General features: G+C 71.5%; 378 protein-coding genes, 18 tRNA genes, 7 pseudogenes and 1 riboswitch. Of the genes and pseudogenes, 177 read left to right on the top strand and 226 right to left on the bottom strand.

Features of this window, described 5'->3' with window-relative positions:
- Positions 1 to 223: 223 nt before the first annotated feature.
- Entirely contained in the window at positions 224 to 772 is a 549-nt protein-coding gene (locus tag IF61_RS0116160) for a MarR family winged helix-turn-helix transcriptional regulator (protein ID WP_030367087.1), read from the bottom strand.
- A 130-nt stretch (positions 773 to 902) separates the two neighbouring features.
- Here IF61_RS0116160 and IF61_RS0116155 point away from each other — a divergent pair, with 130 nt between their 5' ends.
- Positions 903 to 2201: an MFS transporter gene (locus IF61_RS0116155; RefSeq protein WP_030367086.1), complete on the top strand. Its 1299-nt coding sequence runs from the start codon at positions 903 to 905 to the stop codon at positions 2199 to 2201.
- A 66-nt stretch (positions 2202 to 2267) separates the two neighbouring features.
- Here the strand turns inward: IF61_RS0116155 and IF61_RS0116150 are convergent, their stop codons facing one another.
- Together IF61_RS0116150 and IF61_RS0116145 are read right to left on the bottom strand one after the other, a co-directional pair.
- On the bottom strand, positions 2268 to 4070 hold the full coding sequence (locus IF61_RS0116150; RefSeq protein ID WP_030367085.1) for an ATP-binding SpoIIE family protein phosphatase: 1803 nt from the start codon (positions 4068 to 4070) through the stop codon (positions 2268 to 2270).
- Positions 4071 to 4336: 266 nt separating this feature from the next.
- On the bottom strand, positions 4337 to 5683 hold the full coding sequence (locus IF61_RS0116145; RefSeq protein WP_043189384.1) for an NAD(P)/FAD-dependent oxidoreductase: 1347 nt from the start codon (positions 5681 to 5683) through the stop codon (positions 4337 to 4339).
- Positions 5684 to 6046: 363 nt separating this feature from the next.
- On the opposite strand from IF61_RS0116145, the gene IF61_RS0116140 reads away from it, so the two are divergent.
- Positions 6047 to 6781 (top strand): TetR/AcrR family transcriptional regulator, encoded by a 735-nt coding sequence (locus tag IF61_RS0116140; RefSeq protein WP_030367083.1) that lies wholly within the window; start codon positions 6047 to 6049, stop codon positions 6779 to 6781.
- Positions 6782 to 7095: 314 nt separating this feature from the next.
- The gene (locus IF61_RS34210; protein WP_078660241.1) at positions 7096 to 9096 is read left to right on the top strand and encodes a sigma-70 family RNA polymerase sigma factor; all 2001 of its coding nucleotides are present in this window, start codon (positions 7096 to 7098) and stop codon (positions 9094 to 9096) included.
- 109 nt (positions 9097 to 9205) lie between these two features.
- On the opposite strand, the pseudogene IF61_RS0116130 reads toward IF61_RS34210, so the two are convergent.
- A pseudogene (locus tag IF61_RS0116130) lies at positions 9206 to 11203 on the bottom strand (asparagine synthase-related protein); the annotation flags it as partial.
- A 736-nt stretch (positions 11204 to 11939) separates the two neighbouring features.
- Here IF61_RS0116130 and IF61_RS0116125 point away from each other — a divergent pair.
- The 4 genes from IF61_RS0116125 (at position 11940) to IF61_RS0116110 (ending at position 17294) form a co-directional block, all read left to right on the top strand.
- Positions 11940 to 13388 carry an NsdA family TPR-like regulatory protein gene (locus tag IF61_RS0116125; RefSeq protein ID WP_030367080.1) on the top strand — a complete coding sequence of 483 codons (1449 nt, stop codon included), beginning with the start codon at positions 11940 to 11942 and terminating at the stop codon, positions 13386 to 13388.
- 344 nt (positions 13389 to 13732) lie between these two features.
- On the top strand, positions 13733 to 14947 hold the full coding sequence (lhgO, locus tag IF61_RS0116120) for an L-2-hydroxyglutarate oxidase (RefSeq protein ID WP_043189376.1): 1215 nt from the start codon (positions 13733 to 13735) through the stop codon (positions 14945 to 14947).
- Between the two features lie 69 nt (positions 14948 to 15016).
- Positions 15017 to 15838 carry a tRNA (guanosine(46)-N7)-methyltransferase TrmB gene (gene trmB, locus IF61_RS0116115; protein ID WP_030367078.1) on the top strand — a complete coding sequence of 274 codons (822 nt, stop codon included), beginning with the start codon at positions 15017 to 15019 and terminating at the stop codon, positions 15836 to 15838.
- 82 nt (positions 15839 to 15920) lie between these two features.
- Positions 15921 to 17294, top strand: coding sequence for a PrsW family intramembrane metalloprotease (locus IF61_RS0116110; RefSeq protein ID WP_397946205.1), 1374 nt, complete (start codon positions 15921 to 15923; stop codon positions 17292 to 17294).
- 42 nt (positions 17295 to 17336) lie between these two features.
- Here IF61_RS0116110 and IF61_RS0116105 read toward each other — a convergent pair whose 3' ends face one another.
- Entirely contained in the window at positions 17337 to 18560 is a 1224-nt protein-coding gene (locus IF61_RS0116105) for a DNA cytosine methyltransferase (RefSeq protein ID WP_078660240.1), read from the bottom strand.
- 139 nt (positions 18561 to 18699) lie between these two features.
- On the opposite strand from IF61_RS0116105, the gene IF61_RS0116100 reads away from it, so the two are divergent.
- The 6 genes from IF61_RS0116100 to IF61_RS0116075 all read left to right on the top strand — a co-directional run bounded on the left by IF61_RS0116100 (position 18700) and on the right by IF61_RS0116075 (position 27177).
- Positions 18700 to 19125 (top strand): very short patch repair endonuclease, encoded by a 426-nt coding sequence (locus tag IF61_RS0116100; RefSeq protein ID WP_030367075.1) that lies wholly within the window; start codon positions 18700 to 18702, stop codon positions 19123 to 19125.
- A gap of 145 nt (positions 19126 to 19270) precedes the next feature.
- Positions 19271 to 20809 (top strand): ATP-binding protein, encoded by a 1539-nt coding sequence (locus IF61_RS0116095; protein ID WP_078660239.1) that lies wholly within the window; start codon positions 19271 to 19273, stop codon positions 20807 to 20809.
- Positions 20799 to 21779, top strand: a complete 981-nt coding sequence (locus tag IF61_RS0116090) for a PD-(D/E)XK motif protein (protein WP_078660238.1) — start codon at positions 20799 to 20801, stop codon at positions 21777 to 21779. Before IF61_RS0116095 ends, IF61_RS0116090 begins: the two co-directional genes overlap by 11 nt.
- Positions 21780 to 21821: 42 nt before the next feature.
- Positions 21822 to 24791 (top strand): Z1 domain-containing protein, encoded by a 2970-nt coding sequence (locus IF61_RS0116085; RefSeq protein WP_030367072.1) that lies wholly within the window; start codon positions 21822 to 21824, stop codon positions 24789 to 24791.
- 60 nt (positions 24792 to 24851) lie between these two features.
- Positions 24852 to 25853 carry a DNA cytosine methyltransferase gene (locus IF61_RS0116080; protein ID WP_030367071.1) on the top strand — a complete coding sequence of 334 codons (1002 nt, stop codon included), beginning with the start codon at positions 24852 to 24854 and terminating at the stop codon, positions 25851 to 25853.
- Between the two features lie 76 nt (positions 25854 to 25929).
- The gene (locus tag IF61_RS0116075) at positions 25930 to 27177 is read left to right on the top strand and encodes a DNA cytosine methyltransferase (protein ID WP_043189363.1); all 1248 of its coding nucleotides are present in this window, start codon (positions 25930 to 25932) and stop codon (positions 27175 to 27177) included.
- Here IF61_RS0116075 and IF61_RS0116070 read toward each other — a convergent pair.
- Genes IF61_RS0116070 through IF61_RS0116060 form a run of 3 tightly spaced genes read right to left on the bottom strand, consistent with a single transcriptional unit; the run spans position 27146 to position 31124 of the window.
- Positions 27146 to 28090, bottom strand: coding sequence for a DUF6339 family protein (locus tag IF61_RS0116070; protein ID WP_245684517.1), 945 nt, complete (start codon positions 28088 to 28090; stop codon positions 27146 to 27148). The genes IF61_RS0116075 and IF61_RS0116070 overlap by 32 nt on opposite strands.
- Positions 28087 to 29052 (bottom strand): hypothetical protein, encoded by a 966-nt coding sequence (locus IF61_RS0116065; protein WP_030367068.1) that lies wholly within the window; start codon positions 29050 to 29052, stop codon positions 28087 to 28089. The genes IF61_RS0116070 and IF61_RS0116065 overlap by 4 nt, the downstream gene beginning before the upstream one ends.
- Entirely contained in the window at positions 29049 to 31124 is a 2076-nt protein-coding gene (locus IF61_RS0116060; RefSeq protein ID WP_030367067.1) for a helix-turn-helix transcriptional regulator, read from the bottom strand. Before IF61_RS0116060 ends, IF61_RS0116065 begins: the two co-directional genes overlap by 4 nt.
- A 336-nt stretch (positions 31125 to 31460) precedes the next feature.
- Between IF61_RS0116060 and IF61_RS35890 the strand changes: the two genes are divergently transcribed.
- The gene (locus tag IF61_RS35890; protein ID WP_157848615.1) at positions 31461 to 31625 is read left to right on the top strand and encodes a hypothetical protein; all 165 of its coding nucleotides are present in this window, start codon (positions 31461 to 31463) and stop codon (positions 31623 to 31625) included.
- 130 nt (positions 31626 to 31755) lie between these two features.
- On the opposite strand, the pseudogene IF61_RS37015 reads toward IF61_RS35890, so the two are convergent.
- Positions 31756 to 31968, bottom strand: a pseudogene (locus IF61_RS37015) (DUF6879 family protein); the annotation flags it as partial.
- Between the two features lie 379 nt (positions 31969 to 32347).
- Between IF61_RS37015 and IF61_RS0116050 the strand changes: the two are divergent.
- A complete protein-coding gene (locus tag IF61_RS0116050) occupies positions 32348 to 32647 on the top strand; it encodes a hypothetical protein (RefSeq protein ID WP_030367066.1) in 300 nt (99 codons plus the stop codon).
- Positions 32648 to 32699: 52 nt separating this feature from the next.
- Here IF61_RS0116050 and IF61_RS0116045 read toward each other — a convergent pair whose 3' ends face one another.
- The 10 genes and pseudogenes from IF61_RS0116045 to IF61_RS0116000 form a co-directional block, all read right to left on the bottom strand.
- Entirely contained in the window at positions 32700 to 33644 is a 945-nt protein-coding gene (locus IF61_RS0116045) for an aldo/keto reductase (RefSeq protein ID WP_030367065.1), read from the bottom strand.
- Positions 33645 to 33712: 68 nt separating this feature from the next.
- Positions 33713 to 35044: a M23 family metallopeptidase gene (locus IF61_RS0116040; RefSeq protein ID WP_245684516.1), complete on the bottom strand. Its 1332-nt coding sequence runs from the start codon at positions 35042 to 35044 to the stop codon at positions 33713 to 33715.
- 9 nt (positions 35045 to 35053) lie between these two features.
- Positions 35054 to 35187, bottom strand: a riboswitch (cyclic di-AMP (ydaO/yuaA leader).
- A gap of 213 nt (positions 35188 to 35400) precedes the next feature.
- Positions 35401 to 36549, bottom strand: a pseudogene (locus tag IF61_RS0116035) (PP2C family protein-serine/threonine phosphatase); the annotation flags it as partial.
- 228 nt (positions 36550 to 36777) lie between these two features.
- The gene (locus IF61_RS0116030; RefSeq protein ID WP_030367062.1) at positions 36778 to 38460 is read right to left on the bottom strand and encodes a DEAD/DEAH box helicase; all 1683 of its coding nucleotides are present in this window, start codon (positions 38458 to 38460) and stop codon (positions 36778 to 36780) included.
- A gap of 266 nt (positions 38461 to 38726) precedes the next feature.
- Positions 38727 to 38930, bottom strand: a complete 204-nt coding sequence (locus tag IF61_RS0116025) for a cold-shock protein (RefSeq protein ID WP_030367061.1) — start codon at positions 38928 to 38930, stop codon at positions 38727 to 38729.
- Positions 38931 to 39170: 240 nt separating this feature from the next.
- Positions 39171 to 40118 (bottom strand): DUF6227 family protein, encoded by a 948-nt coding sequence (locus tag IF61_RS0116020; protein WP_342667998.1) that lies wholly within the window; start codon positions 40116 to 40118, stop codon positions 39171 to 39173.
- 598 nt (positions 40119 to 40716) lie between these two features.
- Positions 40717 to 40789 (bottom strand) — tRNA-Lys (locus IF61_RS0116015).
- A 132-nt stretch (positions 40790 to 40921) separates the two neighbouring features.
- Positions 40922 to 43026: pseudogene (locus tag IF61_RS32375) on the bottom strand (DEAD/DEAH box helicase).
- Between the two features lie 238 nt (positions 43027 to 43264).
- Complete coding sequence (locus IF61_RS35885; protein ID WP_078660236.1) at positions 43265 to 43765, bottom strand: hypothetical protein; 501 nt, start codon at positions 43763 to 43765, stop codon at positions 43265 to 43267.
- 177 nt (positions 43766 to 43942) lie between these two features.
- Positions 43943 to 44293, bottom strand: coding sequence for a metallopeptidase family protein (locus IF61_RS0116000; RefSeq protein WP_030367058.1), 351 nt, complete (start codon positions 44291 to 44293; stop codon positions 43943 to 43945).
- Positions 44294 to 44483: 190 nt separating this feature from the next.
- Between IF61_RS0116000 and IF61_RS0115995 the strand changes: the two genes are divergently transcribed.
- From IF61_RS0115995 to IF61_RS0115970, 6 genes are all read left to right on the top strand, one after another.
- Positions 44484 to 44556 (top strand) — tRNA-Glu (locus IF61_RS0115995).
- A 39-nt stretch (positions 44557 to 44595) separates the two neighbouring features.
- Positions 44596 to 44670, top strand: a tRNA-Asp gene (locus IF61_RS0115990).
- 25 nt (positions 44671 to 44695) lie between these two features.
- Positions 44696 to 44769: transfer RNA gene (locus IF61_RS0115985), tRNA-Phe, on the top strand.
- A 94-nt stretch (positions 44770 to 44863) separates the two neighbouring features.
- Positions 44864 to 48820: an ATP-dependent RNA helicase HrpA gene (gene hrpA, locus IF61_RS0115980; RefSeq protein WP_030367057.1), complete on the top strand. Its 3957-nt coding sequence runs from the start codon at positions 44864 to 44866 to the stop codon at positions 48818 to 48820.
- Positions 48821 to 48954: 134 nt separating this feature from the next.
- A tRNA-Asp gene (locus IF61_RS0115975) sits at positions 48955 to 49029 on the top strand.
- A gap of 182 nt (positions 49030 to 49211) precedes the next feature.
- Positions 49212 to 49409, top strand: a complete 198-nt coding sequence (locus IF61_RS0115970; protein WP_030367056.1) for a DUF6274 family protein — start codon at positions 49212 to 49214, stop codon at positions 49407 to 49409.
- Between the two features lie 499 nt (positions 49410 to 49908).
- Here the strand turns inward: IF61_RS0115970 and bldC are convergent, their stop codons facing one another.
- Together bldC and IF61_RS0115960 are read right to left on the bottom strand one after the other, a co-directional pair.
- Positions 49909 to 50115, bottom strand: a complete 207-nt coding sequence (bldC, locus tag IF61_RS0115965) for a developmental transcriptional regulator BldC (RefSeq protein WP_003949541.1) — start codon at positions 50113 to 50115, stop codon at positions 49909 to 49911.
- A gap of 468 nt (positions 50116 to 50583) precedes the next feature.
- Positions 50584 to 51450 carry a DUF8083 family protein gene (locus IF61_RS0115960; protein WP_030367055.1) on the bottom strand — a complete coding sequence of 289 codons (867 nt, stop codon included), beginning with the start codon at positions 51448 to 51450 and terminating at the stop codon, positions 50584 to 50586.
- Positions 51451 to 51652: 202 nt separating this feature from the next.
- On the opposite strand from IF61_RS0115960, the gene IF61_RS0115955 reads away from it, so the two are divergent.
- Positions 51653 to 52789 (top strand): Leu/Phe/Val dehydrogenase, encoded by a 1137-nt coding sequence (locus tag IF61_RS0115955; protein ID WP_052392725.1) that lies wholly within the window; start codon positions 51653 to 51655, stop codon positions 52787 to 52789.
- Positions 52790 to 53166: 377 nt separating this feature from the next.
- Positions 53167 to 53424: a DUF3073 domain-containing protein gene (locus tag IF61_RS0115950; protein ID WP_030367053.1), complete on the top strand. Its 258-nt coding sequence runs from the start codon at positions 53167 to 53169 to the stop codon at positions 53422 to 53424.
- Positions 53425 to 53597: 173 nt separating this feature from the next.
- Here the strand turns inward: IF61_RS0115950 and purM are convergent, their stop codons facing one another.
- From purM to IF61_RS0115930, 4 genes are all read right to left on the bottom strand, one after another.
- Positions 53598 to 54665: a phosphoribosylformylglycinamidine cyclo-ligase gene (gene purM, locus IF61_RS0115945; RefSeq protein WP_030367052.1), complete on the bottom strand. Its 1068-nt coding sequence runs from the start codon at positions 54663 to 54665 to the stop codon at positions 53598 to 53600.
- Between the two features lie 41 nt (positions 54666 to 54706).
- On the bottom strand, positions 54707 to 56224 hold the full coding sequence (purF, locus tag IF61_RS0115940) for an amidophosphoribosyltransferase (protein WP_030367051.1): 1518 nt from the start codon (positions 56222 to 56224) through the stop codon (positions 54707 to 54709).
- A 260-nt stretch (positions 56225 to 56484) separates the two neighbouring features.
- Positions 56485 to 57264: a maleylpyruvate isomerase family mycothiol-dependent enzyme gene (locus IF61_RS0115935; protein ID WP_030367050.1), complete on the bottom strand. Its 780-nt coding sequence runs from the start codon at positions 57262 to 57264 to the stop codon at positions 56485 to 56487.
- Between the two features lie 10 nt (positions 57265 to 57274).
- Positions 57275 to 57961 (bottom strand): TetR/AcrR family transcriptional regulator, encoded by a 687-nt coding sequence (locus IF61_RS0115930; protein ID WP_030367049.1) that lies wholly within the window; start codon positions 57959 to 57961, stop codon positions 57275 to 57277.
- Between the two features lie 252 nt (positions 57962 to 58213).
- Here IF61_RS0115930 and IF61_RS0115925 point away from each other — a divergent pair, with 252 nt between their 5' ends.
- Positions 58214 to 59671, top strand: a complete 1458-nt coding sequence (locus IF61_RS0115925; RefSeq protein ID WP_030367048.1) for an MFS transporter — start codon at positions 58214 to 58216, stop codon at positions 59669 to 59671.
- Between the two features lie 86 nt (positions 59672 to 59757).
- Here the strand turns inward: IF61_RS0115925 and purL are convergent, their stop codons facing one another.
- The 3 genes from purL to purS are packed head-to-tail and all read right to left on the bottom strand — an operon-like array spanning position 59758 to position 62926.
- Positions 59758 to 62007, bottom strand: coding sequence for a phosphoribosylformylglycinamidine synthase subunit PurL (gene purL, locus IF61_RS32370; RefSeq protein ID WP_043189234.1), 2250 nt, complete (start codon positions 62005 to 62007; stop codon positions 59758 to 59760).
- Positions 62004 to 62684, bottom strand: a complete 681-nt coding sequence (purQ, locus tag IF61_RS0115915; protein WP_030367047.1) for a phosphoribosylformylglycinamidine synthase subunit PurQ — start codon at positions 62682 to 62684, stop codon at positions 62004 to 62006. Before purQ ends, purL begins: the two co-directional genes overlap by 4 nt.
- Complete coding sequence (purS, locus tag IF61_RS0115910; protein WP_030367046.1) at positions 62681 to 62926, bottom strand: phosphoribosylformylglycinamidine synthase subunit PurS; 246 nt, start codon at positions 62924 to 62926, stop codon at positions 62681 to 62683. The genes purQ and purS overlap by 4 nt, the downstream gene beginning before the upstream one ends.
- Positions 62927 to 63241: 315 nt before the next feature.
- Between purS and IF61_RS0115905 the strand changes: the two genes are divergently transcribed.
- From IF61_RS0115905 to IF61_RS0115860, 10 genes are all read left to right on the top strand, one after another.
- On the top strand, positions 63242 to 63559 hold the full coding sequence (locus IF61_RS0115905) for a histone-like nucleoid-structuring protein Lsr2 (protein WP_030367045.1): 318 nt from the start codon (positions 63242 to 63244) through the stop codon (positions 63557 to 63559).
- Between the two features lie 166 nt (positions 63560 to 63725).
- Positions 63726 to 63797 (top strand) — tRNA-Gly (locus IF61_RS0115900).
- Positions 63798 to 63842: 45 nt separating this feature from the next.
- A tRNA-Gly gene (locus IF61_RS0115895) sits at positions 63843 to 63914 on the top strand.
- Positions 63915 to 63960: 46 nt separating this feature from the next.
- Positions 63961 to 64032: transfer RNA gene (locus IF61_RS0115890), tRNA-Gly, on the top strand.
- Positions 64033 to 64110: 78 nt separating this feature from the next.
- Positions 64111 to 64186 (top strand) — tRNA-Gly (locus IF61_RS0115885).
- 52 nt (positions 64187 to 64238) lie between these two features.
- Complete coding sequence (locus IF61_RS0115880) at positions 64239 to 65249, top strand: ABC transporter ATP-binding protein (protein ID WP_030367044.1); 1011 nt, start codon at positions 64239 to 64241, stop codon at positions 65247 to 65249.
- On the top strand, positions 65249 to 66025 hold the full coding sequence (locus IF61_RS0115875) for an ABC transporter permease (RefSeq protein WP_030367043.1): 777 nt from the start codon (positions 65249 to 65251) through the stop codon (positions 66023 to 66025). Before IF61_RS0115880 ends, IF61_RS0115875 begins: the two co-directional genes overlap by 1 nt.
- A gap of 68 nt (positions 66026 to 66093) precedes the next feature.
- Positions 66094 to 67422 carry a sensor histidine kinase gene (locus tag IF61_RS0115870; protein WP_030367042.1) on the top strand — a complete coding sequence of 443 codons (1329 nt, stop codon included), beginning with the start codon at positions 66094 to 66096 and terminating at the stop codon, positions 67420 to 67422.
- Complete coding sequence (locus IF61_RS0115865) at positions 67419 to 68069, top strand: response regulator transcription factor (RefSeq protein ID WP_052392724.1); 651 nt, start codon at positions 67419 to 67421, stop codon at positions 68067 to 68069. Before IF61_RS0115870 ends, IF61_RS0115865 begins: the two co-directional genes overlap by 4 nt.
- 35 nt (positions 68070 to 68104) lie before the next feature.
- Positions 68105 to 68180: transfer RNA gene (locus IF61_RS0115860), tRNA-Gly, on the top strand.
- A 15-nt stretch (positions 68181 to 68195) separates the two neighbouring features.
- On the opposite strand, the gene IF61_RS0115855 is transcribed toward IF61_RS0115860, so the two are convergent.
- The 6 genes from IF61_RS0115855 to purD all read right to left on the bottom strand — a co-directional run bounded on the left by IF61_RS0115855 (position 68196) and on the right by purD (position 76838).
- Positions 68196 to 69473 (bottom strand): sensor histidine kinase, encoded by a 1278-nt coding sequence (locus tag IF61_RS0115855; RefSeq protein ID WP_245684515.1) that lies wholly within the window; start codon positions 69471 to 69473, stop codon positions 68196 to 68198.
- A gap of 101 nt (positions 69474 to 69574) precedes the next feature.
- Entirely contained in the window at positions 69575 to 70273 is a 699-nt protein-coding gene (locus tag IF61_RS0115850; RefSeq protein WP_030367039.1) for a response regulator transcription factor, read from the bottom strand.
- Positions 70274 to 70682: 409 nt separating this feature from the next.
- Positions 70683 to 71582, bottom strand: a complete 900-nt coding sequence (locus IF61_RS0115845; RefSeq protein ID WP_030367038.1) for a phosphoribosylaminoimidazolesuccinocarboxamide synthase — start codon at positions 71580 to 71582, stop codon at positions 70683 to 70685.
- A gap of 79 nt (positions 71583 to 71661) precedes the next feature.
- Positions 71662 to 73188 (bottom strand): N,N-dimethylformamidase beta subunit family domain-containing protein, encoded by a 1527-nt coding sequence (locus IF61_RS0115840; protein WP_030367037.1) that lies wholly within the window; start codon positions 73186 to 73188, stop codon positions 71662 to 71664.
- 213 nt (positions 73189 to 73401) lie between these two features.
- Positions 73402 to 75057, bottom strand: a complete 1656-nt coding sequence (locus tag IF61_RS0115835; RefSeq protein ID WP_397945275.1) for a hypothetical protein — start codon at positions 75055 to 75057, stop codon at positions 73402 to 73404.
- 530 nt (positions 75058 to 75587) lie between these two features.
- Positions 75588 to 76838: a phosphoribosylamine--glycine ligase gene (gene purD, locus IF61_RS0115830; protein WP_030367035.1), complete on the bottom strand. Its 1251-nt coding sequence runs from the start codon at positions 76836 to 76838 to the stop codon at positions 75588 to 75590.
- A 308-nt stretch (positions 76839 to 77146) separates the two neighbouring features.
- On the opposite strand from purD, the gene IF61_RS0115825 reads away from it, so the two are divergent.
- Positions 77147 to 77878 (top strand): SLATT domain-containing protein, encoded by a 732-nt coding sequence (locus IF61_RS0115825; protein WP_030367034.1) that lies wholly within the window; start codon positions 77147 to 77149, stop codon positions 77876 to 77878.
- 66 nt (positions 77879 to 77944) lie between these two features.
- Here the strand turns inward: IF61_RS0115825 and IF61_RS0115820 are convergent, their stop codons facing one another.
- The 3 genes from IF61_RS0115820 to IF61_RS0115810 form a co-directional block, all read right to left on the bottom strand.
- Positions 77945 to 78595 carry a hypothetical protein gene (locus IF61_RS0115820; protein ID WP_030367033.1) on the bottom strand — a complete coding sequence of 217 codons (651 nt, stop codon included), beginning with the start codon at positions 78593 to 78595 and terminating at the stop codon, positions 77945 to 77947.
- 74 nt (positions 78596 to 78669) lie between these two features.
- A complete protein-coding gene (locus IF61_RS0115815; RefSeq protein WP_030367032.1) occupies positions 78670 to 79344 on the bottom strand; it encodes a GntR family transcriptional regulator in 675 nt (224 codons plus the stop codon).
- A 243-nt stretch (positions 79345 to 79587) separates the two neighbouring features.
- Positions 79588 to 80943 carry an aspartate aminotransferase family protein gene (locus tag IF61_RS0115810; RefSeq protein WP_030367031.1) on the bottom strand — a complete coding sequence of 452 codons (1356 nt, stop codon included), beginning with the start codon at positions 80941 to 80943 and terminating at the stop codon, positions 79588 to 79590.
- Positions 80944 to 81266: 323 nt separating this feature from the next.
- On the opposite strand from IF61_RS0115810, the gene IF61_RS0115805 reads away from it, so the two are divergent.
- Positions 81267 to 81470 carry a cold-shock protein gene (locus IF61_RS0115805; RefSeq protein WP_030367030.1) on the top strand — a complete coding sequence of 68 codons (204 nt, stop codon included), beginning with the start codon at positions 81267 to 81269 and terminating at the stop codon, positions 81468 to 81470.
- A 136-nt stretch (positions 81471 to 81606) separates the two neighbouring features.
- The gene (locus IF61_RS0115800; RefSeq protein WP_030367029.1) at positions 81607 to 83412 is read left to right on the top strand and encodes a serine/threonine-protein kinase; all 1806 of its coding nucleotides are present in this window, start codon (positions 81607 to 81609) and stop codon (positions 83410 to 83412) included.
- A 77-nt stretch (positions 83413 to 83489) separates the two neighbouring features.
- On the opposite strand, the gene IF61_RS0115795 is transcribed toward IF61_RS0115800, so the two are convergent.
- A complete protein-coding gene (locus IF61_RS0115795) occupies positions 83490 to 84776 on the bottom strand; it encodes an adenylosuccinate synthase (protein ID WP_030367028.1) in 1287 nt (428 codons plus the stop codon).
- Positions 84777 to 85041: 265 nt separating this feature from the next.
- Between IF61_RS0115795 and IF61_RS0115790 the strand changes: the two genes are divergently transcribed.
- Entirely contained in the window at positions 85042 to 86019 is a 978-nt protein-coding gene (locus tag IF61_RS0115790) for a diacylglycerol kinase (protein WP_078660235.1), read from the top strand.
- 402 nt (positions 86020 to 86421) lie between these two features.
- Here the strand turns inward: IF61_RS0115790 and IF61_RS0115785 are convergent, their stop codons facing one another.
- From IF61_RS0115785 to IF61_RS0115760, 7 genes and pseudogenes are all read right to left on the bottom strand, one after another.
- The gene (locus IF61_RS0115785; protein ID WP_030367026.1) at positions 86422 to 87081 is read right to left on the bottom strand and encodes a response regulator; all 660 of its coding nucleotides are present in this window, start codon (positions 87079 to 87081) and stop codon (positions 86422 to 86424) included.
- Positions 87078 to 88361 (bottom strand): sensor histidine kinase, encoded by a 1284-nt coding sequence (locus IF61_RS0115780; RefSeq protein ID WP_052392736.1) that lies wholly within the window; start codon positions 88359 to 88361, stop codon positions 87078 to 87080. Before IF61_RS0115780 ends, IF61_RS0115785 begins: the two co-directional genes overlap by 4 nt.
- A 109-nt stretch (positions 88362 to 88470) precedes the next feature.
- Positions 88471 to 89220 carry an alpha/beta hydrolase gene (locus IF61_RS0115775; protein ID WP_030367024.1) on the bottom strand — a complete coding sequence of 250 codons (750 nt, stop codon included), beginning with the start codon at positions 89218 to 89220 and terminating at the stop codon, positions 88471 to 88473.
- Positions 89217 to 90437, bottom strand: coding sequence for a kynureninase (gene kynU, locus IF61_RS0115770; RefSeq protein WP_030367023.1), 1221 nt, complete (start codon positions 90435 to 90437; stop codon positions 89217 to 89219). Before kynU ends, IF61_RS0115775 begins: the two co-directional genes overlap by 4 nt.
- Positions 90430 to 91257, bottom strand: coding sequence for a tryptophan 2,3-dioxygenase family protein (locus IF61_RS0115765; RefSeq protein WP_030367022.1), 828 nt, complete (start codon positions 91255 to 91257; stop codon positions 90430 to 90432). Before IF61_RS0115765 ends, kynU begins: the two co-directional genes overlap by 8 nt.
- Before the next feature lie 48 nt (positions 91258 to 91305).
- A pseudogene (locus IF61_RS37580) lies at positions 91306 to 91431 on the bottom strand (DUF397 domain-containing protein); the annotation flags it as partial.
- Entirely contained in the window at positions 91388 to 92299 is a 912-nt protein-coding gene (locus IF61_RS0115760) for a helix-turn-helix domain-containing protein (protein ID WP_342667997.1), read from the bottom strand. The pseudogene IF61_RS37580 and the gene IF61_RS0115760, both read right to left, overlap by 44 nt.
- 350 nt (positions 92300 to 92649) lie before the next feature.
- Here IF61_RS0115760 and IF61_RS35880 point away from each other — a divergent pair, with 350 nt between their 5' ends.
- Both IF61_RS35880 and IF61_RS0115750 read left to right on the top strand, forming a co-directional pair.
- Positions 92650 to 92787, top strand: a complete 138-nt coding sequence (locus tag IF61_RS35880) for a hypothetical protein (RefSeq protein WP_157848614.1) — start codon at positions 92650 to 92652, stop codon at positions 92785 to 92787.
- A 3-nt stretch (positions 92788 to 92790) separates the two neighbouring features.
- Positions 92791 to 92979, top strand: coding sequence for a hypothetical protein (locus IF61_RS0115750; RefSeq protein ID WP_030367020.1), 189 nt, complete (start codon positions 92791 to 92793; stop codon positions 92977 to 92979).
- A gap of 84 nt (positions 92980 to 93063) precedes the next feature.
- Here the strand turns inward: IF61_RS0115750 and IF61_RS0115745 are convergent, their stop codons facing one another.
- The 8 genes from IF61_RS0115745 to IF61_RS0115705 all read right to left on the bottom strand — a co-directional run bounded on the left by IF61_RS0115745 (position 93064) and on the right by IF61_RS0115705 (position 100443).
- A complete protein-coding gene (locus IF61_RS0115745; RefSeq protein ID WP_030367019.1) occupies positions 93064 to 93477 on the bottom strand; it encodes a DUF3151 domain-containing protein in 414 nt (137 codons plus the stop codon).
- Positions 93478 to 93597: 120 nt separating this feature from the next.
- Positions 93598 to 95175, bottom strand: coding sequence for an MFS transporter (locus IF61_RS0115740; protein ID WP_078660233.1), 1578 nt, complete (start codon positions 95173 to 95175; stop codon positions 93598 to 93600).
- 113 nt (positions 95176 to 95288) lie between these two features.
- Positions 95289 to 96311 (bottom strand): class II fructose-bisphosphate aldolase, encoded by a 1023-nt coding sequence (fbaA, locus tag IF61_RS0115735; RefSeq protein ID WP_030367017.1) that lies wholly within the window; start codon positions 96309 to 96311, stop codon positions 95289 to 95291.
- Positions 96312 to 96517: 206 nt separating this feature from the next.
- Positions 96518 to 97060 (bottom strand): orotate phosphoribosyltransferase, encoded by a 543-nt coding sequence (gene pyrE / locus IF61_RS0115730; RefSeq protein ID WP_030367016.1) that lies wholly within the window; start codon positions 97058 to 97060, stop codon positions 96518 to 96520.
- A 69-nt stretch (positions 97061 to 97129) separates the two neighbouring features.
- The gene (locus IF61_RS0115720) at positions 97130 to 97951 is read right to left on the bottom strand and encodes an aldose epimerase family protein (RefSeq protein WP_078660232.1); all 822 of its coding nucleotides are present in this window, start codon (positions 97949 to 97951) and stop codon (positions 97130 to 97132) included.
- A gap of 167 nt (positions 97952 to 98118) precedes the next feature.
- Positions 98119 to 98916, bottom strand: a complete 798-nt coding sequence (locus tag IF61_RS0115715) for an SRPBCC domain-containing protein (RefSeq protein WP_030367014.1) — start codon at positions 98914 to 98916, stop codon at positions 98119 to 98121.
- Between the two features lie 171 nt (positions 98917 to 99087).
- Positions 99088 to 99738 carry an NAD(P)-dependent oxidoreductase gene (locus IF61_RS0115710; RefSeq protein WP_030367013.1) on the bottom strand — a complete coding sequence of 217 codons (651 nt, stop codon included), beginning with the start codon at positions 99736 to 99738 and terminating at the stop codon, positions 99088 to 99090.
- Between the two features lie 63 nt (positions 99739 to 99801).
- Positions 99802 to 100443, bottom strand: coding sequence for a DsbA family protein (locus IF61_RS0115705; RefSeq protein ID WP_030367012.1), 642 nt, complete (start codon positions 100441 to 100443; stop codon positions 99802 to 99804).
- A 118-nt stretch (positions 100444 to 100561) separates the two neighbouring features.
- Between IF61_RS0115705 and IF61_RS0115700 the strand changes: the two genes are divergently transcribed.
- Entirely contained in the window at positions 100562 to 101491 is a 930-nt protein-coding gene (locus IF61_RS0115700) for a helix-turn-helix domain-containing protein (RefSeq protein ID WP_043189226.1), read from the top strand.
- Here IF61_RS0115700 and IF61_RS0115695 read toward each other — a convergent pair.
- The 3 genes from IF61_RS0115695 to IF61_RS0115685 all read right to left on the bottom strand — a co-directional run bounded on the left by IF61_RS0115695 (position 101479) and on the right by IF61_RS0115685 (position 105188).
- Complete coding sequence (locus IF61_RS0115695) at positions 101479 to 103062, bottom strand: polyamine aminopropyltransferase (protein WP_030367010.1); 1584 nt, start codon at positions 103060 to 103062, stop codon at positions 101479 to 101481. The two genes, IF61_RS0115700 and IF61_RS0115695, sit on opposite strands and share 13 nt — an antisense overlap.
- Positions 103063 to 103115: 53 nt before the next feature.
- Positions 103116 to 103637, bottom strand: coding sequence for a DUF2617 family protein (locus IF61_RS0115690; protein WP_030367009.1), 522 nt, complete (start codon positions 103635 to 103637; stop codon positions 103116 to 103118).
- Positions 103638 to 104018: 381 nt separating this feature from the next.
- Positions 104019 to 105188 (bottom strand): aminotransferase class I/II-fold pyridoxal phosphate-dependent enzyme, encoded by a 1170-nt coding sequence (locus IF61_RS0115685; protein WP_030367008.1) that lies wholly within the window; start codon positions 105186 to 105188, stop codon positions 104019 to 104021.
- 265 nt (positions 105189 to 105453) lie between these two features.
- Between IF61_RS0115685 and IF61_RS0115680 the strand changes: the two genes are divergently transcribed.
- On the top strand, positions 105454 to 106680 hold the full coding sequence (locus IF61_RS0115680) for a hypothetical protein (RefSeq protein WP_030367007.1): 1227 nt from the start codon (positions 105454 to 105456) through the stop codon (positions 106678 to 106680).
- A 323-nt stretch (positions 106681 to 107003) separates the two neighbouring features.
- Here the strand turns inward: IF61_RS0115680 and IF61_RS0115675 are convergent, their stop codons facing one another.
- Positions 107004 to 107540 (bottom strand): YbjN domain-containing protein, encoded by a 537-nt coding sequence (locus IF61_RS0115675; RefSeq protein WP_030367006.1) that lies wholly within the window; start codon positions 107538 to 107540, stop codon positions 107004 to 107006.
- Between the two features lie 117 nt (positions 107541 to 107657).
- On the bottom strand, positions 107658 to 110315 hold the full coding sequence (clpB, locus tag IF61_RS0115670; RefSeq protein ID WP_030367005.1) for an ATP-dependent chaperone ClpB: 2658 nt from the start codon (positions 110313 to 110315) through the stop codon (positions 107658 to 107660).
- Positions 110316 to 110551: 236 nt separating this feature from the next.
- Between clpB and IF61_RS0115665 the strand changes: the two genes are divergently transcribed.
- From IF61_RS0115665 to IF61_RS0115650, 5 genes and pseudogenes are all read left to right on the top strand, one after another.
- Positions 110552 to 110956, top strand: a complete 405-nt coding sequence (locus IF61_RS0115665) for a pyridoxamine 5'-phosphate oxidase family protein (RefSeq protein WP_030367004.1) — start codon at positions 110552 to 110554, stop codon at positions 110954 to 110956.
- Between the two features lie 79 nt (positions 110957 to 111035).
- Complete coding sequence (locus IF61_RS0115660) at positions 111036 to 111542, top strand: DUF2505 family protein (RefSeq protein WP_030367003.1); 507 nt, start codon at positions 111036 to 111038, stop codon at positions 111540 to 111542.
- A 601-nt stretch (positions 111543 to 112143) separates the two neighbouring features.
- Complete coding sequence (locus IF61_RS37470) at positions 112144 to 113052, top strand: hypothetical protein (RefSeq protein WP_211264888.1); 909 nt, start codon at positions 112144 to 112146, stop codon at positions 113050 to 113052.
- A gap of 9 nt (positions 113053 to 113061) precedes the next feature.
- Positions 113062 to 113163, top strand: a pseudogene (locus IF61_RS37725) (SAM-dependent methyltransferase); the annotation flags it as partial.
- 270 nt (positions 113164 to 113433) lie between these two features.
- Positions 113434 to 113880, top strand: a complete 447-nt coding sequence (locus IF61_RS0115650) for a hypothetical protein (protein WP_030367001.1) — start codon at positions 113434 to 113436, stop codon at positions 113878 to 113880.
- Positions 113881 to 113958: 78 nt separating this feature from the next.
- On the opposite strand, the gene IF61_RS0115645 is transcribed toward IF61_RS0115650, so the two are convergent.
- The 11 genes from IF61_RS0115645 to lxmA all read right to left on the bottom strand — a co-directional run bounded on the left by IF61_RS0115645 (position 113959) and on the right by lxmA (position 124382).
- Positions 113959 to 114576: an RloB family protein gene (locus IF61_RS0115645; protein ID WP_078660231.1), complete on the bottom strand. Its 618-nt coding sequence runs from the start codon at positions 114574 to 114576 to the stop codon at positions 113959 to 113961.
- Positions 114554 to 115885, bottom strand: coding sequence for an AAA family ATPase (locus IF61_RS0115640; RefSeq protein WP_030366999.1), 1332 nt, complete (start codon positions 115883 to 115885; stop codon positions 114554 to 114556). Before IF61_RS0115640 ends, IF61_RS0115645 begins: the two co-directional genes overlap by 23 nt.
- 84 nt (positions 115886 to 115969) lie before the next feature.
- A complete protein-coding gene (gene lxmJ, locus IF61_RS0115635; RefSeq protein ID WP_030366998.1) occupies positions 115970 to 116941 on the bottom strand; it encodes a F420-dependent peptide dehydroalanine reductase LxmJ in 972 nt (323 codons plus the stop codon).
- Positions 116938 to 118173: a M16 family metallopeptidase gene (locus tag IF61_RS0115630; RefSeq protein ID WP_052392722.1), complete on the bottom strand. Its 1236-nt coding sequence runs from the start codon at positions 118171 to 118173 to the stop codon at positions 116938 to 116940. Before IF61_RS0115630 ends, lxmJ begins: the two co-directional genes overlap by 4 nt.
- A 24-nt stretch (positions 118174 to 118197) precedes the next feature.
- Positions 118198 to 119451: a M16 family metallopeptidase gene (locus tag IF61_RS32365; protein WP_043189223.1), complete on the bottom strand. Its 1254-nt coding sequence runs from the start codon at positions 119449 to 119451 to the stop codon at positions 118198 to 118200.
- The gene (locus tag IF61_RS0115620; protein WP_030366996.1) at positions 119448 to 120284 is read right to left on the bottom strand and encodes a class I SAM-dependent methyltransferase; all 837 of its coding nucleotides are present in this window, start codon (positions 120282 to 120284) and stop codon (positions 119448 to 119450) included. The genes IF61_RS32365 and IF61_RS0115620 overlap by 4 nt, the downstream gene beginning before the upstream one ends.
- Before the next feature lie 6 nt (positions 120285 to 120290).
- Positions 120291 to 121316, bottom strand: a complete 1026-nt coding sequence (locus IF61_RS0115615) for a T3SS effector HopA1 family protein (protein WP_030366995.1) — start codon at positions 121314 to 121316, stop codon at positions 120291 to 120293.
- Positions 121313 to 122491: a class V lanthionine synthetase subunit LxmK gene (gene lxmK / locus IF61_RS0115610; protein WP_030366994.1), complete on the bottom strand. Its 1179-nt coding sequence runs from the start codon at positions 122489 to 122491 to the stop codon at positions 121313 to 121315. Before lxmK ends, IF61_RS0115615 begins: the two co-directional genes overlap by 4 nt.
- Entirely contained in the window at positions 122488 to 123477 is a 990-nt protein-coding gene (locus IF61_RS0115605; protein ID WP_052392721.1) for a hypothetical protein, read from the bottom strand. Before IF61_RS0115605 ends, lxmK begins: the two co-directional genes overlap by 4 nt.
- Positions 123461 to 124060: a peptide terminal cysteine decarboxylase LxmD gene (lxmD, locus tag IF61_RS0115600; protein ID WP_030366992.1), complete on the bottom strand. Its 600-nt coding sequence runs from the start codon at positions 124058 to 124060 to the stop codon at positions 123461 to 123463. The genes IF61_RS0115605 and lxmD overlap by 17 nt, the downstream gene beginning before the upstream one ends.
- A 106-nt stretch (positions 124061 to 124166) precedes the next feature.
- Positions 124167 to 124382: a lexapeptide family class V lantibiotic gene (lxmA, locus tag IF61_RS0115595; protein ID WP_030366991.1), complete on the bottom strand. Its 216-nt coding sequence runs from the start codon at positions 124380 to 124382 to the stop codon at positions 124167 to 124169.
- A gap of 224 nt (positions 124383 to 124606) precedes the next feature.
- Here lxmA and IF61_RS0115590 point away from each other — a divergent pair, with 224 nt between their 5' ends.
- Both IF61_RS0115590 and IF61_RS0115585 read left to right on the top strand, forming a co-directional pair.
- Complete coding sequence (locus IF61_RS0115590) at positions 124607 to 126370, top strand: ABC transporter ATP-binding protein (protein ID WP_030366990.1); 1764 nt, start codon at positions 124607 to 124609, stop codon at positions 126368 to 126370.
- A 42-nt stretch (positions 126371 to 126412) separates the two neighbouring features.
- Positions 126413 to 126994, top strand: a complete 582-nt coding sequence (locus IF61_RS0115585) for a hypothetical protein (protein ID WP_245684514.1) — start codon at positions 126413 to 126415, stop codon at positions 126992 to 126994.
- Positions 126995 to 127045: 51 nt separating this feature from the next.
- On the opposite strand, the gene IF61_RS33405 is transcribed toward IF61_RS0115585, so the two are convergent.
- Positions 127046 to 127309: a response regulator transcription factor gene (locus IF61_RS33405; RefSeq protein ID WP_342667996.1), complete on the bottom strand. Its 264-nt coding sequence runs from the start codon at positions 127307 to 127309 to the stop codon at positions 127046 to 127048.
- A gap of 252 nt (positions 127310 to 127561) precedes the next feature.
- On the opposite strand from IF61_RS33405, the gene IF61_RS0115575 reads away from it, so the two are divergent.
- Positions 127562 to 128560 (top strand): helix-turn-helix transcriptional regulator, encoded by a 999-nt coding sequence (locus IF61_RS0115575; RefSeq protein ID WP_397945276.1) that lies wholly within the window; start codon positions 127562 to 127564, stop codon positions 128558 to 128560.
- A gap of 9 nt (positions 128561 to 128569) precedes the next feature.
- On the opposite strand, the gene IF61_RS0115570 is transcribed toward IF61_RS0115575, so the two are convergent.
- The 6 genes from IF61_RS0115570 to dnaK form a co-directional block, all read right to left on the bottom strand.
- A complete protein-coding gene (locus IF61_RS0115570) occupies positions 128570 to 128815 on the bottom strand; it encodes a hypothetical protein (protein ID WP_157848612.1) in 246 nt (81 codons plus the stop codon).
- A 129-nt stretch (positions 128816 to 128944) separates the two neighbouring features.
- Complete coding sequence (locus IF61_RS0115565) at positions 128945 to 129139, bottom strand: hypothetical protein (protein WP_030366985.1); 195 nt, start codon at positions 129137 to 129139, stop codon at positions 128945 to 128947.
- A gap of 168 nt (positions 129140 to 129307) precedes the next feature.
- A complete protein-coding gene (locus IF61_RS0115560) occupies positions 129308 to 129757 on the bottom strand; it encodes a heat shock protein transcriptional repressor HspR (RefSeq protein ID WP_030366984.1) in 450 nt (149 codons plus the stop codon).
- Positions 129758 to 129762: 5 nt separating this feature from the next.
- Complete coding sequence (gene dnaJ, locus IF61_RS0115555) at positions 129763 to 130935, bottom strand: molecular chaperone DnaJ (RefSeq protein WP_030366983.1); 1173 nt, start codon at positions 130933 to 130935, stop codon at positions 129763 to 129765.
- A gap of 48 nt (positions 130936 to 130983) precedes the next feature.
- Positions 130984 to 131652 carry a nucleotide exchange factor GrpE gene (gene grpE, locus IF61_RS0115550; protein ID WP_030366982.1) on the bottom strand — a complete coding sequence of 223 codons (669 nt, stop codon included), beginning with the start codon at positions 131650 to 131652 and terminating at the stop codon, positions 130984 to 130986.
- Positions 131649 to 133499 (bottom strand): molecular chaperone DnaK, encoded by a 1851-nt coding sequence (gene dnaK / locus IF61_RS0115545; RefSeq protein WP_030366981.1) that lies wholly within the window; start codon positions 133497 to 133499, stop codon positions 131649 to 131651. Before dnaK ends, grpE begins: the two co-directional genes overlap by 4 nt.
- A gap of 271 nt (positions 133500 to 133770) precedes the next feature.
- Between dnaK and IF61_RS0115540 the strand changes: the two genes are divergently transcribed.
- From IF61_RS0115540 to IF61_RS0115530, 3 genes are all read left to right on the top strand, one after another.
- Positions 133771 to 136080: a (Fe-S)-binding protein gene (locus tag IF61_RS0115540; RefSeq protein ID WP_030366980.1), complete on the top strand. Its 2310-nt coding sequence runs from the start codon at positions 133771 to 133773 to the stop codon at positions 136078 to 136080.
- Positions 136081 to 136200: 120 nt separating this feature from the next.
- On the top strand, positions 136201 to 136803 hold the full coding sequence (locus IF61_RS0115535) for a PDDEXK family nuclease (RefSeq protein ID WP_052392720.1): 603 nt from the start codon (positions 136201 to 136203) through the stop codon (positions 136801 to 136803).
- 98 nt (positions 136804 to 136901) lie between these two features.
- Positions 136902 to 137867 (top strand): Yip1 family protein, encoded by a 966-nt coding sequence (locus IF61_RS0115530; RefSeq protein ID WP_030366978.1) that lies wholly within the window; start codon positions 136902 to 136904, stop codon positions 137865 to 137867.
- Between the two features lie 70 nt (positions 137868 to 137937).
- Here IF61_RS0115530 and IF61_RS0115525 read toward each other — a convergent pair whose 3' ends face one another.
- The 3 genes from IF61_RS0115525 to IF61_RS32355 form a co-directional block, all read right to left on the bottom strand.
- Positions 137938 to 138435 (bottom strand): phosphoribosyltransferase, encoded by a 498-nt coding sequence (locus tag IF61_RS0115525; protein ID WP_030366977.1) that lies wholly within the window; start codon positions 138433 to 138435, stop codon positions 137938 to 137940.
- A gap of 25 nt (positions 138436 to 138460) precedes the next feature.
- Entirely contained in the window at positions 138461 to 139036 is a 576-nt protein-coding gene (gene dcd, locus IF61_RS0115520; protein ID WP_030366976.1) for a dCTP deaminase, read from the bottom strand.
- A 185-nt stretch (positions 139037 to 139221) separates the two neighbouring features.
- Positions 139222 to 139386 carry a hypothetical protein gene (locus tag IF61_RS32355; RefSeq protein ID WP_173864874.1) on the bottom strand — a complete coding sequence of 55 codons (165 nt, stop codon included), beginning with the start codon at positions 139384 to 139386 and terminating at the stop codon, positions 139222 to 139224.
- Positions 139387 to 139648: 262 nt separating this feature from the next.
- Between IF61_RS32355 and IF61_RS0115510 the strand changes: the two genes are divergently transcribed.
- The 5 genes from IF61_RS0115510 to IF61_RS36560 all read left to right on the top strand — a co-directional run bounded on the left by IF61_RS0115510 (position 139649) and on the right by IF61_RS36560 (position 147376).
- Positions 139649 to 139722: transfer RNA gene (locus IF61_RS0115510), tRNA-Gly, on the top strand.
- 194 nt (positions 139723 to 139916) lie between these two features.
- Positions 139917 to 141761, top strand: a complete 1845-nt coding sequence (locus IF61_RS0115505; RefSeq protein ID WP_030366975.1) for a serine/threonine-protein kinase — start codon at positions 139917 to 139919, stop codon at positions 141759 to 141761.
- A 394-nt stretch (positions 141762 to 142155) separates the two neighbouring features.
- Positions 142156 to 143091, top strand: a complete 936-nt coding sequence (locus IF61_RS36565) for a hypothetical protein (protein WP_052392719.1) — start codon at positions 142156 to 142158, stop codon at positions 143089 to 143091.
- Between the two features lie 5 nt (positions 143092 to 143096).
- Positions 143097 to 145937, top strand: a complete 2841-nt coding sequence (locus IF61_RS0115495) for an ATP-binding protein (protein ID WP_030366973.1) — start codon at positions 143097 to 143099, stop codon at positions 145935 to 145937.
- A complete protein-coding gene (locus IF61_RS36560) occupies positions 145934 to 147376 on the top strand; it encodes a hypothetical protein (RefSeq protein ID WP_052392718.1) in 1443 nt (480 codons plus the stop codon). The genes IF61_RS0115495 and IF61_RS36560 overlap by 4 nt, the downstream gene beginning before the upstream one ends.
- Positions 147377 to 147456: 80 nt before the next feature.
- Here the strand turns inward: IF61_RS36560 and IF61_RS0115485 are convergent, their stop codons facing one another.
- The 20 genes from IF61_RS0115485 to IF61_RS0115385 all read right to left on the bottom strand — a co-directional run bounded on the left by IF61_RS0115485 (position 147457) and on the right by IF61_RS0115385 (position 168456).
- Positions 147457 to 149109, bottom strand: a complete 1653-nt coding sequence (locus IF61_RS0115485; protein WP_078660228.1) for an MDR family MFS transporter — start codon at positions 149107 to 149109, stop codon at positions 147457 to 147459.
- A gap of 91 nt (positions 149110 to 149200) precedes the next feature.
- Positions 149201 to 149866 (bottom strand): hypothetical protein, encoded by a 666-nt coding sequence (locus IF61_RS0115480; protein ID WP_052392733.1) that lies wholly within the window; start codon positions 149864 to 149866, stop codon positions 149201 to 149203.
- Between the two features lie 116 nt (positions 149867 to 149982).
- Positions 149983 to 150846, bottom strand: coding sequence for a hypothetical protein (locus tag IF61_RS36555; protein WP_211264887.1), 864 nt, complete (start codon positions 150844 to 150846; stop codon positions 149983 to 149985).
- 89 nt (positions 150847 to 150935) lie between these two features.
- Positions 150936 to 152168: an NlpC/P60 family protein gene (locus tag IF61_RS0115470; protein WP_030366968.1), complete on the bottom strand. Its 1233-nt coding sequence runs from the start codon at positions 152166 to 152168 to the stop codon at positions 150936 to 150938.
- A gap of 4 nt (positions 152169 to 152172) precedes the next feature.
- On the bottom strand, positions 152173 to 152964 hold the full coding sequence (locus IF61_RS0115465) for a hypothetical protein (protein WP_030366967.1): 792 nt from the start codon (positions 152962 to 152964) through the stop codon (positions 152173 to 152175).
- A 12-nt stretch (positions 152965 to 152976) separates the two neighbouring features.
- Positions 152977 to 155019 (bottom strand): hypothetical protein, encoded by a 2043-nt coding sequence (locus tag IF61_RS0115460; RefSeq protein ID WP_030366966.1) that lies wholly within the window; start codon positions 155017 to 155019, stop codon positions 152977 to 152979.
- Positions 155016 to 155603 carry a hypothetical protein gene (locus IF61_RS33395; RefSeq protein ID WP_030366965.1) on the bottom strand — a complete coding sequence of 196 codons (588 nt, stop codon included), beginning with the start codon at positions 155601 to 155603 and terminating at the stop codon, positions 155016 to 155018. Before IF61_RS33395 ends, IF61_RS0115460 begins: the two co-directional genes overlap by 4 nt.
- A complete protein-coding gene (locus IF61_RS0115450; RefSeq protein ID WP_030366964.1) occupies positions 155600 to 158164 on the bottom strand; it encodes an ATP-binding protein in 2565 nt (854 codons plus the stop codon). Before IF61_RS0115450 ends, IF61_RS33395 begins: the two co-directional genes overlap by 4 nt.
- A gap of 9 nt (positions 158165 to 158173) precedes the next feature.
- Positions 158174 to 158797, bottom strand: coding sequence for a hypothetical protein (locus tag IF61_RS0115445; protein WP_157848611.1), 624 nt, complete (start codon positions 158795 to 158797; stop codon positions 158174 to 158176).
- Positions 158794 to 159027, bottom strand: coding sequence for a hypothetical protein (locus tag IF61_RS0115440; RefSeq protein ID WP_052392715.1), 234 nt, complete (start codon positions 159025 to 159027; stop codon positions 158794 to 158796). Before IF61_RS0115440 ends, IF61_RS0115445 begins: the two co-directional genes overlap by 4 nt.
- 68 nt (positions 159028 to 159095) lie before the next feature.
- A complete protein-coding gene (locus IF61_RS32340; protein ID WP_052392714.1) occupies positions 159096 to 160400 on the bottom strand; it encodes a conjugal transfer protein in 1305 nt (434 codons plus the stop codon).
- A 187-nt stretch (positions 160401 to 160587) separates the two neighbouring features.
- On the bottom strand, positions 160588 to 161565 hold the full coding sequence (locus IF61_RS32335) for a hypothetical protein (protein ID WP_030366960.1): 978 nt from the start codon (positions 161563 to 161565) through the stop codon (positions 160588 to 160590).
- Complete coding sequence (locus IF61_RS0115425) at positions 161562 to 162053, bottom strand: hypothetical protein (RefSeq protein WP_157848610.1); 492 nt, start codon at positions 162051 to 162053, stop codon at positions 161562 to 161564. Before IF61_RS0115425 ends, IF61_RS32335 begins: the two co-directional genes overlap by 4 nt.
- A 3-nt stretch (positions 162054 to 162056) precedes the next feature.
- Positions 162057 to 162587 (bottom strand): hypothetical protein, encoded by a 531-nt coding sequence (locus IF61_RS0115420; protein WP_157848609.1) that lies wholly within the window; start codon positions 162585 to 162587, stop codon positions 162057 to 162059.
- 36 nt (positions 162588 to 162623) lie between these two features.
- The gene (locus IF61_RS0115415) at positions 162624 to 163604 is read right to left on the bottom strand and encodes a hypothetical protein (RefSeq protein ID WP_030366957.1); all 981 of its coding nucleotides are present in this window, start codon (positions 163602 to 163604) and stop codon (positions 162624 to 162626) included.
- Positions 163601 to 164104, bottom strand: a complete 504-nt coding sequence (locus IF61_RS0115410) for a hypothetical protein (protein ID WP_052392711.1) — start codon at positions 164102 to 164104, stop codon at positions 163601 to 163603. The genes IF61_RS0115415 and IF61_RS0115410 overlap by 4 nt, the downstream gene beginning before the upstream one ends.
- Positions 164104 to 164781 (bottom strand): hypothetical protein, encoded by a 678-nt coding sequence (locus IF61_RS0115405; protein ID WP_030366955.1) that lies wholly within the window; start codon positions 164779 to 164781, stop codon positions 164104 to 164106. The genes IF61_RS0115410 and IF61_RS0115405 overlap by 1 nt, the downstream gene beginning before the upstream one ends.
- Positions 164778 to 165896 (bottom strand): hypothetical protein, encoded by a 1119-nt coding sequence (locus IF61_RS37465; RefSeq protein ID WP_052392710.1) that lies wholly within the window; start codon positions 165894 to 165896, stop codon positions 164778 to 164780. Before IF61_RS37465 ends, IF61_RS0115405 begins: the two co-directional genes overlap by 4 nt.
- Before the next feature lie 18 nt (positions 165897 to 165914).
- A complete protein-coding gene (locus IF61_RS0115390) occupies positions 165915 to 167729 on the bottom strand; it encodes a type IV secretory system conjugative DNA transfer family protein (RefSeq protein WP_030366954.1) in 1815 nt (604 codons plus the stop codon).
- Positions 167730 to 167943: 214 nt separating this feature from the next.
- Complete coding sequence (locus IF61_RS0115385; protein WP_030366953.1) at positions 167944 to 168456, bottom strand: cupin domain-containing protein; 513 nt, start codon at positions 168454 to 168456, stop codon at positions 167944 to 167946.
- 231 nt (positions 168457 to 168687) lie between these two features.
- Here IF61_RS0115385 and IF61_RS0115380 point away from each other — a divergent pair, with 231 nt between their 5' ends.
- Complete coding sequence (locus IF61_RS0115380) at positions 168688 to 169461, top strand: 2,3-dihydro-2,3-dihydroxybenzoate dehydrogenase (RefSeq protein ID WP_030366952.1); 774 nt, start codon at positions 168688 to 168690, stop codon at positions 169459 to 169461.
- A gap of 412 nt (positions 169462 to 169873) precedes the next feature.
- Here IF61_RS0115380 and IF61_RS0115375 read toward each other — a convergent pair whose 3' ends face one another.
- From IF61_RS0115375 to IF61_RS33385, 3 genes are all read right to left on the bottom strand, one after another.
- Positions 169874 to 171370: an MFS transporter gene (locus IF61_RS0115375; RefSeq protein WP_245684513.1), complete on the bottom strand. Its 1497-nt coding sequence runs from the start codon at positions 171368 to 171370 to the stop codon at positions 169874 to 169876.
- A gap of 64 nt (positions 171371 to 171434) precedes the next feature.
- On the bottom strand, positions 171435 to 173129 hold the full coding sequence (locus tag IF61_RS0115370; protein ID WP_030366950.1) for an FAD-binding oxidoreductase: 1695 nt from the start codon (positions 173127 to 173129) through the stop codon (positions 171435 to 171437).
- Positions 173122 to 173592 (bottom strand): AtaL-like protein, encoded by a 471-nt coding sequence (locus IF61_RS33385; protein ID WP_052392709.1) that lies wholly within the window; start codon positions 173590 to 173592, stop codon positions 173122 to 173124. The genes IF61_RS0115370 and IF61_RS33385 overlap by 8 nt, the downstream gene beginning before the upstream one ends.
- Positions 173593 to 173859: 267 nt before the next feature.
- Here IF61_RS33385 and IF61_RS0115360 point away from each other — a divergent pair, with 267 nt between their 5' ends.
- Entirely contained in the window at positions 173860 to 174564 is a 705-nt protein-coding gene (locus IF61_RS0115360) for an SDR family NAD(P)-dependent oxidoreductase (RefSeq protein WP_030366948.1), read from the top strand.
- A 145-nt stretch (positions 174565 to 174709) separates the two neighbouring features.
- Complete coding sequence (locus IF61_RS0115355) at positions 174710 to 175918, top strand: 3-hydroxybenzoate 6-monooxygenase (RefSeq protein WP_030366947.1); 1209 nt, start codon at positions 174710 to 174712, stop codon at positions 175916 to 175918.
- Between the two features lie 66 nt (positions 175919 to 175984).
- On the opposite strand, the gene IF61_RS0115350 is transcribed toward IF61_RS0115355, so the two are convergent.
- Both IF61_RS0115350 and IF61_RS0115345 read right to left on the bottom strand, forming a co-directional pair.
- The gene (locus IF61_RS0115350) at positions 175985 to 176497 is read right to left on the bottom strand and encodes a rodlin (protein WP_342667995.1); all 513 of its coding nucleotides are present in this window, start codon (positions 176495 to 176497) and stop codon (positions 175985 to 175987) included.
- A 202-nt stretch (positions 176498 to 176699) separates the two neighbouring features.
- The gene (locus tag IF61_RS0115345; protein WP_245684512.1) at positions 176700 to 177152 is read right to left on the bottom strand and encodes a rodlin; all 453 of its coding nucleotides are present in this window, start codon (positions 177150 to 177152) and stop codon (positions 176700 to 176702) included.
- A gap of 704 nt (positions 177153 to 177856) precedes the next feature.
- Here IF61_RS0115345 and IF61_RS0115340 point away from each other — a divergent pair.
- Complete coding sequence (locus IF61_RS0115340; protein ID WP_030366944.1) at positions 177857 to 178453, top strand: TetR/AcrR family transcriptional regulator; 597 nt, start codon at positions 177857 to 177859, stop codon at positions 178451 to 178453.
- Positions 178454 to 178723: 270 nt separating this feature from the next.
- On the opposite strand, the gene IF61_RS0115335 is transcribed toward IF61_RS0115340, so the two are convergent.
- Positions 178724 to 179386, bottom strand: coding sequence for a ScbR family autoregulator-binding transcription factor (locus tag IF61_RS0115335; protein ID WP_030366943.1), 663 nt, complete (start codon positions 179384 to 179386; stop codon positions 178724 to 178726).
- Between the two features lie 178 nt (positions 179387 to 179564).
- Between IF61_RS0115335 and IF61_RS0115330 the strand changes: the two genes are divergently transcribed.
- Positions 179565 to 180830 carry an alpha/beta hydrolase gene (locus tag IF61_RS0115330; RefSeq protein WP_211264886.1) on the top strand — a complete coding sequence of 422 codons (1266 nt, stop codon included), beginning with the start codon at positions 179565 to 179567 and terminating at the stop codon, positions 180828 to 180830.
- 9 nt (positions 180831 to 180839) lie between these two features.
- On the opposite strand, the gene IF61_RS0115325 is transcribed toward IF61_RS0115330, so the two are convergent.
- Positions 180840 to 182021 (bottom strand): alpha/beta hydrolase, encoded by a 1182-nt coding sequence (locus IF61_RS0115325; protein WP_030366941.1) that lies wholly within the window; start codon positions 182019 to 182021, stop codon positions 180840 to 180842.
- Between the two features lie 215 nt (positions 182022 to 182236).
- Between IF61_RS0115325 and IF61_RS0115320 the strand changes: the two genes are divergently transcribed.
- Positions 182237 to 182863 (top strand): GNAT family N-acetyltransferase, encoded by a 627-nt coding sequence (locus IF61_RS0115320; protein ID WP_052392708.1) that lies wholly within the window; start codon positions 182237 to 182239, stop codon positions 182861 to 182863.
- Between the two features lie 286 nt (positions 182864 to 183149).
- The gene (locus IF61_RS34180; protein WP_030366939.1) at positions 183150 to 184769 is read left to right on the top strand and encodes a vWA domain-containing protein; all 1620 of its coding nucleotides are present in this window, start codon (positions 183150 to 183152) and stop codon (positions 184767 to 184769) included.
- A 30-nt stretch (positions 184770 to 184799) separates the two neighbouring features.
- Here IF61_RS34180 and IF61_RS0115310 read toward each other — a convergent pair whose 3' ends face one another.
- The gene (locus tag IF61_RS0115310; RefSeq protein ID WP_342667994.1) at positions 184800 to 185804 is read right to left on the bottom strand and encodes a sensor histidine kinase; all 1005 of its coding nucleotides are present in this window, start codon (positions 185802 to 185804) and stop codon (positions 184800 to 184802) included.
- Between the two features lie 20 nt (positions 185805 to 185824).
- Positions 185825 to 186478, bottom strand: a complete 654-nt coding sequence (locus tag IF61_RS0115305) for a response regulator transcription factor (RefSeq protein ID WP_030366937.1) — start codon at positions 186476 to 186478, stop codon at positions 185825 to 185827.
- Positions 186479 to 186708: 230 nt separating this feature from the next.
- Here IF61_RS0115305 and IF61_RS35235 point away from each other — a divergent pair, with 230 nt between their 5' ends.
- Positions 186709 to 186891 (top strand): hypothetical protein, encoded by a 183-nt coding sequence (locus IF61_RS35235; protein ID WP_030366936.1) that lies wholly within the window; start codon positions 186709 to 186711, stop codon positions 186889 to 186891.
- A 132-nt stretch (positions 186892 to 187023) separates the two neighbouring features.
- Here IF61_RS35235 and IF61_RS0115295 read toward each other — a convergent pair whose 3' ends face one another.
- From IF61_RS0115295 to IF61_RS0115285, 3 genes are all read right to left on the bottom strand, one after another.
- Positions 187024 to 187854 carry a hypothetical protein gene (locus IF61_RS0115295; RefSeq protein WP_052392707.1) on the bottom strand — a complete coding sequence of 277 codons (831 nt, stop codon included), beginning with the start codon at positions 187852 to 187854 and terminating at the stop codon, positions 187024 to 187026.
- Between the two features lie 158 nt (positions 187855 to 188012).
- A complete protein-coding gene (locus IF61_RS0115290) occupies positions 188013 to 188435 on the bottom strand; it encodes a peptidase inhibitor family I36 protein (protein ID WP_030366934.1) in 423 nt (140 codons plus the stop codon).
- A 148-nt stretch (positions 188436 to 188583) separates the two neighbouring features.
- Positions 188584 to 189318 carry an ArsR/SmtB family transcription factor gene (locus IF61_RS0115285; RefSeq protein WP_157848608.1) on the bottom strand — a complete coding sequence of 245 codons (735 nt, stop codon included), beginning with the start codon at positions 189316 to 189318 and terminating at the stop codon, positions 188584 to 188586.
- A gap of 348 nt (positions 189319 to 189666) precedes the next feature.
- Between IF61_RS0115285 and IF61_RS0115280 the strand changes: the two genes are divergently transcribed.
- Positions 189667 to 190407 carry a dienelactone hydrolase family protein gene (locus IF61_RS0115280; protein ID WP_030366932.1) on the top strand — a complete coding sequence of 247 codons (741 nt, stop codon included), beginning with the start codon at positions 189667 to 189669 and terminating at the stop codon, positions 190405 to 190407.
- 125 nt (positions 190408 to 190532) lie between these two features.
- Here the strand turns inward: IF61_RS0115280 and IF61_RS0115275 are convergent, their stop codons facing one another.
- Together IF61_RS0115275 and IF61_RS0115270 are read right to left on the bottom strand one after the other, a co-directional pair.
- Positions 190533 to 191378, bottom strand: a complete 846-nt coding sequence (locus IF61_RS0115275; protein WP_052392705.1) for a hypothetical protein — start codon at positions 191376 to 191378, stop codon at positions 190533 to 190535.
- A 397-nt stretch (positions 191379 to 191775) separates the two neighbouring features.
- Positions 191776 to 192639, bottom strand: a complete 864-nt coding sequence (locus tag IF61_RS0115270) for a LysR family transcriptional regulator (protein ID WP_052392704.1) — start codon at positions 192637 to 192639, stop codon at positions 191776 to 191778.
- Positions 192640 to 192770: 131 nt separating this feature from the next.
- Between IF61_RS0115270 and IF61_RS0115265 the strand changes: the two genes are divergently transcribed.
- Complete coding sequence (locus tag IF61_RS0115265) at positions 192771 to 193490, top strand: SDR family oxidoreductase (protein WP_030366929.1); 720 nt, start codon at positions 192771 to 192773, stop codon at positions 193488 to 193490.
- A 156-nt stretch (positions 193491 to 193646) separates the two neighbouring features.
- Here IF61_RS0115265 and IF61_RS34170 read toward each other — a convergent pair whose 3' ends face one another.
- Positions 193647 to 193889, bottom strand: coding sequence for a DUF397 domain-containing protein (locus IF61_RS34170; protein WP_078660224.1), 243 nt, complete (start codon positions 193887 to 193889; stop codon positions 193647 to 193649).
- Positions 193886 to 194695: a helix-turn-helix domain-containing protein gene (locus tag IF61_RS0115260; RefSeq protein WP_030366928.1), complete on the bottom strand. Its 810-nt coding sequence runs from the start codon at positions 194693 to 194695 to the stop codon at positions 193886 to 193888. The genes IF61_RS34170 and IF61_RS0115260 overlap by 4 nt, the downstream gene beginning before the upstream one ends.
- Positions 194696 to 195039: 344 nt before the next feature.
- On the opposite strand from IF61_RS0115260, the gene IF61_RS0115250 reads away from it, so the two are divergent.
- The 5 genes from IF61_RS0115250 to IF61_RS0115230 all read left to right on the top strand — a co-directional run bounded on the left by IF61_RS0115250 (position 195040) and on the right by IF61_RS0115230 (position 198725).
- The gene (locus IF61_RS0115250) at positions 195040 to 195282 is read left to right on the top strand and encodes a DUF7848 domain-containing protein (RefSeq protein ID WP_030366927.1); all 243 of its coding nucleotides are present in this window, start codon (positions 195040 to 195042) and stop codon (positions 195280 to 195282) included.
- Positions 195283 to 195362: 80 nt separating this feature from the next.
- Complete coding sequence (metG, locus tag IF61_RS0115245; RefSeq protein WP_030366926.1) at positions 195363 to 197084, top strand: methionine--tRNA ligase; 1722 nt, start codon at positions 195363 to 195365, stop codon at positions 197082 to 197084.
- Between the two features lie 152 nt (positions 197085 to 197236).
- Positions 197237 to 197614: a hypothetical protein gene (locus IF61_RS0115240; protein WP_052392703.1), complete on the top strand. Its 378-nt coding sequence runs from the start codon at positions 197237 to 197239 to the stop codon at positions 197612 to 197614.
- A 10-nt stretch (positions 197615 to 197624) separates the two neighbouring features.
- Entirely contained in the window at positions 197625 to 198161 is a 537-nt protein-coding gene (locus tag IF61_RS0115235) for a DinB family protein (protein ID WP_030366924.1), read from the top strand.
- Between the two features lie 57 nt (positions 198162 to 198218).
- Positions 198219 to 198725, top strand: a complete 507-nt coding sequence (locus tag IF61_RS0115230) for a MarR family winged helix-turn-helix transcriptional regulator (RefSeq protein ID WP_052392731.1) — start codon at positions 198219 to 198221, stop codon at positions 198723 to 198725.
- Between the two features lie 77 nt (positions 198726 to 198802).
- On the opposite strand, the gene aspS is transcribed toward IF61_RS0115230, so the two are convergent.
- Complete coding sequence (aspS, locus tag IF61_RS0115225) at positions 198803 to 200578, bottom strand: aspartate--tRNA ligase (RefSeq protein ID WP_030366922.1); 1776 nt, start codon at positions 200576 to 200578, stop codon at positions 198803 to 198805.
- A gap of 176 nt (positions 200579 to 200754) precedes the next feature.
- Between aspS and IF61_RS0115220 the strand changes: the two genes are divergently transcribed.
- Positions 200755 to 202926, top strand: a complete 2172-nt coding sequence (locus tag IF61_RS0115220) for an ATP-binding SpoIIE family protein phosphatase (protein WP_030366921.1) — start codon at positions 200755 to 200757, stop codon at positions 202924 to 202926.
- Positions 202927 to 202934: 8 nt separating this feature from the next.
- Here IF61_RS0115220 and IF61_RS0115215 read toward each other — a convergent pair whose 3' ends face one another.
- Together IF61_RS0115215 and IF61_RS0115210 are read right to left on the bottom strand one after the other, a co-directional pair.
- Entirely contained in the window at positions 202935 to 204002 is a 1068-nt protein-coding gene (locus tag IF61_RS0115215) for a DUF2278 family protein (protein ID WP_030366920.1), read from the bottom strand.
- Positions 204003 to 204123: 121 nt separating this feature from the next.
- Positions 204124 to 205077 carry a pirin family protein gene (locus IF61_RS0115210; protein WP_030366919.1) on the bottom strand — a complete coding sequence of 318 codons (954 nt, stop codon included), beginning with the start codon at positions 205075 to 205077 and terminating at the stop codon, positions 204124 to 204126.
- A gap of 148 nt (positions 205078 to 205225) precedes the next feature.
- Between IF61_RS0115210 and IF61_RS0115205 the strand changes: the two genes are divergently transcribed.
- Complete coding sequence (locus tag IF61_RS0115205; RefSeq protein ID WP_043189206.1) at positions 205226 to 206161, top strand: trypsin-like serine peptidase; 936 nt, start codon at positions 205226 to 205228, stop codon at positions 206159 to 206161.
- 25 nt (positions 206162 to 206186) lie between these two features.
- Here IF61_RS0115205 and IF61_RS0115200 read toward each other — a convergent pair whose 3' ends face one another.
- A complete protein-coding gene (locus IF61_RS0115200) occupies positions 206187 to 206666 on the bottom strand; it encodes an SseB family protein (RefSeq protein ID WP_030366917.1) in 480 nt (159 codons plus the stop codon).
- Between the two features lie 152 nt (positions 206667 to 206818).
- On the opposite strand from IF61_RS0115200, the gene IF61_RS0115195 reads away from it, so the two are divergent.
- The 4 genes from IF61_RS0115195 (at position 206819) to IF61_RS0115180 (ending at position 210977) form a co-directional block, all read left to right on the top strand.
- Positions 206819 to 208645 (top strand): acyl-CoA dehydrogenase, encoded by a 1827-nt coding sequence (locus IF61_RS0115195; protein ID WP_030366916.1) that lies wholly within the window; start codon positions 206819 to 206821, stop codon positions 208643 to 208645.
- A gap of 120 nt (positions 208646 to 208765) precedes the next feature.
- Positions 208766 to 210058 carry a M18 family aminopeptidase gene (locus IF61_RS0115190; RefSeq protein WP_030366915.1) on the top strand — a complete coding sequence of 431 codons (1293 nt, stop codon included), beginning with the start codon at positions 208766 to 208768 and terminating at the stop codon, positions 210056 to 210058.
- 4 nt (positions 210059 to 210062) lie between these two features.
- Positions 210063 to 210665 carry a DUF4232 domain-containing protein gene (locus IF61_RS33375; protein ID WP_052392702.1) on the top strand — a complete coding sequence of 201 codons (603 nt, stop codon included), beginning with the start codon at positions 210063 to 210065 and terminating at the stop codon, positions 210663 to 210665.
- Between the two features lie 87 nt (positions 210666 to 210752).
- The gene (locus tag IF61_RS0115180) at positions 210753 to 210977 is read left to right on the top strand and encodes a hypothetical protein (protein ID WP_030366913.1); all 225 of its coding nucleotides are present in this window, start codon (positions 210753 to 210755) and stop codon (positions 210975 to 210977) included.
- 97 nt (positions 210978 to 211074) lie between these two features.
- Here the strand turns inward: IF61_RS0115180 and IF61_RS0115175 are convergent, their stop codons facing one another.
- A complete protein-coding gene (locus IF61_RS0115175; RefSeq protein WP_030366912.1) occupies positions 211075 to 212871 on the bottom strand; it encodes an NHL domain-containing thioredoxin family protein in 1797 nt (598 codons plus the stop codon).
- 62 nt (positions 212872 to 212933) lie between these two features.
- Positions 212934 to 213722, bottom strand: coding sequence for a carbon-nitrogen family hydrolase (locus IF61_RS0115170; RefSeq protein WP_030366911.1), 789 nt, complete (start codon positions 213720 to 213722; stop codon positions 212934 to 212936).
- Positions 213723 to 213870: 148 nt separating this feature from the next.
- Between IF61_RS0115170 and IF61_RS0115165 the strand changes: the two genes are divergently transcribed.
- A complete protein-coding gene (locus tag IF61_RS0115165) occupies positions 213871 to 214701 on the top strand; it encodes a maleylpyruvate isomerase family mycothiol-dependent enzyme (RefSeq protein WP_030366910.1) in 831 nt (276 codons plus the stop codon).
- A gap of 78 nt (positions 214702 to 214779) precedes the next feature.
- Here IF61_RS0115165 and IF61_RS0115160 read toward each other — a convergent pair whose 3' ends face one another.
- From IF61_RS0115160 to pdhA (IF61_RS0115135), 6 genes are all read right to left on the bottom strand, one after another.
- Positions 214780 to 216117 (bottom strand): MFS transporter, encoded by a 1338-nt coding sequence (locus IF61_RS0115160; RefSeq protein ID WP_030366909.1) that lies wholly within the window; start codon positions 216115 to 216117, stop codon positions 214780 to 214782.
- A gap of 19 nt (positions 216118 to 216136) precedes the next feature.
- Positions 216137 to 216820 carry a GntR family transcriptional regulator gene (locus IF61_RS0115155; protein WP_030366908.1) on the bottom strand — a complete coding sequence of 228 codons (684 nt, stop codon included), beginning with the start codon at positions 216818 to 216820 and terminating at the stop codon, positions 216137 to 216139.
- A gap of 141 nt (positions 216821 to 216961) precedes the next feature.
- The gene (locus IF61_RS0115150; RefSeq protein ID WP_052392701.1) at positions 216962 to 217795 is read right to left on the bottom strand and encodes a helix-turn-helix transcriptional regulator; all 834 of its coding nucleotides are present in this window, start codon (positions 217793 to 217795) and stop codon (positions 216962 to 216964) included.
- A 279-nt stretch (positions 217796 to 218074) separates the two neighbouring features.
- Positions 218075 to 219583, bottom strand: a complete 1509-nt coding sequence (locus IF61_RS0115145) for a dihydrolipoamide acetyltransferase family protein (protein ID WP_030366906.1) — start codon at positions 219581 to 219583, stop codon at positions 218075 to 218077.
- A 23-nt stretch (positions 219584 to 219606) separates the two neighbouring features.
- Positions 219607 to 220587: an alpha-ketoacid dehydrogenase subunit beta gene (locus tag IF61_RS0115140; protein WP_030366905.1), complete on the bottom strand. Its 981-nt coding sequence runs from the start codon at positions 220585 to 220587 to the stop codon at positions 219607 to 219609.
- On the bottom strand, positions 220587 to 221738 hold the full coding sequence (pdhA, locus tag IF61_RS0115135; protein WP_030366904.1) for a pyruvate dehydrogenase (acetyl-transferring) E1 component subunit alpha: 1152 nt from the start codon (positions 221736 to 221738) through the stop codon (positions 220587 to 220589). Before pdhA (IF61_RS0115135) ends, IF61_RS0115140 begins: the two co-directional genes overlap by 1 nt.
- Before the next feature lie 363 nt (positions 221739 to 222101).
- On the opposite strand from pdhA (IF61_RS0115135), the gene IF61_RS0115130 reads away from it, so the two are divergent.
- From IF61_RS0115130 to IF61_RS0115120, 3 genes are all read left to right on the top strand, one after another.
- Entirely contained in the window at positions 222102 to 222761 is a 660-nt protein-coding gene (locus IF61_RS0115130) for a response regulator (protein ID WP_030366903.1), read from the top strand.
- A 141-nt stretch (positions 222762 to 222902) separates the two neighbouring features.
- Complete coding sequence (locus IF61_RS0115125) at positions 222903 to 223337, top strand: pyridoxamine 5'-phosphate oxidase family protein (protein ID WP_030366902.1); 435 nt, start codon at positions 222903 to 222905, stop codon at positions 223335 to 223337.
- 15 nt (positions 223338 to 223352) lie between these two features.
- Positions 223353 to 224477, top strand: a complete 1125-nt coding sequence (locus IF61_RS0115120; protein ID WP_397945278.1) for a phosphotransferase — start codon at positions 223353 to 223355, stop codon at positions 224475 to 224477.
- Positions 224478 to 224571: 94 nt separating this feature from the next.
- On the opposite strand, the gene IF61_RS0115115 is transcribed toward IF61_RS0115120, so the two are convergent.
- Positions 224572 to 226236, bottom strand: a complete 1665-nt coding sequence (locus tag IF61_RS0115115) for a protein kinase domain-containing protein (protein ID WP_030366900.1) — start codon at positions 226234 to 226236, stop codon at positions 224572 to 224574.
- Between the two features lie 317 nt (positions 226237 to 226553).
- On the opposite strand from IF61_RS0115115, the gene IF61_RS0115110 reads away from it, so the two are divergent.
- Entirely contained in the window at positions 226554 to 228287 is a 1734-nt protein-coding gene (locus IF61_RS0115110; protein WP_030366899.1) for a Stk1 family PASTA domain-containing Ser/Thr kinase, read from the top strand.
- A 187-nt stretch (positions 228288 to 228474) separates the two neighbouring features.
- Here IF61_RS0115110 and IF61_RS0115105 read toward each other — a convergent pair whose 3' ends face one another.
- The 3 genes from IF61_RS0115105 to IF61_RS0115095 all read right to left on the bottom strand — a co-directional run bounded on the left by IF61_RS0115105 (position 228475) and on the right by IF61_RS0115095 (position 231020).
- Complete coding sequence (locus IF61_RS0115105) at positions 228475 to 229038, bottom strand: bacterial proteasome activator family protein (RefSeq protein ID WP_030366898.1); 564 nt, start codon at positions 229036 to 229038, stop codon at positions 228475 to 228477.
- A gap of 147 nt (positions 229039 to 229185) precedes the next feature.
- Positions 229186 to 229863: a hypothetical protein gene (locus IF61_RS0115100; RefSeq protein ID WP_030366897.1), complete on the bottom strand. Its 678-nt coding sequence runs from the start codon at positions 229861 to 229863 to the stop codon at positions 229186 to 229188.
- Between the two features lie 179 nt (positions 229864 to 230042).
- Positions 230043 to 231020 carry an NAD(P)H-quinone oxidoreductase gene (locus IF61_RS0115095; RefSeq protein ID WP_030366896.1) on the bottom strand — a complete coding sequence of 326 codons (978 nt, stop codon included), beginning with the start codon at positions 231018 to 231020 and terminating at the stop codon, positions 230043 to 230045.
- A gap of 51 nt (positions 231021 to 231071) precedes the next feature.
- Between IF61_RS0115095 and IF61_RS0115090 the strand changes: the two genes are divergently transcribed.
- On the top strand, positions 231072 to 232172 hold the full coding sequence (locus tag IF61_RS0115090; RefSeq protein ID WP_211264885.1) for a potassium channel family protein: 1101 nt from the start codon (positions 231072 to 231074) through the stop codon (positions 232170 to 232172).
- A gap of 315 nt (positions 232173 to 232487) precedes the next feature.
- On the opposite strand, the gene IF61_RS0115085 is transcribed toward IF61_RS0115090, so the two are convergent.
- Genes IF61_RS0115085 through pdhA (IF61_RS0115065) form a run of 5 tightly spaced genes read right to left on the bottom strand, consistent with a single transcriptional unit; the run spans position 232488 to position 238858 of the window.
- Complete coding sequence (locus tag IF61_RS0115085) at positions 232488 to 234101, bottom strand: molybdopterin molybdotransferase MoeA (protein WP_245684511.1); 1614 nt, start codon at positions 234099 to 234101, stop codon at positions 232488 to 232490.
- Between the two features lie 5 nt (positions 234102 to 234106).
- Positions 234107 to 235009, bottom strand: a complete 903-nt coding sequence (locus IF61_RS0115080; protein WP_043189198.1) for an NTP transferase domain-containing protein — start codon at positions 235007 to 235009, stop codon at positions 234107 to 234109.
- A 35-nt stretch (positions 235010 to 235044) separates the two neighbouring features.
- A complete protein-coding gene (locus IF61_RS0115075) occupies positions 235045 to 236688 on the bottom strand; it encodes a dihydrolipoamide acetyltransferase family protein (RefSeq protein ID WP_030366892.1) in 1644 nt (547 codons plus the stop codon).
- On the bottom strand, positions 236688 to 237704 hold the full coding sequence (locus IF61_RS0115070; protein ID WP_030366891.1) for an alpha-ketoacid dehydrogenase subunit beta: 1017 nt from the start codon (positions 237702 to 237704) through the stop codon (positions 236688 to 236690). The genes IF61_RS0115075 and IF61_RS0115070 overlap by 1 nt, the downstream gene beginning before the upstream one ends.
- The gene (pdhA, locus tag IF61_RS0115065) at positions 237701 to 238858 is read right to left on the bottom strand and encodes a pyruvate dehydrogenase (acetyl-transferring) E1 component subunit alpha (protein ID WP_030366890.1); all 1158 of its coding nucleotides are present in this window, start codon (positions 238856 to 238858) and stop codon (positions 237701 to 237703) included. Before pdhA (IF61_RS0115065) ends, IF61_RS0115070 begins: the two co-directional genes overlap by 4 nt.
- A gap of 183 nt (positions 238859 to 239041) precedes the next feature.
- Between pdhA (IF61_RS0115065) and IF61_RS0115060 the strand changes: the two genes are divergently transcribed.
- Positions 239042 to 239533, top strand: a complete 492-nt coding sequence (locus tag IF61_RS0115060; protein ID WP_030366889.1) for an Lrp/AsnC family transcriptional regulator — start codon at positions 239042 to 239044, stop codon at positions 239531 to 239533.
- Positions 239534 to 239569: 36 nt separating this feature from the next.
- On the opposite strand, the gene IF61_RS0115055 is transcribed toward IF61_RS0115060, so the two are convergent.
- Positions 239570 to 240163: a TetR/AcrR family transcriptional regulator gene (locus IF61_RS0115055; protein WP_030366888.1), complete on the bottom strand. Its 594-nt coding sequence runs from the start codon at positions 240161 to 240163 to the stop codon at positions 239570 to 239572.
- A 2-nt stretch (positions 240164 to 240165) separates the two neighbouring features.
- A complete protein-coding gene (locus IF61_RS0115050) occupies positions 240166 to 241683 on the bottom strand; it encodes a 3-hydroxyacyl-CoA dehydrogenase (protein WP_030366887.1) in 1518 nt (505 codons plus the stop codon).
- Between the two features lie 138 nt (positions 241684 to 241821).
- On the opposite strand from IF61_RS0115050, the gene paaN reads away from it, so the two are divergent.
- A complete protein-coding gene (paaN, locus tag IF61_RS0115045) occupies positions 241822 to 243525 on the top strand; it encodes a phenylacetic acid degradation protein PaaN (protein WP_030366886.1) in 1704 nt (567 codons plus the stop codon).
- Here paaN and IF61_RS0115040 read toward each other — a convergent pair.
- Genes IF61_RS0115040 through IF61_RS0115030 form a run of 3 tightly spaced genes read right to left on the bottom strand, consistent with a single transcriptional unit; the run spans position 243522 to position 246179 of the window.
- Positions 243522 to 244286, bottom strand: coding sequence for a TrmH family RNA methyltransferase (locus IF61_RS0115040; protein WP_030366885.1), 765 nt, complete (start codon positions 244284 to 244286; stop codon positions 243522 to 243524). The two genes, paaN and IF61_RS0115040, sit on opposite strands and share 4 nt — an antisense overlap.
- A 4-nt stretch (positions 244287 to 244290) precedes the next feature.
- Positions 244291 to 245514: an HTTM domain-containing protein gene (locus IF61_RS0115035; protein ID WP_030366884.1), complete on the bottom strand. Its 1224-nt coding sequence runs from the start codon at positions 245512 to 245514 to the stop codon at positions 244291 to 244293.
- Entirely contained in the window at positions 245511 to 246179 is a 669-nt protein-coding gene (locus IF61_RS0115030) for a DUF5819 family protein (protein WP_052392700.1), read from the bottom strand. Before IF61_RS0115030 ends, IF61_RS0115035 begins: the two co-directional genes overlap by 4 nt.
- Positions 246180 to 246364: 185 nt before the next feature.
- Between IF61_RS0115030 and paaA the strand changes: the two genes are divergently transcribed.
- The 6 genes from paaA (at position 246365) to IF61_RS0115000 (ending at position 251430) form a co-directional block, all read left to right on the top strand.
- Complete coding sequence (gene paaA / locus IF61_RS0115025; RefSeq protein ID WP_030366882.1) at positions 246365 to 247330, top strand: 1,2-phenylacetyl-CoA epoxidase subunit PaaA; 966 nt, start codon at positions 246365 to 246367, stop codon at positions 247328 to 247330.
- Positions 247327 to 247614 carry a 1,2-phenylacetyl-CoA epoxidase subunit PaaB gene (paaB, locus tag IF61_RS0115020; protein WP_030366881.1) on the top strand — a complete coding sequence of 96 codons (288 nt, stop codon included), beginning with the start codon at positions 247327 to 247329 and terminating at the stop codon, positions 247612 to 247614. The genes paaA and paaB overlap by 4 nt, the downstream gene beginning before the upstream one ends.
- Complete coding sequence (gene paaC, locus IF61_RS0115015) at positions 247611 to 248351, top strand: 1,2-phenylacetyl-CoA epoxidase subunit PaaC (RefSeq protein ID WP_245684510.1); 741 nt, start codon at positions 247611 to 247613, stop codon at positions 248349 to 248351. The genes paaB and paaC overlap by 4 nt, the downstream gene beginning before the upstream one ends.
- Positions 248345 to 248881 carry a 1,2-phenylacetyl-CoA epoxidase subunit PaaD gene (gene paaD, locus IF61_RS0115010; RefSeq protein ID WP_030366879.1) on the top strand — a complete coding sequence of 179 codons (537 nt, stop codon included), beginning with the start codon at positions 248345 to 248347 and terminating at the stop codon, positions 248879 to 248881. Before paaC ends, paaD begins: the two co-directional genes overlap by 7 nt.
- Positions 248882 to 250000, top strand: a complete 1119-nt coding sequence (locus IF61_RS0115005; RefSeq protein ID WP_030366878.1) for a 2Fe-2S iron-sulfur cluster-binding protein — start codon at positions 248882 to 248884, stop codon at positions 249998 to 250000. It abuts the gene before it with no gap.
- Between the two features lie 293 nt (positions 250001 to 250293).
- A complete protein-coding gene (locus tag IF61_RS0115000; protein WP_030366877.1) occupies positions 250294 to 251430 on the top strand; it encodes an acyl-CoA dehydrogenase family protein in 1137 nt (378 codons plus the stop codon).
- 64 nt (positions 251431 to 251494) lie between these two features.
- Here IF61_RS0115000 and IF61_RS0114995 read toward each other — a convergent pair whose 3' ends face one another.
- From IF61_RS0114995 to IF61_RS0114980, 4 genes are all read right to left on the bottom strand, one after another.
- Positions 251495 to 251842: a rhodanese-like domain-containing protein gene (locus tag IF61_RS0114995; protein WP_030366876.1), complete on the bottom strand. Its 348-nt coding sequence runs from the start codon at positions 251840 to 251842 to the stop codon at positions 251495 to 251497.
- Positions 251843 to 251852: 10 nt separating this feature from the next.
- On the bottom strand, positions 251853 to 252635 hold the full coding sequence (locus IF61_RS0114990; RefSeq protein WP_043189194.1) for a J domain-containing protein: 783 nt from the start codon (positions 252633 to 252635) through the stop codon (positions 251853 to 251855).
- A 71-nt stretch (positions 252636 to 252706) separates the two neighbouring features.
- Positions 252707 to 254122, bottom strand: coding sequence for a DUF2252 domain-containing protein (locus IF61_RS0114985; protein WP_030366875.1), 1416 nt, complete (start codon positions 254120 to 254122; stop codon positions 252707 to 252709).
- A gap of 180 nt (positions 254123 to 254302) precedes the next feature.
- On the bottom strand, positions 254303 to 255532 hold the full coding sequence (locus IF61_RS0114980; RefSeq protein ID WP_078660220.1) for an IS701 family transposase: 1230 nt from the start codon (positions 255530 to 255532) through the stop codon (positions 254303 to 254305).
- A gap of 324 nt (positions 255533 to 255856) precedes the next feature.
- Here IF61_RS0114980 and IF61_RS33370 point away from each other — a divergent pair, with 324 nt between their 5' ends.
- A complete protein-coding gene (locus IF61_RS33370; RefSeq protein WP_078660219.1) occupies positions 255857 to 256174 on the top strand; it encodes a helix-turn-helix domain-containing protein in 318 nt (105 codons plus the stop codon).
- A 58-nt stretch (positions 256175 to 256232) separates the two neighbouring features.
- Here the strand turns inward: IF61_RS33370 and IF61_RS0114970 are convergent, their stop codons facing one another.
- Together IF61_RS0114970 and IF61_RS0114965 are read right to left on the bottom strand one after the other, a co-directional pair.
- Positions 256233 to 257006 (bottom strand): hypothetical protein, encoded by a 774-nt coding sequence (locus tag IF61_RS0114970; protein ID WP_030366872.1) that lies wholly within the window; start codon positions 257004 to 257006, stop codon positions 256233 to 256235.
- 199 nt (positions 257007 to 257205) lie between these two features.
- A tRNA-Leu gene (locus tag IF61_RS0114965) sits at positions 257206 to 257289 on the bottom strand.
- A gap of 393 nt (positions 257290 to 257682) precedes the next feature.
- Between IF61_RS0114965 and IF61_RS0114960 the strand changes: the two genes are divergently transcribed.
- From IF61_RS0114960 to pknB, 6 genes are all read left to right on the top strand, one after another.
- Positions 257683 to 258546, top strand: coding sequence for an FHA domain-containing protein (locus IF61_RS0114960; protein WP_030366871.1), 864 nt, complete (start codon positions 257683 to 257685; stop codon positions 258544 to 258546).
- Positions 258547 to 258556: 10 nt separating this feature from the next.
- Positions 258557 to 259102, top strand: coding sequence for an FHA domain-containing protein FhaB/FipA (locus IF61_RS0114955; RefSeq protein ID WP_030366870.1), 546 nt, complete (start codon positions 258557 to 258559; stop codon positions 259100 to 259102).
- 75 nt (positions 259103 to 259177) lie between these two features.
- On the top strand, positions 259178 to 260725 hold the full coding sequence (locus tag IF61_RS0114950) for a Stp1/IreP family PP2C-type Ser/Thr phosphatase (protein ID WP_169748822.1): 1548 nt from the start codon (positions 259178 to 259180) through the stop codon (positions 260723 to 260725).
- Between the two features lie 40 nt (positions 260726 to 260765).
- The gene (locus tag IF61_RS0114945) at positions 260766 to 262208 is read left to right on the top strand and encodes an FtsW/RodA/SpoVE family cell cycle protein (RefSeq protein ID WP_030366868.1); all 1443 of its coding nucleotides are present in this window, start codon (positions 260766 to 260768) and stop codon (positions 262206 to 262208) included.
- Positions 262205 to 263659, top strand: a complete 1455-nt coding sequence (locus IF61_RS0114940; RefSeq protein ID WP_030366867.1) for a peptidoglycan D,D-transpeptidase FtsI family protein — start codon at positions 262205 to 262207, stop codon at positions 263657 to 263659. Before IF61_RS0114945 ends, IF61_RS0114940 begins: the two co-directional genes overlap by 4 nt.
- 162 nt (positions 263660 to 263821) lie before the next feature.
- Positions 263822 to 265858 (top strand): Stk1 family PASTA domain-containing Ser/Thr kinase, encoded by a 2037-nt coding sequence (gene pknB, locus IF61_RS0114935; protein ID WP_030366866.1) that lies wholly within the window; start codon positions 263822 to 263824, stop codon positions 265856 to 265858.
- A 67-nt stretch (positions 265859 to 265925) separates the two neighbouring features.
- Here pknB and IF61_RS0114930 read toward each other — a convergent pair whose 3' ends face one another.
- The 6 genes from IF61_RS0114930 to IF61_RS0114905 form a co-directional block, all read right to left on the bottom strand.
- Positions 265926 to 266618: a class E sortase gene (locus IF61_RS0114930; RefSeq protein WP_030366865.1), complete on the bottom strand. Its 693-nt coding sequence runs from the start codon at positions 266616 to 266618 to the stop codon at positions 265926 to 265928.
- A 37-nt stretch (positions 266619 to 266655) separates the two neighbouring features.
- Complete coding sequence (locus IF61_RS0114925; protein ID WP_397945280.1) at positions 266656 to 267501, bottom strand: class E sortase; 846 nt, start codon at positions 267499 to 267501, stop codon at positions 266656 to 266658.
- The gene (locus IF61_RS0114920) at positions 267498 to 268145 is read right to left on the bottom strand and encodes an aminodeoxychorismate/anthranilate synthase component II (protein ID WP_030366863.1); all 648 of its coding nucleotides are present in this window, start codon (positions 268143 to 268145) and stop codon (positions 267498 to 267500) included. Before IF61_RS0114920 ends, IF61_RS0114925 begins: the two co-directional genes overlap by 4 nt.
- Positions 268142 to 268318: a hypothetical protein gene (locus IF61_RS35230; RefSeq protein ID WP_030366862.1), complete on the bottom strand. Its 177-nt coding sequence runs from the start codon at positions 268316 to 268318 to the stop codon at positions 268142 to 268144. Before IF61_RS35230 ends, IF61_RS0114920 begins: the two co-directional genes overlap by 4 nt.
- A gap of 72 nt (positions 268319 to 268390) precedes the next feature.
- Entirely contained in the window at positions 268391 to 269233 is an 843-nt protein-coding gene (locus tag IF61_RS0114910; protein ID WP_030366861.1) for a class E sortase, read from the bottom strand.
- Positions 269234 to 269260: 27 nt separating this feature from the next.
- Positions 269261 to 270025, bottom strand: a complete 765-nt coding sequence (locus IF61_RS0114905; protein ID WP_030366860.1) for a DUF881 domain-containing protein — start codon at positions 270023 to 270025, stop codon at positions 269261 to 269263.
- 155 nt (positions 270026 to 270180) lie between these two features.
- On the opposite strand from IF61_RS0114905, the gene crgA reads away from it, so the two are divergent.
- Positions 270181 to 270435 carry a cell division protein CrgA gene (gene crgA / locus IF61_RS0114900; RefSeq protein WP_030366859.1) on the top strand — a complete coding sequence of 85 codons (255 nt, stop codon included), beginning with the start codon at positions 270181 to 270183 and terminating at the stop codon, positions 270433 to 270435.
- 278 nt (positions 270436 to 270713) lie between these two features.
- On the opposite strand, the gene IF61_RS0114895 is transcribed toward crgA, so the two are convergent.
- A complete protein-coding gene (locus IF61_RS0114895) occupies positions 270714 to 271589 on the bottom strand; it encodes a rhomboid family intramembrane serine protease (RefSeq protein WP_078660217.1) in 876 nt (291 codons plus the stop codon).
- A gap of 181 nt (positions 271590 to 271770) precedes the next feature.
- Positions 271771 to 272298: a peptidylprolyl isomerase gene (locus tag IF61_RS0114890; protein WP_030366857.1), complete on the bottom strand. Its 528-nt coding sequence runs from the start codon at positions 272296 to 272298 to the stop codon at positions 271771 to 271773.
- A gap of 253 nt (positions 272299 to 272551) precedes the next feature.
- Between IF61_RS0114890 and IF61_RS0114885 the strand changes: the two genes are divergently transcribed.
- Together IF61_RS0114885 and IF61_RS0114880 are read left to right on the top strand one after the other, a co-directional pair.
- Complete coding sequence (locus IF61_RS0114885) at positions 272552 to 273229, top strand: DUF5324 family protein (protein ID WP_030366856.1); 678 nt, start codon at positions 272552 to 272554, stop codon at positions 273227 to 273229.
- Between the two features lie 381 nt (positions 273230 to 273610).
- Positions 273611 to 274660 carry a helix-turn-helix transcriptional regulator gene (locus IF61_RS0114880; protein ID WP_157848606.1) on the top strand — a complete coding sequence of 350 codons (1050 nt, stop codon included), beginning with the start codon at positions 273611 to 273613 and terminating at the stop codon, positions 274658 to 274660.
- Between the two features lie 91 nt (positions 274661 to 274751).
- Here IF61_RS0114880 and IF61_RS0114875 read toward each other — a convergent pair.
- Positions 274752 to 274824, bottom strand: a tRNA-Ala gene (locus tag IF61_RS0114875).
- A gap of 118 nt (positions 274825 to 274942) precedes the next feature.
- On the opposite strand from IF61_RS0114875, the gene IF61_RS0114870 reads away from it, so the two are divergent.
- On the top strand, positions 274943 to 275488 hold the full coding sequence (locus IF61_RS0114870) for a helix-turn-helix domain-containing protein (RefSeq protein ID WP_030366854.1): 546 nt from the start codon (positions 274943 to 274945) through the stop codon (positions 275486 to 275488).
- A 13-nt stretch (positions 275489 to 275501) separates the two neighbouring features.
- Complete coding sequence (locus IF61_RS0114865; RefSeq protein WP_030366853.1) at positions 275502 to 276638, top strand: serine/threonine-protein kinase; 1137 nt, start codon at positions 275502 to 275504, stop codon at positions 276636 to 276638.
- Positions 276639 to 276724: 86 nt separating this feature from the next.
- On the opposite strand, the gene IF61_RS34165 is transcribed toward IF61_RS0114865, so the two are convergent.
- The 10 genes from IF61_RS34165 to dnaA all read right to left on the bottom strand — a co-directional run bounded on the left by IF61_RS34165 (position 276725) and on the right by dnaA (position 290139).
- On the bottom strand, positions 276725 to 276859 hold the full coding sequence (locus IF61_RS34165; protein ID WP_003958712.1) for a DLW-39 family protein: 135 nt from the start codon (positions 276857 to 276859) through the stop codon (positions 276725 to 276727).
- A gap of 181 nt (positions 276860 to 277040) precedes the next feature.
- Positions 277041 to 277114, bottom strand: a tRNA-Ile gene (locus tag IF61_RS0114855).
- A gap of 72 nt (positions 277115 to 277186) precedes the next feature.
- On the bottom strand, positions 277187 to 277849 hold the full coding sequence (locus tag IF61_RS0114850) for a DUF3566 domain-containing protein (protein WP_342667993.1): 663 nt from the start codon (positions 277847 to 277849) through the stop codon (positions 277187 to 277189).
- 381 nt (positions 277850 to 278230) lie between these two features.
- Positions 278231 to 280861, bottom strand: coding sequence for a DNA gyrase subunit A (gene gyrA / locus IF61_RS0114845; protein WP_030366851.1), 2631 nt, complete (start codon positions 280859 to 280861; stop codon positions 278231 to 278233).
- A 52-nt stretch (positions 280862 to 280913) separates the two neighbouring features.
- Positions 280914 to 282965 carry a DNA topoisomerase (ATP-hydrolyzing) subunit B gene (gene gyrB / locus IF61_RS0114840; RefSeq protein WP_030366850.1) on the bottom strand — a complete coding sequence of 684 codons (2052 nt, stop codon included), beginning with the start codon at positions 282963 to 282965 and terminating at the stop codon, positions 280914 to 280916.
- A gap of 341 nt (positions 282966 to 283306) precedes the next feature.
- Positions 283307 to 283840 carry a DciA family protein gene (locus tag IF61_RS0114835; RefSeq protein WP_030366849.1) on the bottom strand — a complete coding sequence of 178 codons (534 nt, stop codon included), beginning with the start codon at positions 283838 to 283840 and terminating at the stop codon, positions 283307 to 283309.
- Positions 283837 to 284961: a DNA replication/repair protein RecF gene (gene recF / locus IF61_RS0114830; RefSeq protein WP_030366848.1), complete on the bottom strand. Its 1125-nt coding sequence runs from the start codon at positions 284959 to 284961 to the stop codon at positions 283837 to 283839. Before recF ends, IF61_RS0114835 begins: the two co-directional genes overlap by 4 nt.
- A gap of 61 nt (positions 284962 to 285022) precedes the next feature.
- Positions 285023 to 285898, bottom strand: coding sequence for a phosphogluconate dehydrogenase (NAD(+)-dependent, decarboxylating) (gnd, locus tag IF61_RS0114825; protein WP_030366847.1), 876 nt, complete (start codon positions 285896 to 285898; stop codon positions 285023 to 285025).
- Between the two features lie 258 nt (positions 285899 to 286156).
- The gene (dnaN, locus tag IF61_RS0114820) at positions 286157 to 287287 is read right to left on the bottom strand and encodes a DNA polymerase III subunit beta (protein WP_030366846.1); all 1131 of its coding nucleotides are present in this window, start codon (positions 287285 to 287287) and stop codon (positions 286157 to 286159) included.
- 923 nt (positions 287288 to 288210) lie between these two features.
- Positions 288211 to 290139: a chromosomal replication initiator protein DnaA gene (gene dnaA / locus IF61_RS0114815; protein ID WP_078660216.1), complete on the bottom strand. Its 1929-nt coding sequence runs from the start codon at positions 290137 to 290139 to the stop codon at positions 288211 to 288213.
- A gap of 422 nt (positions 290140 to 290561) precedes the next feature.
- On the opposite strand from dnaA, the gene rpmH reads away from it, so the two are divergent.
- From rpmH to IF61_RS0114770, 9 genes and pseudogenes are all read left to right on the top strand, one after another.
- Complete coding sequence (rpmH, locus tag IF61_RS0114810) at positions 290562 to 290699, top strand: 50S ribosomal protein L34 (RefSeq protein ID WP_003949374.1); 138 nt, start codon at positions 290562 to 290564, stop codon at positions 290697 to 290699.
- Positions 290700 to 290727: 28 nt separating this feature from the next.
- Positions 290728 to 291096, top strand: a pseudogene (rnpA, locus tag IF61_RS0114805) (ribonuclease P protein component); the annotation flags it as partial.
- A 62-nt stretch (positions 291097 to 291158) separates the two neighbouring features.
- The gene (gene yidD, locus IF61_RS0114800) at positions 291159 to 291476 is read left to right on the top strand and encodes a membrane protein insertion efficiency factor YidD (RefSeq protein ID WP_030366843.1); all 318 of its coding nucleotides are present in this window, start codon (positions 291159 to 291161) and stop codon (positions 291474 to 291476) included.
- Between the two features lie 3 nt (positions 291477 to 291479).
- Positions 291480 to 292592, top strand: coding sequence for a membrane protein insertase YidC (yidC, locus tag IF61_RS0114795; protein WP_030366842.1), 1113 nt, complete (start codon positions 291480 to 291482; stop codon positions 292590 to 292592).
- 14 nt (positions 292593 to 292606) lie between these two features.
- Positions 292607 to 293128, top strand: coding sequence for a Jag family protein (locus IF61_RS0114790; RefSeq protein ID WP_030366841.1), 522 nt, complete (start codon positions 292607 to 292609; stop codon positions 293126 to 293128).
- A 186-nt stretch (positions 293129 to 293314) separates the two neighbouring features.
- Positions 293315 to 294025, top strand: a complete 711-nt coding sequence (gene rsmG, locus IF61_RS0114785; protein WP_030366840.1) for a 16S rRNA (guanine(527)-N(7))-methyltransferase RsmG — start codon at positions 293315 to 293317, stop codon at positions 294023 to 294025.
- Between the two features lie 290 nt (positions 294026 to 294315).
- Positions 294316 to 295374, top strand: a complete 1059-nt coding sequence (locus IF61_RS0114780; RefSeq protein WP_078660215.1) for a ParA family protein — start codon at positions 294316 to 294318, stop codon at positions 295372 to 295374.
- A complete protein-coding gene (locus IF61_RS0114775) occupies positions 295371 to 296444 on the top strand; it encodes a ParB/RepB/Spo0J family partition protein (protein WP_078660214.1) in 1074 nt (357 codons plus the stop codon). The genes IF61_RS0114780 and IF61_RS0114775 overlap by 4 nt, the downstream gene beginning before the upstream one ends.
- A gap of 309 nt (positions 296445 to 296753) precedes the next feature.
- Positions 296754 to 297371: a GNAT family N-acetyltransferase gene (locus tag IF61_RS0114770; RefSeq protein WP_030366837.1), complete on the top strand. Its 618-nt coding sequence runs from the start codon at positions 296754 to 296756 to the stop codon at positions 297369 to 297371.
- A gap of 84 nt (positions 297372 to 297455) precedes the next feature.
- Here the strand turns inward: IF61_RS0114770 and trxA (IF61_RS0114765) are convergent, their stop codons facing one another.
- The 7 genes from trxA (IF61_RS0114765) to IF61_RS0114735 all read right to left on the bottom strand — a co-directional run bounded on the left by trxA (IF61_RS0114765) (position 297456) and on the right by IF61_RS0114735 (position 307036).
- Complete coding sequence (gene trxA, locus IF61_RS0114765; RefSeq protein WP_030366836.1) at positions 297456 to 297785, bottom strand: thioredoxin; 330 nt, start codon at positions 297783 to 297785, stop codon at positions 297456 to 297458.
- Between the two features lie 49 nt (positions 297786 to 297834).
- A complete protein-coding gene (gene trxB, locus IF61_RS0114760; RefSeq protein ID WP_030366835.1) occupies positions 297835 to 298803 on the bottom strand; it encodes a thioredoxin-disulfide reductase in 969 nt (322 codons plus the stop codon).
- A 113-nt stretch (positions 298804 to 298916) separates the two neighbouring features.
- Entirely contained in the window at positions 298917 to 299897 is a 981-nt protein-coding gene (locus tag IF61_RS0114755) for an anti-sigma factor (protein WP_342667999.1), read from the bottom strand.
- 5 nt (positions 299898 to 299902) lie between these two features.
- A complete protein-coding gene (sigM, locus tag IF61_RS0114750) occupies positions 299903 to 300580 on the bottom strand; it encodes an RNA polymerase sigma factor SigM (protein ID WP_030366833.1) in 678 nt (225 codons plus the stop codon).
- Positions 300581 to 300626: 46 nt separating this feature from the next.
- The gene (locus tag IF61_RS0114745; protein ID WP_030366832.1) at positions 300627 to 302351 is read right to left on the bottom strand and encodes a protein kinase family protein; all 1725 of its coding nucleotides are present in this window, start codon (positions 302349 to 302351) and stop codon (positions 300627 to 300629) included.
- Positions 302352 to 302460: 109 nt separating this feature from the next.
- Positions 302461 to 304689 (bottom strand): murein biosynthesis integral membrane protein MurJ, encoded by a 2229-nt coding sequence (gene murJ, locus IF61_RS0114740; protein WP_030366831.1) that lies wholly within the window; start codon positions 304687 to 304689, stop codon positions 302461 to 302463.
- A gap of 46 nt (positions 304690 to 304735) precedes the next feature.
- Entirely contained in the window at positions 304736 to 307036 is a 2301-nt protein-coding gene (locus IF61_RS0114735; RefSeq protein WP_211264884.1) for a DUF6049 family protein, read from the bottom strand.
- Between the two features lie 207 nt (positions 307037 to 307243).
- Here IF61_RS0114735 and IF61_RS0114730 point away from each other — a divergent pair, with 207 nt between their 5' ends.
- Entirely contained in the window at positions 307244 to 308719 is a 1476-nt protein-coding gene (locus IF61_RS0114730) for a CCA tRNA nucleotidyltransferase (protein WP_030366829.1), read from the top strand.
- Between the two features lie 78 nt (positions 308720 to 308797).
- Here the strand turns inward: IF61_RS0114730 and IF61_RS0114725 are convergent, their stop codons facing one another.
- The 3 genes from IF61_RS0114725 to IF61_RS0114715 form a co-directional block, all read right to left on the bottom strand.
- Entirely contained in the window at positions 308798 to 310072 is a 1275-nt protein-coding gene (locus IF61_RS0114725) for an MFS transporter (protein WP_030366828.1), read from the bottom strand.
- A gap of 85 nt (positions 310073 to 310157) precedes the next feature.
- Positions 310158 to 311240 (bottom strand): inositol-3-phosphate synthase, encoded by a 1083-nt coding sequence (locus IF61_RS0114720; RefSeq protein WP_030366827.1) that lies wholly within the window; start codon positions 311238 to 311240, stop codon positions 310158 to 310160.
- A 49-nt stretch (positions 311241 to 311289) separates the two neighbouring features.
- Positions 311290 to 311877 carry a PadR family transcriptional regulator gene (locus IF61_RS0114715; RefSeq protein WP_030366826.1) on the bottom strand — a complete coding sequence of 196 codons (588 nt, stop codon included), beginning with the start codon at positions 311875 to 311877 and terminating at the stop codon, positions 311290 to 311292.
- Between the two features lie 412 nt (positions 311878 to 312289).
- On the opposite strand from IF61_RS0114715, the gene IF61_RS0114710 reads away from it, so the two are divergent.
- Both IF61_RS0114710 and IF61_RS0114705 read left to right on the top strand, forming a co-directional pair.
- Positions 312290 to 314893 carry a transglycosylase domain-containing protein gene (locus IF61_RS0114710; protein ID WP_030366825.1) on the top strand — a complete coding sequence of 868 codons (2604 nt, stop codon included), beginning with the start codon at positions 312290 to 312292 and terminating at the stop codon, positions 314891 to 314893.
- Between the two features lie 131 nt (positions 314894 to 315024).
- Positions 315025 to 316518, top strand: coding sequence for a glycosyltransferase family 87 protein (locus IF61_RS0114705; protein ID WP_030366824.1), 1494 nt, complete (start codon positions 315025 to 315027; stop codon positions 316516 to 316518).
- Positions 316519 to 316550: 32 nt separating this feature from the next.
- Here IF61_RS0114705 and IF61_RS0114700 read toward each other — a convergent pair whose 3' ends face one another.
- The 3 genes from IF61_RS0114700 to IF61_RS0114690 form a co-directional block, all read right to left on the bottom strand.
- Positions 316551 to 317582: an alanine racemase gene (locus IF61_RS0114700; protein WP_030366823.1), complete on the bottom strand. Its 1032-nt coding sequence runs from the start codon at positions 317580 to 317582 to the stop codon at positions 316551 to 316553.
- An 81-nt stretch (positions 317583 to 317663) separates the two neighbouring features.
- Positions 317664 to 318782 carry a lipid II:glycine glycyltransferase FemX gene (locus IF61_RS0114695; RefSeq protein ID WP_030366822.1) on the bottom strand — a complete coding sequence of 373 codons (1119 nt, stop codon included), beginning with the start codon at positions 318780 to 318782 and terminating at the stop codon, positions 317664 to 317666.
- A gap of 125 nt (positions 318783 to 318907) precedes the next feature.
- Entirely contained in the window at positions 318908 to 319228 is a 321-nt protein-coding gene (locus IF61_RS0114690; protein WP_030366821.1) for a hypothetical protein, read from the bottom strand.
- 281 nt (positions 319229 to 319509) lie between these two features.
- On the opposite strand from IF61_RS0114690, the gene rpsF reads away from it, so the two are divergent.
- The 4 genes from rpsF (at position 319510) to rplI (ending at position 321206) form a co-directional block, all read left to right on the top strand.
- Complete coding sequence (rpsF, locus tag IF61_RS0114685) at positions 319510 to 319800, top strand: 30S ribosomal protein S6 (RefSeq protein WP_030366820.1); 291 nt, start codon at positions 319510 to 319512, stop codon at positions 319798 to 319800.
- A gap of 81 nt (positions 319801 to 319881) precedes the next feature.
- Complete coding sequence (locus IF61_RS0114680; protein WP_030366819.1) at positions 319882 to 320460, top strand: single-stranded DNA-binding protein; 579 nt, start codon at positions 319882 to 319884, stop codon at positions 320458 to 320460.
- Positions 320461 to 320504: 44 nt separating this feature from the next.
- On the top strand, positions 320505 to 320741 hold the full coding sequence (rpsR, locus tag IF61_RS0114675; protein WP_004950692.1) for a 30S ribosomal protein S18: 237 nt from the start codon (positions 320505 to 320507) through the stop codon (positions 320739 to 320741).
- Between the two features lie 18 nt (positions 320742 to 320759).
- A complete protein-coding gene (gene rplI, locus IF61_RS0114670) occupies positions 320760 to 321206 on the top strand; it encodes a 50S ribosomal protein L9 (RefSeq protein ID WP_030366818.1) in 447 nt (148 codons plus the stop codon).
- 143 nt (positions 321207 to 321349) lie between these two features.
- On the opposite strand, the gene IF61_RS0114665 is transcribed toward rplI, so the two are convergent.
- Positions 321350 to 322687, bottom strand: coding sequence for an MATE family efflux transporter (locus tag IF61_RS0114665; protein ID WP_030366817.1), 1338 nt, complete (start codon positions 322685 to 322687; stop codon positions 321350 to 321352).
- Between the two features lie 481 nt (positions 322688 to 323168).
- Between IF61_RS0114665 and dnaB the strand changes: the two genes are divergently transcribed.
- Positions 323169 to 324674 (top strand): replicative DNA helicase, encoded by a 1506-nt coding sequence (gene dnaB / locus IF61_RS0114660; RefSeq protein ID WP_030366816.1) that lies wholly within the window; start codon positions 323169 to 323171, stop codon positions 324672 to 324674.
- 5 nt (positions 324675 to 324679) lie between these two features.
- Here dnaB and trxA (IF61_RS0114655) read toward each other — a convergent pair whose 3' ends face one another.
- Both trxA (IF61_RS0114655) and IF61_RS0114650 read right to left on the bottom strand, forming a co-directional pair.
- Positions 324680 to 325030 (bottom strand): thioredoxin, encoded by a 351-nt coding sequence (gene trxA, locus IF61_RS0114655; protein WP_030366815.1) that lies wholly within the window; start codon positions 325028 to 325030, stop codon positions 324680 to 324682.
- Entirely contained in the window at positions 325027 to 325464 is a 438-nt protein-coding gene (locus IF61_RS0114650; protein ID WP_043189274.1) for a MerR family transcriptional regulator, read from the bottom strand. Before IF61_RS0114650 ends, trxA (IF61_RS0114655) begins: the two co-directional genes overlap by 4 nt.
- 66 nt (positions 325465 to 325530) lie before the next feature.
- Here IF61_RS0114650 and IF61_RS0114645 point away from each other — a divergent pair, with 66 nt between their 5' ends.
- The 3 genes from IF61_RS0114645 (at position 325531) to IF61_RS0114635 (ending at position 329167) form a co-directional block, all read left to right on the top strand.
- Complete coding sequence (locus tag IF61_RS0114645) at positions 325531 to 326964, top strand: serine hydrolase domain-containing protein (RefSeq protein WP_052392695.1); 1434 nt, start codon at positions 325531 to 325533, stop codon at positions 326962 to 326964.
- A 112-nt stretch (positions 326965 to 327076) separates the two neighbouring features.
- Positions 327077 to 328213, top strand: coding sequence for a pyridoxal-phosphate-dependent aminotransferase family protein (locus tag IF61_RS0114640; protein WP_030366812.1), 1137 nt, complete (start codon positions 327077 to 327079; stop codon positions 328211 to 328213).
- Positions 328214 to 328420: 207 nt separating this feature from the next.
- Positions 328421 to 329167, top strand: coding sequence for a TetR/AcrR family transcriptional regulator (locus IF61_RS0114635; RefSeq protein WP_052392694.1), 747 nt, complete (start codon positions 328421 to 328423; stop codon positions 329165 to 329167).
- A gap of 65 nt (positions 329168 to 329232) precedes the next feature.
- On the opposite strand, the gene IF61_RS0114630 is transcribed toward IF61_RS0114635, so the two are convergent.
- Positions 329233 to 329694, bottom strand: coding sequence for a MarR family winged helix-turn-helix transcriptional regulator (locus IF61_RS0114630; RefSeq protein WP_030366810.1), 462 nt, complete (start codon positions 329692 to 329694; stop codon positions 329233 to 329235).
- A gap of 193 nt (positions 329695 to 329887) precedes the next feature.
- On the opposite strand from IF61_RS0114630, the gene IF61_RS0114625 reads away from it, so the two are divergent.
- From IF61_RS0114625 to IF61_RS0114610, 4 genes are all read left to right on the top strand, one after another.
- Positions 329888 to 331120, top strand: coding sequence for an MFS transporter (locus IF61_RS0114625; RefSeq protein WP_052392693.1), 1233 nt, complete (start codon positions 329888 to 329890; stop codon positions 331118 to 331120).
- 111 nt (positions 331121 to 331231) lie between these two features.
- Positions 331232 to 331669 (top strand): GlcG/HbpS family heme-binding protein, encoded by a 438-nt coding sequence (locus IF61_RS0114620; RefSeq protein WP_030366808.1) that lies wholly within the window; start codon positions 331232 to 331234, stop codon positions 331667 to 331669.
- Positions 331670 to 331774: 105 nt separating this feature from the next.
- Positions 331775 to 332407 (top strand): HAD family hydrolase, encoded by a 633-nt coding sequence (locus tag IF61_RS0114615; RefSeq protein ID WP_030366807.1) that lies wholly within the window; start codon positions 331775 to 331777, stop codon positions 332405 to 332407.
- Between the two features lie 553 nt (positions 332408 to 332960).
- Positions 332961 to 333959 (top strand): globin domain-containing protein, encoded by a 999-nt coding sequence (locus IF61_RS0114610; protein ID WP_342667992.1) that lies wholly within the window; start codon positions 332961 to 332963, stop codon positions 333957 to 333959.
- Between the two features lie 73 nt (positions 333960 to 334032).
- Here IF61_RS0114610 and IF61_RS0114605 read toward each other — a convergent pair whose 3' ends face one another.
- From IF61_RS0114605 to IF61_RS0114590, 4 genes are all read right to left on the bottom strand, one after another.
- Complete coding sequence (locus IF61_RS0114605) at positions 334033 to 334539, bottom strand: NUDIX hydrolase (protein WP_030366805.1); 507 nt, start codon at positions 334537 to 334539, stop codon at positions 334033 to 334035.
- 54 nt (positions 334540 to 334593) lie between these two features.
- Positions 334594 to 335493: a LysR family transcriptional regulator gene (locus tag IF61_RS0114600; protein ID WP_030366804.1), complete on the bottom strand. Its 900-nt coding sequence runs from the start codon at positions 335491 to 335493 to the stop codon at positions 334594 to 334596.
- A gap of 158 nt (positions 335494 to 335651) precedes the next feature.
- Entirely contained in the window at positions 335652 to 336815 is a 1164-nt protein-coding gene (locus tag IF61_RS0114595) for a cystathionine gamma-lyase (protein WP_043189175.1), read from the bottom strand.
- Between the two features lie 44 nt (positions 336816 to 336859).
- Positions 336860 to 337240 carry a phage holin family protein gene (locus IF61_RS0114590; RefSeq protein WP_030366802.1) on the bottom strand — a complete coding sequence of 127 codons (381 nt, stop codon included), beginning with the start codon at positions 337238 to 337240 and terminating at the stop codon, positions 336860 to 336862.
- Between the two features lie 103 nt (positions 337241 to 337343).
- Here IF61_RS0114590 and IF61_RS0114585 point away from each other — a divergent pair, with 103 nt between their 5' ends.
- The 3 genes from IF61_RS0114585 (at position 337344) to IF61_RS0114575 (ending at position 338786) form a co-directional block, all read left to right on the top strand.
- A complete protein-coding gene (locus tag IF61_RS0114585) occupies positions 337344 to 337661 on the top strand; it encodes a cupin domain-containing protein (RefSeq protein ID WP_030366801.1) in 318 nt (105 codons plus the stop codon).
- A gap of 149 nt (positions 337662 to 337810) precedes the next feature.
- Positions 337811 to 338029, top strand: a complete 219-nt coding sequence (locus tag IF61_RS0114580; protein WP_030366800.1) for a DUF5326 family protein — start codon at positions 337811 to 337813, stop codon at positions 338027 to 338029.
- Between the two features lie 310 nt (positions 338030 to 338339).
- Entirely contained in the window at positions 338340 to 338786 is a 447-nt protein-coding gene (locus tag IF61_RS0114575) for an SsgA family sporulation/cell division regulator (protein WP_030366799.1), read from the top strand.
- On the opposite strand, the gene IF61_RS0114570 is transcribed toward IF61_RS0114575, so the two are convergent.
- From IF61_RS0114570 to IF61_RS0114560, 3 genes are all read right to left on the bottom strand, one after another.
- The gene (locus IF61_RS0114570; RefSeq protein WP_030366798.1) at positions 338783 to 340393 is read right to left on the bottom strand and encodes an SPFH domain-containing protein; all 1611 of its coding nucleotides are present in this window, start codon (positions 340391 to 340393) and stop codon (positions 338783 to 338785) included. The genes IF61_RS0114575 and IF61_RS0114570 overlap by 4 nt on opposite strands.
- Before the next feature lie 252 nt (positions 340394 to 340645).
- Positions 340646 to 340846: a hypothetical protein gene (locus tag IF61_RS0114565; RefSeq protein WP_030366797.1), complete on the bottom strand. Its 201-nt coding sequence runs from the start codon at positions 340844 to 340846 to the stop codon at positions 340646 to 340648.
- Between the two features lie 45 nt (positions 340847 to 340891).
- Positions 340892 to 342334 carry a YibE/F family protein gene (locus IF61_RS0114560; protein ID WP_078660242.1) on the bottom strand — a complete coding sequence of 481 codons (1443 nt, stop codon included), beginning with the start codon at positions 342332 to 342334 and terminating at the stop codon, positions 340892 to 340894.
- A gap of 186 nt (positions 342335 to 342520) precedes the next feature.
- Between IF61_RS0114560 and thiC the strand changes: the two genes are divergently transcribed.
- A complete protein-coding gene (gene thiC / locus IF61_RS0114555; RefSeq protein WP_030366795.1) occupies positions 342521 to 344281 on the top strand; it encodes a phosphomethylpyrimidine synthase ThiC in 1761 nt (586 codons plus the stop codon).
- A gap of 39 nt (positions 344282 to 344320) precedes the next feature.
- Here the strand turns inward: thiC and IF61_RS0114550 are convergent, their stop codons facing one another.
- The 3 genes from IF61_RS0114550 to IF61_RS0114540 form a co-directional block, all read right to left on the bottom strand.
- Positions 344321 to 345244 carry a hypothetical protein gene (locus tag IF61_RS0114550; protein ID WP_030366794.1) on the bottom strand — a complete coding sequence of 308 codons (924 nt, stop codon included), beginning with the start codon at positions 345242 to 345244 and terminating at the stop codon, positions 344321 to 344323.
- Between the two features lie 182 nt (positions 345245 to 345426).
- Positions 345427 to 346539 carry a metallophosphoesterase gene (locus IF61_RS0114545; RefSeq protein ID WP_397945282.1) on the bottom strand — a complete coding sequence of 371 codons (1113 nt, stop codon included), beginning with the start codon at positions 346537 to 346539 and terminating at the stop codon, positions 345427 to 345429.
- Positions 346540 to 346867: 328 nt separating this feature from the next.
- Positions 346868 to 347977 (bottom strand): LacI family DNA-binding transcriptional regulator, encoded by a 1110-nt coding sequence (locus IF61_RS0114540; protein WP_043189171.1) that lies wholly within the window; start codon positions 347975 to 347977, stop codon positions 346868 to 346870.
- Between the two features lie 515 nt (positions 347978 to 348492).
- Here IF61_RS0114540 and hisC point away from each other — a divergent pair.
- The 6 genes from hisC (at position 348493) to IF61_RS0114510 (ending at position 359310) form a co-directional block, all read left to right on the top strand.
- Positions 348493 to 349572, top strand: coding sequence for a histidinol-phosphate transaminase (gene hisC / locus IF61_RS0114535; protein WP_030366791.1), 1080 nt, complete (start codon positions 348493 to 348495; stop codon positions 349570 to 349572).
- Positions 349573 to 349902: 330 nt separating this feature from the next.
- Positions 349903 to 351480 carry a cytochrome ubiquinol oxidase subunit I gene (locus IF61_RS0114530; protein ID WP_030366790.1) on the top strand — a complete coding sequence of 526 codons (1578 nt, stop codon included), beginning with the start codon at positions 349903 to 349905 and terminating at the stop codon, positions 351478 to 351480.
- 86 nt (positions 351481 to 351566) lie between these two features.
- Positions 351567 to 352574 (top strand): cytochrome d ubiquinol oxidase subunit II, encoded by a 1008-nt coding sequence (gene cydB / locus IF61_RS0114525; protein WP_030366789.1) that lies wholly within the window; start codon positions 351567 to 351569, stop codon positions 352572 to 352574.
- 41 nt (positions 352575 to 352615) lie between these two features.
- Entirely contained in the window at positions 352616 to 356308 is a 3693-nt protein-coding gene (cydD, locus tag IF61_RS0114520; protein ID WP_030366788.1) for a thiol reductant ABC exporter subunit CydD, read from the top strand.
- Between the two features lie 94 nt (positions 356309 to 356402).
- Positions 356403 to 358091: a sensor histidine kinase gene (locus IF61_RS0114515; protein ID WP_030366787.1), complete on the top strand. Its 1689-nt coding sequence runs from the start codon at positions 356403 to 356405 to the stop codon at positions 358089 to 358091.
- A gap of 88 nt (positions 358092 to 358179) precedes the next feature.
- Positions 358180 to 359310, top strand: coding sequence for a M23 family metallopeptidase (locus IF61_RS0114510; RefSeq protein ID WP_157848605.1), 1131 nt, complete (start codon positions 358180 to 358182; stop codon positions 359308 to 359310).
- Between the two features lie 25 nt (positions 359311 to 359335).
- On the opposite strand, the gene IF61_RS0114505 is transcribed toward IF61_RS0114510, so the two are convergent.
- Positions 359336 to 360226, bottom strand: coding sequence for a Cof-type HAD-IIB family hydrolase (locus IF61_RS0114505; protein ID WP_030366785.1), 891 nt, complete (start codon positions 360224 to 360226; stop codon positions 359336 to 359338).
- A 117-nt stretch (positions 360227 to 360343) separates the two neighbouring features.
- Here IF61_RS0114505 and IF61_RS0114500 point away from each other — a divergent pair, with 117 nt between their 5' ends.
- The 3 genes from IF61_RS0114500 (at position 360344) to pspAB (ending at position 363019) form a co-directional block, all read left to right on the top strand.
- On the top strand, positions 360344 to 361246 hold the full coding sequence (locus IF61_RS0114500) for an LLM class flavin-dependent oxidoreductase (protein ID WP_030366784.1): 903 nt from the start codon (positions 360344 to 360346) through the stop codon (positions 361244 to 361246).
- Between the two features lie 223 nt (positions 361247 to 361469).
- Positions 361470 to 362381 carry a zinc metalloprotease HtpX gene (gene htpX, locus IF61_RS0114495; RefSeq protein ID WP_030366783.1) on the top strand — a complete coding sequence of 304 codons (912 nt, stop codon included), beginning with the start codon at positions 361470 to 361472 and terminating at the stop codon, positions 362379 to 362381.
- A gap of 53 nt (positions 362382 to 362434) precedes the next feature.
- Entirely contained in the window at positions 362435 to 363019 is a 585-nt protein-coding gene (gene pspAB / locus IF61_RS0114490; protein ID WP_030366782.1) for a PspA-associated protein PspAB, read from the top strand.
- Positions 363020 to 363098: 79 nt separating this feature from the next.
- Here the strand turns inward: pspAB and IF61_RS0114485 are convergent, their stop codons facing one another.
- Together IF61_RS0114485 and IF61_RS0114480 are read right to left on the bottom strand one after the other, a co-directional pair.
- Complete coding sequence (locus IF61_RS0114485) at positions 363099 to 363641, bottom strand: RNA 2'-phosphotransferase (protein ID WP_030366781.1); 543 nt, start codon at positions 363639 to 363641, stop codon at positions 363099 to 363101.
- Positions 363641 to 364165, bottom strand: coding sequence for a PadR family transcriptional regulator (locus IF61_RS0114480; RefSeq protein WP_030366780.1), 525 nt, complete (start codon positions 364163 to 364165; stop codon positions 363641 to 363643). The genes IF61_RS0114485 and IF61_RS0114480 overlap by 1 nt, the downstream gene beginning before the upstream one ends.
- Before the next feature lie 113 nt (positions 364166 to 364278).
- Here IF61_RS0114480 and IF61_RS0114475 point away from each other — a divergent pair, with 113 nt between their 5' ends.
- Both IF61_RS0114475 and IF61_RS0114470 read left to right on the top strand, forming a co-directional pair.
- Positions 364279 to 364836: a hypothetical protein gene (locus IF61_RS0114475; RefSeq protein ID WP_030366779.1), complete on the top strand. Its 558-nt coding sequence runs from the start codon at positions 364279 to 364281 to the stop codon at positions 364834 to 364836.
- Positions 364837 to 364955: 119 nt separating this feature from the next.
- A complete protein-coding gene (locus IF61_RS0114470; RefSeq protein WP_030366778.1) occupies positions 364956 to 366320 on the top strand; it encodes a carotenoid oxygenase family protein in 1365 nt (454 codons plus the stop codon).
- Between the two features lie 10 nt (positions 366321 to 366330).
- Here IF61_RS0114470 and IF61_RS0114465 read toward each other — a convergent pair whose 3' ends face one another.
- From IF61_RS0114465 to IF61_RS0114450, 4 genes are all read right to left on the bottom strand, one after another.
- The gene (locus tag IF61_RS0114465; protein WP_052392728.1) at positions 366331 to 367305 is read right to left on the bottom strand and encodes a MerR family transcriptional regulator; all 975 of its coding nucleotides are present in this window, start codon (positions 367303 to 367305) and stop codon (positions 366331 to 366333) included.
- Positions 367306 to 367398: 93 nt separating this feature from the next.
- Positions 367399 to 368313, bottom strand: a complete 915-nt coding sequence (locus IF61_RS0114460) for a metal-dependent hydrolase (protein ID WP_030366776.1) — start codon at positions 368311 to 368313, stop codon at positions 367399 to 367401.
- A 22-nt stretch (positions 368314 to 368335) separates the two neighbouring features.
- Positions 368336 to 370120, bottom strand: coding sequence for an SDR family oxidoreductase (locus tag IF61_RS0114455; protein WP_030366775.1), 1785 nt, complete (start codon positions 370118 to 370120; stop codon positions 368336 to 368338).
- Entirely contained in the window at positions 370117 to 370980 is an 864-nt protein-coding gene (locus IF61_RS0114450; RefSeq protein ID WP_030366774.1) for a M24 family metallopeptidase, read from the bottom strand. The genes IF61_RS0114455 and IF61_RS0114450 overlap by 4 nt, the downstream gene beginning before the upstream one ends.
- A 234-nt stretch (positions 370981 to 371214) precedes the next feature.
- Here IF61_RS0114450 and IF61_RS0114445 point away from each other — a divergent pair, with 234 nt between their 5' ends.
- The 4 genes from IF61_RS0114445 to IF61_RS0114430 are packed head-to-tail and all read left to right on the top strand — an operon-like array spanning position 371215 to position 374745.
- Positions 371215 to 372213 (top strand): ABC transporter ATP-binding protein, encoded by a 999-nt coding sequence (locus tag IF61_RS0114445; RefSeq protein WP_030366773.1) that lies wholly within the window; start codon positions 371215 to 371217, stop codon positions 372211 to 372213.
- Positions 372203 to 373102 (top strand): ABC transporter permease subunit, encoded by a 900-nt coding sequence (locus IF61_RS0114440; protein WP_030366772.1) that lies wholly within the window; start codon positions 372203 to 372205, stop codon positions 373100 to 373102. The genes IF61_RS0114445 and IF61_RS0114440 overlap by 11 nt, the downstream gene beginning before the upstream one ends.
- Entirely contained in the window at positions 373099 to 374010 is a 912-nt protein-coding gene (locus tag IF61_RS0114435; protein ID WP_030366771.1) for an ABC transporter ATP-binding protein, read from the top strand. Before IF61_RS0114440 ends, IF61_RS0114435 begins: the two co-directional genes overlap by 4 nt.
- A gap of 15 nt (positions 374011 to 374025) precedes the next feature.
- On the top strand, positions 374026 to 374745 hold the full coding sequence (locus IF61_RS0114430; protein ID WP_030366770.1) for an ABC transporter permease subunit: 720 nt from the start codon (positions 374026 to 374028) through the stop codon (positions 374743 to 374745).
- A 94-nt stretch (positions 374746 to 374839) separates the two neighbouring features.
- Here the strand turns inward: IF61_RS0114430 and IF61_RS0114425 are convergent, their stop codons facing one another.
- From IF61_RS0114425 to IF61_RS0114415, 3 genes are all read right to left on the bottom strand, one after another.
- Positions 374840 to 375787: an aminoglycoside phosphotransferase family protein gene (locus tag IF61_RS0114425; RefSeq protein WP_030366769.1), complete on the bottom strand. Its 948-nt coding sequence runs from the start codon at positions 375785 to 375787 to the stop codon at positions 374840 to 374842.
- Between the two features lie 62 nt (positions 375788 to 375849).
- Entirely contained in the window at positions 375850 to 377148 is a 1299-nt protein-coding gene (locus tag IF61_RS0114420; RefSeq protein ID WP_052392691.1) for a CynX/NimT family MFS transporter, read from the bottom strand.
- A 50-nt stretch (positions 377149 to 377198) separates the two neighbouring features.
- Positions 377199 to 377909, bottom strand: a complete 711-nt coding sequence (locus IF61_RS0114415; RefSeq protein ID WP_030366767.1) for a FadR/GntR family transcriptional regulator — start codon at positions 377907 to 377909, stop codon at positions 377199 to 377201.
- 107 nt (positions 377910 to 378016) lie between these two features.
- Between IF61_RS0114415 and IF61_RS0114410 the strand changes: the two genes are divergently transcribed.
- Positions 378017 to 378838, top strand: coding sequence for a rhomboid-like protein (locus IF61_RS0114410; RefSeq protein ID WP_397945283.1), 822 nt, complete (start codon positions 378017 to 378019; stop codon positions 378836 to 378838).
- On the opposite strand, the gene IF61_RS0114405 is transcribed toward IF61_RS0114410, so the two are convergent.
- The 9 genes from IF61_RS0114405 to IF61_RS0114365 form a co-directional block, all read right to left on the bottom strand.
- Positions 378780 to 379595, bottom strand: coding sequence for an HAD family hydrolase (locus tag IF61_RS0114405; protein WP_030366765.1), 816 nt, complete (start codon positions 379593 to 379595; stop codon positions 378780 to 378782). The genes IF61_RS0114410 and IF61_RS0114405 overlap by 59 nt on opposite strands.
- Positions 379592 to 380869 carry a serine--tRNA ligase gene (serS, locus tag IF61_RS0114400; RefSeq protein ID WP_078660210.1) on the bottom strand — a complete coding sequence of 426 codons (1278 nt, stop codon included), beginning with the start codon at positions 380867 to 380869 and terminating at the stop codon, positions 379592 to 379594. Before serS ends, IF61_RS0114405 begins: the two co-directional genes overlap by 4 nt.
- A 643-nt stretch (positions 380870 to 381512) precedes the next feature.
- Entirely contained in the window at positions 381513 to 382448 is a 936-nt protein-coding gene (gene pheA / locus IF61_RS0114395) for a prephenate dehydratase (RefSeq protein ID WP_030366763.1), read from the bottom strand.
- Between the two features lie 61 nt (positions 382449 to 382509).
- On the bottom strand, positions 382510 to 383799 hold the full coding sequence (gene efeB / locus IF61_RS0114390; protein ID WP_078660209.1) for an iron uptake transporter deferrochelatase/peroxidase subunit: 1290 nt from the start codon (positions 383797 to 383799) through the stop codon (positions 382510 to 382512).
- A complete protein-coding gene (locus tag IF61_RS0114385; protein ID WP_030366761.1) occupies positions 383799 to 385715 on the bottom strand; it encodes a copper resistance protein CopC in 1917 nt (638 codons plus the stop codon). The genes efeB and IF61_RS0114385 overlap by 1 nt, the downstream gene beginning before the upstream one ends.
- Before the next feature lie 28 nt (positions 385716 to 385743).
- On the bottom strand, positions 385744 to 386220 hold the full coding sequence (locus IF61_RS0114380) for a copper chaperone PCu(A)C (protein ID WP_030366760.1): 477 nt from the start codon (positions 386218 to 386220) through the stop codon (positions 385744 to 385746).
- A complete protein-coding gene (locus IF61_RS0114375; protein ID WP_030366759.1) occupies positions 386220 to 386873 on the bottom strand; it encodes an SCO family protein in 654 nt (217 codons plus the stop codon). Before IF61_RS0114375 ends, IF61_RS0114380 begins: the two co-directional genes overlap by 1 nt.
- 134 nt (positions 386874 to 387007) lie before the next feature.
- Positions 387008 to 387757, bottom strand: a complete 750-nt coding sequence (locus tag IF61_RS0114370; protein WP_030366758.1) for a YcnI family copper-binding membrane protein — start codon at positions 387755 to 387757, stop codon at positions 387008 to 387010.
- A gap of 224 nt (positions 387758 to 387981) precedes the next feature.
- Positions 387982 to 388803 (bottom strand): hypothetical protein, encoded by an 822-nt coding sequence (locus IF61_RS0114365; RefSeq protein ID WP_211264883.1) that lies wholly within the window; start codon positions 388801 to 388803, stop codon positions 387982 to 387984.
- A 222-nt stretch (positions 388804 to 389025) separates the two neighbouring features.
- On the opposite strand from IF61_RS0114365, the gene IF61_RS0114360 reads away from it, so the two are divergent.
- Positions 389026 to 389496, top strand: a complete 471-nt coding sequence (locus IF61_RS0114360; protein ID WP_030366756.1) for an ATP-binding protein — start codon at positions 389026 to 389028, stop codon at positions 389494 to 389496.
- A 58-nt stretch (positions 389497 to 389554) separates the two neighbouring features.
- On the opposite strand, the gene IF61_RS0114355 is transcribed toward IF61_RS0114360, so the two are convergent.
- From IF61_RS0114355 to IF61_RS0114345, 3 genes are all read right to left on the bottom strand, one after another.
- On the bottom strand, positions 389555 to 389806 hold the full coding sequence (locus IF61_RS0114355; RefSeq protein ID WP_030366755.1) for an SCO4226 family nickel-binding protein: 252 nt from the start codon (positions 389804 to 389806) through the stop codon (positions 389555 to 389557).
- Between the two features lie 213 nt (positions 389807 to 390019).
- Positions 390020 to 391480, bottom strand: coding sequence for an aminopeptidase P family protein (locus IF61_RS0114350; RefSeq protein ID WP_030366754.1), 1461 nt, complete (start codon positions 391478 to 391480; stop codon positions 390020 to 390022).
- 167 nt (positions 391481 to 391647) lie between these two features.
- Positions 391648 to 393297, bottom strand: coding sequence for a PP2C family protein-serine/threonine phosphatase (locus tag IF61_RS0114345; protein WP_030366753.1), 1650 nt, complete (start codon positions 393295 to 393297; stop codon positions 391648 to 391650).
- 849 nt (positions 393298 to 394146) lie between these two features.
- On the opposite strand from IF61_RS0114345, the gene IF61_RS0114340 reads away from it, so the two are divergent.
- A complete protein-coding gene (locus tag IF61_RS0114340) occupies positions 394147 to 394947 on the top strand; it encodes a bifunctional DNA primase/polymerase (RefSeq protein ID WP_030366752.1) in 801 nt (266 codons plus the stop codon).
- 426 nt (positions 394948 to 395373) lie between these two features.
- On the top strand, positions 395374 to 396195 hold the full coding sequence (locus IF61_RS0114335; protein ID WP_342667991.1) for a hypothetical protein: 822 nt from the start codon (positions 395374 to 395376) through the stop codon (positions 396193 to 396195).
- A 296-nt stretch (positions 396196 to 396491) separates the two neighbouring features.
- Here IF61_RS0114335 and IF61_RS0114330 read toward each other — a convergent pair whose 3' ends face one another.
- The 3 genes from IF61_RS0114330 to IF61_RS0114320 all read right to left on the bottom strand — a co-directional run bounded on the left by IF61_RS0114330 (position 396492) and on the right by IF61_RS0114320 (position 399469).
- On the bottom strand, positions 396492 to 397463 hold the full coding sequence (locus IF61_RS0114330; protein ID WP_030366750.1) for a DUF5926 family protein: 972 nt from the start codon (positions 397461 to 397463) through the stop codon (positions 396492 to 396494).
- Between the two features lie 433 nt (positions 397464 to 397896).
- Positions 397897 to 398406 carry an ATP-binding protein gene (locus tag IF61_RS34145; protein ID WP_245684520.1) on the bottom strand — a complete coding sequence of 170 codons (510 nt, stop codon included), beginning with the start codon at positions 398404 to 398406 and terminating at the stop codon, positions 397897 to 397899.
- Positions 398407 to 398644: 238 nt separating this feature from the next.
- Complete coding sequence (locus IF61_RS0114320; RefSeq protein ID WP_030366748.1) at positions 398645 to 399469, bottom strand: glycerophosphodiester phosphodiesterase; 825 nt, start codon at positions 399467 to 399469, stop codon at positions 398645 to 398647.
- Between the two features lie 193 nt (positions 399470 to 399662).
- Here IF61_RS0114320 and IF61_RS0114315 point away from each other — a divergent pair, with 193 nt between their 5' ends.
- On the top strand, positions 399663 to 401306 hold the full coding sequence (locus IF61_RS0114315) for a S1C family serine protease (protein WP_078660208.1): 1644 nt from the start codon (positions 399663 to 399665) through the stop codon (positions 401304 to 401306).
- A gap of 138 nt (positions 401307 to 401444) precedes the next feature.
- Here IF61_RS0114315 and IF61_RS0114310 read toward each other — a convergent pair whose 3' ends face one another.
- The 3 genes from IF61_RS0114310 to IF61_RS0114300 are packed head-to-tail and all read right to left on the bottom strand — an operon-like array spanning position 401445 to position 403349.
- Positions 401445 to 401861 (bottom strand): arsenate reductase ArsC, encoded by a 417-nt coding sequence (locus IF61_RS0114310; protein WP_030366746.1) that lies wholly within the window; start codon positions 401859 to 401861, stop codon positions 401445 to 401447.
- Positions 401854 to 402957 carry an ACR3 family arsenite efflux transporter gene (gene arsB / locus IF61_RS0114305; protein WP_030366745.1) on the bottom strand — a complete coding sequence of 368 codons (1104 nt, stop codon included), beginning with the start codon at positions 402955 to 402957 and terminating at the stop codon, positions 401854 to 401856. The genes IF61_RS0114310 and arsB overlap by 8 nt, the downstream gene beginning before the upstream one ends.
- A complete protein-coding gene (locus IF61_RS0114300; protein WP_030366744.1) occupies positions 402954 to 403349 on the bottom strand; it encodes an ArsR/SmtB family transcription factor in 396 nt (131 codons plus the stop codon). The genes arsB and IF61_RS0114300 overlap by 4 nt, the downstream gene beginning before the upstream one ends.
- Before the next feature lie 81 nt (positions 403350 to 403430).
- Here IF61_RS0114300 and IF61_RS0114295 point away from each other — a divergent pair, with 81 nt between their 5' ends.
- From IF61_RS0114295 to IF61_RS0114260, 8 genes are all read left to right on the top strand, one after another.
- Positions 403431 to 403886, top strand: coding sequence for an ArsI/CadI family heavy metal resistance metalloenzyme (locus IF61_RS0114295; RefSeq protein WP_030366743.1), 456 nt, complete (start codon positions 403431 to 403433; stop codon positions 403884 to 403886).
- A gap of 245 nt (positions 403887 to 404131) precedes the next feature.
- Positions 404132 to 404377, top strand: coding sequence for a hypothetical protein (locus IF61_RS0114290; RefSeq protein ID WP_030366742.1), 246 nt, complete (start codon positions 404132 to 404134; stop codon positions 404375 to 404377).
- The gene (locus IF61_RS0114285; protein ID WP_030366741.1) at positions 404346 to 404870 is read left to right on the top strand and encodes a DUF6879 family protein; all 525 of its coding nucleotides are present in this window, start codon (positions 404346 to 404348) and stop codon (positions 404868 to 404870) included. The genes IF61_RS0114290 and IF61_RS0114285 overlap by 32 nt, the downstream gene beginning before the upstream one ends.
- A gap of 24 nt (positions 404871 to 404894) precedes the next feature.
- A complete protein-coding gene (locus IF61_RS0114280) occupies positions 404895 to 405746 on the top strand; it encodes a helix-turn-helix domain-containing protein (protein ID WP_030366740.1) in 852 nt (283 codons plus the stop codon).
- A gap of 284 nt (positions 405747 to 406030) precedes the next feature.
- Entirely contained in the window at positions 406031 to 406180 is a 150-nt protein-coding gene (locus IF61_RS35860; RefSeq protein ID WP_157848604.1) for a hypothetical protein, read from the top strand.
- Entirely contained in the window at positions 406177 to 406653 is a 477-nt protein-coding gene (locus tag IF61_RS32325) for an NUDIX domain-containing protein (protein ID WP_052392690.1), read from the top strand. The genes IF61_RS35860 and IF61_RS32325 overlap by 4 nt, the downstream gene beginning before the upstream one ends.
- Positions 406650 to 407618, top strand: coding sequence for a hydroxymethylbilane synthase (gene hemC / locus IF61_RS0114265; RefSeq protein WP_030366738.1), 969 nt, complete (start codon positions 406650 to 406652; stop codon positions 407616 to 407618). The genes IF61_RS32325 and hemC overlap by 4 nt, the downstream gene beginning before the upstream one ends.
- A gap of 101 nt (positions 407619 to 407719) precedes the next feature.
- Positions 407720 to 407806 (top strand) — tRNA-Ser (locus tag IF61_RS0114260).
- Between the two features lie 74 nt (positions 407807 to 407880).
- Here IF61_RS0114260 and IF61_RS0114255 read toward each other — a convergent pair.
- Positions 407881 to 409149 (bottom strand): LmeA family phospholipid-binding protein, encoded by a 1269-nt coding sequence (locus IF61_RS0114255; protein WP_030366737.1) that lies wholly within the window; start codon positions 409147 to 409149, stop codon positions 407881 to 407883.
- A 290-nt stretch (positions 409150 to 409439) separates the two neighbouring features.
- On the opposite strand from IF61_RS0114255, the gene IF61_RS0114250 reads away from it, so the two are divergent.
- From IF61_RS0114250 to IF61_RS0114220, 7 genes are all read left to right on the top strand, one after another.
- On the top strand, positions 409440 to 410291 hold the full coding sequence (locus IF61_RS0114250; protein WP_030366736.1) for a putative protein N(5)-glutamine methyltransferase: 852 nt from the start codon (positions 409440 to 409442) through the stop codon (positions 410289 to 410291).
- A 328-nt stretch (positions 410292 to 410619) separates the two neighbouring features.
- Entirely contained in the window at positions 410620 to 410940 is a 321-nt protein-coding gene (locus IF61_RS0114245; RefSeq protein ID WP_030366735.1) for a hypothetical protein, read from the top strand.
- Between the two features lie 263 nt (positions 410941 to 411203).
- A complete protein-coding gene (locus tag IF61_RS0114240) occupies positions 411204 to 412262 on the top strand; it encodes a bifunctional MaoC family dehydratase N-terminal/OB-fold nucleic acid binding domain-containing protein (RefSeq protein WP_397945284.1) in 1059 nt (352 codons plus the stop codon).
- On the top strand, positions 412259 to 412675 hold the full coding sequence (locus IF61_RS0114235) for a hotdog family protein (protein ID WP_043189161.1): 417 nt from the start codon (positions 412259 to 412261) through the stop codon (positions 412673 to 412675). The genes IF61_RS0114240 and IF61_RS0114235 overlap by 4 nt, the downstream gene beginning before the upstream one ends.
- Positions 412672 to 413817 carry a lipid-transfer protein gene (locus tag IF61_RS0114230; protein WP_030366732.1) on the top strand — a complete coding sequence of 382 codons (1146 nt, stop codon included), beginning with the start codon at positions 412672 to 412674 and terminating at the stop codon, positions 413815 to 413817. Before IF61_RS0114235 ends, IF61_RS0114230 begins: the two co-directional genes overlap by 4 nt.
- 53 nt (positions 413818 to 413870) lie before the next feature.
- Positions 413871 to 414704, top strand: coding sequence for a DUF1906 domain-containing protein (locus tag IF61_RS0114225; protein ID WP_030366731.1), 834 nt, complete (start codon positions 413871 to 413873; stop codon positions 414702 to 414704).
- A 275-nt stretch (positions 414705 to 414979) separates the two neighbouring features.
- The gene (locus tag IF61_RS0114220) at positions 414980 to 415519 is read left to right on the top strand and encodes a SigE family RNA polymerase sigma factor (protein ID WP_030366730.1); all 540 of its coding nucleotides are present in this window, start codon (positions 414980 to 414982) and stop codon (positions 415517 to 415519) included.
- 270 nt (positions 415520 to 415789) lie between these two features.
- On the opposite strand, the gene IF61_RS0114215 is transcribed toward IF61_RS0114220, so the two are convergent.
- Positions 415790 to 416089 carry a hypothetical protein gene (locus IF61_RS0114215; RefSeq protein ID WP_030366729.1) on the bottom strand — a complete coding sequence of 100 codons (300 nt, stop codon included), beginning with the start codon at positions 416087 to 416089 and terminating at the stop codon, positions 415790 to 415792.
- A gap of 448 nt (positions 416090 to 416537) precedes the next feature.
- Between IF61_RS0114215 and IF61_RS0114210 the strand changes: the two genes are divergently transcribed.
- Positions 416538 to 418193 (top strand): long-chain fatty acid--CoA ligase, encoded by a 1656-nt coding sequence (locus tag IF61_RS0114210; protein ID WP_030366728.1) that lies wholly within the window; start codon positions 416538 to 416540, stop codon positions 418191 to 418193.
- 55 nt (positions 418194 to 418248) lie between these two features.
- Here the strand turns inward: IF61_RS0114210 and IF61_RS0114205 are convergent, their stop codons facing one another.
- The gene (locus tag IF61_RS0114205; protein WP_030366727.1) at positions 418249 to 419511 is read right to left on the bottom strand and encodes an MFS transporter; all 1263 of its coding nucleotides are present in this window, start codon (positions 419509 to 419511) and stop codon (positions 418249 to 418251) included.
- 155 nt (positions 419512 to 419666) lie between these two features.
- Between IF61_RS0114205 and IF61_RS0114200 the strand changes: the two genes are divergently transcribed.
- Entirely contained in the window at positions 419667 to 420284 is a 618-nt protein-coding gene (locus IF61_RS0114200) for a TetR/AcrR family transcriptional regulator (protein ID WP_052392689.1), read from the top strand.
- Positions 420285 to 420545: 261 nt separating this feature from the next.
- Here IF61_RS0114200 and IF61_RS0114195 read toward each other — a convergent pair whose 3' ends face one another.
- Both IF61_RS0114195 and IF61_RS0114190 read right to left on the bottom strand, forming a co-directional pair.
- Positions 420546 to 425090: a response regulator gene (locus IF61_RS0114195; RefSeq protein ID WP_078660206.1), complete on the bottom strand. Its 4545-nt coding sequence runs from the start codon at positions 425088 to 425090 to the stop codon at positions 420546 to 420548.
- A gap of 300 nt (positions 425091 to 425390) precedes the next feature.
- Positions 425391 to 425873, bottom strand: a complete 483-nt coding sequence (locus IF61_RS0114190; protein WP_043189156.1) for an SSI family serine proteinase inhibitor — start codon at positions 425871 to 425873, stop codon at positions 425391 to 425393.
- Between the two features lie 216 nt (positions 425874 to 426089).
- On the opposite strand from IF61_RS0114190, the gene IF61_RS0114185 reads away from it, so the two are divergent.
- From IF61_RS0114185 to IF61_RS0114155, 7 genes are all read left to right on the top strand, one after another.
- A tRNA-Ser gene (locus tag IF61_RS0114185) sits at positions 426090 to 426180 on the top strand.
- Between the two features lie 238 nt (positions 426181 to 426418).
- A tRNA-Arg gene (locus IF61_RS0114180) sits at positions 426419 to 426491 on the top strand.
- A gap of 29 nt (positions 426492 to 426520) precedes the next feature.
- Positions 426521 to 426594 (top strand) — tRNA-Met (locus tag IF61_RS0114175).
- Between the two features lie 189 nt (positions 426595 to 426783).
- Entirely contained in the window at positions 426784 to 427542 is a 759-nt protein-coding gene (locus IF61_RS0114170; protein ID WP_030366723.1) for a response regulator transcription factor, read from the top strand.
- Positions 427539 to 429125 carry a sensor histidine kinase gene (locus IF61_RS0114165; RefSeq protein ID WP_078660204.1) on the top strand — a complete coding sequence of 529 codons (1587 nt, stop codon included), beginning with the start codon at positions 427539 to 427541 and terminating at the stop codon, positions 429123 to 429125. Before IF61_RS0114170 ends, IF61_RS0114165 begins: the two co-directional genes overlap by 4 nt.
- Before the next feature lie 192 nt (positions 429126 to 429317).
- The gene (locus tag IF61_RS0114160) at positions 429318 to 430652 is read left to right on the top strand and encodes a bifunctional glycosyltransferase family 2/GtrA family protein (RefSeq protein WP_052392688.1); all 1335 of its coding nucleotides are present in this window, start codon (positions 429318 to 429320) and stop codon (positions 430650 to 430652) included.
- Positions 430649 to 432169 (top strand): ArnT family glycosyltransferase (locus tag IF61_RS0114155; RefSeq protein ID WP_169748821.1); only part of this gene is annotated, 1521 nt, incomplete at its 3' end. The genes IF61_RS0114160 and IF61_RS0114155, both read left to right, overlap by 4 nt.

Below are 432169 nucleotides of genomic sequence, written 5' to 3'. Positions count from 1 at the left end.
TAATCGGAGTCTTGGGGCCTTCCCGATCCGAATTCCGGCACGCCGAAATTCATCCCGTTCAGGGGCCGTGCAGTGGTGAGTGCCGCCGGTGCGGCTCGAGTGGCTGTCTCAGAACCGTCATGGCTCCGTGACAACTCGGAGAACACTACCCATCCGTCAGGGGAGTGTCAACTGACCGTTCGGCCCCCTCCGTCGGCCCCTCGGCCGGGGTCCCCGGTCGGGCTCAGTCGAGGTCGCTCAGCCGTCCGCCGGCGTCCGGCTGGGCGTCCTCCACCCGGCGCAGCAGCCGGGTCAGCATCTCGCCGAGCCGGCCGCGCTCCTCGCCGGAGAGGTCCTGGAGCAGGTCCTCCTCGAAGACGGTGGCCATCCGCATGGCCTCCAGCCACTTGCTCCGGCCTTCCTCCGTGATGCCGACGATGACGCGGACGCGGTTGCTCTCGTCGCGCTCCCGGGTCACCAGCCCCTCCGCGACCATGCGGTCGATGCGGTGGGTCATGGCGGCGGGGGTGAGGCCGAGCCGCTTGGCGAGGTCACCGGGGCCCAGGCGGTACGGAGCGCCGGCCAGCACGAGGGCCTTGAGGACCTCCCACTCGGCGTTGCTGATGCCGAGCTCGGCGGTCTGGCGTCCGTAGGCGACGTTCATCCGCCGGTTGAGGCGGCTGAGCGCCGATACGACCTTCTCCACCTGGGGGTCGAGGTCCTGGAACTCGCGCTGATAGGCGGCGATCTGTTCGTCGAGGCTCGGCTCGGAGGCGCCGGGGGTGTCAGCCATGCCCGGCAGTATGACACGAACCGATTCGCGCTAAAGCCCTTCGACATGTACTCTTTAGCTTCGAACTTTACTGTTGAAGTCTTCAGACCTCGACAGTCCCGCCTCTCAACCTCGACCTAGGAAGGTGAGTGTGACCACCGCGATGGGCGCAGCTCTGCGCCGGATCCAGCTGGGGAACGCCCTGAGTGCGTTCGGCAACGGCTTCACCGTCCCGTTCCTGTTCATCTATGTGTCTCAGGTACGGGATCTCGGAGCGAGCACCGCAGGGCTGGTGCTCATGACGTTCGCCGTGTCCGCGCTGGTCGTGCTGCCCTTCGTCGGTCGGGTCATCGACCGGCGGGGTCCGCTGCCTGTTGCCGTCGCCGGTGCGGTCTCCGCCGCCGTCGGGTCGATGGGGATGGGGCTGGCGTCCAGCGAGTCGCTGGTCTTCGCCGCTGCCGCGGCGCTGGGTGCCGGTATCGCGGTGATCCAGCCGACGCTCGCCACGATGATCGTCTGGTGCTCGACGCCGACGACCCGGTCGCGTGCGTTCGCGATGCAGTTCTTCCTGAACAACCTCGGCCTCGGCGTCGGCGGTCTGCTCGGCGGGCAGCTCGTGGACACCTCGGACCCGGACAGCTTCGTGCGGCTCTTCGCGATCGAGGCGGCGATGTTCCTGGTGCTGGGCGTCGCCGTGGCGACCGTGCGGCTGCCGAAGGCGCCCAGGGTCGATGACGCGGTCCCGACGGACGAGGGCGCCAAGGGCGGCTGGCGGACGCTGCTGGGTGACCGGGCCATGGTGCAGCTGTGCGTCCTGGGCTTCGTGATGTTCTTCGCCTGCTACGGACAGTTCGAGTCGGGTCTGGCGGCCTTCGCGGTCGAGGTCACCCGCATCTCGCCGGCGACGCTCGGCATCGCGCTCGCCGCCAACACCGCAGCGATCGTGCTGGCGCAGTTCGTCGTCCTCAAGCTGGTCGAGGGGCACCGGCGCAGCCGGGTCATGGCGCTCGTGGGTGTCATCTGGACCGTTGCGTGGGTGGCCGCGGGGGTCTCGGGGCTCGTTCCGGGGGCGCACGGGGTGGCGACCGCGCTGCTGATCTCCACGTACGCGCTCTTCGGCATCGGCGAGTCGATGCTGTCGCCGACGGTGGCACCGCTGGTGGCGGACCTGGCGCCGGCCCGGCTGGTCGGTCAGTACAACTCGGCGTTCGCGCTCGTGAAGCAGCTCGCGCTGGCGATCGGGCCGGCCGTGGGCGGTCTGATGGCCGGTGGCGGCCTGTACGTGGCGTACATCGCCATGGTGATCGCGTGTTCCCTGCTCATCACCACCCTGGCGCTGCGGCTGGGCCGCCGGCTCACCCCGGCGCAGGACAACCCGCTGCTGGCACGGGCACAGCGCCGCCCGGCGAAGACAGAGGCGACGAGCGAGCGCACTGCCGTACACGCCTGAGACACGCATACATATAAGAGGAGGGGAGGGCGCCTGCGGCGCCCTCCCCTCCTCTTTAGCCACCAGTCACCCGTGCCCCGCCGGCAAGGCGAACTCGCACCAGACGGCCTTCCCGCCGCCGGGCGTGCGCCGTGAGCCCCAGGACGAGGCGATCGTGGCGATGATCGAGATGCCGCGTCCCGCCTCGTCCGCCGGCTCGGCGCGGCGGCGCCGCGGGAGGTGGTCGTCGCCGTCGGTGACCTCGATGATCAGCCGGCGGTCGGTGCGGCGCAGGCGCAGCCGCATGGGCGGTGTGCCGTGCTGGAGGGAATTGGCGACGAGCTCGCTCGCGGCGAGGACGCCCAGGTCCCGCAGCTCGGTCGGGAAGCGCCAGCTGACGAGGACGCCCGAGGCGAAGGCGCGGGCCCGGGGTGCGGCCTCGATGCCGCCGAGGAGCTCCAGGGCGGCGTTGTGGAAGAGCTCGGCGTCGTGGCCGGTGCGCGCGGGGTGCTGGAGGACGAGGACGGCGACGTCGTCGTCGTGGTCGGCGGTCACGCCGAGGGCGCGGATCAGGCGGTCGCACATGACCTGGGGTGATCCGGTGGCGCCGGCGAAGGCGCGCTCCAGGGCGGCGACGCCTTCGTCGATGTCCTCGGTACGGCGCTCGACGAGGCCGTCCGTGTAGAGCACGGCGCTGGAGCCGGGGCCCAGCGGCATGGTGCCGGAGGTGTGCATCCAGCCGCCGGTGCCGAGGGGCGGGCCGGTGGGTTCGGCGGCGCGGCGGACCGTGCCGTCGGGGTCGCGGACGAGGATGGGCAGGTGGCCGGCGGAGGCGTAGACCAGGCGGCCCTCGTTGGGGTCGTGGACGGCGTAGATGCAGGTGGCGATCTGGGTGGCGTCGATCTCGCCGGCGAGGCCGTCGAGGAGCTGGAGGACCTCGTGGGGCGGCAGGTCGAGGCGGGCGTAGGCGCGTACGGCGGTGCGGAGCTGGCCCATGACGGCGGCGGCGCGCACTCCGCGGCCCATGACGTCGCCGATGACGAGGGCGGTGCGGCCGGCGCCGAGGGTGATGACGTCGTACCAGTCACCGCCTACGGCGGTGTCCTTTCCGCCGGGCTGGTACGTGGCGGCGACGCGCAGGTCGTCGGGCTGTTCGAGCTCCTGCGGGAGGAGGCTGCGCTGGAGGGTGACGGCGGCCTCGCGCTGGCGGCGCTCGCTGGCGCGCAGCCGCTCGGCGGCCTCGACCTGGTCGGTGACGTCCGCGGCGAAGACGAGGACGCCGGGCTGCTTGGCCTCGGTGGCGCCGACTTCGATCGGGGAGCAGGTGAACGTGTAGTAGCCGCTGCGGGGGCGGCTTTCGGCGTCGGCGGCAGGGGCGGGCGCCTGGTGGGGGACGTCGGCCACGGGGGCGCTGTCGCCCGGGGCGGGGCGGGGGGCGGCGATGTTCACCGCGGCGTTGATGTCCGCGGTGACGCGGCGGGACTTGACCGTACGGGGCCGACGGCTGCGCAGGACCTGGTCCATGAGGGGGAGCAGGCCGAGCTCGGTGAGCTCAGGGAGGGCTTCGCGGGCGGAGGCGCCGGGGGCGCGGGGGCCGAAGAGGGCGGCGTAGGCGTCGTTGACGTAGGCGACGCGGTGCTCGGGGCCGTAGACGACGGCGACGAGGGCCGGGACCTTGCCGAGCGTGTCGTGGACGGAGAGGCCGTCGAGGGTGGGGACGGGGCCGTCCGGTGCGGGGGCCGCGGGCGGGCCGGCCTCGGCGCGGGCGGCGGGCACGGAGCCGCCGGCCGCGGGCGGTGCGGGGGCGGCGGTGCGGTCCTTGCGGTCGGCGCGCGCCGCGGCTCGGCGCTGTGTGCCGGGGAGCCGGGCGCTCCAGCGGGTGAAGTTCACAGAGGATTACCTCGCGGAGTCGTTCCGGACCAGCTCGGCGACGTGGCGTGGCCGATCCGCGTGCCCGGCGCGGGGCCGCGGTTGGCGGTGCGGGGGACTGCCCCCGGGGGAATGCAGCAAACGTCCGAATCCTCGTAATTGTTACTCTTCGCAGGTACGAGCCCACCCATGGTCACACGACCAGTGTGGCCGACCGGACTGACATCCGTCAGGCGTCGGCCTCTCCGGGGCAGTTCCCGGCTCCGTCACAGGGCCCATGACCTGCTTCAACTCGCTTCCGGGTGACGTCCCGTGTCTGCGGCGAGTTCGAATTCGGCCCGGGGGTTTTCGAGCGAGCCGAGGGAGACGATCTCTCGTTTGAAGAGGCCGGTGAGGGTCCACTCGGCGAGGACGCGGGCCTTGCGGTTGAAGGTGGGGATCCGGCTGAGGTGGTAGGCGCGGTGCATGAACCAGGCGGGGTAGCCCTTGAGCTTCCTGCCGTAGAGGTACGCGACGCCCTTGTGGAGGCCCAGGGAGGCCACGGAACCGACGTACTTGTGCCGGTACTCCTTGAGGGGCTTGTCGCGCAGGGAGGCGAGCACGTTGTCGGCGAGGACCTTGGTCTGGCGGACGGCGTGCTGGGCGTTGGGCGCGCACACGGCGCCGGGGTCGTCCGAGGTGAGGTCGGGGACGGCCGCCGCGTCGCCCGCGCCCCAGGCGTGTTCCACGCCGTCCACGGTGAGGGCCGCCGTGCACTTGAGGCGGCCGCGGCCGTTGAGGGGGAGGTCGGTGGCGGCGAGCACCGGGTGGGCCTTGACTCCCGCGGTCCAGACGAGGGTTCGCGTGGGGAAGCGCGAGCCGTCGCTGAGGACGGCGACGCGGTCCGCGCAGGAGTCGAGGCGGGTGTCCAGGCGGATGTCGATGTTGCGCCCGCGCAGCTCACGCAGTGCGTAGCGGCCCATCTCCTCGCCCACTTCGGGGAGGATCCGACCGGTGGCCTCGACGAGGACGAACCGCAGGTCCTCGGGTTCGAGGTTGTGGTAGTACCGGGCGGCATAGCGGGCCATGTCCTCGAGTTCGGCTAGGGCCTCCACGCCCGCGTAGCCGCCGCCGACGAAGACGAAGGTCAGGGCCGCGTCGCGGACGGCGGGGTCGCGGGTGGAGGAGGCGATGTCCATCTGTTCGAGGACGTGGTTGCGCAGGCCGATGGCCTCCTCGACGGTCTTGAAGCCGATGCCGTACTCGGCGAGGCCGGGGACGGGCAGCGTGCGCGAGACGGAGCCGGGCGCGAGGATCAGCTCGTCGTAACGGATCTGGACGGCGCCGGTGCCCTCTTCGTGCGTGGCGAGGGTGTTGATGGCGGCGGCGCGCTTGGCGTGGTCGATGGACCTGACCTCGCCGATGACGACCTGGCACTTGTCTAGCGTGCGGCGCAGGGGGACGACCACGTGGCGGGGCGAGATGGAGCCGGCCGCGGCCTCGGGGAGGAAGGGCTGGTACGTCATGTACGGCTCGGGGTCGATCACGATGACGGTCGCCTCGCCGCGCCTGAGCTTCCGCTGCAGGCGCAGGGCGGTGTACATCCCGACATAGCCGCCGCCGACCACCAGAATGCGCGCCGGTTCCTTCGCCAAGGCCACTCCTCAGTCGTCGAGGTCCGCGAGCACAGCTCCTTCCCCATGACGCACCCCCGGCCGGAGTTTGTCCACAGGCCGTGCGAAATGCATGACCGGCTGCGGAGCTGATCCCTCCATCGGGGGCGCATCGGTTCGAGAGACAGGTGCGCAGGTCAGGGTGGATGCGGCGGGGTTGTGGGGTGGTGCAGAATCGGTGCGGAGGGGGGATGTACTCCAATCGGGGATGCCCGGTGCGGAACTACCCCTTCTTTCTTGACCTGGGCTCAACTATGTTCGTACTCCGTCGGGGTGTCAGAGACGTGCCTCGGCAGTCAGGGCGGGGAGTCTCCGGGGGGAGACGTCATAACCGGGGGAACACATATGCATATGCAGGGCTCTCATTGGTCGACCGCTGTCGCGTCGTCAGAGGCGGGCGGTGGCCGCAGCACGCCGTTGCGCGTGGACGCCCAGCGCAATCTCGAGCACGTACTGCGTGCTGCCCGCGAGGTCTTCGGCGAGCTGGGCTACGGCGCGCCGATGGAGGACGTGGCGCGTCGCGCCCGCGTCGGCGTGGGGACGGTCTACCGCCGCTTCCCCAGCAAGGACGTCCTCGTCCGGCGGATAGCCGAGGAGGAGACCGCCCGGCTGACCGAGCAGGCGCGCACGGCGCTCGGGCAGGAGGACGAGCCGTGGTCGGCGCTCTCGCGCTTCCTGCGCACGTCGGTGGCGTCCGGCGCGGGCCGGCTGCTGCCGCCGCAGGTGCTGCGGGTCGGCGTCGACGTGGACGCGGAGGAGATCGAGGCGCGTGTGCCGCAGCAGCGGCAGCCGGGCGTCACGGGTGGCCAGCTGCACGAGCTGCGGCTGGTCGAGCACCGGCCGGCTCCGGCTGCCGAGCGGCACGACGCGGGCGCCGCGGCGCTCCTGGAGGTCGTCGGGCGGCTCGTGGAGCGGGCGCGGGCGGCGGGCCAGCTGCGGCCGGATGTGACGGTGGCCGATGTGCTGCTGGTGATAGCGACGGCCGCGCCGTCGCTGCCGGATGCGGTGCAGCAGGCGGCGGCGTCCTCGCGGCTGCTGGACATCCTGCTGGAGGGGCTGCGGTCGCGGCCGTCCGAGTAGGCGTCCCGGGGTGCGCTGCCGCGGCTCGCTTCGGCAGCGCACCCGTGTAGGCACCCGCGTAAGCGCGCTGCCGGCAGTGCTCTTACGCGGCTCGCTTCCTGTAGCTCGTTTCTGTCACGGGCGCGCCCGGTACGGCTCTGCAGGCCGTCCGGGCGCATCCGGAAATCCTTCCCCGTTCGGGTGATGTCCAGTGCTCCATGCGACAGAAGTCGCCCCGGACGAGTGGTTGCTGCCCATCGCGCGCTGGTGACGGCCACTGCTGTGCCACGCTGTCCCGGTGTTCGGGTGTGCCGGCATGTACAGGGGCCTGCGCTATGGGTGTTGACGGGCAGGAAGAACCGAGCGGGAGCGAGAACGCGGACAGACCGTCCTCGCCCCGGCCCTCCGGTGAGGGGCGTCCCGCCATACCTGTTGTGCCGGGACAGCGTCGGCGCAAGCACCGCAGGACGGATGCCGACGCCGACGCACCCCTGACGGACATCCAGCTGGTAGCCCGGATGCGGGCCGGCGAGAGCGATGCGTACGAGGAGCTCTACCGCCGTCACGCCCCCGCGGTCCGCCGCTACGCCCGTAGCTGCTGCCGCGACGACCACACCGCGGATGACCTCACCAACGAGGTCTTCGCGAGCACCCTGCAGGCAGTGCGGGGCGGCGCGGGGCCGGAGTCGTCGGTGCGCGCCTATCTGCTCACCACGGTGCGGCGGGTCGCGGCCTCGTGGGGGAAGAGCGCCAAACGGGAGCAGCTCGTCGAGGACTTCGCGGAGTTCGCCTCGTCGGCCGAGCGGCTGCCGGCCGGTGCGGGGGACGGTGACGCGCTCGGCCTGGGCGCGGATGTGCTGGCCATGCAGGAGGCCGAGCACTCCCTGGCCGTGAAGGCGTTCCGCAGTCTGCCGCCGCGGTGGCAGACGGTGCTGTGGCACACCACGGTCGAGGAGGAGTCGCCGAGCGAGGTCGCGCCGCTGCTGGGGCTGACGGCCAATGCGACGGCGGTGCTGGCTCACCGGGCGCGCGAGGGCCTCAAACAGGCGTATCTGCAGGCCCATGTGAACTCAGCGCTGACGACCGGCGGGGACTGCGCGCGCTATGCGGACCGGCTCGGCGCGTATGCCCGGGGCGGGCTGCGGCTGCGGGCCGAGCGGGGCCTGCGCAGGCATCTGGAGAGCTGCGCGCGGTGCCGTACGGCGGCGCTGGAGGTCGCGGATGTCAATGAGCGGCTGCGGGCGCTGCTGCCGGTGGCGGTCATCGGCTGGTTCGCGGCCGGGTTCTCGGCCAAGGCGGCCGCGGGCCTGGCGGCGGGGGCGGCCGGAGCCGGTACGGCGGCGGGGGCGGGGGTCGCCGCTGCGAGCGGTGGGGCTGCCGGGGCCGGTGGTACGGGGGCGGGGGCGAGCTCCGGGGCCGGTGCGTCCGGCGGGAGCGCCGGCAGTGGGGCCGGCGGCTCCGGCAGTACTGCCGCGAGCCATGGCCTGGGGGCGCCCGCGAAGATCGGCGTCATCGGCGGCATGGTGGCCGCGGCCGGAGCTGCCGCCGCGTACGCCCTGATCGGGCTCTCGTCCGCGCCGGACCGGGCGCCGCAGGCCGAGGCCCCCAAAGCTCCGGTGGCGCCCGCGCCGACACCCGCGCCGCAGCGGAGCCACTCCCCCGGCCCGTCACCGACGCCCACGCCAGTGCCCTCGATGCCGACGCCGAGGGCGAAGGCACCCGTCGCGGCGCAGACCCGTTCCGCCGATGCGGCACCCGTGGTCCCGGTCCGTGCCGCCCTGCCGAAGCCGCGGCCGAAGCCGTCGCCGCCTCCCGCGCCGACCGTCCACCGGCCCACGCCCACGCCCTCTCCGTCCCCGTCCCCCTCGCCTTCGCCCACCCCGTCGCCCCCGCCCCGGCCGCCCGCCGTCTACCAGCTCAACCAGCTCGCGTACGCGGGCGCCGGCGACGGTACGAGGCCGGAGGTGCTGTTGGGTGCGCACAGCTGGCTGTGGCAGCGGTACGGCCTGCGGGTCGGCGGTGTCACGTACGGGAACGGCGTGAGCGTGCACGCGCCCTCGGCCGTCACCATCGAGCTGAACCGGCCCTGTACGGCCTTCAGCGCCCTCGTGGGCGTCGACGACATGTCGATGGGGCTCGGTGCCGCGCAGTTCTCCGTCTACGGCGACGGGGTGCCTCTGTGGCGTTCCGGCGTGGTGCAGGGCGGGGAGCCGGCGGTGCCGGTGTACGTGCCGCTCTCCGGCCACCGCACGATCCGGCTGTCGGTGCAGCCGCGGCGCGGCATGGGGTGGACGGCGGTGTCGGACTGGGCGCGCTCGTGGATCTCCTGCGGATAGCGGACAGGAGCCCCGAGGCGTCCCCGAGGCGTCCCTCCTGAGTCCCGTCACGCCACCGGGCCCGGTACCCCCCCTCCCCCCCCTCCCCCCCCCCCCCCCCCCCCGCGCCGCCCCCCGCCCCGCCCCCACGCGCCGCCCGGACGACGCGGGCCTCCACGAGACCGGCGTCGGCGAGCAGCGGGGCCTCGAAGAGCTCCAGCAGCGGGCCGGCGGAGGCCCGCAGCCCCGCCCGTACGGCTGCCGCGTGCGCCGCGTGCGACGTGGCGCCCCAGCCCGGGGGCAGGTCGCGCACGCCCGCCCCGGCGAGGACGGCGCGCAGGACCGCGGCGCGCGCTCCCGGCTGCACCCGGAGCGCCTCGGGGAGGGCGCGGCAGGCCCGTACGACCTCGTTGTCGAGGAAGGGGGCGTGGAGGCGCTGGCTGCGGACCTCGGCGGCCTGTTCGAGGATGCGGTGGTCGGCGGCGTGCCGGGCGAGGGCGGCGGCCGCGCGGCGCTCCCCGGGGCGTTGCGCGAGGCCTTGGGGGCGGACGGCCGCGGCCTGCAGACGAACCGATACTTCGGCCAGAGCCTCACCCGTGAGCCAGCGGGCGGCCGGCCCGGGGCGGCACCAGGTGAGGGCGGCGAGGGAGGCGTCGACGGCACCGCCCACACCCGCGGGGACGGCCGCGCCCGGGGTGTCGTCCACGACGGGGAAGGCCGTGGCCCGTAGCTGTCCGGCGGCGGCTTCGAGGCCTTCCCGGTAGGACGTGCGGGCCAGCCGGCGGGCCGCCCGGTAGACGGTGAAGGGGATGACGAGGGCCTGTGCGGAGGTCCTGTCGGCGCGGGCGAGCGCCGAGACGGGCCGCAGCAGGTGGCGTCGGCGGCGGTCCATCAGGAGGTCGGCGAGGCGCGCCGGATGGGCGTCGAGGACCTGGCGGGCGCCGTGTCCGACGAGGTGGTCCGCGCCGCCCGCCGCGAGCCGGTGCCGGTGGCGTTCGGCGGTGACGAGAGAGGGGCCCGGTTCGTCGGTCAGGGGGCCGCCGGCGAGGTCCGCGTAGGGCAGGGCCTCCTCGCCCGCGGCGACGACGATGTGGCGCAGCCGGGGGTTGGCGGCGATGGCGTGGGCCCGTTCGAGTTCGGCCTGGCGGACGCGGCTGTCGTCGGTGACGAGGTCGTTGAAGGTGACGGCGAGCAGCCGTCCGCCGGTGCCGTGGCCGAGGGGGGTGCCGGGCAGGCCGGGCAGGCCGGCGGCGAGCAGCGCCAGCGTGGCGGAGGCGCTGCCTCCGGAGAGGTCGGCGCCGACGCCGGGGGCGGGGCCGCCGCGGGCGGCGCGGCGGTGGGCGGGGCCCATGCCGGGCACGGGGCCGGGGTCGAGGCCGCCGGGACCGGGGTCGGGGGCGTGCCGGGGGGCGGCGAGGCGGGTGCGGACGGCTTCGACGAGCGCGTTCCTTATGCCCTCGACGGCCTGGTCGGGCGGGAGCTGGGCGGCGGAGACGGCGAGCGACGCCGTCGGCTCGTAACCGGTGATGTCGCGGGCGCCGTCGCGCAGGACGAGGGCGTGCCCGGGCGGCACGCGGCGTACGCCCTTGTAGGGCGTGCCGTCGGCGAGGGCCTCCGGGGAGTCGGGGCAGGCGAGGAGGGCGGCGAGGTGGCCGATGTCGAGCTGGGCCTCGATGAGGTCGGCGAGGGGCAGGGCGGCGGTGGCGTAGGCGGTGCCGCCGGCCCAGGCGGTGTGGAAGACGGGCCGGGCGCCGGCCAGGTCGCCCGCGACGGTGGTGCGGCGGCCCACCTGGGCGACGGCGGTGTAGCTGCCGGGCCAGGCGGTGAGGTGCCGCAGGGCGCCTCCGCGGGCGGCGACGAGCCCGGTGCGCAGCTGCTCGTCGCCGGCGCCGCAGCGGCCGAGGACGGCGAGGCGGGTGAGGGGGTCGAGGCGGACGACGCGGACCTCGTCGGGGCGCCAGTCGCCGACGGCCCAGAGGGGGGCGGGGTCGCCCCACAGGAGCTGGGCGCCGACGGGGTGGACGGTCGGGGCGTCGTAGTCGTCGTGACCGCCGTAGGCGCCGGGGGGTGCGGCACGTTGTCGCACGGTCCCCGAGGTGGTGCTGCTCCACCCCACCACCCAGCGCATGACGCCTCCACAGGCTGTGGACAACCGACGTGGACAACCGACCGAGCACCGCGAACACCGACTGGACGGCCATCAAGCGCCGCCATCCGCAGTCATCATGCACAGGAGGCCACCGGTTGCCACAACAAGACCACCACGAAAGAGGCAACACACCGGTCGCGTCTTTCACCCCAACTCGCGTGAATGCGGGGCGAAGTGGCGCGACGTCAAGCCGTATGCACGCAGCCGTTGCACGCGACCGCCATGCTGTCACGTACGGAGGCGTGGAATGCCCACGCGCGCGTGCGGCGCGCCAAGAACCCGCTCCCGGAGGGCCGCGGGCCGCCTTCAGGGCGGCGGTATCCGGCCAAACTCGGGGCGGTGCGGCCATGGGGGCGCACTCGCCCGGTGCTTCGACCCACGCGTCACGGTCCGGGAGGCGGTCAGCCGCCTCCCGGACCGGTCCGCCGCCCGCGGGGAATGAGGCGGCGGCTTCCCCCAGCCCACTGGATCCAGTGCAGCGGGCCAACCCACGCAACTCCCATGGAAGCGCTCCCTTGATGGCGCGGACAGAGCGCACGGCGGGCGCACAGCCACACACAACCGGAGCACGTGCCCCTCGGTGCACGTCCGCACGGACCAGAATCTCGCCATCCGGGACACCACCTCTTAACGGTCGGGATGCGGGGAACTACGCTGGGTTTACGAATGCCCCGCGCCTATGCCGGGGCGGGCGTCGCGTCGTCGAGGGGTGCGCATGTCCAGGGAGCCACGCGGGCCGAACGAGAAGCTCGGCACCGTCCTCGCCCTCGCCGGGATCAGCAACGCCGGTCTCGCGCGCAGGGTCAACGACCTCGGTGCGCAGCGCGGATTGACGCTTCGCTATGACAAGACGTCCGTCGCGCGCTGGGTCTCCAAAGGCATGGTGCCCCAGGGAGCGGCGCCCCATCTGATCGCCGCGGCGATCGCCGGCAAGCTCGGCCGGCCCGTACCGCTGCACGAGATCGGCCTCGCGGACGCGGATCCGGCGCCCGAAGTGGGGCTCTCCTTTCCGCGCGATGTCGGCCAGGCCGTGCGCTCCGCGACCGAGCTGTACAGGCTGGATCTCGCCGGTCGGCGAGGGGGCGGCGGCATCTGGCAGAGCCTGGCCGGATCCTTCTCCGTCAGCGCCTACGCCACGCCCGCCTCCCGGTGGCTGATAACCCCCGCCGACAGCTCGGTCGCGCGCGAGGCCCACACGGCGGCCGGTGAGGCCGAGGGCGGCGGCGGCCCGGAGGGCGCCATACCGCAGCGCGTGGGCCACAGTGACGTCAGCAAGCTGCGGGAGGCCGCGGAGGACGCGCGCCGCTGGGACTCCAAGTACGGCGGGGGCGACTGGCGTTCGTCGATGGTCCCCGAGTGCCTGCGGGTCGACGCGGCGCCCCTGCTGCTCGGCTCGTACAGCGACGAGGTGGGCCGCTCGCTCTTCGGCGCCACCGCGGAGCTGACCCGGCTGGCCGGCTGGATGGCCTTCGACACCGGCCAGCAGGAGGCCGCGCAGCGCTACTACATCCAGGCCCTGCGGCTCGCCCGCGCGGCCGCCGACGTGCCGCTGGGCGGCTACGTTCTGGCCTCGATGAGCCTGCAGGCCACGTACCGCGGCTTCGCCGACGAGGGCGTCGACCTGGCCCAGGCCGCCCTCGAGCGCAACCGCGGCCTGGCCACCGCCCGCACCATGAGCTTCTTCCGCCTGGTCGAGGCCCGTGCCCAGGCCAAGGCCGGGGACGCACCCGCGTGCGGTGCCGCGCTGAAGGCCGCCGAGGGCTGGCTGGAGCGGGCCCGTACGGGCGATCCGGACCCGTCCTGGCTCGACTTCTACACCCACGAGCGGTTCGCCGCGGATGCCGCCGAGTGCTACCGCGACCTGCGCATGCCCCGGCAGGTGCAGCGCTTCACTGAGCAGGCGCTGGCCCGCCCGACGGAGGAGTTCGTCCGCTCGCACGGGCTGCGGCTCGTGGTGTCCGCCGTGGCCGAGCTGGAGTCCGGCAATCTGGACGCGGCCTGCGCGGCCGGCACGCGGGCCGTGGAGGTCGCGGGCCGGATCTCCTCGGCGCGCACCACGGAGTACGTCCGCGATCTGCTGCACCGGCTGGAGCCGTACGGGGACGAGCCGCGGGTGGTGGAGCTGCGGGAGAGGGCGCGGCCGCTGCTGGTGTCGCTGGCGTGAGGGTGGCTGGCGGCGCTCTTGGCGTTTCGGGCGCTTCCGGCGTCCCCGGCGGGGGCTCCCGGTGTGAGGGTGCTCCCGGCGCTGCTGGTGCTCCCGGCGGGGCTCCCGGCGCTCCCGGCGTAAGGGGATCCCGATGTGAGCGCGTGATCACTCCCTGATCCGCGTCCCCCCTGTCCGACACCTGACCTGGATCTGTCCGATGCATGACCCGGGTCTGTCCGATGTCAGACCCGGGTTTCGACCGGATGTCAGTGGCGCAGGTCATGATGGGGGCGTGGGTGAGGCGCCGAGGGGTCCCGGATGCCCGGTCGCGGGTGTGCCGGCAGGCGCGGGGAGGTGACGTGGTGAGGGCGTACGACTGCGATGTGCTGGTGGTCGGCGGCGGCATCGTGGGCCTGTCGACGGCGTATGCGATCACGCGCGCCCGGCCGGGGACGCGCGTCGTGGTGCTGGAGAAGGAGCCGGGGCCCGCGCTGCACCAGACCGGGCGCAACAGCGGAGTGATCCACAGCGGGATCTACTACCGCCCGGGATCGTTCAAGGCGCGGTTCGCGGTGCGGGGCGCGGCGGAGATGGTGAAGTTCTGCGCCGAGCACGACCTGCCGCACGAGGTCAGCGGCAAGCTGATCGTGGCCACGGACCAGGCGGAGCTGCCCCGGCTGCACGCCCTCGTCCAGCGCGGCCGGGAGAACGGCGTGCCGGTGCGCGAGCTCGGCCCCGCCCAGATAGCCGAGTACGAGCCGCACGTCCGCGGCACGGGGGCCATCCACGTCGGCTCGACGGGCGTGTGCGACTACGGCGCGGTGGCACGCTGCCTGGCCCGTCTGGCGGAGGATGCGGGGGCCTTCGTGCGGTACGGGGCGGAGGCGCGCGCGATCGGGCGGCGCGGTGCGGCGGTCGCGGTGCGCACGGGGCTCGGCGAGGTGCTGCGCGCCCGCGCGCTGGTCAATTGCGCGGGTCTGCACAGCGACCGCGTCGCGCGGCTCGCGGGCGACGACCCCGGCGTGCGGATCGTCCCCTTCCGCGGGGAGTACTTCGAGCTGGCCCCGGGGCGTACGGAGCTGGTGCGCGGCCTGGTCTACCCGGTGCCGGACCCGGCGTTCCCGTTCCTGGGCGTCCACCTCACGCGAGGCATCGACGGCACGGTCCACCTGGGGCCGAACGCGGTCCCGGCGTTCGCCCGCGAGGGCTACGGCCGGCTGACGGTGCGCCCCGGCGAGCTGGCGGAGACGGTGGGCTGGCCCGGCTCCTGGCAGCTCGCCCGCCGCCACTGGCGGTACGGCGCGGGAGAGGTGCGGCGCTCGCTGTCCAAGCGCGCCTTCACGGAGGCAGCGCGGCGGCTGCTGCCGGAGCTGACGGCGGCGGACCTGATACCGGCGCCGTCGGGGGTGCGGGCGCAGGCGGTGCTGCGGGACGGCACGCTCGTGGACGACTTCCTGTTCGCCGAGTCGCCGCGGATGGTGCACGTGCTGAACGCGCCCTCGCCGGCGGCGACGGCCGCGCTGCCGATCGGGCGGGAGGTGGCGCGGCGGGCCCTGCGGGCGATGGATGCCCTCTGACCTGCAGAGACCGGAGCCTCGTGAGCAATTCCCGAGCGCCTGCAGGCACGCCCGTAGAATTGAAGAACTGTGTCCGAGAACCACGCATCCCCCTCAGCCCCCGCTCCGGCCGCCGACGCTGCCGCGGCACCGGTCCCTGCGCAGCAGGGGCGCCGCCGCGAGCCGATGTTCCCCGACGGTCCGGCGCCGGACCCGGCGGGCTCGCACCACGAGCGGCGCATCCGCTCCTTCCAGCCGCGCCGCAGCCGGGTCACGACCGGCCAGGGTGAGGCCCTGCGGCGCCTGTGGCCCCAGTGGGGCCTCGACATCGACGGCCTGAGCAAGCTGGATCTCGGCGAGCTCTTCGGCGACCCCGGGTTGCCCGTCGTGCTGGAGATCGGCTTCGGCATGGGCGAGGCCACGGCCAAGATGGCGGCGGCCGACCCGGGCACGGGCATCCTCGCCTGCGACGTGCACACCCCCGGCCAGGGCAATCTCCTCGGCCTGGCCGAGCGGAACGGCCTGGACAACATCCGGGTCGCCAACGGCGACGCGATCATCCTGCTCCGCGAGATGCTCGCCCCGGACTCCCTCGCGGGCCTGCGCGTCTACTTCCCGGATCCGTGGCCCAAGAAGCGGCACCACAAGCGCCGGCTGATCCAGCCGGAGTTCCTGGCCCTGGCGGCCACGCGCTTGGCCCCGGGCGCCCTGCTGCACTGCGCGACGGACTGGGAGCCGTACGCGGAGCAGATGCTGGAGGTGCTCTCCGCGGCGCCGGACTTCGAGAACACCCAGGCCGACGGGGGCTTCGCGCCGCGGCCGGAGTTCCGTCCGCTGACGCGGTTCGAGGGCCAGGGCCTGGACAAGGGGCACGTGGTCCACGACCTGCTGTTCCGCCGCAAGGCCCACTGACGCACGCCGGGGGGCGGCCGGGCAGAGGACCGGCCCCCGGAATACCGAGGCCGCCCCGACGTCCCTTGGTTAGGGTCATCGAGTGCATGAGTCCCCACCCCACCAGCAGCCGGTAGCCGGGCCGGTGCCCGCCTCCGGTCAGCAGCCGAACTTTCCCGCGATGCCCGCCCCCGCGGGCTGGCGCTATAAACCGCGCCGCGCCTTGTGGGACAACAAGGCGGTGCGCGCCGGCGGGCTGATCCTGCTCCTGGCCCTGTGCGGCCTGGTCATCCTGGCCCTGGTGCGGGAGCAGACCGGCACCGAGGGGTTCCTGGTGGGGCTCGGCCTCGCCGTCCTGCCCGTGCCGCTGCTGGTGGCGGCGTTCCGCTGGATGGACCGCGTCGAGCCGAAGCCCTGGAAGAACCTGGTCTTCGCCTTCTCGTGGGGCGCGTGCGCGGCCACGCTGATGGCCATCATCGCGAACGGCTACGCCACCGAGTGGCTGCTCAGCTCCGTCGACCTCGCGCAGCGCCCGGAGGCCGACAAGTGGGGGGCGACGTTCGTCGCGCCCGTGGTGGAAGAGACCGGCAAGGCGGCCGCGGTCCTCCTGCTCTTCCTCTTCCGCCGCCGGGACTTCAACAACACCGTCGACGGCGTGGTGATCGCGGGCATCACGGCCACGGGCTTCGCGTTCACCGAGAACATCCTCTACCTGGGCAACGCCTTCGCCACCGACCAGAGCTTCGGCCACGAGGGCGTGCCGGCGGCCACGGCGGCCACCTTCTTCATGCGCGTCCTGATGTCGCCGTTCGCCCACCCGCTCTTCACCACGATGACGGGCCTCGGCTTCGGCATCGCGGCCACCCTGGCCCCGCGCCGCAAGGTGATCCGCGTCCTCGTCCCCCTCGCGGGCCTGCTCACCGCGATGGTCCTGCACTCCGTCTGGAACGGCTCGGCCAGCCTGTCGCCCCTGGCCTTCCTCGCGGTCTACGCCCTCTTCATGGTGCCCGTCTTCGGCGCCCTGACCTGGCTCGCGATCTGGTCCCGCCAGAACGAGCTGCGCACGATACGCACCTTCCTCCCGGCCTACCAGATAGCCGGCTGGCTCACCCCGCCCGAGCCCCTCGCCCTCTCCTCGATGCGCGCCCGCGGCATAGCCCGCGACGTGGCCCGCCGCACCGGCGGCCCGGCGGCGGCCCGCACGGTGGCGGAGTACATCTCGTTCGCGACGTCCCTGGCCTTCCTCCGCCAGCGCGCCCACAACGGCACGGCGGGCCCGGACTTCACCGCCCGCGAACAGGAACTCCTCCACCACCTCTGGACCCGCAAACACACAGCCCAGCCGGCCCTCACCCAGGCCTCTGCAACGCTGCCGCGGCCGTACGCGCCGATGCCGCAGCAGTGGGCCGCACCACCACCAGGGTGGCAGGGCACGCGGGGTCCCGGGCCTTGGCAAGGCCCGGGAACGCCCCGCTAGCAGCCTCTTCGCTCCGACTGCGCAGTGCCCGATCGCCCTTGCTCAGGCGCTCGGGCCTGCGTGCTCGGACTCCGCTTCCAGAAACGTGAGCTGCCCGAACTCTGCAAGCGCGGGCTCAACGGGGCTGTGCAACGCAGCCGGTGCAGCAAGTCCAGTATCCCGTCGAGCAGCCGGAATCACCGAGCGGATTCCGTCCGTTGCAGAGCTCGGCTGCTCGCCCGGGCGGAGGACTGACACGATCGCCCTACCCACAGCCTCTGCGACCGGAGGCGGGAAGGCATTGCCCACCTGGCGGTACCGGGCGGTCTTTCCTCCCTGGAACGCCCAGTCCCGCGGGAATCCCTGGATGATCGCAGCCTGCTCGACCGTGAGCATCGGACCGTTCGCCCTGAAGAGGTCACGCTCCGGATTGCAGTTCTCCGGGTCATTCGCCACGCCGAGCGCATCGACACCGAGTCCGGCCCATGCCGCCTTCGCCCGGCTCGGACCGAGGTCGGCACCGCCGTGCTTCTTGGAACCGCCTACAAGCGTGGGTGCCTCAGTGCCGCGCTGCGTCGCCTTCTCAAGCCACCTGTCGAAGACCGCCCGGCCCTTGGCCCCGTACGGCTCACACCGTTCCTTCATGGTCTCGGCCAGCGCATCCGCCACAGTAACGATCTTCTCGTCACCTGCCGGCCACTCGAACTTCACGTCAGCCAAGAGCTCCTTGGCGATCACGACGAGGATGGCCCGCGGCCGGAGCTGCGGGACCCCGAAATGTCGCGCTTCGATCGGCTTCCAGCCGCAGAACTCGTAGCCGTAGCCCTTGAGCTCGCCCACGATCCGCTCGCGGTACTCATCGAACTTCGCATCCAGGATCCCCCGGACGTTTTCGATCATCACCGCCTTCGGCCGGAGCCCGTCCACCAGCTGAAGCATCCTGGGAAAGAGGTCACGCTCGTCGTCTTCGCCCAGCTGCTTGCCCGCAATGGAGAACGGCGGGCACGGTACGCCCCCGGCGAGGAGGTCCAGCTCCCCGGGCTGCAGTCCGAACTCGGCGAGCTGCCCATGCGCGAAGGGGTCGACATCGTTCACGTCACCTTCGACGATCTCGCAGCCCGCCCACTCCGGGTTATCCAGCACATTCGCGCGCAACGTTTTGCACGCAAATTTGTCAATCTCCAGGAGCGCGAGGTGCCTGAAGCCGGCCCGGTGCAGCCCGAGCGCCTGCCCCCCGGCACCGGCACAGATCTCGATCGACGTCAACGGCCTACTGCTGTAGTTCAAGGTCCCCCCTCGTCACGATGTGAGCAGATACCTAAGTCTCACACCCAGGGGTGACATATCGAACTAGTGTTTTACACGGCTATCGCGCCGAGCTCGGGGACAAGCACTCGACGGACCTGTCCGCCGGCAGAATGGAAGCGTGCCTGTCATTCCCCCCTCGCCTCGCAAGTCGGCCGAGATGAGCCGCCAGGCAAGTCGGAACACGACGCCTGAAATGGCGGTGCGGCGCCTCCTGCACAGCGCAGGGCACCGCTACCGACTCCACAGCAAGGTGCCGGGCATGCCACGGCGCAGCATCGACATCGCCTTTCCCGGCGTCAAAGTCGCTGTCTTCCTCGACGGCTGCTTCTGGCACGGATGCCCGCAGCACGCCACCAGCCCGAAAGCCAACGCCGACTGGTGGCGACAGAAGCTGGACCGGAACATCGCCCGTGACCGGGAAACCAACGAGCACCTCGTCGAAGCCGGTTGGACGGTGTTGCGTTTCTGGGAGCACCAGGACCCCGCGACCGTGGCCGCCGATGTGGCTGCGGCCGTCGCCATGGCACGGGCGTCCCGCCGCTGACCTCCGTCCTCGCATGCCCTCCGGCCCGATCCAATCTGCACGGATCAGGCCTCACTGCCGGTTGTGTGCACTACGGTCACTATTGGTCGCACAAATTCTGTCACCGCGCTTACCCGCGCCGACAACTTGGATGCCAAGGCTGAACATGACCGACTGGAAGTTCGACGTTCCCACCACCGGGAGCAAGCACCTGCCGCCCGACCCCCGTTACGTCGAGGCTCTGAGCAGCCAGGGGTACGGGTTCGAGGTCGCCATAGCCGACCTCGTCGACAACTCCATCGATGCAGGCGCGAAGGACGTGGTCATCCACTTCCTCCGGGACGGCGACCGATTAGTCTCGCTTCTCGTGGTCGACGACGGCCACGGCATGGACGAGGAGGCCCTGGACGTCGCCATGACGGTCGGCGGCCGGCGGGACTACGCGTCGGGCGCTCTGGGCATGTTCGGCACCGGACTCAAGTCCGCCTCGTTGTCGCACGCCGATGCCGTCACCGTCGTGAGCACCACCAAGCGGACCCGAACGGTCGGCAGGCGGTGGCGGATGGAGAACGCGCGGGCGGACTTCCAGTGCGACATCGTCGATCCCTCCTACGCCCAGAGTCTGATCGACCGGTACGACAACAGCCGCCCCATTCAGTGGCAGGGCACCGTTGTCCGATGGGACGGGGTCAAGGACTTCCCGAAGCACGGCGGAAGCGGACAGACGGATCGCTATCTTCAGCGGACGATCAACAAGCTGGGCCTCCATCTCGGCCTGTACCTGCACCGTTTCCTGGCTCGTGACGATTTCAACATCACGATCGCGGTGGAGGACGTACGCACGCGCACCGTGTACCTGGACTTCGGCGTCGAGCCGCTCGACCCGTTCGGATATCCGGTGTCGGGCAACGCAGACTATCCGCGTCGATTCACCACGACCGTTCCGGGAGCAGCGACCGACGTCTCCCTCGCGGCCCACATCTGGCCGCCCAAGTCGAACCTCGACGAGTACCGGGCAGTGGGTACGGTGATCGACCGTCAGGGGTTCTACTTCTACCGCAACGACCGCCTGGTGCAGGCGGGCGGCTGGAACAACCTCCGCCAGCCCGAACAGCACCTCTCGCTCGCCCGCGTAGCCGTCGACCTGCCCCCGGTACCGAACGACGTGTTCCGGCTCACGGTGAAGAAGTCCGGGGTCGACACCTCTCCCGAATTCGTCGAAGCGCTGGAAAAGGCCATCGATGTTCGAGGACGTCCGTTCACTCAGTACCTCGCGGATGCGGACGCCGTCTACCGGGAGGCCCGCAAGCGCTCGGGCACCGTACGCAAGCCGGTGATCGGCCCAGGACGGGGGCTCGCGCCCGAGGTGCGGTCCACCATCGAGGAGGAACTCCCCCTCCTCCCCCTGGAAGAACCGATCTCGCTGGTGTGGCAGAAGCTCGACACGGACCTCTTCTTCGAGCTGGATCGGGAGAACCGTCTCGTCGTCCTCAACCAGCACTACCGTCGGGCGATCCTGGGCGGCCGGGACGGCAGTCTCAACGACGCCCCGCTCCTGAAGTCCCTGATGTACCTGATGATGCACCGGGTGTTCGAGAAGGAGTACAGCGGCTCCCGTGAGAAGGACAACCTGCAGCTGTGGCAGTCGATCCTGGTGTCGGCCGCCCGCAGTGAGCTCGACCGGGTGACCGACCATGACAGCTGACAGTCGGGCATCCTGGTCCGAGGTCGAGGAGTACCTCGAGTCCGGCCTCAGCGTCTCCTTCCCGTTGGCCGCACCCGGATCACCCCGCGTGGACTACGTGGTCTCCGACGACCGGGACATAGCGCTCCACCTCCAGTTGGGCCCGAGACAGCGGATCCCCAGCTCCCCGCACCCCCTCATACGCGTGGAGGAGATAGCCCACCAGGGCCTCCGCATGGCACGCCTGCGGACGACACGACGAAACCTGCAGCGCGACTTCCACGACCTCCTGTGCGCCGTCGCCGACCGCGTGACCGTGGAACACCGGACTCCCGAGCAGGCCTTCGGCGAGACGGTGCGCGCCTGGCGCGCCCTGCTCGAAAAGCCGCGCGAGCTCTCCACAGAAAGACGCATAGGTCTGATGGGTGAGCTGACCGTCCTGGGCAGTCTTGCCGCAGCCCACGGCTGGGCCACCGCCGTCGAGTCATGGAAGGGCCCGCTCGGCGAGGAGCACGACTTCAGTGCCGAGTCGTACGACATAGAAGTGAAGACCACCTCCGCCGAGGAGCGTCGGCACTCCGTGCACGGATTCGGTCAGCTGACGCCGTCGCCCGGTCGCCCCCTGTGGTTCGTCTCGGTGCAGATGACCCGAGGAGGTTCGGCCGGACGGACCCTCACACAATGCGTCGAGTCCGTCCGGAGCGAGGTGGCCGAGCAGGCTCCCACGTCGCTCGACCGTCTCGATGCACTCCTCGACGGGGTCGTGTTGCCGCGCGACCAGGACGACGAGCGGTGGAGGATACGGACCGTTCCACTCGTCCTGGAGACCGACGACCGCTTCCCGTCCCTGGACCGCTCCGTCCTCGGCGGCCTCCCGAAGGAGGCCGCCGAGCGGATCAAGAACATCGCCTACGACATCGACCTGACCGGACTGGAGCCGTCGCCGGGCCCGCCGGTGGCCCTGTGCGGCCCGTTCCATCTTCCCCAGTGATCGAACAGCTTCCGTCCTGCAGCAGAGCCGAGGAACGACCACATGACGCCCACCGACAACGACAAAGCCCTTCTGAAGGTGCACCGGAGTGCCTTGGAGGGTATGCCCGCCGGGCGCCCCATGTCCCTGTCCGCAATCGTCACCTTTCACGCGAGTGCGCAGGACATAGCCCTTGATATCTCCGAGGCCGTATTCAGGAACGCCATCACCCGTGACAGCGAGGAATCGCGTGCCCTGCTCAAGCTGTGGCGCAAGCAGCTCACCCGGTGGGACCGTGCAGCCGAAGGCTCCGACTCCTGGTGCGCGGGCAGCGAGGCCCGCACCCAGGAGCGTCGGACGGCGGTCTTCGAACTGCTCGGGTTGGAGACCGCGACGCGCAAACTCCTCGACGCCGAGATCCCCGTCAGCACGCAGATGGGCCCTGTCGTCATAAGCCGGGAGTACACGCCCTGGCGCGGCATCGGCACTCCGCGGGGCGTCGACTGGTACTGGCCCACGTACGAACGCTACCTGCGGGAGGTCAAGGGCTGGTCGGACGAGACAGTGGTGGACCTGGGCGAGGCCGCCGAGCGCGTCGTGGAACGGCTGGCGGACCCCACGTCGCCCGAGGCCTACCAGGCGAAGGGGCTGGTCGTCGGATACGTCCAGTCCGGCAAGACAGCCAATTTCACGGGCGTCATCGCCAAGGCCGTCGATGCCGGCTACCGCCTGGTCATCGTGCTCGGTGGCACGCTGAACCTCCTGCGCGGCCAGACCCAGCGGCGACTCGACATGGAGCTCGTCGGCCGGGAGAACATCCTGCGCGGGACGGTCGAGACCGAGTCCGACTACGCGGATGACCGTGACTGGCTGCGCGGCCGCTTCATCAAGCACGGCGGTCTGCCCTCCGAACTCGGTGCCTTCGACATCGAGCGCCTCACCACGCGGGAGAACGACTACAAGTCCCTGGCCCAGGGGATTCGTGCCCTGGAGATCGAGAAGCGCGAGAAGTCGCTCCCCTTGCACGATCCGCGCAACCTGGACCACGCCGCGGCTCGCCTCATGGTGGTCAAGAAGAACAAGACGGTCCTGAGCAAGCTGGTCAAGGATCTGAAGAAGATCAGTGGACTGCTCGGCGAGATCCCCACCCTGATCATCGACGACGAGTCCGATGAGGCGTCGGTCAACACCGTCAACCCGCGCAGCAGCAGTGCGGAGCGCACCGCGATCAACGAGAAGCTCTCGGAGCTACTGAGGCTGCTGCCCAGAGCCCAGTACGTGGGTTACACCGCGACCCCGTTCGCCAACGTGTTCATCGACCCGAGCGACAGCGAGGACATCTTCCCCAAGGACTTCCTGATCTCGCTCCCCCGCCCGAAGGGGTACATGGGTGTCCAGGACTTCCACGACTTGGACGGGCAGGTCCCGGAGGAGGGGCGGACGTTCGCCGATTCCAACGAACTGGCATACATCCGCTCCGTCGACGCCACCGAGGAGGAGGACGACGACCTGTCACTCAGGCAGGCCATGGACATGTTCGTCCTCACCGCCGCGGTCAAGATCTTCCGGGAGAACACGGACCCCCTCGTCCCGTCGAACTTCTATCGGCACCACACCATGCTGGTGCACGAGTCCCGCCTCACAGCGGATCACCGCGAACTCAAGGGCCGCATTCTCAGGCTGTGGGACGAGTCCGGCTACACGAGTGCGGCCGGGCACGACCGCCTGCGCAAGCTGTTCGAGTCCGATCTGCTTCCGGTGTCACGTGCGCGGGCGGGCGACTACGCCGTTCCGGAGTCCTTCGACGATCTCGGTCCGCACATCGGCGCCGCTGTGACCCGCATCGGCGGTGACCTCGCCCCGGTCATCGTCGTCAACGGCGACAAGGACATCGAAAGTGGTGAAGCCGACTTCGAGCGCCGGTCCATCTGGAAGATCCTGCTGGGCGGACAGAAGCTGTCCCGCGGCTTCACCGTGGAGGGGCTTACCGTCTCCTACTACCGCCGACGGGCGGGCAATGCCTCCAGCATGATGCAGATGGGACGCTGGTTCGGTTTCCGCGAGGGCTACCGCGACCTGGTCCGTCTGTGGATCGGCCGCAACGAGACGGCAGGGAGCAAAGAGCTCGACCTCTACGAGGGTTTCGAGGCCATCTGCCAGGACGAGGAGTCCTTCCGGGCCCAACTCGCCCAGTACTCGGTGCTGATCGACGGCCGTCCGCAGGTCACACCGGCCCAGGTCCCACCGCTCGTCTCCCAGCACCTGCCCTGGCTGAAGCCGACCAGCCCGAACAAGATGTACAACGCCCGCCTCGTCGAGCTGAGGTCGCCGGGCGAATGGCAGGAGCCCACGGCCTTTCCCGCCCAGCCGACCGCGCTCCGCCACAATGTCGATCTCTGGCTGCCGATCCTGGAACAGCTGCCGAGCGTCAGGACCGCGTTCAGCCACCGGTTCGAGGGCGCAGCGAGGCCGCACCGGTTCGAAGCATTCGCGAACACCGTTCCTGCTGAGGCCGTGCTCGATGTCCTGTCCTCCCTGAAATGGCACTCCGGCGAGCAGTTCGCGCCGCACCTGACCTACCTGGAAGAGATCACCCGACAGTCCGGGCAGATCGACGACTGGCTCGTGGTCGCGCCTCAGCACTCCACCCGACGGCAGGCGATTCTCCTGGGGAACGCCGGCCGATCCTTCTCCTGGTTCGGAGTCGAGCGACGCCGCGACCCTCTGTTCGGAGCGATCAGCAATCCCCGGCACCGAGCCGCCCTGCTCAGGGTGGCGGGAACGCTGCCGACCTGCGGGGATGCGGCCACAGAGAGCTACGTGCGGGAGCGCCGAGGCACCCTGGCTCTTTACCCCATCGTCGAGAGGCGCAACGCCGACTCGATCGCCCCGGACGGGCGGATCGATCCCGGCAAGGTCGTCATGGCCTTCTCCTTCGTCGCTCCGTCCGCGGCACGAGGCCGAGGCAATCAGGTGGTCCGATTCACCACGATCGACTCGTCCCGCGAGAACGAGGCGATCATCTCCCAGTGATCCGTCCCCGTTGATCCGAGCGCCGTCCGTTCCCGTTCCACCGCCCCAGGAGACACCCCCGTGCGACAGCCCCACCTCACCTCTCTCGAGCTCTGCGCCGGGGCCGGCGGGCAGGCTCTGGGCCTGGAACGGGCCGGGTTCACTCCGCTGGCGCTGATCGAGAACGACCGGGATGCCTGCGCGACGCTCCGCACCAACAGGGAGCAGTGGAATGTGCTGCAGGAGGATCTGCTCACCTTCGACCCCGACGAGCACCCCCACCTCTACGACGTGGACCTGGTGGCTGCCGGTCCGCCTCGGGTCAAACCCGTGGCGGACGGAAAGGAGCGTCCCCAGGACCGGGAGGCACGCGCGCTCCTCGAAGCGACGGTCTACCTCGCGCACGCCGTACAACCCCGCGCCCTACTGATCGAGAACGTCGCAGACCTGGTCGAGTCCCCGAAACTCACTGATCTTCGCAAGTTCGTCCACGAAGAGCTGGAGCACCTCGGCTACGGGGTGCACTCCAAGGTTCTCGACGCCGCCGACTTCGGTGTCCCCCAAGAGCGAAGACAGGGCTTCTTCGTGGCCCTGCGGGGACCGTATGCCGATCGGTTCCGGTGGCCCGAGGCCGTGGGGAGTCCGACGCCCACGGTGGGAGAGATGCTCGGCGCCTCCATGGCGGAGCGCGGATGGCCCCACGCCGCCGCGTGGGCGAAGCACGCGAACCGTCCGGCCCCGACGATCGTCGGCGGCTCGAAGGGGCGGGGCGGCGCCGACCTGGGTCAGAAGGGCAGCAAGGCCGCCTGGGCCAGGTTGGGGGTCAACGGGGAATCGCTCGGCGACGCGGTGCCGGCGGAGGACTTCCCATGGCTGCCGGACGCCGAGAACCGCAAGCTCCTCCCGAAACTCACCATCCCGCAGGTGGCCGCGCTGCAGGCCTTCCCGGCCGACTGGACGCTGGAAGGCCTCAAGACCTCCCGGTTCCGTCAGGTCGGTCACGCGTCACCGCCGCCGGTCGCCGAGGCCGTGGGGCGGGCGATAGCCGATGCGCTCGCCCTGCAGGCGGAAGCGCACCCGTGAGCCCGTCCCGGACAGTGTGAACGGTCACCGCGTGCGCACTCGGCCCACTATCATCCGCAGACTAGACTTCCCCAACATGACCAGCCCTGCCTCCGACTCCACCCGTGTCGAGCCGATCAAGGTGATCGACCTGTTCGCGGGCGCCGGGGGCTTCTCGCAAGGGTTTCACGAGTACGTGCCCGAGGGGCACGACTCGTCGCCGTTCCGTTCCGTGGCGGCGGTGGAGTTCGACGAGGCCGCGGCGTCCACCTATGCGGCGAACTTCCCGGACACAAAGGTGCACGCCGGCGACATCAAGGACTGGGACCCGGGCGATGTCACCGATGCCGACGTGATTCTGGGCGGGCCTCCATGTCAGGGCTTCTCCGGCCTGGGCAAAGAGGACGAGAACGATCCACGCAACCTGCTCTGGCAGGAATACATTCGCGTCGTACAAAAGGTGGAGCCGCGGATCTTCATCATGGAGAACGTGGACCGCTTTTTCCGTTCAGGGCAGTACGACGCGTTGAGGAAAATTACAGCACAGGGCGAGAAACTCGAGAATTACGAACTGAGCGTCGAAATCTTGAACGCCGCGGACTACGGCGTCCCGCAGGCCCGTAAGCGCACCATCGTCATCGGCACCCACAAGGACTTGAAGGAGGACCTGCGGCGGCTTGTCCCACACCCTCGCCCCACTCACGACCGCAAGGCCGATAAGTGGCAACCGCGACTGGGTGAGTTGAGCGACGAGACCACAGCCCCGCAGCAGTGGGTAGCCGTGGGACCCGCCGTCTTCGACAGGACAGCTTCGACCGAGCTCCAGAACTTCCCCGATCGCCCCGGCAATGATGATTCCCCGCTGAATCTCCGCCAGCCGGGCCCGTACCTCACCCCCGAGCTCCATATTCGGCGCACTCCGGAGCCTTTGTCCCTCGCCCGCTACGCCGCCATCCCACCCGGTGGAAATCGGAACGACCTGCGGGACAAGTGGGCAATTTTCGAAGATCGGTGCGTCTATCTCTCGACGCCCAGCTGGGACGGACACAAAGCCGGCTCGGGCGACGTCATGGGACGGATGCACGCCGACCGTCCCTCTGTGACCATCCGTACCGAGGCCTTCAAGCCGGAAAAGGGACGGTACCTCCACCCGACGGAGGACCGTCCCATCACCCAGTACGAGGCAGCCCTTATCCAGGGCTTCCCGGAGAACTTCCAGTGGTACGGCACCAAGATCCAGATCGCCCGGCAGATCGGCAACGCCGTACCCGTCGGCCTGGCCAAAGCACTCGCCTCGGTGGTCTACGAAGCCCTCAGAGGCCGGGGCCGGTCTTCGCAAGACTGACGCCCTCGGGACGGGGAGCCTCCGACTCCGCGAGGATCTCCTTCCCCCGCACGGGGGCCACAGCCGCCAAGCGTTCGAACCACTCCACCAACGTGCTGATAGAACCTTTGTCGACCCGCCCGTCATCCGGCCCGTCGGGCAGGCGGTCGTAAGGCGCCTCCACAGCGTCCCCTATGGCGTCGATCCAGTCCTGGAGCTCGTCGGCGTCCTGCGGATCGTCGGACGCCAGAACCTCGTAGATCATCGTGGCGGACGCCGCGTACGCGAGTTTCGCCAGCCCGTTGACCTCGCGACCGGTGGTCGTCACCCGGCTCTGCAGCAGGTGGACCAGCGCCTGCGCGGCGGGACGGTGCAGGACCAGCTCCTGCCGGAGAACCGTGTTGAGGACATCCTGGTTACGACAGGCGATCTCCACCGGACCGTAGTCGGGGCCGTCGCGGAAGAGCTCGGCCGCCCACCACAGTCGGGAAAAGCACTGGGAGTGCCAAGGGCCGGCGAAGCGGACGGCCTGGCCCACCGCACGACGGTCACCCTCCGTGTCCTTCCCCCAGCGCCACCGCACGAAATCCGGCGCCACACACATCGCGAGGAAGTTCCAGAGCCCGGAGTCGGCGGCCTCGGCCCGCGTGATCCGCAGGGTGTAGTGCAGCCGTGGGGCGAGCCAGGCGTCGGACGCCGTTGGCGACTCGTCTCGGAATCGCCGCATGGCCTCGTCGCACAGCAGGCGGATGGGCTCCGCCTCCCCGCCGGGTATCGCGCCACCTGAGAAATCGGCGCTCCTGCGGAGCCGCTCGGGTCCGGGCATCGGCTCGTAGCCTGCGAGGACGCCGGACGTGAGGACCTTGAGAGCCACGGACGTCGGCAGCCGACCGATCATCCTTTCCTGAGCCGTTCCGGGCTCGGCGGTGCTCACACCGACTCCTTTGCACTGGCCATACGGGCAAGCGACTTGAGTGCGCCTGCCACGGCCTTCGGTTTACGGGACTGGAAGGTCGCAGCGTGCATGACGCGTCTCTGCAGGTCCCCGCCGCTCTGTCCCTCGGTACGTCGCTCGACAAGCTCCGCGAGCCCCTCGCTCGGGGAACGGTCCGCGAAGACGTCGGGCAGCATGCGCTTGAGGACGTCCTCGTGCCACCCGCCGGGCCACTGCACCTCGCCGTCCTCCATGTCACTCGCGTACAGCGCGGCATTGAACATCGAGGCCCATGTCTCGGAGGCTATCTGGGCGGCCATTACGTCACGCACCACCTTCTGTTCGGGCGTGGTCGCGTTCTCCAGTACACCCCGCAGACCCTCCACCGAGGAGTTCAGGTAGAGGACGGGATCGTCGGCCTGTGCATCGAGAAGCCACGGGTCGTCGCGGAACTCCGTGAGGTCGATGTCGTCCGTGAAGTTCTTCCACACCATCTTGATGGAGCGCTGCTGTGTAGGTGTCCTTGCCTCGAAGTCGGCACGCCACCGCTCGCTCGCCGTGCCGATCAACCGGCCGGACTCGCCGCCGACGTCCGCCACGACCCAGGCATCTATCTCGCAGGCACCGAGCTGCTCGCCCCGACGCAATTCGACGTCGCCCTCCCAGACCCCGTTGCCCGCCGGGGCCAACGTGAACGTATGGCGAATCCTGGTCCTGGGATTGCGTACGACGGCGACACAGGTCGGTGCGGACCACGGCCCTGCGGCCAGCTCTCCGGCGTCCACCGTGACCGACACCTTGATACGGATCTCTTTCCAGCGCCCCTTCACCTCGTGCAGGGCGATCACGTGCTCCCGCTCGGAGATCGCCTTCCACTGCCGGGGGATGTTGTCGACCACGAGTCTGTCGGCGACGAGGACGACCTCGCCGGACAGGACCGGATAGGGAAAGAGCGTCTTCACGCCTTGGCCTCCTTCGCACGCGGCACGTCAACCTCAATGCGTGACATGGCGGCCGGCACGGGATGGCTCGCGACGTCTGTCACGCCCTTGAAGACGCCTCTGCGCCCGCGGAACAAGAGGTTTCCCTCCTTGGTCAGTTCGCAGTTCTTCACGGGAACCAGCCTGCCGGCCCACCGGACGGGGATCCCACCGCCGTCGCGCCCCGTGAATCGGATTGCGGGTGCCAGCACCCACGGATCCTCCCGCTCGGGGCACTTCACAGTCACGGTCACGCGCCATGCCGAATGCTCGTCGACCTCTCCTTCGATCGCGTGGATCGTCGGGAAGCCCTGCGTCCGCGGTGCCTTGGGCGGATCGAGGCGAAGCAGCTCCTTGAGTACCTCGGGGCCCTCGTCGCCCTGCTGCCCGTCGTCCTGCGTCTGAAGTGCCTCCCGGACACTCTGTTCGGCAAGCCTTTTGAAGTTGACGATGCACTGCCGTGCGCCACGCACGTACATCGCGGTGAGGTCCTCGGTGCCGGTCCAGTCGTTGTGATCCGGGGGCTCGGAGGCGCGGAGGAGACGCTCGGCCGCTTCCACGTCCGGGGTGTCCTTCATCGTGGCGGCACCCGCCAGCAGGACAGCCTGGAAGTTCCGATGGCCGAGGGGCAGATCACCGACCTTCTTGCTGCGCACCACCATGCGCGTGGCCCGCATATACGAGATGTGGTCGGCAGCCGGCTCGTCGTCACCCGAGGGCGTGATCAGCAGCACGGCATCGTGCGTCGTGGGGGACGTACGGTCCGAGCCCGCGCCGTCCTTCAGCCGCGGCAGCTTGAGAGGCACCGCCATCTCCAGGACGTCCTCACGCGACGTCAACTCAAGGACGGTACGGCGGTCCAGGAACGCCTGCACCGCCCTGGACCGTGCGGGTTCGTGCCGATGGGGATCGATGCGCTCCTCGGCCCTGACCACACGACCGTTGCGCCACGAGGCCACGGAAGCCCGCAGGAGCGGAGCCGCAGCCTCGCCCCCCACCATGGACGCCCAGAAATTGCGGGCGACCCCGGCCGCGAGGCGCTCGTGCATCTCCTCCAGCTGTTCGGTGTCTCCGGAGCCGTCGTAGGCCCCGACCACCAGGAACGACGTCCCGGCTGCGGAGCCGTCCCGTTCCAGGTACAGACTCCGTGCCGTCTCCTCGTCGCCCCACCATGAGCGCGCGGCGTCGTCCCTGTCCGGGTCCTTCACGCCGAACCACGCAGGCCCCGCGAACTCGTCGGTCCCCAGGGCGTGCCAAGGCAGCTCCAGGCGGCCTGCCATCCGACGCTCGTGCCGACCGTCCTGGCGCTCCGACAACGTGCTGTTCACCAGCACCAGGCCGAATCGGCTCGCCGCCCAGAGAGCAGCCTTACCCAGACCGTAGGAACCACCCTGGGCGCCCGCCTTGCCGCTGTCCAGCGTTCGGCGCACCACCCGGGCGAAGCGCCCGTCATCGTAGTCGGGACCGGTCAGACCGGTGGCGTTGTAGTCATCGACCCTCAACAGCACCAGGCGCCGGGTGCGCTCCAGCTCCTGGAGTCCGTCGAGCAGCACACGCCCGACCTTCTGCCCGGGATCGGCCGCTGCGTGGAGGTGCTTCTCGATCTCGCTCCAACGGAGCGCCTCCAGGAATTCCTCGAGGTGCTGTCCCGTGAGCTCGTGCAGCACGAAGCGCGAGACGACCGGCTGCCCACCTGGCAAGCGTTCGTCGAGGCTGTTCTGAGTCGCTTCCCGGGCCAGCACCTCCAGGTTGGCCGCGAAGGCGAAGGCCGCCGCGTTGCCGCCTTCGCGGCCGCCGTCGGCGGGAGCCTTACGGAAGATCCACGAGAGCTCCGACGACGCCGCACCCGGCTGGCGCCGGCTGACGGCGTCCTCGGCTGCGACCCCCAGGGCCTCGGCGATCGCCGCGATCTTCTCGTAGCGAGGTTCGGAACGTCCTCTGATCCAGGCGGTCACTGCTGCAGGGGTCACATCGATGGCCCCAGCCAAGTCCTTTTGGGACATGTCCCGTTGCCGCAGCATCCCCCTGAGCCACTCCGCAAAATCCTGCGGCACGCCGCACCCTCCCGTCCGTCGACTCCCTCCCTCCGCACACTAGTCGGTTAATTACGACCCATCAAATTTACTTTCCTATCACCACAGATGCGCAAAGCGGACATAGCACCCTCGACTTGCCGCGAGGGCAACCTCGCCCGAAGGGGTGGACATTCGCACGCTCGTTGGATAATCATGATCGAGTCGACGCCGCCTTCGCCCGACACCGGCCATCCGGGGGTGCGCAAGAGGCGCGAGGGGGGTGGGGTGGGGCCGCACCGGCCGACACGGTCATCCACTCACGCGGTCGCGTCACAGCACGCAAGTCGGACAATTCGTCACAGATGGAGTTGAATCATGACCGTGACCCGTGAGGTCGTCCTGGAGCTGGAGTGCGACGCGGACGCCGTCGGCTCGGCGACCGTCACCTGCAGCCCCAACGGCACCCTGATCTCCACGAAGGGGGCCGGCCTGAAGGCCGCTTCGGTGCGTGAGCTGAAGCAGGCGCCCGACGTGAAGTGACCTCGCACGGACGGCAATCGCCGGAGCTCGGGGTTCGGTGTGCCACCGAACCCCGAGCTCCGGCTCCAGGGGAATCGGCGCCCCGAGATTCGGGGGGTCGGGGGTCGGGGGTCGAGCGATCCGTACACGGAATGGGTGGGCCGGCGGATGCGCCGTCGCCAGTGAAGTGGTTGAACCGCACGACCTGCTCGTCGAACAGCCAGAAGTCGTTACCCGGCAAGGCGATGTCCGACGCCTGCCGCCTGGGAAGCCGGCTAACCCCTTCGCCGGCCTCGATGTTCAGCCCCGTTTCCGCGTGCTCGAACCGGATGTACTCGGAGAGAGGTTCCGCGACGATCCGGGATGCGGATGACGAGCTCAGCCTGAGGGATGCGGCCGACCGTCAGGCATTCCTTCTCGGGCCTGCCGCCCGCCCGTGCCGGCTCGTCGGCACCGACTACTCCCCCGATGCGGCACGGTTCGGCATGCCCGCCGGGTGGATCCGCATCCGGGCCTCCCGGCGGAACCTGGCTGCTGCCGCCCACGCGGACGCCGACTCGGACAACGCCCCCGAGTCCACCGAGCAGCTCCGGCTGCAGGCCTGGCCGGTGCCCTGCTCCCCGCCGCAGATCATCAAGCGGTGGGCTGAAGGCCCCATGCAGTTCCTTCTCAGCCGCTGCGAGGCGACCGTACCGCCCGGCGTAGCCTCGAAAGCGTTGGGTTTCTTGATGCGGAGGTGCGGGATGGCTCGGGTTCCTACGGGTGTGGTTGCTGCGGGTGGGCTTGTCGGGGGGTACGCGGTTGCCCGGTGGACCAAGAAGCGGCCGCTTGGTGGGGCTGCGCTGGCTGTGGCTGGCGGGGTGGCTGCTCGGCAGTGGGCCGGGAAGGTCGGGGCGCCCAAGGCCGCGGCGCTGACCGGGCTGTACGTTGCCGCGTTCGGCGGGTCGCATCCGCTGGCCAAGAAGATCGGCGCCTGGCCTTCCGTGTTCGCCGTTGCCGGTGGGGTGGCCCTTGCCTCCTGGGTGGTGGAGAGCCGGGCCTGATCAGCAGGGCAGGGCCTCGGGCGGCGTCTTTTCCGCCCGAGGCCCTCATCGGTTACGCCGACGCCTCCGTCAAGTGCTTCAGCTCTTCCTCCGTGAGCTTCAGGTCCGCCACCGCCAGCAGCGCCGGCAGCTGCTCCACCGTGCGGGCGCTGGCCAGCGGGGAGGCCACGGTCGGCTGGGCCGCGAGCCAGGCCAGGGCGACCGTTGCGAGTTCGGCGTCGTGGGCCGCGGCGATCTCGTCCAGGGCCGCCAGGACGTTGAGGCCGCGCTCGGACTCCAGGTACTTGCCGGCGGCCCCCGCGCGAGCGCTGTCCACGGCGGTGCCGGGGCGGTACTTGCCGGTGAGGAAGCCCGAGGCCAGGGCCCAGTACGGGACGGCCGCGAGGCCGTGCTGCGCCGCCACGGACGCCAGGGCGCCCTCGTAGGTGTCGCGGGAGACCAGGTTGTAGTGGGGCTGGATCGCCACGTACTTGGCCAGGCCCGACGTGTCCGAGAACTCCAGGGCCTCCCGCAGGCGCTCCGGCGTGATGTTGGAGGCCGCGATCTCGCGGACCTTGCCCTCCTTCACCAGGGCGTCGAGGGCGGTGATGAACTCCTCCACCGGCACCGACGGGTCGTCGTAGTGCGTGTAGTAGAGGTCGATGTAGTCGGTGCGGAGGCGGCGCAGGGACTCCTCCACGCCCGACTTGATCACCGATGCCCGCAGGCCCCGGGGCTCGGGGACGCCCGCGCCGACCTTGGTGGCGAGGACGATGTCGGCGCGGTTGCCGCGCGAGGCGAACCAGTTGCCGAGGACGGTCTCCGACTCGCCGCCCTGGTTGCCCGGGACCCAGGCGGAGTAGACGTCGGCGGTGTCGATGAAGTTGCCGCCCGCCGCCGCGTACGCGTCGAGGACCGCGAAGGACTCCGCCTCGTCCGCCGTCCAGCCGAAGACGTTGCCGCCGAGGGCGAGCGGGTGGACGGAGAGGGTGCCGATCTTCTTGTGAATGTCAGCCATGCACCACGTCAACGTCCTTGCGGGAGCAGGTATTCCGTTTCCGCTCCGCCCGCCGGCAGCGCCGTCGGCTACGGCTGCAGGCCCCTGCCCCGCAGCCACCCCAGCGGATCTATCGGCGCGCCCCCGCCCGGCCGGACCTCCAGGTGCAGATGCGGCCCGGTGACGTTGCCCGTCGCGCCGACCCGGCCTATGACCTGGCCCGCAGCGACCTTGCCCGACGTGACCACCATCGACGACAGGTGGCAGAACCACAGCTCCGTGCCGTCATCGAGCTTCAGCACGATGCGGTAACCGTACGCCCCCGCCCAGCCGGCCTGGGTGATCGTGCCGCCGCCCACCGCCTTCACCGGTGTGCCGGTCGGGGCGGCGAAGTCCTCGCCCGTGTGGTGCGCGGACCACATGTTGCCCGCCTGCCCGAAGCCGGCCGTCAGGGTGTACGAGCCGACGGGGAGGGTGAACGCCCCGGAGTGGCGAACCGGGGCCGCGTCACGGGTGGAAGCCCGGCCGGGCCTCTCCCTCTTCTCCGCCTGCTTCTTCTCCGTCTGCTTCTTCTCGGTCTGCTTCTTCTCCGACGCCCGCGGCTCTGTCTTCTCCGGCGTCCGCTCCGGCGTCCGCGCCTGCGTCCGGCCCTGCTCCGCCTGCTTCTGCTCCGCCGCCTCGGCCGCCGCGGTCCGCGCCGCCTCCGCCTCGGCCGCCTTGCGCTGCGCCGCCTGCTTCTGCGCCGCCTCGGCCACCTTCACCTGGGCGGCCTGCGCCTCGGCCACGGCCACGCCCTGCTGGTGATCGGCCTGCTCCATGATCCTCGCCCGGAGCGCCTCACCCGCCTTCGCCGCCTCCTGAGCCACCTCGGAAGCGGTCGTACCGGTCTCCTCGCCGAGGGAGTCGGCCGTGCCCGCCGCGCTCCCCGCGAAGAACGAGCCCACGCCCGGCAGCTGCGCCAGGTCGGGCATGGATATGGAGGCTGCCGCCGGACGCTCCTGCGCGTGCGCCATCCCGCCCGCGCCGACCGCCGCGATGACACCCGCGCCGAGCACGGCACCGCTGCGGGCCATCGTGCCGCCGCGCTGCTTGACGACGCGGTGGCGCCCGCGGCCCGCGCCGAAGGAGAAGGCGCTGAAGGCGGAGGGTTCGTACGACCGCTCATGGTCGGTCCGGCCCGCCCCGTACGGCTCCGAGTCGTAGGACGACGGCTCCGGGTCCGGCTGGTACGGAGGTGCGTACGCCGGTACGAGCGGAGGGTCGTAGGAAGCGTCCTCGTAGGAAGCGTGCCCGTAGGACTCGTAGGAGGCGCGCTCGTAGGAGGCGTCCTCGTAGGACTCGTAGGAGGCGTCCTCGTAGGCGGCGCCAGGCTCGTAAGGGACGGGCGGCTCGTAAGGGACGGCAGGCTCGTTGGATGCCACGAAGGCACTCCTTTCCTTCCTTCTCGCCTACCGGGTTAGCTGACGGGTTCGGAGCAGGAAGGTCTCCTACGGGCCGCGTGCGGCCCGATTCACCCCAGGGTGGTGGTTCCCCGGTTCCCAGAACATGCCGGTGTATCAGGTGGCACTGTGCCCGCGGGATTCGGCGAAGGCGCACGGCGCACCGCCTCTTGCGGCGGTTGCGACGACCGCGCTCCGTTATCGAACGTTAATAGACATGCCGGGTGGATTCCAAGCCGAAAGCCCGAATCCACCACTCTCCCTGACAGCTCTTCACAGGACGTCCGCCCACGGAACCTGTCGATACTTTCCACGAAATGCTGTTCGATGCGCTCGCCGCGCCGAATCGCCAACAGGGCCATGTCGTCGGCCGCCTGACCGCCCGAATGCCGCGTGACCTCGGCGACCAGGCTGTCCAGCAGCGTCTCCGGACTCCTGAACTGCCGGCCCGTCAGCTCCGCCCGCGGGTCGTAGAACGTACCGTCGGCGTCCCTGGCCTCGGTCACCCCGTCCGTCATCAGCAGCAGCATCGACCCCGCGGGGAACTCCCGCTCCTCGGCCCGGTCCGCCCACACCCCCAGATCCCCCAGCCCGAGCGGCAGGGCGGGCACGGTGGGGTCGGCCGCGCCGACCCGCCCGTCCGCGTGCAGCAGGAGCGGTGGCGGATGGCCGCGGTTCAGCAGGCGGAGTACGGGTTGCCCCGGCGGCAGCTCCGCCAGGACGGCCGTGGTGAAGCCCTCGTACTGGTCCAGGTTCGCGCGCCGCGCGCCCTCCCGCTGCAACGCGCGCTCCAGCCGCCCCGCGACTCCCTCCAGCGTCGGCTCCTGCTCGGCCGCCTCCCGGAAGGCACCGATCACGACGGCGACGGCCTCGACCGCGCCCAGGCCCTTGCCACGGACGTCGCCGACGACGGCCCGTACGCCGTAAGGAGTGTCCTGGACCGCGTACAGATCCCCGCCGATCCGGGCGCCGGCATGCGCGGCCACGTAGCGCGCGGCCACCCGCAGGCCGCCGATGCGGGACGGGGGCGCGGGCAGGACGGCGCGCTGGGCAGCTTCCGCGATGCCGCGGGCGGAGGCAAGCTGCTGGTCGCTGCGGCGGGCGATGCGGTTGATGCCCAGGGCGACCAAGGAGACCGTGCCGATGGCGGCGATCTCGGCCAGCGCCTCACCGGTGTCGGACGGCCGGTGGTAGAACACGAGGCCGACCGCGACCGCCACCGCGGCCAAGGCGGCCGCGACGGTGGCGCGGAGGGTGTGCAGGGGCGCCGCCACGAGGGGTGCGGCGGAGAGAAAAGGGGCGCACGTGTAGTTCGCGGGCGCCCCGAGCCCGAACAGGGCGCCGCCGGTGATCAGGACGGCCGGAAGCCTACGGGCAGCGCGGCGGACGGTGCGCCCCGCGGCGCGGCAGGCAGTTCGGCTCACCCCTCCCACCCTTCCGGGCGGGAGGTCACCGGGCGAACGGTGCTCGGCCGATCGGGGAATCACCGCCCCCGGCCGGCCAGAAGCCCGGGCACCAGAAGCCCGGGCACTCACGAGCCCGGGCAGCCGGGTGCCTGACCGGCCAGAACCCCGATCGATCAGGCGTCCTACCAGTCAGGCATCCGACCAGTCAGACGTCCGGCCAACCAGGGCCGGGCAGTCAGACGTCCGGCCAGTCAGAAGCCGGGCAGTCAAGGGCCGGCCAGTCAGAGGCCAGGCAGCGGCCCCGGACCGTCAGGAAGACGCGCGGCGCTGCCGCCCGCCCCCGCCACCGTTGCCACCGCGACCCGCGCCACCGCCGGCACCGCGACCGGCACCGCCGTTGCCGCCCCGCCCGTAGCCACCCCGGCCGGAACCGCCCGCACCGGAAGAAGAAGCGGAAGAGGAAGTCACAGCAGAGCCCTCCCCGCGACCACGTCCACGACCGCCCCGCGACCCTCGCGTGCCCCGGGACCCTCGCGACCCGGCGGCAGCCGCAGCCCCACCGGCCGCTCCGGTACCGGCACCGGAGCCCCCGCCGCTGCGCTTGCGCGGCGTCGCCTGGGCCGGCACCGGCGCGGGAATGACGACCGCCACGCCGCTCGGCTCCTGGGCGCCCGTGATGCGCACGAGCTCCGGGTGGTCCGGGCCGACGGTGACGACGTTCGGGGAGATCTTGGCCGTGACCATCATCCGGCTCATCTCGCGCCGCTGCTCGGGCAGCACCAGCGTGACGACCGTGCCGGACTCGCCCGCGCGCGCCGTACGGCCGCCGCGGTGCAGGTAGTCCTTGTGGTCCATGGGCGGGTCGACGTTCACGACGAGGTCGAGGCCGTCGATGTGGATGCCGCGCGCGGCGACGTTCGTGGCGATCAGCGCCGTGACCTGCTCCGTACGGAAGAGGTCCAGCGTGCGGTTGCGCTGCGGCTGGCTCTTGCCGCCGTGCAGCGCGGCGGCGCGCACACCCTCGGAGAGCAGCTTCTTCACCAGCCGGTCGGCGCCGCGCTTGGTGTCCACGAACATGATCACGCGGCCGTCGCGGGCGGCGATCCGGGTGACCGTGTCCTTCTTGTCCGTCTCGGTGACGTGCAGCAGGTGGTGGTCCATCGTGGCGACCGCGCCCACCGACGCGTCGACGGAGTGCGTCACCGGGTCGGACAGGAAGCGGCGGACGAGCCGGTCGACGTTGCGGTCGAGCGTCGCGGAGAACAGCATCCGCTGGCCCTCCGGGTCGACCTGGTCGAGCAGCCGGGTGACCTGCGGCAGGAAGCCCATGTCGGCCATCTGGTCGGCCTCGTCCAGGACGGTGATCCGCACGTCGCCGAGCTTGCAGTCGCCGCGCTGGATGAGGTCCGCGAGGCGGCCCGGCGTGGCGACGAGCACCTCGGCGCCGCGCGCGAGCGTCTGGGCCTGGCGGCCGATGGACATGCCGCCGACGACCGTGGCCAGCCGCAGGTTCACGGCGGTGGCGTACGGGGCGAGCGAGTCGGTGACCTGCTGGGCCAGCTCGCGGGTGGGGACGAGGACGAGCGCGAGCGGGCGGCCGGGCTCGGCGCGGCGGCCGGCCGTACGGGCCAGCAGGGCCAGGCCGAACGCGAGGGTCTTGCCGGAGCCGGTGCGGCCGCGGCCGAGGACGTCACGGCCGGTGAGCGAGTTCGGCAGCGTCGCGGCCTGGATGGGGAACGGCTCGGTGACGCCCTCGCGGGTCAGCGTGGAGAGCAGCGCGGCCGGCATGTCCAGGTCGGCGAAGGCGGCGACCGGCGGCAGCGCCGGGGTCGTGCTCACCGGGGTCTCGAAGTCGCCCTGCGGGGCGGCGGGCCGGCGGTTCACGGGCCGGGCGCCGCCACGGCCCTGCTGGGAGCCGCGACCGGGACGGTCGGAGCGGTTCTGCTGGGGTCCGCGGGGCGAACGGGACGACGGACGGGCGGAGCGAGTCATGCGGGTGGGACCTTCCCTCAAAGGGGGTGGACACGCCCGGAATGGAGACTTCGCATCGCGAGGCCGCCGCCCTGGGGAACGGGAACGGCAGAACGGCGGAAAAGCCTGGGCGCGCTTGGTGCGGGACGACGACGGCCGGTGCACAGCGGGCGCCGGCCGGCGCAGGGGCAGCAATGGGGCCCGCACCCAGTGGTGCGGGCCCCATTGCCTGTGTGCTTCATGCAGAGCCCGGGGCCGCCGTCAGGCGGACCGGGCGGGCATCATCGTCAGGCAGCGACGATGTTCTCGGCCTGCAGGCCCTTCTGGCCCTGCGTGACGTCGAAGGAAACCTTCTGGCCCTCGAACAGCTCACGGAAGCCGTTGGAGGCGATGTTCGAGTAGTGGGCGAAGACGTCGGGGCCGCCGCCGTCCTGCTCGATGAAGCCGAAGCCCTTTTCCGAGTTGAACCACTTCACGGTGCCAGTAGCCATGTCTATCTCCTTAGTGGATGCACCCACGAGGGATGCAACGGGCCCCACACCGGAATAGACCGGCAAAAACAAAAATGCGCCGTCGGTTCACATAACCGTCAGGCGCACACGAGTTCATGGGTACCACAACTGAAACGTCAGTTCAGCGTAGCACACGCACACACTGCCCCACTAGCACACGTCGGCGGCCCCCGTTCCACCGCCCGCCGACGGTGCCTGCCCGCTGCTACAGCTCCACTCCTACAGCTCCACGCCCTGCGCGCGGGCGTGCCGGTCCGCGGCGACCTCGGCCTCCGTCTCGTCCAGATAGACCTCGCAGACCAGGCGGCCGTCCCTGTTCATGTTGTGCTCCAGCTCCCAGAGGCTGAGCTCGCCCCCGCCCTCCAGCAGGAACGCGTGCTCGTAGAAGCGGCACCAGGTGGCGTCGCGCCCGGCACCCCGGCGCCTCGGCTTGGTGATCAGCGCGATGTGGTGGCCGAGCGCCCCCTGGAGCAGCTCGCGCACCACCTCGCCGGGCCCGTCCTCGTTCTCCGCGCGCCGCAGCAGCCGCCGGGCGTGGTCGGGAGAGGCGTCGGCGACGTACTCCCGGCGGGGCTGGACCGGCCCCATGGCCAGCAGCAGCTCCTCCGCCAGCCAGGCCGGCAGCTCATCGACCTCGCTGCCGGGCCCGATGCCGCCGCCGATCCGCTCGTGCACGCGCTGCTCGGCCCGGTCGAGGGCGTCCTCGTCGGCGTAGAGCTCGTAGACGAAGGCGTCCTCCGGGCCGGTGTCGTGCTCCAGCTCGAACAGCAGCAGGCTGCTGCCGTCGGCCAGCAGGAAGACGTGCCGGTACGAGTTGCAGCGCAGCGGGCGGTGCTCGTCATTGCGCTGGCGGTACGAGCGGAGCTCCGCCTGATGCATCAGCGCCGTCCGCAGCCGGGCCAGGACCCGCTCGCCGATCTCGAAGCCGTTCTGGGCCCGCTGCAGCAGTGCCGCCACGTGCTCGGCGGGCGTCGCCTCGGCCCCGGCGGCACCCGGGGTGCCCGCCGCGACCCCCGGGGCTCCCCCGGCCCGTGCGGCTCCCGCAGGCCCGGCCGGCCCCTGGCCGCGCTCCGTGCGCCCCCTGTGCGCCCTGCACGCCGGGGACTGGTCACCCCGCTCCCCTCGCTCGCTTCCGCTTCCGCTCCCACCGGCTCGCGAGTTCTCCATGCCTCCGACCTCCCGGCCCTCGCCCACCCACCCCGCGCACTTACCGTAGCGGCGCGAACACAAGGCGGGTGCGGGGTTTCGGGGAACTGGGTGCGCGGAGGGCCGGGCACGCGGGGGGCGTCCAAGGGTGGCTCGGAGGGTGGGGCGTGCGCGGCCCGTGCGCCCCCCCCTGGCGAAGCCGGTCCCGGCGAAGGCGTCGTCGAGCGGCCGGAGCGTACGGATTTGATCAGCTGGTCCGCAGAGCGCCGCGAGCTGCAGAGGCCGGCCCGTTGGGATCCGATCGGGCACGACGAAGTCCGATCAGGCACGACGAGGTCCGGCGAAGCCCGATGAGGCCCGTTGGGGATCCGATGAGGCCCGGCAAGGCCCCGATGAAGCCCGGCAAGGTCCCGATGAGGTCCGATGAAGCCCGATGAGGTTCGCCGGGGTATCCGCCACATGTCCCGCTGGTTCACGAGGAATTCGCGGACCACTCCCGGCCGGATGGGCACGCCATGGGCGCGCAGACACCCCCCACAACGCCGGGCGCCCCGCCCGGCAAGAACCGGACGGGGCGCTCCACCGCAGGTCAGCGGCGTAAAGCCGGACCCGCATCGCGTAGGCCGTGTGGGACTCGAACCCACAACCAATGGATTAAAAGTCCACTGCTCTGCCAATTGAGCTAACGGCCCGCACCCCGCAGCATAGCCCGGCCGACCGCGTTATCCCGAGTCGTTATGGCCGATGAGTTGGACGGACCCGCGGACGCAACGGGGCCCGTACGCCACCGAAGTGCCGTACGGGCCCCAAATCACCTGCGGTTATCAGCCGTTGCGCTTCCAGCGCGGCTTGTCGTCGCGGCGGCCGAAGGAACCGGTGCCACCGCGGTGGTCGTCGCGGCGGCCGTTCGGGCGGTCGTGACCGCCGGAGCGGAAGCCGCCGCCGGCCGGACGGTCGTCACGACGGTCGCGGTTGAACGGACGGTCGCTGCCGCCGGAGCGGAACCCGCCGCCGTGCGTGGGGCGGTCGTCGCGGCGGAAGCCACCCGACGGACGGTCGTCGCGACGGAAGCCACCGGTGCGGTTCTCGTCGCGGCGGAAGCCGCCGGAGGGGCGGTCGTCACGGCGGAAGCCACCGGAGCGGTTGTCGTCACGACGGTCGTCGCGACGGAAGCCGCCACGGTCACCACCGCGGTCATCGCGGCGGTCGTCACGACGGAAGCCGTCACGGTCGTCGCGACGGAAGCCACCGGAGGGGCACCACCGCGGTCGTCACGACGGTCACCACCGCGGCGCTCGAAGTTGCCCCGCTCGTCGCGGCGCTCTGCCGGAGCGGCCTGCGCCGGGACGGACGCGGCGGCAGCGGCCTCCTCCTCGGCCTTGGCCTCGGTGGCGGCGGCCTCGGCGGCAGCGGCGACGGCGGCCTCCGGGTCCTCACCGCGCTCGCGGGCGGCGCGCGCGGTCAGACGGTCGGCCTCCTCGCGGAGCTCGGTCGCACGGCGCTGGGCGCGCTCGAGCTGACGGGTGAGCTCCTGGAGGTCGCGCTCGGCCTGCTTGGCGGCGTTGGCGGCGGAGTCGGCCTGGACCTCGGTGAGGGAACGGGCGCCGGTGATCTTGGCGACCTCCTCGTCGAAGGCGCCGGAACCGCCGACGATGTGGCGCGAGGCGTCGACGCCCGCGTCCTCCATCAGGCGGAAGATCTGCTTGCGCTGGTGCGGCAGGGCCAGGGAGACGACCGTGCCGGACTGGCCGGCGCGGGCGGTGCGGCCCGAGCGGTGCAGGTAGTCCTTGTGGTCGCCGGCCGGGTCGACGTTGAGGACCAGGTCGATGCCGTCGACGTGGATGCCGCGGGCGGCGACGTCGGTGGCGACCAGGCAGTTCACGTAGCCGGCCTTGAAGTCCTCCAGGACGCGGCTGCGGGCGCCCTGGGTCATGCCGCCGTGCAGGGCGTCGGCGCGGACGCCGGCGTCCAGCAGCTGCTCGGCGACGCGGTCGGCGCCCAGCTGGGTACGGACGAAGATGATCGTGCGGCCCTTGCGGGCGGCGATGGCGGCGGTGACCGGCGCCTTGTCCTTCGGCTTCACGACGAGGACGTGGTGGGTCATGGTGGTGACCGCGCCCTGGGCCGCGTCGACCTCGTGCGTCACCGGGGCGACCAGGTAGCGCTTGACGAGGGTGTCGATCTCGTTCTCCAGCGTGGCGGAGAACAGCAGGCGCTGGCCGCCGGCCGGCACCTGGTCGAGGATCTCGGTGACCTCGGGCAGGAAGCCCATGTCGGCCATCTGGTCGGCCTCGTCGAGGACGGCGACCTGGACCTTGTCGAGGAAGGCGGCGCCGCGGTTGATGATGTCGCGCAGGCGGCCCGGGGTGGCGACGAGGATGTCGACGCCGCGCTCCAGGGCGTAGATCTGGTTGCCCATGGACGTACCGCCGCAGACGACCTTCATCTTGAGGCCGAGCACGTCGCCGTACGGCTGGAGGGCGTCCGCGACCTGCATCGCGAGCTCACGGGTCGGGGTGAGGATCAGACCGCGGGGGCGCTTCTTCTCGGTGTGGCCGCCGGCCAGCGTGGACAGCAGCGGGAGACCGAAGGAGAGCGTCTTGCCGGAGCCGGTGCGGCCGCGGCCGAGGATGTCCTTGCCGGCCAGGGCGTCCGGGATGGTCGCGGCCTGGATCGGGAAGGGGGTGGTCACGCCGTTCTGCGCGAGCTTGCGGACGATCGCGTCGTCCAGACCGAGGTCACCGAAGGTGATCGTCGGCTCGGCGGGCTCGGCGGCAGCGGTGTCGACAGTGTCGACGGCCTCGGCGGCGGTGTCGGGGGTGAGGTCCGCGGTGGTCTCCGCGGTGGCGTCCGCCTCGGCGACGATCTCGACGATCTCGACGATCTCGTCGCTCGCGGGCATGACGGTCTGCTCAGGGGAAATGGACATGCGAAATGCGAAACCTTCCGGAGTTTCGGCACGCGCCCAAGCTCCGTGTCGGCTTCACAAATGACCGCCTCGATGCGGTCAGCCACGGCAAGGTAAGGAACGCGCCACACGGCGCGCTTCTGCAGGGCGCCGGGCAAATGGGATCAAACGATCTACCACCATACGCACTCGCACCCCCCGGACGCAACCCGCCGTCCCCGCCCGGCGGCATGGCCTGCGCCACAGGGCCCGGCACGGCCTAGGCCACGGGACCCGCCGCCTGCGGCCCCGGCTGCGGCGACGGGGGCGCCGAGGACGTGGGCGGCTGGGTGGGGGGCGGCGGCGCGGGGGTGCTCGGCTGGGGAGCCGGCTGCGTGGACGCGGGCGGACGGGGCGCGGGGGCCGTGCCGCCGCCGGTCGGCGGCTTCGCCTTCTTGCCCGGCTTGCCGGGGCGGGCGTCCGGCGAGGCCTCGGCCGGGGTGCCCGAGGGCGTCGCGGAGGAGGACGGGGTGGCCGTGTTCCGGGCCGACGGGCTGCCGCTCGCGCCCCGCGCGGAGCGCGCGTCCGCCTGCCCGGGCCGCCCGCCCGGCATCCGCACCCCGCCGTCCGGCTCCGGTCCCGCGTCGCGCTGCTTGCCCGCACCCGGCGACGGAGCGGGCCGCTCCGGGTCGCTCACGCTCATGCACCCCCCGAGGGCCAGGGCCACGGCGGCGACGGCCACGATCCGGGTGACGGCTGCGCGGGGTGAGGTGGGAGGCATCGGGGACCGCCTTCGGGACTTCCGGGACTGAACGCTGGGACAGGCCCCCTGCCCAACTGAGACCGCCCCGCCCAGGACACGCGCGGCACGCGGTCACCTGACCGGCTCTTTGCCCCGGCCCCGTCACCTCGGCCCGCCCCGGCCCCGTCGCCTCGGTCCGCCCCGGACTCCCGCCGGTCAGCCGTAGCCGAGGGCGTGCAGGCGCTCGTCGTCGATGCCGAAGTGGTGCGCCACCTCGTGAACGACCGTCACTTCGGTCTCCTCCACCACCTCTTCCCGCGAGGTGCACAGGCGCAGCGTGGGACCGCGGTAGATCGTGATCCGGTCGGGCAGGACGCCCGCGTACCACTCGCCGCGCTCGGTCAGCGGCGTTCCCTCGTAGAGGCCGAGCAGATCCGGGTCCGCCGCCGGGGGCTCGTCCTCGACGAACACCGCGACGTTGTCCATCAGCCGCGTCAGCTCCGGCGGGATCCGGTCCAGGGCCTCGGCGACCAGTTCCTCGAACTCCTCGCGCGTCATCTCCAGCACGCTCGCCATTGTCCGGCACGCACCCCCGCCCGGCCCCTGCACGGGCCCCGTACGCTTCCCGCGCCGCGCCCGGGCGGCCTCCGGGAACCCTTCGCGCCGGCCTCCGGGAAACCGTTTTGGCGTTCCCTCCCTCCATCCCATATGCTTCTCACGTCCCCGAGGCGCTGCGAAGCGCCCAGGTGGGCCATCAGCCCTCATCGTCTAGTGGCCCAGGACGCCGCCCTTTCAAGGCGGTAGCACGGGTTCGAATCCCGTTGGGGGCACGCTGTACCGTGTGCGAGACTAGTGCTCGCACATAGCAAGGTCCTGTGGAGCAGTTTGGAGTGCTCGCCACCCTGTCAAGGTGGAGGCCGCGGGTTCAAATCCCGTCAGGACCGCTGCAGACATTTCTGATGTCTGCGTGGCTGGGTAGCTCAGTTGGTACGAGCGTCCGCCTGAAAAGCGGAAGGTCGCCGGTTCGACCCCGGCCCCAGCCACAGTGAGCCCCTCATCTCCGGATGGGGGGCTCAGTGCATTTCCGGGGAAATGCGTTCGCCGCTTCGCGGCGGCTGGTGCGATCCTGGACTCCGTATGTCTACGCAGCCTGCCGCCCCCGCCATCTTCGCCGACCTCGCCGCCCGCCTCCCCGAGCTGACGCTGCGCGACGCGCAGCGCCTGGGGCGGCGGCTCGAGGGCGCGCGCCGCATCCGCAAGCCCGAGGCCCGTACGGCCGTCCTGGCCGAGATCACGGCAGAGGTCGACGCGGCCGAGCTGCGCGTCGCGAGCCGCCGGGCCGCCGCGCCGGCCGTCACCTATCCCGAGCAGCTCCCGGTCAGCCAGAAGAAGGACGAGATCCTGGCGGCGATCCGCGACCACCAGGTCGTGATCGTCGCGGGCGAGACCGGTTCCGGGAAGACCACGCAGATCCCCAAGATCTGCATGGAGCTCGGCCGCGGCGTCCGGGGCCTGATCGGGCACACCCAGCCGCGCCGGATCGCCGCCCGTACGGTCGCGGAGCGCGTCGCGGAGGAGCTGCGCACGCCGCTGGGCGAGGCGGTCGGCTGGAAGGTCCGCTTCACCGACCAGGTGAGCGAGAGCACGCTGGTCAAGCTGATGACGGACGGCATCCTGCTGGCCGAGATCCAGACGGACCGCGAGCTGCGTCAGTACGACACGATCATCATCGACGAGGCGCACGAGCGCAGCCTCAACATCGACTTCATCCTCGGCTATCTGGCCCAGCTGCTGCCGCGCCGCCCCGACCTCAAGGTCGTCATCACTTCGGCCACGATCGACCCGGAGCGCTTCTCGCGCCATTTCGGGGAGGCGCCGATCATCGAGGTGAGCGGGCGGACGTATCCGGTGGAGGTGCGGTACCGGCCGCTGCTTGAGGAGGACTCGGGCGATGCGGACCGCGATCAGATCACGGCGATCTGCGATGCGGTGGACGAGCTGCAGCGCGAGGGCGACGGCGACATATTGGTCTTCCTCTCCGGTGAACGGGAGATCCGCGACACCGCGGACGCGCTGGAGAAGAAGAAGCTCCGGTTCACCGAGATCCTGCCGCTGTACGCCCGTCTGTCCCACGCCGAGCAGCACCGGGTCTTCCAGCGCCACACGGGCCGCCGGATCGTCCTCGCGACGAACGTCGCGGAGACGTCCCTGACGGTTCCGGGCATCCGCTACGTGATCGACCCCGGTTTCGCGCGGATCTCGCGGTACAGCCACCGCACCAAGGTCCAGCGGCTGCCGATCGAGGCGGTCTCGCAGGCGAGTGCGAACCAGCGCAAGGGCCGCTGCGGCCGTACGTCGGACGGCATCTGCATCCGGCTGTACTCGGAGGACGACTTCCTCGCGCGTCCGGAGTTCACGGACGCGGAGATCCTCCGTACGAACCTGGCCTCGGTCATCCTGCAGATGACGGCGGCCGGCCTGGGCGACATCGAGAAGTTCCCGTTCATCGATCCGCCGGACCGGCGCAACATCAAGGACGGCGTCGATCTGCTGGTCGAGCTGGGTGCGCTCGACCCCGCGCAGAAGGACCCGAAGAAGCGGCTCACGCAGTCGGGGCGGAAGCTCGCGCAGCTGCCGGTGGACCCGCGGCTGGCCCGCATGGTCCTGGAGGCCGACCGCAACGGCTGCGTCCGCGAGGTCATGGTGATCGCGGCCGCGCTGTCGATCCAGGATCCGCGCGAGCGGCCTTCGGAGAAGCAGGCGCAGGCCGATCAGCAGCACGCCCGCTTCAAGGACGAGACGAGTGACTTCCTCGCGTTCCTGAACCTGTGGCGCTATGTGCGCGAGCAGCAGAAGGCGCTGTCGTCGTCGGCGTTCCGGCGCATGTGCAAGTCGGAGTTCCTGAACTATCTGCGGATACGCGAGTGGCAGGACATCTACTCGCAGCTGCGGACGGTCGCCAAGCAGATGGGCGTCCACATGGCGGAGGAGGATGCGGCCCCGGAGCGCATTCACCAGTCGCTGCTGGCGGGTCTGCTCTCCCATATCGGTCTCAAGGACACCGAAAAGAACGAGTACCTGGGTGCCCGCAGCGCGAAGTTCGCGGTGTTCCCGGGCTCGGCGCTGTTCCGCAAGCAGCCGCGCTGGGTGATGTCGGCCGAGCTGGTGGAGACGTCGCGGCTGTGGGCGCGGGTCAACGCCAAGGTCGAGCCCGAGTGGATCGAGCCGCTCGCCGAGCACCTGGTGAAGCGCAATTACAGCGAGCCGCACTGGGAGCAGAAGCAGGCGGCCGTCATGGCGTACGAGCGGGTGACGCTGTACGGCGTGCCGATCGTCGCCCAGCGGAAGGTCAACTTCGGCCGGATCGACCCGGAGACCAGCCGCGAGCTGTTCATCCGCAACGCCCTGGTCGAGGGCGACTGGCGGACGCACCACCAGTTCTTCCACGACAACCGCAAACTGCTGGGCGAGGTCGAGGAGCTGGAGCACCGCGCCCGTCGCCGGGACATCCTGGTGGACGACGAGACGCTCTTCGACTTCTACGACCAGCGGCTGCCCGAACACGTGGTGTCGGGCGCGCACTTCGACTCGTGGTGGAAGCACAAGCGGCGCGACGAGCCGGAGCTGCTGAACTTCGAGCAGTCGATGCTCATCAACGAGAACGCCGAGGCGGTCACCAAGGACGACTACCCGGATTCCTGGCGGCAGGGCCGGCTGAAGTTCAAGGTGACCTACCAGTTCGAGCCGGGGGCGGACGCGGACGGCGTGACCGTCCACATTCCGCTGCAGGTGCTGAACCAGGTCTCGGCCGAGGGCTTCGACTGGCAGATCCCGGGGCTGCGCGAGGACCTGGTGACGGAGCTGATCCGGTCGCTGCCCAAGCCGATCCGCAGGAACTACGTGCCGGCGCCGAACTTCGCCAAGGCGTTCCTCGACCGTGCCGTACCCCTGCAGGAGTCCCTGACGGTCACGCTGGCGCGTGAGCTGCACCGGATGACGGCCGTCCGGCTGGAGCCGGAGGACTTCGACCCGGGCAAGGTCCCCGACCACCTGAAGATCACTTTCCGGGTCGTCGACGAGCGGCGCCGCAAGATCGCCGAGGACAAGGACCTGGAGGCGCTGCGGCTGCGGCTCAAGCCGAAGACGCAGGAGGCGATCTCCAAGGCCTTCGAGCAGGCCGCGGGGGCCGCCAAGGCCGGCGGCACCGGCGGCGGCGCCCCGGAGCAGCGCTCGGGGCTCACGTCCTGGACGGTGGGCACCCTGCCGCGCACCTTCGAGACGCGCCGGGCCGGCCAGCCGGTCAAGGCGTATCCGGCACTGGTGGACGAGGGCTCCTCGGTCGCGGTGCGGCTCTTCGACACCGAGCCGGAGCAGCGCGAGGCGATGTGGCGGGGCACCCGCCGGCTGATCCTGCTGAACCTGCCCTCCAACCCGGCGAAATTCGCCCAGGACAAGCTCAGCAACCAGCAGAAGCTCGCCCTGTCGCGCAATCCGCACGGCTCCGTCCAGGCGCTCTTCGAGGACTGCGTCGCGGGCGCGGCCGACAAGCTGATCGCGGCGCACGGCGGCCCCGTCTGGGACGAAGAATCCTTCCGCAAGCTGTTCGACGCGGTACGGGCGGACATCGTGGACGCCACGATGGACGCGATCCGCAAGGTGCAGGAGGTGCTGGCCGCCTGGCAGGCGTGCGAGCGCCGGCTGAAGGCCACCACGAGCCTGTCGCTGATGCCCTCCCTCTCGGACGTCAAGGAGCAGCTGGCGGGGCTGATCAAGCCGGGCTTCGTCACCGAGCACGGCGTGCGGCGGCTGCCGGACCTGCTGCGCTATCTGGTGGCGGTCGACCGGCGGCTCACCCAGCTGCCCGCCAACGCCGACCGGGACCGGGCCCGGATGGCGAAGGTGAAGGAGGTGCAGGACGAGCACGCGTGGCTGCTGGAGCAGTTCCCGAAGGGGCGCCCGGTGCCGCGGGAGGCGCTCGACATCCGCTGGATGATCGAGGAGCTGCGGGTGAGCTACTTCGCCCACGCGCTGGGGACGGCGCACCCGGTCTCGGACAAGCGGATCGTGAAGGCCATCGATCAGCTGGTGCCCTAGGGACGGGTGGTGCGGCCGGGCCGTGGCACGGTGCGGAGACCCGATCGGGGGCCCTTCCGTGATCGGGTTCGACCGCACCCCCTGACCTGCTGTAGAGTCTCATTCGCAAGCCCGCGAGAGCGGGAAGCAAGCAAGGTCCTGTGGAGCAGTTTGGAGTGCTCGCCACCCTGTCAAGGTGGAGGCCGCGGGTTCAAATCCCGTCAGGACCGCACGATCTGAAGGCCCGGATCCCTTTTCAGGGATCCGGGCCTTCTCGCGTTCGACCTTGACTGGGACACGTGCCAGGGGTACCCAGACAGTGGAGGTGCTGCGCTCCATGACGACGACCACCACCCCGGCAGAGGCGAAGCGGCCCGGGACGCCCGGGTCCGGGAAGCTCAGGGCCGAGAGCATCCGGCACGAGACGCGGGCGCTGCTGCGCGCCCACCTGTCCGCCGCGTCGGGCGCTTCCGGGTACCGCCACCTGACCCGGCACTGCGCCGTGTGCCACCGGCTGCTGCGGCTCGCCCAGGAGGCGGCGGCTGCGGGCCCTGCAGGGCCGGTGTCCGGCCCGGAGGGCGCCGAGGAGGCGCGGACCGGCTCCGGGTGACCAACGGGGCCTGTACGGGCGGCAGTCGGCCGTGGTTCCGCGCGCGTCCGGCGCGCACCCGGGCCCTTTACCGCAGCGGCACAATGAGTGACAAGCCCGTCGCGCTGTGATGGGAGTCACCGAAAGAGTTTCCCGGACGAGGGAACTTACCCCTGGCCTACAACGGGTCAATTTAATATGTGCAATTGCACTCCACCCGAAAGGGTGGGCCCGGGACTCCGTACGGGTGCCCCGCCGGCTCCCGCTGCCCAGAGCCGGGCAGGGCCGCCGGGGCCGTTAACGGGCATCCGGAGACGTCCGGGCATAAAAAAGATCGCGCTGGACCCGGCGGAGTCCAGCGCGATCGACGACTCGCCCAAGTCGGTGGGCTGCGGCGGTCCTGTTGGGGCAGGAAGCCGGTCGTGTGGAGCCAGATGGTGCTTCAGGGTGCTTCAGCTGGAACTGGAGCAGGGCGCGAGCCGGGTTGGGGGCCCCGGAAAACGCCCGGTCATGCGGTTGTTCAGGCCTCGCTGCGCTGCTGCGGAATGCCCGCCAGCAGGGCGCGGACCTCCGCTTCGCGGTAACGGCGGTGTCCTCCGAGCGTGCGGATGGACGTGAGCTTGCCAGCCTTGGCCCAACGGGTGACCGTCTTCGGGTCCACGCGGAACATCGTGGCAACCTCAGCCGGGGTCAGCAGCGGCTCGGCATCAGGGGTGCGAGCGGTCATGAGCGGCCTCCTCGGGAGAACCTGACGTGGAGTCGGTTCTTTCCTCTAAATTCTGCACCTTGACCCGCGTTGCCCGAAATGGCGGACGCGGGCCGAGTCGGTTATAGGACGAACGGCTTGTCCTCGGCACTACAACTACACCATCTGTCCAGCCACGTCGGCCAAACCGATGGAATTGCCCTCTCAGGTGTTCAACCTCGACGGAAGCCGATGGACCATGCCATAGCGGACAGTCACGCCACCGTGACGATCAGTCACAGCGGGATCAGGGGTCACCAGACCCGCCAAGGAGTGCAATACCGATCAATCCGCCCTTAGTTGGACGGAAGGAGCCCTTCCCGGACTCCTTGTCCTATTTTGCCACGCGGATGGGCGATGGGCGCAAGACCTGACGAAAGTGCGTTAGGTCACGGTTGCCGCAATGGCCCGGATCGGGACCTAGGTCCCGGGGCTCCTCGGATCAGGACTTCAATTGGCGTACTGACGGTTGCGTACGGCACTCCAGCGCTCCGTCAACCGCTCGTACGCCCTCCCCGCGCGCACCCCGTCCCCCGCGCGCAACGCCGCGAGCCCCTCCGCCGTGTCCCCGGCGGAATGGTCCTCCGCGAGCTGCGCCTCGGGCACCATATGCACCAGACCGCCGTAGTCCAGCTCCACCAGGGAGCGCGGGTGGAACTCCTCCAGCCACCGCCCCACGTCCACCAGCCCGTCGATCAGCGGGCCCTCGTCGATCGCGTCCTTGAGCGTGCGCAGCCCCCGGGCCACCCGCCGCCTCGCCTGCACCATCGGCGTGCGGTAGCGGAGCACGAGCCCGTTCCGGCCCGGCTCCCCCTCGCCGGCGCACTCGCCCGGCTTGCCGTACTCGCGCTCCTCGTCGGAGAAGAGGACGAACCAGCGCAGGGGCACCTGCCAGGTCGCGGTGCGGATCCACGGCCGGGCGTCGGGGTTGCGCTCCTGCCAGCGCTCGTAGTCCGCCTCCGCCTGCCGGCGCACGACCGGCGGCAGCGCCGCGTCCAGGACCGGCGCGGGCAGGCTCTCGGACAGCTCCTCCAGGGCCAGCCAGCCGCGCAGCCGCGTCCGCCAGGGGCAGACGCACAGGACGCCGTCCTGGAAGGTCACGAAGGCGTCGCCGCTCTCGTGCACCGGGACCGGCACCGGCGGGGTGGGCAGCAGGTCGGCGAGCGAGCGCCGGAGCTCGTCCTGGGCGCAGGGCAGGGCGGTGCGCCGGGCGTAGCGCTCCCAGTGCGTGCGCTCCGGCTCCGGGAACGCGCCCAGCGGCTCGTAGACCCGCAGGTACGACGCGTACGGGACAGTCACCGATGACGCCGAGCCCACACGTGCTCCCCTCAAGACGCCGGACACCCCGGGGAGTTGCCGAACCCTCCCCGTACCGCGCAAATCGTCCCATGGCACCGCTCCCCGGAGGAGTGATCCTCCGCACGGGACCGGCCCGCCGGGCCGACAGGTCTTACCCTCTTGCCAACCGGCCCTCCACCACCCCCGGAGGGCGACCTCCGCGACATATGGAGTCACCACAGTGACTGACGTACGTCCCACCAATGACGCTGACGGCGTGCTGCACACATTGTTCCGGTCGGACCAGGGCGGCCACGAACAGGTCGTGCTGTGCCAGGACCGCGAGAGCGGCCTCAAGGCAGTGATCGCCATCCACTCCACCGCCCTGGGCAACGCCCTCGGCGGCACCCGCTTCTACCCGTACGCCTCGGAGGAGGAGGCGGTGCAGGACGCCCTCAACCTCTCCCGCGGCATGTCCTACAAGAACGCGCTGGCGGGTCTCGATCACGGCGGCGGAAAGGCCGTGATCATCGGCGATCCCTCCCTGATCAAGACCGAACAGCTTCTGCTGGCATACGGTCGCTTCGTGGCCTCCCTCGGCGGCCGGTACGTCACCGCCTGCGACGTCGGCACCTACGTCCAGGACATGGACGTCGTCGCCCGCGAGTGCCGCTGGACCACCGGCCGCTCCCCCGAGAACGGCGGCGCCGGCGACTCCTCCGTCCTCACCGCCTTCGGCGTCTTCCAGGGCATGCGCGCCGCCGCGCAGACCCAGTGGGGCGAGCCCACGCTGCGCGGCCGCAGAGTCGGCGTCGCGGGGGTCGGCAAGGTCGGCCACCACCTCGTCGAGCACCTTGTCGAGGACGGCGCGGAGGTCGTGATCACCGATGTCCGGACGGAGGCCGTGGAGCGGATCCTGGCCCGCCACCCGCAGGTCACCGCCGTGACGGACGCCGATGTCCTGGTCCGCACGCCGCTCGACGTCTACGCCCCCTGCGCCCTCGGCGGCGCGCTGGACGACGCCACCGTGGCCGCCCTGACCGCGAGCGTGGTCTGCGGCGCGGCCAACAACCAGCTGGCCCACCCGGGCGTCGAGAAGGACCTCGCGGACCGCGGCATCCTCTACGCCCCGGACTATGTGGTGAACGCCGGCGGAGTGATCCAGGTCGCCGACGAGCTGCACGGCTTCGACTTCGACCGGGCGAAGGCCAAGGCGAACCAGATCTTCGATACGACCCTGGCCATATTTGATCGGGCCAAGGCCGACGGCATTCCGCCCGCCGCTGCCGCCGACCGGCTGGCCGAGCAGCGCATGGCCGAGGCGCGGGCGCGCGCCACGGGTGCGGCCGCTGCCGCCGGCATGGCTACCGCGCGGTAGAACCGTCCGGTAAGCCTGGTAAGGGCGCCTTGCGCAGGTCCGCGGCCGGACCGGCGGTCGCGAGACCGCCCGGAGCCGCCCCCTAGCGGTCCCTACAGGCCCGTCCGATGAGGTGGTGAGCGAGACATCTCTCACCACCCATCGGCGGGTCGGGGCACAAGACACGTTAAAATCGCAGCTGACCAGCGGGGACGGGGCTCCCCTAGGGTTGTGCTGCGTGGCACGTCATGCGGGCGACGTACCGTATGGCCGCGGAAGCAGGTACCGTTGAAGCCCTACAGGCCGGATCCCTCCACGGGGGTCCGCTCTGACTCATGAACGTGAACGCGTGTCAAGACTCTGGGGCCGTCGAGCCCCGTCATTGAGGGGGTCGAGCCATGGGGCGCGGCCGGGCCAAGGCCAAGCAGACAAAGGTCGCCCGCCAGCTGAAGTACAACAGCGGCGGGACCGACCTCTCACGTCTGGCCAATGAGCTGGGCGCATCGCCGACGAAGCAGCCGCCGAACAGCGAGCCGCTCGAAAAGGACGATGAGCTGGATGACGACCCGTACGCTCAGTACGCGAGTCGTTACAACGACGATGAGGACGAGGACGAGCAGGCCCAGTCCGACTCTCCTTACCGTCGCCGCGCTTGACGCTGTAACTCCCACCGACCCGGTTCGAGGCCCGACCTCGGACCGGGTTCTGTGCTGCCCGGGGTGGCAAGTCGCGGTCCGCCGTGCGCGCTGCCCGGGGCTCCGCCCGGGACCTTCCGGTCCGGGCGGCGGCCCCCGTGCAGCGTCGGCTCACGTCGGCTTCCGGCGGGCTCTCAGCCGGCGTAGCCGCCGGTCAGAGCCACGGCCTCGGTGTGGTCACCGCGGTCGGTGATGCCACCGGCGACCCAGGCGTCCACTCCGCGGTCGGCGAGGGCCGTGAGGGCCACGTCCACGGACTCCTGCGGGACGACCGCGACCATGCCGACGCCCATGTTCAGCGTCTTCTCCAGCTCCAGCCGCTCGACGCCGCCGAGCCGGCCCACGGTGTCGAAGACCGCGCCGGGCGTCCACGTCGACCTGTCGACCGTAGCCCGGAGGTGGTCCGGGATGACCCGGGCCAGGTTGTTGGCCAGGCCGCCGCCCGTGATGTGCGAGAAGGCGTGCACCTCGGCCGTACGGGTGAGGGCCAGGCAGTCCAGCGAGTAGATCCGGGTGGGCTCCAGGAGCTCCTCGCCGAGGGTGCGGCCGAACTCCGGCACCTCCCGGTCCAGCTCCCAGCCGGCCCGGTCGAAGAGCACATGGCGGACCAGCGAGTACCCGTTCGAGTGAAGTCCGGACGAGGCCATCGCGATGACGACGTCACCCGTACGGATGCGATCGGCGCCCAGCACGCGGTCGGCCTCGACCACGCCGGTGCCCGCACCGGCCACGTCGAACTCGTCCGCGCCGAGCAGGCCCGGGTGCTCGGCGGTCTCGCCGCCGACCAGCGCGCAGCCCGCGAGCACACAGCCCTCGGCGATGCCCTTGACGATCGCGGCGACCCGCTCGGGGTGGACCTTGCCGACGCAGATGTAGTCGGTCATGAACAGCGGCTCGGCGCCGCAGACGACCAGGTCGTCCACGACCATGCCGACCAGGTCGTGGCCGATGGTGTCGTAGACGCCCATGCGGCGGGCGATGTCGACCTTCGTGCCGACGCCGTCCGTGGCGGAGGCCAGGAGGGGGCGCTCGTACCGCTTGAGCGCACTGGCGTCGAAGAGCCCGGCGAAACCGCCGAGGCCGCCGACGACCTCCGGACGGGTGGCCTTCTTCACCCACTTCTTCATCAGCTCGACGGCGTGATCGCCCGCTTCGATGTCGACGCCCGCGGCTGCGTAGCTGGCACCGGTGGTCTCAGACATGAGTTTGAGAACTTTCGTGTCGTTCGGTACTGCGGAGGCGTTTACGGACGACGGAGCGCGTCGGCGGCGTCCGTGCCACCGGCCAGCTCGGTCTCCAGGAGCTGCTTGCCGAGCAGCTCGGGGTCGGGGAGCGCCATGGGGTACTCGCCGTCGAAGCAGGCGCGGCACAGGTTCGGCTTGGCGATGGTGGTCGCCTCGATCATGCCGTCGAGGGAGATGTACGCGAGCGAGTCCGCGCCCAGCGAGCGGCCGATCTCCTCGACGCTCATGCCATTGGCGATGAGCTCGGCCCGGGTGGCGAAATCGATGCCGAAGAAACACGGCCATTTCACCGGCGGGGAGGAAATCCGCACGTGCACCTCGGCGGCGCCGGCCTCGCGGAGCATCCGGACGAGCGCGCGCTGGGTGTTGCCGCGGACGATGGAATCGTCGACGACGACCAGGCGCTTGCCCTTGATGACTTCCTTGAGCGGATTCAGCTTGAGCCGGATGCCGAGCTGGCGGATGGTCTGGCTCGGCTGGATGAAGGTCCGGCCGACATAGGAATTCTTGACCAGGCCGGTACCGTACGGAATGCCGCTGGCCTCCGCATAACCGACCGCAGCCGGAGTGCCGGATTCCGGGGTCGGTATCACCAGATCGGCGTCGACCGGTGCCTCGGCGGCGAGCCGGCGGCCCATTTCCACCCGGGAAAGGTAGACGTTCCGGCCCGCGATATCGGTGTCCGGGCGGGCCAGGTACACGTACTCGAAGACGCAGCCCTTGGGGCGGGCCTCGGCGAAGCGGCTGGTGCGCACGCCGTGCTCGTCGATGGCGATGAGCTCACCCGGCTCGATCTCGCGGACGAACGTGGCACCGCAGATGTCCAGGGCGGCCGTCTCGGAGGCCACCACCCAGCCGCGCTCCAGGCGGCCGAGGACCAGCGGGCGGATGCCCTGCGGGTCACGGGCGGCGTAGAGCGTGTGCTCGTTCATGAAGACGAGACAGAAGGCGCCCATGACGTCGGGAAGGACCTTGGCGGCCGCCTCCTCGATGGTCAGCGGCTTGCCGTCGGCGTCGGTCTGGCCCGCGAGGAGGGCCGTGACCAGGTCGGTGTCGTTGGTCGCCGCGACCTGGGTGGCCCGGCCGTTCTCCTTGGGGAGGGCGGCGACCATCTCGGCCAGCTCGGCCGTGTTGACCAGGTTGCCGTTGTGACCCAGCGCGATCGAGCCGTGCGCGGTCGCCCGGAAGGTCGGCTGGGCGTTCTCCCACACCGAGGCTCCGGTGGTGGAGTAGCGGGCGTGACCGACCGCAATGTGGCCCTGGAGAGAGCCGAGGGAGGTTTCGTCGAAGACCTGGGAAACCAGTCCCATGTCCTTGAAGACGAGGATCTGGGAGCCGTTGCTCACTGCGATGCCCGCGGACTCCTGTCCACGGTGCTGCAGCGCATACAGCCCGAAATAGGTGAGTTTGGCGACCTCTTCACCCGGAGCCCAGACACCGAAGACGCCGCAAGCGTCCTGGGGGCCCTTCTCACCGGGGAGCAGGTCGTGGCTGAGTCGTCCGTCACCACGAGGCACACCTTGAGTCTATGGCAGGGAGGAGGTTCATCCGAACCGGGGACGACCGGTGATGCCTCACACCACGCACAGCCACTCGGCGCGCACGGTGAATCACCTTTGGGAGATGGCGAATCGCCTTTCGGAGATCTTTTGTTCATTCCCACAAAGAGGGCTGACCGGATGCGGTCCGGACGGACCGCCGAAGGGAGCTGACCGGGCGCGATCGGAACGCTGTCAGAAGCCGATCAAAAGCCGGTCAGAGGCCGGTCAGAACGGAGTCAGACGGACAGCGGGAGGTGCGCGGAGAGGTCCGCGCGCTCGCCGCTCGCGCTGACCGCGGCGGCGTCCAGGGCGGCGGCCCAGCCCGTGCGGCCGGTGGCCAGGCGGAGCCAGGTGAGCGGGTCGGTCTCGACCACGTTGGGCGGCGTGCCGCGGGTGTGCCGGGGGCCGGCCACGCACTGGACCACCGCGAACGGCGGAATGCGGACCTCCACGGAACCGCCCGGGGCCTTGGCGGCCAGCGCGTCGGCGAGCAGACGAGTGGCGTGGGCCAAGGCCTGCCGGTCGTAACGGATCTCGGTGCCGAGCGCCGCCGCGAGGTCGTCGGTGCCGACGGCCAGCTCCACGCAGCGCGTGACCAGGAAGTCGTCCAGGCGCATGGCGCCCGAGGGCGTGGCGAGCAGGCGGTCGGGCGGGGTGGCGGCCGCGAGGGTGGCGAAGCGGTCCGCCGCGGCGTCCAGGAGGGCTACGGGGGCGGCGTCCGCGTCGCTGCCGGCGATCTCGGTGGGCGCGGCCGTGACCGGCCACTCCACGGCGGTGATCTCCCGCGCGGGCGGGGCCGGTTCCCCGATCAGGCGGGCCACGAGGTCAACACCCAGGGCGATGTGCGCGAGCAGATCGCGGACGGTCCGGTCCCCGCACCGCGTGGGCAGCGCGAGCCGCGCCTCATCCAGGCTCGCGGCGGCGTCCCGTACGTGGGCGAGCTGCGCGGCGACGGCGGCGCGCAGCTTGGCGGGGTCGTAGCTGCGGGGACGGGGCTTGCGCTGGGCGGGAGGCATGGCTCCGACCCTATTCGGCGCCGGCCTCTGCGGCCTGGGCCGTATCCGTGCCGGCCGGGAGCGTGCCGAAGTCCCCGAGCCCGTGCTCGACCAGGGCGAAGGCCCGCTCGGCGAGGGCGACGGCGCCGGGAAGGACCTCCTCCGCCGACTCGCCCGCGAACAAACGCCGGTGGTTGTGCTCGTGCACGACGTAGCGGACGCTCATCAGCTGCGCCGCCACCACGGGGGCGAGCTCGGCGTCGGGCCCTTCCGCGGACGCGGCCAGTTCCTCGGCCAGGAGCATCTGGGCGCGGCGGACGTATTCATGGGCGCGGACGAGAAGGGCCGGGGTCTCCTGGATCATCCGGCGCATCTGGAGCACGTACGGGTCGTCGCTCATGCCGACGGACGCGTCGTGGGCGTTGAGCGCGGCCATGAAGTCCCTGCGGAAGGCGGCGACAGCGGACTCGCCGGGGCTCCTGTCCCGCACGGCGCGGGCGGCGTCGCCGATGTGCTCCTTCATGGGGCCGAGGACCAGGTCCTCCTTGGAGGACATGTAGTTGAAGACGGTCATCTTCGAGACCTCGGCGGCCAGGGCGACCTCGGCGACCGACACCTGGTCGTAGCCGCGCTCCAGGAACAGCTTCGTGGCGGCCCTCCAGAGGGCGCGCCGGGTCTGGATCTTCTTGCGCTCGCGCAGGCTCAGCTCTTCGGCCATGGCACGACTGTACCAGGATGAAGTTTTGACCGGGGCGACAAACTTACCCGATAGAAGAATTGACTCGGTACACGTTCTCGGGGCATGGTGAGGACGCGCCGCTTCCGTCGGCGTTCACAAACCGACTCCGGAGGGGGAAGAAGGGTGCATTCATCCACAGCGGCGAGGCAGTTGGCTCCTGATCGCGGGGCTGCGGGAGGGACTGCCCACGCACCCGCTCCGGCGCCGGCCGGCCAGCCGGCCGGGCCCCGCATGACCGCCGGGCAGCGCAAGATCGCCTTCGTGGTCTGCCTGACCACGATGCTCCTGGCCGTCCTCGACCAGAACATCGTCTCGGCCGTCACCGTCCCGATCGTCCGGGACCTCGACCCCGCGCACGGCCTCGACCGCGTGCCGTGGCTGATCAGCGCCTTCGCCCTCGCGTCGACCGCGGCCCTGCCGCTCTACGGCAAGCTGTGCGACACGCTCGGTGCCCGCAAGGTGTTCCTGAGCGCCGTCGCGGCCTTCCTCGTGGGATCGGCGCTGTGCGGGGCCGCGCAGTCCATGGAGCAGCTCATCGCGTTCCGTGCGGTCCAGGGCATCGGCGGCGGCGGGCTGATGAGCGTCACCATGGTCGTGATCGCCCAGCTCAAGGCGGCGGCGCCCGCGGACGGGAGCGACGGCGGCGGCAAGGGCGGCGCCGGCATCGGCGGCCTCGTGGCGGGCGCGGGCATGGCGCTCGGGCCCGTGCTGGGCGGCGTCCTCGCCGATCACGCCGACTGGCGCTGGGTCTTCTACGTGAACCTGCCCGTCGGCCTCGCCGTGCTCGCCGCAGCGGCCGCCGTCCTCAAACTCCCCCGGCACCACGGCACACGCCACCGGATCGACTTCCTCGGGGCCGGCCTCGCAGCGGCCTTCTCCACATCCGTGCTGCTCGTCACCGAATGGGGCGGCAAGGAGTATGCGTGGGACTCCCCCGTCGTCCTCGGGCTGATCGCGGCGAGCGCACTGCTGCTCGGCCTGTTCCTGTGGCGGCAGGCGACGGCGGCCGAGCCCGTCCTGCCCCTGTCGCTGTTCAAGATCCCCGTGCTGCGCATCTCGTTCGCGCTTCAGGCGCTGATCGGGACGGCTCTGATGGGCTCGATGATCTACGTGATCATCTATCTGCAGCTCGTGCGCGGCATCGCCGCCACGAACGCCAGCCTGTTCCTGCTCCCGATGGCCGCGGGGATCTCCGTCATCGGCGTCGTCACCGCCCGGCTGACGGCGCGCGGCTGGCCGCAGAAGACCTTCGTCGTCACCGGCACGGCCGTCAGCGCAGCGGCCATGGGGATCCTCGCGACCCTCGAGGCGGACACGGGCCTGTGGGTCGTCGGCACGGCGCTGCTGCTGCTCGGCCTGGGGTTCGGCCAGCTGCTGGGCCAGCTGATCCAGCTCACACAGGAGTCGGCGCCGCCCCGCCAACTGGGCGTGGCCACCACGGGGATCCGCTTCTTCCAGTCCCTTGGCGGCGCGCTGGGCGCCTCCCTCTTCGGCACGGTGCTGGCCCGGGTGTACGAGGCGAAGGGCCCCGGCGGATCGACGAGCCGCATAGCCGCGCTCAGCGGGGAGGCGCACACTCAGGCGATACGGGCGTTCGTCTCCTCCGTCGACACGGTGTTCGCGTGCGCTGCCGGAGCGATGCTGCTGGCGCTGCTGCTGGCGATACGCCTGCGGGTGCCCCGCCCCTGACCGGGGTGTTGCGGGGAGGCGCTGTCCCGGTGGCGGGGCGGGCTCGGGAAGGAGCCCGCCCCGCCACCGTGGACGTCAGGCGGAACCTACGCGATCAGCGCCGGAATCGTGGCCTCGTGGGCCTCGCGCAGCTCGGCCAGCGGGATGCTGAACTGCCCCTGGATGTCGATCGCTTCGCCGTCGACGACACCGATCCGGGCCGCGGGCAGGCCCCGCGCGCCGCACATGTCGGTGAACCGCAGCTCCTCGCTCCGCGGGACCGCGACGACCGCACGGCCGGCGGACTCGGAGAAGAGGAGGACGAAGGGGTCGATGCCGTCGGGCACGACGACCCGAGCACCCTTGCCGCCGCGCAGGCACGACTCCGCGAGGGCCTGGATCAGACCGCCGTCCGAGAGGTCGTGCGCGGCGTCGACCATGCCGTCGCGCGAGGCGGAGATCAGGATCTCGCCCAGCAGCTTCTCGCGGTCCAGGTCCACGGCCGGCGGCAGACCGCCGAGGTGGTCGTGGACGACCTGGGACCAGGCCGAGCCGCCCAGCTCCTCCTTGGTGTCACCCAGCAGGTAGAGCAGGTGGCCCTCGTCGGAGAAGGCGATCGGCGTACGGCGGTTCACGTCGTCGATGACGCCGAGCACCGCGACCACGGGGGTCGGGTGGATGGCGGTCTCGCCGGTCTGGTTGTAGAGCGAGACGTTGCCGCCGGTGACCGGGGTGCCCAGGGTCAGGCAGCCGTCGGCCAGGCCGCGCGTGGCCTCCGCGAACTGCCACATGACCGCGGGGTCCTCGGGGGAGCCGAAGTTCAGGCAGTTCGAGATGGCCAGCGGGCGGGCACCCGAGGCGGCCACGTTGCGGTAGGACTCGGCGAGCGCGAGCTGCGCACCCGCGTACGGGTCGAGCTTGGCGTAGCGCCCGTTGCCGTCCGTGGCGACGGCGACACCGAGGTTGGTGTCCTCGTCGATGCGGACCATGCCGGAGTCCTCCGGCTGCGCGAGGACGGTGTTGCCCTGCACGAACCGGTCGTACTGATCGGTAATCCAGGACTTGGACGCCTGGTTCGGCGAGGAGATCACCTTCAAGACCTGCTCGCGCAGCTCCTCGGCGGTCGCCGGCCGGGCCAGCTTGTTCGCGTCGTCGGCCTGGAGGGCGTCCTGCCAGTCCGGGCGGGCGTACGGGCGCTCGTAGACCGGACCCTCGTGGGCGACGGTGCGCGGCGGCACGTCCACGATCTGCTCGCCGTGCCAGAAGATCTCCAGCCGCTCGCCGTCGGTCACCTCACCGATGACGGTGGCGATGACGTCCCACTTCTCGCAGATCTCCAGGAAGCGGTCGACCTTGCCGGGCTCGACGATCGCGCACATGCGTTCCTGCGACTCGCTCATGAGGATCTCCTCGGGCGAGAGCGTCGCGTCGCGCAGGTGCACACGGTCCAGCTCGACGCGCATGCCGCCGGAGCCGGCGCTGGCCAGCTCGCTGGTGGCGCAGGACAGACCGGCGCCGCCGAGGTCCTGGATGCCGTCGACCAGGTCCTCGCGGAAGATCTCCAGGGTGCACTCGATGAGGAGCTTCTCCTGGAAGGGGTCGCCGACCTGGACGGCGGGGCGCTTCGTCGGCTTCGAGTCGTCGAAGGTCTCGGACGCGAGGACCGAGACGCCGCCGATGCCGTCGCCGCCGGTGCGGGCGCCGTAGAGGATGACCTTGTTGCCGGCGCCCGAGGCCTTGGCGAGGTGGATGTCCTCGTGCTTCATCACGCCCACGCAGAGGGCGTTGACCAGCGGATTGCCCTGGTAGCAGGCGTCAAAGACGACCTCGCCGCCGATGTTGGGCAGGCCCAGGCAGTTGCCGTAGCCGCCGATGCCCGCGACGACGCCCGGCAGGACGCGCTTGGTGTCGGGGTGGTCGGCGGCACCGAAGCGCAGCGGGTCCATGACGGCGACCGGGCGGGCGCCCATCGCGAGGATGTCGCGGACGATGCCGCCGACGCCGGTGGCCGCGCCCTGGTAGGGCTCGATGTACGAGGGGTGGTTGTGCGACTCGACCTTGAAGGTGACCGCGTAGCCCTGGCCGACGTCGACGACGCCGGCGTTCTCGCCGATGCCGACGAGGAGGGCGTCGTTCTCGGGGGCCTTCTCGCCGAACTGGCGGAGGTGGACCTTGCTGCTCTTGTACGAGCAGTGCTCGGACCACATGACGGAGTACATCGCGAGCTCGGCGCCGGTGGGACGGCGGCCGAGGATGGAGCGGATGCGCTCGTACTCGTCCTGCTTCAGGCCCAGTTCGGCCCAGGGCTGCTCGGTGTCCGGGGTCTCGCCTGCGTGCTTGACGGTGTCCAGAGTCATGCGTTGACCAGCTTCTTCAGGATCGAGGTGAAGAATCCGAGCCCGTCCGTGCGGCCCGTGCCGACGCCCGGCTCGACGGCGTGCTCGGGGTGCGGCATCAGGCCGACGACGTTGCCGGCGGCGTTGGTGATGCCCGCGATGTCGCGGAGCGAGCCGTTGGGGTTGCCGTCCAGGTAGCGGAAGGCGACGCGGCCCTCGGCCTCGAGCTCGTCGAGGGTGCGCTCGTCGGCCACGTAACGGCCGTCGATGTTCTTCAGCGGGACGGAGATCTCCTGGCCCGCCTCGTAGTCGGACGTCCAGGCGGTGTCCGCGTTCTCGACGCGGAGCTTCTGGTCGCGGCAGATGAAGTGCAGGTGGTTGTTGCGCAGCATCGCGCCGGGCAGCAGGTGGGTCTCGGTGAGCACCTGGAAGCCGTTGCAGATGCCGAGGACGGGCATGCCGCCCCGGGCCTGCTCGATGACGGTCTCCATGACCGGCGAGAAGCGGGAGATGGCGCCCGCCCGCAGATAGTCGCCGTAGGAGAAACCGCCGGGCAGGACCACGGCGTCCACCTGCTTGAGGTCCTTGTCGCGGTGCCAGAGCGGCACGGGCTCGAGCCCGGCGATCCGGACGGCGCGCTGGGTGTCGCGGTCGTCCAGGGTGCCGGGGAAGGTGACGACTCCTACGCGTGCGGTCACGAGTCGACCCGCACGGTGAAGTTCTCGATCACGGTGTTGGCGAGAAACGTTTCCGCCATCTCGTGGATTCGGGCGAGGGCGGCGTCATCGACCGGTCCCTCCACCTCGAGTTCAAAGCGCTTGCCCTGACGGACGTCGGCGATCCCCTCGAAACCCAGGCGAGGCAGCGCGCGCTGCACCGCCTGGCCCTGCGGGTCGAGGATCTCCGGCTTGAGCATGACGTCGACTACGACGCGTGCCACTGGCACTCCCGGTGTGTGGTGCGTGAGCTGAAGCGGTACGGCCAGAGTACAGTCCCCAAAAATCTACGCGCATAGATATGCTGAGCCTCCTGTCACGTTTACGCATCGACGCCCAGGACGCCCTGGAAAAATCCCGGGAAAAACGTACGGTCCTGATTGCGAAGAGGCGCCCGGACGGAATTAACTGGGCTTCACTTTGCAATGCGTCTCGTTGTACAAATGAATAACCATTGACCAGGAACGGATCCGGAACATCCGGAACCAGTGCATCTGCGCAGTTCATCGCGGAGGTGCCCGCCGAAAGGACCGATATTCGTGGCACAGCGCGTAGTGGTCACACTCTCCGACGACATCGACGGCGGGGAAGCCGCGGAGACGGTTACCTTCGGCCTCGACGGCAAGTCGTACGAGATCGACCTGAACACTGCCAATGCGAAGAAACTGCGGGCGGTCCTCACGCCTTACCTGGAGGCGGGTCGCAAGCAGTCCCGCTCCGGCAAGGTCTACCGCCGCACCTCCGTCGCCCCCGACCCCGCGGCGGTCCGCGCCTGGGCCCGCTCGCACGGCATGGACGTGCCGCCGCGCGGCCGCATCCCCAAGCGCGTGTACGAGGCCTTCAACTCCGCCGACTGAGCCGCGCCCCGAGCCGCCGAGCCGCCCGGCGGACCCCGCCGGGTCGGCGCCGGGCCCTCCCCGGGGCCGCCCGCCGGGCCGATTTGCCAAGCACCCCGGATGATCAGCTAGAGTCTGGATCACGCCGAGGGGCGAGGCCGGGAAACCGGGCAAAACCCCAGGCCGCGCGGGTGTAGCTCAGTAGTAGAGCGCCCCCTTTCCAAGGGGGAGGCGCAGTGTGCGATTCCTGTCACCCGCTCTGAACGTCCTCCGGTCACATCTGTGACCGGCCGGGACGGATCATGCGGGTGTAGCTCAGTAGTAGAGCGCCCTCTTTCCAAGAGGGAGGCGCAGTGTGCGATTCCTGTCACCCGCTCTGATCGTTTGCCGGTCCACTCCTGTGGGCCGGACCGGCGATCCATGCGGGTGTAGCTCAGTAGTAGAGCGCCCCCTTTCCAAGGGGGAGGCGCAGTGTGCGATTCCTGTCACCCGCTCTCATCACCATTACCGTCCACGGAAGTGGATCAGGTAGAGTGATGCACGCGCCGCCCGGTGAAGCCGGTCGGATGCATGCGGACGTAGCTCAGTTGGTAGAGCACCACCTTGCCAAGGTGGATGTCGCGAGTTCGAGTCTCGTCGTCCGCTCCAGTACGAAGGCCCCGGTCATACCCCCGCCCGGATCCGGCGGGAGGCTTGGGACATGGACATCGGGGACAGTGTGATCGACGTCTCGGGGCTGCGCCGTCGCTACGGCCCGGCCGGGGACGAAGGCTTCGAAGCAGTGCGGGACATCTCCTTCACCGTGGCGCGCGGCGAGTTGTTCGCCCTGCTCGGCACGAACGGCGCGGGCAAGACCTCCACGGTCGAGCTGCTGGAGGGGCTCGCGAAGCCGACCGCGGGCGAGGTGCGGGTGCTCGGGCACGATCCGTATGCGGAGCGGAGCGCCGTGCGGCCCCGGATCGGGGTGATGCTCCAGGAAGGCGGCTTCCCCGCGGACCTCACCGTCGCGGAAACGGTCCGTATGTGGGCCGGCTGCACCACCGGGGCCCGGCCCGTGGCGGAGGCCCTGGAGCTGGTCGACATGCTCCGCCGCAAGGACGTCCGCATCAAGCAGCTCTCCGGCGGCGAGCGCCGCCGCCTCGATCTCGCACTGGCCCTCCTCGGCCGCCCCGAGGTGCTCTTCCTCGACGAGCCGACGACCGGCCTCGACCCCGAGGCCCGGCGCAACACCTGGGAGCTGGTGCGCCGGCTGCGTGCCGAGGGCACCACGGTGCTGCTCACCACGCACTATCTGGAAGAGGCGGAAGCCCTCGCCGATCAGCTGGCGATCATGCGCGAGGGGCGGATCGTCACGTCCGGCACGCCGGAGGAAGTGATCGGCAGCTATCCCGCGCGGATCCGCTTCGCGATGCCCATGGGCTGGTTCGTGGGCGATCTCCCGCCGCTCGCCGAGCTGGGCGTCGTGCGGCACGAGGAGGACCGCGGGCGCATAGAGCTGCAGACCCGCGAGCTGCAGCGGACGCTGACCGGACTGCTGCTCTGGGCCCGGGACAAGGATGTCGAGCTGGAGGGCCTCGACGCCCGGACCGCCTCGCTGGAGGAGGCGTTCCTGGCCATAGCGGGCGCGGGCCCGGCCGGCGAGCCCGCGGAGGCGGGGGCGGGTCTCGGTGCTGGCCTTGGTGTGGATTCTGTCGCGGGAAGGAACGCGTGATGGCGAAGGCCGTGTCGATATCGGTGCCGCGGATGACGGCGCTGGGCCGGGCGGAGTTCATCCTGCTCGGGCGGAACAAGATGGGGCTCTATGTGGCCCTGCTGATGCCGGTGATGATGGTGTGGGCCATGCGGCGCGCCATCGGTGAGGTCGACCTCGGCGAGGCCGGGATGTCGGTCAACGAGGTCGCCCTGACCGGTGCCTTCGGCTACATCCTGCTCTTCGCCGTCTACCAGCACCTGGTCAGTGCCTATGTGGCGCGCCGTGAGGAGCTGGTCCTCAAGCGGCTGCGGACCGGCGAGACCCATGATGCCGAGATCCTGACCGGCACGGCGCTGCCGGCCGTGGCCGTGGCGGTGGCGCAGTGCGTCCTGCTGGTCGTGGCGGGCGTGCTCTGGCTGGACCTGCGGGCCGTCTCCCGGCCGGATCTGATGGCGGCCGGGATCGTGCTCGGGGTGGCGATGTCCATAGCCCTGGCCGCGGTGACCGCGAGCTGGGCGAAGACGGTGCAGGGCTCCCAGCTGGTGACCACGCCGCTGGTGCTGATATCCGTGGCGGGCTCGGGGCTCATGGTGCCGCTGGAGGCCATGCCGGACACCATGGCGGACATCTGCTCGGTGCTGCCGCTGACTCCGGTGATCCAGCTGGTGCGCGGCGGCTGGCTGGGCGGGATGAGCGCACACGAAGCCGGGGGCGCGATCCTCACGGGCATTGCCTGGACAATAGTGGCCGCATACGGCGCCAAGCGGTGGTTCCGGTGGGAGCCCCGGCGGTGACCGCGGGACAACGGCCGTAGGGCCGCGGCCGTAAAGCAGTGACGAGGACGTGCAAGGGGGCGGGGCCCATGGGCCTGTGGACACGGGTGCAGCAGTGGCGGGGCCGCAGCAGGGTCGCCAAGGTCGACAGCTATATGCGGTGGACGCTCTATGCGCTGCCCGTCCTCCTCCCGGCCTTCGGCACTCTCAGCGTGATCGGCGACTCCGGCCTCACCCGGCCGTGGGTGCTGCTGCTGGGCGGGCTGTTCACCCTCCAGGGCGTCCTGGGTATCACCGTCTTCCGCCGCTCCCTCGACCACTATCTGTGGAAGAAGCCCGCCCCTTGGTGGTTGCTGGCCGGGCAAGGGGTGCTGCTCGTCGTGGCGATCGTCTGCATGGGCATCACGTTCCTCCGCTACGGCCAGGAGTACGCCTCCACGATCGGCCTGTTCCTGTGGAACGGCAGCCTGTCGGTCTTCGGCCCGTACACCCTGCTGGCCCGCAAGATCCGCCGGTTCGTGATCGCGTGCGCCGCGATATCGCTGGCGCTCGGGGGCGGCATCGTGGCGATCGGCGGCGCCTGGGGGCCTGCGGCCCTCGTGGCCGGGCTGGTGTTCTTGATGGCGATGTGGTGTGTGTCCGTCGTGCGGATGTCGGGCTGGATGCTGCACGTCATGTGGGAGCTGGAGACGGCGCGGGAGGCCCAGGCGCGGCTGGCGGTCGCGGAGGAGCGGCTGCGGTTCGGCCGCGATCTGCACGACGTCCTCGGGCGGAACCTCGCGGTGATCGCGCTCAAGAGCGAGCTGGCCGTCCAGCTGGCCCGCCGGGGCTCGCCCGCCGCGGTGGACCAGATGACCGAGGTCCAGCGCATGGCCCAGGACTCCCAGCGCGAGGTCCGGGAGGTCGTGCGCGGCTACCGCGAGGCGGATCTGCACACCGAGCTGGTGGGAGCGCGGGGCGTGCTGTCCGCCGCGGACATCGAGTGCCGCATCGACGACACGGTGGGCAAGGCCCTGCCGCCGGCGGTGCAGTCGGTCCTGGCGTGGGTCGTCCGGGAGGGCACCACCAATGTGCTGCGGCACGCGGACGCCGGGCGGTGCGCCGTGCGGCTGCGGGTCGTGGCGGGGACGACGGCCGTTCTCGTCATGGAGAACAACGGGGTGCGGGAGCCGGACCGGGATCCGGGGTCCGGGAGCGGCTCCGGACTGGCAGGCCTGCGGGAGCGGCTCACGGTGCTGGGTGGCACGCTGACCTACGAGCACCGGGCGAACATGACGTTCCGGCTGACGGCGGAGGTGCCGTTGGAGGGGGTGCTGCCGGCGGATGCGGACGGTGTGTACGGCGCGGATGCCGCAGCTTTGCCGGGTAAGGCGGTTCAGGGGGCGGGTCTGGTTCCGGTGAACGGGGGGACGGCATGAGCACTGGTGCGCGTACGGACGTGGGCGGCGTCAACGTCACGCCGATCCGGGTCATGCTCGCGGATGACGAGCATTTGATCCGGGGCGCGCTGGCCGCGCTGCTGGGCCTGGAGGATGATCTTCAGGTGGTCGCCGAGGCGGCGTCGGGCCCGGAGGCGCTCGCGATGGCCCGGACGCACCGGCCGGACGTCGCGGTGCTGGATCTTCAAATGCCAGGGGCCGACGGTGTGATGGTGGCCACATCCCTGCGGGTCGAACTGCCGGCGTGCCGGACCATGATCGTGACGGGGCACGGCCGTCCCGGTCACTTGAAGCGGGCGCTGGAAGCGGGGGTGCGGGGGTTCGTACCGAAGACCGTCTCGGCGCAGAGGCTCGCCGAGATCATCCGGACCGTGCACCGCGGAAGCCGCTATGTGGACCCGGAGTTGGCGGCCGACGCGATCAGTGCGGGCGACTCCCCGCTGAGCGCGCGCGAAGCCGAGCTGCTCGAACTGGCGGAGGACGGGGCGCCCGTCGCGGAGATCGCGGAGCGGGCCTCGCTGACGCCCGGGACGGTCCGCAATTACCTCTCCTCGGCCGCCACGAAGCTGGGCGCGGACAACCGGCACGCCGCCGCGCGCATTGCACGCTCTCAAGGTTGGCTATAGTTGTCCTCGCACCGCACGGGAAACCCGCGGGGCATGCGGACGTAGCTCAGTTGGTAGAGCACCACCTTGCCAAGGTGGATGTCGCGAGTTCGAGTCTCGTCGTCCGCTCCAGTACGAAGGCCCCGGTCATGCGGTCAGCTCGGCGCCGTGGGCGCGGGCGATCTGGCGGGCCATGGCGAGGCCCAGGCCGGAGCCGGGCAGGGCCCTGGCCTGGCGGGAGCGGTAGAAGCGGTCGAAGACGTAGGGCAGGTCCTCGGCGGAGATGCCGGGGCCGTGGTCGCGGACGGTCAGGTCGAGCGCCCCGCCGTCCGTACGGGCCAGGCGCGCCTCGACGACGCCGCCGGGCGGGCTGAACTTGGCCGCGTTGTCGAGCAGGTTGGACAGCAGCCGGGCGAGGCGGGCCGGGACGCCCGGGACGGTGACGCCCTCCGGGCCGGCCAGGTCCGCCGTGAAGACCGTGCCGGGCCAGTGGCCGCGCGCGTCGGCGACGCAGCGCTCCGTCAGCCGGTCGAGGCGTACGTCCTCCAGGAACTGCTGCGGCTCCTCGTCGCGGGCCAGCTCGATGAGGTCGTTGACCAGACCGGTGACCTCGCGGAGCTGGCGGCCGAGTGCGCCGGCGGCCCGCTCGCGCTGGGCCGGGGTGAGACGTTCGGCGCGGGCGAGGAGCTCGGCGTTGGTGCGCAGCGCGGTCAGCGGGGTGCGCAGCTCGTGCGAGGCGTCGGCGACGAGGCGGCGCTGGGCGGCGACGGCCTCCTCCAGTTCGCCGAGCATGGTGTTGAAGCTGGTGGCGAGGCTGGTGATCTCGTCGTCGCGGCGGGCCTCGTAGGGGGCGAGCTCGATGCGGTGGGCGGGGTCGCGGGTGGCGGCGATGTGTTCGGCGGTGGCCGTGAGCCGGGTCACGGGGCGCAGGGACGTACGGGACGCGAAGTAGCCGAGGCCGGCGGCGAGGAGCACGCCCGCGCCGCCGACCGCGCCGAGCAGCAGGCCCGCCTGGCGCACGCCCTTGTCGACGGTGTCGGAGCGGACGGCGACCTGCAGGGCGCGGTGGCCCTTGACCGGGGTGGTCAGCATCCGCATGGCGTGGCCGCCGACGGTGATGTCGCTGTAGTGCTCGCCGAGCGTGCCGGCCGCGACGCGCCGGGTGGCGCCGGTCACGGGCAGCACGAGGCCGTCCTGGTGCGGGGCGGCCGGATCGGCCCGGACGGTCTGCGCGCAGGCCGGGGCCGCGAGCCAGGTGCACTCGCCGTACAGGGGGCCTGTCGGTTCGCCGCGGCTCTGCTGGGAGATGAGGGTGGCCTGCTGCTTGAGCTGGAGGTCGAGCTGGCGGCCCAGTTCGTAGCGGATGACGACGTAGGCGGCGGCCAGGACGCCGAGGGCGACGACGGCGACGGCCACGGACGTCACGAGGGCGAGCCGAGCCCGGAGCGGCCTCCGGCCGAGGATCCTCCTGCGCAGGGCCGTCGCTCTTCCGGCGCGGCTGCCACGGCCGGCCGCGTCCCTTGCGCTCACTGCTCCGCCAGGCGGTAGCCGATGCCGTGCACGGTGTGGACCAGGCGGGGGGCGCCGCCGGCCTCCAGCTTGCGCCGCAGGTAACCGATGTAGACGGCGAGGGAGTTGGAGTCCGGTCCGAAGTCGGTGCCCCACACGCGCTCCTGGATGACCTCGCGGGGCAGCACCTGGCCCGGGTGGCGCATCAGGACGTCCAGCAGGGCGAATTCGGTGCGCGTGAACTCGAGGGGGGCGCCGCCGCGGTCGCCGGTGCGGGTGGCCGGGTCGACGGTGAGGTCCGCGAAGGACAGGGTGCCGGCGTCCTGCCCGGCGGCCGGTTCCGTGGGGGCGGCGCGGCGCAGGAGGGCCCTGAGGCGGGCCAGGAGCTCGTCCAGGGCGAACGGTTTGACCAGGTAGTCGTCGGCTCCGGCGTCCAGGCCCGCGACGCGGTCGGCGACGGCGTCGCGGGCGGTGAGGACGAGCACGGGCGTGCGGTCGCCCAGGGCGCGCAGCCTCCGGCAGACCGCGAGGCCGTCGAGGACGGGCATGGCCAGGTCGAGAACGAGGGCGCCGGGCGGCGCGGCCGCGACGGAGGAGAGGGCCGCCAGGCCGTCGGCCGCCTCCCGGACGACGTAGCCCTCGACGCTCAGGGCGTCGGCGACGGCCGCCCGGACGTCGGGGTCGTCGTCGACGACGAGGACGGACGTCTCGGCCATGTCGCCTCCGGCGGGGTTCTGCGGCGTTCGGGGCCCCGGCGGTTCGGGGTGCCCCCAGCGGTTCGGGGTGCCCCCAGCTTGGCAGGGCTCTCTTAGAGAGCTCTTACGTTCGGCACGGTGGCGCCGCGGGCGTTCGGCAGGGGCGTGCCGGCCCGCCACCGCGGGTGTGCCGGCGGCGGCCCTTCGTTCCGCCGCCGCGGCGATCAGCAGTCGCTGCCACGGGCGGTCGGCCGACGGCCGGTCGAGGCTCGGCACCGCCGAATGCGTTCGTTGACGGCCGGGCACCGTTGCGGCGGGGGATGTTGCCGGGCCCCGCATGATTCTTCCGCCGCAACGGTGGGCAACCCCCACCGGGCGTGACCGGCGGTGCCGGACCCCGCTCAGCCGCCGGACTCGGCCCCCGGCCGCGTCAGGCCCAGCTCAAACCCGTCAGGCGTTCGTACGCCTCGATGTACTTCGCGCGGGTGCGGTCCACGATCTCCTGCGGGAGCACCGGCGGCGGCTGGTGGCCGTGGCGGTCCCAGCCCGAGGCCGGGGAGGTCAGCCAGTCGCGGACGAACTGCTTGTCGAAGGACGGCTGCGCCCGCCCCGGCTGCCACTCGTCCGCCGGCCAGAAGCGGGAGGAGTCGGGGGTGAGCACCTCGTCCGCGAGGACGAGCTCGCCGCCCGCGAAGCCGAACTCGAACTTGGTGTCGGCCAGGATGATGCCCCGGTCGCGGGCGATGTCGCGGGCCCGCCCGTAGACGGCGAGCGTCGTCTGCCGCAGCAGGGCCGCCGTCTCGGCGCCGACCTGCCGGGCCACCTCCTCGTAGCTGACGTTCTCGTCGTGCTCGCCGACCTCGGCCTTCGTGGCGGGCGTGAAGATCGGGGACGGCAGCTCGGAGCCGTCGGTGAGCCCCTCGGGGAGGGCGAGCCCGCACACCGTGCGCGTCTGCCGGTACTCGGCGAGCCCGGAGCCGGTCAGATAGCCGCGGGCCACGCACTCCACCGGCACCATGTCGAGCGCGCGGCACACGAGCGTGCGGCCCTCCCAGTCGGCGGGGGCGCCGGCGGGCAGGTCCGTGGAGATGACGTGGTTCGGGACGAGGTCGGTGAGCCGGTCGAACCACCACAGGGACAGCTGGGTGAGGACCCGGCCCTTGTCGGGGATGTCCGTGGGCAGCACCCAGTCGTAGGCGGACATGCGGTCGGAGGCGACCATGACCAGATTGCCGTCCGCGTCGCGGTAGAGGTCGCGGACCTTGCCGGTGTGCAGATGCACGAGACCGGGCACCTCGATCGGCTCGGGCTTCTCTACGAATCCGGACACGCGTCCTCCTGGTGGTTTGTCCAAGCACCACGATTCTGCCGTACGGGCCGGAGCCCGGCGGAGGAGGGTCGGGCGAGGGTCAGCAGCGCTTGCAGATCCGGTCCAGGAGGTTGGCCGTGGCCCGCTGGATCCGGGTGTCGGTGTGGCCCGGCCGGTCCAGGGCCGGTGACCAGGCGAAGGTGCCCGCGGCGAAGACCAGGGCGCCGCTCGGGGCGCGGTAGAGGGATGTCTCCTGGTGCCGTTTGCTGCCCTCGCTGTCCAGGTAGGGCGAGTGGGCCAGCAGGATGCGGCGGGTGTGCTCGGGCAGGGCCGTCCGGGGGTAGTAGCGGTCGGCCTCGCCGGCGACGAGGCCGGGGAGCTCGTCGCCCTCGCCGGCGCCGGTGGCGTCCCACAGCCAGTGGTCGGCGTTGCGGACGACCATGGGGGCGGGCTCGGGGACGCGCCCCGCGTACTGGATGCCCAGGAGCTGCTGCTCGGCCGGCGTGATGTCGCGCCAGAGCGCGGAGCGGCCGGGGCCGCGGTGCTTCCGGCAGGTCATGAGGTGGTCGGGGCCGGCCGGCGAGGGGGCGAGCTCGACCTGCCAGTACATGGTGTTGGCGGAGAGGAAGACCAGCGACGTGCCGGAGTCGCGGGCGAGCTCGGCGGCCCGGCGCATGGCCGGCGACCAGTACTCGTCGTGGCCGGGGAAGACCAGGCCGCGGTAGCGCGAGGGGTCGACGCGGCCCGCGTGGAGGTCGCGGGTGTCGGCGTAGGCGAGGTCGTAGCCGTAGCGCTCGGCCCAGCGGATGAAGTCGTACGCGTGGCCCACGTGCAGCGGCAGGCCCGCGCCCGCGAAGGGGCGGTCGAAGGAGACGGTGGTGGCCGCGCCCTCCTCGCCGAGCAGCCGGCCGTGCTCGTCCCAGGCGTGGTAGAGGCTCGCGCCCGTGCGGCCGTCCTCGGGGTAGAGGTTGTAGGCCTGCCAGGTGATGTCGGGCAGGACGAGCAGCAGGTCGGCCGGGTGGGTGTCGCGGACGAGGAAGGGGATGTGGCTGCGGTAGCCGTCGGCGGTGGTGAGGACGGCCACGTAGGCGCCGAGGCTCCAGTAGCTGGGGATCTGCAGGCGCCAGGAGAGCCACCAGTGGTGGCAGGAGACCGTGCGGTCGACGGTGAGCGGCGTGGGCTGGACGATGCCGGACAGCCGCGGACTCGTGGTGATCTTGGAGGCGCCGTCGCCCGCGTAGTGACCGATGCGGTAGACGTCCACGCCGAACTGCTGCGGCGGATCCACGGTGATGCGGAAATCTATGGCCTCGCCGGGGGCGACGGCGCTGTTGGACGCGAAGCCCTTGATCTGGAGGTGGACGTCGTCTGCGGTGCGCGGGCCGCCGCTGCGGGGGGCGGGGACGCGGCCGGCGCCGCGCCCCCCGCCGGATCTGCCCCGGCCCGCTCCCGCTTCCCCGCCGCCCCGGTCCGGGACGGGGTTCACGTACCACGGGATGATCTGGCCCGCGTCGTCGAAATAGTGCTCGCTGCCGCGCAGCCAGGGCAGCGGGCCCTGGCCGAAGGGGTCGGACACGGCGTGCGCGAGTGCCCCCGACTCCCAGCGGCGGATCTGGTCCATCCCCATGCGTGCTCCCTCCCCTACGTCCCCCGGCGCCTGCCGTTTTCCCTTGCTTTCCCTTGCCGGAATTTCCGGTGCCCGGGCGTGGCTCACTGCAGTCACTGGCGCACAGCAGCCCCCAGCACATCACATACTGCGCCCGCCTCGTCACCGCTCGTCGTGAAATTCCCCGGTAAGTGACTGGGTGAAGGATCACCGAGTGTCACGGGGCTCACCGGGCTACACCAGGCGGACGGGCTTCTCGGGGCGGACCCCTACCTCGCCGAGCCAGGCGCGCAGCGGCGCGTCGTCGCCGTCCTCGATCAGGCTGAGGACCGTGCGGCCCAGGTCGGGGCGGCGGGCGCCGCCGACCAGCAGGGCCGGGCCGTCGAGCCAGTCCAGGCCCGGGGCGGCGCCGGCGGTGTCCACGGCGGCGCAGCAGACCATGGCCGTCACGTGGTCGGCGAGCAGCTCACGGCCGCTGCGGGGCGGCTGGAGCGGGAAGAGGGGCGCGAGGCCGTCCACCCAGGGCTCGGCGGTGGCCGCCGCGCCGAAGGCCCTCTGCTGCGCCGTGAGCGCCTCCTGGGCGGCCTCCCGCGCCACCTCGGCGCCGAGCCGGGCGCCGAGCTCCTCCGCGACTCCGTCCGCGGCGGGGCCCGCCAGCCGCTCCAGGACGCGGGCCACGGTCGGGGCGGCGGCCATGCCCGCCGGGGCCGCGGGGACGGGGGTGAGGGCCGGCAGGGCGTCCACGACGTCGAGGACGCGGTGCAGGCGGGCGGCCTCCAGCCGCCACTTCCGGTCCACGACCTCCTCCGGATACTGGCTCCAGGCCACCGGCAGCCAGCCCGGGCCGGTGTCGGGCGGGCCGCCGTGGAAGAGGCGGGCCGCCAGCAGGGACGCGGCCTCGTCGATCGCGCCGGGCTCCTCCAGCAGATCGCAGGCCGGGCGCTCGCCCAGCCGGGAGGCGAAGCCCTCCGCGAGGCGGTCGCGGCGGGAGAGCTCGGTGAGCGCGGAGACGACGCCCGCGTCGAGGCGGGAGGGCCAGCGGCCCATGCGCCAGGCGGGCAGCGCGACCCTGTTGAGCAGCCGGTCCCAGCCGGCGTAGGCCAGGCCGACCTGCTCCTGGGCGACGATCCGCAGGCCGTAGTCGACGCTCTGGGCTCGCTCGGAGGCGGCCGCCGCGACCCCCCGCTCCATCTCGGCCGCGTGCCCCCGGCAGGAGTGCAGCAGCAACCGGGCCACACCGCCGACGAACGCCAGGGCGGGCCGGCCCGCCGCGACCGCGACGGCGGCGTCCAGCCCGCGGACGAAGCGGCGGGCGGCGGCTATGTCGGGATGGGCCGAGGGGCCCGTGCCCGCGACGACCGGCGCCAGCAGGGCGCGCAGCTCGGCGACGCGCATCCACCACAGGAACGGCGATCCGATCACCAGCACCGGCGCGGCCGTGGAGCGGCGGCGCGGGCGCAGGGCGCGCGGGGAGCCGTTCGCGGCGCCGTGCGGCGAGCCGTGGGCCGGGTGGGTGCGGTCCTCCAGCCAGCTGTCGCAGTCGGGAGTGAGGGCCATCGCCGACGGGGCCGGGACCTCCAGCCGCTCCGCGAGGTCGCGGACGAGGCGGTAGAGGTCGGGCGCCTTCTCCTCGGGGATGGCGACCGTGGGGCTCAGGGCCGGTCTGGCCCGGACGACCACGGCGGCGACCGTGGCCGCGAGGGCCAGGGCGAGGACCGCGGCGCCGGTGAACGCCCAGCGGGCGGCGGACCATGCGCCGCCGTCAGGGATGCGCCCCATGGCGATGCCCGCCGCCAGCACGGCGGCGGCTGCCGCGGGCAGCAGGGCGACGGCCAGCGCGGCGCTGCGGATGCGCAGCACCGCGAGGGCTTGGGCGCGTGCGACGAGCACGCCTGCTTCCGGACCTGCCACGAGACCGATCACCCCCTGTTGCCAGTTTGTGCTCCGTCGGAACGCGGACCGAGGAGTGCGACAGCGGACGCAACGCCGGGGGGCGTTGCCTTTCCCCCCACTGTGGCACCGGCCTCTGACATCGCAATGCCGGTGGGCCAGTTGCCTGAGTCCGGCGCCGCGGCACCGGCCTCTGCCCGGCACCGCGCTTGCGCCGCACCCTAGTTGGGGGTGGGGCGCGCGTCAGCTAGTTAGCCAACCGGTCACCCGATGGAATGGCTTTGGTCAAAGCCGGGGCCCTGGCCGGGCGGGCTCGACGTATAGGGGCGTGCCTACTTGCCGGTACGGGGTGCGCCCCTTGCCGCAGGCAAGAAATCCGCCGCGGCGGCGGTCAGCCCCCGTCGGCCTGAACGGCGGTGCCGTACCTGCCTGAGGGCCGTCGGGCACCGCCGGTCACCTCCGGTGGGGTTGCGCGCCGCTGCGGCGGATTCGAGAGGCCTGGTCGGCCTCTCGCATCGCGAGAGCGCCCCCTACGACTCCTCCGCCGCCCGCGCGGCGATGTCCGTGCGGTGGTGGGAGCCGGCGAGGCGGATGCGGGATACCGCCTCGTAGGCACGCGTGCGGGCGTCCTGCAGGGACGAGCCCGTGGCCGTCACGGACAGGACGCGGCCGCCGGCGCTGACCACGCGCCCCTCCGCGTCCCGGGCCGTACCCGCGTGGAGGACGTACGCGTCGCCGGTCGCCCCGGCCTCCTCCAGGCCCTCGATGACGTCGCCCGTGCGCGGCGTCCCCGGGTAGTTGTGCGAGGCGACGACGACCGTGACGGCGGCGCCGTCGCTCCACCGCAGCGGCGGCAGGGACGCGAGCGTCCCCGTGGCCGCGGCGTGCAGCAGCCCGGCCAGGGGCGTCTTCAGGCGGGCGAGGACGACCTGCGTCTCGGGGTCGCCGAAGCGGGCGTTGAACTCGATCACGCGGACGCCGCGCGAGGTGATCGCGAGACCGGCGTAGAGCAGGCCGGAGAAGGGCTTGCCGCGGCGCCGCAGCTCGTCCACGGTGGGCTGCAGGACCGACTGGAGGACCTCGTCGACCAGCTTGGGGTCGGCCCAGGGCAGCGGGGAGTACGCGCCCATGCCGCCCGTGTTCGGGCCCTCGTCGCCGTCGAGGGCGCGCTTGAAGTCCTGGGCGGGCTGGAGGGGGACGACGGTCTCGCCGTCGGTGACGGCGAAGAGGGAGACCTCGGGGCCGTCCAGGAACTCCTCGATCACGACGCGGCCGCAGGCCAGCGCGTGCTCGCGGGCGAGGCCGAGGTCACTGGTGACGACGACGCCCTTGCCGGCGGCCAGGCCGTCGTCCTTGACGACGTACGGCGCGCCGAAGGCGTCGAGCGCGGCGTCGATCTCCGCGGGCGTGGTGCACACGTAGGCGCGGGCCGTGGGAACGCCGGCCGCCGCCATGACGTCCTTGGCGAACGCCTTGGAGCCCTCCAGCTCCGCGGCCTGCGCCGAGGGGCCGAAGACGGCGAAACCCCGCTCGCGCAGGACGTCGGAGACGCCTGCGACCAGCGGGGCTTCGGGGCCGACGACCACCAGGTCAGCGCCCAGGGACGCGGCGAGGTCGGCGACCGCCGCGCCGTCGAGGGCGTCCACCTGGTGCACCTCGGCGACCTCGGCGATCCCGGCATTGCCGGGGGCGCAGTGCAGCGCGGTGACGTCGGGATCGAGGGAGAGTGAGCGGCACAGGGCGTGTTCGCGGGCGCCGCCGCCGATGACGAGGACCTTCACACCGGTCACCCTATTGCCTCGTCGACTGATCGCTTTCCAGGGCCCGTGCGACGATCCGTACGACAAGAGACGAACACGGCACAGAAACGTCACTGCATCGGCCCCGTACGGCCGGGCGACGAGCCGGCGACAACGGCGCGGCCGTACTCCCGCCCCCGCGACCCACTCTTTCGGGTGATGTCGATCCGCGGCTTATACCGGATTCCTCAGCGCTTACGGGCGGAAAAGCAGCGATCTTGTCCCCAAGACCGACCGTTCGGCGGTAGGAAGGTGGCTCGCGATCCGCATGCGGCAGAGGGAGTGCACGGGTGAGCCAGCCGGAGATGCAGCCCGAGGGGCTCCCCCGCGAGCAGAGTGGGAGGCACCGCGGCGACCTGCGCGGCCGCACCTTCCCGCTCGGCGACTGGGGGGAACCCGCGGAGCGTCTCGATGAGCTGTACCGCTGGGTGGAGAACGGCGCGCTGTATCTGGTCGACTGGTATCTGGCGGACCGCGCCTGGAAACGCCGGTGGGCGCGCGCGCTGCGCATCGGCGCCGCGGCCTGCGCGGTGGTGGGCTCGGCCCTGCCGCTGCTGCAGCTGACGAACGTCGTCCGCACCGGCTGCGCCTGGGGGTTCCTGGTGCTGCTCGGGTCGGTCGCCTGCGTCGCCTGCGACCGCTACTTCGGCCTGACGTCCGGCTGGATGCGGGCCGTCGCCACGGCGCAGGCCGTGCAGCGGCGGCTGGAGGCGCTGCAGTTCGACTGGGCGTCGGAGTGCGTCCGCGAGGTGCTCGGCCCGACGGAGGGCACGGCCAGCGAGGCGGCCGAGCGCTGCCTGAGCGTCCTGCGCCGCTTCTCCGAGGACGTCTCCGAGCTCGTCCGGGCGGAGACGGCCGACTGGATGGTGGAGTTCCGCGCGGGGCCGACGCCGCTGCTCACGCAGTCGCTGGTGTCGTGGGGCCCCCGGGGGGAGGGCGGCGGCCCGCTGCCGCGCTTCCCGCTGCCCCCCGGCACCCGGCCGAACATGCCGCGGCAGCGCCCCCCGGAGTCCCCGCGCTGACCCGTCCCCCGTCCGCCCGGACGTCCCGTCCGGGTCCTCGTCCCCGGACGAACGGCGCGGGCGCCCTCAGCTGAAGACGATCATCGACCCCTGGCCCAGACTGCGCGTCGCCGCGGCGTGCAGCCCCAGCCAGACGTGCCGCTCCCGCGCGAACGGACTGTCGTCCTCCGGCCCGGGCGCCGCCCGCTCCTCCAGCCCCGTGGGCCGCTCCGGAGCGGCGGGCGCGGCAGGGGGGTTGCCGGGATCGATGCCCAGCACCGGTGCCACCGCATGCAGTTCGCGCAGCAGCCCCTGGCTGGACCCCAAGGGGCCGCCGCCCTCCAGGAGTTCGTCATTGGTCAGCGGGTGCGCGAAGTCCACCGGGACGTACGCGCCGGCGTGGTCGTAGTGCCACACCAGGTGGGACTGCTGCGCCGTGGTCTCGAACATCTCCAGCAACTGCTCGTAGTCCCCGCCCAGTTCGTCCACGGGCGTGACGGCGAGGCCGCACAGGTTGAGCATGTGGGCGCGGCGCAGGAAATGCAGCGCGTCGTAGTCGAAGCCCGCGACGGGCGCCACGTCGCCGGAGAGCCCCGGCATGTAGCCGAAGACCGGCACGGGCGGCAGCCCGGCCTCGCCCAGCGCCTTGTCGTACGCGGCGATCTCCTCGGCGAAGGGGTTGTCGGGGCTGTGGCACAGCACGTCTACGAGGGGGACCAGCCAGAGGTCACAGGCCACGTGAACTCGCTCTCGTTCGCGACGACACAACGTGATGCGATGGTCGAGCCAGAGTAGTGCTGCCGGGCCGGTTGTCATACCGGGCGGGAGGCCTCGATCAGTGCCAGGGAGTGCTGGTTGTACGCGGTGATGATCCGCTCCGCCTCGGCCGCGTTCTGCTGGGCCACGGCCTCGACGAGTGCGCTGTGGCCGCTCCACAGGCGGCCCCGGAGGGTGGGCATGCGGCGCAGCAGCGGGACCGTGAAGACCCAGCCCTGCACACGGACCGTATTGAGGAAGTCGGATATGTACGGGTTGCCGACGATTGCCGCGAGCTCGCGCCAGAAGCGGAGGTCGTAGCCGATGAGGATGTCCAGATCGCCCGCGGCGGCGGCCCGCGCGGCCTCCTCGGCCCGGCGCCGCACGGAGGCCAGCGCGGCCGGGGTGACGCTGCCCAGCGCGCGGTCCGGGGAACGGCGGAAGATGCCCTCGACGATCAGCGAACGGGCCTCGACCATGTCCCGGAAATCGGCGTACGTGAATTCGCGCACGCGGTAGCCCTTGTGCATCTCCGCGTCGAGCAGCCCTTGCGCGCACAGGTCGAGCAGCGCCTCGCGCACGGGTGTGGCCGAGACGCCGTACTGCTCGGCGATCTCCTTGACCGTGAACTGGCGGCCCGCGGGGAGCCGCCCCGCTATGACCTCGTCACGCAAGGCATCGGCGATCTGCTCGCGCAGCGTCGTGCGTCTGACAGCCTCGCTGCCCGGCATCTGTCTCCGTCTCCCCTTCCCCAGCCGCGCGCCATTCTGCGGGCGGCCCTCGCAAACGATATGCGAGGGCCGTCTTGGGCAATATGGCCGTGCGCACAGGAACGGGGCACGGTACCCCATGCGGGGTTGCGCCCTTACGAGTGGGCTCGGGTGGTTCAGCGCCGCCGGTCACCTTTGCGGGGGTTGCTCCCCCAGCTACCGCTGGGAGGTACCCCCAGCCGCGGCGGGAGGGAGTGCGTGGCGTCACACGGTGTACGCGTCGGCCACCGCCAAGGCCGCGTCGAGGATCACCAGGCCCTCCTTGGCCTCTTCCTCGGTGATCGTGCACGGCGGCACCACGTGGGTGCGGTTCATGTTCACGAACGGCCACAGGCCGTTCTTCTTGCAGGCGGCGGTGAACGCCGTCATCGCCTCGCCCGCCGCCGCGTACGGCACCAGCGGCTCGCGCGTGGCCCGGTCCCGGACCAGTTCCAGGGCCCAGAAGGCGCCCAGGCCGCGCACCTCGCCGATGCTCGGGTGCCGCTCGGCGAGCTCGCGCAGGCCGGGGCCGAGGACCTGCTCGCCGATCCGGGCGGCGTTCTCCACGATGCCCTCCTCGGCCATGGCGTTGATCGTCGCCACGGCGGAGGCGCAGGCCAGGGGGTGCCCGGAGTAGGTGAGCCCGCCGGGGTAGGGGCGCTCGTCGAAGGTGGCGGCGATCTCCGCTGAGATCGCGACGCCGCCGAGCGGCACGTAGCCGGAGTTGACGCCCTTGGCGAAGGTCAGCAGGTCGGGGACGACGCCGAAGTGGTCGGCGGCGAACCAGCGGCCCGTGCGGCCGAAGCCCGCCATGACCTCGTCGAGGACGAACACGATCCCGTAGCGGTCGCAGATCTCCCGCACGCCGGGGAGGTAGCCGGGCGGCGGGACCATGATCCCGGCCGTGCCGGGGACTGTCTCCAGGACGATCGCGGCGATCGTGGCCGGGCCCTCGAAGGCGATCGTGTCCTCCAGGTGCGAAAGCGCCCGCTCGCACTCCTGCTGCTCGCTGTCCGAGTGGAACGGCGAGCGGTAGAGGAAGGGCGCCCAGAAGTGCACCACGCCCGCCGAGGCGGTGTCGGAGGGCCAGCGGCGCGGGTCGCCGGTGAGGTTGATGGCCGCGGCGGTCGCGCCGTGGTACGAGCGGTAGGCGCTCAGGACCTTGGGCCGGCCCGTGTGCAGGCGGGCCATCCGTACGGCGTTCTCGACCGCCTCCGCACCGCCGTTGGTGAAGAAGATCTTGTCGAGGTCGCCGGGGGTGCGCTCGGCGATCAGCCGCGCGGCCTCGGACCGCACGTCCACCGCGAAGCCCGGCGCGATCGTGCACAGCCGCGCAGCCTGCTCCTGGATCGCGGCGACCACCTTGGGGTGTTGGTGGCCGATGTTGGTGTTGACGAGCTGGGAGGAGAAGTCGAGGTAGCGGTTGCCGTCGTAGTCCCAGAACCAGGAGCCCTCGGCGCCCGCGACGGCCAGCGGGTCGATGAGGCCCTGCGCGGACCAGGAGTGGAAGACGTGCGCTCGGTCGGCGGCCTTGACGGCGGCGCCTGCAGCGGGGTCGGCGGCGGGGTGCGGGGTGCTCACGGTCGGCTCCCTGGTGCTCGGGCGGGCTCTGGGACGGGCAACGGCCAGCGTAGGCAGGCCCGGAGCGGCCCGACACCGGCACTGTGTACGGCTCTTGCCGCCCCCGGCGACACACTGCCGGGCCGCGCGGCACGCCGCGTCAACCGGAGAGTTCGCAAATTCCGCGAACGGGACGAGCCGCGTGCTACGGTCATTTTCCGTTGCAGTTATGGACCCGTCATATGCGCGCCTGAAGGTCTGCGACCTTCAGGCGCTGCTGTGTTTGGCTACTGCGCTTTTTAGGTGCCCGGAATTCCGGCACCGCCGCCATCGAGGAGATCATCTTGGCTACCGGCATCGTGAAGTGGTTCAACTCCGAAAAGGGATTCGGCTTCATCGCCCAGGACGGCGGCGGCGCTGACGTCTTCGCCCACTACTCCAACATCGCTACCCAGGGGTTCCGGGAACTGCAGGAGGGCCAGAAGGTCACCTTCGACGTCACCCAGGGCCAGAAGGGCCCCCAGGCGGAGAACATCATTCCCGCCTGACCCCGCTCCCCGGCCCGCGCCGGGGCCGCCGGCGGTCCGGACCGGGGCCACGTACTTTCCGAGTGCGGGGTCCCGGTTCTTTGTACTCCCGCTATTCTCCGCAAGGAAAACACGGGGGACACGGAGGACCTGACCCATGGACAGTCTGAGGCCGGACGATCCACGCACACTCGGCGCGTACCGGCTGCTCGGGCGGCTCGGATCGGGCGGCATGGGCCGCGTCTATCTGGCCCGCTCCGACCGGGGACGCACGGTGGCCGTCAAGCTCGTCCACCGCGAGCTGGCCGGCCAGGAGGAGTTCCGGCGGCGCTTCCGCCAGGAGGTGCGCAGCGCCCGCCAGGTCGGCGGCGAGTGGACCGCGCCCGTCCTCGACGCGGACACCGAGGCCGAAGTCCCCTGGGTCGCCACCGGCTACATCGCCGGGCCGTCCCTGCGGCAGGTCGTGGACCGGGACTTCGGGCCGCTGCCCGAGCGGTCCGTGCGCATCCTCGGCGCCGGTCTCGCGCGCGCCCTGCAGGCCGTCCACGCCGCGGGCATCGTCCACCGCGACCTCAAGCCGTCCAACGTGCTCGTCACCCTCGACGGCCCGCGCGTCATCGACTTCGGCATCGCCCGCGCCCTGGAGACCGTCGCCGACGGCGACGGCCTCACCCGTACCGGCGCGGCCGTCGGCTCCCCCGGCTTCATGTCGCCCGAGCAGGTGCGCGGCGGCGCGGTCACGCCCGCCAGCGACGTCTTCTGCCTCGGCTCGGTGCTGGCCTACGCGGCCACCGGCCGGATGCCGTTCGGCACGGCGGACAGCGGCGTGCACGCCCTCATGTACCGGATCGCGGAGGAGCAGCCGGACCTGACCGGGGTGCCGGCCGGACTGCGCCCGCTCATCACGTCGTTCCTCGCCAAGGACCCGCAGGAGCGGCCGACGCCCGCGCAGGTCCTGGAGGTCACCGGCGTCGAGGAGGTGATCGGCGAGCTGCGCTCCGCGGAGCCCTGGCTGCCGGCCGGCCTCGTCGCCCAGCTCGGGCGGCACGCCGTCCAGTTGCTGGACGTGGAGGAGCCCGTCCGGGACCCCGCTCCGGCGGGTGACGGGCACGCGCCGACGGCGATATCCCCGGCGGCGCCCCTGTCTCCGGCGCAGCCGCAGCCGCCCGTGCGGCAGGATCCGCCGACCGTCACCGCGGGAAGCACGCCGCCCCCTGCGCCGCACGCGTCGCAGCCCCTGCCGCCGCCCGCGCCCGCCCCGGCCCCTTACGGATATCCGCAGCAGGGCCCCTACGGCCACGCCCCCGGCCCGCACGACTCGGGCAGCACGTACGTCACCGGTTACGTGCCCTACGGGCCTCCCGCGCCGCGCCGTTCGCGGACGCCGGTCATCCTCGCCGCCGTGGTGGCCGCCGGGCTGATCGCAGGAGGAGGAACGGTCTTCCTGCTCAAGCAGAACGGCGCGAAGGACCACGCTTCCGGGTCGGCCGGCTCCTCCTCGCAGGCCGCCTCCCCCGGCACGACGGGCCCGTCCTCCGCCCCGGCCACGGGGTCCTCACCCGCGCCCGCCACGAGCCCGAGCACCGGCGCGGACGGTGACACCACCGGGCCCCAGGCGTTCGCCGGCACCTGGCAGTCCGGCTTCGGCGGCGGCGCCCGCGCCAACAACCGGGCCATCACCATCGCCCGGGGCACGAACGCCGCCGTCACGATCGACGGGAGCGGCGTCCTCGACGACGGCACCCCGTACACCTGCCAGTGGCAGACCACGGCGAGCGGCGGCGGCACCGCCGGCTCCCCGCTGCACCTCGGCCCGTCCCGGGTCACCCACGCGAACCCCGCCTCGGCCTGCCAGCCCGGCTCCGCCTCGGACCTCGTCCTGCTGCCGGACGGACGGATGCGGCGCGACTTTGTCGACTCCGGCACGAAAGACGCCTCGCTGGTCTACCGGAAAACCGGCTGATACCCGAAGATCGCCTGAACGCGACGGCGCCCCGGTGGCCGAAAGCCACCGGGGCGCCGCGCGTCCGTACAGGGTGCCTACGAAAGGAACGAGTTGATCTCGATCGTCTCGTCGCGGCCCGGGCCCACGCCGATCGCGGAGATCGGCGCGCCCGACATCTCCTCCAGCGCCTTCACGTACGCCTGCGCGTTCTTCGGCAGGTCCGAGAAGGTCTTCGCCTTGGAGATGTCCTCGCTCCAGCCCGGCAGCATCTCGTAGACCGGCTTCGCGTGGTGGAAGTCGCTCTGGCTGTAGGGCAGCTCCTCGACCCGCTTGCCGTCGATCTCGTACGCGACGCAGACCGGGATCTGCTCCCAGCCGGTGAGCACGTCGAGCTTGGTGAGGAAGAAGTCCGTCAGGCCGTTGACGCGGGTGGCGTAGCGGGCGATGACCGCGTCGAACCAGCCGCAGCGGCGGTCACGGCCGGTGGTCACACCGCGCTCGCCGCCGATGGTGCGCAGCGCCTCGCCGTCCTTGTCGAACAGCTCGGTCGGGAACGGACCGGCGCCGACGCGCGTGGTGTAGGCCTTGAGGATGCCGATCACGCGGTTGATCTTCGTCGGGCCCACGCCCGTACCCGTGCAGGCGCCGCCCGCGGTCGGGTTCGAGGAGGTGACGAAGGGGTACGTGCCGTGGTCGACGTCGAGCAGCGTGCCCTGGCCGCCCTCGAAGAGGACGACCTTGCCCTCGTCGATGGCGTTGTTCAGGATCAGCGTGGTGTCCGCGACGAACGGCTTGATCTGCTCGGCGTAGCCCAGCATCTCGTCGACGATCTGGGCGACGTCGATCGCGCGGCGGTTGTAGAGCTTCGCCAGGATCTGGTTCTTGAAGTCGAGGGCAGCCTCGACCTTCTGCGTCAGGATCGACTCGTCGTAGAGGTCCTGGACGCGGATGCCCACGCGGTTGATCTTGTCCGCGTAGGTCGGGCCGATGCCGCGGCCGGTGGTGCCGATCTTCCGCTTGCCGAGGAAGCGTTCCGTCACCTTGTCGACCGTCGTGTGGTACGGCGTGATCAGGTGAGCGTTACCGCTGAGCAGCAGCTTGGACGTGTCGACGCCGCGCTCGTTCAGCCCGCTCAGCTCGGAGAGCAGGACCGCCGGGTCGACGACCACACCGTTGCCGATGACCGGGGTACACCCCGGCGAGAGGATCCCGGAAGGGAGGAGGTGCAGCGCGTATTTCTGGTCGCCGACGACCACCGTGTGGCCGGCGTTGTTGCCACCTTGGTAGCGCACCACATAGTCCACAGATCCACCGAGGAGATCGGTGGCCTTTCCCTTGCCCTCGTCACCCCACTGAGCACCGAGCAGCACAAGTGCGGGCACAGGCGTACACCCCTTCCGGGCGGGGCATGTCCAACGTGCGTGGTGGTGTCACCCCGCTTGCTCAGGGCGTACACCACCGCTAGAGCCGTCGAACCGGTGCCCCGGATAGACGAAGCCCCTGGCGCAACAGCGACAGGGGCTCTTGCACCGAGAGATTACCGAATATTTCGCTCGGGGGACGAACAGAAAGACCCAGGGCCCCGGGTCGCGACCGGGGGTCCGGGGGTCGTGCCCCGGGAAAAACAGCACCTGAGGAAGGACCGAGGTGTCGGCTCCAGACCCCAGCGAGCAGGCTCTGCTCGTGGTCATCGACCCGGTCGCCCGCCGCGTGGACGGCGAGTCCGTACGGATCGCGAGGGACGTGCTCCGCGGCGGCGCAGCGACCAAGATCTGTCTGCCGGAAGGGCCCGAGGAGGTCGAGCGCGCCCTGGCCCGGCGCGGCCGGCGACGGCCGGTGGTCATCGGCGACGACCGCGCCCTGCTGCACGTGGTGACTGTCCTGCACCGCCGCCGCGAGCTGGCGGACGTGCCAGTGTCCGTCGTGCCCGTGGGGCCTCTGCCGGCCGTCTCCCTGGCCCGGACGCTGGGGGTGCCCCTGGGGCCCGTCGCGGCCGCCCGGGCCGTCCTGGACGGCCTGGAGCGCCCTCTGGACCTGCTTGTGGACGACAGCGGCGGCGTGGTCCTCGGCGGGGTGTGGATCCCGGGCGGCGGGGACGGGCCGGACGCGTCTGCGGGGTCGCCGGTGCCGGCTGGGCCGAACGGGTCTGCGGAGGCGAGTGAGGGCGGCGCGGAGGACGCGGATCCCGCGGGCGCGGGCTCCGGCCCGGGTTGCGCGACCGCGGAAGGCGTGCCCGGCGGAAGTGGCGAAGGTCACCAGCCGTGGTGGTCCCCGGCCGCGCGCACGGCCCGCTCCGCGCTCACCCTGCTGACCGGTCCCGCGGCCGCGGGCCGCGTTCCCGTGCCCGGCTGCACCCGGCTGCGGATCGAGGCCGACGGGGAGCTGGTCACCGACCTCGACCGGCCGGTCACCCGCGTCTCCCTGACCGCCGCGGACGGCGGCCTCGCGGAGCTCGCTGTCCACACCCACGACGCCGACGTCCCCCTGCGCTCCCGCGCCCGCCGCGTCACCGTCTCCGGTCCCGCGTTCCGCTACCGCGCGGACAACGTGCTGGCGGGGCCGGTGCGGCGGCGTACGTGGACGGCGGCGCCGGGGGGATGGCGGCTCACGCTGCCGCGGGTGTAGCCGTCCGGCGGGTCATGCGGACGTGCGGGGCGTGCCCCGCGGGTCATTCGGACGTACGGGCCATGGCGGCCGGTCATTCCGCCGGACCCGCGCCGCGGGGGTGATCCGCCGTTGCGGCGGGTTTTCCTTGCCGCGGCGGCGCGCCGGCCGACGACAGCGCGGCTCGGGCGGCGGACCGCGCAGGCCGCGGTGGGCGGTCATTCCACCGGGCCCGCGCCGTCGGGGTGATTCGCCGTTGCGGCGGGGCTTTTTCTTCCGCTGCGGTGGTGAGCTGAGCGGGTTTCCTTGCTGCGGCGGTGAGCCGGGCGGCGGACGGCCGCAGGACCCGGTGGGCGGTCATTCCGCCGGGCCCGCGCCGTCGGGGCGGCCTAGGCGCGTGCCCGTCGCAAGGCGCCCCGCCCCTCAGCCGCCCGGGGTCACCAAGCCCGCCTCGTACGCGAAGACCGCCGCCTGCGTCCGGTCGCGCAGGCCGAGCTTCACCAGGATGCGGCTGACGTGCGTCTTGACCGTGGACTCGGCGACCACGAGGTGCGCGGCGATCTCCGAGTTGGAGCGGCCCTGCGCGACCAGCACCAGCACCTCCGTCTCCCGCTCGGTCAGCTCGCCCACGCGCTCCTGCGTGGGCGGCTTGGGCGCGCCCAGCCGGGAGAACTCCTGGATGAGGCGCTTGGTGACCGTCGGCGCCAGCAGCGCCTCGCCGGCGGCGACCACGCGCACGCCGTCCGCGAGCTGCCGCGCCGAGGCGTCCTTGAGCAGGAAGCCGCTCGCTCCGGCCCGCAGCGCCTGGTAGACGTACTCGTCCAGGTCGAAGGTCGTCAGGACCAGCACCTTCGCGTCCGCGTCGGCGGCGACGATCTCCCGGGTGGCCTCCAGGCCGTTGAGGACGGGCATCCGGATGTCCATCAGGACGACGTCGGGGCGCAGGGTGGCGACCTTTTCCACAGCCTCCCTGCCGTCGACCGCCTCGCCCACGACCTCGATGTCGGGCATGGCGTTCAGCAGGACCGAGAAGCCCTCGCGGACCATCATCTGATCGTCAACGATCATCACGCGAATGGTCATGCGGCGGCCTCGCCCGGCTCCACGGGGAGGAACGCGGCGACCTCGTAGCCGCCGTCCGCCGTCGCCTCGGCCGTCATCGCGCCGCCGAGCATCGCCACGCGCTCGCGCATGCCGAGGACGCCGTGGCCGGCGCCGGGCGAGGGCTTCGCCAGCCGGTTCGGCGCGCCGTTGACCACGCGCAGGCCGAGGCCGCCCAGGACGTAGCTCACCTCGACGCGGGCCTCGGCGCCCGGGGCGTGCCGCAGGACGTTGCTGAGCGCCTCCTGGACGATCCGGTACGCCGACAGCTCCACGCCCTGCGGCAGCGGCCGCACGGCGCCCGTCGTCACGTGCTCGACGGCCAGCCCGGCCGAGCGGATGTTGCCGAGCAGCGCGGGAAGGGCCTCCAGGGTGGGCTGCGGGGCCTCCGGGTCGGCGAACGCGTCGGGGTTCTCCGACCGTACGACGCCGAGGATTCTGCGCAGCTCCGTGAGCGCCGCCACGGCGTTCTCCCGGATCGTCTGGAACGCGGCCGCGAGCTCGGGCGGGGTGTCCTGGACGCGGTACGGGGCGGCCTCCGCCTGGATGGCGACGACCGACATGTGGTGCGCGACGACGTCGTGCAGCTCCCGGGCGATGGTGGTGCGCTCCTCCAGCACGGTGCGGCGGGAGCGCTCGACCTCGGTGACGGCCGTCTGCACGGCGACCTGCTGCTTGGTCTCGCGCAGCCCGCGCACGGAGAGCACGGCGATCATCACGACCGTGAACAGGGCGAACATCTCGAAGAGGTCGGAGCCCGGGTAGCCGCCGTACGGGCGGAAGGCCTGGAGGAAGAACGTCAGGAAGATGCCGGACGCGGCGGTGAGCACCAGCATCTCGACCGCGACGCGGGGCCGCGTCCGCAGGGCCACGAACAGCACGACCATCAGGTACGTGACGAAGTTGACCGACGAGTCGCCCATGCCGTAACCGCTGAGGAAGACGCCCGAGAACAGCATCCCTCCCAGGGAGAGCCACCAGGCGCCGACCGGCCGGAGCATCGTCATGATCAGCGGTGCGCCGACGAACAGCCCCGCGTAGCCGAGCCCGGACACGCCGCCTATGCGCTCGGCGGTCGCGAGCGTGACGAAGCACGCGAAGAGGGTGAGGGCGCCGTGCGGGAACCAGCGTGCGTACCGCCGGGCGCGCACCGGCAGCCGGCGCACCCACCCGCGCTCGGTGGGGAGCGGCGGCAGCGGGCGGAACGCGAAGGCGTCGGTGAAGAGGTCCTCGCGCAGCCTGTGGAGGGCAGTCTTCGCCATGCGCAGCTCGTTGCCCGGGTGGGTGTCATGGGTGTCGGTCACACCATCAACCGTAGGCAACCGGATTTCGTAGGGCGTCCCCATGAATGGGGATCTCCGGGGGTCCTCCTTAAGACGGACAGGGGGAGGCCGAGGGGCGTCCCAGCGCGGCCAGCAGGGCCTCGTACGCCGCCGTGCCCGGCGTGATCGCGGCGTAGTGGCCGGTGCCCGGGAGGACCCGCAGCGTCACGTTGCTCCCCGCGGCCGCCGCGTAGGACCGGGACAGCTCCAGGGGGACGTCCGGGTCCGCGTCGCCATGGAGGACGGTCACGCGGACACCGGCGGGCGGGCGCAGGACCGGGTCCGCCTCCGGGTGGTGCCCACCGCCCAGGAACTCCTCCACAGCTCCTCCGCTCAGCCCCAGCTCCCGCGCCCGGGCGAGGTCGGCCACAGGAGCCACGGCGATCACGGCGTCCACGCCGGCGGCCTCGCTCGCCGCGCACAGCGCGAGGTGCCCGCCCGCGGAGTGGCCCACCAGCACGTGCCGGGCCGGGCCGCTGCCGCTGCGGATCGCCGCGGCGCGGACGATGTCCTCGTACGTCTGCGGCCAGCCTCCGCCGCCGCCCGGCCCGACGCGGCGGTACTCCGCGAGGGTCACCTCCACACCCTGCGCGGCCAGTGCCGCCGCGAGGGGCGCGAGGTGGCGGCGGTCGTACGCCTCGCGCCAGAACCCGCCGTGCAGCAACGTCACCCGTATCCCGGCCGGCGGCCCGGCCGGGAGGTGGAGGTCGACGACCTGGCTGGGGTGCGGGCCGTAGGGCACGGTCGCGTCGGGCGGCGCGTAGGGCAGGCCGAACAGGGCGTCCTCCTCGGCCGTCACCGCCGGGCCTCTTCCATCGCTCCGATGGCCTCGCCGAGCACGCGCGCGGCCCGTTCCGCATCCGCGAAGCGCGTGTAGAGCGGCGTGAAGCCGAACCGGAGGATGTCCGGGCGCCGGAAGTCGCCGACGACACCGCGGCGGATGAGCTCCGCCATGACCTCACCGGCTCCGGGCCCGTACCGCAGCGACACCTGGCTGCCCCGCTCGCCGTGCGCCTCCGGCGTCACGGACGCGACGCGGCCCTCCGGCACGTACGCGGCGGCGCAGCGCAGGAAGAAGTCCGTGAGGGCGAGGCTCTTGGCGCGGACGGCCGCGAGGTCCACGCCGTCCCAGACGCCGAGCGCGGCGTCGAGGGCGAGGAGGGAGAGGATCTCCGGGGTGCCGACGCGGCCGCGGACCGCGCCGCCGGCGGGGGCGTAGGCGGGGTCCATGGAAAAGGGATCGGCGTGGGAGTTCCAGCCGGGGAGCGGTGAGTCGAAGCGGTCCTGCAGGGCGCGGCGCACGTAGAGGAAGGCGGGCGCGCCGGGGCCGCCGTTCAGGTACTTGTACGTGCAGCCGACCGCGAAGTCCGCCCCGTCGGCGTCGAGCCGGACGGGCAGGGCGCCCGCGCTGTGGCACAGGTCCCACACGGTGCGCGCGCCGGCGGCACGGAGGGCGGCCGTGGTGCCGAGCAGGTCGTGGAGGCGGCCCGTGCGGTAGTCGACGTGGTTGACGAGGGCGACGGCCGTGCGGGGACCGGCCTCGCGGGCCATGTCCGCCGCGGCGACGGCGCGGATCCGGCAGCCGGTCATGCGGGCGGCGGAGCGGGCGATGTAGCCGTCAGTGGGGAAGGTGGCGGCGTCCACGAGCACTTCGTCCCGCGATGCCGTGTCCGCCAGGCGGATCGCCGCCACCACGGCCTTGAAGACGTTGACGCTCGTGGAGTCGCCGGCGACGACCTGCCCCGGGGCGGCGCCGACCAGCCGGCCGAGGCGGTCGCCGACGCGCTCCGGGGCCGTCCACCAGCCGGACTCCTCCCAGGAGCGGATGCCCAGGCGCCCCCACTCGCGGCCGACCACGTCGGCGAGGCGGCCGGCGACGCCGCGCGGCGGGGCGCCCAGGGAGTTCCCGTCGAGGTAGACGATGTCGTCGTCAAGGTCGAACTCGGCGCGCTTGGCAGCCAGTCCGTCGGCGGCGTCGAGAGCGGCGGCTTCCTTGACCAGGACCGCCTCAGACACGGCTGCGCGCCGTCCACAGTTCGGGGAACACGTTCTTCGTGGCCCGCTTCTCCAGCCAGGCGACCCCCGGCGAGCCGCCGGTGCCCACCTTCGCGCCCATGGCCCGGCGCGTGGCCACCAAGTGGTCGTTGCGCCAGCGCCAGACGAGCTCCGCGACCTCCGTCAGCGCCTCCCCCAGGCGGCACTCCTCACTGCCCTGGTCCCCGGCGTATATCCGCTCCCAGACCGCCTCGACCGCCGGGTCGGCGGCGTACCGCTCGGAGACATCGCGGTCGAGGACGGCCGCGGGTATCGCATGGCCGCGGCGCGCGAGATGGCGCAGCACCTCGTCGTACAGGCTGGGTGCGTACAGCGCCTTCTCCAGCTCGGCGTGGATCTGCGGCGCGCCCTGGTGCGGCACGAGCATGGCCGCGGACTTGTCGCCGAGGAGGAACTCCAGCCGCCGGTGCATGGCCGACTGGAAGCCGGACGCGTCCCCCAGGGCGGAGCGGAAGGCGTTGAACTGGGCCGGGGTGAGGTGCGCCAGCGGCTCCCAACTGGCGTTGAGGGACTGCAACTCGTACGTGGAGCGCTTCAGGGCGGCCATCGCCACCGGCAGGTCGTCCTCGCGCAGGGCGCGCGCGGCGGTCTCCCATTCGTGCACGATGACTCTGAACCAGAGCTCCATCACCTGCGTGGTGACGAGGAAGGACATCTCCCCGGGATCCTCGGAGAGCGGCTCCTGAAGGCTGCTGAGCAGGGACGCCCGCACATAGTCCTCGTACGGGGTGGTGCCGGTGAAGTGCAGGTTGGGTGCGGTGTCCTGTGGGTCGGAAGTCATCTCGTCTCCCCTGCCGTCGCTCCCGGGTTCGCCGGGCCACTGCGGCGATCATCCGGGCCGATGGGTGCTGACGGCAAGGGTCGTTATGAACGTGGACCACGCTGCGGCCGAGACGGCTATGACCGGGCCGTCAGGGTTCTTGCTGTCCCGGACGGGAACGAGGCCGGACGAGGCGAGGACGGGGGCCCATTCGACGCACTCCCCTTCGCCTTCGCTGTAACTGGACTTCGCCCATATCGCGTTGCGGATGTCGCTGATTCTCATGGGTATACGCCTCCATCGCATGGCGGATGAGGGAGACGGAGTCATCGCGCGGGAGGGCGTCGGCGCGCAGATGCTCGTACGCTGCCCGCCATTTGGTGACCACTTCCGCGGAGTCCTCCACCTGCCCCCACGTGTAGTTATCCGTGTACAGGACTTCACTCCCGTCCCGTCGCGTCAGCACGATAAACGGTGTCCCGCGAGGGGGAGTGCCCGCACCGGCCGGGAACACTTGCAGGTCGATGTGCGGGGACTCTGCTGCTACTACGAGATGCGCCAGCTGTCCCCGCATGACATCCGGCCCACCCACGCCGGACCACAGGACCGCCTCGTGCAGGATCACCCACAATGACGGTGGATTGGAGTCGGCGAACAGCTCCTTGCGCCGCATTCGGCCCTCTACGCGCTGCGCGATTTGCACTGCGCTCTCCTCCGGATGCGCGGCACGATAAACAGCTTCGGCATACTCCGGCGTCTGCAGTAGGCCCATGACGAAGAGGGTTGAGTAGCCGCAGATCGCCTCGGCCTCACGCTCAAGTTCCAGATAGGGGATGAACCAGACGGGATTGCCCCAGTCGGCCGCCCTGCGCCGCATCCGCGCGTAGATCCCGGGCGTGCCGAACACCACGTCACACTGCTCAGCGAACTGCGCGGACGCGATCTGCCGCCCCGTCTCGACCTTACTGACATAGGGCTGCTGGAAGTGCAGCTCTCCCGCCAGCTTCGCCTGGGACCATCCCCGCGATTCGCGCGCGTGTTTGATCTCCTCGCCGAAGGTCACAACTGGTGACTCGTACCTCTCACCCATGCATCCAACCCCCCGCATTCCAAAGGCGTTTGGCATCCAAAATAGTCTTCTCCGCGGCACCACGGCGGTGGATTCTGGGGCTCACAGTTGATGCCCACCCGTTCGGGGCGGGACACGCGGAGGATCGAACAAAATGACGGTTGCTGTGCCGCACTCAAGCGGCCCGCCTCTCTGCCCGACGCCGGAGGAGTGCCCGGTGTGCCGCCTCCTGGCCCGTGTCATCAGGGGCGCCGAGAGACGCGGCGACGCGCAAGCCGCGACCGAGTACAACGCAGTGCGGGACAAGCACCAAGCGCGGTGGCACCACAAGATCGAAGGAGCGCGTGAACATGGGGAAGAAGGACGACGAGTGGGACCCGAACGAGAACCAGGACCAGGTCACCGACCCCGATACGCGGGTCTCTCAGAACGGTAACGTCTACAGCAGCATGGCCGACGATGAGGAGCGCGAAGGGAAGTAGCGCATGATCCACGGCGAGCACTTGGTCAGAGATCTCCGGCGCGACCATGGATTCGTCCATATCGGGCGCACCAAGGACGGTAAAGCCGTGATCATGCGCAAGGGCGACCGGTGGACCGTCGTGCCGCTTCGTCTTCTCACCAGTGAAGCCGTGGACACCATCAAGGCTCAAGCCGGGATCAGCCCCGTCTGAGGCATCCCGCAGCAGGACCACAGACCGGCCGGAGCGCCCCGCACGAGGCGGGGCGCTCCGGTCGGTCGTTCAGCTCGGTCCGGCTCAGCCCAGGGTGTCGGCCGCCGTGGGCGAGCTGTCGCGCAGGAAGGTGGAGCAGCGCTCGTACTCCTCCTGCTCGCCGATGGCCTGCGCGGCGCGCGCGAGGGCGTGCAGGGCGCGCAGGAAGCCCCGGTTCGGCTCGTGCTCGAAGGGCACCGGGCCGTGGCCCTTCCAGCCGCTGCGGCGCAGCGCGTCGAGGCCGCGGTGGTAGCCGGTGCGGGCGTAGGCGTAGGACTCGACGACCCGGCCGCCCTCGAACGCCTCGTCGGCGAGCTGGGCCCAGGCGAGCGACGAAGCGGGGTACTTCGCGGCGACCTCGGAGGGGGCTGCTCCGGAGGCGAGCAGCTCACGCGGCTCCGGGTCGTCGGGCAGGTGGGTCGGGGGCGGGCCCCCGAGCAGGTTCTCGTGAATGGACATGAGCTCCAGTTTGCCTTGTCGCCCTGCTGCCTGGGCAGGTGCCGGAACCGCCCGTCACCGATTGCGGGCAGGGCGGACCCGGCGATTCCGGGCAGGGCGGGTGACCGGCGCGCGAGGGCCTCAGGCGTCGCCCGGGTCCAGCGGCGGGGACGCCATCCCGCAGTGGTACGTGGTCTCCGGGTGGCTGGGCTCCTCGCCCGTGGGCTTGCGGGCGCGCAGGCACGTCACCCCGACCGTGAACCAGGCCAGGAGCGCGCCCAGCACCAGGGAGCCCGCGCACCAGTACATCGCGCTGCTGAAGGCCCGCGAGAACGCCGCGGGGTCGCGGTAAGCGTCCGGGCCCATGCCGACCAGCAGCGGCAGCGCGGCCACCGCGATCAGGCCGGCGGCGCGGGCGGCCGCGTTGTTGATGCCGCTGGCCAGGCCGGCGCGGGCCACGTCCACGGAGGCGAGGACGGTCGCGGTGAGCGGGGCGACGAGGGCCGTCATGCCCATTCCCAGGACGACGAGCGCGGGCAGGACGTCCGCCCAGTACGAGGCGCCGCGGTCGACGCGGACCATCAGCAGCATGCCCGCGGCGCACAGCAGCGGCCCGATCGTGAGGGGCAGGCGCGGGCCGATCCGCTGGGCGAGTTCCCCGGAGCGGGCCGACAGCAGCAGCATCAGCACCGTCGTGGGCAGCAGGGCCGTGCCGGCCACGAGCGCCGACCAGCCCACCACGACCTGCAGTTGCAGCACCGAGAGGAAGAAGAAGCCGCTGAAGGCCGCGTAGACGCACACCGTCACCGCGTTGATCGACGAGAACAGGCGGTTGGAGAAGATCCCCAGCGGCAGCATCGGGTCGGGTCTGCGGGCCTCCACCCGGCAGAAGGCGATGCCCAGCAGGACGCCCGCGACGGCGGGGCCGATCACCCACGGCGAGACGCCCTTGTCGGGGGCGGCGATCAGGGCGTACGTCACGGCGCCCAGGGCGAGCGCGCCGAGGGTCGCGCCGAGGACGTCGAACCGCCCGCCCGCGCCGGGGTCGCGCGTCTCCGGTACGTACTTCAGGGCCACCGGGACGCACACCGCCGCCAGCGGCAGGTTGATGAGGAACACCCAGCGCCAGCCGGGGCCGTCCACCAGCCAGCCGCCCACGAACGGCCCGATCGCCGTGGCCACCCCGCCCAGGCCGGACCAGGCGCCGACGGCGGCGGCCCGGTCCTCCTCGCGGAAGACGGCCTGGATGAGGGCGAGCGAGCCGGGCGTGAGCAGGGCCCCGCCGATGCCCTGGAGGGCGCGGGCGGCGATGAGCACCCCGGCGTTCGGGGCGATCCCGCACAGCAGCGAGGCGAGCGCGAACCACACCACGCCGATCACGAAGACCCGCCGCCGGCCGTAGCGGTCGCCGAGCGCGCCGCCCAGCAGAATCAGGCCCGCGAGGGTGAGCATGTACGCGTTGACGGTCCACTGCAGGACCGCCAGGTCGGCGTTGAGGTCCCGGCCGATGTGCGGCAGGGCGACGTTGACGACGGTGCTGTCGAGCATCGCCATGCCCGAGCCCAGCACGGCGGTCAGCAGCACCGCACGCCCCGTGGCGGTGCCCATGCGCACCGCGGGACCGCTGCCGGCGGGCGCCCGCCCCGTTCCCGCTGCCCGCGCCGGCGGGGGCGGCTCGGGGCCGGGCCCGGGCGCGGGTTCCGGTGCGGAGTCGCTCATGGCGCGATCATCCCCCGGCCGGGCGCGTGCGGCCACGCGAAGGGGCCCGGTGCCGCTCGCGCGCGGCACCGGGCCCCTTCCTGAGCCGTACGGCCCCTACTTCAGCTTCGTGCCTACTTCAGCTTCGTGCCCGTGGAGCGCAGGTCCGCGCACGCCTTGGTGACGCGCGCGGCCATGCTCGCCTCGGCCAGCTTGCCCCAGGTGCGCGGGTCGTAGGTCTTCTTGTCGCCGACCTCGCCGTCGACCTTCAGGACGCCGTCGTAGTTGCTGAACATGTGCGCCGCCACCGGACGGGTGAAGGCGTACTGGGTGTCGGTGTCGAGGTTCATCTTCACGACGCCGTTCTCCAGCGCGGTGCGGATCTCCTCCTCCGTGGAGCCGGAGCCGCCGTGGAAGACGAAGTCGAACGGGTCGGCCTTGCCGTGCTTGGCGGCGATGCCGTCCTGCAGGTCGCGGAGGAGCTCGGGGCGGAGCACGACGTTGCCCGGCTTGTAGACGCCGTGGACGTTGCCGAAGGAGGCGGCCAGCAGGTAGCGGCCCTTCTCGCCCAGGCCCAGCGCCTCGGCGGTGCGCTCGACGTCCGAGACGGTGGTGTAGAGGTCGTCGTTGATCTCGTGGGAGACGCCGTCCTCCTCGCCGCCGGTCGGGGTGATCTCGACCTCAAGGATGATCTTCGCCTTCACGGCCTCGGCGAGGAGCTCCTTCGCGATGGCGAGGTTCTCGTCGAGCTTCTCGGCGGAGCCGTCCCACATGTGGGACTGGAAGAGCGGGTTCTGACCGGCGGCCACGCGCTCCTGGGAGATCGCGAGCAGCGGGCGGACGTAGCCGTCCAGCTTGTCCTTGGGGCAGTGGTCGGTGTGCAGCGCGATGTTCACCGGGTACTTCTTGGCGACGACATGCGCGAACTCGGCGAGCGCGACCGCACCCGAGACCATGTCCTTGCTGTACTGACCGCCCAGGAACTCCGCACCGCCGGTGGAGATCTGGATGATGCCGTCGCTCTCCGCCTCGGCGAAGCCGCGCAGCGCGGCGTGGAGGGTCTGCGTCGAGGTGACGTTGATGGCCGGGTAGGCGAACTTGCCTGCCTTCGCCCGGTCGAGCATCTCGTTGTAGACCTCGGGGGTTGCGATGGGCATCTGTCCGCTCCTTGTGATGTGCGGGTACGGGCGTGATTCGGGGCCCTGACCTAGGGGGCGACGGTCATCGTCGCCCCCATACTCCCAGACTCCCCGAATTACTCCACATGAGGCTCACCACGCTCATATGAGCTCGGGCATGCGCAGGGGGCGCGGTTTCACGTGAAACCACGCCCCCGACTCGGACGCCGCGAAGAAACCGCAGGTCAGGACAGGCCCAGGTCTCCCAGGGAGTAGCCCGTGACATAGCGCAGGCCCTCGCCCTCGATGGCGGAAGCGGCCCCGCGGTCGACGATCGTCGCCACCGCGACGACCTCGGCACCGGCCTCGCGCGCCGCCTCGACGGCGGTCAGCGGGGAGCCGCCGGTGGTCGAGGTGTCCTCGACGACCAGGACGCGGCGGCCCTTGATGTCCGGGCCCTCGATGCGGCGCTGCATGCCGTGGGTCTTCTGCGCCTTGCGGACGACGAAGGCGTCCAGCTTGCGGCCGCGCGCGGCGGCGGCGTGCAGCATCGACGTGGCCACCGGGTCGGCGCCCAGGGTGAGCCCGCCCACGGCGTCGAAGTCCAGGTCGGCCGTGGCGTCCAGCATGACCTGGCCGACCAGCGGCGCGGCCTCGGCGTCCAGGGTGATCCGGCGCAGGTCGATGTAGTAGTCGGCCTCCTTGCCGGAGGAGAGGGTCACCTTGCCGTGGACCACGGCCTTGTCCTTGATCTGCTGCAGCAGGGCGTCACGGGTGCTCATGCCCATGAGCTTAGGCCAGCACCCGCCGGGCCGGCGCCGCCGTCAGGCCACCGTCCGCCGGGCCGGCGGGTGCCGTCAGGCCTGCGTCCGCCAGGTCCACGTCGTGGAGATCTCCAGCGGGTCGATCGGCGTGACGAGGCGGGGCAGGGTGTTCAGGCCGTTGGGCGGGCCGGACTGCGGCTCGACGCAGACGGCCGCTTCCTGCTCGTCGTAGATCACGACCCACTCGGCGCGGCTGGCCACCTTCAGCTCCAGGGCGCCGGGCCAGGTCAGGGTCACATCGACGCCGTCGGGCATGCCGAAGCAGTCGTCCCAGGGGCCGGGCAGGGGGTCGATGCGGCGGCCGGTCGGGATGTGGTCGTCGCCGCGCTCCTCCTGCCAGCCGGGCGTGAAGCCGATCCGTACGTCCTCGCCGGTGCCGAGGTTCCGCAGGAACCAGGGGTGCCAGCCGGCCTGCGCCGGGAAGGAGTCGCTCGCCGCCTCCACGCCCATGGTGAGCGTGAGGGCGTCCGGGGCCAGTTCGACCAGCTGGGTGACGCGGCCGGGGTACGGCCACGGGTCGCCGAGCTCGTAGGTGAACGCGGCGGAGGAGCCGTCCACCCGGACCGTGCGCCACGCCGTGTCCCGGCCGGTGCCGTGAATGGCGTGCGGCGGGTGGTTGACGGGCATCTGGTGCCGCTCGCCGCCGTTGCGGAACTGCCCGAGCTCGATGCGGCCGCACCAGGGCACCATGGGGAAGCAGCCGTACTTGTCGCCCTGGCGCAGGAGTTCGGTCCCGCCGATGCGGAGGCTGGTCAGCCGGCAGCCGTGCGCCGGGTCCACAGTGGCTTCGGCCGCGCCGGCCTTGAGACGGACAGTGCCGTCCTCTGTACGTGCGTCACGTGCGTCGTTGGTCACGCACCGAGCCTATGGGGTGGAACTGATGGATCGTCGGGGTGCACGCCGGGCGGGTTTCTCCTCCCCCACCCGCCCCTTCCCGCAACCGGATCCGCGCCCCGGACCCCTTGGCCCCGGACCCTTTGACCTCAGACGCCGGCCGGGCCGGGGGCGGGGGATCACCCCCGCTACCGGCGGCGGCGCAGCACGCGCCCCACAACGACCGCCGAGGCGATCGCGACGGCCGCGGCGGGGGCCGCCCAGCGCAGGGCGGTCGCCGTCGCCGAGCCGGCCTCGGGGGCCGGGACGGGGGCGTAGCGGCCGCGGGGCGGGGCGTGGTCGACCTCCTCGGCGCTGCGGCCGATCATCGTACGGCGGGCGTGCGCGGCCTCGGCGGGCGGCTCGTCGTCCACATCGTCCTCGTCGAGGTCGTCGTCGGCCAGATCGTCCGCGAGGTCGTCGGCCGACGGGTCGAGGGAGGAGGGCGGGACGGCGGTGTCGAAGACGCTGCCGCCCTCCAGGCGGGGGCCGTCCCCGGCCTCCTCCTCGGCGTCCTCCCGCAGCTCCTCCACCAGCGCGGCGGCGAAACGGTCCAGCAGGCGGCGGGCAGTGGCCTCCGTGGTCTTCTCGTCGAACTCCGCCAGCCGGCCACCGGTGGCCACCGTCCCGGCGCAGGTGAGCCGCGCGCCGCCGGGCGCCTCCGTCAGCAGCCCGCGCAGCGACAGCGTCACCGTGCCGGTGCCCCGCACCTCGGTGCCCTCGCCGGAGAGTTCGTACGCCCCCTCCTGCTCGGTCAGGCGCAGCCGGCCGCGGTAGGTGATGGTCGAGCCGCCTATGCGCAGCCGCAGCCGCCCGGCGACGGCCTCGCCCGAGGCGTCGGCGCTGTCCTGCTGCAGGCCGGGGACGCACCGGGCCACTCGTGCCGGGTCCGCGAGGACCCGGCGCACGGCCTCGACGGGAAACGGGACGAACACCTCATGCTCCATAGCAGCCGAGCCTACCCACCGGGCCCCTCACCAGGGCCTCTCCGGACGGATTTTCGTGGATCCAGCCCCGGATCCCGCCCGGGGAAGCCGCTCCCGGAACCCGGCCCCGGATCCCGCACCGGAGCCCGCACCGGAGCCCGGCCCCTGTCCGCGGGGCCGGGCGGGCGGGCGTCAGTCGCCGACCGTGAAGCGCTCGCCGATGTGGTTGGCCTCCTCGATCTCGTCGACGAGGGCCACCGCGTAGTCCTCGGCGGAGATCCGCGACTTGCCGTTGCCGTCCACGACGAGGTCGTCCAGGGCGGTGCGGTACGTGCCGGTGCGCTCGCCCGGCTCGATGAGGCCGGCGGGGCTGAGGTTGGTCCAGCGCACGTCGGTGACCGTGCGGTAGTAGTCGAGGGCGTCGCCGTGCGCGTGCATGATCTGCAGCAGGAACTCGGGGAGCCCCTCCGCGTCCCAGACCTGCTTGCCGTCCGGCGTGCGCAGCGAGCCCGCACCGCCGACCGTGATCAGGCGCGGCGCCTGCTCGCCGAGCGCCCGCACACCGGCCACCAGCGACTTCGCGGCGGGCTCGATGGTCGCGATGTGGCCGGGGCCGTCGCCGCCGCCGACCGCGCTGACCACGACGTCCTGGCCCTCGGCGACGGCCTCGACGGACTTGGGGTCGAGGACGTCACCGGTGACGACCGTCAGGTTCTCGTGCGTCTCGGTGAGCTTCTTGGGGTCGCGGACGACGGCCGTGACCCGGTGGCCGCGGTCCAGGGCCTCGCGCAGGACGCGGCTGCCGATGGTGCCGTTGGCGCCGAAGAGGGCGATCTTCGCCATGGGGGTTCTTCTCCTCAGGAATATGGTGCGAAGCCCGCTGAAGCGGGGTGATCAGTAGCGTGATCAGTGCTGGTCGAGGGCGCGGGTGAGCCCGCGCGCGCTGGTCGTCGGGCCGCCGAGCCGCCGCAGCCCGCCGGGCGTGTGCAGCAGCAGCGTCGGGAAGCTGTCGACGCCCAGCCGCCGGACCTCCCGGAACTCCGCCTCCGCCGCGCGCCGCGTGGCCGGATCGGCGAAGGCCGCGACGGCCGCGTCGGCGTCCACGCCGCCGAGCCCGGAGGCGACCGCCCGCACCATCTCCGGGTCGGACAGGCTCCGCCCGTCCACGTACCAGGCGCGCTGCAGTGCACCCGCGAACTCCAGTGTCCGCTCGGGTGCCTGCTCGCGCAGCGCGGCGAGGGCCGTTGCGGCGGCGGCCGAATCGAGGACGGCGGTGCCGTCGGCGAACGCCCTGGCGTATCCCTGGCCGAAGACCGCGCCGGTCAGCTCGCCGATCCGGGCGTCCGCCCGGGGGATATAGGGATAGGCGGACACCGGCTGCGCCCGCGGGCCGGTGAACAGCCCGCCGCTGAGCACCGTAAGTTCGATGCGCTCAGCATTCGCCTCCGCGAATTCCCGGATGGTGGGGCCGTAGCCGTAGCACCAGCCGCAGTAGGCGTCGAAGGCGTAAGTGAGTTTGTACCGCGCGGTTTCTTTCTGCCGTGCCATGTCCGTCCCTGGATTTCTCTCGACCGCACCGTCTTGTGCGTTAAACCGCACTGTCTTGTGCGTTACGACCACGCTAAAGGCGTTTTCCACCCATAAACAGGTAAGCTCGCGTCTCACCATGGTGAAAAAGCGACACGACGCGGCGGGATCGGACGGCAGCGGCATCATCGATCTCGCCTACCGGGCCCCGGCCGGCACGCCCGCCGGCGTCGAGGTGATGCCGGTGGCCGAGCTGCGCGCCCGCGCCCCGGAGGGCCTGCTGGTCAGCCCGCAGCGGCTGGACTTCCACCAGATCGTCGCCGTCCGCTCCGGCGCCTCCGCCCACACCGTCGACTTCACCGGCCACTGGCTGGAGGAGGGCTCGGTGCTGTGGGTGCGCCCGGGACAGGTGCAGCAGTTCGGCGACCCGGAGGCGATCGAGGGCACGGTCGTCCTCGTCCAGCCGGGCTTCCTGCCGTCCGGCAGCCCCGTGGCCGCCGTGGCGGACGACCCCTTCCGGCCGGTGGTGTGGCAGCCGGTCGGCCGGGACCGGGAGGCGGTGTTCTGCGCGGTGGGCCACCTGGAGGCGGACTTCCGTACGGGCGCGGGCCTGCCGGCCGACGTGCACGCCGACGTCCTGCGCCACCTGCTGTCGGTGCTGGTGCTGCGGCTCGCGCACCTCACCGTGCCCGTCGGCAGCAGGGTGCCCGCCCCGGGCGACGCCTTCCTGCGCTTCCGGGCCGCGGTCGAGCGGGAGTTCGCCACGAGCCACCGGGTCGCGGACTACGCCCGCGCGCTCGGCTACTCCTCGCGGACGCTGTCGCGCGCGACGACGGCCGCGGCCGGAGTGGGCGCCAAGGAGTTCATCGACCGGCGGGTGATGCTGGAGGCCAAGCGGCTGCTCGCGCACAGCGGGCTCTCCGCGGCCCGGATCGCGGGCCGGGTCGGCTTCGACGACGCGGCGAACTTCTCCAAGTTCTTCCAGCACCGGGAGGGGTGCTCACCGGGCGCCTTCCGCGCCCGCATGCACGAGGGCCGTACGCCGGAGAGAAGCAGTCACTCCGCATAGCGCGGGTGCATCAGCGTCGACGGCAGCAGCCCCGGCTCCCGGCTGTGCTCGGCCTCCCGCCCGGCCGCCGCGAGCCTGCCGCCGGTGAGGGACAGCAGGCAGGGCCGCGCCCGGGGCAGCACCAGCGGCAGCCGTTCCCGCGAGACGAGCAGGAAGCTCCAGTCATCGCCGCGGCCGCTGCGCACGGGGACCAGGTCCGGGCCGCCGGAGAAGCCGCTGCCGTCCACGCGGTACGGCGTGGAGTAGAGGCCGAGGGAGCGGACGGTGGCGTCGACCGTCCAGAACACGTGCGGGTGGGCGCCGAGCGTGCCCGCGTGGACGGCCAGCCGCCCGCCCGGGGCCAGCCGCCGCTCGACCAGCCCGTAGAACTCCTGCGAATAGAACTTGCTGCTCGTGGTGATGCCGGGGTCGGGGAGGTCGGAGATCACCACGTCGAACGGGGCCTCGGCGGAGGGGCGGGAGCGCAGCCACTCGAAGGGGCCGGCCGTCACCAGCCGCACGCGCGGGTCGCGGAAGGCGCCGTGGTTGAGGGCGGCCAGATCGGGGTCCGTGCGGGCCAGCCGCAGGACGGCCGCGTCGACGTCGACGACGGTCACCGAGGAGACGTCGCCGTAGCGCAGCAGTTCGCGGACGGCGAGGCCGTCGCCGCCGCCGAGGACGAGGATCCGGCCGTGCGGGCCGTCCATCGCGGGGTGGACCAGGGCTTCGTGGTACCGGTACTCGTCGTCGCCGTTGACGCGCAGCCGGCCGTCGAGGAAGAGGGAGAGCGGTTTGCCGCTCCCGCCGCCGCCCGTGAGGACGACCTCCTGGACGTCGGACTGGACGGCGACGCGGACGTCGTCGCCGTAGACGGCGTGGCGCGCGGCCCGTTCGAAGGGCCCGCTGAGGGCGGAGCAGGTGGCGAGGAGGGCGAGGACGAGGCCGTTGGCGGCTATGAGGAGCCGGCGGGTGCGGACGGAGAGGTCGCCGCGGAAGAGCCACAGGACGAGCGCGCCGCCGGCGACCGCATTGACCGCACCGGTCAGCAGGGCGCCCGTCAGCTGGCCGAGCACGGGCAGGAGGAGGAAGGGGAAGGCGAGGCCGCCGACCAGGGCGCCCACGTAGTCGGCGGCGAAGAGATCGGCGACGGCGCCGCCCGCGTCCTGGCGGCGGATGCGCTGGATGAGCGTCATCAGCAGGGGCACTTCGGCGCCGATCAGCACGCCGATGGCCAGCGAGAAGCCGACCAGGGCCGGCCGCGCCTGGCCGAACCAGGCGAAGCAGGCGTAGAGCGCCATGGCCGACAAGCCGCCTATGAGCGCGAGTAAGGCCTCGACCGCGGCGAACCCCAGGGCGGCGCGCCCGCGCAGCTGCTTGGCGAGCAGCGAGCCGATGCCCATCGCGAAGACCATGACGGACAGCACGACGGACGCCTGCGTGACGGAGTCCCCGATGAGATACGAGGCCAGGGCGACCAGCTCCAGCTCGTACACCAGCCCGCAGGCGGCGCAGATGAAGACGGTGGTCAGCACCACGAGGCGGCCGAGCCCGGCCGGTACGGGCAGCCGCGCCGGTACCGGGCGGTAGATCATGTTGGGAACGCTACGTTACGAAACGGCAACCCTTTGTCACCCACAAGGGTTTATTACGAGAGGGCGGCCGCCGTCCGTGCCCCCACTCTCGTGCGGGTGGCGACCAGCCGCCCCTCCTGGGGGTAGGCGTGCCAGGTGCGCCAGCTGATCTGGCCGTCGCAGCGCTGGGCGAGCAGCGCGGTGAAGGCGTGCGGGCTACCCGGGAAGGTGCCCGCCAGGCCGTACGGGTGTTCGGCGACCAGGGCGAGGAGCTCCTGTGCGCGGCCCGCGAACGAGCCGTGCGAGAGCGTTTCTATCCGGGCCGCGAACTCGTACTCCCAGGCGCCGATGCGCTTGGCGACGCCCAGCGGCAGCGGGGTGGCGCTGCCCGGCAGGCAGGCGACGGTCTCCGAGCAGACGCCGTCGCCCTCCTCCAGCAGCACCTGGTGGGAGGCGCCGAGGAGGCGCAGCTGGACCTGGGAGCCGGCGAGCTGGAGGTCGAGGACGGCCAGTGCCGGCAGCGGATCCTTGCCCAGGCACCAGGCGAGGTCCGCGGCACGGGTGTCGGTGTAGGTGGTCTTGAGGGTGGTGAGCATGGGTCGGCTCCGCAAGCACGCAGTGGAGGGTGGGCCGGCCCGCCGGGGAGGACCAGAGTCTTCGGGTGAGGACCAGAGGTCTTCGAGTGCGCCGGCTCATGCCCACATATGAGCTGTTTCCGTGGGTCCGAGGACGTCCGAGGACAGTGATTACGGGATTCCCCGGAGCCTTAATGAGAGGAAATCATGAATGAGCAGCGCCCACAGCGTTTTTACCCATCTCATCGTGCTTTCCATCCACGCGAGGGCCGGGCAGTTCAACTGTTCAGAATCTTTGCGGACCGGTAGCTGGCCGGGCGGGCGGCCGATTGAGCGGCCGGCGGGCCGGGGGAACCCGCCGGATGCATATGCGATCACGCGCGGGACGACCGCAAATCCCCGTCAGGCGGCGTTCAGCAGCTTCTCCACCGCCGAAATCACGGACTCTTCACGCTTACAGAACGAGAAACGCACGAGATAGGGCGGCGCATCGGGGCGCAGATTGAAGGCGGCCGTCGGAATGGCCACCACCCCGGCGCGCGAAGGGAGTTCGCGGCAGAATCGCACGCCGTCCGTGTACCCCCACGCGCGGATGTCCGCCTGGAGGAAATACCCCGCCTCCGCGCGATAGGGGCGCAGACCGGCGCTCGCGAGCCCCCGGCTCAGCAGGTCGCGATTGCGCTGCAGCGTGCTCCGCAGCTCCGCCGCCCACTCCTCCACGCCGTCCAGCATCCGCGCGAGCGCCTCCTGGTACGGCGTGCCCGAGGCGTACGTGAGGAACTGCTTCGCGGCCCCGACCGCCCGCACGAGCTCCGCGGGCCCGCACACCCAGCCGACCTTCCAGCCGGTCACGTTGAACGTCTTGCCTGCCGACGAGATGGTCAGCGTACGATCCCGCATCCCCGCGAGCGAAGCGATCGTCGCGTGCCGCCCGCCGTCGTACACGAGGTGCTCGTACACCTCGTCCGTCACCACCGTCAGGCCGTGCTCCTCGCACACCGCGGCGATCTCGGCGAGCTCCCGCGCCGTGAAGACCTTGCCCGTCGGGTTGTGCGGCGAGTTGAGCATCAGCACCCGGGTGCGCGGGGTGACCGCGGCCCGCAGCGCGGCCGCGTCCAGCACGAAGGCGTCGCCGTCCTCGGCGAGCGGCACGCCGACCACGCGCGCACCGGCGAAGCGGGCGCCCGCCGGGTAGGCGTCGTAGCAGGGGTCGAAGGCCAGCACCTCGTCGCCCGGGTCGCACAGCGCGAGCAGCGCCGAGGCGAGGGCCTCGGTCGCGCCCGTCGTCACCAGCACCTCGTCCTGCGGGTCGTACTCCAGCCCGTAGCGCCGGGACTGGTGCGCGGCCACCGCCTCGCGCAGCGCGGGGAAGCCGGCGGCGGGCGGGTACTGGTTGCTGCCCGCGAGGACCGCCGTCGAGACGTCCTTCAGCAGCCCGGGCGGAGCTCCCAGTTCCGGCACGCCCTGGCCGAGGTTGACCGCGCCCGTCCGGCGGGCGAGCTCCGTCATCTCCGTGAAGACCGAGGTGCCGAGGCCCTGCACGCGGGCGGCGGGGCTCCACTCCTTGTTCATGCGATCCCACTTCCGTGTCGGTTTCTGAGGCTGCCTCACCCTAGGCAGGCCGCCGCGCGCGGGCACAGCACACGGTCAGCCGCCCGCCGCGCCGACACTCCGCGGTGCCCGCCGAGCGGGTGGAAGGCGCACCGCTTACGGGCGCTCCCGCTCGCGCGCGCGAGGCGGGCGCCGCAAGGTCGAAGGTGCAGTCGACGGTGCCGTCACCGGCGCCTAACAGGACAGAGGCCGAGGCCGAGAGGCCGAGGATGCCGGAGGTCCCCCCGTGTCAGCCGACACCGCCGTGCCCGTCCGGGCGCCCGAGCCGCGCCCCGCGTCCGGCAACGCCCGCGTCCGCCGCGTCGAGCGCGCGCGGGAAGCCCTGCGCCGGGCGGCCCCCGCCCTCGCGTTCTACGCGGCGGCCCGGCTGACCGGCATGGCGACGATGGCCGCCTGGGCGTGGTGGATCGGCCGCCACCCGCGCACGCTGCTCGGCCACTCCTGGGACGGCATCTGGTACGCCGGGATCGCCCGGCACGGCTACGGGCTGGTGCTGCCCTCGCCGACCACGCGCGGGGTCGTCTTCAACGACCTGGCGTTCTTCCCGCTCTACCCCGGCCTGGTGCACGCCGTCGCCACCGTCACGCCGCTGACCGTCGTCAGCTCCGGCCTCGTCGTCGCCTGGCTGTCCGCCGGTGCCGCCGCGTGGGGCATCTACGCGCTCGGGGAACGGCTGTACGGACAGCTGTACGGGCGCAGGGCCGCGACGCTGCTCGTCGTGCTGTGGGGGCTGCTGCCGCACGCGATCGTGCAGTCCATGGCCTACACCGAGCCGCTGATGACCGCCCTCGCCGTGTGGGCCCTGTACGCGCTGGTCACCGGCCGCCCGCTGTGGGCCGGAGCGCTCTCCCTGCTCGCCGGGCTCTCCCGGCCGAACGCGGTCGCCGTCGCCGCGGCCGTCGTCTGCTCCTGCGCGCTCCTGCTGTGGCGCGACCGTCAGGCCCGTACGAACTGGCGGGTGTGGGCGGGCGCCGCCCTCGCCCCGCTGGGCTGGACCGGCTACGTCGTCTGGGCCGGATTCCGCTCCGGAGGCGGCCTGCTCGGCTACTTCGAGGTGCAGCGGCTGTGGGGCTCGCGCTTCGACTTCGGGAAGGACGCGCTGCGGTTCGTGCGGCACCTGATCGTCGGGCGGGACGCGATGGCGTACTACGTGACGGTCGCGATCATCGCCGTCGCGCTCGTCTCGCTGGCCCTCCTGGCCCTGGAACGGCCGCGGCCGCCGCTTCCGCTGCTGGTGTACGCGGTCGTGCTCGTCGTCATCGCGGTCGGCGGGTCGAGCTACTTCGCCTCGAAGCCGCGGTTCCTGATGCCGGCGTTTCCGCTGCTGGTACCGGCGGCGCTGGCGCTGGCCCGCGCGAGGCCGCGCACCGTCCTGACGACGGTCGCGGCGTTGGCCGGGATGTCGTTCTTCTACGGAACGTACTTGCTGACGGTGGCGCGCATGCCGATGTGAGGGCGGGGTGCCACGGGTGACGGTGCGGTCGGGCACCGCCGGATACCCCGGTGGGGGTTGCGCGCCGTCGCGGCGGAAAGAAGAAGCCCAGCCTCTTCACACGGCCTTGCCGCAGGCAAGGAACCGCCGCCGCCGATGTGAGGGCGGGGTGCCACGGGTGACGGTGCGGTCGGGCACCGCCGGATACCCCGGTGGGGGTTGCGCGCCGTCGCGGCGGAATCAAGAGGCTCGGCCTCTTCACACCTTGCCGGAGGCAAGGACTTCCCGCCGCAGCGGCGCGTTACCCCACCGGACGTACCCGGCGGTGCCGAACCCTGCGAGAGTTACGCGTCCTCGTCCGGCTTTTCGTCGTCGCCCGACTCCGCGTCCGCCTCCAGGCCCAGCTGCTCGACGAGCCACTTGTCGAACTCGATGGAGGCCCGCACCCAGCTGACCGTGCTGGAGACGAAGTGCTCCAGGGACACCCCGACGCCGATCAGCATCTGGGCCTCGCCGATCAGGCGGACCGTGCCGTCGTCGTTCGTGTGGGTGTAGACCTTCGGCCACAGCGTCCGGCGGTTCCAGTCGTCGATGGCCTCCAGCAGGCGGGCCTTCTCGTCGATGGCGTGCGGGCGGTCGTAGAACGTCCGCACGGAGAAGACCTGCTGCTCCTCCTCGCCGCGGAACATGAAGTACGTGCGGAACTGCTCCCACGGGGCGGCGAGGTCACCCTCGTCGTCCACGACGTACTTCAGCTCCATCTGCTCCAGGAGCTGCTTGACCAGGTCCTGGTCGGGGATGACGGGGCCGGTCGGGCCCGCCCCAGGCTGCGGTTCGGGCTGTCCCCCGAAGTTCGGGATCGAGGACGGGTCGATGCTCACCGTTTAATTCCCTTCGTACGGTCTCCCGCCATCCTCCCTCACACCCGCCCCCGTGCCGCAACCCCTCCCCGGCCGCGCCCGCGGCCGGGGGTACCTCCCGGGAGTGTCCGGGGGAGGTCAGACCGCCGCCGCGGGCTCGCCCCTCGTCACCGACAGGCCCGTGCCCCGGCCGGGCGCGCGGTCCACGCGGATGGTGTCGCCGTCGCGGATCTCGCCGCCGATGATCCCCTTCGCGAGCTGGTCGCCGATGGCGGTCTGGACCAGGCGGCGCAGCGGCCGGGCGCCGTAGGCGAGGTCGGGCACGGCCCCGTCCACGGCTTCCGCCGGCTCCTGGCCGAGCGTGGCCAGCCAGTGCAGCGCCTCCGCGGACACGTCGAGCGTGAGCCTGCGGTCGGCGAGGCGGCGCTGCAGGTGGCCGAGCTGGATGCGGGCGATCTCCGCCAGCTGCTCCGTGCCGAGGGGGTGGAAGACGACGATGTCGTCGAGCCGGTTGAGGAACTCGGGACGGAAGGAGGCCCGCACCGTCTCCAGGACCTTCTCCTTCTTCTGCTCCTCCTTGAGGAGGGGGTCCACCAGATAGGTGGATCCCAGGTTGGAGGTGAGGATGAGGATGGTGTTGCGGAAGTCAACGGTCCGGCCCTGGCCGTCGGTGAGGCGGCCGTCGTCGAGCACCTGCAGCAGGATGTCGAAGGCCTCGTGGTGCGCCTTCTCGACCTCGTCCAGCAGGACGACGCTGTACGGCCGCCGGCGCACGGCCTCCGTGAGCTGGCCGCCCTCCTCGTAGCCGACGTAGCCGGGCGGCGCGCCGACCAGGCGGGCCACGGCGTGCTTCTCGCTGTACTCGCTCATGTCGATGCGGACCATGGCCCGCTCGTCGTCGAAGAGGAAGTCGGCGAGGGCCTTGGCCAGCTCGGTCTTGCCGACGCCGGTCGGGCCGAGGAAGAGGAACGAGCCGGTCGGCCGGTCGGGGTCGGCGATGCCGGCCCGCGAGCGGCGCACGGCGTCGGAGACGGCCTGCACGGCCTCGCTCTGGCCGATCAGCCGCCTGCCGATCTCGTCCTCCATGCGCAGCAGCTTGCGCGTCTCGCCCTCCAGCAGGCGGCCGGCCGGGATGCCGGTCCAGGAGGCGACGACGTCGGCGATGTCGTCCGGGCCGACCTCCTCCTTGACCATGAGGTCCTTCGCCGCGGCCTCCTGCTCGGCCTCCGCCTCGGCCTCGGCCGCCGCCTCCAGCTCGCGCTCCAGGCCGGGGATCTCCCCGTAGAGCAGCTTGGACGCGGTGTCGAAGTCGCCGTCGCGCTGGGCGCGCTCGGCCTGCCCGCGCAGCTCGTCCAGGCGCTCCTTGAGCTCACCCACCCGGTTGAGGGACTGCTTCTCGCGCTCCCAGCGGGCGGTCAGGCCGCGCAGCTCCTCCTCCTTGTCGGCGAGGTCGCGGCGCAGCTTCTCCAGGCGCTGCTTGCTCGCCTCGTCCGACTCCTTGGACAGGGCGAGCTCCTCCATCTTCAGCCGGTCGACGGCGCGCTGCAGCTCGTCGATCTCGACGGGCGAGGAGTCGATCTCCATGCGCAGCCGGGACGCGGACTCGTCGACGAGGTCGATGGCCTTGTCGGGCAGGAAGCGGGAGGTGATGTAGCGGTCGGAGAGGGTGGCGGCGGCGACCAGCGCGGAGTCCGCGATCTGCACCTTGTGGTGCGCCTCGTAGCGCCCCTTGAGACCACGGAGGATCGCGATGGAGTCCTCGACGGAGGGCTCGGCGACCAGCACCTGCTGGAAGCGGCGCTCCAGCGCGGGGTCCTTCTCGATCCGCTCGCGGTACTCGTCGAGGGTGGTGGCGCCGACCATGCGGAGCTCGCCGCGCGCGAGCATGGGCTTGAGCATGTTGCCCGCGTCCATGGCGGAGTCGCCGCCGGCGCCCGCGCCCACGACGGTGTGCAGCTCGTCGATGAAGGTGATGATCTGGCCCTCGCTGGCCTTGATCTCGGCCAGGACGGTCTTCAGCCGCTCCTCGAACTCGCCGCGGTACTTCGCGCCGGCGACCATCGCGCCCAGGTCGAGCGAGACGAGGCGCTTGTTGCGCAGCGACTCGGGGACGTCGCCCTTCACTATCCGCTGCGCGAGCCCCTCCACGACGGCGGTCTTGCCGACGCCCGGCTCGCCGATGAGGACGGGATTGTTCTTCGTCCGCCGCGACAGGACCTGCACGACGCGCCGGATCTCGGTGTCCCGCCCGATGACGGGGTCGAGCCGGCCCTCGCGGGCGGCCGCGGTCAGGTCCGCGCCGAACTTCTCCAGGGCCTTGTACGTGCCCTCCGGATCGGCAGTGGTCACTCGCTGCCCGCCCCTCGCGGTCTCGAATGCCTCCAGCAGCCGGGGCGCGGAAGCGCCCTGCTGCTGCAGCAGCTCACCCGTGCGGCCGCCCTTCGCGGCGAGGCCGATCAGCAGGTGCTCGGTGGAAATGTAGGTGTCGCCGAGCTCGCGGGCCCGCTGCGACGCGTCGGCGATCACGGCGAGCAGCTCGCGGCTGGGCTGCGGCGGCGCGACCGTCGCCCCCTGCACGCTGGGCTCGCCCGCCAGCTGCCGCTCGGCGCCGGACCGCAGCGCGGCGGCGTCGGCCTCCACGGCGGCCAGCAGGTCCATGATGTTCTCGTTGTCCTGCCCGGCGAGCAGCGCCAGCAGCAGGTGCGCGGGCGTCATATCGGCATGCCCGGCCGACACGGCGCGCTCACTGGCCCCGCTCAGCGCCTCCCGGCTCCTGTTGGTCAGCTCGGCATCCACGACGGCGTTCTCCTCCTCGTCCCGACGACCCATCCTGCCTAGGGCAACGTGCGATAAGTTGAGCCTATTCCACTCAACCTTGAAATCGCCACCCTGCCGGGCACCCCCTCTATGTTCCGGCTTCCGGGGCAGGCCCGCCCCCGCACCGGGCCGGCCGCCGGCGGCGCGTCCCGCTCGCGTAGGCCCCGGGCCGGCATCGGCCGAACGGCGCGCGGACGCGCGGCTACGCTTCCCGCATGGCCCACGATCTGCGCAACCTGGACACCGCCTACGTCGAGTTCTGGCGGGAGCGGCACATCTGCACCCTCACCACCACCCGCCCCGACGGCAGCCCGCACCTCGTGCCCGTGGGGGTGACCTTCGATCCCGAGGCCGGGATCGCGCGCGTCATCACCAACAAGAACAGCCGCAAGATCGCCAACATCCTGGCCGCCGGCCCGGACGGCGCGCGCGTCGCCGTCTGCCAGATAGGCGAGCGGAAGTGGGCCACGCTGGAGGGCCGCGCGACCGTGCGCACGGAGGCCGACGCCATCGCCGACGCGGTCAACCGCTACGCCGAGCGGTACGGGCGGATGCCCGCCCCCAACCCCGACCGGGTCCTTGTGGAAATCACGGTCACCAAAGCCCTGGGGCTGGTCTGACGGACAGCTGAGCGGAGGAGGGCCGCCCTCTTCTCCCGTGCCCCTGACACGAGCGGACGGCGGCACCTAGCGTGTCAACATGTCTCAGTTCACCGTGCAGTTGAGCGTCAACGGTCCGGCGTCCGAGGTCTGGGCGCTGCTCACCGACGACGCCTTCCTCGAAGACCTGTACCGGAACCGGCTGAACTACGTGAAGTGGGCCGTCGACGAACGGCACGACGCCCCGGAAGGCGACCTCATACGCAAGGTCACCCTCATTCCGCCCATGAACGCGCCCGCGCCGGTGCTGAAGCTCCTCGGCCCGGGCTTCAAGGAGACCGAGGAGAGCCGCCTCGACCCCGAGAGGCTCACTTGGACGTGGCGCAGGGTCCCGTCCACCCTGGCGGACAAGATCAGGGAGGAAGGCCGGGTACGGGTCGAGGCGGCGGCGGACGGCGGCAGCCTGCTCGTCGCCGAGACCACCATCGAGTGCAAGGTCTTCGGCATCGGCGGCCTCATGGAGTCCTCGGCCGAGAAGCACAGCCGGAACGACTGGCAGCAGCTCGGCCAAGCGCTCAACCAGCGCCTGGGCCAGGGCGAAGGCTGAGCGCAGGGACCGGTCCGGGCCTGCCCCGCACCCCCGACGGCCTTCAGCTCACCCTCCTCAACGGCACCGCGCACGACCGTCCGGACGGCCCGTGAAATCCAGCCGTCCGGCACTCGGGCACGCCCAGAACCCCGGCTGGTTGCCACTTGCCCGGGAGAGATCGCCCGGCTGCCGCACAACCAGGTGGCCGGCTGCCACGTTGCAGTGAGGCCGTCGTCGGTTTCCGGGTGATTCATTCCTGGGTGTGGTTTGAGGTGCGCAGCGATGCCGGTGGGCTGCTGCCGGGCGTTCAATGGCGAAGTTTCATGACGACCACATGAGATGGGGAGGGGCATTGTCACGCTTGTCGCGTGTTCTGCTTGCTGCGCCGTTGGCCGCTGCGGCATTGGCGGGCGGTTTGATGGCTCCGGCTCAGGCAGCCGCGCCGTCCTGCACGGCGCAGGGTGAGTGCCGGCAGGAGTTCGCCGGTCTGGGATGGCAGGAGTTCACTGTTCCTGAAGGCGTGCACACCGTTACCGGCTATGTCTGGGGCGCGGGCGGGGGCGGCGCCGCCGGGGGCCGCGGCGGGGGCGGCGGGGGCGGAGGCGGCACCGCAACCGCCTTGGCCGCTGTCAACCGGTTCGGCGGCGGTGGCGGTGGCGGGGGTGGTGGCGGAGGTGCCGGTGGGAACGGCGGCAGCAGCGGCGGGTACGCGACCGGAAAGATCACCGTTCGCCCCGGCGAGAAGCTGAAGGTGTTCGTCGGAGAGGGCGGCACGGGCGGAGCCGCCCTGCCCGGCGGCCGAGGCGGACACGGTTCTGGGAACAACACGGGCGGGCGCGGCACGGGCAACAGCCGCATTCTGGCCCTGACCGGTGGTTTTGGCGGTGGATCGGCGATCAACCGGAAGAACAACACCTGGCTGCTGCACGCCTCTGGCGGGATTTATGGGCATGCCGGCGACGGCGGCAGCGGCGGTGGCGGCTGGGGCGGATGCCCGAGCGCCACCGGCCCCCGGTGCGCGGAGGGCAGGCCCGGCGACTACTTCTACAACGGGGGAGAGCCGGGCCCGGGCGGCGCCGCAGGCCGTGCCAAGCCCGAAAGCGGTGGCCGCGTCGGGGGAGAGATCGGCAAGGGCATCGAGGGCGCCGCCTACCTGGCGCACCTCGGCGCGGCCGGTGCACCGGGATGCAACGGAAACCCCGGAACCTACGGTGCGTACGGCGATAAGGCGGCCGACGCTCCCGAGACCAAGCCGGGCCAGGGCGGCAGCGGCGGCTGCGGCGGCACCGGCGGAGCAGGCGGCGCCGCGCCCGTCCTCGACATCACGCCCCCACAAGGCGCGGGCCGAGGCGGCGACGGCGGCAACGGCGGCGCCGGTGGAGCCGGCGGCCGCGGAGCCTACGGCGCCACCAACCAGCGCTACCACGAGAACCACGGCCTCAACGGCGCCAACGGCCAGACCGACGCCCCCGGGCACCAGGGCGGCAACGGCTACGTCGTCATCACCTGGAAAGCCCCCGCCGGCTAACCGACCCCTCACTCGGTCTTCGGGGCGTGCCGGTTCACCGACCCGGCCACGTTGTTCCCCCTGATCGCCCAGCGTCTCAATCCCGGTGGCGTCCTGGTGTTCTCCCACCCCCGGCCATCCCTAGCCGTCCGGTGGGAGATCACCCGCCAAGCGCCGGTATGACCCTCGACGGTGGCACAGGTCCCCCACACCCTTGATTCGCAAGTGCGATCGAGCGATCCCCGCCGTCTTCGACTTGGCGCTATCCCGTCCTATACGGGCGCCGGACGCGCCGCGATGGTGGACGGCGTCTCCCAGTGCCTCCTGATGTCACGTCGGGAGGCACTGGACAGCCGCACGAGAACGCCGCGTGAGAAAGCCGCGAGAGAAGGAGTTCCGCACATGCCTCCTATCCCGGTACGTCCCGGCATCTACAAGATCCACGCGCACATCATCGGCCCGTCCGCCCTGGTCACGGCCACCGAGCATGCCGTCAAGTACGGCGCCCCCGTCATCACCGACCGGCTGAACCCGCTCCCGATCGAGCAGGACTGGATCATCGAGCCCAGCGAGCCCATCCCCGGCGCGCCGTACATGATCCACCTCGCTCACCATGAGGCGGCGGGCCTCGTCGTCCAAGAGGACAAGCTCTGGGTCAACGCCGTGCCCCGCGCCGAATGGTCGAAGTTCACGTTCGACCGGGTCATCGGCGGGGTCAAGATCATGTCCGAGAAGCACCTCGCCTTCCGGGCCGGTCACCGTGGCGCACAGATCGAACTCGTCGAGCCCAAGCCCGAGTTCCAGGAGACCTTCACCCTGGAGTTCATCAGCCCCGTCAACGAGGACTAGGCCCTAGGAGCAGGCGCTAGGACCACGCACGCGCGGGGCGGCCGGCCGAGGGGCTCGCCGCCCCGTCGCCGTTCCCGCCTAGCGGGTCGTGATGCGCGACACCAGTGCCCACACCCCCGTCGACGGGTTCGTCACGTGTTCCCGGCCCTCCGTCGCGAGGCGGCGGGCGCGGCGGCCCGCTTCCGGCCAGCCTTGCTCGAAGTCGCGGAAGTCGAGGCGGGCCTTCTCGTACGCCGGGACGTGGCGCTTCAGGTACGGGAGCAGCTCGCGGTACGTGCGCACCTGCGCCGTGTGGCCGCTGAAGTGGAGGATCAGCCAGAGTTCGAAGCACGGGTTCGAGACCGCGACCCGGATGCCCATGCGGCGGGCGGCGTTGACCGCGCAGCCCACCTCGAAGTGGTCGACGTCGAAGACGCACCACACCTGGTCGAAGTCGTCGCCGATGCGGTCGCGCTCGCGCGCCGCGTAGGTGATGAGCTGCTCGGGGGCGCAGGACTTCGTTCTGATGCGAACGGTGACGGCGGGGTTGCCGACGTGGTCGACGAGTCCGAGGAGGTAGTCCTTCTCGGTGGCCTTCGCGCCGCAGACGACCAGCAGGCGGTCCCGGGCATGACGGCCGCCCGGTAAGCGGAGGACGTTCGATTCGAAGGACGGGCCGGGCGCGCAGCGTCCGTTACTCTTCGGCGTCCTCGCCATCCGCCGCTGCCCTCCCCCTGGCGGCCAGTGCCGCCTCGAACCGCTCGTCACTGAGGACCGGGACCGCACCATAGCTGCCGCCGAGGTAGCGCCGCTCGCGGTTCTCGCCGTCGCGCGGTTCGAAGTCGGACAGGGGGTACAGTGCGCTCTCCCCGTGCCGGTCCTTCTCCACGAACCAGATCTGGTCGCGCCGCAGGATCTCCTCGCCGCCGCAGCGTCCCAGCAGGCTCACGTCGTGGGTGGTCAGGAGGAGCTGGGCGGCGTGCGGGTTCGTCGCGGGTTCCTGGAAGAGTCTGATCAGGTGTGCCGTGATGCGCGGGTGCAGGCTCGAGTCGACCTCGTCGACGATGAGGACGCCGCCCTGTTCCAGGGTGTCGAGGACGGGGCCCGCGTAGTCGAAGAGCATGCGGGTGCCCTGGGACTGGTCCTCCAGGCCGAGGCGGGCGCTGCTGCCGCCGCGGCCCTTCTGCCGGATCCACACGCGGGCGGTCGTGGTGGTGAACAGGCAGGTGGAGAGCTCGGTGCGGCGCAGTTCGCGCACGAGCCGGTCGGCGAAGCCGCGTACGGAGAGCCGGTCACCGGCCTCGGCCGCGTCGAAGTCCTCGATGCCCATGTCCTCGATGCCGAGGTCGGCGGCGCGCAGCAGGGCGACGACGGACGCGGCGCGCTGCGGGTCCTGCAGCCGCAGCAGGCTTCCCGGATCGGGTGAACCGTGCGCCCCGCCCGCCCGGAAGCGGACGTTCATGAACCAGGCGTAGACCGGCTGGACCCCGGCCTGCCGGGATCGCGCCGCGACGGTCAGGAACAGGGCGTTCGGCTCGGTGATGCTGCGGACGAGGTCCAGTTCGGGCCGGGGTGCCGCGTCGCCGAAGCGGATGTCGTCGCCCGAGCGCTGGAACACCGTCTGCCGCTCGCCGCCGGGGTAGCGGTACAGCCACTCGTCGCGGATCCGCTCGTCGTCGAGGCCGAAGCCGTACGTGTGGCGCACGCCGTCGAGGACGAGGTCCACCACGTACCAGGACGCGGCATCGGCGCTCTCCTGGTCCAGCAGGAACGGGGACCGTACGAGACCGGCGCCCGGTTCGGCGTCCCGGTGGGAGGTGCGCACCAGGTCCGCCATGAAGTGCAGGGCGTCGACGACGTTGGACTTGCCGGCCGCGTTCGCGCCGAAGAGGACCGCGATGGGGACGGGCTCGCCGCCGGCGTCGCGGCCCTCTTCGGAGTCGCCCGCGTCGCCGACCCGGGCCAGGAGCAGTTGCTGCTCCTCCCTGATCGAGCGGTGATTCGAGACCCGGAAGCTCAGCAGCACCCGTCCACCGTAAGGCCCGTGGGCGGGCGGCGACAGGTTCGCCACCCAAGTGGGTGGCGCGGGGTGGCGATCGTCCGCGCGCGCTCAGCCGCACGCCCCGATGATCTCCTCCATGTCGTCCACGGCCGCCCGGACGCCCTCGGTGAGCATGACCCCCGCCGGATTCAGCATGACCTCGTCGACACCGGCCGCGCGGTACTCGGCCAGGCGTTCGGCGATCTCCCCGGGAGTGCCGGTGACGACCACGGAGTGGTCGAGGAGGGCACCCGCCGTCGCGGCCGGATCGTCCCCGACGGGCACGCCCGCGCGGCGGAGCATGTCGGCGTAGTGCGGCCCCTTGAGGTGTTCGCCCGCCCCCGCGAGGGCCGTCCGGCGCAGATCGCGGCCGGGGCGCGCGACCGCGACGTGCACGGCCGTGGCGACGCGCGGACGGACCGGGCGGCCGGCGGCCCGCGCACCGTCCTCCAAGGCGGGCACGAGGGCGTCCCGTACGTACGCGGGAGGCGTCATCCACGTGATCGCGACGTCGGCGGCCTCCCCCGCCGTACGCGCCATGCCCGGCCGGAGCACGCCCGCCCCGACCTCCACCGGCGCGTGGTCCAGCGGCAGCAGCCGCGCGTCGAGGTGGTGGTACGGGCCGGCGTGGTCGACAGCCCTGCCGTCCAGGAGATCCCGTACGGAGGTGAGGTAGTCGCGGACGGCCGTGCGGGGGCTCTTGTACGGCGCGCCCGTGAGCGCGGCCACGAAGTCGGGCGTGCCGATGCCGTAGCCGGCGACGACCGGCTGCCCGGTCAGCAGCGCCAGGGAACGGGCCTGCAGCGCCGCCTCGTACGGGTGGCGCAGCGGCATCACGCTGACGCTCGTACCGACGGGCACGTCATAGCCGGCGCCGGAGAGGTGGGCGAGGACCTGATGCGGCTCGGCCTTGAAGGACTGGCACAGCCACAGGCGGCGGGCGCCGGAGCGCTGCACGAGGGCGGCGAAGGGGGCCACCAGCTCCGGGTGGTCCGGCTGGAGGGGGTAGAGGACCGCCGGGGTGGTCGCACGCGTGCTCACGGGGCTTCGTCTTCCTTTCCTTCGTGTCCTTCGGTGGCGTCGGCCGTTGCCAGCAGGGTCTTCGCCGGATGCAGGAACTCGCGGCACGCCGCCGTCACTTCGGCGTGCGTGACGCGCCCTGCGGCCTCCGCGTACGCCGGGAGCCAGTCCACGTCCATGCCCCGCGCCGCGAACCCGGCGAGGGCGCTCGCCTCCTCGGCCCGCGTCGCGAGGGCGAAGCGCGTGAACCCGGCGGCATAGCGGCGGGCGCGCTCGGCCTCCTGGGGCGTGGGGCCGTCCTCGGCGAGTTCGCGCAGGACGTCCGCGGCCTCGACGGCCAGGCGGTCCGCCGTGCCGGGGGCGCCCGCGCACTCGATCTCCAGCCAGCTGCCCGCGGCGTTCTCGCGGAGGGCGGCGGAGACCGCGTAGGCGAGGGCGTGCCGCTCGCGCAGCCGCCGGGTCAGCCGGGAGGAGGCGTGGCCGCCGAGGACGAGCTGGGCGAGGTGCAGGGCGGCGTGGCCGGGGCCGGTGGACGGCACGGCCGGGCCCGCCGTCAGGAGGAGGGCCTGGCCCGTGCCCGGGTGCCGCAGCGCCAGCCGGCCGGGCGCGGGGGCCGTGCGGCCGAAGGGCGGCAGGGTCAGGCCGGAGGGGCCGCCGGCCCACGGGCCGAGGTGCTCGGCGACGAGCCGCAGGACGCGGGCCGGGTCCGCGCCCGTCATCACCAGGAGCACCGAACCGGCCGGGACGACGGCGCGGCGGTGGAAGGCGTCCAGGCCGTCCGGCGTCACGGGGCCCGGCGGCGGGGGTGCGGCGGCCAGCGGGTGCGGGCCGAAGGCGTGGGTCAGGACGGCGCGGCGCAGGGCGGTGCGGGGGCCGGCCCGGCGCGGGGACGGGGGCGGTGCGGCAGGCAGATCGCGGTAGGCCGGGCGGACCAGCAGGTCGCCCAGGAGCTCCAGCGTCCCCTCCAGTCCCCCGGACAGCACGCTCACCGACAGCAGCAGCTGCTCCACGGTGACGACCGTGGACAGCTCCGCTCCGAGGTCCGCCGTCCGGTCGGCGACGGCCCGGCGGTCGAGGGTCGTGCTGCCGGTGCCGAGCCGGGCGGCGAGCAGCTCGCGCGTGGAGGCCTCGCGGGGCTCCGTCAGGGCGTACGGGACGACCAGCCGGAGCTCGGCCAGGGGCGCGCCGGGGGCCTCGACGACGACCACCTGCAGGCCGTTGCCCAGCGTGCTGCGGACCCAGGGGCGCTTCATGGGGGGGGTGCCTCCCTTACGAGTTCACGAGTTCACGAGTTCGGTCACGCCGTACGGTGCGGCGAGGAGCCTCCGGGCGGCGGCCGACACGTCCGCCGGGGTGACCCGGGCCAGCTGCCCGGCGAGCGCTCCGGGGCCGTTGTCGCCGGGCAGGCGCCCGGGGAAGAGCAGGGCCGCGCGGCCGTGGGCGACCGCCCTGGCCGCGAGGGAGTCCGCCTGGCGGTGGCAGTTCACCAGGAGGGCGTTGAGGGTGCGGCGGTGCTCCGTGTCCGAGGGCGGGGCGGCTGCCACGCCGCGCAGGACGTCCTCCCAGGCGGCGACCGCCTCCCCCGTGCCCACGCCGTCGGGCCGCCCCAGCAGCGCCAGCGCGAGGTCGGGCGCCGCTGAGGCGAGCCACTGCCCGTAGTAGCCGCAGATGACGTTCGCCGACGCGATCCGGGCGTCCGTGCGGACGGCACGGGGCAGCCGGGCCCGCCCCAGCAGTTCCGCGAGCACCACGTGCGCGAGGTAGGCGTGCCGCTCGCCCGCCGCGTCCGGGAGGGGGAGGGCGAGGGCGGTGCCGGAAGCGCCGTACGGGATGCTGCCCGCCGGTCCCGGTCCCGGTCCCGGTGCCGCGGCCGGTTGCCCGGCCGTACGGGCCGGCGCCGCGGCGACTTCCCCGAACAGCTCCTCCACGCGCTCCGCGACCCGCGCGGGGTCCGCGTCCCCCACGACCGTCAGGGCCATCGCCCCGGCCGTGTAGTGCGCGCGCTGGAAGGCGAGCGCCTCGGCGGCCGTGGCGCGCCGGAGTTCGGCGACCGTTCCGTAGCTGTCGCGGCTACCGGGGTGGAGCGAGGCGTAGGCCGTGTCCCACAGCCGGCCGCCGCCGACCGCGCCCCGGATCTCCGCGCCGATGACCTCCGTCTCCGTGCGGACGACCGCGTCGTCCGGCGCGAAGTCCAGGAGGCGGCGCGCCTCCCACTCCAGGATCCCGGGGAGCGCGTCCGCGGGGGCGACCGTGTGGAAGACGGTGTGGTCGCGGTGGGTCTCGGCGTTGCACGTGCCGCCCGCGCCCTCGACGCGGCCGACGTGCCCGTCCGGGTCGGCGGCCGTGCCCCGGGGGAACATCAGGTGCTCCACGAGGTGCGCCATGCCGTGCCGGCCAGCGGGGTCGTGGGCGCCGCCCGCGGCCACGGTGAGGGCGACGGCGACGAGCCCGCGGCCGGGCTCGGGCTCGACGGTCAGGCGCAGCCCGTTGCCGAGCCTGTCAGCCAGGACGCGGCCGGCCGGAACGCTCACAGCGGGCGGTAGACGGAGACGACCATCTTCCGGCTGTCGCCGCCGTCGAACGGCTGCTTCTGCCAGCCCGTGTACCGCTCGGCGAGCTCCAGCCGCGCGAGGCCGGCGAGCAGGTCCAGCTCGCTGGGCCACAGGTAACGCATCACCGTCGTCGCGGACTTGGGGGCCTCGCCGTCCAGGAAGAGGGTGTTCTGCATCATCATGTTCTGCGAGGCGGGCAGCACGCCCACGGACTCGATCATGGCGCCCCGGCTGCCGATCGGGTACGTGTTGACCTCGTTCTTCTTCTGCACGTGGTAGTCGCTGGGGTCGAACGTCTCGATCACCACGTGCCCGTCCGGCGCCGCGTGGCGGGCGACGGCGTGGATGAGGGCGATCTGCTCGGCCGGGGTGACGGCGCAGCACAGGGCGTTGAACGGGGCGAGCACGACGTCGAAGGCGCGGCCGAGGTCGAGGGTCGCGAAGTCGCCGAGGACGGGCGTCACGCGGCCCTCGGGGTCCTTCTCGGCGAGGCGCGCGAGCATGCCCTCGGAGGCGTCGACGCCGTGGACCTCGAAGCCCTTGTCTGCGAGGGGGAGCGCCACGCGGCCCGTGCCGACACCGAGTTCGAGGACGCTCGCGCCGGGGCGGGTGAGGGTCAGGAGGAAGTCGGCGATGTCCTCCAGGTCGGGGGTGCTCGGGTAGATGTCGTCGTAGACCTCGGCGAGGGCGTCGCTGTAGGCGGCGGTGATGGAGACGGCGAAGCCGCTCATCCCGGGGTCGGGCCGCCCGCTCGCGCCCTCGGTCTCGTCGATGACTGCGGCGCTGTCAACTGCGGTGCTGTCAGTGGCCATACGGGCTCAACTCCCCGAGTCGGTGCGGTCGGTGGGCGAAGTCAGGTTGCGGTCGGGCCGCCAGGGGTCGATGCCGGCCTCGCGGAAGCACCGCACGACGTGCTCCTCGCGGGCCGGCCCGGCCCCCTCCGGCGCCAGGGCGTGGTCGATCAGGGCGGTGGCGAGGGCGAAGGCGCGGTGCTGGCCGAAGCTCATGCCGTCCTGACCGGGGCGCGGGTCCTCGGGGTCCCAGGAGGCGGCGACGCCCGGTGCGAGGCGCTCGGTGAAGACGGAGGTCTCCGCGCCCTTCCCGGGGAGCGGCGCCACGGCCCGTACGACGGCTTCCTCGCCCGGTACGTGGTCGCCGTGCAGATACACCACGATGCCGTCGCGGCGCGGGAAGTCCTGCGGGTCGGAGAGGACCTTGGCGTGGTAGCGGGCCTCCGCGCGCTCCAGGGCGGCCAGGGTGGCGCCCCACAGGGTGACGGCGCTGTCCGCGTCCGCCGCGTGCACGAAGATCCGCCGTACGGGGCCGGTGGGGCGGGGCAGCGGGCGCGAACCCATGACGTAGAAGAAGCCGGGCGAGAGCGCGGGCCGGGCGGCCTCCAGGGAGAGGTCGACGGGCTCGCCGGGCTCGGGGGCTGGGGGGCCGAGCAGCCGGTCGGCGGGCACGCGGGCGGTGACCTCGGGGAGGCGGACGATCAACTGGTCGCCGTCGGGCCGCCGCAGGACCTCGATCAGCCGGCCGCGGACGGGCGTGCGGTCGTGCGGGACGGCGGCGGCCAGGCGGCGCTCCAGCTCCGGGTCGCGCAGGCTGCGCCGGGGCGGGGTGTCGGTGTCGCGCGCGGCGCCGTCGCGACCCGCGTGCAGCTCCTCGTAGAGGGCGTTGGTGAGTCGTCCGCGCAGGTCACGGGGGCTGTCGGCGGAGAGGGAGCGCCCGGCGACGGTGGCCTGGCGGCCGTCGCCGCGGACCGAGACGGTCGCGAGGGCGGCGGCGAGCCCGGGGGTGAGGCCCCGCGCCGGGACATCTGTGGGGGAGAGAGTGGCAGTCATCGGGGGCTCCCGGTGGGCTGGGCGAGACCGATCGTGGCGACGGATCCCGACGGGTTGAGGAGCAGCGTCCGGCCGATGCCCGCGGCCGCGCGGGCCACCGGGTTGAGGGTCGCGTGCAGCTCGGCCGTGGCGAGCAGCCGGTCGAACATGTGCCAGCCCGCGAAGCCGGCGGCCCGCTCGGCGAGCCCGGGGTCGGGCGTGCGCCCTTCGAGCGCGAGCTGTTCGCGGTAGCCCTGCCAGAAGGCGGTGATGCGGGGGGTGTGGCGGCGCAGGCTGGCCGCGCCCCGCTCGATGATCTCGGCGTGGTCGAGCCCGAAGCCGGCGGCGGGCCCCTCCCCCTGCCCGGCTCCCGGCGCGAAGACGGCGTACGTGGCGTGGAAGAGCCACTCGCCGGCGAAGGCGCCGACGTCGCGGGCCGGGTCGGCCAGCCGGAACTCCTCCCAGTCGCAGAGGTGGAGCTTTCCGCCGTGCCGCAGGAACTGGTCGAAGCGCAGGTCGCAGTGGACGGGCGTGTGCGGCGCGGCGCGCTCGGCGGCGCGCAGGGCGTGCAGCGCGGCGATGACCCGGTCGTCGTCCTGGACCAGCCGCCAGGCGGCGATCTGGCCCATGCTGCGCTCCTGCACGGTGCTCCAGGGGAGCGCCTCCAGCCACGGCATGGGCGGCAGCGGGGCCTCCTCCGTGTCGATGGCGGGGCCGTCCCCCGTGTGTGAAGCCGGAAGGGAGTGCAGGGCCGCTATGGCACGCCCCGCCTCGTGGCAGAGGTCGTCGTCGAAGGCGTCGTCCAGGGCGAGTTCGGAGCCGGAGCGGGCACCGGGCAGCAGTTCGTAGACGCCGACGGCGGCCGTGCGGTCCGAGCCGAGGTGCGCGGGCGTGCGCAGCGGGGAGCCGGCCGGGCGGAGGGCGGCGAGGTGCTCGAAGGCCAGGGCGCGGTCGAGCTGGGGGCTGCCGCCCTCGGCGGCGCGGGCCACGGTCTTCACGAAGACCTGCCGGCCGCCGCTCGTGCGGCCGGCCCAGTTGTCGTTGCGGCCGCCGAAGGAGGCGAGGCCCTCCTGGTCGAGCCGGCCGAGGCCGAGCCGCTCCAGCAGGGCGTTGACCTCGGGGGCGGCGTCCAGGTCGGTGGGCTGGAACCGCTGCAGCGTGGGCTGTCCGGCGGTGTCGGCAGTGGTGGTGGTCATGGCGTCGGCGTTCCTCCGGGGGCGGGGCCGGGGCCGGGACCCGGGACGGCCCGGCGGCCCTCCTCGTCGATCAGCTCGGCAGTGAAGGCGATGTAGTCGTGCAGTTCTTCGGTCCAGTCGCAGTACGCGGCGAAGTCCTGCATGTGGGTGACGACCCGCAGGACCGCGGCCCGGCCGAGGGCGTCCGCGCCGGGGCCCGGGCCGTAGCCGGCCAGCAGGACGTGGCGCGGGTCGGGGCCCTCCGGGGGCACCGGAGGGCCGTTCCGCCCTTGCGACCAGGCGAGTTCGGCGAGGTCGCCGAGCAGCCAGCCGAGGTCGAGCGCGGGGCTGCCCGCGGCGAGGTCCTCGCCGGTGAGCAGCGCGGTCCGGCCCCGGTGCAGGGGCGGTACGAGCGCTCCGAGCGAGGCGCCGCCGTGGATCAGGGACGGCACGGCCGGTGCGACCGCCTCCTCCCACCATGTACGGACCCGGTCGAGCCGGTCCGTTCCCCACCCGGCGAGGGCCGCCTCGCGCAGGCGCGCCGCGCCGGGGAGAAGCCCGTCCCTGCCGTCCGCCCACGCGCGCATCCGCCGCAGCGCGGCGGGCGGGCCCGCGGGGAGGCCGGGCGGCACGGGCGTGCCGTGCAGGGCGCGCAGGGCGCACCCCGCCGCGGCGAGGGCGTGGGCGGCCAGCCGCCGGGCCCCCGGGCGGGGGTCGGCGAGCCAGGTGACCACGGAGACGGCGCCCGGCGCGCGGTGGAGCAGGCCGCCGCCCGCGGGGACGGGGGTGGCGAGCAGCGCCGCTCCGGGCACGCCGGACAGATCGGGGACGGCCGCGGCGGCGGGCGCGGCGAGCGGGCCGGGGTGCAGCGCGCCGGGCCGGTGCCACCACAGGAAGCCGTCGGAGCCACCGGTGGTGCCGCGTGCGGAACGGTGCACGCGGGTGTGCTGCAGGCCGGTGACGTGCTCGGCGACGAGGTCGCCCGCGTCGTCAGGAAGCGTCACCACGGTGCTCCGACTCCTTCTTGTACGTGGCGCACAGCCGGAACAGCTCCGGCATGGGCGCCGCGCCGCCGTCGTCCCGCTCGCCCGTGGAGGCGCTCTCCGCGGGCACGGTCGGGGCGACGACGACGCCGGGGCGGGCGCGCAGCGCCGCCAAGTGGCCTTGGATCACCGGGCTGTGCTGAGCGGCCGGCGGGAGCGCGGGGGCGACTCCCACCACGGCCCGGGTGGTCTGGAGGGCGAGCAGCACGGGCGTGTCGGCGAGGCCGAGCGCGTACCGGCTCAGGAAGTGCACCGTGGCGGGGTGCACGAGGACGAGGTCGGCCCAGGCGGCGAGTTCGACGTGCGGTGCCGTGCCGGGCGGGGCGCTGTCCCAGTCGTCGGTGAAGACGTCGTGGCGGGAGCGGGAGAGCGCGGCGACGGCGTCGGGCGAGACGAAGCGGCGGGCGGAACGGGTCAGCGCGACGCGTTTCTCCACTGCCGGAAAGGAATCCTGCAGCCAGTTGATCCAGAACGGCAGGAAGGACACGCTGAGCGCTCCCGTGCCCACCACGAGCACGCGCCGGAATCCGGCGTCGGGGATTTCCATGACAGGTGCTTCCTTCTGCTTCCTTCTCACCGGGGTCGTACGGTGGCCGGGGGCCGGCCGGCGCGGTGTGCGGGCGACCGGCCGACCCCCGTGGCTCACAAATTGATCAGCACTTGCTCTCGATCGTGCGGGCGGTGAAGGAACCGATCGCCATGGCGCACTGCTGCGAGGAGCGGGCGGTGATGAGGGTGGCGCGGATCGCCCACGGGATGGTGGGGCTGAAGGCCGGGGCGGCGTCCTTGCCGTCGTACAGGCCCAGCTCCTCGGCGGAGGTGTAGGCGGTGTAGCCGTCGAACAGGTCCTTCTCGGTGACGTTCTGCATGATGAATGTCTCCATATTCTCAATTCGGTTTCCAGCAGGGGCGGTTGGCGCCTCCGGCCGGTGTCCGCTGCGGACAGGTAGATATTCACCCGGAGCCCGGAAGCCCCGCTATTGCCACAACCGTCATTGCCGCACGGGGCATTGCCGGAGCGGGTATTGCCGCACCCGGCAATGCCGCAACCGCCAATTTCGCGCGCCCGCGTAAGCGAGCTAGAACTACGAGGGTGAAATCACCTGACCCGGACACGCACGACACCGCCCCCGCCCCGCGGCCGCCGCTGCGGGCCCTGCTCGCGTACGCGCGGCCGCACCGCCGCGTCCTCGCGCTGGTGCTGCTGCTGACACTGGGGGGCAGCGCCGCCGGACTCGCCCAGCCCATGGTCATCGAGTCGGCGATGACGGCGCTCATGACCGGCGGCACCCTGCGCGACACCCTGCTCCTGCTGCTGGGTCTGCTCGCCGTCTCGATCGGGTTCACCTGGGCGCAGTCCTGGCTGAGCGAGCGGACCGCGGAGCGAGTGGTCCTGCAGGTGCGGCGCGGCCTGATCACCCGTCTGATCCGGCTGCGCACCGCCGAGCTGGACCGCGTCGAGCCCGGCGGCCTGACGACCCGCGTCACCTCCGACAGCACGCTCGTGCAGCACGCCGCCACCAACGGCGTGATCCAGCTCGTGGACGGCGCGGTCCACCTGCTCGCCACGATCGTGCTGATGGGCATCACCAGCCTGCCGCTGCTCGGCATCACCTCGGGCGTGCTGGTCCTCGCCGGCATCGCCGTGGGCATCGTCATGCCGCGCATCCGCCGCGTCACCACCCGCTCGCAGGAGTCGGTCGGCGACATCGGCGCCGCCCTCGACCGCGCGCTCGGCGCCGCCCGCACCGTCAAGGCCAACGGCGGTGAGGCGACGGAGACCGCGCGGGCCGTGGCCGCCGCCGAGGACGCCTACCGCGCCGGGCTGACCGGCGCCCGCTACCAGGCCGCCATCGCCGTGATCACCGGCATGGTCGTGCAGGCTTCCTTCCTGGCCGTGATCGGCTTCGGCGGCGCCCTTGTCGCCACCGGCACGCTCAACCTGGCGGCCCTGATCGCCTTCCTGCTCTACCTGTTCAACCTCGGCGGGCCGATCCTCTCCCTCGTCGGCGGCACCACCTCGCTGCAGCAGGGCCTCGGCGCCCTGGCCCGCATCGAGGAGATCGACCGCATGGAGACCGAGGACGACGTCGACACCGTGCCGCCGCGGCCCACCGGCCCGCCGCCCCGCGTCGTCCTCGACGGGGTCACCTTCTCCTACGCCGACCGGACCCCGGTCCTGGAGGGCGCCTCCTTCACCGCGCCGGCCGGCAAGGTCACCGCCGTCATAGGCCCCTCGGGCACCGGCAAGACCACCGTCTTCTCCCTCCTCCAGCGCTTCTACGACGTCGACGGCGGCCGCATCCTCCTCGGCGACACCGACATCACGACTCTCAGCCGCGCCGAGGTGCGCCGCCGCATCGCCTACGTCGAGCAGGACTCCCCCATGCTCGCCGGCACGATCCGCGAGAACCTGCTGTACGCGGCGCCCGACGCCACGGACGAGGAGATCGCGGACGTCCTGCGGCAGACCCTGCTCGACACCTACGTCGAGGGCCTGCCCGACGGCCTGGACACGGGCGTCGGCGCCCGCGGCCTCGCCCTCTCCGGCGGGCAGCGGCAGCGGCTGGCCATCGCCCGTGCCCTGCTGCGGCGCCCGCAGGTGCTGCTGCTCGACGAGGTCACCGCACACCTCGACGGCCTCAGCGAGACCGCGCTGCGCCGGACCGTCGAGCGGGCGGCCGAACACTGCACGGTCCTGCTCATCGCGCACCGGCTCTCGACGGTGACCTCGGCGGACCGGCTCATCCTTTTGGAAGGCGGACGCGTCCGTGACCACGGGAAGCACGAGGAACTCCTGGACCGGGACGAGCTGTACCGGGACCTGGCGGCGACGCAGCTCGCCGTCTCACACTGATCGTCAGACCGTCAGTACTGACCACACTGAAGGAAGCTCCGCATGACGCACGTGACCGACAGCCGGGCCGAGACCGTCTCTCCGGACAAAGACACCGACGACCTCGACGAGGAAGTCCCCACCGGCCCCGTACAGGACGACCGCTTCGGCGACATCACCGTCCTCCTCAACGACGAGGAGGGCTGGGTCGAGGTGCTCGGCGACGCGATACCCCCGGCCACCGTGGACCGCGCCCCCGAGGCCGGGACCGAGAACCACGTCCCCATCGGCACCCGCGACGGCGACCACCTGACCATGACGGTGGACGGCGAGCCCGTCGCCCTCGTGCCCGGCAAGGGCAAGCTGTCGCGCCGCTCGTACGCCGTGGACGTCACCCGCGACGGCGTCGTCTACCGCCTCGTACCGGACTCCATCGCCGGCAGCCGGCTGCTGAAGGACGGGCAGCACCTCGGGGACTTCTCCTCCGACGGCGACGGCCGGGTCCTCGCCGAGTGGAAGGAGGGGGCGGAGGTCTCCCCCGCGGACGCCTCCGTCGGCTACGCGCTCGCCGCGGCGTTCGGCACCGGCGGGCAGCCGATGTGGATGATGGCGATCGAGGCCGCCGCCGAACTGCTCCCGGGATGAGCGAAGGCCCCGCCGGAGAGCTCCGACGGGGCCAGACGTGCGGTGGACGCGTTACGCGGCGGCGTGGCCGCCCGGCGCGGACGCCCTGATGGCGTCCGCGTAGACGTGCGACACGATCGCCGCCTCGAACCGCGACCGCAGGTCGAGCTTGCGCACGATGTTCGCGGTGTGGGCCCGTACGGTGCGCTCCGCGATGCCCAGCCGCCGCGCGAGCCGCCTGTTCTGCTCCCCCGAGGCCAGCAGGAGCAGGACCTCCACCTCACGCTCGGTGAGCGTGGTGAAGTCGTGCCGTGCCTCGGCCGTCGTTGTCATCATCCGGATTCCCCTCGTAGGTCTCAGCCTTTCCGGTACGCCCAGAGTGCCAAGGCGGCGCGGGCCAGGGTCCGTTCTCCGGAGGCAGGTTCCTGCAACCGGTGTTACAGCTTGCTGCGTCATCCCGGACGGAACGCCGTGGCCAGCCCCTTTACCTCTGCATTACGCTTTGGGCGATGTACCGGCGGTTACGCAGGGCGCGCTCGTCACTGACCAGTCGAGCCGAGCCGCCGGCCAGTCGCACACGGGGGAGCCATGAGCAAGTCAGGCATGGGTATGGGCCTTTTGGGGCTCAGCACGGCAGAAGAGGACATATACCGGCACTTCCTGCGCAATCCCAGCACATCCGCCGACGACATCCACCTGAGGATCCACAGCGCGAAGGACACCGTCCACGCCGCCCTGGACCGGCTGCACGGGCTCGGCCTGCTGCGCCGCACCGACGCCGGAGACATCACCCCGGCCGATCCGGAGACCGCCGTCGACCGCCTCACCGACCTGCGGCTCCGCGAACTCCACCACGAACTGCAGCAGGTCACCCAGTCCCGCCGGCTGATCGCCGAACTGCGGGCCGAACAAGGGCCGCGCGCCCCCGTCCCCAAGGGCGTGGAGCGCATGGAGGACCTGGCCCAGATCCGGGACCGCATCGACGACCTGGCCTTCTTCGCCCGCGAGGAGATCCTCTCCGTCGAGCCGTACACGGCCCTCACGCAGGAGAACATCGACCACGCCCGGCCGCTGGACGCCCGCTGCCTGCGCCGCGGCGTGACGATCCGCAACGTCGTCCTCAAGGAGGCGCTCGGCCACCCGCCCACCGTCGCCTACCTGCGTGAACTCACCGCCCAGGGCGCCCGGATCCGCGTCGCCCCCGACATATCCGAGCGGATCCTCGTCTACGACCGGCACACCGCGCTGGTGCCCGCCGACCCCGACGACACCTCGCGCGGCGCCCTGGTCGCCCGGGAGACCGGCCTGGTGGCCAACATCCTGGCCCTCTTCGAGAAGATCTGGGACCAGGCCACCGACCTCACCGCGCTGATCGAGGAACCGGCCGAGGGCGCGGCCGGGCTCTCCGCCGTGGAACAGCGTGTCCTGGAATCGATGTGCCGCGTCGGCAAGGACGAGATCGGCGCCCGTGACCTGGGCATCTCGGTGCGCACCTACCGCCGCCACGTCGCCGATCTGCTGCGCGTCCTGAACGCGTCCAGCCGTGCGCACGCCGCGCTGCTGGCGCGGGAGCGCGGCTGGATCTAGCGGCAGGCCCTAACGGCCGCCCTGCCGCCATCCGCGCAGCCCGCCGCCGTCCACGAGCACTCCGGCCAGCCATGCGTGGACGGCGGCGGGACCGGCGGGTCCGATCCGGAGCAGGATCCGGTCCCCCTCCAGCCGCCAGGTGGCCTCCCAGCCGCCGGGCAGCGCCGACACCAACCTGATCACGGCCGTCTCGGGGGGCGCGGCGGTGGGCGCGGCGCGCTCCACCACCGCTTCCGTGAATGCTGTCCTCGCCACGCCTTCTCCTCCGGTCCTTCGGGTACACGAGTACGGGTACTTCGCGTACGAGCACTTCGCGTACGGGTGCATACGGCGAAGCCCCGGCCTGCCACATCGCAGACCGGGGCTCCAGAGCCGACGTCGTTGTCACTGCCACCCGTTGACACGATGACAGACGGGCAGCCGGTCGACGAGCTTGACCGGGAGGGCGCACAGGCCGTGCGCGGCGTGCGGGCCGTGCGCGGCGGGTGCGGCCACCGCCGTGCCCGGCAGCGCGAAGACCGCCAGGGACACTCCCGGAACGAGCACTGCGGCGGCCTTCTTGGCGAACTTCCCGGTCATCACGTTTCCCCCAACGTCGTGGTTCCGTGGGGAAAACTCTGCCAGCGGGGCCGGGCCGCTCCGTGGGGAAGGTGTGTCAGGTTGCTGCAGCCGGCACACAGCTTCATGCCAGTTCATGCCGGCGGGGCTGGGCGGGCATGCGCTCGCCCGGCCCCGCCGGATCAGCTTTTACTGGTCGCGGCGCGGACGCCACACCACCAGCGCGCTCGTCTGCTGGACGTCCTGGTACGGGACCAGGTCGCGGCGGTACGAGGCGTGGACCGCGGCCTCCGCCTGCTGCCGGGCCGCGGCGGCGCCCTCGACGGCGCCCTGCAGTTCGGCGACGCGCGCCTTGAGCGCGGCCACCTGGTTCTCCAGCTCGATGATGCGCTTGATGCCGGCGAGGTTGATGCCCTCGTCCTGGCTGAGCTGCTGCACCTGCCGGAGCTGTTCGATGTCCCGCGCGGAGTAGCGCCGGCCGCGCCCGGCGGCGCGGTCGGGCGAGACCAGGCCGAGCCGGTCGTACTGCCGGAGGGTCTGCGGGTGCAGTCCCGACAGCTGCGCGGCGACCGAGATGACGTAGACCGGCGATTCGTCGGTCAGCTCGTACGGATTGCGCCGTCGGCCGGTCCCATCCATGCGGGTCACGCTCCCTTCGCGGCCTGGAAGAGCTCTGCCCGCGGGTCGTGGTCCGCGGTGGCCTCACGGAAGGTCTGCAGGGCTTCCCGGGCCTTGTCGCCGAGATCCTTTGGCACGGTCACCTCCACCGTGACGAGCAGGTCGCCGCGGGTGCCGTCCTTGCGCACCGCGCCCTTGCCGCGGGCGCGCATCGTGCGGCCGTTGGGCGTGCCGGGCGGCAGCTTGAGGGTGACCGGGGGGCCGCCGAGGGTCGGCACCTTGATCTCGCCGCCGAGGACCGCCTCCGGGTAGGTGACGGGCACGGTGACGGTGAGGTTGTCGTCCTTGCGGCCGAAGACCGGGTGGGCGCCGACGTGCACGACGACGTAGAGGTCGCCGTTGGGCCCGCCGCGCTCGCCCGGGGCGCCCTTGCCGCGCAGCCGGATCCGCTGGCCGTCGGAGACGCCGGCGGGGATGCGGACCTGCATCGTCCGGGAGGACTTGGCGCGGCCGCTGCCGTGGCAGACGTCGCAGGGGTTCTCCGGGATGAGGCCGCGGCCCTTGCAGTCGGGGCAGGGGTCGGTCATGGAGAATCCGCCGCCGGAGCCGTGCGACACCTGGCCGGTGCCGACACAGGTGGGGCAGACGCGAGGCGTACCGTTTTTGTCGCCGGTGCCGGAGCAGGCCTTGCAGGCCGCGGAGGAGGACATCCGCAGGGGCACGGTGGCCCCGTCGACCGCCTCGGTGAAGCTCAGGGACACCTCGGACTCGATGTCCTGGCCACGGCGCGGCTGGGTCCGCGTGCCGCCACCGCGGTTGAACAGGCCGCCGAAGACATCGCCGAGGCCGCCGCCGAAGCTGCCGGCGCCGCCCCCGCCCTGGGCGCCCCCGAAGAGGTCGCCCAGGTCGAAGTTGAAGGAGCCGCCGCCCGCGCCGCCCGGCCCGGGGCGGAAGCCGCCGTTGCCGAAGAGGGCGCGGGCGTCGTCGTACTCCTTGCGCCGCTTGGGATCGGCCAGGACGTCGTTCGCCTCGGAGATCTCCTTGAAGCGCTCCTCGGCCTTGGCGTCGCCCTTGTTGGCGTCCGGGTGGTACTCGCGGGCGAGCTTCCGGTACGCCTTCTTGATCTCCGCCTCGGTGGCGTCCTTGGGGACACCGAGGACCTTGTAGTAGTCCTTCTCCAGGAAGTCCTTCGTGCTCATCCCCGGCGTCCCTCCTTCCGTTCCCTGCGGTGATTCATCGGGTCAGCGTCAGCCCTTGTCCGGGCCACCGCTCTCCTCTTCGGAGCCGGAACCGGCCTCCTCGCCCTCGCCCTTGGCGCCCTGGGCGCCCGGCTGGGGCTCGGCGACGGCGACCCGCGCGGGGCGGATCGTCCGCTCGCCGATCCGGTACCCCGGCTGCAGGATCTGCACGCACGTGGTCTCGGTGACGTCGGGCGCGTAAGAATGCATCAGCGCCTCGTGCACCAGCGGGTCGAAGGGCTCGCCCTCCTTGCCGAACTGCTGCAGCCCCATCTTGGCGACGATCGTCTCCAGCGACTCGGCGACGGACTTGAAGCCGCCGACGAGCTCGCCGTGATCACGGGCGCGGCCGATGTCGTCGAGCGTGGGCAGGAGCTCGGACAGGAGGTTCGCGACGGCGACCTCCTTGACCGTGACCCGGTCCCGCTCGACCCGGCGGCGGTAGTTCTGGTACTCCGCCTGAAGGCGCTGGAGGTCCGCGGTGCGCTCGTTGAGCGCGGCCTGGGCCTGGTCCAGCTGGGCCTTCAGACCCACCTCCACCAGCTCCTCGCCGGAGGGGGCAGAGCCCGGGGCCGCCTTGTCGGCAGCCCCGGCGCCCTGCGCCGCTTCCTCGGAACCGGCGGCGTCGGAGGGGCCTTCAGGCTTCTTGTCGTCAAAGCCCGGGGTCTCCTCCGTCACGCCGCACCACCCTTGGGCTTGTCCTCGTCGACGATCTCGGCGTCGACGACGTCGTCGTCACCCTTGGTCGGACCACCGGTCGCGCCGGCGGCACCGGCAGCGCCCTGGGCGCCCTGGGCGTCGGCGTACATGGCCTGGCCGAGCTTCTGGCTGACCGCGGCGACCTTCTCGGTCGCGGTGCGGATCTCGGCCGTGTCCTCGCCCTTGAGCTTCTCCTTGAGCTCGGTGACGGCGGTCTCGACCTCGGTCTTCACCTCGGCCGGAACCTTGTCCTCGTTGTCCTTGAGGAACTTCTCCGTCTGGTAGACGAGCTGCTCGGCCTGGTTGCGGGTCTCGGCGGCCTCGCGGCGCTTGTGGTCCTCCTCCGCGTACTTCTCGGCCTCCTCGCGCATGCGGTCGACCTCGTCCTTCGGCAGCGAGGAGCCGCCGGTGACGGTCATCTTCTGCTCCTTGCCCGTGCCGAGGTCCTTCGCGGCGACGTGCATGATGCCGTTCGCGTCGATGTCGAAGGTGACCTCGATCTGCGGGACGCCCCGCGGGGCCGGCGGCAGACCGGTCAGCTCGAACATGCCGAGCTTCTTGTTGTACGCGGCGATCTCGCGCTCGCCCTGGTAGACCTGGATCTGCACGGACGGCTGGTTGTCCTCGGCCGTCGTGAAGATCTCGGAGCGCTTGGTCGGGATCGTGGTGTTGCGCTCGATCAGCTTGGTCATGATGCCGCCCTTGGTCTCGATGCCGAGGGACAGCGGGGTGACGTCGAGCAGCAGGACGTCCTTGACCTCGCCCTTGAGGACACCGGCCTGGAGCGAGGCGCCGATGGCGACGACCTCGTCCGGGTTGACGCCCTTGTTGGCCTCGCGGCCGCCGGTCAGCTCCTTGACGAGCTCGGCGACGGCGGGCATACGGGTGGAGCCGCCGACCAGGACCACGTGGTCGATCTCGGAGAGGGCGATGCCCGCGTCCTTGATGACGTTGTGGAACGGGGTCTTGCAGCGCTCCAGCAGGTCCGCGGTGAGCTGCTGGAACTGGGCGCGCGTGAGCTTCTCGTCCAGGTGCAGCGGGCCCTCGGCGGAGGCCGTGATGTAGGGCAGGTTGATCGTGGTCTCGGTGGACGAGGACAGCTCGATCTTCGCCTTCTCCGCGGCCTCGCGGAGGCGCTGGAGAGCCATCTTGTCCTTGGACAGGTCCACGCCGTGACCGTTGGCGAACTGCTTGACCAGGTAGTCGACGACGCGCTGGTCCCAGTCGTCACCACCGAGGTGGTTGTCACCGTTGGTGGCCTTGACCTCGACCACGCCGTCGCCGATCTCGAGGAGCGAGACGTCGAAGGTGCCGCCACCGAGGTCGAAGACCAGAATGGTCTGGTCGTCCTTGTCGAGACCGTAGGCCAGGGCGGCCGCGGTGGGCTCGTTGACGATGCGCAGGACGTTCAGACCCGCGATCTCACCGGCCTCCTTGGTGGCCTGGCGCTCGGAGTCGTTGAAGTACGCCGGGACGGTGATGACCGCGTCCGTGACCTTCTCGCCCAGGTAGGCCTCGGCGTCCCGCTTCAGCTTCTGCAGGATGAAGGCGCTCATCTGCTGCGGGTTGAAGTCCTTGCCGTCCAGGTTGATCTTCCAGTCAGTGCCCATGTGGCGCTTGACGGAACGGATCGTCCGGTCGACGTTGGTGACGGCCTGACGCTTGGCGACCTCGCCGACGAGCACCTCGCCGTTCTTCGCGAAGGCGACGACGGACGGCGTGGTCCTGGCGCCCTCGGCGTTGGTGATGACGGTGGGCTCACCGCCCTCGAGAACACTGACGACGGAGTTCGTCGTACCCAGGTCGATGCCGACCGCACGTGCCATGTCTATTCCTCCAGCTGACTTGAGTGGAACAGACTCAAGGGTGCATTGCGGATCGGAATCTGTCAACGGAGCTGAGTCGAGGGGGCTCAAGTCTTATGCTGGCCTTATGCGCAGCCAGAGAGTTCGGGGCAGTCCGGGTGAGGGTTCCCTGAGCGACACAGATCACCGGCGGTGCGCCTATATCGCGCGCGCGGGAGTGAGTAGTCTCGTACGGACTGGATAAGTTACCCGTTAGTAGTAGTTCGCTCTCGCAGGCCCGAGGAGCCCACCCATGCAACTCGCCGCGATCATCGTGTCGCTGGTACTAATCGCGGTCGGCGTCGCGCTGTTCGGCCGTGCCATTCTGCAGATCTACCGCTTCATGCGGCTGGGTCAGCCCGTACCAGCCGGCACCCGCACCGACGATCCCGCACAGCGCACCGTCACGGTGGCCAAGGAATTCCTCGGCCACACCCGGATGAACCGCTGGGGCATCGTCGGCGTCGCGCACTGGTTCGTGGCGGTGGGCTTCTTCTCGCTGCTGCTGACGATCGTCAACGCCATCGGCCAGCTCTTCAAGGCCGACTGGCTCCTGCCGATCATCGGCGACTGGACCCCGTACAACGTCTTCGTCGAGTTCCTCGGCACGATGACCGCGCTCGGCATCCTGACGCTCATCGTCATCCGGCAGCTGAACCGGCCGGGCGGCGCGGGCCGCAAGTCCCGCTTCGCCGGCTCCAACACCGGCCAGGCGTACTTCGTCGAGGCCGTCATCCTCATCGTCGGCGTCTGCATCTTCATGCTGCACGCCCTTGAGGGCGCCCAGCACCACGTGGACGGATACGAGGCCTCGTTCTTCGTCTCGTACCCGGTCGTCTCGTGGCTGGAGGGGATGGACGTCTCGACGCTCCAGAACCTCACCTACTTCTTCGCCGGCCTGAAGATCGCGACCTCCTTCATCTGGATGATCACGGTCGCCCTGAAGACCGACATGGGCGTGGCCTGGCACCGCTTCCTCGCCTTCCCGAACATCTGGTTCAAGCGCGAGGCGTCCGGCGACGTGGCGCTCGGCGCGCTGCTGCCCATGACGAGCGGCGGCAAGCCGATCGACTTCGAGGACCCGGGCGAGGACGACACGTTCGGCGTCTCGAAGATCGAGGAGTTCTCCTGGAAGGGCCTGCTCGACTTCTCCACCTGCACCGAGTGCGGCCGCTGCCAGTCGCAGTGCCCCGCCTGGAACACCGGCAAGCCCCTCTCCCCCAAGCTCCTGATCATGGCGCTGCGCGACCACGCGCACGCCAAGGCGCCGTACCTGCTCGCGGGCGGCGGCAAGGATGCCGAGGGTGCGGAGAAGGCTTCGGCCGAGCAGCTCGCCGATGTCCCCGCCGCGGCCCTGGCCGAGGCCGAGCGCCCGCTGATCGGCACGCTGGAGGAGAACGGCGTCATCGACCCGGACGTGCTGTGGTCCTGCACCACGTGCGGCGCGTGCGTCGAGCAGTGCCCGGTCGACATCGAGCACGTCGACCACATCGTCGACATGCGCCGCTACCAGGTGATGATCGAGAGCTCCTTCCCGTCCGAGGCGGGCACGATGCTCAAGAACCTGGAGAAGAAGGGCAACCCCTGGGGCCTGGCCAAGAAGCAGCGCCTGCAGTGGACCAAGGAGGTCGACTTCGAGGTCCCGGTCGTCGGCAAGGACATCGAGGACCTCACCGAGGTCGACTACCTCTACTGGGTCGGCTGCGCCGGCGCTCTGGAGGACCGCGCCAAGAAGACCACCAAGGCCTTCGCGGAGCTGCTGCACATGGCGGGCGTGAAGTTCGCGATCATGGGCGGCGACGAGAACTGCACCGGTGACTCGGCCCGCCGCCTGGGCAACGAGTTCCTGTTCCAGCAGCTCGGCCAGCAGAACGTCGAAATGCTGAACATGGCCTTCGGCGAGGATGCGGAGGAGGGCGTCAAGGTCGAAAAGGCGAAGAAGAAGATCGTCGCGACCTGCCCGCACTGCTTCAACACCATCGCGAACGAGTACCCGCAGCTCGGCGGCGAGTACGAGGTCATCCACCACACGCAGCTGCTGCAGCACCTCATCGACGAGGGCAAGCTCATCCCCGTCACCCCGGTCGAGGGCCTCATCACGTACCACGACCCCTGCTACCTGGGCCGCCACAACAAGGTCTATACGCCGCCGCGCGAGATCATCGCGAAGGTGCCGGGCCTGCGCAACGAGGAGATGCACCGCCACAAGGAGCGGGGCTTCTGCTGCGGTGCGGGTGGCGCGCGCATGTGGATGGAGGAGCGGATCGGCAAGCGCATCAACAACGAGCGCGTCGACGAGGCGCTGTCCCTCAACCCGGACATCGTCTCGACCGCCTGCCCCTTCTGCCTCGTCATGCTGACCGACTCGGTCAACGGCAAGAAGAACGACGGCAAGGCCAAGGAGTCCATCCAGGTCGTCGACGTCGCCCAGCTGTTGCTGGAGTCGGTGAAGACCCCGGAGGTGCCGGAGGACGGCGGCGAGGACAACGGCGAAGGCGGCGACGGCGAGCCGGCGGACGCCCCGAAGCCGGACCCGAAGCCGGCTCCGGAGCCGGTGAAGTAGCCGTTTCGTACGAGCACCACGGCCGGGCCCCGCGACTGTTCGCGGGGCCCGGCCGTTGTCGTAGGTGCGTGGGACGCTGAGCACGAAGGTGCCCGCGAGCTGCACAACAGGAGCCTCGTCATGGAGTACGCCCGTGTCCTGGCCATCGCCGAGGAACTGCACCGGCACGCGCCGGATGCCGCCAAGCGCTTCGAGATCAGCGGCAACAGCATCATCATGACGGTGTCGATTCCCAGACGCTGCGGCTACACCGCCTTCATGCTGAGACGCCAGCTGGACCGACAGCTCAGCGAGGGCTGGGTGGCCCACAACTGGGGCGGGGTGGAAGACGTCGCGCTCGGCATCCTGCGCCGCCCGGCCGTCATCGTGCTCCCCGAAGCGGCCATGGGCGGTCCCGGAGGGATCGACCCGAGAGACCTCGCGCTGGCCGCCGACATCGTCCCTCCCCTGGGGCAGGTCCACGACAGGCAGAAGATGTACGACTCCGCGGCCATGGGCATTCCGTTGTACGTCCTGGTCAATCCACGCAACGGGACCACGGCTGTCATGTCCGGTCCCCGAGGCACCGACAGCGAAGGACAGCGCTGTTACCTCACTCGTCATGACTACGTCTTCGGCGACAAGGTCTCCGTAGGCCCCTGGACCGTCGACACCTCCGAGTTCCGTACGCACCCCCCTCCTGACGCGGCCTCGCCGAACCCCAACCCCCGATATTTCCCTTAGGGGATGTCACAGCTCGGCCGCAATGGCGGGCCCGTTCTCACCGCGCCGACTCGGCATCGTCACGGAGCGGGTACGTTCGAACCGTGGCTGGATTCAGGATGGGACGCGGACAGGGCTCGAACGACCCCGGGCCCGCGCAGCAAGGACAGCGCCCGAGGCCGTACCAGGCCCCGTACGGCGGCCAGGGCGGGCAGGGCGGCCAAGGGGCCCACGGCGGTCAGTGGCAGCAGCAGGCGCCGCCGCCGTACGGCGAGCCGGAGTACTTCGGCCCGGGCGGGCAGCCGCAGCAGGGGCACGGCCGGCAGCAGCCGTACGGGCAGGGCGGCGGCCAGGACCCCTACTACGGCCACGGCCAGCCCGGGCAGGGACAGCCCGGCGGCGGTCACCCCGGCCAGACCCAGCAGTTCAGCCTCGGCGAGGCCCCGGACGCGTACGGCGGCGATCCGTACGGCCAGGGCGCCCCGTACGGCCGGGACGACTACGGCCAGGATCCGTACAACAACGCCCCCGCGCCGCCCCCGGGCCCGCGCCTGCCGTGGAAGCAGTTGCTGACGGGCATAGTGATGCGCCCCTCCGCGACCTTCTGGCAGATGCGTGACCACGCCGTGTGGGCACCGGCGCTGATCGTCACGTTCGTCTACGGCCTGCTCGCCGTCTTCGGCTTCGACAAGGCCCGCGAGGACGTGCTGAACGCCTCGCTCGCCAACAGCTTCCCGTCGGTGCTGATCACCGGCGTGGTCATGATCCTCGCCGGGCTCCTCCTGGGCGCGGTCACCCACACGCTCGCCCGGCAGCTCGGCGGCGACGGCCTGTGGCAGCCGACGATCGGCCTGTCGATGCTGATCATGTCGATCACGGACGCGCCCCGGCTGCTCTTCGCCATGTTCCTCGGCGGCGACAACCTGCTGGTGCAGGTGCTGGGCTGGGCGACCTGGCTCGTGGCGGGCTATCTGTTCACGTCCATGGTCAGCAAGTCGCACGACATCCCGTGGCCGAGGGCGCTGGGCGCCTCCGCCATCCAGCTGATCGCCCTGCTGTCGATCATCAAGCTGGGCACGCTCTAGCGGTGTGCACGCAAGAGGGCCCCGCTGCGGTGAACGCGGCGGGGCCCTCTTGCATGTACGGGTACGCGGGCTACGCGTCGAGGACCTGGCCCTCACGGCGCACGACCGGCGGCTCCACCGACCACGGGAAGTTGATCCAGTCCTCGGTGCGCTTCCAGACGTACTCGCACTTCACGAGGGAGTGGGACTTCTCGTAGATCACCGCGGAACGGACCTCGGCCACGTGGTCCTTGCAGAAGTCGTGCACCAGCTTGAGGGTCTTGCCGGTGTCCGCCACGTCGTCGGCGATCAGGACCTTCTTGTCGGTGAAGTCGATCTGGTCGGGGACGGGGGCGAGCATGACCGGCATCTCCATGGTCTCGCCGACGCCCGAGTAGAACTCCACGTTCACCAGGTGGATGTTCTTGCAGTCCAGGGCGTACGCCAGACCGCCCGCGACGAAGACGCCGCCGCGCGCGATGGACAGGATGATGTCGGGCTCGTAACCGTCGTCCGCGATGGTCTGCGCCAGCTCACGGATGGCCTCCCCGAAGATCGGGTAGGTCAGGTTCTCGCGGATCTCACTCACTGTTGCTCTTCGCCTTTTGCTCTGCTCAGACCTGGGTGCGGTGGAAATTCTGGAAGGACCGCGAGGGCGTGGGCCCGCGCTGCCCCTGGTAGCGGGAACCGTGCTTCGCGGACCCGTAGGGATGCTCGACGGGCGAGGTCAGACGGAACATGCACAGCTGCCCGATCTTCATCCCCGGCCACAGCTTGATCGGCAGCGTGGCCATGTTCGACAGCTCCAGCGTCACGTGCCCGGAGAAACCGGGGTCGATGAAGCCGGCGGTCGAGTGCGTCAGCAGGCCGAGCCGGCCGAGGCTGGACTTGCCCTCCAGCCGGGAGGCCACGTCGTCGGGGAGCGTGATGACCTCGTACGTCGAGGCGAGCACGAACTCACCGGGGTGCAGGATGAACGCCTCGTCGCCCTCCGGCACCACCTCACGCGTGAGGTCCGCCTGCTCGACCGCGGGGTCGATGTGCGGGTACCGGTGGTTCTCGAACACCCGGAAGTAGCGGTCGAGGCGCACATCGATGCTCGACGGCTGCACCATGGATTCGTCGAACGGGTCGATACGCACCCGGCCGGCGTCGATCTCGGTCCGGATGTCCTTGTCTGAGAGAAGCACGGGTCGAGGATACGCGGAGAAGACGGACAACGCGGGCCCGGTCCGAGCGGACCGGGCCGCGCCGCTTGATCGACTCCTGATCGGTGCTCGGCCGGCGCTTGATCAGCGCCCGGATCGGGCGCCCGGCGGGCTGCTCGGCCGGCCGCCTGATCGGCTGCCCGGCCGGCGCCCGGACAGCCGCTCGGTCAGCGCTTCTGGAGCGCGACCGGAACGGAATGCCGCAGCCGGGCGCAGCGCGGGCAGCGCAGGAGCCGCCCGGGGCCGATCCGGTCGGGTCCGAGGTGCTGCATCGGGAACGAAGCGGTGCTGAAGACGTGCCCCTCGGCACAACGAACGACGGTGCGCTCCATAGAGCTCCCTTTCCCCATCCACGTGAAAGACAAAAGCCACATTAGGGGATGTATGGGACTCACTCCTACGCGGCACTCCCGGCGGTCCCTCGCCGGGCTTCCAGCGCTCCACGGTACGCCCCAACTCCCGGCGCGCGCGCACGCATCCCCACCTGCCCCACACTCTCCTCACACGACAGGAAGGCCCGTACGGTGAGTGCACCGAGGGCCTTCGATGGGGTAGAGTGTGCGACGATGAGGCGCTCAGAAAACGGGCGCCCCCGCGGGTGTAGTTTAATGGTAGAACATGAGCTTCCCAAGCTCAGAGCGCGAGTTCGATTCTCGTCACCCGCTCCATAGAACGTAGGAAGGCCCAGGTCGAAGACCTGGGCCTTCCTTGTTGTCCCGGCGTTGTCCCGGCATTTCGTGGCCCCGGTCTCCCGCCGCTCCTCCGGGGGGCCGCGGCCCCCACAGCGCCTGCCTCTACTCTGGGGGCCGCCAGGGTGCGAACGACGAACGAACAGTGCCGGGACGGACGGACGGAGCGTGCGGTGACAGCGGGGGCAGCGAACGACGACGAGCTGATAGGCAAACTCCTCGGAGGCCGCTACCGCGTGACCGCGACGATCGGGCGCGGCGGCATGGGCGTCGTCGCCCGGGCCGTGGACGAGCTGCTGAACCGCGAGGTCGCCGTCAAGGTCCTGCGGGCCTTCACCGACGCCTCGGCCACCGAACTGGCCGACCTGCGGATCCGGATGCAGCGGGAGGCGCAGGCCGCCGCCCGCATCCGGCACGGCGGCGTGGTCACCGTGCACGACGTGACCGAGGAGCAGGGGCTGCCGGTCATCGTCATGGAACTCGTCGACGGGCCCTCGCTCGACGACGTGCTGGAGGAGCGCGGCGCGCTGGAGCCGCACGAGGCCGCGGCGATCGGCGCCAAGCTGATGGACGCGCTCGACGCCGCGCACCGGGCCGGCGTGCTGCACCGGGACGTCAAGCCGGGGAACGTGCTGCTGGAGCACGGCGGGAGAGTCGTGCTCACCGACTTCGGCATCGCCACCATGGAGGCCGCCGGCGACGACGCCATGGCCAAGCTGACCCAGAGCGGCCAGATCATCGGCTCCCTCGACTACCTGCCGCCGGAGCGCGCGCAGGGCAAGGAGCCCGGCCCGGCGTCGGACATCTGGTCGCTGGGCATGACGCTGTACGCGGCGGTGGAGGGCACGTCGCCGTTCCGCCGGACGTCCGTGTGGTCCACGTTGTCGGCGATCGTCACCGAGCCGCTGCCGGCGCCGCAGCGGGCGGGGGCGCTCGCGCCGGTGCTGCAGGCGCTGATGGCGAAGGAGCCGGAGCACCGGCCCGCGGCCGGCGAGGCGCGCGAGCTGCTGGAGCGGGTGGCCGCGGGCGGGACGGCGGCGCCCTACGCGCCCGTGCCGGGCCCGGGGCCCGCCGTCACGCCTACGCCTGGGTCTGCTGCCGCTGCAGCTACGCCCGCACCCATGCCGCTGCATGAGCCGACGCCGACGCAGGCCGTCGCTCCGGGGCCGCCGCCCGGGTTCGGCGCGGCGCCGCCCGCGTTCCACCAGCCTTCGCCGTCCCCGCAGCACTCTCCGCACCCGCAGCCGCTGCAGTCCTCCCAACCGCTGCACGCCGGCTACCCGCAGCCGGGCCTGCCGCACCAGCACCCGCAGCCCGGAGCACCGGCCGCGAGCCCCGCCCCCGGCACCAACCCCGGCTCCGGCCCCGGCCGCTCCACCACCGCACGCTCCACCACCACCCGTTCCGCCACCGCCGACCGCAAGCGGCGCCGCAGCCGTACCGTCATCGCGGCCGCGGCCGCTGCCGTCGTGCTCGCCGGAGGCGGCGTCACGTACGCCCTGACGGGCAATCACAGCAGCAGCACGAAGGGCGACGAGGCACAGGCGGCACAGCCCGCGGTCAGCTCTCCGGCGGACAGCGGGCAACCGGGCGGAGGCGACGCGACCGCCGGAGCGCACTCCCCGAGCCCCTCGTCCCCCACGGGCTCCGGAAAGCCGTCCGGCGCGGCCTCGCCGTCGGCCTCCGCCTCGGCCAAGCCCGGCGCCACGCCGAGCACGTCCGCTTCCCCGTCGACGAAGCTCAACGTCCCGACGACTTGCAGCGGCTGGAGCCACCAGGACCCGAAGCCGGGTACGTACGGCTACGTGACCGGCGATCGCCACGTGGTGAACGGGCCCTACCAGGTCTGCGGCTCCGTCGCCGCGGCCAAGTCCGGTACGAAGGTCTGGTTCCACTGCTCCGTAGAGAACGCCTACGGGCACAAGTGGCTCTACGTCCGCATCGACGGGACGAAGAGCGCGGGCTGGCTGTCCGCCGACACGATCATCCGCCAGAGCGGCCAGCCGGCCCGCTGCTAGAAGCCGCCTAGAAGCCGCCGCGAGGCGCGGTCAGAGCCGGGCCGGCGCGGGCGTACGTCCGCACGGCCCTCCGCGGTGACGACCCGGACTTCTTCCGGCCGCCGGAGGAGGCACGCACCCTGCGACCGGACGGTACCGGCCAGTACCTCGTGGTGGAGGGTCACCGGTCGGCCCCGGACAGCCTGCCGCGGTTCACGATCGCGCGGGAGAGCGGGAGATCCGACGTTCCGCAGCCGCAGTCCCGTAAGGCCCCGGATCGCCGAGGACGATCCGGGGCCTTTGCCCGCCTGTGTCGCCCCGGCCGCCGCGACACCCGCTGCCCGACGTGAAATTCCGATAAGTTGCCCTGCCAAACGATCAACGATGTGGGTCAGACCCCGATGCGGAGTACGACATGAGCACTTATCCGGGCGGCAGCGCCGGACCGGGCGGCTGGGCGGCGTCGGGAGCCTCGGGCCCCAACGGTTCCTACCGGAACCAGACCCTGAAGTACCAGAAGATCGAGCTGAGCCTCGACGAGTCGGTCGGCCTCCGGACGGTCATCAGCCACTGGGCGACCGCGGCCTCCGCCTCGATCGGCGTCTGGCTGCTCATCACGCTGTTCGGCCTGCTGACGAACGACTGGGACTTCGACGCGGCCGAAGGCACCTTCAGCGTGGGCGCGATCCTGGGGTTCATCGTCTTCTGGCTGATCCTGCTCTTCTCGTGCTTCACCGAGCCCGTCTCGGAGTGGCGGACGCTGCTGGAGGACAAGGCGCAGGCGTCTCCGTCCGCCTACGCGGCGATCTACGGCGCGCTGTCCAGCCGCCGCATCCCGGTGACGGCCGTGCCGTCCCGGATCCGCAGCGACGTCTTTCAGCCGGAGGTGGTCAGCAACCGTCTCGTCATCAACAGCGGCCGGTACGTGGCCTACGTATCCGTCTTCGAGTACGGCACCAGCCTCTACCTGGGCTGGACGATGTGGCGCATCCGCCCCGGCTGGGTGATCATCGGCACGTACTTCAAGGACCTCATCGGCGGGTTCAAGGGCCGCACCGGTGACGTCAACCAGATGCTCCGCACCGAGCGGCCGCGCGCCATGCGCGAGGCCGTGCACTCGGCGGTCCGTGAAGGCGTGGAGATCGCGGTCCAGGGCATCGAGGTGCCCATCGCCTCGACGTTCGGCCAGGACCTGCCGATCATGACCGCGCCCGGCCAGGGTCCCGCCGGCCCCCCGGCTCCGCCCGCGCCGCCCGTCATGCCCGCGGCACCGCCCGTACCGCAGGCCGTACCGCACCCCGCGCCGCCGGCTCCGCCCGCGCCGGGCCCCGCTTCCCCGTGGACCAGCTGAGCGGCATGAACCAGCAGACCGACAGGACGCCCCCGCCGGGCGTCCTGACCGTCGGCGACGGCACCTCGGTGTGGGCCTGGGCGGCCGTGCGCATCGAGGCCGCCGCCGACCTCACCGAGACCAGGGAATACGCCGACCTCCCCGAGGACGAGCGCCGGATCAAGGCGGTCGCCGCAGAGGCGGCCTGGCTGGCGGGCCAGTGGGACACCCACCACGACACCCGCATCGAGCTGCGCTACCTGACGGACCCGGCCACGCGCAGGATCTCGTGCGCCCTGCTGGCCCGGGTGCGCAGCGACGGCGCGGACGGGTCGGCCGTGGCGGCCTCGGCGCAGGACTCCGCCGTGGCCGCAGTGCTCGCGCTCCGCGACCGGCTGGGGCAGCTGCCGCACCACGTCCACGCCGCCCCGGTCGAGGACGCGGCCGAAGTGGCGCGGTGGCTCACGCCGTTCACCCCCGACCCGGCCGGCCTGGCCGAGATCCGCAAGCGCTACCGGACGGGCCTGCCCAACCGGCCCGACGCGGGCGTGCAGTACTACCTCTCCCCGCAGCCGTTCACCGCCGCGGCGCCGCCGTGGGACGCGCTGTGGCAGGCGCTGGCGGCACACCCGTACCCGCTCATGCTGACGGTCGGCCTCGAACCGTACCGGGTGCCCGACGACCTCGGGCCGATGCTGCACCAGATCGCCACGCACTACGGGCGGCTGGGGACGCCGGGACAGCTGCCGGAGGGCCTGTGGGGCCCGCCGTCCCAGCTCGCCCCGGACGCCTTCGCCGTGGACGCCGCGAAGGTGTACGCGGACGCCGCGCGCCGCTACACCGACCGTGCCTTCCGCATCCGCATCGCGCTCGCCTCCCCGAACCCGCTCCCCGAGTCCCTCGCCGAGCTGGTCGGCGCCACGGTCTCCCCGCAGGAACGGCCCGGCCAGGGCAGCGCGCTGACCGAGACCTTCACCGGCCCCGCCCACGTCACCGTACGGCCGGCGCCGCCGGAAATGGCGGCGGCATGGACCGGGATCACGACGCTGGAGCACGCCCGCTGGGGCGGCGACCAGCGCTGGCAGCTGCCCGAACCGCTGTCGCCGCCCCTGCGCCTGCTGCCCGAGCTGGTCGACGCGCGGGAGGCGGGCGCCGCGCTGCGGCTTCCCCTCGCCGTGCACGGGCACATGACGGGCTTCCCCGTCCGCAGGCCCGACATGGCCATGGAGACCGACTACCGGCCGCAAGGGCCCGCCATCGAACTCGGCCGGCAGCTGGTGCACGGCGCGCCGGCCGGGCCGCTCGGCGTGGAGCTGGGGTCCCTCTCCCGGCACGCGCTGTTCGTCGGAACGACCGGCTCGGGCAAGACCAACACGACCCTGGCCTTCTGCCAGCAGCTCTGGCGGGACCACAAGGTGCCGTTCCTCGTGCTGGAACCGGTCAACTCCGAGCTCGACGACTACCGCTGGCTCGCCACCCGCCCCGGCTTCGAGGACCTCCTCGTCCTCACCGTCGGCGACGAGAACACGGCGCCGTTCCGGCTGAACCCCTTCGAGGTGCCGCACGGGGTCCGGATCAGCACCCACACGGCCGGGCTGCTCGCCTGCTTCGACGCGGCGTTCGGCCTCTGGGACCCCCTGCCGGCCATCTACAACAAGGCCCTGCGCAACACGTACGCACGGAAGGGCATCGTCCCCACCGACGTCTCCACACCCGCCCACGACGGGTCGTGGCCCACCCTGCGCGACTTCATCGCCGAGATGCGCAAGGAGTGCGACCAGCTCGGGTACTCCGGCGAGGTCAAGGACAACATCATCGCCGCGTCCCGGCTGCGGGCCGAGTCCCTCGCGGAAGGCGCCTGCGGCAGCACGCTGGACTGCGCGCGCTCGTACCCCGTCGAGGAGCTCCTCAGCCGCCCCGTCGTCATCGAACTGGCCGGCGTCGGCGACAACGAGAAGGAGCAGTCCCTCGTCACGGCGCTGATCCTGCAGACCATGACGGAGCACTACAAGGCGACCCGGCGGGGCGACGGCCTGGCCCACGTCACCGTCATCGAGGAGGCCCACCGGCTGCTCGGCCGTCCCGTCGCCTCCGGCGGGGACGGCAAGGAGGGCAACGCCCAGGCCCGCGCGGCCCAAGCCTTCGCCAACACGCTCGCCGAGAACCGCAAGTACGGGGAAGGCCTGGTGATCGTCGAGCAGGTCCCCGAGAAGCTCATCGAGGACGCGTACAAGAACACGAACCTGAAGGTCATGCACCGGCTGCCGTCCGCCACGGACCGGGAGCTCATCGGCGGCACGATGCGGTTCTCCCCCGACCAGGAGCGCTACGCGTCGTCCCTGGAACCCTTCCAGGCCTTCGCCCACCACGACGGCATCGACCGCCCCGCCCTGATCAAGGTGCCGAACGTACGGGCCGAGGCGGCTGCCGAGACCGGGGCCGCGCGGGCACCGCTCGCCGGCAACGCGGAACTGGCCGACCGCTTCCGCGCCTTCGCGGCGGCGACCCCGGCCGTCGACGCGGCGCTCGCCCCCTTCGCCGACTGCGAGGGCTGCCGGCACCGCTGCGCGTTCCGCTCGCGGGCGGCGACAGCGGTGTGGCCGGAGCACGGCACCGAGCTGAAGAAGCGCGTCGCCGACTACCCCAAGACGTCGGCCGCCCAGGCGGAGTGGTGGTCCCGTACGGCGGAATGGGTCGCCGACATCGCCGACGCCGTCGCCCCGCATGGCGCGGACGCGGAAGCCGTCGACGACTACCGCGCCTGCGTCTTCATTCACCTGGCCCAGTCGGCGTGGAAGCGGAAGACGCTGCCGTGGGTGCGCCTGTACCGCAGCAATGCCAAGGCCGGTACGGGGCCTGATTCATGAGCGACCGCTCCAGCGAGGAGGAACGGCCGCCTGAGCAGCCCGCGTCCGCCCCGGAATCCGGGGCGGACGAGGCGCCGGAACCTGCGGAGGCGCAGGACGCGGAGGGGGCAGAGGGAGCGGAGGAGGCGCCTGAACCGTCGGGTTCGGAGGCCTCCGAGGCCGATGACGGCGCCTCCGACGGGGGCGAGGCGTCCGATGGGGGCGAGGAGTCCGACGGAAGCGAGGCGTCCGACGACGCACCGGAGCCGACGGAGGCGGAGGACGCCGGGGAGGCGGAGGAGGCGGAGGAGGCGCCCGAGCCTGCGGAGGCGGACGCCGAGAAGGCAGAGGAAGCGCCCGAGCCGGAGGAGGCGGAGGACGCGCCCGACCGGCCGGAAGCCTCCACTGAGTCCGAGGATGGGGGCGAGTCCTCCGAGGAAGGTGAGACCTCCGACGAGGACGAGTCCTCCGACGAAGGTGAGTCCTCTGACGACGGCGAGCATTCCGACGGGGATGAGGCGTCCGACGCTGCGCCGGAGCCGGCGGAGGCAGAGGAACTGGAGGGGACGGAAGAACCGGAGGAGGCCGAGGAGACCGAGCAGGGGGAGGAGCCGGAGGACGCGGAGGACGCCGAGGAGCCGGAAGAACCGGAGGACCCGGAGGACGCCGAGGAATCGGAAGAGCCGGAGGACCCGGAAGACGCCGAGGAATCGGAAGAGCCGGAGGACCCGGAAGACGCCGAGGAATCGGAAGAACCGGAGGACCCGGAAGAGCCGGACGAAGCCGAGGACGCGGAAGACACGGAGGACGCCGACGAGTCCTCGGAAGACGCCCCGGAGCCTGCGGATGCGCTCGATACGGACGAGGCGCCCGACCCGGCCGAACCAGCCGCACCGGCAGCCGAAGCGGCCGAACCGGCTGAATCAGCCGAATCGTCGGAGGGTTCGTCCTCGGAAGCCGCCCCGGAACCGGCCGACGACGCACCGAAGCCGACGGCGGCGGAAGCAGCGGAGACACCCTCACGCACTGATACCGCGGACGACCCGGAGGAAGCTCCCGAACCGACCGAGGCCCAGGACACCGACGCGAGGCGGGCACCAGAACACCAGCAGGAGCCGGCCCCTGAAGCGCCCGTGGCCTCAAAGCCCGAGGCGCCCTCGGCGACCGATTCCCAGGCCGACCCGGAGGAAGCCCCCGATCCGGCGACTGATTCAACGGCCCCGTCAACGGCCCCGGAGGACGACGCTCCCGCAGCGGAAGACCCGGAACAGAACGGAGGCGGCCGGCGCTCGCCTGACAGGCCGGACAGCCAAGGGCAAACGGACTGGGCGGAGGGCGCCGACGACGACTTCGATCCCGAATCCGAGGCAGACGACACCTGGATCAGGCTGCGCTCGGGAAGGAACCGCCAGAACGGCGCGACCTCGAACGAGGGCCAAGGCGTAGCCGGTGATCGCTGACCTGACCGGCAGCGGCGACTGAATGCGAGCGGGGCCCGGGCAGTAACCCGGGCCCCGCCCGCTGCTTGCCCGCGCACGCCTCACCGACGTGCCGCGGCCTTCTTCGGCGCCGGAGCCGAGGGAGCCGTTCCGGGGCCGGCCTCCGGGCGCCGGTCCCTGGGGATGAGGGCCAGGACGAGCCCCACGGCCAAGAGGGCGCCGCTCACCAGGAAGACCGTCTGCATGGCGTGGGCCATGCCCTCCAGGAAGGGGTGGGCGAGGCGGGCGTCGGCGTGGGCCAGGAACGAGCTGTCGTCCAGGGAGACGGCACCGTTCCGGCCGGCGAGGAGCGTCTGGTTGGCCGGCTGGGAGGTGACGGCCGGGTCGGCGAGGGCGGCCTTGAAGTCCGGGTCGGTCGCGGCGTCGGCGTAGGCGTCGGCGATGCGGCCGCCGACCGTGCCGAAGAAGAGCGAGAAGAAGGCGCTGATGCCCACGGTGCCGCCGATGGACCGGAAGAAGGCGAAGGAGCCCATGCCGGCGCCCATGTACTTCGGCTCGACGCCCCGCTGGATGGCGGTCAGCATGACCTGCCAGCACGCACCGATGCCGATGCCCATGACAGCGGCGGCGGCCCCGGCCTGCCACAGCGCCGTGCCCGCGCCGAACGACGCGAACCAGAACGTGCCCGCCATCATCAGCACGATCCCGGCCAGCATGGAGCCCTTGAAGCTGCCGGTGCGCGTGACGTACGCGCTGCACACCCGGCCGGCGGCGATGATGCCGAGCGTCTGCGGCAGCAGCATCAGGCCCGCCTCGGTGGGCGAGAGCCCCTTGACGATCTGGAGGTAGAGCGGGAGGACGGCGAGCGAGCCGAAGACGGCGGCGCCGATGATCGTGTTGACGCCGTTGTAGATCGAGAAGACGGGGTTGCGGAACATCGGGGTGGGGAGCAGGGCGGCGCCGCCGGCCCGCCGCTGCGCCATCAGGAAGAGCACGAGCCCCACGGCCCCCACGGCGAACAGCCCCAGCGTGCCGGCCGAGCCCCAGCCCCACTTCGGCCCTTCCTCGACGGCGAAGAGCAGGGGCACCAGGAAGAGGACGAGGGTGACCACGCCGGCTACGTCCGGCTTGTCCGTCGAGCGGTCCGCCTGGACCCGTACCTGACTGGCGATCAGCAGGGCGGCGGCGATGCCGACCGGCACGTTGATGAAGAAGGCCCAGCGCCAGCCGGCCGCTCCGGCGAAGCTGTCCAGCCCGGCGAAGAACCCGCCCACGACCGGCCCGACGACGGCCGCGACCCCGAAGACCGCACCGAACCAGGCCTGGTAGCGACTGCGCTCGGCCGGTGGCAGCAGATCGGCCAGGATGGCGAACGCGAGGCTCATCAGACCGCCCGCGCCGAGCCCCTGGACGCCCCGGAAGACCGACAGCATCACCATGGAGGAGGCGAGCCCGCACAGCACCGAACCGGCGACGAAGAAGGCCACGGCCGTGACGTAGAGCGGCCGGCGTCCGTAGATGTCGGAGAGCTTGCCGTAGAGGGCCGTGGTGACCACAGACGTGATCATGTAGGCGGTGTTGGCCCAGGCCTGCTGCGAGAGGCCGTTGAGGTCGTCGGCGATGGTGCGGAGCGCCGCGGAGATGATGGTCTGGTCGAGCGCCGACATGAACAGGCCGAGCATCAGCCCGGCCATGACGAGTCTCATGCGGCGCCGGTCGATCACCGGCGCGCTCGGAGCAGTTGTGTCCGTCATCGTCGTTCCATCCATCCCTGGCCGAGGCCCTGCTGAGGCGATGACTCAAGGATGGAACCTCAAGCAAACTTGGGGTCAAGGCGACGGACGATCAGCCCTCTCCGTCTTCATCTGCATCTTCGTCTTCATCGTCATCTTCATAAGGGGCCTCCTCCATCAGCCGTTCGGCGATGTCGTCGACCCAGGCCTCGGCCCAGCGCAGGAGCTCGGCGCGGTCGGTCTCGTCGAGCCCGTAGGCGGCGAACTCGGAGTCGGCGATCCACTCGGCACCGGCGAGCCGGGCCTGGAGGTCGGTGAGGTCGAAGCCGGTGTCGCCGGCGTGCCGCCGGCCGAGCTCCTCCAGCTCGACGTGCGACCAGCTGCCGGAGGCGGCCCGCACGTCGACGAGGTCCCGGGCGAGGCCGAGGTCCGCGAGGTCGCGCACGGCCATGCCGACCACGTCCTCGACGGCGGGCACGGGCCCGTACGGACCGAGCTCCGGCGGCCGCCGGAGGATCTCCTTGCGGATGCCGACGGCGCAGTGTTCGCCGGTCGCGGCGTCGGTGACGACGAGCCGGGCCTCGGCCGGCTCCGCCTGCCAGCCGCGCTCCCGCAGGCCGCTGCAGAGGGCGGCGACGAGGTCGGCCATGGGGTCCGGGGCCTCGGTGACCACTTCCAGGCCGGTGTCCCGGCGGGCGGCGCCGGGGGCGAGGAGGCCGTGCGCCTCAAGGGCGTACGAACCGCTGAGGACGAGCGGGTACGCCGAGCCGGCCGCCATCACGTCCGGGAGCAGCCGCCGGTGCAGTCCGTGCGGGCCGCTTTCGTACGGGCCGCTTTCGTACGGATTTCCCTCGTACGGGCCGGGCAGCGGTGTGGGCGGCAGCATGATCGCGATTATTCCGGAAGGACGCCCTCGACCAGGTCGGATACGCGCTGCAGCTCCGGCTGGATCTCGTCCGCCTCGGCCCGGTCGACGGCGGCGAGCCGCCACCACACGGCCCGGGCGTTGCGCAGCACGCGCCGGGTCTCGTCGACGGGCGCCTGCGCGTTGTGCCGCCGCTCGGCGGTCCGCAGGTGCAGCCGCATGATCGCGGCCCAGTCCTCCTGCAGCAGCAGCGCCAGCCAGGCGCGCGTACCGAGCACGCCGACGGTGTGCGGATGCAACGCCCCGTACTCCCGGTCGAGCGCCCCTTCCAGCTCACGGGCGGCGAGGGCCGCCCCCGCCAGATCCCCGCGCAGCTCGGCGGCGACGATCCGACCGAAGCGCTCGGCGTGATGCGGGGGGAGGGAGCTGTTCCAGTCGGAGACGGGAGCGGGAATGGGCGCGGGCGGTGCCACAGGGGCAGGAGCAGGAGCAGGCGCTACGGGCGCGGGCGGCACGGGCGCCGGAACCGGCTGCGGTACCGGAACCGGCTGCGGTGCCACGGGAGCAACGGGAGCCGCAGGAAAAACTGGCGCCACGGGTGCCACAGGCGCAGGCGCCGGCGTCGGATGCGGCGCCGCCAGCGGCGTCACCGCCCCGTCGTGGTCGACGATCAGCGGCCAGACCGACCCGTCGGGCTCCTTGGCGTTGATGCGTATGGGATGGCCACGCTTCGCGGCCCGCACCCGTATCTCCGCGAGCGCGGACGTCCGCCCGTCCTGCCCGGGCAGCGGCTCTACGGGCTCCCCCTCGATCGTCGCTTCACCCGCTGCGCTGATCACGATGGTGTAGACGGGAGTCAGGGGGACCGAGTCGAGGTCCGTCACAACAGGCATGGTCAATCCTTACGTACCGGCGCCGCCAGCAGGCCAACGGGGCCACGGCAACGCATATGCCGCGGCCCCGGGGCTAATGATGACCCGGATCACCCGCCATTGGGGTAGTAGGGGGGCGACCAGCCCAGGTAGTCCGCGCCCCACTTGGACTCGATGTCCGTGGCGGGGACGATCGAGATCTCGCCGGGGGTCACGATGTCGTTGGACGCGACCTTGCCGTCACCGACGTAGATGGCGACGTGACCGGCCCGGTGGTGGGTGTCCCAGAACATCAGGGCGCCCGGCGGCGGGTTGCGGTCCTTGTCGTGACGCATGTTCTGCGGCATCACGTCCGTGTAGTGGTCGATGGCGTAGTTGGTGCCCGAAGACCCCCGGCCGTAGGCGATCGCCGTGAAGGCCAGGCACCGCTGGTACCACTCGCTGTTGTGGCTCTCGGCCTGCTTCTTGGCGTAGGCGATCGCCTGCTCCGTGGAGCTGGGGTTCTTCACGATGTCGGGCCAGTTGGCCTTGCTGTCGTGGAAAGGCTCACCGGGCTTGCCGGGGTTGTTGCTGCCCGACGTGTTGCAGCGATCCGCCTTCTTCCTGTCGGGGTTGTTGTCGGGCTTGCCGTCGGGCTTCTTGCTGGACTTGTCGCCGTCCTTCTTTCCCGGCTTGTCGGGGTGGTTCTCGCCCGACCGCTCCAGGTCGATACCGGCTTCCTTGGCGATGCTCCGCGCCTGTTCCTCCTTGGAACCGTAAGCGTCGGGAAAGCCGGAACGCTGCACCTTCTGGGCGGCATCGTTGAGCGACATGCTTTCCCAGGCGACGTCTTCCAGCCCCGGCGGGTCTCCGCTGTCGCCGCCGAAGAGGAACATGTGGGTCGAGTACTTGGGGTCCAGGATCTGCTCCCTTGTGCCCCACCCCGAGGACGGGCGCTGCTGGAAGATGCCGAGGGAGTCGCGGTCGCCGTAGCTGATGTTCGACAGCTGCGACTCGGCGAGACCCGTCATCAGAGCGATGAGCGTGGCCCTGCCGGGCAGCTTTCCGTCCTTGGCCACCTGGTCGATGATCTTGGCGTTCTCGACCTGCTCCTCGCGGAGCTTCTTGCTCGCGCCGCCCGTGGTGTCCCCGGTCTGCCCGTTCCCGGAAGGCCCGTCGTTGCCGGGCGAGCCGGGCTGGGAGCAGCCGGCGGCGACGGCCGAAGGGCCGCCGCCGATCCCGGCCAGCATGCCCACGATCAGCAGGAGCCCCATGAGGAGGGCGATCCCGGGTATGCCGACCTTGAACGCGAGCCCCTTGCGCAGCCCGCCCGAGGCCAGGGCGAGGGCCTGACGTGAAACCACTCGCTCAGACCCCCAGGACCCGGCCCACGCGCCAGCCGTCGGAGGTCAGCATGATCTCCGTCAGGTACACCCTCGTCTCGGTGTACGTCCGGTAGCCCTTGACCGTGATGTCGGCGCTGGCCTTGCGCCAGACGCGCGTCTCCGTGTCCGCCTGCTTCCGCACGCGGTCGTCGTCGGCGGGGCCGACGGTGACCTTGTCGACCTTCGAGACGCCGCCGTTGGAGACGAGCTCCGCCCACGCCTTGTCGTCGAACTGCTTCAGGTTCACCACCAGCGCGTCGGTCATCCACGGCGCGGCCCGGTCGACGGACGCGGTGTGCGTCTTGTCCACCGGCGGATTGCGCGTGAGATAGGCGCGGGCCCAGCCCTCCGCCGTCTTCTCCGGCTTGCTGCGATCAGCCTTGACCGACGGGGAGGGCTGCGGCGGCTGGGGGACGGGGGCCGAGGACGGCTTGGTGCCGGGCTCGTCCAGGGTCCGGTTCTTGGCCGTGTCCCCGGCGTGGCCCACCGTCGACGGTGCGCCCGTGCGGTCCGGCCACCAGTGCGCCGCAGCGGCGCCGATGGCGAGGATGACGACCATGACGAGGATCGCCCCGCCCGCCGTGATCGGCTCGCGCCGGCGCTCTTCCGCCAGCCGGCGCTTGTACTCCTCGCGCTGCTCCTGCCGGTAGGCCTTGCGGGCCTTCCGGCGGACGCGGCGCTTGCCGACCTTCTCGATCTCCTCGGGGTAGTCGTATTCCGCCTTGAGCAGTTCCCGCCACTCGGAGGACGGGCGCTGGTTCTGGTTCTTGCTCACCTGTCCTCTTCCTTACCGACGGCCACGGGGCGCGGGAGGCCGCACGGCGGTGCGCCTCTTCGGCCGGGAGGCACCCTGGCCGGCCGCGGAGGCCCCACTGCGGGCCGCGGCCCTGCGGGCCTCCGCCACGCGTCGCTGCGCGCCACCGCTGCCGGGCTTCGGGGCGTTCCGGAACCCGTCGCCGCCTCCGGCCTTGCCACGTGCGGCAGAACTCGCGGAACCTGCTGCCCGGGCAGGAACGCCTCTCTTGTCCTCGGACCGGCGGTCGTCCCGGCCTAGTCGGGCCTGGGCCGCTGCCGAGACGCTCTGCAGCTCGCCCACTCGGAGCGAACGGCTGTTCAACTCGCCCGGACGGCCCGAGCTGCTGACCTTCAGGGGCGCGGAGCTGCCTGTCTTCGCCGCTCGATTGGCGGCACTGACCTGAGCGGACGTGTTGGGTCCACTCATATCGGCACCGTTGACGTATTTCGCCCGCCTCGGGGAGCCCTTGGACACGCCCGCGGCGTCCATGTCCGCGTGTCTGTCACCGAGCTGCTTGACCGCTTGCGCCATCCGGAAGGGGCGCTGGATGAAGCGTTCGTCAGCCGCGTCAAGAGCCTTCTTGCCCGCGCGGCCGGCACCCACCGTGGTCTTTTTCGCGGCTCCCCAAGCGCCCTTGCCGCCGAACTTGCCGGCTGCCAGGGCAGCACCCCCGGCCTTCCGGGCCATGAGGGAACCGGCTCCCTGCGCGAGCTTCATCGCACCGGCGTTGAAGGACGAGTTGGTCGCGCCGGTCACACCGACGATGCTCTCCATGATCCCGCGGAACTTGAACGCGACGATCGCGGAGGTGATGCTGATGCCCGCCGACGCGAACCAGCCGTAGCTACCGACCATGGACACGCTCGCCGTGTTCAGCACGAGCACGCATCCCAGCACCATCGTGCTGACGAACGACTGCAGGGCGAAGCCGAGCAGGGTGTCGAACCAGCGGACGCCCCACTGGCGCGGCCTGCCGGGGATCACCCACAGACAGGCGAAGACGACGCCCGCCAGCAGCAGCATCAGCGCGCCGATCAGCGAAGCGAGGGAGGCGAAGGCCAAGGCCACCGCGAGGACGGCGAAGAGTGCCACACAGACCGCGGAGGCCATGGTGACCATGACTCGGGCGTGGCCCACGTGGCCCTGGCGGTACTTGACCGCCTCATCGCCGACGTTGTCCGTGCTGACGTTCGGCTTCAGCCAGTCCTCGCGCTTACCGGTGTCCGATCCCTGGTCCAGCAGACCCTTTCCGTACTCCTTGCACGTGTTCAGATTTCCGAACTCGGCGACGCACCAGGGTGTGACGACGTAGGACCGCCAGATCGCGTCCGCGGACTTGCGGAGCATGTTGTCCTGGTCATTTTTGCCGTACGTGGGCGACCCGCCGATGTCGATGGGTTCCTTGGACTCGTTGCCCATGCCGGCGGACGCGGCTTTCATGGCCGTGTTGCTGCCGATGGTCCGGACCGAGTCGAGCCCGTCGATCCACACCTTCGGAGTGGTCAGCAGCGAGACGGACAGGATCCCTGCCGCAGCCACCCATCCCAACTGGCTTATGGATGTGCCGTTTCTTCGATGGTTCGCGTACGCGATCAGCGCGCCCACGGCCATCGCCGACGGAAGCAAGGTCGTTGAGACCGTACCCGCCGCCCCGGAGATAGCGGTCGCCATGGAGTCCTCGAGCTTGTCGATGGACGTGAACTTGAACGTCCACTGCACGACGACGATGGCGGCCAGGGCCAGTACGACGGTCAGCCCCATGAAGATCTGGGCGACGAACTGAAGCGCCCAGTCACCGAACTCGTCCCAGCCCAGCTGGACGTCCAGGTTGTAGAGCATGGGGTCGCCGTACTGCTCGTACAGCGTGCCAGGACCCGAATACGAGGTGTGCGGTGCCGGGAGGAGGCCGCCGATGCCGGCCGGCTTGTATTTCGCGTGCTTGTCGTCCGCCGCGGCCGCGGACGCCGTCACCATCAGGGTGGTGAGGGCGCCGACAACCGGGACGGCCAGATTACGGAGCCGTGGGATCCTCAATGCGACCTCATCAGGGCGCTGTGCACCGGGCTCGAACTGTTCATGTCCGCACCGGAGATGTCTTCGTCCTGGTCCACCAGCCAGGTTCCCTTGACCTTGACCATGCGCAGGGCGGTCTGGCGGTAGTTGGTGTTCCCGTCGGACTTGGACTCCGCGGTCACCATGACGCCGGTACCGGCCGGATGATTACCTGAAGACACCACGTCGACGGGGTTGCCTGTGACGCTGTACGAAACCTTTTCCGCCGTCTCACGGGCATCGTCGTTCAGCGGCATGTAGAACTTCACGCAGGCTTCGAACGACGCGTCCTTACCGTGCCGGCCGCCCTCCGTCATCAGCCGACAGGCGGCCTCACCGTCGTGAAGGCGATCCGCCTTCCGGTACGCGACCGCCACCTCCAGCATCTTCGCCCGGTCCTTCTTCGCCGCCTCGCGGTACTCCCGGGCCTGCCGGTCCGCTGCCGACTCCGTCTTCTTCGCGCCCGGCTTGTCGCCGTCCTTGCCCCCGCCCGAGGACGACGAGCACCCCGTGACCACCAGGACCGCCGTAGCCGCCGCGGTCACCGCCGCGATCCGCTTCTTCACGCGTTCGCCTCCTCGTAAGCCGGCTTGCTCATGGACACCGGGCCCTCGCCCGCACCGCCCGCGCTGTCCGCCTTCGGCGTCGTGTTCAGCAGCTGCAGCATCTCCAGCGAGGGCACGTCGAACTGGACCGTCGCACTGCTGAAGCGGCGGTCACGCATGATGCAGTGGCCGTGCCGGATCTCCTGCGTCACGTCGACGCCGATGGCCTGGATCAGCTGGCGCGTGTGGGCGCCCTTCGGCAGGTCGAGCAGGGCCGCCATCGCGTCCTGCTGCTCGGGCGTCGTCAGCTGGAACCCGAAGACCGTCGTCATCTGCTCCACGAGGCCGGTGAGGCTCGCCAGCGACTCCGGGTCCTGCGTGTCCACGACGAGCGCGGTGTGCAGGGCTCGTCCGACACGCGCGATGTACTGGAGGAACGAGCTGCCCTCGCGCGTGGCCGTGAGGACGTGCACCTCGGGCACCGCCACGACCTTGCGCAGGCCGCGCAGGTCCTTCCGGCCCGCCATGCTGATGCCGTACGCGAGCAGCGAGTGGACCAGTGCCACCGAGAGCCGCTGGTGGACGGACCAGTCGTCGCGGGAGTCGTCGGGCGACGGCAGGGTGATGCCCGGGACCTGGATGACCCAGATGCCGGGCGTGGGCGTGATCAGGGACGAGCCGGACGGCCTGCCCATGAACGGCGCGCCCAGGCCCGTCAGCGACAGCTCGTACAGCGCGTCGCCCGTCTCGCGCGACAGCTCGTCGGTCGACTGCCGTAGCCGCTCGATGACCTTCCACGTCGCCGGGTCGCCCTCGGCGATGATCTCGTTGACCGCGCTCTGGATCGGCGTCTCCGCACCGCGCATCCGCAGGTGCTGCGGCAGCGAGATGCCCAGCTGCGCCGGCACCTCGGTCTGGGCGCGCTCGGCGCTCTCGCCGCTGAGCAGGAAGAAGAGGTCGGCGACGCCGGCGAACTGCGAGCCCGTCTCGATCAGGTGGGCGTTCAGCCCGTACCGCTGGCCGGCCGAGACCAGGCCGCCCATGTCGCCCTTGAAGTCCAGGGCGAGCACGAACGAGCCGCGGAAGCCGGAGTCCAGCAGCGACAGCATCATGGCGGTGGTCTTGCCGCGGCCGCTTCGGCCGATGAAGGCCGTGGTCGTGGCGTCACCGCGCTCGGAACCACCGGTGAGGTCGTTGCGGACGACGCCGGGCGTCGAACCGGTCAGGTAGCCGATGACCGGGCCGGTGTCGTCACCGACCGAGGCACCGCCCCAGAACCACGAGCCGGCGAAGGCGCCGACCGTACGGGTGTGCACCAGGTCCGGTACGCGCAGCATGTCGCCGGGCTGGGCCTCCAGCCACAGCTCGCGCTGCTCCTCGGCGGCGACGCTGACCTCGATGCCGACGCCGCCGTAGTAGCCGATGACGGCGTCGCAGCGGCTGCGCAGGTCGTCCAGGGAAACGTCACTGCTGATGATCAGGCGCGGGTGGTCCTCCAGCAGCGTGACGTCCTCGCGCTTCATGTCGCGCGAGAGGGACGTCATCGTCTCCTCGGTCTCCTCGATCTCCTGGGCGGTCTCACCGGCGGAGTGCTTGGCCGCGCTCTGCCGCTGCTCCTTCGCCAGGCGCCGGACCTCGTCGATCTGCTTGAGGGCGTCGCGCTTGTGGAGGACCTTGAAGCGGACGGACGGTTCGGGGTTGACCGGCAGGGCCGTGATGTCACCGGGGTCCTCGTCGTCCATGAGCTCGGGGACGTACGTGATCTCCGCGACGGATCTCAGCCATTCACCCGGCCCCGGCGACTCCATCTCCTCCGGGAAGCCGTCCATCGTGAGGATCGCGCTCCAGCCGACCGTTTCTCCGCGCTGGTCGAGGACCCGGACGTGGTCGGGGTAGGGCAGGACGCGTCCCCGCGTGAGCTGGGCGAGCTTGGCGCCGGTGATCATTCCCTTGTCGTCCGGGGAGGGCAGCGGCGTGCCGCGGCGCTGCTCGCGCGCGATCATCCAGGCCAGCAGCTCCACCGTGGCCGGCTGCGCCTTCCACGGCGTGGTCTCCAGCTGGCGCCCGAGGCGCCGTGCCAGGGCGTCGAGCCGGGCGATCTCCTTCTGCGACACCGAGGTCGAGCCGATGCCCAGGGCGTCCTGGACGCCCCGGCTGCCACGCGCCTTCGCCTGGTTGGCGCGCTCGGATATCCGCACGCCGAGCAGGAGCATCCGGGTGGGGAGCTCCAGCTCCTCCAGACGCCCGACGCGCAGGTCGGCCCACGCGGCGTAGTCGCCCGCCGAGAAGAGGGTCTCCGCCTCGGTCCGGTAGTCCTCGGCGTTCAGCGGCGACCAGAGGATCTTGAGATGGCAGTCGTAGCCGGCGAGGGTACGGGCCAGGGCACTGCTCGCCTGGTCCTGCTCGGCGTCCCGGGCCGCCTCTGACATCAGGTCGGTGTTGGAGCTTCCCAGCAGGTACCACGCCTCGGCGTGGGTCTCCGTGATGACCAGCCCGTCCGCCAGGCCCACGTAGCGGGGCGGCGGGGCGGAGCGGTCACCGTCGACGCCGAGAAAGCGGGCGATGCCCTTCATGATCTTCATCGCGTACCTTTACGTACCTTTCCGGCCCTTACGGCCGCCTGGCGCCTGCTGCGGGTTCTGCGCCGCGTTCTGCGCCTTGTGTGCCTTCTGGGACGAGTGGTTGCGCGACCTCGCCCGGTAGACGTGGTCCGGTCCGTACAGCCGGGGGCGGGCCTCGAGCGTGATGGCCCGGCCGGACGTGCGCTGCGGCTCCTCGTTGCCCAGGAGCCCTTCGAACGCGCCAATGCCGGGGAGGGACATGACGTCGTCGGCCTTCTCCCCGAGGCGCGCCCGCAGCGGGAGCCACTCGGAGCGGGCGGCCGCCCGCCGGCCGCCGTTGATGACCGGCCGGTGGCCCACCGTCAGATAGCGGACACTGAGGGCCCACTGGGTGAGGTTCCAGCGCCGCTCATTGCGCCGGGACCGCTGGGATCCGTAGAAGGTGATGAGGGCCGGCGGCGCGAAGTAGAGGGTGAAGAAGACCTGCGAGGGCCACCCGAAGATCAGGAAGAGGGCGCCCATCCACACCGCGTAGACGACGGCGCCCGTGGTGAGGACCCGCCGTGACGGGCCCTCGCCGAGGTCCATGCCGAGCAGCTCGTGCTGGCGTGTCTCCAGATCGAAATGGCGGGTGAAGGTATGCCCTACCCTCATGCCCCCGCCACTTTGTTCCAGATCGCGGTGAGCATGCCCTTGGCGCTGTCCGACGCGTAGACGAAACCGGCCACCACGACGCCGGCCATGAAGTGGGCGAGCAGCTCGCCCCATTCACGCTTGGCGTAGTGGCCGATCGCCCGGACGGCCAGGACGATCAGGAAGATGTTGCCGGCGACGGCAATCACCCAGGTCTTGAGCTCGTCACCATTGGACAGCGCGATTTCCATCATTTTCCCTTTGCTTGAGATAAGAGCGGAAGGATCCGGAATGTGGAGGCAGTTCCCCGGCGCTCCGGTCAGGAGGACATGCCGCCGTGGACCTCCGCGACCTGCCAGCGTTCGGCCTTGGCCGAGGCGACCCGGGTCAGCTTGACCCGATAGGTCTGCTCGAGTTCGGCTCCGCCCATCAGCCAGGTGACGGTCGCGGCACCAGTACGGTCGCTTCCGCTTCCTTCGTCGACCGACCAGTTACGGAGGGAGCCGAGGGAGACTCCGGGCGGCAGGGCCGCGACGGAGGCACCGGGCGCGGCGACGGATTCGGCCTCGCCCGTGGCGTACTTGCCGAAGAACTCCTCGACGACGCCGCGCGTCTTGTCACTGAAGTCGTTGTCCGCGGTCTTCGCCGTGAATGCGGGGGCGGCGGGGGCGTTCTGCGGCACGCCCACCAGGCCGGGCTGGCCCGTGACGACGATCCGGCCGGACGTGTAGACGACCGGGATCTCCAGCCCGATCCACCGGGGACCGGTGACCGGACGGGAGTCGTTCCCCTTGGACGCGTCGTCCTTCTTCGCGTCGTCCTTCTTGTCCTTGGACTTGTCGTCCTTGGATTTGTCGTCCTTCGACTTGTCGTCCTTGGGCTTGTCGGAGGGCTTGCTCTTGTCGTCGGAAGCGGGACCCTTCACCAGGACGTCCACGCGCACCCGGGCCCGCTTGTCCTTGTCCTCGGAGACCGGACCGGGCTGGGCCACGAGGACCTCCTGCTGCCCACGGGTGTTCCAACCGGCCGCAGCGTCCAATCCCTTGGCCATGTCACGGGCCATGGCCTCGGCGCGCGGCTTGGGGTCGTTCTCGTCCCAGGTCAGGTAGGCGCGCGCGAAGCGGGCAGCGACGGACTGGGCTTCCTGTACGGGGTAGGTGGGCCCGTTGTTGACCTGGACGGGATCGGCCTTGGGCGGGGCGGGAGCCCAGAACCACGACCGGATGCCGGTGATCGCCGCCAGCGCGACAACGCCCCAGAGCGCACCGCGGCCGACCTTGACCATGAACTTGGTGCCGCTGTTCTCGTCCTCCAGCTGCCAGGGGACGTCACGGCCCTTGCCCTGGCCCTGACCCGACGGGGCGGCCTGGTCAGGGGCGGGCTGCGGCGCGCCCGGGGCCTGTGCCTGCAGGCGGGCGGCGGCGTCGGTCCACTGCTGGAGTCCGGCGGGGGCCGGCGGGGCGGCCTGGGCGGGTACGGGGGACGGCGTCGTTGCGGATTGCTGCTGACCGGGTACGGCGGACTGACCGGCCGGTGCACCCGCCGGTGGATTCGCCGCCTTCTTGTCGCCCTGCGGCTCCGGCAGATTCAGAATCCGCCGCATGACCGTCTTGAACGTGCTCAACCCTGATGACCCTTCCCCCGTGCTAGGCCTGAGTGGCAGGACAGTACGTCGACCATTACTGATCGTCAAATTACTTCGGACGAACAGTTTCCGTTCGAATATGAACGATCTTGATCGATGCGACGCCCTTAATTTCCCGACAAGGCGGACGCTGCCGCGTGCCCCTTCAGCGGTTGCGTGGCTTGGGTCACGTCAGCGACGGGCCACGGCCGCGGGACTGCGCCGGCAGCGGCTCGGTGCGCGCAGCCGTGGGGCCCTGCCGGGCCTGCTGCGGAAGGGTTTTTGTAGCCAACTTGTTGCGCAGCTCGTTGTGTTCGGCCTGCGCGGGGGCGTCCGTGTCCAGGACCGACCGGGCCGCTTGCGCCTGTGATTGCGCACGAGCCGCGGCTTCAGCCGCATGCTTCGCCTTGAGCCCGGCCTCCTTCTCCTGGACGACCCCGACGGCTTCCCGGCTGACGTCCGGATTGAGCTCGGCCCGGATAACGTGCTCGCCGAACTGCTCCTGACCGGGCGGGATGCGGATGATTTTGTTGCGCTCGCTCTGGAGCAGATCCGCAGCCTGCTTGTACTGCTTCGCCAGGCCCTCGTCCTTCCCGGCAAGCTCCCTGAACTTCCCCGAACGCGTCAGCTCGTACAGCTCATGGTTCTCCGACTTCGCCTGGTAGCTCTCCGGAGTGTGAAACTGCAGCTCGAAGTGCTCCTTCGTCTCCGAGTGCCGCCAGGAAGTGTTCAGCCCCTTGTAGACCGGGTCGTCCCAGGTGTTCACCTCGTAGACCGGCTCGTACCCCTGCTCGCGCAGTTGAGCGTACGACTCCTGCACGCCCTCGGCGTATTTATCCGTCTCGAAGGTCAGGGTGTAGCGATTCAGGTCGTCGACGTATTCGGCCGTTTCCTCGGCGCTCACGTTGTCGGCCTTGCGTGCCACAGCGGCCTTGCGGCGGAAGGAGTCGAGGCCCTTCAGGGAGTGATCCAGCCCGACCACCTGACTGCCGTGGCTCTCTGCGGTCTTCTCCTGGATCCCCTTCACCACGCCGTCGAGATGGCCGCGCGCCGCCTTGGCCTGCTCCCACCGGTTCGTGATGATCCGGTTCTCGTCCTCGGTCAGCGTCAGATGGTCTTCCTCGGCTTCCTTGCTGCCCCGCCAGGCCCCCGTTTCGCTGCTCACAGTTCCGTGGCCCCCGTAACGCCGAAGATCTCCTGCAGAAGCTGCTCGGCTTCGCCGGTCGTGAGCTCGACAAGGTGCGGGGACGTGGACGACCGGCCGTCGAACGCGTTGAAGGCCGCCATGGTCGGGCCCCATTCCGACTCACTGTTGAACGACTCGTCACGGATGTTCTCCGGACTGCGGCGACGCCTGACCACGGTGGTCGGCGCACGCCCGTCGTCCCAGGCACGCCGGCTCGAATAGTGAGCCCAGTACTGAACCCAGCCCTGCCGGTCGGCCGCCAGCGCGGCCGCGTGCTCCTCGGAGACGGCGTGCAGCACCTCGGGGGCGGGCGGAGTCTGCACGTTCGTCGCCGTGACGTCGTGCCACTGCCAGTCCAGGAGTGACAGGTACTCCCACGCGTCACCGCGACGGCGCCACAGGCCGTCGGGCCGATCCACGGTGTAGCCCTGCGGCACCTCGGCGAAGTATTCGTATTGCTCGCTCATCATTTACTTTCCTTGTTCTTGCTCTGCCCACAGCCCGGTGGCTCCGGTCACGCCGAACAGTTCGTGAAGCAGCGCATCGGCCTCTTTTGCGGTCAGCTCGACCAGGTGCGGCCAGTCCGAACTCCGGCCCTCGTGGACATCGAGGATCGCCAGGGTGCGCCCCCAGACACCACGCCTCCGGAAGGACTCGTCGAGGACACACTCGGGGCTGCGCCGGCGCCGGACGACCGTGGAGGGCGGCTCGCCGTCCCTCCAGTCCTCCTCGTCCACGTAGCGCGCCCAGTAGCGCACGAAGACCTGCCGGTCGGCCTCGAGCGCGGCGGCGCGATGCGCCGATACCGGATGCAGGTCCTCTGCCCGGGGCAAGAACCAGGCTTCTCTCTCGGCCTCGACCGTTTTCCACGACCAGTCGAGCAGCGACAGGTACTCCCACTGCTCGTCGAATCGCCGCCATAGGCTCGACGGGCGTTCCTCCGTGTACAGAGCCATGGCGGTCGGACCCGACCCCACGAAATATTCATGCTGTCCCACCACTTACAAGCACCATTCACGGAGGAAGAAGGACACCGCTTACGTCAATGACGGGCCACGACCGCGCGACTGGCTCGGTACGGGGTCGCGGTACGGCGCCTCTGCCACCTTTCGGGTCGCTTCCGGGGTAGGAGCGTTCGCGGCCAGTCTGTTCTTCAGGTCTTGCTTCTCCGATTGGAGCGGATCGTCCATGTCCAACACCACCGACTTCGCCTCGGCCTCGGCGCGGGCACGAGCAGCAGCCTCCGCCTCATGCGTCGCCTTCAGATCCGCCTCCATCTGACGGACCTCGGCGACGACCTCCGGTGAGACTTGTGGATTGAGCGTCGCCCGGACCTTCACCTTTCCGAGCTCGTCGACGCCCTCGGGCACCTTGACGTTCGCGTACCGCTCGTTCTGCAGCAGGTCCGTAGCCTGGTAGTAGGCAGTCGAACGATTCGGCTGTTCCTGGGTGTTCTTCGCGTCGAAGGAACCGCTGCGGGCGAGCTCGTACAGTTCGTGATTCTCGCTCTTCGCGGCGAAGCTCTCCGGCGTGTGGAACTGGAGCTCGAATCGCTCCTCGCGCTCCGTGTGCTGCCAGGTCGTGTTCAGGCCCTTGTAGACCGGGTCCTGCCACGTATTCGTCTCGGAGAGCGGCTCGTACCCCTGTTCCCGAAGACGTTCATAGGTCTCTTTGGTGCCCTGGACGTAGTTGTCCGTCTCAAAGGTCAGGGTGTAGCGATTGAGATCGTCGATATCCGCGCACACGTCCTCCGCGCTGACACCACGTTCGGTCGGACCGGCCGCTTTTCGGCGGAGAGAGTCCAGACCCTTGAGGGAGTGCGACAATCCCTCAAGCTTCCCGCCACGAGAGGCTGACCGCTCCTCCAAGCCCTTCATCGTGTTGTCGAGTTCGCCGCGAGCCGCTGCCGCCCGCTCCCAGAACTGCGTGACGGTCCGGTTGTCCTCGGGGCTCAGCTTGAGGTGGTCTTCGCGTTTGGCCTCGTCGCCCTGCCAGCCCCCGTCTGCCAGGTCGGTCACAGCTCAGTGGCTCCCGTCACGCCACGCAGCTCTTGCAGGAGCTGCTCTGCCTCGTCGGGGCTGATCTCGACCAGGTGCGGGGGGTTGCTCGCCCGCGCGTCGTAGAACTCGAAGATCGCCGTGTCGCGCTTCCATGCGTCATTTCGCATGAAGGTCTCGTCCAGGCGGTCTTCAGGGCTGTTCCGGCGACGCACCACGGTCGTCGGTCCGTTGCCGGCGCGCCACGTGCGCTCGCTCGTGTGGTAGGCCCAGTAGCGCACCCAGCCCTGGCGGTCGCTTTCCAGCTCGGCGGCCCGTTCCGCGGTGATCGGCTTAAGCCCTTCGAGTACGGGGGGGTACTTGACGTTGGTGTCCTTCACGTTGTGCCAGGACCAGTCGACGAGGGACAGGTACTCCCACTGGTCACCCAGCCTCCGCCACATGCTCGACGGCCGGTCCTCGCTGTACAGGTCGTCGACCGTCGGAACGGCGTCCACAAAGTATTCGTAATTCTCGCTCATCACTTGTTCCCCTTCGCAGGAATCTCGCCGTACCGCTGGTGCTGGAGCACCTTCGCCGCGTCCTCATGGGACTCCGTCATGTTCTCCGGCGGCTCTTCGCCCAGCGCGCGGAGATGGCTCTCGCGATACAGATCGTAGAGAAGGTGGTTCTCCGTCTTCACCCGATAACTGTCAGGCGTGTGGAAAGCGATTTCGAATCGCGCCGCGCCGTCCGGCTGCTGCCACACCGCGCGGAAGCCCTTGTACACCGGGTCCTCCCACGTGTTCTGCTCCGAGCCGGGAACGATGGCGTAGCCGCGTTCGTGGAGCAGGGCGTACGTGTGGCGGACGCCTTCGGTGTAGGAGTTCGGGGCGAAGGTGAGGGTGTAGCGGTTCAGGTCGCGGACCAGTCGCAGGATTTTGTCCAGGGGGACGTGGTCCTCCAGCTGCAGGGCGACCGTGCGGCGGAAGGCCTTCAGGCCCATCAGGCGGTGCTGTTTGCCTTCCAGCTTTGCTCCGTGCGTGTCGCGCAGCGTCTCCTCGACGGCCTCCACGGCGGCGTCCAGGCCCTTGTGGGCCGTTCGCGCCGCCTCCCAGCGGTCCGTCACCGCCTGGTTCTGGTCCGCGGTCAGTTCCGGGCGGCGTCCCGGGGCCGTGGAGTCGTCCTTCCAGGCCGCTACCGGCTTCTTCGCCGTCATAGTTCCGTCGCCCCCTTCGCGCCGTGGAGTTCGCCCAGCAGTCGTTCCGCCTCGGCCGCGTCGATCTCCACCAGGTGCGGCGGGTTCGACGGGCGGGCGTCGAAGAAGTCGTAGACCGCCCGGGTCGGGCCCCACTCGTTCCAGGTCTTGAACGCCTCGTCGTAGATGCGCTCGGGGCTGCGGCGCCGGCGGACCACCGACACCGGCTGCTCCCCCGCCCGCCACTCCTGCTCGTCCACGTACCGTGCCCAGTAGCGGACCCAGCCCTGCCGGTCCGCCTGGAGTTCCTCGGCCCGGTCGGCCGTCACCTCGTGCAAAGCCTTGCGCGGAGGCGGCAGCTGGGCGTCCTCGTCCTCCGTCCTGTGCCACTGCCAGTCCAGCAGCGACAGGAACTCCCACTCCTCGTCCCGTCCGGCCGCGCAGCGCCACAGGCTCGACGGGCGCTCCGCCGGATAGCCGTTCGGCGACGTCTTGACGAAGTAGTCGTACTTGGCGTGCTCCAGGCGACGCCGCTCGGCCTCCGCCTCGGCCATGCGCTGCTGCAGCGCCGCCGCGTCCGTCGGGCGGCCCGGGCGGTCGGGCGAGTGGTCGTCCTCGCACTCGCTGAACATGTAGTGCTGGCGGATGCGCTCGATCGTCGGCCACAGCCACATCTGGTGCCAGTACGCGAGGTCGCTGCCCTCGCGAGACGGGTCCGCGTCCGCTTCCGTGGCCGCGCGCCAGGAGGCATGCAGGGCGGCCAGTTCCTCGGTGACGCCGCCGTGCAGCGGCCAGCACGGCCAGATGCGCAGGTGGAGCTGCGGCGCGTAGTGCTTGCCCAGCCAGTCCAGCCACTCCGCGAGCTTGCGCCAGTCCTCTTCCGTGGCCCGGAGCGACCACGGCTGGTGGGAGTCGGCAGCCGAAGCGCCGGCGGACGCGGCCGTCGCCGCCTCCACCGCGTGCAGCCGGTCGATGACCTCCGTCACGACCTCCGTGACCTCGGCCTGGTTCGCCTTCGTCCCCGACGCGAAGTTCTTGACCGCCGTCTCGAACTGGGTGCGCCACTCCCGGAGGGCTTCCAGCTCCTCCCGGAGGGACTTCAGTTCTTCCTGCAGGTTCTGCAGGTGTTCTTCCATGTCGTTCCGCCCCCTCTTTTACGCGCCCGGAAGCTCCACCGGCGGCGGGCCTATGCGCGATGCCCGCGTCGCGTGCTCGGCCGCCTTCAGCTGCGCCCCGTCCCGCCGCTGGTCCCACGGCAGCAGCTCGGCGATGACGCCCGGCGCGCCGCGGAACAGCAGGAGCGCCCGGCCGTGCGGCAGCTGGCGGATCTCCTCGGGCCGGAGGATGCGGCGTTCGCGCTCGACCTCGTTGGTGCCGTAGCCGAAGAGGCGCTGGCTGTCGCGGGACTTCGAGATCTCCATGATCTCGGCCTCGCCGACGAGTTCGGAGAAGCGGCGCAGCGCCTCGACGTCCTTCAGGCCGCCCATGACGATCGTGGCCGCCGCGTTGTCGAGCAGCGTGTCGGCCTCGTGCTGGCCCCATCGGAGCACGGCCTGGGCCAGGGACTGCAGCGCGTAGACGATGTGGATGCCGTAGCCGCGCGCGTCGGAGGCCAGCGACGGCAGCTTGGGCAGCGGGGCGACGTTCGCGACCTCGTCGAGGACGAGGCGCAGGAACGGGTCCAGCCGGCCGGACGGCAGGCGCGGGGCGCGCCGCTTCGCCGCGTCGACGACCTCGCCGAGCAGCATTGTCGTCAGCGGCGAGACGTTCGTCGACGCGTTGGAGTCGCTGATGAGGACGAGGGTGTCGCGGGAGGCGACGAACGCGTCCGGGCTGAAGGTGGGCACGCCCTCCTGCGGGGTGACGCAGCGCAGCACCTTGCGCAGCGCGAGGGGCTCGATCTGCGCGGCGAGGGTCTGGCGGGTCGAGGCGACGGTCTCGTCGGCGCCGGTCGACACGGACCTCAGCAGGACGTCCCAGCCGGGCTCGGCGTTGGGGTGGTCGGTGAGGATGGCCCGCGGTTCGCTGGCCTTCTCCAGGTTGGTGGCCCAGCGCATGACGTGCTCGATGGTCTTGCCTTCGAGGGCGGCGGCGTGGAGGAGCCGTGTCAGCGCGGACGACGCCGTCTGCTGGAAGAAGCTGCCGTTGCTGGAGGAGCTGTCGTCCGCGCCCATGCCGACGGAGAACGACAGGGCGCGCGACGTCGCGGTCTCGCCCTCCTGGCAGCCGGCGACCGGGTCCCACACCATCTTGTGCGGCCAGCCGACGGTGTCGAGCGGGTCGAAGACCCACACCCGGCCGAGCCGCGAGCGCGGTTCGGCGATGACGTCGAGGACGTCGGCGCGGGTGGAGGTGACGACGAGCGGCCCGGGGGCGTCGAGGCAGGCGGGGATGACGACGTTGCGGGACTTGCCGCCGCCGGACGGGGCGATGACCGCGACCGAGTCCTCCGGCGTGGCCACCAGCGGCTGCCCGCTGCCGACCTGCGTGCCGAGCATCCAGCCGACCTCGTGGAGCTCCGCGCGCGCGGCGGCCTTGGGGTCGTAACGGCCGTCCTTGTCGGTGAACGACGTCGCGCGCGTCATCTTGGCGGCGGCGCGGGCGCGCTTCTCGCCGAGCATGTCGCGGGCCTCGGTCGCGGAGGCGAGGCCCTCGCCGCCCGCGCCGCGCTTACGGCGGTGCCGGGCCCGTACGGCCAGCACGACGATCACGATCGGGCCGAGCAGGATGCCGAGCCAGGCGGCCACGGTGACGGGGGCGGACGCCGGCACGATGCCGTCGCCGAGACCGGCGAGGGGCTCGTGCTTCGCGAGGGCGCCGGCCGTGGCCAGGACGTTCCCGAGGGCCATGTGGTCGGCCGTGGCCCACACCGCCAGGTGCCAGCTGACGACGACGGCGATGAGTACGCCTGCGCCCTTGGCCAGGGCGATCTCGCCCTTGGGTCCGCCGCTCTCGTGCTTGCGTCCCACTTCGCGCGCGCCTGCCACGCCGTGGACCCCCGTCCCTTGCTTGATGTGATCTCTTCAGATCGCTGCGACGTTAACACCTCCGTGCGACAGCTCGGGCGTTCGAGGCGGGGCCGGGGACGGGTGCAGCAAAGGTGTTACGCGGGTGGTCTTCCGCGACGGGTGCCGGGCGAGGGCGTCAGGCGAAGGTGCTACGCGGCGGCGTCAGGCGGAGGCGCTACGCGGCGGCCGCGCGGGCCGCGCGCCAGACCGGGCTGTCCACGTAGTGGTTGTCGAACCGCTCCGACGACTCCTTGATCTCCTCGACGCTCGCCTCGCCCCGCGCCACGCGGTCCAGCAGGCGGTAGTAGTCGAAGCGGGCCATGCCCGGCGTGAAGACGACCAGGGCGTCGGCCGAGTGACCGGCCGCGGGGGCGAACGCGTGCGGCGTGCCCGGCGGTACGGCGAGGAAGTCGTTCTTGTGCAGGGTGAGGACGTCCTCCCCGACCAGCACCTCCAGCGCGCCGTCGAGGACGAGGAAGAACTCGGTGGCACGGGTGTGGAAGTGGGCCGGGGCGCCGGCCGTGCCCTCGGCGAGCGTGGCGCGGTTGGTCGTGAACGCGCCGCCGGTGGTGTCCGAGTCCGCGAGGAGGGTGATCAGCGAGCCGGGGGCGTCGCTGAGGACGGTGGCCTCGGCGGAGCGGACGAGGAGAGGGGCGGCGGGGGCGGCGGGGTTCTGTGCGCTGTTCATGTTGATCAATCTAGGGGAGCGAGTGTCCGGTCCCGTGGTCCACTTTCCGGCCGGGATCTTGGGCCACTTGGTGGTACGGCGCGGCCGTTCGGCCGGGGGCGGTGGGCGGCGCCCCCTTCTTTCCCATTCGCTCACCTGACGGAGTGAGAAAACCCCGCTTCACCTGCCATCCAGTTTTGCTGAAAATTGTTCACGGACGTGCCATGAACTCCCGCGTATGGAGGTTTACAGATGGAAGGAAAAGTCGCTCTCGTCACCGGGGCGGCAGGCGGAATAGGGGAATCGGTCGTCCGGACGCTCGCCGAGAGGGGTGTCACCGTCGCAGCGGTCGACAAGGATGAGGTACGGCTACGGGCCTCCGTCGAGAAATTCACCGCGGACGGGCTGCCCGTGGCGGCGTTTCCCGGGGACGTCACCTCCAGTCCGGAGGTGGAGTCCTTCGTCGACGCGGTCGAGCGGGCGCTCGGGCCGCTGGACTACCTGGTCAACGCGGCAGGCGTGCTACGGCTCTCCGAAGCGCGCCGACTGACGGACGAGGACTGGAAGTTCACCTTCGCCGTCAACACCAGCGGGGTCTTCTTCGTCTCCCGCGCGGTCGTCAACCGCATGGTGCCGCGGGGCAGTGGCGCCGTGGTGACGGTCGCCTCCAACGCGGCCGGTACGGCGCGGGTGGAGATGGCGGCCTATTCGGCGTCGAAGGCGGCCGCCACGATGTTCACCAAGTGCCTGGGGCTGGAGGTCGCCAAATACGGGATCCGGTGCAATCTGGTGGCGCCGGGGTCCACGGAGACGCCGATGCTCAGTGATATGTGGAAGGACGCGGCCGCGGCGCGGAAGGCCTCGATCGAAGGAGTTGCGAGTTCGTTCCGCGTGGGCATTCCGCTACGGAAACTGGCCCGTCCGGACAATGTCGCCCAGGCGGTGGTGTTCCTCCTCTCGGACGCCGCGTCCCACATCACGATGCATGACCTGACGGTGGACGGGGGTGCGGCGCTGGGTGTCTGACGGTACGTCTACGGATTCGAGCGCCGTTGCCGGGCAGTTCCTGCCGCGCAACGGCGCTCGTTGACGTACGGGGCGGCTGCGCCGTGGGGCGAGCCCCCTTCAATCGCCGGACCGTTGCCGCGCAACAAACCCGCCGCCGCAACGGCGCCCCACCACGACGGCGAGACCGGCGGTGCCCTACGAGCGGGCGAGCCCCCTTCAATCGCCGGACCGTTGCCGCGCAACAAACCCGCCGCCGCAACGGCGCCCCACCACGACGGCGAGACCGGCGGTGCCCTACGAGCTGAGGCCGGCACGGCACCGCCGGATACCGCCACAGTGGCTGATCACCGCCGCGGCGGAAGGAGGGGGCCGCCCCCTCCAACCGCCGGACCATTGCCGCGCAACAAACCCCCGCCGCGGCAAGGCCCCTTCAACCGCCGACCCGCGTGCCCGCCCCCTCGGCGCCGCCCGTCACTACCTCCGCCGGCGGATGAGGCGCCGACGCGCCCCGTACCGCGGTCCGGTCCGTGCCCGCCCGTCGCCCCCGCAACACCACCGCCGACCCCACCGCGCTCGCCGCGAAGGCCGCCGCCGCGAGGAGGAGGGCGAAGGCGTAGCCGCCGGACGTGGCCGAGGCGGCGGTCTCGCCCCCGGACCGCAAGCCGGTCGCGTGGGCCGTGGCGAGGGAGACGAGGATGGCGAGGCCGACGGTCGGGCCGACCTCCATCGCCGTGTTGACGACGCCGCCGGCGAGCCCCGCCCGCGAGTCCTCGACGTCCTCCAGGGCGACGACGGTCGACCCGGAGAACACGCACGCGATCCCGACCGGGAAGACGATCAGGCCGGCCAGCATGGCCCCCGCGTACGGGCTGGACGCCCCCAGCTGCCCGATCAGCACGAGCCCGCCGGCCGCGACCACCAGCCCGCCCACCATGACCGCGCGCCCGCCGAACCGCCCGATCAGCCGTCCGGCGAGCATGCCCGTGACGACCTGGGCAGCGCTGAACGGCAGGAACGCCGCCGACGTGAGCAGCGGAGACGCGTCCCGCACGTCCTGGAAGTACAGGGACAGCAGGAAGAAGATCGTGGACATTCCGGCGGAGCCGATGAAGACGGCCCACAGCGCCGTGGCCCGGTGCCGCCGCGCCAGGAACCCGAGCGGCACCAGCGGGTCCGCCACCTTCAGCTCCACCACCGCGAACGCGGCCAGCAGCAGCAGCACTCCGGCCACGACCGGCCCCCACACGACGCCCGCGCCCCAGGGCCGCTCGCCCGCCTGCACGAGCCCGTAGCTCATGACGGTCAGCCCGGCGGTGACCAGCACCGCACCGGGCACGTCCAGCTTCACCCGCACCGGTGCGGGCCCCGCCGGCAGCAGCCGCCGCGCCGCGACCACGGCGACCAGCGACACCGCCACCGGCACCACGAACGCCCACCGCCACGACACCCACGTCGAGATCGTGCCGGACAGCAGCATCCCCGCCGTCGCCCCGAACCCGGCCAGCCCGCCCCACACCGCGAGCGCCCGCGCGTGCCGGGCCTCGTCGGGGTAGAGGGAGCGGACGAGGGACATCGCCGCGGGCGCCGCCAGCGCCGCCCCGATGCCCTGTACGAAGCGGCCCCCGAGCAGGAACGCGAACCCGGGCCCGAGCCCCGCCGCGGCCGACGCGAGACCGAAGACCGCGGCCCCCGCCACCAGCGCCCGCCGCCGCCCGAGCAGGTCCCCGAGCCGCCCGCCCAGCATCAGCAGGCCGCTGAACGACAGCCCGTACGCCGCGCTGACCAGCGTCAGCTGCGCACCGGACAACCCGAGGTCGCGCTGGATCGCCGGCAGCGCCGGCGACAGCATCGTGATGGCCAGGATCAGGACGACCTGCACGGCGCCCAGCAGGGCGAAACCGCGTCCGGTGCGTGCGACCGCGTCCACGGCCGCGCCTCCCGGAGCCGGTGCGAAACCGGATGACATGAATGCCTACCTTCGTCAGCTTTGCTCAGCCCCGGCCCGGAAGCCGTACCGACTGCCCGTGCCGGAACACGTCCCTCGGGTCCCACCGCGCCTTCGCGGCCTGCAGCCTGCGGTAGTTCCCCTTGAAATACAGCTCGTGCCACGGCACTCCGGACCCGTTCCACCGCGCCTCGTTCAGGTCCGCGTCCGCGTAGTTGACGAAGCACCCGTCCGTCACGTCCCCCGGCCTCGGCACGCCGCCGGACGCCGCGTAGACGTCCTGGTAGAACTCACGGATCCAGGCCAGGTGCCGCGCGTCGCCGGCCGCGTCCTGCCAGAAGGTCACGTAGTGCAGCTTCATCACGGAGTCCCGCTGCGGCACGGCGGTGTCCCCCGCGGACACCGCGTTGACCCGCCCCCCGTACGCGCTGATCATCACCAGCGACATCGGCCCGGAGAAGTCGTCCCGGGCCAGGTGCCTGTAGAAGGCCTTGAGCTGCTCCTCCGGAAAGCCCTTCCGCATGTACGCGGACTTGGCCTTGAACCGCATCGTCGTGTCGGGCGCGGTGAAGCCCGGCCAGGACGTGGTGGCGTGCAGCCAGGGGATCGTCCGCCGGTCGTCCACGCGGTGGGCGATCCCCGCGCCCCGCCCGACCTCGGCCAGGAAGGCGTCGAGCAGCCCGGCCGCGTCCGGCACCGACGCGTCGATCTGCGTCGTCATGGAGAACGACCCCGCCGACCGGTGCGCCGGCTTCAGCTGGCTGAACAGGCTCGCGTACGGGGATCCGGGCGCGCTGTTGCGCTCGCACCACCGCCCGTAATTCCGCAGGATCGTGCAGAACGCCGCCTCGGTCATGCCCTCCCACGGCCACGAGACCGTGGAGACGAGGAGTTCGGAGGGCGGCTGCGGCAGCAGCCCCGCCGGATCGGTCCCGCCCGCGCCCGGCGCGCGCATCCAGTACCGCGTCACGACCCCGAGCGATCCGCCGCCCGCGCCCGTGTGCGCCCACAGCAGCTCGCGCAGCGGGTCGTTCTCCTCCCGCGTGGCGAGCACCTTCCTGGCGGTTCCGTTCGCGTCGACGACGACGGCCTCGATCCCGTACAGGTGGTCCACGACGAGCCCGTGCAGCCGCGACAGCGCGCCGTAGCCGCCGCCCACGATGTGCCCGCCCGCGCCCACCGTGGGGCACGTTCCGCCGGGCACGGTGACGCCCCAGCCCTTGTACAGGGCGCGGTAGACGTCCCCCAGCCGTGCGCCGGGCTCGATGAAGAAGGCGCGCCGGGCCGGGTCGTAGCCGACCGCGTCCAGGAAGCTCGTGTCGATGACGAGGCGCACGTCGTCCGAGGTCACGAAGTCCTCGTAGCAGTGCCCTCCGCTGCGTACGGCCGGCTTGCGGCCGGTGTCGACCGCCTCCTGGACGGCCGCGAGCACCTGGTCGGCCGAGCCCACCAGGCGTACGGCGTCGGGCGTGCCGGTCCAGCGGCGGTTGGCGCCCCGGGCGAGGTCGGCGTAGCGCCGGTCGGAGGGGCGGACGGTGAGCGGCCCGAAGGCGCCCGGCGCGCCCGTACCCGTACCCGTACCGGTACCCGTACCCGTGCCCGCGCCCGTACCCGCGCCCGCGCCCCCGTCGGCGCTCGCCCGCCCCACGGGACCCGTCAGCGCCACCCCCGCGCCCACGGCCGCCGCCCCCGCGACGACCTGCCGCCGCGAGTACCGCCGCCGCGCCCCGCTCTCATTCATCTCCGAGTCCCTGCAGCGCATGCTGCCGCAGCACCGTCGTCATGGCGTCGAGGGTCGCGGCGAAGTCGGCGTCCAGCTCGTGGAGGTACACGTTCTCGCGGAGCACGGCCGACGAGGGCGCCTCGGTCAGGCTGATGCTGAGGGTGAGCGTGAGATTGCCGTGCTCGTCCTCGCCCATCTGGTTGGTGATCACCGCGATGTCGGAGGAGTCCGCGTGCCGGAAGGTGATGCGCCCGGCCGCCTCGTCGGGTGTGACGCGCTGGACGAGCAGCCGCGAGCCGCGCCGGGCCTCGCGCAGGAACCCGTCCTCGTAGCGCTCCAGGATCCGGCACTCGGTGATCGCCGGCACGTAGCCGACGGGATTCTCCGCCTTGTGCAGCAGGACGCGCCACAGCCGTTGGCGCGTGGTGCACGGCGCGTCGGCGGCGTCATCGACCTTACGGGTCCACGAAAGCGTGATCATGCGTTCTCCTGCGGGCAGCGGCGAATCGCCGGAGGAACCGGGAACCGGGGAACCGTCCGGCGGAGGAACCGGGAACCGGCCGGCACTCGAAGTCTTCGCCGCATTTCCCCGCCCGGTCGAAGCTCTTCCCGCTACTTCGTCAGATGGCGGCAGCCGTGACGGCACCTGACGAAGTCAAACGCATATGCAACCGGCCGGCCCCGATTCCCCTGATGCTGAAGGAAGTTGACTCGGCCGCGGTGCCGCGACGGAAACAGGGGAGACGCAATGTCCAAGCGATTCGCAGGCAAGGTTGTCCTGGTCACCGGGGGCGGAGAAGGAATCGGCCGCGCCGCCGCCTTCGCCTTCGCACGCGAGGGGGCCGACGTCGTGGTCGCCGGCCGGCACCCGGAAATGCTGCACGACACCGTTGAGGAGATCAAGGCACTGGGCGGCAGCGCCAGTTGCGGAATTGCCGACGTGACCCAGCACGGCGAGAACGGCGGCGCGTCCGACGCGGAAGCCATCGTGGCCGCCGTCGTCGAGCGGCACGGCCGCATCGACGTCGCTTTCAACAATGTCACCGAACTCGGCCCGAACCAGCCCGTGGCGGAGATCTGCGAGAGCGTCTGGGGCGAGACCCTGGCCGCCAACCTGACCGGGGTCTGGCTTTCCATGAAGCACGAGATCGCCCACATGGAGCGCAACGGCGGCGGCGTGATCGTGAACACCGCCAGCAATATCGGCAGCCAGGGCATGCTGCCGGGGCTCGGTGCGTACGCCGCGTCGAAGGCGGCGGTGAGCACGCTCACCCAGACCGCCGCGCGCGAGTACATCGGCAAGGGCATCCGCATCAACGCCATCAGCCCGTGCCCGCTGGGCCGCGGCGCGAAGGTCGAGGAGATCGCCGACACCGTGCTGTGGCTGGCCTCCGACGAGGCGTCCTACGTCGTCGGCCACGACCTTGTCCTGGACCGCAAGACCGCCGCCTGACCTCCGCCTGACCTCCGCCTGACCTCTGCCGTCCGACCCATCCGACCCATCCGACCCGTCCGATTCGACCCACTCGTCCCACCCGTCCGACCGTCCCCTTGACCACCACCCCCTCCCTCCGCGCGAGAGGACTGCGAGAGACGACATGGCCAACATCCTTATCGCCGGCGGCGGCATCGGCGGCCTCGCGGCCGCCCTGTCCGTCGCCCGGCAGGGTCACCGGGCGACCGTGCTGGAGCGCAGCGACGTCTTCGGCGAGGTCGGGGCCGGCATCCAGCTCGGCCCAAACGCCTTCCATGCCCTCGACAGCCTCGGCGTGGGTGCCGCGGTCCGCGCGCGGGCCGTGCTGATCGACGAACTGCAGTTCATGGACGGCACGACGGGCGAGCGGATCGCCCGCATGCCGCTGACCGGCGCCTACCGGGAGCGCTTCGGCAATCCGTACGCCGTCGTGCACCGCGGCGACCTCTACCAGGCGCTGCTCGACGCCTGCCGCGCCCACCCCGCCGTCACCCTCCTCGGCGGTCACTACGTGGTGCGCTACGAGCAGACCGACAAGAACGGGGAGGGCGCGGACGGCGGCTCCGGCGGCGTCACCGCCGTCACGTGCACCGGCCGCGCCTTCCACGGCGACGTGCTGGTCGGCGCGGACGGCATCCGCTCGGCCGTGCGCCGCCAGCTCGTCGGCGACGGCGACCCGCGCGTGTCGGGGCACACCATCTACCGCTCGGTGATCCCCATGGACCAGGTGCCGCGGGAGCTGCGCTGGAACAGCGTCACGCTGTGGGCCGGCCCCAAGTGGCACTTCGTGCACTACCCCATCGCGGGCGGCAAGTGCCTGAACCTGGCGGCGACCCGCGACGACGCCGCTTCCGAGGCGGTGGCGGGGCTGCCGGTGCCGGCCGAAGCGGTCGTCGCCGAGTTCCCGGAGCTGGGGCACGCCGCGCGGCGGCTGCTGGAGCTCGGCAAGGGCTGGCGGGCGTGGGTGCTGTGCGACCGCGACCCGGTGACGGGCTGGACGGACGGCCGGGTGACGCTGCTGGGCGACGCCGCGCACCCCATGCTGCAGTACGCGGCGCAGGGCGCGTGCATGGCACTGGAGGACGCGGTGCTGCTGGGCGAGCTGCTGCGCGGCGCGGAGCCGGGCGAGCCGGCTCTGGAGCGGCGGCTGGAGAAGTACAACGCGGCGCGCAGCGAGCGCACGGCGCGGACGCAGCTGGTGGCGCGCGAGATGGGCAGGCAGCTGTACCACCCGGTGGGGGAGGCGGCCCGGGCCCGCAACCGGATGCTGTGCTCGCTGACGGCGGACGAGTTGTACGACAAGGTGGCGTGGCTGCATGCGGGGGTGCGCTGACCGAGCGCACCTGCACGGACGCCCCCGGGGAAACCGGGGGCGTCCGTGGTGTGGGGGGTCGTGCCGTCAGTGGCCGTGCCCGTGGTGCCAGTCGTCGTCGCCGTGGCCGCCGCGGTGGTCGTCGTCGTCACGGTCGTGGTGACCGAAGCCGCCGTGGTGGTGCCCGTGGTGGTGGTGGTGCTCGTCGCGGTCGTTCCAGGAACCGTTGCCCGAGATGATCGGGATCTCGTCCAGGATGTGCGACAGCGGGTCGTCCCCGTCGCTGATCGTGGAGTTCTCCGTGCAGGACTGCTGCTGCTGCGAGGAGAGGATCGGGATGTCCTGAAGGCCGATGTTGATCGCGCTGAGCAGGGACTGGGCGCCGAGCTTTCCGATGCCGATGCACGGCTTGTTCAGCGAGCCGTTGATCAGACCCATCTGCGGGCTCATGTAGCCGCCCGTCCAGGTGTTTCCGTACATCTGACCCGCGCCGTTGGCGTTCGCAACGTCTTGGCGGTCGCCGACGGCCATCGCGGGGGTCGCCGACACGCCGGCCGCGGAAGCCACGAGTGCGGTCGTGGCCACTACTTTCTTGATCACGCTTGGTTCCTCGTTCTGGCTCGACGATTACGGGATCTCTGAGCTCCCTGCCTAACTCGGTAATTTGCCGGAGGTTATTACCGGATACGGCCCTTCACTCATTCGGCCCAGGAGCCGGAAGGGGCCCCGGAAATGGGAAAACCCCCTGCCGCGGGGCCCGCACACCCGCCGCAGGGGGAATTCCGTCCGACTACCGCGATGCTCAGTGCCCGCCGAAGCCCGGGTGGCCGCCGAAGCCGTGGTGGCCGTGGCCGCCCTCGCTCTTGTTGCCGGAGCCGTTGCCCGAGATGATCGGGATCTCCGAGAGGATGTGCGACAGCGGGTCGTCCCCGTCGCTGATCGTGGAGTTGTCGGTGCACTGCTGCTGCTGCTGGGACGTGAGGATCGGGATGTCCTGGATGCCGATGTTGATGAGGAGCGCCAGCACGGACTGCACACCGATCTTGCCGATGCCGAGGCACGGCTTGTTCAGCGTGCCCTGGATCAGGCTCATCTGCGGGCTTTCCACACCGCCGGTGTGCGTGTTGCCGTAACCGGTGTGCGCGGCGTTGCCGTTCGCGACGTCCTGATCGTTTCCGATGGCCATCGCCGGGCCGGCCATGGTGCCGACCGCGGACGCCGTCAGGGCGGCTGTGGCAATTACCTTGTTGAGCACGTCGTAAGCCTTTCGATCGTGTAGCGCCCCCACTGGGAAAGCGTTCTGAATAACTCCGCCCCTATTCGGAGGTTCCGGGCTTTCACTCATTCGAGCCAGTGGGACGGCAGCACGTAGGACTGGCCGATAAATGTAAATAGGGAGGGCAGTGATATGGATACCGGCGGCCGGACGGGGGCCCGCGGGCGCGCCCGTGAGCGGTTCCGCGAGCGCGTTCGCGAGCCCCGTTCGCGAGCCCCGTTCGCGAACGCGTCCGTCAGGGCGTCCGTCAGGCGTCACGCCGGCGGTCCAGGCGGCCGCATGCGCCATCGCCTCGTACAGGACGTGCTCGACTTGGGGGGCGTCAAGCGGGTATGTCAAGGAATGGGTGGCGATGCACGCCTCACGAGGTGACAGGTTCGCAGCCGTTGCACGCTCCATGTCGGCTGCCCCTGTGGCCACTTGGCCACCACGCGACCATTCTGACCACGACAATGTATGTATTGCGTGTCGGTGATGTCGCGGTCGGCCGCTGCGCACCCGCCGTGGACCTTTTCTGCGGCATGATCTCCACTCTCCCTGGCATGTGCAGCGGCGGCCCGGCGCGTCCACTTGCCTGCCGGCGCGGCCAGTTGGGGCAGACGGGAAGGCGGACTGCCAGCTGACCGGGCGTCAAGTAGGTTGCCCGGGAGGCGACAGGTACACGACAACGGCAGGAGAGACCCATGGGCAGCACCCCTCAGGCGCGCCGGAGCGACACCCGGGAGCGCATCCAGAAAACGGCCCTGGACCTCTTCGTCTCACGTGGTTACGAAAAGACGTCGCTACGGGAGATCGCCGAGGAGCTCGGCGTCACGAAGGCGGCGCTGTACTACCACTTCAAGACGAAGGAGGACATCCTCAGCGCGATCTCCAGGGACCTGGGGAGGCCGGTCGACGAACTCATCGCGTGGGCGGAGGAACAACCGCCCACGATGGAGACGAAGCGGGAACTGTTGCGGCGGTACAGCGCCGCGCTCGCCTCGGCCATGCCGATCTACCGCATCCTGCAGGAGAACCAGGCGACGCTGCGGGACCTGGCCGTCGGCCGGGAGCTGAGCGACCGGGTGACCGCGATCTCGCGGCTCATGCACGCGGGTGACCTGGAGTTCGGCTGTCGCATGCGGGTCGCCAGCGCGGTGCTCACGGTGCACTTCGGGGCGTTCACGCCGTGCGCGGCGACGGTCGGCACGGTGGAGCAGCGGCGCGCGGCGCTCCTGGACGTGGCCCTGTCCACCCTCTCCGGCGCGCAGGTCCCGACGATGTCCCCGGACCCGGCCTGACCCGTCCGGGACGCCGGCCCTGAGGCGCCCGCTCCCGCCGCGACGGTGCGCGGCCCCCGCCGACGCGACCGGCGGTGCCGACCCCCGGCCCAGCCGGTACGGCACCGCCGGTCAGCGCCGTCGTGGCGCATCGCCGCCGCGGCGGAAGGGGGCGGCCGGAGCACCACCCTCCCACCGGCCCGGCCAAACACCCCCGCCGCAACGGAAGAGGGCGGCCGGCGCCCAAACCCTCGCTGGGCACCGGCAACACCCCGCACCCCGCCGGAGGCGCTACGCGCCCACCGGTTCCAGCGTGGCCAGCGCCAGCGCCCTCGCGCCGCGGCCCGGGGCCATGTCCAGGCGGGCCAGGACGGCGGGGACGGCGATGGAGGGCATGAGGTGCTCGTAGAGGACGATCGCGCGGCGTTCGAGGTCGGCGCGGTCGGAGACCGACTGCGACAGCGCGTTGATCCCCCCGAACGCCCCCACGATCAGCTCCGCGACCTCCGCCGGCACGACGTCCGGTAAGACTTCCCCCCGCTCCTTGCCCTCCGCCAGCAGCCGCGTGTGGAGCTCGATCCACCCGGTGAACGGCCCGCTCCGGTGGAGGAGCGCCGCGGAGCCGTGCTCCATGGTCAGCCGCACGCTCCCCCGCAGCACGGGGTCGACCAGCAGCTGGTGGGCGAAGACCATGCCGAGGTCGACGAGCCGCTGCATCCGGCACCCGCCGGGCAGGTCCAGGAGGGCGGACGTCGCCTCGGCCTGGGCGTCGATGACGGCGAGCGCGAGGTCCTCTTTCGAGGGGAAGTGGAAGTACAGCGCGCCCTTGGTGACCTCGGCCCGCGCGAGGATCTCGTTGATCGTGGCGGCGTCGTAGCCCCGTTCGTCGAACACCACCGCGGCCGCCTCCAGGATGGTCTGTCGAGTCCTGATCGCACGGTCCTGCTTGGCCACGGCACGCCTCCGAATCGATGGGCCCCGCTCACCGCCTGCGCGCGGTGTGGAGGGCTGGGCATCCAGCGGCCGCAGCCGGTACCGGGCGCGCCCGCGGCGTCGAGCGTATGCAGCACACCCGCGTCAAGGGAGGAGAGCGAACCAGCCAACGTGTATCTATGGGATATCTATGGGAGCGATGAGTCTCACCGGAACCGCGTTCTTCGCCGCGCTGGCCGCGGCGACGGCGGGCGCCGTGCTGGCCGCCCTCCTCCTCTGGTCGAGGATTCCCGGCCCGGCCCCCGCCCGCTGGCTCGCGCGCGTGCTGCTGATCGGGCTGTGCCAGGTGACGGCCATCTGCGTGGTGGCCGCGTGGATCAACACGAGTTACGGGCTGTACGCCTCGTGGGACGACCTGCTGGGCCGGGCGGGCGGCAGCGGGCCGGTGGCGATGCCGGGGCCGCCGCCCGACCGCGCCCGCTTCCTGCGCGGGGACGCGGGGATACAGCAGACGTACGTACGGGGCCCCCGTTCGGCGCTGTCCGGTCAGGTGATGGTGTGGACGCCGCCGCAGTACGACGAGCCGCGCTTCCGCCGCACGCCGTTCCCCGTGGTGATCCTGTTGCACGGCATCCCCGGTTCGCCGCAGTCGTGGCTGGACCAGGGCCACATGCCGGCGGCCTTCGCGAAGCTGCTGCGCGCGGGGACGACCCATCCGTTCATCCTGGCCGTGCCGGTGATCAACCCCGGCGGGCTGGACACGGACTGCGCCGACATCCCGGGCCACAAGATCGCCACGTGGCTCTCCACGGACGTCCCGGAGGTGATCCGGCAGCACTTCCGTACGGGGAAGGGCCCCCGGTCGTGGGGGCTGCTGGGCATCTCGACCGGCGGCTACTGCGCGGCGAAGCTGCCCCTGCAGTACCCGCGGGTCTTCGGCGCGGGCGCGGCCCTCGACCCGGACCCGCTCAACGGCGAGCAGGGCGCCCTGACCGATCCGGTCCTGCGGGAGCACAACAGCCCGACGTGGCTGGTGGCCCACGCGAAGCCGGCCGGGGACGGTGCGGGCGTCGGGCTGTTCCTGGCGACGTCGCGGCAGGACCGTTCCAGTCCGCCGTCCCTCATCGAACAGTTCGAGCAGGCCGCGGCCGGCAGCGGTGTCCGGCTGCGGACGATGCTGGCGCCGGCGGGCGGGCACAACTACCACACGTGGATCTCGATGTACCCGGCCGCGTTCGCCTGGCTCAGCGAGGAGCTGGCCGGTCCGGAAGGCCAGGCCCCGCCGAGCGGTCCGCCGCCGGGCGGCCGGACGCCGGGCGACCAGCCCGCGGACGCCGAGGCCCCGGGCGACGGGGCTCCGCACGACGGGGCTCCGCGCGGCGAGGCTCCGGGCGATGAGGCTCCGCGCGGCGAGGGTCCGCGCGGCGAGGCCGAGGGCGCCGAAGCCCCGGCCGAAGCCCCTTGATCGTCGACGTCAATTGTTGACGTCCTGCGGGAACGTCATCTGCTTGCTCATCCACTCCAGCGTCGGCCCGACCTCACGCCGCCACGTCGTGAAGTTGTGACTCCCGGACGGAAGAATGATCTTCGCCGCCGTCATCGGTTCCTTGACGGCCTTGAGGAATTTCTCCGTCTCCTTGAAGTTCTTCTCGCCTTCCTTGCTGCTGGTGACGAGGACCGAGACGCGCGGCGCGGGCAGGTGCTCCAGCCGCCAGAGCAGATCGTGCTCGCGCTTGTTCTTCTCGCCCTCCTCGCCGTCACCGAAGAGGTTTCCCGTGGTCAGATCATTCTTGATCTTGTAGTCGGCGGAGAGGGCGCCCGCCACCGGAAACGTGCCCGGCTGCCGCATCGCGAGTTCGAGCGCGCACGTGCCGCCCGAGGAGTACCCCATGACGCCCCAGGCGCTGGCCTCGTGGCCGACCCGGTAGGCGCTCTTGAGCGCCTCCGGCAGGTCCTTGGTGAAGTACGTCTCCGACTGCGGCCCCCCGGGGACGTCCACGCACTCGGTGTCGCGCGGCGGGGCTATCGTCGGCCGCACCATCACGATCACGGTCGGCTGCATCTTGCGCTCGCCGATCAGGTCGCTCGCCGTCTTCGGCACCTTCAGGAAGTGGGAGAGGTTGGTGATCCCGCCGGGGTAGCCGCTGATGGCGATGACGACCGGGAAGCGCTGGCGCTTGTACTGCTCCTGGAAGTACTGCGGCGGGAGGTAGACGAACGCCGGCTCCATGACCCCGGCCCGGCGGGCGACCAGCCGCACCGACTCGACCGTGCCGACCTTGTCCTTCGGCCCCTGCGGGATGTCGGTCTTGTCGAGGCCCTCCGTGCCCGTGTTCCGTACGAGCCCGCCCTTGCCCGCGTCGACCGGCGTGGTGCTCCCGCCGCCGTTGTCGGTGACCTGGGTGACCTCGCCCGGCGAGCGGTCGTACTTGCCGATCAGCTCGCCCCACGAGCCGTAGAAACTGTTCGCGGAATTCACCGCGAGCAGCACCGAGGACATGATCGTCAGCTGGGTGACGACGATCGCGCCGAGCCGGCCGAGCAGGGGCAGCACACCGCGCCCGGAAAGCCGCGGCCAGAGCCAGAGGGTGAGACCGACACACACCACGGCGACGAAGATCACCGTGTACAAGAGCGACCTGCTGGTCAGGCCCATGCGCCCCTCAACTCCCTGCCCCCGTGGTGGGTACTCATGTTCGGTAAAGCGATACTCACCGATGAAGAGGCCGGAATGGGCGGACAGGGTTGCCCTGGACCGATTTCTTACCCTGCTCTTGGCCTCCGCGTGTCCTGCCGGTCCCCCGCCGTTATCGCGCCGGAAACCGCCCCCCGCGGCGGGTGGGTGAGGGTTCCGCTGGGCAAGAAGGGCGCATGGGTGACGTCTTCCTTCGCAGGCTGAGCCGCTGGCAGGCCGACCAGTACCGCGACCAGCTCGCGGACCTGCACGTCGCGGCGTACGACGGTGCGGCGCACGGCGCCGCGGCTTCCGCGGAACCGCACGGCCACGGTGGTCCCGGGCACGGGGAACCGTACGTCGAGCCCTTCCACAGCCGCAGCCGTTTCCGGGAACGGCTCGCCGAGCACTCCGCGCGGCCGGGCTTCGACCTGGTGATCGCGGACTCCGGCGGGCGGCCGGTCGGCTGCGCGTACGGCTACCCCCTGCCGCGCGACAGCGCCCGGTGGCAGGGCTTCGCCGGGTCCGTCCCCGGGCAGCTGGAGGAGCTGACCACGGCGGGCCGGGTCTTCGCCGTCGCCGAGCTGGTGGTGACGCCCCACGAGCGCCGCCGGGGCATCGGGCGGCGGCTGCACGACCGGCTGCTGTCCGGCAGCGGCGCGGAGCTGGCGGTACTGCTCCTCTCCCCCGCGGACGCGCGCGCCGCGGCGGCGGAGGCGGCCCGCCGGTCCTGGGGCTGGCAGCCGGCGGGCAGGCTGCAGCTGCCCGCGGCGGGGGACGTCGGGGACGCCCTGGAGGCGTTCGTACGGCCGTTGCACCGCTGAGCGGCGGCCGCGGCGGGTGGCTCGGCGTACGGCCTGACGCGTGGCCCGGCCTGTGGCCGGAATTCGCCGCCGCCCGCGCCTCCGTCTGACGGAGCGTGAAGTTCCGTGGCCCCAAGTGGGCGTAGGGCCCGTCCCCCGTGCGTGGGGCGGCCGGGAGTGCCTCGCGAGGGTCTGAGCATGCGGGGAATAGGGGGGCGGCTAGCCTTACGTCACCGTCCCCCAGGGGGATGTATACCCGCAACACGGACATTTCATAGCTCCCGAGACACGTGAAGGACTACTCCACATGGGCATTCGGAGTCTGCTGCGGAACGCGTTCGGCCGGTCCAGGACAGCGACGGCCGAGCGAGACGAAGCGAGCCCGCGCGTACAGAGCGCGCCGCCGTCCGTGCCCGCGCCCGCCCAGGAGCCGGACCCGGAGCCGCGCGCCGAACCGCGCACCGAGCCGCGGAGCGAATCCGCTACCGAGCCGCGTACTGAACCTCGTACTGAACCGCGTATTGAGCAGCGCACCGAGCCGGTCGTGGCCCGGCCCCGCACTCCCGCGGAGGAGACCGTTGCCGAGCCCGTCCGCGCCCCGGTGCCGCCGCAGCAGGGTGGCGGGGGCTCCGCGCGCGTGGCGGAGCCGGCCCACGAGCCGGTGACCGGCAGGCCGGCCGCCGGCGATCCGGACGACGACCGCATCCCCGACCCGGGCCCGCTGGAGCCGACGCCGCAGCCGGGGCCGACCCCCGGCCCGCGTCCCGGCCCCGGGCCCGTCCCGCCGGAGCCGAGCCCGGAGCCCGAGCCTGAGCCGACGCCGATGCCGAAGCCCAAGCCGATCCCGCAGCCCCACCCCGTCCCGCCGGTCGAGCCCGAGCCGGTGCCCGAGCCCGCCCCCGGCCCCGACCCGGTCCGCAAGCCGGAGCCCGCGCCGGGCCCGACGCCGGAACCGGCCCCCGCGATGCCGCCGCGCGACGAAGCCCCCGGGCTGACCGCCACGCCGGCCGCCGCGCAGCCCGCCGCGCAAGCAGCCGCACCCGCACCTGCCTCCGCAACCGCACACGCGCAGGCCCCCGCATCCGCACAGACCACCCCACCGGCACCGGCGGAAACAGCCGCATCAACCGCCACGCCGGCACAGGCACCCGCACCCGCACAGGCCCCCGCACCCACACCCGCCGCCCCGCAGGCAGCCGCCCCCGCTCCCGCCATCAGCCTCCAAAAGCTGGAAACCCGCGCCCCCGGCCTGATCAGCCTCTACAAGGCGGCCGGCGCCTCCCTGGAGAAGCAGGGCCTGACCGGGCAGCGCGCGGCGGTCTACCTCGTTCTCGACCGCTCCGGCTCCATGCGCGAGTTCTACAAGAACGGCACGGTCCAGCACCTCGCGGAGCAGGCCCTCGGCCTGTCCGCCCACCTGGACGACGACGGTACGGTTCCGGTCGTCTTCTTCTCGACGGACGTCGACGGCGTGGCCGAGATCGAGCTCGGCAGCCACGAGGGCCGCATCGAGGAACTCCACTCCTCCATGGGCCACATGGGCCGCACCAACTACCACTGGGCGATGGAGGCGGTGATCGAGCACTACAAGAAGTCCGGCTCGACCGCCCCGGCGTTCGTCATCTTCCAGACGGACGGCGGCCCGTACAGCAAGTCGGCCGCGGAACGGGCCCTCTGCGAGAGCGCGAACCTGCCGATCTTCTGGCAGTTCGTCGCCTTCGGCGACCCGGAGGGCAAGGGCTTCGACTTCCTCCGGAAGCTGGACGCCCTCCCGGTCCCGGAGAAGCGCGTCGTGGACAACGCGGGCTTCTTCCACGCGGGCCGCGACCCGAAGTCCCTCACGGACGCCCAGCTCTACGCGGAGCTGATGGTGGAGTTCCCGGACTGGCTGAAGGAGGCCAGGGCGGCGGGCATCGTCGAGGGCTGAGCCCGGATGCCGGCGCCGGGGCGGGCATCGCTACCGCCCCGGCGCCGGAATCTCCACCGTCACCCGCAGCCCCCCGCCCCGGTTCGGCGCGGCGCTCGCGCGGCCGCCGTGGGCCCGGGCGATCGACTGGACGATGGACAGGCCCAGGCCCGTGCCGCCGGAGAGGCGTTCCTTGCCCCGGCCGCGCCGGAACGGTTCGAAGAGAGCCGGAATGTCCGCCGCGGCCACGACCGGGCCGGAGTTGCGGACCACCAGCCGGCCCGGCTCGACGATCACGTCGACGTCGCCGCCCCGGTGGTTGTACTCGACCGCGTTCCGCAGCAGGTTCCCGGCGAGCTGCCCGAGCAGGACGCGGTTGCCGCGCAGCGGCGCCCGTTCGCTGCGCACGGACAGCCGCACCCCCGCCCGCTCCGCGCGCTCCGCGATCGCCGCGGTCTCCTCGGAGACGATGTCGGCGAGGTCGAGCGGGTCTCGGCGCTCCAGCCCGCGGTCGCTGCGGGCGAGCAGGAGGAGGCCGTCTATGAGCCGTTCGGAGCGGCGGTTGGCCTCCAGGAGGGTGGTCCGTACGTGGGCGAGCTCGTCCGGGGACGGGTCCCCGTCCAGCCCGACCTGGATGGCCGTGCGCTGCACGGCGAGCGGCGTCCGCAGCTCGTGCGAGGCGTTGGAGATGAAGCGGCGCTGGCTCTCGAAGGCGCCCTGGACGGGGCGCAGGCAGCGGCCCGCCGTCCACCAGCCCACCCCGAGCGCCAGCAGCGCCGTCACCAGCAGCGCCGCGAACGACCACATGATCAGCTGCTGGGAGGCGGCGGCACTGACGTCGCCGGAGATCCGGTACGCCGACCACGCGCTCACCCGCTCCCCGGGCCGGACGAGTTCGACGGGCACGGCGTTGCGCGCGATCGTCGTCGCCCGCTCCTGCGTGCCGGCGCGCGAGAGCAGGTTCACGGTGAGCAGGAGGCCCGCGCCGAGCACCAGGAAGATCCCGCCGAAGGCCACGGCGATACGGGTACGGGCCGTGAGGAACGGCCGCCTCACGGGTTTCACCCTCACGGAATTCACAGGGCGTACCCCACGCCCTGCACCGTACGGATCAGCGCCGGCTCCCCGAGCTTGCCGCGCAGCTTGCTCATGGCCACGCGCACCGCGCCGGTGAACGGGTCGGCGTGCGCGTCCCAGGCGCGCTCCAGGAGCTCCTCCGCGCTGACGACCGCCCCGTCCGCCTCCAGCAGCAGCTGCAGGATGGCGAACTCCTTGGGCGAGAGGTCGAGATCCCGCCCCTCCCGGTCGGCGGTCCGGCGCACCGTGTCGAGCCGCAGGCCCGCCTTCTCCAGCAGCGGCGGGGCCGGCCGCGCGCTGCGCCGCCGCAGGGCGCGCACCCGCGAGATCAGTTCGGGGAACTCGAACGGCTTCGGCAGGTAGTCGTCGGCGCCCAGGTCCAGCCCGGCCACCCGGTCCTCCATCGACCCGGCGGCGGTCAGCATCAGGATGCGGGTGCGGGAGCCGCCCGCGACCAGGTGCCGGGCGACGTCGTCGCCGTGCACGCGCGGCAGGTCGCGGTCGAGGACGACGACGTCGTAGTCGTGGAGCGAGAGGTAGGCGATGGCCGCGTCGCCGCTGTAGACGGTGTCCACGGCGAACCCGGCCCTGCGCAGGCCCGTCGCGACCAGCTCGGCAAGTATCTCTTCGTCCTCGGCGACCAGTACCCGCATGGCTTCACCCGTCTCCTCTGGAGGCCGTCTCCTCCGGCGTTAGTGCGTCTCCCTCCCAGGATGCGGTGTACACCAGGACATGTTTCGCAAACCTCTCCGCAGACCTGACCAACGCGCTGCCCGCGCCCCCGGGGAGCCTCCGCGCGCCCCGTGCACGCGGTTACGTTCCGCTGATCGAACAACTACTGTGGGTAATCACAGAGTCACTCTGCGGATACAGGAGCTCTCTCATGGCCGTTTCCGGCGAGGCCGTCCCCAGCGAGGAAGGCGAGGTGCGCACGTCCCACGCGGGCACGTTCGCCTCCCTGCAGGACGCCGTCGACTTCGTCACCCTGCCCCCGGGCGAGGGCAGCGGCGAAGCCGGCTTCTCCTACCGGGCGGACGGCCAGGTCGACGTCGTCTATTTCCACTGAGGTCGTCTATTTCCACTGAGGCTTCCTCCGGGGCATCCGCTGAGGCTTCCTCCGGGGCTCCTGTGAGAGGGAGGGGGAACCGGGTGGCGGGAGGGGCAGCCCCCGCCACCCGGTCACAACAGCCCGGTACGGCTACGGCTTGGGCGGGAGCGCGCCCAGCGCGGCCCCGGCCCGCTCCTGCCGGGCGGCAAGCTCCGCCTTGACCTCGGCGAGCTCCTTCGCGTTCCGCTCGATCTCCTGCCGCTGGTACGCCGCGTCGACCGTGAACCACACGCCCACCACGTTGTGCTCCTTCTTGCACCGCGCATCGGCCGTCGCCGCCTCCCGCTCCTTCGCGGACGGCTGGGGCGTACGCCAGGCGGGGTCGCCGCTCGCCTGCAGCGGATCGCCGTACGAGGCGAAACCGCGCTGCTTCATGCACTCCGCCCACCGGGCGAGGACGCCGGCCACGCGCGGGTCGCGCTTCGCCTTCTCGAAGCTGCCGGCGTTGATCCGGTCGGCGACCGGCGCATCGCCGCCGGCCCCGGCCCCGTCCGTACGGAGCGCGGCCCGCGCCTCGCCCAGACAGCCGCCGACGGGGACGGTGCGCCCGCCCACCCGCTGTCCGCCCTTCGCCGCGCCGCTGCCCGGCTTGGCCTTCGGGTCGTCCGTGCCGGTCAGCACGACACCCGCCTCGGCGGAGAGGGACGGCAGCGCCTCGGGCGGCGGGGGCGGCGTCCGCGGGCTGCCCGGCGGCGCGAAGCCGTAGCGGGAGGCGTCGGCGGGATCGGTCACGCCGTAGCGGTACTGCGTACGGGTCCCGGGCCGGAAGGGGGTGCCGGGATCGGGCGGCCGGTAGGTGACCCCGAAGCGGTTCATGCAGCGTTCGACGAGGGTGCGCTGGGCGGCGTCGAGCCGGTCGGCCTGGTCATTGGCGAGGAGATAGGGGTCGATGGGCAGGGAGCGGGAGGCGGCGGATTCCATCGCCGGAAAAGCGGAAGGCCGAGGAGCGTCCTCCTCGCCGGACGACGACCCCGAACAGCCCGCGACCGCCAGCAGAACGCCCGCCACGGAGGCAACAACAGCGAAGGCGCCCCGCCCATGACGACAGGCGGGGCACACGGTGCGCGACGGCAGCTCGATCACCCGAATTTGCCGGACGCGTTGTCGTTCCGCAGCGCGGAATTCAGGTTCGCCTGACCGCCGGCCGCGATGCGCTGGTGCACGCCCGTGTAGTTCGGGCTGTAGTAGATCGTGATGGCGTTGTAGAAGTCCCAGTTGTCGACCGACGCCGCGTTGTTCCGCACGACCAGGCCCGAACCGGAACCGCCACGCACCGAACTGCTCGTCACGAAGTGGTTGTTACCGTAGTTCGGGTCGTTGTTGTACTGCTTGTAGATCGCACCCGTGTAGTTCTGGTGGTAGAACAGGCACGCGTAGCCGGACGAGCAGCTCTCCGCGAACCGGTCCGTCGACGACGCGGAAGCCGGTGAGGTGGCCAGAAGGCCCGAACCCGCGGTCGCAATCGCGATCGCCCCGGCCACGGCCAGACGCTTGAATCGCATACGAAAGCCCTCCTGTTTTCGGCTGTTCCAGCCGTTTCGGCTGTCCAGCCGTTCGGCGGCTTGCAGGAAGCGTTCCGTTTTCGAGCGCCATCCTGTCGAATCGGCGCGGAGAAGGACAGCGCCTTCGAATCTCGTCGAAACGCGCAGCTCACTCGCAGCTCGAATGCACGAGCGCGGACCCGGTGCGGGTCCGCACATGCAACGCGGTGGTGCCGTGCGGCACGGTCCGGAGCAGGCCCGCGTCCCGCAGGGCCGACAGGTGATGGCTCACCGTCGGCGCGGACACGCCCACGCGGCGGGCCAGTTCACCGGCCGTGCAGGCGGTCCCGGCCGCGATGAGGATCCCGGCGCGGGTGGCCCCCATGAGGCGGGCGAGCGCCTTGTCACCGGCGGGATCCGACTGCGGCTGGGCCGCCGGGTGCACGAGGACGGGCGGGGCGTCCGGATCCTCGGGCAGGTGCCCCACGCCGTAACAGAAGTACGACGGCTGGAGCAGCAGCCCCCTGCCGCGCAGGGCGTAGTCCCTGTCCACGGCGCTGCGCACGTGCAGCGTGGGCGGCATCCATCGCATGATCGGCACGTAGCTGCGGAGCAGCCCGTTGACCCCGCCGTCGAGGAGCGCCCGGATCCGCAGGGCGCGGTCGCCGTCGACGCTCGTGCGGACGTCCTCCCAGTACGGGTCGACGGCCACCTCGCGGTAGGCCTCCGGCGGCTGCGGGTGCGACAACCGGGAGAGCACCTCGCGGTGCCAGGCGGCGTAGCGCGGCGGCACGACACGTCTTCGTAAGTGCCGCAGACTCAGCACCAGTTCCCACCGGGGGTCGGGCGCGGTCGCCACGCGGGTGTTGAGCAAGTCCGTGTCCGTGAAGTGAATACGCAGCACCGCGGCAGAGTGTCAAGAACGGTACGGGGGCGCCAGGCGAAATGTGGCTGGGGTCGACTATGGCTGGTTCGGGGCCGAGAAGGGAGGTTTGTTGCACGGAAAACCAGCGGAGGTGCCTGCTACGGCCGGGTCGGCGCGCGCCGCCGGTTCGCGCCGCCGGTTTGCTCCGTAAAACCCGTTGGCGAGCCACGACGACGACTGCTACGTTTTCGGAGGCCGTGCGAGAGAACAAGGAGGTGGTACCCGTGAACGCAGTATCGACATGGGTGCTCCCCTCCGGGGTCACGGTCGGACGATAGACAGGTCGTCCGGGAGCGCCGCTCTGAGCACTCCCGAAAGGGCACGACCATGCATTTCACTTCTGAGCAGCGTCTCGACGACGGCGTCATCGAGCGCGAATTCTCCCTCGGCGAGATCCCCGGCATCCTGTGGACGCCCGCATCGGCATCCGCATCCGCACCGGCGCCGCTGATCCTCCTCGGCCACCCTCCCCTCGGGCTGCGCAAGATGTATCCCCGGCTGGTGGCCCGGGCCCGGCGGTCCGCGGCGGACGGCTTCGCCACGGCCACCATCGAGCTTCCCGGAAGCGGCGAGCGGCCCCGTTGGGCCGCCGCCGAGCAGGCCCGCGCCGACCTGCGCCGGGCGCTGGAGGCCGGCGAGCCGGTCAGCGACGAGATCGTCGACGCTCTCGTCCTCCCGCTGGTCGACAAGGTGGTCCCGGAATGGCAGGCCGCCCTGGACGCCCTCCTTTCGCTGCCCGGGATCTGCGGCCCGGTCGGATACTCGGGGGGAGTGATCTCCATCGGCATCCGGCTGGCGGTGGTCGAACCGCGCATCGCGGCCGCCGCTCTGTTCGCCGGGAGTTTCGTGCCTCGCGCCATGTTCGAGGAGGCTCGTCAGGTCACCATTCCGCTGCACGTCCTGCTGCAGTGGGACGACGAAGGGAACCACCGGCAGGCGGCCCTGGACCTGTTCGACGCCTTCGGCTCCCAGGAGAAGACCCTGCACGCCAATATGGGCGGGCACGCCGGCGTCCCGCAGTTCGCGGGGGACGCCGCGGCCCGGTTCTTCGCCCGGCATCTGAGCTAGCCGCCGACCACCCCTGCCGTCAGGCCCACAGCAGACGGTAGGCGACGCCGGTCAGGACGCCGCTCATCGAGGACGGGCTCCGGCCCTCCTCGATGGCGGTGTCCGGCAGACGCCCGGGCAGGGAGCTAAGCGCCGCCGGTGCGGGCGAGGGTGCGGAGGTGGGTGACGTGGGTGTGGATGGCGGCGGGGTCGGGCCGGTCCGGGGTGGGTTCGGTGCCGCGGCAGGTGCGGCAGAGGCCGTCGGGCAGGGCTTCGGGCGGGCCGGGGATGCCGCAGACCGTGCACTCCATCATCCAGCGGGGTGGCGACGGCGGTGTCTCCGGGGCGGGCGGGAGCTGGGGAGGCACCCTGTCGATGAGCCTCCTGCGGGTGAAAGCGCCCGGGCACTGGATGACGTCGGGGAGGTCGTGCGTGAGGATCCGCGCGAAGGCCAGCGGCGTGATGCCCCGCGCGAACCATTCGGCGGCGAGGCCTTCAAGGGCGGCGCACTCCGCTGCCGAGAGCGTCAGGCGGGGGTCGGAGCAGCCGAGGGTGGCCAGGGCGATGTAGGCCTGGGAGCAGTCGGATTGCGCCTGGTCTTCGGGCGGTTCCCCGGCCGGGGACGGCGTGGCCGGTGAGGGGACGGGCGGCCCCTCGGTGCTCATCAGGAAGGCGTCCCACCAGGCCTGGTCGCGGGCGGTGCGGGAGAAGAACCAGCGCGACACCCACTGCGTACGGCCCTCGCCGACGACGCGTCTGATGCGGCGCAGGTGACCGGCGTCGTTGAGGGCTTTGAGGGCGGTCGCGACGGCCTGCTGCCCGTAGTTCGGCAGCTCTTTGGCCAGGGTCTTGATGTCGACGGCCGCGCCTTCGGGAAGCCGGTCGATGTGGGCCGCGATGTACGCCTCGCGGGTGGGCAGATGCGCGAAGTCGTCCCGGCCGCGGGGGGCTTGATCCGGTGCGGAACGCTTCCCGTACCCGGGCGCGGCCATGGGGGGAGCGGTAAGGTGGGCAGCAGCCACGAGATCACTCATTCTGATCTTGATGGTCAGACCCTGGCTCGGTGCTCCTACACCGTGCCGGGGTCGCTTTGTTGTGGCGCACGCTACACGCCGAACGCGTGGCGTGGCGACTCGGTTGCGTAAAGTCATATGAGTGTGCTTACGCGCGTACTTGCGCGCCCACGCGCGAGGCTTGGGTGGGAGGGTGGGGAGAAACCCTCCCACCCATTCCGTGTATGGATCGCTCGAATCCCGGCCCCCGAATCCCGAAACTCGGCACAGCGGCCGTACGGTCGATCGGACGGCGCCCGACCGCCCTCTCTGCGTCCGATTCCGAAGCCCGAAGCCCGAAGCCCGGAGCCCGAGCGCCGGACGATCCGTCACGCGTTCACCGAGGCACGGGGCTGATGGCGTCGGCCCGGCAGGCTCCACAGACCTGTGCGGGGCCGCCTTCCGTACGCACCAGGGCAGCGGCGGCGGCGACGAAGGCGCGGATCCGGGCGTTGTCCGCCGCTGTCCGCCACACCGCACCGAACTCGACGGGTGGCGCGTCCGGATAGGAGACAAAAGCGACCGTCGGGCGGGTTTGGTACACCGCTGTCTGGCTCGGGACGGGATAGACGCCATGGCCTGCGCCGACCCGGGCCAGCGTCTCCTGGAGCGAGCCCGCCGGCAGCACGCTCTCGCCGGCGAGGTCGCCTTCGCCGACCGCGTCGCGGCGGGCCAGCCGGTGGCGGGCGGGAACGGCGAGCATGACGGCGTCGGATATCAGCACCGGCCCGGCCGTCAAGTCCGGTTCACTGACAGGGAATCGGACGATCGCCACGTCGGCCTCGCCGGACCGGAGGGGGCCGTACGGATCACCCTCGGGGACCTCATGGAGTCGCACCTCGCACTCGGGGTTGCCGACACGCAAAGCGGCCTGGACGGAGAGCACCAAGTCACCCTGGAGCGCCCCGGAGAAGCCCACGTGCAGCGGTCCGGCAACACCCCGGCCGGCCTCGGTCGCACGCGCGATGCCTTCCTGGATACGTACGAACGCCGGGCCGATGTCGTCCCGGAGGCGACGGCCCACCGGGGTGAGGGCGACCCGCCGACTGGTCCGCTCGAACAGCGCGATACCGAACCGGCGCTCCAGCTTCTTGATGGTCTGGCTGACCCGGGCCTGCGAGACGAGCAGCCGCTCGGCGGTGCGCGCGAAGTGCAGTTCCTCGGCGAGCGTCAGGAAGATCTCGATCTCACGGCTTTCCATAACCCTCAGGTTATCGATCCTTTCGGGGTTCGGCATTGTTCGGAAGTCGGCGCACGAGCAGGGTTGATGACGTCGCCTCCGGAGATCCGCCCGGAGGCAGTATCCAGAAGTCATGAGGAACGGGGCACGCCATGGCACAGCCGCTCATCGTCATCACCGGCGCAGGTTCGGGCATCGGCGCGGCTATCGCACGCGCCTTCGCCGACCGCGGTCACGCGCTCCTGCTGCTCGGCCGTCGCCTCGACCGGCTCACCGGCCTGGGCCTGCCCCACGCACTGGCGCGGGCGGTGGACGTCACCGACCGCTCCGCGGTGGCCGCCGCGGTCGCCGAGGCCGAGGCCGCCTTCGGCCCCGCCGACGCGATCGTGAACAACGCCGGGACGATGCTGCTCGGCGAGGTCGCCGAGCAGCCGGCGCAGGAATGGGACCAGATGGTGGACGTGAACGTGCGCGGCCTGCTCAACGGCATCGCCGCGGTACTGCCCGGCATGGTCGACCGCGGAACCGGCACGGTGATCAACATCGGCTCGGTGGCAGGTCTCAAGAGCTACCCGAAGCACACCGTCTACAGCGGCACCAAAGCCGCGGTGCACGCGATCTCGGAGAGCCTGCGCGAGGAGGTCGCCGCGCACGGAGTGCGGGTGGTGACCATCGCCCCGGGCGCGGTCCGTACGGACCTGCTGTCGCACACCACCGACGAGGCCGCCAAGGCCGACTACCAGGCATTCAAGGATGCGGTGGAACTGCCGACGGCCGATGAGATCGCGGAGGCGGTGCGTTGGGTCTACGAGCAGCCGCAGCGGATCACCGTCCGCGAACTGGTACTGGCCGCAACCGGACAGGCCGCGTGACAATGCGGCCGACGCCTTCAGCCCACTTCCACGCCGCGGAGCCCCGCACGGCCGGTGGATTTCCGCGCCGCGAGGGCACCAGCCCCCACCCTCCGCCCGCTGCCAGCCTGTTCTGACCGGCACCCGACCCACGGACCCCAGCCTGGTGAGCGCGGTTTACGCCGCGGCGATGTACGTGAGGAACCCCGTCCAGGCGGGGGCGCCTACGGCGAGTTGAGGACCGGACCTTTGTTTTGAGTCCCGTATGTATATACCCCGCGGCCCATTGGCCATCTCGACGCAATTGCTTCCGTCATCGTCGCTATAACTGGACTTACGCCACGAAATAGCCACTTCGACACACTCGCTGCCGTCCCCGTCGCTATAGCTGGACTTAAACCATACGAGTTCGCCTATCACAGCTCACTCACCATCTGCTCGATGAATCGTGCGGACTCTTCGGTGCTGAGGGCTTCGGACTGGATCGCGCCCTGCCGCTGCGTGGCGACTGAGACATTTTCCGGATCTCCAGTGAAGTGGCTGATCATTTGCCCTTCCGCGAGCATGAAACGCTGATGCTTGGCGGTCTCCAAGAAGACCAATGGGCCGCTAAGCGCAGCCGAGAAGGCGCTGCCAAACGGCAACACCTGGATGCTGACGTTACGCAGCTTGCCTACCTCCAGCAGATGCAGCAGCTGTTCTTTGCAGACGTCGACTCCGCCCATACGACACCGCAAGGCGGCCTCGTAGATCACGAAGCTGCACTGCACCAGTGGCCTACGCGTAAGCAGCCCCTGGCGCTCCATCCGAGCAGCGACGCGCTCTTCGACCTCCTCGTCGTCCACCGGTGGATGGTTGCTGCCGACCAGCGCCCGCGCGTACGCCTCCGTCTGGAGGAGCCCCGGGATGAGCAGCGGCTGGTAGCCCCACAGCGTGATCGCTTCGCTCTCGAAGCTGAAGAATTCCTTCGATCGCTCCGGGAACTTCTCCCGCGTGAGGTACGAAAGCCCGGCTTTCAACTTACCCCGCGCGCCGAACAACTCATCCGCGATCTCCGCCATCCTCGGCGGGCACGCCCGCCTCCCCTGCTCCACGGACCGCACCATTTCCGCGGAATATCCCACCGCCTCAGCCACCTCCTCCCTCGACATCTCCGCTTCCTGCCGCCACATCATGAACTGCTTACCGAAGTACCTGTGGTTGCCCGGAAGGAAAACCTCACCCATGGACCCGTACCCTCCCCTGCTACAGATGGCATACCCTCTGGCCAAAGATTCCGCACATCACTGGCCGTATCCATCTCGTGACCGATCAGGCTAGCCATCCGTGGGCATCAATATGGCGTGAGCAGAGAAAATCCCCCTCCCCTTCCTCTCAGCTACGCAGTAGACACCCGTACCAACCGCCTCGGCCAGGTCATGAACCTCCACGCCGGCGGCGTACACCTGCGCCCACCGCAAGGCGGGGTGGAGTGGGACTGCCCTCCCGAGCACACCCGCCCCGCGTCCGAAGCGGAAGCGCTCCGCGCCCGCGTCGCGCGGCTCAACGCACTGAGCAGGTGGGGGCTGCAGTGACCGCACATACTCCCCGCGCCGTCTACCGCTACGGCACCTGGACCCTCGCCCCCGACCGCGAGCCGGACGCCGAGCCGATCACGTACGTGATGCAGTGCGCCGTGTGCGAGCAGCACTCGGACGCGCTGGAGGATCCCGCGGACGCGCAAGCGTGGACCTTCCGGCACGCCGGCCGGCACCCCTCGCACCACACCTACCGGGAGGTGATCACCCGGCCCTGGAGGGCCTGGATGGCCTGAAGAAACGGCGCGCGGTCACCCCTGGTCGCTCGGATACGCTAAAGGTCTCCATATACGCCCGCGACCAGGGAGCAGCCGCAATGGCTCGACACCTCATCACCAGCGCCCTTCCGTATATCAACGGGATCAAGCACCTGGGCAACATGGTGGGGTCCATGCTCCCGGCGGACGTGTACGCCAGGTACCTCCGCCAGACCGGTCGCGAGACGCTGTACATCTGCGCCACGGACGAGCACGGGACCCCGGCCGAGCTGGGCGCCAAGGAGCTCGGTCTGCCCGTGGACGAGTTCTGCGCGAAGCAGCACGACGCGCAGAAGGCGATCTACGACGGCTTCGGTCTGTCCTTCGACTACTTCGGCCGCAGCTCCTCCCCGGAGAACCGGGAGATCACCCAGCACTTCGCGCGGCAGCTGCAGAAGAACGGGTTCATCGAGGAGCGGTCCATCCGCCAGGTCTACAGCCTCGCCGACGGCCGCTTCCTGCCCGACCGCTACATCGTCGGCACGTGCCCGCACTGCGGCTACGACAAGGCCCGCGGCGACCAGTGCGAGAACTGCACCCGCGTCCTGGACCCGACGGACCTGATCGACGCCCGCTCGGCGATCAGCGGCAGCAGCGAGCTGGAGGTCCGCGAGACCAAGCACCTCTTCCTCCTCCAGTCCGCGCTGCAGGGCGAGGTCGAGGCGTGGATCGACGAGCACGGCAAGGACTGGCCGGTCCTGGCGTCCTCGATCGCCCGCAAGTGGCTGACCGAGGGGCTGAACGACCGCGCGATCACCCGCGACCTGGACTGGGGCGTGCCGGTCCCGGCGGACACGTGGCCGGAGCTGGCGGCCGAGGGCAAGGTCTTCTACGTCTGGTTCGACGCCCCGATCGAGTACATCGGCGCGACGAAGGAGTGGGCGGCCCAGGACCCGGAGAACCGGGACTGGAAGTCCTGGTGGTACGAGGCGACGGACGTCCGCTACACCCAGTTCATGGGCAAGGACAACGTCCCGTTCCACACGGTGATGTTCCCGGCCACCCAGCTCGGCGTCCGCGAGCCGTGGAAGAAGGTCGACTACGTCAAGGCCTTCAACTGGCTCAACTACTACGGCGGCAAGTTCTCCACCTCCCAGAAGCGCGGCGTGTTCACGCACGACGCCCTGGAGCTGCTGCCCGCCGACTACTGGCGCTACTTCATGATGGCGAACGCCCCCGAGTCGGACGACACGTCGTTCACCTGGGAGCTGTTCTCGGCCACGGTGAACAAGGACCTCGCCGACGTCCTGGGCAACTTCGTCAACCGCGTCCTGTCCTTCTCGAAGAAGCGCTTCGGCGACGAGGTCCCGGCCGGCTCCGAGGCGGGCGAGGCCGAGACGAACCTGGGCCGCGAGATCGCCCAGCTGCTCCAGGAGTACGAGGAGCAGATGGAGTCCCTGCAGTTCCGCAAGGCCGCCCAGGCCCTGCGCGCGCTGTGGAGCGCGGGCAACGCGTACCTGGAGACCAAGGCCCCCTGGCTGGAGATCAAGACCGACCCGGAGGCGGCCGCGCTGACGCTCCGTACGGCCATGAACCTCATCCACCTCTACTCCGTCGTGTCGGAGCCGTTCATCCCGGCGTCGGCGGCGGCGATGCGCTCCGCGTTCGCGCTGGCGGACGACACGAAGACGTGGATCACGGCCGACGAGGCCCGCTCGCTGTCCTTCGTCCCGCCCGGTACGGCCTTCACCGTCCCGCCGGTGCTCTTCGCGAAGATCACCGAGGATGACCTGGCGGCCTACCGCGAGCGCTTCGGCGGCGGCGAGGAGCCGACGGCCTAGTCGCCCCGCGCAGCAGCCGCAGAGGGCCCGGAACCGTACGGTTCCGGGCCCTCTGCCGTACCCGTTGATGGATCGGTAATCGTCCGTTGAGGCCGGCCGAGCAGGCTGGGCATCGCACTTACACGGGGGAAGCCTGGAGACGAGGAAGAGCAGTGTTCAAGAAGCCGATCACCATCAGCGTGCACGCCACCGACGAGCTGGTGCGGGCCAGGTTCGCCCGCGAGGTGCGGGCGATGCTGCCCGAGGTGCGGGTGGTCCGGCGGGACGAGGAAGGGGACGTCGGCTTCGTCCTCATGGGGGCCGACGACCCGGCCGCGGCGGCCACGATGCGGCGGCTGACGCGCGAGGGCGGGACGGCGGTGGTGCTGGTCGCGGACGAGCTCGGGGAGAGCGAGCTCATGGCCGTGGCGGAGTACGGCGTGCGGTCCGTGCTGTGGCGTCCCGCGATCACGCGGCGGCAGCTGTCGCGGGCCGTGCACAGCGCCGCGGGATGCTGCCCAAAGCTGCCCATGCTGACCGCGCTCGTGTGACACTGCGGTCATGGTGACGACAGAGCGTGCCATCCCACCCCTGACGGCCGATGAGCGCACCACACTGGAGAGTTGGCTGGACTTCCAGCGCGCCACCCTCGCGCGCAAGGTCGCCGGCCTGACCGACGAACAAGCGCGGGACGCGGCAGCACCGCCGTCCACGCTGAGCCTGCTGGGCCTCGTGCAGCACATGGGCGAGGTGGAGCGGCAGTGGTTCCGCAGAGTGCTCCAGAGCCAGGCGGCGCCACCGCTGTACGGGCCGGGCGCGCGCGGCGAGGCGAGATCCGCGGAGGATCTGGGCGATGCCGATGCGGGCCTCGCCGTCGCGCCGGACGCGAGTCTCGGGGAGGCGGTGGCGGTGTGGCAGGAGGAGATCGCGCGGGCCCGGGCCGCCTACGCGCCCCTGTCGCTCAACGCCGTGGGGACGGTGCAGGGCCAGGAGGTGTCCCTGCGCTGGATCTTCCTGCACATGATCGAGGAGTACGCGCGGCACAACGGGCACGCCGACCTGCTGCGGGAGCGGACGGACGGCGAGACGGGCTACTGAGGGCGCCCCTGAACCGGCCTTGACCTCAAGTCAGCTTGATCTTTTAGCGTCGTGGCCATGACGACGGAACGCGAAAGCCTCGACACCGCCCCCGCCACCGCCACCGACGCCCCGCTCGACATCTCGGCACTGGCGGCCCAGCCCGTCGCCTACTGGACCTGGGCCGCCTCGCAAGCACTGCTCGACCACATCCGCGGCGCGATGGCCCGCGAGGACGTCACCCAGCAGCAGTGGTGGACGCTCAACCACGTCGACGGCGCGGAGAACGGCCTCACCCGCGCCGAGGTCTGCGAGCGGCTGGAGCCCTACCTCAACGGCGTGACGCCCGGCGCGGTGGGCCACGCCGTCGACAGCCTCCTCCGCCGCGAGTGGCTCGTCGCCGGCGACGCCGGCCGCCTGGCCCTCACCGACGCCGGACGGGACGCCAAGGCCCGGATCAAGACCCTCGTCACGCGGCTGCGCGCGGAGATCCACGAGGGCATCACGGACGAGGAGTACGCGGCCGCCCTCACCGTCCTCCAGCGGATGATCAGCAACGTCGGCGGCACGGCCACGCCGCGTTGAAACCGGGGCATCCTGCCCGGCACGCACGAGCCCCCGCGCCGAGAACGGCGCGGGGGCTCAGCACGTAAAGGCGCGTACTACTTGACGACCGGCTTACGGATCGACAGGTGGAGCTCCTTCAGACGGGACTCGTCGACCTCGCTCGGGGCGCCCATCAGCAGGTCCTGCGCGTTGCCGTTGAGCGGGAAGGCGATCGTCTCGCGGATGTTCGGCTCGTCGGCCAGGAGCATCACGATGCGGTCGACGCCCGGGGCGATGCCGCCGTGCGGCGGGGCGCCGAACTTGAAGGCGCGGAGCATGCCGCCGAACTCGCGCTCCACGTCCTCGTTGGAGTAGCCCGCGATCTCGAACGCGCGGTACATGACCTCGGGCTCGTGGTTGCGGATGGCGCCGGAGGACAGCTCGGTGCCGTTGCAGACGATGTCGTACTGCCAGGCCAGGATGTCCAGCGGGTCCATCGTGTTCAGCGCCTCCAGGCCGCCCTGCGGCATGGAGAACGGGTTGTGCGAGAACTCGATCTGGCCGGTGTCCTCGTTCTTCTCGAACATCGGGAAGTCGACGATCCAGCAGAAGCGGAAGACGTTCTCCTCGAACTGGCCGGCGCGCTTGGCGGCCTCGACGCGCACGGCGCCCATGATCTTGGAGACCTCGTCGAACTCGCCCGCGCCGAAGAAAATGGCGTGGCCGGGCTCCAGGCCGAGGCGCTCGGTGAGGGCCTTGACGTTCTCCTCGGTGAGGAACTTGGCGATCGGGCCGGTGAGCGCTGCCTTGTCGGGGAGTCCTTCACCCACACGCACCCAGGCCAGGCCCTTCGCGCCCTGCTCGACCGCGTAGTCGCCGAGGCCGTCGAAGAACTTGCGCGGCTGGTCGCCGGTGGCCGGGACGGCCAGCGCGCGGACGTGCTTGCCGGCGAAGGCCTTGAACTCCGAGCCCTCGAAGACGTCGGAGACGTCGGCGAGCTCCAGCTTGGCGCGCAGGTCCGGCTTGTCGGAGCCGTACTTGAGCATGGCCTCGCGGAAGGGGATCCGCGGGAAGGGGGAAGTGACGTGGCGGCCGTTGCCGAACTCCTCGAAGAGGTCGGTCATGACCTTCTCGATGACCTGGAAGACGTCCTCCTGCTCGACGAAGGACATCTCCATGTCGAGCTGGTAGAACTCGCCCGGCGAGCGGTCGGCGCGGGCGTCCTCGTCGCGGAAGCAGGGCGCGATCTGGAAGTAGCGGTCGAAGCCGGCGATCATCAGCAGCTGCTTGAACTGCTGCGGGGCCTGCGGCAGGGCGTAGAACTTGCCGGCGTGCAGGCGGGACGGCACCAGGAAGTCGCGCGCGCCCTCGGGGGAGGTGGCGGACAGGATCGGGGTGGCCAGCTCGTTGAAGCCGAGGTTGGTCATCTTCTCGCGGATGGAGGCGATGACGGCGGAGCGCAGCATGATGTTGCTGTGCATGCGCTCGCGGCGCAGGTCGAGGAAGCGGTACTCCAGGCGGCGCTCCTCGTTCACCCCGTCCTCGGTGTTGATCGTGAAGGGCAGCGGCTCGGCGGCGCCCAGGACCTCGACGGCGGAGACCTCGACCTCGATCTCACCGGTGGGGAGCTCGGGGTTGATGTTGTCGGCACCGCGGCTGACGACCTTGCCGTCGATGCGGACGACGGTCTCCTTGGTGAGGTGGCTCAGGGCCTCGTTGGCGGGGGTGCCGGGACGGGCCACGAGCTGCACCAGGCCGTGGTGGTCGCGGAGGTCGATGAAGAGGATGCCGCCCAGGTCACGCCGATTGTGCAGCCAGCCGCTCAGTCGCACGTCGGTGTCGACGTCAGCCGCACGGAGCTCGCCGCAGGTGTGGGACCGGTACCGATGCATCGTTCATCCAAGTCGTGATCGAGGGCGTGGGCTAGCGTGCCTGCAGCACAGGCTCGTACGTGCGGCACAGGGCTAGCGTGCATACAACACGGGAGCAAGCGTACTGCGCGCTTGTGAAGATCCGCCCACCGTACCTTCGGTGGTACCCCTTGCGTAGACCTGCATAAAGTAGGGCAATGCGCACCGAGGACGTACTGGCCGCCACAGCGACCGGCCTGTGGCACTGGGACAACGCCACGCGCATCGCCACCTTCGACCCCGAAGCCTCCCGGCTGCTGGGCCTCCCCGCCACCCGTACGGAGCTGACCGAATCCGCGACGAGGGCGCGCTTCCACGCCGTGGACTGGGTGGAGGTCCAGGGCGTGATCAGCCTGGCCGTGGCCGAGGGCACGCTCACCGAGGCGCGGCTGCGGGTGGTCGACGACAAGGGCCGGGTGCTGCGGACGGTGCGCTGCCGGATGCGGCCGCAGCTGCGGGCCGCGGCCAAGGGCCGGGTGGACTTCGTGATGGTCGGCACGGTGCAGGAGGTGCCGGAGCCGCAGCCGGGCACGTCCGCGGCCCGTGCGCCGATGGTCACGGGCGACTGGCGGCGCAATAGAGAAGCGTTCCTGCTGGACGCGGGGCGGGCGCTCGCGGAGGCCCGCTCCACGGCCGAGGTGCTGCGGGTGGCGGCCGGGCTGTCGATGCCCGGCTTCGAGCCGTCGGGGCTCGCGGTCTTCAGCTCCGAGGGCGGCCGGGTGCGGGTGATCGGGCACCACGGGTACGCGCCCGGCAGCGCGGACCCGTTCCTCGACCTGCCCATGGACGCGGCCTACCCGGCGGCCGAGGTCATCCGCACCGGCCGGGGCATCTACCTGCCGTCGCCCGAGGACTACGAGCGCCGCTTCCCGGCCGCCTGGCAGGACGTCGCGCACTTCGGGCGGCAGTCGTGGGCGTTCCTGCCGCTGATCAACGCGGGGCAGGTCATCGGGGCGTGGATGGCCGGATTCAGCGTGCCGGTGTCCTTCACGCCCGACGAGCGGTCCGTGCTCACGACGGTGGCCCGCATGCTCGCGCAGGCCCTGAGCCGGGCGAGCGTGCACGAGTCCGAGCGGGAGCTCACCGTCGGCCTGCAGCGCTCCATGATGCCGACGCTGCAGCAGGACATCCCCGGCATGGCCGTCGCCGCGCGGTACGTGCCGACCGGCGGCGGGCTGGAGGTCGGCGGCGACTGGTATGACATGATCCCCCTCCCCCTCGGCAGGATCGCGCTCGTCATCGGCGACGTGCAGGGCCACGACGTGCGGGCCGCCGGGCTCATGGGCCAGCTGCGGATCGCCCTGCGCGCGTACGCCTCCGAAGGCCACCACCCCGACGCGGTCCTCTCCCGCGCCTCCCACTTCCTCGCCGGGATCAACGCCTCCGAGACCGAGGGCGAGGAGGGCGAACCGCGCTTCGCGACGTGCCTGTACATCGAGGTCGACCCGGAGAGCGGGCGGCTCGTCATCGCCCGGGCCGGCCACCCGAACCCGGCGATCCGGCTGAGCGACGGCACCATGCTCGTCCGCAACACGGCCGGCGGTCTGCCGCTCGGCATCGACCCCGACACCGACTACCCCACCACGCGGCTCGTCCTCGAACCCGGCGAGACCATGCTCGTCTGCACGGACGGGCTGATCGAGACGGGCGGACACGACCTGGACAGCGGCTGGAACCGGCTGCGCGAAGTGATCGAGGGACAGCCGCTCGACCTCGGCGGGGGCGGCGGCGGGCCCGACGGAAGCGATCTGGAAGCGCTCGCGGACGCCCTCGTCAAGGCCGTCCACGGCCCCTCCTCCCACTACACGACCGGGCCGCTCCTGGACCGCCGCGAGGACGACATCGCCGTCCTACTGCTCGCCCGCGAAGACGGTGCGGCGGGCGCCGGACCGGCGGCCGTGCCGCGCCCTGTGCGGCGCACGGTCCTCAGCATCGCCCAGGCCGAACCGGAACGGATCGCCGAGGCGCGGCAGCAGGTGCGCGACCTGATGCACGACTGGCCCGACGCCGACCAGACCGACTCCGCCGTCCTGATGGTCTCCGAGATGGTCACCAACGTCCTCGTCCACACCGACGGGGACGCGGTGCTCATCGCCCGCATCAGCGGCGAGCCCGGGGAGCGGTGCGTCCGCGTCGACGTCTCGGACAGCAGCGACGAACTGCCGCACCGGCGGCACCCCGGCGAGATGGCCTCCTCGGGCCGGGGCCTCGTCCTGATGGAGATCCTCGCGGGGGCGTGGGGAGTGGACCCGCGGGGCGAGGGCAAGAACATCTGGTTCGAGCTGTACGAGAAGGACGGCGAGGCGGTCGCGTCGATGGCGGTGCGGTAGCGGAACACTCAGAACGTAGCCGTCCACCCCACTTGCCGGACCTGCTCGTCGGTGTAGGCGACGCCGTGCACCTTGAGCCCCGACGGATCGATCAGGCTGACCGCTCCCCCCTCACGGCTGAGCCGGAACCCATTGCCCCCGGCGACGGTGAAGGTGGTTCCGGGGGCGAGGGAGTACGCCGGGAGCGGGCGCAGGTGCCCCCTGCCGTCGGCGAGCCGCCAGCCCCGCATGTCGATGGGGCCGGGGGAGGCGTTGAGCAGGGTGACGGACTCGGCGTCCGGCCCCGGAGCCGGCGCGCCGATCCGGGCGGCCACGATGCGCAGCGGGGCCTCCAGTTGCCTGGACCAGAGCGGTCCGCCCGGTGCGGCAAGGGTGTGCCCCGTGGTGTCGTCGGTGTGCCAGGCCTGTGACTGGAAGGCCAGGAAGACCGCCACCCAGCGCGCCTCGGCGGTCAAGTGGAACAGCAGTCCGCCGTCCTGCCACACGCCGTCGTCCGGGCGGAACTCCTCGACGTTGCCCTGGTTCATGTGCACGTCGTGGACACCGATGACCGCCGGGTGCGCGCCTCCGGCCCGGGAGGCCCTTCCGGACCGGGAGGCCCTTCCGGACCGGAGCCGGAGGATCCTGCCGAGCACGGAGCGCTTGCGCCCGAACCCCTGGCCGAACACGTAGACGGCCACCGTGGGATCGGCGATCGCGCGCTCCACGTAGTGGTCCAGGAAATCGGAGAGGTCGTTGTCCACGCCGGGGCGGTCCGGCGGCAGCGGACGCATCAGCGACGGAGTGAAGAGATTGCCGCGGACGAAGTCGAGGGCGCCCGTGCCCGCCTGCGAGCCGAGCGGCGTCCATCCGCTCCCCGCCGGCGGGAGGAGCCGCGTCACCGGGTGGCGGAAGTCGTCGTCCGCCAGGTACAGCAGCTCGGACGGGGCCACTTTGGACAGGACGTTCACCGGGGCCTGATAGGTGACGCCGCCGTTGTCCTTGAGGAAGAGCTGGTAGTGCGGCGAGCGGGTGCCGCCCTCCCGACGTCGGTCGGTGGCACGGCCCGCCAGCACGCCGTACGGACTGATCGGCATGGCTGGGCCTCCGTTCCTGGAGGGATCACTTCCGGAGGCGTCCGCCGAGGACCCCCGGCCCTTCCACCCTGCGCCCACCGGAGGCCCGGCACCACTCGGCCGCGTGGAGCCGGGCCCGCCGTCAGCCGGCGTCGGCAGGGATGACCCCCAGCCGTCCCGCCTGGTAGTCGTCGAAGGCCTGGGCCAGTTCGGCGTGGGTGTTCATGACGAACGGGCCGTAGTGCTGCATGGGCTCACGGATCGGCCGCCCGCCCAGCAGCACGACCTCGAACCGCTCGCTGCGCGAGTCCTGCTTCTCCGCGGCCCGTATCGTCAGGGAGTCTCCGTCGCCGAAGACGACCGTCTGTCCCGCCCCGAACGGACGCCCCTCCGCACCGGCCGCGCCGTGCCCGGCGAGCCCGTACGCCAGCGCGTTGAAGTCGGACCGCCACGGCAGCGTGACCTCCGCCCCGGGGGTCACGGAGGCGTGGATCATCGTGATCGGGGTGTGCGTCGCGCCGGGCCCGGCGTGGCCCGCCACGTCGCCCGCGATGAGCCGCAGCAGCGCGCCGCCGTCCTCCGACGCCAGCAGCTTCACGCTGCCGCCGCGGATGTCCTGGTACTTCGGCGCGATCATCTTGTCCTCGGCCGGCAGGTTCACCCACAGCTGCAGGCCGTGGAAGAGGCCGCCGCTCATGACGAGCTCTTCCGGCGGGGTCTCGATGTGCAGCAGGCCGGAGCCGGCCGTCATCCACTGCGTGTCACCGTCCGTGATGACGCCGCCGCCCCCGTGCGAGTCGCGGTGCACGAACGTGCCGTCGATGATGTAGGTCACCGTCTCGAACCCGCGGTGCGGGTGCCAGGGGGTCCCCTTCGGCTCACCGGCCGCGTAGTCCACCTCGCCCATCTGGTCCATCATGATGAACGGGTCCAGGTACTTGTAATTGATCCCCGCGAAGGCCCTGCGCACGGGGAATCCCTCGCCCTCGAACCCCGACGGGGCCGTGCCGACGTACAGCACCGGCCGCTGCGGGGCGCCCGCCGCGGCGGTGACGCGCGGCAGGGTCAACGGGTTCTCGACGGTCACTGCTGGCATGACGACCTCCTCGGTTCGTTCACGTTCAAGTTAGTTGAAGGGTGAACAACCTGCAAGGACCGCGCATTCCCGCCCCGCGTTCCCGCCGCTCATTCCCGCCGCGCGACCACCCGCCCGGCACGCCCGCCGGATCATGGACACTGGATCAATGCGCCAGAACGCCAGCGGGCCCCGCCCGGCCGCCGTCACCGCCCTCGTCGCCGCGGTCCTGGCGCTGACCGCCGCCGGCCTGGTCGTGGCGCACCAGGGCCTGGCCACGGACTCCCCCGTGGCCGACGGCGACGCCTCGGGGCACTACGCCCAGCCGGAGGCGCAGGGGGACGAGACGGCGGAGGCGATGCGCCCGGCCGTCCGCAGCGAGAACGGCACGGCGCCCCTCAAGCCCGCGAGCAGCGGCAGGACCGACCCGCTCCCCACCTCCGACCCCCTGCGCGCCGCCGAGTCCGCGCCCTCGCCGGCCGTCGGGCCGCTGTTCTACACGGGCCAGGGCGCGCCGGGGCACGGCTGCAGCGCGAGCGTCGTGCACAGCCCGAAGGGCGATCTGATCGTCACCGCGGCGCACTGCGTGTACCAGGACGGCTTCCGCACGGACATCGCGTTCGTGCCGGGGTACCGCGACGGCGTCGCGCCGTACGGGGTGTGGGTGCCGGCGTCCGTGGACATCGACCCGGAGTGGGCGGCCGACCGCGACCCGGACCACGACGTGGCGTTCCTGCGGGTGCGCCGCCCGGGCGCGGACACCAGGGCGCTAGAGCAGGTCACCGGCGCGGAGCGGATCCGCTTCCGGCCGCCGGTCGGGCGGCAGGCGCGGGTGACGGGCTACCCGGTGACCGAGGAGCGCCCGGTCTCCTGCCAGAACGCCACGCGGTCCTTCAGCCCCACCCAGCTGCGGTTCGACTGCGCGGGCCTCCCCAACGGCACGAGCGGCGGGCCCTTCCTCACGGACGTCGACCCCGCGACCGGCCTGGGCACGGTCAACGGGGTCGTGGGCGGCCACGACGAGGGCGGCGACGAGGAGACGTCGTACAGCTCGTACTTCGGCGACGGGACCGAGTCCCTCTACCGGAGGGCGACGGCGTCCTGATCCCGGGGCGCCGGCCCGGGCGCTCTCAGCCGTAGAGCCTGCGCATCGTGAAGTCCACCATCTGCTCGACCGCCTTGGCGTCGAACACCATGCGGTGGTCGCCCTCGATGTCGAGCACGAAGCCGTACCCCGTCGGGAGGAGGTCGATCACCTCCGCGCCCGTGATGACGAAGTACTTGGACTCCTTGCCCGCGTACCGCCGCAGCTCCTTCAGCGACGTGAACATGGGGATCACCGGCTGCTGTGTGTTGTGCAGCGCGAGGAAGCCGGGGTTGTCGCCGCGGGGGCAGTAGACCTTCGACGTGGAGAAGACCGTCTGGAAGTCCTCCGCGGACATCGAGCCGGTGGTGAAGGCCCGCACCGCGTCCGCAAGCGACGGAGGAGACGGCTCCGGATAGAGCGGCTGTTCGCCGTAGACACCGGGGCCGCCGTGCTGCTGCGGCGGCGGTGGCGGCGGCGGCGGCGCGTAACCCTGCGTGCCCGCGTTCTGGTCGTAGCCGTACATGCGCCAAAGCGTAGCGGCGTACGCCGTCGATTGAGACTGGTCACAGTCGGTCGGACAGGGGTTGCGTCTTATTACCGGTGGGTAGCATCATGCAGATTACTGCCCGGTACGTATTTGAGGGTTCATCCTCCCAGTCCTACGGAGCCGTTGTCATGGGCCACTACAAGTCGAATCTCCGCGACATCGAGTTCAACCTCTTCGAGGTTCTCGGCCGCGACAAGCTGTACGGCACCGGCCCGTTCGCGGAGATGGACGTCGAGACCGCCAAGGACATCCTGTCGGAGATCACGCGCCTCTCGGAGAACGAGCTGGCCGATTCCTTCGCCGACACGGACCGCAACCCGCCGGTCTTCGACCCGGACACCAACACCGCCCCGGTTCCGGACACCTTCAAGAAGAGCTACCAGGCCTACATGGACGCCGAGTGGTGGCGCCTCGGCATCCCGGAGGAGATCGGCGGCACCACCGCGCCCCGCTCCCTGATCTGGGCCTACGCCGAGTCGATCCTGGGCTCCAACCCGGCCATCTGGATGTACTCCTCGGGCCCGGCCTTCGCCGGCATCCTCTTCGAGGAGGGCACCGAGCAGCAGAAGCACATCGCGAAGATCGCGGTGGAGAAGCAGTGGGGCTCCACCATGGTGCTGACCGAGCCGGACGCCGGCTCGGACGTGGGCGCCGGCCGCACCAAGGCCGTCCAGCAGGAGGACGGCTCCTGGCACATCGAGGGCGTGAAGCGCTTCATCACCTCGGGTGAGCACGACATGGCGGAGAACATCCTCCACTACGTCCTCGCCCGCCCCGAGGGCGCCGGCCCCGGCACCAAGGGCCTCTCCCTCTTCCTCGTGCCGAAGTACGAGTTCGACTTCGAGACCGGCGAGCTGGGCGAGCGCAACGGCGTCTACGCGACCAACGTCGAGCACAAGATGGGCCTCAAGGCCTCCAACACGTGCGAGATGACCTTCGGCGACAAGCACCCCGCCAAGGGCTGGCTCATCGGCGAGAAGCACGACGGCATCCGCCAGATGTTCATGATCATCGAGTTCGCCCGGATGATGGTCGGCACGAAGGCCATCGCCACCCTCTCCACCGGCTACCTCAACGCGCTGGAGTACGCCAAGGAGCGCGTGCAGGGCCCGGACCTGGCCAACTTCATGGACAAGACCGCGCCCAAGGTCACCATCACGCACCACCCCGACGTGCGCCGCTCGCTGATGACGCAGAAGGCGTACGCCGAGGGCATGCGCGCCCTCGTCCTCTACACCGCCTCCGTCCAGGACGAGATCATGGTCAAGGAGGCCGCGGGCGAGGACGCCAAGGCGCTGCACGGCCTCAACGACCTGCTCCTGCCGATCGTCAAGGGCTACGGCTCCGAGAAGTCCTACGAGCAGCTCGCCCAGTCCCTGCAGACCTTCGGCGGCTCCGGGTACCTGCAGGAGTACCCGATCGAGCAGTACATCCGCGACTCGAAGATCGACACCCTCTACGAGGGCACCACGGCGATCCAGGGCCAGGACTTCTTCTTCCGGAAGATCGTCCGTGACCAGGGCCAGGCCCTGAACACCCTCTCCGAGGAGATCAAGAAGTTCCTGGCCTCCGAGGCCGGCGGCGAGGACCTGGCCGGCGCCCGCGGCGCGCTCGCCAAGGCCGCCGTGGACCTGGAGGCGATCGTCGGCAAGATGATCACCGACCTCACCGCCACCGGCGAGGACGTCAAGAACATCTACAAGGTCGGCCTGAACACCACCCGCCTGCTGCTCGCCTCCGGCGACGTCGTCATCTCCTACCTGCTCCTCAAGGGCGCGGCCGTGGCCGCCGAGAAGCTGGACGGCGCCTCCGCCAAGGACAAGGCGTTCTACACCGGCAAGATCGCGGCGGCGAAGTTCTTCGTCTCCGACATCCTGCCGCGCGTCTCCGTCGAGCGCGCGCTCGCCGAGGCCGTGGACAACTCCCTCATGGAGCTGGACGAGGCCGCTTTCTAAGGCTGTCATGGAGCTGGACGAAGCCGCCTTCTAAGGCTGTTGAGGTCCGTGTGACAAACGGGGCAAGAGCCCGGGCGCAAACCCCCGCCCGGCTCTTGCCCTGATCCTTATCCTGAGGCCATGAGCTCTGCGCACCGCTTCGACCGCGGCCACACCGACGACCTGATGACGTTCCTCGCCGCCAGCCCCTCCCCCTACCACGCGGTGGCCAACACCGCCGAGCGGCTGGAGAAGGCGGGCTTCCGCCAGGTCGCGGAGACCGACGCGTGGGACGCCACGACCGGCGGCAAGTACGTGACGCGCGGCGGCGCGATCATCGCCTGGTACGTGCCGGAGGGCGCGACGCCCGCCAGCCCCTTCCGGATCGTCGGCGCGCACACCGACTCCCCCAACCTGCGCGTCAAGCCGCTGCCGGACACCGGCTCCGCGGGCTGGCGCCAGGTCGCCGTCGAGCTGTACGGCGGCACGCTCCTCAACACCTGGCTGGACCGCGACCTCGGCCTCTCCGGCCGGGTCACCCTGCGGGACGGCAGCCACCGCCTCGTCAACGTCGACCGCCCGCTGCTGCGCGTCCCCCAGCTGGCGATCCACCTCGACAGAGGCGTCAACCAGGACGGCCTCAAGCTCGACAAGCAGAAGCACATGACCCCGATCTGGGGCCTGGGCAAGCCGAACGAGGGCGACCTGATCCGCTTCGTGGCCGGGGAAATCAGCATCACCGCCGAGGAGATCACGGGCTGGGACCTGATGGTCCACAGCGTGGAGCCGCCGGCCTACCTGGGCCGCGACCAGGAGCTCCTCGCGGGCCCCCGCATGGACAACCTGCTGTCCGTCCACGCCGGCGTGGCCGCCCTGATCGCCGCCACCGCCTCCGAGGGCCTCCCGTACATCCCCGTCCTCGCCGCGTTCGACCACGAGGAGAACGGCAGCCAGTCCGACACGGGCGCGGAGGGCCCCCTCCTGGGCAATGTGCTGGAACGATCCGTCTTCGCCCGCGGCGGCACGTACGAGGACAAGGCCCGCGCCTTCGCCGGCACGATCTGCCTGTCCTCGGACACCGGCCACGCGGTCCACCCCAACTACACGGAGCGCCACGAGCCGGGCCACCACCCGGTGCCGAACGGCGGCCCCATCCTCAAGGTCAACGTCAACCAGCGCTACGCCACGGACGGCAGCGGCCGGGCGGTGTTCGCCGCGGCGTGCGAGCGGGCGGGCGTGCCGTGGCAGCACTTCGTGTCCAACAACGCCATGCCCTGCGGCACGACGATCGGCCCGATCACGGCGGCGCGGCACGGCATCGCCACGGTGGACATCGGCGTGGCCTGCCTGTCGATGCACTCGGCGCGGGAGCTGTGCGGGGCGGACGACCCGTACCTGCTGGCGGCGGCGCTCACGGCGTTCCTGGAAGGCTGAGCCGTTGAAGCACCACCGCATCTGGACCGCGGCGGCCCTGGCCGTAACGGCGACCCTCACGCTGACGGCGTGCGGAAGCAAGAACGACAAGAACGACAAGGCGGACACGAAAGACGGACCGTCGGCCACAGCCCCCTCAGCCGAAGAAGGAGAGCCGGGCGAGGAGGAGGACGACAAGCCCCAGGACAAGGGCGACGCCTGCGCGCCCTCCGACATGAAGGTCGAGGCCGGGCCGCAGTCCGGCAAGATCCTGCTCGTGGCGACGAACACCGGCAAGAAGCCGTGCACGGCCTACGGCTTCCCCTACATCCGCTTCGACCAGGACCAGGCGACGGCGGGCGTGGGCGAGGAGACCAAGCCGAAGGCGCCGGTCAAGGTAGCGCCGGGGAAGTCCGCCTACGCGGCCGTGACACCCACCGCACCGGACGGCTCGGGCGGCCCGGGCCGCGACGCGAAGAAACTGACGGTGACCTTCCAAACGGCCGGCGGTGACCCCCTGCAGGGCGACCCGGCAGCGCCCGCCCTCCCGGGCGGCACCCTCCACGTGGACGACCAGGCCCGCGCCACGTACTGGCTGCCGGACGAGGCCGCCGCGCTCAAGGGCTGACGCCTTCCCCCCGATTGGCGGTTCCGGTCCGGGGTACGCGATGCGTGCCGGCACCGGAACAGCCAATCGGATACGGAGGCTTGAGCCATGGGCATGGGATGGTGCATCGGTCTGATCGGGATCGGGGCGATCCTCACGTTCGCGGTCGACTGGCACGTCGACGGCATGAACGTCCCGCTGGTGGGACTGATCCTGATGGCGGTCGGCTTCATCGGCACCGCCGCCTACGTCAGCATCTACAAACGCCGCAGGACCCAGCCCCCGCCGCCGGCCGCGCCCGTGGTGGAGGAGGACCACCGCTTCATCCGCTGAGTCCTCTCGGCCCGCGGCCGGCGACGTGCCGGAGGGCCGGAGGGCCGGAGGGCCGGAGCCCTGCCCCGGAGGCCCCCGGCCCGGCCCGCCCGACGCGTCAGCCGTCCAGCCCCGCAAGGACCAGCGGCAACCGCTCCGCACCGCCGGCCACGACCCGCACGGGCACTCCCCAGTCGTTCTGGTGCATGTGGCACGCCGGGTATTCGTTCGCCGGATCGTCGTCACACGACGCCGCCATGGCCGAGACGTGCAGGATGCCCTCGGTCACGCCCTCCGCCAGCACCAGATCGCGCCCGAGGTCCGTACCCGTCCCCGCGCCCTCCGCCAGGAGCTCCGGAGGGGTGGAGCTGACGATCAGCCGCGTCGACGGCCCGTACCGCGTGTCGAGCTTCTGCCCCGCCGGCGCGGAGAAGACGACGTCGACCCGCAGCCGCCCGGGCGCCACGTCCGTCGCGGCCCGCTGCGTCTGATGGGCGACTGCCTCCACCCGTACCGCGGACTCCGGCAGCCGCAGCCGCGTGAGCCGGTGCCGGGCGGACTCGACCACCACGACGTCGTCCCCGACGAGCACCGCGTCGGACGGCTCCCGCAGGTCCGTGGCGAGCGTCGTCACCTCGCCGCTCGCCGGGTCGTAGCGCCGCAGCGCGTGGTTGTACGTGTCGGCGATGGCGACGGACCCGTCGGGGAGGGCGGTGACGCCGAGCGGGTGCTGCAGCAGGGCCTGCACCGCGTCCCCGTCGCGGTGCCCGAAGTCGAACAGGCCCTTGCCGACGGCCGTGTGCACGAACCCGTCACGGTCGACCCACCGCACGGCGGATCCCTCGGAGTCGGCGACCCACAGCCGCTCGCCGTCGGCCGACGCGGCGAGCCCGGAGGGCTGGGCGAACCAGGCTTCGCGCAGCGGCCCGTCGACGATGCCCTCGTTGGTCGTGCCGGCGGCGGCCTCGACCGTTCCGCTCTCGGGGTCGTACGTCCAGAGCTGGTGCACTCCGGCCATGGCGATCCACAGCCGCTCGTCGAACCAGGCGACGTCCCAGGGGGAGGAGAGTGAGACTTCGAGGGCGGGCCCGGACGTGGGCTGTCCCTGCATCCACTGCCGCCCGGTGCCGGCGATGGTGGTCACGACACCGGTCTCCGGGTCGTAGGCCCGCAGCGCGTGGTTGACGGTGTCGGCGACGACGACCTTGCCGTCGGGCAGCAGGGCGAGCCCCTGGGGCTCGTTGAACGACCCGGCCCCGAACCCCCGCTCGCCGCTGCCGATCCGCCGGACGACGGTCTCACCGTCGTCCGCCATCTCCACCAGCTGGTGCCGCGTGGAGTCGGACACCAGGAACCCACCGCCGGGCAGCACAACCGCCTTCCCCGGGAACCGAAGATCCGTGGCCTCCGGCTCGGGCGCCACGTACGGCCCGTCCCCCCGCCGCAGCGTCCCCTTCGCGCCGTGCTCGGCCTCCAGCTCGGCGACAAGCGCTTCCAGGGCGTGGGCGTGGCCCTCGCCGGAGTGCTGGGCGACGACGTACCCCTCGGGGTCGATCACCACGAGCGTGGGCCAGGCCCGCACGGCGTACTGCTTCCACGTCGCGAGCTCGGGGTCGTCGAGGACGGGGTGCTCTACCCCGTACCGCTCGACGGCGTCGACGACGGCCTGGTGCTCGGCCTCGTGGACGAACTTCGGCGAGTGCACACCGATGATCACCACGGTGTCGCGGTGCTTCTCCTCCAGCTCGCGCAGCTCGTCGAGGACGTGCAGGCAGTTCACACAGCAGAACGTCCAGAAGTCGAGGATGACGATGCGTCCTCGCAGGTCAGCGAGGGAAAGGTCAACATTGCCGGTGTTCAGCCAGCCGCCCTTGCCGATGAGTTCGGGGGCGCGGACACGTACGCGAGGGGCCATACCGCCATCAAACAACACCGGCCACAGCAGGCATTCCCCCGCCCGGGGAATGACACACGGCGTTAATGTCCGCGGACGCCGAGAACCCGGTCCTTGAGCGCCGGAAACTCCTCGCGGACCCGCGCCACCCGCGCCGGGTCGAGGTCGACGGCGAGCACTTCCTCACCCGCCCCCGCCTCGCCGACCACATCCCCCCAGGGATCGACCACGACACTGTGGCCGGCCTGCTCCACCCCCGCGTGCGTGCCGGCCGTGCCGCAGGCCAGCACGTAGGCCTGGTTCTCGACGGCCCGCGCGCGGGCGAGCAGCGACCAGTGGGCGCGCCGCCGCTCGGGCCATCCGGCCGGTACGACGAACATCTGGGCGCCGCGGTCGACGAGGGCGCGGAAGAGCTCGGGAAACCGCAGGTCGTAGCAGGTGGCCAGGCCTGCCACGGCGCCCGGCAGCGCCACCGTGACCGGCTCCGCCCCCGCGGCCATGGTCACGGCCTCGCCCTTGTCGAAGCCGAAACGGTGGATCTTCCGGTACGTCCGCACGAGTTCGCCGGCCGGGGAGAAGACCAGGGAGGTGTTGTACAAGGCGCCGCCGGCGTCCCGCTCGACGATCGACCCGGCGTGCAACCAGACAGCCGCGTCACGCGCAGCAGCAGACATGGCACGAACCGTGGGACCGTCCAACGGTTCCGCCTCGGCTGCGAACGACTCGAAGGCGAAAGCGCCCACGTGCCACAGCTCGGGCAGGACGACCAGATCGCTGCCCGCCTGCTCCCGCACCAGCGCCGCCGCGCGATCCCGCCGCCGGGCGACCGGCTCCGCCGGATCGACGTTTATCTGAATCAGGGAAGCACGCACAGTACCCACCACTCTCAGCACACGAAACCTCTGCCGGGTCACCCGCGCGCAGCGTAACTTAACTAACGCACCCGCATCAGGAACGCCCACGCCCTACGCACTCGCATCAGGAACGCCCACGCACCCGCCGCACCGCCCGAGGGATCACGTGACCGTCCACCCGAATCTTCAGCCGGCCATCGACGCCTGGACCCACTCCATCGAAGCGATCAACGACTTGGTGAAACCGCTCGCCGAGAGCGACTGGAACCGGGCCACCGAGTGCCCCGGGTGGTCGGTGCGCGACGTCGTCTCGCACGTCATCGGCGTGGAGACCGAAATGCTGGGTGAGCCGCGGCCGATCCACACGCTGCCGCGCGACCTCTTCCACGTCACCGACGAGTTCTCCCGCTACAACGAGGTGCAGGTGGACGTGCGGCGCTGTCACACCGCGCTGGAGATGACGTCGGAGCTGGAGCTCATCGTCATCCGCCGCTCCCGCCAGCTGCGCAACGAGACGCGCGGCCCGCAGACGGCGATCCGCTGGCCGCTCGGCTCCGGCAACGAGCAGCCGCTCGAACGCGCCCTGGTGGTACGGGCCTTCGACGTGTGGACGCACGAGCAGGACCTGCGCCGCGCGCTCGGCATGCCCGGCAACCTGGACTCGCCCGCCGCGGTCATCTGCCGGGACTTCCTGCTCGGCGCGCTGCCGAGGGTCGTGGCCAAGGACGCCGGCGCGCCGCCGGGATCGACGGTCGTCTTCGACGTGCACGGCCCGCTGGAGTTCCTGCGGACCGTGCGCGTCGACCAGCAGGGGCGGGGAACGATCGACGGCAGCGTGTCGCTGGGCCCGGCGGTCACGTTCGCGATGGACTGGGAGACGTACGCCCGGCTGGCGTGCGGCCGGGTGCGGCCGGAGGCGGCGCTGGGGCGGATCAAGGTGGAGGGGGAGCCGGACCTGGCGGAGGCGATCCTCAGGGAGTTCGCGATCACGCCGTAGGACCGGCGCTCGCCCCGAGGCACCCGGAGCACCCGGAGTACCCGGAGTACCCGAGAGACCACGCCGTAGGACCGGCGGTTACGCCGTGGACCCCGGCGAAACCGCCGGCACGTGCACCGTCTCCACCCGCGAAGCCACCACCCGCTCCTGCTCCCGCCGCTGCGCGCGCGTGCGCAGCCGCAGGATCTGGGACAGGCCGAGCGCTTCCAGGACGAAGACGGAGCAGAAGGCGAGGCGGTAGTCGTCCCCGGTGGCGTCGAGCAGGACGCCCACGGCCAGCAGCGTGGTGATGGAGGCGATGAAGCCGCCCATGTTGACGATGCCGGAGGCGGTGCCCTGGCGCTCGGGCGGGTTCGCGGGGCGGGCGAAGTCGAAGCCGATCATCGAGGCGGGGCCGCACGCGCCGAGCATGACGCATTCGGTCACGAGCAGCCACACGGGCGCGTGGGCGCCGGGCCAGCCGGCCACGGCGGCCCACAGCAGGGCGGTCGCGCCGACCGTGCCGAGCGCGAGCGGCAGCCGGGCCGCGTGGTGGCGGGCGATGATCTGCCCGTAGACGAGCCCGACGGCCATGTTGGAGAGCACGACGACGGTCAGCAGCAGGCCCGCGGTCTCCCGCGAGAGGCCCTCCGCCTCGACCAGGAACGGCATGCCCCACAGGAGCAGGAAGACCATGGCCGGGAACTGGGACGTGAAGTGCACCCACATGCCGAGCCGGGTGCCGGGCTCCCGCCACGTCAGGGCGATCTGGCGCCGGACGAAGCCCCTGCCGCCTCCGTTTCCGTCTCCGTGCGCGGCCGGCGGCGGCTCGTGGCCCTCCGGGTGGTCCTTCAGGAACAGCAGCGTCAGGAGGAGGACGAGGATGCCCGCCGCGGCGCTGCCGCCGAACGTGGCGGTCCAGCCGGCGCCGTGGAGCAGCCGGGCGAGGACCATGGTGGAGACGAGGTTGCCCGCCATCCCGAACAGCGCCGCCACCTGCGCGATCAGCGGGCCGCGGCGGGCGGGGAACCAGCGCGCGCCGAGCCGGAGCACGCTGATGAACGTCATCGCGTCGCCGCAGCCGAGCAGGGCGCGGCTGGCGAGGGCCGTGCCGTACGTGTGGGAGAGGGCGAAGGCGAGCTGCCCGGCAGTGAACAGGACGGCGCCGAGCGCCAGCACCTTCTTCGTGCCCAGCCGGTCGACCATCAGGCCGACGGGTATCTGCATGCCCGCGTAGACGAGCAGCTGGAGTATGGAGAACGTCGACAGCGCGGACGCGTTGATGTGGAAGCGCTCGGCGGCGTCGATGCCGGCGACGCCGAGGCTCGTACGGAAGATGATGGCGACGAAGTAGACCCCGACGCCCAGACCCCAGACGGCGACCGCGCGCCGTCCGCCGGGTGGGTCGCCGGGCAGCGCTGCGGCCCCCTGACTCATCGGTGCTCCCCCCACTCGTTCATCGGATCTCGCCCTGGGCGAGGTTGCGCACCCAGCTCACGTGCTGGTCGATGACGGCGACGGCGGCCTCGGCGTCACCGGCGCGCAGCGCTTCGAGGATCTCGGTGTGCTCGCTGTGGTTCTTGGCGATGCGGTCGGGGTGGGCGTGCATCACGGCCACCCCCATCCGCAGCTGACGGTCGCGCAGCTGGTCGTAGAGCCGGGAGAGGATCTCGTTGCCGGCGCTGCGCACGATCTCGGCGTGGAAGGCGCGGTCGCTGACGGAGACCGCGGCCAGGTCACCGGCCGCTGCCTGGCGTCTCATGTCGTCGAGCAGCTCTTCCAGGCGGGCGATGAGCAGCGCGGAGGCGGGTACGGCCTTGGCCGCCGCGTACTTCTCGACGAGCAGCCGGGTCTCGACGACGTCGGCGATCTCCTGTGCGGAGACGGGCAGGACGAGGGCGCCCTTCTTCGGGTAGAGCTTGATCAGCCCTTCGGCCTCCAGCCGGAGCAGGGCTTCGCGCACGGGGGTGCGGGACACCCCGACGGCCTCGGCCAGATCCCCCTCGGTGAGCAGCGTGCCGCCTTCGTAACGGCGGTGCAGGACGGCTTCCTTGATGTGCGTGTAGACACGCTCGGCGGCGGGAGGCTGCTTGCTCTGCTTGGTCTGCTTGATCGCAACGGAGGGAGTGGCGGTTGGCATGAACACAGCTTAGATACAAGATATATACGCAGAAAGAGGGGGTCCGCGATCCGGACAACGGGCGTCCCGGCTTACGGTCCTGTCCAGCCGCCCGCCCGGCAGGGCCTCCGGCGGGACCTCCGGCAGGCCTTCTGGCAGGGCTTAAGGTGCCGTCCAGCCGTCCGCGGGCGTGATGAAGACGAACCTCAGGTCAGGACGCTGTATGGGCAGCAGCACATGGCTCGTCACCCGTACCTCCCGTCCACCGTGGAACGGCAGTTGCAGCCGGAACACGTCGCCGTCGCGGTGCTCGACCACGTCGTGCTCCTCGGCCCAGATGCGCCGGCAGTCGGCGTCCGCGTCGAGGATGTCGCGGACGAGCGTGCGCAGTTCGGCGTTGCCGGGGTCGCTGTTGGCGGCGACGCGCAGCATGGCGAGGTACGTGCGGGCGCAGGCGTTCTCCCAGTCGAGCATCTGCTCGCGGGCCTCGGGGTCGAGCAGCGCCCAGCGCATCAGATTGGCACCGGGCCGCCGCACCCAGGGAAACCACTCGGCCATGAGGGAATTCGCCGCGACGATATTCCAGGCCACATCGGAGAGATAGGCGGGATAGGACGTCTGCTGTTCCAGCAGGGCTTTGACGCCGTATGGGAGATCGCCCCGCCCGGCGCCGGCTTCCCGGGAGAGTTCACCGGGCGGGCGGCGGCCGCTCACCGCGAGAAAGAGCGTGAGCGTCTCGGCGTCGCTCAGCCGCAGCGCTCGGGCGACGCGGAGGAGGAAATGCTCGGAGAAGTCCTGCCGGCGGCCGGCTTCCAGCGCGCGGTACCAGCCCTCGCTCACCTCGGTCATCCGGGCCACGTGGGCCTGGGAGAGGCGGCGTCCGGGCCGGGGGAGGACGCCGCGCAGCTCGGGGACGGTGCGCGCGTCGACGCGGGCCCGCCAGGCGCGGAGAAGACGGCTGATGGATTCACCGTCCACGTGGTCGGCGCCGTCCACGCGTCCTCCAATTCCGACAGTGCAAGTGTCGGTCAATCTTAAGTAAATTGCCCCGCACGGGCTATTCGAGTCGCTGACCTGGCTGGGATTCCCGAGGCCGCTCCGCATCACGACGGGGGCCCGGACGCCGCGCTCTCTCCTCGCTGGAGGGGGGTGAGGAGAGAAGCGTCCGGGCCTTTCGTCGTTTATGTCGTACCTAATTCAACCAATTAATCCAGGACCATCCGGGATCACTCACCCGGAGGCCGGGATCACCCCCAGCTGATCAGCCCCGGGTGATCAGCCCCAGGTGATCAGCCGCTGCGGATTCTCCAGCACCGCCGCCGTGTCGGCCAGCACCTTCGAACCCAGCTCGCCGTCGACCAGGCGGTGGTCGAAGGACAGCGCCAGCGTCGTCACGTGCCGCGGCTTGACCTTGCCCTTGTGGACCCACGGCTGCAGCTTGACCGCGCCGAAGGCCAGGATCGCCGACTCGCCCGGGTTGAGGATGGGCGTGCCGGTGTCGACGCCGAAGACGCCCACGTTGGTGATGGTCACCGTGCCGCCGGACATGTCCGCCGGGCTGGTCTTCCCCTCGCGGGCGGTCGCCACCAGCTCGGACAGCGCCGTGGACAGCTCGGGGAGCGTCTTGACGCCGGCGTCCTTGATGTTCGGCACGATCAGCCCGCGCGGCGTGGCCGCCGCGATGCCCAGGTTCACGTAGCCCTTGCGGACGATCTCCTGGTTCTCCTCGTCCCACGACGCGTTGACGTCCGGGTTCCGCTTGATCGCGACGAGGAAGGCCTTCATGACGAGCAGGAGCGGGTTGACGCGCAGGCCCGCCATGTCGGGGTCGTCCTTGAGCTTCTGGACGAGCTTCATCGTGCGGGTCACGTCGACGGTGACGAACTCCGTGACGTGCGGCGCGGTGAAGGCGCTCGCGACCATCGCCTGGGCGGTGGCCTTGCGGACCCCCTTGACCGGGATCCGCGTCTCGCGCGCGGCGAGGTCCCCACCGGCCGCGGGAGCGCCCGCGACGGCCACCGGCTCCTCCGCGACCGGGGCAGTCGCGGCCGAAGCGGCGGCGTGGACGTCCTCGCGCGTCACGATGCCGTCGGCACCGGACGGGATGACGGAGGCGAGATCGACCCCGAGATCCTTGGCGAGCTTGCGCACGGGGGGTTTGGCGAGCGGACGAGCACCAACGGAGGCCTGTCCGGCCCCGGGGGCCGTTCCCGTCCCGGAGGCCTGTCCCGTGCCGGGGACCGGCGAAATCTTTTCGGCCGCGGTTCCGGGTGCACCGGTCGAGGGCACTGCGGCCGCAGCAGGCCCGGCCGCCCCGGCCGGGCGCCCGTTGAGCTCCGCCTGTATGGCGGCGGCCACCGGCTCGGCTGTCACGGGCTGCTTGCGAGCACGCCGCTTCGTCGAAGACGGCGCCGCCCCGTACCCCACCAGCACGGCCTGCCGCCCCTGCGGCTCCTCCGCCTCCTCGGCGGGCGCGGCCGGGGCCGCAGCCTGCTCCGGCGCAGCCGGTCCCGCTCCGGGGTCCGTGTCCACCGAGATGATCACCTGGCCGACGTCGACCGTCGTCCCCTCGGGGAACCGCAGTTCGTGCACGACCCCGTCGAAGGGGATCGGCAGTTCGACGGCCGCCTTGGCCGTCTCGACCTCACACACCACCTGCCCGTCGGCGACGGTGTCGCCGGCGGCCACGTACCACTTGAGGATCTCCGCCTCGGTGAGCCCCTCGCCCACGTCGGGCATCTTGAACTCGCGGAAGCGCTGGTCGTTCGCGGTCCTTGCAGTCATGGTCACGACTCTCCTCAAACCCCTCAGTACGCCAGCGCGCGGTCGACGGCGTCGAGCACCCGGTCCAGTCCCGGAAGGTACTCGTCCTCCAGCCGGGACGGCGGGTAGGGCGCGTGATATCCGCCGACCCGCAGGACCGGGGCCTCCAGGTGGTAGAAGCACCGCTCGGTGATCCGGGCGGCGATCTCCGCACCGGTGCCCAGGAAGACCGGGGCCTCGTGGACGACGACCAGCCGGCGGGTGCGCTCGACGGACGCCTGGATGCCGTCGAAGTCGATGGGCGACATCGAGCGGAGGTCGAGGACCTCCAGGGACTTGCCCTCCTCCTCGGCCGCCGCGGCGGCCTCCAGACAGGTCTTCACCATCGGCCCGTAGGCGGCGAGGGTGAGGTCCGTGCCCGGGCGGGCGACGCGCGCGGCGTGCAGCGGGTCCGGAATGGCCTCCGTGTCGAGCTCGGACTTGTCGTGGTAGCGGCGCTTGGGCTCGAAGTAGATGACCGGGTCGTCGCTCTGGATGGCCTGCTGGAGCATCCAGTAGGCGTCCGAGGCGTTCGACGGGGAGACCACCTTCAGGCCCGCGACGTGCGCGAACAGCGTCTCGGGCGACTCGCTGTGGTGCTCGACGGCGCCGATGGCACCGCCGTAGGGGATGCGGATGACGACCGGCAGCTTGATCTTGCCGAGCGCGCGGGCGTGCATCTTGGCGAGCTGGGTGACGATCTGGTCGTACGCGGGGAAGACGAAGCCGTCGAACTGGATCTCGACGACGGGGCGGTAGCCGCGCAGGGCCAGGCCGATCGCGGTGCCGACGATGCCGGACTCGGCGAGCGGGGTGTCGATGACCCGCTCCTCGCCGAAGTCCTTCTGCAGGCCGTCGGTGACGCGGAAGACGCCGCCGAGCTTGCCGACGTCCTCGCCCATGACGAGGACCTTGGGGTCGTTCTCCAGCGCGGTGCGCAGCGAGGCGTTGATCGCCTTGACGATGGAGAGCTTCTGGGCGGTCATCAGTGGCTCTCCTCGGCGAACGAAGCCTGGTAGGCGGCGAACTGGGCGCGCTCCTCGTCGACGAGGGCGTGGCCGTCGGCGTAGATGTTGTCGAAGATCGCCATGTTCTCGGGGTCCGGCATGGTGCGGACGCGGTCGCGCACGTGCTTGGCGAGCTCGTCGGCCTCGGTCTCCAGGGCGGCGAAGAATGCCTCGTCGGCGTTGTCCTCGCGCTCCAGGTACGCGCGCAGGCGCGCGATCGGGTCCTTGGCCTCCCACAGCTCGCGCTCCTCGTCGCGGCGGTAGCGCGTCGGGTCGTCGGAGGTGGTGTGGGCGCCCATGCGGTACGTGAAGGCCTCGATCAGCATCGGGCCCTGGCCGGTGCGGGCCCGGTCGAGGGCGGCCTTGGTGACGGCGAGGCAGGCGAGGACGTCGTTGCCGTCGACGCGGACGCCGGGGAAGCCGTAGCCCTGCGCGCGCTGGTAGAGCGGGACGCGGGTCTGCTTCTCGGTGGGCTCGGAGATGGCCCACTGGTTGTTCTGGCAGAAGAATACGACCGGGGCGTTGTAGACGGCCGCGAAGGTGAACGCCTCGGCCACGTCGCCCTGGCTGGAGGCGCCGTCGCCGAAGTAGGCGATGACGGCGGAGTCGGCGCCGTCCTTGGTGATCCCCATGGCGTAACCGGTCGCGTGCAGGGCCTGCGAGCCGATGACGATGGTGTAGAGGTGGAAGTTGTTCTCGTTGGGGTCCCAGCCGCCGTGGTTCACGCCGCGGAACATGCCGAGCAGGTTGGTGGGGTCGACCCCGCGGCACCAGGCCACGCCGTGCTCGCGGTAGGTCGGGAAGACGTAGTCGTCCGGGCGCGTCGCCCGGCCGGAGCCGATCTGGGCGGCCTCCTGGCCCAGCAGAGAGGCCCACAGACCCAGTTCGCCCTGGCGCTGCAGGGTGGTGGCCTCCGCGTCGAAACGGCGGGTCAGCACCATGTCCCGGTACAGGCCGCGCAGTTCTTCGGCGGACAGGTCGATGGAGTAGTCGGGGTGCTCGACCCGCTCGCCCTCGGGCGTCAGCAGCTGTACGAGCTCGGGCTCGCCCGCCGCCTTGGCGGTCTTGGCGCCGGCGCGCTTGCTGCCGCCGCGGCGCGGCTTGCGCGCGGCAGTGCTGTCCACAGTCACGTGTGCTCCTCCGTCAGTCCGGCCCCCGGGGTCGCCGGCGGCCAGAGGGGGTTCCCCCGCCGTGAGGCAGGAGAATGCTCGCTCGATCCCCGACGGCACACGGGGTGGGTGTGCCGAGGCCGGAACCGGGCGTGACAGGCGCCCCGGCGAAAGGCCTGCAATAAGCACGTTACCCAGAAGGCCGCATTCCTGCGAAACCCCGCCTGACCTGCAATTTTGCTTGGATTTCCAAGTAAATCGAGAAAGCGGGGCGACGCTCCTGGTCACGACCTTGTGAGCACAGCCCATGCGGGCTGCCGGAACGACGGCACGTTATCCCGGAGGACAAGAGCAGGGGAAGACTCCGTGTGTGAGACTGGCACTGTGCCCGAACAAGGAAAAATCACGGTATTTCTGCTCGATGACCACGAGGTCGTCCGGCGCGGGGTGCACGAGATGCTGGCCGGGGAGGCCGACATCGAGGTCGTCGGGGAGGCCGGGACGGCCGCGGACGCCATGGTGCGCATTCCCGCCACGCGGCCTGACGTGGCAGTTCTGGACGTTCGCCTTCCGGATGGCAGCGGCGTAGAAGTCTGCCGGGAAATCCGTTCACAGGACGAGCAGATCAAATGCCTGATGCTCACCTCCTTCGCCGATGACGAGGCGCTCTTCGACGCGATCATGGCGGGCGCCTCCGGCTACGTACTGAAGGCAATTCGTGGCAATGAGTTGCTCGCCGCCGTGCGGGACGTGGCGGCCGGGAAATCCCTGCTCGACCCGGTGGCGACGGCACGGGTCCTGGAGCGGCTGCGCGACGGCAGGGCGCCTAAGGGCGACGACCGGCTGGCGAGCCTGACCGACCAGGAGCGCCGGATCCTGGACCTGATCGGCGAGGGCCTGACCAACCGCGTGATCGGCGAGCGGCTGCACCTGGCCGAGAAGACGATCAAGAACTACGTCTCCAGCCTGCTCTCCAAGCTGGGCATGGAGCGGCGCTCCCAGGCGGCGGCGTACGTGGCGCGACTCCAGGCGGAGAAGCGGTGACGAGAAGCGGCGACAAGGAGCAGTGATGAGAAGCGGTGAATCTGCCGGATCTACGGTAAACCGGTGATTCGGGACCAATGGCCCGCGCCGAAGGGGCGGGTGCCCCTATGGACGGGTGGGACAGGCGTGCACAGTGGTGCCATGCTCTCCGCGCATCCCGACCGACACCGAGCCCTCGAACTGCTCGACCGCACCCCCTACGGCCGCCTCTCGGTCAGCATGCGCGCGCTCCCCTTCGTCACCGTCGCCCGCCACATCGTCTCCGGCGACAGCGTCCTGCTCCGCCTCCACGGCGACTTCGGGTACGCACAGGCCTGCGACGGCAACGTCGTCGCGTACGGCGCGGACAACCTCGGCGACCGCCACGAGGGCGACGAGGCCGTGTGGACCGTCCAATTCGTCGGCACGGCACGCCTCTTCCTCCCCTCCGGGGAGGACCTGGAACGCTTCGGGCGGCCGCCCCGCACGGCGGACGCGACCCCCTTCCGTCCCGAATACCTGTACATCGAACCGCAGTTCACCACCGTGCATCACCTCGAAGGGGTCCCCGCGCGACAGGCCGCACACTCAGCGTGATTTAACATTTGGGACGTGCCACGCTCACTTGTCACCGATGCCCCGCCCGACACCGGACCCGACATCGGCCCCGACACCGGCACCCTGCACACACTGCTGCGCCGCTACGACCGGGCCGGCGAGCCCGTCTCGTGCGTCCCCCTGACCCAGGGCCTGCTCAACCGCGGCTACCGCCTCACCACCACCCGCGGCGACTTCTTCCTCAAGCACCACCTCGACGGCGACCAGGCCGCCATCGCCCGCCAGCACAGCGTCACCCTGCGCCTGGCCGCCCTCGGCCTGCCCGTCGCCCCGCCCGTGGCCCGCACCGACGGCACCACCGTCACCGTCCTCGGCGGCCGCTGCTACGCCCTGCACCCCTGGGTCGACGGCCGCCACCGCGACGGGGGAGAGCTGACCCTCGCGCAGTCCCGCAAGCTCGGCGCGCTGCTCGGCCACGTCCACACGTGCCTGGCGAAGGTCTGCCGGGAGGAGACCCCCGACGGACCGCTCGCGCCCTTCACCCCCGCAGAAGGCCCTGGAGAGGCCTCAGGGGGCCCTGGAGGGCCCGGGAGGCCCGAAGACGCCTCCGCGGACCCCCAGGACACGTACGCCCTCATCGAGGAGCTTCTCGGGCTCGTCCGCCGGGGCAGGGGCAGCCGCCCGCGCGACTCCTTCGACGAACTCGCCGAGCACCGGCTGATCGAGCGCCGCGCCCTGCTGGAGCGCCACGCCCACCGCCGCCCCGCCGACGGCACCGCGCCCGGCTGGGTGCACGGCGACTTCCACCCGCTCAACCTGCTCTACCGCGGCGGCGAACCCGCCGCGATCGTCGACTGGGACCGGCTAGGCGTGCGGCCCCGCGCGGAGGAGGCCGTCCGCGCCGCCGTCATCTTCTTCCTCCGGCCCGACGGCACGCTCGACCTCGCGAAGATACGGCCGTACTCGCGCGCGTACCGGCGCGCGAGCGGCGCCGGCCCCGCCGAACTGGGCGCCGCGGTCCACCGCGTGTGGTGGGAACGGCTGAACGACTTCTGGATGCTGCGCTGGCGCTACCAGCGGGGCGACCACCGCGCGGACCCCGGCTTCCCGGCGTCGGCGGCGCTGACGGTGTGGTGGACGCGGTCGTACGAGGCGGTACGGGACGCGTTCACGGACTGAGCGGCTGCGGAAACGACCGAGGGCACCCCATGGGGTGCCCTCAAGTAGTTGTTCGCTTTGTCGCCTGCTGTCGCCCGACGTGGCGGCGGCCGGATCAGCCGCCCGCGGTCACGCCCGTCGCACCGGGCTGCCCGGCGGTGGAGCCGGTGGTGCCGGTCTGCCCGGTCGTACCGGTGGTGCCGGTGGTACCCGTGGTGGTGCCCGTGGTGGTACCCGGCTTGTCGTCGCCCCCGGTGGACGGCTTGGACGACGGGTCGGGCTTGGACGACGTGTCGGACGACGGCGTCGAACCGCCGGACGGCTTGGTGGACGGCGGAGGCGTCTGACGGTGCCGCCCGGTGCCCTCGTCGGTGTCCGTGGTGTCGTCCTCGCTGTCCGACCCGCGCTGACGGCCCGTGTCGCCGGTGGTGCCGTTGTGGCCCGGGGCGGCGGATTTCTGCGAATCGGGGCTCTGGGAGTCGGAAGGACCGGGGGAGGACGGGCCGACGGACGTCTTGTCCTTCGTCGTCTTCCCGCCCTGGCCGCCGCTCGTGTTGAACGACTTCAGCGCGTAGACGACGCCCGCCACCAGCACGATCGCCACCACGGCGGCGACGAGCAGCATCTTGCCCTTGCCGCCGCCCCGGCCGCGGCCGCCGTTGCCGCCGTAGCCGTCGAACCCGCCGTCGTCGCCGTGGCGCGGCGGCAGGATCGACTGCTGCGAGGTGTTGCCGTGCTGCGTGTGCGGCATGGCAGTGGTGTGCTGGCCGCCGACGGCGCCCATCACCTGCGTGGCGCCACCGGCGAGGTGGTCAATGGGGCCGGTGTCCCAGGCGCCGGTGTGGGCGCCCGCGTCGTGCAGCATCTGCAGCGCGTACTGCACCAGCCCGCGCATCTCCTCGGCGCTCTGGAACCGGTCGTCCGGGTCCTTCGCGAGGGAGCGCATGACGAGCCCGTCGAGCTCCGGCGGCACGCTGCCGAGGACGTGCGACGGCGCCACCGGCATGTCCTGGACGTGCTGGTAGACGACCGAGAGCGGGGTCTCGCCGGTGAACGGCGGACGCAGCGCCAGCAGTTCGTAGAGCAGGCAGCCGGTGGCGTAAAGGTCCGAGCGGGCGTCGACGGTCTTGCCGAGGGCCTGCTCCGGGGAGAGGTACTGCGGGGTGCCCATGACCATGCCGGTCTGGGTCATGGTGGAGGCCGCGCCGTGCAGGGCGCGGGCGATGCCGAAGTCCATGACCTTCACCGCGCCGCTGTTGGTGATGATCACGTTGGCGGGCTTGATGTCGCGGTGGACGATGCCGTGCTGGTGGCTGTAGGCCAGCGCTTCCAGCACGCCCGAGACGATGATGAGCGCCTGCTCGGGCGGCGGGGCCTCGGCGTTGAGCAACAGGTCGCGAATGGTGCGGCCTTCAACCAGTTCCATGACGATGTACGGCACGACGTTGCGGCCGACGGTGTCCTCGCCGGAGTCGTAGACGGCGACGACAGCGTGGTGGTTGAGGCCGGCGACCGACTGTGCCTCGCGGGTGAAGCGGGCCTTGGAGACCGGGTCCTCGGCGAGATCGGCGCGGAGCAGCTTCACCGCGACCGTACGGCCGAGGCGCACGTCCTCGGCGGCGAAGACCTCGGCCATGCCGCCGCGGCCCAGCCTGTGCGTCAGGCGGTAACGGCCGTCGCCTACCAGCCCGCCATTACCCCACATTTCCGGCACATCGGGCATTCCGCCCTCGTTGGCGTCAGGGTCGGACGGACCCTGGGCGCTCTGCGTCTGTGCCATCAGTCCTCGCCGTCGTGTCTGGCCGCGTCGCGCGGAAGGCGCTGCGGTGGGAAAACGGTCTTCCGCTAAGGCACGCTACAGGTTCCGCGGCGCGCGCCGGTCCGGGATGGACGCGCTATCAAACCCGTACGGCCCTGGGCAAGGCAAATCTCGTGACGTCTTGTCGCGCATCCCGTCACGGAACGGGCACGCGGCTTGACGTGCCCGCGGCCTGGGGCAGACTTGGCCGAGATATATCGACAGAGTGGAAACGTGTGCCACTGCCGACGCGGTGGCATCTCGTAGCCAGGCAGTGCGCCCAAGGGGGAAGCAGAACGATGAGCCAGGACGGCGCACAGGGCCGCTACGCGGGCCGGTCTGTCGGTGGCGGCCGCTACCAGCTCCGGGACCTTCTGGGCGAGGGCGGGATGGCCTCCGTCCACCTGGCCTACGACTCCGTCCTGGACCGTCAGGTCGCAATCAAGACACTTCACACGGAGCTCGGCCGGGAGGCGTCCTTCCGCGAGCGGTTCCGGCGCGAGGCCCAGGCCGTCGCCAAGCTCACACACACCAACATCGTCTCGGTGTTCGACACAGGCGAGGACGACCTCGACGGGTCGACCATGCCGTACATCGTCATGGAGTACATCGAGGGCCAGCCGCTGCGCTCCGTCCTCGACGCGGACGTGGCGCAGTTCGGCGCGATGCCGGCTGACAAGGCGCTGAAGATCACCGCCGACGTGCTGGCGGCGCTCGAGGTCAGCCACGAGATGGGCCTGGTCCACCGCGACATCAAGCCCGGCAACGTGATGATGACCAAGCGCGGCGTGGTCAAGGTGATGGACTTCGGCATCGCCCGCGCCATGCAGTCCGGCGTCACGTCGATGACGCAGACCGGCATGGTCGTCGGCACCCCGCAGTACCTCTCCCCCGAGCAGGCCCTCGGGCGCGGCGTGGACGCCCGCTCCGACCTGTACTCGGTCGGCATCATGCTCTTCGAGCTGCTCACCGGACGGCTGCCGTTCGACGCGGACTCGCCGCTGGCCATCGCCTACGCGCACGTCCAGGAGGAGCCGGTCGCTCCCTCCACGATCAACCGCTCGATCCCGCCGGCGGTCGACGCGCTCGTCGCCCGGGCGCTGAAGAAGAACCCGAACGAGCGCTTCCCGAGCGCCGAGTCCATGCGCGACGAGTGCGCGCGGGTCACGGGCACGGCGCAGGCCGCGCCCGCGCCGATCATCATCGCGGGCGGTCCGCCGGCGCGCAGCGGCGCGGGCGTCGGCTCGGCGGTCTTCCCGCCCGTCGACCAGCAGACCCCCGCGCCGGGCCCTGGCGGCGTCCAGACGCCCTACCAGCCCCCGGCGGCCCCCGGGCCCTACAACGGCGGCTACGGGCCCTCCTCGGGCGCTCAGCAGGCCGCTGGGGGGTACCCGACGCCGGTGCAGCCCTTCCAGGCCGGTCCGGGCGGCCCCAGCACGCCCCCTCCGTACTCGACCGGTCCGTCCACCTCGGTCGGTTCGTCCTCGGGCGGCGGCAAGAGCAACAAGGGCGTCATCATCGGCTCGGCGGTCGTCGCGGGCCTCGCGGTCATCGGCGTGATCGCCGCGATCACGCTGAGCGGCGGCGAGAAGGGCAACGAGGCCGGCAGCGGCGGCACCACCGGCGGGCAGAGCCAGGCACCGGCCAGCGGCGCCCCGGCCCCCGGCGGCGGCACCACCTCCACGAGCGGTGGCGGCACGACGGCCGGCGGCGGCACCGGCGGCACGCAGAGCAAGCACAAGGAGGGCGACAAGTCGAAGACCGTCGACCCGGAGAAGTGCACCAAGGCCTACGAGTACTACAGCGACAAGTCGAAGAAGTCGTCCCCCGACTTCCGCTACATGTACATCGACTCCGTGAAGTCGTGCCTCCAGGCCGCCGGCTGGAAGTACCGGATCGACGTGTCGCCGGAGAACACCTGGGGCAAGGGCACGGTGCTCAACCAGGTGCCGGCCGCGGGTGACCCGTTCGACCCGAAGTCGCCGTCGGACCAGTTCGTGCTGACGGTGTCGACGGGCGACCCGGCTTCGTAGGACCGACCCGGCCTCGTAAGGCCGTTGTTGCACGTGTGCCCGGTACGTCCTGAGAGGACGTACCGGGCACATGTGCAAGCGGGCTGACGCTCGCTCAGAGTTCTTACGCTCGGGACTCTCGGAGCTCTCAGGGATGCGGAGCTCTCGGAGTCCTCGGAGGTTCAGAGCCCTCGGAGATGCGGAGCTCTCAGAGATACGGGCCGGAGCGCGCGCCGCTGTGCTGGTGGCCGTCGCCCTCGTCGTCCCCCAGGACACCGGCGGGCAGCGCCCTGCGCATCTGCTCCAGCTGGGCCCGGGCCGCCATCTGCTGGGCGAACAGCGTCGTCTGGATGCCGTGGAACAGGCCCTCCAGCCAGCCGACCAACTGGGCCTGCGCAATGCGCAGTTCCGCCTCGCTCGGCACGCTGTCGTCCATGAAGGGAAGCGACAGGCGCTCCAGCTCCTCGACCAGCTCGGGGGCCAGGCCGTCCTCCAGCTCCTTGACGGAGCTGTGGTGGATCTCCTTGAGCCGGACCCTGCTCGCCTCGTCGAGAGGTGCGGCCCGCACTTCCTCCAGCAGTTGCTTGATCATGCTGCCGATGCGCATGACCTTCGCAGGCTGTTCGACCATTTCCGTCACCGGGACCTCGCGCGACTCGTCGTCGCCCTCCCCGCCGCCGGGGCTGGCGCTGCCGAGAGCCATGCCGTCCGGGCCTACGACCAGGACTTTGGGGCTCTCCTCCTGCGACCGTTCATTCCTCGGCATATCCATGCCGCCATTCTCTCGCACATGTGATTTCCCCCTGTTGATGCCCCCGTACACGCCTGATCCACCGTGCCACGCGCCCTGCCGCGCGCCCCTTTCCCGCTTCGCGCGCCCCGTTTTTCACTCCCTGCGCCACACTGCTCACTTCATCGCTCACTTCGCTCTGCGCAGCCGCAGGGCGAAGAACCCGAGCCCTAGGCCGGTGAGGGCGAGGCCGGTGCCCAGGGGCAGGACGCGCAGCACGTGATCGCCGTAGGCCGCGGTCCTGGCGTCGCGGGCGGCGGCGGAACGAGTGGACACAGGGTCGGGAGTGGCCGGTCCGGCGGGGCCTTGCGGCTGTTCGGGAACACCGCCCGCCTCGTCCACGGCGGCCGGCGGCGCGGTGTCGGGGGCGTCCTCCCCCGGCGCGTCCTCGGCCGGGTCGGCAGCGTCCTCACCCGTCTCCGTACCGGTGTCGTCGGAGGGGTCCGCGGAGGGCGATTCGGAAGACTCGTCGGAAGGGAGTGAGCCGGATATCCCGGGCGACCCCGGCCGGGCCGTCCGGCCGGGGTCGCGGCCCGGGTGGAGGCGTCCCTCGCCGGCGGACGTCCCGGCGAGCCTGCCCTCACCGGGGGCCGGCGGGGCGGCGGGGCGGCGGGGGGGGCCGGGCGTCGGGCCGGGCGCGGCGGAAGCCGCGCGCGGGGCCGGGTGCCCGGGGGACGGCTCGGAGGGCTCGGGGCCCGGCGCGACGGCGACGACCAGGGCGGTGGCGGCCAGCACCGGCCCGGCTATCAGTCCCGTGCGCAGGCCCGCCCGCAGACTGCCCGGCAGCCTGCCGCCGTCGATGCCCACGTCGCCGCCCTCCGCTCTCCGCCCGAGCCGCTCTCGCCCACCCTCACACGGGGTGGGCGGGGCGGCACGGCGGGTGGTTCAAGCGGGTGATTGGTGAGCGGTCCTGCTCGGGCTTCGGCTCAAGCCCTGACTCATCAAGCCCTGGCTCATCAAGCCCTGGCTCAGACCGTGAGCCTGACTCAGACCGTGAGGAGGATCTTCCCCACGTGGGCGCTCTGCTCCATGACGCGGTGCGCCTCGGCGGCCTCCGACATCGGCATCGTGCGGTCGACGACCGGCCGCACCCGGCCGCCGGCGACGAGCGGCCACACGTGCTCCCGTACGGCCGCGATGATCGTCGCCTTCTCGGCGAGCGGGCGGCCGCGCAGGGAGGTGCCCATCACGGCGGCGCGCTTGGTGAGCAGCGCGCCGAGGTCGAGCTCGGCCGTACGCCCGCCCTGCAGGCCGATGATGACCAGGCGGCCGTTGACGGCGAGGGCGTCCACGTTCCGGGCGAGGTACTTCGCGCCGACGATGTCGAGGATGACGTCGGCACCGATGCCGCCGGTGACCTTGTGCAGCTCCTCGACGAAGTCCTGTTCGCGGTAGTCGATGAGGATGTCCGCGCCCAGCTCGCGGCAGGCCTCCAGCTTGTCCGCGCTGCCCGCGGTGACGGCGACGCGCGCGCCGACGGCCTTCGCCAGTTGGACGGCCATGGTGCCGATGCCGCTGCCGCCGCCGTGCACGAGGAACGTCTCGCCGGGGCACAGGTGGGCGACCATGAACACGTTGGACCAGACGGTCGCGGTCACCTCGGGCAGGCAGGCCGCCGTGACGAGGTCCATGCCGTCGGGCACGGGCAGCAGCTGGCCCGCGGGGACGCACACCTTCTGCGCGTAGCCGCCGCCCGCCAGCAGCGCGCACACCTCGTCGCCGACCGCCCAGCCGCTCACCCCGGGGCCGAGCGCCGCGATGCGGCCGGAGCACTCCAGGCCGGGGTAGGGGGACGCGCCGGGCGGCGGGTCGTAGAAGCCCTGCCGCTGGACGACGTCGGCGCGATTGACGGCGCTGGCCACGACCTCGATCAGGACCTCGCCCTCGGCGGGCACCGGATCGGGTACCTCGGACCAGACCAGGGCCTCGGGCCCGCCCGGTTCGGTAATGGTGATCGCATACATGGTCGCGAGGCTACCGCCGGGGCACGGGGAAGATCACGGAATATGGGGGCCATGGTGACGCGCAAGATGACCCGACTGTCGCTGTTCCGCACCCTGTGGAACCGCACCCGCGGCGATGCCGGCGAGGACGCCGAGGCGGGCCGCTCGATCGTCATGCCCGCCCGGCGCGTCGCGCCGCCGCTGCGGCAGGTGCTGCAGCGGCTGGTCATGGCGCTCCTGGTGCTGGCCGTCACCACACTGATCGTCTATGCGGACAGCGGCGGCTACCACGACAACGCCGGCGGCGGCGTCGGCTTCCTCGACTCGGCGTACTACGCGACCGTGACGCTGTCGACCACCGGCTACGGCGACATCACGCCCGTCGGCGACGCGGCCCGGCTGACGAATATCTTCGTGATCACGCCGCTGCGCGTGCTGTTCCTGATCATTCTGGTCGGAACGACCCTGGAAGTGTTGACCGATCGGACGCGCCAGCAGGTACGCGTCCACCGTTGGAGGTCCCGGATGCGAGAGCACACCGTCGTCGTCGGCTACGGCACGAAGGGCCGGCACGCCGTCGAGACGCTGCTCGGACAGGGCAAGCCCAAGGACAAGATCGTCGTGGTCGACCCGCAGAAGAAGGTGGTCGACGCGGCGGCGGCCGAGGGCCTGGTGGGCGTCCTGGGCGACGCCACGCGCTCCGAGACCCTGCTGCGCGCGGAGCTCGCGCGCGCCTCCCAGATCATCATCACCACGCAGCGGGACGACACGGCCGCACTGGTCACCCTGACGGCGCGGCAGCTGAACAAGTCCGCCACGATCGTCGTCGCCGTCCGGGAGGACGAGAACGTGCCGCTGCTGCGGCAGAGCGGCGCGAACACGGTCGTGACGAGCTCCAGCTCGGCGGGCCGCCTGCTCGGCATGTCGATGATGAGCCCGAACGTCGGCACGGTGCTGGAGGACCTGCTGACGTACGGAAACGGCCTGGACGTCGCCGAACGCCCGGTGACGAAGCGCGAGGCGGGTCATTCGCCACGGGACTGCGAGGACCTGGTGGTGGCGGTGGTACGGGGCCACCGCCTGCTGCACTTCACGGACCCGGAGGCGGCAACGCTGCAACTGGCGGACCGGGTCATCACCATCAGGAAGGGGACGACGCAGGAGGGGGCTTGAGGGGCCCGTCTGCAGGGCCCCCGCGTGGACGCGACCGGCCACGGCTGCAGCCGGGACCGCGCCCGTAAGGGGCGCGGGGCAGCATCAATCTGCGGCTCCGCCGCGTGGACGCGACCAGCCACGACTGCAGCGGAGACCGCGCCCGTAAGGGGCGCGGGACAGCATCAATCTGCGGCTCCGCCGCGTGGGCGCGACAAGCCACACACGACCCGCAGTCGAACGGGCAGGGGCAGAGCCCCATAAGGGGCGCGGGACAGCACCAATCCGCGGATCCGCCGCGTGGGCGCGACCGGCCACAGCCGACACAGGCCGCGGCTACGGCAGCCCCAACACCGTCACCTCCGCAGCCCTCCCCGCACCACCAGCCGGTACAACGGCCATGCCGTCCCCCGCGGCCAGCCCCCGCAGCATGGCGGGCCCGTGAAACCGAAGAGGCCGTACACGGCCGACCCCGTCGTACTCGACCGGCACGAGCCGCGTATCCGCCGGATGCCCGGACACGGCCTCCGCGAGAACGGCCCGCGCCACAGCGCCGGACGCTCGCCCGGTCAGCGCCCGCAGCAACGGCTCGGCAAGCGTCAGCAGCCCGGCCACGGCGGCCAGCGGATTCCCCGGCAGCCCGACGACATGCCGGCCGGGCCCGAGCCTGGCGAGCAGCATCGGATGCCCGGGCCGCACCGCGACCCCGTCGACCAGCAGCTCCGCACCCAGCCCCCGCAGCGTGGGGTGAACGTGGTCCACAGGCCCGGAGGCCGTACCGCCGGTGGTGACGACCACGTCCGCCGTGGACGCGGCGAGCGCCTCGCGCAGGGCGCCGCCCTCGTCCCCGAGGTACAACGCCTCACCCGGCTCCGCCCCGAGCGCCCGCAGCCACGGACCGAGCATCGGGCCGAGGGCGTCCCGGATCAGCCCGCCCTCCGGCAGCCCCTCGCGGAGCAGCTCGTCGCCGAGGACGAGCACGTCGACGCGGGGGCGCCGCACGACGGCCAGTGCGTCGTAGCCGGCGGCGGCCGCGAGCCCGAGCAGGGCGGGGGTGACGAGCGTTCCTACGGGCGCGAGTTCGTCGCCCTGCCGGCACTCGCCGCCCCGCGGCCGGATGTCCTGGCCGTGGCTGACGTGCCGGCTGGCGAGCAGCTCGCCCTGCACCGTCACTTCGCCGTGCTCGCTGCGCAGCACGGCGGTCGCCCCGGGCGGGACCGGCGCTCCGGTGGCGATCCGCACGGCGCGCCCGTCGCGCAGCGGCCGCGCGCCGGGGCGGCCCGCGAGGACGTCCTGCGCGCCGGGTGGCGGGAGCTTCCAGGGGCCGGGCCCGGAGACGGCCCAGCCGTCCATGGCGGAGGTGTCGAAGGAGGGCAGGTCGGTGAGGGCGACGAGCGGCTCGGCAAGTACTTGTCCGAGGGCGTCGCCGAGGGCCCGGTCCTCCGCCGGAAGGGCACCGGCGGCGGCTGCCGCGACGGCGCGGGCCGTGGACCAGGGGGTGGCGTGGGAACTGCGCGTGGCGTGGGGGGCGTCGTCGGCCGTCATGTCGCGGGCCCGCTTCTCGTCCTTGCCGTCCTGGGCGACGTCGATGTCGGTGAACGGAAGGTCATCGTAGGCGGGAGCCGGTGCGGGAGCGGGGACGGAAGGCCCCCGCGTGGCATGCGCGGCCCGTGCGGTGCCCACGGCGCGGCCGCCGTCGACCACGCCGCCCCCGACGGGGATCTCGTCGAACGGGAAGTACGCGAAGGACGCTTGCCCACTGTGCGCGGGTCCGGCGTGCGGAGGCTCGGCATGCCGGGGCTCGGCGCGACCGGCCCCGGACCGGCCCGCCGCCTCCGCGCCCTCGTCGGGCAGCCGGTCGCCGGCGTGGGAGCGCGCCCCGCGCCGCTGGTTCGTGAAGAGCGCCAGCGCATCCTCCGTCGCCCGGTCGAGCGCGGAATCCCCGTCCACGTCCTTCATCGCGGGCCGTCGGCCTTCCCGGCGGCGCCGTCGCCGGGCTTGCCCGCCGCGTGGTCCTCGGCGGCGGCCGCCTCCGCCGCCCACTGCTGGGCCAGGGCCACGGCCTTGCGGGTCGCCTCGGCCACCGCTTCGGGGCCGCCTCCCAGGCGCCCTGCGGCGTAGCCGACGAGGAAGGTGGTCAGGGGCGCGGCGGGCCTGGCCACGCCGTGCGCGGCGTCGCGCGCGAGGTCCAGGAGGGCGGTTGTGTCGACGTCGAGGTCGATGCCCAGCTCGGCCTTGGCCGCGGAGATCCATTCATCCAGCACGCTCCCATCGTCCCTGATGCGCGCGCGGGCGGTGGCGACGTCCTCCCAGGTGTCACAGTCGAAGGAGGCCGTCGGGTGCGGGAACCGGCCGAGGGTGAGCTCGTCGGTGAGCAGCCGCAGCGGCAGCCCCACGAGGCTGCCGTGCTCGGCGGCGAGCAGCGCCAGCTCGCGGCGCAGCGGCTCGGTGCGGTAGGCGGCGACCAGCGGCTGATCGCGGCCGTCCAGGTCGGTGAGGAGCACCCCTTCCACGTACGGGCCGCCGGTGGCGGCCGCGGCGAGCAGGGCCCGTACGGTCTCGGGGCGCAGGAACGGCAGGTCGGCGGAGAGCACGAGAGTGGTGCCGGCGGCTGTGTGCCGCAGGCCGGCGGCGAGCCCGGCGAGGGGGCCGCCGCCGGGAGGCTCCTCCCGCGCCCACCGCACGGGGCGTGCGGTGGGGCGCCGGGGGCCCACGACGACGGTCTCCTCGGCGTCCGCGCACGCCTCCAGCACCCGGTCCAGCAGTGTGCGCCCGCCCACGCGCAGGGTGGGCTTGTCGGTGCCGCCCAGCCTGCGGGCGGCGCCACCGGCGAGCACTATGGCGTCGTAACCAGTCACCCGACGAGTATGGCCGTTCGCCTTGCGGCGAAGGCTCAGAGGGAGCGCAACAGTACGGCGGGCTGCTCGACGCAGTCGGCCACGTAGCGCAGGAAGCCTCCGGCGGTGCCGCCGTCGCAGACCCGGTGGTCGAAGGTGAACGACAGCTGCACCACGTGCCGTACGGCCAACTCGCCCTCGTGCACCCAGGGCTTGGCGGCTATCCGGCCGATGCCGAGCATGGCCGCCTCGGGGTGGTTGATGATCGGCGTGGAGCCGTCGACGCCGAACACGCCGTAGTTGTTCAGCGTGAACGTGCCCCCCGTGAGCTCGGCGGGGGTCAGGGCGCCCGTGCGCGCGGCCTCGGTCAGCCGGGCGATCTCCGCGGAGAGGCCGGCAGCGTTGCGCAGGTGGGCGTCCCGGACGACGGGGACGACCAGCCCGCGCTCCGTCTGCGCGGCGAACCCGAGGTGGACGCCGGGCAGCCGGACGATCTCCCGGGCCTCGGTGTCGACGGTGGAGTTGAGGTCGGGATAGCGGGTCAGGGCGGCCGTGCAGATGCGGGCGAGCAGGGCCAGGAGGGAGATCTTCGCGCCGCCGGCGGCGTTCATGGCCTTGCGGGCCGCCAGCAGCTCGGTCGCGTCCGCGTCCACCCAGCAGGTGGCGTCGGGAATCTCCCGGCGACTCCGGCTGAGCTTCTCGGCGACGGCACCACGCAGCCCCCGCAAGGGGATGCGCTCGGCGCCGGCGACCCCGGCGGCCGGGGAGGGGGCCGGCGCCTTGTCCGCGGCCGCGGCAGCACGTACGGCACGCTCCACATCGGCGCGCAGGATCAGCCCGTCCCGGCCGGTACCGGTCAATGCCCGCAGGTCGAGACCGTGTTCACGGGCCAGCTTCCGGACGAGTGGAGAGACGACGGGAACGGGCCCGGCCGGGACGGAAGGCCGTGCCCCGGCCACGGCTACGGCCCCGCGCTCGCCCGCACGCCGCTCCTCGGACACGCCCTGGGAAGCCCCTCGGCCGACAAGATCACTGGGGGCCTCGGCCGTTCCTCCCGCCGCAGCGGCGCCCGGCCCGTATGTACGTGACCGGAGGTGCCCGCCCGCCTCAAGACCGTCCGTGGACACGGCTCCGGAGGTTCCACCGGGCGCGGGCTCGGCCCGGGAAGGCCCCGGGCCTGAAAGTCCGCCGGCGGCCTCGGCCACATCATCCGCCGCGACGGCGCTCAGCCCGTGCACACGTGACCGGCGGTGCCCGCCCGCCTCCGGGCCGCCCGGATCCGTCGGGCCACCCGCCGAGCCGACACCGGCGGAGCTCCCGGGCACCCCGGAAGAACCGGCCTTCGGCCGGACACGGCGGCGCCGCGCCGCAGGCGCCCCCGTCCCGTAGCCCACGAGCACGTTGCCGGAAGCCTCCGGCTCCTCCCCCGTGGACGCGCCCGCATCCACGGGGGACGCGCCGACGGCGACCGTCAGGAGCGGCGCCCCGACGGGGAGCTCCGTTCCCACCGCGCCGAAGCGGGCCGTCACCACGCCCCCGTAGGGGCAGGGGACTTCGACCATCGCCTTGGCCGTCTCGACCTCCACCACGGGCTGGTCGATCTCCACGACCTCGCCGACCTCCACCAGCCAGCGCACGATCTCCGCCTCGGTGAGGCCTTCGCCGAGATCCGGCAGCCGGAATTCCTTGACCTCGGGCATCAGCTCTCCGCCTCCCACTGCAGCCGTGCGACCGCGTCGAGCACCCGGTCGACACCGGGCAGGTGGTGCCGCTCCAGCATCGGCGGCGGGTACGGGATGTCGAATCCGGCGACGCGCAGCACCGGCGCCTCCAGGTGGTGGAAGCAGCGCTCGGTGATGCGGGCCGCGATCTCCCCGCCGGGGCCGCCGAACCCGGTGGACTCGTGGACGATCACGGCGCGCCCGGTGCGCCGGACGGAGGCGCAGACCGTCTCCTCGTCGAAGGGCACGAGCGAGCGCAGGTCGACCACTTCGAGGTCCCAGCCCTCGGCGGCAGCCGCCTCGGCCGCTTCCATGCAGACCGGCAGGGACGGCCCGTAGGTGATGAGCGTGGCGGAGGTGCCCCGGCGGCGGACGGCGGCGCGGCCTATGCCGGGCACCGCTTCGGGCGTCTCGGGGTCCCATTCGGCCTTGGACCAGTAGAGCCGCTTGGGCTCCAGGAAGACGACGGGGTCGTCGGAGGCGATCGCCTCGCGCAGCAGCCCGTAGGCATCGGCGACGGTGGCGGGCGTGACGACGTGGAGGCCGGGCGTCGCCATGTAGTACGCCTCGGAGGAGTCGCTGTGGTGCTCGACGCCGCCGATGCCGCCGCCGTAGGGCACCCGGATGGTGAGGGGCATGGGCATGGCGCCGCGCGTGCGGTTGCGCATCCGGGCGACGTGGCTGATGAGCTGCTCGAACGAGGGATAGGCGAAGGCGTCGAACTGCATCTCGACGACTGGCCGCAGCCCGTACATGGCCATGCCGACCGCGGTGCCGAGGATGCCGGCCTCGGCGAGCGGAGTGTCAGTGCAGCGGTCCTCGCCGAACTCCTTCACCAGGCCGTCGGTGACGCGGAAGACGCCGCCCAGCGCACCTACGTCCTCTCCGAGGACGTGGACGGACGGGTCTTCGGCCATGGCGTCGCGCAGGGCCCGGTTGAGGGCCTGGGCCATGGAGGCGGGCCGGATTCCGGCCCGGACGGCGGCGGTGGTCATCGCTGCGCCCCTTCCCGGGTCGCCGGGTCGGCCTCGGCCGCTGCCTCGAGCTCGGCGCGCAGCATGTCGGCCTGCTCCCGCAGCTGGGCGGTCTGCTGGGCGTACACGTGGGTGAAGAGGTCCATGGGGTCGAGCGGCGGGTCCTGGTTCATGCGGTCGCGCAGGTCGGCGGCCATGCGCTCGGCGGCTTCCCGCTCGGCGGCGACGACGGACGGGTCCAGCAGCTTGCGCTCGGTCAGCTCCTGCTCCAGCAGGGCGATGGGGTCGTGGCCGCGCCAGGTATCGACCTCGGCGTCGCTGCGGTAGCGCGTGGCGTCGTCGGCGTTGGTGTGGGCGTCCATGCGGTAGGTGACGGCTTCCACCAAGGTGGGGCCGCCGCCTTCGCGGGCGTGCCGCACGGCGTCGGTGAGCACCTCGTGGACGGCGGCGACGTCGTTGCCGTCGACGAGCCGGCCGGGCATGCCGTAGCCGACGGCCTTGTGGGCGAGCGAGGGGGCCGCGGTCTGCTTGGCGAGCGGCACGGAGATCGCGAAGCCGTTGTTCTGCACGAGGAAGACGACGGGGGCCCGCCACACGGCGGCGAAGTTCAGCGCCTCGTGGAAGTCGCCCTCGCTGGTGCCGCCGTCGCCGACCATGGCGAGCGCGACCACGTCGTCGCCCTTGAGGCGGGCCGCGTGCGCGAGGCCCACTGCATGCGGCAGTTGGGTGGCCAAGGGGGTGCACAGCGGTGCGATCCTGTGCTCGTGGGGGTCGTATCCGGTGTGCCAGTCGCCGCGCAGGAGCGTGAGCGCCTGGACGGGGTCGAGGCCGCGGGCGACCGCGGCGAGGGTGTCGCGGTAGCTCGGGAAGAGCCAGTCCTGCTCCTGCAGGGCGAGCGCGGCGGCGACCTCGCACGCCTCCTGCCCGGCGGAGGAGGGGTAGACGGCGAGCCGGCCCTGGCGGGTCAGCGCCGTGGCCTGGCCGTTGTACCGCCGGCCGCGGACGAGGTGCCCGTAGAGCCGCAGCAGCAGCCCGGCGTCGAGCCCGCCCGCGGCCTCGGTGCCCAGCACGCGATACGGCTCCGCGTCGGGAAGCAGGGGTGCGGGGTCGGTGCGGGGCCGCCAGGCGGGCGGGGGGATGGGCCGGTACGAGCCGGGCTGCTCCAGAACCGTCATGACGAGCACCTCCTTCGTGGGGACGGGCTTGACCGGACGCGCGGCGGGATGCGCCGGACGCCCTCCCTACCGATTGTTCGGTCGTCGGCACATTTTGGCTACAGGCGGCCCGAGCCTGTGGACAAACGGTTCTCCACAGCCTGAGATATGGCCAGGACGTCCAAGAGGGGGAGGCAGGACGCCATGCCGGACGAACAGATGGCCCTCACCGGGAGCAGGGCACCCGCGCGGCCGCTGGACGACATAGACCGCGCCATCCTGCGCATGCTGCAGGCGGACGGGCGCGCGTCGATACGGTCCGTGGCCGAGCGGGTGCACGTCTCGCGCGCCAACGCCTACGCGCGGATCAACCGGCTGATCGACGACGGGGTCATCCGGGGCTTCAGCGCCCGCGTCGACCAGGAGCGGGCCGGGCAGAGCGCGTCGGCGTACATCACGCTGAAGATCGTGCAGAACTCCTGGCGCGCGGTCCGCGACAAGCTCCTGGAGCTGCCGGGGGCCGCGCACATCGCCCTGGTGAGCGGGGACTTCGACGTGCTCCTGCTGGTGCACACCAAGGACAACCGCGCCCTGCGCGAGCTGGTGCTGACCCGCATCCAGGCCATGGACGAGGTGCTCAGCACCCGCACGCTGCTGATCTTCGAGGAGACGGACCTCGACGAAGGAGGTCTCTAGAGGTTTCCGGAGGTCTCCAGGGGTTTCCGGAGGTCTCTAGCGTTCGGTCCGGAGCCCGTCGAACGCCGTGCGCACCACCGCGTCGGCGACTTCTTCGCTGGTCACCGCCCCGCCACGGTCGGGGCGGTACCACTCCACCACGGAGTTGATCATCCCGAAGAGGAGCCGGGTGGCCAGCCGCGCGTCCACGTCCGCCCGCAGGTCGCCGTCGGCAGCCGCCTGCTTGAGCAGCTCGGCGACGCGGTGGTCGAACTCGCGGCGGCGCTCCATGGCCCAGCGCTCGGTGCCGGTGTTGCCGCGCACGCGCAGCAGCAGCGTCACGTAGGGCAGCTCGGCCATGAGCACCTCGACGGTGCGGCGGGTCACGTACTGCAGCCGGTCGACGGCCGGGCCGCCGGTCGCCCCGGGCTCGTCCAGCACGGCGAAGAGCTCGTCCAGGGCGCGGCTTATCGCGAGCCGGAGCAGCTCCTCCTTGCCCTTCACGTGGTGGTAGATGGAGGACTTGGAGATGCCGGCCGCCTTGGAGAGGTGCTCCATGGACGTGCCGTCGTAGCCCCGCTCGTTGAACACCCCTACGGCGACCGCGAGCAGCGATTCGGGCGTGTAGGTGTCGCGCTTGGCCATGGTCATGATTACAGCAGGCTCTCTTCGACGGCCGCACGGCGGCGGAGGGACAAGGAGGGGTCGTAGCGGCCGCCGGGGTACTCCTGGGCGAGGCCCCACAGCATGCCGCGCACATGGGTCAGGCCGATCGCGCGGCCCCACTCCAGCGGGCCGCGCGGGTAGTTCACGCCCAGCCGCATGGCGGTGTCGATGTCCTCGCGGCTCGCCACGCCGCGCCCGGCGGCGTCCTCGGCGAAGTCGACGAGCATGGCGACCGTACGGGCGACGATCAGGCCGGGAACGTCGGCAATGACGCTGACGCTCTTGCCGAGCGCCTGGAACAGGCCCACGGCGGCCTGCACGTCCCGTGCCGAGGCCTTCTCCGAGGGGGCGAGGGCGATCCGGGTGCAGGTGCGGTAGTCGAGGGCCAGGTCGAAGTAGATGTGCGGCCCGCCGTTCTTGGGGGTGGCGGCCTCGCCGCCCGTGAGGGTGAGCGCCGCGCCGTCGGGGAGGGTGATGTACCACTCGGAGTACGGCGCACGGTCGCGCACGACCTTGATCCCGGCTTCCTCGATCAGCTCCCGCAGGGGGGCGCAGACGCGCGGGGGCCGGGCGTGCCAGCCGATCTCCGCGGGCGGCTCGCACGGCGCCGCCGTGGCCGGTCCGGGCCGGTCGGCGCCCTCCTCGTACGGGAACCATCCGCGGCCGGACTTGCGGCCGAGCAGCCCGGCCTCCACGAGCCGCTGCTGGGCGAGGGAGGGCGTGAACCGGGGGTCGTGGAAGAACGCCTCGTAGACCGAACGAGTGACGGCGTTGTTCACATCCTGGCCGATGAGGTCGGTCAGCTCGAAGGGGCCCATGCGGAAGCCGCCGCACTCCCGCAGCACGGCGTCGATGGTGGCCGGGTCGGCGCCGCCCTCCTCGTGGACGCGGAACGCCTCCGCGTAGAAGGGCCGGGCGAGCCGGTTGACGATGAAGCCGGGCGTGTCCGCGCAGGTCACCGGGGTCTTGCCCCACGCGGCCACGGTGGCCCGGGCGCGGTCGGCCGCCTCCGGGTCCGTGGCGAAGCCCCGGACCACCTCGACCAGCGGGAGCAGCGGGGCGGGGTTGAAGAAGTGCAGGCCGACGAAGCGGCCGGGAAGCCGCAGTGCGCCGGCGACGGCGGTCACCGACAGGGACGAGGTGTTGGTGGCCAGCAGGCAGTCGTCGGGAACGACCGATTCCAGCTCGGCGAACACCTTCTGTTTGGCCTCCAGTTGCTCGACAATCGCCTCGATGACGAGGGCGGAGTCGGCGAGTTCGGCGAGCCGCGCGGCGGGCCGCAGACGGGCGAGGGCCTCGTCCCGGCCGGCCGCGTCGAGCCTGCCCTTGTCCACCAGGCGGCCGAGCCGGGCGGCGATCGACCGCGCCGCCTCCTCCGCACGGCCGGGCGCGGCGTCGTACAGCCGCACCGCGTGGCCCGCTGCCAGGGCGACCTGGGCGATGCCCTGGCCCATGGTGCCGGCGCCGACGACGGCGACGGTCCCGGCGGGGTCGATTGGGGTCATGGCAGTGATCCTCCCCGAAGAGTTGTCCACAGGTTCGCCGGGCCCCCTTGTCCCGACCGATCGTTCGGTTACTGTATCCACCGGGGGTGCGTCTGGTCCCCCGTATCGGAGCCCCGCTCGACAAGGAGTTGGTCAGCCGTGACCGCCGGACTCACCACCGCTCAGTTGACCGAGAAGCACCGCCCCACCCTCGATCAGGCGCTGGACGCCATCCGCACGCGCGCCTACTGGTCCCCGTTCCCCGAGCACCCGAAGGCGTACGGCGCGGAGGGGGCCGTCCCCGGCAGCCTGAGCGCCGCCGAGGGCCGGGCCGCCTTCGAGGCGCTCCGGGGCGAGCGCTTCGAGCTGGACCAGCCGGGCACCGACGGCTGGGCGGGCACCGAGGTCTCGCCGTTCGGGATCGAGCTCGGCATCGAGTATCCGCACCCGGCCGTCGATGAGCTGCTGCCGGCGCTGCGCGCGGCGATGCCGCAGTGGCGCGAGGCGGGCCCGGAGGTGCGGGCCGCGGTCTGCCTGGAGATCCTCTCCCGGATCAACGCCCGCTCGCACGAATTCGCGCACGCCGTCATGCACACCAGCGGCCAGGCCTTCATGATGGCCTTCCAGGCCGGCGGCCCGCACGCCCAGGACCGGGGCCTGGAGGCCGTCGCCTACGCGTATGCGGAGCAGGTCCGCACCCCGGGCTCGGCCGACTGGTCCAAGCCGCAGGGCAAGCGCGATCCGCTGGAGCTGCGCAAGGAGTTCACGGCCGTGCCGCGGGGCGTCTCCCTGCTCATCGGCTGCAACACCTTCCCCACGTGGAACGGCTTCCCCGGCCTCTTCGCCTCCCTCGCCACGGGCAACGCCGTCCTGGTCAAGCCGCACCCGCGCGCGGTGCTGCCGCTGGCCCTGACCGTGCGGATCGCGCGCGAGGTGCTGCGCGAGGCGGGCTTCTCGCCCGACCTGGTGGCCCTGGCCGCCGAGCGGGACGGCGAGGGCATCGCCAAGACCCTGGCCGTGCGCCCCGAGATCCGCATCATCGACTACACCGGCTCCACCGCCTTCGGCGACTGGCTGGAGACCAACGCCCGCCAGGCGCAGGTCTTCACGGAGAAGGCCGGCGTCAACACGGTCGTCATCGACTCCACGGACGACTACAAGGGCCTCCTCGGCAACCTGGCCTTCTCGCTGTCCCTCTACAGCGGCCAGATGTGCACCACCCCGCAGAACTTCCTGATCCCCCGCGGCGGCATCACGACCGACGCCGGTCCCAAGTCCTACGACGAGGTGGTGGCGGATCTGGCCGGCGCGGTCCAGGGCCTGCTGGGCGACGACGCCCGGGCGAACGGCCTGCTCGGCGCCATCGTCAACGACCAGGTCAAGGAGCGGATCGACGCCGCGGGCCGGCTCGGCGAAGTCGCCCTCGCCTCCCGCGCGGTGGAGAACCCCGACTTCCCCGGCGCCACCGTCCGCACCCCGGTCATCGTGAAGCTGGACGGTGCCAAGCCCGACGCCGAGGCGGCCTACTTCTCGGAGTGCTTCGGGCCGGTGTCCTTCGCCGTCGCCGTCGACTCCGCGGCGGACGCCGTGGAGCTGCTGCGCCGCACGGTGCGCGAGAAGGGCGCGATGACCGTCGGGGCGTACACCACGTCGCCCGAGGTCGAGCGGCTGGTGGAGGAGGCCTGCCTGGAGGAGTGCGCCCAGCTCTCCCTCAACCTGACCGGCGGGGTCTTCGTGAACCAGACGGCCGCGTTCTCCGACTTCCACGGCTCCGGCGGCAACCCCGCCGCGAACGCGGCCCTGTGCGACGGCGCGTTCGTCGCGAACCGCTTCCGCACGGTCGAGGTGCGCCGCCCGGTCTAGCCCCGGCCCGGGCCCCCGCCGCCCCAGTGGAACAGCGCCATGGCGACGCTCGTGGCGAGGTTGTAACTGGAGACCTGGGGGCGCATGGGGAGGGCGACCAGCCGGGTCGCCCTCTCGCGCAGCTCGGGCGAGATGCCGTGGCGCTCGGAGCCGAAGGCGATCAGCGCGTCGTCGGGCAGGGTGAGGGAGCGGATGTCATCGCCCTCCGGGTCCAGGGCGTAGAGCGGCCCGGGCGGGAGCTCGGGCAGCGGCAGCCGCTCGACGGCGGTGGCGTAGTGCAGGCCCGCCCCGGCCCGTACGGCGTTGGGGTGCCAGGGGTCCATATCCCCGGTGGTGACGACGCCCGTGGCGCCGAAGCCGGCGGCGAGCCGGATCACGGCGCCGACATTGCCGAGGTTGCGCGGGTTGTCGAGGACGACGACGGGGGCCTTGCGGGGCGCCCGCGAGAGCGCGTCGAGGTTCGCCCTGCGCTCCGGCCGCACGGCGAGGGCGGCCACGCCCGTGGGGTGGATCCTGGGCACCAGCTCGCGCAGGGCCTTGGCGGGGATCTCGACCAGGCGCTCGGCGAGCGTCCCGGTGAGGTCGTCGGCCAGGGCTTCGGCGAGCGCCAGCGCCGCCTCCTTGTCGCTGGTGACCGCGAGCGGCACGTCCGCGCCGAAGCGCAGCGCGTGCTTCAGGGCGTGGAAGCCGTCGAGCAGTACGGCGTCGGGGGCGCGCTCGCCCCACTGCCGGACTGCGGCAGCGGCTTCGTCCTCGGTCATGCCCTCAGCCTACGAGAGTCCTGGCCGCCGCCTCGTCGCCCTCGCGCTGCACCGGGACCTGCTGGGCCCGGGCCGGGAGCAGCCGGTCGCGGGCGCGGCCCGCCGCGGCGCCCAGACGGCGCAGGAAGGAGGTGGGCAGGAAGACCGCGTCGGCCACGATCATCGCCAGGGAGAAGAACGGCAGCCCGAGCAGCAGGGCGATGCCGAGGTGCTCCATCATCATCACACCCAGCAGGACGTTCTTCACCCGCCGGTTGAGCAGGGTGAAGGGGAAGGCGACCTGCACGGCCACGGTGCCGTAGCTGAGCAGCAGCACGAGCAGCCCGCTGCTCGCGAGGGCGTGGGACAGCTCGGGCCAGGGCGAGAAGTAGTCGAGGTGCAGCGGGTAGTAGAGCGCGGTGCCGTCCTGCCAGCGGGAACCCTGGATCTTGTACCAGCCGGCCGTGGCGTAGATCAGGCAGACCTCCGCCATGATCACCAGCACGCCGGCGTTGTGCAGCAGGTTCGCCAGGACGTCGAGCACGGCGCGGGGCTCGCCCGGGCCGTACCGCTGCGCGAGCCACCACAGGCCCTGGACCAGCCAGAGGGCCCACAGGGCGGCGGCCCAGCCGACGCCGGGGAGCGGGCCGTGGTCGGTCCACGACATCCGGGTGTCGCCGAGGATCATCGCCGCGGCCAGGGCGAGCCCGCAGCAGGCCCACAGCACGACGCCCGTCAGGTCGAGGCCCGCGGGCTGCCCGGCCCGCTTCGCCGCCCGGCGGGCGTCGAGGGACCAGACGCGGCCGCAGCGCGTGAGGATCAGGTAGAGCGCCATCAGGTGGATGACGTTGTCGCCGCCGTCGCCGAGGAAGACGCTGCGGTTCTGCAGCGACAGCACGCCGACCATGGAGAGCACGGTCATGGTCCGGGTGCGCCACCCGAGGGCGAGCAGGGCCGCGGTGACGACGGCGAAGGCGTAGACCGCCTCGAACCACAGGCCGCCGTCGGACCAGAGCAGGGCGGTGAAGGCGTGGTTGTCGGCCGTCAGCCGGCGGGCCATCTCCCAGCTCCACGGCCCGTCGGGGCCGTACATCTCGTGCCGGTTCGGCCACTCGCGCAGCAGGAAGACCAGCCACGTGAAGGAGAGGCCTATCCGGATCACGGCCGTCTGGTGGGCGCCGAGCGCGGCTCCGGTGACGCGGTCGATCCCGCGCGAGAGCCGGGCGCCGAGCTGCAGGGACGTGCTCATCGGTTCTTCGCCTCCGTACGGTCGGCGGCGGTGACCGGCCACCAGCCCAGCACCCGGTAGGCGGGCTTGGGCTCGTTCTTCTCGTCGCTCCAGGACGGCGGCGCGACCAGGGTGGTCACGGCGCGCACCTGGACGCGCTGGACGGTCCGGCCGTCCTCCCCGGCGCCGAGCCGGCCGACGACGATGCGCCGGATGTACTGCTCGGAGAGGGCCCCGCGCAGCCCGTTGGGCGCTTCCTTGACGTCGTGGGAGTTGGTGTAGAAGTCCCAGGCGCGGCGCAGCTCGTTCTGCTGCGTGTGGCTGGGGAGGAGGTTGTGGCGGATCTCGGCGCCGTCCCGTGCGGTGAGGTCGGTCCAGCCGGTGACGGTGGTCCGGCCGTCGGGGGCGCGGAGCTCGGCGCGGGCCTGGACAGCGACGTTCTGCTGGAGCGGGTTGGGAGCGAAGAACTTCCAGTTCTGCTCATACTCCGGATAGATGTAGTCGTCTATCGCCGTGGCGTTCTGCTTGGTGACCGTGTTCGACGGCGCCACGTGCAGGAACACCATCCCCAAGTGGACGGCCGCCGTCACCGCTATCACCGCCGCGCCCCCCGCGACGACGAGGCGCGCGGGCAGGGACAGCCCCGCGAGGCCGCCGGCCCGCTCGTGCCCGTCATCCGACTCCATACCCGCCCCGTTCCTGCGTCCGCCGTCTGCTGTGCACCCGAACGGTACCGAGGTCGCCTCGCGGGGCACAGCGCCCGGGGTTATCCACAGGCTTGACACCCCCCGGCGGCCGCACCACCATTGAACCGAACGATCGGTCGGTCGGGCCGGTCGCGCAGCGGGCCGGAGAGGCAGGGGGCAATGCCATGACGACGATGGCGCCGGACGCAGGAGCCCAGGACACCACGGCCCACGAGGCGGTTTTCGACGCCGCAGTGGCCGCGGAGGAGCGCATCGAGCCGCGGGACTGGATGCCCGACGCCTACCGCGCCACCCTCGTCCGCCAGATAGCGCAGCACGCCCACTCCGAGATCATCGGCATGCAGCCCGAGGCCAACTGGATCACTCGCGCGCCCTCGCTGCGCCGCAAGGCGATCCTCATGGCCAAGGTGCAGGACGAGGCCGGCCACGGCCTCTACCTCTACAGCGCCGCCGAGACCCTGGGCACCGGGCGCGACGAGCTGCTCGACAAGCTCCACTCGGGCCGCCAGAAGTACTCCTCGATCTTCAACTACCCCACCCTGACCTGGGCCGATGTGGGCGCCATCGGTTGGCTGGTGGACGGCGCCGCGATCACCAACCAGGTCCCGCTGTGCCGCTGCTCCTACGGGCCCTACGCCCGCGCCATGGTCCGCATCTGCAAGGAGGAGTCCTTCCACCAGCGCCAGGGCTACGAGCTGCTGCTGGCCCTGAGCCGCGGCACCGAGGCCCAGCACGCGATGGCGCAGGACGCCGTGGACCGCTGGTGGTGGCCCTCCCTGATGATGTTCGGCCCGCCGGACGCGGAGTCGTCCCACTCGGCCCAGTCCATGGCCTGGAAGATCAAGCGCCACTCCAACGACGAGCTGCGCCAGCGGTTCGTGGACATCTGCGTCCCCCAGGCCGCTTCCCTCGGCCTGACGCTCCCCGACCCCGACCTCCGGTGGAACGAGGAGCGCGGCCACCACGACTTCGGCGCGATCGACTGGACCGAGTTCCAGGACGTGCTCCGCGGCAACGGCCCCTGCAACGACCAGCGGATCGGTCAGCGCCGGCGCGCCCATGAAGAGGGCGCGTGGGTGCGCGAAGCAGCCGCCGCGTATGCGGCCAAGCACGGAAAGGCGACGGCATGACGAACGCTGACTGGCCGCTGTGGGAGGTCTTCGTGCGCAGCAGGCGCGGGCTCGCCCACACCCATGCGGGCAGCCTCCACGCCCCGGACGCGGAGATGGCCCTGCGCAATGCGCGCGACCTCTACACCCGCCGTTCCGAGGGCGTCTCGATCTGGGTCGTGCCCTCCGCCGCGGTCACCGCCTCCTCGCCCGACGAGAAGGACCCCTTCTTCGAGCCCGCCGCCGACAAGCCCTACCGCCACCCGACCTTCTACGAGATCCCGGAAGGGGTGAAGCACCTGTGACCGACGCACCTGTGACCCTCGGGGAGGCCCCCCTGGCCACGGCCGCCCTGGCCCTCGGCGACGACGCCCTGGTGCTCTCACACCGGCTGGGGGAGTGGGCCGGGCACGCACCCGTGCTGGAGGAGGAGGTCGCCCTCGCCAACATCGCCCTCGACCTGCTCGGCCAGGCCCGCACCCTGCTCTCCCTCGCCGGCGACGAGGACGAGCTGGCCTATCTGCGGGAGGAGCGCTCCTTCCGCAATGCCCAGCTCGTCGAGCAGCCCAACGGCGACTTCGCCCGCACGATCGCCCGCCAGCTGTACTTCTCCGTCCACCAGCACCTGCTGTACGGGCAACTGGCCGCGGGCGACGGCCCGTTCGCGCCCCTGGCCGGCAAGGCCGTCAAGGAGGTCGCCTACCACCGCGACCACGCCGAGCACTGGACACTGCGGCTCGGCGACGGCACGGAGGAGAGCCACGCCCGGATGCAGCGCGCCCTGGACGCCCTCTGGCGGTACACGGGCGAGCTCTTCGAGCCCGTCGAGGGCCTCTCCGTCGACTGGACAGCCCTGCGCGAGGGCTGGCTGGCCGCGGTGACCGAGGTCGTCGAGCGCGCCACGCTCAAGCTGCCGGACGGCCCGCAGAGCGGCGCGTGGACGGCCGGCGCGGGCCGGCAGGGCATCCACACCGAGCCGTTCGGGCGCATGCTCGCCGAGATGCAGCACCTGCACCGCAGCCACCCGGGGGCGTCATGGTGACCGCCTCCGCCCCCCATGAATCCGCTGAATCCGCCCCCCGCGGATCCACCCGCCTCGAAGAAGAGCTCCGGGCTCTGGCCGGGGCCGTCCCCGACCCCGAGCTGCCCGTGATCACCCTGGCCGAGCTGGGCGTGCTGCGCGGCCTGCACGTCACCGGCCCCGGCCGGGTCGAGGTGGAGCTGACCCCCACGTACACCGGCTGCCCCGCGGTCGAGGCGATGTCAGCGGACATCGAGCGCGTCCTGCACGAGCACGGACAGGCCGAGGTGTCCGTCCGCACGGTGCTCTCCCCCGCCTGGTCCACCGACGACATCACGGCCGAAGGCCGCCGCAAGCTGCAGGAGTTCGGCATAGCCCCGCCCCGGCCCACGGGCCCGGCCGGGCCGGTCATGGTCGGCCTGGCCATCCGCTGCCCCCACTGCGGATCCACCGAGACGACGCTGCTCAGCCGCTTCTCCTCCACCGCCTGCAAGGCCCTGCGCCGCTGCGAGGCCTGCCGCGAACCCTTCGACCACTTCAAGGAGTTGTAGATGGCCGCGGCCCGCCACGGCGCCTTCCACCCCCTGCGGGTGGCGGCGGTCGACCCCCTCACCGACGACTCGGTCGCCGTGACCTTCGCCGTGCCGCCCGAGCTGCGCGAGGCCTACCGCTGGGCACCGGGCCAGCACATCGCCGTCCGCCGCACCGCCCGGGACGGCACCGAGATCCGCCGTACGTACTCGGTGTGCATCCCCGCACCCGCCCCGGAGGCGCCCGGGCCCGCCGAGCTGAAGGTGGGGGTCCGGCTGGTAGACGGCGGCGAGTTCTCGACGTACGCCCTCAAGGAGCTGGCCGCCGGGGACACGGTGGAGGTCATGGCACCGGCCGGGCGGTTCGTCCTGGAGCCGCGGGCCGGGCACTTCGCGGCGATCGTGGGCGGCAGCGGCATCACCCCCGTGCTGTCCATCGCCTCGACGCTGCTGGCGCGGGAGCCCGGGGCCCGGTTCTGCCTCATACGCAGCGACCGGACCACGGCCTCCACGATGTTCCTGGAGGAGGTCGCCGACCTCAAGGACCGCTTCCCCGACCGCTTCCAGCTGGTGCAGACCCTCTCCCGCGAGGAACAGCAGGCCGGGCTGCCGGCCGGGCGGCTGGACGAGGAGCGGCTGACCCGGCTGCTGCCCGCCCTGGTGCCGGTGGAGGAGATAGGCGGCTGGTTCCTGTGCGGGCCCTACGGGCTGGTGCGCGGGGCGGAGCGGGCGCTGCGCGCCCTGGGAATCGGGCGGGACCGCATCCACCAGGAGATCTTCCACGTGGAGTCCGGCGTCGAATCCGGCGCGGGGTCCGCTCAGCCCGCGGGCAGCGCCGGGGAGCGGGCCGCCACCTCCCCCGCGCGCAGCACGGTGACCGCCACGCTGGACGGGCGCAGCGGCAGCTGGCCGGTGCAGGAGGGGGAGACCCTGCTGGAGGCCGTGCTGCGCAACCGCGCCGACGCGCCCTACGCCTGCAAGGGCGGGGTGTGCGGGACGTGCCGGGCGTTCCTGGTCCGGGGCGAGGTGCGGATGGACCGGAACTTCGCGCTGGAGCCGGAGGAGGTCGAGGGCGGTCATGTGCTGGCGTGCCAGTCGCATCCGGTGACGGAGGAGGTGGAGCTCGACTTCGACCGCTGAGTTCCCATGAGTTCCCATGAGGCCCCATGAGCTCCCGCGCGTTTGAAGTCCCATGAAGTCCCATGAAGTCCCGTGAAGTTCGCGCATTTGAGGTCCCATGAGGTTCCGCCCGCTTGAAGTCCCATGGGGTTCGCACGCTTGAGGCCCCATGACCTCCCGCCCGCTTGAAGTCCCGTGAGGTTCCGCACGCTTGAGGTCCCATGCGTTCCCAATTACTCCCGCTCCCCCTACATTGACGGACCGTCATATCCGGGTGTTGCCGAGCCGGCAACGGGTGCGGGAGGACGGCGGCAGTGGACTTCACCTTCAGCGAGGAGCAGCAGGCGGCCGCCGAGGCGGCGCGGGCCGTGTTCTCCGGGGTCTCCCCCGACGGCGTGCCCAGCCCCGTGCTGTCCCGGGGCCCGGTCGCGGAGGACTTCGACCGTGCGCTGTGGCGCAGGCTGGCCGCGGCGGATCTGCTGAGCCTGACCGTCGGCACCCGGCACGGCGGATCGGGGCTCGGGCCGATCGCCCTGTGCCTGGTGCTGCGGGAGGCCGGTCAGGTGCTCGCCCGGGTGCCACTGCTGGAGGCCGGGGCCACGGCGCTGGCGCTGAGCACGCACGGCGGTGCGGCGGGGGCGCGGATCTTGCCGGCGCTCGGGCGCGGCGAGCTGGTCGTCACGGTCGCCTCCAACGGCCGGACCGGGCACGATGCGGCGGAGCTCTCGGTCGCCGCCCGGCCGGCGGCCGGGGAGGGATGGGTCTTCGACGGCCTGCAGACGGCCGTGTCGTGGGCGCCGTGCGCCGATCTGATCGTCGTCCCCGCGTGCGATGCGGACGGCCGTGCCGTGCTCGGGCTCGTCCCCCGCGACCGCCCCGGGGTCGCCCTGGGCCTGCAGGTGTCCACGAACGGCGAGCGGTACGCCGAAGTGCGGCTCGACTCCGTACGGCTCGACAGCACGCAGGTGATCACCGAGGAAGGGGCCTGGCCGCGGCTGCGCGCGCTGCTCACCGCCGGGACGTGCGCGCTCGCGCTCGGAGTGGGGACGGCGGTGTGCCGTATGACCAGCACGTACACGAGCAAGCGGGAGCAGTTCGGCTTCCCGCTGGCCACGTTCCAGGCGGTGGCTATCCAGGCCGCGGACCGCTATGTCGACCTGCGGGCCATGGAGGCCACGCTCTGGCAGGCCGCGTGGCGGCTGGAGACCGGTGCGGGCGGGGACCTGCCCGCCGACGCGGACCTCGCCGTCGCGAAGGTGTGGGCCTCGGAAGGCGTGCGGCGCGCGGTGCAGACCGCGCAGCACCTGCACGGCGGCTTCGGCGCCGACACCGGCTACGCCCTGCACCGGTACCACGCCTGGGCCAAGCAGCTGGAGCTGTCGCTGGGCCCGGCCGCGGCGCACGAGGAGGCGCTGGGCGACCTCCTGGCCGCCCACGCGCCCGAGGACTAGAGCCCGCCGGAGCCGGCTACAGCCACGGCCGCAGCCGCAGCCGCAGCCGCAAACCCGGCTACCGCTAGATCACGGTCCCGGGAGCGCCGTTGCCGTCCACGACCGGGCGGCCGGCGGCCTCCCAGACCTGCATGCCGCCGTCGACGTTCACCGCGTCCAGGCCCTGCTGCACCAGATAGGCGGTGACCTGCGCGGAACGGCCGCCCGAGCGGCAGATGACGTTGATCCGGCCGCCGTCCGGCGCCTTCTCCGTCAGCTCGCCGAAGCGGGCCACGAAGTCGCTCATCGGGATGTGCAGAGCGCCCTCCGCGTGGCCGGCCGCCCACTCGTCGGCCTCGCGCACATCCAGCAGAAAGTCGTCGGACGAGAGGGCATCGACGCCGACCGTGGGAATTCCGGAACCAAAGCTCATGCCCACGACGCTACCCGACCATTTCCCGCAGCTGCGCCTCGCGCTCGGCGACCTGGGCGCGCAGGCTCTCGGCGATCTCCTCCAGCAGGCCGTCCGGGTCCTCCGGCGCCATCCGCAGCATCGAGCCGATCGCCGACCCCTCCAGCTCGGCTGCCAGCCCCGACAGCATCTCCTTGCGCTGCGCCAGCCACTCCAGGCGGGCGTAGAGCTCCTCCGCGCGGTCCAGGGGACGCGGCTCCGGCGCCGGGCCCGCGGCCCACTCCGCGGCCAGGGCGCCCAGGAGGTCCTCGTCACCGGCCGCGTACGCGGCGTTGACGCGCACGATGAACTCCTCGCGGCGCAGCCGCTCGGCCTCGTCCCGCGCCAGGTCCGGGTGGGCCTCGCGGACCAGCTCCCGGAAGGCCCGGCGGGCCCCGTCGCTCGGGCGGACCCGGCGGGGCGGGCGGACCGGCTTCTCCGTGAGCATCGCCGTGCCCTCCGGGGACAGCCCGTCCGAGTCCAGCCAGCCGCCGAACAGCTCCTCCACTCCGGGCATCGGCTGCACCAGCGCGCGGGCCTCGCGGGCCTTGCGCAGGTCCTCCGGATCGCCGCTGCGGGCGGCGACGGCCTCGGCGATCTGTGCGTCCAGCTCTTCGAGGCGGGCGTAGACGGGGCCGAGGCGCTGGTGGTGCAGGCGGGAGAAGTTCTCCACCTCCACGCGGAACGTCTCCACGGCGATCTCGAACTCGATCAGTGCGGTCTCGGCCGTGCGGACGGCTTGCTCCAGGCGGGAAGTGTCTGCTTCCGGATTCATCACCCGACCAGCGTAGTTCCCTCCGGGAGGGGTGCCGGGAACGCGGTGCCCGGCACTGTACGGAGGTTCCTCTAAACGCCCATTTCCGCAGGTACGCGCCCCGCGCGGATCGCACGGACCAAGGTTTGGTGATCGGCTTCCGTCTGGTCCGCGTAGGCCCGGGCGAACGCGGCCACCGCCTCGTCCAGGGCCTCGGACTTGCCGCAGTAGGCGGCTATCAGGCGCGGGTCCGTGGTGTGGGAGTGGGCGCGGGCGAGGAGCGCGCCGGTGAGGCGGGCGTAGTCGTCCAGCTCGGCGGGGGCGAGGGCGGCCGGGTCGACGCTGCCCTTGCGGTTGCGGAACTGCCGCACCTGGTACGGGCGCCCCTCGACCGTGGCCCAGCCGAGCAGCACGTCGCTCACGACCTGCATCCGCTTCTGCCCGAGCACGACCCGCCGCCCCTCGTGCCCGTCCGGCGGCAGCGCGAAGCCGGCCTTCTCCGCGTACGGCAGCAGGACCGAGGGCCGGGCCTCCTTCACCTGGAGGACCAGCGGCTCCCCGCGGTGGTCCAGGAGCAGCACCACGTACGAGCGCAGCCCCACGCTCCCGGTGCCGACGACGCGGAACGCCACGTCCTGCACCTCGTACCGGGCGAGCAGCGGCAGCAGCTCCTCCGGGAGGGTGCCGAGGTAGCCGCCCAGCGCCGAGGCGACCGCGGCCGCCCCGGCGTCCGGCAGGCGGCGCAGCACCGGCGGGGCGTCCACGAAGCGCCGCCCACCGTCCGCCTTCTCCGTGGCCTTGGCGGCGAAGCGGGCGCTCGTGTTCCGCCGGGCCTTCTCGGAGACGCGCTCCAGCGTGCCGGTGAGGTCGCGGGCGTCCGCGTGGGAGACGAGCCGCTCGTCGGCGATGGCGTTCCAGGCGTCCGCGACGGGCATGCCGGCGAGCAGCCGCATCGTGTGCCGGTAGGAGCCCGCGGCGTCCCGCGCGGCGGCCCGGCAGGTGGCCTCGTCCGCGCCCGCCTCCCGCCCGGCCAGCACCAGCGAGGCGGCGAGCCGCTTCACGTCCCACTCCCAGGGCCCGTGCAGGGTCTCGTCGAAGTCGTTGAGGTCGATGACGAGTTCGCCGCGCGCGTCGCCGTAGAGCCCGAAGTTGGCGGCGTGGGCGTCGCCGCATATCTGGGCGCCGGCCCCGGTCACGGCGGTGTCCATCAGGTCGTACGCCATGAGCCCGGCGGACCCGCGCAGGAAGGCGAACGGGGAGGCGGCCATCCGGCCGACCCGTATCGGCGTGAGCTCGGGCAGCCGGCCCGCGTTCGAGGCCTCGACCTCGGCGACCGCGTCCGGCCGGTCCGGCCCGGGGGCCCACCGCGCGTGCGCGGACCGCGGCACGCGTTCCCGCAGCGCCTTGCCCTCCGCCTTCGGTGCCCCCGCCGCCCCCTTGGGACCGGCGGAACGGGCGAATCCCGGTACGTACGGCAGTCGCGACATCGCGCCCACCTCCCCCTTCATACGTCTCTTACGTCGTGCTCCGCACAGCTCTTACGTCGTGACCTACGTCGTGAGGTCGTGACGTACGTACGTCGTGACGTAGGTCGTGCTCCGCTCGTCGCGCTGCGATCGGATGCCGAGAACCTACCGGCGGAGCGCCCGCAGGAGACAGGGGAGGGGAACGCCGGACGGGCAGCCGGTTCAGGCGCACAGGGGCGTGACGGTTCCCGTCACGCGCCGCCGCCGCGCCGGCAACCGGCGCGTCCCCGCCCGCGCGGCGACGAGGTGGGCGACCGAGGCCAGGGTGATGTGGCGGTGCCAGCCCTGGAACGAGCGGCCCGCGAAGTCCCGGACGCCGGTGTGCTCGGAGATCTCCGCGAAGTCGCGCTCGACGACGTCCGTGAGCCGGGTCAGCCGCAGCAGCGTGATGAGCGGCAGCCGCCGGGAGTCGGTGAGCCACAGCCGGGACGGCCACCGGCCGGAGGAGCGCCAGTCGCCCATGAGGAGCATCGGCCGGTGGTGGACGGCGCCGGGCACGCCGCCGGGCGCAGGGCACGCCAGCAGCACGGGAATGGCGCTCACCACGCCGAGGTGCATGCCGCCGCCCGACGCGTCAGTCCACTCCACCTGGCGGCGCATCCGCTTCATCGAGGAGATCAGGCTCAGGGCGGGCACCTCCTTGTCGCTGTACCCCTGCAGCAGGGAGCCGTCGACCCGCAGCGGCGTCGCGCCGTCGATGCGCAGGAGCAGGGAGGCGCCCGCGCGGGCGAAGCGCCCCACGGTCGTCCCCGCGTCGAGCCCCTCCACGTCCACGACGACGGGGCGCCGGCGCAGGCCCCAGGCCTCGGCGGCCTCCAGGGCGACGGATCCGGCGTGCTCCTCCAGGGAGACGACGCGGCTGGCGTCGGGTATGTGGGCGCGGCTGCGCCGGGCCGGGTCCTCCAGCCAGTTCCTGGAGAGCACCAGGCTCCAGTTGAAGGGCACGCTGATCCGCTCCGAGGCGCTCCACGCGCCGAACGCCCGCTGCCCGTTGACGGTCTGGCCCAGGTGGGGGAGGAACTGCTGGTCGACGCCGACCGAGTGGATCCCCGCCTTGGGGATGACGGTGGAGTTGACCACCCACGCCTGGGGGCGCACGGCCTCGTCCGCGAGCCGGGCCAGCGCGCCCCGGACGGGCGCCCAGTTCCAGGACGACGCGGTGATGAAGTGATGGACGCTCTGCTGGAGCGCCTTTCCGCCGATCTGTTCCGCGACGTTGCGCAGGGTCTTGCGGCCCTCCGCCGCCAGCAGGCCGCGTACGTACTGCTCGGCCATCCGGCGCTGGTCGTTCCGCGCGAGGGAAGCGAACAGTTCCGGCTCCACGTCCCAGCGGTCGGCGAGGGCTGCCGTCCCGCTGGGCACAGGGCCGGGTTGCGCGGATCTGACTTCCATCGGATCTCCCCACATGGGTGGCTACCGGACTGGCGCCCGACCGTACCAAACCGACCGCGTGGTTTCTATTGATGCTTGAAACTTGCAGCACTCGCGACCGTCGCGGCCCGGCCGCCACCCCGGGCCGCGACGGATGGCGCGAACCTTGGCCGAATTCGACCGATTGCTGCATCACCCCTGGTCACAGATTGATCAAAAAGTGAACTCGCCCCCGATGCAGCAATCTTTAGCCGGATGCGGGCTTTTAGTTAGCCCTAAAGGTGGCATCCTCTTAGGGGAAGGCGCCTAAGGGTGCCGTGAGTTCTTGGTTCCAGGGGGTTGGCGATGACGTGGCGCGACAGACGTGATCATGGACGCACGGCCGATGAGGCCGGAGGCCGGTTGGCACGCCACGCGACGGCATCCCTGGCAGGCCTCCTCGCCGAACGCGGCATGACCCGCAAGGACTTAGCGGAGAGCATGGGCGTCTCGCCGGGCAGAGTGAGCCAAATCCTCTCCGGGGACGAGAATCTGACCATGCGTTCGCTCGCCGCCGTGGCCGATGCGCTCGACGTGAAGATGGAGATCTCCTTCACCGAGCCTTCCGCCGCCGGCTGCCAGGAACAGCCCGCACACAGAGCGTTGGCCAAGACGTATCACTGAGGACGCATCACCGGGCCGGCCCCTTGACCGGCTCACCGCTCAGCGCATCAGAGGCTCGTCAGCGCGCCGAAGGCTCGGCGGCGGCCGCGTACAGAGGCTGCCGCCGCAGTTCGAGGATCTTCCTGTCGTCGCTGCGCTTGCCGTGCGCGTGAGCCAGCTCCAGCAGGTACGCGCACAGGTGCTCGGCCTCTCCGAAGGCCCGCAGCGTCCGCCCGATCTCCTCGCGCGTCCGCTCGCGCTGTTCGTCCATGCAGGCCTTCTCGATCTCGGTCTCGAGGATGTCCGCGTGCTGCACCGCGGTCCGCACCTCCTCGTACCGCTCCTTCGTCATGGCCGTCAGGCCGCTCTTCCCTTTGGACGAGCGGCTGGAGACATCCCGCGACCTCAGGTGGCGCGCGACACGGTCCGCAAAGACGTCGAGCTCCCAGCAGCTGCCGAAACCGGCGGCCATCCGGCCGCACCAATCGGCCCGGTCGGTCTGCAGGCGCACCATCAAACTGCTGATCAGCAGAGAGTGTCCCAGTGTGAGAATCGCCATCACCGGATGCTCGGCCTGCTCGGTCCGCCGCTTGGGCACCAGGCCCGCCCCCGCGACGATGCCGACCGCCGCCGGCGGCACGGCGGAGGCGTGCGGTAACAGCAGACCGCTGGCGAGCGCCGCCATCGCGGACGTCCACAGCACCACGGCCAGCGCCGAGGCGGCCGAACGCACCGTCCCCAGCAGCCGGCCCTGCCCGCGGAAGCGGTACACGAGACAGACCCAGGTCACGGGCGCGCAGACGACAGCGGGCAGGATCCACACCGAAAAAACGGACGTCTGGTCACCAGCCACCCCGCGTCCCCCATTCCGGATCACACAGCGCCCCGGTACGACTACGGAATGATGTTCCCACTCCAGCCACTACGGCGTGCCACGTTCCGGCCAAGCTCCGGGATCACAAGGGTCCCGTGGGCTACAGAAGGACGGCAGGGCAAAATGAGACAGACCCCCCGGAGTGACCGAAGTCACTTCGAGGGGTCTGTCCTCACTGTGCGCGAGGGGGGAGTTGAACCCCCACGCCCTTTCGGGCACTGGAACCTGAATCCAGCGCGTCTGCCTATTCCGCCACCCGCGCATGGGTGTTGTCCTCGAGCTTCCGGGCTTCTTCCGGGGGACTTACCCTTCCGGTTTCTGCGCCGTTCGCCTTCCGACATCGAGAACATTAGCACGCCTTCACGGGTGCCTTCACACTCGTTCTCCCCGCTCCGGCCCCGGCAGGGACCGCGGGAGCCCTCCCGGGCCGCCGGGACCGGTGGGGACCCCGCCGGTTGCGGGACACTGGCTCCCGGCCGCCTCTACGATCCCTATGAAGGGGACAGGGAGGTCGCGCCGGCAGGCCGGGGCGACACTCGTCACTCCTGGCCCCGAAGGGGAACCGGCCGTTTCCCCAACGCGTGGATACGATCAGTAAGCAGTATCAGGAACGACACCGAGCATCAGGAACGTCACTGAGGGAAGGAGGTGCCCCGTGGGAGTACTGAAGCGCTTCGAGCAGCGTCTCGAGGGTCTCGTGAACGGCACCTTCGCCAAGGTGTTCAAGTCCGAGGTGCAGCCGGTCGAGATCGCGGGCGCGCTCCAGCGCGAGTGCGACAACAACGCCACCATCTGGAACCGTGACCGCACCGTCGTCCCGAACGACTTCATCGTGGAGCTGAGCACCCCGGACTTCGAGCGGCTCAGCCCGTATTCGGGTCAGCTCGGCGACGAGCTGTCCGGCATGGTCCGCGACTACGCCAAGCAGCAGCGGTACACCTTCATGGGGACCATCAAGGTCCACCTGGAGAAGGCGGACGACCTCGACACCGGCCTGTACCGGGTGCGCAGCCGCACCCTCGCCGCCAGCGAGTCGCAGGACCACCAAGGCCAGCCGAGCCAGCGCCCCGGCAGCCCGCGCCAGGGCGGCCCCGTCACGCACGGTGCGGGCTATCCGGCCCCCCCGTCGGGGCTGCCGCCCATGCCCGCGTCGCCGCCGCCCTCCACGCCCCCCGGGCGGCCCGCGCCGCGCGCGGGCGGGAGCGGAAGCGGCCCCGCGGCCGGCGTGCCCGGCGCCCAGACCCGGCGCTGGATCGAGATCAACGGCACCCGCCACCAGATCTCCCGGCCCACCCTCGTGCTGGGCCGCAGCACCGAGGCGGACGTACGGATCGACGACCCCGGCGTCTCCCGCCGGCACTGCGAAATCCGGGTCGGAACCCCCGCCACCATCCAGGACCTGGGGTCGACCAACGGCATCGTGGTGGACGGACAGCACACCACTCGCGCTACGCTCCGCGACGGCTCACGGATCGTCGTGGGCAGCACCACCATCGTTTATCGGCAAGCCGAAGGGTGAAGCGGGGGCAATGTCAGAGCTGACCCTCACGGTCATGCGGTTGGGTTTCCTCGCCGTACTGTGGCTGTTCGTGATCGTGGCCGTTCAGGTCATCCGCAGTGATCTCTTCGGCACCCGGGTCACCCAGCGTGGCTCCCGCCGGGGCGGTGGCGAGAGCCGGCCGCAGCGCGCGCAGGCCCAGGCCGCGCCCCCGCAGCAGCGCCAGCAGCAGCAGGCGGGCGGCCGCAGGGCCGACCGGCGCGCGGACCGGGGCCGCCGCGGCGCCCCCACCAAGCTCGTGGTCTCCGAGGGCTCCCTCGCGGGCACCACGGTGGCCCTGCAGGGCCAGACCATCTCGCTGGGCCGCGCCCACGACTCCACGATCGTGCTGGACGACGACTACGCCTCCAGCCGGCATGCCAGGATCTACCCGGACCGCGACGGCCAGTGGATCGTCGAGGACCTCGGCTCGACCAACGGCACGTATCTCGACCGCACCCGGCTGACCACCCCGACCCCGATCCCGCTCGGCGCGCCGATCCGTATCGGCAAGACCGTCATCGAGCTGCGGAAGTAGTAGGACCATGACGACCGGAGGGTGGGCAGCGTGGCTGGGAAGGGGCTGTACCCGGAGCCGACGGGCGAGGTGCGCATGAGTCTGTCTCTGCGCTTCGCCGCCGGATCGCACAAGGGCATGATCCGGGAGGGCAACGAGGACTCCGGTTACGCCGGCCCGCGCCTGCTCGCCATCGCCGACGGCATGGGCGGCCAGGCCGCGGGCGAGGTCGCCAGCTCCGAGGTGATCTCCACCCTCGTGCAGCTCGACGACGACGTCCCCGGCTCGGACATCCTCACCTCCCTCGGCACCGCCGTGCAGCGCGCCAACGACCAGCTGCGCGTGATGGTCGAGCAGGACCCCCAGCTGGAGGGCATGGGCACGACCCTGACCGCCCTGCTGTGGACCGGCCAGCGGCTCGGCCTCGTGCACGTCGGCGACTCCCGCGCGTACTTGCTGCGCGACGGCGTCCTCACGCAGATCACCCAGGACCACACCTGGGTGCAGCGGCTGGTGGACGAGGGCCGGATCACCGAGGAGGAGGCCACCACCCACCCGCAGCGCTCCCTGCTGATGCGCGCGCTGGGCAGTGGCGACCATGTCGAGCCCGACCTCTCGATCCGCGAGGTCCGGGCGGGCGACCGCTATCTGATCTGCTCCGACGGCCTCTCCGGAGTCGTCAGTCACCAGACGATGGAGGAGACCCTCGCCAGCTACCAGGGTCCCCACGAGACGATCCAGGAGCTGATCCAGCTCGCCCTGCGCGGCGGCGGTCCCGACAACATCACCTGCATCGTCGCCGACGTCCTCGACGTGGACGGCGGCGACACCCTCGCCCAGCAGTTCAACGACACGCCGGTGATCGTCGGCGCGGTCGCCGAGAACCAGCTGCAGCTGGGCGTCGACGGCGCCATGCACACCCCGGCCGGCCGGGCCGCCGAGCACGCCCGCGCCAACCGTCCCGTGCCCGCCCAGCAGCCCGGCGGCGCCTTCGGCCCGCCCGGCAGCGGCGACGACGGCATGGGCGGCACCCCGGACGGCTCGTTCGGCGCCTTCATGGACGAGGATTTCGTCAAGGAGCCCCGGCGCGGCCGCTGGCTGAAGCGGACGCTCATCCTCGGCGTCGTCCTCGGCGTCGTCGCGGGCGGCCTCTACGGCGGCTACAGCTGGACCCAGACGCAGTACTACGTGGGCGCCAAGGACAACAACCACGTGGCGGTCTACCAGGGCATCAACCAGGACCTGGCGTGGGTGAGCCTCAGCAAGCTGTACCAGGACCACCCCGAGATCGAACTCAAGTACCTGCCCGTCGACCAGCGCAGCCGCGTCGAGGACACCATCGCGCTCGACAGCCGCGAGAAGGCGGAGCAGAAGGCCAAGGACCTCGGCCTCCTCGCCGGCGCCTGCAAGAAGGAAGACGAGCGGCGCAAGGCCGAGCAGGCGCAGCGGGAGAAGGAGAAGCAGAACGGCGACCGGGTCGGCTCCGTGGGCGATCTGCCCAAGGACCCGAAGGACCCCAAGGCCGGCGACGCCAAGCCGGGGGCCGCCGGCCTCTCCGCCCAAGCCACCCCGGTGCCGAGCCCGGGCCCCACCCTCACCGAGGAAGAGCAGAAGTTGGTCCCGCAGTGCAGCGCTCAGCAGTAAAGCCGTAGGGGGCCATCAACTCATGTCAGCCATGCCATCCATGCCATCCAGCGCGGGCAGCAACACGACCGCGACGACGACGATCAGCACCGTGGGCCCGCCCAGCCGGCGCAACACCGAGCTGGCGCTGCTCGCGTTCGCGGTGATCCTGCCCTGCTTCGCGTACGCCAACGTCGGCCTCGCGCTCAACGGCGAGATGCCCTCCGGCATGCTCGGCTACGGGCTCGGCCTCGGCCTGCTCGGCGGCGTCGGGCACCTGGTGGTGCGCAAGTTCGCCAAGTACGCCGACCCGCTGCTGCTGCCGCTGGCCACCCTGCTCAACGGCCTCGGCCTCGTGATGATCTGGCGGCTGGACCAGTCGGAGCGCCTGGCGCGCCTGGCCAAGGCGCAGGGCTTCACGTTCCAGGCGTCGGCGCCCAACCAGCTGATGTTCTCGGCACTCGGCATCGCGCTGTTCGTCGCTGTCATGATCTTCCTCAAGGATCACCGCATCCTCCAGCGCTACACCTACATCTCCATGGTGGTCGCGCTGGTCCTGCTGATCGCCCCGATCTTCTTCCCCGGCAAGTTCGGTGCCAAGATCTGGATCGTCATCCCCGGCCTCGGCTCCATCCAGCCCGGTGAGTTCGCGAAGATCATCCTGGCGATCTTCTTCGCCGGCTACCTGATGGTGAAGCGCGACGCCCTGGCGCTCGCCAGCCGCCGCTTCATGGGCCTGTACCTGCCGCGCGGCCGCGACCTCGGCCCGATCCTCGCCGTCTGGGCGCTCAGCCTCGTCGTCCTCGTCTTCGAGACCGACCTGGGCTCGTCGCTGCTGTTCTTCGGCATGTTCGTCGTCATGCTGTACGTCGCCACCGAGCGCACCAGCTGGATCGTCTTCGGTCTGCTGATGTCAGCGGGTGGCGCGGCCGTCGTCGGCTCCGTCGAGCCGCACGTCAAGGTCCGTGTGATGGCCTGGCTGCACCCCTTCGCGGTCTACGACAACCCGCGCCCGTCCTGGGCCACCACCGAGCAGATCGCCCAGGCCATGTTCGCCTTCGGCTCCGGCGGCGTCTTCGGCACCGGCTGGGGCCAGGGCGCCTCCGACCTGATCCAGTTCGCCGCCAACTCCGACTTCATCTTCGCCTCCTACGGCGAGGAGCTCGGCCTGGCCGGCGCCATGGGGATCCTGCTGATCTACGGCCTGATCGTGGAGCGCGGCATGCGCACGGCCCTCGCGGCCCGCGACCCGTTCGGCAAGCTGCTCGCCACCGGCCTCTCCGCAGCCTTCGGCATCCAGGTCTTCGTCGTGGCGGGCGGCGTCATGGGCCTCATCCCGCTGACCGGCATGACCATGCCGTTCCTCGCGGCGGGCGGCTCGTCCGTCATCGCGAACTGGGCGCTGATCGCCATCCTGATAAAGATCAGCGACACGGCACGGCGCCCGGCCCCGGCCCCCGCACCGTCCACAGACGCCGAGATGACCCAGGTGGTCCGCCCGTGAACAAGCCCGTACGCAGGATCGCGATCTTCTGCGGCCTCCTCGTCCTGGCCCTGCTCCTGCGGGACAACTGGCTGCAGTTCGTCCAGGCCGACGAGCTCAAGACGCACAAGAACAACCGCCGCGTCGACATCGCCCGCTACAGCCAGCCCCGCGGCAACATCATCGTGGACGGCCAGGCCATCACCGGCTCCGTCGAGACCGGCGGCGTGGACTTCAAGTACAAGCGGACGTACACGGACGGCCCCATGTGGGCGACCGTCACCGGCCGCTCCTCGCAGGTCTACGGAGCCACCCAGCTGGAGAAGCTCTACGACCGCGTCCTCATCGGCGACGACGACCGCCTGTTCTTCAACCGCACCGTCGACATGATCACGGGCAAGGGGAAGAAGGGCGGTGACGTGATCACCACCCTGAACAGCAAGGCCCAGAAGGCCGCCTTCGAGGGCCTCGGCGACAAGAAGGGCGCGGTCGCGGCCATCGACCCGCGCACCGGCAAGATCCTCGCCCTGGCGTCCACGCCGTCGTACGACCCGTCGAAGATCGCGGGCGCCAACGACGGCAAGGAGTGGACGTCGCTGGACCAGGACAAGAACCAGCCGATGCTCAACCGGGCGCTGCGCCAGACGTACCCCCCGGGCTCCACGTTCAAGGTCGTGACGGCCGCTGCCGCCCTGGAGAACGGCCTGTACAAGGACGTCGACTCCAAGACCGACTCGCCGGTGCCGTGGACGCTGCCGGACACGGTCACGGAGCTGAAGAACGAGGGCAGCATCCAGTGCAAGGACGCCTCCCTGCGGGAGGCGCTGCGGGTCTCCTGCAACAGCGTCTTCGGCAAGGTCAGCGCCGACCTCGGCAACAAGAAGATGATGGACGAGGCGCAGAAGTTCGGCTTCAACAACGACAAGCTCGACACGCCGGTGCGTGCGGCCCAGAGCGTCTACCCCAAGGACAACCGTCCGCAGAACGCCATGGACGGCATCGGCCAGGCCTCCAACCGCGCCACGCCGCTGCAGATGGCCATGGTGGCCGCCGCGGTCGCCAATGACGGCAAGCTCATGGAGCCGTACATGGTCGACAAGGTGCGCGCCCCCAACCTCAACGTGATCGAGACGCATCAGCCGAAGGAGATGTCCCAGCCCATGTCGCGGGACAACGCCCGCAAGCTGCAGTCGATGATGGAGACGGTGGTCAACGAGGGCACCGGCAAGAACGGCCAGATCAAGGGCGTCACGGTCGGCGGCAAGACCGGAACGGCCCAGCACGGCGTCGACAACAGCGGCAACCCCTACGCGTGGTTCATCTCCTACGCCAAGGGCGCCGACGGCTCCCCCGTCGCCGTCGCCGTGGTGATCGAGAGCTCGGACACGCTCCGCGACGACATCGCCGGTGGCGCCCTCGCCGCGCCCGTGGCGAAGAAGGTCATGGAGGCGGTGCTCAGCACGTCGAAGTGACGGGGCTCACCTCCGCCGTCCGGCGCCGCCCGCGACGGTACCGGTCGTGTATCAGGTGGCCGTCGCGGCCGGAACGGGCGTGACCTGCCGGGTACCGTATGCCGGACAGCACACCGCCGGACGTAGTGAAGGTGCGGTCAGGAAAACGGAAGGGCTGGAGCTATGGAAGAGCCGCGTCGCCTCGGCGGCCGGTACGAACTGGGCTCGGTGCTCGGCCGCGGTGGCATGGCCGAGGTCTACCTCGCCCACGACACCCGGCTCGGCCGCACCGTCGCCGTGAAGACGCTGCGGGTGGATCTTGCCCGCGACCCGTCCTTCCAGGCCCGGTTCCGCCGCGAGGCCCAGTCGGCCGCCTCACTCAACCACCCGTCGATCGTCGCCGTCTACGACACCGGCGAGGACTACGTCGACGGCGTGTCGATCCCGTACATCGTCATGGAGTACGTGGACGGGTCGACGCTGCGCGAGCTGCTGCACTCCGGCCGCAAGCTGCTGCCCGAGCGGTCGCTGGAGATGACCATCGGCGTCCTGCAGGCCCTGGAGTACTCCCACCGGGCCGGCATCGTCCACCGCGACATCAAGCCGGCCAACGTTATGCTGACGCGCACCGGCCAGGTCAAGGTCATGGACTTCGGCATCGCCCGCGCGATGGGCGACTCCGGCATGACGATGACGCAGACCGCGGCCGTCATCGGCACCGCCCAGTACCTCTCCCCGGAGCAGGCCAAGGGCGAGCAGGTCGACGCGCGCTCGGACCTCTACTCGACCGGCTGCCTGCTCTACGAGCTGCTGGCGGTCCGGCCCCCCTTCGTGGGCGACTCGCCGGTGGCCGTCGCCTACCAGCACGTGCGGGAGGAGCCGAACCCGCCGAGCGTCCACGATCCCGAGATCACGCCCGAGATGGACGCCATCGTCCTCAAGGCGCTGGCCAAGGACCCGGACTACCGCTACCAGTCGGCCGACGAGATGCGCGCCGACATCGAGGCGGCCCTGGAGGGCCAGCCCGTCGCCGCCACGGCCTCCCTGAACGCCGTGGGCTACGGCGCGGACGCCCCGACCGCCATGCTCCGTCCCCAGGCCCCCCAGGCCCCGGGACAGACCTCCATGCTGCCGCCCGTACGGGACGACGACGGCGGGTACGGCGGCTACGACGACGGCCACGGCCGGCGGCGCGGCGGGGGCGGCGGCAAGAAGAGCAACCTGTCGACCATCCTGCTGATCCTCGCGGGCGTCCTGGTGCTGGTCGGTGCGATCTTCATCGGGAAGTCGCTCTTCAGCGGCAGCAACAACGCCTCCAAGGTGTCCGTGCCGAACCTGGTCGGGCAGACGCTGAAGGACGCTCAGCAGCAGGGTGTCAACGGCGACTTCAAGGTCGTGCAGAACGGCACCGAGGCCTGCGAGCAGGCGAAGGGCAAGATCTGCAGCCAGGACCCGGCGGGCGGCGGCAAGATCGACCGCGGTGGCGAGGTCAAGGTCAAGGTGTCCGAGGGCGCGGCCAAGATCGAGGTGCCGGACGTCACCGAGAAGCAGCTGGAGAACGCCCGGCGGATCCTGGAGAAGGCCGGCTTCCAGGTCAACACCAAGGGCAAGACGGTCGACGGCGTCGCTGCCGACACGGTCCTCGACCAGGACCCCAAGGGCGGCTCGAAGGCCGAGAAGGGCTCCGAGGTCACCCTGACCGTCGCCACGGCCAAGCCGACCAAGACGGTGCCGTCCGTGGTGGGCCAGAACGTCGACGCGGCGAAGAAGCAGCTGACCGACAACGGCTTCCAGGTGTCGGTGACGGAGCAGGACGCCCCCGGGCAGGCCCCCGGCACCGTCATCAAGCAGAGCCCCGACGGCAACACCCAGGCCGCCCAGGGCTCCATGGTCACCCTGACCGTCGCCAAGGGCGCCCAGAACGTCGGCGTGCCGCCGGTGCTGACGCACAAGTTCAAGGACGCCAAGAAGGAGATCGAGGGCGCGGGCCTGAAGGTCGGCAACGTCATCGGCCCGCAGGACGACAACGCCGTCGTGCAGACCACCAACCCGCTGCCGGGCACCCAGGTCGCCAAGGGCTCCGCGGTGGACGTGACGACCACGGCGGGCGTCCCGGGCTCCGACACGGGCAACCCCGGCACCCCGCCCGGTGGTGACCAGGGTGCGACGGGCAACACGGGTTTCATCGGGGGCGGTTTCATAGGGGGCCGCCGCCAATAATCCCGCGCTAGCGGAGAACGCCGGGTGGGCTGGATTTCCAGCCCACCCGGCGTTCGGCGTTTCCGGGCTACCGCAGCTCCGCCGGAGGCGTCCGCTTCGCGTCGACCTTCTCCGTGCGCTCCAGCTCCGCCCACACGATGTAGCGGTAGTCGGAGGTGTAGACGGGCGTGCAGGTCGTCAGGGTCAGGTAGCGGCCCGGCCGCGTCTTGCCAGACTCCTTCGGGACGGGGTCGATGACGTCGACGTTGTACTTCGAGGTCTGCTTCAGCTCGGCGTAGACCTTGTAGACGTACCAGACGTCGCGCGTCTCGAAGACGACCCGGTCGCCGGTCTTCACCTTGTCGATGTTGTGGAACTTCGCGCCGTGCCCGTCGCGGTGGGCCGCCAGGGTGAAGTTGCCCTGCTTGTCCCACGGCATCGCGGCCTTGGCCGGGGAGGTGTAGAAGCCGGCGACGCCCTCGTTGAGGACGTCGGTGCCCGTACCGCGCTTGACCAGGACCTCGCCGTTCTTCATGGCGGGGACGTGCAGGAAGCCGATGCCGTCCTTGGTGTCGAGGGCGCCGGGACCGGACGGGGCCTTCGCCCAGCGGTCGCGCACCTGGTGACTCTGACGCTTCGCCTCGCGGTCGGCGAGGACGTTCGTCCACCACAGGGAGTAGACGACGAAGAGGGCCAGGATCAGGCCCGCTGTGATCAGCAGTTCGCCGATGACGCCCACGGCGACGGCGAGGCGCCCCCGTCCCCGGTCAGTCCGTGCCACTGACGTTCGTACCCCGCTCACTGTTCCCCGCGTGTCTTTAGTTGACGAGCGCGTCCGGCTTTCCCTTGCTCCGGGGCCGCTCGTCGACCATCTTGCCCCACACGATCAGGCGGTAGGTACTGGTGAACTCGGGGGTGCAGGTGGTGAGGGTGATGTAGCGGCCGGGGCCGCGGAAGCCCGAGCCGGCCGGCACCGGGGCGATGACCGTGACATTCGCCGGCGGCGTCTGGTCCAGACGGCTCGTCATCTCATACGTGTAGAAGGCGCTCCGCGTCTCCACGACGATCTTGTCGCCGGGCTTCAGGCGGTTGACGTAGCGGAACGGTTCGCCATGGGTGTTGCGGTGGCCGGCGAGGGCGAAGTTGCCCTGCTTGTCCCACGGCATCGCGGTCTTGAGGGCGGCATCCCCGTAATGGCCCACCATGCCGCGGTCGAGGACCTTCTGCTTGCCGACGCCCTCGGCGATGGGCGCCTTCACGTCCAGCGACGGGATGTAGAGGATCGCGAAGCCCTCGCCGGGCGAGAACGCGCCCGCGTCCCGGTCGGCGGCGCCCTGGCCGTCCTCGTCCCAGCGGCTCTGCAAGTGGTGGGCGGCCCCGCCGGCCTGCTGGAGGGCGCGGATGTTCGTCCACCACAGCTGGTAGGCGACGAAGAGCAGCAGCACGAGGCCGGCCGTGATGAACAGCTCGCCCGTCAGCCGGCACAGCAGCACGCCCAGGCTGCCCCTGCGCGCCCGCCGGGCCGCGTGCCTCCGCGCGGCACGCCCCCCGGTCCGTACGGGCCTGTGCGCCGCCTGAGCCGGCACCTCCACCCTGCGCAGCTCCATCGTCGCCCGGTCCTCGGGCGGCAGCGGCTGCGATACGACCCGCGGGGGCGTGGTCACGCCCCGGCCGCCCCGGTCTTGCCCACCACCGGGGCCAGGCCCGCCGACCGCTCCACCGCCGTGGCGTCACCGCAGGCGACCAGCCAGTTGGCGAGCATGCGGTGGCCCCACTCGGTGAGCACGGACTCGGGGTGGAACTGCACGCCCTCGACCGGCAGGTCGCGGTGGCGCAAGCCCATGGCGATGCCCGACTCCGTCCAGGCGGTGATCTCCAGCTCGTCCGGCCAGTTCTCCCGCTCGACGGCCAGCGAGTGGTAGCGGGTGGCGGTGAAGGGCGACGGGAGGCCCTGGAAGACGCCCGCGCCCTCGTGCGTCACCAGCGACGTCTTGCCATGCAGCAGCTCGGGCGCCCGGCCGACCACGCCGCCGTACGCGACGGCCATGGACTGCATGCCCAGGCAGACGCCGAAGACGGGGATGCCGTGCTGGGCGCAGTGCCGCACCATGTCGATGCACACACCGGCCTGCTCGGGCGCGCCCGGCCCGGGAGACAGCAGGACGCCGTCGAAGCCGTCCTCCGCGTGGCTGAGCTCGACCTCGTCGTTGCGCCGCACCTCGCACTCGGCACCGAGCTGGTAGAGGTACTGGACGAGGTTGAAGACGAAGCTGTCGTAGTTGTCCACGACGAGGATGCGCGCACTCACTGGTTGACCGCCATTCCGTTGTCGACCGTCACGTCGTTGAACGGCAGCAGCGGTTCCGCCCAGGGGAAGACGTACTGAAAGAGGACGTAGACGACCGCCAGTACGAGCAGCAGCGAGATCAGTGCCCGCACCCATGCGTTGCCCGGCAGATGCCGCCAGATCCAGCCGTACATGCTGTCCCCACTTGCCGATGACGTAGTCGAAATTGCAGCACCAGACTAAGGGGCGGGCGCGTGCCGAGGGGGTCAGGCGGACAAAGCCCCGGGGCGGCCCTGTGCGACGGGCGAGGTGGCGTCCAGGTGCGCCCACACGATCAGCCGGTGGCTGTGGCCCCACTCCGGTTCGCAGGTGGTGAGGGTCAGGTAGCGGCCGGGGGTGCGGTAGCCGGAGGCGGCGGGCACGGGGTCGATGACGCCCGTGTCGTCGGGGCGGGTGCGGTACGGCCGGCCGTCCACGCGGTACGTGAACCAGGTGGTGCCGTCGTTGATCACCACCGCGTCGCCCGCGCGCAGCTCGTCGAGGTCCTTGAAGGGGTCGCCGTAGGTGCGGCGGTGGCCGGCGACCGCGAAGTTGCCCGGCGCGCCGGGACGGGCGGTCCGCTCGTAGTGGCCGAGGCCCCTCTTGAGGAGCTCGGTGCCGGTTCCTTCGAGGACGGGCTTGGCCCAGCCGGCGCCGAAGCGGGGGACGTACATGACGGCGAAGGCCCGGCCGGCCCGCGGGCCCGCTCCCGCGGGGGGCGCCTGGCCGGGGGTGTCCGTGCGCGGCGGGGTGCGGGAGGGCGCTCCCGGCTGCGGCGAGGAGGCGGAGGGGTCTCCCGGCTTGTCAGGCGGCTGGCCAGGCGGGGCGCCCTCCTCGGGCGGCGTGTCGCCCAGCTGCTGCTCCGGTGCCGCCTCCGGCTCCCCCGGCGCGGCGGCCGCGCCCACGGCCCCCCTCGACCAGCGGTCCTGGAGCCGGCCGAGCTCCTCGTCCATGGCACTGTCGGCGCGCACGCCCGTCCAGTAGAGGACGTAGACGACGAAGAGGACCAGCAGGGCGCCGGTGGTGACGCACAGTTCGCTGAGCGTGCGGACGACGGTCCTCGGCCTCACCGCGGGCCCCCTCCCGGACCACGAGGGTCACGCCAAAGGCTTGGCGTAGTGGAGGTCCACTGTGCCCGAGTAGCCCGGAAGAGTCACCGCCTCGTGCTGGTCGACTTTCCAGCCGAGCCCGTACGCGTTGACGTACTGGAGGTAGTTCTGGATCGACGGGGAGGCGTCGATCGCCTTGCGGAGCGCGCCGCGGTCGCCGACGGCCGTCACCTTGTACGGCGGGGAGTAGACGCGGCCCTGGAGGATCAGGGTGTTGCCGACGCAGCGGACCGCGCTGGTGGAGATGAGCCGCTGGTCCATGACCTGGATGCCCTTGGCGCCGCCCTGCCAGAGGGCGTTCACGACGGCCTGCAGGTCCTGCTGATGGATGACCAGGTCGTTGGGCTGCGGCTGCGGGACGCCGGGGATCCTGGCCGTGGCGTTCGGCGGGGCGTCGGTGAGGGTGACGGTCAGGCCCGGGCCGCTGACCTTCGCGGTGCCCGCGGCCGCCGCCAGGTCGGCGAGTTTCTTCTTCTGGGCGGCGGAGTTGCCGTTGTCGCGCCCGGCGAGGGTGTCGACCCGGGAGCGGACGGCCGCGGCGCTCTCGTCCAGGCCGGCGTTCTTCCGGCTGCGCTCCTGGATGAGGTCGGAGAGCCGCAGCATGGAGTCGTCGGTGCGGATGTCGGTGCCGTGGGCGGTATTGAAGCTCGTCCAGAAAATGAGGCCGGCGAGCGCGAACACGCCTCCGGTGAGCAGCCGGACGGGCTTGAAGCGCCGGGAAGGCCTGCTGGTGGAGTCCGCAGAATTACTCAACGTACCCTTATCCTCTCCGGCGCCACGGAAGCACTACGCTAACGGACGCCCGGGGCAAGGTGGCGTTCCCGCCGCCCACCGCCCCGGACCAGCCCTTTGTCCCGCCCCATGCAGCCCCAGCGCGGTCACGCAGCGCATCGACAGGAGAGTTCCTCGTGCCGAAGTCACGGATCCGCAAGAAGGACGACTTCACGCCGCCGCCGGCGAAGCAGCAGACCATCAAGCTGAGCAGTGGGCGGGGCTGGGTGGCGCCGCTGATGCTCGCGATGTTCCTGATCGGGCTGGCCTGGATCGTCATCTTCTATGTGACCAGCGGAGACATGCCCATCGAATCGCTCCACAACTGGAACATCGTGGTCGGTTTCGGCTTCATCGCGGCGGGGTTCGTGGTCTCCACGCAGTGGAAGTAGCAAGTCCTCCGGGGAGCCTTCCGGGGAGTTATCCACACCCTCGTCCACAGTGGGGAAAAACTCAGAAGATCTGTGGATAACTTCCCCGGCGTTGACGCCGGTGTGACTGATCACAAGCGCGGGGGGCCGCTTGGCGGCCCCGCCCACCAGCGAAAACGCAGCTCTGTGCGAGTACGGACACGCGTTCCCCACAGCGTGCACAACATTCTGTACGCGCTGTGGACAAACCTGCGGGTCGGCCGGGGGTCCGGGCCGGGGAAAGCCCCGGCCGGACCCGGTCAGCCGGAGAATCCGACGAGTTCCGGCAGCGTCGCCGCCCGCACGATCACCGCCGCGACGATCACCGCCAGCGTCACGCCGCAGGTGAGCCCCTGGACGAGCGCACGCTTCTCCCGCGGCGCGTGCACCATCCCGTACGCGACGGCCGCGCCCACGACCAGCCCGCCGATGTGGGCCTCCCAGGCGATGTTGTGCCACGTGAACGTGAAGATCAGGTTGAGCACGAGCAGGGCCGCGACCGGGCGCATGTCGTAGCCCCGCCGTCGCATGATCACCGCCGTGGCGCCCAGCAGCCCGAAGATCGCGCCGGACGCGCCGAGCGAGGGCTGGCGCGGGTCCGCGACGACGAAGGTGAGCGCGGAGCCGCCGAGGCCCGACAGCAGGTACAGGGCGAGGTAGCGGGCGCGGCCCAGGGCCGCTTCCAGCGGCGGGCCGATCCACCACAGCGACAGCATGTTGAAGGCGATGTGCATCGGCGCCTGGTGCAGGAACATCGCGGTCACCAGGCGGTACCACTGCCCCTCCGCGACGCCCTGCGGCTCGCCGGCGAGCACGGCGCGGCCGAACAGCTCCATTTCGTCGAGCAGGCCGTCGCCGGTGGCCATGACCGCGATCCACAGGGCGACGTTGACCGCGAGCAGGACCTTGGTCACCAGCCGGGGGTCGGCGACCTGCGCACCGCCCGCGATGGTGCGCGGCGCGGTGGCCTGCGGCCGGTGTCCCGTACCGGAGTCGCCGGCGACGCAGGCCGGGCACTGGAACCCGACGGATGCGCTCACCATGCACTCCGGGCAGATCGGCCGCTCGCAGCGGGTGCAGCGGATGCCGGTCTCCCGGTCGGGATGCCGGTAGCAGCCGACGGCCTGGTCGTTCATGCGTTCCCCTTGCGCCGGTGGTGGGCGGGCCTGTCCGGGACGCGCGGCCCCGCCCGTCATACGGACGAGCGGGGCGCCGGGTTCCCTCGGGTGGACGAGGGCGGGTGAAGGAGAGTGAAAGAGCGGGAAGGAGGGCGCGGAAGGGTGTACGGGGTGACGCCCTGCCGTGACCGCCCCGCCGTCAGCGGGCCTCGACGACGACCGACTCGATGACCACGTCGTTCACCGGGCGGTCGGTGCGCGGGTTGGTGTCGGTGGAGGCGACGGCGTCCACGACCTTCCTCGAGGCTTCGTCGGCGACCTCGCCGAAGATGGTGTGCTTGCCGGTCAGCCACGTGGTGGGCGAGACGGTGATGAAGAACTGCGAGCCGTTGGTGCCCGGGCCGGCGTTGGCCATGGCCAGCAGGTAGGGCCTGGTGAAGGCCAGGTCGGGGTGGAACTCGTCCGCGAACTTGTAGCCGGGGCCGCCGGTGCCGTTGCCCAGCGGGTCACCGCCCTGGATCATGAAGCCCTCGATGACGCGGTGGAAGACCGTGCCGTCGTACAGCTTGTCCGTGGTCTTCTGACCCGTCTCCGGGTTGATCCACGCGCGCTCGCCCTTCGCGAGCTCCACGAAGTTCTTGACCGTCTTCGGGGCGTGGTCCGGGAAGAGCCGGATCTCGATGTCGCCCTGGTTGGTCTTCAGGGTGGCGTAAAGCTGCTCGGCCACGGTCTACCTTCCCTAGTCTGCACTGACGGCTAACGATCCTCGCACGTACGGGTTGGCGTCGAGTAGCGGACAAACGCCCGCGCGCCGCGCGAAACCGTGGCATGGTCGAGCGGGGCTCACCGTCCCTTCACCCCACGCTCACTTCCCCTTGACCCGGATGCACGCTCGCACATGCCGGACCGCCCGTGCGCAGGCATGATTTTTCACTGGGTGGAAAGGCGACAAAACATACGCCACCGAGGAGGAGGATCTCGTGACCCGCAAGGACAGCGTGCGCGCCGCGACCAGCTCGGCGAAGGACAGTGTCCGGCACGCCGCGGAAGTGGTGGCGCCGTACGCCGGCACGGCCAAGGACACCGCCGTGCACTACGCGCATGAGGCCCGGACGCGGCTGGCCCCCAAGGTCGCGGAAGCCGCGCACCAGGCCGCGCACCAGGCCCGCTCGCAGTACGACGCACATCTCCATCCCCGGATCGAGCACGCCCGCGGCGCCCTGCCCCCGAAGATCGACCAGGCCGCCGTGCGCGCCCGCACGGCCGTCGAGCCGGTCCGGGACGAGGCCGTCGCCCGGAGCGCCGCCGCCCTCGCCGCGCTGCGCGGGCAGGTGAGCCCGAAAGAGATCGAGAAGCTGATCGGCCGGCGCGACCGGCGGTGCCGGGCGGGTCGGGCGCTCCGCCGACTCGCGGTGGCCGCCCTGCTCGCCGGCGGGGCGTACGCGGCCTGGAAGTGGTGGGACAAGCAGGCCAATCCGGACTGGCTCGTCGAACCGCCCGAGGCCACGGAGGTCCAGGACCGGCCCCCGCTGACGTCGGTCGACGGCACGGGCCCCGAGAGCGCGTCCTCACCGCTCGACCCGGAGGTCCAGGCCAAGCAGGCCGAAGCGGAGTCCTCTCCCGACAACAACGACGGCCCCCGCGACCGTCCGTTCTAGCCGGCCTCGGGCCGGCTACGCCCCACGCGTCCGCGCCGAGCCTCCGGGCCCGGCGCGGACGCATTTTTTGCGAGCCCGGCATTCGAACCCGGCATTCAAGCCCGGCATTCGAACCTGCGCAAAAGCGGAGTCTGCTACTCAAAGATTGCCGATGGTGACCGCAGGATATTCCCATTCCTTTTCGGAAAAGCCGCCGGTAGAGTCTGAGAAGGCTGATCGAAGGGGTCACACCGCGACCTCGCCTTCGTTTCCATGGGCGGCCGCCCGGCCTTCGGCCGCTGTATTTCTTTCTCGCCGGCCCACTCGGCACTGCCCGGGCGGTCGGGCAGAGCCGGGCTCAGCCCTGGGGCGCACCCCCACCAGGCCAACGAATGAGAGAAAATGGATGAATTCGCTACGGAGGCGCCGACGCTCTCGCCTCTCGGTGACCTCCATGTGCTGCTCTACCGCATGGCGCTCGAACAGGGCAGGCTCCGGCCGAAGGCGGCCGCCCGCCGCTTAGCCGTGCCGGGCGCCGACGTCAGCGCCGCCGTGGACGACCTCACCCGGCTGCACCTGCTGCGCCCCGCCGAGGAGGGGCCCGACGGGTCCCCCGGGGAGCGCCCCGCCGGCCGCGACACCGCGTACGCCGCCCGCAGCCCCGATGCCGCCGTCACCCACGTGACCGGCCCCATCGAGGCGCGGATCCAGCAGCTGCACCGCGAGTCCGAGCGGATGAGCAGTCATGTGCTGGCCATGAAGCCGGTGTTCGAGGAATCCTGGCACGGCCACTTCACCCGGACGCCCATCGAGTACCTGACCCTCCCCGACGCCGTCCGCTCCGCCCTAGAACGCCTCTCCGCCGCCGCCCGCACGGAGGTCGCCGCCGCCCACCCCGACGTGCCGGCCCCCGCGACCCTGGAGGAAGGGCTGCAGCGCACCACCGAAGTGATCGGCCGCGGCGTGCTCGTGCGGACCCTCTACCCCCACTCCGTCCTCACCCACGCCCACGTGCGGCGGCACCTGGGCCGGATGGTGGCGCTCGGCGCCCAGGTCCGCACCACCGCCCACGTGCCCGACCGGGTCCTCTTCTTCGACGCCGGCACCGCCGTCCTCGCCGACCACGGCAGCTCCTCCGGCGACGGCAAGGGCGCGCTCGCCGTCCGGGACCCCTCGCTCGTGCGCTTCCTCTACCGGTCCTGGGAGAGCGCCTGGGAGTCCGCGCGGCCCTTCACCGGCACGCCCGGCGACGGATGCGCCAAGGACGAACTGCGCCGGTCCGTCCTCGAACTGCTGGAGTCCGGCATGAAGGACGGCATGGCGGCCCGCCGGCTCGCCATGTCCGTCACCACCTACCGGCGCCACGTCACCGAACTGCTCGCCGAGCTCGGCGCCCAGAGTCGTTTCCAGGCGGGAAGCTACGCCCGCCGCGCCGGGCTGCTGGACGGCTGAGGCGCGCGGCACCCGGGCCCCGCGGCCGGGCGACAGCGGCACGAAAAAACCCCTCCGGTCTACGTTTCCGCAGGTCGGAGGGGATTTCTTGTGGAGCCTAGGGGAGTCGAACCCCTGACATCTGCCATGCAAAGACAGCGCTCTACCAACTGAGCTAAGGCCCCGTCGCCGACCAGACTACCCGGTGCCCACGGTGTTTTCCGACCGGGTATCGCCGCGGACCAGCACTCTCCGTAGGATGCACCGCAAGATTCGCTGCAGCGAAGCGAAGGGGAGAGCGAGATGGACGCAGCACAGCAGGAAGCCACCGCCCGCGCACGGGAGCTGCAGCGGAGCTGGTACGGAGAGCCCCTGGGGGCGCTCTTCCGCCGCCTCATCGACGACCTCGGCCTCAACCAGGCCCGGCTCGCCTCCGTACTCGGCTTGTCGGCCCCCATGCTCTCCCAGCTGATGAGCGGCCAGCGCGCGAAGATCGGCAACCCCGCGGTCGTCCAGCGGGTCCAGGCGCTGCAGGAGCTCTCCCGCCAGGTCGCCGACGGCACCGTGAGCGCCGCCGAGGCCGCCGACCGGATGGAGGAGGTCAAGAAGAGCTCGGGCGGCTCCGTCCTCAACTCCACGCAGACGACGGCGAGCAGCGGCGCGCCGACCGTGCGCCGGGTGGTCCGCGAGATCCAGTCCCTGCTGCGCTCCGTCGCCGGCGCGGGCGACATCATCGAGGCCGCGCAGAGCCTCGCCCCCACCCACCCCGAACTCGCCGAGTTCCTGCGGGTGTACGGCGCCGGGCGGACCGCCGAGGCGGTCGCGCACTACGAGGCCCACCAGAGCTGACCGCGCGCACGCGATGGGTGAGCTCTTCGCCGGGCGCTACGAGCTGGTGGACCCGATCGGCCGGGGCGGGGTGGGGGCGGTCTGGCGCGCCTGGGACCGGCGCCGGCGCCGCTACGTGGCGGCCAAGGTCCTCCAGCAGAGCGACGCCCACACCCTGCTGAGGTTCGTCCGCGAGCAGGGCTTACGGATCGACCACCCGCACGTGGTCGCGCCGATGAGCTGGGCCGCCGACGACGACAAGGTGCTGTTCACCATGGACGTGGTGGGCGGCGGCTCCCTCGCCCATCTCATCGGCGACTACGGGCCCCTGCCACCGCACTACGTGTGCGTCCTGCTGGACCAGTTGCTGTCCGGGCTCGCTGCGGTGCACGCCGAAGGCGTGGTGCACCGGGACATCAAGCCCGCGAACGTCCTCCTGGAGGCGACCGGCACCGGCCGGCCCCACGTCCGGCTCTCCGACTTCGGCATCGCCATGCGCAAGGGCGAGCCCCGGCTGACGGACGCCAACTACGTGATGGGCACACCCGGTTATTTCGCGCCGGAGCAAATGCTGGGCGACGAGCCGGACTTCCCCGCCGACCTCTACGCCGTCGGCCTCACCGCGCTGTATCTCCTCACCGGCCGCAAGCCCGACGCCGAGGCGCTCGTGGAGCGCTTCACCGAGCACGGCACGCCCGGCGCCCCGGAAGAGGTCCCCGAGCCCCTCTGGCACGTCATCGCGGGCCTCCTGCAGCCCGATCCGGGGCTGCGCTTCCGTACGGCCACGGGCGCGCGCAAGGCGCTCGCCGAGGCCGTGGAGATGCTGGGCGCGTCCGGCGCGGACGAGGAGCCCATCGAGGTCTTCGACCAGCTCGGGCCGCTGCCCGCGGGGTTCGGCCCGGACGGCCCGCAGCGACCGGCCGCACCGGTGCCGCCGCCCCTGCCGGCCTATCCGCCGCCCCCGGCGCCGCAGGCACCGCACACACCGCAGCCGCCGGCCGCGCCGCCCACGCGCGTGTACACGGCGCCGCGGCCCGTGGCGCAGCCCGTTCAGCCGCCCGGACCGCAGCCCTCGCGGCGGCCCGGCCCGCCCGCGAAGGTGGCCGTGCCCGTGCTGATCGTCGCGCTGCTCTGCCTGGGAATCGGCATCTGGGCGCTCAGCGCCACCTAGGTTGCTCTCGCAAATGAATCATTTGCGTACGAAAACAGCAGGGCCCCGGCCGTGTCGGCCGGGGCCCTGCTCAGGACTCGTTTGTCTCACACACCGGAACCTGCGGGCACGGAGTCGGTCGCCTCCGTCCACAGGTCCTGCTCGGCGCGATCCGCCTGGATCTGGCGGTACACGAGGAGCCCGCCGATGGCGGCCAGTGCGACCAGGAGGAGCTTCTTCACCGCGCGACCTCGTCTTTCCTTGACGTAAGGGGACCTCTGGTGGCCGATGATACACACCGGCCGATACCGATCGGTGACCTGTGCGGCACCCGGTCCGCCGTCCGGTCGCGGGCCCAACTCCCCACCTGGGGAAAACAGATCGGCCCGGACGGAGAAATCTCCGTCCGGGCCGATCGTGCGGTGGGGCTAACAGGACTTGAACCTGTGGCCTCTTCCTTATCAGGGAAGCGCTCTAACCGTCTGAGCTATAGCCCCGCGCGACACCGAAAGATTAGCGCACTTGGGGCCCAGTCCCAAAATCCTGTCCGGCCGGGCCCCCGCGCACGGCTATTCGTCCTCGGCGAGGGTCAGCTCCACGCCGCCCACGAAGCCCGCCGAGAGGTTGTAGACGAAGGCCCCCAGGGTGGCCAGCGCGGTCGCCAGGACCACGTTGATCACCGCGATGACCGAGGTGAAGAGGAGCACCCGGGGCAGCGACAGGAACGACTGCAGGTCGAAGCCGCCGCCGTCGCTGGAGGTCGTGGCGTCGCTGATCGTCCCGCCGACGGTCGAGAAGACGCCCATGGCGTCCATGACGCCCCACAGCACGCCCGCCGCGACGATCGTGCAGATGCCCAGCGCGATCGACAGCAGGAAGCTGACCTTCATCACCGACCACGGGTCGGCCTTGGACACCCGCAGGCGCGCGGTGCGCGTACGGGGCGCGGGGCGCCCTGCCGGGCGAGGCACGGCGCCCTGCGGGGCTACCGGGCCCGGTACGGAGCCGGCCGCCCCACCGGGCTTCCCGGCCTCCTGCGGGGCCGCCTGGGGCCCCTTGGGGGCTCCCTTCGTGAGAGCGCCCGCAGCGGGCTTGGAGCCGCCCTGACCGGGGATCCGGGGCGGAGCCTTGACGGCGTTCCGCGGATCGGCCGAAGGGGCCTTCGCCGAGCTCTTCGCAACGGGCTTGCCTCCGTTGCCCCCGGCGTTTGCGCTCTCAGCCTCGTCTGCCACGGATGCAGCCTTCCCGGCCCCGGCGGCCTTCACGTCTTCGGAAGTCGCCGTCTTGGAGCCCGCAGCCTTCTCCGCCTTGGCCGGCTTGGCCTGCTTGCCCCCCTTGGCCGGCTTACCGGCACCGCCGGACCCGGCAGCCGGCCCGGCCGAGGCCGGGTCATCCGACCCGGCCGACCTGGCACCGGCCGAACCGGCCGGAGGCTCGTAGGCCTGCGGCGGGTGGTACGGCTCCGGCTCTCGGGTGTCCGTCAACGTCCCCCCTCGGGAGTCGGCGTCCGCGGCGGAGCCACGGGCGCCGGCCTCATCGGTAGCAGGTGCGGCGGTAGTGCTGCGCTCGGCACCTGCACCGCTTGCCGCGGCGCCCGTGGCTCGACTCACGACTTACTCCTCGGTGTTTCCTGCCGGGGCGGATGCGCCCTCGGCGCCCTGGGCCCCGTCGCCCTCGGCTGCATCGGCCAACTCCTCGACCTCTTCAGCCTCGCGACCGGCCTCGGCGTTCCGTGCGATGCCCACGACGGCATCGCGCTTGCCCAAGTTGATCAGCTGGACGCCCATGGTGTCACGGCCCGTTTCCCTGACCTCGCTGACCCGGGTGCGGATCACGCCGCCGCCGAGCGTAATGGCAAGGATCTCGTCGGTCTCCTCGACCACCAGCGCACCGACCAGCGAGCCTCGATCCTCCACGATCTTGGCCGCCTTGATACCGAGGCCGCCGCGGCCCTGGACGCGGTACTCGTCCACGTTCGACCGCTTCGCGTAGCCGCCGTCGGTGGCGGTGAAGACGTACGTCCCCGGCCGCACGACGCTCATGGAGAGCAGCTCGTCGCCCTCGCGGAAGCTCATGCCCTTGACGCCGGACGTGGCCCGGCCCATCGGGCGGAGGGCTTCATCCGTAGCGGTGAACCGGATGGACTGCGCCTTCTTGCTGATCAGCAGCAGGTCGTCCGCGGCGGAGACCAGCTCGGCACCGATCAGCTCGTCCTCGGCGCCGCTCTCCGTCTCGCGCAGGTTGATGGCGATGACGCCGCCGGACCGCGGGGAGTCGTAGTCCTTGAGCGAGGTCTTCTTCACCAGGCCCGACTTGGTGGCGAGCACCAGGTAAGGCGCGACGTCGTAGTCGCGGACGGCGAGGATCTGGGCGATCTTCTCGTCCGGCTGGAAGGCCAGCAGGTTGGCCACGTGCTGGCCGCGGGCGTCGCGACCGGCGTCCGGCAGCTCATAGGCCTTGGCGCGGTAGACCCGGCCCTTGTTGGTGAAGAACAGCAGCCAGTGGTGGGTGGTGGAGACGAAGAAGTGGTCGACGATGTCGTCTTCCTTGAGCTTCGTGCCCCGGACGCCCTTGCCGCCGCGCTTCTGCGAGCGGTAGTCGTCGGTCTTGGTGCGCTTCACATAGCCGCCACGGGTGATCGTGACGACGATGTCCTCCTCGGCGATCAGGTCCTCGATGGACATGTCGCCGTCGAAGGGCACCAGCGCCGAGCGCCGGTCCTCGCCGAACTTCTCGACGATCGCCGTGAGTTCCTCGCTGATGATCTGGCGCTGGCGCTCGGGCGAGGCGAGGATCGCGTTGTACTCGTTGATCTTCGCCTGGAGCTCGTCGTGCTCCGCCACGATCTTCCGGCGCTCCAGGGCGGCCAGCCGGCGCAGCTGCATCTCCAGGATCGCGTTGGCCTGGATCTCGTCGATCTGCAGCAGGCCCATCAGGCCCTCGCGGGCGACGTCGACGGTGTCGCTGCGCCGGATGAGCGCGATGACCTCGTCGATGGCGTCCAGGGCCTTGAGCAGGCCGCGCAGGATGTGGGCGCGCTCCTCGGCCTTGCGCAGCCGGAAGCGGGTGCGCCGGACGATGACCTCGATCTGGTGCGTCACCCAGTTGCGGATGAACGCGTCCAGGGAGAGGGTGCGCGGCACGCCGTCGACCAGGGCCAGCATGTTGGCGCCGAAGTTGGTCTGCAGGTCGGTGTGCTTGTAGAGGTTGTTCAGCACGACCTTGGCGACCGCGTCCCGCTTGAGGACGATCACCAGGCGCTGGCCGGTGCGGGACGAGGTCTCGTCGCGGACGTCGGCGATGCCGCCGACCTTGCCGTCCTTCACCAGGTCGGCGATCTTCTGCGCGAGGTTGTCCGGGTTGGTCTGGTAGGGGAGCTCGGTGACCACCAGGCACTGGCGGTTCTGGATCTCCTCGACCGCGACGACCGCGCGCATGGTGATCGAGCCGCGGCCGGTGCGGTAGGCCTCCTCGATGCCCTTGCGGCCCACCACGAGGGCGCCGGTCGGGAAGTCGGGGCCCTTGATCCGCTCGATGAGCGCGTCGAGCAGTTCCTCGGAGCTCGCCTCCGGGTTCGCCAGGAACCACTGGGCACCCTCGGCGACCTCGCGGAGGTTGTGCGGCGGGATGTTGGTGGCCATGCCGACCGCGATGCCCGCGGAGCCGTTCACCAGCAGGTTGGGGAAGCGCGACGGCAGGACCGTCGGCTCCTGGTTGCGGCCGTCGTAGTTGTCCTGGAAGTCGACGGTCTCCTCGTCGATGTCCCGGACCATCTCCATGGACAGCGGCGCCATCTTGCACTCGGTGTAGCGCATGGCGGCGGCCGGGTCGTTGCCCGGGGAGCCGAAGTTGCCGTTGGAGTCCACCAGCGGCATCCGCATGGCCCAGGGCTGGGCGAGGCGGACCAGGGCGTCGTAGATGGAGGCGTCACCGTGCGGGTGGTACGTACCCATGACGTCACCGACGACGCGGGCGCACTTGTAGAAGCCCTTCTCGGGGCGGTAGCCGCCGTCGTACATCGCGTAGAGCACGCGGCGGTGCACCGGCTTGAGGCCGTCGCGGACGTCGGGGAGCGCACGCGAGACGATCACGCTCATCGCGTAGTCGAGGTAGGAGCGCTGCATCTCCGTCTCGAGCCCGACGGGCTCGACGCGCATGCCCACGCCCTCCAGCGGGGCGGGCGCGCCCTCGGGGGTCACCTCGGGCACGGGAGCGGTGGGGGTCTCAGGGGTTTCGTCGGCCATTGCTGTTCAAAGTCCTTTCGCGCTGCGGCTGTCTCGGGGTGGGCCGACAGGCTCAGATGTCGAGGAAGCGGACGTCCTTGGCGTTGCGCTGGATGAAGGAGCGCCGGGCCTCGACGTCCTCGCCCATGAGCACCGAGAACAGGTCGTCCGCCTGCGCGGCGTCGTCCAGGGTGACCTGGCCGAGGACGCGGTGGTCGACGTCCATGGTGGTCACGCGCAGCTCCTCGGCGTTCATCTCACCGAGACCCTTGAAGCGCTGGACCGAGTCGTCCTTGATCCGCTTGCCGTTCTCCCGGCCGAGCTGGATCAGGGCGTCGCGCTCGCGGTCGGAGTAGGCGTACTCGAAGTCGTCCCGGCCCCACTTGATCTTGTAGAGCGGGGGACGGGAGAGGTAGACGTGACCGGCCTCGACCAGCGGACGCATAAAGCGGAAGAGGAAGGTGAGCAGCAGGGTGTTGATGTGCTGACCGTCGACGTCGGCGTCCGCCATCAGGATGATCTTGTGATAGCGGAGCTTCGCGATGTCGAAGTCCTCGTGCACGCCGGTGCCGAAGGCGGAGATCAGCGCCTGGATCTCCTGGTTCTGCAGGATCTTGTCAATCCGGGCCTTCTCCACGTTGAGGATCTTGCCGCGGATCGGGAGGATCGCCTGGTACTGCGGGTTCCGGCCGGACTTGGCCGAGCCGCCGGCAGAGTCACCCTCGACGATGAAGATCTCGCACTTGGCCGGCTCGTTCGACTGGCAGTCGGAGAGCTTGCCCGGCAGCGACGCCGTCTCCAGCAGGCCCTTGCGGCGGGTGAGGTCACGCGCCTTGCGGGCCGCGACGCGCGCGGTGGCGGCCTGGATGGACTTGCGGATGATGTCCGCGGCCTCGTTCGGATTACGGTCCAGCCAGTCCGTCAGCTGCTCGTGGACGACCTTCTGCACGAAGGTCTTGGCCTCGGTGTTGCCCAGCTTGGTCTTGGTCTGGCCCTCGAACTGCGGCTCGCCCAGCTTGACGGAGATGATCGCCGTCAGGCCCTCGCGGATGTCGTCGCCCGTGAGGTTGTCGTCCTTCTCGCGGAGCAGCTTCTTGTCGCGCGCGTAGCGGTTGATCAGACCGGTGAGCGCCGCGCGGAAGCCCTCCTCGTGCGTACCGCCCTCGTGGGTGTGGATGGTGTTCGCGAAGCTGTAGACACCCTCGGTGTACTGGGTGTTCCACTGCATCGCGACCTCGAGGGAGAGCATCCGCTCCTTGTCCTCGGCCTCGAAGTCGATCACCGTGGGGTGAACGACCTCGCCCTTGCGCGAGTTGAGGTAGCGGACGAAGTCGGAGATGCCGCCCTCGTAGTGGTAGCGGACGGTGAGGGGCTTGCCCTCCTCGTCCACGTGCGCCGGGCGCTCGTCCGTCAGCGAGATCGAGAGGCCCTTGTTGAGGAACGCCATCTCCTGGAAGCGCCGCGAGAGCGTCTCGAAGGAGTACTCGGTGGTCTCGAAGATGTCGCCGTCGGCCCAGAAGGTGACCGAGGTGCCGTGCTCGTCGGTCGGCTCGTTCTTCTGCAGCGGGGCCGTCGGGACGCCGAGCTTGTAGTCCTGGGTCCACCGGAAGCCGTCGGTCTTCACCTCGACCGCGACGCGCGTCGACAGGGCGTTGACGACCGAGACGCCGACGCCGTGCAGACCGCCGGAGACGGCGTAGCCGCCGCCGCCGAACTTGCCGCCCGCGTGCAGGACGGTCAGGACGACCTCGACCGCGGGCTTGCCCTCGGAGGGCACGATGCCGACCGGGATGCCACGGCCGTTGTCCACGACGCGCACGCCGCCGTCGGAGAGGATCGTGACGTCAATGGTGTCCGCGTGGCCGGCCATGGCCTCGTCGACGGAGTTGTCGACCACCTCTTGGACGAGGTGGTGCAGGCCGCGTTCACCGGTCGAGCCGATGTACATTCCGGGCCGCTTGCGGACGGCGTCCAGACCCTCCAGGACGGTGATCGCGCTGGCGTCGTAGGACGCGGCGCCCGGTGCGCCCGCGGGTGCGGTCTCGACCGCATCGTCCGTAGAAGGGGTGGTGTTCTCGTTGGGGTTGCCGGAATCGGCCACGAAGCGCCCTTTCTGGCACAGCACAGGCCATCCCCGGCTGCGGCGGGGAGACCCCACCCGAGGCAGGCAGGAGCGGCTGCGTCGTTCTGCGTTGGTCGACGAGTCCCGCAAGCCGGCGGGATTGCCACCAGTCTACCGGTAGCGCTGACATGAATGGGGGTTTGGCGGCGCCTGAGCCTGCACGTGCCGCCCTGAACCGGCATCAGCCGACTCCCTATATGCGCCCCCGGGCTCCGAGAGGCTCACAGCGGCACTCAGCGCTTCGGGCTGTCAACCGCCCGCTACCGTGAGCGGGGTCTCAGCGCCGGCTCACCCGTCCCGCGAGTCAACCGGTGTCCCGCGCCGCCGGGCGGCGGGCTCCGCGATCAGCCGTACGTGTCGCCCGGGCCCGTGCTGCCGGGGGCGCGCAGCGACCCGTAGCGCCGGCCGGGACCGCCCGGGCCCAGCACCTTGATCGTCCGTACGGTGCCGTGCCCGAGGTCGTCGTTGAGCCGCGCCACGAGCTGAGGCGCCAGCAGGCGCAGCTGCGTCGCCCACGCCGTCGAGTCGCACTGCACCGTCAGGACGTGGGAGTCCTCGTCGAAGTTCTGCGGGGCGCAGTGCAGGGCCAGTGCGTCGCCCACGATCTGCGGCCAGCGGCCCATCACCCCGCCCACCGCCGCGGGCTTCTCCCAGCCCCGCTCGGTGATCAGCCGGTTGATGGCGGCGCCCAGCGGCAGCGGGTCACGGCCGTCGGCGCGCGCACCCGAGCGCAGCCCGCCGCCGCGGCGCACCTGCTTCTTCTGCTGGGCCGCGGCGCCCCGCGCCCGCGCCTGCTCCTTGGCCGCCCGCAGCGCGACCCGCGCCAGGTCCACGCCGGAGGGCTCGGGCGGCTTCGGGTGCTCGGACGGCGTGCTCATACGCGCTCGACCTTGCCGTCCGAGACCGCGTACCGGGCCCCGGTGAGGACCTCCGGCACGTCGTCGTCCACCGCGGCGGTGACCAGCACCTGCTCGCCGTGGGCCACCAGCTCCGCCAGCCGCTCCCGGCGCCGGGCGTCCAGCTCGGCGAAGACGTCGTCCAGGACGAGCACCGGCTCGTTGCCCTCGGAGCGCAGCAGCTCGTACGAGGCCAGGCGCAGCGCCAGCGCGTACGACCAGGACTCGCCGTGGCTCGCGTACCCCTTGGCCGGCAGCTGCCCGAGCCGCAGGAGGAGGTCGTCGCGGTGCGGGCCGACCAGCGTCACGCCCCGCTCGATCTCCTGCTTGCGGGCCTCGGCGAGCGCCGCGAGCAGCGCCTCGTACAGCTCCTCGCGGGTATGGGCGCCCTCGATGCCGGCGGGCCCGCGGTAGTCGAAGGCGACCGGGCCGCCGCCGGGCGCCAGCTGCTCGTAGGCCTTGTCGGCCAGCGGGCGCAGGGCCGCGATCAGGTCCAGCCGCCGGGCCAGCAGCTCGGCGCCGGCCTGGGCCAGGTGCTGGTCCCAGATGTCGAGCGTGGACAAATCCAGGCCCCGGCCGCCGTGGCGGCGGGCCATGGCCGCGCTCTTCAGCAGGGTGTTGCGCTGCTTGAGGACCCGCTCGTAGTCGGAGCGGACGCCCGCCATGCGCGGGGTGCGCGCGGTGATCAGCTCGTCCAGGAAGCGGCGGCGCTCGCCGGGGTCGCCCTTGACGAGGGCCAGGTCCTCGGGGGCGAACAGCACGGTGCGCACGATGCCGAGCACGTCACGCGGTCTGACCTGGGAGGATCTATTGATCCGGGCGCGGTTGGCGCGGCCGGGGTTGAGCTCCAGCTCTATCAGCTGCTGCCGCTCGCCCTGGACCACCGCGGCCCGCACGACGGCGCGCTCGGCGCCCATCCGGACCAGCGGGGCGTCGGAGGAGACCCGGTGGCTGCCGAGGGTGGCCAGATAGCCGATCGCCTCGACGAGATTGGTCTTCCCCTGGCCGTTCGGGCCCACGAACGCCGTGACGCCCGGGTCGAGGGAGACCTCGGCCCGGGCGTACGAGCGGAAGTCTGCCAGCGACAGATGCGTGACATGCATGGTGCGCCGACCTCTTCCGCTGTTACTGCTGATACTGCAGGTGCTGCTGTGGTGTGGGGTGTTACTTGCTCTCGACGGCGTGGCCGCCGAACTGGTTGCGCAGGGCGGCGATCATCTTCATCTGCGGCGAGTCGTCCTGGCGGGAGGCGAAGCGCGCGAAGAGCGACGCGGTGATCGCGGGCAGCGGCACGGCGTTGTCGATCGCGGCCTCGACCGTCCAGCGGCCCTCGCCCGAGTCGGCGGCGTAACCGCGCAGCTTGTCGAGGTGCTCGTCCTCGTCGAGGGCGTTGACGGCCAGGTCGAGCAGCCAGGAGCGGATGACCGTGCCCTCCTGCCAGGAGCGGAAGACCTCGCGCACGTCGGTGACGGAGTCGACCTTCTCCAGCAGCTCCCAGCCCTCGGCGTAGGCCTGCATCATGGCGTACTCGATGCCGTTGTGGACCATCTTCGCGAAGTGGCCGGCACCGACCTTGCCCGCGTGCACCGCACCGAAGTCGCCCTCGGGCTTCAGCGCGTCGAAGACCGGCTGGACGCGCGCGACGTTCGCCGGGTCGCCGCCGTACATCAGGGCGTAGCCGTTCTCCAGGCCCCAGACACCGCCGGAGACGCCGCAGTCCACGAAGCCGATGCCCTTGGCACCCAGCTCCTCGGCGTGCTTCTCGTCGTCGGTCCAGCGGGAGTTGCCGCCGTCGACGACGATGTCGCCCGGGGAGAGCAGCTCGCCGAGCTCGTCGATCGTGGACTGGGTGGCGCCACCGGCCGGGACCATGACCCACACGACACGCGGGCTCGGGAGGGAGTCCACCAGCTCCTTGAGGCTGCTGACATCCGCGAGGTCAGGGTTGCGGTCGTATCCGATGACGGTGTGACCTGCGCGGCGGATGCGCTCGCGCATGTTGCCGCCCATCTTGCCGAGACCGACGAGACCGAGCTCCATGGGTGATCCTCTATGCCTTGAGTGGGTTCGTACCTGGGTCCGAGCCTACGCCGGGGAGGCGCTGCACACCTGTGGGGATACGGCGCTCAAAAGGACGGGGCCGGGCCCCGAAAGGGGCGCGGGGCGGTGCCGGTCTGCGGCTCCGCCGCGCGGGCGCGACCGCCCGGGCGAGCCCCTGAAGGGGCGCGGAGGACTGCTCAGCCGGCCACAGAGGACCCGCAGCCGAGACGACCGGCCGCGAGCCCTCCGCCGTCATCCTCAGCCGGACAGGCGAACCGGCATGATCAGGTACTTGTACGCGTCGTCCGCCTCGGCGTCCACAGCCGGCTTGCCGCTCAGCAGCGCCGGCTTCGTCGACGTCGTGAAGGACAGCTGGGCGACCGGCGAGTCGATCGCCGACAGGCCCTCCAGCAGGAAGCCGGGGTTGAAGGCGATCGAGATGTCGTCGCCCTCCAGCTGCGCGTCGACGCGCTCCACAGCCTGTGCATCGTCGCTGGAGCCGGCCTCCAGGATCAGCACTCCCTGCTCGAAGCTCAGCCGCACCGGGGTGTTGCGCTCGGCGACGAGCGCCACGCGCTTGACGGCCTCGACAAACGGCGCGGTCTCGATGACGGCGACCGAGTTGAACTCGGTGGGGAAGAGCGTGCGGTACTTCGGCAGGTCGCCCTCGAGCAGCCGCGTGGTCGTGCGACGGCCGGCGCCCTCGAAGCCGATCAGGCCCTCGCCCGCGCCGGAGCCGGACAGGGCCAGCGCCACCGTGTCGCCGCCGCTGAGGGACTTGGCGGTGTCCAGCAGGGTCTTGGCGGGGACCAGGGCGACCGCGGAGATGTCCGGGGTCTCGGGCTTCCACATGAACTCGCGGACCGCGAAGCGGTAGCGGTCGGTGGAGGCCAGGGTGACCGTGTCGCCCTCGATCTCGATGCGCACACCGGTGAGCACCGGCAGCGTGTCGTCACGGCCGGCGGCGATGGCGACCTGGGCAGCAGCGGCGGCGAAGACCTCGGCCGGGACGGTGCCCGTGGCGGTGGGCATCTGCGGCAGGGCCGGGTACTCCTCCACAGGCAGGGTGTGGAGTGTGAATCGCGAAGAGCCGCAGACCACGGTGACGCGCACACCGTCGGTGGAGATTTCCACAGGCCTGTTGGGAAGTGCGCGGCAGATGTCGGCGAGGAGGCGGCCGGAGACGAGGACGGTGCCGTCCTCCTCCACATCGGCGTCGACCGAGACGCGGGCGGAGACCTCGTAGTCGAAGCCGGAGAGGCTCAGGGAGCCGTCCTCGGCCTTCAGCAGCAGGCCCGCGAGGACGGGCACCGGCGGACGGGCCGGGAGGCTGCGGGCCGCCCAGGCCACTGCCTCCGCGAGTACATCGCGCTCCACCCGGATCTTCACCGGAACCGCCTCCTGCTTGTTGCTGGCTCGCCCTGCTGGCTTCTTCGTCGGCTGCTTGCCGGAGACCAGTCTGACGTACGCCGCTGACAGCTGGTGCGACTCGGGGTCAAGTCGGGTCGGAGGGCGTGGCGCGGCCCGCGGCCGAGTTGTGCACAGGACCCACTTCGAAACGAGTTCCCAGCTTGATCTCTGTGGTCGTAGTAGTAGGGCCTGTGGAAACGGTGGACAACCCTCTTTGCCCAGGTCAGCGCCACTTTTTTGTCCACCGGGCCTGTGGGCGGGGGCGGTGGATAAGCAGGGTGAGCTGTGGACCGCGGAAAGTTCTGCACAACCGGTGCACAGGAGGGGCGCACTTCTCCCCAGGGCTGTCCCCAGTTTTACCCAGGTTCCCCACAGCCCAATCCGGCACCTTGGTGTGACGCCTTTCACTCAGTGCGGTGAGGCCGGGCGTTTCGTTGCCGAACAGTGGACAGGGGTGTGGAAAGACTGTGTACAACATCCACTCCCCTGTGGGCGGCCGGTGGACAACGCCGAGGGGGCCTTGTGGGTGATTAGTCTGTCCACAGGCTGTGGAAGACCGTCGGCCACAAATCCACACGCCCGTGACCTCGCCTGATGGGCTATCAACAGCCTGCGCTGTGGACGGCGTATGGACAACTTCGCAGCCCACAGGGTGTGGACAGCCGGTCGGCAGGGAATCTGTGGAGAACCCCGGGTCCGGCGCACGAAATCGAACAGAGCTGTCCCTGCCTGTGGATGCCCGGCTTCCCCGGAACGCCCCCGGAACGCCCCCGAGCCGCCCCCGCGGCACCCTCAGGAGCGCCTCAGGAGCACTCAGGGCCGTCTCAGGGCCGCCTTAGGACCGCGAAAAGGGCGCTCCGGGAAGCCTCCCGGAGCGCCCTCGGACGCCCTGTGCGGTGTCCTCAGCCGTTCTTGATGCGGTTGGTCAGCTCGGTCACCTGGTTGTAGATGGAGCGCCGCTCGGCCATCAGCGCACGGATCTTCCGGTCCGCGTGCATGACGGTCGTGTGGTCCCGCCCGCCGAACTGCGCACCGATCTTCGGCAGCGACAGGTCCGTGAGCTCGCGGCAGAGGTACATGGCGATCTGCCGGGCCGTCACCAGCACGCGGCTGCGCGAGGCTCCGCACAGGTCCTCGACGGTGTGCCCGAAGTAGTCGGCGGTGGCGGCCATGATGGCCGGCGCCGTGATCTCCGGCGAGGCGTCCTCGCCGCCCGGGATCAGGTCCTTGAGGACGATCTCGGTCAGGCCCAGGTCGACGGGCTGCCGGTTCAGGCTCGCGAAGGCCGTCACCCGGATCAGCGCGCCCTCCAGCTCGCGGATGTTGCGCGAGATGCGGGAGGCGATGAACTCCAGGACCTCCGGCGGGGCGTTCAGCTGCTCCTGGACCGCCTTCTTGCGCAGGATCGCGATGCGGGTCTCCAGCTCGGGCGGCTGGACGTCCGTGATGAGGCCCCACTCGAAGCGGTTGCGCAGCCGGTCCTCCAGCGTCACCAGCTGCTTGGGCGGCCGGTCCGAGGACAGCACGATCTGCTTGTTCGCGTTGTGGAGGGTGTTGAAGGTGTGGAAGAACTCCTCCTGCGTCGACTCCTTGCTCGCGAGGAACTGGATGTCGTCGACCAGCAGGATGTCCATGTCGCGGTAGCGCTTGCGGAACGCGTCCGCCTTGCCGTCGCGGATGGAGTTGATGAACTCGTTGGTGAACTCCTCGGAGCTCACGTAGCGCACGCGCGTGCCCGGGTAGAGGCTGCGCGCGTAGTGCCCGATGGCGTGCAGCAGGTGGGTCTTCCCCAGGCCCGACTCGCCGTAGATGAAGAGGGGGTTGTACGCCTTCGCCGGCGCCTCGGCCACCGCGACCGCGGCGGCGTGCGCGAAGCGGTTGGACGCGCCGATCACGAACGTGTCGAAGAGGTACTTCGGGTTCAGGCGGGCGGTCGGCTCGCCGGGGCCGGGGGCCGGGGACGGCTTCGCCGCGAGCGGGCCGGGGGCGCCGCCGGACGGGGGCCGCTCGGACCGGTCGCCGCCGCGCGGGCCGCTCTCCGGCCCCCGGCCCGGGATGTCCCGGCCGGCCATGTCGCGGCCCGGCATGTCGTGGCGCTGCTGCTCGTACGGCATGCGCTCGGACGGCTGCGTCCGGTAGTCGGAACCCTGCGGTTCGTAGCCGCCGGAGCGCTGCTGCGAGGCGTACGGATCGCGTTCGCTCTCAGCGAAGCCGCCGAGGTGCTGCTGCTGCCAGCTGTAGTCACTCCTGTCGCCCCTGTCACCGGGGGACGCCACCGGGGGGCCCGAGGGGGCCGAGTGGCGCGGCCACGCACCGGGCTCGGGGCGCTGCTGCTGGTAGTCCGGGTAGGCGGGGCGCACGGACGGCAGGTCGTCGGACGGGGCCTGGCGGCCGTAGCTCTCGCGGCCCTCGTAGGCGCCGTTGTCGAAGCTCTCGTAGCCGTCCCGGGACTCGTAGGCGTCGCGGCCCTGGCCGCCGCCCCGGCCCGTGGGCTCCTCGTAGCGGGACTGCTGCGGGGCCTGGGGGCGCTCGGCCGGAGGCTCGCCCGCGGAGTCGTCGACGGTGATCGCGATCCGGATCGGGCGGCCGCACTCGCGGCTGAGCGCGTCGCTGACCAGCGGCGCGAGCCGGCCCTCGAGTACGCCCTTGGCGAATTCGTTGGGCACGGCCAGCAGGGCGGTGTCGGCGACGAGGGCCAGCGGCTGGCACCGCTTGATCCAGTGCTCGTCCTTGGTCTCGACGCCCTGGCCGCGCTTGTCCCGGCCCTCGCCCAGGAGCTGGTCGAGCACGCGCGGCCACACTGCGGCAAGATCGGCAGGCAGGTCAGCCACAGGGCACGCTCTCTCAGTCACTGGGGGCGCCCCGTGAGTCCCACGAATGTGTGGTTCTCGGGACGGGCGGGAAGGATTCGGAGTTCAGCCACGGTAGGCCGCCCGCGGTGCGCGGTTCAAGTCGTTGTCCACAGGGTGTGTACAAATGTGCCATGGGGCGAGCCGTGTCGTCCCACCGGCCCGCGGCGGGCTACGGTGTATCCCTGGTGCGCTGCCGGTTTGACCGAATGGCGTAGCCGCGCGTACCGTGACCAGGTCGAGTTGTCGATGGCTGCTGCCGCCTGCCTCCGATGGGCAAAGATCGCGTCGAATTCTGTGCGCGGTCAAGAAGCGGTGCACTCGGGCGTTGCGAGCTTCTCGTGGGCGCACGGTGACAGCCAGGCGATGTCCCGCCACCACCGATTCATTTCTGGAGCCCCCGAGTGAGCAAGCGCACCTTCCAGCCGAACAACCGCCGTCGCGCGAAGACCCACGGCTTCCGCCTGCGCATGCGCACCCGTGCCGGCCGCGCGATTCTCGCGTCCCGCCGTGGCAAGGGTCGCGCCCGCCTGTCGGCCTGAGCAGCCTGACGACCAATAGGTCCATGCCGTGCTGCCTAACGACAATCGTCTGAGGCGGCGCGAGGACTTTGCGACCGCGGTACGCCGAGGACGCCGGGCGGGCCGCCCGCTCCTCGTCGTCCATCTCCGTAGCGGTACAACGGACCCGCACACACCTGGGGAGAGTGTTCCCCCGGTGCGTGCGGGTTTCGTCGTCAGCAAGGCCGTCGGCGTCGCCGTAGTCCGCAATCTGGTGAAGCGCAGGCTTCGCCACCTGATGCGTGACCGGCTCGATCAGCTGCCCGCCGGTAGCCTGGTGGTGGTACGGGCCCTGCCCGGCTCGGGCGAGGCGGACCACGACGAGCTGGCTCGCGATCTTGACACCGCACTGCAGCGGCTGTTGGGAGGGGCGCCGCGCCGTTCCGATCCCCCCAGGGAGACCCCCCGGGACCTTGGCCCGAGCCAGGGAGGGAGCGCACGGTGAAGTATCCGCTGCTGTGGTTGATCAAGCTCTACCAGTGGACCATCAGCCCGCTCCTGGGCCCGGTCTGCAAGTACTACCCGTCGTGCTCGCACTACGGCTACACGGCCATTGACGTGCACGGTGCGGTCAAAGGAACGGCGCTGACGGCCTGGCGCATCCTGCGCTGCAATCCGTGGTCGCTCGGTGGCGTCGACCACGTTCCTCCCCGGAAGCGTCCGGTCTGGCACCAGCGGCTGAGGAGCCGACTGGGCGGGCACCCCGCCGCGGGGCCCGCCGCACAGCCCGAGACTCAGCCCAACGCCCAAGGAGCCTGATTCGTGGACACGATCCTCGGTCCCCTCTATTACGCAGTTTCCTGGATCATCGTCCAGTTTCACTCGCTGTACAGCCTTGTCTTCGACAAGAACAGCGGCTGGGCGTGGGGGCTGTCCATCGTCTCCCTCGTGGTCCTGATCCGCATCTGCCTGATCCCGCTCTTCGTGAAGCAGATCAAGGCGACGCGGAACATGCAGGCGCTCCAGCCGAAGATGAAGGCGATCCAGGAGCGCTACAAGAGCGACAAGCAGCGCCAGTCCGAAGAGATGATGAAGCTCTACAAGGAGACGGGCACCAACCCTCTCTCGAGCTGTCTCCCGATCCTGGCCCAGTCGCCCTTCTTCATCTCGCTGTACCAGGTCCTGAACCACATCGCCCAGGGCAAGACGGTCGGCTTCATCAACGAGGAGCTGCTGGCCAGCGCCCGTCAGGCGCACATCTTCGGCGCCCCGCTGTCGGTGAAGTTCCTCGACTCCGCCTCCAAGGTGGAGAGCCTCGGCGCCACGGTGACCGACGTCCGCGTCGTCACGATCATCATGATCGTCCTGATGTCGCTGTCGCAGTTCTACACGCAGCGCCAGCTGATGACGAAGAACGTCGACCTCTCGGTCAAGACGCCCTTCATGCAGCAGCAGAAGATGATGATGTACGTCTTCCCCGTCATCTTCGCCGTCATCGGCATCAACGTCCCCGTGGGTGTGCTCCTGTACTGGCTGACCACCAACGTGTGGACCATGGGCCAGCAGATGTTCGTCATCCGCCGCAACCCCACCCCGGGCAGCCTCGCCTTCAACCAGCGCCAGGAGCGCCTGCGGGCCGCGGGCAAGCTCAAGGAGGACCCGGCCGAGGTCGAGGCGCGCAAGGCCGTCGAGGCCGCCCGCGCCAAGCGTCAGCAGCCCAAGCGCCAGACCAAGGCCAAGCGCCAGGTCGCGGGCACGACGCCGGCCGCCACCGCCTCCACCGCGGCCGAGGAGAAGCCGTCGCTGGAGAAGAAGCAGGGCGAGACCGGGACGGACGCCAAGGCCGCAGGCGACACCAAGGACGCCAAGGCGGGCGGTAAGCCCGGGCAGCGCAAGAGCGGCCCGCAGCGGCCCAAGCACCCCTCCAAGAAGTGATGAAGGAGTCCACTGTGACGGACACGCAGCGCCAGACCAGCGGTGTCGCCGCTGAGGGCACCGACACCCTGTCCCGCCTGGAGCAGGAGGGCGAGATCGCGGCCGACTACCTCGAGGGTCTGCTCGACATCGCCGACCTCGACGGCGACATCGACATGGACGTCGAGGCCGACCGCGCCGCGGTGTCGATCATCAGCGACTCGACCAGCCGTGACCTGCAGAAGCTCGTCGGCCGCGACGGCGAGGTGCTGGAGGCGCTCCAGGAGCTCACCCGGCTGGCCGTGAACCGGGAGACCGGCGACCGCAGCCGCCTCATGCTGGACATCGCCGGCTTCCGCGCCCGCAAGCGCGAGGAGCTGGCGAAGGTCGGCGCCCAGGCGGCCGCCGAGGCCCGCAGCACCGGCAGCGCGGTCAAGCTGGACCCGATGACGCCCTTCGAGCGCAAGGTCGTCCACGACGCCGTGGCCGCCGCCGGTCTGCGCAGCGAGTCCGAGGGCGAGGAGCCGCAGCGCTTCGTCGTCGTCCTCCCCGCCTGAGCCGTCCTCCCGGCCCGACCGGACCGAGCGGATTGCCCGCTCGGTTCCCCCCGGCTCTCCCGATCCCACTTCTAGGTGTGTCCGGCCCCGTCTGCTCGCAGGCGGGGCCGATCCTTGTCAGCCTGATATTCAGACTCTGAATCCCAGTGATGCTCAGAGAGACGTCGTACGGAAGGACGGTTTCCCGTGGATGAGGCAGCGGAGCTCCCCCCGGCGCCCCCGGAGGCACGGGAGGTATTCGGTGACCGCCTGCCGGAGGCCGTTCGGTACGCCGAGGTGCTCGCGGACGCGGGCGTACGGCGTGGTCTCATCGGTCCCCGTGAGGTTCCGCGGCTGTGGGAACGCCACCTGCTGAACTGCGCGGTGCTCGCCGAGGCCGTCCCGGACGGCGTCTCCGTGTGCGACGTGGGCTCCGGAGCCGGCCTGCCCGGAATCCCGCTGGCCCTGGTCCGGCCAGACCTCCAGATCACCCTCCTGGAGCCCCTGCTGCGCCGTACGACGTTCCTGCAGGAGGTCGTCGAGCTGCTGGGCCTGGACCACGTCACGGTCGTCCGTGGCCGCGCCGAGGAGATGCTCGGCAAGGTGCAGCCGGTGCACGTCGTCACCGCGCGGGCCGTGGCTCCGCTGGACCGGCTCGCGGGTTGGGGCGTGCCCCTGCTGCGACCGTACGGCGAGATGCTCGCCCTCAAGGGCGACACCGCGGAGGAGGAGCTGAAGGGCGCGCGTGCGGCACTCAGCAAGCTCGGCGTGGTCCGGACCTCGATCCTGCAGGTCGGCCAGGGCATCGTGGACCCGCCGTCCACGCTGGTCCGGGTCGAGGTGGGGGAGAGCCCGGGTGGTGTGCGCTTCGCCGCCAAGCGGGCCAAGGCTGCGGGACGCTCACGCCGCCGGCGCTGAGATCACTCGTCCTGGGGTCACTCCGGTGGAGCAGGGCAATGCTCCATACAACCTGCCAAACCTATCCATAACGGAGTGTCGTCGCTGCGGTGCAGAGCGTCCGCTGCATCGTGTTTCACGTGAAACGACGCTCCTTGCTGCAGGGAATCATCGACCGGGGCCGCGCGGCCGTGCCGCGCGGCCGGCGGACGGCCGAGCACGCCGATGCGGTCGGCGACGCTGGTGTATCCACAGGAATGCTGGATTCATCCACAGGAGAACGGGCCTCGCTGGTTCACAACCCCGAAAGCATGGCAGGCTCTGTCCATTGCGAGCCTGATGTCGAGGAGAGTGAATCCTTGCGGTCCGACGCTAATATCGCGGGGCCGATGGCCGACCCGGTCCCCGGTCCCCGCCCCGCCGACTCCGAACCGTCGGCTGATCCCGGGGTGCTGCCCGTGAATGAGCTCGTCGGCTCGGTTTCACGTGAAACACCGCGGCCGATGCCCCGGCCGGAGCAGACCCGGGTCATGGTGGTCGCCAACCAGAAGGGCGGCGTGGGCAAGACCACCACGACCGTGAACCTGGCGGCTTCCCTGGCCCTGCACGGCAACCGTGTCCTGGTCATCGACCTCGACCCCCAGGGCAATGCCTCCACGGCACTGGGCATCGACCACCACGCCGATGTCCCGTCGATCTACGACGTCCTCGTGGACAGCAAGAAGCTCGCCGACGTGGTGCAGCCGGTCGTCGACGTGGAGGGCCTCTTCTGTGCGCCCGCCACGATCGACCTGGCGGGTGCCGAGATCGAGCTGGTCTCCCTCGTCGCCCGTGAGAGCCGGCTCGACCGCGCGATCAAGGCCTATGAGCAGCCGCTGGACTACATCCTCATCGACTGCCCGCCCTCGCTCGGCCTGCTGACGGTCAACGCCCTGGTCGCGGGCGCCGAGGTGCTGATCCCCATCCAGTGCGAGTACTACGCCCTGGAGGGCCTCGGCCAGCTGCTGCGCAATGTCGAGCTGGTGCGAGGGCACCTCAACCCCAAGCTCCACGTCTCGACGATCCTCCTGACGATGTACGACGGGCGGACCCGGCTGGCCTCCCAGGTGGCCGATGAGGTGCGCACCCACTTCGGCCATGAGGTGCTGCGGACCAGCATTCCCCGGTCCGTCCGCATCTCCGAGGCGCCCAGCTACGGGCAGACGGTGCTGACGTACGACCCGGGTTCCAGTGGAGCGCTCTCCTATCTGGAGGCAGCCCGGGAGATCGCGCTGCGGGGGGTCGGCGTACGTTACGACGGCAGTAGGGCTCACCTGGTGGGCCGTCAACAACAGCAAGACCAGCACAGCATGTCGGAGGGGCTGCAGTGAGCGATCGACGTAGAGGACTGGGCCGTGGGCTCGGTGCCCTGATTCCAGCGGCGCCGAAGGCATCGGAGAGCGCCGGTGCGGCCGTGGGGCCGGGCGCGACGTCCCCCGCCGCGGTGCCGGTTCTCGCGCCGGAGCGAGGAGTGGCGGCGGCCAAGGTGACCCCGCTGCCGGTGAAGGACGTCGCCGTTTCACGTGAAACGGAGGCGGAGGGGATCCGGGGAGCCGGGGCGTACTTCGCTGAGCTGCCGCTGGATGCGATCACACCGAATCCGCGGCAGCCGCGGGTGGACTTCGGCCTGGATGCTCACGATGAGCTGGTCCACTCCATCCGTGAGGTGGGGCTGCTGCAGCCGGTGGTCGTCCGGCGGGTGGGTCCTGAGCGCTATGAGCTCATCATGGGTGAGCGTCGCTGGCGGGCCTGCCGGGAAGTCGGCATGGAGAGCATCCCGGCCATCATTCGCGCGACCGAGGACGACAAGCTTCTCCTGGACGCACTCCTGGAGAACCTGCACAGGGCACAGCTGAACCCCCTTGAAGAGGCCGCTGCGTACGACCAGCTGCTCAAGGACTTCAACTGCACCCATGAGGAGCTGGCGGACCGCATCGGACGGTCGCGTTCTCTGGTGTCCAACACGCTGCGGCTGCTCAAGCTCTCTCCCGAGGTGCAGAAGAAGGTTGCGGCCGGCGTGCTGATGGCCGGACATGCTCGGGCCCTGATTTCGGTCGAGGACCCTGAAGAGCAGATCCGGCTCGCCGGGCGCATTGTGGCCGAGGGGCTCTCGGTGCGTTCCGTGGAAGAGATCGTGACCCTGCTGAAGCGGGAGACGAAGGGCTCGGCCAAGCCCAAGGGGCCCCGCGCGGGCGCCCGGGTCTCCCCGGCGCTCACCGACCTGGCCACCCGGCTGTCGGACCGCTTCGAGACCCGGGTGAAGGTGGACCTGGGTCAGAAGAAGGGCAAGATCGTCGTCGAGTTCGCCTCGATGGAGGACCTGGAGCGCATCCTGGGCACGCTCGCCCCGGGCGAGGGCCGGGTCATGGAGCAGAAGCTCTCCGCCGACGACGAGGACTGACGAACGACGGAGGACTGAGTCCGAAGGCAAAGGGCGGGTGGTGTTTCACGTGAAACACCACCCGCCCTTTGCCTTGTCGCGCTGTTCGCTCAACCCCTGCCCGGATACGATGCGTTGGGGTATGGCGCAACCACGTTGACACAGTTCGCGGAGGGGCGGGGCCATGCGATGGGTGGGCCGGACCGGACTGGTGGCAACAGGCTTCGGCCTGGGAGCAGTCGGCGGATTCGTCGGCAGCCTCCTACGGGAGCGGAGCGCGCTGAGCGCCGCCCGGGGTATGGCACGCGACGGAAGTGAGGAATTGGCTCCATGGGGCGTCGGCTCGTACCGCTCACGCTGGACAATCTCCCGGACCTCCCCCAGCGCTGTCGCTCCTGCGTCTTCTGGGAACTCGACCCTGTAAGCGGTGAGGCCGCGCTGAAGGCGGGCCGGCCCGAGCTGGAGAAGGAGGCCTGGATCTCCGGCGTCCTCCTGGAATGGGGATCGTGCGGTCGCGTGGTGTACGTCGACGAGGTCCCGGTGGGCTTTGTGCTCTACGCACCGCCCGCCTATGTCCCCCGTTCGGCTGCCTTCTCCACCAGCCCGGTCGCCGCGGACGCGGTCCAGCTGATGACGGCATGGCTGACCCCCGGCTTCCAGGGGCAGGGCCTCGGCCGGGTCATGGTGCAGACCGTCGCCAAGGACGTCCTGCGGCGGGGGTTCAAGGCCATCGAGGCCTTCGCCGACGCGCGCTGGAAGGAGCCGGCCTGTGTGCTGCCGGCCGACCACCTGCTGGCCGTCGGCTTCAAGACCGTGCGGCCGCACCCTCGCTATCCGCGGCTGCGGCTGGAGCTCAGGACGGCGCTCTCCTGGAAGGAAGACGTCGAGCTGGCGCTGGACCGGCTGCTGGGCGCGGTGCAGAAGGAGCCGGCGCTGCGGCCGCTGTGAGTGGGCTGCTGCGAACGCGAACGGGTCCGTCCCTTCAAGGGACGGACCCGTTTCACGTGAAACCGAGCAGTGCGCTCGGTTGCCTCACTTCGCGCTGAGGAAGCTGTCGAGCTCGCGCTCCAGGGCCGCCTTCGGCTTGGCGCCGACGATCGTCTGGACGACCTCGCCGCCCTGGTAGACGTTGAGGGTCGGGATCGACATCACGCCGTACTTCGCGGCGGTGGCGGGGTTCTGGTCGATGTTGAGCTTGACGATCTCGATCTTGTCGCCGTGCTCGGCCGCGATGGCCTCCAGGGAGGGGGCGATCTGACGGCACGGGCCGCACCAGTCGGCCCAGAAGTCCACCAGAACGGGCTTGTCGCTCTTGAGGACGTCCTCGTCGAAGGTCTTGTCGGTCACAGCCTTGAGAGCCACGGAGGTCTCCTTCAATTCTTACGTGGGGAGGGTTGGGGGGTGGGGCAGGTCAGGCGGTCTTCTCGGGCTCGCGGACGTGCTCGCTGTCCGAGAGGGAGGCGAGGAAGCGCTCGGCGTCCAGCGCCGCGGAGCAGCCCGTACCGGCGGCGGTGATCGCCTGGCGGTAGGTGTGGTCCACGACGTCGCCGGCGGCGAACACACCGGTCAGGTTGGTGCGGGTCGAGGGGGCCTCCACCTTGAGGTAGCCCTCGTCGTCCAGTTCCAGCTGGCCCTTGAAGAGCTCGGTGCGCGGGTCGTGGCCGATCGCGATGAACAGACCGGTCACCGGCAGCTCGGAGGTCTCGCCGGTCTTGAGGTTGCGCAGGGTCAGGCCCGAGAGCTTGTTCTCGCCGTGGATCTCGGCGACCTCGCTGTCCCACACGAAGGAGATCTTCGGGTCGGCGAAGGCGCGCTCCTGCATGGCCTTGCTGGCGCGCAGGGTGTCACGGCGGTGGACGACGGTGACGGACTTGGCGAAGCGCGAGAGGAAGGTGGCCTCCTCCATCGCGGTGTCGCCGCCGCCGATGACGGCGATGTCCTGGTCCTTGAAGAAGAAGCCGTCGCAGGTGGCGCACCAGGAGACGCCCCGGCCCGACAGCTCGTCCTCACGGGGCAGACCGAGCTTGCGGTGCTGCGAGCCGGTCGTGACGATCACGGCCTTGGCGCGGTGGACGGTGCCGGCGGAGTCCGTGACGGTCTTGATCTCCTCGCTCAGGTCGACCGCGACGATGTCGTCCGGGATCAGCTCGGCGCCGAAGCGCTCGGCCTGCGCCCGCATGTTGTCCATCAGGTCCGGGCCCATGATCCCGTCACGGAAGCCGGGGAAGTTCTCGACATCGGTGGTGTTCATCAGGGCACCACCGGCGGTCACGGCGCCCTCGAAGACCAGCGGCTTCAGCGAGGCGCGGGCGGTGTAGAGCGCGGCCGTGTAGCCCGCGGGCCCGGAGCCGATGATGATCACGTTGCGGACGTCGCTCACGGGAGTCTTCCTTGTCTGCCGACTGCTGTCTCGGGTCCTTGAGGGGTTTCACCCCACCCAACGGATCCTACGGGGCAGGCATTCCCATGGGCGCCTGCTGCGGCCGGTAGGACTCAGGCGCGTGGCAGCGTCTCGTTCAGCAGTACCTTGCCCGGCGTGGTGCCTCCGGCGTCGACGCAGGTGGCGGAGACCACATAGGCGTCGACGAGCGTGCTGTCTCCGGAGTGCGGCAGCACGACGAGATAGGCGTCCTCATCCTGATAGGTCTCCGGTTCGGAGACCAGGGCCGGCTCCGAGCGTCCGATGCCCTGCCGCACACAGAGCGGGGCAGTGCCGTTCGGAGCGCTGAGCGTCGTACCGGGCGGGGTCTCCGGGCTCTCGGCCGTCTTCCCCCGGGACTCGTTGGCGCTGAAGGGCGACGGCTTCAGAAGCTCCTGCACTCGTGCCGTGAGATCGCCGGAGGCGAGGGCGGGCGCTGTCGCATGGCTCTCGCGGCTCTTGGCGGGCGTCTGTGTGGGGCTGTCCGTGCCGCCGGACTGCAGGAAGATCCCGCCCACGCCGATCGCGGCGGCGACGCAGGCGCTTCCGAGCAGCACCGCGGGCCAGCGCCGCCGGGCGCGCTTGTTTCCGGGTGCGTGGGGCGCCGGCGTCTGCCGGCCGGGGCCGGTGGCGGGGCGAGGCCGACCGGTTTCGCGTGCTGCGGTCTTCCGGGGGGCGGTCCCTGTCTCACGTGAAACGGCGTCGTGCGTTTCACGTGAAACGGCGTTGCGAGCCGGGGGCTCGGTTTCACGCGCCTCGGTTTCACGTGAAACCGAGACAGGCACACGGACACCCGATGGCGGCGTGGTCGAGTCCAGGAGTGCCTCTGCGGCGAGAGCGGCGTCAATTCGGCCGGCGATGTCCGCCGGCATCCGCGGCGGACCGGGGAGCGTGCCGAGCGCGCCGCGGATCTCGTCCAGAGAGCTGCGGACGTCCTCGCAGAGCTCGCAGACCGCCAGGTGCTCCCGGACATCCGCGGTACGCGCCGGCGAGAGCACGCCCTCGGTGAGCGCGGAGATCTCCGCGACCTCCGGGTGCCCATCCGTGCCGGTCATCGAAGTCACGCTCGCCCACCTCCACCCTTCACTGGATCTGCGTCGCTCTGTCCTGCCGGTGGTGGGACGGACGCCCCTTGCGTCCGGTTCCTTCCCCCGTCGGGCGGTGGGCTACCCCCGCCACCGGGACGCAGATGGGTGAGGATCGGCAGCAGTCGGGCCCTTCCCCGTGCGCAACGGCTCTTCACCGTGCCCACGGGAACGTCGAGCACCTCTGCCGCCTCGGCCACGGGATACCCCTGCATGTCGACCAGAACGAGGGCCGCACGCTGATCGGGAGGCAGGGTGGACAGCGCCTGCAGCAGTTCCCGGTGCAGGTCCCCGCGCTCCGCCGGTGCGGCAGCCGACTCGTGGGGCTCGACGAGCTGCTCGAGCCGTTCGGTCTCGGCGAGGGGCGCCGTACGCCGTGAGGCGGCCTTGCGGGCGCGGTCCAGGCAGGCGTTGACGGTGATGCGGTGCAGCCAGGTGGTGACGGCGGACTGCCCGCGGAAGGTGTGGGCGGCGCGGTAGGCGGAGACGAGCGCGTCCTGCACGGCGTCCGCGGCCTCTTCCCGGTCGCCGAGGGTGCGCAGGGCGACGGCCCAGAGGCGGTCACGGTGCCGGCGCACGATCTCGCCGAAGGCGTCGGGGTCACCGGCGACGTGCCGGGCGAGGAGATCGGCGTCGCTCAGGCCGTCACGCATGACGTCGTCCACCGTCGAGCCCTCCCCCTGAGGTCCGTCCTGCGCGTCAGCCGGTGAACTTCACGTTGGTGATGCCCTGCTTGTAGCCGGCGCCGGCGTAGGTGTCACTGTCAGCGCCAGAGTAAGGCGCCGCGGTGATCCACAGGAGGACGTAACGGGTCTCGGGCAGCTTCTCCAGCGAGAGGTTTACCGAATCGGTCGACGTCTGCTTGGTCTTGAGCTTCTTCATCGACTTCAGCGACTCGGAGCCGGAAAGGGACTTCGCCGCGTAGAGCGTGACCTCGGTGTGGTCGCCGCCGTAGAGCAGCTTGATGTCCGCGGCGCTGATCTGCTGCTTGGTGCCGAGGTCGTAGATGATGCCGACGCCGCCCTTGTAGCTCTTCAGGGAGGGGCCTTCGTTGTAGGTGCGCGAGCGCCAGACTTCCTTGGGGCTGCCGTTCTGCGTGTAGGTGTTCTTCACCCGGTCCGCGCCCTGCGGAGCTCCGTCCGGGGCGTACTCCTGAGCGTCGACGATCTTCACCGGGTCGCCGGTCGGCTTCCGGTCGTCGTTGCTCGTCGAGTCGGAGATCTGCGGGCGGTCCTCCTGCCCGTCCTTGAGGAGGGTGTCCGCGAGCTGCCAGCTGGCCAGGCCCAGGGCGGCGATCAGCAAGGCGGCGACGCTCCACTTGAGCGCCCGGCCCGTGCGGCCCTGCAGCGGAGGCGGCGGGGGCACCGGCATGGGGCCCGTGGCGCCGCCACCGTGCGGCGACTGCTGACCGTAGGCGTGCGGGCGCGGGTAGCCCCCCGGCGGCGGGGTGAAGGACGGCTCCGGGGGCCGGATGCGCGGCATGGCTGCGACGGCCTTGGACAGCTCCTCCGGCGTCGTGCACGGCTTCTCCTGCCGTGACGCGGTGGAGCCGTCGTTGACGAGCGCGCGCATGGCGAGCTCGGACAGGCCGCGGTGGACGCCGGCGCGGACCTGGTCGGGGGCGATCAGGCCGACCCCCTTGGGCAGGCCGGGCAGGCCGTGGGCGCTGTCCTCGTACGGCCAGCGCTGGGTGAGCGCGGCGTAGAGGAGCGCGCCGATGGCCTCGGTGTCGGTCTGCTGGGGGCGGTCGGACGTGATGCCCCGGAGGGCGGCCATGACGGCGAGGCCGCGGATGCGGTACTGCCCGGTGCCCGTGCGCAGCACGGAGCCGGGGTGGAGGCGCAGGTGCGCGAGGCCCTCGCGGTGGGCGGCCGCCATGGCCTGGGACACCTGGTTCACGAGCTGGTAGGCGTCGTGCGGCTCCATGGGGCCGGAGGCGAAGACGTTGGTGAGCTCGGTGGCGTCGGGAAGCCACTCGTGGACGACGTAGACCAGGTCGTTCTCCTCGACGGCGTCGAGGACCTGGACGAAGCGCGGGTCGCCGAGGAGGGCGGCGGAGCGGGCGGCGGCGAGGACGGGGCGGGCGCGGGGGTGGTCGGCGGGCAGCAGGTGGACGCCCACGGCGCGGCGGAGCTTCTCGTCCACGGCACGCCAGCTGCTGAATCCCTCCAGACGGGTGACGCACTCCTCCAGGCGGTACCTTCTGGCGAGCTTGTGGCCGCTGTGCAGCTCCGGGGTCCGGTCCTCGCGCGCGGGCTTCTCGGCGTCCTTCTTCTTGCCGTCCGCGCGCCCGGTGTCCTTCTGGGTGCCGGCCTTGATCGCGGCCTCCGCCCCGTCGGCCGTGGCCTTGCCCGCCTTGGCGGTCAGCGGCTCACCGCCGCTGTTGCCTGCCACGTCGACGGCAGCTGTGCTCCGTTCTGCCACCGTCGTTCCTGCCTCCCCATCCGTTGCACGCTGTCCACGGCCAAGACAATTGTGCCCACAGTCCGGCGCTATGCACGACACACGGCGGCGGGCGAAGGTTGTGCTCCCGTCAGCGTCCGAGACGCCCGCGGACCATACCGACCATGGCCGTCAGCTCCTCGATCCGCATCCGCTTCGCGGCGACGTAGAAGACGGCGATCAGGATGAGACCACCACCGATCAGAGAGGCGAGCGAACCGAGCACGCCCCTGCCGAGAACCTCGCCGATCCCGTAAGCCACGGCCCCGCCGATGAGCGCTGCGGGCACGCACGCGCCGGCCAGGCGGGCGTACGTCCGGATGACGCGCGAGCCGTCCAGGTCGCCGCCGAGCCGGGTACGCAGCCTGCGCCATGCCACACCGACGCCGACGGCGTAGCCGAGGCCGTAGGAGAAGGCCATGCCGGCTACGGCCCAGCGGGCGGGGAGGATGAGGTAGCTGGCGAAGGAGGCGGCGGCGTTGACGGCCGCGACGATCACCGTGTTGTAGAAGGGGGTGCGCGTGTCCTCGTAGGCGTAGAAGCCGCGAAGGATCACGTACTGCGCGGAGTACGGGATCAGACCGAGGGCGAAGGCCATCAGGATGAAGCCGATGTTGGTGGCGGCGGAGGTTCCGGAGCCGCTGCCGAACATCAGGGTCGACATGGGGACGCCCAGGGCCAGGAAGGCGAAGGCGCACGGCACGATGGCGACGGCCGAGGTGCGCAGACCGTGGGAGAGGTCGTCGCGGACGGCGGAGGCGTCGCCGTCGTGGGCGGCGCGGGAGATCCGGGGGAGCACCGCGGTCATCACCGAGACCGTGATGATGGCCTGCGGCATCTGCCAGAGCTGCAGGGCGAAGTTGTAGGCGGTGATACCGGTGCCGTCGTGACCCGCCTTCGCCGCCAGCCCGCCCGCCTTGGTGGCGAGCTGGGTGACGACGACCAGGCCGACCTGGTTAGCGAGGACGAAGAAGAACGTCCACTTCGCCAGGCCCGCGGCCTTGCCGAGGCCCTGCCCCCGCCAGTCGAAGCGCGGCCTGATGCGGAAACCGGCATCGCGCAGGTAGGGAAGCATCGCCAGGGACTGGACGACGAGGCCGAGCAGTGTGCCGATGCCGAGCAGGCGGACGCCCTCGGGCGTGATCGTGGCCGCGGTGATGTGGGTGCCGGAGGCGGGGCCGAAGGCCCAGATGAAGGAGCCGAAGGTGGCGATGATGATGATGTTGTTGAGGACCGGGGTCCACATCATCGCGCCGAACTTCCCGCGGGCGTTGAGGATCTGTCCCATGACGACGTGCACGCCCATGAAGAACATGGTCGGCACGCAGTAACGGGCGAAGGCGACCGCCACGTCCATCTGGGTGGGGTCGTCGGCGATGGTCGGCGACATCATCTGGATGAAGAGCGGGGCCCCCAGCACACAGACGGTGGTGACCCCCGCCAGCAGCACGACGACGAGGGTGAGCAGCCGGTTGGCGTACGCCTCTCCGCCGTCCTCGTCGTTCTTCATCGCGCGGACCAGCTGCGGGATGAAGACGGCGTTGAGCGCGCCACCGGCGACGAGGATGTAGATCATCGTCGGCAGGGTGTTCGCGACCTGGTAGCCGTCGTTGAGCGTGCTGACGCCGATCGCCGCCGCCATCACGAGGTTGCGGCCGAAGCCCAGGATGCGGGAGACCATCGTGCCCGCGGCCATCACCGCGCTCGACTTCAGCAGGCTCGCGGCCTTGCCGCCCTTGGCCTGCGGGGCCGGCGTGGGCTCCGGCTCCGCGGCGGGCTCGGCGGCCGGCACCTTCGGCGGCGGCACGGGGGAGCCGTACTGCCCGGGCGCCGGGATCTGCTGCCCCGGCGGCCGCGGCGGCTCGTAGGGCTGCTGCTGGTCGCGGTAGAGGTGGGCGAACGCGTCCCGCTGGGGACCGCCCTCCCCCGGCCGGTCGGCGAAGCCGTCCACGGCCGCGAACGGCTGCGTGGCGTCGGCGTCACCGGAGGCCGGGAAGCCGTTCGCGCCCTCGGGCCGCCCGGTGGCCGGCGGCCACGGGTGGGAGCCGGTGCCGGGGCCCTGCTGCGGCTGGTAGGTGTTGCGGTACGTGCCGGGCGGCGCCGGGGGCGCGGCCTGGTCGTACAGCGCGTCGCTCACCGGGTCCTGGGCGGCCGGGTCGTGGCCGGGGTAGGGCTCGGAGGCGTAGGCGTCCCGCAGGTAGGGGTCCCGGGCGTACGGGCCCTGGCGGGGCGTGCCGGGGGCGGGCGGGGGCGGCGGGTACTGGCCCCGCTGCTCACCACCCGCGCCCTGCCCGCGGTCACCGTCGTACGGCGCGTTCATCGCTAACCCCACCTCATCGTCCGCGGCCGGCCGGCCCCACTACGCGTCAACGTTCCACTTTCTCACCCGAGCCGGACGGCTCCGTGTCATGCGATCCGGTGTCCGGGGCCGGGTCACCCGGCTGCTGCCCCGGCCGGTCGTCGTCCGGGCCACCGTTGCCCGGCCCGTCGCCGTCCGTGCCACCGTCGGTCGTACGGGCGGCGGACCGCTTCCGCTTGATGTAGATGCGCAGCCCCGCGAGGACCAGCAGGAGTACCCCTCCGGCGATGACGAGGAGAACCATAGGGGTGATGGACGTGACATGCACAGTAAAGACGACCGGGTCGCCGTAGGGCTGGCCCTCGTCTGTGTACAGCCGGGCCGTCACCCGCACCGGGCCGTTGGCATTGGCCCGCGTCTCGAACTTCACCGACTGGTTCTGGCCGCCGTTGATCTTGACCGGCTGGGACCGGTCGATCTGCAGGCGGTTCGTCTGGCTGGACTCCAGCACCAGGTGGAGCCCCTCGATCCCCTGCAGCAGGCCGTTGTGGACCGTCATCGGGATCGTCGCGCTGCGCCCGGACAGGGTCACGTCGGACTTCTTGATCAGCTCCACCCGGCGGGTGAGCCCGTACAGATAGGACTGCACGGATTCCCGGAACTCGGCGGCCCCCTTGGGGTCGCCGCGCCAGGAGGTCGACATTTCCCGCATGATCGCGCTGCCGAAGGGGGTCACCACGCGGTCCTGCGAGGTCAGGATGACCTTGAAGCCGTCCAGGGTCGCCTGGGTCTTCTGGATCTCCTGGAAGGCCTTGGTCGTCAGCTCCTGCTCGCGCAGCCGGTCGGGGTACGAGCCGGAGCCGGGCACCTGCTGGTTCGCGTCCGGGTCCGGCTTGGCCGCGGCCGCGTCGCCCAGGTTGAGCGGCTGCGTCCAGCGGCCGTCCGAGAGGCCGGCGACCGCCGCGGCCATCGCCTGGGCCTGGCTCGCGGTCGGCATGCGCTGCGGCGCCACGACGATGCTGCGCTCGTTGTCCGGCGCCTGCCGGTTCACCAGGAGGCTCTGGGCGGCGAACCGCTGCACGGCGAGCGAGTACTCACCGGCGCGGACGAGGTCGCCCTGGAAGCCGGTGGACATCCGGGCGTCCGCCACGACGGCCGTGTTGCCGCTGCCGATCTGGCGGGCCGCGGTGGGCGTGTACGACGTGTGGTCGCGGAAGCTGTCGCTGCGGGCGATGACGTTGTGGGAGCCGGCCGAGGTGGCGACGTCGATGACCGACGAGTCGACGGCGCCGTCGACGGGCCACGCGAAGTCCGTGCGCGGCTTCACGCCGAGGATTGTGTCCACGGTCGTCGAGGCGAGCTCCGTGGCCGACTGCAGGTGGCTCAGGGAGCCCGAGACGTCCTTGCCGTGGTGGGCCAGCGACGCGAGGTCCGGGTCGCCGAAGGGCAGGGCCACCACCTGGTCGCCGGCGACGGCGGTCTGCAGCTGGCTGAGCCACTGCTTGGCGACCGCCTGGCCCCGGCCCGGGGTGTTCTTCCCGTCCGGCCCGCCCACCCGGTACGCCTTGGTCATGGCCTCGACCGTGGCCAGCAGGTCCGGGTCGATCACCCAGGTGATGTGCAGGCCCTTGCCCAGGGCCACCAGCTGCTGCAGCCGCCCGCCCGGCGCCAGCTCCGCGGCCAGGTCGTCATTGGGGAAGATCGGCGTCTGCTGCTGGTCGGACTCGGTACGGGCCGTCAGGTGGGTCGCGGAGATCAGCGGCCACAGGAAGGTGAGCTGCGTCTTCTTGCCCTCGATCCCGGAGGGCTGCCAGGGGAGCAGGGTCCGGCCGATGCCCAGCACCCGCTCGGACCCCTGGTCCGCGGTGTGCCCGGACAAGGAGACGCCCAGCTGGTAGACCCCGTCCTTACTCAGGTCCAGGTCCTTCGCCGGCAGCGAGATGCTGAACTCGCGGCCGGCCCCCGGGGGGAGCCGGTCGATCTTCTGGGTGTGATTGCCGATCTCGGAGCCGTCGCTGCCGGGCGAGAAGGCGGCGCGGCTGCCGATCTCGTCGGCGTCGACCCGGCTGTTGAGCTGGCCGCCCACCCGTAGGCCGACGTGCGCGTCGGAGACGGTCGAACCGCCGTTGTTGGTGACGGTGCCCGAGACGGTGAGCGTGTCGTCCTGTTTCGGCGCGACGGGGGTCAGTGTGTTGATGGAGACGTCGACCTGGCGGGAACCGGCGGACTCGGCGCGGGCCGGCTGCGCGGCAGGCAGCTGCACCAGCCCGACCAGGAGCGCCGCACTTGTCAGCACCGTCGTGAGGAGCCGGGACCACCGGCAGGCAGAAGCGGAGGGGGTCTCCTGGGTCTCTGCCGCCTCGGCCACGCGCTCGCCCGTCCCTCGTCGTCGTCAGTGGTCGTCGGTTGTGCGTCCACGAATGGTAACGAGGCCCGCTGTGACGAAGTGCCGTGGACCGCTCCACAAGATCGCGCAGTCGGCCCGATGTCCCGGCTGCGCCCGCTTTGTGTGGCCTGCGCCATGCGTCCGTAACCGGGAGGCCCCGGGGCGCGCAGCCACGTACCCTCTTCTGTTGTGCCGAATGCCAACAATGACAGCCTGACCCAGTCGTCGACCAACGAGCTCAGCCATGTGCAGCGCCGTGCCGTGAGCGAGCTCCTGAGGGTCTCCCCCGTGGCCGACGATCTTGCTCGCCGATTCCAGGAAGCCGGGTTCACGCTTGCCCTGGTCGGCGGATCCGTACGGGACGCGCTGCTCGGCCGGCTGGGCAACGACCTGGACTTTACGACGGACGCCCGTCCGGAGGAGGTCCTGAAGATCGTCCGGCCCTGGGCGGACGCCGTCTGGGAGGTCGGCATCGCCTTCGGCACCGTGGGCTGCCGCAAAGCGGACTTCGACATCGAGGTCACGACATATCGCTCGGAGGCCTACGACCGGACCTCCCGCAAGCCGGAGGTCTCCTACGGCGACTCCATCGAGGAAGACCTCGTCCGCCGCGACTTCACGGTGAACGCCATGGCCGTCGCGCTGCCGGAGAAGGAGTTCATCGACCCGCACAACGGCCTGGAGGACCTCGCCGCGCGCATCCTGCGCACCCCCGGCACCCCGGAGGAGTCCTTCTCCGACGACCCGCTGCGCATGATGCGGGCCGCCCGCTTCGCCGCACAGCTCGACTTCGAGGTCGCGCCCGAGGTCGTCACCGCGATGACGGAGATGTCCGGCCGGCTGGAGATCGTCTCCGCCGAGCGGATCCGGGACGAGCTCAACAAGCTGATCCTCTCCGACCACCCGCGCAAGGGCCTGAGGCTGCTCGTCGACACCGGGCTCGCCGCCCTGGTCCTGCCCGAGCTGCCCGCCCTGCGCCTGGAGCGCGACGAGCACCACCGGCACAAGGACGTCTACGAGCACACGCTCACCGTCCTGGAGCAGGCCATCGCCCTGGAGGCCCCGCGCGACCAGCCCGGCGGCGGCCCCGACCTGGTGCTGCGCCTCGCGGCCCTGCTGCACGACATCGGCAAGCCGCGGACGCGCCGCTTCGAGAAGGACGGCCGGGTCTCCTTCCACCACCACGAGGTGGTGGGCGCCAAGATGACCAAGGCCCGCATGACCAAGCTCAAGTACTCCAACGAGCTGGTGAAGGACGTCACCAAGCTGGTGGAGCTGCACCTGCGCTTCCACGGCTACGGCACCGGTGAGTGGACCGACTCTGCCGTGCGCCGGTACGTGCGGGACGCGGGGCCCATGCTGGAGCGGCTCCACAAGCTGACCCGCTCCGACTGCACGACGCGCAACAAGCGCAAGGCCAATGCGCTCTCGCGGGCGTACGACGGCCTGGAGGAGCGCATCGCCCGCCTGCAGGAGCAGGAGGAGCTGGAGGCGATCCGGCCGGATCTGGACGGCAACCAGATCATGGAGATCCTGGGCGTGGGCCCCGGCCCGCAGGTCGGCAAGGCGTACAAGCACATGCTGGAGATGCGGCTGGAGCACGGCCCGATGTCCCACGACGAGGCCGTCGCCGCACTCAAGGAGTGGTGGGCGGCCCAGGGCTGACCCTGCCCGTATCCCGGCGGTGTCCTCGTTGTTTCACGTGAAACAACGAGGACACCGCTGTTTCACGTGGAACAGCGCTTATGCGGGCTCACGTCGCCGGAAGCCCGTCAGGGCAACGGCGACCACCGCATAGAGCACGGCGACGGCGGACACCAGCAGGCCCGAGCGGCCGTCGGGCGGCAGCATCAGGGCCGCCACGCCGGCCGCTCCCACGAAGGCGACGTTGAAGAGGACGTCGTAGAGGGAGAAGATCCGGCCCCGGAAGTCGTCGTCCACCGCCGCCTGGACGATCGTGTCCGTGGCGATCTTCGCGCCCTGGGTGACGACGCCGAGGACGAAGGCGGCGATCAGCATGGGCACGCGCTCGAAGGGCAGGCCGAGCGCGGGTTCCAGCACCGCCGCGGCGGACGCGCAGGCGATCATCCAGCCGAGGCGGCCCAGCCGGGACACCGCCCAGGGGGTGATGAGGGCCGCCACGAAGAATCCCGCTCCCGAGACCGCGACGGCGAGCCCCAGCAGGGCCAGGCCCGCGGACTCGGTGCCGGCCCACGCGTAGCGGCAGAGCATCAGCACGGTGACGGTCAGGGCGCCGTAGCAGAAGCGCATCACCGCCATGGCGCCGAGCGCGTAGGCGGCCGTGCGGCGCTCAGCGAGGTGGCGCAGGCCCGCGACCAGGCCGCGCGCGGTGCCGGTCAGGGCCTCGCCCAGCCGGCGGGCGACCGGTGTGTCCGGGCCGAGCAGATCGACGGGCATCAGCAGCGAGGACATGGCGGCGCACAGGTAGAGGCTCGCGCCGAGCAGCACGACCAGGGCATCGGCCCCCGTGCCCCCGGGGGCGGTCAGGCGCACGGCGAAGGCGAGCCCGCCGCCCGCGGTGGCCGCCAGCGTCCCGGCGGTGGGGGAGAGCGCGTTGGCCATGACCAGCCGCTCGCGCGAGTCGACCACGCGCGGCAGGGAGGCGGAGAGCCCGGCGAGCACGAAGCGGTTGACCGCGGTGACCGACAGGGCGGAGACGTAGAACAGCCAGTCGGGGACGCGCGTGACGATGAGCACGGCGGTGACGGTGGCGAGGGCCGTACGCAGCAGGTTGCCGTGGAGCAGGACCTGCCGGCGGCGCCGGCGGTCCAGGAGCACTCCTGCGAAGGGGCCCAGCAGGGAGTACGGCAGGAGGAGCACGGCCATGGCCGAGGCGATCGCCGTCGGGGACGCCTGCTTCTCCGGGGAGAAGACCACGTAGGTGGCGAGCGCGACCTGGTAGACCCCGTCGGCCGCCTGGGAGAGGAGCCGGACAGCCAGCAGACGGCGGAAATCGCGAAGGCGGAGCAGGACGCGAAGATCACGCACAACGGGCATGGTCACAGCCTCACACAACGCGCAGGTCCCCGGGCGGACAACCCGGGGACCTGCGCGAGGAGAGGGAACGGAAGGAGCGGAACGCTTAGCGCTCGACCTCGCCCTTGATGAACTTCTCGACGTTCTCGCGGGCCTCGTCGTCGAAGTACTGCACCGGCGGCGACTTCATGAAGTACGAGGAGGCGGAGAGGATCGGGCCGCCGATGCCGCGGTCCTTGGCGATCTTCGCGGCGCGGACGGCGTCGATGATGACACCGGCGGAGTTCGGGGAGTCCCAGACCTCGAGCTTGTACTCCAGGTTCAGCGGGACGTCGCCGAACGCGCGGCCCTCGAGGCGCACGTAGGCCCACTTGCGGTCGTCCAGCCAGGCCACGTAGTCGGACGGGCCGATGTGGACGTTCTTCTCGCCCAGGTCGCGGTCGGGGATCTGGGAGGTGACGGCCTGCGTCTTGGAGATCTTCTTCGACTCCAGGCGGTCGCGCTCCAGCATGTTCTTGAAGTCCATGTTGCCGCCGACGTTCAGCTGCATCGTGCGGTCCAGGATGACGCCCCGGTCCTCGAACAGCTTGGCCATCACGCGGTGCGTGATGGTGGCGCCGACCTGCGACTTGATGTCGTCACCGACGATCGGCACACCGGCCTCGGTGAACTTGTCCGCCCACTCCTTGGTGCCGGCGATGAAGACCGGGAGGGCGTTGACGAACGCGACCTTGGCGTCGATGGCGCACTGCGCGTAGAACTTCGCGGCGTCCTCGGAGCCCACGGGGAGGTAGCACACCAGGACGTCGACCTGCTTGTCCTTGAGGACCCGGACGACGTCGACGGGAGCCTCGGCGGACTCCTCGATGGTCTGGCGGTAGTACAGGCCCAGGCCGTCGAGGGTGTGACCGCGCTGGACGGTGACGCCGGACGCGGGCACGTCGCAGATCTTGATGGTGTTGTTCTCGCTGGCGCCGATGGCGTCCGCGAGGTCGAGGCCGACCTTCTTCGCGTCGACGTCGAAGGCGGCGACGAACTCGACGTCACTCACGTGGTAGTCGCCGAACTGCACGTGCATCAGACCCGGCACGCGGCCGTTCGGGTCGGCATCCTTGTAGTACTCGACGCCCTGCACCAGCGAGGCGGCGCAGTTGCCCACGCCGACGATGGCTACGCGAACCGAACCCATTCCGGTTGCTCCCTGTTAGTACTCGACGAAGCCCTGCGGAGTGCAGGGCTCACTGGTCCGGACCGGTGCGCTTGTCACGCCCGGCCCGCTCGCTCTCGATCAGCTCGTTCAGCCAGCGGACCTCGCGCTCCACGGATTCCATGCCGTGCCGCTGAAGCTCGAGGGTGTAGTCGTCCAGCCGCTCCCGGGTGCGGGCCAGGGAGGCGCGCATCTTCTCCAGGCGCTCCTCCAGACGGCTGCGGCGGCCTTCCAGCACGCGCATCCGTACATCCCGCGAGGTCTGCCCGAAGAACGCGAAGCGGGCGGCGAAGTGCTCGTCCTCCCACGTATCGGGACCCGTGTGGGCGAGGAGCTCCTCGAAGTGCTCCTTGCCCTCTGCCGTCAGGCGGTAGACGATCTTCGCTCGTCGTCCGGCCAGGGACGCCGCACGAGCGTCCTCCGGAGCGCTCCCGGGCTCCTCGACCAGCCAGCCGTTCGCCACGAGGGCCTTCAGGCAGGGGTAGAGGGTGCCGTAGCTGAACGCACGGAACACCCCGAGCGAGGTGTTCAAGCGTTTCCGCAGCTCGTAGCCGTGCATCGGGGACTCGCGGAGCAGGCCGAGGACGGCGAACTCGAGGATGCCGGAGCGTCTGCTCATGTTTCGCCTCCTTGTCGCACACAGCCTAGTCCTTGTGATCCCTAGTCCCTTTTTGGTCCCTTTTGCCGACGGCGAGCCGACCTTTATACCGAGCTGATGTATCGACTCGATACATCCAGACGATAGAACGCCCCCTTCCATGCGACAAGAGGGGGCACGGTGAACGAGGTCACATCACCGATTCGTGGGACACAACCTGCCTGAATTGGAGTGAACATCCGGAGTCGACGCGTTTTGGCCGTGCGTAGTCTGTGCGCCATGCAGACCAGCGGGAACCGAGTGACGACGACAGGCGTCCTCGTCCCGTATGCAATGCGCCCGGTTGCCTCAGGCAGCCGTCCGGCGCATCGGGGGGAACGCAAGCCACCTGCCGCTTCCAGGCGATAGTGCCTGCCCGAGGAGTAGTCGTTCGATGAGCGAGCACCGCCGCAAGCCGCCGCAGCCTCAGGGCGGCGGACGAGCCGCGGCCAGGCGCGCGGCACAGCAGCCGGGACCCGGCCGCCGTACCGCGCCAACCAGCAGTTCCACCGCGGAGTCCGGCCGCGGTGAGTCCGACCAGCACGGCAACCGGTCCGGGGCACGCCGTGCGAGCCAGCGCGGCCCGGCGGCCGGCGGCCGCAGACGCGGCGCCGATCCGGGCGCGGGCGGCCGCGGCCGCCCGGGGAAGAAGCGCTTCATCGACTATCCGCGGGCGGGGAAACAGGGCTTCAAGCGCTGGCTTCCCTCCTGGCGGCTCGTCCTGGGTGCAGCCTTCACCTTCATCGTGCTGATCCTGGGCACCGTCGGCATCGCCCTGGCCGTGGTGCAGGTGCCGTCCGCGCAGAAGACCGCCCAGGTGCAGAAGAACGTCTACTACTGGTCCGACGGCAAGCAGATGGTGGTAGCGGGCGGCGGTGCGCTCAACCGCCAGATCGTGCCGATCTCCAAGATCCCCCTGTCGATGCAGCGGGCCGTGATCTCGGCCGAGAACGCCAGCTTCTACAAGGACTGGGGCGTCGACCCCATGGGCATCCTGCGCGCCGTCGTCAAGATGGCGCAGGGCGGCGAGACCCAGAGCGGTTCGACCATCACGCAGCAGTTCGTGAAGAACACCTACCTGAGCCAGGAACAGACGCTCAAGCGCAAGGCCACCGAGCTGCTGATCTCCATAAAGGTGGGTGCCACCAAGGACAAGGACGACATCCTCGCCGGCTACCTCAACACCGCCTACTACGGGCGGGGGGCCTACGGGATCCAGGCCGCGGCACGGGCCTACTACGACAAGGACGCCAAGGACCTCACGCCGAGCGAGGGCGCCTTCCTCGCCGCCACGCTCAACGGTCCCAACCTCTACGACCCGTACGGCGGCCAGGGTCCGGCGGCGACCGCGGAGAAGAACACCAAGCGCGCCACCGACCGCTGGAAGTGGACCCTGGACCGCGAGGTCGAGACGGGCAACCTGGAGGAGGCCGAGCACGACAAGTGGGTCGCCAAGGGCTTCCCCACCCCCCAGAAGCCCAAGCCCGCGACGAACCGCGCCGGCCAGATCGGCTACCTCACCGACCTCGCCGACAACTACGTGGTCGCCCACTCCGGCATCAGCAAGACCCAGCTGGACCGCGGCGGCTACCAGATCTACACGACCTTCGACCGGCAGAAGGTCGAGAACCTCTCCAAGGCGGTCGAGGAGGTCCGCAAGGCGAACATCAAGCCGGACGTGCGCGAGCGCGACAAGTTCGTGCAGTTCGGCGGGGCGTCGGTCGACCCCAAGACCGGAAAGATCGTCGCCATCTACGGCGGCGAGAACGCCCTGGAGCACTACACCAACAACGCCGACTACACCGGTGTGCAGGTGGGCTCGACGTTCAAGCCCTTCGTCCTCGCGGCGGCCATGACGCACGGCAAGCGCAATCCGGCCCTCGGCGAGACGCAGAGCGACAGCCAGCGCACGCTGGTCTCCCCCGAGAGCGTCTACAACGGCAACAACAAGGTGACGCTCCGGAAGTACAACGGCCAGGTCTGGCACGACAACGACGGCAGCGAGTGGCACCAGAAGAACGACGGTGAAGAGGACAAGGGCCCCGTCACCCTGCGCACCGCCATGCAGTTCTCGGTGAACACCCCCTTCATCCAGCTGGGCATGGACGTCGGTACGGACCTGGTCAAGGAGGCCGCCCTGCGGGCCGGTCTGGACAAGGACCAGCTCGCCGCCGCCACGCCCACCTTCTCGCTCGGCACATCGGCGCCCAGCGCGATCCGGCTGGCGGGCGCGTACGCCACCTTCGCCGCCAGCGGCAAGCAGATCGATCCGTACTCCGTCGAGAAGGTGGAGCAGGACGGCAAGCCCGTCTTCACGCACGAGCTGAAGTCCGACACAGCCTTCTCGCCGAACGTGGCGAACAACGTCACCGACGTGCTCAAGACGGTCGTCGAGGAGGGCACGGGCACGTCCGCGAAGCTGGCGGGCGGCCGCCCGGCCGCGGGCAAGACCGGTACGACGGACGAGAACCGCTCCGCCTGGTTCGCCGGTTACACCCCGCAGCTGTCCACGGCGATCGGCATGTACCGGGTCGACCCCAACGCCAAGAAGCAGGAGTTCCTCTCCATGCGCGGCGTGGGCGGCAAGGAGAGCATCCACGGTGCGTCGTTCCCGGCGGAGATCTGGGCCGACTACATGAACGCGGCGCTCAAGGGCCAGCCGATCGAGCAGTTCGAGCCGGCGCAGCCGCTCGGCGAGAAGATCTACGGTGACGGGGCCAGCCCCTCCCCCAGCGCCGTGCCCTCCGCGCCCCCGGCGCCGCCGTCCGCCGCCCCGTCCGGCACCCCGTCGAAGTCCGCCTCGCCGAGCCCGTCGCCGAGCCGCTCGTGCTCGATCTTCGACTTCAAGTGCAAGCACGGCGGCGGCAGCAGTGGCAGCGGCGGTCCCGGGGGCGGCCCCGGCGGCGGTCCGGGCGGCGATCCCGGCACCTCGCCGTCGCCCGAACCCAGCCGGCGCCCCGGCGGCGGTGGTGGTCTCTTCGGAGGCATGAACGGCTGACCAGCGCCGATCTGCCCGGGCCTGACCGTTCCGGCAACTGATTCGAGGGCCGTCCCGCGTTCGCGCGAGACGGCCCTCGACGTTATCCACAGGCTCCGGCGGCCCACGGGCTCGTACGGCAGGATGGCCCCATGAGGAGCGCGCGGGACGACGACCGACAGGTGCGGCCCACCGACGAGGACGAGGTGGCCGCCGCAGGCAGCGAGCTCATCGGCGGGCCGGCGGGCAAGCGGGCACTGCCCGGTGCGGGGTGGTGGACGCCGGTCCGGGTGATCGTGCTGGTGGCGATCGGGATGTTCGCCCTGGGCATGGTGCAGAAGCTGCCCTGCTACGAGTACGGGTGGTTCTTCGGCGCCACCACGCAGTACACCCACGCCTGCTACTCCGACATCCCGCACCTCTACAGCGGCCGCGGCTTCGACGCGGGCCTGATCCCGTACTTCGACCGCATCCCGCAGGCCCTCTCCGGCGGCATGGACTATCTGGAATATCCGGTCCTCACCGGCCTGTTCATGCAGATCGCTGCCTGGCTCACCCCCGGCGGCGGCACCATCCAGCACCGCGAACAGCTCAACTGGCTGGTCAACGCCGGGATGCTGATGGCCTGCACGGCCGTGATCGTGCTCTGCTCCGCCCGTACGCACCGGCGCCGGCCCTGGGACGCCCTGCTGATCGCGCTCGCCCCCGCCTTCGCCCTCACGGCCACCGTCAACTGGGACCTGTTCGCCGTCGCCCTCACCGCCGGCGCGATGCTGATGTGGTCGCGCGGCAGGCCGGCGCTCGCGGGCATCCTCATCGGCCTGGCCGCCGCCGCGAAGCTCTATCCGCTGCTGTTGCTCGGGCCGCTGTTCGTGCTGTGCCTGCGGGCCGGGCGCATGCGGGCCTTCGCCGTGAGCACCGCCTCCGCCGTCGCCGCCTGGCTTGTGGTGAACCTGCCGGTCATGCTCACACACGACGCCGCGGGCTTCCACATCCGGGAGGGCTGGGCGAAGTTCTACACGTTCAGCCAGGAGCGGCCGATCGACTTCGGCTCGATCTGGCTGCTGATCTCCCAGCGCACGGGCAATCCCCTGGAGGATGCCAACACATACGTGAGCCTGCTGATGATCCTGGGCTGCCTGGCCCTCGTGGCCCTCGGCCTCTACGCACCGAGGCGCCCGCGCTTCGCCCAGCTGGCCTTCCTGGTGGTGGCCCTGTTCGTCCTCACCAACAAGGTCTACTCACCGCAGTACGTGCTGTGGCTCATCCCGCTCGCCGTGCTGGCGCGGCCCAAGTGGCGCGACTTCCTGATCTGGCAGGCCTGCGAGGTGCTCTACTTCCTGGGCATCTGGTCGTACCTCGCCTACACGGGCAGCGGCGACAAGCACCAGGGCCTGCCCACGGAGGGATATCAACTGGCCATCGCCCTGCATCTGCTGGGCACGCTCTACCTCTGCGCGGTCGTCGTGCGCGACGTCCTCATGCCCGAGCGGGACGTCGTCCGGCGCGACGGCTCCGACGACCCCTCGGGCGGCGTCCTCGACGGCGTCCCGGACGTGGTCGCCCTGGGCTCCGCGCACCGGCCGCGGTGCGCGGAGCACTCCGACGTCACGAGCGTCCGGTGGGGATCCGGGAGCCGCCCGTAGGCCGGACGGGGGGTGCCCCCCCCCGGCTGGGATTACTTGTCGACGATCCGGTCGAACGTGGTGGTGGTGTGCCGCAGCTGGGCCTTCAGCTCGTCGCCGACCCGCGGGGTCCTCGCGTCGCTCGGCACGAAGAGGATCGACACCTGCATGTGCGGGGGCTCCGCGAACCAGAGCTGCTTGTTGTCCAAGTAGAACGGCGACTGGTTGCGGTTCATGGTCGCGAGGCCCGCGCGGGCGACGCCCTTGGCGCGCGGCATCATGCCGTGCAGCGCCTTCGGCGCCTCCAGGCCCACGCCGTGCGAGGTGCCGCCCGCCACGACGACGAGGTGGCCGTCACCGCCGGTCTTCTGCTGGCGGTAGCCGAAGCGGTCGCCCTTGGACACGGGCGTCACGTCCAGGACCGCGCCCGTGTAGTGGGTGGCGCCGTGGTCGCCGAGCCACAGCCGGGTGCCGATGCGGGCGCGGAAGCGGGTCTGCGGGTACCGCTGCTGCAGCTGCGCGAGCTCCTCGGCCTTCAGGTGGCTGACGAACATGGTGTGCAGCGGCAGGCGCTCGCGGCCCAGCCGGTCCATCCAGGCGGCCACTTCCTGGACGGCGTCGGAGCCGTCCGTGCGGTCCAGCGGCAGGTGGATGGCGAAGCCCTCCAGGCGCACGTCCTCGATGGCGGCGTGCAGCTTGGGCAGGTCCTCCTCGCTGATGCCGTGCCGCTTCATGGTGCTCATGACCTCGACGACGACGCGGGCGCCGACCAGGCCGCGCACGCCCTCGACCGAGGAGACGGACCGGATGGCCCGGTCCGGCAGCGGCACCGGCTCCTCGCCCAGCCGGAAGGGGGTGAGCACCAGCAGGTCACCGCTGAAGAAGTCCTTGATCCTGGCCGCTTCGTAGGTGGTGCCGACGGCCAGGATGTCCGAGCCGAAGCGGGCGGCCTCGTCGGCCAGCCGCTCGTGGCCGAAGCCGTAGCCATTGCCCTTGCACACCGGGACGATGCCCGGGAACTGCTGGACGACGGTCTGCTGGTGCGCCCGCCAGCGCGCGGTTTCGACGTGGAGCGTGAGCGCCATGGCCGGTCCGGAACCTTTCCCTGTGCCTGCTGGATGCTGTGCGTGCTGAGTGCCCGGGGCCGTGGGGCCCCGGAAGGGACGTCAGCGGCGCGACATGTACATGTCGAGGGCCTTGTGGAGCAGCTTGTTGAGCGGGAAGTCCCACTCGCCCAGGTACTCCGCGGCCTCGCCGCCCGTGCCGACCTTGAACTGGATGAGGCCGAAGAGGTGGTCGCTCTCGTCCAGGGAGTCGCCGATGCCGCGCAGGTCGTAGACGCTGGCGCCCAGGGCGTAGGCGTCGCGGAGCATCCGCCACTGCATGGCGTTGGAGGGCCGGACCTCGCGCTTGTGGTTGGCGGAGGCGCCGTAGGAGTACCAGACGTGCCCGCCGACGATCAGCATCGTGGCCGCGGCGACGGCCTCGCCCTCGTGCACCGCGAAGTACAGCCGCATGCGGTTGGGGTCCTCGGTGTTGAGGGCCGTCCACATGCGCTGGAAGTAGCTCAGCGGGCGCGGGCGGAACTTGTCGCGCTCGGCGGTGATCTCGTACAGGTGCTGCCAGGTGGCCAGGTCCTCGTAGCCGCCCTGGACCACCTCGACGCCGGCCTTCTCGGCCTTCTTGATGTTGCGGCGCCACAGCTGGTTGAAGTTCTTGTGGACGTCCTCGAGCGAGCGGTTCGCCAGGGGCACCTGGAAGACGTACCGCGGCTGGACGTCACCGAAGCCGGCGCCGCCGTCCTCGCCCTGCTGCCAGCCCATCCGGCGCAGCTGGTCGGCGACCTCGAAGGCGCGCGGCTCGATGAAGGTCGCCTCGACGTCGCGCAGGCGCTTGACGTCCGGGTCGGAGATGCCGCCCTTGATCGCGCCCGCGTCCCAGCGGCGGATGACCACCGGCGGGCCCATCTTCACGGAGAAGGCGCCCTGCTGCTTGAGGTGGGCGAGCATCGGCTCGAGCCAGTCCTTGAGGTTCGGCGCGAACCAGTTGATGACCGGGCCCTCGGGCAGGTAGGCGAGGTAGCGCTTGATCTTGGGCAGCTGGCGGTAGAGCACCAGGCCCGCGCCCACGATCTGGCCGTTCCGGTCGAACCAGCCCAGGCTCTCCGAGCGCCACTCCGCCTTGACATCGGCCCACGCCGGCACCTGCATGTGACTGGCCGCGGGCAGGCTCTGGATATAAGCCAGATGCTGCTCTCGGCTGATTGTCCTCAGGGTCAGGCTCATGCGGGGCGCTCCTCGGCAGGTGTGTCCCCAGGGTCGGGGCTCCGGCTCTCGCGGCGAAGCCTACTGCGACAGGGACGCACACCGTTGGGGCGCCCGTTCGGGTGTACGGCCGGGCAGGCCCCGCGCTATCCGATGAGACCTCCGAACAGACCCCCGTGGGCCATGCCGAGGAAGAAGCCGAAGGCGGCCGCGCCCAGCCCGATGATCAGCAGGAAGCGCTCGCCCGTCGTGGCCGAGATGTACTGGCCGTAGGCACCGCTGAAGATGCCGGCCAGTCCGCTCCACGAGCTCAGCAGGTGCAGGTTGTTGAAGGCTGAGGACACGAAGGCCACCAGGCCGAGCACTACCGTCACGGCGACGAAGGTGTTCTCTAGGGGATGCGGCTTGCCGTCGCTGTTGAGCACCGCATTGATCAGCGAGCGGGGGCGGCGTACTGCCTGTGTCATGGGGGCTACCTCCTCCTGAAGGCGACCGGCGCATTGTTGCGCCGGTCACACCCGGTCCGTCCAGATTGCGGGCCCGGACGGCTGGATTTCAACCGGAAGCCGGAGTGCGGGTACTCTGTACGGTCTGCACCGGTGTCTGCCCTGAACCAGCTTCGGTCCTCGGGGGCAACCCAGGGACTGTCCGCTGATTGTCAGTGTCTGCCGATACCGTTGTTCACGCATCACGACCCTCCTGCCACGGAACGACCGTGGCCGCTGAGTCCAAAGGAGGTGGGTTCCACATGCGTCACTACGAGGTGATGGTCATCCTCGACCCCGATCTCGAGGAGCGCGCTGTCTCCCCGCTGATCGAGAACTTCCTCTCCGTCGTCCGTGAGGGCAACGGAAAGGTCGAGAAGGTCGACACCTGGGGCCGTCGTCGTCTCGCGTACGAGATCAAGAAGAAGCCCGAGGGCATCTACTCGGTCATCGACCTGCAGGCCACGCCTGCGGTCGTCAAGGAGCTCGACCGCCAGATGAACCTGAACGAGTCGGTCCTCCGGACCAAGGTCCTCCGTCCCGAGACCCACTGAACCCCAGCGGTTCAGAGGTAATCGGGCTGTAGCTCAACGAGCAGCAAGCAGCCAGCAGCACACCCGCCGAGAGGTTCATCCATGGCAGGCGAGACCGTCATCACGGTCGTCGGCAATCTCGTCGACGACCCCGAGCTGCGCTTCACCCCGTCCGGTGCGGCGGTCGCGAAGTTCCGCGTCGCGTCCACTCCCCGCACCTTCGACCGCCAGACCAACGAGTGGAAGGACGGCGAGAGCCTCTTCCTCACGTGCTCGGTCTGGCGGCAGGCGGCGGAGAACGTCGCCGAGTCGCTCCAGCGCGGCATGCGCGTCATCGTGCAGGGCCGTCTGAAGCAGCGGTCCTACGAGGACCGCGAGGGCGTCAAGCGCACGGTCTACGAGCTCGACGTCGAAGAGGTCGGCGCCAGCCTGAAGAACGCCACGGCGAAGGTCACCAAGACCGCGGGTCGCGGTGGCCAGGGTGGCTACGGCGGTGGCCAGCAGCAGGGCGGCTGGAGCGGTGGCTCCGGCGGCCAGCAGCAGCAGGGCGGCGGCGGTGCTCCCGCCGACGACCCCTGGGCCACCAGCGCGCCGTCCGGCGGCCAGCAGGGCGGCGGCGGAGGTGGCTGGGGCGGCGGCTCCGGCAACTCCGGCGGCTACTCGGACGAGCCGCCCTTCTAAGGGCGAGCAGCACACAAACTTCTTGATCACACAGGAGAGAGACAATGGCGAAGCCCCCGCCGCGCAAGCCTAAGAAGAAGGTCTGCGCATTCTGCAAGGACAAGACCGCTTACGTGGACTACAAGGACACGAACATGCTGCGGAAGTTCATTTCCGACCGCGGCAAGATCCGTGCCCGTCGCGTGACCGGCAACTGCACTCAGCACCAGCGTGACGTCGCCACGGCCGTGAAGAACAGCCGTGAGATGGCGCTGCTGCCCTACACCTCGTCCGCGCGATAAGGGAAGGGTGACCAACTAATGAAGATCATCCTCACCCACGAGGTCTCCGGCCTCGGCACCGCCGGTGACGTCGTCGACGTCAAGGACGGCTACGCCCGCAACTACCTGGTCCCGCGCGGTTTCGCGATCCGCTGGACCAAGGGTGGCGAGCAGGACGTTGCTCAGATCCGCCGCGCTCGCAAGATCCGCGAGATCGCCACGATCGAGCAGGCCAACGAGGTCAAGGGTCGGCTGGAGGGCCTCAAGGTCCGCCTGGCCACCCGCTCCGGCGAGGCCGGCCGCCTGTTCGGCTCCGTGACCCAGGCCGACGTCGCTGCCGCGATCAAGGCTGCCGGTGGCCCGGACGTCGACAAGCGCCGCGTCGAGGTGGGCTCGCCCATCAAGACCCTGGGCGCCCACCAGGTCTCCGTGCGTCTGCACGCCGACGTCGTTGCCAAGCTCGGCATCGAGGTCGTCGCTGCCTGATCACCCACCGGTGATCGGTAGAGCCTGAAGGAGGGCCGTACCCCTGCGGGGGTGCGGCCCTCCTGGCGTTACGTTTCTTCGGCTGTGCTTCTTCGGCAGCTACGTGTCATCAGTAGCTACGTTTCTTCAGCAGCTGCGCTTCTTCAGCGCGTCGCCCCGGTGACTATCCAGCGCCCCGACCGCGCCCGGAGCCACACGGTCACCATGCGGACCGTCATCATCAGCGTCATCGCCCACCACAGGGCCGTCACGCCGCCACCGAACGCGGGGACGAGCAGGGCGGCAGGGGCGAAGGCGGCGAGCACCAGGACCATGGCCCAGGCCAGGTAGGTGCCGTCACCGGCCCCCATCAGCACCCCGTCCAGGACGAAGACCACCCCGGCGACCGGCTGGGACAGGGCGACCACCAGCAGGGCCGGCAGCAGGGCGTCCCGGACGGTGCCGTCGGAGGTGAAGAGCGGGATGAACAGCGGTCGCGCGGCCACCACCAGCACCCCCAGCACCGCGCCGGAGACGATGCCCCACTGCACCATGCGCCGGCAGGCCGCCCGGGCCCCGTCCGCGTCCCCCGCGCCCAGGTAGCGCCCGATGATCGCCTGGCCGGCGATGGCTATGGCGTCGAGGGCGAAGGCCAGCAGGCTCCACAGGCTGAGCACGATCTGGTGGGCGGCGATCTGGGTGTCGCCGAGCCGGGCCGCGACGGCCGTGGCGATCACCAGGACGGCGCGCAGCGAGAGCGTGCGGACGAGCAGCGGGACGCCGGCCCGGGCGCAGGCCCGGATGCCCGCGGCGTCGGGCCGCAGGGAGGCGTCGTGGCGGCGGGCGCCCCGGAGGACCACGGCGAGGTAGACGGCGGTCATGGCCCACTGGGCGATGACCGTGCCCCAGGCGGAGCCGGCGATGCCGAGGCCCGTGCCGTAGACGAGGCCGGCGTTGAGAGCGCCGTTGAGGGCGAAGCCGCCCACGGCCACGTAGAGCGGCGTGCGGGTGTCCTGCAGGCCGCGCAGGACGCCGGTGGCGGCGAGGACGATCAGCATGGCCGGCATGCCGAGCGAGCTGATCCGCAGGTAGGTCGTGGCGTGCGGGGCGGCGGTCGGGGAGGCGCCGAGGAGCTCGACGACCGCGGGGGCGGCGGGCAGGACGGCTGCCACGAGGGCCGCGCCGAGGAGCGCGGCGAGCCAGATGCCGTCCATGCCCTGGCGTATCGCGCCCTTGAGGTCGCCCGCGCCCACGCGCCGGGAGACGGCCGCGGTGGTGGCGTAGGCGAGGAAGACGAAGACGCCGGCGGCGGTGGTGAGCAGGGCCGCGGCGATGCCGAGCCCGGCGAGCTCGGGCGTGCCGAGGTGGCCGACGACGGCGCTGTCGGCCAGGACGAAGAGGGGCTCCGCGACGAGGGCGCCGAAGGCGGGCACGGCCAGCGAGAGGATCTCGCGGTCGTGCCGGCGGGCGGTGCGCGGTGCGCGCGCGGGAGCCTGGGTCATGTCCCCAACCTAATCTTCCACAGGTAATCGGTGCAACTGGATTGGGACCCTTACATTGTGTTGCTCGGTCCGATCTTCTCTGCGCCGTTTGTCGCGATCTTCGACGGTGGGGGAAAGTTTTTCTCCTCAACAGCCGGTGGATGGTGAAACTGCAGGTCAGAGGCGTGTGGCAGGAGGGGTTGTGGGTTTGTCCACAGCGGTTTCCCCCGCCCCGTACACAGGATCCACGGAGTTCTCCACAGGATGGGGCCCGTCATCCACACGGCCTGTGGATAACCAGATTGGCTGACGGTGCCCGCGGGCCTACCGTGGACCGGCGGCCGCCGCCTGTTCCGGAGCCCGATGGGCCCCGGTGGACCCGGCGGGACCGCCCTGAACTCGACGCGCCGGAACCGGAGTCGGGCGGCCTGATTGTCAGAGCCGTGCCGTAAGAAAGAACAGCACGGCAAGGTCCGCTTCGCGGACGGGAGGAGGTGGCGGGATGAGCATCCCCGAGCCCATGGACGACCCCTGGGCGGATGCGGGTCCCGGCGACCGACTCCCCGTCTCCCGTCCCCGCCGCGGCGACGGCCCGGGGCGCGGCGAGCGCCACGACCGCGGCGCGGAGGACGGCTCCTGGTCCCGGGGCGACGGCGGCCAGGGCCGGCCGCCGGAGGCCGCGGGCTTCGAGCGCGTCCCGCCGCAGGACCTGGATGCCGAGCAGTCCGTCCTGGGCGGCATGCTGCTGTCCAAGGACGCCATCGCCGACGTCGTCGAGGTCCTCAAGGGCCACGACTTCTACCGCCCGGCGCACGAGACGATCTACCAGGCCATCCTCGACCTCTACGCCAAGGGCGAGCCGGCCGACCCGATCACCGTCGCCGCCGAGCTCACCAAGCGCGGCGAGATCACCCGCGTCGGCGGCGCGCCGTACCTGCACTCGCTCGTGCAGACGGTCCCCACCGCGGCCAACGCCGAGTACTACGCCGAGATCGTCCACGAGCGCGCCGTCCTGCGCCGCCTGGTCGAGGCCGGCACCCGCATCACCCAGATGGGATACGCGGCCGACGGCGACGTGGACGACATCGTCAACAAGGCCCAGGCCGAGGTCTACGCCGTCACCGAGCAGCGCACCAGCGAGGACTACCTCCCCCTCGGCGACATCATGGAGGGCGCGCTCGACGAGATCGAGGCGATCGGCTCGCGCAGCGGCGAGATGACCGGCGTCCCGACGGGCTTCACCGACCTCGACGCCCTGACGAACGGCCTGCACCCCGGCCAGATGATCGTCATCGCGGCCCGTCCCGCCATGGGTAAGTCCACCCTGGCCCTGGACTTCGCCCGCGCCTGCTCGATCAAGCACAACATGGCCAGCGTGATCTTCTCGCTCGAAATGGGGCGCAACGAGATCGCGATGCGCCTGCTGTCGGCGGAGGCCCGCGTGGCCCTGCACCACATGCGCTCGGGCTCCATGACGGACGAGGACTGGACGCGGCTCGCGCGCCGCATGCCGGACGTCTCCCAGGCCCCGCTGTTCATCGACGACTCGCCGAACCTGTCGATGATGGAGATCCGTGCGAAGTGCCGCCGCCTGAAGCAGCGCAGCGACATCAAGCTCGTCATCATCGACTATCTGCAGCTGATGCAGGCCGGCGGCTCCAAGCGCGCCGAGAGCCGTCAGCAGGAGGTCTCGGACATGTCCCGAAACCTCAAGCTGCTGGCCAAGGAGCTGGAGCTGCCGGTCATCGCGCTGTCACAGCTGAACCGTGGCCCCGAGCAGCGTACGGACAAGAAGCCGATGGTCTCCGACCTGCGTGAATCCGGCTCCATCGAGCAGGACGCGGACATGGTCATCCTGCTCCACCGCGAGGACGCCTACGAGAAGGAGTCGCCCCGCGCGGGCGAGGCGGACATCATCGTCGGCAAGCACCGTAACGGTCCGACGGCCACGATCACGGTGGCCTTCCAGGGCCACTACTCGCGCTTCGTGGACATGGCCCAGACCTGATCTGATCAGTCCAGGGCGGCGCCGAGGTCGCGGAGCAGGCGGGCCTTGGAGCGGGCGCCCACGAGGGTCGTCACGCGCTCGCCCGCGCGGAACAGCACGAGGGTCGGCATGGACAGGACCCCGTAGGCGGCCTGTGTCTGCGGGCTGGTGTCCACGTCCAGCCGGACGATCTTGAGGCGTCCCGCCTCCTCCGCCGCCAGTTCGGCGAGTACGGGCTCGATCATGCGGCAGGGCGGGCACCACGAGGCGGTGAAGTCGACGAGGACGGGCAGCCGCTCGTCGAGGACCTCGGCGGCGAAGGTGTCGTCGGTGACGGTCACGACAGGCGTGGCCGGGGCGTTCGCGGCAGTGGTCATGGCGTGCCGGTTTCCCTTTCGTGTTCGGGTGGCGGGGCGAAGGCGCACAGCGGCGGCGGGCCGCCGGGGACGTCGGCCGCCGCCTCCAGTTCGGCGCGGGCGAGCTGGGATCCCACTTCGGCCCGGATCCGCTGCAGGTCCGCGATGCACTCGTCCAGCTCCGCGAGCTTGCGGCGGTAGACGTCGAGTGAGGCGGGGCAGGAGTCGCCGGCCGGGTGCCCGGCGCGCAGGCAGTCCACGAACGGGCGGGTCTCCTCCAGCCCGAAGCCGAAGTCCTGCAGCGTGCGGATCTGCTGGAGCAGACGCAGGTCTCCGTCGTCGTAGGTGCGGTAGCCGTTGCCCGTGCGGCGGGCGGGCAGGAGCCCGAGTTCCTCGTAGTGCCGCAGCGTGCGGGTGGTGGTGCCCGCCTGCCGGGCCAGTTCCCCGATGCGCATGGCCATGACCGTAAACCTTCACGCTGACGTCAAGTCCAGGGGCGGGACGCTGGTTAGGGTGCGGGCATGATCGACACTCCGTACGAAGACGCTGATCTGTTGCCGGCCACCCGCCGCGCGCTCCTCCACCGCCTCGCCACCGGCCAGTCCGAGGGGCGTGCGCCGTCGATGGCGGGGGCGGTGATGCGGGACGGGCACCTGGTGTGGAGCTCGGGCCGCGGTGAACTGCCCGGCGGGGCACGGGCCGAGGACGTCCAGTACCGCATCGGTTCGATCACCAAGACGTTCGTCGCCGTGCTGGTGATGCGGCTGCGCGACGAGGGGCTGCTGAAGCTGGAGGACAGGCTCGGCGCGCACCTCGACACCCCGGCGGGCGGCGACGCGACCATCGCCCAGCTCCTGTCGCACACCTCGGGGCTCGCGGCAGAGGCGCGCGGGCCGTGGTGGGAGCGCACGGACGGCGCGCTGCGTCCCGAGCTCGGCGATCTCTTCGGCGACCGTCCCCAGCTCCACACCCCCGGGCGGCTGCACCACTACTCCAACCCCGGCTACGCGCTGCTCGGTGCGCTCGTCGAACGGCTCCGGGGGGAGAGCTGGTACGCGGTGCTGCGCCGCGAGGTGCTCGAACCGCTCGGCATGGACCGGACGACGCTCGCACCCGTCGCGCCTCACGCGGACGGCTGGGCCGTGCACCCCTGGGCCGACGTCCTCCTTCCCGAGCCGGCCGTGGACACCGGGCGGATGGCGCCGGCGGGCCAGCTCTGGTCGACGGCAGCCGATCTGTGCCGGTTCGCGGCCTTTCTTCTGAACGGGGACGAGCGGGTGCTTGCGGCGCGGACGCTCGCCGGGATGCGCGCCCCTGAGGGCGGCCCGAAGGACCAGGGCTGGACCACCGGATACGGTCTCGGCCTGCAGGTGGTGCAGCGGGACGGCCGGACGCTCGTGGGGCACATGGGCACCATGCCGGGCTTCGTGGCGATGCTGCTGGCGAGCCCGCGGGACGGGCTGGCGGGCGTGGCGCTCGCCAACCGCACGTCCTGCTTCGAGGCGGGAGGCGTCGCGGCGGACCTGCTGACGACGGTCGCCGATCTCGAACCGCGCCTCCCCGCGCCCTGGCGTCCCCTCACCGAGGCGAAGGACGAGCACCTGGAGCTGACCGGTCCCTGGTACTGGGGCGCCGCGCCGTTCACCCTGCGCTTGGAGGCCGGCGGAGCCCTGGAACTCTTCCCCCTCGGCGCGGGCGGCCGCGCCGCGCGCTTCCGCCCGGAGGCGGACGGCACGTGGACGGGGCTCGACGGCTACTACGCGGGGGAGACGCTGAGGGCCGTACGAAGTACGGCAGGGGACCGGGTGACTCACCTCGACCTCGGCACGTTCGTCTTCACCCGCGAACCCTACGAGGCGGGAGCCCCGGTGCCGGGAGGCGTGGACGCGGAGGGCTGGCGGACGGCGGGGGCCGGAACCGAGGGGATGCCGGAGGAAACAGCGCCGGTCCGATAATCCCTCCGGCCCTGTGGATGACGGTCGGCGCGCAACCGGTTACGGACGTAGGGTCAGGGGGAGATTGGCGGGCGCCGGACACCCGGCGCGACACCCGGAAGGCACTGGCACCGTGACTGCGAACACCGCACCGGACGCACCGGACCTGCTCGACCTCGCGCCCCTGGGCGCCGGTCACTTCGCGCGCATCGAGGACAAGATCGCGTCGCTGATGCGCACGCGCGAGACGGTCGTCACGATGCAGGGAGAGGCGCTGCTGCCGCTGGAGGCCGCGATCCGCTCGGCCGTCCGGCCCGGCAGCACCGCGCTCAACATCATCACCGGCCCGTACGGCGAGACGTTCGGCGGCTGGCTGCGCTCCTGCGGCGCCGAGGTGATCACGATCTCGGCGCCGTTCAGCGGCGCGGTCGGCGCCGAGCAGGTCGCGGAGGCGCTGCGCGCGCACCCCGAGATCGACTTCGTCAGCCTGGTGCACGCCGAGGCGGCCACGGGCAATACCAACCCCGTGGCCGCGATCGGCGAGGTCGTGCGCGCGCACGGCGCGCTGCTGATGCTGGACGCGGTCGCGTCCGTCGGTGCCGAACCGCTCCTCACCGACGAGTGGGGTGTCGACCTGTGCGTCATCGGCGGCCAGAAGGCCATGGCGGGCCCGGCCGGCGTCTCCGTCGTCTCGGTCAGCGCCCGTGCCTGGGAGCGCATCGCCGCCAACGAGCAGGCGCCGCGCCGCTCTTACCTCTCCCTGCTGGACTGGAAGGAGCGCTGGATCGACGGCGGCCGCGCGGCCCTGCCGCACGCCCCCGCGCAGTTGGAGATGCTGGCCCTGGAGCAGGCCGTCGACCGCATCGAAGAGGACGGCCTGGAGGCCGTCATGGCCCGTCACCGCGCTGCTGCCGCCGCCATGCGCGCCGGCGTCCGGGCCCTGGGCGGCCTGTCCCCGTACGTTGTCCGGGATGAGGACGCGGCCCCCGTCGCCACCACCCTGCGCGCCCCTGACGGCAGGGACGCCCGCGATGTGGTGGCAGCCGCCCTGGCGGCCGATGCTTCCGTGCCCGTCCAGGCGGCGGCCGGCCCGCTGGCCAAGGAAATGATCCGCGTCAACCACTACGGCCTCGACGCGGACCGCGAGGTCGTCCTGGCCTCGCTGGCGGCTCTCGGGGAGGGGCTGCGCGCACTGGGCGTGCCGGTCGCGGACGCGGCGGCGGCACTGACCGCGGCAGGGAAGGCGTGGGATGCGGTGATCCCGGGCTGACCCCCGGTTCTTCGGCGTGGCCCAGGGCCGCCGCCGGTGCTGCGCGCACCGGCGGCGGCCCCTTTTCTTTGCGCTCCTTCCTCCGTTCTTTCCTCCCTCTTCTTTTGATTTGCCCCGATATGGCGTGTCGCGCCCCTCGTTCACACGCCCGGATAGAATCGGAACCGGCAACCCGTTTCGATTCCCGGCCTCTGGAGGCGTATTCGCATGGCAGAGCGCAGACTCTCTTCACTGCCTTCGCAGGCCTCCGCATCCCTGCGCTCGGACGCCCGGCGCAACCGTGCGCTGGTCCTCCAGGCGGCCCGATCCGCCTTTGAGGAAGCCGGGTTGGGGGTGCCGCTCGGTGAGATCGCGCGCCGCGCAGGTGTCGGTACAGGAACGGTCTACCGTCATTTCCCTTCCAAAGAAGCCCTGTTCAGGGCGGCGGTCAGTGACCGGATCGTGCTCTTCACAGACACGGCACGGGAGTTGGCGCATGTCGGCGACCCCGGCACGGTCTTCTATCGCTACCTCTCGGCGGTCATACGGCTGACGGTGCGGAACAAGGCGCTGTGCGATGCCCTGGAGGGCCGGTTCGAGGCATCCCCCGGCGTCGAAGAGGCGTTCCGGGAGGCCCTCGCCGTCCTCCTGCGACGGGCCCAACAGGCCGACGCCGTACGGAAGGACGTGACCATCGACGACCTGATGGCCCTGCTCATGGGCTGTCTGTCGATGGAGCAGCGGCGCGGCCCGGGCGTGGCGCAGGGGAGGATGACGGCCCTGGCGTGCGACAGCCTCCGTCCGGGCCGTCGCGTAACGAAACTGCCCGCGAATCCGCCGGCAGAGCGTAACGAAACGCAGTGCGGGGTGTGCGGAGGCGCGGTGGCTCCCGCGCGTACGGGCCGGCCTGCCCGGTACTGCGGCGCGGCCTGCCGGCAGAAGGCGCACCGGGAGCGGGCCAGGGCGCGCGCGTAGGCCCCCGGTCCCTCAGGGCGGCCGGGGGCCGGTAGGTCGAAGCCGGGCGCTGTTACGAGGCGCTGTTACGAAACGGGAGCGAGCGACTCCACGGCCGTGACGAGCGGAGCCAGCTCCTCGCGCTTGGAGGCCTCGTCGAGAGCCTCGCGCAGGGCGGTGTCGTTCGTCGGCCGGGCCTGTCCGAGGAGGGCGAGGCCCGCCTCCGTGACGTCGGTGTAGATGCCCCGGCGGTCCGTGAGGCAGAGGTAGCGGGTCAGCAGACCGCGGTCCTCCAGGCGGTTGACCAGGCGCGTCGTCGCGCTCTGGCTGAGCACGACGGCCTCGGAGACCTCGTTCATGCGCAGGTGGCCGCCCTCGCCGCTGTGCTGCCTGCTGAGCACGTCGAGCACGGAGAACTCGCGCACGCTCAGGCCGTGCGCGGCCTGCAGCGCCCGCTCGATGTGCGCCTCGATCCGGCCGTGCAAGGCGGACAGCGCGCACCAGCCCTGCGCCAGGCCGAGCAGAGCGGGGTCCGGGGTGCGGGACATGGGGCCCTCCTTCTGACCGCACACGCGTGTCGTCACCGACCAGGATATCTCCCGTCCGCAATAGCCCGCGCTTGCAAGTATCGGCGTCGGCAATTATTGTCTACGCCGGTAAGGGTCGATCGCAATGAGATCGGCGCGGCCTGGGATCCCTCCGCCGGACCAGACCCCCACCCCCTCCCCGAAGGACCCCGTCATGCCCCTCGCACTGCTGGCGCTCGCCATCGGCGCCTTCGGTATCGGCACCACCGAATTCGTCACCTCGGGCCTGCTCCCGGAGATCGCGGACGAATTCGGCGTCTCCATCCCGACCGCCGGCTACCTGACGACCGGCTACGCGCTCGGCGTCCTGATCGGGGCCCCGATCCTCGCGATCCTCGGCAGCCGGGTGCCGCGCAAGGCGATGCTCATGGCCCTGATGGGCCTGTTCGTCGCCGGCAACGCGATCTCGGCCGCCGCCCCCGTCTTCTCGGTGATGCTGGCCGGGCGGGTGGTCGCCTCGTTCGCGCACGGCGCGTTCTTCGGCATCGGCGCGATCGTCGCGGCCGGGCTCGTCGCCCCGCAGAAGAAGGCGGCCGCGATCTCGATGATGTTCACGGGGCTGACGGTGGCCAATGTGGTGGGCGTGCCGATGGGCACGATGGTCGGCCAGAGCGCCGGCTGGCGGATCACGTTCTTCCTCATCGCCGGACTGGGCGTGCTCGCCGTCCTCGGCATCGCCGCGCTCGTCCCGCGGCAGCCCCGCCCCGAACGGGCCCGGATCGGCGGCGAACTGGCCGCCTTCCGCAACCCCCAGGTCCTTCTCGCGATGGCGATGACCGTCCTCGGCTTCGGCGGCGTCTTCACCATGACCACCTACTTCACGCCGATGATGACCGACGCCGCGGGCTTCGCCTCCTCCTCCGTCACCTGGCTCCTCGTCCTCTTCGGCCTGGGCATGGTGGCCGGCAACCTCGTCGGCGGCCGGTACGCCGACCGCGCGCTGATGCCCATGCTGCTCACCGCCCTCGCCGGCCTCGCGATCGTCCTCGCGCTGCTGCCGCTCGCCGCCCACAACAAGATCGCCACGGTGATCGCCGTCCCGCTGATCGGGGCGATGGGCTTCGCAACGGTCCCGCCCCTGCAGAAGCGCGTCCTGGACCAGGCCGCGGACGCTCCCACCCTCGCCTCCGCCGCCAACATCGGCGCCTTCAACCTGGGCAACGCCATCGCCGCTTGGCTCGGTGGCCTCGTGATCTCCGCCGGCTTCAGTTACACGGCGCCCAACTGGGTCGGTGCGGCCATGGCCGCCTCCGCACTCGTCCTGGCCCTCGTCTCCCGGGCGCTGGAGCGCCGTACGGGAGCCCGGGCCGAGACGGGCGCGGCCGGCGCGCGGGCCGGGCGCGTCGTGGCACGGCAGGAGGCCGCGCCGGAGCGGCAGTACACGTGACTCCGTAGGCGCCGCGCCGGACCTCTTCGCGCCCCGTACCGCCGCGCGCTCCGTACCGCCTCACACCCCGTCCACTTCACCACAGCACCACGCACCACTAGGAGAACCCCCATGACCACGACCGCCACTGCCACCCCCGTCCTCCCCCTCACCACGGACGACGCCGATGCGCTCGTCGTCGCCGCCCGCCGGGCCGCGGACGAGCAGGACGTACGGATCGCCGTGACCGTCCTCGACGCCGGGGGTCACCTGCTGGCGTTCCGCCGCGACGACCGGGCCGTGCTGATCGCGGGGGAGACCAGCACGCGCAAGGCGTTCACTGCGCTGCAGCTGGACGCGCCGACGGCGGACCTGGTCGACGCCGTCCGGCCCGACGGGCTCTTCCACACCCTGCCCACGGCCCTGGACCGCCCGCTGCTCTTCATCGCCGGGGGAGTGCCGCTGCACCGCGACGGCCGGCTCGTCGGAGCCATCGGCGTGGGCGGCGGGGCCCCGGACCAGGACCACGGCATCGCTCTGACCGCGATCGCGGCCGTGCTGGGCGGCTGACGCCCCGCACCGGCCGTGCCCCGCGCCCACCACAGGCACCGGCCCGGCACCGGCCGCGCACTATTCGCGTGTCCTCCGGTGCCGGGCCGCCTACGCTCGGGGACCGTGAGCAGACTGCATTTGTTCGATATGGACGGGACCCTGATGCACGGGTCCGCGGCGGCGATCGAGATATCCCGGCAGCTCGGGGTAGAGGAGGAGATCGCCGAACTGGAAAGGGCCTTCGCGGCCCGCGAGCTCGACCCCCCGCGCTTTGCCGAACTCGCCTGCGCGCTGTGGAGGGAACTCACCGAGGAACACGTCGCCGCGGCTTTCGACGGAGCGCCTTGGATGGCCGGAATCCGCGACGTATGGGCGGAGATCCGGGCCCGCGGCGAGCGGTGCGCCGTGATTTCGCTGTCCCCCGGCTTCTTCGTGGAACGCCTGCTGACCTGGGGCGCCGACGCGGCCCACGGCTCGCTCTGGCCCGCGGTGCCGTTCCGGGACCCGGTGAACCCCGCGGGGATCCTCGACGCCGGGGCGAAGGTGCGGATCGCCGACGAGCTCTGTGCGGAATTCGGCCTGACCCGTGCCGATTGCGTGGCCTACGGGGACTCGATGTCCGATGCCGAGCTGTTCTCCGTGGTACCGGTTTCCGTGGCGGTGAACGCGGACCACCACGTACGGGATATCGCGGTCCACGCATATGCGGGCCGGGACCTCAGAGAAGCGTATGAACTCGTCGGCTCCGGTTCGTAGCCCGATACGGTCAACTTCCGTGCATGTGAAGGGCATTGCCTCGCCGTAACCGTCCCAGGAGTCTGTTCCCATGGGTGGGGGAGCGGCTGATCCTAGCCTCAACCGGGGCCGCACCACTCGCACTTCCCGTGATTCGCGCGAGGCCGCACAGAAGATGGCATGCTGCGCAGCCTGAACAGCGACCCATGAGCAGAGCGGGGAAATGCGAACACTTTCCGTCTAGGACGGAAGTGCGAGGACGGACCGAGAGATGTTCGAGGCGAGACGATGAAGGACGCTCCGACCAGGTCGGCCGACGGCCGCTCCCCCTCCGCCCCCGCCCGAGCACCAGCGGCCGGCCGAACACCAGCGCCCGGCCGAACCACCGCCCGACCAGAGGTTCCGCCCTGCTCCGGCCCCCGCCCTTGCGACCGGAGCAGCGCCGTCCCCCGACACCCACGCCGTCCGCAGCACTCTGGCGGAGCTGGAGCCCGTGGCCGACAAGGCCACTTCGTATTTCTACGCGCTCCTGTTCATACGGAATCCCGATCTTCGCGTTTTGTTCCCCGTGGCCATGGACACCCAGCGCGACCGCCTCTTCAAGGCGCTGCTGACCGCCGCCCGGCACGCGGACGACGCCGCCGCCCTCACCGCCTACCTCTCCCGGCTCGGCCGCGGCCACAGGAAGTACGGCACGCTGCCCGAGCACTACCCCGCCGTCGGCGAATGCCTGCTCGCCGCCCTCGCCCGCTACGCCCCGGTCACCTGGAACGAGGCCACCGAGGCCGCCTGGGTGCGCACGTACACGGCGATCTCGCAGATCATGATCGACGCGGCCGCCGAGGACGAGGAGCAGTCCCCCGCCTGGTGGCAGGCCGAGATCGTCCGCCACGAGCTGCGCACGCCGGACATCGCCGTCGTGACCGTACGGCCCGACCAGCCGTACCCCTTCCTCGCGGGTCAGTACACGACCCTCGAAACCCCCTGGTGGCCGCGCGTGTGGCGGCACTACTCCTTCTCCGCCGCGCCCCGTCCTGACGGGCTGCTCTCCTTCCACGTGAAGGCCGTGCCCGCCGGCTGGGTGTCCAGCGCCCTCGTCCACCGCGCCCGCCCGGGCGATGTCCTGCGGCTCGGTCCCCCCGCCGGTTCCATGATTGTGGACCACAGCACTGACAACGGGCTGCTGTGCCTGGGCGGCGGCACCGGCATCGCCCCGATCAAGGCGCTCGTGGAGGACGTCGCCGAGCACGGCCGCTGCCGCCCCGTCGAGGTCTTCTACGGGGCGCGCCACGCCGGCGACCTCTACGACATCGACACCATGCTGCAGTTGCAGCGGGCGCACAACTGGCTCTCGGTGCGGCCGGTCATCTCTGACGGCCCCACCCGCGGCCTGAGCGGCGAACTCCCCGCCATCGTGCGCCAGTACGGGCCCTGGCCCGCCTACGACGCCTACCTGTCCGGCCCGCCCGGGATGATCCGCAGCGGTGTGGACACGCTGGTGGGCATCGGCATCCCGTCCCACCGCATACGTCACGACGAGATCGGCGGCCTCATGGCGGCGGCACCGGGCTGACCCGCACGGGCCGCGGAACGACCGTGGAGCGAACGCGGACCGAAACGGGAAGGCACGGGGAAGGCACGGGGAACTACCCCAGGTCGTCCGCCAGCAGCGCCCGTACGCCCTCGATGTTCGCGTCGAGATAGGCGCGCAGCGACGGCGGCACCAGCTCCACCGAGGCGATCCCGGCCCGCGTGAAGGGGATCCGCACCACCTCGTACGTCCCGCGCGGCTCGTCCACCTCGGGGCCGTGGCGCAGCGAGAGGTCCATGGAGGCGAGCCGGCAGACGAAGAAGTGCTGCACCTTGACGCCGTGGGCGGCGTGGTGGAGGGAGTGCGTGACGGTATCGACGAAGGCCGGGACGACATCGACGACCTTGGCGCCGAGCTCCTCGTCGACCTCGCGGTGGAGCGCGGCGACCACCGTGGTGTCCTCCGGCTCCATGCCGCCGCCGGGCGTGATCCAGTACGGCGCCTGACCGGGTTTGGTGCGCTTGATCAGGATCATCTCCAGGGCGGCGTGGGGCCCGGGATCGCCGCCGCTGTCGAGGAGGATGGCGCGAGCGGTGCGCTTGACCACTGGACGTTCGGTCATAGGGGACATCTGCCGCGTACGACGGTCGGCGAAACCCCGGGCGGCAGCCCTTTCTCACCAGGAAACGGCAGCGCGCAGCAGCCACTCGTGTGCCCGGGCGAGGTGCGGGTGGGCCAGCGTGCCGGTCCGTACGACGAGGAAATAGGTGCGCAACGGGGGGACGGGCGGGTCCAGGAGGGCGACGAGTTCGCCCGTGTCGAGGGCGTCCGCGCACAGGTAGCGGGGCAGCACGCCGATGCCGGCGCCCGCGACGACGCAGGAGAGGACGGCCCGCAGGTCGGGGGCGACGACGCTGCCGGAGGCGACGGGCTCGGTGTCGAAGACGGCGGCCCAGTAGCGGGTGACGAGCGGCAGGGTCTCGTGGACCTCGACCACGGGCAGGTGCTCCAGGGCCCGTACGCCCTTGTCGCGCACGACGGCCGGTCCGCCCAGCCGTGCCGCCCAGCGCGGCGCCGCCACGAGGACGTGCTCCTCGTCGCAGAGCGGGGTGGCGGTCAGCAGCCGGCCGCGGGGGCGCGCGGTGGTGATCGCGAGGTCGTGGTGGCCGGCGGACAGGCTCTCGAAGAGCTCGTCGGAGGTGCCGTGGGCGACGCGCACGGTCAGGCCCTGGGCGATGAGGGGGGTGAGCGCGGGGAGGGCGCGCAGGCCGGTGAACTCGGGCGGGCCGGCGAGGTGGAGGGTGCGGCTCGGTGTCCCCTCCTCGTCGATGCCCGCTTCGGTGATCTCCAGGAGGGCGTCGACGTGCGGTGCGATCTTGTGGGCCAGTTCTTCGCCGGTGGTGGTGGGGCGCACACCGCGGGCCAGGCGGAGGAACAGGGGGCGGCCCAACTGCGTCTCCAGCGTGCGGATCTGGCCGGTGACGGCGGGCTGGGAGAGGCCGAGGAGGGCCGCGGCGCGGGTGAAGGACCCGGCCCGGTGCACCGTGACGAACGTGCGCAGCAGGGCCAGATCCATGCCGTCTCCCCTGACTCGGTGCTTGCCGGTCGTAGGGGAACTATAAATAAGTCGATAGGGCTGTGTCGCCGGTGTGATTGGACACTGACGCAGAGTCAACTAGCCTTGACCGGGTGGTCATTCGCGCGGGGTCGCGCGTTTGGCCACGACGGCTCGAGTCAAGAGGGGGGAGACTCGAGCCGTCCTTGCGGGCGGGCCGCCTCGTCCAGCGCCGCGAGGACGTCCGCGACGAGATCCTCGGTGTCCTCGACGCCCACCGAGAAGCGGATGAACCCCTCCGGCACGGCGTCGCCGCCCCACCGCCCGCGCCGCTCGGCCGTCGACCGCACGCCGCCGAAGCTGGTCGCTTCGTCGACGAGTCGCAGGGCGGTCAGGAAGCGTTCGGCGTGCGCCCGGCCCGGCAGGACGAAGGAGACCACGCATCCGAAGCGGCCGCCGCGCATCTGCCGCAGGGCAAGTGCGTGGGCGGGGTCGGTGGGCAGGCCGGGATGGCGCAGGCCCGTCACTTCGGGCCGGTCGCGCAGGGCTTCGGCGAGTGCGAGTGCGGTGGCCGCCTGCCGGTCCACGCGCAGTTGCAGTGTCGCCAGGGAGCGGTGGGCCAGCCAGGCCTCCATGGGGCCGGGGATCGCGCCGGCGACCTTGCGCCAGTCCCTTACGGCCGCGGTGAGCCGTGGGTCGCGTGCGGCCACGTAGCCCAGGAGCAGATCCCCGTGACCGGTGAGGGCCTTGGTGCCGCTGGCCACGGAGAAGTCGGCGCCCAGTTCGAGGGGGCGCTGGCCGAGCGGGGTGGGGAGGGTGTTGTCGACGGCGACGAGCGCGCCGTGGCGGTGGGCGGCGTCGGCGAGGCGGCGGATGTCGCACACGTCGAGGCCGGGGTTGGAGGGCGATTCGAGCCACAGCAGCCGTGCCCCGTCCAGCGCGGCGAGCTGTGCGTCCCCGGCGGTCGGGGCGGTGCGCACGGCGACGCCGAACGCCTCCAGGCGGTCGCGCAGCGCGGGCAGCAGCTGGTAGCCGTCCGAGGGCAGGACCGCCGTGTCGCCGGGCCGCAGCTGGGAGAGGAGCACGGCGGAGACCGCGGCCATCCCGGAGGGGAAGGCGACCGCCTCCGCCACCGGGCCGGGGCCGTCGGGTGCCTCCAGCGCGGCGATGGCGCTCTCCAGGGCGGCCCAGGTGGGGTTGGCCTCGCGGCCGTACGTGTACGGGCCGGAGACCTCGCCCGGGAGGTGGTAGTGGGCGGCGAAGGCCGGGCCGGGGAGCGCGGGCTCGTTCGCCCGCGGTTCCGGCAGGCCCGCTCGTACGGCCCGGGTGCCGTCGCCCGTCATCGGCTGCTCCTTCGTCCTCGTCCGTCCCGTCGTCCGGCGCCGGTTCAGTCCTTCTCGTCCGGCAGGATCACGTGCATCGCCCATGCCACGACCGAGATGATCACGCCGCCGAGCAGGGCGTTCCAGAACCCGTCGACATGGAAGGCGAGCCCCAGTTCCTTGGCGATCCACGAGGTCAGCAGGAGCATCAGCGCGTTGATCACCAGCGTGATGAGGCCGAGGGTGAGGATGAACAGCGGGAAGGACAGCAGCTTCACCACCGGCTTGACGATGAAGTTGACCACGCCGAAGACGAGCGCGACGAGGATCAGCGTGAGCACCTTGCGCGCGGTGTTCTCACCGGAGAGCGTGATGCCCTTGAGCAGCCAGATGGCGACCGCCAGGGCCGCCGCGTTGGCGATCGTCTTGACTACGAAATTCTTCATGGTGAGATCGTTGCAGACGCGCCCGCCCGGCGCGGATCAGCACGGTCGGCGGCCGGAGCCACGGACCGGTCACGGACGAGGAGCGGCAAGAGGTGGACGGTAGATGAAGGCCTTCCGGCTGGATGAACTGGAGGGTGAGCGCCTCGCGAACGACGGCGCGTACCTGCAGTTCCTGCGCGAGCGGAACATGTCGGTCGGGTTGTACGCGCTCGACGCGGGGCAGATGGACCCGCAGACCCCGCACGCCCAGGACGAGGTGTACGTGGTGATGAGCGGCCGGGCGTCGATCACCGTGGGTGAGGAGACGACGCAGGTGGGGCGGGGGAGCGTGGTGTACGTACCGGCCGGGGTGACCCACCGCTTCCACCACATCAGCGAGCCTCTGAGGGTTCTGGTGGTCTTCTCTCCGCCTGAGAGCTGAGGGTCCGCCCCGGGAACCCGTAGGGGGAGGCTCAGGGGTCGACGGGGGCTGCGGGGGCCCCGTCCGGACCCCTGTCCGTCCTAGCATCGAAGCAAGGCCGGAGCAGCAGGGCTCCGGTCCCACGAAGCGGAAAGCAGGGGACGAACGATATGGCCGAGAAGGGGATTTTCGCAGGACTGCCCTGGTGGGTGAAGTGGATCGCCGTGCCGGCGCTCGTCCTCGTGGTGTTCGGCAGCCTGATCATGACCGTGTTGGGCTTCGTCGTAGCGCTGGTCTTCAAGGCCCTGCTGCTGGTCGCGCTCGTCGGCGGGCTGATCTTCATCGTCAAGAAGTTCACGTCGTCGTCCTCGTCGAAGAGCGACTGGTAGCCGCCGGCCGCCGAGCGTTCGGCCGAGGGCCGGCGCGGGCCCGCGGGCCCTCTGAGAGCTCGTCCTTCCGGTCGCCGCCCGGACCGGTGTTGACGGCTCTGGCAATTTCTCTGCCCTGAATCCCCCGGAACGACTCCGCCCCGTAGTCGAGTCGCTACGCTCCAGAGTCATAGAGCTCGTAAGCTCAGTCTCGATCTCTATCGGTAGCTGAAGACTCACTCCTCGTGATCTGTGGATGCCGTCGAGCGATGGCGTTCAGGGGCGCGAGGAGCCAATCCCGGCCAAAACGACGAATACGGGGCATTGGGCGATGCGTGAAACGGTTCAGGCAGAAGTGATCATGACCTTCCTCGTCTCCGAGGAGCTGTCCTTCCGGATCCCGGTGGGACTGGACTACGACAGCAGTGATCCCTACGCGGTGAAGTTCACCTTCCACCTTCCCGGCGACGCGCCCGTGACCTGGGCGTTCGCACGGGAGCTGCTGCTCGACGGGCTCAGTCAGCCGTCCGGCGAGGGCGATGTGCACATCGCCCCCGCCTCCGCCGAGCACCTCTCGGACGTCTTCATCCGGCTGCAAGTGGGCTCAGAAGGGGCCCTGTTCCGGGCCGGCGCGGCGCCCCTCGTGGCGTTCCTCGACCGGACCGACCGCATCGCCCCGCTCGGCGAGGAGCGGTCGGTCGCCGACTTCGACTACGACCTCGCCGCGGCGCTCGACAACATCCTCGCCGGCAACACCGAGGGGCAGAACGCCGGTTAGCGGCCCGTCATGCCTCCGCCGGCGCCGCCCTCGTCCCGGACCGGCACCCGCTCAGCGCGCGGGGGTGCGCCCTTCGGCGTCGTCCCGGCCCCCAGCGCCCCTGAGCTGCCGTTTTCCCCCGAGCCGCCGTTCCCGCCGGCCTGTCCGGCGCCGGGGACACCGCGACCGCTCCCCCCGGGCCCGCCCGATCCGTCCGCCGCGCCCGCCGCTCCTGCCGTGCCCATGGCCGTGAGCAGCTGCCGCGCCAGGCCCAGCCCCGTACCCCCCATCGTCAGCGCCTTCGCAAACATCTCGGACATCCCGTCGGCCCCGTTGAGCAGCACCATGTGGTCAACGTTTCCGAAGGCTTCAGCCCCCGCACGTACGATCTCGGGCCACTTTTCGGCCAGTTGTTGCGCGACCACCGCCTCCTGGTTCTCCGCCAGGGCCGCCGCCCGTGCCTTGATCGCATCCGCCTCCGCCAGGCCCCGCGCCTTGGCGGCCTCGGCCGTCGCCAGCCCCTTCGCCCGCGCGGCCGCCGCTTCGGCCTCACCCGTCGCCCGGGTCGCATCCGCCGCCGCGGCGCCGCGCGCCTTGGTGGCCTCGGCCTCGGCACCGGCGGCCGCCTTCACGCGCGTCGCCTCGGCGGCCGCGGCCAGCTCCGTCTCCCGGGCCTTCGCCTGGGCCGCGGAGATACGGGCATCGCGCTCCGCCTCCGCCAAGGTGCGCTTCTCGTAGGCCGCCGCGTCCGCGGGCTTGCGCACGTCCGCCTGGAGCTGCTGCTCCCGCCGGTGCGCCGCCAGCTCGGCCACCCGCGTCTCCTGGACCACGACTTCCTGCTGGGCCGCGGCGTCCGCCAGCGGCCCCGCCTGCCGCGCCTTCGCCGCCGCACTGTCCCGCTCGGCCTGGTAGCCGGCCTGCAGGATCTCGGAGTCGCGCTGGGCCTGCGCCATCCGGGCCGCGGCTTGCTGCTCCGCCTCCGTGGCCAGCCGGTCGGCCTCGGCCTGGGCGATCCGGGCGTCCCGCTGCACCGCCGCGGCGTGCGGCGCGGACAGGTTCTTGATGTAGCCGGTGGGGTCCTGGATCTCATGGATCTGCAGCGAGTCGATGATCAGCCCGAGCTTCTCCATCTCGGTGCCCGAGGCGGCGCGGGTCTCGCCCGTCAGCCGCTCCCGGTCGCGGATCATGTCCTCCACGGTGAGACCGCCGACGATCGAGCGCAGATGGCCCGCGAAGACGTTGTGCACCCGCTCGCCCATGAACTTCTGCTGGTCGAGGAAGCGCCGGGCGGCGTTGGCGATCGACACGAAGTCGTCGCCCACCTTGAATATGACCACACCGTGGACCTTCAGGGGGATGCCCTGTTTGGTCACACAATCCACATGGAGATCGGCCTCGTTGAGGTCGAGCGACAGCTTCCGGACCACCTGGACCCCGGGCAGCACGAGGGTCCCCCGCCCCGTGACGATCCGGAACCCCATCCCCTCCTCCAGGCCCTCGGTGCGGTGCTTGGAACCGGAGATGACGAGCGCCTCATTGGGCTCGGCAACCCGCCACATCAGTTTGAACAGCCCGACCACGATGGCCGCAGCGACGAGGACGACCCCCGCCACGACGCCGATGATCATGCGTCCAGCCCCCCTTATGGGCCCCGCGACGGGACCCGAGCTCGAAAGTGTGCTCCCGCGCGAGCCGGTGGTGAAGACCCGGACGCGGCTTGGCACGGTCCTGATACGAGAGGTGTGCACGGGCGTGACACAGCAGGGTTATGCGGCCGGTGCAGCGCCCCTCATGCCCCTTCTGCCCCGGCTGCCCCACCCGTAAGCAGGCGCCTCCCCCTGCCGACGCCATGCCCCCAGCAGGCGCCATGCCCTCTGTCATCACCCGTAGGCGGAGGTCACATAGACCGTGCGCGGCGGCTGGTACTCCATGATCACCACCACCGTTCCGCGTTCTATCCGCTCCCCCGGCTCCACGGCGTAGGCCAGGAAGGCCTCGGCCCCGCCGCGGACCCGCACCATCACCTCGCCGACCAGCCCCGGCCCGACCATGCCCGTCACCCTGCCCTGCTCGCCGACCACCTGCGGCTTCCCCCCTGCGCGATCGCCCGGCCCGGCGCTGCTCGGTCACTTGGCGCGCCGGCGCCTGCCCCCCTTCGACTTGCCGCGCCCGCCTGCTCGCGCACCGGCACTCCGGGCCGCGGTGCCCGGGCGGGCACCCTTCCCCGTACTCGCATTGTGCCGGTCGGCACTGACAACGAGGGCTGCCAGCAAGGTCGTCACCGGCACCGAGGCGACCAACCCGATGCTGCCGACGAGGGTCCGCACGATCTCCTCGGCCACGATTTCGCTGGTCGCGACCGTCCCCACCCCGCTGTCGGCGATCGAGAAGAGCAGCAGGAGCGGCAGCGAGGCACCCGCGTACGCCAGCACGAGCGTGTTCACGACCGACGCGATGTGGTCCCGGCCGATGCGCATGGCCGCCCCGTAGAGCTTGCGCCAACTCGCGCTCGGGTCGGCGTCCTTCAGCTCCCACACTGCGGAGGTCTGCGTCACCGTCACGTCGTCGAGCACGCCGAGCGAACCGATGATGATCCCCGCGAGCAGCAGGCCGCGGATCTCGATCTCCGGGTAGAGGCCGTGCACGAGCCCGGTCTGGTCGTCGGTGTTGCCCGTCAGGTGGGCCCAGCCGGTGAACAGCGAGCCGAGCAGGCCGATGAGCATCAGCGAGGTGAGCGTCCCGAGCACGGCCACGGACGTCCGGGCGGTCAGGCCGTGACACATGTAGAGCGCGATCAGCATGATCGCGCTGCCGCCGATGACGGCGACCACCAGTGGATCGGAGCCCTGCAGGATCGCCGGGAGGATGAACAGCGTGAGCACCCCGAAGCTGATCGCCAGCGCGATCAGCGCGAAGACTCCGCGCAGCCGTCCGACGACCACGACGGCCAGGGCGAACACCGCCGCGAGTATCGCCATGGGCAGTGTCCGGTCCACGTCGGTGACCGAGTACTGCAGGTTCTTCGGCGCCTTGGGGGCGTACGCGAGGACGACCTCCTGGCCGACCGTGTAGTGCCGGGAGGCGCTGGGCTGGACGAGCTCGGTGAACGTCCGGCCCTTGTCGGGGCCCGAGGTGACCTCGATCTCCGACTTCTCGCAGGGGCCCTTCGCCTGCGGAGGTCCGCCCGGCCCGCCCTGCGCCTCCGGCGGCGGCTGCTGCGGCTGTGCGCCCGCCTTCGCGCAGTCGAGCTCCTCGATCTTCACGACGCGGCCCGACTCCGTCTTCTGGTCCAGGCCGAGCCCGGAGTGCTCGTGCGGCGGCGCGCCGCCGGGCCACAGCACGACCAGGCCGGTGAGCACCGCGGCGGCGAAGGGGATGAGGATCGCGCCGATCACCTTGCGCAGGTGGGCGGAGACGGGGGAGGCGGGGCCGTGACTGTGGCTGTGGCCATGACTGTGGGCGTGGGAGTGGCCGTGCGCCGGGGAGGGCGGATGCTCGTGCGCGGCCGGAGGGCCGGGCTCGTGGGGGTGGGCGGGGGAATGCTGGTCCGTGGGGGTCACGCCCCGCATCATCGCAAGCCCCCCTGGTCCTCCGTACGGGAGAGGCGCTAGCGTGGTGGCACCTTTGCAATCGCGGGAGCTCGGAGCACCGGGCTGAGAGGGCGCTGACCTCCGTACGGAGATTCGTACGGATGATCGCTGCGTCGACCGCCGAACCTGTTACCGGGTAATGCCGGCGTAGGGAGTTCTGGTCTCATGACCTCGCAGGATGCACGCACGTCCGAAACCGGCCGGGAGATCGGCTGGCACAAGGACTACGTGACCGGCTCGCGTCCGGACCTTCGGGTGCCGGTTCGGCGGGTCCACCTCACCAACGGGCAGGACGTACAGCTGTACGACACCTCCGGCCCGTACACCGACCCGGCGATCGAGACGGACGTCCGGCGCGGCCTCCAGCCGCTCCGGGAGAACTGGATCATCGGCCGTGGTGACACCGAGGAGTACGCCGGGCGCCCGATGCGCCCGGAGGACGACGGCATCAAGCACACGTCGCCGCGCGGGGGGCTGAAGAACCTCGACGCGGTCTTCCCGGGCCGTCCGCGCCAGCCCCGCCGGGGCCGTGGCGGACAGGCCGTCACCCAGCTCGCGTACGCCCGCCGCGGTGAGATCACCGAGGAGATGGAGTACGTGGCCCTCCGGGAGAACGTTTCTCCCGAGACCGTCCGCGAGGAGATCGCGGCCGGCCGGGCGGTTCTCCCGGCCAATGTGAACCACCCGGAGATCGAGCCGATGATCATCGGCAAGAAGTTCCTGGTGAAGGTGAACGCCAACATCGGCAACTCCGCCGTCACCTCCTCCATCGAGGAGGAGGTGGAGAAGATGACGTGGGCCACCCGCTGGGGCGCCGACACCGTCATGGACCTCTCCACCGGCCGCAACATCCACACCACGCGCGAGTGGGTGCTGCGCAACTCCCCCGTGCCGATCGGCACCGTGCCGCTCTACCAGGCCCTGGAGAAGGTCGACGGCAAGGCCGAGGAGCTCACCTGGGAGATCTACAAGGACACGGTCATCGAGCAGGCCGAACAGGGCGTCGACTACATGACCGTGCACGCGGGCGTGCTGCTGCGGTACGTCCCGCTGACGGCCCGCCGCAAGACCGGCATCGTCTCCCGCGGCGGTTCGATCATGGCCGCGTGGTGCCTGGCCCACCACAAGGAATCGTTCCTCTACGAGAACTTCGAGGAACTCTGCGAGATCCTCGCGGCCTACGACGTGACGTACTCGCTCGGCGACGGCCTGCGCCCCGGCTCCATCGCGGACGCCAACGACGAGGCGCAGTTCGCCGAGCTGAAGACGCTCGGCGAGCTCAACACCATCGCCAAGCGGCACAACGTCCAGACGATGATCGAGGGCCCGGGCCACGTCCCGATGCACAAGATCAAGGAGAACATCGACCTCCAGCAGGAGATCTGCGAGGAGGCGCCGTTCTACACCCTCGGCCCGCTGACGACGGACGTCGCACCCGCGTACGACCACATCACCTCCGGCATCGGCGCCGCGATGATCGCGTGGTGGGGCACGGCGATGCTCTGCTACGTCACGCCCAAGGAGCACCTGGGCCTGCCGGACCGGGACGACGTCAAGACCGGTGTGATCACCTACAAGATCGCCGCGCACGCCGCGGACCTCGCCAAGGGGCACCCGGGGGCGCAGGAGTGGGACGACGCGCTGTCGGACGCCCGCTTCGAGTTCCGCTGGGAGGACCAGTTCAACCTGGCCCTCGACCCGGAGACGGCGCGGGCCTTCCACGACGAGACGCTGCCCGCCGAGCCGGCGAAGACCGCGCATTTCTGTTCGATGTGCGGGCCGAAGTTCTGTTCGATGAAGATCTCGCAGGACATCCGGCGCGAGCACGGCGGTGACCTGGCCGTCGACCCCGAGGCCGGCATGGCGGAGAAGTCGAAGGAGTTCGCGGCGGCGGGCAACCGCGTCTACCTGCCGATCGCGGACTGACCGCAGGCACCCGGATCCCCCGGACCGCCGCCCGGACCCTCACTCCGGGTGGTGGTCCGGGCCGCCGTAGTCGGGGCTGGTGAAGTCGGGGCTCGTGTAGCCGGCGCGGCTGCCGGGAGACGAATCGCTGTCGGGGCTGGTGAAGCCGGGCCGCGAGTACCCCAGCTGCGGCGTGCGGCCGTTGCCCTCCCGGCGTCCGGGGACGCACGAGGCGGACGGATCCGGGCCGGCGCCCGGCCCCGGGCGGGGGACCGGGCCTCCGGGAGCATTGGCCAGGGCATCGCGGACAAAGGGCAGCAGCCCGCGGTGGATCAGGGCCTGCCGCCATGCCTCTCTGGCGCGCTCGGCGTCCTCCTGGACGTGCACCCCTCGCGCATCACTCCCGCCGGAGGAGCCGTTGCGCACCGCCGTGAGGACGATGCCGACCATGGCGATGAACACGCCGGCGGCCGTGAGCCCGGCGAACCACCAGCCCACGCTGATCATCGGGTCCGCGACGGCGGTGTCCGACCCGATGGACCGCAGGACGTAGCCGATGGCCAGGAAGATCAGCGCGGCGATCCCGGCGAGGACCGGCGCCAGTACGGCGAGCACCGCTCCGGCACCCGCGCCCGAGGACTCTTCCGGCTCGTCGTCCGGTGCGGCGGGGGCGGCCGCACCGGAGGGAGCGCTTTCGTCATCCGGAGCGCCCCCGGCGCCTACGGGTTGGGGGCGTGCCGTGGTGGAGAGCGCGCGCAGTACGTCGCGCGCCCTTACATAGTTCTGGTATTCGACCGCCGCGCAAGCCGTGATGGCGGACACGGAGCCGAGGGCCATCTCGCGCAGCTGTTCTGTATTGAGCCGCTGTCCTATCGCAGCGGCAAGTTCCGGGTCATGGTTCGCGGTACGCAGCGCCTGGTCGAGAACCCGCTCGAATTCCGGGCGGTCCTCGGCCAGCAGATGCGGAGCGCTGTTCATGTGCATCCCCCGATGCTCCGTAGGGCCGTGTAGCCGGCTTACACCGGGCAGTGGGCGGAAACGGAGGAGAGCCTGCTACGGATAAGCCGATGGTAGAGCCGTACCGGTGCGGGGTGACAGCGTGTTTCCCGAATTACCCCCGCGGCGGTGGAACTCCCTACCTGCCCGTCCGTCTGCCCGCTGAACCCTCAGTCAGCCAGCGGAAGTTGCACGACCAGCAGTTTTCCGGCCATCGTGACGCCGCCGTCCATGGCGAGGGCGAGCCCGTCCGCGTACAGGTGCGGGCCGTTCACCAGCGGCGCTCCGTCGTCCTCGGCGTCCGCGTCCTCCGTGCCGACCTCTCCCAGGAGGTACGGGATGGGGCTGTGGCCGTGCACGATCCGGCCACCGCCGTAGGTGTCCAGCAGCTCCCGCACGGCCATCGGGCCGGCCTCCTCGTCGCGGAAGGCGAAGCGCTTGGTGAACTTCCGGAAGAGGTCCCAGACCTCGTCCGGGTCGTTGCGCTGCAGGGCCTCCGTGATCGCGTCGTTGACGTCCTCGATGGAGTCGCCGAACTCCAGGTAGGCGGTGGTGTCGGAGTGCACCAGCAGGTGCCCGTCCTCCTTCGCCATGGCGTCGAGCCGCGACATCCACTGCAGGTGGTGGTCCTCCAGGCGCTCCATGTCGGAGCGCTGGCCGCCGTTGAGCAGCCAGGCCGCCTGGAAGGATGCCGTGCCGGCGCCGGAGTTGACCGGCGTGTCGGCGAACCGCTTCGCGCCGATGATCAGCAGCTCGTGGTTGCCCATGAGGGCCTTGCAGTAGCCGCCGGCGGCCGCGGCCTCGGCCGACAGCCGCATGACGAGGTCGATCACCCCGACGCCGTCGGGGCCGCGGTCGGTGAAGTCGCCGAGGAACCACAGGCGGGCGTTGCCGGCCGCCCAGCGCCCGCTCTCGTCGATCAGCCCCTCGGCCTGGAGGGCCTCGTAGAGCTCGTCCAGATAGCCGTGGACGTCGCCCACGACGTAGAGCGGGCCCAGGGCGGGGTGCTGCGGCGCCGGCGGGTGCGGCTCGGTCAGCGGGGTCAGCTCGACCGTCGGGACGTCCTGGGGGAGCGCCTGGCGGGCGGCACGGCCGATCACCGGCAGGTCGCGCGCGGTCGGGGTGTAGCCGTCGGGAGCGTCCATGGGCGGCTGCACAGGAGGCGCGGACTGGGTGTACGGCGACACGGGGCCGGAGGCCGCGGGAGGCGCGGCGTAGCCGGGGAAGGGCGGGATGCCCGCCGTGTGCCGTGCCGCGGGTCCTTGACCGGCCCCCTGAGTCATCGACCCCTCCACCATCGCGCCGCCGTGCACCTTGTGGACCTTGCCTGGTCGACGGCGGTCCGTGGTGTCGTGCGCCCATCATAGGAATGACCGTCGCGGCTTGTGACGCACCAGGGGCCGCGAATCGGGGCAGGAGAGTGCGCACGACGGGTTTTTCTCCCCAATTGAGCCATTCGCCCGGGGGCTGTGCGCCCCCCGAGCGCCCTCCCGGCGGCCGGGTGAAGGCGGTGGAGGCGGCGAACGGCGCGTTGACCGCCCGCCGACGGGCACCGCCGTGTCGTGCCGGGCGCCGCGGCACCGGGATCTCCGGTGCCCGGCGCGCCGGGGATCAGACGGCGGGGCCGCGCGGCGCGCTGACCGTGGTGCGCGGCGGGCGGCGCTGCGACGAGGTCCGGACGATCAGCTCGGTCGGTATCACCTGCTCGACCGGCCGGCCGGTGTCCAGCCCCTCGATGGCGTCGATGAGCAGCTGGACGACCGCGGTGCCGATGCGCCGCGGCTTGAGGGAGAGCGTGGTGATGGGCGGCTCGGTGGTGGCATAGACCGTGGACTCGCTGCAGCAGACGAGCAGCAGGTCCTCCGGGACGCGCAGCCCGTAGCGGCGGGCGGCGGCCAGCAGGTCGGTGCCGTTGGGGTCGAAGAGGCCGTAGACGGCGTCGGGCCGGTCGGGGCGGGCGAGCAGCCGGTCGGCCGCTACGGCGCCGGCGCAGGGGTCGTGGGCGGGGTACTTCTCGTAGACCGGGTCCTGGCCGATCCGCTCGCACCAGTGCAGGTAGGCGTGGGTGGACAGGCGGGTGTACGTGTCGGTGCTGGTGCCGGTCAGCAGGCCGATCCGGCGGGCGCCGGCGGCGGCGAGGTGGTCGAGGATGCCCAGGACGGCGGCCTCGTGGTCGTTGTCCACCCAGGCGGTGACGGGCAGCGTGCCGGCGGGGCGCCCGTCGGAGACGACGGGGATGCCCTGGCGGACGAGGTCGGAGACCACGGGGTCGTGGTCGGAGGGGTCGATGACGACGGTGCCGTCGAGGGCCACGTTGGACCAGACGTCGTGGCGGGAGGTGGCCGGGAGGATGACCAGGGCGTAGCCGCGGGCCAGCGCGGCGGAGGTGGCGGCTCGCGCCATCTCGGCGAAGTAGGCGAACTCGGTGAAGGTGAAAGGTTCATCCCCGTACGTGGTCACGGTCAGGCCGATGAGCCCCGACTTGCCCGTACGGAGGGTGCGGGCCGCGGCGGACGGGCGATAGCCCAGCCGGTCGGCGACCTCGCGGACATGGCGGCGGGTCGCGTCCGGTAGCCGGCCCTTGCCGTTGAGCGCGTCGGAGACGGTCGTGATCGAAACCCCGGCGGCGGCGGCCACGTCGCGGATGCCCGCGCGTCCATGCCGGCTGCCCCTGCGGGATGGTTCCGCCCGGCTCACCTGATGCTTCCCTGCTGCTGTCATGGCGAGCCGATAGTAGGGCTCGGGTGGTCCGTTGGCAGGGCGGCATATTTGACTGTTGACAGAGACGTTTCTGCAAGAGGAATTTCCTTCAATGACCATGGAAACGCAGCCAGTTGTGGGTGCTGACGGTAGGCCGTTGGCCTGTGGCATATCCGCACCTGGTGAATGGTCCAGGTCTCGAAGAGGTCTCAACTCACCTTCATGGGGGATGCGCGCCACGGCGCCCGCCACCGGCGTGCGGCATTTCCGGAAGCGCTCCCCCCTGCTTCCGGGGAGAGACTTCGGGCCGCTTCCACGGGGAGGCTTCCGGCTGCTTCCGACTGCTTCCGGCTGTTTCGGCAGTGAGGCGTCCGATTGGTTCCGCAGGCAGGCTTCCGGGCCGGCGGGATCTCCGGTTCCGGTGGGCGGGCGGTGGGAAGCCGGGTGGGCGGGCTCACTCCCGTCTCTGGACGCGGGCCCGGTGAATCCTCTTAAGGTGTGCAGTATTCATGTCCGCTATTCGTGGAGGACCTGCGGTGACCGAGAAGACCCCGAAGCTGCGCGCCGCGCTGGACGACGTGCCCACCTACAAGCCGGGCAAGCCCGCCGCCGCCGACGGCCCGGTCGCGTTCAAGCTGTCCTCCAACGAGAACCCGTATCCGCCGCTGCCGGGCGTGCTGGAGCAGGCCGTCGCCGCGGCCGGCTCCCTCAACCGCTACCCCGACATGGCGTGCGCCGGGCTGATGGCCGAGCTGGCCGAGCGCTTCTCCGTGCCCCTGGCGCACCTCGCCACCGGCACCGGCTCGGTGGGCGTGGCCCAGCAGCTGGTGCAGGCCACGGCCGGCCCCGGCGATGAGGTGATCTACGCCTGGCGGTCCTTCGAGGCGTACCCGATCATCACCCAGGTCTCCGGGGCCACGCCGGTGCAGATCCCGCTGACCGGTGACGACGTCCACGACCTGGAGGCGATGCTGGCGGCGATCACCGACCGGACCCGGCTGATCTTCGTCTGCAACCCCAACAACCCCACGGGCACGGTGGTGCACCGGGCCGAGCTGGAGTCCTTCCTGGACCGGGTGCCCTCCGACATCCTGGTGGTGCTCGACGAGGCGTACATCGAGTTCGTCCGCGACCCCGAGTTCCCCAACGGCCTCGAGCTCTACCGCGACCGGCCCAACGTCTGCGTGCTGCGCACCTTCTCCAAGGCGTACGGCCTGGCCGGCCTCCGGGTGGGCTTCGCCGTGGCGCACGAGCCGGTGGCCGCGGCGCTGCGCAAGACGGCCGTGCCGTTCGGCGTGAGCCACATCGCGCAGGAGGCGGCGGTCGCGTCGCTGCGCAGCGAGGACGCCCTGCGCGAGCGGGTCGACGCGCTGGTGGCGGAGCGGGCGCGGGTCGTGGAGGGGCTGACGGCCCAGGGCTGGACGCCGGCGGTGACCCAGGCGAACTTCGTGTGGCTGCGGCTGGGCGAGCGGACGCTCGACTTCGCGGGGGCGTGCGAGCGGGCCGGTGTGATCGTGCGGCCGTTCCCGGGGGAGGGCGTGCGGGTGACGATCGGTGAGACCGAGGCGAACGACATCTTCCTGCGGGTGGCGGAGGATTTCCGCAAGGAGCTCTGACCGGCAGGTCTGACGACGAGCAGGTCTGACTGACCAGCAGGCAATGCGCGACGGACGCCGCACGCCCCTGACGGGGGTGTGCGGCGTCCGTGCGTCAGGGCGGGGCGCGGGGCGCGGGGCGGGACACAGGGCGCGGGGCCGGGTGCCGGGGCCGCACTAGGGCCGAAGGGGGTACCCCCCTGAGTTGTCCGAAAAGCTGGTGCGTCATAATGCTTGTGAATGTGAACGCGTTCACAAGCGCGCCCTATTGTCCTGCTTTACCTGGGGCATACAGGTGCATAACGCCGGAGACCTGTGTTGCCGGCGATGCGACAGGCAAGGAGAGACCGAGTGAATCTGGCTTTGGCTCCTGAGACGCTGGCCCGCTGGCAGTTCGGCATCACGACCGTCTACCACTTCCTCTTCGTCCCGCTCACGATCAGCCTTGCCGCGATCACCGCCGGGCTGGAGACCGCCTGGGTCCGCACGGGCAAGGACAAGTACTTCCACGCGACGAAGTTCTGGGGAAAGCTCTTCCTGATCAACATCGCGATGGGCGTGGTCACCGGCATCGTGCAGGAGTTCCAGTTCGGCATGAACTGGTCGGACTACTCGCGCTTCGTCGGCGACGTCTTCGGCGCCCCGCTCGCGATGGAGGCCCTGCTCGCCTTCTTCTTCGAGTCGACCTTCATCGGCCTGTGGATCTTCGGCTGGGACAAGCTGCCGAAGAAGATCCACTGTGCCTGCATCTGGATCGTCGCCGTCGGCACGCTGCTGTCCTCGTACTTCATCCTGGCCGCGAACTCCTGGATGCAGCACCCCATCGGCTACGCCGTCGACAAGGCGACCGGCAAGGCGCACCTGACCGACATCTGGGCCGTGCTCACGCAGAACACCACCCTCGTCGTCGTCTTCCACACCCTCACCGCGGCCTTCCTCACCGGTGGCGCCTTCATCGTCGGCATCGCCTCCTTCCACCTGTGGCGCGCCAAGCGCAAGCAGCTGCGCGGCGAGGAGCTCGGCGAGAAGCAGCGCAGCCAGGTCGGCGCGATGCGAGCTTCGCTGCGCACCGGCCTCGTGGTCGCGGTGATCGCCGGTCTGGGCACCGCGGTCAGCGGCGACGAGCTCGGCAAGGTGATGTTCGAGCAGCAGCCGATGAAGATGGCCGCGGCCGAGGCGCTGTGGGAAACCAAGGCGCCGGCGCCGTTCTCGGTCTTCGCGGTCGGCGACGTCACCAAGGGCCACAACAGCGTCGAGATAGAGATCCCGGGCCTGCTCTCCTTCCTCGCCCACAACAACTTCTCCGAGGCCGTCCCCGGCATCAACGACATCGCCGCCCGCGAGGCCGCCCAGTACGGCGGCAAGCCGGAGGACTACATCCCCAGCATCTTCATGACCTTCTGGGGCTTCCGGCTCATGATCGGCTTCGGGATGACCTCCTTCGTCGCCGGGCTGATCGGGCTGTGGACCACCCGCAAGAAGTTCTGGCTCGCGCCCGAGTACCGCACGGGCGAGACCGAGGTCCCGCGCCTGATGCTGACCAAGAACCGCGAGATGAGCCCGTTCTTCACCACCTGGTCGTGGCGGATCGGCATCCTGACCATGGGCTTCCCGCTGATCGCCAACTCCTTCGGCTGGATCTTCACCGAGATGGGCCGCCAGCCCTGGGGCGTCTACGGCCTGATGAAGACCGCCGACGCGGTGTCGCCCGGTGTCAGCCAGGCCGAGGTGCTCACCTCGATGGGCGTCTTCACCCTGCTGTACGGGGTGCTGGCCGTGGTCGAGGTCAGGCTGCTCGTGAAGTACGGCAAGGCCGGACCCGACACCGACGAGAAGCCGCCCGCGAAGGACCCGCGGCTGCGGCTGCCCTCCGGCGGCGCGGCCGACCGCCCCGAGGACGCCGACAAGCCGATGACCTTCGCCTACTGACGCGCCGACCGACCTGACGCGCCGACCGACGATTTCGTCCGACGCCCTCGTCTGCCGACGCGGCGGAACGGAACGGAGAACCGACCATGCACCTCCACGACTTCTGGTTCCTGCTGATCGCCGTCCTGTGGACCGGCTACTTCTTCCTCGAAGGGTTCGACTTCGGCATAGGCGTGCTGACCAAGCTGCTGGCCCGGGACCGCACCGAGCGCCGGGTGCTGATCAACACGATCGGTCCCGTCTGGGACGGCAACGAGGTCTGGCTGATCACGGCGGCCGGCGCGACCTTCGCGGCGTTCCCCGACTGGTACGCGACCCTGTTCAGCGGCTTCTACCTGCCCCTCCTGGCCATCCTGGTCTGCCTGATCGTGCGCGGCGTCGCCTTCGAGTACCGCCACAAGCGCAGCGGTGAGCGCTGGCAGCGCAACTGGGAGCACGCGATCTTCTGGTGCTCGCTGCTGCCCGCCTTCCTGTGGGGCGTCGTCTTCGCGAACATCGTGCGCGGGGTACCGATCGGGCCGGACAAGAACTTCACCGGCACCCTCGCCGACCTCTTCGGCCCGTACGCGCTCCTGGGCGGCCTCCTGACCCTCGTGCTGTTCACCTTCCACGGCGCGGTCTTCGCCGCGCTGAAGACGGTGGGCGACATCCGCGACCGGGCCCGCTCCCGCGCCACCGTGCTGGGGATGACCTCGGGCGTGCTCGCCGTGGCCTTCCTCGGCTGGACGCAGATCGAGTCCGGCAACGGACGCAGCCTGCCCGCCCTGATCGTCGCCGTGGCGGCGCTGGCCGCCGCGCTGGTCATGAACCACTACGGGCGCGAGGGGTGGGCCTTCGCGTGCTCCGGCGTGGCGGTCGCCGCGGCCTTCGCGCTGGTCTTCCTCGCGCTCTTCCCGGACGTCATGCCCTCCTCGGCGAACCCGGCCTGGAGCCTGACCGCCGCCGGCGCCGCCTCCAGCCCGTACACGCTGAAGATCATGACCTGGGTGGCGGTGCCCATGACGCCCCTGATCATCGGCTACCAGGCGTGGACGTACTGGGTCTTCCGCAAGCGGATCGGCACGCAGCACATCCCGGCGCCCGCCGCCCACTAGGGCGCACGGACCCCCAGCGACGACGGACGGAGGACAGGCGCATGAAGCCCGTCGACCCCCGACTGCTCAGGTACGCCAAGGCGACCCGCTTCTTCCTGGCCGCCTCCGTCGCACTGGGGCTGGCGGGCGCCGGCCTCGTTATCGCCCAGGCGATGCTCGTCGCGGAGATCGTCACCGGCGCCTTCCAGCACGGACGGTCCGCGGGAGACCTGGGCACGGCCCTCGCGCTGCTGGCCGCCGTGGCCGCAGGCCGCGCCGCCGTGTCCTGGCTCACCGAACTCGCCGCGCACCGCGCGAGCGCGGCGGTCAAGTCCGAGCTGCGGGACCGACTGCTGACCCGCGCCACCCGGCTCGGCCCCGGCTGGCTGGACGCGCGCAGGACCGGCGAGCTCACCACGCTCGCCACCCGCGGCGTCGACGCGCTCGACGACTACTTCGCCCGCTACCTGCCCCAGCTGGGTCTCGCGGTCGTCGTCCCCGTCGCCGTCCTCGCCCGTATCGTCTCCGCGGACTGGGTCTCCGCGCTGATCATCGTCCTCACGCTGCCGCTCATCCCCCTCTTCATGGTCCTCATCGGCTGGGCCACCCAGTCGCGGATGGACCGCCAATGGCGGTTGCTGTCACGGCTGTCCGGGCATTTCCTCGACGTCGTCGCCGGACTGCCCACCCTCAAGGTCTTCGGCCGGGCCAAGGCGCAGGCCGAGTCGATCCGGGCGATCACCGCCGACTACCGGCGGGCCACCCTGCGGACCCTGCGCATCGCCTTCCTCTCCTCCTTCGCCCTCGAACTCCTCGCGACCGTGTCGGTGGCGCTGGTCGCCGTCGGCATCGGCATGCGGCTCGTGCACGGTGAACTCGGCCTGTACACCGGACTGCTGGTGCTGGTGCTCGCGCCCGAGGCCTATCTGCCGCTGCGGCAGGTGGGCGCGCAGTACCACGCGGCGGCCGAGGGCCTGGCGGCCGCCGACGAGGTCTTCGCCGTCCTGGAGACCGAGCCGGCCGCGTCGGGGACCGCTCCGGCCCCCGACGCCCGGCGGGCCGCCCTGACCGTCGACCGGCTGGTGGTGCGCCACGCGGGGCGGGCCGAACCCTCCCTGCCTGAGACGTCGTTCGAGGTCCGGGCCGGGGAGACGGTCGCGCTCGTGGGCCCCAGCGGCTCCGGTAAGACCACCCTGCTGAACGTGCTGCTCGGCTTCGCCCGCCCGGCCGCCGGCCGGGTGCTCGTGGGCGGTACGGATCTGGCATCGCTCTCCCCCGAAAGCTGGCGGGACCAGGTGGCCTGGGTCCCGCAACGACCCCGTCTCTTCGCCGGGACGGTCGCCGAGAACGTACGACTGGCACGGCCCGGCGCCACGGACGCACAGGTGCACGACGCACTGCGCGCAGCCGGTGCGTTCGACTTCGTGACCATGCTGCACCACGGCACTGACACTCGGCTCGGCGAGAACGGAGCCGGGCTCTCCGCCGGGCAGCGCCAACGCCTCGCGCTGGCAAGGGCGTTCCTTGCCGACCGGCCGGTCCTGCTGCTGGACGAGCCGACCGCGAACCTGGACGGGGAGACCGAGGCCTCGGTCGTCGAGGCGATCCGGAGGCTGGCTGCCGGGCGCACCGTGATCATGGTCGTGCACCGGCCGGCGCTGCTCGCCGTGGCCGACCGGACGGTACGGCTGGCCGGTCCGGCAGCCGGGCCGGAAGCGGTGCCGGCGCAGCGCACCGATGAGCCGGGACCGCTCGGCTCCGGGGTCCGGGGCGCGGAATCGCCCTGCCCGGCGTCGCCCTGCCCGGAATCGCAGGACCTGGAAACGCAGGACCTGGAAACGCAGAGCTCGGAAGCGCGGGGCTTGGAAGCGCAGGACCGGGAAGTACAGGGTTCGGAAGTGCAGGCTTCGGGGGCCGGGAGCCTCGCACCGGCCGGCTCCGCCGACGAGCCGGCCGAGGTCCCGCCCGCCCCGCGGGCTCCCGGCGTCCTCGGGCGCGTGCGTGCCGCCGGGCGCCCCCTGCGGGCGCGGTTCGCCCTGGCACTGCTGCTGGGCGCCCTGGCCCTCGGCAGCGCCGTGGGGCTGATGGCCGTGTCCGGCTGGCTCATCTCGCGCGCCTCGCAGCAGCCGCCCGTGCTCTACCTGATGGTCGCCGTCACCGCGACCCGCGCGTTCGGCATCGGGCGCGCCGTCTTCCGCTACGCCGAACGCCTGGTCTCCCACGACGCCGTCCTGCGGGCCCTGGCCGGCCTGCGCGTCGGGGTGTACCGGCGGCTGGAGCGCCTGGCGCCCGCCGGGCTGCGCGACACCCACCGGGGCGACCTGCTGTCCCGGCTCGTGGCGGACGTGGACGCCCTGCAGGACTACTTCCTGCGCTGGCTGCTGCCGGTCGGTTCGGCCGTCCTCGTGGGCGGCGCGGCCGTCGGCTTCACGGCCTGGCTGCTCCCGGAGGCCGGTCTCGTGCTCGCCCTCGGGCTGCTGGTCGCGGGCGTGGCCGTGCCCCTGCTGTCCGGAGCGGTCGCCCGGCGCGCGGAGCGGCAGTCCGCGCCCGCCCGCGGCGAGTTGTCCGTCCAGGTGGTTGATGTCCTCGCCGGTACGGACGAGTTGACCGTGGCCGGTGCCCTGCCGGAGCGGCTGGCCGGACTGCGTGCGGCCGACGGCCGGCTCACTGGTATCGCCCGGCGTGCCGCGGCGGCCACGGCGCTCGGTTCGGGCCTCTCCGCCCTCACGTGCGGGCTGACGGTGGCTGCTGCCGCCTGGACGGGAGTGACGGCGGTGTACACAGGCCGGCTGGACGGCCTGTGGCTGGCCGTGGTGGTGCTGACCCCGCTGGCCGCGTTCGAGGCGGTGGCAGGTCTCCCGCTCGCGGTGCAGTACCGGCAGCGTGTACGGCGCTCGGCGGAGCGCGTGTACGAGGTGCTGGATGCCTCTCTGCCCGTACGGGAGGGGACGGCCGACGCGCCCGGAACGCCGTTCCCGCTGCGGCTGACAGGCCTGACGGTGCGCTACCCGGGGCAGCCCGCCCCTGCCCTGGAGGAGTTCGGCCTGGAGCTCGGAGCGGGCCGCAGAGTGGCCGTGGTGGGCCGGTCCGGAGCCGGCAAGACGACGCTCGCGCAGGTGCTGCTGCGCTTCCTGGACGCGGAGTCCGGCGCGTACACCCTCGCCGGCAGGGACACGGCGCCCATGGCGGGCGAAGCGGTGCGCCGGCTGGTGGGGCTGTGCGCGCAGGACGCGCACATCTTCGACAGCTCCCTGCGCGAGAACCTGCGCCTTGCCCGGCCGGAGGCGAGTGAGGCCGATCTGCGCGAAGCCCTGCGGTCGGCGCGTCTCCTGGAGTGGGTCGACGGGCTTCCGCAGGGGCTCGACACGCTGGTCGGGGAGCACGGGGCACGCCTGTCCGGCGGGCAGCGGCAGCGGCTCGCGCTCGCCCGCGCGCTGCTCGCGGACTTCCCCGTGCTGGTGCTCGACGAGCCGGCCGAGCACCTCGACCTGCCGACCGCGGACGCGCTGACCGCCGATCTGCTGGCGGCCACGGAGGGGCGCACGACCGTGCTCATCACGCACCGGCTGACGGGCTTGGAGGCGGTCGACGAGGTGATCGTGCTGGAGGAGGGCCGGACGGTCCAGCAAGGCCCGTACGAGGCGCTGGCGGGCGTGGACGGGCCGTTCCGCCGGATGCTGGAGCGCGAGGCCGTGGCGGACGCCGGGGCGGACACCCGCCCGCAAGCGCTTTCCCTGACAAATGGGGCTTACTAGGCTCTTGGGTATGGCAGCCACGGCAGACGCCCCCCGCCCGCGGGACGCCGCCGGCCCCGGACGGGCCGGTGCGCCCGGGCGCGGGCCGGGCCCGATGGACCCCCTGGCCATCGCCACGGAGGCCACCCGCAGCCTCCAGGGCATGTCCACGGAGCTCACCGCGCGCATCCCGCAGCTGCTGGAGGCCATGCGCTCGGTCGGCACGGGCCTTGAGCTGCACAGCACGCTCGACCGCATCACGCGGACAGCGGCCGAGCTCGCCGACGCCCGCTACGCCGCCATCGGTGTCATCGACTCCACCGGTGAGGGCCTGGCCGACTTCATCACGTACGGCGTGACCAAGGAGCAGCACGAGCGCATCGGCGCGCTCCCCGACGGCCGCCACGGGCTGCTCGGGGCGCTCATCCACCAGCCCGCGCCCGTGATGCTCACCGACCTCTCGTCGGACCCGCGCTCGGCCGGCTTCCCGCCGGGGCACCCGCCGATGCGCACCTTCCTGGGCGTGCCCATCCGCGTCGGGGCCGAGATCTTCGGCAACCTCTACCTCACCGAGAAACTGGGCGGCCGCGAGTTCAGCCTCGCCGACCTGAACATGGTGAAGATCCTCGCGACGGAGGCCGGCATCGCGATCGGCAACGCGCGCGTGCACGACGAGGAGCGCCAGCGCATGCGCTGGATCGACGGTTCGGTGGCTGTCACGACGGCCCTGCTGTCGCGCGGTGACGCCGAGGACGCCCTGTCGGTCGTCGCCGAGCAGGCGCGCCGCCTCGCGGACTCGGCCGCGGGCATCGTGCTGCTGCCGGACGGCGACGGCGGGCTGGAGATGGTGGCCGTCTCCGCCGACGATCCGTCCGGCCTGCTGGGGACGGTGATACCGCCCCACAGCCCGGTGGTCTCGCACCTGCTCGCCGGCGAACCGGTCTTCATCGACGACTCCGCCACCGACCCCCGCATGATCACGGAGGTGGCGCCCCGCTTCGGCCCGAGCATGCTGCTGCCGCTCAAGAGCGGCGACCGGGTACTCGGGACGCTCGCGACGCCGCGGGCGCGCGGCGCCCGCAGGTTCACACCGGCCGAGCGCACGCTCGCCGCCCAGTTCGCCGCCCAGGCCGCGCTTGCCCTCGTCATGGCCGAGGCGCAGCGCGACCGCGAGCGGCTGGCTGTCTACGAGGACCGCGACCGGATCGCCCGCGACCTGCACGACTTGGTCATCCAGCGGCTGTTCGCCACCGGGCTGATGCTGGAGAGCGCGCAGCGCAACGCCGTCGTCCCCGACGTGAAGGTGAAGGTCGGGCAGGCCGTAGACGAGCTGGACGTGACCATCCAGGAGATCCGTACGGCCATTTTCGCGCTGCAGCAGGGGCCCGCCGAGGCGCCCGCGGGGCTCCGTACGCGCGTCCTGCGCGAGCTGGGAACGGCAGCGGTGCCACTGGGCTTCCAGCCCTCCGCGAACTTCGTCGGCCCTGTCGACGCGAAGGTCGGGGAGCTCACCGGCAAGAACCTCATCGCGGCGCTGCGCGAGGCCCTCTCCAACGCGTTCCGGCACGCCCGCGCGTCCCGGATGGAGGTGGTCGTCGACGCCACGGTCACTCTTCCGGACGGCAGGCCCGCGGTGCGGCTGACCGTTGCGGACGACGGGGTCGGCATCCCGGAGGGCGGCCGGCGCAGCGGGCTGAGGAACCTCGCCAAGCGCGCCGAGTCGCTGGGCGGATCCAGCTCGTACGGGCCGGGGCTCGGGGAGGACGGGGGCGGCACCCGGGTGGTGTGGGAAGCGCCTCTGTAGGGGCACCGTCGCCCGTCCGGCCGCAGCAGGTCCACCGAACGGACCTCAGCGGGCGCGCCCGCCCGGGACACGCGACAAGATCGCGTCCATGCGACGCCTGTGCCTACCGATACGCGGGCCGCGCCTGCTGCCGAAGGCCGGCGCTGCGGCCCTCGCCGTCCTGTGCGTGCTGTGCAGCGTGTGCGCGCTCGGATTTCCGTCACTCCGCTCCGGCCCGCCGGAAGCGGTGCACGCGCCGGACCGCGCGAGCCGGGTCACCTCCGAGGTGCTCCGGCTGGCCGGGGAGGTCGAGGAGACGCGGCACCGGTACGAGGAGGCGCAGCACGTGGCCAAGGCGCACGAGGCGCGGGCCCAGGAGATAGGCCGCCGGTTGCAGGGCCGGAGGGCCGTCTCGGACACGTTGCGCGAGGACCTGGGGTCGGCCGCCCGGGCGCAGTACCGCACGGGGGGCTTCACCACCGTCCCTGCCGACGATTCGGAGGCCGATGACCCCTTCGATCTGATGGCCCTGCAGCTGCCCGACGCGCGCCGCCGCGCCCGGCTGGCGTGGATGCTGGACGACGACGACCGCAAGAGCCGGAGCCTCGTCGCCGAGGAGCAGGAGCTGGTCGCCGCACAGGTCAATGCCGACAAGGACAGGGAGCAGCTGCAGGCGCACGTGCGGGCCGCCGAGGCCCGTCTCACGGCGGCCCGGGCGGATCTCAATGTCATGGCGCAGGGGTCGATCGACAGCGGTCGCTGCAGCCCGCTCCCGCTCGACCGCGCGGCCGCCGGCGGCGGGACGGCCAAGGACCAGGCCGTGGCGCAGGCGAACGGTCGCTGGACCCGCCCGGTGACCTCGTACCAGCTGACCGCGGGCTTCGGCGGCGTGGGCGCCAACTGGGCGAGCACGCACAGCGGGCAGGACTTCGCCGTGCCCTCCGGTACCCCTGTCCGCTCGATCGGGGCGGGGACGGTGGTCGCGACCGGCTGCGGAGGGGCGTTCGGCATCAGCCTGGTCGTGCAGCACGACGACGGCTGGTACTCGCAGTACGCGCACCTGGCGGCGATGTTCGTGAGACCCGGGCAGCAGGTGCGCGCCGGCCAGTGGATCGGGATGTCGGGGACGACCGGCAACTCCACGGGGCCGCACCTGCACTTCGAGATCCGCACCTCGCCCGAGTTCGGATCGGCGGTCGATCCGGTGCCGTGGCTGAACGCGCGCGGGGTGCGGCTGTAGGCCCCGGACACCGGCCGGGAGAGCCCTAGCGGGGACCTCCTGCGGACCGTGCCTCCAGGATCTGCTCGATGACGGCGGCGACGCCGTCCTCGGTGTTGGCCGCGGTGTGGTGGGCGGTGACCGCAAGCACGTCGGGGTGTGCGTTCGCCATGGCGTACGCGGTGCCTGCCCAGCCGAGCATCTCCAGGTCGTTGGGCATGTCCCCGAACGCCACGACCTCCTCCGGGGAGATGCCGCGCTCTGCGCAGCACTGCGCCAGGGTGCTGGCCTTGCTGACCCCCAGGCCGCTGATCTCCAGCAGTGCGGTCGGGCTGGACCGGGTGAAGGAGCCGTGGTCCCCCGCCGCGGTGCGGGCGATCGTGAGGAACTCGTCCGGGCCGAGGCCGGGGTGGCTGGCCAGTAGCTTGAGGATCGGCTCGGTATAGCCGCTGTCCTCGGCCAGGAGCTTCTCCGCCGGGGCGACGAGGGCGTCCGGGTCGAGGAAGAACGGCGGGTACTCGGGCTCGTAGTGGATGCCCGTGGTGCGCTCCACGGCGAACGAGGAGCCCGGGGCGGCGGCGCGTACGGCGTGCACGACGGCAAGGGCGTCGGCGCGCTCCAGGGGACGGACGTCGACGAAGCGGGCGCCGTCGCGCAGGTCGACGACCGCGGCGCCGTTGGCGCATATCGCCAGGCCGTGACCGTGGACGTGGTCGCTGACCACGTCCATCCAGCGGGCCGGGCGGCCGGTGACGAAGAAGACCTCGATGCCCGCCGCCTCGGCGGCGGCGAGGGCCGCCACCGTGCGCTCGGAGACCGTCTTGTCGTCCCGCAGCAGGGTGCCGTCCAGGTCGGTGGCGATCAGGCGGGGCACTGCGGCGGGCCGCCGTGCGGCGGAGGTCTCGGGCTGCTCGATAGCTGAAGTCACGGATTCCATTGTGGGCCACCGGCATATGCGGCGCACAGGTGTGCGCAACGCCGCGCATGCGTTCAAGCCGGGGGTGTGTCCGTTGTCACGGGGGGTGCGCCGGTCCCACGGCCTAGGCTCGGTGTCATGCGACTGAGCACCGTGATCCTTCCCGACCGCCGCTGGTCCGAGGGCGGCCGGGCCGCCTGGCAGCGTGCGGAGGAGCTGGGCTTCCACACCGCCTACACCTACGACCACCTGTCCTGGCGGACCTTCCGGGACGGGCCGTGGTTCGGCGCGATCCCCACGCTGACGGCGGCCGCGGCCGCCACCTCCCGGATACGCCTGGGCACGCTCGTCACCTCGCCCAACTTCCGGCACCCGGTCACCCTGGCCAAGGAGCTCATCTCCCTGGACGACATCTCGGGCGGCCGCATCACGCTCGGCATCGGGGCCGGCGGCTCCGGTTTCGACGCCACCGCACTGCTGAAGGACGGCCAGGAGCCGTGGACGCCGCGGGAGCGGGCCGACCGCTTCGGCGAGTTCGTGCCGCTGCTGGACCGCCTGCTCACCGAGGACGTCGTCACGTACGAGGGTGAGCACTACTCCGCCTTCGAGGTGCGCAACATCCCCGGCTGCGTGCAGCGCCCCCGGCTGCCCTTCGCCGTGGCGGCCACGGGCCCGCGCGGCATGAAGCTCGCGGCCCGGTACGGGCAGGCGTGGGTGACCACGGGTGACCCGAAGCTGTTCGAGACCGGCACGCCGGAGCAGTCCCGGGCGGCCGTGGCGGGCCAGATCGAGCGCCTGGGCGCGGCCTGTGCGGAACGGGGCAGGGACGTCTCGGAGCTGGGGAAGACGATGCTGACGGGCTTCAGCCCGGACCGCCCGCTGGACTCCGTGGACGCCTTCGTCGACTTCGCGGGTTCGCACGCGGAGCTCGGCATCGACGAGATCGTGGTGCACTGGCCCATCGCCGGTTCGGTCTTCGCGGCGGACGTCTCGGTCTTCGAGAAGATCGCCACGGACGGGCTCGCCCAGCTCGCCGACTGAGCGGAGCAGTGATCGTGCGGGGATCCCCGGGCCGCGGGGATCCCCGCACGACCGGGGACCCTCCCCGTAACCGGCGATTTCCTCCGTAACCGGTACTTTCCTCCGTAACCGGGGATCCCTCCGCGACCGAGGATTCCCCGCGCGATCGGTGAAGAGGGAGAATCGGGGCATAGGCAACCACCGGGGGCGCGTTCCCCGGAGAGCCGGCCCGGGAGGTTTTCCCATGCACTCCTCGAAGAGCACCCGATTCGCCCCAGACCGGGGGCTGACCACCCGCATGGTGAGCACGATGTTCTTCATCGGGCTGCTCTACGTGGTCTTCGTGGGGGTGCTGCTGGCGTTGCTGCGCGGCGCCTGGCCGCTCATCCTGCTCTTCGCGGGAGGCATGTTCGTCGCGCAGTTCTGGTTCAGCGACCGGATCGCCGCCTTCAGCATGGGGGCGCGCGAAGTCACGCCCGAGCAGGCGCCCGAGCTGCACGGCGCCGTCGACCGCTTGTGCGCGCTCGCGGACATGCCCAAGCCGCGCGTGGCGATCGCCGACAGCGACGTGCCGAACGCCTTCGCCACCGGGCGCAACCGGAAGAATTCCCTGGTGTGCGCGACCACGGGGCTGCTGCGCAGGCTGGAGCCCGAGGAACTGGAGGGCGTGCTCGCCCACGAGCTCTCCCATGTCGCCCACCGCGACGTCGCCGTCATGACCATCGCCTCCTTCCTGGGCGTGCTGGCCGGGATCATCACGCGCGTCGGCCTGTGGGGCGGCTTCCGCCGCGTGGGCGGGCGCGACAGCAACACGGCCGTTCTGGTCGTGCTGATCCCGCTGATCAGCGCTGTCGTCTACGCCATCAGCTTCCTGCTCACCCGCCTGTTGTCGCGCTACCGGGAACTGTCCGCCGACCGCGCGGGAGCCCTGCTGACCGGCCGGCCGTCCGCGCTGGCCGCCGCCCTGACCAAGGTCACCGGCGAGATGGCGCGGATCCCCACCCGCGACCTCCGGCAGGCCGAGCCGTTCAACGCCTTCTACTTCGCGCCCGCGTTCTCCAAGGAAAGCTTCAGCCGCCTGCTGTCCTCCCACCCGACGCTGGAACAGCGGCTGGAGCAGCTCGGCCGGATCTCGGCCCAGCTCGGCCGCCCCTGACGGCTCTCTGCCGGTCCACCGATCGCCCCACCGCCCGGAAGGAGCGCGTGCCCGTGGGTTTCCTGGACGCCATCCTCGGCCGCAGTAAGCCGGTCCGCCCGGACCTCGACCAGCTCTTCGCCCTGCCGTCCGCCGCGGTCACCCTTCAGGCGGGCGCCGGCCTCACCCCGACCGGGCTGGGGTCGGTCTGCTTCGCAAGCGTGGAGGGCGGGGCCTTCACACAGCTCCAGCAAGACGTGCGGGCGCTGCTGGACGCGGACACGGAGCGCGGCGGGGAGCCCGTCGAGTTCAGCCGGGACGCGTACGGCTACACGTGGCTGCTCGCTCGGCAGCCGCCCGAGGACACCGCCGCATTGGTCAACGACCTGCACGCGGTCAACACCCTGCTCCAGGAGGGCGGTTTCGGGCCGCAGCTGCTCTGCTCCCTGATGGGCTTCCGGGGTGCGGACGGGTGCTCCCTGGCGCTGGTCTACCTCTACAAGCGCGGCACCTTCTACCCCTTCGCGCCCGTGGCGGGCACGGGGGACAAGCGGGACAACGGGCTGGAACTGCAGGTGCGGGCGCTGCTGGCGGACGACCTGCGGATCGAGGAGGACCTGGCCCGCTGGTTCCCGGTGTGGGGTGCGCCCGGCCTGTGAGCAGCGCGGGGCACGCCCGCACCGGGGGTGCCGGGCCGGCCACCACGACGGGCCCGGCCCGGGAGCGGATCCGGCGGGCTCAGCCGGGGAACCGCAGGAACTCGGCCGGAACGCGCTCCACGAGCCACACCCCGTTCTCGCTCATGCGGAAGACGTAGCCCGCCTGGTGCATCCCGTACGCGTCCACGGTCAGCACCACCGGCTTGCCGCGACGAGCGCCCACGCGCATCGCCGTCTCGCGGTCGGGGGACAGGTGGACGGCGTGCCGGGTCATGGGGCGCAGGCCCTCGGCCCGGATGGCCGCGACGGAGCGCGACACCGTGCCGTGGAAGAGCACCGCGGGCGGCTCGGCGACCGGCAGGCCGAGGTCGACCGGCACGGAATGGCCCTGGTTGGCCCGGATGCGATCGCCGTCGAGCGTGTAGCGCTGCTTGTCGTTCGAGGCGACGACCTCCTCCAGCTCGGTCCGGCTGAAGGGGAGGCCATGCGCGGCACTCGCCTCCAGCAGGGCGCCGACGGCCGTCCAGCCCTGGGCGTCCAGGGTGATGCCGATCCGGCCTGGATCGTGCCGCAGGTGCCTGGCCAGGTGCTTCGAGATGCGGGTCGCGCGCTGGACGTCCATCACCGGCGGGCCTTCCCGAGCTCCTCGACGGCCCAGCGGGCCCATTCCTCGCGCATGGCCATGAAGCGCATCCCGTACTCGAGGGCCAGCCGGCCGTTCACGGACAGCGGGTCGTCGCCCCAGTCCACGTTCCGCTCCACTTCCTCCAGCGCCCTGTGCTGTCCCGCGGCGCGCTCGGCCTCGCCCATGAGGTAGGCCGTGGCTTCCACGGGTGTGAGGTGGTTGAGGAAGAAGACCCGCAGCAGGACCTCGCTGCGGCGCACCGGGTCGGGCCCGGCCTCGGTGAGCCATCGGCGCAGCTCGGCGCGGCCCTCGTCGGTGATCGCGTACTCCTTGCGGCCGCGCGGGCCCTGCGCCGCGACCTCCAGCAGCCCGGCCTTCGTGAGCTTGCCCAGCTCGCCGTAGACCTGGCTCTGCGTCGCCGGCCAGACATTGCTGAGCGAGGTCTCGAACCGTTTCATCAGGTCGTAGCCGCTGGCCGGCCGGTCGGCCAGCAGGCCCAGCATCGCGTGTCTCAGGCTCATGCACCCCACCCTACATTCCACTGTTGACATGTCGGCTGTCGACGTTCTACTTTTGACATGTCAGAGTTGGAATGTCGGCGGGGCTGCCGGCACTCGTCCGAGGAGACCTTTCGATGAACTACGTGCGCGGCTTCATTCCCTGGATCGTCTTCGCGGTCGTCTCCTCCGCCGGCTGGCAGTGGGCCGCGGTGGCCGGGTTGGTCGCCGGCGTCGGCCTGCTGGTCAAGGACTACAAGGCCGGGGTCGCAGGCGAGTCGCTGATCCTGGAGTGCAGCACGGTCTGTTACTTCGTCGCGCTCGCGGCCCTGGCCTTCGCCCTTCCGCACAGCGAGCTGCGGTACTACGGCGGGGCCATGTCCCTGGGCTGGCTCGCGCTCACCGCCTGGGCCACGCTGGCCGTCGGCCGCCCGTTCACGACCGGCATCGCCAAGCGGCAGGCGCCTCCGGCGATATGGGACACCCCGGTCTTCCGCCGCATCAACGTCATGATCACTTCCGTCTGGGCGGCCTCCTTCACCGTGACCGCTGCCGTGCTGGCCCTGGTGAGCGCCCAGGGCCTCGGCAGCGGAGTGTCCGTTCCGGTCCAGGTCGCGGGCTTCGTCCTGCCCGCCGTCTTCACCGCCCGCTACCCCGAGCGCGTCCGCGCCCGCTTCGTGCAGGCAGCGCGGTAAAGCCCTCCGCCGCCTTCACCGCTTCACCGCTTCCGCAGACTTCACGGCATCCATCCCATCGCAGTCGCAATTACAGCCACCGCAGTCAGCCACAGCCACCGCAGAGGAGATCCCGCGCCATGACGACGGCCCCGCCCGCCCACCTCGCCGGCAACTTCGCCCCCGTGACGGAAGAGCTCACTGCGTACGACCTCCCGGTCACCGGAGCGATCCCGCCGGAGCTCACCGGCTGGTATCTGCGCAACGGCCCCAACCCGCAGGACGCCGCCTCCAGCCACTGGTTCTTCGGGGACGGCATGATCCACGGAGTGCGCCTCGAAGGCGGCCGGGCCACCTCCTACCGCAACCGCTGGGTGCGCACCTCCACCTTCACCGACGGCGCCCGCATCTACGACGAGCGCGGCAGACGTGACCTGACCGCCGGGGCCGCCAACACCCACGTCGTGCGGCACGCGGGCCGCACCCTCGCCCTGGTCGAGTCCTCCTACCCGTACGAGCTGGACGCCCGGCCCGGGCGCGAGCTGGAGACCGTCGGCCCGTACGACTTCGGCGGCCGGCTCACCACGCCGATGACCGCCCACCCCAAGACCTGCCCGGAAACCGGAGAGCTGCACTTCTTTGGCTACGGAGGGCTCTCCGCGCCCTATCTGACCTACCACCGGGCCGATGCGAGCGGCGAGTTGGCGGTCAGCCGGCCCGTCGAGGTGCCCGGGCACACGATGATGCACGACTTCCACCTCACCCGCTCCCACGTCGTCTTCATGGACCTGCCCGTCGTCTTCGACCTCGACCTCGACCTCGACCGCGCCGGAGCGGCCGGCGGCGGCATGCCGTACGCGTGGGACCCCGGCTACGGCGCCCGGCTGGGCGTGCTGCGGCGCGACGACCCCCACGGCGAGGTGCGCTGGTTCACCATCGACCCCTGCTACGTCTTCCACTCCCTCAACGCCCACGACGAGCGGTACGCCGGCGGCGAGCGCATCGTCCTGTACGTGGCCCGCTATCCGCACTACGGCAGCGAGGGCGGCCGGAGCCGCGCCCACGCCACCCTCTGGCGCTGGACCCTCGACCTGACGGCCGGGACGGTGGCCGAGGAACAGCTGGACGATCAGCCCTGCGAGTTCCCCCGGGTGGACGACCGGCTCGCCGGGCTCGCCGCCCGGTACGGCCACGTCACCACCACCTCACTGCCCGGCAGGCCCCTCGACCGCGGCGGCCTGCTCCGCTACGACCTGTGGACGGGGTCGGTCGCCCGCCACGACTTCGGGCCGGGGCGAACCCCGGCCGAGGCGGCGTTCGCCTCCGCCGACGACCGGCCCGGCGGCCCCGGATGGCTGCTGACCTACGTCCATGACGCCGCCACCGATCGCAGTGACCTCGTCATACTCGACGCCGACGACCTCGCCGCGGAGCCGGTCGCCACCGTCCATCTGCCGCAGCGGGTGCCCTACGGCTTCCACGGCAACTGGCTCGCGGACCGCTGAGCGGACAGGGCTATCCGGGTGTCTCTCCGGCCCCGGGCTCGATGACCAGCGCGTCCATGGTGCGGGCCTGCACCTCGCGCTCCGCCGCGGCGGCGACGAAGGCGGCGACGTTCTCCGGCCCGACGAGCGCTTCCACGGCCCGGAAGGTCCGGTCGGGGAGCCGGACGAATCCGGGGAGGGAGCGGTCGGGGGCGGCCGCCGGGACGGCCTCCTCCGCGGCCACGGCGCGGGCGGCATCGGCAGCTTCGACGGCTTTGACTTCGGCTTCGGCGGCATCGGCGTCCAGGTGCCGGCGGAGGTGGCGGGTGGCCATCGTGCGCATGGCGCGGGCGAGTTCGACGTCGATGGCCTGCTGGGCCAGCGGCCGCAGCCTGCGCACCAGCGAGGCGGCCTCGGCGGCCTCCTCCTCGGTCGGCGGGTGGTCGAGGTACTGCCGGAAGACGTATTCGGTGGTGAAGTCCAGGAACCGGCCCGCTATGTGCTCGACCTTCGTGCGCAGTTCGCGCAGGTGGCCGGTGATGGCGAGCAGGGGTACCCCGGCGGCGTGGAGCTCCGCGGCGACGGCCAGTTCCTGCGGGCTCGGCACGAGGAACTCCTCGGGCGCGTCCGGCACGCGCACGAGGACGCCGAGTTTCACCGCTTCCTCGACGGCGTCGTCGTCCTGGGCGCCACCGAAGCGCTCGCCGAGCTCCGCGCGGGAGATCCGGCCCGCCTCCTCGTCCGACCACGGCCCAGCCACCTCGGCGACCAGCCCGAGGACGCCGCCCAGGCCGCGGCCGGTGTCCCAGGCGTCCAGGAGCTCCTTGATGCTCGCGAGGGTGTAGCCGCGGTCGAGGAGCCCGGCGATCTGGTGCAGGCGCTCCAGATGGGTGTCCCGGTAGACATTGGCGCGCCCGCGCCGCTCCGGCTTGGGGAGCAGTCCCCGGTCCTGGTAGGCGCGGATCGTGCGGACCGTGGCGCCGCTGTGGTGGGCGAGGGCCTCGATGCGGTACTCGCGGTCGCGGCCGGGCCGGCCGTCCTCGCCGTGCCGACCTGGGTGACCGGGATGACCGGGCTGCTCGGACAAGTGCGTCGCTCCTTACGAAAGGGCCGCGCGGCCTATCGCGCCCGCCGCGGTCCGTGCCGCGGGTGAGGCCGCCAGATAGTCGACGGCCCTGCGCAGCGATCCCTCCTTCGAGGGATGGTACGACCGCCGGAGGTAGCGCGGGACGGCTGCGCCCAGCTCGCGCCAGCTCGGCAGCAGGCCCTTGGCCACGGCCCGGTTGTGCTCGCGCAGCGAGTAGCGCATCCGTCTCGCGAGCCGCGGGTCGTTGCGTATCAGGAAGCGCGAGCCCCGGCCCCAGAGGTGGAACAGCACGGGCGCCGTGATGGCCATGCCGAGGAAGCGACGGGCGTAGCGCCCGGGGTCCTCGCCGCCGCAGTGCTCGTACATGTCGAAGGCGACGGAGCGGTGTTCGACCTCCTCGGCGCCGTGCCAGCGCAGCAGGTCCAGCATCACCGGGTCGGGGGCGGCCCGGTCCAGGCCCTCCGCCTCCAGCACCCAGTTGCCCAGGACGGCCGTGAACTGCTCGATGGCGGCGATCAGCGAGAGGCGGAAGCGCAGCCATTCCTGCGCCGTCACCGGCAGGCCGAACGGCGGCCGCTCACCGAGCAGGACGTCGAAGAGGTAGTCGACGTGGCGGGTGTACGGGGTGGTGTCCAGGTCCTGTGCGGCGAGGTGGCCGAGCACGTAGGCGTGCTGCACGCTGTGCGTGGCCTCCTGTCCCATGAACCCCTTGACGTCCTTGAGCAGCACGGGGTCCTGCACCAGTGGCAGGGCCTCCTTGAACACCTTGACGAACCACCGCTCCCCGGCGGGCAGCAGCAGGTGCAGGACGTTGATGACGTGGGTGGCGGTGGGCTCGTCCGGTATCCAGTGCAGGGGTGTCGCGTCCCAGTCGAAGGAGACGCGGCGGGGGGCTATCGCGTGCCCGCCCCGGTGGCCGTCGGTCATTTCTGCTTCTCCTCCGCCACCGCTAGAGCGGCGGCTCGATCCTGGCGAGGGCGCGCTGCGCCCACGGTGCGAAGCGGGACATGAAGCGGAGGCCGTGGGCCTCGGGAGTGACGGGCACGACCGCCTGGTTGCGCACCACGGCCCGCAGGACCGCCTCGGCGACCTTCTCCGGCGGGTAGTTCCGCCGGCCGTAGGCCCGGCCGGCCTTGGTGCGCCGCCGCCGCTGCTCCTCCTCGGAGGCCCCGGCGAAGTGCGTGGCCCCGGTGATGGGGGTGTTGACGATGCCGGGGCAGATCGCGGAGACGCCGATCCCCTGTCCGGCCAGCTCGGCGCGCAGGCACTCGCTGAGCATCAGCACCGCCGCCTTGGAGGTGCTGTAGGCCGGGAGGCCTCTGGAGGGCTGGAAGGCGGCGGCGGAGGCGGTGTTGACGATGTGGCCGCCCTGGCCGCGCTCGGCCATCTGCTTGCCGAAGAGGCGGCAGCCGTGGATCACGCCCCACAGATTGACGTCGAGGGTCTTGCGCCAGTCCTCCGCGGTGGTGTCCATGAAGGACCCGGCGACGCCGATGCCGGCGTTGTTGACCAGCACGTCCACCACGCCGTGCTCGGCGGCGACCTTGGCGGCCAGCTTCTCCATCGCCTGCTCGTCCGAGACGTCCGTGCACTCGCCCCAGGCCTCGGGGGCGCCGATGAGCCGGGCCATGTCGGCCGTGCGGGCCGCTCCCTCCGGGTCGCGGTCCACGGCGACGACCCGGGCGCCCGCCTCCGCGAAGGCGAACGCCGTGGCCCGGCCGATGCCGCTGGCCGCGCCCGTGACCAGCACCAGCCGGCCGGCGAACCAGCGCGCGTACGGTTTGGCGGGCGCGCTCTCGCGCGGCCTCGCCCCTTCCTGCTGGGCCGTCGCGAACTCGGCGATCCACGCCGCGACCTGATCGGGCCGGGTGCGCGGCACCCAGTGCTTGGCGGCGAGGTTGCGCCGCACCAGGCCGGGGGCCCACTGCTCCAGGTCGTCGTACAGCCGCTCGGAGAGATAGGCGTCCCCGGTCGGGGTGATGAGCTGGACGGGCACGTGGGCGTAGGCGTCGGTGCGCGGCCGGCGCAGCCGGGCGAGGATGTTGTCGCGGTAGAGCCAGGCGCCGTGGGCGGCGTCGGCCGGCAGGGACGCCGTCGGATAGCCGGAGACCGGCAGCTTCTCGGCCCGCGCGAGCATCTTGGGCCACTGCCTGCCCAGCGGGCCGCGCCAGGCCGCCTCCGGCAGCCCGGGCGTGTGCAGCAGGTACACGTACCAGGACCGGGCGCCCTGGCCCAGCAGCTGGGCCATCCGCCGTGGCGTGGGGCGGGCGGCCCGCTTGCGGAACCACAGCGCGAGGTGGTCGAGGGAGGGGCCGGAGATCGATGTGAAGGAGGCGATGCGCCCCTCGGTGCGCGCGACGGTGGCGAACTCCCACGCCTGCACCGACCCCCAGTCGTGCCCGACCAGGTGCACCGGGGCGTCCGGGCTCACGGCATCGGCGACGGCCAGGAAGTCGTCGGTGAGCTTCTCCAGGGTGAAGCCGCCCCGCAGCGGCTTGGGCGCCGTGGACCGGCCGCAGCCGCGCACGTCGTACAGCACCACGTGGAAGCGGTCGCTCAGCCGCTCCGCGACCTCCGACCAGACCTCCTTGCTGTCCGGGTAGCCGTGCACCAGCACCACGGTGGGCAGGGAGGCGTCGCCCAGCTCGGCCACGCACAACTCGATCCCGCCCGTGCGGATCCGGCGCTCGCGCGCGCCCTCCGGCCCGGAGCCGTTTCCGGTGTGCTCGCTCATGCGGCCCTCTCCTCCTGCCTGCGCCGCACATGCGGCAGATCGTCGTCCAGCCAGAACGCGCTCTCCTCCGGGTCCCGGGAGTCGGTGACCACGAGGAGCTCCTCGAACTTCGCGCCCGTGCCCCGGAATCCGAGGTGGGGCTCGACCGCCCACAGGCCCGGCCGGGGCGGGTGGTCGGAGAACCGGTACGGGCTCCACAGCGGCGACCAGCCCTCGCGGTGCCCGTGGAGGGCGTCGGAGGCGAGCCCCCTGAGCGCCCGGGTGCCGAATCCGAAGACATGCGGCGACCAGCGGCGCTCGCGGACCCGGCCCACCTTGTGCGCGATCACGCCGAAGGGATAGGCGCGGTGGCGGTTCGCGTAGCCCTGGCGGACCATGAGCCGGTCCACGTCCTCGTATATCTCGCGCAGGGAGCGGCGCTCGCGGACCTCGCGCAGGACCAGCTCCCGGTGCTCGCCGAGGTCGGCGAGAAGGCGGTCGTGCAGCGGGTTCGGGCCGAGGCAGCCGGAATAGCCGATGTCGGCCGTGAAGCCGCGGTGGACCGGCGCCATGTCGAGGATGAAGGGCATCCCCGGCTCCAGCGGCCGGTCGGTGGGGAAGAACTGCAGGGGCACCCGGAAGCCCGCGAAGGCCGTACGGTCCCCGAACCAGGCGAACGGCAGGTGGAACCAGTCCCGCACGCCGCGGCCGCGCAGCCACTCCCGCTGCATCCGGGCCGCCTCGCGCTCGGTGACGCCGGGTCCGAGCTGGGCGGCGACGGCCTCCGCGCAGTCGTACGCCAGGCGCTGGACCTCCCTGAAGCCCTGCAACTCGCTGTTCGTCTCCCGGGGCGTCGATCCCCGGGGCACTGCTGAGGTCATGGCCATTCGTCCGTCCCGTGTGCCGCTCCGGTACGCGTCCGTAACTTGACACTGATGAATGTGACAATGCCCGGCGGCTGCGTCAAGGGTCGTGCACCGCCTGTGGAAAACCTTCTTCTCCTCGCGCACTCGCCCCGGCCGCCCCGGCCCGGGCCCTCCCCCCGGGCCGGTTCCCCTACGGGAACGTCAGACCTGAGGAGTACACGGAAGCAGTCATCCGGTCTGACGCCTGCTGTGGCACGCGCCACTACCGTCGAAGGTGTGACTGTGATCGCTACCGAAAGCCTCAGCAAGCGGTTCCCCCGGGTGACCGCTCTTGACCGGCTGTCCGTCGACATCACGCCGGGCGTGACCGGCCTGGTGGGCGCCAACGGAGCCGGCAAGTCCACGCTGATCAAGATCCTGCTCGGGCTGTCCCCCGCCACCGAGGGCCGGGCCACCGTGCTCGGCCTCGACGTCGCGACCGAAGGCGCCGCCATTCGCGAGCGCGTCGGCTACATGCCCGAGCACGACTGCCTGCCGCCCGACGTGTCGGCCACCGAGTTCGTCGTCCACATGGCGCGGATGTCCGGCCTGCCCGTCACCGCCGCCCGTGAGCGCACCGCCGACACGCTGCGGCACGTCGGCCTCTACGAGGAGCGGTACCGCCCCATGGGCGGCTACTCGACGGGCATGAAGCAGCGGGTCAAGCTGGCCCAGGCCCTCGTCCACGACCCGAAGCTCGTCCTGCTGGACGAGCCCACCAACGGCCTCGACCCCGTCGGCCGCGACGAGATGCTCGGCCTGATCCGCCGCATCCACACCGACTTCGGCATCTCGGTGCTGGTCACGTCACACCTGCTCGGCGAGCTGGAGCGCACCTGCGACCACGTCGTCGTCATCGACGGCGGCAAGCTGCTGCGCTCCTCCTCCACCAGCGACTTCACCCAGGCCACGGCCTCCCTCGCGGTCGAGGTCACCGACTCCGACGCCCACCCGGACGGCACGGCGGCCCTCGCCGCCGCGCTCACCGCGGCCGGCCTCACCGTCCAGCCCGCCGGCCGCGCCGCGGAGTTCGCCGCGGCCGGCTCCGGCCACGTCCTCCTCGTCGACGTCACCGGCGACGACACCTACGACACCGTGCGCGACGCGGTCGCCGGCCTCGGCCTCGGCCTCGTCCGCATGGAGCAGCGCCGCCACCGCATCGCGGAGGTCTTCCAGAGCGCAGAAAGGGGCAGCGCCCATGCCGCCTGAGACCGTCTCCGCGCCCGCGCAGGACGTCATCCACAACATCGGCTACCGCAACTACTCCGGCGCCCGCCTCGGCCGCTCCTACGCCCGCCGCTCGCTCTTCTCGCAGAGCCTGCGCGGCGCGTACGGCCTCGGCCGGTCGGCGAAGTCCAAGGTGCTGCCGATGATCCTGTTCGGCGTGATGTGCCTGCCCGCCGCCATCATGGTGGCCGTCGCGGTCGCCACCAAGCTCAGCAAGCTGCCGGTGGAGTACACGCGTTACGCGATCATCATGCAGGTCGTCATCGGCCTCTTCCTCGCGGCACAGGCTCCGCAGTCCGTCTCGCGCGACCTGCGCTTCAGGACCGTGCCCCTGTACTTCTCACGCCCCATCGAGCGGGTCGACTATGTGACGGCGAAGTTCGCCGCGATGTTCTCCGCCCTGTTCATCCTCACCGCAACGCCCCTGCTGATCCTGTACGTCGGCGCCCTGCTCGCGAAGCTCGACTTCGCCGACCAGACGAAGGGGTTCGCACAAGGACTGGTCTCCGTGGCACTGCTGTCCCTGCTCTTCGCCGGCATCGGCCTGGTGGTCGCGGCGCTCACCCCGCGCCGCGGCTTCGGCGTCGCCGCGGTCATCGCCGTGCTGACCATCTCCTACGGCGTGGTGAGCACCATCCAGAGCATCGCCGTGCAGCGCGACAGCATCGACGCGATCGGCTGGATGGGCCTCTTCTCGCCCATCACCCTCATCGACGGCGTGCAGACGGCGTTCTTCTCCGCGAGCTCCGCGTTCCCCGACGGCCACGGCCCCAGCACTGCGGCGGGCGTCGTCTACCTGCTCGTGCTCCTCGCCGTGATCGCCGGCTCGTACGGGCTGCTGATGCGCCGCTACCGAAAGGCCGGGCTGTGACAACGATCCGCATTGACAAGGTCTCCCGCTGGTTCGGCAACGTCGTCGCCGTCAACGACGTCTCCATGACCGTCGGCCCGGGCGTCACCGGCCTCCTCGGCCCCAACGGCGCGGGGAAGTCCACCCTCATCAACATGATGGGCGGCTTCCTCGCCCCCTCGACCGGCACCGTCACCCTCGACGGCGCCGCCATCTGGCGCAACGAGCAGATCTACCGCCACATCGGCATCGTCCCCGAGCGGGAGGCGATGTACGACTTCCTCACCGGACTGGAGTTCGTCCGCGCCAACGCCGAACTGCACGGGCTGGGCGCGGCCGAGGCGCAGCGGGCGCTCGCCACCGTCGAGATGGAGTACGCGCAGGACCGTGCGATCAGCACGTACAGCAAGGGCATGCGGCAGCGCGTGAAGATGGCCTCCGCGCTCGTCCACGAGCCCTCCGTGCTCCTCCTCGACGAGCCCTTCAACGGCATGGACCCGCGCCAGCGCATGCAGCTGATGGACCTGCTCCGCAGGATGGGCGCCGAGGGCCGCACCGTGCTCTTCTCCTCGCACATCCTGGAGGAGGTCGAGCAGCTCGCCACCCACATCGAGGTCGTCGTCGCGGGCCGGCACGCCGCCTCCGGAGACTTCCGCAAGATCCGCCGGCTGATGACGGACCGCCCGCACCGCTACCTGGTCCGCTCCAGCGACGACCGCGCCCTGGCCGCCGCCCTCATCGCCGACCCGTCGACGGCGGGCATCGAAGTGGACGTCCAGGAAGGCGCCCTGCGCATCCAGGCCGTCGACTTCGGCCGCTTCACCGCCCTGCTGCCCCGGGTCGCCCGGGAGCACGGCATCCGGCTCCTCACGGTCTCGCCCTCGGACGAGTCCCTGGAATCGGTCTTCTCCTACCTCGTCGCGGCCTGAAAGGAGCCCAGCGCCATGTACAACGCCACCGTCGCACGGCTCACCTACCGGGGCCTCCTGGGCCGCCGCCGCGCCTTCATCCTCTTCGGGCTGCCCGCCCTGCTGCTCGCCGTCTCGGTCGCCGTCCGCGTGCTCGTCGGCGCGGACGACGGCACCGCGAGCAGCGTCCTGGGCGGCTTCGCACTGGCCACCATGGTCCCGCTGATCGGCGTCGTCGCCGGCACCGGCGCGATCGGCCCGGAGATCGACGACGGCTCGGTCGTCTACCTCCTCTCCAAGCCGGTCAAACGACCCACGATCATCTTCACCAAGCTGATCGTCGCGATCGCCGTCACCGTCGCCTTCTCGGCCGTCCCGACGCTCGTCGCGGGCTTCATCCTCAACGGCAACAGCCAGCAGATCGCGGTCGCCTACGCCGCCGCGGCGGCCGTCGCCTCCGTCGCCTACAGCGCGGTGTTCCTGCTGCTGGGCACGGTCACCCGGCACGCCGTCGTGGCGGGCCTGGTCTACGCCCTGGTGTGGGAGTCGCTCTTCGGCAGCCTCGTCCCCGGCGCGCGCACCCTGAGCGTCCAGCAGTGGTCGCTCGCCCTCGCCCAGCGCATCGGCGCGGAGGGCGCCGTCTCCTCGGAGGTGGGACTGCCGCTGGCCCTCGTCCTGCTCGCCGGTGTGACGGTGGCAGCGACGTGGTTCGCGGGCCGGAAGCTGCGCTCTCTCACGCTCGCCGGGGAGGAGTGAGCCTCAATCGGGGAGGAGTGAACCTCATTCCGTGAACCCCGCGAGGCTCGTTGAACCCCGCGAGGCTCGTTCCGTGAGGCCCACTCCGTGGGTCTCATCCCCGTATGACACACCGCTGCAGCGCCCGGGCGATCTCCACTTGCTCGGGCGCGAGCGCGTCCTCGCCGTCCTCGACGTCCCACAGGGCGTTCTGCAGCACCCTGCCCAGCGTCCAGCGGGCCGCCCGCTGCCGGTCCAGGCCCAGCACCTCGGTCATGAGGTCGAAGCGGCGCAGCACGGCCCGTTCCACGTCCCCGGTCGCGGTGATGTCGTCCCACCGGTCGTGCAGCGCGGGCAGTAGTTCGAAACCGGCGTCGCCCACCAGCGGCTTGGGGTCGATGGCGAGCCACGGCTCGCGGGCGGAGCCCGGCACGGGAGCGAGGACGTTGTCGTAGTGGAGGTCCCAGTGCAGCAGCTGGTGACCGGGCTCGTCGATGACTTCCCGTACGGCCGCGGCGCACGTCTCGACCAGCCGGCGCTCCGAGGCGTCCCGCAGCTCCGGCAGGGCCGCGGGCACGTCCTTGAGCATGGCCCCCGCGACGTCCGCGAGGGACCGCAGCCCCGCGGGCACGGGAGCCGTCAGCAGCCGGGCCAGCAGCTCGGAGAGCGTCTGCAGCGACGCCTCGGCATCGCGTATGGACAAGAGTGAACGGTTTGCGTCCAACCGCTCCAGCAGCATCGTGCCGGTCGCCTCGTCGTGGTCGAGGAGCGCGACCGCCCCGTCGCCGCCCCAGGCCCGCAGCGCCGCCGGCTCACCGACGCTCTCGTCGGTGACGGGCTGGAGCTTGAGCGCCGCCGGGGTGCCGTCCTCGCGCAGCACGGGCAGGACGAGCGCGACCATGCCGTGCGAGGCGGGCCCGTCGAGCCGCAGGCCCCAGCGGTCGAGGAACCGGCCGGCCAACTCCGGCAGCGCGGCGATCCAGGAGCGGCCCTCCTCCCCGTCGTAGTTCTCGTGGAAGCCGACGAGTTCGGCCGGAATGGCGATGCGGTGAGCGGCGTGCATGGGCAGCGGTCTCCTCACGACGGGTGGGGAGGCCCCGGAGGGCCTCCTGCCCACCCAACGTCTCAGATCTTCCGATCGCGCCCGGCGCCCATCGCGAGAAGCAGCAGCGCCGCACAGGCGACGAGCAGCAGGGCGATCGGAAGCGTCCAGCTGTCCGTCGCCTGGTGGACCGCACCGATCGCGAACGGGCCGACGGAGGCCAGCAGATAGCCCCACGTCTGCGCCATGCCCGACAGCCGGGACGCCGTGTGGGCGTCCCACGTGCGCAGCACCATCAGTGTCAGGGCGAGGCCCAGCAGACCGCCCTGCGCCACGCCCATCAGCGTCGCCCAGACCCATGCGCCCTCCACGGGGGCGGTGAGCAGACCGGTCACACCGGCGGCCATGAGGACGACGACGCCGGCGCCGAGCGCCCGCTGGTCGCGCAGCCGCCCGGCGACCATGGGCACCACGAACGAACCGGCCATCTGCACCAGCGTGTAGAAGGCGTAGACCATGCCGGCCTCGCTCTTGCTCATGCCGTGGTCGGTGAAAACGGTCGGCATCCAGGCGATGCACACGTACGCGACCAGCGACTGGGTGCCCATCAGCAGCGTGACCTGCCAGGCGATGGGCGACCGGGTCAGCTTCGGCCCGCTCTGCGCCTGCTGCACGGAGGTGGCGGCGGCCCGGCCGTGCCGGGTGCCGCGGCGCGCGATGACGGCCTGCGGGACCCAGACGACGGCCGCCACGGCGGCGAGCAGGGCCCAGGAGGCCAGGGAGCCCCGCCAGCCGCCCAGGGCGTCCTCCAGCGGCACGGACAGGGCGGCCGAACCGGTGGCGCCGAGGATCAGCGTCGTCGAGTACAGCGCGGTCATGCTCGCGGCACGGTCCGGGAAGTCCCGCTTCACGAGGCCGGGCATCAGGACGTTGAGCAGGGCGATGGCCGTGCCGACGAGCGCGCAGCCGGCGAACAGGGCCACGACCGGGGGCGCGACGCGCAGCAGGATGCCGCCGCACAGCAGCAGGAGGGCGCCGCACAGGACGGCCTCCGTGCCCCAGCGGCGGGCGAGCTTCGGCGCGACGATCGAGCCCAGGCCCATGAAGATCAGCGGGATGGTGGTGACCAGGCTGCTCGCTGCCGCCGCCAGGTGGAAGTGGTCACCGATCTCGCCCATCAGGGGCGAGACTCCGGCGAGGGCGGCCCGCATGTTGAGCGAGGCGAGGACGATGCCCGTCATGAGGAGCGCCGGGTGGGCGCGCAGGGTGCGGCGGGCGGCGGCCACGGCCGGCGCGGGAGCGAGGTCCTCTTCCGCGTCGATCAGGGGGCCGCGTGTGCCCGGTATCAGGGGGTCGAGTGTGTCCGGCCTCGTTTCCGACATGGGGTGCCTTTCCAGGGACGTGCGACGGGGCTTAAGGGGTGAAGCGGAGGTCAGCTCTCGGCGAGGAGGCTCTCCACGGCCTCTTTCGGGCGCTCCAGGAGGGCCCTGGCGGCCCGCGAGGCGGCCTCGGGATCGCCGGAGGCGATGGCGTCCATGAGGGCGTGGTGGTCGCCGTGGATGATGCGCGGCATGTCGCGGTCGCCGAGCGCGGTGACCAGCGCCTCGCGGACGGAGCTGCTGAACCAGGCGTAGGTCGCGGTCAGCGCGCTGTTGTGCGCGGCCTCCACGACCGCGCGGTGGAACTCGACGTCGTGATCGGCGTAGAGCTCCAGGTTTCCGGAGTCGGGCTGGCCCTCGGGGTCCTCGAACGCGGTCTGGGCGTCCAGGGCGGCCTTCATCCGGGCGAGGTCGGCGGGCTCGTGGCGCAGGGCCGCGAGCCGCGCGGCCTCGGCCTCCAGCGCGATGCGCAGCTCCAGCACGTCGCGCACTCCCGCGCGCTGCACGCCGCGCATGATCTCGGCCGGGTCGGCCATGGAGACCACGAAAGTGCCCTCGCCCTGCCGCGAGCGCAGCATTCCGGCGTGCACGAGGACGCGGACGGCTTCGCGGACCGTGTTGCGGCCGACCTGGAGCTGTTCGGCGAGTGCGTGCTCGGTCGGGATGCGGCTGCCGATCTTCCACTCGCCGGCCGCGACCTGGGCGCGCAACTGTTCCACGACGGTGTCCACGAGGGACTGCCGTCCCGCTGCCCGCAGTGCCATTCGTCCTCCGGTCCCGGCCTAGGCCGCGCATGATTCACCCGATTGCCCAGTCATCCTACAACTCGTTTCCGAGGGCGGCCCCGGGACCGGGCGGCTACCGTCGAGGGGTGCGTGGACGGGACGAGCGCCGCGGCTCCGGTGCGCCCGGCCGGTGGCCGGCCGCCGCCGTCCGGGCCGCGTCCCTCGCGCGGTCCGGGGTGCGCTCCTGGATCGCCTCCTCGCCCGGGACGCACATCTGGCTGCTCGTCATCGGCATCACCAGCCTCGTGATCGCCGCGGCCAGCCAGGACCTGGAGACGTTCCTGCTGCACCGCAACAGCAGCAACATCCACCAGCTCACCAAGCACCCGCTGCAGTCGCTCCTGATCAGCGGCTTCTGGATCGAGAACCCCTCGTCGTTCCTGCTCTACGCGGCGCTCTTCCAGCTGCTGCACGCGAACGTCGAGCGCTGGATCGGCACCGCCCGCTGGCTGTTCACCGTGGGCTTCGCGCACATCGCGGCCACTCTCATCAGCCAGGAGATCGTGCTGCTGTCCATAGAGGACCACTCACTGCCGCGGTCGATGAAGAGAGTGGTCGACATTGGCGTCTCGTACGGGCTCGCGGCGGCCGCCGGGATCCTCACGTACCGGATGCCGCGGCCGTGTCGGTGGGTCTACCTCGCCGGTGTGGTGCTGTTCTTCGCCGTCCCGCTGGTCACGGGAGGCACCTTCACCGACGTGGGGCACGCGATTGCCGCGGCGATCGGGCTGGGCTGCCGGCAGTTCACGCACGGCCGCCCGCCGTGGGACTTCGGGAGCGTTCCCGGAGCCCTGCGGCGGGCGGCAGTTGTCGTCGGACGCGGCTCCGGCCGGGCGGGCCGGAGCGGTCTCAGCCGTACAGACGCTCCAGGACCGCGGCGATCCCGTCGTCCTCGTTCGAACCGGTGACCTCGTCGGCGACGGCCCGCAGCTCTTGGTGGGCGTTGGCCATCGCCACGCCGTGCGCCGCCCAGCCGAACATCGGTATGTCGTTGGGCATGTCGCCGAAGGCGATCGTCTCGGCGGCCTTCATCCCGAGCCGGCGCGCGGCCAGGGACAGCCCGGTGGCCTTGCTCAGGCCCAGCGGCAGCAGCTCCACGACGCCCTCGCCCGCCATCGTCACCCCGACCAGGTCGCCCGCGGCCGCGCGGGCGGCTGCGGCCAGGGCGTCGTCGCCGAGCCCGGGGTGCTGCAGGTAGAGCTTGTTGAGGGGCTCGGCCAGGAGCTCGTCCCGGTCGTGGGTCACGACGGCCGGGAGCGGGCCCTCCTGGACGCGGTAGCCCGGGGTGACCAGCACCTCGCCGTCGAGGCCGTCGCGGCCCGCGGCGAGGTGCAGCGGGCCGGTCTCGGCCTCGATCTTGGCGACGGCCAGCCCGGCGATCCGCCGGTCCAGCGTCACCGACGTCAGCAGCCGGTGCTCACCCGCGTGGTAGACCTGCGCGCCCTGGGCGCACACCGCCAGGCCCTGGTAGTCCAGCTCCTGCAGGATGTGCCGCGTCCACGGGACGGCCCGCCCGGTCACGACGATGTGCGCGGCACCCGCCTGCGTGGCCAGCTTCAGGGCGGCCCGGGTGCGCTCCGAGACGCTCTCGTCGGAGCGCAGCAGGGTGCCGTCGAGGTCGGTCGCGACGAGACGGTACGGCAGGACGGCCGCAGCGGGGTTCACTTGGCGACCGGCTCCAGCACCTCGCGCCCGCCCAGGTACGGACGGAGCACCTCGGGCACGCGCACCGAGCCGTCGGCCTGCTGGTGGTTCTCCAGCAGCGCCACGATCGTGCGCGGCACCGCGCACAGCGTGCCGTTGAGCGTCGCCAGCGGCTTGACGGTCTTGCCGTCGCGCAGCCGGACGGACAGCCGGCGCGACTGGAACTCGTCGCAGTTGGAGGTCGAGGTGAGCTCGCGGTACTTGCCCTGGGTGGGGATCCACGCCTCGCAGTCGAACTTGCGGGAGGCGGAGGCGCCCAGGTCACCCGTGGCGACGTCGATCACCTGGTAGGGCAGCTCCAGGCTGTTCAGCCACTGCTTCTCCCACTCCAGCAGACGCGCGTGCTCGGCCTCGGCGTCCTCCGGCGCGACGTACGAGAACATCTCGACCTTGTCGAACTGGTGGACGCGGAAGATGCCGCGGGTGTCCTTGCCGTACGTGCCGGCCTCGCGGCGGAAGCACGGCGAGAAGCCGGCGTAGCGCAGCGGCAGCTGGTCGGCGTCGAGGATCTCGTCCATGTGGTACGCCGCGAGCGGCACCTCGGACGTGCCCACCAGATAGAAGTCGTCCTTCTCCAGGTGGTAGACGTCCTGGGCGGCCTGGCCGAGGAAGCCCGTGCCCTCCATGGCGCGCGGCTTGACCAGCGCGGGCGTCAGCATCGGGGTGAAGCCGGCGGCCGTGGCCTGGGCGATGGCGGCGTTGACGAGCGCGAGCTCCAGCAGCGCGCCGACACCCGTCAGGTAGTAGAAGCGCGAGCCGGAGACCTTGGCGCCGCGCTCGACGTCGATCGCGCCGAGCAGCTGGCCGAGCTCCAGGTGGTCCTTGGGCTCGAAGCCCTCGGCGGCGAAGTCGCGCGGGGTGCCGACGGTGTCCAGGACGACGAAGTCGTCCTCGCCGCCGCGCGGCACGTCGGGGTGGACCAGATTGCCGATCTGCAGCAGCAGGCGCTGCGCCTCGGCGGCGGCCTCGTCCTGCTCGGCGTCGGCGGCCTTCACGGCGGCGGACAGCTCGCCGGCCTTCTTCAGCAGCGCGGCCTTCTCGTCGCCGGAGGCCTTCGGGATGAGCTTGCCGAGCGCCTTCTGCTCGGAGCGGAGTTCATCGAAGCGGACGCTGGACGACCTGCGCCGTTCGTCGGCGGAGAGAAGTGCGTCGACGACGTCGACGTCCTCTCCACGGGCGCGCTGGGAGGCGCGCACACGGTCGGGGTCCTCACGAAGCAGGCGAAGGTCAATCACCCCTCCAGGCTACCGTTGCGCACGCGATCACTCGACGGCATATTCCTCTTGGTGGTGATTTGCCCTATTTTGGGCGATCAGAAAAGGCTGTGCATAATCAGCAGCCCGGGTGATCGTGAAGCACCGGAAAGCGTTCCTGGGGGCGTGGCGATGAGAATGGGTGCGCTTTTGCTGAAAAGTGGTCATAGCGGCGCCGCCGGCCGCTGATCGGCTTGCGGGCGGCCGGAGTTGGCGCACTTCTTGTCCACAGGAGGGTATCCCTCCGCTTTCTTTGTCCACAGGCTGTGCGTGAAATCTGTGGACGCCGGAATCGAACGTTCCGTCCGCTTCTGTTCCGCGCCGTGTATTCCTTGGTCAAACCTCGCTCGGCCACTCATTCGGGTGGTATCGCCTCGCCCCAAAGGGTTATTCGCAGACATTCCGCTGACGAATGGTGAGGGTGCAGCCCGATCGGGTGGACCTAGGTGCTGTGGATGACGCCCCTGTGGCTAGAGCGATTTGTCGACCTTGACCGATTCACGGAGCCGCCGCCCCGTCTCGCTCTGTCGACTTATCCCCAGGTCGAGAACCCCCTGTGGATAACTCTGGGGATGTCGGCGCCGACGGCTACCGTCGACGCGTGGACAACGAAGCCCCGATCGCCTCAGGCGCGCCCGTCCTGGCAGCGCGCCAGCCAGTCCGCCGCCGTGACGAACTCTTCGTCCGAGGTGCCGTAGCGCGTGGGACCCACCTCCGCCGGAGTCGCGTCCGCGCGGGGATAGGAGCCGAGGAACCGCACCTGCGGGCAGATCCGGTGCAGGCCCATCAGCGCCTCGCCGACGCGCCGGTCGGCAATGTGCCCCTCCGCGTCGATCGCGAAGCAGTAATTGCCGATGCCCTCGCCCGTCGGCCGCGACTGGATGAGCATCAGGTTCACCCCCCGCGTCGCGAACTCCTGCAGCAGCTCCAGCAGGGCGCCCGGGTGGTCCTCGCGCAACCACACCACGACCGACGTCTTGTCCGCGCCCGTCCGCGCCGCCGGCCGGGCCGGGCGGCCCACCAGCACGAAGCGGGTCTGCGCGTTCTGCGCGTCGTGGATGTCGGTGACCAGCGGCTCCAGACCGTACGTCGCCGCCGCGAACTCCCCCGCGAAGGCCGCGTCGAAGCGCCCCTCCTGCACCAGGCGCGCGCCGTCCGCGTTCGAGGCCGCCGACTCCCACAGCGCGTCCGGCAGGTGTGCGGCGAGCCACTTGCGCACCTGCGGCTGCGCCACGGGGTGGCCGGTCACGGTCTTGATGTCCGACAGCCGCGTCCCCGGCCGCACGAGCAGCGCGAACGTGATCTGCAGCAGCACCTCGCGATAGATCATCAGCGGGGAGCCCGTCGTGAGCTGGTCGAGGGTGGCGGTGACACCGCCCTCCACCGAGTTCTCGATCGGCACGAGGGCGGCCGCCGCCTCGCCGCTGCGCACGGCGTCCAGCGCCGCGGGCACGGACACCATCGGCACCAGCTCCCGCGTCGCCGCCTCCGGCAGCGTCCGCAGGGCGGCCTCGGTGAACGTGCCCTCGGGGCCGAGATAGGTGTAGCGGCTGGCCGACATCACGCTGGCTCCTCGATCGTCCGGTGTCTCGCCACGATACCGAGCGTCCGGGGCCGGGCCGTCAGCCCTCCAGCAGCCGCTGCCCCACGTATTCGCCCGGCGCGCAGCCGCCCGGCACCGCGAAGAGGCCGCTCGCCTCGTGCCGCAGGAAGCGGGAGAGGCCGTCCCCGCGGTCCAGCTTCCGTTGCACCGGCACGAACCCCTTCATCGGGTCCGCCTGCCAGGCGACGAACAGCAGACCCGCGTCCGGAGCCCCGTCGTCGAGGAAGCCGTCATGGTAGGAGAACGCCCGCCGCAGCATCGACGCGCCACGGTTCGACGCCGGCGACGCGACGCGGATGTGCGCATCGCCGGCGATCGCCAGCGATCCGTCCGGCTGGACCTTGTTGAGGTCCGGCCGGGTCGTCTCCGTGCCGCCGGACAGCGGAGCCCCGTCCGACTTGCGGCGCCCGATCACCTTCTCCTGGCGCTCCAGGGAGAGGTGGTCCCAGGTGTCGAGCAGCATGCGGATGCGCCGGACCACCGCGTACGAGCCGCCCGCCATCCACTCGTCCGCGCCGCTGTGGTCCTGCGGCACGTAGATCTTGGCCGGGAAGCCCGCTTCCGACGGCTTGGGGTTGTTCGTGCCGTCGATCTGGCCCATCAGGTTCCGGCCGGTCATCGGCTGGGCGGTGGCGCCCGGCGTCCGGTTGAAGCCGTTCATCTGCCAGCGCAGCCGTGCGGTGCTCCCGGCTTGCTGCTGGAGCAGCCGCAGCGCGTGGAAGGCGACGAGGGCGTCGTCGGCGCCGATCTGCACCCACAGGTCGCCGTTGCTGCGCTTGGAGTCGAGCGCGTCGGAGGTGAAGTCGGGCAGCGGCTCCAGCGCGGCGGGCCGCTTGGCGGTGAGGTCCGTCCGGTCGAAGAACGTCCGGCCGAAGCCGAAGGTGACGGTCAGCGAGGAGGGACCCGCGTCGAGCGCCACCCCGGAGTCGTCCCCCTTGGGTGCTTTCCCGGCCGTGAGGTCGGCCGCCGTGTCCGACCACCGGCGCAGCAGCGCGGCGGCGGCCTTGCGGTCGGCCCCGGGCGCGAGGTCGAACGCGACGAAGTGACCGCACGCCTGCGCGGGATCGGCGATCCCGGACTGGTGCGCGCCGTGGAAGGGTCTGCTCGCGGAGCCGACGCCGTCCAGCGGTGCCGGGTCCTTGCGGACGGTCTCGGCGGCGAAGGCCCCGGCCGCGCCGCCCGCGACGAGCCCGGCCGCGCCCGCGGCGCCGGCCGTGCCGAGCAGCCGGCGGCGGCTGACGCCGACCGCCTTCGTAGGCTGCTCCGCGTCCTGCTGTCTGTCCTGGGAATCCTGGGATCGTTCAGCCATCAGTTGATCTTCACGTTCCTGATCTCCGTGATCTGGTCGATGTCGGAGGTCCGTACGGTCAGGGTGAGCTGCCACGTGCCGGCCATGGGCAGCTGGAAGCCGCTGGCCTGCCAGCGGCCGGCGGACGTGCGCTTGAGGGCCGTGCGCAGCGGGCCGATGTTCTTCTGCTTCTCGGTGAAGGACACCTCCAGCTCCGGTACGTCCACGGCCTTGCCGGCCGGATCGGTCACGGAGACGTCGATGGAGTTGTTGCCCGAGCGGGCCGGGTCGATACGTATGAGGGCCGTGCCTCGCCCGTTCGTGCCACCCGTGTCGTACGGGATCCGGGTCTCGGCCGGGCCCGAGGCGGCCGGAGCCGTGGCGCGGGCTCCGCCGGATGCCGCCGATTGGCGCTGTTCGGTCTCGGCCCGGCCCGGCTGGGTGCCGGTGAGCAGGGTGGTGACGGCGAGCAGGACAACGGCGACCCCGGCCTCGGCCAGGACGGCGCGGCGCAGTCCGCTGCGGCCCTCGTCGGCGTCGCGCTGCCGGCGCCCGGCGGCCTTCTCCAGGGCCTCGCGCTGGCGTGCGAGCTGGGCGGCCCGCTCGGGGGAGGCGTCCTTGTCCTTGCGGGACGGCCTCGCCGCCTTGGCCGCTCCCGTGGCCGCCTGAACCGTCCTGACCGCCGGGACCTGCTTCTTCGGTACCGGATGGCCGTCGGTGAGACGGCCCGTCCAGCGCCGCGAGAAGGAGGCGAGGCCGACCATGCCCGCCACGAGCGCGACCTTGAGGAGGAGCCAGCGGCCGTACTCCGTACCGGTGAGCGCGTCCCACGAGCCGACCTGGCGCCAGGACTGGTAGAGGCCCGTTGCCACCAGGACGCACACCGAGGCGAAGGCGAGCCGGGAGAAGCGCTGCGCCTCCGCGCGGCGTACGGGCTCTCCCGACCACAGCGCGGCGAGCAGCGCGGCGAGGCCGCCGAGCCACACCGCGACGCCCAGCAGGTGCAGGACGTCGACCGGCATGGCGAGCCACGGCTGGAGGCCCGCCGAGGCGTGCTCGGCCATCGCCCAGGTCGCCGCGAGCCCGACGGCGACGACGGTGCCGCCGATCGCGAGCCCGTAGGCGACGTCGCGGCGCTCCATGCGGGTGCGGTCGCCGTCCTCGCGGGCGTACGAACCGAACAGCACGGCCAGGAACACCGCCGCGGCACTCAGCAGCAGCAGGCGCGACAGCAGTGCCGCGCCCGGTTTGGTGGCCAGCACGTCACCGAGGAGGGTGAGGTCGAAGGACGAGCCGATGCCCTTGCTACTGGTGTAGGGGCCGCGCAGCAGCAGGAGCACCGACGTCGCGGCGAAGAGGGTGATCCAGCCGCCGACCGCGATCCGCTGCACGGGCCGGCAGGAGCGGCACGCGCCCGCGAAGACGCAGCCGCCGACGAGCAGGAGGTAGCCGGCATAAGCCGCGTACCGGCCGGTGGTGTAGAGCGCGTCGACGACCGGGTCAGCCTTGGCGGTCGTCACTTTGGCCGCCGTCTTCGACGGCGCGCCTATGGAGAAGGTGAAGGCCCCGGCCACCGGGTGGCTGTCCGCGGAGACGGCCTGCCAGGCCACCGTGTAAGTGCCGTCGGCGATCCCGCCGGCGAGCCCGACGGCGGCCGTGCCGGACTTGCCGTCGACGTGGGCGGGCCTGCCCTCGTCGACGCGCTTGCCCTGCGGATCGAGGACCCGCACCGAGTCCGCGCTCAGCAGGACGCCTTCGGAGAAGGTGAGCTTCACCTGCCGGGGCGCGGTCGGCACCACGGAGCCGGAGGCCGGGTCGGTCGAGGTCAGCGCGGCGTGTGCCGAGGCGCTGCCCGCGCCGGGCCCGAGCGCGCACAGCAGCGCGGCGAGCAGCGTGCCGAGGACCGGCAGCAGCCGCCCGGCGGTCAGGGTCTTCATCGCACGTCAGTCCTTCGTCAGTCCTTCGTCAGTCCTTGGGACGGAACGTCGTGGACTCCACGGGCACCTGGACCTTGACCGGCCCGGCGGTGGCGAAGTGCAGCGTGAACTCGATCTTCTCGCCGACGTCCGGCTTGTGGCCGAGCTTGCCGAGCATCAGGTGCGTGCCGCCGCGGGTGAGCTTCAGCTCGCCCTTGGCCGGCACGTCGAGCGAGGTCGCGTGCTTCATCTGCGAGCCCTCGGTGGTGTGCATGGTGATGTCGCCGGAGAGCGGGCTGGTGACCTTGGTGAGCCGGTCGGCCTTGCCGCCGTCGTTGGTGACGGTGAGGTAGGCCGCGGCCATGTCGGTCATCGCGGGCTGCGGCAGGTAGGCGCCGCTGACGGACAGCTCGGGCTTGTCCGAGGCCAGGGCGTCCTTCTCGGACTGGCAGCCGGTGAGCAGCAGGAGCCCTCCGGCGAGGACGAGCGGCAGGGCGGCGGCGGTGGCGGCGGTGGTCTTGCGCATTACGGGTTCTCCCCCTTGATGATCTTCGGGAGATCCTTGGAGTACTGGTCCTTGGTGGTTTCGGTCGTGTATATCCAGTGGCCGCCGTCGTCCTTCGGCGAGAAGCCGACGACCTCGGCCCCGTGGCTGACGGTGATGGAGCCGTCCTTCTCCTTCTTCGGCTTCTCCACGAAGATGCCGATGCCCTTCGCCGCCGCCTGGATGGTGTCGAAGTCGCCGGTGAGCCCGACTATGTCCTGGCCGCCCTGGGCGTCCAGCCACTCGCGCATCCGCTTGGGCGTGTCGCGCTCCGGGTCGGTGGTGACGAAGACGACCTGGAGCTTCTCCCGGTCCTCCTTCGGCAGGCTCTTCTCGGCCGCGGCGATGTCGGCGACGACGGTGGAGCAGACGTCGGGGCAGTAGGTGTAGCCGAAGTAGAGCAGGAGCGGCCGCCCCTTGGTCTCGTTGACCAGCTCGTACTTCTTCTCGTTCGTGTCGGTGAGGACCAGGTCCGGCTTGGCCTTCGGACTGTCCAGGGTGATCGCGGCCTTCTTGGGCGTGGCGGAGACGTCGGCGACGGGCTTGTCGCCGCCGTCGTCCGAGCCGCCGCCGCAGGCGGTCAGCGTGAGAGCGGCGGCCGTGGCCAGGGCCGCGCCCAGGATTCTGGTGCGCATGGAGCTCTTCTCCAGGGGGTGGGTCGGTGGTGCGGGGCGGGGTGCGGGCCTCGCCCGGAGGCGGGCCCGCGCCCCGGCCGGTCCGTACGTAGGGCGGCCGTACGTCAGGCGGCCGTGCGCCGGGTGGCCGTGCGTCAGGCCGAGCGGCGGCGACCGGCGATCAGGCCGAAGGCCACGCCCGCCGCGCCGACGACGATGCCGACGACGCCGAGGACGCGGGCGGTGGTGTCGCTGCCGCCGTCACCCTCGTCCGACGTGGCGGACGCGTTCTCGGCCTTGCCGTCGGCGCTCTTGCCGCCGGTCTTGCCGTCGTGGTCGTCGCCGCCCTTGCCTGCGGAGGCGCCCTTGGCGACGAGCTTCAGCGTGGGAGCCGGGTGCTCGGCCTCGGCGCCGCCCGGCTTGGACGGGTCGATCCAGCGGACGACGTCGTCGTCGGAGTACGTCTGGAGCGCCTTGAAGACCAGCTCGTCGGCATCGTCGGGCAGCTTGCCGACGGACAGCGGGAACTGCTGGAACTGGCCCGGCTCGATCTTGCCGCCGGTCCAGGTGATCTTGCTGACGGCCTCGTCGATGGTCTTGCCGTGCATCTGCAGCGGCTTGTCCAGCTTGGCCTTCTCGACCTTCACCTCCCAGCCGGGGACCGGCTGGGGCATGACCGAGGCGAGCGGGTGCTTGGGGTCGAGGGTGACCTCGAGCTTCACGGTCGAGGCGTTGTCCTTCTCGTTCGGCACCTTGAAGGCGATGGTGCTGTAGCCGCCCTTCTCGGCGGTGCCGGGCTGCACGCCGACGTGCGCGGAGGCGGGGCCGGCGAGCAGCAGGACGGCGCCGGCGGCGACGGCGCCGATGACGGGGAGGCGGCGCAGGCGAGCGGACTTGGCGTTCACGGGGACACTCCAGGGGCAGGAGGGGATCAAGAGGGGAGGGGTGGCACGCGTGCGGTAGTGACGACGACGGTGCGACCGCCCTCCTGCCCGGGATGTCTCCCTGCCCGGTCTGCCGGAACGCAGGCAGGCGCAGCCGTACGCGAGCGCGCTCGGGGAACCGGGGCGCTCATCGGCCGGGGGGAAGGGAACGTCGGGGACGCCGGAGATACGGCGGTGGTACGTCGTCAGGCCGCGAGGGCGAGAACCGGCGGGCCCCGCCTGATCACGGAGTGCTGGAGCGCAGGCTCCGCCGCGGGGCGCTCCTCGGCCGCGTCCGTACGAGCGAGGGCGGCCGCCGGCTTCCCGGCGGACAGCTCGTGCAGGGCGCCGGCGAGCGCGAAGGCGGTGCGCAGGGCCTGGACGAGCGCGGTCTCCGCGACCTCGCGCGCCGACTGCTCCGAGAGCGCGACCACCCGCCACAGCGCCACTTCGCCGCGGCGCAGCAGCCAGCCCGCGGCCAGCGCCGCGAGGAGGTGGCCGAGGAGCATCGGCAGCGAGAGGGGGAGCGCGTCGAGCAGGGAGCCGGAGGACATGCCGCCGTGCATCCCCGTGGCCGGGCCGGCGGCCGTGGCCGCGGCGCCCGCCTGCAGGGGGTGAACGGCCGGGTCGAGACCGGCGTCGGTGATCACCTGGCGGGCGGCGGAGGCGGACATCATCTGCGGCTGGTTGCAGACCAGCTTCGCGGCGAAGTCGATCATCCGGCCTTCGCCGGCCGTCTGCCGCGGCGCCATGCCGGCGTTCTGCTGGCCGAGGGCGAAGAGCGTGTGCAGCGCGAGCTGACCGGCTGCCAGGCCGGTGGCGATCGACGGCAGCGAGCGCTCCCGCCCCGCCACCGGCACGGCCACGGCGAGCACGGCCAGGAATCCGGCCGCGAGGGTCCACAGCGGCACCCGCGCACAGGATGCCAGTACATGCCCGCCCGCGGACAGCAGAACGCAGACCGCGGTGAACACCGCGGCCCGGATCAGTCGCAGATCGGCGCCGACACGCCCGACGGGGTGAGACATGGCTGCGCCATCATCCCACCGGGCTTACTCCTCCCCTACGGCAGGGGGCGCTCGATCTCCGCCCGGAGGGGGCGCACCGGCGCACTCCCGTACGCCGCCATACACCGATGCATCCGCCGGGCGCGTCGTCCGAATGAGCGGTCTCACACACTCGGGAGGCTTACGGGGTGTCAGCGCTGGCTATACGTATCGGTATGTCGAGCCGCGGCCAGGAGGCTGAGCATGAGCATTTGGTGGTCACTCCATCTGCGGCGCGAGGCCGCGAGCGTTCCGCTCGCGCGGCGGTTGCTCGTGGGCGCCATGGAGACGGTCGGCGTCGACCCGGACATTTCGTATGATCTCTCGCTCGCCCTGAGCGAGGCGTGCGCGAACGCCGTCGAACACGGCGGCGATTCCTCGACCGGCTACCTCGTCACGGCGTTCATCGACGGCGACACCTGCCGGATCGAGGTCACCGACTCGGGCCCCGGCTTCCCGGAGCAGCCCCGCTCGCACGAGCGCCGCAGCCGGCTCCCGCAGCCCCCCAGGCCCCTCGCCCCCGCCGAGGACGAGCACGGCAGGGGCCTCTTCCTCATCGAGTCGCTCACCGACCACGTCCGCGTCCGGAACCGCCCGGGCCGGCAGGGGGCCGTCGTCACCTTCGACAAGATCCTCAAGTGGAGAGAGGACGCCGCGCTGCTCCGCGCGTCGTGAGCCTCGGCGCCGGCCGGGAAACCGGCGGCTCCGGCGGGACCCGGGGCCGGTGTCCGGGTCAGGAAACCATCAGCGACACTTCGTGGACCTCCGTGACCGGATGGCCCGCCTGGGCGTGGACCCGCTTGACCGCGTCCGCCGACGGCGCGTCGGACAGGCAGTAGACCGTGCCCGACTTCGGGTCCGCCCACGCCTGCTCGAAGTGCACGCCCTCCTCCGCCTCGATGGCCAGGTCCCTGCGGTGCGCTTCCTTGAGCTGGTCGGCCGTGATGCCCTGCATGTCGTGATGGACGTCCATGAACTTGCCCATGGCTCCTCACACCTCCCTGGGGTTCCCCCGGGTGCGCCTTCCTTTGGCCATGATGCGCTCAGGAGCCCCCGGCCCACCACCGCAAGAAGCACCGCAAGAAGCACTGCGAGAAGCACCTGCAGGAAACAGGCAGGAAGCGCGTAGGCAGCAACGCAGCGAGCCGCGGCCCCGCAGGAAGCAGGGGCCACGGCTCGCGTACGGACAGTGACGTCGTCAGCCCTTCAGGGACGCCATCCACGCCTCGACGTCCGACGCCGCCCGCGGCAGCGCGGCGGAGAGGTTCCGGTTGCCGTCCTCGGTCACCAGGATGTCGTCCTCGATGCGGACGCCGATTCCGCGGTACTCCTCGGGCACGGTCGTGTCGTCCGCCTGGAAGTACAGCCCGGGCTCCACGGTGAGCACCATGCCCGGCTCCAGGACGCCGTCCACGTACGTCTCGGTGCGCGCGACCGCGCAGTCGTGGACGTCCAGGCCGAGCATGTGGCCGGTGCCGTGCAGGGTCCAGCGGCGCTGCAGGCCCAGCTCCAGAACGCGCTCTACCGGGCCCTCCACCAGGCCCCACTCGACGAGCTTCTCGGCGAGGACCCGCTGGGCGGCGTCGTGGAAGTCGCGGTACTTGGCGCCCGGCCGCACCGCCGCGATGCCGGCCTCCTGGGCCTCGAACACCGCGTCGTAGATCTTGCGCTGGAGCCCGGTGTACGTGCCGTTGATCGGCAGCGTGCGGGTGACGTCGGCCGTGTAGAGGCTGTTCGTCTCCACGCCCGCGTCCAGCAGGAGCAGGTCGCCGGAGCGGACGGCACCGTCGTTGCGCACCCAGTGCAGGGTCGTGGCGTGCGGGCCGGCGGCGCAGATCGAGCCGTAGCCGACGTCGTTGCCCTCGACGCGGGCGCGCAGGAAGAACGTGCCCTCGATGTAGCGCTCGGAGGTCGCCTCGGCCTTGTCGAGGACCTTCACGACGTCCTCGAAGCCGCGCACCGTGGAGTCGACGGCCTTCTGCAGCTCGCCGACCTCGAAGGCGTCCTTCACGAGCCGCTGCTCGCTGACGAAGACGCGCAGCTCCTCGTCGCGCTCGGCGGTGACCTTGTCGGTCAGCGCCGCCTCGATGCCCGCGTCATGGCCGCGGACGGCGCGCACGGGGCCGGTGGCCTCGCGCAGGGCGTCGGCGAGCTCGCGGACGTCCCCGCAGGGCATGCCGTAGAGCCGCTCGGCCTCGGTGAGGCTGTGCCGGCGGCCGACCCACAGCTCGCCCATGCCGTCGAGCCAGAACTCGCCGTTCTCGCGGTTCGAGCGCGGCAGCAGGTAGAGGGTCGCCTCGTGGCCCTGTGCACCGGCCGGCTCCAGGACGAGCACGCCGTCCTGGGTCTGGTCGCCGGTGAGGTACACGTACTCCGTGGACGCGCGGAAGCTGTACTCCGTGTCGTTGGAGCGGGTCTTCAGATTGCCCGCGGGGATCACCAGGCGCTCGCCGGGGAAGCGGGCGGAGAGGCCGGCGCGGCGGCGGGCGGTCTCGGCGGCCTGGGCGACGGGCTGCAGGTCGTGCAGCTCGGTGTCGGCCCAGCCCGACTTCATACTGGCGGCGAGCTCGTCGGAGACGGCCGGGTAGAGGCCGTTCTTCCGCTGCTTGATCGGCTCGTCGCCTTCGGGGTTCTCGGGCGCGGGCTGCTGCTCGGTCACTGCTTTCCTCCTCGGACGGGGCGCTTTCCATCGTATGTGCGACCGAAATACGAGGAAACTGTGGGGAAAATCAGAGGAAGGGGAGAGGCGCCGAGCAAAAAGGGGGACGGCGGACGCAGGGGCGCAGCATTAGTCGAAGTGGGCCGTATTAGTCGAATCAGTTGAAATTAGTCGAAGTGGGCCGCGAGCAGGACGACGTCCTCGCTTCCCTCCCACTCGCCGTGGTCCTCCTGCGGCAGTACGGTGCGCAGCACGTGCTCCACGACGGCGTCCGGGTCCCTGCGCGCCGCCTTCGGGACGCCGGCGGCGGCCGTGCGCAGCCGTGCGAAGGCGCGGTCCATCGGCTGACCGGTGCGGTGCAGCAGTCCGTCGCTGTAGAAGAGGAGCGTTTCTCCGGGCGCCGGTTCGATCTCCACGCTGGGTGCTTCCCAGCAGGCCAGCATCCCGAGCGGCGCGGACAGCGAGGTCTCGACGAACTCGACGCGGTGGTCACCGATGATCAGCGGCGGGCAGTGGCCCGCGCCCGCCAGGACGACCTTGCGGTCGGGCGGCTCGCAGTACGCGAAGATCGCCGTCGCGGCGCGGGAGGGCTCGGTGAGCCGCAGCAGGAGTTCGAGGTCGGAGAGGACCGCGACCGGATCTTCCCCTTCCATGACGGCGTACGCGCGGAGGGAGGCCCGCATCCGTCCCATGGCAGCCACGGCACCCGGGCCGGAACCACTCACTCCGCCCACGGCCAGGCCGAGCGCGCCCTCGGGCAGCGGCAGCGCGTCGTACCAGTCGCCGCCGCCGAGCGGTCCGGTGCGGTGCCGGACGGCCAGCCGGATGCCCGGCGTCCGCGGCAGCCGGCTCGGCAGCAGCTCCTCGCGGAGGGTCGCCACGGTCTGCCGGGCCTCGGCCAGTTCGAGCTGGCGGGCGAGGTGTTCGGTGGCGTGGTCGCGGTAGAGGCCGACGAGGTGGCGCTGCCGCTCGGTGGGCTCGGCCGGTTCGTCGTAGAGCCAGACGGCCGCGCCGATCCGGCCCGCGTGCTCGGTCTCCAGCGGTACGGCGTAGCTCGCGCCGTAGCCGAGGCGGGCGGCGACCTCGCGGTGGCGGGGGTCGAGGGCCTCGTCGGCGGCGATGTCGGGGTGGGCGGTGCCGCTGCGGGAGCCGGCCGGGGGGAGGTCGTCGAACAGCCGGCCGTAGGCGGGCTGCGGAGGGGCAGCCTCCGGGTGCGGCGCGGCGGGACGGCGGGTGCGGCGGCCGGTCTCCGGCGGGTCCGGGTCGGCGGGCCGGGCGCCGCCCGCGCGGCCGGCCTCCGGGATGGTCTCGATGTGGCCGAGGTCCGCGTGGTCCAGGCCGAAGCCGACGGTGACGGGGTGTTCGCGGCCGGGACCCGTGGCCGGGTGCAGGGTGACCAGGCCGCGGCGGGCGCCGACGAGCGCCGCGCCCGCCCGCAGCGCCTCGTGCAGGGCGGCGTCGAGGCCGGCGGTGCGGGTGAGCCGCTCGGTGAGGTCCTGGAGCGTGGAGAGGTCGGAGATCCAGCCCGCGAGGCGGTCCTGGACGAGGGCGTTGGGGGCGGGGAGGAGCGGCCCGCACAGGGCGGAGGAGGCTGCGTCGGACGGGTCGGCCGGTGCGCCGGTGCCGGCCGGTGCGCCTGCTCCGTCCGGGCCTCCTGATCCTTCTGCTCCCTCCGGTCCTTCTGTTCCCGGCGTACCGGGAGCGGCGGGGGAAAGGGGATCTGCGGAGGAGGCTGCGGATGTGGGGGCCGGAGTCTGCGCGGGGGGCGTGACCGGAGGATTGATTCCGGCCACTTTCGGCAGGTGGGGGGTGGTCATGGCCGGCTACCCGGACCGGCCGGCGGCACGGTGCTCGGGGCGTCCGTGTGCACCAGGGCCCGCGGCACTTTGCCGCTCCCTCTTGACCACCGTCTTGACCTGTGTTTTCTCATGAATAGCATCGCAAACCCCCTGTCGCGTTGCGCGCTATCGGTGCTCCACATGTACACGCCCGGGCAAGGAGATGTCCAGCATTGAACCGGTGGGATTGGTGGTGTCTATGGGGTTTCAAACTTGGCCGGAAAATGGTCCCGAGGCCATGGATTTGCGGTCGACTGGCGTTGCTCGACAGCGCGTCATGTCCACCCCGGTGGGTACGTACACGGAGAAGGGCAGGGGCAGTTGGGGCCGCCCCGGAACCCGGCGGCGGGCCCGAGCGTCTTAACCGGCGACGGCCGCGCCCGCACCCGAGGGCGACGGGGAGACCCGTGCCGCCGGCGAGGGGCGACAGGCTCAGCACGAAGCGCCATACGCGCGCCACCCCCCGCCATGTTTCACGCTCGGCCCGTGGCGTGATGCGCTGCGTTGTACAAGCAGTGACTTGTGATCCACCACGTGGTGTGCCGGCTTGGTGAGAGCCACGGCGTGTTGAGCGGCGCGCCATGTCGGGCCGTAGTGCCATGGAGTCCGGACGCGGCCCGGAAGCAGTTCAGGTGCAGTTCCAGCAGGCAGTCCCGCAGTGCCGTGCACGATCACGCAGGGCTGTGCGGGAGCCCGGTACGGCCCCGCTCCATCGCACTACCCGTACGGCTCGCTCCGTACGCAGCTCGGATCACCATCAGCGCGATACGGCCCTTGCCACCGGCAGGGGTCCACGACTTCGGCGTTCACGGAAAGGAACGAGCGCTCATGCGCGAGATCCTCGGAAGGCGACGCAAGCTCTCGCTCAGGCGAGGCGACCGGTCCGCGGTCCTCTCCGCGGCCCTGGCCTATGCCACCGAATGGCAGTGGCCCGTGCTGCCCGGCGTGGGCCTGCGGGCCGACGGCGGGCGCGTACGCCGGTGCGGCTGCCCGCAGCCCGACTGCGCGGCCCCCGGCGCCCACCCCTTCGACCCGGGGCTCCTGGCGGCCACCACGGACGCGAAGATGGTCCGCTGGTGGTGGACCAACCGGCCCGACGCGCCGGTGGTGCTCGCCACGGGCGGGCGCGCGCCGTGCGCGGTGAGCCTGCCCGCGGTGGCCGGCGCCCGCGCCCTCGCCGCGTTCGACCGCGCGGGCATCCGCCTCGGGCCCGTGGTCGCCACCCCCACCCGGTGGGCCCTGCTCGTGGCCCCCTACTCCCTGGAGGTCCTCGGCGAACTGCTCCACCGCCAGGACTGGGTGCCCGGTTCGCTGCTCTTCCACGGGGACGGCGGCTTTGTGGCGCTGCCGCCGTCGCCCACCGGGGCGGGCCGGGTGCGCTGGGAGCGGGCTCCGCAGCCGGCCGGGACCGCCGGAGGCCCTGATGGCGGCGGCGAATCTGTCAAGGGCGCCTTCGGTGGCGGAATCCGTACGTTCCGCGCTGATCGAGCGGGGCGCGGGGAGCGTAAGGAACGTACGACCGGGCTCGCGCAGCCCTGGCTGCCCGACGTGTCTTCTCTGGTCGACGTGCTCGTCGAGGAGACAGCCGGCACGGGGACGCCGGGCGGCGGCAGCCGGCTCGCGTACTGATCTCGGTGACTGCCCTCACGGGGAACCCCGCACATTGCTGCGGGAGACGGGCACGACGCCGGGCGCGACGGGCGCGACGAGCACGTAGGGCAGCCGCGCAGGGCATCGCGTAGGGCGTGACGGGCGCGGCAAGCGCACCGGCACACCGGGAGCACGACGAGCACACGGAGAGCGCGTACGGACGGGAGACGCACGCGCTCTCACTCGTACGGGTGTAAGCCCGTCCGAGTTCTGCGGGATTCCACCGCGCGGCCCCGGGGACAGCCCTGTTCTGACCGCTATGTTCGGGTGAGGACCTGGACCGGATGGTGCCGGCCGGGTCCCGTCGATCAGGCCGGGACGTCCCGCAGGGCGGGGTGGTCCGAGCCGTCCCAGCCGTCCCCGCGATCCATTCAGCGTCCGCGCGGCGAGTCTCAGGTGGTCCCCATGGTGCGTGCGTCTGCGTCCGGTGTGCCCAAAGTGCCCGGCGGGTCGAGGGTGCCCGCGGAGCCCGGCGATGCGCGGGGGGCCAACCTCCGTATGGTCGCGCTCGCGAGTGTCGTGGCGCTGGCCGTCGTCCTGCCGCTGGCGGCCGCCACGGCCGGGCCCGTGGGCCTGTCGGGCCCCGAGGCCGCCCGGGGCGAGAACTCCGGGAAACGGTCGGGCGCCGACAGCGGACTACGCCTGGAGCCGGGTAAAGACCTGGGCGAGAGCTCGGGCGCGGAGCCCGGCCGGAACCCGGGCCGGGAGGCCGGTCCGGAGCTCGGCCGGGACCTGGGCGAGGAGCTCGGCAAGGGCCTGGACAAGGACCTGAGCAGGGGCCCGGACGGCGCGGCCGGCGGGTGGCCCGCGGCATCGCCGCCGCTGGCGGGGCCCGCGACGGGCCCGGCGGTCTCGGCGACCGCGCGGTGCGGTCCCGAACTCACGTCGCCGGAGGGCGTGGAGGCCCAGACGTGCGTCCTGGAGCAGGGGAACGAGACCTGGGCCCGTACGTACTACCGCAACGCGACAGGCGCCCCCCTGCGGGCCGTTCTGACCCTCATGGGCCCCGACGGCCGGACCGTGCAGGTGCACTGCCGCACGACCGCCTCGGACGACCCCGACGGGTGCGAGACGCCCCGCGCGCGGACGGTCCGGAGCTCGGCAGCGGCGCGGGCGCGCGGAGAGGAGCCGTACACGGCCGTTGCGGAGATCGCCTCGGACGGCGCTTCGGAGGACGGGAAGCTGCTGCTGCGCTCGGGGAGTAACTCCGTGGAGGAGCCGGGCTGATGGCGGGGGTGGTCACCGCGGAGCCGGCCGGCGTTTCCGGGCATGGAAACGCCCGGTCGCTGGCGACGGGGGATGCACCAGCGACCGGGCTCCTAGAACGGTAACAAGAGATTGGCCGTTCGCAAATTCGATCGTGGATTTCCGGACGCGTATTTCCGGGCTGACAGCGGGAGTTGTGACAGGAGTCACGTGAATGGCGCCTGATTAGCCCCCGGAATCAACTACTCCACTGCCTGGAAGGCGGCGGTCCGCACCCGGTCACGGCGCGGGCCGGGGCCCGCGCCGGCGGACCGGCGTCAGTTCAGGGTGATCTGACGGCTGGTGAGCCCGCTGCGCGCCCGGCGCTCGTCACCCGAGAGCGGCGAGGTGTCGGCGAGGGCCGTGGCCAGCCGCTCCGCGAAGGCGGCGGCCGGCTTCTCGGTGTCCTCCGCGCGCATCGTGCTCGGCAGGTCCCACACGGGCACGGTCAGCCCGTGCGCCCGGAACGAGCCGACCAGACGGGTGTCTTCCCCGAGCGAGGACGTGCCCGCGGCGTGCAGCCGGGCCAGAGCGTCCAGAAGCTGCTCCTCGGGGTGGGTCATCACCCAGCGGAGGTGGTTCTTCTCCGGGGTCTCGCACCAGTACGCGGCATCGACGCCGGAGAGGCGGACCGTCGGGATGGCGGCGGCGTTGGCGCGGTCCAGGGAGGCGGCGACCTCGCCGGTGGCGTTCTCGGCGTCCTCGACCCAGAACTCGAAGCCCGTGTGCACGTTCGGCTCGAACGGGCCCTCGGGGTCCAGCAGATCCTGCAGGCGCGGCCCGTCGGTGGTGGCGCGGCCGGCGGTCACCGGGCTGCCCGGCGCGGCGGCCAGGGCGCGCTGGAGGGTGTCCGCGAGGTCGCGGCTCAGATCGCCGGAGGCGGTGTCGTTCTGCAGGCCCAGCAGGACGGCGCCGTTGTCGCGGCGCAGGGCGGGCCAGGCCATCGGCAGCACGGTGGCCAGCGTCACCGACGGCACGCCCTCCGGCAGCCCGCCCTTGAGGCTGAGCTCGACCGTCGCGGCGGGCACGAGCTCGCGCAGCGCGACCCAGTCGGCCTCGCCGGGCAGCCCCTCGAAGGGCCGCTGGACGAGCTCGGCGGCCGCGTGCGCGGCCGCACGGCCGTGGCAGGCCTTGTAGCGCCGGCCCGAACCGCACGGGCAGGACTCACGGGCGCCGACGACGGGGATCGGACCGTCGACGGCCTGCGGCGTCGTTGCAACCTTGGTCTGGGGGCGGCGCTTCTTGGCCATGGCGTGCGTGTCTCCCGATCGGTGCAGCAGGTGCGTACAGCTCGTTGCGTACGGCTTCGTGCGTACGGTTCGGAGCGTACGGCTCGTACAGCTCGTACGGGCGCGAGCCTAGCGCTCGCCGCGGCGGCCGGAACGGGCACGCGCGCGGGGCGTCGGGAGGAGGGTCGGCACGGCCGGCCGGTGGTGGGGTGCCGCTCGCCCGCGGAGACCCGGCTCCGGGGTACGGGGCCCACCGGCCGTACAGACTCGCAGGAGTGCGCACGCGGTGTGCACTCGTGGGAGCGTGCATACGGCTGGGGATGTGTACGGAGTTGTGCGTCGGATCGTGTGTCGGATCGTATTTCGGGCCGTGTGTACGGCTCTCTGCAGAGGTCAGGGCGGTACGCGGGCGCGGGCCCGTCTTGCGTAGGGATCTACGCGCGTCACGCCGCTGTCATGTCAGCTCGTCGATGTCTGCGAATGCCAGCCGGAGGCCTGCGCCCGTCTTGGCGCCCGGTTCCGTCTCAACGCGCGTAGCGAAGCTGTCGTGAGCCGAGAGCGCTGCCCACACCGTCACCTCGCCGGACGCGTCACGGACGCCCCAGTCCTGGGAGAGGGCGCTGATGATGTTGAGCCCGCGGCCTCCGCGGGCCGTCACCGAAGGTGTGGCCGGAACCGGGCGGGTCGGGCCCCCGCCGTCCGTCACCTCGACCGTGAGCCGGCCGTGGGCGTCCACCCTCCACGCGGCACGTATTCCCCCGTCGTTCTCCCCCTCGTCCTCGTCTCTGCGGATGCCTCCCGCGGTGCTCAGCGGGCGTCCGTGCCGGTACGCATTGCTGAGCAGCTCCGAGAGGATCAGAACGGCGTCGTCGATGACCGAATCCGGTACCCCGATGATGCGCAGATCCTTGCGCATCCGGTGTCTTGCCTGGCCCACACCGGTTGGACCATGGGGTACGGCCATGATCGACGACGTGGGCACCTCCTGTGCCACCACCAACGCCACCCCCGAGACCTCCTTTGCCCCACGTCAGGGGATGGATGCCCCAATGGACTGGACCGGAAACCGGCCATCCCGCACCCGCCGGGGGCACTCGGGCGACTCGAACACGCACCGAACGCGCCGGTGCACTCCATGTAATGGGGCGGAATGGGTTCGGCCTGTGGAACGGGCCTGCCGAATCGGCTCTTGCGGAATCGGCCTACGAGCGGCCGAGCTGGGTGAGCACGCGCCTGGGCCGGTTGGTGATCAGGGCGTCGACGCCGAGGCGGGCGCAGAGTTCGACGTCCTCGGGTTCGTTCACCGTCCAGACGTGGACCTCGTTGCCCGAGGCGTGCAGCCGGGCGACGTAGCCGGGGTCCTTGCGGATGATGCGGATGCTCGGGCCGGCGATGCGGACGCCCGCGGGCAGGCGCCCGTCCCGGTGGCGCGGCGACACGAACTGCATCAGATAGACGGTCGGCAGGGTGGGGGCGGCGAGCTGGACGCGGTGCAGGGACCGGGCGGAGAAGCTCATGACCCGTACGGGCGAGGGGGCGCCGGCCGGGGGATCGGCGAGGCCGAAGCGGCCCAGCAGCTCCAGCAGCTTCTGCTCCACCTGACCGGCCCAGCGGGTCGGGTGCTTGGTCTCGACGGCGAGCTCGACGCGGCGCCCCGCGTCGGCGACGAGCTCCAGCAGGCGCTCCAGGGTGAGCACGGACGTCGCGTCGAGGTCCGGGGCTTCGGTGGCCGATACGTCGGCCTTCCAGGAGCCGAAGTCCAGGGTGGCGAGATCGGCGAGCTCCAGGGCGGAGACGGCTCCGCGGCCGTTGGAGGTGCGGTTGACGCGGCGGTCGTGCACGCAGACGAGGTGACCGTCGGCGGTGAGCCGCACGTCGCACTCCAGCGCGTCCGCGCCGTCCTCGATCGCCTTCCGGTACGCGGCCAGGGTGTGCTCCGGAGCGTCCTCGGAGGCGCCGCGGTGGGCGACGACGGTGAGCGGGCGGCGCTCGGGGCCGAGGTCCCGGGCCTGGTGCGCATAAGTCACCGCGTTATCGTGCCATCGCCCGGCACCCTCACGCATGCGGTCCCTTTTGACGGGGAGTGCCCGGAGTAAAGGTCCGCTGCCGTGGGGCACAGGGTCCGCTTACGGTGGTCTGACGCGTGTTGGGAAAAGCTGGTCGTGGGGCGACGTGGACTCCACCACACCGAACTGATGTGCACCTGATGAGGAGAGAGCTGTGAGCACCGAGAACGAGGGCGCAGCGGGCGCGCCTGCGGAGGGCGTTCCGGATGTTCCGGGCGGCTCGTCGATGGAGAAGGGCGCCGAGGCGGCGCCGGTAGCCGGCGGGCAGGAGCCGGGCAAGGCCGCGCAGGCCGTGCCGCCTGCCGCTGCCGCTGCCCCTGCGCCATCCGCCGCGGAGGCGCCTGCCCGGCCCGCGCCTGCTGCCGCGCCCGCCCCGCCTGTCGCTCCGGCGCACGCTCCGGAGCAGCCGGTGGCCCCGCCTCAGCCGGAGTACGCCCACGCGGGTGCGCCGCAGACCGGCGCGCAGGGTCAGGCCGGTGCACAGGGGCAGACGGGCGTACAGGGTCACCCGGGCGGCTGGTACGACGGGCAGACTCAGCAGCACCCGTCGCCTCCCGCGCCCCCGCCGGCCCAGCCGTACCCGTACGGCGCACCGGCAGGCGGCGGACCGGTGGGCCCGACCGGTGTGTGGGCCGGCGGCCCGGACCCGTACGCACCGGCGCCCCGCAAGCGCGGCGGCGGCCTCGTGGCGATGGTGCTGGCGGCGACGCTCGTCGCGGGCGGCATCGGCGGCGGGATCGGCTACTGGGCGGCCAGCCGGGACGACAGCGGCAGCTCCACGACGGTCTCCTCCTCCGGCGACCCGAAGACGGAGAGCCGCACGCCCGGTTCCGTGGCCGACATCGCCGGCAAGGCGCTGCCGAGCGTCGTCACGATCGAGGCCCAGAGCGGCGGCGGGGAGGGCGGTACGGGCACCGGCTTCGTCTACGACAAGCAGGGCCACATCCTCACCAACAACCACGTCGTCGCGTCGGCCGCACAGGGCGGCGGCAAGCTGATGGCCACGTTCTCGGACGGCAAGCAGTACGACGCCGAGGTCGTGGGCCGGGCGCAGGGCTACGACGTCGCGGTCATAAAGCTGAAGAACCCCTCGGGCGCGAAGCTCAACCCGATCCCCCTCGGGGACTCGGACAGGGCGGCGGTGGGCGACGCGACGATCGCCATCGGCGCGCCGTTCGGCCTGTCGGGCACGGTCACGACGGGCATCGTCAGCGCCAAGAAGCGGCCGGTGGCCTCCAGCGACGGCGGCGGCATGGGCAAGGCCTCGTACATGAGTGCCCTCCAGACGGACGCGTCCATCAACCCGGGCAACTCCGGCGGGCCGCTCCTCAACGCCCAGGGCGCGGTCATCGGCATCAACTCGGCCATCCAGTCCGCGAACAACGGCGGCGGCTTCGGCGGCGCCCAGCAGCAGGCCGGCAGCATCGGCCTCGGCTTCGCCATCCCGATCAACCAGGCCAGGAACGTCGCCGACCAGCTCATCAGGACCGGCCAGCCGGTCTACCCGGTCATCTCGGCCTCGGTGAACATGAAGGACGCCGGCGCGGGCGCCAAGATCGCCCCCACCGGCGACAACAACAGCCCGGCCGTGACTCCGGGCGGCCCGGCCGACAAGGCCGGCCTCAAGCCCGGCGACGTCATCACCAAGCTCGACGACACCGCCATCGACAGCGGCCCCACCCTCATCAGCGAGATCTGGACCCACAAGCCGGGCGACAAGGTCACCGTGACCTACACCCGCGACGGCAAGCAGTCCACGGCACAGATCACATTGGGCGAACGCAAGGGCGACAGCTGAGGCGACGGGCTTGCCCCCCGCACCGCCGAGCACGAGCGGTGCGGGGAGAGCTGCCCGAGAGGCCCAAGGGGACGGTCTCCGCTCCGGAGACGGGGCTCGGAGCGGGCGGGATCCGGAGGACCGGAGAGCGCCGGACGATCACGCCGTAGCTGTGATGCCGAGCTCGGCCAGCAAGCCGCGCACCCGCTGTTCGATCTCATTGCGGATGGGGCGGACGGCGTCGACGCCCTGGCCGGCCGGGTCTTCCAGCTTCCAGTCCAGATAGCGCTTGCCGGGGAACACCGGGCAGGCGTCCCCGCATCCCATGGTGATGACGACATCGGACGCTTGCACGGCCTCGGTGGTCAGCAGCTTCGGTGCCTGCGCGGACAGGTCGATGCCGATCTCGCGCATGGCCGCGACGACGGCGGGGTTGACGGTCTCGGCGGGAGCGGAGCCGGCGGAGCGGACGTCGACGCGGTCGCCGCCGAGGTGGGCGAGGAAGGCGGCGCCCATCTGGGAGCGCCCGGCGTTGTGGACGCACACGAAGAGCACGGAGGGCTTGTTCTCAGACACGGGCGGACCCTTCTGGGGTGGTGGCCGGCCGGCCGGTGGCGGGCGAGGGGAAGAGGCGACGGGCGGCGAGCGCGACGTAGACGAGGCCGATGAGGACGGGGACCTCGATGAGGGGCCCGACGACTCCGGCGAGGGCTTGACCGGAGGAGGCGCCGAACGTGGCGATGGCGACCGCGATGGCCAGCTCGAAGTTGTTGCCCGCAGCGGTGAACGCGAGCGTCGTCGTCCGTGGGTAGTCCAGGCCTGCGGCCCGGCCGAGTGCCATGGACCCGGCCCACATGACGGCGAAGTAGACCAGCAGCGGGAGCGCGATCCGCGCGACGTCGAGCGGCTGGGAGGTGATGGCGTCGCCCTGAAGGGCGAAGAGCACGACGATGGTGAACAGCAGACCGTACAGGGCGAACGGGCCGATGCGGGGGATCAGCTTCGCCTCGTACCAGGTGCGGCCCCTGGCCTTCTCGCCCAGGCGGCGAGTGAGGTATCCGGCGGCGAGCGGGATGCCCAGGAAGATCAGCACGCTGCGGGCGATCTCCCACACCGACACGTCGAGCGCGGTCTGTTCGAGGCCGAGCAGGCCGGGCAGGACGGAGAGGTAGAACCAGCCGAGCCCGGCGAAGGCGATCACCTGGAACACCGAGTTCAAGGTCACGAGCACGGCGGCGGCTTCGCGGTCGCCGCAGGCGAGGTCGTTCCAGATGATGACCATGGCGATGCAGCGGGCCAGGCCCACGATGATCAGGCCCGTGCGGTACTCGGGCAGGTCCGGCAGGAACAGCCAGGCCAGGGCGAACATCACGGCAGGGCCGAGCACCCAGTTCAGCACCAGCGAGGGGACCAGAAGGCGGCGGTCGCGGGTGACGGTGCCGAGGCGGTCGTAGCGGACCTTGGCCAGGACCGGGTACATCATCACCAGCAGGCCGAGGGCGATCGGCAGGGAGACTCCGGTGACGGTGACCTTCGCGAGCGCGTCGCCCAGTCCGGGCACGAGACGGCCCAGCCCGAGGCCGGCACCCATCGCCAGCAGGATCCACACGGCGAGGTAGCGGTCGAGGAAGGACAGCCGAGCCGCCACCGGTGCGGTGGCCGCGCGGGTCACGGCGAGGCCTCGGCGGGCTCGGGCAGGGGTTCCCCGGCGGGGCGGGTGAGGATCCCGGCGAGCCGGTCGGTCATCTCCGGCAGCAACCGGTAGTAGACCCACGTCCCGCGCCGCTCGGAGGCGATCAGTCCGGCCTCACGGAGCAGTTTCAGGTGATGGGAAATGGTCGGCTGGGAGAGGTCGAAGGCGGGCGTCAGGTCGCAGACGCACACCTCACCGCCTGCCCGGGAGGCGATCACCGACAGCAGCCGGAGCCGCACCGGATCACCCAGGGCCTTGAAGACCTTCGCCAGCTCTGCCGCCTGGTCCTCGGCGAGCGGGGCGGTCAGCAGGCCGGGACAGCAGCCGTCGGGACCGACTTGGCCGAGCACCACGAATTCCTGATTCGACATACTTCTATGTTGACGTCCTTCGATCCAAGGCGCAACCTTGTATTGAAGTAGATCGATACAGCGTGGATCGAGGAGATCGCCATGTCCCGTGTCCAGCTCGCCCTCAACGTCGCCGATCTCGAAGCGTCGGTGACCTTCTACTCCCGGCTCTTCGGCGTCGAACCGGCCAAGCGTCGTCCCGGCTACGCCAACTTCGCGATCACCGAGCCCCCGCTCAAGCTCGTCCTCATCGAGGGCGAGCCCGGCCAGGACACCCGGCTCGATCACCTCGGCGTCGAAGTCGGCACCACGGACGACGTCACCGCCGCGACCGAGCGCTTGAAGGAAGCAGGCTTGGCGACCTTCGAGGAGAACGACACCTCCTGCTGTTACGCAGTGCAGGACAAGGTCTGGGTCCACGGCCCCGGCCGTGAGCCCTGGGAGATCTACGTCGTCAAGGCCGACGCCGACACCCTCGGCAAGGGCTCTGTCCAAGGGGACAGCACCACCTGTTGCACCGCCACGTCTGCGGAGACCGCACCCTTCGGCCGTGGCTGAGGGGGAGCGGGCAGCTGCCGCGACGTGGCCGGGCTCGTCGTGGGCGTTCCACTAGGCGCGCCGCCGTCGTGGCTGAGCGTCCGGCTGACTGTCGGCATGGGTCGGAGGATTCAAGGCGCAGATAGATCAGCCGTGGTCGGAAACCCGGCATCAAGTCGCCTGCTGAGAGGGCGCCTTGACGGGAACGACGCTCGGGGCCATCGTCTGTGCAACCAGACGCAACCGAGTGGGTGGGAGTCACGGTCATGGCTCTACTGTTCTTCGGCAAGGACCCGAACACCAACGGCGATGACTGCCCCACGGTGTGGGTGGACGGCGAGACCGCCGACCTCGTGTTCCAGGGCTGGAAGGCCGACGGCGAGACCGAAGACGAGTGTCGTACGGTGGGCCACATCCCCGACACGGAAGCAGTGATCCGGATTCCGGCGCGTATGGTGCCGCTGATCAGGAAGGCGTGCGATGAGGCCGAACAGCGTTCCGCCGTTCAGTGACCTGATCAAGGAGTGCCACCGGTCGGCCGTTCACCTGGAGCTGCGGGATACGTACAGCGTCGCCTCAGAGGCCGACGACTTCGCGGAGTGGCAAGCCTGCGGAAAGATCACGCCCGAGTCGGTTGAGCGTCGTCGTCCTTGGCATGACCTGGTGCGGGACGTGGTGGCGCGCGGTGTGGTGATGCGTAGAGCCCGGGTGGTTTCTGTGCCTGTCAGTGAGTACATCCGCTACGAGCACGCCGGTACGTATCTGAACGTCGAGGCCGGGGAGGCGGTTCGTTGGCTGCCTCGAAGGGACGCGGCCACGCTTGCTCTGCCCGGTGCGGACTTCTGGCTGTTCGACGACCGGCTGATTCGCTTCGGCCACTTCAGCGGTGATGGTACGTCGGCAGGACACGAGCTGTGCGACGACCCGGCGGTGATCAAGCTATGCGCTGAGGCGTTCGAGGCGGTCTGGCGGCGCGCCACACCCCACGAGGAGTTCGTCGTCTAACGGCGCCAGTGGACGAGTCAGCTCATGCCCAAGTATCAGTCATCAAGCGTCGAAGCAGCGCGCAAGGCAGTGGCGGCGAAGCTGCGTGAGGTCCGTCTCGACGCTGGGCTGACAGGGCATGAGCTGGCCGTACGCTGTGGGTGGAACAAGTCCAAGTCCTCACGCATCGAGAACGCGCGTACGCCGCCATCCGACGCGGATATCCGTACATGGTGCGCGGCATGTGATGCCGACGACCAGGCGGCGGACATCATTGCGGCGTCGCGGTCTGCCGACTCCATGTACCTGGAGTGGAAGCGCCTGCAGCGCACCGGCCTGCGGCGATTGCAGGAATCACGCATCCCGCTCTATGAGCGTACGAAGCTGCACCGAGGCTACGCGTCACATGTCGTGCCCGGCTTGTTCCAGACACCCGCGTACGCGTCCGCACTGCTCTCGGTCATCCGCCGATTCCACGGCACACCGGACGACACTGCCGAAGCTGTCGACGCCCGTATGGCTCGGGCGCGCGTCCTTCAGGAGGCGGGGCACCGATTCACTCTCCTGATTGAGGAGTCGGTGTTGAGGTACCAGATCGGCGATGCCGAGACGATGGCCGGCCAGTTGGGACACCTGCTGTCGGTGATGTCGCTTCCCGCTGTCTCCGTCGGGATCATTCCGTTCACGGCGCAGGGCCGCGGCATGTGGACCCTGGAAGGCTTCAACATCTTTGATGACGAGCGGGTCCATGTGGAGCTGCTGACGGCCCAGGTGACCGTCACTGCGCCGGGTGAGGTCGCGATGTACGTCAAGGCGTTCTCAGAGCTGCGGGACCTTGCCGTGTACGGGGCGCCAGCCCGAGCTGTGGTGACCGCAGCACTCGACTCCCTCCGGTGAAGAACTCGCGTGCAACCACGTAGAACTCGCTAGGTCGTCGGACGTTCGTGCTCCTAGCGTGTCGTCATCCGGACGACGCGAGGAGCGGGGATGTGCACTCGTAGGACGACCATGTCACCGGCCCCCCACCTGGGGTTGCCAACCATTGAGCCACCGGACCCAGTGCCTGGCTGTGATGAGTGTGCGAGATTGGCGGGCACCCGGTTGGACGCCCGAACGGCGGGTGACTACACGACTGTTACGGACTGCGATATCCGGATGCGCAGGCACTCGGAGGGGCACCGGTGAGCCGGGTCTTTCGGTTCGTGCCGTACACGATCACGCAGGACGAGGCGGTGTGTCCCGAGTACGCGGCCGAGTGGGTGGCCGGCGACGAGGAAGAGTGCGGGGCGCACTCCGGGCGGTTCCTGGACCGCGGGGACGTCGAGGTGTGACGGTCGCGCATGGGTTCCCCGTCACGGCCTACGTGCTGATCACGGATCGTCTGGGACGCATGTTGCTGGTGCACCCGGCGAAGGCCGGCGGGCCGTGGCATCTGCCGGGCGGGATCGTTGAACCGGGGGAATCGCCCCTCGACGCCGTCCGGCGGGAAGTCCGTGAAGAACTCGGCCTCACCTTCGATGCCCACTCCTGGCAGTTCCTCGCCGTCGGGTGGCTGCAGGCCACCCGCCCGGAGCGGCGCGACCGGCTGTCGTTCCTCTTCACCGGACCTCGCTTGTACTCCGGCGACGAGGACCGCATCGTCCTCCAGCCCGAGGAGCTCGACGCGTGGCGCTGGGAGTACACCGGCTCCGCGCTCGAACTGCTCCACCCCCGACTCTCCGCACGCATCGCACGAGCACTGCGCACCCATCGTGCCCATCCCACCAGTTACCTGGAAGCCAGGAACGAGGAGGCCACACCATGACCGACTTCCCCGAACGCACCCTTCGGATCGGCACCCGGAGTTCCCCGATGGCGCTCGCCCAGGTCGCACAGGTCTCCGCCCTGCTGCGCAAGCATGAGCCGGAACTGAAGATCGACGTGGTGCCGGTGACGACGGAGGCGGACAAGTGGCAGGGCGATCTCGCCCAGCTCGGCGGCAAAGGGCTCTACGTTAAAGAAATCGACACCATGCTGCAGCGCGGTGACGTCGACATGGCCGTCCACTGCGTCAAGGACGTGCCCGGGGACCGGCCCCTGCCGCAGGGGCTGATCTTCGCCGCCTATCTGGCCAGGGGCGACGTGCGTGACGTCCTGCTCTTCCCGGAGGGTTCCGACCGGCAGACCCTTGATGATCTGCCGACGGGCGCCGTCGTGGCCACATCTGCCGTGCGGCGGAAGGCGCAGATCAACCGGGTGCGGCCTGATCTCAGTGTCGTACGCGTCCGCGGGGCGGTCGGCTCGCGGGTGGAGAAGCTCGACGGCAAGAGGAAGGTGGACGCCAAGCTCGACGCGATGGTCCTCGCTACCTCCGGGCTGCAGCGGCTCGGGATTGCCCACCGCGGGCGCCAGGTCTTCAGCGTGGACGAGATGCTGCCCGCGGTCGGCGCCGGCACCCTCGGGCTGGAGTGCCGTCGCGATGATGCTGCGGTGGCCGGGCTGCTGTCCCAGCTCAACGATGAGCGGACCATGACCGAGATCACTGCCGAACGCGTCATGCTGCACGGCCTGCGCGGGCACTGCAACAGCCCCATCGCCGGACACTGCATCACCGACCCGGACGGCCAGCTCTCCCTCCGCGGGATGGTCTTCTCCCGCGACGGGTCGAAATTCGTCCACGCCCACATCTGGGGCGAGAGCGACAACGACCCCGCCACCCTCGGCACCCGCGTCTGCGCCGAGCTGCTGCGGCAGGGTGCCCGCGACATCATCGAGGGCATCCCGCACTGACCACCCTTCGGAAGTCTGTGGCCCATGCGTGGCCCGGCAGCCCCGCTCGTACGGCCCAGACGGTAGGCTGTTCCCGCATCGTTCCAGGTGAATCGATGCGAGGAGAGTTGCCCGAGCGGCCTAAGGGAACGGTCTTGAAAACCGTCGTGGCAGCGATGTCACCGTGGGTTCAAATCCCACACTCTCCGCTGCCACTGCGTCAGCGCAGGTCAGAAGGGGCGCCCCTGAACCGGGGGTGCCCCTTTCGCGTGCGTGTCCTGCTTCAGCCCGTCTTGCCCACCGGCACGTCCGCGGCTGACAGCGTCGCGCGGATCCCGTCCTTGTCGACCCTCACGTCCCGTAGTTGCAGGTCGTGCGCCTCCTTGGGGAGGGAGAACGAGAAGGCCAGGCGGTCCGTGAGTTCCGGGGGGCGGATGTGGGTGAGGGCGGCGATCAGGTGGGGGTCGATGCCGAGTTTCCGGAGGAGCCAGGGGTGGTCGACGGCGGCGTCGATCAGGTTGAGGCGGGTGAGCTTCTCCACGAAGAGGGGTGCGCCCGTGAGCCGGTGCAGTTTCTCCTCGCTCTGCAGGGCCGCCGCGACATCGGCGCGGGAGACGCCCAGCCGCTCCGCCAGGGCGGGCACCGACAGCAGGGCCTTCGCGCGGGCCGCGTCGCGGCTGATGCGCTCGGCGGTCTCGTGGTGGAGAGTGAGGCCTTTGCCCTTGCCGGGCCGGTAGGTGGCGATGCCGGGCAGGTCCAGGCTCATGTCGTCGACGTTCGTCGACAGGCTGTGACCCCCTGAGAGCTGGAGCCGGGCCTGGGCCCGTACGCGCAGCTCCTGGCCCGCGATCGTCAGCTTTCCGTCGGCGTCGACCGCATGGTCGTCGTGGCGGCTGAAGCGGACCTGGGAGGCGGCGAGTTCGCGGTTCATGTCGTCGAAGGAGAGCCGGACCTCGCCGTCGAGGTCTCCCACGACCGCGCCGCGTATGGCCTTCGGGAGGCTTCCGGTGAGCCGGATGTCGTGCGCGCTGGCCCGGACCTCCGCGAGGGACACGCGGTCGGCGGCCACGTGCGGCACGGTGACGTCCACGCGCTGCAGCCGCTTCTCCAGGACCTGGGTGAGGAACGGGAAGCCGTGGATGTCCACCTGGGGAGCGGCCGCGAGGTGGAGCTCCTGCTGGAGCTTCTGCTGTGCCTGCTTCTCCGCGTACATCTGCGCGCAGCGGTCCGCCAGGACCAGGATGCCGGCGCAGAGGACGAGGGCGACCAGCAGCTTGAGGGCGCGGGGCACGGCCGCGAACGGGCTGCGGCGACGGCGGCGGCCGCGTTTGGAGCGGCGGTGGTTCGGCGGCGACCAGGCATCGTCGTCCGGCTCGGCATCCGACTTCGCATCCGGTTCCGCTTCCGGGTACGTCAGGCGGAGGGGGATGAGCGGGAGCGGCTCGGTTTGGGGGCCCGGGCCGGGGTCGGCGAGGGGGTCGGGATCCGCCAGCTCGGCCAGTTCTTCGTACGGGTTGGGGGGACGGGAAGGTATGCGTGTGGGGGTTCGCATCGCCATATCCCACCACGCGCGATCCCCTCGAACGCAAGCGCTACCGGCAGTACGTCCGAAAACGTCACGGATGGCGGTGGCGATTTCCGCTTTGACGTGGACCTGCCCGACTCTCCGGTGATCATGTACTGTTGCTCCCGGCCAGTTGGCAGAAAACCGTCCCAGGAGGTGAGACCCATTACCGCAGTGGCAGTCCGGGTGCTCTCCCCCCACGGTTCTACGGTCGCTTCTTCCCTGTAGCTGACCGCGTCGCCCCGCGAGAGCGCCCTTCGGTGATCCGGAAGGCTCTCATGGCTGATTCTTCTCCCCTCCTTTCCCTTTCTTCTCCCTCGTCCTTTCCTCGCGTCGTTTCCGTGCTCCGTACCGCCGGCTGCGTGTTCGCCGAAGACGAGGCCCGGCTCATCCTCGCCACGGCGCGCACGGCCGGCGAGGCCGAGGACATGGTCGCGCGGCGCGCGGCCGGGCTGCCGCTCGAACACGTCGTCGGCTGGGCCGAGTTCTACGGGCTGCGCATAGCCGTCGACGCGGGGGTCTTCGTGCCGCGGCGGCGTACGGAGTTCCTGGTCGGACAGGCGGCGGCGCTCGCCCTCGCGCTGCCCTCCCCTCGCGCCGTGGTCGTCGACCTGTGCTGCGGCTCCGGGGCGGTGGGCGCTGCGCTGGCCACGGTGCTCGGTGACGTCGAGCTGCACGCGGCCGACATCGACCCCGCCGCGGTGCGCTGTGCCCGGCGGAACATCGGCGCGGGCGGCGCCGTGCACGAAGGCGATCTGTACGAGCCGCTGCCCCGGGAACTCCGGGGGCGCATAGACGTCCTCGTGGCCAACGCGCCCTACGTGCCCACCGAGGCCATCGCCCTCCTGCCCGGCGAGGCCCGCGATCACGAGGCGCGGGTCGCGCTGGACGGCGGATGGGACGGGCTCGCCGTGCAGCGGAGGGTCGCCGCGGCGGCAGCGGACTGGCTCGCGCCCGGCGGGCACCTGCTCGTCGAGACGAGCGAGCGCCAGGCGGCGCGGACGGTCGGGACGTTCGAGGCGGCCGGACTGAGCGCGCAGGTCGTCGAGTGCGACGACCTGGACGCGACCGTGGTGGTGGGGACGGCGCCGCCCGGCCCGCGTCGCCGCCGCGCCCCCGCCCCTGCCTGAACGTTTACGCCCTCTCCTGACCCTCCCTTCCGGCCACGTTTACGGAATTGGCCGAAATTTCGCCGGAACGGTTCTGCCCTTGTGGCTCTTGGTCCTCAAGAGCTCTCTGAGGGGCGCGGGCCGGGGGACCGGGGAAGTGACAGGGTTTATTCCGGAGTGGTCATGCTTGCGAGGGAATGACGAGCGACGGGTGGTTCGCCGGGGATTCGGCGGGCAATCTTGAAGCGCGACGTCGAAACCTCGCCGGGCGGTCGGCCAACCACCCGGCGCTGCCGAGTAGTTATGTCTATTGGGCAGTAGTTCCGCTCAGCGTTCCGGAGGAATTGAAATGGCAAGCACCCGCACTGCTCGCGTCCTCACCACCGCCGCCGCCGTCCCCGTGGCCGCCGTCCTTCTCTCCGGCGTCGCCCACGCCTCGGACGACGGCAATGGCAACCAGGTGGCCAACCGCGGGTCGAACGCCGCTGCCGCTGCCGTCGTGGGGAGCGGCGTCGGGGGGAACAATCACGGGAACTCCACCACGACGCAGCAGCAGGCCACCGGCGCCGGCGCCCACAACGCGGCCAACACCGCGAGCGTCAACGGCCCTGCCCACACGGCCATCCGCCAGGACAACGTCACCATCATCTTCACCGACGACCGCTGGTAGGCCGAGGCGGCCGTGGCCGGGTCCGGGGGTGGTACGGCCGGGGGCGGCATAGGTGACCAGGTGACCGGGTCAGAAGGTCTGGTGATGGTGCGCGGCGGCACTCCGGTGCCGCCGCGCCGCCATGTCCGGCGGCAGCCGTGCCCAGTGGTGGCCATGTCCGGCGGTGGTCCACGCCGGTGGGAGCCGCGTCCGGCCGCTCCGCGGCCCTTGACCGCCTTCTTGGATCTGACGGATAGTCAGATCTGTAGAGAAGGGGGTTGCCCGTGCGTCCCGCCAGCGACGTTCACCACCCGCTCGACGCCCACCACTCGCCCGACGCCCATCACCTGCCCGACGTCCACCACCTGCTCAAGGCCTTCGAGGGCCGGCCCGCCGCCGTCTCCGCGTCCGCTCCCGACCCCGTCAACCTCCCCATGATCAGGCACTGGTGCGAGGCGATGGGCGACACCAACCCCGCCTACGCCGGTGACGACGCGATCGCCCCGCCCGCCATGCTTCAGGCGTGGACGATGCCCGGGCTCTCCGGCGCCTCTTCCGCCCGCACCCCGGCCTACGACGAGCTCTTCGCCCTGCTCGACGGCGCCGGGTACACCGCGGTCGTCGCGACCGACTGCGAGCAGGAGTACGTACGCCCGCTCCGCCCCGGCGACCGGCTCACCTTCGACACGGTCATCGAGACCGTCTCGCCCCGCAAGGCCACCAGACTCGGGGCCGGCTACTTCATCACCACGACGATGCGCGTGCGGGCCGCCGGCGAGCTCGCCGGCACCCACCGCTTCCGGATCCTCAAGTACGCACCGGCTCCCGTCCAGCCGCCCGCGCCCGTCCAGCCGCCCGCGCCCGTCCAGCCGCCCGCGCCCGTCCAGCCGGCCGCTCCCGTCCAGTCGGCAGCCCCCGCCCGGCCCGCGCGCCCCCGCCCCGTGATCAACCGCGACAACGCCCCCTTCTGGGAAGGCGTCGCCGCGCACAAGCTGCTCATCCAGCGCTGCACGGCCTGCGGCACCCTCCGCTTCCCGTGGCTGCCGGGCTGCGGCCGCTGCGGCTCGCCGGGGTGGGGGACCGTCGAGGCCTGCGGCTCCGGCACCGTCCACTCGTACGTCGTCGTGCACCACCCGCCCTTCCCCGCCTTCGACCCGCCGTACGCCGTCGCCCTCGTCGAACTCGCCGAAGGCGTACGGATGATCAGCAACATCACCGGCGTTCCGTACGACGGCGTGCGCATCGGAATGTCCGTCGATCTGGAATTCATACGAGTGGACGGGGAGTGGGAACTCCCGGTGTTCCGCGCTCAGTCGGGCGGGCCGGAAGGAGCAGGGGCATGACACCCGGCGAAGAACTCCCGTCCCTCACCGTCCCCATCACCCGTACGCTCGTCATCGCGGGCGCCATCGCCTCCCGTGACTACCAGGACGTGCACCACGACGCCGAGGCGGCCCGCGCAAAGGGCACCCCTGACATCTTCATGAACATCCTCACCACCAATGGCCTGGTCGGCCGTTATGTCACCGACTACGTAACCGGTCATTCCGGCCTGAAGGCCGTCCTCCGCAAGGTTTCGATCCGGCTCGGGGTGCCCAGCTATCCAGGCGACGTTCTGGTGCTGACCGGAAGGATCCTTTCCGTGAACGAGCGCACCATCGAGATCTCCGTCGTCGGTACGAACGGCCTCGGCCGCCACGTCACCGGCCGGGTCGTGGTCGACGCCCACCCCCTCCGCTCCCGGACCGCCCCGTGATCGGCGGCATCGCGGCCGTCGCCGGCATCGGCGCCACGGCCTTCACCAAGGACTCCGGCCGCAGCGAGCTCGCCCTGGCCGCCGAGGCCGTCCGCGCGGCCCTGGCCGACGCCGGGCTCGGCCCCCGCGACGTCGACGGCATGGTCACCTTCACCATGGACACCAGCCCCGAGATCACCGTCGCCCAGGCGGCCGGCATCGGCGAGCTGACCTTCTTCTCCCGCGTCCACTACGGCGGCGGCGCGGCCTGCGCCACCGTCCAGCAGGCCGCCCTCGCCGTCGCGGCCGGCCTCGCCGAGGTGGTGGTCTGCTACCGCGCCTTCAACGAGCGCTCCGGCCGCCGCTTCGGCGCCGGGGTGCAGTCGCGCGAGCCCTCGGCGGAGGGCACGGCGCTCGGCTGGGGACTCCCGTACGGGCTGCTCACACCGGCGTCCTGGGTCGCCATGGCCGCCCGCCGCTACCTGCACACGTACGGCCTGGAGCCGGAGGTCTTCGGGCACGTCGCCGTCACCGACCGCCGCCACGCCGCGACGAACCCGGCCGCGTACTTCCACGGCCGCCCGATCACCCTCGCCGACCACGCCGCGTCCCGCTGGATCGCCGAGCCGCTGCGGCTGCTCGACTGCTGCCAGGAGACGGACGGCGGCCAGGCCCTGGTCGTCACCTCCGTCGAGCGGGCCCGCACGCTCGCTCGCCCGCCCGCCGTGATCATCGCGGCGGCGCAGGGCGCCGGCCGCGCACAGGAGCAGATGACCAGTTACTACCGGGACGGCATCGACGGCCTCCCCGAGATGGGCGTCGTCGCCCGGCAGTTGTGGGGCGGCAGCGGCCTGGGCCCCGCGGACGTCGATGTGGCCGTCCTCTACGACCACTTCACGCCGTACGTGCTGATGCAGCTGGAGGAGTTCGGCTTCTGCGCGCCCGGCGAAGGCGGCGCCTTCGTGGAGTCGGACGTCCTGCCGCTGAACACGCACGGGGGCCAGCTGGGGGAGGCGTACCTCCATGGGATGAACGGCATCGCGGAGGCGGTGCGGCAGGTGCGCGGCACGGCCGTGAACCAGGTGCCGGACGCCGCGCGGGTGCTGGTCACCGCCGGAACCGGAGTTCCCACGTCCGGGCTGCTTCTCGGGGCAGACGGATGAACGGAGGGCGTGTCACGGAACGGCGCCGGGCCCCTGCGCCTTTGACTCCGGGTATGGACCGACGAAGGAAGATCATCGGATATCTCCTCGCCCTTCTGGCGGTGGTGGCCCAGTTGGTCGTAGCCGAGCCCGCGGGCGCCGGTGACCGGGGCGATCCGCGCAACGAGGGGGCGTCCGTCTTCAAGGGCTGGGGCATCGACACCTGCCAGGCCCCCGCGCTGACCACGCTCAGCGCGTGGAAGTCGTCGGACTACCGCGCCGTCGGCGTCTACTTCGCCGGCCGCGCCCGCGCCTGCCCGCGGCAGACGTATCTGAGCGAGCGGTGGCTGGAGGGCGCCGACGACCTCGGCTGGCGCATCCTGCCGATCTACGTGGGCTCCCAGTCGCCCTGCGTGCGGGCGTCCAACAAGAAGGGCTACCCCATCGGCTCCTACCCCTTCGACCAGGGCCAGACGGAGGGCGAGGAGGCCGTCTCCAAGGCATCCGCACTCGGCATCGACATCCACAGCCCCCTCTACCTCGACATGGAGGCGTACAACGACAAGAACGACGACTGCGCCCGTACGACGCTGTCCTTCATCCGCGGCTGGGCGACGGCCGTGCGCAGCGCCGGCTACCTGCCGGGCTTCTACAGCAGCGCCGAGTCCGGGGTGCGGCACATGGACCGGGCCCGCCGCTCGGGCGCGACGTCGCTGCCCGACGTGCTGTGGTTCGCCCGCTGGCGGGTGGACCCCACGACGGACGAGGAGCCCGTGATCGGGCGCGGCGCCTGGCAGCCGCACCGTCGCATCCACCAGTACAAGGGGAACGTCACCGAGTCCCACGGCGGGCGGAAGCTGACCGTCGACCGCAATCTGGTGGACGCGCCGGTCGCGATCATCGACTGAAGCGACTGAAGCGACTGAAGCGACTGGATCGAGCTGGATCGACTGGATCGACTGAGCGGACCGGCCGGGAGGGCCGTGAGGGCCGGGGCTCCGGAGCCGGCCGGCAACGGAGCCCCGGCCCTCACGGCCGTACCCGCTCCTCGTCCCCGACCGGTCCCCGAGTCCTCTCCCCCTCCGGGAGGTGGGGGCAGCCCCACCTGTACGACCTGAGGCGGATCGCGCTTCGGCACCTGCGGGCGATCCGCCGGGTACAGGTGCGCTCCTAGCGTTGAGGCATGACAGCAACCACGACGCCTGTGTGCACCAGCGCATCCACCGCCGTGTACCCGTCGTTCTCCTCCTACGTACGGGCACGCGGGCCGGTGCTGCAGCGCACCGCGCGCTCCCTGACCTCGAACCCGTGCGACGCGGAGGACCTGCTGCAGACCGCGCTCACCAAGACCTACCTGGCCTGGGAGCGGATCGAGGACCACCGGGCCCTGGACGGCTACGTGCGCCGTGCCCTCGTCAACACCCGCACCTCGCAGTGGCGCAAGCGCAAGGTCGAGGAGTTCCCCTGCGACGAGCTGCCCGAGCCCGACGCGGCCCCGTCAGCGGACCCCGCCGAGCAGCAGGCGCTGCGCGACGCGATGTGGCGGGCCGTGCTGCGGCTGCCGGTGCGGCAGCGGGCCATGGTCGTCCTCAGGTATTACGAGGACCTCACCGAGGTGCAGACGGCCGAGCTGCTCGGCGTCTCCGTGGGGACGGTCAAGAGTGCGGTCTCGCGGGCGCTCGGGAAGCTTCGCGAGGACCCGGAGCTGGCTTGCGCGGCGTAGTGGCGCTGCGGCACCGCGCGCCGTGAGGCGGCACCTCGTACCGTGAGTACGAGCCGGGGGCATAGCGAAACATGGCGCAGGGTGGCGAAGGGTGGCGCACTTCCCTCGAATGGGTGGTTCCGCGCTCGCGCCCCGCTGCATTTGCTGCCACCATGTCGTTCACCCGGTCGGGATACTCCATATTTTGCGCATGAACGTGCCTCCGTTCGAACCGGACCGGTTGCCCGGCTCGAACAGAGGCGACGACGGTATGATCAATAGGGAGGGCGGCTAGCCGGTGATTGCATTCAGCAATTGCTTGACCTTCGTTCCACCGCTCCGTACGACGGGGTCGGCGGAGTTGATCAGGCAAATGCTGGTGACGATCTCCACGGTCAGCAGGCCTGCCGCATGGGGCTCCATCCTGGCCTCGTGGATCAGCGCGATGAAGATGACGGCGGCGGCGAGCTTCGTCATCGCCCTGTCGAGGCCCCGGCCCTCGGGGAGGAGCCTCGGCTGCCGGATGCGCACCGGGGTGCGCGCAGCGTCAGCACCCGGCCCCTGAGCAGGGGGGCCATCGTTCGTGGTCATGTCAATCTCCTGAGTCTGGGATACGGATTCCCCGCGAGTTTTTGAAGAGGCCGCGGGGCGTTCAGGCTATGGCCGATGCAACGATGGTCCCCCGTCGTACCGAGGAAGCCCCAGGTGTCGTTGACGGGGTTTCCGCAGGGGCTCACGGGCCGTTTTCCGGGCCCGTGACGATAGGTTTTCCACTCTTCGGGTCATCGAGGAATTCACTCGTTCGTGTTGACGCCCGAACTTCTCCGTGGTTGACGCCGGAGAAAATACGATTCACTGCCCCGCAGGGATTTCTGCAACCTCCGGGGCTCGGGGGATCCGTGCCCCGGCCCGCTTCGCGTCGTCCCGATGTTGTCCCGATCATGCTGTCCCGGCATGCCCGGGGTAGTGACTTACCGCGAGATACCCCAGCACAATCAGCGGACGACACCCGCCGTACCAGGTCTTCGGGAGGACCCCGGTGCAGAGCACGATGCAGGACGTACCGCTCACAGTCACGCGCATCCTCGCCCATGGCGCTCTCGTGCACGGCGGCGCCACGGTGACCACCTGGACCGGGGACGGCGAGCCACTGCGGCGCAGCTTCCGGGAGGTCGCGGAGCGGTCCGTCCAGCTGGCCCACGCGCTGCGCGACGAGCTCGGGGTGACCGGCGACCAGCGCGTCGCGACCCTCATGTGGAACAACAGCGACCACCTGGAGGCGTATCTCGCGATCCCCTCCATGGGCGCCGTCCTGCACACGCTGAACCTGCGGCTGCCCGTCGAGCAGCTCGTCTTCATCGTCAACCACGCCGCGGACCGCGTGGTCCTCGTCAACGGCTCGCTGCTGCCGCTGCTCGCGCCGCTCCTGCCGCACCTCGCCTCCGTCGAGCACGTGATCGTCTCGGGCCCCGGCGACCGCTCGGTGCTGGAGGGCTGCCGGCCCCGCGTGCACGAGTACGAGGAGCTGCTCGCGGGCCGCCCCGTCTCCGGCTTCGACTGGCCGCAGCTCGACGAGCGGCAGGCCGCCGCCCTCTGCTACACCTCCGGCACCACCGGTGAGCCCAAGGGCGTGCTCTACAGCCACCGTTCGGTCTACCTCCACGCGATGGAGGTCAACGCGGCCTCGGCGTTCGGCCTGACGCCCGCCGACACCTGCCTTCCTGTGGTGCCGATGTTCCACGTGAACGCCTGGGGCCTGCCGCACGCCGCCTTCATGGCCGGAACGTCCCTGCTGATGCCCGACCGCTTCCTGCAGCCCGCGCCGCTCGCCGACATGATCGCCTCCGAGCGGCCCACGGTGTCCGCCGGCGTCCCCACCATCTGGGCGGGCCTGCTCGCCGAGCTCGACGCCCGGCCGCGGGACCTGTCCTCGCTGCGCACGGTCATCAGCGGCGGCTCGGCCGCGCCGCCCGCGATGATGCGGGGCTTCCACGAGCGCCACGGCGTGCGGATCGTGCAGGCCTGGGGGATGACGGAGACCTCGCCGCTGGGCTCGGTCGCCTACCCGCCGGCGGGTCTGAGCGAGGAGGAGGAGTGGCCCTACCGCGTCACCCAGGGCCGGCTGCCCTCCTCCGTGGAGGCCCGGCTGGCCGGTCCCGGCGGGGAGCTCCTGCCCTGGGACGGCGAGTCGGCCGGCGAGCTGGAGGTGCGCGGGCCGTGGATCGCGGGCGCGTACTACGGCGGCGCGGCCGGCGAACCGGTCCGGCCCGAGGACAAGTTCAGCCCGGACGGCTGGCTGCGTACGGGCGACGTCGGCACGATCACCGCCGACGGCTTCCTCACCCTCACCGACCGCGCCAAGGACGTGATCAAGTCCGGTGGTGAGTGGATCTCCTCCGTCGAGCTGGAGAACCACCTGATGGCCCACCCGGACGTCGCCGAGGCGGCCGTCGTGGCCGTCCCCGACGAGAAGTGGGGCGAGCGCCCCCTCGCCACGGTCGTCCTCAAGGACGGCAAGAGCGTGGACTACGCCGCCCTGCGGGCGTTCCTCGGCGAGCGGGTGGCCCGCTGGCAGCTGCCCGAGCGGTGGGCGTCGGTCGTGACCGTGCCGAAGACGTCGGTGGGCAAGTTCGACAAGAAGGTGCTGCGCAAGCAGTACGCGGACGGGGAGCTGGAAGTCACCGTCCTGGCGTAGCGGAGCGGGGCGGCCTCCGGCATCCGGAGGCTGCCCCGTGAGACAGCGGTTGTTGTCAGCAGTTCTGGTCAGCGGCCCTTACGAGCCACCGCCGCGCCGCGCCCGCCCAGCCGATGGCGATCGCCGCGGCCGCAATGGCGCACACGCCGTTCCAGCCCCAGTGTGCGTACGCGGGACCCGCGATCGCGGACGCGCTCGCGCCGCCGATGAACGCCGTGACGACGTAGGCCGTGTTGGCCACCGCGGGCGAGCCGGTCGAGGCCAGCGCGCGGGTCTGGTTGGCGACCTGACCGGCCATCAGGCCGGCGTGGATGAACACGGCACCCGCGCACAGCGCCCACAGCTGGTGCCCGCCCAGCCAGAACAGCGGCAGCGAGACGACCGCGAGCGCGTACGCCGTGGTGACGACCCGGGGCGCGCCGAAGCGGTCGATCAGCGTGCCCGACACGGGTGCGACGGCGGTCGAGACGAGGCCGAACAGGCCGAAGAGACCGGCGGACGCGGTGGACAGGTGGAACGGTTCGTCCGCGGTGAGCAGCAGGGCGAGCGTCGTCCAGAGGGAGCTCCAGGCGCCGAACAGACCGCCCTGGCGCAGGCACGCCGCCCGCAGGTCGGCGGACGCGCGCAGCAGGCCCGGCAGCGCGGCGATGGCCTTGAGCGGCCGGGAGGCGCGGCGGGGGCGGGTCTCGGCCGGCAGGACCACGGCGGTCAGCAGGCCGATGGCGACGGTCAGCGCGGCGGAGCCGAGGAAGACGGCGCGCCAGCCGTACGCCTGACCGGCGAGCGAGCCGAGGACGCGGGCCGCGACGATGCCGGTGAACAGCCCGGCCACCACCGCGGCCACGTGCCGGCCGCGCCGCTCGGCGGGCGCCCGCTCGGCGACGAGCGGCACGAGCAGCTGCGGGACGACCGTCGCGGCGCAGGCCACCAGGACGGCCGCGGCCAGCGCGGGCAGGCCGGGCGCGAGCGTCGCCGCGACGAGGGCCGCGCCGGCCAGGGCCGACAGCACGGCCACGAGCCGGCGCCGGTCGGCGGTGTCGCCGAGCGGGGCGAAGATCAGCAGGCCGATGGCGTAACCGAGCTGGGCGACGGAGGCGATCCAGCCGGCCGCGGAGGGGGCGACGCCGAAGTCGCGGGCGATGAGGCCGAGGAGCGGGGCCGCGAGGTAGATGTTCGCGGCGGTGACGGCCGTGCAGAGGGAGATGACGGCGAGGAGGACCGCGTTGCCGGTGCGGGCCGGTGCGGGTGCGGGTGCGCTTATGGGCGCGTCTACGGGTGCGGGTGCGGGCGCTGTGGATGCGGACGTGGTTGTCGGCATGAGTGGTGGGTCCCCCTGGAGCCGTGCAAGCAGCGAAGCGGTGTGGCGGTGGCTGTGTCTATGCCTGTGCCTGTGGTCTGTAACCAACTGGTTGGTTATAAGTTTCACGTGAAACGGAACGTGCTGTCAACCAGATAGTTGGTTACGCTGGGTGCATGGCAGCAGTGAGGGATCCCGAGGCCACCAAGGCGCGCATCTTCGCCGCGGCCACCGCCGAGTTCGCCGCCCACGGCATCGCCGGTGCGCGCGTCGACCGCATCGCCCGCGAGGCGAAGGCGAACAAGCAGCTCATCTACGCGTACTTCGGCGACAAGGCGGAGCTGTTCTCCCAGGTCCTCCAGCAGGCGCTGCTGGAGCTCGCCTCCGCCGTGCCCGTCGACGCGGACGACCCCGACTGCTACGTCGACCGCCTCATGGAATACCACCGGGCCCACCCCGAGCTGGTGCGACTGCTCCTGTGGGAGGGCCTGGAGTACGGGAACGGGGAGATTCCGCACGAGGCGGAGCGGCGCGCCCGTTACGACGCCAAGGCGGAGGCCTTCGCCGCCGCCCAGGAGAAGGGGCGGGTCGACCGGGAGCTGCCTCCGCGGCACCTGCTCTTCATGATCAGCGCGCTGGCCGGATGGGCCACGGCCGTCCCCCAGTTCCGCAGGCTGCTCGTCGGCGGGGCGGAGGACGACCTGGCCGGGCTGCGGGAGTCCGTGCGGACGGCTGCGGGGCGGATCACCCGGCCGGCGGGGGAGCGGGGATCCGGCCCGGGCGCGGCCGGCTGACCGGGCTGACTTGCTGACCGGGCTGGCTCACTGACCGGGCCGACCCACTGACCAGGCCGGCCCGCTGACCGGGCCGCGGACTGACCCGGCGGGCCTGCCGGCGAGCGGTGGCTGTCCGGCGGCTGTCCTGCGGCTGTCCGGCGGCCGATCCGGTCCGCGGACTGGCCGGCCGATTCGCCCTGCCGCCCTGCTGACCGGTCCACCCCGGTGACCGATCCGATCCGGTCCGCCGGCCGGCTCAGTCCGTTCCAGCCTTCGACATCAGTCCGTTCCGACCTTCGACAGCAGGTCCACGATCCGGCCCTGCACCTCCGCGCTGGTCGACCGCTCCGCCAGGAACAGCACCGTCTCCCCCGTGGCCAGCCGCGAGAACTGCGTCGGGTCGACGATCCCGGCCGAGGTGTAGACGACCAGCGGCGTGCGCTTGAGCAGGCCGTTGCCGCGGAGCCAGTCGACGATGCCCGCGCGGCGGCGCCGCACCTGCATCAGGTCCATCACGACCAGGTTCGGGGGCAGCTGCGTCGCAAGCGACACCGCCTCCGCGTCCGTCGCCGCCCGGGCCACCTGCATGCCGCGCCGCTCCAGCGTCGCCGTCAGCGCCTCCGCGATCGGCGCGTGCTCCTCGATCAGCAGCACGCGCGGCGGGTGCATCTCGCTGTCGCGCGGCGCCAGCGCCTTCAGCAGCACGGCAGGGTCCGCCCCGTAGGCCGCGTCCCGCGTCGCCTGCCCCAGCCCGGCCGTCACCAGCACGGGGACCTCGGCCGCGACGGCCGCCTCGCGCAGCGACTGCAGCGCGGTGCGGGTGATCGGGCCGGTCAGCGGGTCCACGAACAGCGCCGCCGGGTAGGCCGCGGTCTGAGCGTCGACCTCCTCGCGCGAGTGCACGAGCACGGGACGGTAGCCGCGCTCGGTCAGCGCCGCCTCCGTGGACGGGTCCGGGGCCGGCCACACGAGGAGCCGGCGCGGGTTGTCGAGCGGCTCGGGCGGCAGCTCGTCGTCCATCGGGCGGCGCGGCGCGTTCATCACCTCGACCGCACCGTTGGGGCCGTCGAGGGGCTCCGGCCCCTCCGAACCCTCGTCCGGTGCTCCTATGGCGAACGCCCGCCCCTCCTGGGCGTCGAGCAGCGGCGGGCGCTGCGGCGCCGCCGGGGCGGTCGCGCCGGCGGCGCGCGGTGCCTGCTCAGGCTCCGGCTGCGGGGTGCGCTCGCGGTCGCCCTCGGCAGGGTTGCCGAGCCGCCGGCGCCGGCCCGAACCGCCGCCGGGCACCGGCTCCTGGCCGGGCGCCTGGCCGAACGGCGGGGCCTGGCCCAGCGCGCGGACGCTGATCGGCCGCCCGGAGGTGTCCGACCCGCCCTGAGCCGCGGCTGCCGCGCCCGGCTCCTCGGCGAGCGGGCGCCGGGCCCGGCGGCGGCCCGTCGGAGCGGGGGCGCCTGCGGCGGGCTGGTCGACGGGGCTGCCTGCGGCTCCGGCGCCCGGCTCCGGGCGGGGCGCCGGAGCTCCGTCCGGAGCGGCGGCGGGTACGGGCGCGGGGCCGTTCGGGCCGGCGGGCGCGGGACCGTCGGGACCCGGGTGCGCACCGGCGGTCGCGGGGCCGCCCCGACCGGGGACCGGCACGGGAGCCGCCGCTGCGCCGGCGGTCGCCGGGTTGTCCTGTCCGAGGAAGGAGGAGGTGCCGCCGCCGTGTCCGGGGTGGCCGCTCGCTGCGTCTGCGGGGGCCGCGGGGCCGTGGGCGTTCCCTGCGCTCGCAGGCGTGGGCCCGCTGCCCTGTCCGGGGAAGGGCGTTGCCCCGCCGGCGTTGGCCGGGGTGCCCTGCCCGAGGAAGGCGGAGGTGCCGCCGCCCGGGCCGGGGTGGTTGTTTGCCGCGCCCGTGGGAGTGGCGCTGTTGCCCTGTCCGGGGAAGGCGGAGGTGCCGCCGCCCTTTTCGGGGTGGCCGTTTCCTGCGCCTGCGGGCGTGGGGCCGCTCCGGCCGGGGTAGGGCGCTGCGGGGTTCACGGGTGCGGGGCCGTTGGCCTGGCCGGGGAAGGGTGCTGCTCCGCGGGGGGCCACCGGGGCGTCCTGCCCGAGGAAGGCGGACGTGCCGCCGCCCTGACCGGGCCGGCCGTTTTCTGCGTCGGCGGTCGCGGGGCCGCCCTGCCCCGGGAAGGGCGCCGCGGGGCTCACGGGTGCGGGGCCGTTGCCCTGCCCCGGGAAGGGTGCTGCTCCGCGGGCGGCCACCGGGGCGTCCTGCCCGAGGAACGCCGACGTGCCGCCGCCCTGGCCCGGGTGGTTGTCTGCCGCGCTCGCGGGAGTGGCGCTGTTGCCCTGGCCGGGGAAGGCCGACGCGCCGCCCTGACCGGGCCGGCCGTTCTCCGCGCCCGCGGGCGCGGGGCCACTCCGGCCGGGGAAAGGCGCCGCGGGGCCCGCGGGCGCAGGGCTGCCCCGGCCCGGGACCGGCGCCGCGCCGGGCCGTTCGGCTTCGGCGCCGAGGAAGGACGCCGTGCCGCCGCGCCCGTTCTGGGCCGGGCCCGTGAACCGGCCCGCGTCGCCCCGTTCGGGGTGCGGGTCTCCGGGGCCCGGGTACGGCGCCGCGCCCGGGCGGGGCTCGTCGTCCGCGGGCTTGCGGGGGGCGCCGGGCAGGGCGCCCCCCGCCTGCGGGCGGTCCGCCTCCGCCGGCGGCAGCGCGAACGCCGTCCGCGGCGCGGCGGGTTCTCCCGTGGCCTGGCCCGGGATCGGGCGCTCCGGGGACTCCGTAAGGGCCCGCCGGGCGCGGCGGCCCGTCGGGGCGGCCGCGGCAGCGGACTCCGGGGTGCGGTCGGCCTCGGCGGGCGGCAGGGCGAACGCCGTCCGCGGCGCCTCCGCCTCCTGCGGCTGCTCGCGGCGCGCACGCCGCCCCGTGGGCCCGGCCGGCGCGCCCTGTGCCTGCGGCGGTACGAGCCCGCTCGCGTCACCGTCGCCGCCGCCATCCGTGCCGCCCCGCCCGTGGCGGTTGGAGCGCGACCCGGGAGCACCCTCGGGGTCGGACGGCGCCGGCTCCTCGTCCGTGCGCGGCTTGGCGCGCCGCCGCCCCGTGGGCGGCGTGTCGTCGTTCTGAGGGGGCTGCGCGGGCTGCTGGACGACCGCGGCGCCGTCGCCCTGCGTGTCGCCGTCCGTCGCGCGGCGCGCCCGCCGCCCGCTGCCCTGCGTCCCGCCGCCGGCGGCAGCCGGAGCGGCCTCACCAGCAGAAGCGGCCGCACCGGCCGCACCGGCAGAAGCCTCGGGGGTCTCAGGCGCCGCCGCCGTGCCGCGCGCCCGCTGGGACGGCACCGGCATGACGGTCGTGGCGTTCATCGTGTCCGTGGCGGACCGCCGCTCCGTGGCGGCGGGGCTCACCGGCCCGCCCTTCGCGGAGACGGGCACCTCCAGGACGTACGCGCTGCCGCCCGCCGCGCCCGGCACGTCGTGGGTCTGCAGCACCCCGCCGTGCGCCCGCACGATGCCGCGCACGATCGGCCCGTGGACGGGGTCGCCGCCCGCGTAGGGCCCGCGCACCTCGATCCGTACGACCTCGCCGCGCTGCGCCGCCGCCACGACGATCGTGGAGTCGCCGGACGGCGCGCCGCCCGCGGGGGCGTTGCCCGTGGCGTCGACGCCCGCGACGTCCGCGATCAGGTGCGCCAGCGCCTGCGCGAACCGCTCCGCGTCGACCTCGGCCTCGATCGCCGGCGCGTGCACCGCGAACTGCGCCCGCCCGGGCCCGATCAGCTCGACCGCGCCGTCGACGCCCGCGGCCACGACCTCGTCGAGCGCGGCCGTCTCCCGCTCCAGCTTGGCGTCGCCGGCGTCCAGCTGCTGGTAGGCAAGGACGTTGTCGACGAGGGTGGTCATCCGGGCGTAGCCGGCGGAGAGGTGGTGCAGGATCTGGTTGGCCTCGGGCCACAGCTGGCCGGCCGGGTCGGCGGCCAGGGTGCCGAGCTCGGCGCGCAGTTGCTCCAGGGGGCCGCGCAGCGACTCCTTCAGGACGGCCTGCAGCTGGGCGTGGCGCGCGGCGAGCGCGTCGTACGAGCGGCGGTCGGTGAAGGTCATCACCGCGCCGACGAGCTGGTCGCCGTCGCGCACGGGGGCGGTCGTGAGGTCGACCGGGACCGCCCGGCCGTCCTTGGCCCAGAGCACCTGCCCGCGCACCCGGTGCTTGCGCCCCGAGCGCAGCGTGTCGCAGACCGGGGACTCCTCGTACGGGAACGGCGTGCCGTCCGGCCGGGAGTGGTGGAGCAGCGGGTGCAGCTCCTTCCCGCCGAGGTCGCTGGCGCGGTAGCCGAGGATCTGCGCGGCGGAGGGGTTGAGCAGAACGATCTTGCCGGCGGTGTCGACGCCGACGACGCCCTCCGCGGCGGCGCGCAGGATCATCTCGGTCTGCCGCTGCTGCCGGGCGAGTTCGGCCTCGGTGTCGAGCGTGCCGGTCAGGTCGCGGACGACGAGCATGAGGAGCTCGTCGCCGGTGTAGGGCTGGTGGTCGGCGTACGGGGTGCGGCCGTCCTCCAGATTCGCGCTCGTCACCTCGACGGGGAACTGCGAACCGTCCGTGCGCCGGGCGATCATGCGCGTGGGCTTGGTGCGGGCGTCGCCGTCCGGAGGGCGGATCGAACCGGGGATGCGGCGCGAGTCGAAGTCGGGCAGCAGGGAGAGCAGCCCGCGGCCGACCAGGCCCGTGCCGGGGACCTCGAAGGTCTCCAGAGCTATGTGGTTGGCGTTGACGACCGTGCCGTTGCAGTTGACGAGCAACAGGGCGTCGGGGAGGGCGTCGAGTATGGCTGCGAGGCGAGCAGCGCCTCGGGATGGCCTGCTGCTCACGACGACGCTTCCTCCCTGGTTACCGCACCTTGCAGACCGCGCCGGGCGGGCTGTCGGCCGCGCCGTGGCGTGTCACTGGAGCGCAGTCTACGGGCTGCCGGGGCGGGCGCGGCGGCGGACGAGGCGTGCGGCGAGGCGCACCGGACGGGCGCCGTGGGGCGTCTGCCGCAGGCCCGACATGTCTTATGTGTCAGACCTTGTGGTTGACATTGCGGTCGGCAGGCAAGGTGCCGGCGGGCGTGTCCGCGGCCGTGTCGACCGCCCTCCCGGCCGCTTCGCCGACGGGTCACCGGGCGGTCGTCAGCGGATCCCCGGCCAGCCTTTCTCCGGGGTGCCGAGCAGGCGGGAGAACTTCTCCCAGCGCTCGATCTCACAGCCGTTCGTCCGCTTGAACTCCGCCCGCACGGGGCGGCCCGCCCAGTGGCCGGTGACCCGGGCGCGCTGCGGCCCGCCGTAGATCATCGTGCAGACGGTGCCGTCGGGCACGGGCGCGAACGGGTCCTTGCCCCAGGTGGTCTGGCCGTCGACCTGGCGGCAGGCCTCCCGGGCGCGCGGGTGGGTGCCGCCGTCCGGATGGCAGTAGAGGTAGTAGGTGGAAGAGGTGGCCTCGCGGCCGTCGAATCTGCCGTTGTCGCTGATGGTCACGGTGAGGTGGTCGAAGCCCTCGGGGTTCGCCGGGGGCATGGGGAGCCCGGCCGCCGGGGCGGCCGAGGCGGAGGGGACGGCGAGCAGGGCCGCCGGGACCAGAGCGGCGGCGGCGAGGGCGATTCGGCGGAGCAGCATGCGGGACTCCCGGGGGCAGGCGAGGCGGACCGGGGGCGCGCAGGGCCCGGCCGATCCCTTCACCCTTCTAACGCGCCGGGCGGCAACGCGTTGCGCTCCGGAAAACGTCTTTGCCCCGCCCGGTGAAAGCCCGGTACCGTAGGGGTGCGATTGGTGAGCGGCCAGGAGACTGTGTCATCATCTGCATCGCACCACTCGTGCATGCACGGGTGGGCTGGAGGCGTCGCCTAGTCCGGTCTATGGCGCCGCACTGCTAATGCGGTTTGGGACTTAAATCCCATCGAGGGTTCAAATCCCTCCGCCTCCGCACTACCGGCAAGCCCCGGTCGTCCTTGAGACGGCCGGGGCTTCCGCGTTGTGGGGCGGTGGTCGGGCGAGGGCGCCGCGAGGGTGCGGGCGATCTTGTCAGCAGGGGTCGCCGGAGCCGCTCCAGAAGGCGTTTTCGCAGGTGGGAGCGGGTGCGGGGAATGGATTTCGCGTCGCGGCGGAGTTCATGTAATGTTGTCCACGCAACGCCGACCGGCAAGAAAACGCCGGGAAGCCGAGCGCTCGTAGCTTAACGGATAGAGCACTTGACTACGGATCAAGAGGTTGCAGGTTCGAATCCTGCCGAGCGCACAGCCGGAAGTCCTCGGACTTCCGACCGTCGCGGGGTGGAGCAGCTCGGTAGCTCGCTGGGCTCATAACCCAGAGGTCGCAGGTTCAAATCCTGTCCCCGCTACTAAGACCGAAGGCCCGGTACCTCAGGTACCGGGCCTTCGGCGTATCCGCAGGGCTTCGGGGGTCGTCACTCCCGGACGGGCGCGTGAGTCTCCGGACTCCGGACGCACGGGCCTTCGGCGCGCGATTCTCAGGAGAATCACAGAGAGCCGAAAGCTCCCTCTCACGCGCCCCTCGCACCCTCGTCCCCATGACGGCCGACCCCTTCCTCCCGCCAGCCCCCGCCGCCCCCGCTCCCCTCCTGCGCGAGGACGGCGGCCCGGTACGCGTCCTCGTCGTGGACGACGAGGCGTCGCTCGCCGAGCTGCTCTGTCTGGCCCTGCGCTACGAGGGCTGGGACGTGCGGTCCGCGGCGGACGGCGCCGAGGCCGTACGGGTCGCGCGGGACTTCGGGCCGGACGCCGTCGTCCTGGACGTGATGCTGCCCGATCTGGACGGGCTGACCGTGCTGGGCCGGCTGCGCCGCGAACGCTCCGACGTCCCGGTGCTCTTCCTCACCGCCAAGGACTCCGTCGAGGACCGCATCGCCGGGCTCACCGCCGGCGGCGACGACTACGTGACCAAGCCGTTCAGCCTGGAGGAGGTCGTCGCCCGGCTGCGCGGGCTGCTGCGCCGGGCCCGCGCCGTCGCGCCGCGCGCCGGCTCCGTCCTCACCGTGGGCGACCTCGTCCTGGACGAGGACAGCCACGAGGTCTCGCGCGGCGGCACCGGCATCCACCTCACCGCAACCGAGTTCGAGCTGCTGCGCTTCCTCATGCGCAACCCGCGCCGGGTGCTCAGCAAGCCGCAGATCCTCGACCGGGTCTGGTCGTACGACTTCGGCGGCCAGGCCAATGTCGTCGAGCTCTACATCTCCTACCTGCGACGGAAGATCGACGCCGGGCGGGAGCCGATGATCCACACGCGGCGGGGCGTCGGCTACCTCATCAAGCCGGCCGCGCCGGCGTGAGTCCGGGCCCGGCACTGTCCGCCCGGCCGCGGCCGCTGCGCACGCGGCTCGTGCTGTCCACCGTCGTGCTGGTCGCCGTCGTCTGTGCGGTGATCGGCACGGTCACGGCCATCGTGCTGCGCAGCTACCTGTACGGGCAGCTCGACGGCCAACTCGCGGAAGTGGTGCGGCGTGCCGCGGCCCCCCGCCCGCCGGACCTGCGGCGCGGCGGCCCGCTGAGCTTCGTGCAGGGCGGGGGCCAGCCCATCGGCACCGTCGGCGCGCTGACCGGGGCCGACGGGCGGGTCACCGACTCCGCCGTCAGCACGTCCCCGCGCATCTGGCGGGGCGACGGCGAGCCCCTGCGCGAGCCGCTGACCGCCGCCCAGAGCGACGCCCTCGCGCGGCTGCCCCGGGACGGGCGGCCGCACGACGTCGGCCTGCCCGGGCGGGGGGACTACCGCGCCCGGTCCGTCACCGCGCCCGACGGCGCGACGTACCTGGTCGGCATCCCCACCGCGAGCGTCCAGGAGACCCTCGACACGCTGATCGTGGTCGAGGTGTGCGTGACCGCCGCCGGCCTCGTGGCGGCCGGGATCGCCGCCGCCGCGACCGTACGGATCGCCCTGGGGCCGCTGCGGCGGGTGGCGGCGACCGCGACCCGGGTCTCCGAACTGCCCCTGCACGAGGGCGAGGTGGCGCTGCACGAGCGCGTTCCCGAGGCGGAGGCCGATCCGCGGACCGAGGTGGGCCAGGTCGGTGCGGCGCTCAACCGCATGCTGGGCCATGTGAGTTCGGCTCTGACGGTGCGTCAGGAGAGTGAGACGCGGGTGCGGCAGTTCGTCGCCGACGCCAGCCACGAGCTGCGGACGCCGCTGGCCTCCATCCGGGGGTACGCCGAGCTCACGCGGCGCACCGGGGCGGGCGGGAGCGGCGGCGCCGACGGCGGTGGCGAGCCGGTCGGGCCCCGGACCCGGCACGCGCTCGGCCGCATCGAGTCCGAGGCGCGGCGCATGACCGGGCTGGTGGAGGACCTGCTGCTGCTCGCCCGGCTGGACACCGGCCGCCCGCAGGCGTTCGCGGACCTCGACCTCTCTCCGCTCGTGGTCGACGCCGTGAGCGACGCGCGGGCGGCCGGGCCGGGTCACGCGTGGCGCATGGACCTGCCGGCCGAGCCGGTGGCCGTACGGGGTGACGCCGCCCGGCTGCACCAGGTGCTCGTCAACCTGCTGGCCAACGCGCGGACGCACACGCCGGCGGGGACGACGGTGACCGCCCGCGTACGGGGTGCCTCCCGCGAGGGGTGGGCGGCCGTGTCGGTCGAGGACGACGGGCCGGGGATTCCCGCGGAGTTGCTGCCGCATGTGTTCGAGCGGTTCGCGCGGGGGGACGCTTCCCGGTCCCGGGCGGCGGGGGGTTCCGGGCTGGGGCTCGCGATCGTGCGGGCGGTTGTGGCGGCGCACGGGGGTGTGGTGGGCGTCGAGAGTGCGGCCGGGCGGACCGTTTTCACGGTCAGGCTGCCGGTTCGGCACCGCCGGGTTGCGCCGCCGGGGCTGAACGCCGTCGCGGCGGAGGAGATTCCCCTGGCCCGGCCCTTCCCGTAACCGGGGGCAAGCCCCCGGACCCTCAAAGGCGTTGGGGTCGGGTGGCCGGGTGGCCGGGTGGCCGGGTGGTCGGGTGGCCGGGTGGCCGGCGTCGCCGGGACTGGCGGGACCGGCGGCTTCGTGCCGGCATTCACAGGGTGCCCACAGGCGGTCCACACGCGGGCGACAGGCGACCCCGGAAGGGTCGTCACCATGACTGAGGCCACCCGTCAGCCACTTCCCGCACGCACGCCCCTCCCCCCGCAGGGGACCGTGCTCGACGTCGTGATCCCCGTACACAACGAGGAGGACGACCTGGAGGCGTGCGTGCGGCGGCTGCACGCGCACCTCACGGACACCTTCCCGTACGGGTTCCGGATCACGATCGCGGACAACGCGAGCACCGACCGCACCCCCGAGGTCTCCGCCCTGCTGGACGACTCCCTCGACGAGGTGACCGCCGTCCGGCTGGAGGAGAAGGGGCGCGGGCGGGCGCTGCGCACCGTCTGGTCGATGTCCGGGGCGCCCGTGCTCGCCTACATGGACGTCGACCTGTCCACCGACCTCAACGCCCTGCTGCCGCTGGTCGCCCCGCTCGTCTCCGGCCACTCCGACCTGGCCATAGGGACGCGGCTCGCGGGCGGTTCGCGCGTCGTGCGCGGGCCGAAGCGGGAGTTCATCTCGCGCGCGTACAACGTCGTGCTGCGGACGGGGCTCGCGGCGCGGTTCTCGGACGCGCAGTGCGGGTTCAAGGCGGTGCGCAAGGACGTCGCCGAGCGGCTGCTGCCGCTGGTCGAGGACTCGGGGTGGTTCTTCGACACCGAGCTGCTGGTGCTGGCCGAGCGGGCGGGGCTGCGGATCCACGAGGTGCCGGTGGACTGGGTCGACGACCCGGACAGCTCCGTGCACATCGTCCGCACGGCGACCGAGGACCTGCGCGGCGTGTGGCGCGTGGGGCGGGCGCTCGCCACGGGCGCGCTGCCGCTGGACCGGCTGCGCCGCCCCTTCGGCGACGACCCGCGCGACCGGGCCGTGGCGGGGGTGCCGCGGGGGCTGGCCCGGCAGGTTCTGGGCTTCTGCGTCGTGGGCCTGCTCAGCACGGGCCTCTACCTCGGGCTGTACTCGCTGCTGCGGACGGTCTCGGGCCCGCAGGCGGCGAACGCGGCGGCACTGCTGCTGTCGGCCCTCGCCAACACCGCGGCCAACCGGCGCCTGACCTTCGGGGTGCGCGGCCGGGACCGGGCGGTCCGGCAGCAGGCGCAGGGCCTCGTGGTCTTCGCCATCGGCCTCGCCCTGACCAGCGGTTCGCTCGCCGCGCTGCACGCGGCGGGCGGCTCCCCCTCGCACGGCGCGGAACTCTCCGTGCTCGTCACGGCCAACCTGGCGGCGACGGTGCTGCGGTTCCTGCTGCTGCGGGCGTGGGTCTTCCCGGCGCGCCCGGGAGCCCCGGAACCGGGGCGGGCACCGGCGGCGCCGGACGCGGCCCGCCCCGACGATCACGCAGGGGCCGCGCCGTGCGGGTCCCGTACACCGAGGAAGGCTCGATGACCAAGACACTCCCGACGCGATGGCGGCGCCCCTCCTGGAAGGCCGTCGCGCTGCTCGCCGTCACCGCCGCGCTCTACCTCTGGGACCTGGGCGCGTCCGGCTACGCGAACCAGTTCTACGCCGCCGCCGCGCAGGCGGGCAGCGCGAGCTGGAAGGCGTTCTTCTTCGGCGCGTCCGACGCCGCCGGGGCGATCACCGTGGACAAGCCGCCCGCGTCGCTCTGGCCGATGGGCCTGTCCGTACGGGTCTTCGGGCTCAGCTCGTGGGCGATCCTCGTGCCCGAGGCGCTGATGGGCGTGGCCGCGGTGGGGGTGCTGTACGCGACGGTGCGGCGGTACTCCGGCGAGGCGGCCGGGCTGCTCGCGGGTGCGGTGTTCGCGCTGACGCCCGTCGCCGCGCTGATGTTCCGCTTCGACAATCCCGATGCGCTGCTGTGCCTGCTGATGGTGTGCGCCGTGGCGTGCGTCCTGCGGGCGCTGGAGGCGGGCCGGACGGTGTGGCTGCTCCTGGCGGGGCTCTGTTTCGGCCTGGCGTTCCTCACCAAGACGCTGCAGGCGTGGCTGATCCTGCCGCCGCTCGCCGTGCTGTACGCGGTGTGCGCGCCGGGCCGGCCGCTGCGGCGGGCGGGGCAGCTGCTGCTCGCGGGGCTGGTGACCGTCGTCTCCGGCGGCTGGTGGGTCGCCGTGGTCGAGCTGTGGCCCGCGGGCTCGCGCCCGTACATCGGCGGCTCGCAGCACAACAGCTTCCTCGAACTCACCTTCGGCTACAACGGACTCGGCCGCATCAACGGCAACGAGACCGGGAGCGTGGGCGGCGGCCACGGACCCGGTGGCGGTGGCGGCGGGCGCTGGGGCGACACCGGCATCCTGCGGCTGTTCGGCTCCGACATGGGCGGGCAGATCGCCTGGCTGCTGCCGGCGGCGTTCGCGCTGCTGGTGGCCGCGCTGTACCTGACCCGGGGGGCGGGCCGGACGGACATCCTGCGGGCGGCCTTCCTGGCGTGGGGCGGGGCGATGCTGATGACCTTCGGGGTCTTCAGCTTCATGTCCGGGATCTTCCACCAGTACTACAACATCGCGCTGGCGCCGTACGTGGCCGCGCTCGTCGGCATGGGGGCCGTACTGCTGTGGGAGCGGCGGGCGTTCACCGTGCTGGCGGCGGTGGTGGCGGGGACGGCCGGCTGGGCGTACGTCCTGCTGGACCGCACTCCGCAGTGGCTGCCGTGGCTGAAGTGGGCGGTGCTGCTGGGCGGGGTCGCGGCGGGGTGCGCGGTGCTGGGCGCGAAGCGCGGTCCGCTCGCGCGGGTCGCCGTGGCGCTGTCCGTGGCGAGCGCGCTCGCGGCGCCGCTGGCGTACACGCTGAACACGGTGCGGACGCCGCACGGCGGATCGATCGTGACGGCGGGGCCGGCGGTGAAGGGCGCGGGGCGCTTCGGCGGCGGCGCCGGCGGCATGCGGCCGGCGGGGCGGGACGAGAAGGCCGGCGGGGCGGGGGGTGCGGCCGGGGGCCGTGGGCCG

The sequence above is a fragment of the Streptomyces roseoverticillatus genome (assembly GCF_000719265.1).
Lineage (GTDB): Bacteria > Actinomycetota > Actinomycetes > Streptomycetales > Streptomycetaceae > Streptomyces > Streptomyces roseoverticillatus.
Note: the sequence above shows the minus strand (reverse complement) of the source record. Positions and strands in the feature narration are given on the sequence as shown.

Excerpts from the sequence above, each read along its gene's own strand:
- IF61_RS0115155 (WP_030366908.1), bottom strand. The coding sequence starts at position 216,820 with ATGCCAACCGCCACTCCCTCCGTTGCGATCAAGCAGACCAAGCAGAGC.
- rpsR (WP_004950692.1), top strand. The coding sequence starts at position 320,505 with ATGGCGAAGCCCCCGCCGCGCAAGCCTAAGAAGAAGGTCTGCGCATTC.
- IF61_RS0115645 (WP_078660231.1), bottom strand. The coding sequence starts at position 114,576 with ATGGCGAGGACGCCGAAGAGTAACGGACGCTGCGCGCCCGGCCCGTCC.
- IF61_RS0114990 (WP_043189194.1), bottom strand. The coding sequence starts at position 252,635 with ATGAATCCGGAAGCAGACACTTCCCGCCTGGAGCAAGCCGTCCGCACG.
- IF61_RS0115540 (WP_030366980.1), top strand. The coding sequence starts at position 133,771 with ATGCAACTCGCCGCGATCATCGTGTCGCTGGTACTAATCGCGGTCGGC.
- IF61_RS34145 (WP_245684520.1), bottom strand. The coding sequence starts at position 398,406 with ATGGCCGTACCCCATGGTCCAACCGGTGTGGGCCAGGCAAGACACCGG.
- paaA (WP_030366882.1), top strand. The coding sequence starts at position 246,365 with ATGACGACGATGGCGCCGGACGCAGGAGCCCAGGACACCACGGCCCAC.
- IF61_RS0115780 (WP_052392736.1), bottom strand. The coding sequence starts at position 88,361 with ATGGCGAAGACTGCCCTCCACAGGCTGCGCGAGGACCTCTTCACCGAC.
- lxmK (WP_030366994.1), bottom strand. The coding sequence starts at position 122,491 with ATGACCACCACCACTGCCGACACCGCCGGACAGCCCACGCTGCAGCGG.
- IF61_RS0114865 (WP_030366853.1), top strand. The coding sequence starts at position 275,502 with ATGGGTGAGCTCTTCGCCGGGCGCTACGAGCTGGTGGACCCGATCGGC.
- IF61_RS0116085 (WP_030367072.1), top strand. The coding sequence starts at position 21,822 with ATGACGCCCACCGACAACGACAAAGCCCTTCTGAAGGTGCACCGGAGT.
- IF61_RS0114340 (WP_030366752.1), top strand. The coding sequence starts at position 394,147 with ATGCGCGAGATCCTCGGAAGGCGACGCAAGCTCTCGCTCAGGCGAGGC.
- IF61_RS0114430 (WP_030366770.1), top strand. The coding sequence starts at position 374,026 with ATGTACAACGCCACCGTCGCACGGCTCACCTACCGGGGCCTCCTGGGC.
- IF61_RS0115765 (WP_030367022.1), bottom strand. The coding sequence starts at position 91,257 with ATGACTTCCGACCCACAGGACACCGCACCCAACCTGCACTTCACCGGC.
- IF61_RS0115385 (WP_030366953.1), bottom strand. The coding sequence starts at position 168,456 with ATGAACAGCGCACAGAACCCCGCCGCCCCCGCCGCCCCTCTCCTCGTC.
- IF61_RS0114950 (WP_169748822.1), top strand. The coding sequence starts at position 259,178 with ATGAGTCTGTCTCTGCGCTTCGCCGCCGGATCGCACAAGGGCATGATC.
- IF61_RS0114470 (WP_030366778.1), top strand. The coding sequence starts at position 364,956 with ATGACGACGGCCCCGCCCGCCCACCTCGCCGGCAACTTCGCCCCCGTG.
- IF61_RS0115305 (WP_030366937.1), bottom strand. The coding sequence starts at position 186,478 with ATGCGGGTACTGGTCGCCGAGGACGAAGAGATACTTGCCGAGCTGGTC.
- IF61_RS0116140 (WP_030367083.1), top strand. The coding sequence starts at position 6,047 with ATGCATATGCAGGGCTCTCATTGGTCGACCGCTGTCGCGTCGTCAGAG.
- IF61_RS0115800 (WP_030367029.1), top strand. The coding sequence starts at position 81,607 with ATGGACAGTCTGAGGCCGGACGATCCACGCACACTCGGCGCGTACCGG.
- pheA (WP_030366763.1), bottom strand. The coding sequence starts at position 382,448 with ATGTCGGCCAGCCGCTACACCTATCTCGGCCCCGAGGGCACGTTCACC.
- IF61_RS33370 (WP_078660219.1), top strand. The coding sequence starts at position 255,857 with ATGACGTGGCGCGACAGACGTGATCATGGACGCACGGCCGATGAGGCC.
- metG (WP_030366926.1), top strand. The coding sequence starts at position 195,363 with ATGGCTCGACACCTCATCACCAGCGCCCTTCCGTATATCAACGGGATC.
- IF61_RS0115050 (WP_030366887.1), bottom strand. The coding sequence starts at position 241,683 with ATGACCCCAATCGACCCCGCCGGGACCGTCGCCGTCGTCGGCGCCGGC.
- IF61_RS0114635 (WP_052392694.1), top strand. The coding sequence starts at position 328,421 with ATGGCAGAGCGCAGACTCTCTTCACTGCCTTCGCAGGCCTCCGCATCC.
- IF61_RS0115695 (WP_030367010.1), bottom strand. The coding sequence starts at position 103,062 with ATGATCTACCGCCCGGTACCGGCGCGGCTGCCCGTACCGGCCGGGCTC.
- IF61_RS0114595 (WP_043189175.1), bottom strand. The coding sequence starts at position 336,815 with ATGACGGGCGACGGCACCCGGGCCGTACGAGCGGGCCTGCCGGAACCG.
- IF61_RS0114200 (WP_052392689.1), top strand. The coding sequence starts at position 419,667 with ATGGCAGCAGTGAGGGATCCCGAGGCCACCAAGGCGCGCATCTTCGCC.
- IF61_RS0114285 (WP_030366741.1), top strand. The coding sequence starts at position 404,346 with ATGAGGCCGAACAGCGTTCCGCCGTTCAGTGACCTGATCAAGGAGTGC.
- IF61_RS35885 (WP_078660236.1), bottom strand. The coding sequence starts at position 43,765 with ATGCCTCCCACCTCACCCCGCGCAGCCGTCACCCGGATCGTGGCCGTC.
- IF61_RS0114995 (WP_030366876.1), bottom strand. The coding sequence starts at position 251,842 with ATGAGCTTTGGTTCCGGAATTCCCACGGTCGGCGTCGATGCCCTCTCG.
- IF61_RS34210 (WP_078660241.1), top strand. The coding sequence starts at position 7,096 with ATGGGTGTTGACGGGCAGGAAGAACCGAGCGGGAGCGAGAACGCGGAC.
- IF61_RS0114360 (WP_030366756.1), top strand. The coding sequence starts at position 389,026 with ATGAGCATTTGGTGGTCACTCCATCTGCGGCGCGAGGCCGCGAGCGTT.
- IF61_RS0114945 (WP_030366868.1), top strand. The coding sequence starts at position 260,766 with ATGCCATCCAGCGCGGGCAGCAACACGACCGCGACGACGACGATCAGC.
- IF61_RS0114280 (WP_030366740.1), top strand. The coding sequence starts at position 404,895 with ATGCCCAAGTATCAGTCATCAAGCGTCGAAGCAGCGCGCAAGGCAGTG.
- IF61_RS0114335 (WP_342667991.1), top strand. The coding sequence starts at position 395,374 with ATGGTGCGTGCGTCTGCGTCCGGTGTGCCCAAAGTGCCCGGCGGGTCG.
- IF61_RS0114590 (WP_030366802.1), bottom strand. The coding sequence starts at position 337,240 with ATGAAGAATTTCGTAGTCAAGACGATCGCCAACGCGGCGGCCCTGGCG.
- IF61_RS0115210 (WP_030366919.1), bottom strand. The coding sequence starts at position 205,077 with ATGCCAGCAGTGACCGTCGAGAACCCGTTGACCCTGCCGCGCGTCACC.
- paaB (WP_030366881.1), top strand. The coding sequence starts at position 247,327 with ATGACGAACGCTGACTGGCCGCTGTGGGAGGTCTTCGTGCGCAGCAGG.
- efeB (WP_078660209.1), bottom strand. The coding sequence starts at position 383,799 with ATGGCTGAACGATCCCAGGATTCCCAGGACAGACAGCAGGACGCGGAG.
- IF61_RS0114780 (WP_078660215.1), top strand. The coding sequence starts at position 294,316 with ATGGCAGGCTCTGTCCATTGCGAGCCTGATGTCGAGGAGAGTGAATCC.
- IF61_RS0114415 (WP_030366767.1), bottom strand. The coding sequence starts at position 377,909 with ATGGCACTGCGGGCAGCGGGACGGCAGTCCCTCGTGGACACCGTCGTG.
- IF61_RS0115875 (WP_030367043.1), top strand. The coding sequence starts at position 65,249 with ATGGCGAAGGCCGTGTCGATATCGGTGCCGCGGATGACGGCGCTGGGC.
- IF61_RS0114650 (WP_043189274.1), bottom strand. The coding sequence starts at position 325,464 with ATGCGCATCGGGGAACTGGCCCGGCAGGCGGGCACCACCACCCGCACG.
- IF61_RS0115405 (WP_030366955.1), bottom strand. The coding sequence starts at position 164,781 with ATGACGGCGAAGAAGCCGGTAGCGGCCTGGAAGGACGACTCCACGGCC.
- IF61_RS0115560 (WP_030366984.1), bottom strand. The coding sequence starts at position 129,757 with ATGGATGGGACCGGCCGACGGCGCAATCCGTACGAGCTGACCGACGAA.
- IF61_RS34180 (WP_030366939.1), top strand. The coding sequence starts at position 183,150 with ATGGGCATTCGGAGTCTGCTGCGGAACGCGTTCGGCCGGTCCAGGACA.
- IF61_RS0115615 (WP_030366995.1), bottom strand. The coding sequence starts at position 121,316 with ATGACTGCCACTCTCTCCCCCACAGATGTCCCGGCGCGGGGCCTCACC.
- IF61_RS0115440 (WP_052392715.1), bottom strand. The coding sequence starts at position 159,027 with ATGGAAATCGCGCTGTCCAATGGTGACGAGCTCAAGACCTGGGTGATT.
- IF61_RS0114575 (WP_030366799.1), top strand. The coding sequence starts at position 338,340 with ATGCGTGAAACGGTTCAGGCAGAAGTGATCATGACCTTCCTCGTCTCC.
- IF61_RS0114425 (WP_030366769.1), bottom strand. The coding sequence starts at position 375,787 with ATGCACGCCGCTCACCGCATCGCCATTCCGGCCGAACTCGTCGGCTTC.
- IF61_RS0114620 (WP_030366808.1), top strand. The coding sequence starts at position 331,232 with ATGACCACGACCGCCACTGCCACCCCCGTCCTCCCCCTCACCACGGAC.
- IF61_RS0114755 (WP_342667999.1), bottom strand. The coding sequence starts at position 299,897 with ATGACCGGCACGGATGGGCACCCGGAGGTCGCGGAGATCTCCGCGCTC.
- IF61_RS0114460 (WP_030366776.1), bottom strand. The coding sequence starts at position 368,313 with ATGACCGACGGCCACCGGGGCGGGCACGCGATAGCCCCCCGCCGCGTC.
- IF61_RS0114870 (WP_030366854.1), top strand. The coding sequence starts at position 274,943 with ATGGACGCAGCACAGCAGGAAGCCACCGCCCGCGCACGGGAGCTGCAG.
- IF61_RS35235 (WP_030366936.1), top strand. The coding sequence starts at position 186,709 with ATGGCCGTTTCCGGCGAGGCCGTCCCCAGCGAGGAAGGCGAGGTGCGC.
- IF61_RS0114330 (WP_030366750.1), bottom strand. The coding sequence starts at position 397,463 with ATGGCCAAGAAGCGCCGCCCCCAGACCAAGGTTGCAACGACGCCGCAG.
- IF61_RS33405 (WP_342667996.1), bottom strand. The coding sequence starts at position 127,309 with ATGATGACAACGACGGCCGAGGCACGGCACGACTTCACCACGCTCACC.
- IF61_RS0115745 (WP_030367019.1), bottom strand. The coding sequence starts at position 93,477 with ATGTCCATTCACGAGAACCTGCTCGGGGGCCCGCCCCCGACCCACCTG.
- IF61_RS0114570 (WP_030366798.1), bottom strand. The coding sequence starts at position 340,393 with ATGATCATCGGCGTCGTGGCGGGGGTCGTCCTCGTCGCTGCGGCCATC.
- IF61_RS0114420 (WP_052392691.1), bottom strand. The coding sequence starts at position 377,148 with ATGTCGGAAACGAGGCCGGACACACTCGACCCCCTGATACCGGGCACA.
- IF61_RS0115035 (WP_030366884.1), bottom strand. The coding sequence starts at position 245,514 with ATGAGCACGTCCCTGCAGCTCGGCGCCCGGCTCTCGCGCGGGATCGAC.
- IF61_RS0115180 (WP_030366913.1), top strand. The coding sequence starts at position 210,753 with ATGGGCATGGGATGGTGCATCGGTCTGATCGGGATCGGGGCGATCCTC.
- IF61_RS0114580 (WP_030366800.1), top strand. The coding sequence starts at position 337,811 with ATGGCCGAGAAGGGGATTTTCGCAGGACTGCCCTGGTGGGTGAAGTGG.
- IF61_RS0115260 (WP_030366928.1), bottom strand. The coding sequence starts at position 194,695 with ATGGGTGAGGTTTTCCTTCCGGGCAACCACAGGTACTTCGGTAAGCAG.
- IF61_RS0115110 (WP_030366899.1), top strand. The coding sequence starts at position 226,554 with ATGAGCCAGGACGGCGCACAGGGCCGCTACGCGGGCCGGTCTGTCGGT.
- IF61_RS0115585 (WP_245684514.1), top strand. The coding sequence starts at position 126,413 with ATGACGCACGTGACCGACAGCCGGGCCGAGACCGTCTCTCCGGACAAA.
- IF61_RS0115410 (WP_052392711.1), bottom strand. The coding sequence starts at position 164,104 with ATGAGCGAGAATTACGAATACTTTGTGGACGCCGTTCCGACGGTCGAC.
- IF61_RS0115095 (WP_030366896.1), bottom strand. The coding sequence starts at position 231,020 with ATGTATGCGATCACCATTACCGAACCGGGCGGGCCCGAGGCCCTGGTC.
- rpsF (WP_030366820.1), top strand. The coding sequence starts at position 319,510 with ATGCGTCACTACGAGGTGATGGTCATCCTCGACCCCGATCTCGAGGAG.
- IF61_RS35230 (WP_030366862.1), bottom strand. The coding sequence starts at position 268,318 with ATGTACGGCTGGATCTGGCGGCATCTGCCGGGCAACGCATGGGTGCGG.
- IF61_RS0115175 (WP_030366912.1), bottom strand. The coding sequence starts at position 212,871 with ATGGCCCCTCGCGTACGTGTCCGCGCCCCCGAACTCATCGGCAAGGGC.
- IF61_RS0115630 (WP_052392722.1), bottom strand. The coding sequence starts at position 118,173 with ATGAAGCGCCCCTGGGTCCGCAGCACGCTGGGCAACGGCCTGCAGGTG.
- IF61_RS0115865 (WP_052392724.1), top strand. The coding sequence starts at position 67,419 with ATGAGCACTGGTGCGCGTACGGACGTGGGCGGCGTCAACGTCACGCCG.
- IF61_RS0114665 (WP_030366817.1), bottom strand. The coding sequence starts at position 322,687 with ATGACCCAGGCTCCCGCGCGCGCACCGCGCACCGCCCGCCGGCACGAC.
- trxA (WP_030366815.1), bottom strand. The coding sequence starts at position 325,030 with ATGACCACTGCCGCGAACGCCCCGGCCACGCCTGTCGTGACCGTCACC.
- purM (WP_030367052.1), bottom strand. The coding sequence starts at position 54,665 with ATGTCTGAGACCACCGGTGCCAGCTACGCAGCCGCGGGCGTCGACATC.
- IF61_RS0114225 (WP_030366731.1), top strand. The coding sequence starts at position 413,871 with ATGGACCGACGAAGGAAGATCATCGGATATCTCCTCGCCCTTCTGGCG.
- IF61_RS0116095 (WP_078660239.1), top strand. The coding sequence starts at position 19,271 with ATGACCGACTGGAAGTTCGACGTTCCCACCACCGGGAGCAAGCACCTG.
- IF61_RS0115705 (WP_030367012.1), bottom strand. The coding sequence starts at position 100,443 with ATGGCACGGCAGAAAGAAACCGCGCGGTACAAACTCACTTACGCCTTC.
- IF61_RS0116090 (WP_078660238.1), top strand. The coding sequence starts at position 20,799 with ATGACAGCTGACAGTCGGGCATCCTGGTCCGAGGTCGAGGAGTACCTC.
- IF61_RS0116030 (WP_030367062.1), bottom strand. The coding sequence starts at position 38,460 with ATGACTCGCTCCGCCCGTCCGTCGTCCCGTTCGCCCCGCGGACCCCAG.
- IF61_RS0114880 (WP_157848606.1), top strand. The coding sequence starts at position 273,611 with ATGGATGAATTCGCTACGGAGGCGCCGACGCTCTCGCCTCTCGGTGAC.
- IF61_RS0114375 (WP_030366759.1), bottom strand. The coding sequence starts at position 386,873 with ATGCGCACCAGAATCCTGGGCGCGGCCCTGGCCACGGCCGCCGCTCTC.
- IF61_RS36555 (WP_211264887.1), bottom strand. The coding sequence starts at position 150,846 with ATGCCTGTTGTGACGGACCTCGACTCGGTCCCCCTGACTCCCGTCTAC.
- IF61_RS0114245 (WP_030366735.1), top strand. The coding sequence starts at position 410,620 with ATGGCAAGCACCCGCACTGCTCGCGTCCTCACCACCGCCGCCGCCGTC.
- IF61_RS36565 (WP_052392719.1), top strand. The coding sequence starts at position 142,156 with ATGAGCACTTATCCGGGCGGCAGCGCCGGACCGGGCGGCTGGGCGGCG.
- IF61_RS0114190 (WP_043189156.1), bottom strand. The coding sequence starts at position 425,873 with ATGCTGCTCCGCCGAATCGCCCTCGCCGCCGCCGCTCTGGTCCCGGCG.
- IF61_RS35890 (WP_157848615.1), top strand. The coding sequence starts at position 31,461 with ATGACCGTGACCCGTGAGGTCGTCCTGGAGCTGGAGTGCGACGCGGAC.
- IF61_RS0115950 (WP_030367053.1), top strand. The coding sequence starts at position 53,167 with ATGGGGCGCGGCCGGGCCAAGGCCAAGCAGACAAAGGTCGCCCGCCAG.
- IF61_RS0115935 (WP_030367050.1), bottom strand. The coding sequence starts at position 57,264 with ATGCCTCCCGCCCAGCGCAAGCCCCGTCCCCGCAGCTACGACCCCGCC.
- IF61_RS0115275 (WP_052392705.1), bottom strand. The coding sequence starts at position 191,378 with ATGGCCGCGCCCGGGTACGGGAAGCGTTCCGCACCGGATCAAGCCCCC.
- IF61_RS0114385 (WP_030366761.1), bottom strand. The coding sequence starts at position 385,715 with ATGAAGACCCTGACCGCCGGGCGGCTGCTGCCGGTCCTCGGCACGCTG.
- IF61_RS0115115 (WP_030366900.1), bottom strand. The coding sequence starts at position 226,236 with ATGGCACAGACGCAGAGCGCCCAGGGTCCGTCCGACCCTGACGCCAAC.
- IF61_RS0114485 (WP_030366781.1), bottom strand. The coding sequence starts at position 363,641 with ATGGACGTCCAGCGCGCGACCCGCATCTCGAAGCACCTGGCCAGGCAC.
- IF61_RS0115270 (WP_052392704.1), bottom strand. The coding sequence starts at position 192,639 with ATGGAAAGCCGTGAGATCGAGATCTTCCTGACGCTCGCCGAGGAACTG.
- IF61_RS0115030 (WP_052392700.1), bottom strand. The coding sequence starts at position 246,179 with ATGGAGTCGGATGACGGGCACGAGCGGGCCGGCGGCCTCGCGGGGCTG.
- IF61_RS36560 (WP_052392718.1), top strand. The coding sequence starts at position 145,934 with ATGAGCGACCGCTCCAGCGAGGAGGAACGGCCGCCTGAGCAGCCCGCG.
- IF61_RS0114215 (WP_030366729.1), bottom strand. The coding sequence starts at position 416,089 with ATGACCACGAACGATGGCCCCCCTGCTCAGGGGCCGGGTGCTGACGCT.
- IF61_RS0115200 (WP_030366917.1), bottom strand. The coding sequence starts at position 206,666 with ATGTACGGCTACGACCAGAACGCGGGCACGCAGGGTTACGCGCCGCCG.
- IF61_RS0114980 (WP_078660220.1), bottom strand. The coding sequence starts at position 255,532 with ATGGAAGTCAGATCCGCGCAACCCGGCCCTGTGCCCAGCGGGACGGCA.
- IF61_RS0116045 (WP_030367065.1), bottom strand. The coding sequence starts at position 33,644 with ATGGCTGACATTCACAAGAAGATCGGCACCCTCTCCGTCCACCCGCTC.
- IF61_RS0115660 (WP_030367003.1), top strand. The coding sequence starts at position 111,036 with ATGTCTCAGTTCACCGTGCAGTTGAGCGTCAACGGTCCGGCGTCCGAG.
- IF61_RS0115160 (WP_030366909.1), bottom strand. The coding sequence starts at position 216,117 with ATGAGTCAGGGGGCCGCAGCGCTGCCCGGCGACCCACCCGGCGGACGG.
- IF61_RS0114700 (WP_030366823.1), bottom strand. The coding sequence starts at position 317,582 with ATGGCGCTCACGCTCCACGTCGAAACCGCGCGCTGGCGGGCGCACCAG.
- IF61_RS0115740 (WP_078660233.1), bottom strand. The coding sequence starts at position 95,175 with ATGAGCGACTCCGCACCGGAACCCGCGCCCGGGCCCGGCCCCGAGCCG.
- IF61_RS0115325 (WP_030366941.1), bottom strand. The coding sequence starts at position 182,021 with ATGGGCCTGACCAGCAGGTCGCTCTTGTACACGGTGATCTTCGTCGCC.
- IF61_RS0114540 (WP_043189171.1), bottom strand. The coding sequence starts at position 347,977 with ATGACAGCAGCAGGGAAGCATCAGGTGAGCCGGGCGGAACCATCCCGC.
- IF61_RS0114450 (WP_030366774.1), bottom strand. The coding sequence starts at position 370,980 with ATGACCTCAGCAGTGCCCCGGGGATCGACGCCCCGGGAGACGAACAGC.
- paaD (WP_030366879.1), top strand. The coding sequence starts at position 248,345 with ATGGTGACCGCCTCCGCCCCCCATGAATCCGCTGAATCCGCCCCCCGC.
- IF61_RS32355 (WP_173864874.1), bottom strand. The coding sequence starts at position 139,386 with ATGGAGCGCACCGTCGTTCGTTGTGCCGAGGGGCACGTCTTCAGCACC.
- IF61_RS0115535 (WP_052392720.1), top strand. The coding sequence starts at position 136,201 with ATGGAGTACGCCCGTGTCCTGGCCATCGCCGAGGAACTGCACCGGCAC.
- IF61_RS0115060 (WP_030366889.1), top strand. The coding sequence starts at position 239,042 with ATGCCGGACGAACAGATGGCCCTCACCGGGAGCAGGGCACCCGCGCGG.
- IF61_RS0115190 (WP_030366915.1), top strand. The coding sequence starts at position 208,766 with ATGAGCTCTGCGCACCGCTTCGACCGCGGCCACACCGACGACCTGATG.
- IF61_RS0115055 (WP_030366888.1), bottom strand. The coding sequence starts at position 240,163 with ATGACCATGGCCAAGCGCGACACCTACACGCCCGAATCGCTGCTCGCG.
- IF61_RS0115665 (WP_030367004.1), top strand. The coding sequence starts at position 110,552 with ATGGCCCACGATCTGCGCAACCTGGACACCGCCTACGTCGAGTTCTGG.
- htpX (WP_030366783.1), top strand. The coding sequence starts at position 361,470 with ATGCACTCCTCGAAGAGCACCCGATTCGCCCCAGACCGGGGGCTGACC.
- IF61_RS0114170 (WP_030366723.1), top strand. The coding sequence starts at position 426,784 with ATGACGGCCGACCCCTTCCTCCCGCCAGCCCCCGCCGCCCCCGCTCCC.
- IF61_RS0115750 (WP_030367020.1), top strand. The coding sequence starts at position 92,791 with ATGATCCACGGCGAGCACTTGGTCAGAGATCTCCGGCGCGACCATGGA.
- IF61_RS0115880 (WP_030367044.1), top strand. The coding sequence starts at position 64,239 with ATGGACATCGGGGACAGTGTGATCGACGTCTCGGGGCTGCGCCGTCGC.
- IF61_RS0115840 (WP_030367037.1), bottom strand. The coding sequence starts at position 73,188 with ATGGGGATGGACCAGATCCGCCGCTGGGAGTCGGGGGCACTCGCGCAC.
- IF61_RS0115040 (WP_030366885.1), bottom strand. The coding sequence starts at position 244,286 with ATGACCGAGGACGAAGCCGCTGCCGCAGTCCGGCAGTGGGGCGAGCGC.
- IF61_RS0114630 (WP_030366810.1), bottom strand. The coding sequence starts at position 329,694 with ATGTCCCGCACCCCGGACCCCGCTCTGCTCGGCCTGGCGCAGGGCTGG.
- IF61_RS0114440 (WP_030366772.1), top strand. The coding sequence starts at position 372,203 with ATGCCGCCTGAGACCGTCTCCGCGCCCGCGCAGGACGTCATCCACAAC.
- IF61_RS0115485 (WP_078660228.1), bottom strand. The coding sequence starts at position 149,109 with ATGACGGACACAACTGCTCCGAGCGCGCCGGTGATCGACCGGCGCCGC.
- IF61_RS33385 (WP_052392709.1), bottom strand. The coding sequence starts at position 173,592 with ATGATCACGCTTTCGTGGACCCGTAAGGTCGATGACGCCGCCGACGCG.
- IF61_RS0116050 (WP_030367066.1), top strand. The coding sequence starts at position 32,348 with ATGGCTCGGGTTCCTACGGGTGTGGTTGCTGCGGGTGGGCTTGTCGGG.
- dnaJ (WP_030366983.1), bottom strand. The coding sequence starts at position 130,935 with ATGAGCACGAAGGACTTCCTGGAGAAGGACTACTACAAGGTCCTCGGT.
- IF61_RS0114295 (WP_030366743.1), top strand. The coding sequence starts at position 403,431 with ATGTCCCGTGTCCAGCTCGCCCTCAACGTCGCCGATCTCGAAGCGTCG.
- IF61_RS0114955 (WP_030366870.1), top strand. The coding sequence starts at position 258,557 with ATGTCAGAGCTGACCCTCACGGTCATGCGGTTGGGTTTCCTCGCCGTA.
- fbaA (WP_030367017.1), bottom strand. The coding sequence starts at position 96,311 with ATGCCCATCGCAACCCCCGAGGTCTACAACGAGATGCTCGACCGGGCG.
- murJ (WP_030366831.1), bottom strand. The coding sequence starts at position 304,689 with ATGAACGCGCCGTACGACGGTGACCGCGGGCAGGGCGCGGGTGGTGAG.
- IF61_RS0114505 (WP_030366785.1), bottom strand. The coding sequence starts at position 360,226 with ATGGAATCCGTGACTTCAGCTATCGAGCAGCCCGAGACCTCCGCCGCA.
- IF61_RS0114205 (WP_030366727.1), bottom strand. The coding sequence starts at position 419,511 with ATGCCGACAACCACGTCCGCATCCACAGCGCCCGCACCCGCACCCGTA.
- IF61_RS0114355 (WP_030366755.1), bottom strand. The coding sequence starts at position 389,806 with ATGGGCAAGTTCATGGACGTCCATCACGACATGCAGGGCATCACGGCC.
- IF61_RS0114510 (WP_157848605.1), top strand. The coding sequence starts at position 358,180 with ATGCGACGCCTGTGCCTACCGATACGCGGGCCGCGCCTGCTGCCGAAG.
- hrpA (WP_030367057.1), top strand. The coding sequence starts at position 44,864 with ATGTCTACGCAGCCTGCCGCCCCCGCCATCTTCGCCGACCTCGCCGCC.
- IF61_RS0114695 (WP_030366822.1), bottom strand. The coding sequence starts at position 318,782 with ATGAGCCTGACCCTGAGGACAATCAGCCGAGAGCAGCATCTGGCTTAT.
- IF61_RS0115620 (WP_030366996.1), bottom strand. The coding sequence starts at position 120,284 with ATGGCCACTGACAGCACCGCAGTTGACAGCGCCGCAGTCATCGACGAG.
- cydD (WP_030366788.1), top strand. The coding sequence starts at position 352,616 with ATGAAGCCCGTCGACCCCCGACTGCTCAGGTACGCCAAGGCGACCCGC.
- IF61_RS0115280 (WP_030366932.1), top strand. The coding sequence starts at position 189,667 with ATGCATTTCACTTCTGAGCAGCGTCTCGACGACGGCGTCATCGAGCGC.
- IF61_RS0115370 (WP_030366950.1), bottom strand. The coding sequence starts at position 173,129 with ATGAATGAGAGCGGGGCGCGGCGGCGGTACTCGCGGCGGCAGGTCGTC.
- IF61_RS0115445 (WP_157848611.1), bottom strand. The coding sequence starts at position 158,797 with ATGAGGGTAGGGCATACCTTCACCCGCCATTTCGATCTGGAGACACGC.
- dnaB (WP_030366816.1), top strand. The coding sequence starts at position 323,169 with ATGAGCATCCCCGAGCCCATGGACGACCCCTGGGCGGATGCGGGTCCC.
- IF61_RS0114480 (WP_030366780.1), bottom strand. The coding sequence starts at position 364,165 with ATGAGCCTGAGACACGCGATGCTGGGCCTGCTGGCCGACCGGCCGGCC.
- gnd (WP_030366847.1), bottom strand. The coding sequence starts at position 285,898 with ATGGAGCTCGGTCTCGTCGGTCTCGGCAAGATGGGCGGCAACATGCGC.
- sigM (WP_030366833.1), bottom strand. The coding sequence starts at position 300,580 with ATGCGTGACGGCCTGAGCGACGCCGATCTCCTCGCCCGGCACGTCGCC.
- IF61_RS0115785 (WP_030367026.1), bottom strand. The coding sequence starts at position 87,081 with ATGACCATTCGCGTGATGATCGTTGACGATCAGATGATGGTCCGCGAG.
- IF61_RS0114235 (WP_043189161.1), top strand. The coding sequence starts at position 412,259 with ATGACACCCGGCGAAGAACTCCCGTCCCTCACCGTCCCCATCACCCGT.
- IF61_RS0115090 (WP_211264885.1), top strand. The coding sequence starts at position 231,072 with ATGGTGACGCGCAAGATGACCCGACTGTCGCTGTTCCGCACCCTGTGG.
- IF61_RS0114605 (WP_030366805.1), bottom strand. The coding sequence starts at position 334,539 with ATGACCGAACGTCCAGTGGTCAAGCGCACCGCTCGCGCCATCCTCCTC.
- IF61_RS0115700 (WP_043189226.1), top strand. The coding sequence starts at position 100,562 with ATGGTGAAAAAGCGACACGACGCGGCGGGATCGGACGGCAGCGGCATC.
- IF61_RS0115650 (WP_030367001.1), top strand. The coding sequence starts at position 113,434 with ATGCCTCCTATCCCGGTACGTCCCGGCATCTACAAGATCCACGCGCAC.
- IF61_RS0114365 (WP_211264883.1), bottom strand. The coding sequence starts at position 388,803 with ATGTCTCACCCCGTCGGGCGTGTCGGCGCCGATCTGCGACTGATCCGG.
- IF61_RS0114545 (WP_397945282.1), bottom strand. The coding sequence starts at position 346,539 with ATGACTCAGGGGGCCGGTCAAGGACCCGCGGCACGGCACACGGCGGGC.
- IF61_RS0114475 (WP_030366779.1), top strand. The coding sequence starts at position 364,279 with ATGAACTACGTGCGCGGCTTCATTCCCTGGATCGTCTTCGCGGTCGTC.
- rplI (WP_030366818.1), top strand. The coding sequence starts at position 320,760 with ATGAAGATCATCCTCACCCACGAGGTCTCCGGCCTCGGCACCGCCGGT.
- IF61_RS0114720 (WP_030366827.1), bottom strand. The coding sequence starts at position 311,240 with ATGGGTTCGGTTCGCGTAGCCATCGTCGGCGTGGGCAACTGCGCCGCC.
- IF61_RS0115530 (WP_030366978.1), top strand. The coding sequence starts at position 136,902 with ATGGGACGCGGACAGGGCTCGAACGACCCCGGGCCCGCGCAGCAAGGA.
- IF61_RS0114560 (WP_078660242.1), bottom strand. The coding sequence starts at position 342,334 with ATGCGGGGCGTGACCCCCACGGACCAGCATTCCCCCGCCCACCCCCAC.
- IF61_RS0114380 (WP_030366760.1), bottom strand. The coding sequence starts at position 386,220 with ATGCGCAAGACCACCGCCGCCACCGCCGCCGCCCTGCCGCTCGTCCTC.
- IF61_RS0114835 (WP_030366849.1), bottom strand. The coding sequence starts at position 283,840 with ATGAGCACGCCGTCCGAGCACCCGAAGCCGCCCGAGCCCTCCGGCGTG.
- IF61_RS0115575 (WP_397945276.1), top strand. The coding sequence starts at position 127,562 with ATGAGCAAGTCAGGCATGGGTATGGGCCTTTTGGGGCTCAGCACGGCA.
- pknB (WP_030366866.1), top strand. The coding sequence starts at position 263,822 with ATGGAAGAGCCGCGTCGCCTCGGCGGCCGGTACGAACTGGGCTCGGTG.
- IF61_RS0115195 (WP_030366916.1), top strand. The coding sequence starts at position 206,819 with ATGGGCCACTACAAGTCGAATCTCCGCGACATCGAGTTCAACCTCTTC.
- IF61_RS0115715 (WP_030367014.1), bottom strand. The coding sequence starts at position 98,916 with ATGGAGCATGAGGTGTTCGTCCCGTTTCCCGTCGAGGCCGTGCGCCGG.
- pyrE (WP_030367016.1), bottom strand. The coding sequence starts at position 97,060 with ATGGGCATGAGCACCCGTGACGCCCTGCTGCAGCAGATCAAGGACAAG.
- IF61_RS0116075 (WP_043189363.1), top strand. The coding sequence starts at position 25,930 with ATGACCAGCCCTGCCTCCGACTCCACCCGTGTCGAGCCGATCAAGGTG.
- pdhA (WP_030366890.1), bottom strand. The coding sequence starts at position 238,858 with ATGACGGTTCTGGAGCAGCCCGGCTCGTACCGGCCCATCCCCCCGCCC.
- lxmA (WP_030366991.1), bottom strand. The coding sequence starts at position 124,382 with ATGCAGAACGTCACCGAGAAGGACCTGTTCGACGGCTACACCGCCTAC.
- bldC (WP_003949541.1), bottom strand. The coding sequence starts at position 50,115 with ATGACCGCTCGCACCCCTGATGCCGAGCCGCTGCTGACCCCGGCTGAG.
- IF61_RS0114515 (WP_030366787.1), top strand. The coding sequence starts at position 356,403 with ATGGACCCCCTGGCCATCGCCACGGAGGCCACCCGCAGCCTCCAGGGC.
- IF61_RS0115685 (WP_030367008.1), bottom strand. The coding sequence starts at position 105,188 with ATGAACAAGGAGTGGAGCCCCGCCGCCCGCGTGCAGGGCCTCGGCACC.
- IF61_RS0114600 (WP_030366804.1), bottom strand. The coding sequence starts at position 335,493 with ATGGATCTGGCCCTGCTGCGCACGTTCGTCACGGTGCACCGGGCCGGG.
- IF61_RS0115140 (WP_030366905.1), bottom strand. The coding sequence starts at position 220,587 with ATGACCGCCCAGAAGCTCTCCATCGTCAAGGCGATCAACGCCTCGCTG.
- aspS (WP_030366922.1), bottom strand. The coding sequence starts at position 200,578 with ATGCATCGGTACCGGTCCCACACCTGCGGCGAGCTCCGTGCGGCTGAC.
- IF61_RS0115205 (WP_043189206.1), top strand. The coding sequence starts at position 205,226 with ATGCGCCAGAACGCCAGCGGGCCCCGCCCGGCCGCCGTCACCGCCCTC.
- IF61_RS0114250 (WP_030366736.1), top strand. The coding sequence starts at position 409,440 with ATGGCTGATTCTTCTCCCCTCCTTTCCCTTTCTTCTCCCTCGTCCTTT.
- IF61_RS0114645 (WP_052392695.1), top strand. The coding sequence starts at position 325,531 with ATGATCGACACTCCGTACGAAGACGCTGATCTGTTGCCGGCCACCCGC.
- IF61_RS0115145 (WP_030366906.1), bottom strand. The coding sequence starts at position 219,583 with ATGACTGCAAGGACCGCGAACGACCAGCGCTTCCGCGAGTTCAAGATG.
- recF (WP_030366848.1), bottom strand. The coding sequence starts at position 284,961 with ATGCATGTCACGCATCTGTCGCTGGCAGACTTCCGCTCGTACGCCCGG.
- IF61_RS0115075 (WP_030366892.1), bottom strand. The coding sequence starts at position 236,688 with ATGCCCGAGGTCAAGGAATTCCGGCTGCCGGATCTCGGCGAAGGCCTC.
- IF61_RS0114690 (WP_030366821.1), bottom strand. The coding sequence starts at position 319,228 with ATGACACAGGCAGTACGCCGCCCCCGCTCGCTGATCAATGCGGTGCTC.
- IF61_RS0114290 (WP_030366742.1), top strand. The coding sequence starts at position 404,132 with ATGGCTCTACTGTTCTTCGGCAAGGACCCGAACACCAACGGCGATGAC.
- IF61_RS0116125 (WP_030367080.1), top strand. The coding sequence starts at position 11,940 with ATGTCCAGGGAGCCACGCGGGCCGAACGAGAAGCTCGGCACCGTCCTC.
- IF61_RS0114705 (WP_030366824.1), top strand. The coding sequence starts at position 315,025 with ATGAGGAGCGCGCGGGACGACGACCGACAGGTGCGGCCCACCGACGAG.
- IF61_RS0114625 (WP_052392693.1), top strand. The coding sequence starts at position 329,888 with ATGCCCCTCGCACTGCTGGCGCTCGCCATCGGCGCCTTCGGTATCGGC.
- IF61_RS0115105 (WP_030366898.1), bottom strand. The coding sequence starts at position 229,038 with ATGGATATGCCGAGGAATGAACGGTCGCAGGAGGAGAGCCCCAAAGTC.
- IF61_RS0114610 (WP_342667992.1), top strand. The coding sequence starts at position 332,961 with ATGGACACCCAGCGCGACCGCCTCTTCAAGGCGCTGCTGACCGCCGCC.
- IF61_RS0115870 (WP_030367042.1), top strand. The coding sequence starts at position 66,094 with ATGGGCCTGTGGACACGGGTGCAGCAGTGGCGGGGCCGCAGCAGGGTC.
- IF61_RS0115380 (WP_030366952.1), top strand. The coding sequence starts at position 168,688 with ATGGAAGGAAAAGTCGCTCTCGTCACCGGGGCGGCAGGCGGAATAGGG.
- IF61_RS0115690 (WP_030367009.1), bottom strand. The coding sequence starts at position 103,637 with ATGCTCACCACCCTCAAGACCACCTACACCGACACCCGTGCCGCGGAC.
- IF61_RS0115355 (WP_030366947.1), top strand. The coding sequence starts at position 174,710 with ATGGCCAACATCCTTATCGCCGGCGGCGGCATCGGCGGCCTCGCGGCC.
- IF61_RS0116160 (WP_030367087.1), bottom strand. The coding sequence starts at position 772 with ATGGCTGACACCCCCGGCGCCTCCGAGCCGAGCCTCGACGAACAGATC.
- gyrA (WP_030366851.1), bottom strand. The coding sequence starts at position 280,861 with ATGGCCGACGAAACCCCTGAGACCCCCACCGCTCCCGTGCCCGAGGTG.
- IF61_RS0116025 (WP_030367061.1), bottom strand. The coding sequence starts at position 38,930 with ATGGCTACTGGCACCGTGAAGTGGTTCAACTCGGAAAAGGGCTTCGGC.
- IF61_RS0115340 (WP_030366944.1), top strand. The coding sequence starts at position 177,857 with ATGGGCAGCACCCCTCAGGCGCGCCGGAGCGACACCCGGGAGCGCATC.
- IF61_RS0115930 (WP_030367049.1), bottom strand. The coding sequence starts at position 57,961 with ATGGCCGAAGAGCTGAGCCTGCGCGAGCGCAAGAAGATCCAGACCCGG.
- IF61_RS0115125 (WP_030366902.1), top strand. The coding sequence starts at position 222,903 with ATGCTCTCCGCGCATCCCGACCGACACCGAGCCCTCGAACTGCTCGAC.
- IF61_RS0115495 (WP_030366973.1), top strand. The coding sequence starts at position 143,097 with ATGAACCAGCAGACCGACAGGACGCCCCCGCCGGGCGTCCTGACCGTC.
- purL (WP_043189234.1), bottom strand. The coding sequence starts at position 62,007 with ATGACTCTGGACACCGTCAAGCACGCAGGCGAGACCCCGGACACCGAG.
- IF61_RS0115230 (WP_052392731.1), top strand. The coding sequence starts at position 198,219 with ATGACGACGGAACGCGAAAGCCTCGACACCGCCCCCGCCACCGCCACC.
- cydB (WP_030366789.1), top strand. The coding sequence starts at position 351,567 with ATGCACCTCCACGACTTCTGGTTCCTGCTGATCGCCGTCCTGTGGACC.
- IF61_RS0116020 (WP_342667998.1), bottom strand. The coding sequence starts at position 40,118 with ATGGAGAACTCGCGAGCCGGTGGGAGCGGAAGCGGAAGCGAGCGAGGG.
- IF61_RS0115480 (WP_052392733.1), bottom strand. The coding sequence starts at position 149,866 with ATGGCGGCCGGCTCGGCGTACCCGCTCGTCCTCAGCGGTTCGTACGCC.
- IF61_RS0115005 (WP_030366878.1), top strand. The coding sequence starts at position 248,882 with ATGGCCGCGGCCCGCCACGGCGCCTTCCACCCCCTGCGGGTGGCGGCG.
- IF61_RS0114300 (WP_030366744.1), bottom strand. The coding sequence starts at position 403,349 with ATGTCGAATCAGGAATTCGTGGTGCTCGGCCAAGTCGGTCCCGACGGC.
- IF61_RS0115215 (WP_030366920.1), bottom strand. The coding sequence starts at position 204,002 with ATGCCGATCAGTCCGTACGGCGTGCTGGCGGGCCGTGCCACCGACCGA.
- IF61_RS0115925 (WP_030367048.1), top strand. The coding sequence starts at position 58,214 with ATGACCGCCGGGCAGCGCAAGATCGCCTTCGTGGTCTGCCTGACCACG.
- IF61_RS0115235 (WP_030366924.1), top strand. The coding sequence starts at position 197,625 with ATGGTGACGACAGAGCGTGCCATCCCACCCCTGACGGCCGATGAGCGC.
- IF61_RS0115360 (WP_030366948.1), top strand. The coding sequence starts at position 173,860 with ATGTCCAAGCGATTCGCAGGCAAGGTTGTCCTGGTCACCGGGGGCGGA.
- IF61_RS0114680 (WP_030366819.1), top strand. The coding sequence starts at position 319,882 with ATGGCAGGCGAGACCGTCATCACGGTCGTCGGCAATCTCGTCGACGAC.
- IF61_RS0114500 (WP_030366784.1), top strand. The coding sequence starts at position 360,344 with ATGCGACTGAGCACCGTGATCCTTCCCGACCGCCGCTGGTCCGAGGGC.
- dnaK (WP_030366981.1), bottom strand. The coding sequence starts at position 133,499 with ATGGCACGTGCGGTCGGCATCGACCTGGGTACGACGAACTCCGTCGTC.
- IF61_RS0115850 (WP_030367039.1), bottom strand. The coding sequence starts at position 70,273 with ATGGCCGAGACGTCCGTCCTCGTCGTCGACGACGACCCCGACGTCCGG.
- IF61_RS0114770 (WP_030366837.1), top strand. The coding sequence starts at position 296,754 with ATGGGGCGTCGGCTCGTACCGCTCACGCTGGACAATCTCCCGGACCTC.
- IF61_RS0114710 (WP_030366825.1), top strand. The coding sequence starts at position 312,290 with ATGAGCGAGCACCGCCGCAAGCCGCCGCAGCCTCAGGGCGGCGGACGA.
- IF61_RS0114455 (WP_030366775.1), bottom strand. The coding sequence starts at position 370,120 with ATGAGCGAGCACACCGGAAACGGCTCCGGGCCGGAGGGCGCGCGCGAG.
- IF61_RS0115290 (WP_030366934.1), bottom strand. The coding sequence starts at position 188,435 with ATGCGATTCAAGCGTCTGGCCGTGGCCGGGGCGATCGCGATTGCGACC.
- IF61_RS0114160 (WP_052392688.1), top strand. The coding sequence starts at position 429,318 with ATGACTGAGGCCACCCGTCAGCCACTTCCCGCACGCACGCCCCTCCCC.
- IF61_RS0115565 (WP_030366985.1), bottom strand. The coding sequence starts at position 129,139 with ATGACCGGGAAGTTCGCCAAGAAGGCCGCCGCAGTGCTCGTTCCGGGA.
- IF61_RS0114585 (WP_030366801.1), top strand. The coding sequence starts at position 337,344 with ATGAAGGCCTTCCGGCTGGATGAACTGGAGGGTGAGCGCCTCGCGAAC.
- IF61_RS0114220 (WP_030366730.1), top strand. The coding sequence starts at position 414,980 with ATGACAGCAACCACGACGCCTGTGTGCACCAGCGCATCCACCGCCGTG.
- IF61_RS0114345 (WP_030366753.1), bottom strand. The coding sequence starts at position 393,297 with ATGACCACCCCCCACCTGCCGAAAGTGGCCGGAATCAATCCTCCGGTC.
- IF61_RS0114715 (WP_030366826.1), bottom strand. The coding sequence starts at position 311,877 with ATGAGCAGACGCTCCGGCATCCTCGAGTTCGCCGTCCTCGGCCTGCTC.
- IF61_RS0115425 (WP_157848610.1), bottom strand. The coding sequence starts at position 162,053 with ATGAGCGAGCAATACGAATACTTCGCCGAGGTGCCGCAGGGCTACACC.
- IF61_RS0114255 (WP_030366737.1), bottom strand. The coding sequence starts at position 409,149 with ATGCGAACCCCCACACGCATACCTTCCCGTCCCCCCAACCCGTACGAA.
- IF61_RS0115815 (WP_030367032.1), bottom strand. The coding sequence starts at position 79,344 with ATGCCGGGCAGCGAGGCTGTCAGACGCACGACGCTGCGCGAGCAGATC.
- IF61_RS0115265 (WP_030366929.1), top strand. The coding sequence starts at position 192,771 with ATGGCACAGCCGCTCATCGTCATCACCGGCGCAGGTTCGGGCATCGGC.
- IF61_RS0115450 (WP_030366964.1), bottom strand. The coding sequence starts at position 158,164 with ATGAAGATCATGAAGGGCATCGCCCGCTTTCTCGGCGTCGACGGTGAC.
- IF61_RS0115710 (WP_030367013.1), bottom strand. The coding sequence starts at position 99,738 with ATGGCGAAGATCGCCCTCTTCGGCGCCAACGGCACCATCGGCAGCCGC.
- IF61_RS37465 (WP_052392710.1), bottom strand. The coding sequence starts at position 165,896 with ATGGAAGAACACCTGCAGAACCTGCAGGAAGAACTGAAGTCCCTCCGG.
- IF61_RS0115070 (WP_030366891.1), bottom strand. The coding sequence starts at position 237,704 with ATGACCACCGCCGCCGTCCGGGCCGGAATCCGGCCCGCCTCCATGGCC.
- IF61_RS0114985 (WP_030366875.1), bottom strand. The coding sequence starts at position 254,122 with ATGAAGGGGGAGGTGGGCGCGATGTCGCGACTGCCGTACGTACCGGGA.
- IF61_RS0114895 (WP_078660217.1), bottom strand. The coding sequence starts at position 271,589 with ATGAACGACCAGGCCGTCGGCTGCTACCGGCATCCCGACCGGGAGACC.
- IF61_RS0115330 (WP_211264886.1), top strand. The coding sequence starts at position 179,565 with ATGAGTCTCACCGGAACCGCGTTCTTCGCCGCGCTGGCCGCGGCGACG.
- lxmD (WP_030366992.1), bottom strand. The coding sequence starts at position 124,060 with ATGGAAATCCCCGACGCCGGATTCCGGCGCGTGCTCGTGGTGGGCACG.
- IF61_RS0114550 (WP_030366794.1), bottom strand. The coding sequence starts at position 345,244 with ATGCACATGAACAGCGCTCCGCATCTGCTGGCCGAGGACCGCCCGGAA.
- IF61_RS0115295 (WP_052392707.1), bottom strand. The coding sequence starts at position 187,854 with ATGGAATCCGCCGCCTCCCGCTCCCTGCCCATCGACCCCTATCTCCTC.
- IF61_RS0115220 (WP_030366921.1), top strand. The coding sequence starts at position 200,755 with ATGCGCACCGAGGACGTACTGGCCGCCACAGCGACCGGCCTGTGGCAC.
- hemC (WP_030366738.1), top strand. The coding sequence starts at position 406,650 with ATGACCGACTTCCCCGAACGCACCCTTCGGATCGGCACCCGGAGTTCC.
- IF61_RS0115320 (WP_052392708.1), top strand. The coding sequence starts at position 182,237 with ATGGGTGACGTCTTCCTTCGCAGGCTGAGCCGCTGGCAGGCCGACCAG.
- thiC (WP_030366795.1), top strand. The coding sequence starts at position 342,521 with ATGACCTCGCAGGATGCACGCACGTCCGAAACCGGCCGGGAGATCGGC.
- IF61_RS0114725 (WP_030366828.1), bottom strand. The coding sequence starts at position 310,072 with ATGCCCGTTGTGCGTGATCTTCGCGTCCTGCTCCGCCTTCGCGATTTC.